Genomic DNA, 461,373 nt, shown 5'->3' with positions numbered 1-461,373 from the left:
TTTTAGAAGAGATCACTCAAGTATTATAACGAGCTAGGGAACTTCAAATAAAAATCACCTAGTAGTTGCTGATATTGCGCCGTGTAGCTGCCATCAGGGTTGTGGATCAGTAATTGACTATTTTGTAACGGCTTGTCACTGATGCCATACACAAAGCTAATTAAACTGCGCTGCGGTTTATTCAATTTACTAAAGACCACACAATGCTGTTGCAACTGCCAGCCTAAGCTTTGGGCTAAGGTAATAAATTGTTCAATACCGGTATAAGGCAAAATTAAGGCTAATACACCTTCAGGCTTTAACATTGTCGCCGCTTTTTCTAGCAAACGATTAAAGGGTAAACTATCAGTATGCCGGGCTAAATGTCGGCTTAACTGCGCAGCCGGCATCGATTGCTGAAAAAAAGGTGGGTTAGATACGATTAAACGGTAACGTTCTGTAGGCTGATAGGCTAGAATATCCGCCGTTAATAAACGAATACTATTAGGCCATGGACTAACGCTAATATTTTCTTTAGCTTGCTCTGCTGCAGCACTATCGAGTTCGATAGCAGTAATAGGCAGTAAACCTTGACTACGTTGCGCCAGCATTACACTAATTAAGCCGCTACCCGCACCAATATCAAGGATGTTACCGCTAGTAGTAACTACGTTATTTTTGCTAAGCGGTGCCCAAGCACCAAGCAATAAACCGTCAGTGCCAACTTTCATCGCACAACGGTCATGAGCTATATAAAACTGTTTACACTGAAAACCTGCTGACATCAGCACCTCCGGTCGCCAGTTTACGACCTGATGTTGTTGCTGTCACTGGCTAGCAACTTTTTTTGTTAAAGGATACGTTATGAATTTTGCCGATTTTCAACTGGACGATGCGCTAAATCGTGCCATATCTGTGCGTGGCTACGAAGCACCGACTTTGATTCAAGAAATGGCAATTCCATTAGCATTGGAAGGCTTAGACTTATTAGCCAGCGCGCCAACAGGTACCGGTAAAACACTGGCCTTTGTATTACCGGCCATCCAATACTTACTGGATTTTGGGCGCAGAGATCCTGGCTTCGCTCGCGTGTTAGTGATGACACCTACCCGTGAATTGGCTTATCAAATTTATAACGAATTTAAATTTTTCAGTCAGCATACCACGCTAAATGTTGGCGTGATCACAGGCGGGATTAACTATGGTAGCCATAAAGATACCTTAGAAAAAAACAATGATATTTTAATTGCTACTCCAGGCCGTTTAACTGAATATCTAGATGAAGAAAGCTTCCAAGCGGATGAAGTAGAACTGCTAATTTTAGATGAAGCGGATCGGATGTTAGACATGGGTTTTGTCGGTGAAATGAACCGGATTATTTTAGAAGCGCGTCGTCGTCGCCAAACCTTATTATTCTCAGCAACCCTAGAAGGCCCTGCTTTAGAGCGTTTTGCTTCCCATGCATTAAAAGAGCCTAAACGAATTGAAGCCACTCCATCTCGTAAAGAAAATGCTAAAATTATCCAATGGACCCATTTAGCTGATGATGCCCAACATAAATTGGCATTGTTAATCCACTTATTAAAACAAGAAGATGTCAGCAAAGCCATCGTGTTTATAAAAACCCGTGAGCGTTTAGCCAGTTTAACCGGCCAATTGGAAACTGCAGGTTTACGTTGTGCTTGGCTACAAGGTGAAATGCCACAAGATAAACGGATGCAAGCTGTAGAACGCTTTAGCCAAGGTCGTGTATCCATATTGTTAGCAACAGATATTGCCGCTCGAGGTTTAGACATGGATGATATTAGCCATGTTATTAACTTTGACTTACCGCGCACTGCCGATACCTATATTCATCGGATTGGCCGCACCGGTCGTGCGGGTAAAAAAGGTATCGCGATTTCTTTAGTTGAAGCCCATGATATGGCAGTGTTAGCCAAAATTGAGCGTTACACTGAACAACGCTTAAAAGCCCGAGTGATTGCAGAATTAAAACCAAAACATAAAGCCGCTAAAGTGCCGGTAAAAAAGAAAAAAGTTGCCAAGAAAAAAACCGCTAAAAAAGCGAAAAAATAACAGCTTATATCCCCTTCCCTCTAGCTGCTACCGCTCGCAAAAACGGTGGCAGCTATCGCTTTTCCGTTCAGCTATACTGTAATTTATTTTTAAAACTGCTATTGATAAACGCGTATATTTTATTCACATAATGGAGATAACTAATGGATAAACGTCAATTTATTAAAAGCTGTGCTGTAGCTGCCAGTTTTATACCCTTAGCAAGTTGTGCCAATGTTATTGCCGCACCCAGCGCCAAATCTAATCAAGCGCTAGCTGCACCTGCTCAGTTATTACCAATAGCCTTTAACCCAGGTGATACCGTGGCTTTAGTAAGCCCCTCTAAAGCCACCGATAATTTACTCGATGTGCAAATCGCCACTGAAGTGATGCAGGCGCTGGGCCTTAAAGTAAAAGTAGGTCAACATCTCACTTCCCGGCGTGGCCATTTAGCCGGTACTGATCAACAACGTGCTAATGATATTAATGCTATGTTTGCCGATAATGAGGTTAAAGCTATTATTTGTTTACGTGGCGGTTCTGGTGCTGCACGCGTACTACCCTTACTAGATTATGCGCTGATTAAAAACAATCCTAAAACGCTACTGGGTTACTCTGATATTACTGCCTTACATAATGCTATTCATGCCCAAACGGGTTTAATTACCTTTCATGGCCCTAATGGTACCGGCAGCTGGAATAGCTTTAATGCCGATCAGTTTAGACGAGTATTTTTTCAACGCGAACAAATGCAGTACCAAAATGTTATTGAAACGAAAGATGAACTAGCTGCACGGCAAAATCGTATTGTCACTATCACTGGCGGTAAGGTACAAGGCGAAATTATTGGCGGTAACTTAACCGTGCTAACATCATTAGCCGGCTCGCCCTACTTACCTGATTTTACGGATAAAATTTTATTTGTTGAAGATGTAGAAGAAGCCCCGTATCGGGTTGACCGCATGCTAAGCACCTTAAAGTTGATGGGTGCCTTAGATAAATTAGCCGGCTTTATATTTGGTGAGTGTACCAGTTGTCGCCCAACTGGAGGCTATGGTTGGTTAACCATGGACCAAATTTTTGATGATCATATTAAGCCCTTAAATATACCGGCTTATCGTGGTGCTATGATAGGTCATATTCAAAAACAGTTTATTGTGCCGGTTGGCGCTAAAGTAGAAATGGATGCCGATAACGGTAGCTTTAAATTACTGCAGTCAGTATTTCAACCTACATAATTTACAGTAAATAGACTACTGTAAAATATCAAGATTGAGCTTTTACCTAACATTAAGTGGAATTACTATGCGGCGAGCTTTTGTTATAACTTCTATTATTACCCTGCTAATCATTGGCTTAATTAGCATACTTTGGCAGCCAATATTATGGGCCTTAGTTATTGTTATCCCTTTGATTATTCGTGGCATAGTAGATATTTTTCAACGCCGCCATAGTTTGTTACGTAACTATCCAGTCGTTGGCCATGCTCGATGGACGATGGAGTTTATTCGTCCTTTTGTCCGCCAATATTTATTTGAGTCTGAAACGGATGGCACCCCAATTAACCGGATGCACCGCTCCGTTATTTACCAAAGAGCCAAAGGCAGTTTAGATTCCACTCCCTATGGCACTAAGTTAGACACTCACCGGGTGGGTTATGAGTGGATTGGTCACTCCCTAGCAGCTAAGCACCATGCTGATCATCACCCTGCGACCAAAGTAACTGTAGGCGGTCCACATTGCACCCAACCTTATGATGCCAGTATTTTTAATATTTCAGCCATGAGTTTTGGTGCCTTAAGTAATAATGCCATTCGTGCCTTAAATAAAGGCGCGGCATTAGGCGGTTTTTATCATAATACCGGTGAAGGCAGTGTCAGCGATTATCACTTAGAGTTTGGCGGCGATTTAGTCTGGCAAATTGGTACCGGTTATTTTGGTTGCCGCGACGCCCAAGGTAATTTTGCTGCTGAAGCTTTTCGCCAAGTTGCCACTAAGCCATCCATTAAAATGATCGAAATTAAATTGTCGCAAGGGGCTAAACCGGGTCACGGTGGTATTTTACCGGCGCATAAAAACACCAATGAAATTGCCCGTATTCGCTTAGTTGAACCTAAAACCCAAGTCGACTCTCCGCCCAGCCATAGTGCGTTTAGTACGCCAAAAGAAATGATGCATTTTATTCAGCAAGTCCGTGAATTATCGGGTGGCAAACCTGTGGGTATTAAGTTAGCTATTGGCCGCACCAGCGAATTTATTGCTTTGTGTAAAGCCATGCTAGCAACCGGTTTTGCACCCGACTTTATCACCGTTGATGGCGGTGAAGGCGGTACTGGTGCTGCACCACTAGAGTTTGCTAACTCGATAGGCATGCCTTTGCGTGAAGCGTTAGTCTTTGTTTGTGATGTGTTAGTTGGCTTTAATTTAAAGAAACAAATTAAGGTTATTGCCAGCGGTAAAGTTTTTACTGGTTTTAATATTGTTAAAAACATTGCTGTTGGCGCCGATATTTGTAATAGCGCCCGCGGTATGATGATCGCCCTTGGCTGTGTGCAATCGTTAGAGTGTCATACCAATAAATGTCCAACCGGTGTGGCCACGCAAAACCCAGCCTTAGCCCGAGGCTTAGTCGTTGAAAGTAAAGCTGAGCGCGTTGCGCGTTTTCATAAAGAAACGGTAAAAGCCAGTATGGAGATGATTGCAGCTGCGGGCATGCGCCATATGTCAGAGTTAAATCGCTCGCATGTGTTTAGGCGTATAAGTGAAACTGAGGTTCGGCGTTTTGATCAGATTTATCTTAACTTAACACCGGGTAGCTTAATTAATGGCGGCGCACCGGAAAAGTTTGAGCAACCAATGAAAGAGTCGAGTGCCGACAGTTTTATGCCACAACAGATTATAGAACAAAGCGTACAAGGCTTGACCGCTATTAAGTAGCAGCGGTTAAAGCCCTAGGCTGTGGGAGCGACTAACGCTCCCAATACGCTTCCTCTAGACAATCTTCACGTTCCGGTAAGCCTTTGGATAATCTTGAGGCATTTTGCACTAAGATTTCATAACTTACCCGATTAGCATATTTACAAATTTGGGCAAAAGACGAATAGGCTAAATAAGGCTGCTCATGCTTGCCTGACAGCGGCTGTACTTGCTTATGGTAATGATTAGCGGCCATATCATGCAGTAAGGCCGATAACGCGCCATCACCTGCACCATTGGTATTTTTGATTAACTCAGGCCCGCCAAGATACGGATCAATATGCGAATACACTTTAATGGACTGTTCGCAATGTTCTCTTAGCATCGGTCGGCTAAATTCATATTGATTAAAGTCAGCTAAACTGGCTGATTTAATGGGGTTAGTTGTTTCACGTTTAACGTTATCTTCGGTATGGCCACATAAATACAAGCCGACTGGACCCGCTGTAATTAACACCATATCGGTATAATCTAAAATAGCCTCAGCGGCTTTTAATGGATCTGAAAAGCCCGTTAATGCCTCAGCCTCTAACTCATTCATCGCCAGCACATTGACATATTTTTTGACTGTTTCTAAAATCTTAGCCCGATTCTCTTCCACTAAATGCCGAGTACCTAGACTCATCACTACTGGCACATTTTTCTGTTTAGCATCGACTAACGTTTTTAACATCGCTTGCTGGATAGGTTTATCTACCGCGCGCAGTGGATACGCACTAACCACAACGGCGGCCGCAGACTGGACAATTTCGGTTGGAATATAATCGACTTCTAATTCATCCATATCACTGGGATCAATTACAAAGGTGCGCTCACCGTCGGGTGTTATCATGGTAATACCACGACCAATATCACCGGCAACCCCTTGTAAGTGGTTCATATCCACTTTAGAACTGGTATGGCGAACGTAATGATAAGCCGCTGAACCCAACGCGATGTTTGCTGACATTACGCCTAATAAAACCGATTTATCATCCGCTAGAACTGAATAATTATGTATGGTATTACCGATAGTACCACCGGCAAAATGATCTGATATAGCTTGGTTTTCTATTAACTCTTGATAAATAATATTAGCTTTATCATGTTCGACCAAATTAGATAGGCCTTTAGGAATAGCATGCTTTACTAAAAAAGCATCATCCACAGTTGCCACCACATCGACAATAGTTTGATCTAAACCAACAATATAAGTATCCATTTGCGGGCATACTTCAAAGCTTGGAAGCTGCGGTTTAGGTTGAGAAACGGGAAAGTAATGTTTGATTTTCCGTAGACCAGGAAATTTCATCTAAATATACCACTGCAATGCCACCATGGGCGAATGGCGGCATTGTAACAAATAAAACCAACCTACTGCAGTGCTATTGCTCAATGTTGCGTAAAAACACCCATTCTGAACTACTAGAGTCTGGTTGACTGTATTGATAACCCTCTAAATCAAACTGTTTTAGCTGCTGGGCATCCGTTACTCGTTGCTGGATGGCGTAACGCGCCATTAAACCACGCGCTTTTTTGGCATAAAAACTGATAATTTTATATTTACCATTTTTAAAATCTTTAAACACTGGTGTAATAACATCTGCCGTTAATAGTTTAGGCTTAACGGCTTTAAAATATTCCTGTGAAGCCAAATTAACCAGCACACGTCCCTTTAAGCTAGCCAGCTGCTTATTAAGATCCTTGGTGACGGCTTGATCCCAAAAAGCATATAAATCTTTACCCGCGCTGTTGGCTAATTTAGTGCCCATTTCCAAGCGGTAAGCCTGCATTAAGTCTAATGGCCGCAACACACCATATAAGCCACTTAAAATTCGCAAATGCTGCTGAGCAAAGTCAATATCCTCTTTGGATAAATTTGCTGCATCTAAACCCCGATAAACATCGCCATTAAACATAAATAAAGCGGCTTTAGCATTTTCAAGCGTAAAGGGCGGTTGCCATTGCTCAAAACGTGCCACATTTAGCCCCGCTAACTTATCGCTAATATGCATTAGTGATGATAAATCCGCTGGCGTTAACTGCTTACAAATATCAGCCAGTTGCTGTGCTTGGTTTAATAGCGCTGGTTGAGTATAAGAATACTGCTCAGATAACGGCGTTAAATCTAAGTCTTTAGCCGGTGAAACAACCATTAACATAATAATATCCTGTTCTAATCAAATAATTTTTTGCCGACACTGGCGTAATATACCACTAGTTTGCAAGTTCATTTAGACTCTGTCTTAATGTATCCTAACTGAAACATCATCCCGCCAGCAAACTCGGTAAAAATGGATGATTCACTCATCAATATACTGCGGCCAATATCTTGGTTCATCCAGTGCTAATTTAAGTCCATATATGTTGTACTATTATGTTGTATTATTTTTCTCAAATCAGCTAGTTTAGACTTATCAGTATTTTAATTTTTTTAATTTTGGTGCTTAAACATGAATAACGATTTATTAACTCAATTAAAAGCCGTGACTACCGTTGTGGTAGATAGTGGCGACTTAACTGCCATTGAACAGTTTAGACCTATCGACGCAACCACCAATCCCAGTTTATTACTTAATGCGAGTCAATTAGATTTTGCCAAGCCCATGCTTAGCGAGGCTGTTCGCTATGCTAAATCTAAACATGATAACGCGACACAACAGCTTAATTTGGCCTGTGATAAATTTGCCGTTGATGTTGGCACGGCTATTAGTAAATTAATCCCAGGACGCATTTCCACTGAAGTCGATGCTCGGTTATCTTTTGACACTGCTGCTACTATTGCCAAAGCCAAACAGCTAATCGCGTTATATCAAGAAAACAATATTGCACCAGAACGTATTTTAATTAAAATTGCCGCCACTTGGGAAGGCATTCAAGCCGCTCGCGAGCTGGAACAGCAAGGTATCCAATGTAACCTAACCTTATTGTTTCATATGGCCCAAGCCCGAGCCTGCGCAGAAGCAGGCGTGTTTTTAATTTCGCCTTTTGTTGGTCGAATTCTCGATTGGTATAAAGCCCAAACTAAGCAAGAATACAGTGCTGAAACCGACCCTGGGGTATTATCGGTACGCGAAATTTATCGCTTTTACAAAAGCCATGGCTTTAAGACTATTGTTATGGGTGCAAGCTTTCGTAATATTGGCGAAGTATTAGCTTTAGCCGGTTGTGACAGGTTAACCATTAGCCCTAACTTACTGGCTGAACTTGCCCAGCAACAAGGTAAGTTGCAAGTGCATTTGAGCGCTGATATGCCACAACAACCCGCCCCTGCAGTAATGACTGAAGCTGAGTATCGTTGGGCACTTAATGACGATGCGATGGCCACTGAGAAGCTGGCTGAAGGTATTAGAAAGTTTGCAATTGACCAAACTAAGCTTGAGCAACTGATCCAGCAGGCACTTTAGTCAAGCAACAGCTTGCCAGTTGTATTATCATAGCCGGTCGTCATTTTTAGGGAGTGCTTTATGTCGGGTAATATTTGGTCTGCATTGGCCACGCAGGCTAAACAACAGGGTTCATTGCGGCAAGCCTTTGCTGATGATCCAAGTCGAGCCAATCGTTTTAGTGTTTCTGCGTGTGATATCTTGCTCGACTACTCAAAAAACTTGATTGACGATACTAGCTGGGCATTATTACAAGACTTTGCCCAGCACAGTCCAATTAAAACTGCTCTTAACAGTATGCTGGCTGGCGATAAAATTAATAACACTGAGCAACGCGCCGTTGGTCATATGTTATTGCGTAAAGCGGACCTCAGTAGCGTAAGTTTAGATAACGGCTTAGCTATAGGTAAGTGCGAGGTCAGTGCTGAGATTATCGCTTGTAAAGAGCAAATGGCTAATTTAGTTAGCCAACTGCACGCCGGTGACTACCTTGGCTTCAATGGCCAAGTCATTACTGATGTCATTTGGATTGGTATAGGCGGCTCTCTACTTGGTCCACAAATGGCAGTCGAGGCTTTAACGCCTTATCATTGCAGCCCCGTTCAAGTACATTTTGTCGGTAATATCGATCCAGTGGTCGTCACCGATACCCTAGCCCAGCTTAAGCCAGCAACCACTTTGGTCTGTGTAGCATCTAAATCATTTAGCACTGAAGAAACTATCCAAAATGCCTTATTGGTTCGGCAATGGTTTACTGATCATGGCGCCGATACCGCTGCTATTAATCAACACTTTTGGGCGGCGACGTCTAATTTAAGCGCAGCAGCTGAGTTTGGCATCCCAGCTCAGCATATCCTACCATTATGGGATTGGGTTGGTGGTCGTTTCTCTATCTGGTCGGCTATTGGTTTACCTGTCGCCATTATGATTGGTAATGACAACTTCACTCAGCTTTTAGCCGGTGGCGAAGCGATGGACCAACACTTTGTCCAAACTCCGTTTACCGACAATATGCCGGTAATATTAGCCCTGTTAGGCATCTGGTATATCAATGGCTTTGGTTGTCAAACGCAAGCCATTTTACCTTACAGTCATTACCTGCGCTTACTACCCAGCTATGTGCAACAATTGGATATGGAGTCTAACGGTAAGAGTATTAAAGCAGATGGTCACAGCGTGAGTTATGCCACCGCCCCTGTTATTTGGGGTGATGCCGGCACTAATGGTCAACATGCTTATCATCAATTATTACACCAAAGCAGTTTAATTGTGCCTGCTGATTTTATTTTAGCTATTACCCCACAGCATCAACATAAAGAGCAGCATCAGCGTTTAGCGGCGCATTGCTTTGCTCAAACTCAAGCGCTTATGCAAGGTAAAACCTTTACCGAAGCCTACCAAGAGTGCTTAGCTGAAGGTATGGACTCAGAACAAGCTGCAGCTTTAGCGGTGCATAAAGTGTCTGCCGGTAATAAACCCAGTAACACCCTGCTACTGCCTACACTATCGCCGTATTATTTAGGCAGTTTAATCGCGCTGTATGAGCATAAAATATTCTGCCAAGGCATATTGTGGCAAATAAACTCTTTTGATCAGTGGGGAGTCGAGTTAGGCAAGCAATTATCAAAGCCTATTTTACAAGCTTTACAGGGTGATACCAACCAAGCCCTTGATAGCTCAACCCAAGGTTTAATTCAGCATTTTATGCAACGCTATACCCTAAATATGCAACGCTAAACCTTAAGATTGCTTTTTTGTCACTTGATTGTCACTTTGTTGTTTTAATATTTGCCAAAGTATGGTACATATTTAATCGATAATAACGACAACAACTATCAGAGAGGCCAGAAATGGATAGCTTCGAAGACTTACTGAATACGTTGGAACGCCCTGCTGCAAAACCGCGAACGGCGAAACAAAAATGGCGCGAAATAGAGCAACTAAAAGAACGCCATCAATTAAAGCAAGAACTCAAGGAATTAGATTGGACCATAGAGCCAGAGTTAGCTGACATTGAAATTTAAGCAACAACTTATCTAAATCAAAACGCTCGATAGTCATATCGAGCGTTTTTTTATGTGCTATGCAATGTTTTTTATGGGCTAAGTAATACTTTTTTATGGGCTAAGTAATAGCAGCTGGTAACTGCCAATTTATCGCTGTCTTACCTTGTTCGGTCAAGTAACCGTTAGTTAGTTTAAAATGATCACAGCCAAAAAAACCTCGATAAGCCGATAATGGCGAAGGATGCGGTGCGGTTAAAATAATATGGCGCTGGGCATCAATTAACTTAGCTTTACTTTCTGCATTGGCTCCCCAAAGTAAAAAAATCACCCCTTGGCAATGGTTATTAATTTGCTCAATAACATGATCGGTAAAACGTTGCCAACCTAGTTGTTTATGCGAGTTAGGCTTAGTCGCTACGACTGTTAAAACCGTATTAAGCAATAACACCCCTTGCTTAGCCCAGCTGTGTAAGCAGCCATGCTCTGGTATAACAAAGTCAGGGTATTCGTTAGCTAATTCTTTATAAATATTTTTTAACGACGGTGGCACACGCACACCAGCACGTACAGAAAACGCTAAACCATGGGCTTGATTCGGGCCGTGATAAGGATCTTGACCTAAAATAACCACTTTTAACTGGGCCAAAGGAGTAAGGTCAAAAGCCGCAAACATATCAGCTTCAGGCGGATAAATAACCTGACCTTCAAGCCTAGCTTGTTGCACTTGTTGCAATAGATGAACAAAATAATCTTGCTGTTTTTCTGCTGCTAATAGTGACTGCCAAGACATTAAGTTGTTTCCAAGTTTAATAACACTTGTTGCAATGCAGCAAAGTTTGCCTCGATATCAATACTTAAACTTTGCTCAGCGGCAAATCGCGCTAACACTGCCGGTAAACCTATTGGCGTTCCTAAAATATTTTCAACTTGCTCTTTAAACTTTGCTGGATGAGCAGTACCCAGAAAAACACCAATTTCGCCTGGCTCTAAGCTGCGCTTTAGCGCTTTATAGGCAACCGCCGCATGAGGCTCACTGGTATAACCGGCTTGGGCTAATTGCTTAACCCCTAACTGGGTATCATCTTCATCCACAGCAAAGGTTTCAATATCGCTGCGCTGGATCACACCTTGGGCTAATAGCGCTTCGACTCGCGGCCAATTATTCGGTGCACTAACATCCATGGCATTAGACAATGTTGCCACGGTCTTTTTAGGCTGCCATTGCCCACTGCGCCAATAACGTGGCACCGTGTCATTAGCATTGGTTGCCGCTAAAAAGCGTTTAATAGGCAAGCCTAAGGTTTTAGCAATTAACCCCGCGGTTAAGTTACCAAAATTACCACTTGGCACCGCAAAGACGACTTGGTCACGTTTGTCCGCTGGCAGTTGTGCTACCGCTTCAAAGTAATAACAAACTTGAGCAAATAAACGGCTAATATTAATCGAATTTGCCGAGTTAATATTAAGCTTCTGCACTAAGTCTTGCTGATCAAACACTTGCTTAACTAGGGTTTGGCATTGATCAAAATCGCCATCTACTGCTAAAGCCGTAATATTATCGCCTAAGGTGGTAAACAGCTTTTCTTGTAAATGGCTAATTTTAACCCTTAGGAAATAAAATAACGATTTTCACGCCTGGCTGCTGATAAAAAGCATGAGCAACTGCAGCACCGGTATCGCCTGAGGTTGCGGTAACAATAGTGGTATTTTTACCCTGCTGCGCTTTTGCTAAAGCTTGAGCCATAAAACGGGCGCCAAAGTCTTTAAAGGCTAATGTAGGGCCATGAAAAAGCTCTAAACAACTTATGCTGTCGCTAATCTGATTTAAAGGTGCACCAAAGGTAAAAGCAGCGGTTACCATCGCCTCTACTTCGGTATAACTTAACTCATCACCAATTAATGCATGCAAGATATGACTACTACGCGGCACAAACGGCATAGCTAACAGCTTATTAACATCCAGTTTGGGCCACTCTGTGGGGAAAAATAAGCCTTGCTGTTGGCCTAAGCCTTGACGAACTGCTTGTAAAAAACTGACTTGCTCTGAGGCGAGCTTGATATTAGTTAACAACATAGGGTTCCCTATAGCGCTCTGGCGCCTGCTGACGACAACTTACAAATGTGAGTTATCGCGTCTTGATTCTTTTCATAATGCCGTGATAAGTATTCTGCTGCAATACTCGCCTGCTGGTCAGACTGGCAAACAGCAAATAAAGTCGGTCCTGCACCAGAAATACCTAAATGTAAAATACCTGCAGCCTGTAAATCAGCACGTAATTGAGTCAGTTGTGGAATAAGCGCCAGACGATACGGTTCAGCAATAACATCTTGTAACGCCGCCAGCGCCTCGCTTTCGTCTTGTTGGTATAAGGCTGTAACAAAGCGACTTAACATACCAGCAAACATAATGCTTTGTGCCAACGAGACTTGCTTAGGCAACACCTCTCGTGCCGCTTTGGTTGACAATACCGTGCCTGGATAACATAACACCACCCGCCAATGCTCAAACCAAGGTAAGGCCCTACATAACTGCTTACTTTGCGGCAGCATTAACTGTAAGCCGCCAAAGTAAGAGGGGGCGACATTATCGTAATGCACGCTACCACTAACCTGCCCTTCTGCTTCAGCCATTAATTGCAGCAATTCAGCTTCAGCTAACGGCGCTGAAAAATAATCATTAAAAGCATAACAAGCCACAACAATAGAGCAGGCACTGGAACCTAAACCGCTACCTACCGGTAAATTTTTATGTAAACGCAGTTGTAACCGAGGCAACGGCTTGCCCAGTTTTTTCTCAAAGGCATAAAAACATCTTAGGACTAAATTATCGCTGCTGTCGCTGGGCAATTGATGCTGGTAGCGACCGGTTATTTCTAAGCTCATTTGCGCTTGTTCAGCGCAAATTTCTAGCACGTCGCCAAATAAGTCACCATTTACCGGTTCAAAAGCCGCACCTAACAAGTCGAAGCCGACTGAAAAATTGCCGGTAGAAGCAGGAGCATAATAGCGCCTAGTTTTTATTGCCGTACTTTTTAATACATTGTTAGGTAATGAATTACTTTGCATAAATTACACCTGTTGCTGCCAGCCAAGCGTACGCATGACATCACTAAAGACACCGGCCGATGTAACGGCGGCACCTGCTCCATAACCGCGTAACACAAACGGAATCGGCTGATAGTAACGGCTATGAATAGCTAATGCATTTTCGCCGTCTTTTACTTTTGCCAACGGATGATCTGCAGCCAATGCTTTTATGACAACTTGGCACTGCCCATTGCGTATTTCACCCACATAACGTAACACCTTACCTTGAGCTTTAGCTTCTGCAATACGCTGAGCAAAGCCAGCATTTAACGATGGTAATTGGGCTAAAAAGCTATCGGTATCAACATCAGCGGCAAAACCTGGCGGCAACACTGATTCGACAATAACGTCGGCTAGCTCCAGTGTCATACCGGCTTCTCGGGCTAAAATAAGCAGCTTTCTGGCCACATCCATTCCAGATAAATCATCTCGCGGATCGGGCTCAGTAAAGCCTAGACTACGCGCTTGAATTGTCACGTCTGACAAGCTAAGTCCGTTTTCTAATTCGCCAAATATATAGGATAAAGAACCGGATAAAATACCTTCAAAAGCTTGTAGCTCGTCACCGGCGTTTAATAACCCCTGCAATGTATCAATAATAGGTAACCCCGCACCTACTGTGGTTTCATATAAAAAACGCCGTCTATGTTGTTGCGCCAACTGACGCAGTTGCTGATAGTAAGCAAAAGATGCCGTATTAGCTTTTTTATTCGGGGTCACAATGTGAAAGCCAGCTTGAATAAAGTCAGCATACAGCTTAGAAATTTGCTCTGAACTAGTGCAGTCAATCAACACAGGGTTAGTTAAATGCTGCTGTTGCACAAATTGGTTTAACGCCGCAACACTAAAGGCACTTTCGGCTTGTGCCAGTTGCTCTGACCAATGTTGTAAATCAATACCCTCTTTATCGAGCAATAAGGCTTTACTATTAGCGATACCATACACCGTCAGTTTAACTTGGCGGTTGTGGAGAAATGTTTGCTGGCGTTGAAATTGTTGCAGTAACTCTTGACCAACCACGCCACAGCCAACCAAAAACACATCGATGCTTGGCACTTGGCTAAAGAAGTTTTCGTGGCACACTTTTACCGCATTACGACAGGCCGACTGTTCAACTACCGCAGAAATAGAACGCTCGCTACTGTCTTGAGCAATAGCCACCACATTGACTCGAGCTTGGGCTAATGAAGCAAAAAACTTTGCCGCCACTCCCCGATGCTGACGCATACCATCTCCAACTAAACTCACTATTGCCATATCCGCTAATATGGTTAAGGGGCGTAATAATTTTGTTTGTAGTTCTAATTCAAATTCCTGCTCTAAAGCTTTTTTAGCCGCTTTAAACGAGGTTTTTGGCACACAAAAACTAATACTAAATTCAGATGATGATTGCGTAATTAAGTTTAATGAAATTTGGGCTTTGGCCATAGCGGCAAATACTCGACTCGCCATACCAACTACACCCTTTAAACCGGGTCCTGATACGGTAATAAGCGATAAATGCTCTAAACTCGAAATGCCTTTAACTAAAGCATCGCCAATACCGTTATCGTGAATACAAGTACCCGGTGCAGTTGGGTTTAAAGTATTTTTAATAAAGCAGGGAATATGGTATTGCGCCAAGGGGCCTATGGTTTTAGGGTGCAAAACTTTAGCGCCAAAATATGATAACTCCATCGCCTCATCATAAGACAAACGATCGATTAACTTAGCTTGCTTTACCTGGCGTGGATCAGCGCTATATACGCCATCAACATCAGTCCAAATTTCACAGGCTTTAGCTTGTAAACTTGCTGCAATAATTGCCGCCGAATAATCTGAACCATTGCGGCCCAACAAACACACCTCATCTTGATTATTTGACGACACAAAACCGGCGATAACATAAACTTGGCTTGGCTGCTCGCTTATTGCCTGCTGTACTAATGGTGTAGACAAAGCGACATCTGCGCTGGCATTTAAATAATCACCTTGGCTTTTAATCAAGTGTATGGCATTTAATGCCCGTGCTTTTAGCCCCGCAGCGCTTAATACCGCTGTCATAAACACAACACTAAATTGCTCACCTAACCCGAGAATTTGTGCTTTTACATGATCCGGGCAATAACGTAATAATTGAATTCCGGTTAAGTTCTCAGTAAGCAGTTGCTGCTGCTGTGCAATTAATTGCTGTATTGTCTCGATTGCAATGGCCGAATATTGTTGCCCAGCATCGGTAACCAATTGTTGATAACGTTGCATTATCTGTTGCAATGCTGGCTGAAAACTTTGACCAGTTGCAGCAATATCAACTATGTCGACTAAACTATTTGTCACCCCTTGTGGTGCAGAGAGCACTAAACAAACGGTATCTGCCGCACTTTGCTGCTGGACAATTTCCACAACATTGGCAAAGCGCTGCACTGACGCCAACGATGACCCACCAAATTTTAATACTCTCATCCTCAATCCTTATTCTGTAATACATTGTTATCGTCAGTTAGAGCAAAACTTGGTTAGCAACTGCACCCTATGCCTTGCGTGTGCATAAGATGCAGAAAAAAAAACCCGCGACGTTTAAGGTCTCGGGTTTTTTTAACAACACACCGCTGACCTCCTACCCCGCAGGGTTGGTGGTAATAATCGTGGTGAGTGTAAATGATTTTATTTTCATGCCACTACTATGCACAGACTTTTAGACGGCTGTCAATGCTAATGTGAAGTAAAAACAAGCAGTTTAAACTAAGCCGTATTTATGCATAACATCGTTAAGCTTTTCTGCTGTTGCCGGTTTTTGAATAAAAGCTAAAGCGCCTAACTCCATTACCCGCTGTTGCATTTGTGGTTGAATATCGGCCGAAATCACAATAACAAAACAATTCATTTTTGCAGCTTTGATTGCTTCTAGTACGCCAATACCATCTAATTTTGGCATGGTTAAATCTAAGAACACTAGGCCAATGTCTTGCGTGTTCAATATCTCTAGCGCTTGAAGGCCATCTGAAGCGGTGACGATTTCAGCATCAAAATTTGCTGGCAGTGATTTTTTTACCAGATTACGAGCCAATAAAGAGTCATCACAAATTAACGCAGTGAAAGCCATATACAGCAGCCTTTTTCTTATTAAGATATTTAATGGATTGAGTTAAAAAATATATACACCATGCCGACATAAAGCAACGATTGCCATTGGACTATTTCCAATTGTTTATTTATTCGTTATGGTAACTTACTATCTGATATACATACTTTTGACAAGGTTGTCTAATGCGCCATAAAAGCTTATCACGTAAGCTATTAATTCAAGTGTTGTCGGTTTATTTTATATTGACCTTTTTGGTGACATTAAGCCAAATTTATGCTGAATATTCTAACGCAAAAAACCAGATTAAAGGCGAGTTAGAGATATTTCAACAAACGATTAAGGCAAATCTATCTCGCGCTATTTGGCAATTAGACCCTGAGAGAATTAACGCTATCTCAGATCGTGTCTTAGCGCTCCCGGTAATAGATGGCATTATTATTCGTGATGAATATGCTAAAGTTATCTGGCAAAGCTTACAACAAAACAGTATTGAAACCATTCTATCCGACCATTTAATCCGCCAAAAAACCCAATTAACCGAGCTGCCAACGGGAGTGTTCGGTTATAGTTTTCCGCTTATGTTTGAATATGCCGATAGGACTACCCAAGTGGGCGATGTTACTCTGCTATCACATCGCAGCATAGTCATTGAACGTATAAAAACCAGTATTTATACATTAATAACCAACGTCTTTATAAAATCTGCCTTTTTAATTATTTTATTTTTGCTCGCCTTTAGAAAACAATTATCACAACCTTTAAACCAACTAACACAACAAATTAAAAATCTTAAGTTTGATCAACTTCAAGACGCAAAAATCACTGTGTCACAGCCACAAACTAATGAATTGACCGTTATGGCAGTCGCCTTTAATCGGCTAATTGAGCGAGTGCAAGACGCTAAACAACAACTTGAATCTACCCAGAAACAACTACTGATTGTTAATAATAAATTAGATCAGCAAAACTTAATGTTAGAGCAAGATGTGGCCCGAAAAACATCGGGTTTAAGTCAGGCCATGATCGATTTACAACATCAGAAGCAAAAGCTAGAAACCAAACAACAAACTCTGGTTTCTGAGATTGAGCGACGCCGAGAAACTGAACTTAGCTTATTAAGCAAACAAGCAGAATTAGAGGCTACAGTAAATGATTTAAAACAAACCCAAGAGCGATTACTGCAGTCAGAAAAACTGGCAGCATTAGGCGGTTTAGTGGCAGGTATTACCCATGAAGTTAATACTCCGGTTGGTATTGGTGTTACCGCTAACAGCTTTCTAAGCGATAAAATCACGGTTTTAAACCAAGCTTTTACAGCTAAAACGTTAACCTCATCTCAATTGGCCACTTTTATTGAAGAGGCCAATCAAAGTACTGATCTTATCCAATCAAACTTAAGCCGTGCAGCAGAACTTATCGCTAGTTTTAAACAAATAGCCGTAGATCAAACCAGTAATGCCACACGAAGCATAAATTTAGCCCATTATATTGATGAAATTATTCGTTCTTTAAAGCCGAATTTGAAACAAAACAAACACCATGTCGAAGTTAATTGCCCTGATAACATTGTCTTAGATTGTCCTGCTGGAGCCATTTCACAAATTATCACCAATTTAATTATGAATTCACTATTACATGGCTTTGATAATATAACCGAAGGCTTGATCCGCATTACGGTAGTGGAGCAAGATAATAATATTGATATTAAATTTAGTGATAATGGTAAAGGCTTAGCCAGTGAACAACTGGTAAAGCTGTTTGATCCGTTTTTTACCACTAAACGAAATCTAGGTGGTAGCGGTTTAGGTGCGCATATTACCTATAATTTAGTCCGTCAAACATTACATGGTAGTATCCATGCCAGCAGCGAACTTGGTCAGGGTGTGCACTACCATATTCGTTTTCCAAAAAAGCCAATAAATGCAACCTAATACAGGTTATACTAACGGCCCGAACTTTTCGATTAGAGTGAATTATGTGGTTTAAAAATGTTCGTGTTTATACACTTAGTGCTCCGTTAACGACTGATTTAGCCGTTTGGGAACAAGCACTGTCCGAGTTTAAATTTACCCCGTTATCAGCGCAAGAAGCCGTTAAAGTTGGTTTTAGCTTCCCATTACATACCAGCATTCAACACTATAGTCATGCCTGCCAAGAAATTATATTTTTCGCTTTAAAGCGCCAAGAAAAAATTCTTCCTGCAGCAGTGATTAATGAAGAAATGCAGCCGAAAATTGAGGCTATGGAGCAGGAAAAAGGTCGTTCGCTAAGCCGCAAAGAAAAACAAAGTTTAAAAGAAGAATTACAACTAGCCTTGTTACCCAGAGCCTTTAGCCGCTCGTCTTTGACCCAAGGTTATTATGATCCTAGCAATCAGTGGTTAGTTATTAATAGCAGTAGCGCCAGTAAAGCAGAAGATGTGCTTGCCTTGCTGCGTAAAGCGTTAGGCTCCTTGCCTGCTTTACCTTGGTTAGATAACCATAAGCTGACTCAGCAATTGCAGTTTTGGTTACAAAATAAAGAGTTACCTAAAGGCTTTGAACAAGGTGCCGATGTTGAACTTAAAGCCCCTGACGAAGGTGGCGCTAAAGTGAAATTTTCAAATCACCTATTAACCACTGAAGACGTGCAAACGCACTTAGAAGATAAGTTAGTCACCAGTATCAGTTTACAACAACCTGATGGCCTATCCTTACAAATTACCGATGATGGTGGCATTAAAAAGCTTAAGTTTCATGATTTACTCACCGCAGAAAATGATGAATTAGGCTGGGATGATTTAGTTGCACGGCTAGATGCTGATTTAATATTAATGACTTCAGCATTGAATCAAGCATTACTGAATATTCGTCAGCAGATAGGAAGCGAAAATACAGATTAGCGCTATTGAACAGCAGCTAAAACTAGCGACACTGGCTTAAATAAACACAGCCCGAATATTCTGATAAACGGTATTAATTTCGGGCTGTTGCATAAATTTATCACTGGGTACTAATTTCTGCGCCACATAATAATCTAAAAGTCTTTGCTGTAATGCCTTATCCTCGTACTGATCTTTAGCAATCATTGCTAAGCGAATAAAGTCAGTATAACCGGCCTGTTCGGCTTCCGGCTTAATAAAACCCCAGTGTTTTACAACATAAATAAATTGCTCTTCAAACTGCCAGCTTGATAAGATTTTCTCGCTCACTTTAGGCGCTAATTTACGACTAACGTGCTGTAAAAACCGTGGTTCACCTAAGATATCTTGAAACTGCTCAGCTTCATTTATAAGCGCTAAAGCACCAATGTTATGTACCAAGCCCACTAGTGTTAGCACATCTAACGACAAGTTATTATGGCCATGCTGACTGTTATAAAAGGCTAAACAGGCAACTGCAATACTGGTAATTTGCACATTGCGTTGCCACTGCCAAGTTAACTGCTGTTGCAACGCCTGATGTGAAGAAGTGAATATTTGCTCTAAAGCCATCGCAATAACAATATTACGTATTTGGCTTAGGCCTATTCGGGTTACCGCTTGGTTAAGTGAAGATACTTTAATGGAACGGCCTATAAAGGCACTATTTGCCAACTTAATCACGCGCGCTGCCAACGCCGTGTCATTACTTATAATATCGGCTAACGCGTTTAAGCTAACATTTGGCGCATCAGTTTGCTGCCGCACTTTTAAAGCCACTTCAGGCAAAGTCGGTAATATCAGGTTATCTTGGGCTAACTTTTGCTCAATGATCTGAAGCAGCTGTTGCTGTGCTGACATGGTTAACCTCTTCAGGGAAATAAAAACGTTTGTAAAAACTGATGCTTAAGTGTTGTTTTCGCCTCTTCAGTATAGCCGATAGCAGGAAATTTACCCCATACCGGTGCAGGCCAAGCATCATCATGCACAAAACGTACTATATGATGTATATGTAATTGTGCAACCACATTACCCAGTGCCGCAACATTTAACTTAGCATGTTTGTAATGTTTTTTTAACCAAAAACTTAAAGCTGCGCTTTCTTGCCATAATTGTTGCTGCTGCTGGGGGGATAAATCTATTATCTCACTAATATTATTCAACTTAGGAATTAATATAAACCAAGGGTAGCGACTATCGTTGTTAAGTCGAATCTGACATAGCGCTAAATCAGTTATATAAATGCTGTCGTTTGCTAATCTAGGATCAAGTGTAAACTCATCGTTCATTATATTTACCTTACTAATTCCCTTAATGATTACCTAAATAAATACCTGATTAATCTTGCTGAGCTTTTTCTATAATCAGCTGCATCTGTTCTAAGAGTGCTGCTACTTCTGCTGAATGTTGTTGCTGCGCAGCTAGCTCTAGCTTATCTGAAAATGCGGTTAATTCTGGATAGCCCATACTTCCCGCACTACCTTTTAAACTATGCGCCGCAAAACTTAATTTGTCCCAAGTTTGGGCTGCAAAAAGTTGTTCAAACTCAGCAAATAATATTGGTAATTGTGCCGTAAAGTGTTGCTTTAACGCTTTCATTTGCGGATCTTGTTCTAATTGTAAGTCCAAACTTAACATTGCTCGGTCAGATCGCTCGCCATACCTCGACAAGATGGCCGTTAATTCCGCTAAAATAATCGGCTTAGCTAATACGGCTTGGCAGCCTGATTGTTTATAATGTTCAATATCATCTGTCATGATATTGGCAGTAACAGCAATTATCGCAGTATCAATACCGGCATAACGGATTAGGCGAGTGGCTTCTTCACCACCCATCACTGGCATTTGCATATCCATAAATATAATATCAAACGACTCTGCTAGCGCCCGTTCAACTGCTAAATGGCCATTTTCAACTATGACATAAGTTGCATGGGCTTTATCTAACATTAACGACAGTAATAATTGGTTATCTTGGTTATCTTCAGCCACTAAAATATGCAGTTTATGCATGTTAGGGTCCACCTCAACAATGGCAGGTACGCTTACTTTAAGGTCGCGATGATATTGATCGATCAGGTCTAAAGTTTGTTGTTGGCAGTTAAAACGCATTTCAAAACAACTGCCTATGCCTTTAACACTGTCGACAAAGATATCACCATCCATCTGTTGCATCAGCTTTTTAGAAATACACAAACCTAATCCAGAACCACCAAAATGACGGGTAACTGTGGCATCAGCTTGTACAAAAGGCTTAAAGATACGGCTTAACTCAACTGCCGTCATACCAATACCGGTATCTTTTACTTTAATAATTAATTGTTGGCTAACAACATCAAAACTGACGTGAATAATCACCTTACCTTTAGTAGTAAACTTAATGGCATTGCTAGTTAAATTTAGTAACACCTGCCTAAAACGTAACGCATCATTATAGATAATTTGTGGTAGAGGATACTGCCACTCTAACCTGCACTGTAAACCAATAGCGTCGGCTTGGGCTTGGGTCTGTTGATACACATCATCTATTAAAGCTAAGCAATTAAAATATTCAGGGGCTAATTCAAGCTTTTCAGCTTCTATTTTAGATAAGTCTAAAATATCATTAATTAAACTTAATAAATGTTCACTACTTTTTAGTACCCGCTGTAAGTAATTTTCTCTTTTAATGCCTTCGTTTTCTTGCACTGCTTGCTCTGAAAAGCCGATAATAGCGGTAAGGGGGGTGCGGATTTCATGGCTCATATTAGCTAAAAATACACTTTTTAATTTATTCGCTTGCTCGGCTGTTTCGCGAGCTAAAATTAACTCTTGGTTAACCGCAGCCAAATCATCATTAGCCCGTTCTAAATCTTGAGTTCGTCTTAATACCTTATCTTCTAATTGCTGCTTGTAGGCACGCTCACGTTCGCGATAAACCCGTAATTGACGCACCATAACGTTAAATGCCGCAAACATATCGCCTAATTCATCATGTTTATTCACTTCTAATAAAATAGAGAAATCACCGCGGCCTACCGCCGTTTTAGCAGCGGTTAATTGCCGAATAGGCGCAAGCACGTTACGAATGAGTAAAAAGTACACACAAAGCGGGATCATAATGCAGACAATTAAAATTAAACCGATAATCAACCATGACAATAAGGGTGCTGGATATAAATCAGTTTCATCTAAACTTAATAATAATTGATAATTGGCCGTTAAATTTTGGCCAAGCACTACTCGTGGCTGAGCAAATAAGGTCGCACGCTCAAATTGTTGCTGCTCGATACTACTTTGGATCCGACGAAAATCAGCAGGAGCAATAACACTGCCTATATTTGCCGTATTAGCTGCATAAATAATAGTCGCAGATTTATTAATTAATAAAGTGCGACTATTTGGAGTATGCTGATAGTTAATTTCTTGTTGTAGCCTACTTGGCTCAACGACGACCACTAAATAGCCCCATAATTGCCGAGAGTCAGTAACTGATACCGAATAGATTTTTTGAGCGAAATATAGCTGCAATTGCTGATTAGTGTTTTCTCTGGCCAGAAAAAAGCCGGCTTCATCGACTTGAGCTTGTAATGAAGAAAAATAGCGGTTACGAAATCGATTGGGTATATTGGAGACATCCGGTTGCTGCGGCACCTGAACGGCATAATCGCCATTAAGATGTAACACTTTTACCGAGCTGATACTGCGATCGGCATTCGCGAAATCTTGCAATCGTGAACTTAAATAAGACTGATTTGTCGCAGTTGGCTGGGATAAATATTGGTGTAAACTCGCGCTCTGCGCCAACATACCTAACTGGACTAAGTAATGCTGGAAGAAACGGTCTAAATGATCGGCTTGCTTATTTAATGCTTGCTGGGCTTGAAATAAAGTTTGTTTATCAATCTGCTGTTGTTGAAAATAATAGGCTAAATAACCGAAACCGATAACGGGCAGAAGCAGTAACGGTAACATATACACAACGAGTGTTTGACGTAACCTCATCCTTGTCCTGGTTATTTAGCGAACTGTTTTGTTCATTGTTAAAGTAATAACTACAGCATAACTAGCAACGGCTATAGCCACAACCTTTAGTTAACTCTTCCTAAGCTAACTAATCTCAGCCTAATAGCTAAAATGATTAAATAATTTTATTATCTTGCCAGAATTTTTCTTTTTCTAACCGGCGTAGTCTACTTTCGCAAGGTTTATCACAATCACAGGCTTTCTCGATACCCAAAGCGCCTAAACCGCCACAACTACCGGCAATGGTTTTACGCTGCACTAAATAACCTAGGGCCATTGCCACTACCACTAATAAAAACAATGCAAACGTTAATAAAAATATGCTCATAATGGTTACCTTACTGCTCAGTAATATAGGGTTTAAACATTTCAGACACTAACTCAATATAGCCATCATCGGTTTTTACAACCAATAAAGCCGCTATCTGATGTTTGTTAGCAAAATCCAGTGCTTCTTGCTCATCATCCATAATATTTAAGGCTGTTGCATAACCATCCGCTGTCATACATGACGGATGAAAAACGGTTGTAGAAACAATTCTATTTTGTATCGGCCGTCCGGTGTGCGGATTAATTAAATGGGAAAATCTAACACCATCTTGCTCAAAGTAATTACGATAATCACCTGATGTCGCCACACCCATATCACCTGGGGCAATTACGCGCTGAACAGAGCGCTCTGCTGTTTCAGGTTTCTCAATTGCTATACGCCATGGCTGCTCAGGTTTCGCGCCTTTAATACGCATCTCACCGCCAATTTCGACTAAGTAATTCTGGATACCGGCTTGTTCTAAAATATCAGCCACTCTATCTACGCCATAGCCCTTAGCAATAGTGGATAAGTCCACGGCTAAATTAGGAGTAGACTTAGTTAACCCTAGCGCGGTTAACGTAAGTTTTTCGATACCTATATAAGGTTGGACAGCATCAATTTGGCTTTGTTCAGGTGCTTGCTCAATGCGACCTTGGGCGCCAAAGCCCCACAGTTCAACTAAAGGTCCTACCGTAACATCTAACACACCATTAGTTTGCTTACCAATACGGATAGCTTCTGTAATCACAGTACGGGTGGGTTCGCTTAATACAAAAGGTTCGCTACCCTTATAAGCATTAAAACGCATCAGTTCCGATTGCGGTCTATAGGTAGACATTAAATCATTTACTAACTCTAAGTCTGCATCGACTTGCTGCTGTAACTTAACATGATCAATTTCAACATCATGGATAAACTTAACTACATAGTAAGTTCCCATGGTGTTGCCGCTAAACATTTGTATGTCAGTTGTTTTTTGTGCTGGGCTACATGAAACTAAAATGGCCAGCGCCAAAGCCGCTAGCCAAAGTTTATAATGAGCTACTAATTGCATACGAGTTCCTAAAAGCAGCAGGGGCAGCTTTAAAAAGTGCCCCTGCTCGTTATATCACTGTGTTAGCCACCAAAGTCATCTAACATAATGTTTTCATCTTCTACACCAAGATCTTGCAGCATGCTAATAACCGCTTTGTTCATCATTGGCGGACCACACATATAGAACTCACAGTCTTCCGGAGCTTTGTGGTTTTTAAGGTAGTTTTCATAAATTACATTATGAATAAAACCAGTATAGCCAGTCCAATCATCTTCAGGCTGTGGATCAGATAACGCCACATGCCATTCAAAGTTTTCATTTTCCGCAGCAAGCATATCGAAATCTTCGGTATAGAACATTTCACGCTTAGATCGCGCACCATACCAGAAGCTAACTTTACGCTGAGTCTTTAAACGACGCATTTGATCGAAAATATGCGAACGCATTGGGGCCATACCTGCACCACCACCAATAAAGACCATTTCAGCTTCAGTTTGCTTAGCGAAGAATTCACCAAATGGGCCAGAAATCGTGACTTTATCACCTTCTTTCAAGCTCCAAATATAAGATGACATTTTACCGCAAGGTAAGGTCAAATTATTTGGTGGCGGCGTAGCAACACGCACGTTCAGCATAATAATGCCTTTTTCTTCTGGATAGTTTGCCATTGAGTAAGCACGAATTGTTTCTTCGTCTACTTTTGACTCTAAACTAAAGAAGTTAAAACGCTCCCAGTCACCACGGAACTCCTGTGGAATATCAAAATCTTTATATTTGATATGGTGCGCAGGTGCTTCAATTTGAATATAACCACCGGCACGGAAAGGTACTACTTCGCCATCTGGTATTTTCAAAATTAATTCTTTGATAAAGGTTGCTTTGTTATCATTAGAGATAACTTCGCAATCCCATTTTTTAATACCAAAGACTTCATCTTCAACTTCAATTTCCATATCAGATTTAACATTAACCTGACAAGATAAACGGCAACCTTCGCGCGCTTCACCTTTAGAAATATGACCTAATTCTGTTGGTAGAATTTCGCCACCACCAGATTTAACATGCACCTTACACTGACCACAAGTACCACCACCACCACAAGCTGAAGATAAGAAAATACCTTTATCAGCTAAAGCGCCTAGTAGTTTACCACCGGCTTGGGTTTTGATAGCTTTGCCTGGATCATCATTAATACTGATAGTAACATCACCCGTGGCAACCAATTTTGATTTAGCCGCTAAAATAATAATTACTAACGCCAGCACCACCAGGGTAAACATGCCAACGCCAAGAAATATGTCTACATTTTCCATATTGCGTTCCTTTACCCCTTTACAGAGAAACACCTGAGAAAGACATAAAGCCTAATCCCATTAAACCAACAATTAAGAAAGTTGAGCCTAAACCGCGCAAACCTTCCGGAATATCTGCATACTTTAACTTTTCGCGTACTGCGGCCAGTAAGGTAATCGCTAATGCCCAGCCAATACCACTACCAATACCAAACACCACACTTTCACTAAAGTTATAGTCACGCTCTACCATAAAGGCGACACCACCAAAAATGGCACAGTTTACGGTGATTAAAGGTAAGAAAATACCCAAAGCGTTATATAACGCTGGGAAAAACTTATCTAAAATCATCTCAAGAATCTGTACTAAAGCAGCAATAACACCAATGTAGGTTAAGAAGCCTAAGAAGCTTAAATCAGCCTCTGGAAATCCTGCCCAACCCAGTGCGCCAGGCGCTAATAAATTTTGGTAAACCAAGTTATTAACCGGTACTGAAATACCCAGTACTACAGTTACGGCTACACCTAAACCAAAAGAGGTGGTGATTTTTTTCGATACGGCAATAAAAGTACACATACCGAGGAAAAACGTTAGCGCTAAGTTTTCTATAAACACCGCGCGAACAAACAAACTAATATAATGTTCCATCGATAACCCCTTATGCCTTCTCTACTTGCTCAGTACGGAAAGCGCGTAGCACCCATATAAATGCGGCTATAATGATAAACGCACTTGGTGGCATTAACAGTAAACCCATTGGCTGATACCAACCGCCATCTTTCACTAGCGGCATTATTTCGACACCAAATACAGTACCTGAACCACCTAATTCGCGAATAAAGGCTACCAGCATAAGCACTAAGCTATAACCTAAACCGTTACCAATACCATCTAAAAAGCTAATACCAGGCGCACGTTTCATTGCAAAAGCTTCAGCGCGACCCATAACGATACAGTTAGTAATAATTAAACCAACAAATACCGAAAGCTCTTTAGAGACTTCGTAGGCATACGCTTTTAACAACTGATCGACCAAGATAACTAAAGACGCAATAATGGTCATCTGCACGATAATACGTACGCTAGATGGTATATGGTTACGAATTAATGAAATAAAGAAGTTAGAAAAAGCCGTTACTAAAGTAAGTGCAATACACATTACTAAGGCTTTATCCATCTGCGTGGTCACCGCTAATGCCGAACAAATACCCAATACTTGTAACGCTATCGGGTTGTTAGCAAAAATAGGACCAAACAGGACCGTTTTAATTTCTTTTGCATTAGCCATTATTTAATGCTCCGTCACGAACTTTAGCCAGGAATGGGGCAAAGCCCTTAGCACCGGCCCAGAAATCGAAAGTATACTGCACACCATTACTGGTTAAAGTAGCACCAGATAATCCATCTACTTCAAAAGCAGAATCGGCACTAGCATTGCCCGGTTTCACTACTTTAATTGCCGGTTCACCAGATTTGTCCAGTAATTTCTTACCTTCAAATTGAGCCACCCATTTTGGATTTTGTACTTCACCACCCAAACCAGCCGTTTCACCCTGCTCGTAATAAGTTAAGCCTTGAATCGTCGTGCCATCACTGCTTAATGCTAAAAAAGCATGCATAGTTGACCATAAACCATAACCATGGATAGGTAACACAATGGAGGTTAACTCACCAGACTCGATGCCATTTTCATAAGCAAAGTAGACAGGCGCAATGTTAGCGCGGCGTTTAATAGAAGCGAAATCTTCTGCAGCTGTTAAACTTACGCTGGTTTCAGGTGCTTTCATCGCTTTGCGATAATCATAGTTTTCAGGTTTTTCAACTAAATCACCAGTATCCATATCAACAAAGCGCTCTTCAATATGACTGCTGTAAAGCTCAGACACATTGCTACCAGTTAACAAACCAGTTACTGCCAGAACGTTTTTCTGCGAGTCTAACAGTTTATTCGCTGTTTGCAGCGGCCGTAATTGTACCGCTGCAGTTGATACGATAACCGCACAGACTAAACATAAAGAGATGACTACTATCAGCGTTTTACTGATGCTATCGTTATTACTAGACATTGCGTGCCAGCCTCCGTTTAATGTTGGCCTGAGCCACGAAGAAATCAAATAATGGCGCAAATAAGTTGGCAAATAATATCGCTAACATCATACCTTCTGGATAGGCAGGGTTAACAACACGAATCATTACCACCATTAAACCAATTAATATACCGTAACCCCATTTTGCTTGATTAGTAAAAGATGCCGACACTGGATCAGTTGCCATAAAGAACATACCGATAGCGAAGCCACCTAACACTAAATGCCAATGCCAAGGCATAGCAAACATAGCGTTCGTTTCAGAGCCTATAGAATTAAATAGGAACGATGCTGCCACCATACCAATCATTACGCCCGCAACAATACGCCAAGAGGCAATACGGAAATAGATAAGAGCAAAACCACCGATCAATAGCGCTAATACAGAGGTTTCACCTACTGAGCCTGGAATAAAGCCGTAGAATGCATCCCACCACAATTGCATATTATCACTATAGTTTAAGTTACCTGAAGCAGCTTCACTTAACCAAGTTGCACCTGAGTAACCATCGGCAACTGTCCATACCGCATCACCTGAAATAGCAGCAGGGTAAGCAAAGAATAAGAAAGCACGGCCGGCTAATGCAGGGTTTAAGAAGTTACGACCCGTTCCGCCAAACACTTCTTTTGCCACTACGATACCGAAGGTAATACCTAACGCTACCTGCCATAAAGGAATAGTTGCCGGTAATATTAACGCAAACAAAATTGAGCTAACAAAGAAGCCTTCGTTGATTTCATGCCTACGCACAGTTGCGAATAAAACTTCCCAAAAACCACCGACAAAAAAGGTCACCGCATAGATTGGTAAAAACCAAACTGCGCCATACCACATCTTGCTGCCCCAACCGGAGTCAAGTGTCAGCTCACCACCCAGCATGGCAAATAAACTTACCTGCCAAGTGTCTGGCGCGCCAAAACCAGCTTGTAATGCAATTACAGCTTGATGACCAACGTTATACATACCAAAAAACAAAGCTGGAAATAACGCTAACCAAACAAAGATCATTATCCGCTTTAAATCGATACTGTCACGAACGTGAGTCGCATTACGGGTTACATGACCTGGTGTATACAATACTGTCGCTAATGCTTCATATAATGCATACCATCTTTCATATTTACCGCCTTTTTCAAAGGACGGCTCAATACGCTCTAAAAAATGCTTTAAACTCATGACTAGCCTTCCTTCTGAATGGTCGTCAAGCAATCACGTAAAATAGTACCGTAATCGTATTTACCAGGACAAACAAAGGTACACAGTGCCAAATCTTCTTCGTCCAATTCTAGACAACCTAAAGCTTGCGCTTCATCAGTATCACCAGAAATTAAATCTCGTAGTAATAATGTCGGCAATATATCCAATGGCATAACTCGCTCATAGTTACCGATTGGTACCATAGAACGCGGCGAACCATTAGTTGTTGTGGTCATATTAAACAGTCGTTTCGGATTTAAATGTGCTAAATACGCGCGTGTTACCGAAAATTTAGTTGCACCTGGTGCTAACCAACCTAAGAAAGCTTTATCATTACCTTCGGCTAAAACCGATAATTGGTTATGGAAACGCCCTAGATAGCCATGAACACCATGAGCATTAGTTCCTGCTAACACAGAGCCAGAAATAATACGTTGTTGACCCTCTTGTAACTCACCTGCAGTTAACTCGCTAACAGATGCACCTAAAATGGTTTTCACTAAACGCGGTGATTTCACTACAGGACCGGCTAATGAAATAACCCGCTCATTGAATAGTTCGCCAGTAGTAAACAATTTACCTATGGCAATTACGTCTTGATAACCAATGTGCCAAACAATATTTTTAGCACTGGCGCTATCTAAGAAGTGAATATGAGTGCCAACTAAACCCGATGGATGTGGGCCATCAAACTCAGCAACTTCTGCTTGAGATATGCTAGGTACAGTACTGCCTGCTTTTTTACACAGATATAATTTATTACCTGCGGTTAAAGTAGATAGTACGGTTAAGCCATGCGTAAAGGCTTCAGCATTAGCTGCAATAATAACACTGGGATCTGCCGCTAACGGGTTGCTATCCATGGCATTAACAAATATCGCCTTAGGCGAGCTGTCTAGCGCTGGAGATTGGCTGTAAGGTCGGGTACGTAATGCTACCCAAAGACCTGACTCAGCTAAGTTTTGCTTAACCTGTTCAGCACTTAAACCAGCCAACTGATTAGCTGGATAGCTAGCAAACTTTTCTGCTGCATCACCCTCTGCTGTTATTACAACAGATTGCAACACACGCTTAGCGCCTCGATTTATTGCTGTGACAGTACCTGCAACAGGTGCGGTAAACTTAACGCCCAGATTCTTTTTATCTTCAAAAAGTATCTGACCTTTTTTTACGCTATCACCTACTTCAACCGACATAGTCGGTCGCATACCAACATATTCTTCGCCCAATACCGCTACGGTTTTGATGCTATTGCCGGTACTTATCTCTTGTTTAGGACTGCCCGATAGGGGAATGTCCAAGCCTTTCTTGAGTTTTATCATACGTACTTGCACTACTATTATTGGAAGAAACAGGACCTAGTTTTTCAGCTGCTCACCGCGCAGCGCATCCGAAGAACAAATTCAGGTCAGTGCCTGTTCATTTTGTCAGCGGATACACGTATTAAAGTCGCGAATTCTAGCACTAATACGATCACCTATCTATGCTAAAACGTAAATTTTCCGGCAAATGAGCCGAGTAAATCGACGCTTGGTCTACGTCGCAGTTTATCCTTAGATTAAACCAAGCGTTTTCATTATCGTTCTAGTGAAAGCTTATGCGTACCGTGCTAACTATTTGGCTGACTTTATTTAACCAAGTTTTTTAAAGGCAGCTGAGCTTGCACGTCAGCATTATAATCAACATGGTCGTAACCAAAGCCAAACAAACGTAAAAACTCACTGTGATAGCCTTTATAATCAGTCAAGGTATCAATAGTTTCTGTTGTTACTTCATGCCACAAATCTGTTACCGCTTGTTGAATGTGATCACTCAGCTCTTTACCATCTTGGCGTAAGCGCCCGGCATCATCTAAAGTCGGTGTTGCACTGTATAAACCTTCGCGGAATAAACCGTTTATTTGTTCGATACAGCCCTCATGCGTGCCCTCTTCTTTCATCACCCGATATAATAATGAAATATATAACGGCATAATGGGAATAGCTGAACTGGCTTGGGTAACTAACGCTTTTAACGACGCAACATAAGCTTTACCTTTAATCCGAGAAAGCTTGTCAGTTATGGCTGTTGCCGCGCGATCTAAATCTTCTTTGGCCCGGCCAATGGTCGCTTTACCATAAATTGGCCAGGTTAATTTTTCACCAATATAAGTATAAGCAACCGTTTGGCAGTTATCAGCTAATACGCCCGCGCCATCCAGTTGGTTTAACCAGCGTTCCCAATCTTCCCCACCCATGACTTTTATAGTGTTAAATATTTCTTCGTCATTAGCCGGTTCTACTGACACATGCTCAATTTCACGCTTACTGGTATTTAAAGTTTTAGCAGTATAGGCTTCACCAATTGGCTTTAATACCGAACTATACACGTCGCCCGTGACCGGATCTTTGCGTCTAGGGGCGGCTAAGCTATAAACCACTAAATCAATTTTACCCATTTCTTGGCGAATAATATCGATTGCTTGGGCTTTTAACTCATCGGTAAAAGCATCACCATTAATATGTTTATTCCATAAACCTGCAGCATCGGCAGCTTGTTCAAATGCGACGGTATTGTACCAACCCGCTGAAGCGGTTTTAGTTTCACTAGGTTCTTTTTCAAAAAAGATACCTAAGGTTTTAGCGCCTGAACCAAAAGCGGCGGTAATACGTGACGCTAAGCCATAACCGGTTGATGAACCTATAACCAGTACATTTTTAGGGCCTTGGCTAATATCGCCTAACGCCTTAACGTACTCAATCTGTTCATTAACATGCTCAGCACAACCCACTGGATGCGCATTAGTACAAATAAAACCACGAATTTTCGGTTGAATAACCATGACAGCTCCTGCTGTTATTGCGAAAAATTGTCGCTAGTGTAAAACTTTACCAGCAAAAACAGGTCGGATCAGCTAAACGCTTAGCCGACATACTGTTTATGCTGCCCAAATTTACTTGCCACCACCATAACAATTAGGCGAGGCAGGCACTTGTTCAGCTTGTTGTTCACTCCATTCTTGCGGCGTATAAGTATGGATGGCCAAGGCATGAATATGCTGCGCTAACTCTTCAGCTAACACAGTATTAACAGCCCTATGCCGCTGCAACAAACGCTGTTCAGCAAAAAGGCTACTAACAACAGTCACATTAAAATGTGACTCAGACCCCTCTGCAACATTATGCTTGTAGCTTTCATTAGTCACTTGTAAAAATGTTGGCGTGAATGCCTGGCGTAACTTCTGCTCTATAATCTGGTATATAACCATTATATAAATCCTTGCGCTGCTAATACAGCCGTTAATCAACCTACTAAATATAACTCGCGGCATACTATACGCCAAACTTTGACAGCCAGAAAGCCAGTGAAAAGTTACTATCCTATTGCCTTAAATCGTTACAGTTGATTTTGTTAGTTGTCGCTATCGCACCGACATGGCAAAATAGGGTCCTTATTTTATTAGATGTGTTGTTATGAATATTAACTTTGAAAGTGAAACCGGTACTTGGCAATTACAGCGTTGGCCATTAAACCAGCATAATTCTAGCTTACAAGCTTGGGACGCTGCCGATGAATTGCTGATCACTCATGCTGTTGCAGCCATTGCTAGCTTTACAACAACGCATCAGCGTCAGCCTAACGTACTTATTATAAATGATAGTTACGGTGCATTATCTTGTGCTTTAGCCGGTTGCCAACAGACTCAAATCAATGATTCGCTACTTGCTGCCCAAGGTACTTTATATAATCGTCAGCAAAATAATCTGCCAGCAGAACAATTAACTCAGCTTACTAGCTTAGATAATTACCCCACTGCAGATATTGTTTTACTTAAATTGCCTAATAACCATAGTTATTTACAATTTATTTTGCAGCAGCTTGCAACCGTCGCTACCCCAGAGACGATTATTTATGCCAGCGCCAAAGCTAAAGACATTACTCGCAATGTTATGGCGATATTTGAACAGTTACTAGGCCCAAGCTCAGCGTCATTGACGGTGAAAAAATGCCGCCTCATACAAAGCCAGGTTAATCCAGCCACTGCGCAAAACAAAGCGGTTGAATTCCCTATAGTTTGGCCTTTAGAAGGCACCAGTTTTAAAGTGGTTAATCATGCTAATGTGTTTTCACGCGAAAAACTTGATTTAGGTGCTCGGGTGTTTCTCAAGCATTTACCACAATTACAAGATAATCAAACTGTGATTGATCTTGGCTGTGGTAACGGCGTGCTGGGTCTTAAGTTGCTACAACAAAATAGCACTATCAAAATGATTATGACTGACGAATCCTATATGGCTATAGATTCAGCTCGGCAAACTATTGCCAATAATTTACCTGAGCAATTAGCCCAATGTGAATTTGTTATCGATGACTGCTTACAGCAGCAAGCCGATAAGTCAGTAGATTATATTCTATGTAACCCGCCGTTCCATCAACAACAAGAAGTCACTCGGCACATTGCTAACCAAATGTTTACCGATGCCAAGCGGGTGCTTAAACAAGGCGGCTATTTCCGTATTGTGGCCAATCGTCATTTAAATTATACCGAAGTTCTACAACGCCTATTTGGTAATTGCCGACTGTTAGCTACCGGCCCTAAATTTGTTATTTTAGAAGCCATCAAAAGGAGTTAAGCAATGCGTTATTTACTGGTTTTAGCATTACTGTTAGTGAGCTCATGTAGCAATAACCCAACTAGATTTATTTTAGCGCCACAGGCATTTGCAGCGCCAAGTCAACTGTTAAGCCAAAGCCAGTTTAGTTTAATAGTGCTAGATAATCGTGCTATGCCTTATACCCTAAGGGTAATGAAAGACGGTAAAAGTTACCAACTTAAAACCAGTAATAACTTAGTTGCCCATTTACAAAATACAGTTGCCCAAACTTTAACTCAGCAAGGTGCGGCGCTTGATAGCAATAGCACTAATCAAGTGAAAATCCAAATAGCCCAGTTACAGGCATTAGTGCAGCAGAATACGTTGGATCATACAGTGACTAACCAAGTCGCATTGACAGTTAATGTTAAAACTGCCGCCGGTGAGTTTAATAAAACTTACTCTGGCGACGGTAACACTACGGGTCCTTTTAAAATGGACGTGGCAGTTGTTGAGCGTGACTTGAGAGAGTTAACCGAAAAAGTTTTAAACCAACTATTACAAGATAATAGCTGGCAAGAGTTTTTACGGAGTTAAACAATGATAAATCGACTGCTATCAGCATCTGTATTAAAAGTACTATTAACCGTATTATTTACAGTACTATTAAGTTGTAGTATGAATGCGCTGGCTGACCCTGGCCAATTTATTCAGCCCAACAATTTATATCCTAAAGTATTGATCAGTACTACTTTGGGCGATATTGAAGTAGAGCTTGATCGCAGTCGCGCCCCCATTACCGTCAATAATTTTCTCAGTTATGTCAAAGAAAAGCGTTATAACAATACGCTTTTTCATCGCTTAGAGCCTGATTATGTAGTACAAGGCGGCGGTTACAATACCGATTTCAGAGCTATTTTAGAGCGAGAACCTATCATTAATGAGTCTGGTAATGGTTTGAAAAATCAATATGCCACTATTGCCATGGCAAGATTAAATGATCCGCACAGTGCCACCAGTCAGTTTTTCTTTAATTTAAAAGATAATGCTAATTTAGACCCAGGTTCACGTTGGGGGTATACCGTTTTTGGTCGCATTACTGGCGGTGAAACAGTACTCGAAACGATGCGTCAGCAAGCGACAGATGTCTCGGTAGCGCTAGGTTGGCCCAATGTACCAGTCGAGCCAATTGTGATTAAAATGATTACCGTACTAGCCGAGCCAGAATTATAAAACAGACTATACTTGCCTTAATCGCTCTGTTTTAGGATTGTCTGTGGTGCATTATGTTTGAACATTTTATTGATATTAAATCACAGCAGTTAATTTATTACATTTCAGGCTATTTTTCTGGCCGCCTAGCGTATAGCGAATTACATTTATTTATTTGGGATACGCTAGAGGAATGGGCCCAACATAAGCTTAATTATCCACTTGAATGCAGTGCGCAAGAGCGGGTATTTTGGCATTTATTACACCAACTAGAATTTTGGCCTGAACCTTACCTACAATATGATCTGCAACTACGCCAAAGTATTCAAGACTGCCTGCGTTATTTAAAGGGCTATGGCATAGCGCCGAAAAACTGTGTTGGTATTAGACCATAATCACTTGACCTAATTTAAATCAACAGTAAAGTAACAGCTGTTTAAGTTGTCGAGTACCTCATTTGTCTTTTATCATTAACGGCCTACGTGGCCTGCATATTTATTTTCAACGTCGCGTTTTAAGCATTTTTATCTTAGGCTTTTCCAGCGGTTTACCATTGATGCTGGTGTTTGGCGTGCTATCTTTTTGGCTACGCGAAGCGGGGGTATCTCGTGCTGAGATCGGCTATTTTAGCTGGGTAGCTTTAGCTTATGCTTTTAAATGGCTGTGGTCACCGCTAGCCGATCATTTGCATCTGCCTTTTCTCCATACCCGCTTTGGTCGTCGCCGTAGTTGGTTATTGTTATCGCAGATAACCGTAATCGCCGCTATAGCCGCGATGGCATTTACTGATCCGCAACAAAATTTAGCCTTAATGGCAGCCTTTGCCGTTTTATTAGCTTTTGCTTCAGCCACCCAAGATATTAATGTCGATGCTTTTCGCATAGAAACCGCCCCTGAAGAGTTACAAGCAGCTTTAGCCGCGGCTTATCTGACAGGCTACCGTTTAGCCATGATTTTAGCGTCAGCCGGTACCTTATGGTTAGCGGCATTATATTCAACGGGTAAAGAGTATGAGTTAACAGCTTGGCAACTCACTTACGCTACTATGGCTTTATGTATGCTGCCCGGTGTGTTAACAACACTATTAAGCAAAGAACCCGCTAGCCAATTACAGCAAAGTGCTAAACAAGCTGGCAGCTTTAATTTATTTAATTGGCTTAAAACGGCGGTTTTAGCCTCTTTTATTGATTTTATTCAACGCTATAAATGGCATGCCTTATTAATTTTAGGCTTAATTTCCTGCTATCGATTATCTGATATTGTTATGGGCGTAATGGCCAATACCTTTTATGTTGATATGGGCTACACCAAAGAAGAAATAGCCAGTATTTCGAAAATATTCGGTGTTATTATGACACTAGTTGGCGCAGCTTTAGGCGGGATACTGATAAACCAATTTGGTACCTTACGGATTTTATTTTTAGGCGCTATTTTAAGTGCAGCCACTAACTTACTGTTTGCTACTTTAAGTACTATTGGGCATGACTTAACATGGTTAACTTTAGTAATTTCGGCTGATAACCTTAGTGCAGGTATCGCTACTAGCGCCTTTATTGCGTATTTATCTTCTTTGGTCAATTTAGCATTTACCGCGACCCAATATGCCATTTTTAGCTCGCTAATGCTGCTACTACCGAAATTTGTTGGCGGGTTCTCTGGTGTTATGGTGCAGCACCTTGGCTATAATCAGTTTTTTATTATGACCGCTTTATTGGGTTTACCCGCATTAGTCTTAATTTTATTACTGCAAAAGTTTAAGCCTAAAATCGAAAACACCGCCAATTAGCGGTGTTTTTTCAAGACAACAGGTTGCTGTACACGAGTAACTAAGTGTTGTTGTCTAATACTTGCTTTAATCCTTCTACAGGATCAATATCTAGTGCTTGGCAATAACGAACAAACTCAATGACATCAAGTCGGCGCTCTTGATTCTCAACTTTACCAATAAAAGAATGTGGCGTGCCTAGAATTTCTGACAGGCTACGCATGGTATGGCCTTTTTCTTGACGTTGCCGCTTTAACCAAACACATAAGCGTTTGTTTTCATCTGACGTGACACTTTTAGTACCTTTCATGTTCTTATTCTCCCAGCGCTTAACGCTTGTGCAATAATAAATATACTTCCTGCATACATAAAAACCTTATTGCAAATGCAATAAGCAATATAAATCGGTTAATTAAACCACAGGATACGACAGGCGTACAGCAAGCTCAAAAAAAAACTTAACTATCGGGAAGTATAACGCGGCTATATTCGCCTAGCGAAACAATGCTAGTATAGTTCAAGTATAGCTTTAGCAACTTTTATTGATGATGAGTTTAATTTAACCAATGATTAAAATATTGTATTTTCTACCATTAATTATGTGTGCAATCTGGTTTTGGTATTTAAAGTCGCATAATTGGACTATTCGGCAAGGCTGGAAAGGCTTTGGCTACATTATTGCTTTTAATATAGCCGTTGCGGCCATGCTGACAATATTAATACAGCTCACCCAGCGTTAGCCACTGTGTGAGCAATATTAATTAAACCATTCGCGACTAAGCCGCTTAAACTGAGAACGACGAACCACAACCGCATGTTGTAGTTGCATTCGGGTTTTGAATGATAAAACGGCTGCCTTGCAAGCCTTCAGTATAATCGACTATACCGCCCATTAAGTATTGTAAGCTCATAGGGTCAACTACCATTGAAACACCTTGCTTTTCAATGACAAAATCACCGTCATTCACTTTTTCGTCAAACGTAAAACCGTATTGAAAACCTGAGCAACCGCCACCGGTAATATACACCCGTAGCTTTAATGCCGGATTTTCCTCTTCAGTAACTAATAATGCGACTTTTTTTGCTGCCGCTTCACTAAACTCAATTGGCACTGCCGGATCTGACATATAAACTCCATCGGTTAACGCTAGACTCAAATTATCTAATACTTGACTGTTTTATTCAAGTATTAGCCACTATTAGCCAATTAAATTAAACATCAGCATAATGTTTGCACTGCCCTATCAACAGCTTATGTTACACTTATGTCAAATACCTTTTTAGCAGTGTTAACTATGCAACGCTGGAAAATTTGGCTTCCTTCCTTGCAGCGCCGTTTAGCGCTGGCCCAGACCTCTTGGCAATTATGCTTACTGGCTATGCTAGGTGGTTTGGTTGCGGCGTTGCTGATTATTTTATTTCGCTTAGCCATTATTGGTATTCAGTTGTTTTTTCTGGATAAAAGCGATGATTTCTCCACCGTTCCTGCAGATATTCGCTGGATGTTACCCATCGGCGGTGCAATATTAATTGGTCTTATTGCTGCTATTACTGGCTATAAGCATTATCGCTTAGGTATTCCCTTTGTTATTAGCCGAATTAAATTAAAATACGGCGTTATGCCTTTTCGAAATACATTTAATCAATTTTTTGGCGGTATCTTAGCATTAAGCAGTGGCTTCTCTGTAGGCCGAGAAGGCCCTTCGGTTCATTTAGGTGCTTATGGCGCCAGCACCATCGGCAAATATTTACAGCTGCCGTTTAATAGTATTCGTATTTTAGCCGGCTGCGGTATCGCGGCGGGCATTTCAGCATCGTTTAATACCCCTTTAGCCGCAGTCTTATTTGTGATGGAAGTGGTGTTACGCGAATATCGGGTACATGTTTTTATCCCTATCATGCTGGCTTCTGTTGTCGGCTCTTTAATGACCCAAGCGGTGTTTGATAACACATCAGAGTTGGCCTTATTAGATATCGTGGCGATTAGTGGCTGGCATCTGCCCTACTTAGTGATCTGCGGCATTATTTTTGGTGTTATCGCTTACGTGTTTAATAGTAATTTAATGTTTTTACTTAAACTATTTAAAAACTGGCCATTAATGGTTCGACTTTGCTTGGCCGGTGTTATTACTGCGGCTATTGGTTATGCTATTCCTTTAGCCATGGGCGCGGAAACAGGCGCTATTTTTTATGCTGTTAATGCACCTGATGATATCAGTTTATTGGTCACCATTTTTATTGGTAAAATGCTGCTAACCTTATTTGCCTTAGGTTTAGGCGTGCCGGGTGGCGTGATTGGCCCTATTTTTGGTATTGGCATTGTGTTGGGCACCTTATTAGCGATAGTACCCGCGCTCGTTACCGGTGACAACAGTCTTGCCGGTACTTACGCCGTCTTAGGCATGGCAGGATTAATGGCTGCGACCATGCACGCGCCATTAGCGGCATTAGTTGCCGTGATGGAATTAGCTCATAACCCCACTATTATCGTGCCGGCTATGTTGGTTATTGCCACCGCTTATGTCACTGCGGTGCAGTTATTCAATAATAAATCGATTTTTTTATTACAACTAGACTTCTTACAAATGCCGTATAAATTATCCCCCGCCGACGATGTCCTGCAAAAAGTGGGCGCCTTAGCCATGCTGGACACTAATTATCAATTACTAGATAACCCTGATGACACTGCCGTGATGCAGGCTTTAGATAATTTAACCCCTCCAGCACAAGTGTTAGTTAGACGTGGTGAAGGTAATGATACCCAATTCTTTCTAGCAAGTTACGATGTGCAATTATCCATGACCGGTGACAGCCCGTTACAATACACGCCATTAGTCGGCCTTAGCCATCAGGTAACATTGGCTGAAGTATTTGCTATCTTAGACCAACCTCGTGAAGGTGCCGTCTATATTTATAAACAACAAGATCCCTGTCAGTTAATTGGTATTATTCGTTGGGATCAAGTACGCAGCTTATTGGTTAAACAGAATAATTTATTATGACAACGATATTAGTTTATAAAGCCTTACACATTTTTTTTATGGTTGCCTGGTTTGCCGGTCTTTTTTATCTGCCGCGATTATTTGTCTATCATGCTGAAACAAGCAGTGTCGACTGCGATCAGCAATTTAAAGTGATGGAGCGTAGATTACTTTATTTTGTGTCACCCTTTGCCATTCTAACCTTAGTATTTGGCCTGCTGCTTATCTATAGCTATGGCGTAGCTTGGTTTAAACTAAGTTATTGGCTACATGCTAAGTTGCTACTAGTGTTGGCTTTATATGTATATCATGGTTATTGCTTTAAATTGTTAGCCGACTTTAAGCAGAATAGAAATCAACGTAGCTCACGGTTTTATCGCGTATTTAATGAACTTCCAGTACTAGTGTTATTAGCCATTATATTACTGGCTGTGCTTAAACCGTTCTGATCTTATTCGCTTTTAAGCAGCATTTTTGGCTATAATAGCCAGCACTAACTGGCCGATTCCGGCAGTGATAACTTCTTACCGACATGAGCACTATGTATGAGTTTCACAGGCGAACATATTCTTTCTGTACATCAATTTGACCGCGATAGTATTCAAAATATTTTTAACATTGCCCGCAATATGGCCCCTTATGCTAGCCGTAATAAACGCACTAAAGTGTTAGAAGGTGCTATTTTAGGTAATTTATTTTTTGAAGCCAGTACCCGAACCCGAGTGAGTTTTGGCTGTGCTTTTAATTTACTAGGTGGTGAAGTAAGAGAAACCACCGGTATGGAAAGCTCGGCCTTAGCTAAAGGTGAATCGTTATTTGATACCGCTCGAGTGATTAGCAGTTATAGCGATGTGATCGCCATGCGCCATCCGCAAGCAGGCTCTGTTGCCGAGTTTGCCTTAGGCAGTCGAGTGCCGGTTATTAACGGTGGCGACGGTGCTAACGAGCATCCTACCCAAGCTTTGTTAGATTTATTTACCATTGAACGCGAACTGGCATCTTCAGGCTTAACAGTAGATGGCATGCATATCGCTATGGTGGGTGATCTTAAACATGGCCGTACTGTGCACTCATTATCTAAGCTGTTATGCTTATTTAATAATATTCGCTTTACCTTAATAGCCCCTAGCGCGTTAGCTATGCCGGATGACATTATCAGTGCCATTGAGAATGCTGGCCATAAAGTGACGATTACCGACCGCTTAGAAGGTAACCTCAGTGCTGATATAGTGTATCAAACGCGGATCCAAGAAGAGCGTTTCAGTTCAAAAGATGAAGCCAATTTATATCGCGGTAAATTTCGCTTAAATCAGCAAATTTATACCCGTTATTGCAAGTCAAATACCGTCATTATGCATCCATTGCCGCGAGACTCACGCGAGGAAGCAAATGAGTTAGATAACGACTTAAACCTTAACCCTAATTTAGCCATTTTTCGCCAAGCTGATAATGGCATTTTAGTTCGCATGGCGTTATTTGCCTTAACCTTAGGTGTGGCTGATAAAGTTCAAGATTATGAATGCTCAGTGCCTTGGTTTAGCCACAAAAATGTTTAATAACAAAATTATTAAGCATATTTGTAAAGTACAGTTTTATCCCTAGCATACTGCTTACTATTTAATTATTGATGTTAATTATTGGAATTTAATCTCTATGTCGATTTCAGAACAACTATTTGCCCGCGCTCAACGTACTATCCCTGGTGGCGTTAACTCACCCGTTCGTGCTTTTAGCAGTGTTGGCGGTACGCCAGTATTTATCGATCATGCAGACGGTGCTTACATGTTTGACGTCGATGGTAAGCGCTATATTGATTACATTGGTTCTTGGGGACCTATGTTACTAGGCCATAATCATCCTAATATTCGCCAAGCTGTTATAGATGCAGCTGAAAAAGGCTTAAGCTTTGGCGCGCCTTGTGCGGCTGAAGTCGATATGGCAGAAATGGTCACTAAATTAGTACCAAGCATGGAAATGGTTCGCATGGTCAGCTCAGGCACTGAAGCCACCATGAGCGCCATTCGTTTAGCCCGCGGTTATACCAATCGCAATACCATCGTTAAGTTTGAAGGCTGCTATCATGGCCATGCTGACTCGTTATTAGTTAAAGCCGGCTCTGGCGCGTTAACTTTAGGCGTACCAAATTCTCCTGGCGTACCTGCCGACTTTGCTAAATATACCCTTACCTGTGAATTTAACAATTTAGCCCAACTTAAACAAACCTTTGAAAATCATGGCGATGATATTGCCTGTATTATTGTAGAACCGGTTGCAGGCAATATGAACTGCATTCCACCAGCCCAAGGCTTTTTACAAGGCTTACGCCAACTATGTGACCAATATGGTGCAGTGCTGATATTTGATGAAGTGATGACCGGCTTTAGGGTCGCTTTAGGCGGTGCTCAGGCGTTTTATGATGTAAAACCTGACTTAACCACTTTAGGTAAAATAATTGGCGGCGGCATGCCGGTAGGCGCGTTTGGCGGTAAACGAGAAATTATGCACCACATAGCACCTTTAGGTCCGGTATATCAGGCGGGTACTCTATCGGGCAACCCAATTGCTATGGCTGCTGGTTTAGCGTCATTGACCGAGCTAAGTAAACCTGGTGTGTATGAAGCTTTAACCGAAAAAACCCGGGTATTAGTCAGTGGTATTGCCGCTGCAGCTAAAAAACACGGTGTGCCCCTAGCAACTAACCAAGTTGGTGCTATGTTTGGTTTGTTTTTCACCACAGAAGCTAACGTCAGCAACTTTGCTCAAGCAACCCAATGTGATATTGCCGCCTTTAATCGCTTCTTTCACTTAATGCTACAACAGGGTGTATATTTAGCGCCGTCTGCCTATGAAGCCGGCTTTATCTCATTAGCCCACTCTGACGCCGATATTGCCCACACTATTGCTGCTGCTGAACAAAGCTTCGCCGCGCTTTAGCGTCGATGTTGTAACCAAACAATATCGGTATCAAATGGCCTAGGTTGTACGATATAACCTAGGCCATTGCCATTACTGTATATAGCCAGTGGCCAAGCCGGCTGAAACCAAGTGTGGTCTCGCATCTGCTGATCTTGCCAAAGAAATGATTGTAAAATTTGCTTATTCGGGTTTAACCAATATATACCGCTCTCATCCACAAACCATTGTTCACTTGTGACCTGACGCCAGTCTATTGTTATGGGTAAGCTTTGTATAAGCTGTGCTTGCTGATTTTTTAGTGCTAAAACAGATAATTGCCCCGTTGCTGCATGTTGTATTATTAGTTGTTGTTCTCTTCCACAACGCACATCTGCTACATCTGAATAAAGTGCCTGCGTCCCCTGCTCTGTCGCCATAAATAATTGCCAATCACCATCTGTTAGCGCTGTCCAAACTAATTGTTGCTGACAACTGGCGTAGCGGCCTAAGCTTTGGCTATTCGCTTGCTGCTTTGCTAATGTTAACTCACCTGTTGCAATATCGATTGCATTTAGCTGGCTATCAACCACCAGCATTAATTGTTGCTTATGCCAAAATAATTGCTGAATTGGCTGTTGCCGAGTAAAGTTGGTCAACTGGATGCTTTGCCCTGACAGGTTTTGTAACCAAACTTGACTCACCCCTGAGCGTTCAGAAATATAAGCCTGCATCTCGCCATTGTCGGCTAATAAATACTCACTTCTATTACTCATTTGCCAAGGTGTAAGTTGCCGAGTTGAATCTTTAGCCAAAGCAACTTGATAAATATCACTAGTGTAATTTAAGTATTGTGTCGCTAACACCTGTCCAGGATAACGTGAAGCTTGGGCTAAGGGGCGAGTTAACGGCCCTAGGTCTTGTTCTGATTTAGCCTTAAAGTCATACACTATTAAGTTTTGATTAAAACTCGACAATAATAGGGTTGTGTCATCCCACCACGCCATATCATTTATCTTGCGGTTAAAACGTTGTAACAAACTAAGTGTGGTGGTATTTAAATCTACGGTCAGCAACACAGTATTGTTTGCTGTTTCATGGGCTAACAAATACAAGGTATCTTGCTGAATTAGCATGGCCGATACGCTATGCCATATAAATGCATATGAAGCTAATCGTTGTGCTGGTTGCTGCTGTTGACCAGACCAAAGTTCTAAGCGCTTATTGTTATTATCTGCATCATTAGATTCTAGAGTATCTAACCATAACCATTGCTGCTGCCACTTTATTAACCCTTGCGCTTGCAACTGGTTACAGCGCCATAATAATTCAGCGTCAGCCACTTTGGGATATAATTGTTGTTGAAAAATAGCACAAGCCAGTTGGTTGGTTTGACCACTAAAAACAATATGTTGATTATCTAACCACTGTGCTGCTGATAGTGCTAAATATTGTTGGGGTAAAAAGTGAGCCCGACGACTTTGTAAGTCTTGTTGCACCCAACCTAAGCTGGTTTCACCTAACTGTCTATGTTGATAAATAACTTGGGTTTGTTCAGTGTTTAATATCGGCCAATACTCTTGACCATTAAGTGCACTAATAGGCGTGATAGTATCAGGTAACTTTAACAGTGGCTGGGTGGTATACAACGATAAAATAAAAGCAAAACCAGCGCTACCCACTAGCAACACTAAGGTGCTAATAATCACAAATCGCCACGACCAAACATGATCTGTTTGCCGTTTGCTATAAGACGATATTTCGGTTGAGTTAGCTGTATTACCTGGTGCTAAATTGGCTTTAGCAGTATCGGCTAAATGCAATGCTACATTCTGCTCTGATAATGCAGATTGCTGCGCTATCGATATCAGACTGCTCGGGCTAATTTCAGCCAGCCAGCGATAGCCTTTTTTAGGAATGGTCGCAATATATCGCGGTGCTCTAACATCATCACCCAGCACTTTACGCAGGGCACCAACGGCACGCATCACCGCAGCATCAGAGCCCGCATCTGCTGGCCACACATTATCCAGCAACATATCTTTTGTTAGCACGACATTGGGCTGGAGCAGAAAATAATTTAATAAACTATGCAATAAAGGTTCAAGCCGAATCATTGCATCAGTTGGTTGATCAATTTGGCTTAATTGACCGTAAATAACCTGATATTGCCATTCACCAATACGCACTACAGGTTCAAGTTCTGACATAGAAAATCCGTTCGACAATAAGTGTCATCGAACGGAGTATACCTTAACTAACTAGAATGTTTAGTATTTGCCTTGCTTTAACACATTTGGCAAGCGACAAAAACGTTAAGCCAGCTTGTCAGACTTTTTGTCACTTGAAGTATCTGTTTTATCTTTATTTCGCTCAGGAGAAGTGTATATATCAGGATCAGTACACAGCGGAAACCAAGTACAAGCAAGTAACTGACTCTGACCAACTGGCTTTTGGAAATGATGTTGTTGTTCCAGGTCGACTACGAGCGGTTGGTTCAGCATAAGCTGGCCAAGTAACATACTTGATGCAATTATAGAAACCATCGTTATTCCTTATTATTAGGTCGGCAACAAACCTAATCTATAAAAATAATCATGGTTAAACTCGATAATTAACCGATAAATTTATTACAAAGATCCGATACTCGGCGTAAATTCAGCAATATCGATATCACCAAACTCATATTCTAGATAATAAATATCCTCTTCATTTGCACTCAGACTAAAGCGGCCCAATTGCATCTTCTCAATTACCACTATAGATTTTTGTTGTGAAAAATCATAATAACGTAATTGGTATTCCATGCCGCCATGTAAATAAGCATAATAAATACCTTTTTCACTCAGAGAAAAAGTTAATGTAATTTGAGTTTCTGGTATATCTAACTTAATTAACTCTGCTAGCCCACCTTGTTGCTGAATATAAAACTGTTTATTGCCACTATCTCGCCAAAAAGTATAATTTGCTTTGGCACTTTGTAAATATAATTCCCGCTCTGTCGCGATCACGCTATCTAATTGTTTATTTGCTAGATTGTAACTAATAATTTGCCAACGGCCTTGTTTAGATTGGGCATAATATATATTTTCAGCATTTTTTGACCAGCTTGGCATACTGATGATATCGCTCGCTCCACCCACAACATGCTGTAACTTTTGCTCTGCATCGAGCAACCAGATTTCATTATTTAATTGCAGTAACAACTGGCTGCCATCAGGCGAAAACTCAATACTTCTAAAGCGCTTACTTTCGGTAAAAAAGGTTTTTTGGCTTTGACGGCCGTCCGGATAAAAAAACCATAATTGTGGCATACCAGAGCGTCGTGAAACAACAGCCGTCGGACCATTTTCGATAGGGCTGGCAGCAATATACGTTTCGTTACGATTAGAGCTAAAAGCGACGTGCTTTTCGGCGACGGTTTCATGCAGTGGATTATTGGTCTTTATAATATTTATCCGAGAAAAGTCCCCAGCAGACACTAATACCTTACCTGAATTGGTGACTTGTAGCTCACTGGCATAATCGTCGGTAAAAGCAATAATACTGCTTTGTAAAGATTGAATATCTACCCGACTAATTGTGTTATTGCCTGAAGGATAAATAATCGCCGTATCCTGTAAGTTCCAATCAACATTACCCGGATAGATATCTTTAATCGCAACTAAAAATTGGGTGGCACGGCTGGTTAAATCTAATAGCCAAATTTGTGCAGATCCAGAAGCATCGCGCAAAAATACTAATTTATCGCCTTGGCGAGAAAAGCGCGCAGCATAATCGCCAAAACTACTGGCAGAAGGTGCGGTTAATTGTTCAGGATTTTGGCTATCTATCGCTAAAAGTTGCAGCACCAGTTGCCGCTGTTGGTTATCCATTTCTGGATACACTAAATAACGACCATCAGGCGACCAACTTAATCTTGCAGAGACCGAATTTTCGGCGCAATTAACTAATAAATTATCGCTAAGTAACTGAAGATTAGTTTGATCGAGCTGGATCATTCTAATCTCACAGCGACCGTCTGGATATAAGCGTTGATAAGCTACTTTACTAGCATCAGCATTAAAGCTAGCACCAAAACTATTATAAGCTGGATCCGTAAGCGTTATGCGCTTGCGTTGCTGCAAATCCTCTAACATTAATATGGTACTTTTATCCTGCTGCGGATTGGCATAGCTATAAACCAAATAGCGCTCGTCGGCAGAGGCGTTATGATAAAATTCTAAGCCATCTAATGAGGTGATATGGCGATAACGGTGCATTGGCGTGCTAACTTCAGCCGTTGGGCTTTTGCTTGTATTTAGCCACCAAATAAGGCCTGCTATACCTAACACTACCATCACAGCAGCACTGACTAAGTAATTGATCCAATGTTTAGACTTTACTGGCACAACTTCTGTTGTTGGTCCGTCGTGACTTTCTATTAGCACCGCTGAGACGGCAGTTACCGGTGCGATAAAGCGATATCCGCGTTTGGGTATGGTTTCAATATAGTTGGGCTCTCGAGTATCATCACCCAACGCCACTCTTAACACTCGAATAACGCGTGTCACTCGGCCATCAGTGACATCTTGAATGCCCCAAACATTCAGTAACAACTCGTCTTTTGTAACTAACTTACCCGCATGTAAAATAAAGTAGTTCAGTACTTTTTGGCATAAATTATCTAACTCAGCCGTTTCACAAATAATATTTTCAGCCGAATACTTCACCAGTTTATCTTGCTCTGGTAAATACTGCCACGCGCCTACCTGTAATGGTTGGTCTGGTTTTATAAACATAATATTAGTTAAGGCCTTTATTCATTAGCATATGATTAATTATCACATTCTTAATTATCACACTCTGTCGCTGCAAAATTGTCGTCACTAAATGCAGGTAGCAACAATACATTAACGCAGTTTGGTGCTTGAGGATAACCTGTAACTGTGGAAAATGCTTGTATACTAATATGTTCGGGTACTGGCCGTAAAATTGAGTTTACACCTTGCTGGCGGAAAAAACGGCTAAATACCGGCAAAGCCCCAGTACCACCGGTTAAGCCTATGGCTTTATTATCATCTTTACCTAACCAAACAGTTACCAATTTATTTTGATCAAAACCAACAAACCAGCTATCACGATAGTCACTGGAGGTACCGGTTTTACCTGCTAATATTTCCTGAGGAAAGGCATTAGCTAATGATTTAGCGGTGCCCGTTTTAGCGGCTTGAATTAAGGCATACTGTAATAAATAGGTTTCTTGTTCAGCATAACGTCGGGTTAATGCATCTTGGCGTTGATATAAAATATGACCTGCATTATCTGTCACGGCAAACAAGGTACTTAATTTACGATGTATGCCATTATTAGCAATGGTCTGATATAACTGACTCACTTCAAGCGGGCTCAGCTCTATAGCACCAAGCAAAGCCGCTGGGTGTAGTTTTACATCGCGCTGTAAGCCAAGCTTTTCTAACCCTGCACTAATAGTAGGTAAACCTAACTGTAAACCCAGTCTAACTGTTGGCACATTTAGCGAGTTAGCCAAAGCGTCCAGTAAAGTCACTGGACCTCGAAATTTTTTATCAAAGTTTTGCGGCTGCCAATCTTGATTATTACTGCGTAATCTTATCGCTGTATCTTGTAATTGAGTGGCCAAGCTATAGCGCCCGCGCTGGCTTAAGGCTTCTAAATATATTACCGGCTTAATAATACTGCCAATTTGTCTTTGCGCATCCAAAGCACGGTTAAAGCCGCTTTCAATTTGATTACGACTGCCCACTACCGCGACAATATCTGCCTGCTGATATTCGGTTACTACAACGGCGGCTTCTAGGGCCTGATCATAATTTTGTAATTGAGCGGTAACTGCTTGTTCAGCATCTTGCTGGGCTAAAATATCTAAATTAGTAAATACTTTAATGCCACTTTGGCGTAACTGATGCTCAATATCTAATTGGCGTAACTCTTTTTTTACGGCATCAATATAACTGGCGTAACTGGCGTTAGACAATTTGGCCCGTGCGACGACAGCCAGAGGTTGTTGCACAGCATGCTCATATTGCTGCCGGTTTAAAAAGTGCTGCTCAAACATTAAACGTAAGACTAAATCTCGACGTTGTAAGGCCCGCTCTGGATGGCGTCTAGGGTCAAAGTAGGACGGTCCTTTTAAAATGCCAATGAGTAATGCCGATTCACTGGTGGTTAATTCGGTCAGCGGCTTAGCAAAATAAAAACGGCTACCTAAGCCAACACCATGAATAGCGGTGGCATAGTTTTGGCCCACAAATACCTCATTAAGGTAAGCCTCCAAAATCTGATCTTTATTAAAGCGGTAATCTAAAATTAATGCGATTAACGCCTCATTTATTTTGCGCAATAATGTCCGTTCGTTTGTTAAATACATATTTTTAGCTAACTGTTGGGTTAAGGTTGACCCACCCTGCACAGTCCGCCCAGCGGTCACATTAACCCAAAGAGCGCGTAAAACAGCTAAAGGTGCTACACCATGGTGATGATAAAAATTACGATCTTCGACCAACAATAAGGTGTCTTTAAATATCTCTGGTACTTGCTCTAACCGAACTAACTCGCGATCTTCTTGATGCGGTGACACTAAATGTTCAATTAATTGTGGCTCTAAACGAGCAAAATTAAGCGGCTCCTTTTGCAAGCGCTGCATAATCCTATTAATGCCACTGCGATTAAACTCTACACTAAATAATTGCGCAGCTTCATAGCCATCGGTAAAGGTAAATGGCCGACGATAAATGGTAATATGATTGCGCGACACACTGTATTGGCCAGGCGCAGATAACTCTGGGTTGCGCTGATATTGTAAGGCGGTTAATTGCTGCAACACTTGCTGCTGAGTAATGGTTTTACCGGGTAACAATTCCATACTCCGTGCATAAATCTGGGCCGGTACTTGCCATTTTTGGCCAGCAAACTTCTTACTAATTTTGCTATCTAAATAAATAAAGTAAAACACTAAAACTAATACCACCACAGCCATCAGCTTTAGCATCAATAACACAAAACGTTTTAAATACTGTTTGTTCTTAGCTGGTTTAGCTTTAGTTTTACTCTGTGCTTTACTCGGGGTTTTACTGTTCGTTTTATTGCCTGTACTACTCATCGCAACATGGCCTTTTTAGTTTTAGTGGTTGGCGTAGCTTGGGCTGGTTGCTCGGGCCAAAAATGTTTAGGGTAACGCCCGCGCATTTCTTTGCGCACCTCTTGCCAGCTATTTTGCCAGAAACTAGATAAATCTTGAGTTAATTGTAACGGTTGTCTTCCCGGTGATAACAGCTCTACCGTGATAGCTAATTGGCCTTGTAAAAGTGTCGGCGAACTGGTTTGGCCATACATTTCTTGTACTCGTACTGATATTCGTGGGCCACCTTCGGCCAAATAATTAATTAACACTTTACTACCCGTTGGTGTTTGCCAATGGGTTGGCACTAACATAGCCATTTGCTGCTGCTGGCCATAATCTAAGCGTTGCATTAAATACTGATACAACGGCATGTCAGCTAATTGTTGCCGTTTATTTATGCTGCTCAACGCTGGGCCTAACCAAAGAGGCAAATCAGCCAAAAGTGCTTGCTCAGATACCGCTGGCCAGTTTTGTTTAGCTTGAAACTGTAATAATAGTTTTTGCCGAGCCATTAATTGCTGAGCGCTGTCGGACCACGTTAAGCAGTCTAAACCATTATTAGTAATATAATTCAGCCAAGCCTGCTGTTTTTCTGCCGCAGTTAAAGATAACGGTTGCGGCTTAGTTGCTAACCGGCAGCAGCCAAAGTTTAGCTGTTGTTCAGCATAAAAACGGCCTTTACTATCATCCCAGCCAGTAACTGTATGCCAGCTTAACTCGCTATGCCAATCGGTTAAAACTTGCTCTAGCGCTATTGAGACTGCATGGTAAATAATATTACGCTGGGCATACAGCTGCAAGTGTATTACCACCAGCCAAGGTTGTTGTTGTAATGCATCGTTGTCTTTAAGTGCCGCCCCAATCCCGCTTGCTAATTGATAACCATGACCACGACGTTTAGCCAGCCGGTCGGGAAACGCTCGTAATAGTAAGATTGGCACTAACTCTAACGGTAACATCGGCGTTATTTTACACCCTAACTGCCGACTTAGAGCTAAAGCTTGCTGCCACTGCTGAGGTAAGGTGGACTTAATCCGTGTCAGCTGCTGATACAAATCACCGCTTAACACACGACTATCTTCTAATAAGGCGGCTAACAAACAGCCTAAACCAGCGGCTCCTACCTGCCCTTGCTGCTCAAGTTGTTTAGCATGCAGTAACATGGCGGCTAATCTAGGATCAGTGGCTAATTGTCCCGCCGATACGCCTAGTGCAGTTTGGCGGCCATTACTATCCATTAAGCCTAATTGTTGCAGTAACTGCTCGGCAACGGTAATGGCTGCTTTTGTCGGAGCAGTTAACCAGTTTAAGTCGCTTACTTGCGCGCCCCAACTAGCCACATCTAAACGTAACTGGGTTAATTCAGCTATTTCTATTTCAGCGGGATCAAATGCGGCTCGGCGTTGCCATTTTTCTGCGGTATCAATGCGATAACACACACCTGGACTTAACCGCCCTGCTCGACCACTACGTTGAATAGCTGCCGCTTGGCTAATGGGCACAGTTTCTAAAATGGTAATGCCTTGCCGCGGATCAAAGCGAGCTCGTCGATATAAACCACTATCAATAACCACAGTAATGCCTTCAATGGTTAAACTGGTTTGAGCTAAATTAGTGGCTAACACTATTTTTCGCTGCCCAGTACTAGGCGCGGCAATAGCGGCTTGCTGCTGGGCTAGCGTCATACTGCCTAGCAACGCATGTACCTGAACATTCGTTGTTAAACTTTGCTGGGTCGACTGATGTGATTGCTGTTCAGCTGAGTGCTGAGCTAGATGTTGAGATAAGTGCTGGGCCGCTTGATTAATTTCGGCTTGGCCAGGTAAAAAAACTAAAATACTGCCCTGATGCTGTTGTAAGGCTTTGATGGCAATTGCTGCAGACTGCAGAGCGACAGCGCTATTTGTTGGCGTCACATAATTGATGACCACCGGATAACTTCGCCCTTCGCTTTGTACCACTGCTGCGGATAGCTGCTGGCTAAGTTTATCAGTATCCATAGTTGCAGACATAAGCAGTAACTTAAGATCGGATCTTAATTGCTGTACCTCTAAGCAAAATGCTAAGCCTAAGTCAGCATGTAATGAGCGTTCGTGGAATTCATCAAAAATTAATAAATCAACATTTTCTAATGTTGGATCTTGTTGCAACATGCCAGTTAAAATACCCTCGGTTACAATCAGTAATCGGGTATCGGCACTGGTTTTACTGTCATGACGAATTTTATAGCCGACCGTTTGGCCCACTGACTCACCAAGCTGCGAGGCAATATAATGCGCAATAGTTTTCACCGCTAAGCGCCGTGGCTCAAGCATCACTATTTTTTTATGGCTAAAATCTGAATGCTGTAATAACTGTAGCGGCAGATAGGTTGACTTACCGGCACCAGGCGGTGCAGACAACAACACAATATTGTGTTGTTGTAATGCAATACATAATTTAGAAAAAATCGCAGCAACTGGGAGCACAGCTTAACCTTTAACCTGAGGGCTATTTAAGCTGTGCAGTTTACCTTATGTTGCTCGTTAAATCAGTCTTGAGATTGCAAGGTTGCGCTGATAGTACGGATACCCATACCGGTAGCACCCGCAGCCCAATAGCCATTAGCACTACTGTTAAACGCTGCCGCTAAATCAAAATGTAACCAACCTTTACCGTCTTCATTAACAAAGCGACTTAAAAATGCCGCGGCGTTAATAGCGCCACCGGCACCGCCACCTTTAGCTGCACGACTATTAGCCGTATCAGCGTATGGTGATGGACACTGTTGCTGATGCCATTTTTGTAACGGCAATTGCCAGGTTAACTCATGTTGTTGCTCAGCAAGGGCTAAAGCTTTTTGCGCTAACGGCTGATCTAATGAAAATAACGCATTATATTCACTGCCTAAGGCCATAATAGCTGCGCCGGTTAAGGTAGCCGCATCGATAATTAATTTAGCGCCACTTTCTGTAGCACACATTAAGCCATCTGCTAACACTAACCGACCTTCAGCATCAGTATTTAAAATCTCTACCGTAGTGCCATTCTTATAGGTAATAACATCACCTAACTTATAGGCATTGCCACTAATTAAGTTTTCAGCACAGCACAGCACTAACCGCACTCGCTTGTTTAAACCTTGTAAAATAGCCAGTGCTAACGCTGCAGTGACTGTTGCTGCACCGCCCATATCACACTTCATGGTCGCCATACCTTCACTGGCTTTAATCGAATAACCACCGCTATCAAACGTAATACCTTTACCCACTAAAGCAGCCGCTGTCTCAGCGTTGTTGTCTCCGGTTGGATTAAAATCAAGTATCAACATAGCTGGTGGACGAGAGCTGCCCCGGCCAACGGCGTGCAGGCCTTGCCAACCATGGGCTAATAACTGCTCGCCTTGTAAAATTTGGCTTGTTACCGTGTCTTTTGCGGCAATAGATTGAATAAAGTCTACCGCTTGTTGAGCTAAAGTTACTGGCGCTAAATTCTCTGGGGTATCATTAACTATTTTTTTCGCCCAACTAAAACATTTCGCTAATTGCTCTAGATGCTGCTTAGTGTTGCTGTCGCCAGTAAAGCCCACACCACCCAGTTTTTTGGCACTACAAAAACCTTGATAAAAGGCCCATTGTAATTCTAATGTCCAATCCGAACCGACTAGTTGTACTTGGCGTAAGCCCATACTTTCAATACTACGAGCGACTTTTTGTACCGTTCTTTGCTGCTCTGTAGCCGTTAAGTGTATTTGGAAGCCATTAGCAACTGGACTAAATAATGCTTTACCCCATTTCGCTTCAACTGCATCTAATTGCAGACTGATTTCAATTATATCTGTCATACGTGCTTTATCCTGATGTCTTATTAACGCTTCTAAAAAAGAGGTTAAGTGTAACATATCAATGAAATAACTGCCGAGTATAGCCGATATAGCTTATGCTGCATTTATATAGCAACAACTATCGCAATAACGATTAGTGAATAAAAGATGACGAACAGGTAGAACGAATGTATACTGCGGCGCTTTTAAGATCTGATTGCGATTATAGCGATATTCTGCTATCAATAGCCGCCACATTTTTTGCTTGGCATTATACAGGAGATGATCATGCCAGAGGGCAAGACTACCAAAACCCTGGGCTTATTAGCCCTAGCAGGCGTAGCGCCATACCAACCAGCTGTTGGTGAAGAGTATATGAATTCCAAACAGCTAGAGCATTTTCGGCGTATTCTTGACGCTTGGCGTCAGCAATTACGCGAAGAAGTTGATCGCACGAAAAATCATATGGCCGATGAAGCTGCAAACTTCCCGGATCCAGTGGATCGTGCCGCGCAGGAGGAGGAGTTTAGTCTAGAATTACGCGCACGAGATCGTGAACGTAAACTATTAAAGAAAATTGAAAAGACATTACAACAAATCGAAGATGATGATTTTGGTTTCTGCGATACCTGCGGAATTGAAATTGGCATTAAACGATTAGAAGCCCGCCCAACGGCGGACATGTGTATCGACTGCAAAACCTTAGCTGAAATAAAGGAAAAACAGCTAGGCGGCTAACGATGCCGATTGTTCCTGTCTATACTGGCCGGTTTGCACCTTCGCCTTCCGGCCCTCTTCACTTTGGCTCTTTAATTGCAGCCACGAGTAGCTTTTTACAAGCAAAAAGTCAGCAAGGTCGTTGGTTACTTCGTATCGAAGATATTGATAGCCCAAGAACCGTGCCGGGCGCAGCAGATAGCATAATGCGTACACTCGAGCAGTTTGGCTTGTTCTGGGATGGCCCGATTATTTATCAAAGCCAGCGCCTCGATCGTTACCAGCATGTATTTCAGCAGTTAAAGCAGCAGCAATTAATTTATGGTTGTGATTGCAGTCGTAAAACGATTGCCGAGCAAGGTGGTATTTATCATGGCCATTGTGCCCAGCGTAATTTAGCCTCAGGTCGTTTAGCTTGGCGGTTACGTTCAAAGGTTAATCCAGAATTTAATGATTTAGTATTTGCTAAGCAGCGCATTAGCACTGAACTTGCAGCTGAAGATTATATTATTCAACGCCGAGATGGTTTGTTTTCTTATCAACTCGCCGTGGTCGTTGATGACTGGGATCAAGGCGTGACAGAAGTGATTCGCGGTGCCGACTTGCTTGAAATGACACCTCGGCAACAAGCTTTATTTAAATTGTTACGCGCACCTGTACCCAATTATGGCCATATTCCTGTTGCGGCCACTGCACCTGGCGTTAAGTTAAGTAAACAAAATCATGCCTGTAATATTGCACGCTGGCCGACTTCGTACACCTTAATCAAGGTTTTACATTTTTTAGGCCACACTGTACCCGCGGAGTTAAACTCAGCACCGGTTACAGAATTGTTAAGCTGGGCCATCCAACATTGGCAATTAGCCAATATTAGTCGGCAATATGAGATTTTACAGACAGAATTTACCTGATAACGTTCAGTTTCATTCTTTTTTGCTGCAAGCTGCGGTATTATTGGTCAGTTAACTTTATCGCCGCTAGCTTAGATTACTTTTCAGGAGAATTATCATTATTTCGCGCGTGTTAGATTTTTGCCGCCGTACATTAACCGGTAAGCAAACCACTGTACAAACTAATAAGCCTAAAGTGAAAGCAACAGCCGACCACATGGCGCAACCTGCAGCCGTGCGTAAAGCAGCCGGTGCTAGTGCTTTACCTGATGTAAAACGCTTAACGCGTGATCAACATTCTATATCTCGAAAACAAATAAGCCCTAATGCGTTAAAAGTATTATACCGGTTAAAAGATGCCGGCTATGACGCCTATTTAGTTGGCGGCTGTATAAGAGATTTATTACTAGGCCAGCAACCAAAAGATTTTGATGTCGTCACTAGCGCCCATCCTGAACAAGTAAAACAAGTGTTTCGTAATTGTCGGCTAATTGGTCGACGGTTTAGATTAGCCCATATTATGTTTGGCCGAGAAATTATCGAAGTTGCCACTTTTCGGGGCCATCACAGTGGTGCTGATGATGAAGAGGAAATAGCCGCTAAAAACAAAACAGCTAGTTTAAGTGATAAAGGCCAAATCTTACGGGATAACGTCTACGGTACCATTGAAGAAGACGCTGAACGCCGAGATTTTACCATTAATGCCTTGTATTACTCAGTGCATGATTTTGCCGTATATGACTTCGCCAACGGGTTAGAAGCGATTAATCAGCGCAAAATAGAATTAATTGGCGACCCCGAAACTCGCTTTCGTGAAGATCCAGTGCGAATTTTACGTGCCATTCGTTTTGCGACTAAATTAAACATGCAAATTGCGCCAGCCACCGCTGCGCCTATTCCACAACTTGCGGTAATGCTTAAAGAAGTCCCTGCTCCGCGTTTATTTGATGAATTAGTTAAAATGTTTCTCGCTGGTAAAGCCTTCGATAACTTTATGCTTATGCGTGAGTTGCGGGTCTTAAGACAGCTGTTGCCACTATTAGATAAAGCGTTGAATCAAGAACCTGAAGGCAAAGCCTTTTTATTAGCCACCAAAGCATTACAAAGCACTGATGCCCGTATTGCGGCCAATAAACCGGTAACACCGGCCTTTATTTTTGCTGCCTTGTTATGGTATCCGGTTGAAATTCGCAGTCAAACCTTAATGGTTGATAGCGGTTTAAATGAACTCGATGCCCTAAATATTGCTATGACCGACATTTTAGCTGAGGTGCAGCGCACTATCGCTATTCCAAAACGCTTTAGTTTAACTATGCGCGATATTTGGATTTTACAACATCGCTTAGAAAAACGCGGTGGACGTCGTGCGTTTAAGTTGCTCGAACAACCTAAGTTTCGCGGTGGTTTTGACTTTTTGCAATTACGCGCTGAAGCAGAAGCTGGTGATCTCACCGAGCTTGCACTATGGTGGGAGCGGTTTCAATTTGCCAATGACGCAGACAAATTAATACTTATTCAGCAGTTGGATAAAGCTGGTAATGATAAAAAGCCGACGCGGCGTCGTAACTATAAGCGTAAGCGCCCGGTAGATAAATAAGTATGACTCGTTGTTTTATTGGCTTAGGGGCTAATTTAGCCCAACCTATCGTTCAATTACAGCAAGCACTGTCGGCAATACAAGCGCTGCCTAACACTAAGCTCGTTGACGCTTCAGCATTTTATGGCTCTAAGCCTATGGGCCCCCAAGACCAACCCGATTATGTTAATGCTGTGGTAGCTATTGATACTGAATTAGCCGCTGAGGCATTATTAGATCACCTGCAGCAAATAGAGCAGCAGCAAGGCAGGCAACGTAAGGCTAACCGCTGGGGACCCAGAACCTTAGATTTAGATATCTTACTATATGGTCAGCAGATAATTAGTACCGAGCGTTTAACAGTACCGCATTATGGCTTAAGCCAACGCGAGTTTGTCTTATATCCATTGGCAGAAATAGCCCCAGAGCTGATACTACCCGATGGAACTGTATTACAGCATTTACTAACGCAAGTCCCTAAAAATGGCTTGCATGAACTAAGCAACTATTACAGCTAATTTATGCCATAGTTGCAGCCAACTAGGGTTTGTGCGATCTTGCGCAACCTGCGTGACAAGTAAGACGAGAATATAATGGCCAAAATTAACACCGCCGTGTTACAGAAAATGAAGCAGCAAGCTGAAAAAATTACCATGCTTACTGCCTATGATGCTAGCTTTGCTAAATTATTTGCCGAACAAGGCGTAGAAATATTATTAGTCGGTGATTCTTTAGGTATGGTATTACAAGGCCACAGCGATACGTTGCCAGTAACCATTAATGATATTGCTTACCATACACGCTCAGTTAGAGCCGGCGCCGCAGATGCGTTTGTTATCGCAGATATGCCTTTTATGAGCTACGGTACTTTAGAGCAAACATTACAAAATGTGATGCCGCTGATGCAAGCCGGTGCCAATATGGTTAAGCTGGAAGGTGGTGAATTTTTGTTGCCCACCATAAAAGCTTTAACTGAACGTGGCGTACCTGTGTGTGGCCACTTAGGGTTAACCCCGCAATCAGTACATGTTTTTGGTGGTTTTAAAGTGCAAGGCAAAAGTAACGAGCAAGCCGACTCTATATTAACCCAAGCCCAAGCATTACAAGCTGCGGGTATCCAGCTACTCGTATTAGAATGTATCCCGACAGCTTTAGCAAAACGTATTACCGATGCATTAACAATTCCGGTTATTGGTATTGGTGCCGGCAATGTTACTGATGGTCAAGTGTTGGTTATGCACGATATTATGGGCATTAGCAGTGGTTATATACCTAAGTTTTCTAAAAACTATTTACAGCAAACTGGTGAGATCCGCAGTGCCATCAGTACCTTTGTTAGCGAAGTAAAAAGTGGTATTTTTCCAGCAGCCGAGCACAGTTTTAACTAATTATGAAATTATTAACTTCAATCGCGCAACTGCGTGAGCAAATCGCTATTTGGCGACGCAATGGCGAGCGCATCGCATTCGTACCAACGATGGGTAATCTTCATCAAGGCCACTTACGCTTAGTCGATGTTGCCAAACAGCAGGCCGACCGGGTTATTGTCAGTATCTTTGTTAACCCAATGCAATTTGGTAAAAATGAAGATCTGGCTAATTACCCACGCAGTTTGGAGCAAGATTGCGCTGGCTTATCTGTCCACCAAGCCGATGCGGTATTTACCCCGACACCTGAAATGATGTACCCACAAGGTTTAGATAAACAAACCTTTGTTGACGTGCCATTTTTAGGTGACTTACATTGCGGTGAGAGTCGACCAGGCCATTTTCGCGGTGTTTCTACTATTGTCTGTAAGCTATTTAATTTAGTCCAGCCTGATATTGCCTGTTTTGGCGAAAAAGATTATCAGCAATTGGCTATTATTCGCCAAATGGTGGCTGATTTATCAATGCCTATTCAGGTTGTAGGCGTGAGTACAGAGCGTGCAGAAGATGGTTTAGCTCTGAGTTCACGTAATAACTATTTAACCCCAGAGCAGCGCGCACAAGCGCCTCAGTTATATCAAGTGTTGCAGCAATTAAAGCAAAAAATCGTTGCTGGTGATCATAATTACCGCGCATTAGAGCAAGCAGCTAAACAGCAATTAAGTGAGCTAGGATTAACCGCTGATTATATCAATATTAGTCAAACGAGTTCACTTGCTTTAGCTACTGCCGAAACAGATAAGAAAGTGATTTTAGCCGCTATCTTTGTCGGTAGCACCCGACTAATCGATAACATCGAAGTATAAACTTGTAACAAACCTATAGCTGGAAATCGCTGTGGCTATGCTTAAACTATTATAGTGTCTAGCCTCAGCGTGCCAACTTAAGCTACAAGCTTAGTCCATTAGCATTGTCGGAAGTACTTAAGCCCTAAATTTAGCCGCATCAATAATAGACCATAAATGGACAATAGCGGCAATAATGGCGGGAATGACTAAAAACCATAACGCATAACCGGCAGCACAAATTAGAAAAAAAATAATAGCGGCGAAAATACGCCCCTGTACTAACTGACCTAAGCCCGGAATAAATATGTTACATAAAGCGGCAATAACATTCCCGCCAGAACCTTGACCAGCCATAAGCTATATCTCCTCTGTTTAATTTTAATACAGCACCGTCAATATCAGCACAGCAACTACGCGACTTAGATTATTTTTGTTTTAAGGCTCTTACAAACTGTTCAGACTCGGCAATAGCTGTATTCATATTATCAATCAGCTGGTTAATATCTCTTTGCACTGAATTAAACTCACCTTGCAACGCACCTATGGCCTTAGCATTTAAATTATGTTTTAAATACAAGGTATTATCTCTTAGTGAAGATAAAACTGGCTGCATACTTTTTTCAGCAATACGCATAGATTTTAACAAGCTATTATACTGACGTTTAGTATCGGTTAGCTTATTAGCGCTATCTTGCTTTAACTTTTTGTTGTTATATAAATCAAGTTCATCCTGCCACTCAGCAAATAAATCATCAGCAACGGCTTCTATACTGTCGATGCGTTTAGTCACTTCTTCTGCCGCAGCATTACAGGCCTGATATTCTTTATCAGTTGCTTGATACACCCGTTGTAAATCACCGCCATCAAACTTAATTAAGCTGCTAAATTGTTCTAGCGCAGATTTAAACTGCTGTTGAGCATCTTGCTGCGATTCCTGAGCCTCTTCCACTCTATCAGCCAAAATATCGCGTTTGTGCACACCTACTTTTTCCATTGCCGAATAGTAAGCACTTTGACAGCCAAGCAGGCTAATACATAAGGGTAATATCAATAGAAGATAACGCATAAAATCAATCCTTTGCTATAGCATATCATCAGATAATAGCTGCAAATTTAGCATAGGACAAACCTTAATCACTTTGTTGCAGCGCTGCTATCCATTAGCTTAAAGCGAATAATCAGTGAGATTAAAACTGGCCGCTAAGCGGCCAGTTTCTTTGCTAACTGTAGCAGTTTAGGATAAAACTCTTTATCAAGCTGAGCAATATGATCCTGCTCGAGTAATACATCGTGCAATATTTGTTCTGTTGTTAAAGGGTTAGCTAATACTACGCGAAAGACGATGGTTTCTTGGCGCTGATATTTGGCTGGGGTTAAGCGGGTACGAGAAACAAAAGATTTACCCTCTTCGCGCTGCCGTTTCTGGATAAATTTTGTCATGCCATTTAGCAATTCATTAAAACGCTGTAGCTGCGCAGGATTTGCTTTAGCCATGGCTTTTTGCACTGACGCTGGCACGTAACGGTATGTCAGTATGCACAGCTCGGGTTCGGTAATCAGTTCAAAGTCACTATTGTCCATAATTAACTTGGCAAAATAACGGGCTTTTTCTAGGCTGCGATCAATTAAAATCTGATAACCGGCACTGCCAATAATTTGTAAGCATGCATGGACCAGCATCGCCATACCCGGCCGAGAACCTTCTAAGGTTTGGCTGCCTAAATCTTTAGAGCCTTTGCGCAAAATATATTCAGCATGATGCGCTATCGCATGGGCATCCGATGGATGCTTAAAGACCACCATGCCGGCGCCCATAGGCACATACATCTGTTTGTGGGCATCTATAGTAACCGAGTCTGCACGTTCAATACCGGCTAATAAATGGCGATAACGCTCAGAAAATAAGGTTGCGCCCCCCCACGCCGCATCGACATGGAAATGACATTGATATTGTTCGGCTAAATCAGCTAATTGATGCAAAGGGTCTACATTACCGGTTTCGGTCGTGCCTGCTACGCCTACTACTGCCATTACGCGTATATTACGTGCCGTCAGCTCAGCCATAGTATTGGCTAATTCGGTGACATCAATTTTATTATTAGCATCAGTTTTAATTGCAATTAAGGCATCACGACCAATACCTAAAATATCTGCCGCTTTACCCAATGAGTAATGACCGCGCTCTGAGACTAAAATAGCTAAGCCTTGATAATTATAATGCTGCATAGCTCGAAACAAGCCTTCGCGGGCGATACCACGAAACTCACCATCAGCTTTTAGCAAGCGATTCCGAGCTATCCATAAAGCAGTAATATTAGCGACGGTACCACCAGAGCAAAATGCACCTAGGGAGTGATTAGCACTGTGCATCCACTTTTTATAAAAGCCATCGGCTTCGCCATACACCAAATGGTGCATCATACCTAATACTTGACGTTCCATCGGCGTAAAGGCTTTAGATGTTTCAATTTTTACCAAGTTTTGATTTAAGCCCACCATCATTTTTGATAGCGGCAATACAAAATATGGTAAAGCCGATGTCATATGACCAATAAAGCTGGGCGATGCCGTGTGCACTGAATGAGCCACTAGCTTTTGCATCAACTGCTCAGCGTAGTCGGATACAAACTCCGGCATTTCGGGTATTTGATGGGCTTGAAAATCACGCTCAATTTGCCATAACGGCTTTTCTAACGCGACAATACTGTTGCGTAAAAAGCCAGCTAGGTTTTGCGACAAATTTTGCTCAATAATACTTAACGTTGAATCGGGTGCTTCTGGTATGGTGAAGATGCGTATCAGCGATTCTTCAGACGCAGTTGCCTGCCGTTGTATTGGTTCTGTCATACTTGTAGTACCACGCTACATACTGGCGTTAATATTGCCGAGCCGGTTAAGAAAGTCGCTCACTTTACTGCAACTGCAAAAAAAAGTCTGCAAAAAACTTTGTAAAAAGTTCTGTGTAAAACGGCGCTGCTACTCATTTAATGCTCAGTTATAACGTAGCTATCATTAAGTTACAACTGAGCAATTACCAAGCTATTTTTTAGCTTTTAATTAGCAATGATGAAGCCATTACTTTGCAAAATAAAATGTTAGCTTAGCTGCGCAGACCTATGCCGCGATTAATTAAATATAATGCAAAGCTAAACATCAGCACAATAAAACTAAACACAACGGTTAGTGCTACCGATAAACTGACATCAGAAATACCCAAAAAACCGTAGCGGAACGCATTAACCATATATACGACTGGATTTAATATCGCCACTTTTTGCCAAAATTCCGGTAATAAACTTAATGAGTAGAATACGCCACCTAAATACGTTAATGGCGTTAACACAAAGGTAGGAATGATACTGATATCATCGAAGCTTTTAGCATAAATAGCATTAATTAAACCGCCCAGTGCAAATAACATAGAGGTTAGCATTACGGTAATAATGATCACGGCAATATTATGGATTTGAATCGATACAAAAAATAACGACAGTAGCGTCACAATTAAGCCAACCAGCATGCCACGCGCCATACCGCCGCCAACGTAGCCCAATATAATAATATAATTTGGTACCGGTGCCACTAATAACTCTTCGACATTACGTTGAAATTTAGCACTAAAAAAAGACGAGGCGACATTAGAATAAGAGCTGGTTATGACCGACATCATAATTAATCCCGGTACTATAAACGCCATATAGCTAAAGCCGCCCATATCGCCGATACGCGAGCCTATTAAATTACCAAAAATAACAAAGTACAGCGCCATAGTAATCGCCGGCGGCACTAGGGTTTGCACCCATATTCGTAAAAAACGATTGGTTTCTTTAGTTAAAATACTTTTTAACGCGACCCAATAAGTGGTTTTGATCATGCCTTAGCTCCTCGACCCGTTTCAACTAAGTTAACAAACAATTCTTCTAGTCGGTTTGCCTTATTGCGCATCGATAACACAGTGATCTGTTGCTGGGATAATTGCTCGAAAATAGCATTTAAACCTTGCTGCTTTTCAATGTCGACTTCAATGCTATGATCATCTATCGCTCGCCAGCTAACATTCTCTAACTGCAGCTGGTTTGGATTAGTGGCTAAATCTAGAATAAAGGTTTCACGAGTTAGCTTGGCTAGTAAGCTTTTCATTGATGTGTTTTCAATGATTTGGCCATTATCAATAATAGCGATATTACGACATAAGCTTTCGGCTTCTTCTAAATAATGGGTCGTAAGAATAATAGTCACGCCTTGCTTATTAATAAGGCGTAAAAAGTCCCACATCGAACGACGTAGCTCAATATCAACACCCGCTGTAGGTTCATCTAAGATCAACAGCTTAGGTTCATGCATTAACGCTCTGGCAATCATTAGCCGTCGTTTCATGCCACCCGAAAGCTCACGCGAACGGGCAAATCGTTTATCCCATAAGCCTAATTGGCCTAGATATTTCTCGGCGCGCTGTAGGGCAACTTTACGGGGTACACCATAATAACCGGCTTGATTAACCACCACCTGTAGTACGGTTTCAAACTGATTAAAATTAAACTCTTGCGGTACTAAGCCGATTTGCTGTTTGGCTTGCTCTAACGCGTTATCAAGATCATGGCCAAATACTTTTACGCTACCTTGGGATTTATTCACTAACGAGCTAATAATACCAATACAGGTACTTTTACCGGCGCCATTTGGCCCTAACAAGGCAAAAAACTCACCTTGCTGCACCTGTAAATCAATACCTTTAAGCGCCACAGTGCCGCTTTTGTACACTTTATGAAGTTGCTGAATATCTAACGCTAAGTTCAACACTGTTCTCCTATTTATTGCTGTTACCATTATCGATGTTGCCACTGTAGCCCCAACGCGCTAGTAACTGATGAGGCAATTGCAAATGGTCTAAAATTCTAGCCACCATAAAATCGACTAAATCGCTAATTTGGCTGGGCTGATGATAAAAGCCTGGCGCAGCGGGCATAATCGTCACCCCGTTACGGGCTAGTTTAAGCAAATTTTCTAAATGAATGGCGCTTAGTGGGCTTTCACGTGGCACCAAAATAAGTTTGCCGCCCTCTTTAATAACCACATCGGCAGCGCGTTCAATTAAGTTATCACTCATGCCATGGGCAATAGCCGCAACCGTACCGGTTGAACAAGGGCACACCACCATAATACGCGGTGCAGCAGAGCCCGAGGCTACTGGAGAAAACCAATCATCTTTACCGTAAACGGTAATTAAATTGGCATCACAGCCAAAAGTTTCAATTAATTGTGCCGTACATTTTTCAGCAGAGCCTGCCAGCTTAATATTATGCTCAGTAGCAAATACTACTCGTGCGGCACTCGATATCAGCAAATGGACTTTAATGCCTTGGCCTAATAAAATTTCTAACAAGCGCCAGCCATAAACCGCACCTGACGCGCCAGTAAAGGCTAAGGTTATTTGCTGTAAAGGCGCAACTGCTAACTGTTGATTCATTCTGTTTTCCATTTCTGCTTTAAGGCGGCAATAAGCTTATCGTGCACGCCACCAAATCCACCGTTACTCATAATGACAATACTATCATCAGGCTGCGCTTGTTCAGTTAACATCTGCACTAGTTGCTCAATATCATGCGACAAACTGGCCTTAGGGGCTAAAGCCCGTGTTAAGGTTTCTAACGACCAATTAGCATTAGCAGGTTCGTATAAATAAACCTGATCGGCTAAGGCTAAAGCTGCAGGTAACGCGGCCTGGTGAACCCCCATACGCATGGTATTGGATCTTGGTTCTAAAACCGCTAATACTCGCCCGGCTTTATTATTGCCATTAACTTGCGCACAGATACCTTGCAAGGTGGTGTTAATGGCTGTGGGATGATGAGCAAAATCATCATAGACCCGAATATTATTAATCTGAGCTTTTAATTCCATCCGTCTTTTAGGCGCAATAAACTTAGCTAATGCTTCTAACCCTATGCTCACCGGCACGCCAGCATGTCGTGCCGCGGCCAGCGCCATTATACCATTTTCAACATTATGCTGCCCGCTTAAACACCAGTGTAAGTCACCTAAAGGCTGTTGCTGATAGAACACCGTAAAGGCACTACCATCGGCGTTAATAAGCTCTGCCTGCCAATCTGTGCCATAACATTGCCGTTCGCTCCAACAGCCCATATCCAGCGTTTGTTTAACCGCTACCGTGTCTTCAGGTGATAACACTAGGCCATTACTAGGCACCATACGTAACAAGTGGTGAAATTGACGTTGAATGGCCGCTAAATCAGGGAAAATATCAGCATGATCATATTCAAGATTATTAATCACTAAAGTACGCGGTCGATAATGAACAAACTTAGAGCGTTTATCAAAAAAGGCTGTGTCGTATTCATCGGCTTCAATAACAAAAAACGGCGACTCACCTAAGCGTGCTGAGCAATCAAAATTCTGCGGTATACCACCGATTAAAAAACCTGGTTTTAAACCGGCATAGTCTAAAATCCAAGCTAACATAGTACTGGTTGTGGTTTTGCCGTGGGTGCCAGATACCGCTAATACCCAGCGGTCTTGCAATACCTGTTCGGCTAACCATTGCGGTCCTGATGTGTAGCGTAAATGCGAGTTTAATACATATTCAACGGCAGGATTTCCGCGTGATAAAGCATTGCCTATAATCACTAAGTCTGGTGCTGGTTCTAACTGAACGGGATCATAGCCTTGGGTTAAACTGATGCCTAATTCGGCCAATTGAGTGCTCATTGGTGGATAAACATTCGCATCGGAACCGGTAACTGTATGTCCCAGAGATTTTGCAATAGCCGCAATGCCACCCATAAAGGTGCCACAGATGCCAAGAATATGAATATGCATAGCTTTTCCTGTGCTTAATTTGCCTCTTTTACAGCAATTACGCACAAAGTCGTAATGACACCTGCAATTTAGCGGTAAATTCATTAAAATAGTCTAGCTCTATTATTTTACCCTGACTAACAGCCGAGAAAAGGAAGCAAAAATGCGCCGTATTTCCCCCGTACTTCAACAGGACAATGTTGATAGTAACTTAATTTCGCTGATAAAAACTATATTGGCAGCCTGTCGTGAAATATCATTTCGGGTCAGCCAAGGCGAGTTAGCTGGTGTATTAGGTTCTACCTTAGGTGAGAATATTCAAGGTGAAACCCAGAAAAAACTGGATATTATTGCTAATGAGCTATTAAAAGAAGTCATTTTAGAAACCGGTCTAGTCAAGGCAATTAGTTCTGAAGAAGAAGACGACACCGTAGCCGGCAATCCACAAGGTCAGTATTTAGTGACCTTTGATCCATTAGATGGCTCATCAAATACTGATATTAATAGTTTAATCGGTACCATATTTTCAATTTTACCAGCACAAGCCCATTTAGCAGCTGATGATCCAAGTCAATTTTTACAACCCGGCACCGCCCAAATTGCGGCGGGTTATGTGCTGTATGGCCCATCGACTATGTTAGCGCTGACCACCGGCAAAGGCACTAGAATATATACCTTAGATAAAACCTATGGTGGTTTCTTATTAACTGAAGAGCTAGCCAGCATTCCAAAATATACCGCTGAATTTGCTATAAACATGTCTAATCAACGCTATTGGCAAGCCCCTATGCAGCAATATATCGATGATTTGCTGCAAGGTAAAACGGGTAAGCGAGGTAAAAACTTTAATATGCGCTGGATAGCCGCCATGGTCGGTGATGTGCATCGCGTACTATGCCGTGGTGGTATTTTTATGTACCCCACTGATACTAAAGATGCTAATAAACCGGATAAATTAAGATTAATGTATGAAGCAAACCCGATGAGTTTCTTAGTTGAACAAGCCGGTGGCGTCAGTTCAACTGGCTATCAGCGCATTATGGAAATTCAACCGGAAAATATTCATCAACGTGTTGCCGTTATCTTAGGCTCAAAACACGAAGTAGAAACGTGTATTAATTACCATCAATCGTAGCGATTTTTGTCGCGCCCGCTATAATAAGCGGCAATTTTTATGAACCTAAGGAAAAGCTGATGAGCTTAAGCGATATCACGGCTGGTAATAACTTACCGGAAGAAATTAATGTTATTATTGAGATCCCAGCAAATGCTGATCCGGTAAAATATGAAGTAGATAAAGACACTGGCGCTATTTTAGTTGACCGTTTTATGTCAACACCGATGTTTTACCCGTGCAATTATGGCTATGTAAATCACACTTTGTCACTAGATGGCGATCCAGTAGATGTTTTAGTGCCAACGCCATACCCATTAGTGCCAGGTGCAGTGATTAAATGTCGCCCTGTAGGCGTGTTACACATGTCAGACGAAGCCGGTGAAGATGCTAAAGTAATAGCGGTACCAGTAAGTAAACTGACTAAACTGTATGACGATATTAAAGATATCAATGATGTGCCAGAATTATTAAAACAGCAAATTCAACATTTTTTCGAGCACTATAAAGATTTAGAAGCCGGTAAATGGGTTAAAATTAATGGCTGGGGCGATATTGCTGCCGCTAAAGCTGAGATTTTAACTTCGTTTGAACGGGCGAAAAAATAACCTTTGTTATTATTAAGCAGAATCAAAAAACCAGCTAAACGCTGGTTTTTTTCATCGTCATTAATTAACTTATTTTATTTGCGGCTATTTTCTGCTGCAACAATCGTGTTAGCTCAGTTGCAGGCATTGGTTTAGCAAAAAAATAGCCTTGCATTTCGTCACAACCTAAGGCGATCAATGCTTGTTGTTGTGCTGCGTCTTCTACCCCTTCAGCAATAGTGACTAGTTGTAGCTTTTTCCCTAAGCGTATTATGGTTTCTACCAGCACTTGATCAGAGCTTTTCGCTACACTTACTTCGTTAACCATATTAGCAACGAATGCCCGATCAATTTTAATTCGATCTAATGGCAATTTTTGAATATAACTTAACGATGAAAATCCCATCCCGAAATCATCAATAGCAATATTAACCCCTATGGCTTTTAACTGTTGTAGCGCCTTTATCACCGTTTGAGGTTCATCCATGACAATTGATTCAGTAATTTCAATTTCTAGCTGCTTAGCATCAATCTGATAATGATTAATATTATCCATAACCGACTGCACAAAATTTGGGCTACGAAATTGCTGCATCGATACATTTACCGCAATGCGTATTCTAAAGCCCAGTTGACTTAACTGTTTAATTTGCATACATGCTTGCTGGATAACCCAGTCACCAATCTCAATGATTAGGCCTGAATATTCAGCTAGTGGAATAAATGTCGCGGGTGAAATAAAGTCGCCATTATCTTGCGGCCAGCGCAGTAACGCTTCCACGCCAACAATCTGTTTAGTCTGTAGCGAAACTTGCGGTTGATACCACAGCTGCAACTTATGCTGAGCAAAATCTTGACCTAATTTTCGCAGTAACGTTAACCTACTGCTCAGTTGCTGTGCCATTTCTGGCAGATAATATTGATGGCTAGAGGTTAGACTTTTTTTAGCCCTATTAAGCGCTATTGTGACAGACTTTAAAATACTTAATGCCTGGCTATCAGTATCTTGCAACCGACAAAAACCAACATTAACTCTTAACTGTAATCTATGTCCTGCCACTAAAAAAGGCTGGATAAAAGCCGCATTAATCGCATCTGGGCTAACAATATCACTATGACCAATGACAGCAAAAACATCAGTGTCTACCCTTGCTAACTGGGCTGGCAAAACAAAGTGCTCGTTTAATCGCATAGCAACGGCAATTAAAAATTCGTTACCGACATCATGGCCTAAGCCATCATTAATATCAGAAAAATGCTTAATATCGATTAATGCCACCGCACTATGTTCTGCCTCACCCTGCCGAATTTGCTGCAAAAGGTTAATAAACGCATTGCGATTAGGCATTTTGGTTAAGGCATCGATATAAGCGGTATGCTTTAGTTGCTGAAATAGAGCAGCATTTTGATAGCCAATAGAAATATTACTTAAAAATAACTCTATTAATTGCTGATCTAACTCAGAAATTGGCTGGTTGGTTTGCAAGTAAACCGCAGCATTATATTGTTTATTACCTAAATACAAAACGGTTGCTTGCGGATATAACAGATGCTTTTTATCATATAAGCATTGACGAATTTGTTGAATAATTTCAGCATCTTGAATTCGTTCAAGCAGGCACTTTATAAATGGCGCATAGGCACCTGCAGCGCCTAACACATATACTCTGTCACTTGCTGAGCCATCATCTTCTATTTGCGCACAAACAATCCCTTCCGCGGGTAAGCCAAGCAGCGATGAAATTTGGGTTAATACCCCCTCAGAAAAACTATGTAATGATTGATGCTCTAGTAAATTGGCTGCTGAATTGATAATTTTTTCAAGTCCACGCCGGCTTTGATTAATGGTTCGAATTTGCTGATAAGAGCGGATTGCGCCAATAATAGCGGTGACTAACTTTCCGCGGGTAAGCTCGGTTTTGGTTTTATAATCGTTTATATCGTATTGTTTAATTACTTTTTCTTCAGGTGCATAACCCGGCTGGCCGGTACGTAACACTATACGGATTTCGTCTAGTTGCAACTCTTCACGAATCCGCTGTACCACAATTAAGCCAGCATCATCAGATTCCATCACCACATCTAATAAGACTACAGCGATATCAGGGCGCTTTTTTAAGTATTGAATCGCCTCTTCACCATTATAGGCATGATGAAAAGTGAGTGTTCTATTGAATACCTGTAAATCATTTAATGCTAACGTTGTGACGGTATGTACTTCGGCGTCGTCATCAACAACAAGTATCTGCCAAGGCTCTAAACTTGGCTTAGCTATTACCGAGGTAACGGTATCTTCTGCTGCAAACAGAAAATCCTGTTCTGTTATTTTAGACACGGCGACTCAATCCTTTTCATAGACTAATTACGATTATCCGTAAAACCACTACCTGCACATAACACAAGTGCACAGTAAATCACATTTAACTATAAAGTAAGATTAACAAAATAACAGCCTGTATTAATATTATTATTTATTTTGGAGACACCACAAACCAATATTAGCCATTAAGTTCAGTATGCGCATTAGCAAATATCAACACAGCAAATTTACTTGCTTCAACTTTACTTATTATTATTAAATTATTGCTAGGCACAATAGATTGGAAAAATGATTGCAGAAGGGATAACAGATTCGATAGATAGCACAATTACCTACAACGGTTCCGTTTGAAAATTTGCCATGGCCGTCTGTGGCGAAAAGGTAATTGACAGTGTAGGTTAACTTTAGGGTGTATTTAGGCCAGTTTGTTTAGCGTACACCATTGCAGGATCTGCTGTAATTTATCAGCTTGCAATGGTTTTAAAATTACATCATTCATACCCGCCGCAATAAACTCAGCTTTTTCGTGCTGTAAAGCATGGGCGGTGAAAGCTAATATAGGTATGTGTTGATAATTATCTGATGCCCGTAACTGCTTAGCTACCTCGATACCATTAATATCGGGTAGCTGGATATCTAATAAAATCACATCAAACTGATGCTGTTGACACAACGCTAATGCTTCTTGGCCTGCACTAGCCAATGTTAACTCAATAGGTTTATCTTTTAATAATACCTGTATAAAGGCTAAATTAGTTTGATTGTCATCTACCACTAATAATTTTGTTGATGACGGGCTAATGGTATCACTCGCCGCATTGCTCAAAAAACTCTGTAACGAAAATAGCTCTGTCTGGACTAAGTGACCTAACGCTTGTTGCCAAACTTCAATGCTATCAAAACTAGCATAGCAGTGTATTTTACTATTCTTGGCTAATTTTTCTAAGGTTTGTTGCCATAAACTCAGGGTTACCGGCGGGGGTAAAAATATAATAATATTATCTTTGCTAGCCTGTTCGGCATTAAATTCTAAGCAGGCTAAATCAGAACAATACGTTACTTGGGTTGCTAGATCTGCTAGTGCTTGTTTGCGCTCTTGTAAGTGCTCTGTATCAGCATCAAATAATAAAATACTCGACAGCGGTTTTAGCGAAATTGGTTCTGCTAATGGTAATGGAATAACCAGCTTACTGGTACAACCCAAGCCTTCTAAAGAGTATACTTGTTTAGTTATATGCAACTGTTTTATTAATACAGCTAAGATTGCATAATCAACTTCTTGCCAATGTAAACGAGTAATATCATCAGCATCAAATAATTGCCGTTGTCTTGCTGACAAGCCCTCGCCATCACTGACCACACTAATATTTAGTGAACTGACTGTATCGTTAACCTCCAATTCAATCCGTAAGGTTATTTCAGTTACAGCAACGTTTCTAAGGGTTACTTGCAGTAAAGCTGCTATTAATGCATTTAAAGCAAAGGGATTAAAGTTGATTGTATGGCTGGCATTAGCCGCTGCTTCAAACAAGTAAAATTTAATGTGTTTAGCGTTAAACCAGGTTTGATATTCTACCAATTGCTCTGCGACTACGGCTGTTAACTGCAATTTTTCCGTGCCAAGTGGGCTATCAAGAGCTAGTAACTTTAATAAGGTTAATTGGCTGCTAACTAGCTGGGCTAATTCAGCCGCTTCAAAGCCCGACTTTTGCTGACAAACTAACTGTAAATTTTTAATACAGTAAGCTAAATAATGTTGGTATTCAGCTTGTTGCTGCTGTAATTTTTTTGTGTGATTGCTGGTTTCTACTAGCGAAAGCTGCGAAGTTTCTAGCTTACTTTCTTGATGTGAAATTTGTTGCTGCAGGCTAATCTGATGGGCAGAATATTGCTCAGACAAGGCATTGAAGCTTTGCTTAATAGGCTCTAAATCTGGCATTAACTGCTCATCTATACGGCAGTTAAGTTGGCCTTGTTGTAATTGGCGTAATTTATGGGCAACTAAACTAATATCAACTTGTTGGAGTAATTGCTGTTGCGCTAATGCATTTCTAATCCAAATTAATACTATTGAACCAAATATAAATACCACCAACATAGGTAATAACCAGACCGCAAATGCTAATTTATATTCAACCATAATTAACAAATAAAACTGCCCGGAATTATCAATTGGCATATTAACCGTGGGTGTTAACTGTAAAGCAGATACAGGCTGGACTGAGACTAATAAATGATCTACTTTCTGCAGTTGATAACTGGTCACATTTTGGCTGGCCAAATATTGCTGCTGGATGCTTTGTTCTGACACATTATCGGCTTGGGTAGCAGCTAAAATTGTACCTGAACTAGAGAGTAATGCGATGGCTTGAATAGGTAAACTACTTACTGCACTGGCATGGCCAAGATGATTACCTAGGGCTTGATAATTACGTGCAGCCAAATAAGGTGCAACAGCTAATTGCAACGCTGCAGAAAACTGCTGTACTTGAGCCCGTTGTTGTAGCTTTGCCTCATATTGATACCAAGTTGCGGTAAATACTAACATTAGGCTAACTGCAACTAACCAAGGCAAGGTTAACTGCCGATAAAAATTTAGCAAAATAGAACCAGATCTCGCTTAGTTAACAACAATCTATAGGTATCGTTGTTAAATTTGGTTAAAGCGCAGATTTATTTAACCTGCGCTATTAGCATTAAAAGTGGACTTCTAGTCCAACAAAAGCTCCGCTAAAATCGATATCAGTATATAAATGATCAATATCATCTAGCTTAAGGTTAACCGCACGATAACCTGCTTTTAGCCGTAAATCTATGGCTATATTGTCTAATAATGCATAAGCAACACCCGCTTGAACATCATAAACCCGATTATCATCATATGAAATATAACTACCGCTAGCAAAAACTTCTAAGCCCGTTAACGGTAGGCCTATCGTTGCTGCTGCATATACCGTAGGCACAACTTCAGAGGCATTTTGTCCAGCAGCAATGCCTGTTGTGTTATCAGACATATAGACACTGCCTTTAATGTATTTGGCATTTAAACCTAAATCTAAGCTGATTAAGCCATTATCAAGCAATTCATAATATAAAATATAATCGGTACTGGTTAAATTGACTTGATTGTTTACAGACGCGCCCGATTGAAAAGTTTGATTACTCAGACGTAAATCACTGCCTAAGGTTGTCATACCGTTAGCATCTAAAGGCGTATGCTGAATACGAACATTTGGGATTAGCGGTAATGGGTGTTCAAAGGCAACATAATATGACGCTTGTGTTTTATCAGAAAAATTGAGTGATTGAAATTGCTCAGTATATCCAAAGCCACCGTCAGTAGCTGTACGCCATGCATCTGCGCCAACATATAAACCAAGCAAAGTATCAGCTTGAATTGTCGGAGCCAGTAGCATGCCGGCCATGCTAAGTGCTAGTGCTGTTTTTTTCATGTATTTTCTTACCCTTGTGTTAATAGTTCTGATAAATCAATTAAAGCTGCATTAGCTCGAGAAATGTAATTGGCCATTACAAGGCTGTGATTGGCTAATAAACCAAAGCCACTGCCATTTAAAATCATTGGGCTCCAAATAGATTGTTGGGTTGCCTCAAGTTCACGAATAATTTGCCGCAAGCTGATCATGGCATTTTTACGCTCTAAGGTATCGGCAAAGTCGACTTCTACCGCTTTTAAAAAGTGCAATAACGCCCAAGCCGCACCGCGCGCTTCGTAAAATTCATCATCAATTTTCCACCAGCTGGTTTTAATATTACGTAGCGATGGTGCATTAGTTGATTGCCGCGCAGACGCATCGCCGGCTAAGTCGGTATTTAATCTATCTTGACCAACACTGGCACTTAAGCGTTGCGAGTAGCTACCTAAACGTTTTTCAACCGCTTTAAGCCAATCACGCAAGTTATCGGCACGGGCATAAAATTGACTGTCTGGTTTTGCCGGATCTATTAATTCTTCACGATATAAGTATAACTGGCCAATCGCCTTTTTATATTCCGATTCTGCACTGGGAATAGCCCAACTTTTATGGTCAATATTAAACTGCGGCTGGGCCACTTTTAAAAATTTATTTTCTGTCGATTGCGACTGTGAGCGACTTAAATCTTTACGCAAAGCCAATGCTAAATCTCGCGACATTTCTAATACACCCAGCTCCCATGCGGGCATATTATCTAGCAAGCTAAAGGGCGGCATAATATCATTTGATAAATAACCACCACTTTTATTTAGCAAAGTTTCACTCACCCGTATTAATGCGGTAGTGGTGCTATAGCCAACGGGCGCACGCTCGCCTAATGCTTGCTGACTCTGATTGATTTCTGCTACTAATAAATCAGGCTCACTACTCACCCACCAAGCTGTTAAATACATCACAACCAGTAGTATTAGTGCACCAAAGCTAATTAATTTAAAATTGCCCATTATTATTCCTTAACGTTTTGGCAGTGCAACAACAGGCACAATGATTTTAAGCTGCTGCTGATTAGAAAATTGTAACTGTAAAGATATTGTATCACCGACGGCAAGTTCTGTAGTCGGTTCAAATAGCATTAAGTGTAAACCACCTGGTGTGAAGTTAACCACACTCGCCGCAGCTACGGTTATGCTATTAACTTGCTCCATGCGCATCACACCGTTTTTATGGCTATGTTGATGTAACTCAACGCGCTGAAAAGCATCGCTAGTAACCGTTATTAGGCTTACAGCTTGGTCAGAATTGTTTTGTAATGTTAAATAACCTGCGGTGACGCTACGGCCAAACAGTGGCTGGCGTACTTCAGCATTTTGTACATCTATAGCCGTTGTTGGTTCGGCAAACAACGAGGGGCTTAATAGCAGCAGTATTGATAACAGCAACTTAGTTGACAGTATACGCATTTGCACGCTCCTTGATTAATATAAGCTTATATTACACCAGTTGCGTCCAGTTAACAGCATGTAACCTGTCAACATTTCAGTCTATGTTAATGAATTAAGACCAAAAATATTTTTATTTAGCGCTGCGGTAATAGCACTGCGCCGATAAAATACGCGCTAATAGTTAGTAAAGGGGCGGTAATTAATAACAACACTGCCAATAAACGAATCAACCATCTTGGCTGCTGATAATAATCTGCAAATCCAGCGCAAACACCCGAAATTTTACGTTGGTGTCGGGCACAAAACCAACCATTTGTTTGTTCGGTATTCATTTTTCTTCCTTATATTTAGTTAATTTTTTATGTTGGCTAATACAGCATAAAGCCAACATAAAACCACTGAAACTCAACAGCTCAACTCCTATCCAATACATGGTATTTTCCCTTAGTTAAGCCATGTTACTTTTTGCAGAAGCGGCAACATAATGCTAATACCCTGCCAAAATAGTAACACCGGGATCATACTGAGCACGGGGCCAAGAAAGAGCAGCAATAACCAATCTGACGCCACAAACATTGTTATTCAGCTTTTAAGCTGCTGGCAGCTAACTTTTTGGCTAACAACATCATGTGCTGAACTAAGTACTCCATATCTTGCTTGGCATCATTCTCAATATTGCTTAGCAAACTTAGCCCTGTCGCAAACAATGCTTGATGCGCATGCAGCGCAGTTTCTGTTGACAGCTGAGTTGCATACTGTTGAATATCAGTTTGTATTTCAGTGGCTAGTGTTGGGGTAGTAAATGTTTCAGTAACTAAAGGTTCAGCTACAGCGCTGATACTTAGTAACGAGGTAAAGCTGGCAATCATTAAAGTGTTCATAGCATATTCCTTGAATGTTATTAATCGATACTACAACCAATGTATTTCAAGTGCCGTGCCACTTTAAAAATTAAACATAACAATATGATTTTAATCATATTGTTAAATAAAAAAGAGCCAATGCATGCATTGGCTCTTTTAGATAAAACTAATATTTAGTCAAATAAACTATTAAATAGTGCAATCTTCAAACTGACTAATTTTCTGTAATGCTTGCAGTAACAATTCTGGTGTTGCCGTCGATAAATGGCCTTGTTCACTCAGCAAACGACGCCACTGTCTGGCGCCAGGCATGCCTTGAAATAAGCCCAACATATGCCGAGCGATATGCCAAAACCTGGCTCCTTGGCTCATTTGTCGCTCTATATACGGCAGCATATCTAGTACCGCTTGCTGTGGGGTTCTTACCAAGCTGCTGTTGCCATAAATTAAGCCATCAACTGCCGTTAATAACATAGGGTTGCTATAAGCTTCGCGCCCTACCATTACGCCATCCACATGCTCTAATAGCTGTTGTGCTTGGGCTAAGGTTTTAACACCACCATTAATACTGATATCTAACTGCGGAAAATCACGCTTTAATTGAAACACTCGCTGATAATTTAGCGGGGGAACATCGCGATTTTCTTTCGGGCTTAAGCCTTTTAACCACGCTTTACGGGCATGAATAACTAACTGCTGACACTCGGCATCGGCCATGACTTGGACAAAATCTTGTAAAAACTGATAATCATCAGAATCATCAATTCCAATTCGGGTTTTTACCGATACTGGAATGCTCACCACGTCCTGCATGGCTTTAACACAATCTGCTACCAACTGCGGCTGCGCCATTAAGCATGCGCCAAACATACCATTTTGTACCCGATCAGATGGACAGCCGACATTAATATTAATGGCGTCATAACCACGTTGTTCAGCTAATTTAGCGCAATGGGCCATTTGCTGCGGATCCGAACCACCCAACTGCAATACCAGCGGGTGTTCTTCCTCATTAAAAGCTAAATAATCACCACTGCCATGAATAATAGCGCCTGTGGTAACCATTTCGGTATAAAGCACCGCATGCTGGCTTAGTAAGCGGTGAAAATAACGACAATGCTTATCTGTCCAATCGAGCATTGGCGCAATAGAGAATTTATGATCAATTCTGTTGCTTGGCACCTTATGGTCAGTTTGCGCTGTATTTATATGCATAGTGCTTTCTAAGTTACTCACAGTTATTCAAAATTATTTATAAATTACTTAATATCTGGCAAGTTACGGCCATAAAATATTTCACGCATTTCATGAAATACTTTTTGGCTTATTTCTTCTTGCTCAGCTTCTGTCATCGAGTCTGTACCGACACCAAACAGGTAATTATTTAAATCTGCTTCTTTAAGCATCATTTTGGTATGAAATAAGTTTTCTTGATACACATTTACATCGATCATCTGAAACGCTTGCTTGGTTTCATTATCCATAAAGTTTTGAATAGACGTTATTGGATGATCAATATAATGCTTAGTGCCACTTATATCGCGAGTAAAACCGCGAACCCGATAATCAATGGTGACAATATCGGTTTCAAAGCTATGAATTAAAAAATTTAACGCTTTTAACGGTGAAATAATACCGCATGTTGATACTTCTATATCGGCACGAAAGGTACAAATACCATCATGCGGATGAATTTCTGGATAGGTATGAACGCAGATATGGCTTTTATCTAGGTGCGCCACTATGGCATCCGGTCTTGGTCCTGGATTTTCTGTCGTGTCTGGATTAACTAATACTGGCTCTTCGCTTACTAATATCGTTACGCTAGCACCTTGTGGGTCATAATCTTGACGCGCCACATTCAACACGTTAGCACCAATAATATCGGTAACTTCGGTTAATATATCGGTTAAACGATCAGCATTATATTGCTCATCAATATATTCAATATATTCTTGTCTATGCTGCTCAGTCTTTGCGTAACAAATGTCGTATAAACTAAAGCTTAAACTTTTGGTTAGGTTGTTAAAACCGTGTAATTTCAGTTTTTCAAAAGGTTTAACCACTTATCGAAATCTCCAGAACTAAGCAGCGCCGTAGACTGCTCAGTGTACTTGTTATTTAAATGTTGTTTTATTCAACGTTAATGACACTAAATGAATGTGTTACTTCTACACTGCCTGTTAGCATTATAGATACCGAGCAGTATTTATCCGCTGATAACTTTACTGCACGTTCAACGTGCGTTTCACTTAGCTGTTGCCCTGTCACATCAAAATGTAAGTGGATTTTGGTAAATACACTGGGGACAGTTTCTGCTCGCTCTGAAGTTAAAGTCACTTCACAATCTTGCACTTGTTGACGGGCTTTTTGTAAAATACTGACAACATCTACCGATGAACAAGCACCTGCAGACATTAATACCATTTCCATTGGGCTTGGCGCTGTACTGTTATCTTTATTACCGTCAAATACAACAGCGTGCCCGCTACCAGAACGACCCACGAAGGTATTATTATCTAACCATTTTACTTTTGCTTGCATCATGCCACTCCCGCTAAAAACAGGGCGACATTCTACGTAAAATCGGCCGGTGTATCTAGTTAATTCGGCTCTGGGATAAGTTAATCGAATAACTCGGCTATGGCTGTATCAAATAAATTTTTGATAAGAATAGAAATTTCTGTAATTAGCTCAAATTGCTTTATTGTCGCTTTAGTATCTAACACCCGACTTAGCACTTCTTGCATATCGTAAACAATGCTATCGACTTCACGAATTATCATACTGCGGTGGTTTATTTCTAGCTTAGTATGTTGCATACACAGATTAATAATTTGTTCTGCTATGGTTTCTTCTAGGGCTTCACCAATAGTCTTAGCTGTTAGTTCTCCGGTTGGCTGCTCAAATAACGATAAATGTTCAGTTAAAAACAGGATAAGATGTTCGTAGCCGGCTTTATCTGTCACCATAATTATACACCTAATACTAAAAATCGAATCGGGCTTAACGTTAAATCGGGGCCTAAGCCCCGACCTAATAACTATTACTTAAAAGGTTAAACCAGGCGATAAATGTTCTGGCATTAACACTTGCTCTAATTCAACTGAAGCTACCGGATATGCACAGTAATCAGCGGCATAATAGGCACTGGCTCTATGATTACCACTGGCACCTATGCCACCAAAAGGTGCAGCTGAACTGGCACCGGTAATTGGCCGATTCCAGTTAACAATACCGGCTCTAATGCGGCGGAAAAAATGCTGATATAATGCCGCGTTGTCACTTAACAATCCGGCTGACAAGCCAAAGCTAGTGTTATTTGCTGCGTCAATGGCTTGATCAATATCGGTATAACGGAACACTTTTAGTAAAGGGCCAAAGTGCTCATCGTCTGGGAAGTTATTGATATCGGTACATTCAATAATCCCTGGAGTAATCAATGCAGTATCTACATTCAGATGTTGCATTTCAACCAATACTTTACCGCCTAGTTCGGTTAGCTCTTGTTGCACCGCTAGCATACCTTTTGCTGCTGCTACTGAAATCATAGAGCCCATAAAGGGTTGTTCTGCAGCATCATATACATCCACTTTAATATTGCGGGTCACGGCAATTAAGCGCTGTAAAATAGCATCGCCACTGGCATCAGCAGGTAAAAACAATTTACGGGCACAAGTACAACGCTGACCAGATGAAATAAAGGCTGATTGCACAATATCATGTACCGCCGCTTCAACATTACTAACGTCTTGCACTATTAAAGGGTTGTTACCGCCCATTTCTAACGCCAAAATTTTATCTGGCCGACCTGCAAACTGCTGATGTAAATAATGTCCGGTGCGTGAGCTACCAGTAAAAAATAGACCATCTATATCATTATGAGCGGCAATGGCTTTGCCTGTCGCCACTTCGCCTTGAACTAAATTTAATACACCTGCAGGTAAACCTGCTTGCTGCCATAGTTTTACCGTTTCTTCGGCCACTTTAGGCGTTAATTCAGACGGTTTAAATATAATGGTATTACCGGCAAGCAAGGCCGGTACTATATGGCCATTGGGTAAATGCCCTGGGAAGTTATATGGGCCAAATACCGCCACGACACCATGCGGCTTATGTCGGATAAACGCTCGGCCTTGTGGCATAGCATTTTCTTTATCACCAGTGCGTTCTTGATAAGCACGAATTGAAATATCGGCCTTACCAATCATAGCGCCAATCTCGGTACGAGATTCCCATAAAGCTTTACCGGTCTCTTGGGCGATAGTTAAAGCTAAGTGTTCTTTATTGCTTGCCAGTAATTCAGCAAACTTTTTAATAATCGCCACCCGCTCTGCAAAGCCTAGTCCTGCCCAGTCATATTGGGCTTGGCGTGCTGCTGCTATCGCTTGATTAACTTGCTCTGCAGTTGCCGATTGGCCTTGCCAAATTTGCTGGTTTTTTGCTGGGTCAATAGAGCTAAAAGTATCGCCTTTACCTTCAAGCCATTGATTATTAATAAACTGTACTGCGTTATTCATCTTAATCCCCTAATTAAATACCGGTTACTCTTACCCAGTCGCCACTTGTCACATTAAGCGCCGTGGCCACAGCTGCAGAAATAGTCGCTTGCTGGTTTGGTATATCAACCTCTAATTCACAACAGGTAGCACGAAAATCAGTAATACAAGTGCTACATATCAAATACGTTGTGTCAGTCGTTACCTGACCAATAACCACCTGCAAGCGCAGGCTGTTTTGTACTGAGCGTATATGCTCAACTCTCGCTTCAACAGTCGGCCCAGCGTCAAAAATATCGACATATCCCCGACTTGCAAAACCTTCTGATTGTAACAGTGCCAGTGCTGGCTTAGTGTGTTCGTGAACCTGACCAATTGCCGCTTGTGCTTGCTTGCTAAGCAAACTAACATAAATGGGATATTTCGGCATTAATTCAGCAATAAAAACCTTTTGCCCTATACCGGTTAAGTAATCTGCAGTGGGGAAATCAACCGAAAAGAAATGCTCTTGCAACCATTGCCAAAATGGCGAACTGCCATCGGTATTGGACACGCCACGCATTTCTGCAATAACCCGATCTGAAAAGCGTTGCGGAAATTCAGCTAAAAATAAGAAGCGCATTTTAGATAATAAACGGCCATTATTTTTCTGCCGTTTTGTTTCACGCAAAAATAAAGTGCAAAGCTCACTTACTGCTGTGTAATCATTACACAAAGTAAGAATATCTACCGTTTTATATACACCAAGCGAACGTGAACTATGCACCACTTTACCTAAATGATAATGGTAAAATGCATCTTCTAAGCCTACTGCCGCTTCTAATGCGCTAGTACCGCACACTTCTTTGGTTTCGGTATCTTCTAAAACAAATAAATAGCCTTCATCACCCGGTTGCTGTACGTGCTTAGCAAAGGATTGTTCAGAACGACTTATCTTGCGCATAAGCAATTCATCATTGACCGGCAAGGAAGTAAAACCATGGCCTGATTCTACAGCTATATCATATAAAGCAGGATAATCATCTGCACGAATAGGGCGAACCACCATCATCGTCGCTTACTCCAGGTTAACTTTATTTATTATTATCGCTTATGCTCGGCTATTACACTGTTGCTTCAAGATTAAGGGGCAAGTTCAGCCAGCATTAATGCGCGTATTTTTAGCGCATTATTACAGATAAAGTGATCACTGTCTCGCTTGTGATTTTGATGCTAGGTCAATAACCACGCGGGATATAGATAGATTTTCACTAGAAGTGAATATTTATATTTCGATATTTAATCGGCTTAAATTGGTTTGCGCTAACAAAGCCATTTTTTCATTAGTAAGTTGGGCAGCCGCTAACCAGCGTAAAGATTCTTCATTATTGATCAATTTAGCCCGCTTTAAAGATTGCCACTGCACGTAAGTTTGAGCTTGTAACGCGATCTTTGTTAACGGGCTATTATCATTAAAGCCTAGCCCCTCAGACATTTGATCGAGTGTTTGATACAGTGGTTGCACGTCAAGTTGCCAACGAGAAGTAACATCCGCATTTAATTCGGCAGCAAACTCCGCCATACTTTCACTTAAAAAACTGGCATCCGGCATTAATTTATCCAAAGTTTCAATTATACCGCTATCGCGCATTGCTTGAGCATTCAATATTTGTTTTTGTTTTTGCTGTTGATAAGTACGTAAATAACAACGTGTCACCACTATATAACCAAGACTCTGAAATAAGCCGACACAAAACGCACTAAACCCATGACTGTTCTCTAAATCGGCCAAGGTACGCGCAGCAATAGCCACGGCTAAAGCATGTTGCCAAATACGGGTTTTTAATCCAGAAAAAGGTTCAGTGGAATGTGGCAACATGCGCTTAAAGGCATAAACAGGTATGACTTGCTGTAGGGTTTCAATGCCAAATAAGCGCAAGGCAACCTTAATATCTTTGATTAAACCCGCTGAGGCTGTTCTATTGCGATATTGTGGCTGATTAACTAAGCGTAATAAGTCTTCTGTCAGCCAATCTACTTTACTTATATAACTGTCCAGCTTGTTAATAGTAACGGCTTTGCTACTTAGTAAGTCTAAAATAGCATAGAAAGCCGGTTGCAAATTGAATAATGTTGATTCAACATGTTCAATATTATGCAGTTTTCGTAATAACTCATCAGACACTTCATCATGTAAATGCGCTTGGGCGAAGTCAGTAAGTTGCGCTTGTATTTTCAAATTTTTCTGTCGAGCTAAACGAGCATCTGCTTCTACTTGGAGTAAAGTACGTTCTGCTGAAACATCGTTTTTTCCCGGCTCATAATGTATCCGGACCACCGCAGGATCGACACCCACTAATTGATCTAAAAATCGTGCAAAAAAAGCATCATAACTGGGTGTTGAAGATGGCATTTGATCAACGGCTTCCTTAATGGCGATAAAAGTGGCGTTCAAAATTAAGCCGCAATACTGCAAGTGTATTAATACTGAGTCAAGCTGATTACACAGCGATTGACTTGGTTTGCAGAAAATTAGCCAGTAATTGCTGACCTTGCTGACTTAAAATAGCTTCAGGGTGAAATTGCACACTGTGGATAGGTAAAGAGGTATGCATTAGACCCATTATTTCATCTAGCGCTTGGTCGGCGCCCGTTGTCCAAGCTGTTACTTGCAGCTCTTTAGGTAAAGTTCCAGTATCTACCACTAAAGAATGATAACGCGTGACATCTAAAGGATTAGCTAAACCGGAAAATACCGAGCGGTTATCGTGGGTAACTAAGGAGTTTTTGCCATGCATGACCCGCTTAGCCCGAATGACTTTACCACCAAAGACTTGCGCTATCGCTTGGTGACCAAGGCAAACACCTAGAATAGGTAGTTTATCGCTAAAATATTCAATAGCTTGCATGGAGATACCGGCATCATCTGGCGATTTAGGACCGGGTGAAATAACGAGGTAATCTGGAGCTAATTGGTTAATAGCGCTAATAGTGATGTCATCATTGCGCTTTACCAGCACTTGTTGACCTAAAGCCGCAAAATACTGCATTAAGTTATAAGTAAAAGAATCGTAGTTATCAATTATTAGTAGCACTTAATATATACCTATCATAAATTTCAGACTTGCTGTTGGTGGCTAAACACAAGTTAATCACACCTGTTTTATCGCCTCACAGTAAGCCACAACTGGCGTTTATAATATATCACTGCACACATTTTGCTTAAATAATTCCCTGTAGCTGTATATCTTATAAGCACTTAAACTGTTAATATTAAAAATAAATAAAAAAAATTAAACTAATTCTAACCTTGTTACGTATCAGTTATTATTAGCAATATATAACACTTGAAACACCCATTAACCTAGTTAAGTTGTCAGGTAACGCATATTTTGAATTCATTTTTGTTGTATAAAAGACTGCTATTTTGTTTAATATTAACGACGGTTACTTTTTCTACTTTTCTTCAGGCTGACACTAAAACAGCTATCAACACAGACACCCTTACTGGCAACAATTCCATCGCCTTTTATTATGCTGATATTGACTCGGTACGCGAGTTAATAAGCTATCAACGCGTTGTTGTCGAACCGACTAATATCTCTGCTATGCAATTAAAACAGCTTAAACTTGCCAAAACAGAGGTTTTTGCTTATTTAAGTGTTGGCGAAACTGACGCTAAAACAGCGCAACAGTATCCCCTAGCCATTATTGGCACTAATAACCAATGGCAAGCAAAAATAATGGATGCCAACAATCCAGCTTGGCGCGATCATTTACTCCAAAAAGCTTTGCAGCTAAAACAGCAAGGTTATGCTGGGGTATTTTTAGACACCTTAGATAGCTATGAATTGGCATTAGCTACAAAGCATCACCCTGCCCAGCAACAAGCGTTAGTCTCATTACTTAATCAATTACAATTAACCAGTGGCAAATTAATATTAAACCGCGGCTTTACGTTACTTAATCAGCTGCAGACCCTACCTACTGCTGTTGTAGCTGAGTCATTAGTTTATGGTTATGATGTGGCTAATAATGATTACTTTATTCAATCTGCCGAAGATACATTATGGCTTGCAAACCAATTAGATAAGGTTAAGCAGTACGGCGTTGAAGCCATTGTTATTGATTATTTACCACCCGATATACAACCGCGCATAGCGGCGGCAAAAACATTGCAAGCCCGCGGCTACACACCTTATATCAGTGATGGCTTACTCAGCCAGTTTGGTGTCTCTAACCATTATCCCGTTCCTAGGCGAGTGCTTGGCTTTTATGACGGTAGTACAGAGCTTAAAAAGCAATCTAATTGCCATCGTTATTTATCGACATTAATTGAGTATTATGGCTATGTGCCGCAATGCGAAGATATCCATAATCCCCAATTAATCAATATTAATATTAACCAATTTGCTGCTGTTTTATATTGGCTGCCCCAAGCAAGTTATAACAATATTTCTGTACAACAATTTATTAAAGCTGCTATTGCCCAACTGCCAACCGTCTTTATTGGTGAGTTACCCGATGATGCTGGCATATTATCCTTGCTAGGTTTTAACAACCTTGGTACGTTTAACGGTAAGTTAAGCATTAAAGACACCCAAATTAAATATCCGTTACCCAAGGCGTTACCTAATGAATATGTACGTTACGGTATTACTGATCCTAATCATCAGGTGCAGTTAAACCTGCTCGACGAGCAGCAACAACAGGGTATAGCGATTGCTCGCACAGCTTGGGGTGGCGTCATGTTGCAGCCACTCAATGTGCAAGAATTAATTGGCGAAAGGAGTCGTTGGCCGCTGGACCCGTTTCAATATTTAATGCCGTTATTACGGCTTGAGAGCATTCCCGCTCCTGATATCACCACAGAGTCTGGCCAACGCATTGTCACCGCGCATATAGATGGCGATGGTTTTCCCTCTGTTTCGTGGTTACCCGGCAAACCTTTTGCTGGTCAGTCTATTTATACCCATATTTTAAGCCAGTCTAGTTTACCGCATACCGTATCCGTGGTTGAAGCTGAAGTGGCTAAACATGGTCTATATCCTGAAATTGCCGCTAAGCTGGAACAGATTTCGCGTGATATTTTTCGTTTAGATAATGTCGAAGTCGCTTCGCATACTTTTAGCCACCCGTTTTTTTGGGATGATAGGGTCAGTAGCACCGAAAAATTGTACGGCGATGCTTTACCAGTACCTAATTATGAACAAGATTTAGATCGCGAAATTTATGGTAGTGTTAACTATATTAATCAACAGCTTGCCCCTAGTGATAAACCGGTAAAAGTGTTTTTATGGTCAGGTATGGCCGATCCCACCCCTGACGTTATTGCTAAAACCCAACAGTTAGGCCTGTTAAATGTTAATGGCGGCAATACCTTTGTTTTAAATGACAACTTTTCTATTTCGCAGGTATACCCACATTTAAATTGGTATCGGCAAGGTATTCAAGTCTATGCGCCGGTGATGAATGAAAATTTATATACGGCGCTTTGGACTGAAAATTTCCAGGGGTTTTCGCGAGTCACCGAGACTTTTCAGTTATTAGGTGAACCCAGACGATTAAAGTCAGTTAGTATTTACTATCATATGTACTCGGGTGTTTATCCCAGCTCGCTGGCGGCACTTAAAGATATTTATCAATGGGTTGCCGAACAACCTTTAACCGCTTTATATCTCAGTGAATATGCTCAGCGCGCCAGTGCCTTATATGAAACGGGTATCGCCCGCTCTATCCATGACAATAGTTGGTATATTAGTAGTACCGGTATTACTAGTTTACGCATTGCTAATCATTATAAATTATCTGCCGATAGTACAGGTATTGCCGGGGTAAATTCGGGCCCAGACGGTCGTTATGTCACTTTAACCCAAGCTCGAAGTATTTTATCTGCAGCATCTGCAGCAGAAAATGAGCCTGAATTTAATGACCAAGTATTTTTACAGTCTGCTAATGGCATTATTAAACATTGGCAAGTTAAGGCTGATGGTCTTAACTTTTCCATCCACAGCCATCAACCATTAGTAATCACCTTAGTAAATACTCAAAACTGCAATCTAGTTTCTGAAAACAGCAAACAGCTTAATATTGTTACTCAGCCAAACAACATGACTATAACTAGCCATGATCAGGGTTATTTTGACCTTAGCGTCACTTGTTCCACTACTAAAGTTACGGTGGATAATCAGTGAAGGATATAAATCAGCACTCTACTATCCAAACTAATAACCAAACTAATGCAGCAGCTAAAAAGCAAAAACCTAAGCCGCGCATTGTTTTAGTTAATCGCCGAACCTTGTTTACACTAGCAGCCGTTACGCTAACGTTGCTCTGGGTATTGCAGCCCAATAAAACATTGCTAATTCGGATGATGGACAACGCTCAAGATCCGAATATTGCCATTGCCTTTTTAAAGGTGTTAAAAGATGAAGCTGATCCCTCTCTTAAGCTGGATTTAGCTTTAGCCAAACAATATGCGAAATTAGGTAACCATCAACAGGCCGTCACTGAAATTAAACCGTTACAACGCTATATAGACTCTGAGTTTGCCACTCGCGCTAAATTACTTTATGCCAACAGTTTATTGCAATTAAATTACAACGGTAATGAGTCTGCAAAACAAGGGTTAAGCTCCTTTTTACAAAATGAAGTGAGCTTACAACCCAGTGCGAACGCTGAAGAGTTTGCTAGTTATGCTTTGCAAATTGGCCAGCCGAAACTTGCTTATGACATTTTAAGTAAGCAACTCATTACTGATAATAAACAGCTCGCTGAATTAGCCTTGCAAGCCAATTTAACAGCAGAAGCATTGCAACATAGTAGCGCTGATTTTCAGCAGCAGCCTAGCACTGATAAGCTTATGTCATTATTAACCTTATTTATTGCAGAACAAGCATGGTTAGCGGGCAGTGATTTTATTGAGCAAAATATTGCAAAGGTAGAGTGCCAACAATCCTGTTTACAAGCTTTGGTTAACTTTATGCTCAGTGCCAACCTACCGCAGAAAAGCGTACGCTATGCCGATAATAAAGCCCATCTCAGTGACGATTATAAAGACTGGTTACAAGCCAGTCAGATACATGCAGCAAATGGTAATACACAACAAGCCGCAACTTGGTTAGCCAAAGTTGTAGAGCAGATGCCAAACATTGAATATGTACAGCAGTTACATGATTATCAGTTATGGCTTGGCGATCCGGCTAAAGCGCTTGAATTAACCAAGCGCATGCTGCAAAAAGGCGCTGATGCCACCATCTTACGCCAAGGTATTGCCGAAGCTTTAGCACAAAGTGATCTTCTGGCTTTAAGTGATTTTTACTATGCACTGGCTATGCAAAATCAACTCGCTACAGAATTACAAAATAAATGGCTAGATTTTAACGATAAAGCTTATGGTGCAGAACTGACTATTGGCCGCTTAGAAGCCTTGCATCATCGTTTTCCTAAGCAAAGTTATTATTGGTTTGCTTTAGCGCGTTTTTATAACTTCATTGGTGCCCCCACTAAAACTATTCAACTTTGGCAACGTGTTCAGCCTAAAACAAGCTTAAATTATGACCAAGCCGATCATTTTGCCCAGGCTTATATCTCGTTAGGACAGCCAGAAAAAGCCTTAGCATTACTTAACCAACACACCGAATTAATGTCCTTAAGTTTAAACCAACTAGGTAACTTACAATCATTAGCGATGTATGTTGCCGATAGCAAAACGCAACGTCTAATTCAGCAATTACGAGTCGCTCGCAGAGACCCCTCGTTAGACCCCTATTTACTATTGAGTAGTTATAACATTGCTAAGCCAAGTGATTTCCAAGTGCTTTGGCAATATTATCAAGATAGTGGTTCGTTAATTATGCTAAACCACATTTTAAATTATGCTATCAACACTAAACAAACCGAGGTCATTAATCGTATTCAAACGGTTATCAAGCAAGATTATGGCCAAGATAAGCGCTTACAGGTGCAATTGCTTCGTTTACGTATTGCCTTATTTCAAGCTAATTATAGCCAAGCTAAGCAGTTATTACTGGCATTAAAAACTCAGCACCCTAATAACCAAGAAATTGTTGAAAATAGTTTATGGTTAGCCATTAGCACCAACGATACTAGCTGGTTGGCCGATTTGTACTGGCAATTAGTGCCAAAATTACAACAAGATAGTACTTTTTATCAACCCTTTGCTTATGCTGCGCAATTACTGGGGTTAACTGCACAAGCTAATGTTTGGTATCAGCGCTTAGATAATTCTGAGTATGCTTCTGCCGCCGACAAATTAGCCTGGGCGATATTGCTAGAACAACAAGGCAATGCCAGCCAAGCCCAGAGCTTACGTTGGCAAGTATTGAGTCAATTGTCTGAACAACTAAGACAATTACCGCAAGGCGAATTAAGTTATCGCGCCTTGCTTAGCTTATTTGTTTCACCGGCTTATGCACTGGCTAAGCAAAATCAAGCTTTACTCCAAGCAACAACTGGGCTTGATACGAGTAATTTAATCACCGAGTTATTTACCGATGTTAGCGATAAAAGCCTACAAAAGCTTGCCTATTGGCAAGCACATACCGTACTGGATAAGGCTAACTTTAATGACAGTATTCAGCTAGCCATAGCCCTCGCCCATGAAGACTATGCGACAATTAAAGCTATTGCCACGGCAACTAACAACTTAACTGCATTTGAACGGGCAACAGCACTGAGCAAGATAGGTGAGAATTTTGCAGCTTGGCAATGGGCTGAACAAGCACTCAATGCGACGACTGAAAAACAGCAAATAGCGCCTTTACAACGCTTTTTAGCCAATAATCATAATTTAAACAGCCATGGCGTACGCTATGAGCACACTAATCGCGACAGTTGGAAAGTAAATACTGAACAACTACGTTATTACCAACCTATTTATGATGGTTTATTTAGTCTCGATTATCAGTTTGAACACGGCTCACCCGCTAGCACTATCATTGATGATTATAATAGAGATTTACTGCAATTAAACTGGAAAACAATTAACTCCCATTTCATTAATGGGCTGTCGTTTACTGCGCTAGAACTATCACTGTCTGTTAGTAATAGGTTTGAACAAACTATTATTGGCCAACAGCTATCGGCCAGCTGGCAAAGTTCGCCGCGCATTTCGCAGCAGCTAGAAATTCGCCTTAAAATGCCCAGTGAACAGAGTGAGAACCTGTATTTATTAGCTAATGAAAATAGGCTGCAATGGCGCGGTGCTTGGCAAGCCAACCGGTTTGAGCAGGTCAGTTTAACCTTAGCTGCAGCTGAATTTAATACTGACTTCTCAGATACAGTTGGCCAGCAATTACAAGCTTCATTGCGTATTAGTGAGCAATTAAGTTTTCATCCTTACTGGCAGCTATATAGTCAATTTGACTATCATAAAAATTCCTTATCCAGCCAGCCGCTAACTGCAGTGTCAGCCTATTTCAATTCAGGGAACGTCTTAACTGCTAGCGATTTTATTAATCCCAATTATCGACGTCTTACCCTAGGTCAGCAAATTATGCACGGTAATGTCGGCGTACCGGGTCCGGATGATAAACCCCCTCGTTTTAGTCTTGATACAGCAGTTGGCTATAACTTGCTTACCGCTAAATTAGACTACAGTGCATAATTTTAGTATTGGTATTCCGCTATTGGGCGGTGATGAAATATTTTTTAAAACAGCTTGGCAAAGTGCCGACCAAAATGGTCGGAAAAATTTAAGCTGGAACCTAGGCTATTTTATTGATTTTTAATCTAAGGAGACAAATGTGAGAATATTTTGGTTCGCCCTATTAGTGCTAGCAGTGAGTGCTTGTGCCACGCAGTTTAATGCACCTAGCCCTAAGCTTGATAGTACAAAAACGGTATATATTATGCCGCTTGAAAACCAGTCAAATATGCCTATGGCTCAAGCACAGGCTGAGCAATTAATTGCCTCAGTGTTGGCAGAGTATGGGCTAAAAGTGATGGTTTATCCAAAGCTTAACGTTAATGATTTGCAAGCCAGCTTAGAGCCACAACAACGGCTAGCTGAAGCTAATAAATGGCTTAGCAACCAAGCCAATGGCTATGTCATTACCGGCTCGGTACAAGAGTGGCAATACAAATACGGCTTAGACGGTGAGCCAGCTATCGGCGTTACACTAACACTAAGCACTAGCCAAGGTAATACCTTATGGCGTGGCTCAGTATCTAAAAGTGGTTGGGGCCGTGAATCATTATCCCATATCGCTTTAAAAGCGCTGGAAAATTTACTTGATGCCTTAAACTGGGAATAATTCTACTATGGCTATTAATAAGCGCCGCCGCGCTAATGCTATTTTTATCCGACTTTTGTTAGGCAGTGATCGCCAACTTTTTGCTTGGTTTGAAATGCTATTAGTCACTTTTGCATCTGCGCTTATTTGGCTTTATCAATCATCTTTGCCTTATGAAACGGCAATGGATTATTTTTATTGGCCGATGTTAGGCCCAGCTTTAATTGCCTTACGCTATGGTTTTGGTCGAGGCATGATGAGCTTTATATTGCTGCTAATTATGGCAGGCATTTTTAACAAACTAGCCGATATGCAAATTGCTATAAGCGTTTCAGTTGCTGTAGGCACCGCGGTTATTACTATGCTAGTTGGAGAATTTCGTGACCATTGGTATGATATTAATCAGCGTTTTGAGCTAAATTACCGTTATATGGAGCAAAAGCTAGAAAGCTTTACCCAAAACTACCATTTATTAAAAGTATCTCACGACCGATTAGAACAGCGCTCTGCAGGTAAGCAAATTAGCCTTCGTACTGGTATTCATTTACTACAACAACAAGCTAATGAAAATCCCGATAATCGTTTAGCCGATATTGCCGATAAAAGCTTACAAGTGTTGGCAGATGTTGTTGGCTTATTTCAAGCCGGGTTGTACCAAGTTAATAATAACCAAATAATCCCCCAACCCTTAGCAAAAATTGGTGGCAAGCATCAATTACACCAAGATGATTTAATGCTGATAGACGTTTTTGAATCAAAAGCCGTACTGTCACCCATAAATTTTATAGAGCATAAAGCGCAAAACTTGCATTACCAACTAGTCATACCTTTAATCGACTTACGCGGTGAGATAAAAGGCCTAGTGTTAGCCGAAAAAATACAATTTGTCTCACTAACAGATAGTAATATTGCCCTATTAGCTTTATTAGCCAGTTATATCGCCAACATTACCTCTAATGATTTATTTGCCCCTATTTTACAACCGGAACAACGACAGTTATTTTGTGATTATATAAAAAATCAACACTGGTATATGCATAAGTATAGTGTTGACAGTGTGTTAGTAGTGTTTTATGACAACAGCCCAAGCCAATCATTAAACCTATATCAAGTCACTGACTATCGTCGTGGTGCCGATGTTTATTGGGCCTGCCAGCACAATGATGGTCGTCATGCATTATGTGTATTATTACCGATGACTTCTTTAATGGAAGCTAATCAATTTATCGAACGTATTAGCACAATGTTAGCCAATGATAATGAAATAAAATCTCAGGATCTTGAAGTTATTGGGCCATTAATTGTTAGCCAGCAATTACAGCAAGTTAATAGCTTACTTGAAGACTTAGGAGCGCTAAATGAAGATTTGGTTGATTCTGCAAACGATTCTTTTTGAGTCAGCAAGTCTGTATTTTTTAAGCTTAGACCAACTTAGTTTTGCGGGTTGGCTAGGTTATGCCAGTAGTCATGCCATCAGCACAGCGAGTTTCACCATTGTCTGCTGGTTAGTCTTGCCCATGCAATATAAAAGACCTGTTATACCCGCTATAGCGTTTATTTTTACTATTGCTTTTAGTATGCCTGTTGTGGGAATGACGGGTTTAACCTTAATATTTTTAATTGCACTTTATTTCCCGAAAAAACAACAAGGAATGGGTTGGCAACGTTCTGATGTTTTGCAATTACCGCTGCATTCAGATGTATTTGAACACTCTCAATATGGTACGGCTGCGCTTAAAGACATACTGCTATTTAACCCCTCTGAAGATCGGCGTTTAATTGCGGTAAATGCCTGTCGTTTTTTACCTCAGCGTGAAGCTATGCCATTACTAAAATTGGCCTTAACCGATAAAGTTGACGATGTACGGCTATTAGCTTATGCCGCTATAGAAAAAATTGAATTCGCCATTAACCAAAAATTAGATGTTTTAAATACCAGCTTAACAGCAGATGAAAACAGTGCGACTTATTATCAAATGGCCGCTTTGTATTGGGAGTTATGTTATTTAGGCATCGCTGATGGCCCATTGAAAGACCATTACTTAACCCAAGCCAAGCAATATCTACTGCAAGCAGAACAACTGCAACCAACAGCGCAAGCCCAGCTTAAACTAGGCCGAGTATTACTTGAGTTAAAGCAATACCCTGAAGCCATCAGTTATTTACAGCAAGCTAAGCACAATGGTCTGTTATTACGCCAAGTAGCACCCTATTTAGCCGAAGCTGCATTTGCTACAGGCGATTATAAAAGCATTGATAATTTATTAAGAAATATACCGACGACTGATGGTGAGAATCTTAATGAGCTGAAGGAGTTTTGGTCTCATGAAGCACATTGATATTTGCTTATTGCTAGAAGGAACTTACCCTTATGTGCGAGGCGGTGTTTCTAGCTGGGTGCATCAACTTATTACTGGCATGCCACAATATAGCTTTTATTTAGTTTTTATTGGTGGCAGTAAAGCTTTTTATGGTAAGCAACATTATGAATTACCTGAAAATGTTGTTGGCTTAGAAGAACATTATTTAATGGATCGCGATGGCATTTTATCGCCAAGAGCTCGAGTGGGTAAAAAGCAAGCGTTTACCATGTGGCAATCAGTATTAGCCCGGTTTAAAAACGCTGACCAACCCTTATCAGCAGATCAGTTAGAAACCTTAATTAGCCAACTGGGTCATAAAAAAAGTTTAAGTTACGAAGATTTTTTATACAGTGAGCGTTCGTGGCAAGTATTAGTCGATTTATATTTTGAACAATCTGGCAATCAATCTTTTGTCGATTATTTTTGGACCTTTAGAAATATTTATAGTCCTTTGTTTACTTTAGCTAAAATTGCTCGGAAACTGCCCTCCGCTAGCCTATTTCATAGTATTTCAACTGGCTACGCTGGATTTTTAGGCGCCATGGCCAAACAAAGTCAACAAGTGCCCTTCTTATTAACAGAACACGGTATTTATACTAAAGAGCGCACAATAGACTTAACCCAAGCCAGTTGGATTAAGGATCGGCATAGCGCCCTAGACACCAGTATTCACAAAAAAATTGAACAAACTAGGCAAACTTGGATTAACTTTTTTCAACAATTGGGCCGCACTGCATATGATCAAGCCAATGACATTATCGCCTTATATGAAGGCAATCGGCAGCGGCAAATTAAAGATGGTGCGCCCATTAGTAAAACCGACATTATCGTAAATGGCATTAATATGCAGCGTTTTGCTGCGGCGTATCAACAGCGTAATAGCACACCACCCAAAATAGTCGGCTTAATTGGTCGGGTTGTTCCTATAAAAGATATAAAAACCTTTATCCGCACCATCCGAGTCGCCATTAACCAACAACCTGATCTTCAAGGTTGGATTATTGGTCCTACCGAAGAAGATCCCGGCTATGTTAAAGAGTGTGAGTTGTTAATTAATAGCTTAGATCTTAAACAACACATTCAGTTTTTGGGTATGCAGAATGTGGCTGAAATCTTACCTCAGTTAGGTGCTTGTATGCTGACGTCGATTAGTGAAGCCCAACCTTTAGTGTTACTGGAAGCTATGGCTGCTGGCATACCTTGTATTGCCACTGACGTCGGTGCTTGTCGTGAGATTATCGAAGGCATGAATGAAGAAGACAAACAGTTAGGTAAATGCGGTTACATTATAAATATTGCCGATCCTAACCAAGCTAGTAAGGCCTTACTGACACTATTATCAGATGATAAACATTGGCAATCAATGTCGGAAAATGGTTATCAACGAGTAAAAAAATATTATCAGGAATCCACTATGTATCAGCGCTATCAACGCCTTTATCAGGAGCATTTAACGTGGCAGGAATAGGCTTTGAATTAAGACGGATCCTGAAGAAAAATACGCTACTTTCTTATCTTGAAGCTTATGGTTTAGCGGCTGTGGTAGGCTCTGGTCCTTGGGTGCTATCCATTCTAGCGCTAATGGTCATTGGTATGTTAAGTATTGGCCGAGTGCTGCCTAGTACTTTGATTATCCAGTACCTTGTATTAGTGACGTATATGATGGCAGGTTCATTAATTTTAAGTGGGCTGTTTCAGCTATTATTAACCCGGTTTATTTCTGATCGAATTTTTGAGAAAAAAGAACAGCTGGTCACACCTAATTTATTAGGCTGTATGCTAACGGTGTCAGTATTAGCCTGTATGCTAGCTATAGCAGTATTAAGCCAAACCGGTTTACCTCCTGCTTTAAAAATTGCTTTATTCTGTGGTTTTGTCGCTTTGTGTAATTTATGGTTAATTATCGTGTTTTTAAGCGGTATGAAACAATACTATCGTATTGTTTTAACCTTGCTTGGCGGGTATAGCATTATGGTAATAGCCTCTTGGTTATTACCGCCTTACGGCATACTTGGCTTATTAATTATATTCGCAGTCTGCCAAGCCTTAATTGCTTTTATATTGTTATTTTTTATCTTACGTAATTACAGTTCTATTTCGTTGGTGTCATTCCAATTTTTAAATCGACGTAAAGCCTTTTACTCTTTAGCTTGGTGTGGACTGCTGTATAACTTAGGTGTTTGGGTCGATAAGTTCGTATTTTGGTTTCACTCTGAAGTATCATTTAACGTCATTGATATTTTTCGTGCTTCCTATATTTATGATTTACCTATTTTTATTGCCTACCTGGCTATTATTCCAGGTATGGCAGTGTTTATGCTGCATATGGAAACTGATTTTGCAGCCTCAAATGAAAAGTTTTATCAAACCGTACGCGAAGGTGGCACTTTAGAAGCTATCTTTATTTTAAAAGATAAAATGGTGTTTGATTGTAAAAATAGTTTATACCAAATTTTTAAAATTCAAGGTATCACTTTAGGATTGCTACTGTTATGGAGTGAGGAAATACTTACTTTACTACAAATTGACTTAGCCTATTTGCACCTGCTTTATGTCGATTTAGTTGGTGTATCACTGCAAGTATTAGTTATGGCAATTCTTAATGTCATGTTTTATTTAGATAAGCGTTATCAAGCCCTAACCCTCATAATTGTTATGGCCAGCAGTAACTTAGTCTTGTCAGAATTATCAGTGCAGTTAGGACCACAATTTTACGGTTACGGATTTGCATTATCAATGTTAATCAGCACCTTGCTAGGCCTGATGCTAATTAACAGACAGTTTCTACGCTTAGAATATGAAACCTTTATGCTACAACGCTAAGTTATCAACCTAGCGTGAGAATTAATGGCTAGCACTTTGTAGGCTAGTTAATTAAGGCGTTACAAAGCCAACAGCTTGGTTTACTTTTGCTAAGGTTACTGCAGCGCGTTGCCGTGCATTATCAGCACCAGCGCGCATAACAGTATTTAAGGTGTCTTGATCTTGGCGCAGGTCCTTAAACTTCTGTTGTACTGGCTCTAATAAAGCAATTACCGCATCGGCTACGTCGGTTTTTAAGTGGCCGTACATTTTGCCTTCATATTCTGCCTCTAATGCCGCCACTGTTTTACCGGTAACACCACTATAGATACTGAGTAAGTTAGCGACACCTGGCTTATTTTCCACATCAAAATATACTCGTGGTGGATCTTGTGAGTCAGTCATGGCTTTTTTAAACTTTTTACTGATCATCTTCGGCTCTTCCAACAAGCCTACAAAGTTCCATGGATTTTCATCCGACTTAGACATCTTCTTTGTTGGCTCTTGTAAGCTCATAACCCGCGCAGCAACACCTGGAATAAACGGCTCCGGTACCGTAAGCACATCACCATGCACAGCATTAAAACGCGTAGCAACATCACGGGCTAATTCTAAATGCTGCTTTTGATCGTGGCCAACCGGAACTTGGTTGGTTTGATACAATAAAATATCGGCCGCCATTAATACTGGATAAGTAAATAAACCAGCGTTAACATTATTATTATGTCGCTCTGATTTATCTTTAAACTGAGTCATGCGGTTTAATTCACCAAACTGGGTATAACAACTTAGCACCCAGGCTAATTGGCTATGCTCTGGCACATGCGACTGCATAAATACCGCAGAACGCGCTGGATCGATACCACAAGCTAAATACAACGCTAAGCTATCTAATGAGGCCGCTCTAAGCTTTTCTGGCTCTTGACGGACGGTGATGGCGTGTAAATCGACAATGCAATATAAACAATTAAAATCGTCTTGCATTTTATCCCACTGCTGTAACGCCCCCAGATAATTACCAATTGTTAGCTGACCTGACGGTTGCGCACCACTAAATACAATGGGTTTGTTACTCATAATTATTTTCACTTCTATTTATATTATTAATTAAGGCAAATGCCGCTTCACTTTTTGCTTAGCATAAGCTTTTGACCGATTTGTAGTGGCTAATCAAGCTTATCGAGTGCGCCCGATTGACACAATTTAAATAGTTATAACACCGGTTTGCTACTAATTATCGTGCTACTAAGGCTAATTGTTGGCGCATTTTAGCAATAGCATCGGCGTAATTATCGGTGTTAAAAATCGCCGAACCCGCAACAAACATATCCGCTCCAGCTTGTGCAATAGCATTAATATTATCAATAGTAACGCCGCCATCAACTTCTAAGCGAACATCTAAACCACGACTATCAATTAACTTTCTTACAGCGGCAAGTTTATCTAATGTCGCGGGAATAAACTTTTGACCACCAAAACCCGGGTTAACCGACATTAATAACACTAAGTCGATTTTATCTAACATATAATCTAGATAACTTAATGGCGTTGCTGGATTAAACACTAAACCTGCTTGGCAGCCGTGATCTTTAATTAACTGTACTGTGCGGTCAATGTGTTTTGATGCTTCAGGATGAAAGCTAATAATGCTAGCGCCGGCTTTGGCAAATTGTGGCACTAACGCATCAACAGGCTCTACCATTAAGTGGACATCTATAGGCGCGGTAATGCCGTAATCGCGTAAAGCTTTACAGACCATAGGCCCCATCGTTAAATTGGGTACGTAATGATTATCCATCACATCAAAATGAACTACATCAGCATCAGCAGCTAGTACTGCCGCGACATCATCGCCTAAACGGGCAAAATCAGCAGAAAGAATTGAAGGAGCAATAAGATAAGGCTGCATAATGTTTTCCATATAAGTTAAAACAAATAATGTATAAAGATTATAACTGATTACAATAGTAATTTTTGCAGAACATACCAATTTAGCGTAATGAATTACCTTGGTGCTTTTTGAGCATTAATTAAGCAGCTTGTATCAAACTTGCAAATGTTTTATGATTGCTCAGCTTGCAAGTAAAAGGGAATTAACATGAAATCAACACTAACATTAAAAGTTACTTTAATAAGTGCTACGCTTGTTGTTGTTGTTGCTGGCCTGTATTTTAGCCTTCCTGCTGCACAAAACTGCCAAGAAGCTAGTAATGACAATCCTCCCTCTTGTGCTCAAGCTAATAATCAAAGTTGGTTTAGTTGGCTTAAAGGCCAAAGCCGTTCAACCCAATTTCATTTTGTAGATTTACTAGAATTAATTAACCGTGTATCCCCTGCAAAGAAATAATAAAGCAAGTTTAAACAGTAAAACCAGCCCAGGTTTTTTTAAAGTACTTAAGGCTGTGTTTGGTGCGTTAATTGGTGTCCAGTCCGAACAACAGCGGCAGCATGATTTTAGCGATAAAAATCCCATTCCTTATATTATTACTGCCATTGTATTCACATTAATATTTGTGTTTACTTTACTATTTATTGTCAGTTGGGTTTTAAGTTAATTTAGCTATTTATTTAACTTTTTTTCCTTTATAAACCGCAAATAACTCTGCCACTTTTTTTCTTCCCGCACCATTTTGACTAATAGAGCGCCCTACTTGGATACTATGTAACTTGGCTTGATGATAAATTTTGCGGGTGAGCGTAGTATCATGATTACTAATAACAACGGTATTACCCCGTTGCTGTAATAGTTCGGCTTGATTAGCAAGGGCGGCTTGATCATCTAAGTTAAAACCTTGTCTGGCATAACTGGTAAAGCTAGCAGTTTTACTCAACGGAACATAAGGCGGATCACAATAAATAACCGCATCAGTTGGCGCTTGTTGCATAATCTGTTGATAACCACTACAAACAAATTCTGCTCGTTGGGCTTTTTCAGCAAAAAACCATAATTCAGCTAACGGAAAATACGGTTTTTTATAACTGCCAAACGGGACATTAAATTTGCCCGATAAATTATAACGACACAAACCATTGTAACCATGCCGGTTTAAATACAAGAATAATATCGCTCGTTCATATTGATCTTGGCTTTGGTTAAATTGTTGGCGAATATTTAAGTAGCTATTACGCTGGTTACTACTGTCGCAAAAAGTGCTATTGGCGTCGGCAATAAATTGCTCGGGCTTGGCTTTAACAATATTATATAAACTAATTAAATCAGCATTAATGTCGTTAAGCTGATAATGCTTATAATCCGTATTTAAAAATACCGATGCGGCACCAACAAATGGCTCTATCAACAAATTAGCGGCGGGTAAATGCTGTTTTATCTCATCGACCAGTTTATATTTGCCACCAGCCCACTTTAAAAATGCTCTGCTTTTACGCTCTGACTGCGCCATCATAATTAATCTACAGTACTTAGTTGTTGGCTAACATTAAACGCAGTGATCTCTGCTTGAACGGCTTTTATGCTTTTAACAAAACTGCCCGATTCGGCTAACTTTGTCGGTAAGTTTTTTCTTGCAGCTAGTGCTTGTTTAGGATCAGTAAAGGGTCCTAATAACACCACGACTTGCGATTTACCTTGCCAGCTCCGCTGGTAACATAACATATCCAGTTTAGGATAGCGGCTGTAAAAACGTTTAAATGCCGCAGGATTGGATAACACAGCCAGTTGCAACGCTGATGCAGTGTTACTAGCCGCAATCAGTTGCGGCTCGTGGCAACCTGCTTCTGTTGTTTCTGTTACCTCTGCTGCCAATGAAACATCAAGTTGCTGGTTTGCATCCACGACAGCTGCTGTAGCGGGCTCTAACGCCGACGACTGGCTTTGGGATTTGCTTGCATCAATAGTAGACGAAACTGCAGTATCATTATCAGTCACTAACATTTTTTTACTGACAGCTTTTACGCTTTTAGTAGCGACTTGATCACTAACGTTATCTTCAATTAACGCGGCTGTATTTATAGTATTATTTAATTCAGCCAGTTCAATTGTATCTAGCGGTTTCGATGGTTCAGTTGTATCTTGAGGCTGATATGCTTTAGATATTTCAGTATCAACATTATCTGTCGAGCTGGGTAAACCAGACGTAGTAGCTATAACGCTGTGCTCTGGCACTAATGCTAACTCTGCAACGTTTTCTATGCCATTCTGTTTAGTTATTTTTGGCTGATGAGTTGCATAAAACTGCTGAAAACCAATAACCAAGCCAGCAATTAAAATGGCCACTATGGCAATACTAAACATGACTATAAGGCGTGGCTTATTTTCCTGAACTCGATCTACTTTAAGCTTAGGAGACTTTTCTGCAGTAATGTCTTGCAGCAAGTAATGTAAATTACCTTGGGCTCTTGCTAAGCGTTGTGCCAGCTGTTCAGAGCTCAGTTCTTCAGCTGCCAGTAATTGTTGGGCATCTTCAGGTCCGGCTTGATTAATAGTTAAGGTTAATGCTGCTGGCACCACAGGCTTTGTCGCAAATATAAAGCAACGTACTGACAAAGATGTTAATAGTTGCATAAAAGCCGCACTATAATCTTGGCCATCATCAATAATTAAGCATAATTCTTGATCAGCTGTATATTGATTAATTTGCGCAGTAAAGTCTGTAGCATCCACTTGATGACCAAACCATTGTTGCTGAATAGCCGTGATGGCTTGCTTTTCTGGTACGGCAGTTAACAAAGCAACATTAAACTGCTCAGATAGTAGCTCAGCTAGGGCTAAGGCTAGTGTCGACTTACCACTTCCCGTCGCGCCTAAAGTCTGGATGGTTTCAATGTCATTAAACGATAATTGAAACAATAATCGTGTGAACCAATCTTGTTGTAGCGGTAATAAATGGGCTAAATCAGCGAGTGCTTGTTGTAACTTAGTGCAATCCATTAGCGAATACCTGCATTAGCTCGTCTTCTGTGACATCATCTTTTAGCGCACAAGCACCAAAAGAAATCGGTAACACAAAACGCATTTGACCGTTTTTAACTTTTTTATCTGTTTTCATATAAGGTAAAAAATCGGCTATACACATATGTTCAGGTGCAGCGGTTGGTAATTGAAACACTTCGAGTAATTGAATCAGTTGGTCAAGATCTTGCTGTACCAGCCAGCCTCGTGATAAAGATAATTTGGCCGCCATTACCATGCCAGCCGCAACCGCTTCACCATGCAGCCAACTACCGTAGCCTAAATGCGCTTCTATAGCATGCCCAAAGGTATGGCCAAGATTGAGTAAGGCGCGCTCACCTTGTTCAGTTTCATCACGGCTAACAATATCCGCTTTCATTTGACAACAGTGTTTTATCATCTGCGCAAGCACGAGATGGTCTTGGGCCAAAATAGCTTGATGTTCTGTTAATAACCAACTAAAAAAAGCTTTATCTGCAATCAAGGCGTACTTGATCACTTCTGCCATACCTGCAGCAAATTCTCTAGCGGGTAGTGTTGCTAAAACTTGGGTGTTAATAATAACTTGTACCGGCTGCTTAAAAGCGCCGATCATATTTTTACCTAACGCATGATTAACCGCTGTCTTACCGCCTACTGAAGAATCGACTTGGGCCAGTAAAGTAGTTGGTATTTGTAAAAATCGTACACCGCGTTGATAGGTTGCCGCCACAAATCCTGTAATGTCACCTATGACACCACCACCAAGAGCGACTAATAACACATCACGTGAATATTGATGCTGCAGTAAAAAAGATAGTACTGTTTCATACGAGGCTAAGGTTTTATAAGCTTCACCATCAGGTAAAAGAATGTAATTTAATTTGGCTTGGGGAAATAAGCACTTGATACTATTTAAATAGTGACTCGCTACAGTGGGGTTAGAAACAATAACGACCTGTTTGCTTTGACTATATTCAGCAACCAGATCGTTAAAGTGCGAGTTGATACATATTGGGTAGCTGCGCTCGCCAAGTTGTACTTCAACTTTTTGCATTACAGCTCCCCGCTATGATTTATTTAAAAACCAATTTGTTCGATAATTTGGTTTGCAACTGCGCGAGCGCTTTGTTCGTCGGTACGAATAGTAAAGTCAGCAATCTCTTCATATAAAGGATTACGTTCTTCTGCAAGTCGCTCTAAAACCAATTTTGGTTCTTCTTCTGTTTGTAGCAGGGGTCTGCGCTTGTCACGCTGGGTTCTTGCCACCTGCTTCTCGATAGGCGTTTCTAAATATACGACTATGCCTCGTGCAGACAGCCGGTTTCGGGTTTCTTTACTTAACACCGAGCCGCCTCCGGTTGCCAATACAATGCCTTGAAGTTCTGTAAGATCCTGAATGACGTTTTCTTCACGCACTCTAAAACCTTCTTCACCTTCCAGATCAAATACCCAAGCAATATCTGCGCCTGTACGACGTTCAATTTCATGATCTGAATCGTAGAACTCAAGATGAAGCATGTCTGCTAAGTGACGTCCAATTGTGCTTTTTCCAGCACCCATTGGGCCAACAAGGAAGATATTACGTTTCTCTGCCATATTTCGTATTGCTAATCAGCCAACTCATTAAAATGTGGAATTCAAGGACCAAATGGCTCCCGCGAATGTTTGAAGCGCTGGATTATGTCAGGAATGCCCATTTGTTGGCAAGCTAAATCTCCATTCCAGCCAGTATCACATGACAATACTGGCTGGAAAAACTTAATTACAGCCCTTCGGTGATGATTTTTGGTGTAACAAAAATTAGCAACTCATTCTTTTCGTTTATTTCACTAGTCGATTTAAACAAGCGGCCTAAATATGGAATGTCACCCAAAAGTGGAACTTTACTGGTTGTAGATAAAATTTGTTGCTGATAAATACCACCTAACACTATAGTTTCGCCATTATCAACTAACACTTGGGTTTGAATTTCTTGGGTGTCTATCGCAGTAGCAGGACCCGTTGGAGTTTGTACCGTTTCACCCCGAGTGTTTTGGGTAATAATTAAATCCAGGATAATTTTATTATCCGGAGTAATTTGCGGTGTTACCGTTAAACTTAATACGGCCTTTTTAAACTCTACCGTGGTTGCACCACTTGACGCAGCTTGGACATAAGGTATTTCAACACCTTGTTCAATGCGTGCTTGCTTCTGGTTAGCTGTAGTAATGCGTGGACTCGCGATTATCTCGCCTTTATTTTCTTGCTCTAGCGCAGATAACTCTAAGTCCAACAAAGTACCATCGGCTAAACGAGCAATATGAAACGCAATACTACCAGCTGGGTTACTCGCAGGTAAATTGACGTTCCAACGATTGTCTAACGACGGCATTATACCATTAGCAATATTATTAGCACCCCCTGCTGTACCAGAAGTACCTTGGTTTGAACTGCTGCTGCTTTGCTGATCGCTAAAGCCCCAACGAATACCTAACTCATTATCCACTTTATCGCGAACGGTAACCATACGTGATTCAATTAATACTTGTTTTACAGGAACATCTAAGCGCTCAATTAGTTTTCTTACGCTTTCAATATTCACTGCCGTATCTTTGATTAAAATAGTATTGGTCCGCTCATCGACGTTTACAGAGCCTCTGCTTGATAAAATAGTGGCGTCTTTGTTACTTAACAAGCCAGCAATATCGGTCGCTTTAGCATAGTTTATCGATAAAAAGTCAGAATATAGGGGTTCTAAATCCGCGACTTGTTGTTTAGATTCTAACTCTCTCGCTTCACGTGCTGCCAGCTCATCGGTAGGTGCCACCATTAAGATGTTACCGTCCATACGCTTATCTAAACCTTTAACTCGTAACACGATATCTAGAGCTTGATCCCAAGGTGTACCATCAAGACGTAAGGTGATATTACCGGTTACTGAGTCAGTGGTAACTAAGTTAAAGCCGTTATAATCAGCAATAATCTGTAATACAGTACGTACGGGTATATCTTGGAAGTTTAATGAAATTGCTCGGCCTTTATATTCTTTACCACCACCTAAAATACTTCGGTTGGTCGTGTCTTTTTCAATATTTAAGGTAAAGATATTATCAATTTGCTGATAGGTAAAAGTAAACTCAGCCGTAGTATCTATCACTAACCGGGTTGAAGCGCCTTCTTTAAAGGTTTCAATTCCCTTAACAATAGTGCCAAAGTCAACCACGTCTAATTGATATAATAACTCGTCTAAAATATCGGTATTATGAAACTCTACCTCAAGTTTACCTAAACGCTCTGCAACATCTACCGCGGCAGTGTTATCACGTAAAAACACTAACACTCGACCTTCACCTTTATCACCGCGGCGAAAATCAATAGCATTAACACGGTTAATGTAGGTAGGCTTAACATCCGCAGCTTGACCTACTTGATCTGACGTAGGGTTATCTGAAATGTGCATATAAAATACGTTACCCTTGACTCGGGTGCGGTATATTTTTAAGTAGTCTAAGTAAATAATAGTTCTAAAGCCTTCACCGACAAACTCTGAGGTGACCTTTTTAACGCCGGCTTTATTGATTAATACTTGGTCTAGTTTTTCTTCATAATCTGAGTTATCAAAAAACAGCTCAATCCGTGCTGGCTCGTTAAATACTTGGATACTAGGATCTGCATATAATTCTTCATCAAATACAAATTCTATTTCCGTTTCCCCGGTTAATAATGGGTTATATTTAACATCATAAAGCAAAGGTACTGCTGCAGCGGGCAAAGACAGAAAAGTTAACGTTAGCACGCAGGCTAATGAACGCTGGAATCTGTCAGACATTGTTGTGATTATTTTATCCATAAATTACTCGCATACTTATCAATTACTTGTAGCAGGTGACGTATCCGCCATCTGCAGCATGGTCGTCCGTTCTTTCCAACATCCGGCACCATCGGGAATTAACTCTAATAACTCAATATGGGTTGGCTCAACGTTAATAACGCGACCATGGAACAATCCAACATGGTTATTTAATGTTATACGGTGCAAGGTTTTATCTGCGGCTTCAATTAACGCCCAAATATTACCGATATCACCTAAAGTACCACGCATTTTTAAGTTATCTAATGCATATTTTTCTAGTGGTTCTTTTCTACGTCTTGGATCTGGGTGTAAACAGTCTTGCACTTGTAAGAACTTGTCTTGTATTGCTTCGGGTTTAGGCTCAGAAAACGGACTTCTGGAGTTTTGTGACCGATAGGCAATATGCTCAAACTCTTTCACTTCGGGTAACGGGTCGATCCGCGATTTAGTATTTAGTTTTACTTGCTCAGTATATTGCTGTACTTCGCTTAAATCGTCAAAACAGCCTGTTAACAATATGGTGCTGACGGCAATAGCAACTAGTCTTTTTATCATTGCTGCACCTCTTTATATCTATAGGTTTTGGCAACAACATTAAACCGTAGCCGTTCATCTTTTTCGGTTTGGATGGTGAAGTCATGCAAACTAACTATCCTCGGCAGTTTTGCTACTTCACTAACAAAGTTACCAAATTGATGATAGTCACCTATTACTTCAATTTTAATCGGTAACTCGGTGTAAAACTCTTTTTCTATTTCCGGTTCCCAGTTAATGCGAATAAAGGTTAAACCACTTGTGGTGCCAACATAAGTCACATCATCCAACAAACCTGGTGTCTCATGGGTCGTGGGTAGCTGTTTTAATAACGATGAAAATGATTTTTCCATTTCCACCATTTGCAGTTTGTAAGCCTCTAAGTTAACCGCTGATGCATATTTAGTTCTAAATACTTGACGTAATTCAGTTTCTTTATTTTCTGCAACAGCTAACTCATCAATTTGACTATCTATCATCAAAAAGTAACTAAGCGTACATACCAATACCGCTAAGATAAAAGCAAAGATTACTTTTACCGCTACCGGCCATGAGCCCATATTTTCGATATCGAGATCATTTACATCGATATCTGACAAATTAAAATTCAGACTCATTTTGCACCTCTATTAGCCGGTGTCGCAGCTTCAGCAGTACCATGTACGGCTTCAAAACCGGTCACCAATAAATGCATCTTAAAGTTACTTAATAATGTTGATGAGTCTTTACCTGCTTCGATAAATTCCAGTAAAGGGTCTGCTAATAACTCTGAACTTTCAGCTTCGCGAAGCATATTTGATAAGCGGTTATTAGATTCACTTTTACCTACCAGCAGTAACGACGAGCCTTTTTTCTCAAATTGAGTTAAATAAACCCCCGCTGGCACAACATGGGCAATTTCGTCCATAATTTGCGTGCCTAAATTACGACTACTTTGCAGTTGTTCAATCAACGACATGCGCTGTTGTAAGCTTTTCTTTTTATCGTTCAAAGTACGAATTTCAGTAATACGTTGGTCTAGTACTTTAATTTCGTTGCTTAAATAACTATTGCGCTGCAATTGGCCATCAATTCTAGCGTTATAAAACATGTTAATTAAAAACATCAATAAAAAGCTAAATAATGCCGTTGCCGCTAAAATGGTTAAATATTGTTTTTGCCGCTCTTTTCGCGCAGCTTCGCGCCACGGCAGTAAGTTTATATATGCCATGGTGAGAAACTCCGTAATGCTAAGCCGCTGGCAACCATTAATTGTGAAGCGTAACGATTCAACTGCTCTCTATCGATAGCAGGGGCTAGTTCCATCGCATTAAATGGATTGGCCACCACGGTATGAATACCTAATTCATCGATTAACAGTTTATCAATACCCTCTATTAATACAGTACCACCAGAGATGATAATGTAATCGACGGCATCTTTACCGCTACTGGTCAGATACATTTGAATACCACGCCGTACTTGTTGTAATAACATGGTTTGAAATGGGGCTAACACTTCAAAAGTATAGTTAGGCGGTAAATCACCGCTAACTTTGGCTAATTCAGCGTCGTCATAGCTTTTATTGTAATAGGATAAAATACTGCGGGTATATTGATCGCCACCAAAGGCTTGGTCTCGGGTATATACCGTTTTACCGTTTTCAATAATGCTAAGTAATGTCATCGTGGCACCAATATCGACCATGGCGACAACTTTTTTCTCAGCATCGTCTGGTAATTGGCTCCAACACAATTCTGCGGCTCGGCTTAAAGCATAGCTTTCAATATCTATCACTTTAGCGCTAAAACCGCCGTTGTCTAAGGCCGACACCCGAACTTCAACACTTTCAGTTCGAGCAGCACTTAGCAGCACGTTGACACGAGACGGATCGGATTCATTAACATCAAGCTTTTCAAAATCGATGCTAACTTCATTTAAGGGGTAAGGGATTAAGGTATCTGCCTCAACTTCTATCTGACTTTCTAATTCAGCATCGGTTAAGGAGACATCCATGAAAATGACTTTACTGATCACGGTTGAACCAGAAACAGCAGCTGCAGCGTGTTTAATTGAACGAGGGATCTTTTTACGGATCTTACTCAACACATTACCTACGGCTTCTATATCTTGAATTTCACGATCAGACATGGCTCCTTTAATCATTGGTTCAACGGCAAATGCTTCAACTTTGCACATACCATTGTGTTGACTAAGTAGCACAGCCTTTACGGAATGAGCCCCAATATCTATTCCCACCATCATGGTGGGCTGTTTACTAAACAGGCGTTTTATCATAGCATCCTGCAATCAAATTATTGTTATCGTTATCGCCATTCTTGCATTATTGTTAGCTAAATTGCTAATTTATCGCAATAAAAAGCGTTTCATCCAGCGCTAATAAATATATACTAGCAGTGTTGTAAAAGAATTGGGAGTAAAAAATGGTGCTAATCAGTGTCTTGGGTTAAAAAACTTTTAATTCTTTGTCTGATCCTGTTTCTAAGCGGGTTGTTAACCATCGCCGGTCTTTATTTATATGTAAAAAAAGATCTGCCTGATGTTACTACGCTGCAAGACGTGCGATTACAGACTCCAATGCAAGTGTTTACTGCAGATGGCGAGCTTATTTCACAATTTGGTGAGAAGCGGCGTATTCCGTTAACACTTGAGCAAATGCCGCCTTTATTGATCGAAGCTTTCTTAGCAGTCGAAGATACTCGTTTTTACGAGCATCCTGGTATTGATATCATTGGTATCTTACGGGCCGTCACGGTTATTGCCTCTTCGGGTGATTTCAGCCAAGGTGCCAGTACCATTACTCAGCAATTAGCACGTAATTTTTTTCTCAGTAGAGAAAAAAAGATCATGCGAAAAATTAAAGAAGTATTCTTAGCCTTTCATATCGAGCAATTGCTAAGTAAAGATAAAATTCTTGAGTTATATCTTAATAAAATAGAATTAGGTCAACGCTCTTTTGGCGTGGGCGCTGCCGCACAAGTGTATTTTGGTAAAACCGTTGATCAGCTTAGCCTAGATGAAATAGCCATTATAGCCGGTTTACCTAAAGCGCCTTCAGCTTTAAACCCTGTTCGCTCGCCTGCCAATGCTCGGGCCCGCCGTAATATCGTGCTATACCGGATGTTAGATGTGGGTGCTATAGATAAAGCCGCATACGACGCCGCTATTCAAGCCCCCGTGGTTAGCCGTTTACATGGTGCACAAATTACGGCTTCGGCGCCTTATATTGCAGAGATGGTACGCCAAGAGATGGTGAATCGTTTTGGTGAAGAGTTGGCCTACTCTGCCGGTTTAAGAGTTATCACTACTATTAATAGCCAGCAACAAGCCACTGCCAAACATAGCTTGCAACAAAACTTATATGAATATGATGAACGGCACGGTTATCGGGGTCCAGTTGATACCTTATGGCAAGCGACATTAAAGCCAGACGTAACTGAGCAACCCGATTATGACCAACCAGACCGGCTTGATACCGAACAAATTATTGCTTATTTAGATCAACAAAAAGGTCTAGAAGATCTAGTGCCAGCTGTCGTCACGCAAGTGAATAGCCAAACAGTCCAAGTCATTTTAAGTGGCGGCACCGAAGCTACTATAGAATGGGAAGGTTTAAAATGGGCTCGCAGTTTCATTACAGACCGACGTCAAGGTAATGCACCGAAAACAGCTGATGCTATTTTAGCCCCAGGTATGCATATTTTAGTTAGGCAGCATCAAAAGCAGTGGCGCTTAAGTCAGATACCTGAAGCCACCAGTGCTATTGTCGCTATTGATCCACACGATGGCGCTGTTCGCTCGTTAGTGGGTGGCTTTAGCTTTAGCCAAAGCCAGTTTAATCGGGTTACCCAAGCCAAACGTCAAGTCGGCTCAAACATTAAGCCGTTTATATATTCGGCTGCTTTAGCTAATGGCTATACTTTAGCCTCAATTATGAATGATGCACCTATTCACCAATGGGATGATAATGCCGGTATCGCTTGGCGGCCAAAAAACTCACCTGCGGTATATGATGGTCCTATCCGCATACGTGAAGCCTTAGCTAAATCTAAAAACGTAGTATCAATTCGCTTATTACGCGGTGTAGGTATCGATAAAACTATTGAGCATTTACAGCGTTTTGGTTTTGCTGCCAGTGATTTACCTCGTAACGAAACCTTAGCCTTAGGTTCTGCATCGCTAACGCCGATGGAAGTCGTCACGGGTTTCGCGGTATTTGCTAATGGCGGTTATCTAGTTAAGCCTTATTTAATTGATAGTATTATAGATGCTGAGCAAAATACTATTTATCAGCATCAAGCGGCTATAGCGTGTGATGATTGTGAAGATTTTGCGGCTAAAACGCCTGAGTTAGCACCTGAGCTCAATAGCGAAGCCCAAATGCAGCAATTATTTAATCGTTTAAGTCATGATCAAACAACTGAAGCTGAACTAGATGCGGCAAGTTTACCTAGCCAACAACCTGAAGTTGCGCAACGTGTGCTGGACAAGCAGAACAGCTTTTTAGTGGCCGATGCGTTAACGACAAGTGTTTGGGGCGGCGGTGATTGGCGCGCAGGAACCGGTTGGAATGGAACAGCTTGGCGCTTACAAACGTTAAAGCGCCGTGACGTTTCGGCTAAAACGGGCACAACCAATGACTCTAAAGATACGTGGTTCTCAGGTTTTACAGCTGATTTAGCCGTCACGGTGTGGGTCGGATTTGATGATGCTAACCGTAGTTTAGGTCGCGCCTTATGGCATGCCAATATGGGCCAATCACAAAGTGCTGGCACTGAATCTGGTGCACGTACCGCCCTACCCGGCTGGTTAGATTACATGCAACAGATATTACCTTCATTACCCAGTAAAGCACCAACGCCGCCGGTGGGTTTAGCTTCAGTTAGAATCGATCTTAACTCTGGGTTATTAAGCCGTAAAACCGATACTAGCAGCAGTTTTGAATATTTTATAAGTGGTACTGAGCCCACCCAATATAGTGGCAATGACGTGCAACCTATTAGCTTTGATAGTAATAGCCCACCAGTGGATAAAGATATTGAATTATTTTAAGCACCGTCGCTAAATGCTCTTCAACACATAAATAAAGCTCAGCACATAAAAAAACCGCTATCACTAGCGGTTTTTTTGCTTTCGTATTACTAAATTGGCACTTAACATGTTTAGCCGCACATTAAGGCCAACACTATTGCTGTTCAAACCACGCTTTGGCTTCAGCTAAGGCACTTAATACCCGCTTAGGTGCTGTACCCGCTAAAGCACTGCGCTTTTCTAAACCTGCTTCTAGTTGCAATGCGGCAAAAACATCATCCGCAATTAAAGCGCTATATTGCTGCAATGTCGCAAGTGGCATGGCTTCTAATGCTACTTGTTGCACAGAGGCCACCACAACTAACTCGCCAACCACTTCATGGGCATCCCGAAATGGCATGCCTTTACTGACAAGGTAATCGGCTAAGTCAGTGGCATTGCTATAGCCTAACTCTGCTGCTTGACGACATTTAGCACTATTTACAGACAAATGTGGTAATACCGTTGCCAGCACTAATAAAGACTGCTGCCAAGTTTGTATTAAGTCAAAGAAGCCCTGCTTATCTTCTTGCATATCTTTGTTATACGCTAAAGGTAAGCCTTTCAAAGTATGAATAATGGCCACTAAATGCCCCAGTACTCGACCCGTTTTACCGCGTAATAATTCAAACACATCAGGGTTTTTCTTCTGTGGCATTAAAGATGAGCCACTACTAATAGCATCACCAAGTTTGAAAAAGCCGGCTTCGCCAGAGCAAAAGAAAATAACATCTTCTGCTAAGCGTGATAAATGGGTCATGCACATACTGCCAGCGGCAGAAAGTTCAACCACATAATCACGATCAGAAACCGCATCTAAGCTATTACGTGCGGCATGAGCAAAGCCTAAACTCTCGGCTAAGGCTTGGCGATCAATCGCAATACCCGTTCCGGCTAATGCGCCACAACCTAAAGGACACGAATCCATACGCACCAGTGCATCTTCAATACGACTTAAATCACGGCGAAACATTTCGACATAAGCTAATGCCCAATGTGCTACTAAGACCGGTTGAGCACGTTGTAAATGGGTATAACCCGGCATCACATCCGTACCCGCTTGTTCAGCAAACACCAATAGGGCTTGAATGGCCGCTAACAAGGCTTGCTTAACCGACTCGGCATTTAACTTAGTCCACAGGCGTAAATCCGTTGCGACTAAATCATTGCGGCTACGACCGGTATGCAATTTTTTTGCTACCGCACCCAGCTGTTGGGTCAATTGTGATTCAACCCAACTATGAATATCTTCATCTGCTGTTTGTAACGGCAGTTTTGGGTTTTCAGCTACAGCCTGCGCTAACTGCGCTAAAGCAGTATCTAATTGCTCCGCTTCATCTGCAGTAATGATCGTTGCCGCAGCTAATTGCTTAGCCCAAGCGCGTGATGCTTGAATATCCTGTAATGCGAGTAAATAATCAAAGCTTAATGAATCATTAAACTGACGAAACTCTTCTAGGGTCGCTTCTTGAAAGCGACCACCCCACATAGCCATACCAATTACCCTTTTTGCTGTTGATGTAAGGCTTTAATCCGGCTAGCTAAGCTAAATAAACGGATAAAACCAGCAGCATCTTTTTGATCGTAAACATCATCATCTTCAAATGTAGCAAAAGCTTCAGAGTATAGTGAGTTAGGCGAACGACGTTTAGCTACCGTGACATTACCTTTGTACAGTTTAAGTACTACATCACCGGTTAACTCTTGCGCTAAGCTTGTTGCTGAAGCTAATAATGAGTCTTTAAGTGGCGTAAACCAACGACCGTCATAGACTAATTGAGCAAACTCAAGGCCCACTTGTTCACGGTATTTTAATGAAGCGCGATCATAAACTAAGGCTTCTAAACCTTTAATCGCTGCCATTAGAAGTGTGCCGCCTGGTGTTTCATAACAACCACGAGACTTCATTCCGACTAAACGGTTTTCAACAATATCTATGCGGCCAACGCCGTTTTCAGAACCTACCGCATTAAGCTGGGCTATAGCCGTAATAGGATCAACTTCTTTACCATCAATGTGGCTCAGTTCACCTTGAGCAAAGCTTAATTCTATATAAGTCGCTTTATCGGGTGCTTGCTCAGGAGACTTAGTCCACATCCACACTTGTTCTGTAGGCTCACACCAAGGATCTTCTAGCTCACCGCCTTCATGCGATATATGCCATAAATTGGCATCACGGCTATAAATCTTGGTAGCAGACGCGGTAGTAGGCACATTTTTTTCCGCTAAATAGTCTAACAATGACTGCCTAGACGTAAAATTCCACTCGCGCCATGGCGCGATCACTTTTAATTGTGGTGCTAATGCTGCAAATGCCGCTTCAAACCGCACTTGATCATTACCTTTACCCGTACAGCCATGACAAAGTGCATCCGCACCTAGCTCTAGGGCTAAATTCACTTGGGCCCGAGCAATAACCGGACGCGCCATTGAAGTACCTAATAAATATTGGCCCTCATATACTGCACCGGTTTTTAAAGTTGGATAAATAACTTCTTTAAGTAATTCTTCACGTAAATCGACGACATAGCATGAGCTCGCACCTGAGTTAATCGCTTTTTGCTCTACGCCTTCTAACTCTTCATCACCCTGACCAACGTTGGCAACAAAGGCAATAACTTCACAGTTGTAGTTATCTTTTAACCAAGGCACGATTGCTGAAGTATCTAATCCGCCTGAGTAGGCTAAAACAACTTTTTTAATGCTCATAATATCCTCACGAAAATAAACTGATTAAAACCGCATTTTGCGCATGCATACGGTTTTCTGCTTGTAATAAGACTAAAGATGCCTCGCTATCTAACACTTCGCTGGTAACTTCATGCTCGCGATGTGCAGGTAAACAATGCATAAAATAGGTCACGCCTAGCTGCTGCATTAGCGGCTGATTAATTTGATAAGGAGCAAAGGTGTCTGCTATCACTTGTGGATCAGCTTTATCGCCCATGGATAACCAAGTGTCAGTATAAATGGCATTAGCACCTGACGCACTAGCCATATCACGACTTAATATAATAGACGCGCCAGTCTGCTTCGCTAGTTTTTCTGCTTGAGCTACGATATCAGCTTCAGGTAAAAAACCCTCTGGGGTAATAACAGTCATCTTCATACCGGATAACGCCGCGCCTAACATCAATGAATGGCAAACATTATTGCCATCACCAACGTAGGCTAAATGGACCTTAGACAAATCACCAAACCGCTCTTTTAAAGCCAGTAAATCGGCTAAAGCTTGGCAAGGGTGATAACGATCACTTAAGGCATTAACTACTGGTTTTTTACTACTGGCGACCAACTTATCTAATGTGGTTTGGCAGAATACTCGAGCAACAATGGCATCCGTCCAGCAGGCTAAATTACAACCAAAATCAGCAACGGTTTCCCGTTTACCCATAGCACCATTTTGTTGGTCTAAATATACACTATGACCGCCTAATTTATAAATACCGACATCAAAGCTAACTCGGGTTCGCAATGAAGGTTTTTCAAAAATTAATGCGATACTTTTGCCCGCTAAAGCTTGGCTATAATCTGCGGGATGTTGCTTGACCTTTAAAGCTAATGCCAACATATCGGCAAGTTGCTGTGGCGTAAATTCAGCCAGACTTAATAGATGTTGTAGTTTGCTCATACCAATTATTTTACCGCCACTGCGGTTTCCTTCAGCTTGTAATTAACTAATGATGCGCGTACCAACAGCTTGTTGATGCATCAGTTTTAAGAGATCGTCAGGCTGCTGCCAGCCCGCGACAGTGATACTTCGTTGCAGTACTGTTGCGGTATCAAGTGCAGCATCTAACTTTACTTTCATGCCACCCTTAATCACACCTTGTTGCACTAGCTCTGCTGCTTGGGCACTGGTTAGCTCAGTGATTAATTGGCCATTAGCATCCAAAATACCCGGTACATCGGTTAACAATACCAATTGACCTTGGATGAGTTGGCAAATAGCCGCGGCCGCTAAATCAGCATTAACGTTTAATAACTGACCTTGTTGGCCATGACCTATTGAGCTAAATACCGGCGTAAAACCTTGTGCTAATAACGCTTTTAATAAAGTGGCATCTTGGGGTTTTGCCACCCCTACTGCGCCTAAATTTGGCGTTAAATCAAAACGACAACTGTTCCCCGCCGCAAGCGTTAATCCGACAGGTGCTAAATCAGCTAAAGCAGCTCGCGCCACCATATGAGCATTTACAGCACCAGATAAAGCGCCAGCTATAACCGGCATTTGTTCAGGCGGTGAAATACGCTGACCATCCAGCTTTTCAGTGTTAAAACCAAACTTAGCCAACCACTGATCGACTTGATCGCCGCCGCCATGTACTAACACTAATGGATACTGCTGTTTTAATATTGCACACACCTTTAACAGTGCATCTAAGGCATTATCGTCTTGTAGTAGACGACCACCCATTTTTAACACTAAAGGCATTACATCACTTTTCATTTCGTCACTTTTCATTACGTCATTTTTGTAATTGTTGCTAGTGATATTCATGAAAAGACTCCCGCGAATAAACCCGCCGTTTCTGGCTTACCAAAACGGACATTGGCCGCTTGCATTGCTTGTGCTGCAGCCCCTTTGAGTAAATTATCTAAAGCCGACACCACCACTAATTGCTCGCCATCTTGCTGCCAATAAATATCACAATAAGGTGTTCCAGCAACATCAGCCACGTTAGGAGAATGATCCAATAACCGAACTAAAGGTTTATTGGCGTAAGCTTGGCTAAAAGCGTGCTTTACTTGCTCTGCAGTCACACCTGCGTTAAGCGTGACCACACTGGTCGCTAAAATGCCGCGTTTAAAATTGCCCAAATGTGGCGTAAACACCACTTTACGACCTAAGTTTTGTTCAATTTCAGGGCGATGACGATGCTTAAAAAAACCATAAGCGCTTAAACCCACTTCACAAAATGACGTGCTAAGCGCAGCTTTGCGCCCTGCACCTGAGACACCACTAGTGGCGTTGATCACCGGTACACAATTATCGGCTAATAAACCCGCTTGCACTAAAGGCATCAGGGCTAATGAACAGGCCGTTGGGTAACAACCCGGTACTGAAATTAAGCGTGGTAATGCTGTCTGCTGCCACTCCATTAATGAGTAAACCGCTTCAGCTAATAATTCCGGATGTTGATGAGCATAACCATAATATTCAGGGTATTGCTCAATTTGCTTTAAACGAAAAGCGCCAGATAAATCGACGACATCAATATTTTGCGCTAATAAGATAGGGGTAATGGCTTCACTGGCTTCATGCGGTAAAGCTAAAAATGCAACGTCAATTTTACCCTTTAATTCAGTGGCTAATTCATCTTGCCAAGGCTGAACATCAATATCCAATTGTTGTTTATAGCGTGGGTACAATTCAGAAAATGGTTGCGTTTTTCTGCCGGCAGAGGCAAAAGCGCCACATAATTCAAAATAAGGGTTACGTGCTAAAATAACGGCTAGTTCTGCACCACTATAACCAGCAGCACCCAGCACTATGCTGCGTACTTTTGCAGTAGATTGTTTTGTTAATGACATTATTAAGATCTCATACAGAAAATTAGGTATAGGTATAGCACGAAACAGCGTCTAGTGTAGAACGTTACTCACAGCCATTCAAGAATTATTATTCGCTTTTTGTGAATTTATATACACTTTATACTATTGCGGCTTCAACCCGGTTTCGGCCATTTTGTTTTGCCTTATATAAGGCAGCATCACAACGGGAAAGTAACTTGTCATGCGGTTGCAGTTGAGTATATTCAGCAACACCTAAGCTGATCGTTACCTTTAAATCGGCTGCTATTACTGAATAATCAATATGCATAATCGCTAAGCGCATACGTTCGCACAAAGCCAGCGCATCGTCTAATGCCGTTTCGGGTAGTAAAATAGCAAATTCTTCGCCGCCCCAACGCGCAACCGTATCTACTTCACGGCAAAATTGGCTTATTTTGCTAGCAACCAACTTTAACACTTCGTCGCCAATACTATGATTATACAAATCATTAACTTGTTTAAAGTGATCAATATCCAATAACACCATGGTTAAAGGTTGCTGGGTACGCCTTGCTCGTGCACATTCTTGGCTTAAAGCTTCATCAAAAGCACGTCTATTAGCTAAGTTGGTTAATACATCCAAACGAGCTTGAGCCTCAAAGTCTTCGGCTTGCTGCTTAAGTTGTTTTAATAACTCTGAGCGTTCAAGATCGATCGCTTTTAAGTTATTGGCTTGAAGTTGTAGGGCTAAGGTTTTTTCATTAACTTGAATAGTTAATAAATTTTCACGTTGCTTTAAATTAGTTAAACGCCAGCGTAATAATAGAATGACCAACACAATAACCAATAACGCTACTAAGAGCCAAAATATGGGCCGCTGCCAAAAGTAGGGTTTAATTGTAAAGGTAATACTGGCTTCTGCCTCACTCCACTTACCTTGTGGGTATGCAGCGCTCACTTTAAACTGATACTGGCCAGGCGCAAGATTAGTATATTCTGCGTTGTTATTACTGCCGCGTCGTACCCAATCGCTGTCAAAGCCTACTAGTTTTGTTCGGTATAGGATACGTTGTGGCATAACAAAGCCCAAACCGGCAAATTGCAATTCAACTCGGCTAACACCTGCAGCAATAGTTAAGTTTTCAGTTATGGCTAAAGCTTCACCATCAGCTTTAAGCCCTTCTATAACCACAGGGGGTACATTTGCTGAAAAACGCACTAATACATCAGGGTGTACTACACTAACGCCTTTTGACGTGGCAATCCAAACTCGACCATCAGCATCTAAAGTCGCAGCGGGCATTGAACCACCGTTTGCTTGGGCGCTTTGCATACCATCGCTCTCACCAAACAATTCATAAGGTAATGTAGGCATCGACTGTTGTAAAAATGCCATAACATTTTTTCGGCTGAATCTTAGCACGCCTCTATTACTGCTCACCCAAAAGTTATGTTGTTTATCTATGACTAACTGGAATAGCTTATCAAACGGCAGACCGGCATTACGGCCAACTATTTGGCTATGACCATCCGCTATATGATAGGCAACTAGACCACGATCTGTGGTTAGCCATAAAATATTAGTCAGTTCATCGAATGTAAAACCAAATGCATATTCGGCTCCATCAAGTGCTGACAAATCTACTTGCTCAATACTGCCATTGGTATTTATGATAGCCACCCCAGCGCCGGTACCTATAAATATTCGCTGATCTGAGTGTTGATATAACGCGATAACAAACGGCGCCGGTAAGCCATCAGCGGTGCCTAAACTTGTGATACCTTCGGTGGTAATATGATTTAAGCCTTGCGCTGTACCCACCCATAAGCTGCCATCTTTAGCTTTAAGTATTGCTCTAACTTCATTGGCTAACAGACCCGTGCTACGTTGATAGCTACGGACAACTTTACCGTCTCGCCACTGTAATAAGCCATCGGTATAGGTACCCATCCAAATAGAACCATCCGGATCTTCCATTAAACTTAATACCGATTGAGCCTGACTATGACTAGTGAGATCAAAGTTTTCAATACTATGTTGCTTAATCCGGCTAACGCCTTCACTGGAGCCTACCCAAACACTGCCATCACTGTGACTCATAACACTACGGATATAATTACCTGCTAAACCTTTATCAGCGGTGTAGGTAATAAAAGGCGCGTCGCGTAAGCGAAATAATCCGCCATTGGTGCCAATCCAAAAGCTTTGTTCGCGGTCTTGATAAATAGATAAAATTCGATTATTTGGTAAACCCTCAGCTATACCCAGATGCTCTAATCCTAAGTCGCTATATTTGTATAAACCAGAATCAGTTGTCCCTATCCATAATGCATCATCCGCAACCCAAATCGCGGATATGGCCAATTGTTGCAGTTTAGAATGAACTAATGCCACGCGCTGATCTTCAACAGCAAAAAGGCCGCGCTCAGTACCCACTAACATGCGTTGTTGCTGCTGCTGGATCACAAACACTGGTACTTGGGGTAATTCTGCTAAGGTAGTAAATGTTGGCTGTAAGGCTTGAGGATCAATGATGACTAATCCTCGGCCGGTACCAATCCAAAGTTGTTGCTGAGCATCCAACTTTAAACTATGCACTACATTACTGGGTAAACCCTGCTCGGTGGTAAATTGCTGCCGCTCTCCATTAGGCAATAGGCGGAAAATACCTTTGCCTTCACTGGCTAACCATAAGGTGCCAGATTTATCTTCAACTGCCGCATTAATCAGTACACCAAAAGACGGCCAGCTGTGCCAATTGTTATCACTAACTCGCGCCACACCACCTCTAGCGCCTGTCACCAATATTCCTGTTGCTAAATCTTTGCTTAACGAACGAATACCTGAATCGGGTAACCCCGTCACTTCACCCCGACCAAACAATTCGAATTGGCGGCCATTAAAGCGGGCTAAGCCTTCCCAAGTTGCTATCCATAAGTAGCCATCAGCACTTTGGTTTATGCTGTTAATGGTATTATGGGGTAAGCCATTGCGGGTGGTCCAAGTTTCTTGGAAATAATCTTTTAGTAAGGTAGGAGCGGCTTGGCTGACATGGCTTAACGCAGTTATACTTAACAGCATGACTGGCCATAATAATTGGCTAACTTTTAGCCTCCGCACAAACCCTTTAAGTCTAAGGTACTTCACGTTTCATCCTTGACAACATAACACCTAATTTATGTTTTGATTTAGACTAGCGTAAAACGTGCAGCGCGCCAAGTATTGTTGTCACTTACACCGCCATGGCAACTGGCGGCCTTACACCTAATAAATGGCAAATTGCATAACTTAACTCACAACGATTTAAAGTATAAAAGTGAAAGTGATCAACCCCTTCTCGGCTTAATACTTTAACCATTTCCATTGCCATATTGGCCGCGACTAAGTTACGCGTTTGGCTATCATTTTCTAAGCCTTGATAGGCTTTATGCATCCAATTAGGTACGGCGACATTGGTTAAACGGGCAAACTTTTCTAATTGCTGAAAATTAGTGACCGGTAAAATACCTGGAATAATGTCAACATCGATACCAATCGCGGCACATCGATCGCGATAGCGTAAAAACTTTTCAATATCAAAAAAGAATTGGGTAATAGCTCGGGATGCGCCAGCATCGACTTTCCGCTTTAAGTTTAATAAATCAAATTGAGCATTAGGCGCTTCTGGATGCACTTCTGGATAAGCCGCTACCGAAATATCAAAATCAGCCACCGAGCGTAAAATTTCCACCAAGTCCGTCGCATATAAAGCTGGTTTGCTAATGCTATTAGGTGGTAAGTCACCGCGTAACGCGACGATATGACGAATACCATTACGCCAATAATCTTTGGCTATCTCGATTAGTTGTTCTTTACTAGCATCGACACAGGTTAAATGCGGCGCAGCAATTAAGCCTGTACGCTGTTTTATCGATTTTATAATATCGTGGGTCCGATCTCGCTCGCCAGAGTTAGCACCATAGGTTACCGAAACAAAGGCCGGTGCTAACGGCGCTAAGCGCTCTATTGAGCCCCATAAAGTTTGCTCCATCGCGGCTGTTTTAGGTGGGAAAAACTCAAAGCTGACATTTACCTTGCCTTGGATCTGATCTAAATTGCGATTAATCGCGTCTAAATATTGTGCATTTGCAAAGGCCATAACTGCTCTCTTTATCATTAATAGCCGAAGTCGGCGCCAAACTACTCTGCTTGCTACTACTCGACTTGCTGGTGGCTATTTATTACTTTTTGTACCGGCTTAGCCATTTTGCTGCTGGACGTTGTCTTCAATGGCTGCTGGGATCAATATCTGGTGCAATGTATTTAATGCTTCACTAGATAGAGCTTTCGCTAATAACCAAATAATTTGCTGGGTATTTTCAGACCTATGCATTATTTGATGTTGTTTAAGTTGCTTCTCAGCATGCTGCGAGGCACTACTTGGCTTAGCTTTCAGCCAAGCGACAACGTAATAAATTTCGGTATCAGTAATTGCTTTAATATTTTTTGCAGACAAATAATCGAGTAGTTGCTGTGTTGCACTGGCAGACACTAACCAGCGTTGGCTATCCGCCGATTGTGAAAATTTAACCAAGGGCAGTTGTAATTGCTGTGCTACCGTTTCTAGGCCAATATCGGCGGTAATCGGTAAGCTAATTAACTGTGCGTGCTTTAACGTGGTGATAAAATTTTGGTTGCTGGCGTTCTTAAGTACTGCGCAACCTAATTGTTCGCTAGCAAAACTACTGCGGACGATTAGGCTGGCCTCTGTGTGTAACAGCGGATACAAGGTACGTGGATGTAATACTGGGTTACCTAATTGGGCTAATAAACGGGCTTGCTGCCAATTAACTTCTGTATACGGCTGAGCCACAGCTACTTGCCGGGGATCAGCACTATAAATAGCCGGTACATCGGTCCAAATGGTAATGCTGGCAGCATTAATCAAAGCGCCTAATAAACTGGCACTATAATCACTGCCATTACGTCCCAGTGTTAAGGTATTTCCGGCCGTATCTTTAGCGATATAGCCTGTGACGACATGAATTGTCTTAGGCTTTATCAGCAGCTCTAATTGTTGCTGACTGGTTTTAAGCGCTAACTGATGTTGCTCAAAATATAAGAAATCACGACCATCCAATGCGATAGCAGCCACACCGCGATGCTGTAATAATTGACTCAGCAATAAAGCGGATACGTTTTCACCTATCGCTAGCACATCATTAATTTGTGTTTGGCCTAGCGCGCTGGGCACAAGCAGCGCGGGGATCTGTTGCAGCCAAGCTTTAACTTGACTAATAACTATCTTAGCCCGCTCGGTAGGTAAACAACCCACAATTAACCGCGTTAACTTTTGTTGTAATGCCAAAATGGTAGTTAATCGTTCAGCGTCACTTTGTAAATCAATAATTGCTAACAAATCATCAGTAGTATCAGCTGGTGCCGATACCACTAACCAAACAGGTTCAGTAACGCTTTGTTGCAGCACTAAGTCTGCCACAGCCTTAAAACGTGAAACATTGGCTAAACTACTGCCACCAAACTTATGCACTTGTGCTCGGTTGGCTACTGAGTTTTTCCGCGTATTATCAAGCACGTCAACAGCGGCGAGTTTATTTACATTTGTCATTATTTATCACCATAATACGTTTAACGCTGGGTTTAATGTTAAGGATTCATTATTTTGCGCAGCCTGTGTCGTTGCTAAGCCATTAAGTTTGGCAACCGCAGCAAAACCTTGCTCTAAATCAGCAATAAGATCACTATCTTGCTCAATGCCCACTGATAAGCGAATTAAAGTTGGGGTTAGCCCCGCTGCTGCCTGTGCTGTCGCATCCATAGAAGCATGGGTCATGGTACCTGGGTGACAAATTAAGCTTTCCACGCCGCCTAAAGACTGTGCCAAAGTGAAAATATCTAATGCGGCAAAAAAGTGGCTTAATGAACTTACCTCTGCAGCAAGCTCAAAACTGCACATCGCACCAAAACCTTGCTGCTGACGACAAGCAATACCATGACCAGGATGATCAACTAAGCCGGGGTAATACACTTTAGCCACTAGCGGTTGCTGTACTAAAAACGCCACTATTTTGGCTGCGTTTTGTTGTTGTAATTGCAGCCGCGGTTTTAAAGTCCGGATACCACGTAATGCCATATAACTATCAAACGCGCCAGCCGTTAAACCCAGACAATTTGCCCACCATGCTAGCTCGGTACCAACTTGCTCATCCGCACAAATCACTGCGCCACCCACCACATCACTATGACCATTTAGATATTTGGTCGTCGAGTGCAGTACAATGTCGGCACCCAGCAACAACGGCTGTTGCAAAATAGGCGATAAAAATGTGTTATCAACCACCACTTTTGCAGCCAACGTTTGCGCTAACTGACATACAGCCTGAATATCGGTGATCTGCAATAACGGATTAGACGGTGTTTCTAGCCAAATTAGTGCCGGCTTAGCCAAGCGAACTTGCTCCGACCAGTCTGATTGTTGAAAATTAACAATAACCAGTTTAAACGCCTGCTTTTTCTGGGATAAATTGATAAATAATCGATAACTGCCGCCGTAACAATCGTGCGGAATAACTAAAGTATCGTTTGCTGTCAGTAGTTGTAGCACTAATACACAAGCTGACATGCCTGTATTAGTTACAATTGCAGCAGCCCCTTCCTCTAGCTCAATTAGCGCTTCTGCTAATAAATCTCGGGTAGGATTGCCGGTACGTGAATAATCATAAGCACCGGGTTGTTGAAATGCGGTTAACTCATAAGTAGAGCTCAAATATAGGGGTGGCGTAACGGCTGCATAGGCAGGATCTTTGGCTATCCCTGCTCTGGCTGCTGCGGTGGCTATATGACGCTTAGACATTACGAAACCTTTTAGATGTTTAGACGTCTATAACTATAGCTAAAAGATTGTAGATGTCAAAACATTTAGACGTCTAAACTGATTATTTATGCTGCAGTATTTGACTACTCGCCATAACACGATAGAATTTCGCCACTTGCTAGCGCAATAAAATTATAATAACGAACATAACAACCATCACAAAACTCACACAAGGTACCCTTATGGCTAAGTGGAATGGTGAATATATTCACCCTTACGCGGAACACGGTAAGAAATCAGAACTGGTTAAAAAAATTACCGTATCAATTCCGCTTAACGTATTAAAAGTATTAACCGACGAGCGTACACGCCGCCAAGTTAATAACTTGCGACATGCGACAAATAGTGAATTGTTGTGTGAGGCATTTTTGCATGCTTTTACAGGGCAACCGCTGCCTGCAGATGATGATTTACGTAAAGATAACCCACATCAAATTCCGCAAGAAGTGCGTGATATTTTAACCAGTTTGGGTAAAAGCATTCCGGTTATTATTGAAGCCGATGCTGACGAAGAATAACAGCTAAAAAAATAGGCTACTCGTTATGCGAGTAGCCTATTAAGTATCAGTATGGTATTAACTGTATTTAACGCTTTATTCCATGTATTGCTCTGGCATAGGCAAACGTGCCACACCAGAATCAATAGCCGCTTGAGCAACCGCTTTAGCAACTCGTGATAATAACCGCGGATCCATTGGTTTTGGTATAATATAGGTTTTACCAAACTCTAATTTATCTACGTTAGAGGCTTTTAATACCGCGTCAGGTACAGACTCTTTAGCTATTTGGCGAATAGCCTCTACCGCAGCAATCTTCATTTCAGCATTTATTTCACTGGCTCGAACATCTAAAGCACCGCGGAAAATAAACGGGAAACACAGCACATTATTAACTTGATTCGGGTAATCAGAGCGACCTGTCGCCATTATCAAATCATCTCTTGTGGCATGCGCTAATTCAGGTTCAATCTCCGGATCCGGGTTCGAGCAAGCAAACACCACTGGATTCGCCGCCATTAACGATAAGGCTTCCGCTGATAAGACATTAGGGCCAGACACACCTACAAAAACATCAGCATCTTCAATAGCATCAAGCAAAGTGCGTTTATCGGTATTATTAGCAAATAAGGTTTTATACTTGTTTAAATCTTCACGACGAGTGTGAATAACACCTTTAGTGTCTAACATATAAATATATTCGCGCTGCGCACCACATTTTATTAGCAACTCCATACAAGCGATGGCTGCCGCTCCTGCGCCCATACAAACAATGGTTGCAGTACTAATATCTTTACCTTGAATTTCTAACGCATTCAATAAACCGGCAGCAGTTACAATAGCAGTACCGTGTTGATCATCATGAAACACCGGAATATTACAGCGCTTAATCAACTCTTTTTCAATTTCAAAACATTCTGGCGCTTTAATATCTTCTAAGTTAATACCGCCAAAGGTATCGGCAATATTGGCAACAGTATTAATAAACTCTTCTGTCGTGCGGTGAGTGACTTCGATATCAATAGAATCGATATTAGCAAAGCGCTTAAATAATAATGACTTACCTTCCATAACCGGTTTAGAAGCCATAGGGCCTAAATTACCTAAACCTAAAATCGCTGTGCCATTAGTAATAACGGCCACTAAATTGCCCTTGGCCGTGTATTTATACACATTATCGGCATCTTTTGCGATCTCACGCACAGGGGCGGCTACGCCAGGACTATAAGCGAGCGCTAAATCTGTCACTGTTTCAGCGGGCTTAGTAATCTCGATGCCTATTTTGCCTGGTCTAGGTTCGGCATGATAGCGTAACGCTTGTTCTGTGAAGTCTGACATCTTTATATCCTGCTAGTTGAAGTGAGATAACGTAAAGGCTGTTTTGTTATTGTTTTACGTAAAAGTTGCATAGTGTAATGAGGGCTGGCGCAGATGAGAACTAGATTCTTTCTGATCGTACCAGCGTAAATACCATGCTGTAACAATACAACTTTAGTCGTAAATCAGTCCAGTTATAACAATTTTTACTAGGAATTTGTATTTTTTCCATTTATAGCGGCTATTTAAAATCGTTACTGAGGATTTTTAGTGACAAAAAAAGCACCCTAAGGTGCTTTTTTTACTGCTTGGAAACCTATTAACGGTTGCCCAATACAGAGAAACGCTTTTTGAAGCGATCAACGCGGCCGCCAACATCTAACACTTTTTGCTTACCAGTGTAAAACGGGTGACATGCAGAACATACGTCTAAGTGAATGTCTTTGCACAGTGCTGATTTTGTTTTGAAAGCATTACCACAAGTACAAGTTGCAGTAATTTCTTTATATTCTGGATGAATACCTGATTTCATTGGGGGTTACCTCGTTAGGCCGCATCGCTATCCGGTCAAATCAGTTGCCAGACACCATACGTAATTTCAGTTAAATTAGGGCGCGTAGCTTAATACATCACCCATAGAGTTGCAATAACTTGTAAAGATAAAATGCTATTTTTTGTTTTACTTGGCATTTATAAGCACTGTCCTTACACTTGTCGGCTCTGTATTAATTTGAGAACTGTTGTGATTGTAATTCGGGTTGCCCTACCAGTACCGCTAAGACAGCATTTTGACTACCTTGTTGCTAAGCATTTAGTGCCCGCTGTTGGCTGTCGAGTACTAGTGCCTTTTGGCTCTAGACAGCTGGTGGGTATTGTCTGGCAAGTCGCACCCGATAACAGCTTTGCTATTAACAAACTTAAAACTGTTATTAATGTTATTGATCAACAACCGGTTTTGCCACCGTTACTGCGTAATCTATTAAGCTTTGCTGCAGAATATTATCATTATCCTTTAGGCGAAGTGCTGATCAGCGCGTTGCCGGCATTATTACGTGAAGGCCGCAACTTAGCCGATTATCAACCGTTAGCTTATCGATTAACTCCAGCAGGCAAAATACTGGAAAGCAGTGTATTGCGCCGAGCCAAACAACAACATGCCTTATGGCAAGCATTACAGCAATCAGATTTAACCGAATCTATGCTATTACAACAATTTAGTCGGGCTATTTTAAATCAACTGCTAAAAAAAGAACTGGTTGCAGCCTACCCCGTGCCGCCAGTGCCCTTTGCTGCGCCTGACAGCTTAGCCAAGGGTTTACAGCTAACCCCTAATCAAGCACTGGCCGTCACTGCTATTAATCAAGCCAAGGGCCGTTTTGAGCGCTTTTTAATTGAAGGTGTAACGGGCTCGGGTAAAACAGAAGTGTATTTGCAATGCATTGCTGGACTGCTAATGACACAACAGCAAGTGTTAGTGATAGTGCCTGAAATTGGCTTAACCCCACAAACCTTAGCCCGGTTTCAAGCCCGATTTGATTTACCCATTTTATGTTGGCATTCGGCTTTAACCGACAGTGAACGGCTGCATTGTTGGCAACAAGCAGCAACGGGTGCAGCCGCCATCATTATTGGTACCCGTTCGGCATTGTTTTTACCGTTTATGAAATTAGGCTTAATCATCATTGATGAAGAACATGACCAATCTTTAAAACAGCAAGATGGTTTTAGCTATCATGCCCGTGACTTAGCCATTAAACGCGCAGCGTTAGAGCACTGCCCTATCGTATTAGGCTCAGCCACACCTAGCTTAGAAAGCTTATATAACGCAGACAGCCAGCGCTTTATTCATCTTGATTTGCCCGACAGAGCAACAGGCCATAAGTTACCGCAATTTAAATTAGTCGATTTAAAACAACAAGTGTTGCAGTTTGGTTTAGCCGATATCAGCTTAGCGCATATTCGTAAGCAATTAAGTCTAGGCCAACAAGTAATGCTGTTCCTTAATCGGCGCGGCTTTGCGCCAGCGCTTAGCTGTCAAGAATGCGGCTGGTTAACAGAATGTCATCGCTGTAGTGCTTTTACTACCTATCACAAACAAAGCCGCCAGCTTATTTGTCATCATTGTGGTGCCAGCAAAGCCATACCAAGACAATGTGGCGATTGTGGCAGCACTCAACTGATACCGTTAGGCCAAGGCACCGAACAATTAGAGCAAAACTTACAAACATTATTTCCGGATACGGCCATTACACGGCTGGATCGGGATAGCACTCGGCGCAAAGGCGCCTTACACAGTGCCTTAGATGATATCCATAGCCCAGGTGCCCGCTTAATTGTTGGCACCCAAATGTTGGCTAAAGGCCACCATTTCCCTAATGTGAGTTTAGTGGTTATCGTGGATGTCGACGGTGCCTTATATAGCAGTGATTTTCGTGCCCCAGAGCAGCTTGCTCAGCTGCTAACACAAGTGGCAGGCCGAGCGGGTCGAGGTGGTAGCCAAGGTACAGTTTTATTGCAAACCCAGTATCCTGAGCACAGCTTATTGCAAGATATCATTCAAAATGGCTATGCCGCCTTTGCCCGTTCAGCTTTACTTGAACGTAAACATACCCAATTACCGCCGTATCAATATTTAGCGCTGTTTAGGGCTGAAGCACACGATACTAACCATTGCCAACAATGGCTGACTCAGTTAGCAGATTTAGTCCATAACATGCCGCAGTTGCAATTATTAGGACCTATCCCCTCGCCTTTAGAGCGTAGAGCCGGTAAATATCGTTGGCAACTGCAGTTGTACAGCATAAATCGGACGGTATTACATAACGCATTAGATACTTTATTAGCTCAATTATTGTCGTGGCCGTTAACCCGTAAAGTGAAATGGCAATTAGATGTCGACCCAATTGATCTTAGCTAAGTAAAGTTGCAAGCTGCACCCTGTCTTTTTCATATTAACCTAGTAGAATAGCCCGATTATAATAAAGAGGTACTGCAATCATTCATGGCACATAAAGACTATGTAAAAACCAACCGAGCCAAACCAAAAGCCAGTCAACGTAAACCGACTAAGCGCGGCAAAGCTAAACCGGCAACAACCCCTATACCTTGGCTAGTAGTCGTATTGGCGATATTCATTGTCTGTGGTTTTGGTTATTTTTTATGGTATTTAAATCAACAGCCTGCAGTAGAAGTAACGCCTATTCCGGCAAAGTCTGCTGTCACCGCACCGAAAACTGCTTCTAAAGTAGTGCCAAAAGGTGATCCTCTGCCAGAAAAGCCGACTTCTGAACCGTATCAATATATTAAAGAGTTAGAAAATAAAGAAGTTAAGGTCGACGTTACAGAACAAGCAGCCGCTGGCCCTTATCAAATGCAGTGTGGTTCTTTTAGGCAACAAAATCAGGCCGAAACCATGAAAGCTAAAATTGCTTTTTCTGGTTTTACCGCAGCAGTGCGCCGCTCTGAAGGCAGTAATGGTATTTGGTATCGAGTGGTCTTAGGGCCTTATGAATCGAAACGGCAAGCAACGGCAGATCGTAACCGTTTACGTCAACAGAATATTAATACCTGCCAGATTTGGAACTGGTCTTGAAAACAGGCTATAGCAACCTCATTTAAACTCTAAGCTAATCACGCCACAGGGTTTACATTATATGACCACTATTGTTTCAGTTCGCCGCGATGGCCATGTTGCCATCGGCGGTGATGGCCAAGTTTCACTTGGCAATACCGTTATGAAAGGCAACGCACGTAAAGTGCGCCGACTGTATCACGATAAAGTTATCGCTGGCTTTGCCGGCGGCACAGCGGATGCTTTTACTTTATTTGAACGCTTTGAAGCCAAGCTTGAAGTCCATCAAGGCCACTTAATGCGCGCTGCCGTTGAATTAGCCAAAGATTGGCGCACCGATCGCATGCTGCGTAAATTAGAGGCGTTGCTTGCGGTTGCTGATGCCAACACCTCGTTAATCATTACCGGAAATGGCGATGTAATCCAGCCTGAGAATGATTTGATCGCTATTGGCAGCGGTGGCCCTTTTGCCCAGTCTGCAGCCACTGCTTTATTACAGAACACCCAATTAACGGCACGTGAAATTGTCGAAAAAAGTCTAACTATCGCTGGTGATATTTGTGTCTATACCAATCAACACCAGACTATTGAAGAATTATAAGTAGGTACCTTATGTCTGATATGACACCAAGAGAAATTGTCCATGAATTAGATCGGCACATTATTGGCCAAAATAGTGCTAAACGCGCAGTGGCCATTGCCTTACGTAACCGCTGGCGGCGGATGCAACTTGACCCAGCACTACGTCAAGAAATTACGCCGAAGAACATTCTAATGATAGGCCCAACTGGGGTAGGTAAAACCGAAATTGCTCGGCGCTTAGCTAAACTAGCCAATGCGCCTTTTATAAAAGTTGAAGCGACTAAATTCACTGAAGTCGGTTATGTCGGTAAAGAAGTGGAAAGTATTATCCGTGACCTAGCAGACAGCGCGGTAAAAATGTTGCGCGAACAAGCAATAGCCAAAAACCGCCATCGTGCTGAAGAAGCCGCTGAAGAACGGATTTTGGATATTTTATTGCCTGCTGCAAAATCAGATTGGCAAGATTCTGATAACAGCAGCAAAAATAATACCGATAGCCATACCCGACAGGTTTTTCGTAAAAAACTGCGCGAAGGTCAGTTAGACGATAAAGAAATTGAACTAGAACTTATGCAGGCTAATATGGGGGTGGAAATAATGGCCCCTCCTGGCATGGAAGAAATGACATCGCAGTTACAAAGCATGTTCCAAAGCTTGGGTAACGACAAGACAAAAAAACGTAAGCTAAAAATCAAAGATGCGTTAAAGCAGCTAATTGATGAAGAAGCGGCGCGTTTAATTAACCCAGAAGAATTAAAAGCTGCCGCGTTAGAAGCGGTAGAACAAAATGGTATTGTGTTTCTGGATGAGATTGACAAAGTCTGTAAGCGCGGTGAAACCAGTGGTCCAGATGTATCACGCGAAGGCGTACAGCGCGATTTACTACCGTTAATCGAAGGCTGTACCGTTAATACTAAACATGGCATCGTTAAAACTGACCATATCTTATTTATTGCTTCTGGCGCGTTTCAAATGAGCAAACCGTCTGACTTAATACCAGAATTGCAAGGTCGCCTGCCGATCAGAGTTGAATTAGAAGCGTTAAGTGCTCACGACTTCGAACGTATTTTAACTGAACCAAGAGCATCACTGACCGAACAAAGCAGTGCCATGCTTGCGACTGAAGGCGTAAAGCTTAGCTTTACTGAAAGCGGGATAAAAAGCTTAGCGGCGGCTGCTTGGCAAGTAAACGAAACCACTGAGAATATTGGTGCCCGACGTTTATACACCGTGATGGAACGTTTACTAGATGAAATATCTTATGACGCTGCCGATCATGCAGGTGAGCAAATAGAAGTAGATGCTGCTTATGTTGAAAAACATCTAGGTGCTTTAGTGAAAGATGACGATTTAAGTCGGTATATTCTGTAATTATGAGCGATTCTGAAGTCCATGTCACACGGCTACACTATCATAAGCAACGCCGTGTGCTTGATGTTCACTTTGCTGAACAGAATTTTACAGAGCAGCAATCATCGGAAAAAAACAGCCCTAATATTAAACAAGCTAGCCTGACGGCTGAATTTTTGCGGGTGTATTCACCGTCGGCAGAAGTTCGCCGTCATGGCAATCCCATATTAGTCAGCAATAAAAAACAGGTCGGCATAAAGCAGCTAGTAGCGGTAGGCCAATATGCGGTTAAAATTGTCTTTGATGATGGTCATGATAGTGGCATTTATAGTTGGCAATACCTGCAGCAATTAGCCACTAATCAAGCCACTCTTTGGCAAGATTATTTACAGCGACTCAGTGCTGCAAATGCTAATCGTGAAGCCAGTATTGCCATTAATTTTAGGCCTTCTTAACTTCTGATGCCAAAGCAGCGCTAAACGCTAAGGCATCCACTTCCGCTAACGGTCTAGCATAATAATAACCCTGCACCGCATCACAACCCATACTACGTAATAAATCGAGTTGCACTTCTGCCTCAACACCTTCGGCTAAAATACGCTTACCTAAACCATGGGCTAATTGAATCATGGTTTTTACGATCATCATATCCGAATCATTTTTGGCCATTTCAGCAATAAAGCTGCGATCAATTTTGATTTTATCTATGGGCATTTGGCGTAAATAAGCTAGCGATGAATAACCAGTACCAAAATCATCAATCGACACCCGAATCCCCATTTGCTGCAATTCAATAACCAGGTTAGATCCAATTTCCATATCATGCATAGCGGTGTTTTCAGTAATTTCTAGCTCTAACATTTGCGGTGACACATTATATTGCAGCAAAAACTGTTGAATTTTTGCTTTTAGTCCTTCCTGCTGAAAATGTAATGGCGACATATTAACCGCTAGTGGAATAAACACATTTTGCTGCTGCCACCTTTGTAACGTTTTAATGGCCTGCTGTAAAATCCACACATCCAGCTGACGACTTAAGCCTAATTGCTCGACATAGGGTAAAAAATCACCGGGCATTAATAAGCCTTTAGTCGGATGCTGCCATCTAATCAACACTTCAAAGCCATCTAGCTTATTCTGGTGTAAGCATAACTGCGGTTGAAAATATAACACCAATTGCGACTGTTCCATTGCCGCGAAAATATCATTTTCCCAGCTAATTAAGCGTGTGGTTTCGTCTTCCATACCGGGTTGATAAGCCAACCAAGGATTTTGGATCCGTTTCGCTTGGTGAAACGCAATATTGGCTTTTTGCAATAAAGTATCAGCGGTAGCGGCATGACCCGGATAGCAAGAAAAACCAATACTGCAACTTAATTGCAATACACCTGAGTCCAGAACAAAATTCTTTTCCACTAATTGGGTAATATGTTCCAGAGTAAATTGTAGCTGTTTATCATTTGCCACATCGGTAATGACTAAGGCAAAAATATCGCCACCGGTGCGGGCAATCAATACCGGTTTAATAATACTTCGGCTAAAGCGCTCGACTAATAAACGTAATATTTTATCGCCCTGCTTTATCCCTACTGATTCATTCACCGTTTTAAATTTATCTAAGCCCAGCATTAATAGATATACCGGTTTATCTTGCTGTATTTGTAATTGCATATCTAGCTGCAACAATAATGCTTCACGATTCAAAGCGCCGGTTAGCTGATCATGAGTATCTAAATACAGGGTTTTCTTAGTTAACTGCTTATTATTATTGCGTTCATGCTCTTGTAACCAAATCAGTAAGGCTAAGCCCATACTACAGAGTAAAAACAACTCGATACTTTTAAAAATTAACACTCGTTCGATAGACATCACCCTATCTGGGGTAAACATTAACCATAGCGAAAAATAAATATATAAGGCGCCCCAGCCCAGCATGCTCATTACTGACAAACGTTGTCCTAATGACTTTTCTAATTGTTGCCATAGGCCCAAAGCAGCAATTAATAGAAATACGCCCATAATAAAAATACGTAAATCGGCTTGAAAATAGTCTTGCCAATTGGCTAAGCCATCAAAAATGTAAAAAGGTAATACACTAAAGGCACCGGCTAATATAGCGCTAACAATCAGTTTTCTCGGGGTAAAATATCGGCTTATTTTATCTAAAGCAGGCCTTGTTTGCAGCATGCCTAATAATAAAAACACGGCAAAGCTATAACTGGCGGCCACGACAACAATATTTAAACCGGCATTCAGGAACGCGTTAGATAGCCCCCCTTGCCGCCAGATAATACAGGCTTGATAGAGCGAAAAGGCGGTAAAAGCGAGCAACCAAGATTGAATATAACTTTGCCGATAAATGCGACTGAATTGCCAAAGCATGTAGCTGAGTAATAGCGCTACCCCTAGCTGAGTTGAATAAACGGTAAGTCTGGCAAAAATTTCGACTGTCACTACAATTAACCTAAAATATACTTAGCAATACAATAACAAACTACATCTTCCTATTACAACTGATAGAAGTATATTTACTGCCATCGTTAAGCTTTAGCTAAGTTTTAGCTAAGCTTTAATAAAGGTTTGAGCCTAAGGTAACGCAGCGTATACTAGGGTTTAACAACTAAGAATTGCTGGAGTTTTCAATGGAATATAATACCTCAGAATTATGTGATCTCTATGCCGATGTTATCGACGTGGTAGAGCCTATCTTTGCCAGTTATGGCGGTCGGCGCTCATTTGGTGGTCAAATTACCACCATTAAATGCTTTGAAGATAATGGTTTAGTTCGTCAAGTTTTGTCTGAACAAGGCGTGGGTAAGGTGTTACTGATTGATGCCGGTGGTTCTGCACGACGTGCCATTATTGATGCAGAACTCGCAGCAATGGCGGCTACTAATAATTGGGAAGGTATCGTCTGTTACGGTAGTGTTCGAGAATTAGATTTATTAGAAGACTTTGATATTGGTATTCAAGCGGTTAATGCGATTCCCGTTGGTGCAGACGATCAAGGCTTTGGTGAAGTTGAAGTGCCGGTTAATTTTGCTGGGGTAACTTTTTTACCGGGTGATCACTTATATGCCGATAGCACCGGTATTATTATGTCACCTGATGCCTTAGATATTGAGTAAAGAATCACCATAATGCTTAAACTTTTTAATTCAACGTTGTTAAACACCCTGTGCCAGCCAAGAACCGGCGAGCAGCGTATAGGCCAACAACTACAGTTACCGCAAACCGCACTTGATTTAACGGAGCTAGCCTTAGCTGAGCAATTGGCACTAAGTAAAAGTCAGGGTTGTCGTTATGTATTAGTGGGTATTACTGAAGATATTGGCCCTAGAGCAAACTTAGGTGCCGGCGGTGCTGCCGACGCCTGGCAGGCATTCTTAACAAAATTTGTAAACTTACAAAGTAATGACTTTATTGACTCTAAACAGATATTATTGTTAGGCGAGATAGACTGTAGCGATTTACAAACACAAGCAACTCAGCTTAGCGCCAGCAATACCGAGCACTTACAGCAGCTACGCCAACTAGTTAACGTTATTGACCAACGGGTAGAGCCGGTTATTACTGCAATTTTTGCCGCCGGGCTGTACCCGATAATTATTGGCGGTGGCCACAATAATAGTTACCCTATACTTAGCGCTCTGGCTAGCGTTAGCCAACAAGCCGTCAATTGCGCTAACCTAGACCCCCACTCTGACTTTAGAGCCATAGAAGGCCGGCATAGCGGTAATGGCTTTAGTTATGCGTGGCAACAGCAAAAACTTGCTCAATATTTTGTGTTAGGTTTACATGAATTAAAAAACTCTACGGCCAATCTGGCTTTATTAAAGCAAGCCGGTGCAGAATTTATCAGTTACCAACAGATTTTTGTGCGCCAACAATTTAGTTATCGCCAAGCTTTAGAGCAATGTATTAAGTTTATCAATCAAGGCAACAACCCTATCGGCATTGAAGTCGATACTGATAGCATTAGTTTAATGCCCGTTAGTGCATTCACTAATTGTGGTATTAGCGTCGCAGCAGCAGAGCAGTTTGTGTATCAACTAGCCAAACTGCCCCGTAGTCAGTATTTACATTTAGCCGAAGCGGCACCTGCTCAGCACCCAGCTGGCTTAGCGGCGGGTATGAATGAAGCCGGTCAAACCTTGGCAGCATTAGTTTATGCCTTTATTCAAGGCAAGCAGCAACAACCAGCAGAATGATAATTTAAGCAGTATGTTTAGTATTAACTTCGCTACCTGCTATCACTAACTGTTGTAATGTACTAACGCCAAATTGATAGCACAATTCAGCCGGCTGACTTATATCATAACAACCAAAGTCAGCTCGCATTCCTGCCGCCAATACACCTCTATCAGCAAAGCCTAGTGCTTTAGCTGCATGGCGAGTGACACCAAGTAAAGCTTCTTCTGGGGTTAAACGAAATAGGGTGCAGGCCATATTTAACATTAATGGTAATGAGCAAAGCGGTGAGGTGCCAGGGTTAAGATCAGTAGCTATCGCCATTGGCACAGCATGCTGGCGTAAAAGCGCAATAGGCGGCTGCTGGGTTTCGCGTAAAAAGTAGTAAGCGCCCGGTAACAATACCGCTACCGTGCCCGCTTTTGCCATTGCTTGTACACCTGCCTCATCCAAAAACTCAATATGATCTGCCGATAAACCGCCAAATTCAGCCACTAACGCACTACCGCCTAAATTCGATAATTGCTCAGCATGGGCTTTAACCGGCAAACCTAACGCTTTAGCTGCGGCAAACACTTTGCGGGTTTGCTCTAAACTAAAGCCAATGTTTTCACAGAACACATCAACGGCATCGATTAAGTTGAGTTGCTGCAAAATAGGCAACATGGCACAAACAGATTCAATATAACCATCGGCATCATTGGCAAACTCAGCAGGTAAGGCATGGGCACCAAGAAAGGTTTTACTAATACTAATAGGATGGTGTTGGTCTAGTAAGGATGCGACTTGAAGAATTTTAGTTTCATTTTCTAAATCTAAGCCATAGCCAGATTTAATTTCCACTGTGGTTACGCCTTGCGATAATAGAGTATTTAAGCGCTGTTTGGCTAAAACAAACAGGTGTTGCTCTGAAGCTTGTCGGGTTGCTGCTACGGTCGATTTAATACCGCCACCAGCGGCGGCAATATCTTGATAATTAGCACCGTTTAAGCGCATTTCAAATTCATTGGCCCGACTACCGGCATAAACTAAGTGGGTATGACAATCAATTAGCCCGGGCAAAACCCACTGTCCAGCCATGTCATATAATGGCGTTGCCAGAGTATCAAAAGCCGGCAATTCAGCCTGTGGCCCGACATAAGCAATAACGCCATCTTTAATCGCTAACGCGGCTTTTTTAATGCTGCCATAGGCGCTGCCATTATCCTGCATGGTGGCAATATTTGCGTTTAGCCATACGCCATCAAACTGCTGCATAGCATCTTGCTTAGTCTGTTGTTTAGAATTTTGCATAGTGCGCTCCTTTTCAGTGGTAAAACTGAACATTATTTTAAGCTAATCGTCACTTATAAAACTAATTTACCCCGAACCGCTTGTATATACAACCAAGATGCTTTATTTTTTAATATAACTATAAACATAATCTAGGCTAGGGGGTGGGCATGGCTATCGCAAAATTTGCAGAAATAAAAGAATACATCCTAAGCCAAATTGAAATTGGCGTTTGGCCTGAACATAGTCGAGTACCGTCTGAAAATGATTTAGCAGGCCAATTTAGTGTCAGTCGTATGACCGCACGCCGAGCACTGCAAGAATTAACCGAGCAGGGTATTTTATATCGCACCCAAGGTGTCGGTAGCTTTGTGGCTGCATTAAAATCACAATCATCTTTATTAGAAATTCGAAATATTGCTGATGAAATTAATGCTCGCGGCAATACTTATCACGCCAAGTTAGTGCAATTAACAGAGTTGCCCTGCCCGGCCATTATTGCCGAAGCCCTAGGTTTGAAGCGTAATCAGCCAGTTTATTTTTCGTTAATTGTGCATATAGAAAATCAATTACCACTACAGCTTGAAGCCCGTTATGTCAGTCCAGTATTGGTGCCAGACTATATTAAGCAAGATTTTAGCAGTCAAACACCGCATCAATATTTAAGCTTTATTGCTCCGCTAACCGAAGCTGAGCATACCGTTGAATCTATTTGGCCAGATAATTTTACTTGCCAACATTTACAGCTAAAAAAAGCTGAACCCTGTTTGCGTTTAACTCGACGCACTTTTAGCCGTGAAGGCGCAGTCAGTTTAGCTTACCTAACATCACCTGGTAGCCGCTATCGTTTAGGCGGTCACCTTAACTTTTTACTTCCCACCAGCAGAGAGACTATGTAATGACTGATCCTCGTATTGATGAAAGTCGTGTTATTCGCGCCGATCGCGGCAATAGTATTAGCACCAAAAGTTGGCAGACTGAAGCTGCTAAACGCATGTTAATGAACAACTTAGATCCTGAAGTGGCTGAGCATCCGCAAGCCCTAGTGGTCTATGGTGGTATTGGCCGTGCCGCGCGGGATTGGCAGTGCTATGATAAAATTGTTAGCGTACTTGAACGCTTAGAAGATAACCAAACCTTATTAATTCAAAGCGGCAAGCCAGTCGGCGTGTTCCCTACTCACCCTGATGCCCCTAGAGTATTAATTGCTAATTCAAACTTAGTGCCAGCTTGGGCTAACTGGGAGCACTTTAATGAATTAGATAAAAAAGGCCTGATGATGTACGGCCAAATGACTGCCGGTTCATGGATCTATATTGGCACCCAAGGCATTGTTCAGGGCACTTACGAAACTTTTGTCGCTATGGCTAAACAACACTTCGCTGGTAATGCGGCTAATAAGTGGATTTTAACTGGCGGCTTAGGCGGCATGGGTGGCGCACAACCCCTAGCAGCAACCATGGCTGGGTTTCATATGCTGGCTTGTGATGTTGATGAAAGCCGGATCGATTTTCGGTTAAAAACCGGTTATGTCGATAAAAAAGCGCATAACTTAGATCAAGCCTTAGCGTTATTAGAGCAAGCCCAACAAGACAATACTCCAACTTCGATTGGTTTAGTGGCCAATGCCGCTGATGTGTTTGCCGAATTAGTTAAACGCGGTATTACCCCAGATGTTGTGACCGATCAAACTTCAGCCCATGATCCACTAAACGGATACTTACCACAGGGTTGGACAATGCAACAAGCGGTAGAGCAACGCAAACTAGACCCAGATACTGTGGTAAATGCGGCTAAAACCTCTATGGCTGTGCAAGTTAATGCTATTTTAACCATGCAACAACGCGGTGCCGTTGCTACCGATTACGGTAATAATATTCGTCAAATGGCGTTAGACATGGGCGTAGAAAATGCGTTTGATTTCCCAGGTTTTGTGCCGGCTTATATTCGACCGTTATTTTGCCAAGGTATAGGTCCATTCCGCTGGGTGGCGTTATCTGGTGATCCGGAAGATATATATAAAACTGATGCCAAAATTAAAGAATTAATACCAGATGATGCACATCTACATAACTGGTTAGATATGGCCAGAGAGCGAATTCAGTTCCAAGGTTTACCCGCTCGTATCTGTTGGATTGGTTTAAAAGACCGCGCCCGTGTTGCTAAAGCTTTTAATGACATGGTTAAAAGCGGTGAATTATCAGCACCACTGGTTATCGGCCGCGATCACTTAGATTCAGGCTCTGTCGCCAGCCCTAATCGCGAAACTGAAGCCATGTTAGATGGTTCAGATGCCGTATCAGATTGGCCGCTACTAAACGCTATGCTAAATACCGCTGGCGGTGCCACTTGGGTATCACTGCACCATGGCGGCGGTGTTGGTATGGGTTACAGCCAACATAGTGGCGTAGTCATTGTTGCCGACGGTACTGCTGCTGCAGAAGCGCGTTTAGGCCGAGTGTTGTGGAACGACCCAGGTACTGGCGTTATGCGCCATGCCGATGCCGGTTATGACATTGCCAAAGACTGTGCTAAACAACAAAACTTAGATTTACCTATGATCACGGAGTCATAATATGAGCTTTAAATTACATTTAGTCCCGGGCCAGCTCAGTTTGGCTGAATTACGCCAAGTACAACAACAAGCAGTGGAATTAAGCTTAGATAAATCTGCTATTGCCGCCATTGACAAGTCAGCAGAATGTGTCGCTAATGTACTGAAGCAAAACCGTGTTGTATACGGTATTAACACCGGTTTTGGTTTACTGGCTAATACTAAGATTAAAACTGAAGAGTTAGAATTATTACAACGCTCTATCGTATTATCGCATGCTGCTGGTTATGGCGATTTAATGGACGACAGCACTGTACGTTTAATGTTAGTGCTGAAGATTAACTCTTTAGCTCGTGGCTTTTCTGGTATTCGATTACAGGTAATAGAAGCGTTAATTAAATTGGTTAATGCCCAAGTGTATCCGTGTATCCCTAAAAAAGGTTCGGTGGGTGCATCAGGTGATTTAGCGCCCTTAGCCCATTTAGTATTACCATTAATTGGCGAAGGTGAAGTGAGCTACAAAGGGCAAATTTATGATGCCCGTGAAGGTTTAAAATTTGCTGGTTTAGAGCCTGTTACCTTAGCCGCAAAAGAAGGCTTAGCCCTGTTAAATGGTACTCAAGCCTCTACAGCCTTTGCCTTAGAAGGCTTATTTAAATCTGAAGACTTATTTGCTGCTGGATCAGTTATTGGCGCCATGAGTGTTGAAGCAGCGATGGGCAGTCGTTCACCGTTCGATGACCGCATTCATCAAGCGCGTGGCCAACAAGGTCAAATTGATTCTGCGGCTATTTACCGCCATTTATTGCAGGATAATTCAGAGATTGGCCAGTCGCATACTAATTGTGAAAAAGTCCAAGATCCATACAGCCTACGCTGTCAGCCACAAGTTATGGGCGCTTGCTTAACCCAAATTCGCCATGCTGCAGCAGTTTTAGTGGTAGAAGCCAACGGTGTTACCGATAACCCGCTAGTGTTTGCTGACGATAACGATATTTTATCTGGTGGTAATTTCCATGCCGAACCGGTAGCAATGGCCGCGGATAATTTAGCGTTAGTGATAGCTGAAATAGGCTCGATATCAGAGCGCCGTATGGCATTGTTAATTGATGCCACCTTAAGTAAGTTACCGCCGTTTTTAGTGCCTAATGGCGGCGTCAACAGTGGTTTTATGATAGCGCAAGTAACGGCTGCGGCTTTAGCATCAGAAAACAAATCGCTGGCTCATCCTGCGTCGGTGGATAGCTTACCTACTTCAGCAAACCAAGAAGATCATGTCTCTATGGCAACCTTTGCTGCTCGCAGATTAGCCGATATGGCTGAAAACACTTTAGGCGTATTAGCAGTTGAATATTTAGCCGCCGCCCAAGGCCTGGATTTTAGAGCGCCACTAAAAACCACAGCTGTACTGGAGCAAGCCAAGCAGATATTACGCGACCACGTTAGTTTTTATCAGCAAGATCGGTATTTTGCACCCGATATCGAACAAAGTGCTAATGTTATTCGTCAACTTAAACTCAATAGCCTAATACCTGGCAAGCTACTTTGTAGCTTCTAATTAAGTCTTAGTATTAGCGAGTGTTAGCACAGCAGGCACTAATAACCAAGGTTACTAGTGCCTGCTGTGCACTTGCATTGTTTACCCTTTGGCTATAGATTGCCCCGTACAGTTGTCGTACTGATAATAATTAGCATTATTGTGGAGCTAGTTAATGCCCAATTTAAAAGTTGCCCATAAAGTAATTATCGGTTTTAGTTTCATCGCCTTACTATTATTACTCTCAAGTGGCTCTGCTTTAGTTAATTTCAGCCGTATTAATGATTCCAATCAACAAGTCACTCAAATTGCCGTTCCTCTGCAACAACACAGTAATAGCACCCAAATTCAATTATTAAAGCTCGCCAAGCTATCTGCGCTAGGTTACACCGCGGATGGTGTTGCTGAAATTGCTTTTTATAAACAAGCGTTTAACTCTGCTGAGCAAGCGTTAGACCAACAGTTATCAGCACTAAGTAAACTTACCGCTGACGAAAAAAACTACGCTGCTATTATTGATAACTTTAACCTGCATTACGACGATTACACTGCCGCAGCAAGTGCGATGTTTACTGCGAGACTTACTGCTATTGATTACCAACAACACACTGATACCGAGTACCTAGAACTACAACAAATTTTAGATAATGCTGGTGCTAGTTTACTCGATATTTCTTATTTAGAATTAGCCGACAAAAAACTTACAGAGTTAATTACCGGTACTGGCAGTAGGATTGATGGTCAATTACTGGGGCTAATGAATACGTTAAAAGAAGTAGCATCAGGTACTGACGCCAGTAAAGCTGAAAATATACAACAAAACATAAGTTTTTCGTTAAGTGATATGCAAGTCAATATCGACTATTTAGCAAACTTATTAGTAAAACAAGACAGTGGCGGATTATGGCCAGAGTTCACCCAACAAATAGACCAATTACGCCAGCGCTTACAAGCAGAAAACAATTTAACGACAATAAAAAAGCAGCAATTAACTCAGCTTAAATTAGCTCGCCAACAGTTTGTGCTTGCTGAACAACAAATTGAACAGGCTATTAGCGCATTAGATTCGTTACTGACTGCTGCTGATAATCAATTAAGTCAGTTACAACAAAAAATGACCGGCACTGTCAGCTCAGGTACCAACCTTACCTTAGGTTTAACCTTAGTATTAATTCTGCTCGCTATTACTACTGCCTATTTCACTATAAATGTGATGCTAAAACCATTAGCCGGAATCAATAAAGTATTAAGTGAAATTGCCAAAGGCGATTTAACACGGCAATTAAATTTAAGCCAACAAGATGAATTTGGTGCCCTGGCAGCGAAAGTAAATAGCTTAACCCAAGCCCTAAGCGGCCTAATTATTACCATTCAACGCAATGCCAATGAGCTGGATCAATTTACCAACCTATCTGGCCAAGAAATCAATGAGATCAATCAGTCCTTACAACAGCAGCAACAACAAATCGTCTTAGTCAATGATATCACTTTACAGTTAGCGCAAAGCACCCGAGACATCGCTAGCCGCTCAACAGCAGCTTCAAACGCAATGCAACTAGCGCAACAACAAAGTAGTGAAATTGACGATATTGCGAAGCAAAATAGCACTTTAATTAATAGTTTGGCTCTGCAGCTAACCAATACCAGTGGTGTCATGACTAACGTTAATGAAGAAGCTAATAATATTGGTAGTATTCTCGCTACTATTCGTGATATTGCCGAACAAACTAATTTATTAGCATTAAACGCTGCAATTGAAGCCGCTCGTGCCGGTGAACAAGGCCGTGGTTTTGCCGTAGTAGCGGATGAAGTGCGTTCATTAGCCAATCGTACTCAGAAAGCCACAGCAGAAATAAGACAAATGATTGCAACCTTACAGCAGCAAAGCCAACAGGCTGTGCAAGCTGTTGGTCAAGGTAAGGAAGATGCCGATCGATGCGTAGAGCAAATGACTGCACTAGTGGCATCGCTAACAGCAGTTAACCAAGCAATTGGTCAAACCAAACATATTAATGAACAAGTTGCTGCAGCCACAGAAACTCAACTGGAATTGGGCCATGCTATAGATAAAAATATGCAGCAGATGGTTGCGCTTGCCGGTGACAGCAGTAAAAAAGCCCAGCGCACTTTAGCCCATAGTGATGATATCGCTAAATTAGCCACGCAACTTAAACAAGATACTAGCGCTTTTAAAGTGGGGTAGAATAAATTGAATGCTTAGTAGCTTAAAGGCCAGAATTAAGATCCTGATTGAAAGCTTAGTACGAGGTTAATACTACAATAGTACGCTTAGAAAAAGAAAAGGCTGACAATGTCAGCCAAGCAGGAAGTATATCTAAGTCCATTTTTTTTATTTTTATGTGCATTCCATTGCACAGCCATGATGCCAAACCAGTAACAAAAAACTCGATGAAAATGTGATATTGTGCTTAAATCACCACAAGTTGCTGCTTACCATGTTGTTTCTGCTGCTTTTTTAAACTCTTTTGATCAATTAATTGAATATTCGCTTCTTGAGCAAAAATCCATGCTTGACCACTAAAACCAGAAAAACTCACAACCACACCAGCAGTAATATCTTCTGCTAGCATCTGTTTAAACAAACTACGAATTAAACCAATACCAACTTGTTGTGTTTTTGGCTGAATAAAAACTAACTTTTTCGGTTTTGCATTTAGGCATAGGTAATGTTGATGGGCTTGAGCTGAATACTCTAACTTGCCTTGCGTGGTTAAATACTGCTGCGCAGCAATTATAAATTGTTGTTGCCTTTGCTTTAACGACAGTAAATTAGGTAAGTTAAGATTTAAAAGACTATGCTGTGAGTCTAGCTCGATAAACACGATAATATTTAAGATTAAAGTTAACAAAAACATCAGGACAAAAATCCACAACATAAAGGTTGACCAAAATGCACTTAATACCCAGCCACTATTACTTAATAGCAGTGAATGCTCAGCAAAAAGTAAATAGATCGCGCCAGCAATAAATCCTAAAAACGTGCTTATTGACGATACCAACAACCATTTATTTTTCATTTGCAGAGCCGCCATTAGTAGTGATGCATATAGTGATGAATAATGATTATTAGCTTTCACTCGCAAATTTACTTAATAAACAAATGATAAATGCTTTATAAAACACATTAATAAGTTTTAGCGCCATATTTCAGCCACAAAACTATTAATAGTCGCAGCCCGCTAGTCATTCTATTACACTAGGCATAAAGTCATTACTACGGCAGACTATGAGTACCGCACCCAGCCTGTTACACCCAAATAATCCGCATCATGGTCGCTATGATCTTAAGCTGTTATGCCAAAAGCATCCTGCATTACAGGCGTTTATCCAAACCAATCCAGTGGGATTGGCCACTATAGATTTTAGCAATGCAGCCGCAGTACAGACATTAAATGCAGCCTTGCTTGCTAGTTATTATCAAGTTGAATTTTGGCAGTTGCCGGCAGGTTATTTATGTCCGCCTATACCAGGACGGGCGGATTATTTGCACTATGCCGCAGATTTAGTAGCTGATTTAATAAAACAAACCTCAGGTTCCCAGCATGATGGCAGTGCTAAACCGATCCGCATGCTAGATATCGGTTGTGGCGCTAATTGCATCTATCCTATTTTGGCGACGCGAAGCTTTGGTTGGCAAGTAGTAGGTTCTGAAGTTGATACTAACGCTTTAAAAATCGCTAAAACTATTATCAGTGCCAACAATAATTTACAGAGTGCCATTACGTTACGCCATCAAAAACAGGCTGGTTCCATTTTTCAAGGTGTTATTAACCCTGATGAATACTTTGATTTATCGGTGTGTAACCCGCCTTTCTATCGTTCAGCACAGGAAGCCGCCGCCGTAAACCAGCAAAAATGGCAAAAGCTGGGTAAAGTTAAGCAAGGCCGTAACTTCGCCGGTAGCGCCAGCGAACTTTGGTGTGCAGGTGGCGAGTTAGCTTTTATAAGCAAGATGATTGCAGAAAGTAAACAATTTGCCCAACAAGTGGGTTGGTTTACCACCTTAGTCTCGCAGCGTCAGCATCATAAACCGCTGTTAGCTTTAATAAAGCAGCAAGGCAAAGTGCAAGTTAAACAGCAAAAAATGCAACAAGGCCAAAAAAGTAGCTTGCTACTAGCTTGGCGCTATACCGATTAGCTCGCTTATTTTAAGTCTTAGCTAGCACGACATAACGTCCGGTAAATTCTGCAGCTACTTTATCGGCTGACAGCACCAAAACAGTTATCACTTGGCTGGCTTTTTTCGCTAACGTCAGTGGCGTTAAATCGCCAATACAATGTTGTAATTGACAGCGTGCACTTGGCTTAGTTGATATCGGTGACAAATAGCGGATATTGCCTTCTGCCAACACAATATCGCCGTTTAAGCCTGCGGCTTGTAATTGTAGATACACCATACCCCAACCGGTTAGGGTGGCTAAGGTATAAATACTGCCGGCAAACATGGTCTGATGTAAATTAATATTAGGAGCTAACGGTACTTGGCAGCTAAAGGTATTACCGTCAAATCCTGTAATACTTAATTGCATAAATTCACTTAACGGTATGGTTTGCTGCCATGTAGCACTAAGTTGTTGACACCATGCCGTAAATTTCTCATTGCTTGCCTGTAATATAATCACTTTTCGCATCTGAACATGGGCAAGACCATATAAGCTATCTGCCACCGCATGCTGCTGATAGCCTAATTTATGATAAAAATCTTGTGCCGACTCTCGAGCATTCAGGGTGATGCACTGGCATTGCCATTTTACAGCTTGCTGCTCTAAACCTTGCAATATTCGCCGTCCAGCCCCCTTACCTCGATATGCATCAGCCACTGCCATATAGCGTACCTGAGCCAAAGTATTAGTGCATTTGTGTAGCCGGCCTACCGCAGCAATATCGCCATCAGTATTAACCAGCATTAAATGATGTGCTTCTGCCTCTAGCTCATCCCGCTCTGAACCTAATGGCTGCTGCCAGGGCTGGCGTAATATTTGCCAACGCAATTGATAATACTGCTGCCATTCAGCGGTTGAGCTTGGCTCGCGTAATTGCCAGTGCCTCATTGGCTTAAACCTCTAGCACTATTGCTAAACAAACTTTGAATGTAAATATTAAGCCGTGCCATCATTCTCTTGCTCTTGCTCTTGCTTATCTGCATCAAGCTGTTGTAATAATGCCGTAAGCTCCGCGCCTAGCAGCACCACTACCCAAGATAAATATACCCAAACGAACAAAATAGGCACTAGGGCTAAGGCGCCATAGATAGCCTGGTAAGACGGAAAATGACTAATATAAAGGGCAAAACCACGTTTAAAAAATTCAAAGAGTACGGTCGCCAGTAATGCACCCCAAATAGCATGTTTCATTTTCACTTTGGTATTAGGCACGACTAAGTACAACAGAAAAAAAGCCAGTAATGAAAATAAATAAGGCACTAGTCCCAGAAGAAAGGTCGACATGCCTGGGCTGTAATTATCTGCATATTTTGTTAGCGTTATTAAGTAAGAGGTTAACGCAATGGAGCTGCCTACTAAAACGGGGCCTAAGGTTAAAATCATCCAATATATTGATAATGAGATAATTAATCGCGGTCGCTTAGTAATACGCCAAATTTTATTCAGACTTTTATCAATATTGTGGATGAGCATTAACGCCACGACCATCAGCGCACCAATACCAAAAGCCGTCATCTTAGCGGTATTACCAATAAACTGAGTCATATAAGTTTGAATTTCATCGCCACGAGAAGGAATAACATTGGCGTACATGAAGGCTTCTATTTCTGTGCGCAGATCGGCAAACATGGGAAAGGCGCCTAGCATAGAGAAAATAACTGCGATTAATGGCACTAACGACAATAAAGAAATATAAGCCAAATAACCGCTAATCACTGTGATTTGGTCCTGCAAACAACGTTGTACATAAAGCCGGGCAAAGCGAATGCTATTGGCCATAAATTGCGTAACTTTGCGCTGCATAACAGTCCCCATTTAATATAACTCCCTAAAGCATACCCGAAACACGTATTCACAACCAGTTAGATATTATGTAGATTATTGGTAAATCAGCACGCTGCAAACAGATTTTTTATGTTTTTTAGCCAATAAAAAAGCCAGCTTACGCTGGCTTCTTAACTAAACTAAAGATTAACCACGACTAGCACGTTTGCGATCATTCTCAGTTAAATGACGCTTACGTAAACGAATTGATTTAGGTGTTACTTCAACCAATTCATCATCATCAATAAACTCTAACGCTTGTTCTAAAGTGTAACGAACTGGCGGTACTAAGTTAATTGCTTCATCAGTACCTGAAGCACGTACGTTAGTTAATTGCTTACCTTTCAAACAGTTAACTGTTAAGTCATTGCTGCGGCTATGAATACCAATAACTTGGCCTTCATACACTTCTTCAGCATGGCCAATAAACATACGGCCGCGCTCTTGTAAGGTAAAGATAGCATAACCCGCTGCGCGACCCATGGCATTAGAAATCATAACACCATTCATGCGCTGACCAATGCTACCGCCTTTATAAGGGCCATAGTGATCAAAGCTGTGGTACATTAAACCTGTACCTGAAGTGATAGTCATAAAGTCAGTTCTGAAACCAATTAAGCCACGGCTTGGCATCATGAAATCTAAACGAATACGGCCTTTACCATCTGGCTGCATGTTAGTGATTTCTGCCTTACGCTCACCCATTTTCTCCATGATAGAACCTTGATGCTGCTCTTCACAGTCAATGGTAACGTTTTCCATTGGCTCCATTTTTACATCATCAATCACTTTCATGATAACTTCTGGGCGTGATACAGCTAACTCGTAGCCTTCACGACGCATGCTTTCAATTAATACACCTAAGTGTAATTCACCACGGCCAGAAACACGGAATTTATCACCGTCTACAGTTTCTTCAACCCGTAAAGCAACGTTGTGTTTTAATTCAGAATTTAGGCGATCTAAGATTTGACGTGAGGTAACAAATTTACCTTCTTTACCAGCGAATGGCGACGTATTAACTTGGAACGTCATCGTTACTGTTGGTTCGTCAATCGTTAACGGCACTAATGCTTCAACTTTCGTTGTTGCACAAATAGTGTCAGAAATTTTCAACTCGCCTAAGCCAGTAAACGCAACAATATCACCCGCACTAGCTTCATCAGTTTCAACACGCTCTAAGCCTAAGTAACCAAATACTTGGCCTACTTTAGCATTACGTTTTTTACCATCAACGCCAACAATAGTGACTTGTTGATTTGGCTTAATAGAACCGCGTTTAATACGGCCGATACCAATAATGCCTAAATAGCTAGAGTAATCTAACTGTGATACTTGAATTTGGGTTTCACCGTTTAGCTCTACAGCTGGTGGTGCAACGTGCTTAACAATTGAAGCGAATAAATCATCAATGTTTTCTTTTTTCTCATTGTAATCTAAGGTTGCCCAACCATTTAAGGCTGACGCATAAACAATAGGAAAATCTAACTGCTCATCAGTAGCACCTAAGTTATCGAACAAATCGAATACTTGGTCAATAACCCAATCAGGACGTGCACCTGGACGGTCAATTTTATTAACTACGACGATTGGCTTTAAACCGTGCGCGAAAGCTTTTTGAGTTACAAAGCGTGTTTGCGGCATAGGGCCATCAACAGCGTCTACTAACAATAAAACTGAATCAGCCATTGATAATACCCGTTCAACTTCACCACCGAAATCGGCGTGACCTGGGGTATCAAGAATATTAATGTGATAACCATTCCAGCGCACTGATGTGTTTTTGGCTAAGATAGTTATACCGCGTTCAGATTCCTGCGCATCGGAGTCCATAACTCGCTCTTTTAATTTAGCGCGAGCATCGAAGGTGCCTGATTGCTGTAATAATTTATCAACCAAAGTCGTTTTGCCGTGGTCAACGTGGGCAATAATGGCAATATTGCGCAGTTTGTCTAAGTTTGTTGCGGTAACGCTCATGTAAACATATCCTCTGTGGCACTAGATGACCGTAATGACCACTAGGCAATAATTAACTTTTACGTTAAGGGCGCATATTCTACTCTTTTTTTACATGGAAAGAAAAACTGCATCTTAAAAAATATGCAATTTTTTTTGTTTGATGCTTTATAGCAATAGATTTAGCCCCAATGTCTATTGCACCAATATAAAGCCATGATGCACCATTATAGTGCAAAACAATGCAATTGACGACTACTATTAATTAGTTTATCCAATAAATACATAAACTTAATTAATTGGCATATAATTAGCTTGTATTAATAAAGTAGCATAAGTTAAACCAATATAATTAGTGTCAACACAGCCGTTCAAAAACAGATTAACTGGAGGAATGCATGACTGCATCATCTGTAATGAGTTTTATAAAAGAAAACGAAGTAAAGTTTGTTGATTTACGCTTTACTGATACCAAAGGTAAAGAGCAGCACGTCACCATACCAGTCAATCAAATAAACGAAGATTTTTTTGAAGATGGCAAAATGTTTGACGGCTCATCAATAATCGGCTGGAAAGGTATTAATGACTCAGACATGATTTTAATGCCTGATCCTTCTACTGCGATATTAGATCCGTTTTTTGAAGAAACCACCTTAAACATTACTTGTGACGTTATTGAGCCAAGTACTATGCAAGGTTACGATCGCGATCCTCGTTCTATCGCCAAACGTGCTGAAGACTATTTACGCTCTACCGGTATTGCCGATACGGTATTATTTGGTCCAGAGCCGGAATTCTTTATGTTTGACGATATTCGCTTTGAAACCACTATGTCCAGTTCATTCTTTAAAATTAACTCTACTGAAGCGGCATGGAACTCAGGCACTAGCTATGAAGATGGTAACAAAGGCCACCGTCCAAGCGTAAAAGGCGGTTATTTCCCATTACCACCAGTAGATTCTGGCCATGATATTCGTAGTGCTATGTGTATGGTACTAGAAGAGATGGGCCAAACTGTTGAAGCCCATCACCATGAAGTTGCCACTGCAGGCCAAAATGAAATTGCTACAAAGTTTAATAGCTTAACCAAAAAAGCCGACGAAACGCAGCAATTAAAATACGTTGTGCATAACGTGGCGCACTTATATGGCAAAACCGTAACCTTTATGCCAAAGCCTTTAGTTGGCGATAATGGCTCAGGTATGCATTGTCATCAGTCTTTGGCTAAAGACGGTGTTAACTTATTTGCTGGTGATAAATATGCTGGCTTATCAGAGTTAGCCTTATATTATATCGGTGGTTTAATTAAACACGCTAAAGCGTTAAATGCTTTTACTAACCCCACCACTAACTCGTACAAACGTTTAGTGCCACATTATGAAGCACCTGTTATGTTGGCATATTCAGCGCGTAACCGCTCAGCGTCTATTCGTATTCCACTGGTACCTAGCGCTAAAGGGCGTCGTATTGAATGCCGCTTCCCAGATCCTGCAGCCAACCCATATTTAGCCTTTACTGCGCAATTAATGGCTGGCTTAGATGGTATCCAGAATAAAATTCATCCAGGCGATGCTATGGATAAAGATTTATATGACTTACCGCCAGAAGAAGCAGCGAATATCCCTCAAGTGGCTAGCTCTTTAGAAGAAGCATTAAATGAGCTAGATAAAAGTCGAGCGATATTTACTAAAGGCGGCGTAATGACCGATGCCATGATTGATGCATACATTGCCATTAAGCGTGCTGAAGCGCTAAGAGTTGCGGTTGCTGTACATCCATTAGAGTTTGAATTGTATTATAGCGTTTAAACATATAGCGTTTAAACATATAGGGTTTAAATACAACAAGCTTTAATTCAAGCTAACTAATACCAGCCCACTACGGTGGGCTTTTTTTAGTAGAAATATTCAACAAAGCAGGATAAAGTAGCCCTAGCAATAAATATAATAAAAGCAAAAAAGGAATTGGGCTGATAATGAACAAGGTTTTGTTACTGTTAGTATTGTGTGCAGTGTCTTTGCCAATCTATGCGGATCAGCAAGCAAAGAAAGTATTTGTTATGCGCGATGCAAATGGCGTTTTAGTTTTTTCTGATAGCCCACAAATAGGCGCAGAAGAAGTAAGCTTTAACTCACGACCTAATATTATGGCGGCAACCGATACCACTTTTCCCGTGACTAAAAAACCGGCAAAAGAACAATTCGAAGTCAGTATTATTCAGCCTGAAGATCAAGCCACCGTTCGCGATAACACCGGTTCAGTTTATGTATCAGGCCGCATTACGCCAATGTTTAAGCGCGGTTTACGAGTAAGACTTCTGGTTGATGGCCAATCTCAGGCTGAACCACAAAGTAATGCTGTGTTTATCTTACGCGACATTGAACGCGGTGAGCATAAATTACAACTAGAGTTATTCGACCAAAACGGTAAATTAATAGCAACCAGCCCTACCACCACCTTTTATTTACACCGTGCATCTAGAATTAATCCAGGTGCTAATTAACCCCTATAATTAATTCATTAGCTAGTGCAATTTGCGCTTAGCTGCTTTACACTGCCAAAATAACGCACCAAAATGGTGCAAAAGGAATGGCAGTGGCAAGCTCCTCACCGACAATAGATGTACTTATCTGCGCCCAACTGACGACAGCGGTATTATTACTGGATAGTCAGTTAAACGTGACTTATTTTAATTCGGCCAGCAGTGCTTTATTTGGCTTGGGTGAAAAACGTATCCTCAACCAGCCCTTTGCTCAACTTTTTCAATATAACGATGTTAACATTCAACGTTTTTATCAGGCTGTTAACCAACAACTTAATTTTAATGTGACGGATGTCAAAGCGGTTAGTGTTGATAGTCGGCATTTATTGCTCGATATCACCGTGACCTATTGTGATAATCCAAGCCAGCATTTATTGCTAGAAATTAGGCAAATTGACCAACAACGTAAAATTAGTCTGGAAAACTTACAACAACATCAGCATTTAGCCGCGCGAGATTTAATTCGCGGCTTAGCACACGAAATTAAAAATCCTTTAGGCGGTTTACGCGGTGCCGCACAATTACTTGAGCTGTCGTTAGATGCTGAACAAACTGAATATACTCAGCTGATAATAGCTCAAGCCGATCGCTTAACCAACTTAGTCAATCGTTTACTCGGCCCTTATCGACCGCCGAAAATTCAGCACAACAACTTACATCACATGATCGAGCAAGTTCGGCAGTTGGCCCTAATGGATAATCCGCATCAAGTACAATTTAGCTTAGATTATGATCCTAGCATTCCTGATTTTCCATTTGATACCGAGCTATTACAACAAGCCTTACTGAATATTGTACGCAACGCCCAGCAAGCATTAGTTGCTGGGGGCATAATTTGTTTACAAAGCCGAGTCTTGTTTCAACATACCCTGCACGGCAAGCGTTATAAATTAGTCGCGCTTATTAAAGTAATTGATAACGGTCCCGGCATAGCGGCAGAAATAAAAGATACCCTGTTTTACCCCATGGTTAGTACTCGGCCACAGGGTAATGGCTTAGGTTTATCCATTGCCCAAACGCTGCTGCATCAACATGGCGGCTGGATAGATTGTGATAGCTGGCCGGGCCATACCGAATTTAGTCTGTATTTACCCATCGTAAATAGCGAGAATTAAACCATGCCACAAAGTGTTTGGATTGTTGACGACGATAACTCAATTCGTTGGGTATTAGAAAAAGCCTTAGCCCGCGCCAATATTAGCACCGAGAGTTTTGCTTCTGCAGACTTAATGTTGCAACGTTTAGACTATCAACAACCCAGTGTGGTTATATCTGATATTCGTATGCCTGGCAGTAATGGCATGCAGCTATTAAATAAGTTACAGCAGCAACTGCCTGATTTACCCGTTATTATTATGACGGCTCACTCTGATTTAGATAGCGCGGTTAACGCTTTTAGTCGTGGCGCTTTTGAATATTTACCTAAGCCATTCGATATTAATGAAGCCGTTAGCTTAATTAGCCGGGCTTTAGAGCACGCAGCGGCTAATAATAGCCTTGAAGAGAGTGTTAGCAGCACGCTATCTTCAGAAATCATTGGTGCTGCACCGGCCATGCAAGAGGTGTTTCGCGCCATAGGTCGGTTATCTCGTTCCAGTATTAGTGTGCTTATTAATGGCCAATCGGGTACAGGTAAAGAGTTAGTGGCCAGAGCGCTGCATAAACACAGCCCGCGTCATGCCCAGCCATTTATTGGCTTAAATATGGCGGCCATACCTACAGAGCTTATTGAATCAGAATTATTTGGCCATGAAAAAGGCGCTTTTACCGGAGCCAGTACCTTACGCAAAGGTCGTTTTGAACAAGCAGATGGTGGTAGCTTATTTTTAGATGAAATTGGCGATATGCCGCTGCATGTACAAACCCGTTTACTGCGGGTATTAGCGGAAGGCCAGTTTTATCGTGTAGGGGGCCATCAAGCTATTACTGTGGATGTGCGTATTATTGCTGCTACCCATCAAAACTTAGAACAACTTGTCGCCGCGGGTCATTTTCGGGAAGACTTATTTCATCGTTTAAACGTGATCCGCATTCAATTACCGCCGCTAAAAGAACGCAAGCAAGATATTCCGCAGTTAGCGCAACACTTTTTGCAACTTGCCGCACAAGAGCTTGGTGTAGAGAAAAAGAAGCTTAGTGCTGAAGTAGAGCAAGTCCTTAGCGATTTAGATTGGCCCGGTAATGTGCGCCAATTAGAAAACACCTGTCGTTGGTTAACGGTTATGGCCAGCGGTAAAAATATTAGTAAAGCTGACTTACCCGCTGAATTACTTAATACCGTCACAGTAAAAAACGCGGACGCAACCGCAATACTGAATGCAGTTACAGGCGCAACTTCGGGCGCTGCAGCAAACGGGACAAACAGTGATAGTTGGCAAGCGTTATTTAAACTTTGGGTAACAGAACAACTACAAGGCGAAAGTACCGATATTGCCCTAGCCGCACAAACAGAACTGGAAACTATTCTGTTGCAGCAAGCATTAGATTTTAGCCAAGGCCATAAACAAGATGCCGCTAAACGTTTAGGCTGGGGTAGAAATACCCTAACCCGCAAATTAACTCAGCTAGGGCTAAAATAAGCACTAGCTGAATTAATTACAGTTGCCGTTTATTTAATACTTGATACAAGTCAAACGGACAGTACAATGATTCTCTGAACTACAAGATGTTGATTGACTACAAGTCATTTGCTTATCAACTTGATAAGCGCGCTCAATAAAATCTCTTAGAGCAGTATTGAAGTTTTGGCCTTGGTTATGAGAAAGCTCAAAAGATGCCATATTATTACTGGCTGTACCATAACCTTGGATTTCTTCACAAAAAGAGCCTGATGAAACACAGATCTTAACAGCACCGCTAATTGAGTTGAAAATTTGGAACTGAATGGGTTGCACAGTAACCAGCGCCATTCCTTGTTGAACCTGCTGGCCATTTGAACTATTACGTAACATGTTATCGGCAACATTAGTAATGGCTTCTGTTCTATATATACCTTTATCAATAATATCGCCATTTTTATACTTAGGACCTCTTTTAGAGGCAATCTCATTTAGTTTATCGTCGTGGTATTCAAGGTTCTCTTTTACGGTTGCTAATTCACTTGAAGGGTTACCCACTTTATAAATTTCGTTACATCCAGTGTCATTGCAACAGACCTCTTCTGTTGGATCGCAGACATAAACTACCTTTTGATAAAAGGTGTTATTTTGATTTGCATTTCTAAAAGCCCAAAGGGTCTCGTTTGCTATATTATCAAGTTCAGAGCATTGACTTGTACATGCCGAAACAAAATCATAATCTACATGAACTAAAACTCCGTTTGATCTTTGTATAACACGTTTAGCATATACCTTATGCTCTGAATTATTTTCGTCTTTAAAGTACAAGGTAAAAACGTCATATTGATATGCAGCACATGCAGCACTCCCTTTATTAATGCTATCATAACAAGTATTAGCTGATGCATTGTAAGAAACAAAAAGTAAAGCAATTATAAAAATTATTTTTTTTAACATGTAATTCCCATATTTCAATATTTCAATATTTCAATATTTCAATATTATTTATATAGCTATAAGTACGCACATAGCTATGCATTAGGTATCCCCTATTTAGTGGCACTTGATTATAACCTAAAACAAGCTTTTACCCATTCAAGAATTACCTAATAAAGGTACATTGTGAGGTGGTAGATTGCGATATCACATTTTCATTAGATTTTTCGCATGAAAAAATCAATATCATTTATAAGTAATTGTAATTTATATTAATTATTATATTCACTTTAACATCAAAACTTATAATATCAGCTAAATATCATATATTTTTCATTTGAATTAGAAGTTATATTGACTAATCATCACTCACCTACAAGTTAACATTTTTCGTTGCAGCTTTTGATGATAATATCTAGATAATGACCATTAACCAAAGCAGCACTGCAAATTCACTAATTGAATTATTGCAATTAAGTAGCACAAAAAGCAGATGCTGATATTTAATGGCCTGTACAATTAATAATGTACACCAACAATTTACAATCATCTGCTAATCATGCCTTAGTCAGCTTTTGCTAATTATCTATTTGCTCAAGCGTTATGAGTATTTCTCGTTTGTTTATGTTTTACTCGCTTATGTTGAGCTTGTTTTTTAGCCTTAGCTAACTGCTGCCGTTGCTCTGGCGTTAAAACCTGCAACAGGTCATATTGCAATTTCAAACGTTGTAGCTGTCGCTGTTGTTGCTGTACTTGACGTTGCTGAAGCAGTTGTTCTGCTTGCGCTTGATCAAAGTGATCAGCTTGCATTAATTGGCTTATTGCCGCTTTAGTGTCACTATATTGCTGTTTGCTCGCGCTTTGGCTATTACGATCTGCTTTATGTTGCTGGATTAATAACTGCATTTGCTGCTGTTGCTCATCCGTTAGATCAACCGATTTAAACATACGCATAAATCTATGTTGCGGTGAATGTATTCTAGAATGTTGTTTATACTGTATATTCGACTTGGCGCTAGTATCAACCTGTGCTACGGCGACACTAGCCACACTTAAACTGCTTACTGTCAGTATTACTGCAATTAAAGTAGATAATTTTATGTTCGCTTTCATTTTGATTACTCCGTTGCTTGGTAATTTATTTGATTCATGCTGTAACCGATTTGACAGTTACAGCATAAAACATCCAATGCAAAGCAACGCAAACAACAGGTAAAGATCCTGTAAAGATAAACTGCTTACAACCTAGATTGCGTACACTCAAGCAAAAGGAGGTGCTATGTCAGCCATATTAATGATCGATGATGATATTGAGCTTTGCCAGCTGGTGGCAGAATATCTGGCACTTGACGGTTTAAGCTTTCATGCCGAGCATACTGGGCCTAATGGTTTAGCTGAAGCCAGAACAGGCCAATACCAGTTAATATTATTAGATATTATGCTACCAGGCATGGATGGTTTAAGCGTATTAAAAGCACTGCGTAATGACAACTACTGCCCAGTTTTAATGCTTACTGCCCGTGGTGATGATGTCGACCGTATTGTTGGTTTAGAGCTAGGCGCAGACGATTACTTAGCCAAACCCTTTAACCCGCGTGAATTAGTGGCACGCATTAAGGCTATTTTACGCCGCGCCGACTTAATGCAAGCGCCCACCAACCTTACTACCATTCTTAATGTTAATGGCTTAATACTTAATCCGCAAAATCGTCAAGTACAATGTAATGACCAAGTATTGAATTTAACCGTAACTGAATTTCAGTTACTGGAAATTCTGATGCAGCAACCTGGCGTAGTGCATAGCAAAGATGAGTTAAGTAAAAAAGTATTAGGTAAGCGATTACAAATGTATGATCGCAGTTTAGATATGCATATCAGTAATATTCGTAAAAATTAGTCAATATTGCCCGGATGAAAAATTAAAACGTTGCGCGGTGCCGGCTATTTATTGCTGCCAGCTGAGTAATACTATTTTATGGTCATTATAATGAGAATGTTAAATTGAAATCACTAAATCCTTTTCATTATCTTGCTGGACGAATTTTTATTTGGTTCTGGTTAGTATTACTTAGTGCCGTAATTAGTGCCGTGATGCTATCACGCAGCTTAACTGAGCCAACTGAGATCCGTCGCTTACCCCATAATATTGCAAGTCAATTACAGCATCAGGTAGACCGCTATCAGCAATTAAGCGATAGCAAAGCCTTAATTCGTCAGTTACAACAGCAACAGCCTGATCGCTGGCTAGTGGTTAATACCACTACAAATCACATTAGCAGTGACTCAGCATTACCCGCTGACTTTGATCAAAACTGGTTAACAGAATTATCTCAGCTTGCACGTCCAGGTTGGCTAAAGCACCGTAATATAACCGTCGCGGGGCCTTTTTTATTACAACTTGGTGATGAGTCACTGGCTTTATATCAAAAACGGCAACGCCGAGCTCGGCCTTGGTGGCATATCAATGATGCGCCACAGCATATTGTTTTAATATTTACGCTATTTATCTCTGCCGTCGCCAGCTTTATTTTAGCTATTTCCATTTCGCGGCCGTTGCGTGAGTTATTACAACGCAACTTAGAATTTGCTAACGGTCAGTTGGATGTACGCGTTAAGCACTTAATTAAGCGTAAAGACGAATTAGGCCAGCTTGGGCATAGTTTTAATACTATGGCCGAACGTATTAGTGCTTTATTAACTAATCAGCAGCGCTTATTGCGGGATATTTCTCATGAGTTGCGCTCACCTTTAGCCAGAGCTCAGCTGGCATTAGGTTTAACCGAACGCCAGCAAGATTTACAGCAAATGCCCAGAATAAAACAAGAGCTAGATCGCTTAGATGCCATGCTAGATGAATTACTGACCTACAGTAAATTAGATGCTGGCCAATATCAGTTACAAAAGCATACTTTTGATTTAACTGAATTAATTGCAGAAATCATTGCAGTTAACCAAGTTGAATCCGATGCTAAACAGCAACAAGTGCTACTACAAGCTGAGCCTAATATTGAAGTCGAAGCTGATAGCCAAATGTTAGGCCGTGCCATTGAAAATGTGCTGCGTAATGCTATTAAATATAGCCCAACCGCCAGCACGGTAAGTTGTCAGTTAAAACGGTTAGGTAATGATATTCAATTGCAAATAACCGACCAAGGCCCAGGCATCGAAGCCCATTTACTGACGGCGATATTTGAGCCTTTCTATCGTGTATCAGATAGCCGTACCAGTAACACTGGCGGTACTGGTTTAGGCTTAGCCATTGTCGCTAAAATTATCCGCCAGCATGGCGGTACTGTTTTGGCCAGTAAAATATCTGAAACAGGACTTTGTATCACGATACAGATCCCCGTAAACTAGCGTTCTTCAACAGAAAATGAGCCATAGGTTTGAAACAACAGACATCTTTCCCTGCTTTGCCAGCAATTAAGCCACTAAGTCTGGCTGAACAATTATCACAGCAATGGCTACAACAGGTGCAGCCCTTTTGGCAAAACATGCAAAGTGGCGAGTTAATTAGTCAGGATGGTACCCGCTTATTTTATCAATATCACCACACTGAAAATGCTATCTGTGCCGTAGTGATAAGTGCCGGCAGAATGGAAATGGCCTTAAAATATGCCGAGTTAAGCTACGAGTTAGTACAAGCGGGCTATAGTGTGTTTATTCTCGATCACCGTGGTCAAGGTTTGTCGCAACGCGGTTTAGCTAATCGCTTTAAAGGCGATGTTGTTAACTTTGGGCTATATCAGCAAGATTTTAGCCAATTTATGCAACAAATTGTTCAACCGTGCCAGCATCGTTATCATCTAGCGCTTGGCCACTCTATGGGTTGTGCTATTTTAGCGGGCTATCTACAACAACAACCTAAATCGCCTTTTTCGGCAGCGATTTTTGCAGCGCCTATGTTTGGTATTTATACCAGTTTCATACCGAATAGTATCGCCCAAAATGCCGTGTTGGCCTTACAGAAATTCAATCAATACCTAAGCAAAACGCCTTGGTATGCCCCTGGCCAAAGTGATTACTGTGAAAAGCCTTTTAATAATAACCTACTAACCAGTAGCCAGCCGCGCTATCACTGGCTACAGCAGCGTTTTCAGCAACAAACTGATAGCCAACTAGGCGGAGTGACCACACGTTGGTTACAACAGGCTATCTACGCCATGCAAGACATTCATCAGCAAGCACCTAGTTGGCAAACACCCGTACTTTTATTACAAGCTGCCAGCGATAAAGTGGTGGCGAATAAAGCGCAAAATAATTGGTATCAAGCTCTACCTAGCGGCTTATATCGTAATAAGGTTGTTATTGCAGCAGCACGGCATGAGATATTTATGGAGAACGATCAAATACGGGATCAAGCGTTTGCTGCCATTAATCAATTTTTACAACATTTACCGCTAGATTAGCCGGAGCCTTAGATGCTACATATTGTGTTATTTGAACCTGAAATCCCACCGAATACTGGTAATATTATTCGACTCTGCGCTAACAGTGGTTTTAAGCTACACCTCATAGAGCCGCTGGGCTTCGCTTGGGATGATAAACGGATTAAACGCGCTGGCTTAGATTATCATGAATTTGCCGAGGTACAACGCCACGCTAACTTTGAGCAATTTATGCAACAAGTGCAACCTAAGCGTTTATTTGCTTGCACCACTAAAGGTTACACTCGACATAGCGATGCGCAATATCAAGCTGACGATGCCTTAATATTTGGTCCTGAAACTCGCGGTCTGCCCATGAATGTATTACAACAACTACCTCAGGACCATTGGTTAAAAATTCCCATGATAGCCGATAGCCGCTCAATGAATTTATCTAATGCCGTCGCAGTCTTTGTTTATGAAGCTTGGCGTCAACTGGATTATAGTGGCGCTAAAATCTAACCTATATAAGCATTAAATTGTCATAATGTTAAAGCAACACCTATACTCATTACTGCTTTGATTGATCACAAGGATGTTGACATCATGCTTTATAGGTATGGGTTGGTATGGCTATGTTGCTCAGTTGGTAATGTGGTAGCCGCTGATGATACTAGTACATTTAGCCCAACACTTTACAGTAATCCAATACTGTACAGTCCTAACTTGCTGATACTATTAGCACTAACATTAGCATTAACGCTATTGAGTATTGTGCTAGTTATTTCTTATCGCAAACTGAAACAGCGCTTTAGTAAACTTAAGCTGCAGCATAATCAGCTTTCTAGTTTTTTACATCATTCAACCCAGCTAATCGCAGTGTTAGATCATAATATGCAGCCGCTATTTATTAACTCCCACTTGTTAGCATTAAGCCAACAATCGACTACCCCAACCAATGATTTACAGTTAGCACTGTATGCCGACCAGTTGTCATTACACGCTATGGCTAAGCTCATTCAACAGCGATTAATTGAGCAACCACATTGGCAGGGAGAAGTATGGTTAGGTTGTGGTGCTAAAGAAAAACGCCGAAGTTTATCGGTTGCTATTACTCGCTTAGGCGACACTAAGCCGATTAAATATTTGTTAATTGGTCAAGATACATCTAATGATAATCAGCAGCAGCAATTACTTTTGCAACAACATATTAGAGATCCTGACACCCATTTGCTAACAGCCACTATTTTTAAAGAATATTTAACTTACGCTATGTTAAGTTGCAATGAGCAGCACCCAAAACTGGCTGTTATGGTTATTAAAACTAATTGTATATTGGGTTTTTCAGAGCCTAATTATCAAGCGGGTTTAACCAAGCGATTAATATTACTAGCAGAGCATATTAGTGCCCTATTGCCTAAAGGTGCGATACTAGCCCGGTATAATGATGAAAGTTTAGCCTTACTGATCCCAGGGCATCTGTGCTCTATTAATATTGATATTTACCTAAACCGCTTAGCGCATAATATATTGGGTGTTATAGATCCTAATAGCGTCTTAAGCATTATCGATCAAACTTATATCGGTATCGCTATCTATCCTAATGATGGCGACTCTGCAGCTGCGTTATTAACCAGTGCCGCAGCTGCATTAGTTAGCGCCAGCCAACTCAGCGTGAGTCGTTTTCAGTTTGCTAATAGCTTATTCCAGCAAGATTCTGTAGATTATTTTGGCTTAGAAAGCGAATTAACTAACGCTATAGCTAAACAACAAATTGAAGTCTATTTTCAGCCTAAGCTAAGTATTTCTAATAATAAAGTCGTGGGTTACGAAGCGTTAATCCGTTGGCATTGCCCTAAACGCGGCCTACTCTTGCCGGCTGCATTTATCAATATGGCAGATGAAACAGGCTTAATCGTTAAATTAGATCATATGGTTTTTGCCAAATGCTGTCAGCAATATATTAACTGGCAACAGCACAAGCTAAATCGGGGTCGAATAGCCATAAACATTGCTAGTTTAAGCTTCCAGCAAACTGACTTTGTGGTTAAGTTAGAACAACAATTGGCTCATTTTCAAATTTCTGCTGAGCATTTTGACTTAGAGTTAGATGAAGATATTTTCTTACTAGCCAATACTGCTACAACAGAAACATTGCAACAATTGGTAGCATTAGGCTTCCATTTAACCTTAGATAACTTTGGTGAAGGCTTATCGTCGCTGAAGGTTTTACGCCAATATCCGCTGCACAGCGTAAAAATAGCAAGAAATTACATCGTTAATATGGAACATAACGATCAGCAACGTAATATTACCGCAAGTATTATTCGCCTAGCGTCTTATTTAGAACTGGAAGTGATTGCTATCGGTATCGAGAATGAGATGCAAGCTTATTTGTTGCATGTCATGGGCTGCGATATTTTACAAGGCTATTTATTTAGTAAAGCTTTGCCAGCAAACGAGATCCCTGCGTTACTGGCAACTGAAGATAATCTGATACGTAAACAAGTGAGCTAAAGTTAAGTTAATTGAGATAGTTAAAACAGTTAAGATAACTCATCCCGTTTTTCTCGACCTAATAAATCCAGAGCAGCAAGTTTGGCATCTTTTCCTTGATATAAAACCTGGTAAATTTGCTCTGTTATTGGCATTTCAACTTGATAACGTTGGGCTAAATTAAATACTTCTTTAGCATTACGATAGCCTTCAACAACTTGACCTATGGTGGTCATAGCTTGCTCTACTGCTATACCTTGGCCTAATAATAAACCAAAACGACGGTTTCTGGATTGATTATCAGTACAGGTCAGGACTAAATCACCTAATCCCGCCATACCCATAAAAGTATCTTTTTGCGCGCCCATAGCACAACCCAGACGACTCATTTCAGTCAAACCACGAGTTATTAGCGCCGTACGGGCATTTGCGCCAAAGCCAATACCATCAGCCATACCAGCACCAATCGCAATCACATTCTTTACCGCGCCACCTAATTGCACGCCAATAAAATCTGGATTGGTATAAACCCGAAAGCTTTTAGCGCAATGTAGCAGTGTCGATAACTCTTCAATAAATTTAGTATCAGTAGAAGATAAAGTGATTGCAGTAGGCATACCTGCTGCCATTTCTTTTGCAAAGGTTGGTCCAGAAAATACCGCTAACGCCACCTCATCACCCAAAATATCACGGGCAACATCTTGCAGTAAACGTCCTGTTTCGGGCTCTAAGCCTTTTGTGGCCCAAGCAACGCGAGCGTTAGGCTGCAAAAAAGGTTTTAACTGAGTTAATGTATCGGCAAAGGCATGGCTAGGGACGACCACTAAAATATTTTGGCTACTTGCGACAGTCTCGGCTAAATTAGCACTCAGTTGTAAAGACGCTGGCAGTGCAATATCAGGTAAATAGCGCTGATTACAACGTTGTTCTGCCATTTGCTGCATATCTGCAGCATTGCGTCCCCACAAGCTAATAGTGTTACCGTTTCTGGCTAAGCAAATAGCTAGCGCGGTGCCATAAGAGCCCGCGCCAAGTACTGCTATCGCAGATGCTTTCATATAGTTAAGCGTCTGCTGTAATGCCTTCTGCTTCAGCCTGACGTTTCTGTAAGTACTGAGCATATAAGGCATCAAAGTTAACTGGTGCTAAGTTTAACTGTGGGAAAGTACCACGGTTAACTAAGTTAGATACAGCTTCACGTGCATAAGGGAAAAGCATGTTCGGGCAATAAGAGGCTAGCATATGTGCTAATTGTGCATCTTCAACTTCACCAATTGAAAAAATACCGGCTTGTTGTACTTCACATAAAAATGCTGTTTCGCCTTCAACCGTTGTCGTAACCGTTAATGACAAAATAACTTGGTAGGTATTCTCTTCTAGTTTTTCACTGCGCGTATCTAAATCTAACTTTACTTCAGGCTTCCATTCTTTACGAAAGATCGCTGGTGCGTTTGGCGCTTCAAATGAAATATCTTTAACAAAAATACGCTGTATTGCAAACTGTAAGCCTTGAGCTTGTTGTTCGTTTGCACCATTTACTTGTTGATCAGCCATAATAATTCCTACTATATTTTAGTTTTATAATTAGTTAGTTAATAAGGGTGTCAGGTCACCAGCAGCATCTAAGGCCATTAAATCATCACAGCCACCAACATGTACATCATTGATAAAAATCTGCGGCACGGTAGTACGGCCATTAGCTTTCTCAATCATTTCTGGTCGTTTTTCCGGCTGCTGATCAATGCGTATTTCTGTATAAGCTACCCCTTTACTCTGTAATAACATTGCTGCTTGCATGCAATAAGGGCAATACGCTTTAGTATAGATAACTACTTTTGACATATTTATTTCTTCGCTTTAACTATGGGTAAATTTGCACTCGTCCAACTGCCCATACCACCTTGTAGTACCGACACCTTGGTAAAGCCTTGCTTAGCCAAATTAGCTGCTACTTTTTGTGAGCTGGCACCAGCCTGACATACTACAATAATGGGCGCATCTTTTTTGTTTTCAAGGCCTGCTAACTTTTCAGCTGCAATATCTGCTGCGGTTAAATGTTTAGCTGCCGTGATGTGGCCCTTTGCATAATCAGCTTCGGCACGAATATCAACCACTACTGCATCATGACGATTAACTTGTAAGGTTAACTCAGTAGGTGTGACTTGTGCCACTGAGCTTATACGCTGTTTAACCCAGCTGAAGATTAATAATCCGGCTATAACCAGCCAGGCTAGACTTAACATAGGGTGACTACTAAAAAATTCTATATACTGCTGCATAACCTATTCTGCTTTTACTGATAATAAACAGTGCCGAGTATACCCAGTTTGTAATAATAAAGCAGCAATTTAGCCACGGCAAAGAAGAACAGCACTAGCGAATTATGCAGAATTCGGTAAGATATTAGTTAAATAATTATCGCTAATATTCAAAGTGGAGTTTTCATGGCCAGCAAAAAAAACCTTTAGTACTTTTGATTCTTGATGGCTGGGGCTACCGTGAAGACACCACTAACAATGCGATAGCGCAAGCTAATACGCCAATAATGGATAAATTATGGCAAGATTATCCGCATAGCTTAATTTCAGGTTCAGGTTTAGATGTCGGCTTACCTGACGGCCAAATGGGTAATTCAGAAGTTGGCCATGTCAATTTAGGCTCAGGTCGCGTGGTATATCAAGATTTCACTCGTATTACTAAAGCCATAACTGATGGTGATTTTTTTGCTAACCCACAACTCTGCTCAGCGGTACAAGCTGCAGTTTCTGCTGATAAATCAGTGCATATTATGGGGCTATTATCAGCGGGTGGCGTGCATAGCCATGAAGACCATATTTTAGCCATGATCCAATTAGCCCAACAGCAAGGTGCGACTAAAATCTATGTCCATGCTTTTCTTGATGGTCGTGACACCCCACCGCGTAGTGCTGAAGCTTGTTTAGCTAAAATACAACATTACTTTAGCGAGAACGGCTGTGGCCAAATAGCCTCTATTATTGGCCGTTACTACGCTATGGACCGAGATAACCGCTGGGATCGAGTAGAAAAAGCTTATAATTTAATTACCGCAGGCCAAGCAGATTATACTGCGACTACCGCTCTCGACGGTTTAGCCCAAGCCTACCTACGTGATGAAAATGATGAGTTTGTGCAAGCAACTCGGATTGAAAGTAGCAACGGCGAAGCCATTACACTTCAAGATGGTGATGTTTTAATCTTTATGAACTTCCGTGCCGACCGCGCTCGCCAGATTAGCCGAGCCTTTGTTGATAGCGAATTTACTGATTTTAATCGGCAACATCAGCCAAAGTTAAGCCGCTTTGTTATGTTAACTGAGTACGCTAAAAATATAGATGCACCTTGTGCCTATCCTCCGGTGGCCTTAGATAATGTGTTAGGTGAATGGCTAGCAAAACAGCATAAAACCCAATTACGTATCTCAGAAACAGAAAAATATGCCCATGTCACGTTCTTTTTTAGTGGCGGTCGTGAGACCTTATTTGACGGCGAGCAACGAATTCTCATTCAATCTCCTGACGTTGCAACTTATGATTTACAACCAGAAATGAGCTCAACTGAACTAACCGACAAACTGGTAGAGGCTATTCATAGTGGCGATTTTGATACCATTATTTGTAACTATCCCAATGGTGATATGGTGGGTCATACCGGTGTGCTCTCTGCAGCTATTAAAGCTGTTGAAGCGGTAGACCATTGTATTGGCCGTGTTGTAGCAGCCTTACAGCAAGTGGGGGGTGAATGCCTAATCACAGCTGACCATGGTAATGCTGAACTGATGAGCGATGTTGAATCTGGCCAAGCCCATACTGCTCATACCAATGGCCCAGTACCGCTTATTTATGTCGGCAGACCAGCTACCGTAGTTCATGGCGGTGTGTTAAGTGATATCGCGCCAACGATGTTACATTTAATGCAATTACCTATAGCGCCAGAAATGACCGGCAAAATATTAATGCAAGTAGACTAGATGCGTAAATTAGGCTTTAAAACCTGGCTACAGCAACCCTTATGGTTGCTGTTATTTTGCTGTTTCAGCAGCACTGCACAACAACAGCAACAAGAACTTGCCGAGTTACAGCAGCAAATTCAGTTAACTGAACGCGAAGTTAAACAGCAAAAAAAGCAATTAGATCAAGCAGAGAAAAAGCTGCAACAATCTGATCGTGATCTAGCCCAAGCGTCAATCGAGCTTAATAAAACCGAGCAGCAACGTGATGCTATTGTTCAGCGTCAACAACAATTGCATACCGAACAACAACAATATCAACAGCAATTAACCCAACAAACTGAATTACTGGCAGCACAGGTAAAAAGTGCTCACCAATTAGGTCAGCATGATTACAGCCAAATGCTACTTAATCAACAAGATGCCGCCAAATTAGAACGCGTGCTTACTTATTATCAATATTTTAATCAGGCCCGGCTAAAACAACTCGCCAGCATTAATGCGACTTTAGCCCAATTACAACAAATAGAAGCAGAATTAGTTGAAAAACAACAACAACTCACTGCTAGCTTAAGTAAGTTGCTGCAACAACAGCAACTCTTAAATAGCGCTAAACAAACTCAACAACAAGCAGTCGCACGATTACAAACCACATTACAAAAACAAGGCAAACAGTTAGATTACTTAAAGCAAAATGAAGCCAGCTTACAAGACACCTTGGAAAAATTAGCCCGATTAGCCCAACAAGCTAAAGAATTAAATGGTTTAACTAAACAAAAAGGCCAGTTGAGTTGGCCTATTAAAGGTAACGTATCGCAACAGTTTGGCCAAAGCCGGCAAGGTGGTATGTCATCTCGAGGCATTATCATTCAAACTGTGGAAGGTGCCGCAATTAAAGCGGTTGCCGATGGCCAAGTCATTTACGCCGACTGGTTAAAAGGCTATGGCTGGGTTATTGTGCTGGATCATGGTGCCGGTTTTATGAGTTTATATGGCCATAACCAATCCTTATTAAAACAACCTGGTAGTCGCATTACCGCAGGCGAAACCATTGCTGCTGCCGGTATGAGTGGTGGCCAAGCATCAGCCGGATTATATTTTGAAATTCGCAATAAAGGTGAAGCGGTCAATCCAATTAATTGGCTTAATAAGCAAAAATAACAAAAAAAGCTGTATTCAGTGGTACTTCAATTTATACTTTAGCCAAACTGCTTAGCTTATAGCGATAAACGAGAATAATAATAACGTGCGATGCTTTTTATATATATCAGCGCTGCTGCTAAGCTTTAGTTTGCAAGCAGCAGATACTAAACCTACCATTGCTATTATTATTGATGATATTGGCTACCATAAATCTGATTTTAAACTAATCGACTTACCTTATGCGTTAACCTTTGCCGTTTTACCTTATACCCCTTATGGCCAAAGTTCAGCCCGTTATGCTTTTTCAAAACAAAAAGATGTCATGCTGCATATGCCAATGCAAGCTAGCTACCACAACGCTTCTGAAGAAGCTGGCACTCTGTCTAAAGATATGACTAAGCAACAAGTGCAGCATAGCTTACAAGCCGCCTTAGCCGATATACCCTATGCGATTGGTATCAATAACCATATGGGCAGCTTGTACACTGAATTAGAGCAACATATGGCCTGGACCATGGAGTATTTACAACAACGGCATTTGTTTTTTGTAGATAGCGTTACCACCGCTAAAAGCACCGCTAATAAATATGCAGCAGAATATGGTGTCACCAGTTTAAGCCGGCATGTATTCTTGGATAATGAACAAACAGAGGCTGCGATTGCAAAGCAATTTAGCCAATTACTGCGTATCGCCAAAACTCGCCAGCATGCTATTGCTATCGCCCATCCTTACCCAGAAACCTATAAGTTTTTACGTAAAAATTTACCGCTATTAAAGCAACAGGGTATTCAGTTAGTCGGCATTTCACAATTACTGCCTCAAGAGCACAGTGTCGTAGCCGCCGGATTTACTGCTCCAGCTATATCGGCACCGCAGTAATAACTAAGTCGCGCCTAAAAAACACTCACTAGTAGTGTAATAGACATAGTAACAACTGCACCGCTCAATAATTACCTTGCCGACATTTTCCACAGCCAATAAAAAATGCAGCTATATTAGCTGCATTTTTTTACGATTAAATTTATTGCGATTAAACTAAAAATTTAATCGTTGCACGCCGCTACTAGCACATTGCGGCTTGCAGCTTTTTCATCGCATTTTTTTCAAGCTGACGCACCCGCTCAGCTGACACCGAGTAACGATTGGCCAATTCTTGTAGCGTGAGCTTGTTATTATCTAACCAACGAGCCCGAACAATATCTTGGCTACGCTCATCTAATGTGCGCATCGCTGCTTGTAATTTATCGACCGCAGCAGTATCCGTTTGTTCTTCTTCAACCTGTAGCGCGATATCTGAACTTTTATCTTGTAAAAAATATACCGGAGCAGTAAAAGCTGCATCGTCATCATCATCTGGGGCGTCAAATGGCATATCATAGTTACTTAGTCGCGATTCCATCTCGCGCACTTCATGTTCTGCTACACCCAGAGATTCTGCTACATTTTTTACTTCGTCTTGGCTAAACCAACCCAAATGCTTTTTAGAGCGGCGTAAGTTAAAAAATAATTTACGTTGTGCTTTGGTGGTTGCCACTTTAACTATGCGCCAATTTTTAAGCACATACTCATGAATTTCTGCTTTGATCCAATGCACGGCAAAAGAAACCAGCCTAACACCTACCGCGGGATCAAAACGTTTTACTGCCTTCATCAGGCCAATATTACCTTCTTGGATTAAATCATTAACCGGTAAACCATAACCTGAGTAACTGCGCGCTATATGCACTACGAAGCGTAAATGAGAGATAATTAATTTACGTGCAGCGGCTAAATCACCAGTATCGAATAAACGCTGAGCCAGTTCACGCTCTTCATCTACCGTTAGCATCGCAATTGAACTCACAGCATGGGTATAGGCCTCAAAGCTACTGCTTGCGGCTACCGGAAATGGGATCATTTTTGCTGTATCGTTCATTAAAGTATCCTTTTTTCAATCTGACTAAACCGATATTAGCACTCTTTGACATAGAGTGCTAATTTTAGTTGCAGTTGTTTTAATATTAGATAGCTATAAAAAAGTTATTTATAAGATTTATACGTTATTAAGGGCCTGTTGGTTCAATGCCGCTAATATGACGACGCACCGATAAATAAGAACCGGCAAGACCTAGCGTGATAGCAATTAGCATTAAACCAACAAACTCAGCTAAGCCTAACGACATCAATTGAAACTGACTTTGGTATAGAGAGGTAATACTGCCAATCGCACTTTGCAACCACCACAACATGGCTTCAACAATTAAGAAAGCTAACAAACCACCAAATACGCCATACCAAACGCCACTGTATAAAAAGGGACGCTGAATAAATGCATCGGTAGCACCAACCAGTTTCATTACTTCTATTTCGTCTTTTTTATTCATAATCGATAAGCGGATGGTATTGCCAATAATCAGTAATACTGCACTTAATAATAATAACGCAATCACTAACACGGCTTGGCGTAATAAAGTAACAATAGCATCAAGTCGCGTGAGCCAATCAATATCTAATTTACCTGACTCAACCAACCGCTCATTTTGCAGCCGGCTTAATAGTTGTCTAGCTTGTTCAGCTGCGGTATTTTTCGGTAATATTAACAGTACATCAGGCAGTGGATTGTCAGTTAATAACGATAACGCGCTGCCAAAACCAGACACTTGTGAAAACTCTTTTATGGCCTGTTGCTTAGTAATCCACGTCACTCTGGCGATATCTTTATCGGCTTGCAAAATGTGGACTAAACTGGCTATTTGTTTGTCTGAGCTGTCTTCTTTAATAAACAAGCTGATCTCGGCCGCATCAGTAAAACCATCACTAATCTGTTGCACGTTTTTAACTAGTAAATGTAATGTCGTGGGTAAGGTTAAACTCACGCCTAGCACCGCTATGGTTAATAATGATGCCGAGGGCGTACGCCATAACTCACCTAAGCTAAATAATGCTTGGCGAAAATGATCAATCCAAAACATAATAAAGCGTCGCGCTAAGCCCACCTTTCGAGCCGAAGCACCACTGCTTACGCGACCAGAAAACAACATACTCATATAGGCGCATCCTCAGTATGTAATAAACCGTCGTTAATCATCTTGCCGTGCTTTAAGGTTAAGGTGCGGTATTTTTTTCTAGCGACTAAGCCTAAATCATGGGTTGCCACTAGCACAGACACCCCCACCTGATTAAAGGCTTCAAATACGCGTAAAATTTCTTTAGATAACTCTGGGTCAAGGTTACCTGTTGGCTCATCCGCTAATAATAATGGTGGTTTATTTACCACAGCGCGGGCAATACCGACACGCTGCTGTTCCCCGCCCGATAATGTCTGTGGCAAACAGCGTACTTTATCTAACAAGCCCACTTTATCTAACGCCGCATGCACCCGTTTAACCATATCTTTACCACTAAAACCTTCAATGACTAAAGGCAAAGCAACATTATCAAATACAGTATGATTCATTAATAAACGGTGATTTTGAAAAATAATGCCAATATCACGGCGCACAAACGGTATGTGCGCCCGACGAATACGACTTAAATCAACATCATTAATTAACACTCGCCCTACTGTTGGCCGTTCAATCAAGCTAATGAGTTTTAATAAGGTACTTTTACCGGCACCAGAATGGCCAGTTAAAAAGGCCATTTCGCCTCGCTCTAATTTAAAGCTTACGCGATCCAAAGCGACAAAGCCGCCTTGATAACTTTTACTCACCTGATCAAACTGCAACATATTATAGATCTCGGTTAAATAAGGCTTGGATAAAATCTTTACTATTAAATTCGCGCAGATCATCAAGTCCTTCACCAACACCTATATAGCGTATCGGTATATTAAATTTATCTGCAATAGCAAAAATAACCCCACCTTTAGCTGTGCCGTCCAGTTTGGTTAAACTAATACCCGATAATGGCACTGCTTCATTAAATACTTTGGCTTGGCTAAGGGCATTTTGACCGGTCCCGGCATCTAACGTTAGCATCACTTCATGTGGCGCATTTGGCTCAATTTTTTGTAGTACTCGGACAATTTTCTTTAGCTCTTCCATAAGATGAGTTTTATTTTGTAATCGACCTGCTGTATCAGCAATTAACACATCCACTTTTCGTGCTTTAGCAGCTTGGTAGGCATCAAATATAACCGATGCGCTGTCGGCACCGGTATGTTGGGCAATAACCGGGATATCGTTACGCTGGCCCCATACTTGTAACTGTTCAACTGCTGCGGCACGAAAGGTATCACCTGCAGCCAGCATCACACTTTTGCCTTGTCGTTTATACTGCTGAGCCATTTTACCGATAGTGGTCGTTTTACCAACACCATTAACGCCTATCATTAAAATAACAAAAGGACCGGTAGCACATTTTGGTACTAATGGCTGCTCTACCTCTTGCAGTAATACCGCCATATCTTGCTGCAACTTATCAAATAATAACGTGGCATCTTTTAACGATTTACGATCGGCATGTTGCTCTAATTGCTTAATAAGCTTTTGGGTTGTTTCTACGCCTAAATCCGCCATAAGTAACTGGGTTTCTAGCTCTTCGTATAACTCTTCATCAATTTTACGACCAGTAAATAAACCGGCTAAACCTGCGCCTAAATTTTGACTGGTTTTTGCTAACCCTTGTTTTAAACGGGCAAAGAAACCGACTTTTTTAACCGCAGCCGGTTGGACAGTGTCAACTGTTTCTGCTGACGCTTCGCTTGCTGCTTCCTGCTGATGTTCAGCTGTCTCAGTCGGGACTGGCGGCACTGTCGACATTTGTGGTGAAGCATCTGGGCTTATTTCAGCGCTATCATCAACCGCTGGCACTAGCTGGGGACTAACTGGCTCAAACGTTTCAGCTTGAGCTGCGGCTAAGTTCTGCTGATTGAATTGCTCAGGGTCTGCATTATCAACAACAGTTTTTGCCTCTGCAACTTCTGACAATCGCTGTTCAGGCTGAACCGCTGGTATATTCTGTTGATTAAATTGTTCAGGATCTGAATCAACAGTGACAACCTTATCAATTTCAGCTGCAGACACTATCTGCTCAGATTTTACATCAGCAACAATATCATCAGCTACTTTATCAATAGCGTCAGCTTCAACAGTATTTTTATGCTGTTGTTCAGGTTGGGTATTATCTTCTGGCGCTACTGTTTCAGTTGCACCGGAGTCAGTTGATTTGTTTTTGCCAAGGCCAAGCCAGGAAAATAGTTTATTTTTTTTGCTCATAAGCTCAAGTGTATACAGTTAAAAACTAAGGTAAACTTACCCACTATACTAACACCTTTGCGATAAAGGCAAAACGGAATCGATGAAACAAGTAAAAGCTAAGCGACAATTAAAAAATACTAGCTCGCCAACGAAGCAACAAGGCGCAATAAGCAAAGCTCCAGGTGATGTTAGAGTGATCAGTGGTCAATGGCGTGGACGTAAACTGCCGGTTTTTAATGCTGAAGGATTAAGACCCACACCGGATCGAGTTAAAGAAACGTTATTTAACTGGTTAATGCAGCATATTGATGGCGCACTGGTATTAGATTGCTTTGCCGGCAGTGGTAGTTTAGCCATTGAAGCTTTATCGCGACATGCTCAATTTGCCCGTTTAATTGAACGCGATGCTAAGTTAGCGGCTCACTTAAAACAAAATTTACAGCGCTTAAATTGTGCAAATGCTGAAGTAATTAATCAGGATTGTTTAAGTGTCTTAGCCCAAGCTGCTAATAAACACTATGACGTGGTATTTATTGACCCACCATTTCATAAAGACTTAGCCATGGCTTGCTGCCAAGCATTAGAGAATAATGGCTGGCTAACGGCTAATGCCTTTATTTATTTAGAGGTTGAGAAGGAATTAAACGTTAATTTAATTCCTAAAAATTGGCTGTTAATCAAACAACAACAAGCAGGACAGCTGGCATATCGTTTATACCAGCGGCAGAATAATTAATTAGGCTCAGCTAACTCCATGCCTAGATTGGTTAAACCTTGCTCCTTAACCCAAGCTTGTAAAATCTGACGTTGTTCACGGTCAAAGCGCTGCATCGGTTGAACTAACGCAATTAACTCGGCTAAGCACTCCATTTCATATTGCATCAGTGGATGCTCACGTACCACTTTTTTTAGTTCGGCTTCGCTAATAATATCTAGATCAGCTGTTTCATACTCTATTAAACGCGCCACTGTAGCTTGAGATATTTTAGCGACATCTATAAATTCGGTACCATCTTGCAAGCCAATACCGTTAAGCATAATGTCTAAGGCCGTTAACGTATCCACTGCAGGGTAAACGCCAAAGATATCAAAGTTATTCGTTTCAGGCGTAATTAACTCCAAATCACCAGCTAACTTTTCAAAGTTAATCTTGGCTTTTTTAACCGTTAACCATTCCCAGATTAAAGTTAAAATATGCCGAGGTAAAACGGCATCACCAGTTTTGGTTACTTCAGCAAACAGCTGATAATTAGGTAGCATACGCTCCAGTAAAGTAGCCGCAACAGCGGCTTGCTGAAAATAGCTTAGCTCACGCATAGCTTGAAAATTATTGGCTTTGGGTTTCATTTTCATCCTGAGAAAAGCAAGTGACGAGTATTAACTCGTAACTTGTAGTTGTTTTTGCGCATATTCAAATTTCAGCTTAAATTCCATTATCCGCTCTTCCATATCATGTACCACTATTTGTTGCTGTTCTTGCTGTTGTTGTAGCTCCATCCGCAAGTTACGGATCATTTCTCTGCTACCATCCGCCTCAGACTGTTGCTTTTGCTCTGCAGCATATTGTCTATTCTGCGCATGCTCTAGCTGGGCTTCTAACTTTTGCTGCCGCGATTGTTGGCTTTGCTGTTGTTCTACAATATCAACATAGCGCGCTTGCAATTGGGTTAACTCAGAGCCTAAATTTGTTGAGGCCTCTGTTGCTTGTTGCTGCAGGGCTAAAGCCTGATCTAATTGTTGCTTAAGTTCAGTATTATCATCGGTTAAGCTTTGCAGTGACTCATGTTGCTGCTGAACTTTCTGCTGCTGCAATTCGACGGTTTTACTCCGATCTTGCAACTGCTGTTGTAGCTTAGCAATAGTTTGCAACTTATCTTGCTGAGCTTGTCCTTGATCGGCGATAAATTGTTTAGCTTCAGACAGTTCAGCTTCTAGCTGCGCTAGCTGTTTTTGCTGCTGTTGAAGTTGCTGCTGGCTTGATTCTAGTTCAATTACGTGCTGATGCTTCAACTGATGGAGTTGCTCATTATGTTTATGAATCAACTGATCAATTCTTTCATCATGTTGCTGATGTAACTGCTCTGCCTGCTTATCAAGCTGTTGCTGTAACTGTTGTTCTAACTGGGCGCTATCTTGATCAAACCGAGCCTGTAACTCTTGTTGCGCTGTGAGTTGATTTTGTTGCTGTGTTTGCTGTAATTTCAACTCTGTTTTAGCTTGCTGTAAGGCGAGCTTTAAATCATGCGCCACGACTTTTGCTTGGTCTGACTCAGTTTGTACGTCACTAAGTTGCTGTTGCAAATTATGTAATTGCTCTGCTTGCTGAGCAGACTGATTATCATGACTTTCAGCCTGACTTTGTTGCAGCTCAGCAATTTTCTGTTCTAGTTTTTGTTGTTGTTGTATCTGCTGCTCTTGCTGTTGTTGCTGCTGTTGCTGTAAATCTTGATATTGCTCTTGTTCAGAAACCAGCTGGCGCATAGTAGCCGTTAATTCCGATTCCACTTCATTTAACCGGCTTGTTAATTGCTGTTTAGCTTGCTGTAATTCTGTAGTAGCTACATCATTATCCGTTGTTTTTGGCCCAGCTTGCTGTACTTGTTGTAATAGCTGCTTAGTTTGTTGCCATTCTTTAAACAGCTTCTGATAAGCCTGCTCTTGTTCATTTAAGCGCTTTTGCCACTGATTTTCAGTTTCTGCTAATACGTCAGTTGCAAACTGCTGTATGGATTGTTGTTGTATCTCTAGCAGCTGGCTAGAGAAATCATCAATACTTGCTTGCAGACTTTGCTGCGCAGCTTGGGATAGCTCACCAATACGTTGCGAATTTTTATTATTATTATTTTGTTTCACTGCAGTCATCATCAGCTCTCGTTTTAATTAGGCTATAACAATACATCGTTATTGTTAATAGCTGCTTTACCATTAAACTGGCTACAATTAGCGACGTCTTATCTATTACTCTGGCATCATCGTGCTGTGCTTTAGTGTAATATGACTTATCTCTGATAGCTAACGCTAATAATACATTTCATTAGCATATATATTAATACAATTTAAAACAATAACTTAGCTTGCATCTGGCTAAATTAAACAATTATACTCTAGCATTGAATAAACAATTTTTCTTGTTTAAGGTCCAGTTCATCATGCATCACGTAGTATATTAGGTGCCAGATGCTTTATTTGACCGGCGTGACTTAGATTAACCATTGAAGGACATTATTATGCTAAACATAAATCGTAAACGTATTACTGCTCTGTTTAGTGTGGCAATACTGTTGTCACTTGCTGCGTGTTCATCAGGTCCGCAAGTTCGCTCAGACTCTGTTAGCAATACTAATTTTAGTGGGTATAAAACCTTTGGTTTTGTTGAGCAGCTTGCTACCGACAAAGCGGGATACACCACTATTGTTACCCAAAACTTTAAATCTGCGATTAGCAACGAAATGAATCGTGCTGGTTATCAATTTAGTGCAAGCAACCCAGATTTATTAGTAAATTTTAATTCAAATATCGAAAATCGTACTGAGGTACGCTCAACGCCAAGCGCTAGCTTTAGCTATGGCTACTATAATTACCGTCGCGGCATTTACGCTGGTTTTCCGCGATATACCACAGACGTGGATACGGTAAATTATAAAGTAGGTACGGTAAATATCGATATTGTAGATGCAAATAAAAAGCAACTAATTTGGGAAGGCGTTGCTGAAGGTACATTAAAAAAATCTGACCTACATCACCCTAAACAAGCGGTGAATAAAGTTGTTAACTTAATTATGCAGCAATATCCAACTTACCCACAATCGGTGCAGTAAGTTAGATCTCTTAGCTAGAATACATTGCTAACGCTACTCAGACTGTGCCGCTATCTGCTGTTTTATGGCGCTACAGTCTGCAGTGATATCTTGTTGCTGAATAGCCAAAGTGAGTTCTCCCACTTTAATACCAAATTTTTTTAATTTACTGCGATTAATCACATTTTCGCTATCGATTAAATACATCCAATCTTTAACGTCAACATCTAAGGTATCGCCCTTGTAAGGCACCCGCAGCGTATATTGCCAAAATAGACTATTACCAGCCAATTGGCCTTTAGCCACACCGACAACATCGCCCGCGGTACCCGTAACACTTCCATCATTATCTTGAGTTAAATGCCAATGCCGAGTATCGGTGCGACCATCACTAAATTGAAACACCTCATATAAGTCACCGAAGTTGCCTTGCCAACTACCACATAACTGAGCAGTAAAACGTTGGGTTTGTTTCCCTTTCCAATCATGCATTACGCCCCAGGCTGTTAATTCACCCTGAAAAAATTTATCTAGCTTTAACACCGGCTGTTCTCGACTATAATCAGTCACCGACTGGCTACAAGCAGCTAAAGTTAAGGTGCAACAAAGTATCAGTACCTTATTCATTTGCATTCCTTTTAATGAATGAGCTTACCATTATAAAATTTAGATAACGCTAATACGCAGCCGAATTTACTTTAGCTCAACTTTTAAAAATTAAGTATTAGCAGATGTTTTCATTTAAGTCAGCTTACTCATCTTTAAGATAAATGGCTTTAATTAGACATTTACACTCAGTCACTGTACAACAACGGGCTGTTAATGGAGGTTATTGCCACTATGGTTACTGATGTCAATTCTGCTGCTAAAACAACACTGGCGCCTGATGCGCAACCGTTTAGTTTATTGATAGAACACTTTTATCAGTATGGCTGGGTATTGCTGGCCAATTTTCTCAGTCCAAGTTTAAATAGCGCTTTATTACATGAAGCCCAGCACAAAGCTCAGCTTACACCTGCAGGAATAGGCCGTAGTAATGGCCATCAAATGAATCAACACATTCGACGTGATGCTACCCAGTGGTTTGACGGCGAAAGTGCTGCACAACAAGCATATCTACAGTTAATGACAGAATTACAACAAACCCTTAATCGGCAATGCTTTTTAGGCTTGTTTGATTTTGAATGCCACTTTGCTCGTTATCAACACGGCGATTTTTATAAAAAGCATTTAGATGCCTTTAAAGGTCGCACTAATCGAGTATTAACTACCGTTAGTTATCTTAATACCGTAGCAAAAGGTGGCCAGTTAGCTTTATATGATGAGCATGATCAGCTGATTAAAACCATTATTCCAACGGCGGGCAGTTTACTATTATTTGAAAGTGAGCGTTTTCCGCATGAAGTACTACCCGCACAAGATCCCCGTTTTAGCATCGCTGGTTGGTTTCGTAACAATGCCAATGTTAATGGTGTGCTTGATCCGGCAAGTTAATTGATTTAGCTAAACAAAAACTTAACTTGGCATTATTTTCTTCCCAAAGTAACCCGCAGCGCTTATTATAGCGCTGATGCGTACATTACTTAGCTATATAGTCATAATCTGTTTGGCACTATCCAGTTTATCTGGATCGGTGGCTTATGCTAATAGTGCATCACCTAGCATGCATACAGAGCAACAGAAGCAGCTACCTCCTGAGTTAACTCAGTTGCATTACAGTTTGCACTCTGAGGCGAATACAGCTTGCCATACTATGCAGCAAGTTATACAGCAAGCTGAGCATTCAACTATGCAACACGCTTTGCAATCAACCAGTAGTTTACCTGTTAGCGAAACGCATGATTGCTGCCTTGCCGATACTGCTTGTGAGGAAATGCCTTGCGATAAAGGCTGTTGTGCAAGCCATTGTATGGTCGCTAGTGCGTTACTGAACACTAATTTATTTAATTATATTCCGGCAGCAACTGTCAGTAACGAATATATCGTTGCCTTACCTAATTGGTTATTTTTTAAAGACCCACCACCGCCGATAATTGCCTGATTTACTCTAAACCATTTTGCTAGTTCTGCTAGCCGTTTTCAGTATTAATCAGGATCATTTATATGCGTATCAGCATCATACTTACTGCTCTTTTAGTAGCAGCTTCATTTCATGTATCTGCCCAGCAAACTGGCGTTAAGCCGTCGGTTCTCAACCCTGCCACCTTACAACAACCGGCGGCCACTATATTTGCCTGTCCCATGCATCCGCATATCCAGCAGCATGAAGCGGGAACCTGCCCCATTTGCGGCATGAATCTAGTGGAAAAAGCCATTGCTAACAATAACGGCGCTAGCAGTGGCCCAAGTGTAAATGTTTCAGGCCAAATGCAGCAAGCACTGGGTATTCGCACTGAACCAGCTACAAAACGTACCTTATGGCGCTTTATTGAGACCTTTGGCCAAGTGCAATACGCTGAAGATGCTATTCACCATAGTCATATCCGCGCTGAAGGCTGGATTGAACAATTATATGTGCGCAGTTTAGGCCAACGCGTTAAAGCGGGTGATAAGCTATTTAGTTATTACGCCCCCGACTTATTAGTCGCTCAAGACGATTTCTTACAGGCTTTGTCGGTTATTGAGCGCGGCAATAGTAGTGGCACCAGCTTATTACAACGCGCAGAAACCCGGTTACGCTTATTAGGCTTAACCGAGCAACAAATTACCGAGCTAAAGCAAACCCGAAAAAGTTTATATCAAATAACCGTTTATGCTCACCAAGATGGGGTAGTAACCAAATTAAATGTACGTGATGGTATGTTTATTAATCCTAGTGATACTTTAATGGAAATCACTAATATCCAACAAGTATGGTTAGTTGCCGACGTAGCTGAAAGCCAACAAAATTGGCTTCGCTTAGGTATGGCAGCCGAGTTTGATATCCCTTCCCAGCAGCGTAGCGGTATCGAAACCTCGGTAGCGTTTATATACCCTGAAATAAATGCCATAAGTCGCACCAGCCAGGTGCGGCTGCCAATAGATAATAAACAATTACAACTGCAACCGAATATGGTTTTGCCCGTGCGGCTATATGGTGGTGCCTTACGCGATGTGTTAACGGTTCCAAAGCAAGCCGTGATGCTATCAGCAACTGGCAGCCGCGTTATTGTTCAATCCGAGCAGCAATTTAGCATTCGCCCAGTCGAAGTCGGCCACAGTGCACAACAGTTCGTGGAAATACGTAGCGGTTTAGCGGCTGGTGAAACGGTGGTTACTTCTGGTCAGTTTTTATTAGATGCCGAAGCCAGTTTAAGCCAGCTACCAGTTTCTACACCGGCCACAACGGAGCAACATCAGCATGATTAAGTTTATTATTCGCTGGTCGCTAAATAATCCAATCTTAATTTTACTCTGTAGTTTGGCCTTAGTGCTATTTGGCTGGCAGGCAGGCCAACAAATAAAACTGGATGCCTTGCCGGATTTATCTGATGTCCAAGTTATTATCAAAACCAGTTATCCTGGGCAAACACCCGAGTTAATAGAGCAACAAGTTAGCTACCCGCTATCAACAGCGTTATTAGCTGTGCCTAAAGCCAAAGCCGTGCGCAGTTTCTCTATGGCCGGCGACAGTTATCTGTATGTTATTTTTGCCGATGGCACCGATCCGTATTGGGCGCGCTCTCGGGTATTAGAATACTTACAAACAGTTACGCTACCTCAAGGTGCCACTGCGACATTAGGCCCCGATGCCAGCGGAGTTGGCTGGGTATTTCAATATGCGTTAGTGGATCGCAGCGGCCAACATTCCTTAGAGCAACTGACCAGCTTACAAAAATTTTATTTAAGCCCTGAGCTACAAAGTGTCGATGGCGTATCTGAAGTAGCCAGTATTGGCGGGATGGATAAAACCTACCAATTAGAATTACAGCCTCGTTTAATGCGGGCTTATCAACTCACCCTTGCTGATGTAATTAATGCCATTAAAAACCATAACCAGCAAGTCGGCGGCGGCATTATTGAAGTTGCAGAAACCGAGTTGTTAGTGCAAAGCAATGGCTATATTCAATCAAGTAACGATTTAGCGCAAATACCAGTAGGTAAGCGTAATCATGCTGATTACGCGCTAACCTTAGCTGATATTGGTACGGTGCAAGAAGTGCCTGCAGCTCGGCGCGGTATTGCAGAATTAAATGGTGAAGGGGAAGTCGTCGCAGGCATTATTGTTATGCGACATGGCGAAAATGCCCTGCAAACAATAGATGCCGTAAAACAAAAGTTACAACAATTAAAAACTGGCTTACCTAGTGGGGTTGAGGTCGTTACCGTTTATGACCGCTCTGAACTGATTAAGGCTACTGTAAGTAATCTTAGTGAGAAACTGCTAGAAGAAATGGCTGTGGTTGCCATTATTTGTGTGGTGTTTTTATTGCACTTTCGCTCAGCCTTAGTCGCAGTGATTAGCTTACCCTTAGCGCTATTAAGCAGTGTATTGTTAATGAACCTGCTCAATATAAATGCTAACGTGATGAGCTTAGGCGGCATTGCTATCGCTATCGGCGCCTTGGTGGATGCAGCTATTGTTATGGTAGAGCATGCCCATAAAGAGCTAGAGCATGCTAAAGCAAAACAAGCAGCTAATACTGCCCTACCCCCTAACGTGTATCGGCAAGTTATTACCTCGGCCTGTACTGATGTTGGCCCAGCCTTGTTTTTCTCGTTACTGGTTATCACCGTAAGCTTTATGCCCGTGTTCTTTTTAGAAGCTCAAGAAGGCCGTTTATTTGCACCTTTAGCGTTTACCAAAACTTTCTCTATGGCGGCAGCGGCTATCTTAGCTATTACGCTGATCCCTGTACTGATGCTGTATTTATTACGCGGCAAAATACCCACCGAGCAACAAAATCCAATTAATCGCGGGCTTATTGCCTTATACCGCCCAGTGTTGAAGTTATGTTTACGTTTCCCCAAAACATTAGTGTTAGTGTCTATTATTGCTTTTGGCAGCAGCTTAGTGCCGTGGCAAAACTTATCCAGTGAATTTATGCCTAGCTTTGCCGAAGGTGATTTACTGTATATGCCCACCACTCTGCCCGGCCTTAGCCCAGCAACAGCGGCAAAATTACTACAACAAACCGATCGCTTAATTAAAACCGTACCCGAGGTCGCTGTGGTGCTAGGTAAAAGTGGCCGTGCCAATACCGCGACCGACCCTGCCCCATTAACCATGTTTGAAACCAGTATTCGCTTAAAGCCGCAATCAGAGTGGCGAGAAGGCATAACCATAGATGATATTATTGCCCAGCTCGACGCTGCTGTGCAGGTACCCGGTCTAACCAACGCTTGGTTACCGCCGATTAAAACTCGTATCGATATGTTATCGACCGGCATTCGCACGCCAATTGGCGTTAGAGTAACAGGGCCAGACTTAACCAGCATTCAAGATGTCGCGACCCAATTAGAGCATAAAATAAAAGGCTTAAGCGGTAGTCGCTCCGTGTATGCCGAGCGAGCACAACGTGGCTTATATTTAAATATAGAACCGAATATAAGCCAGCTGGGACGTTATGGTATTACCTTAACTGAACTGCAAGACTATGTCCGCTTTGCCATTGGTGGCGCACCTATAGCGACCAGTATTCAAGGCCGCGAAAGTTATGATATTAGTTTGCGCTTCCCCAGAAGCCAGCGCAGCGACCCAGAACAAATACGTAAGTTGCCGTTACAAAGTAAAGATGGTGCTTATGTATTATTAGAGCAAGTGGCTAAGGTTGAATTAATTAATGGTCCGGTGATGATTACCGCCGAAAATGCCCGCTTAACCAATTGGATCTATATCGATTTAACTAAAGAAACCACTATCGGTGAGTATTTAGCGCAGTTAGAGCAGCTTATCGACAACAGTACTTTTCCGGCCCAAATCAGCGTCAGTATTGGTGGTCAATACGAATATATGCAGCGAGTACAACAACGCTTGCAACAACTAGTACCATTAACCTTGCTGATTATTATGATGTTGTTGTACCTGACCTTTCGTAATCTAAGTGATGTCATATTAGTATTATTCAGTTTACCTTTCGCTTTAAGCGGCAGCTTATGGTTATTGTACTTATTAGACTATCAATTATCGGTTGCTGTAGCGGTAGGCTTAATTGCGCTAAGTGGTGTTGCTGCTGAGTTTGCTGTTGTTATGTTGCTGTATTTAAAGCGGGCTATAACAGAGCTTAAACCGACTAACGAGCAGCAATTATGGCAAGCCATTATGCAAGGCGCAGTACAAAGAGTACGGCCTAAAGCGATGACTGTATTAACGATTATTGTCAGCTTGTTGCCCATTATGTTGGGCTCGGGTGCGGGTAATGAAGTGATGCAGCGCATTGCTGCGCCTATGTTAGGCGGCATGATAGCGGCGCCATTAATCTCTATGTTACTGCTACCAGTACTGTATTTTTTACTCCACCGTAGAGAATATAAGACAAACTAGAGCCCGGAAAAGCTGAATAGTGACACAACGTCATGCTCGATAAAGCGATACATTGAAAAACTAAGCGCTTTATCGAGCAATTTAATCTAGTAGCTTACTCAATTAACTTAACAGTGGCGCCAGGTTGAATTTGCTTAGCCGCAAACCAACCTTGCGGCATTTCCAACGCAGCAATAACTTCACTATTAGCAGCAACAGTGGTTTCGTCTAATGGCTGTAATGGCTCAATATGCATAATAGTCCAATCTGGGCCAATAAAAGCCACATCTAATGGCATAGTGGTATTACGCATCCATAAGCTAATAGCAGCAGGTTGTTGATAAAGTAATAACATGCCCGGCTTAGCCGTTTGCTGAAACATTAAGCCTTGGGCGCGTTTTTCTGCCGTATCAGCCACTTGTACCACGGTAGTAATGCCGCCAATATTCAGGGTCTGTAACGAAAACAAGGCTCTGGCCTGTTGCTCTGTTGGCGGATTAGCACATGCCGCGGTAGCCAGAAGCAATAATACACTACAACCTAATTGCTTAAATCCTAATTGCTTAAATAAGGTAGGTTTATACATATTTTATCCTTGTAACCAATAGCTTAATGCAATACCGATAAAGATTAACATGCCAACATAATGATTATGCAAAAAGGCACTAAAACAACCGGCTAAGCTTTTATTGGCAAGGCTTTTTCGAGCCAAATTTTGCTGATACACAAAACACGCCGTAGCAGCCAGTAAGCTAACATAGTACAACCAATGTAACTGGGCTAAATAACCTACGACCAATAGTAAGATTATACTAGCAGCTTGCAGCAAACCGATAATTAACAGTACCTGTCGACCAAATAAAATTGCCGTCGATTTTATACCCGTTTTTAAGTCATCCGGTTTATCAACCATAGCGTAATACGTGTCGTAAGCCACGGTCCAAAGTAAATTTGCCGCATACAATAACCAGACTATTAACGGTAGTTGTAACTGAATTGCCATAAACGCCATTGGCATACCCCAGCTAAAAGCGGCACCTAATACCACTTGCGGTAAATGGGTGTAACGCTTCATAAAAGGATAAGCCACGGCCAAGCCTAATGCCACTACCGACAGTAATACCGTTTGCCAATTTAAAAATAATAATAAAGCCGCACTGGCTAATATCAGCAGCAAAAATAGTTGAATGGCTTCGGTTGCAGTCACACGCTTCGTCGCTAAGGGCCGGTGTTTGGTTCTAGCTACCGCGCCGTCCACTTTTCTATCGGCAAAATCATTAATTACACACCCTGCGGCGCGCATTAAGATTACACCTAACGTAAACACCACTAACAAACCTATTGGTGGTACACCTTCGGCCGCAATCCATAAAGCCCACCAAGTAGGCCATAACAACAAATAAGTGCCGATTGGCTTTTCTAAGCGCATTAATTGCAGATAATCAGGCCAATGTTTGCGGGTTAATTGCCACTGCATTATTGCGCTCTCGTTACATGATTTGCTGTTGCCGATAATTGCTGTATTGCGGGTAAAAACACTTCTGCCACTAAAAAAGGCTGTTGTTGCAACTGAAATATTGACCGTCTGGCCCAGCACTGTTGCAATTGACCTGCAGCAACTTGTGGCAGACTAATATCTACTTTACAGGCTTCAATCTCACCCCGAACTAAGTTTGCTTGGCGAAATATATAATCACCTAATGGCCGCTGGCCCATATTGGCTAATGGCTGCAAGATATCTAAGGTTGTTTTGGGCAACCAGCTTTGCGCATAAACACAGGGTTTATCATCGCAGTATAAAATAACTTCGCGCAATAATGCTGGGGCGCTTGCAGGGAATAGCGGTTGTAAAAAAGACGGTAGCGGTTGCATACTTTCATGCACAACCTGCAGGTGAAATTGCTGGCAGTGTCGCTTTAATCGAGCCGTCAATGACGCTACTTCGAGTAGCCAAGGCGCAATGCTCGGCGGCAATATCATTTGGTCTGCAACTGACCAATCAGCTTGCAAGGAAATAACAGGCGTTGTCACAAATAATCATCGTCTTAAAGTAAATGCTAGCGGCATAATAACAACTTAATGCTAGCTTTTCAGCATTGATAACGGTTAAACATTTGACCTACCTAAACCATGGCCCAATTAATAATCAGTATTAGCAGTTAGCAATTAAGCACTAAGCTGGTAAAATAGCCAATAATCGTTATGGTACTAGCAAGTATTAGTAAACCTACATCCCCTAAAGTGAGCCTTATGCGTAAATATTTCTTAGCTTATCTATTATTAGTTGGCAGTTTTTCGGTTTTTTCAGCAGCTGCCGATGTCACTAAACCGGAAGTCGTGTATTACGGTTTTGATCCCGATATCGTGACTAATTATATTGCAGCTGATCGCCGCACCATGGGATATATTCGGGTCGTCGTCGAACTGATGCTAGATAATAAAATCCACCTCTCCACCATAGAGCATCACGAACCTTTAATCCTAGACACTATAATTGGTACAATTAGCCAACAGCCAGAAGAAAAAGTAAAATCGTTACTCGGTCGTGAAGAAATTCGCCTAAATATTTTGCAAAAGCTGCAGCAAAAAATGCAAGACGAAACGGGTAATACCATGATCCGAGATATTTTATTTACTAAATATCTGTATCAGTAATACCCATGCCGTGACTCATGACAAAGGTTACTTATCACAAGGCTTACTGTTGGCGGTTAATGGCGACCCGGATGTTTACGTAAAATTAAAGCCCATGCCATACCGCTAACTAAACCAGCTAAATGCGCCCAATTGGCCATGTTGACCCAAAGCAAATCAAAAAAGCCTAATACTAGCCATAACACTAAAAAGCCAGCCATACCTGAACTGATAAACATGCGCTGGCGCGGATTAATCAGTCCTGCTAACCAACAATAACCAAATAAACCATACACTACGCCTGATAAACCGCCAAAATTAGGCCCAGTCATAAAGTATTGTGCTGCATTAGATATCAACGCCACCGACAAGGTAAAATTAGCCAATAGAGCAAAGCCTAACACCCGCTCAAATTGCCGACCAAGCAACCACCACCAAGCTAAATTAAACACTAAATGGGTAAGTGAGAAGTGTAATAACATCGGCGTAAACCAGCGCCATAACTGGGCAGGTTCAGATAACTGCAACCACTTTGCTGCACTGGGCCAGTCAAAATACATCCATGCGTACACCAGTAAACATAGCACTAACATCGCTGTTGTTAATGGCGCTAACAGCAAGCTACGTTGCCAATTAATGCTCGGCAATACAGTCGTCTGGCTAGCACTAGGTTTGCTCAATTGCCAAGCGGCTTGCTGATAACGCTTATGTTGTGGCTGTTGCATAAACTGGGCTAATTCGGCTTCTGCTTGGGCTAATTGATCGGCTGCACAATATAATTCCGCAACATCGGTCGATTTAATCTCAAGATGCACGGCTATGCCTTGAGCTTGGCAATAATCAGCAAATAACTGTGCCGCTTTTGCCGAGTTTAAAACCGCAAAGACTTCTAAATAAGACTCAGTCATTTTTAGCTGTGCTGTTTGTTGCAGTATCAGTACTGAAAGGTTGTTGCTTGCGCCAGCTTTCAAAGCCACCGTCTAAGCTATATACCTGCTCGAAGCCTTGGTTAACTAAATACTGGGCTGCGCCTTGACTTGAATTGCCATGATAACAAACCACAACTACCGGTTGGTCAAATTCAAATTGCTGTAAAAAACTATGTAAAGTGCCATTGGTTAAATGCTTTGAATTAGTAATATGACCGGCGGCAAAGCTTTGTTCATCACGGATATCCGCGATAACCACATTATCTTTTTCGATTAATTCGGCAGTTTGTTGCACTGAAATATGTTTAAACTCGCTCATGCTTTCTCCTCTATTTACACTGGCTATATTAACCTAAAGCCAACTAAATTAACCTAGCAAAAAAATAATTAGCCTGTCGAGTTTCGCTTTACAGCAAAATTAGCGTAATTTACGGCCTGTTACACAATAATGACTAGACATAAGTTTAAACTTTCGTTAACAATATACTTATTATAAATAGATAACAGGTTTAACAATGACAAGTTTAATTATTCTGGGTCTGTTGCTGGCAATTGTGTTCTGGGTTATTAGTATTTTTAATAACTTAGTAAAATTAAAAAACCGCTTTCAAAATGCTTTTGCTCAAATTGAAGTTCAACTTAAACGCCGCTATGACTTAATCCCCAACTTAGTTGAAACCGCTAAAGCATATATGTCGCATGAACGTGACACGCTTGAAGCCGTCATTCAAGCTAGAAATGCCGCTATGGCAGGTCTTAAAGTGGCAGCCAACAATCCTGGTGACGCCGGAGCTATGACTGAACTAGCGGGTGCTGAAGGTGCCTTACAGCAAGCTATGGGTCGGTTAAATGTGGTAATGGAAGCCTATCCTGATTTAAAAGCTAATCAAAACATGATGCAGCTTTCTGAAGAGCTAACCAGTACTGAAAACCGTGTTGCCTTTGCCCGCCAAGCCTTTAACGATGGCGTAACAGAGTACAATAGTTACAAACAAAGTTTCCCTGCTGTGGTTCTTGCTCCCAGCTTTGGCCATGCTAGCGATGCTAAGTTACTTGAGTTTGCTGATACCGCTCAAATTCAAGCTGCACCCAAAGTGAGCTTCTAACTAAAATTATGAGTAGTAATTTTTTTGCCCAACAAGATTTAGCTCGCCGTAATACCCGCTTATTAGTGGTGTTATTTAGCCTTGCCGTATTGCTACTTATTACGTTAACCAATGTTGTCGCGTTATATAGCTTAGGCTTTATAGATGCGACTTTTGTTACTGGCCAAAGCAGTAGTTATAACACCGCTCAGAGCAGCAACTACAATCAAAACTTGCCTTGGGTCACAATTGGCTGGATAAGCACAGTAGTAATAGGCGCCGTCTCAATAGCCATCTTATTAAAGTGGCATAAATTACGCCATGGCGGTCGCGCGGTAGCTGAATCATTAGGTGGTGTGCGGTTAACACCTGACAGTAGCGATCCGTTACAACGTCGGTTACTCAATGTGGTAGAAGAAATGGCACTGGCCGCTAACCTACCCGTACCACCAGTATATTTATTGCCGGAAGCTGGCATCAATGCATTTGCTGCGGGTTATAGCCCTGCCGACGCAGTGGTAGGGATTACTCAAGGTGCGTTAGAGCAGTTAAATCGAGATGAACTTCAAGGCGTAGTCGCCCACGAGTTTAGCCATATTTTAAACGGCGATATGCGGATGAATATTCGCTTGATAGCCATTTTAAATGGCATTTTATTTATTGGCCATGTTGGCTATTTTTTAATGCGCACCGGCAGCACTCGTAGCGTGGGTCGTTCGCGAAATAATAAAAACAATGGCGGCGGTATTCTTGCGTTAGCATTGGGCTTTATCGTTATTGGTTATTTAGGTTCTTTTTTAGGTAATTTAATTAAAGCCGCCGTTAGCCGGCAACGCGAATATTTAGCCGATGCCTCAGCCGTGCAGTTTAGCCGTAACCCCAGAGGTATAGCCGGAGCATTAAAAGTTATTGGCAGTCATAGCAGTAAAAGTATTATTCGCAGTAAAAATGCCGATGAAAACAGCCATTTATTTTTTGGTGAGGCCATTAGTAGCTGGATGAGCATCTTTGCCACTCACCCGCCACTAGCAAAGCGTATTCAACGGTTAGAACCGCATTGGAATGGTAAGTTTCCTACCCCTAGAGCTAAAGACCAGCAAATAGCTGAAGCAAATGCTCAGCTTAATACGGCTAACGAGCTAAATGCCGATAACACACCTGAGCAAGCTAAAAGCCCGCGGGATAAGTTTATCGCAGCCCTGCCGTTGTTACTGGTCCATAGCAGCCGGCAAAGCCAGCCAGCCAGTGCTTTAGTTTGTTGTTTACTGTTGCAACCAGACCACGCTATCCGTACAGCACAGCTTGGCTTAATTAAACAAATTGGCTCAGCTGAATTATTACAGCAAGTTGATCAACTGTGCGATCAAGTCGAAAAACTTAATTTGTTACAGCAAGTACAATTATTACAACGCGTTATCCCAGCATTAAAAACCTTAAGCATTAACGAATTTACGCAATTAAACCAATTACTTAAATCATTACAGCAACAAATGGTGCAACCTAGCCTAAGTAGCTGGTTAACTTATCAATTTATTCAACATACTGTCGCGGTTGAGTTTGATAATAAACAAATAGTTCGCCAATTTTCACGCCAAAGTATCAAAGAATTGCAACCTTCTATTTTAATGCTGTTGGCCTTAATTAGTAATGTTGCTGGCGATGATGTAGCGCAACAACAAGATGCTTGGCAACAAGCGCTACTGGCGTTAGAGCTTGCTGAAGATACCGTTAAACCAGACATTGATTGGTCATTACTCAGCAAAGCGTTACCGCAATTATTAGCCTTAACCCCCAACGATAAACAGCAGTTATGGCAAGCCATTCATACTGCAGTGAATGCCGATAATCAACTGGCAATGCAAGAGCAAGCCTTACTCCTAGCCTTGGCATTATTATTAGAAATGCCCTACGACAGCAGCATAACCTAACTGATTGTAGATATAGACTCAGCGGATTACAGATATAGTTGCCACTAAGCTTTAGCCTTGCTCAATTATCAGGTAGAATTAGCGACCGTTTTTTCAGCAGGAGTTGCGTAATGGCAGAAAATGAATTATTTCTGATGTACGATGCGTCATTCGATGAAATGGACGCTGAAGGCTGCCCAAGCTTTGGTTATGTCTTAGTGTTTAATCGGGAAGATGCCGACAGGTTTCAGCCAGGTCAAAATCCTGAAAATGCCGCTGTTTCCATGCTATTTACTGATCACGCTGATGGTAGTATCAGTGGTGACTTGCTGGGCTGGGCGCATTTAGATCAAGAAATTTTCCAGCACTTTCCATTAGGTCAATTTTTATTGTTAATGGAACAAGCCGCCCAAGTCGCCATTAATGCTTACCGTCAGGTTAATCAAGTACCCGATAAACTGGTGGCACAAAATCTAGAAGACGCCGACTTATTACAATTTGATGTCCAATTTAATGATCTGCAATTAAGCGAAGCTCAGTCAGAACAGCAATTAGCCCAACAGATGATGTTAGGCCGGCCTTATTTAGATTCATAATTCCACACTATGCAAATCATATTAGCGCCGATGGAAGGTGTCGTTGATCACTTGATGCGTGACATGCTAACGCAGATAGGTGGCTTCGATTTATGTGTCACTGAATTTATTCGCATTGTCGATCAATTACTACCAGCGCGAGTATTTCAACGCATTTGTCCAGAGCTCGCCCAACAAGGTTACACCGCCGCCGGTACACCAGTACGCATTCAATTACTTGGCCAAGAGCCTAACTGGTTAGCCGAAAATGCTTTTCGCGCCGTAAGCTTAGGCTCTCATGGTGTCGATTTAAATTTTGGCTGCCCGGCTAAAACAGTCAATAAAAGCCGAGGCGGCGCAGTATTACTAAAACAACCTGAGCAGTTATACCAAATAGTGAAAGCGGTGCGCGAAGCTGTTCCTAGCCAACATACTGTCAGTGCTAAAATACGCTTAGGCTACGATGATACTAGTTTAACCTTAGAAAACGCTCACGCTATCGCCGCAGCGGGTGCTTCGGTATTAACCGTGCATGCCCGAACCAAAGCCGACGGCTATCGCCCACCCGCTTACTGGCCTTGGATAGCCAAAATTAAGCAACAGGTTAATATTCCATTGATTGCCAATGGAGAAATTTGGGATCGTGATTCAGCCTTATTATGTCAGCAGCAAGCTAACTGTCAGGATATAATGCTCGGCCGGGGTGTTTTAGCTATGCCAAATTTAGCCCAGAGTATTCGGCAAAATAGCCATGCTATGCCGTGGCCGCAGGTATTAACCTTACTGATGCAATATTCAGAATATGAAGTCAGCGGGGATAAAGGTAAATATTACGCTAACCGGATTAAACAATGGTTTACGTATTTAAAACGCCAATACCCTGAAGCAGAGTTATTATTCCAGCAACTTCGCACCCTGCGAAAAAGTAATGAGATCCTAACTCAATTACAAATAGCCCTACAGCAAGCTGCATAACTCTGTAGCCAACATAGCCAAAAGTCTTATACCCTAACTGCTAATCAAACATTGTCAGCTAGCATATAGCCATGCATACTCAGATACGTTATTCCGTCCCACTTTTGCCATTATGTTCAGGAGTTATGCATGAAATTATCCTCTGTTAGTCTAGCCATTATTGCTGGTGTTGGTTTATTTACTAGCGTTCAAGCCCAGCAAACTGTGGCTATTTCCACAAACCTTGAACAAAAAGTGATTGAGTGGCGCCGCGATTTACACCAGCATCCAGAATTAAGTAATCGTGAATTTCGTACCGCTAAAGTGATTGCCAAGCATTTAAAAGCGCTAGGCTTAGAGGTACAAACGGGTGTTGCTCATACCGGCGTCATCGGCGTATTAAAAGGCAGCAAACCCGGCCCCACTATCGCCTTACGGGCCGATATGGACGCCTTACCGGTAGTGGAACAAACCGATGTGCCGTTTAAATCCACAGTCTTATCTGAATATCGTGGCAAAGAAGTTGGCGTTATGCATGCTTGTGGTCATGATATGCATGTCGCTATGCTAATGGGCGCTGCAGAGCAGTTAGTCGCCATGAAACAGCAATTAGCCGGCACCGTGGTCTTTATTTTTCAGCCAGCAGAAGAAGGCGCGCCAGATGATGAGGAAGGTGGCGCTGAACTGATGTTAAAACAGGGTCTATTTAAACAACACCAGCCAGAAGCGGTATTTGGTATTCATGTTTGGTCTGCGGGTACTGTCGGTCATATCGGTTATCGCGAAGGTCCATTAATGGCCTCCTCAGATCAATTTGAAATAACAGTTAAAGGTAGACAAACCCACGGCTCACGGCCTTGGGGTGGTGTTGATCCTATCGTCGCTGCTGCGCAAATTATCAGTAACAGTCAAACGATTATCAGTCGCCAAATCGATATAACCAAAGCGCCAGCGGTATTAAGCTTTGGTATTGTTGAAGGTGGTGTACGCAATAATATTATTCCAGACCAAGTCTATTTAGAAGGTACTATTCGTAACTTTGATATGGATAATCGGGCACAAATTTTCAAGGATCTGAAGACTACAGCTGAAATGACGGCTAAAGCCACCGGCGCTGAAGCCCATGTCCATATTAATGAAGGTTACCCAGTCACCATTAATGATCCCGCACTCACTAGCAAAATGCTACCAACAATAGAGCGTGTAGCTGGTCAAGACAAAGTTCATGTTAGTGAACTGGTTACCGGCGCTGAAGACTTTTCATTCTTCGCCCTAGAAGTACCAGGGCTGTTCGTGTTTTTAGGCGTAACACCTGAAGGTCAAGATGCCGCTGCAGCACCAAGCAATCACTCTCCGTTTTTCTTCGCTGATGAAAAAGCGTTAAAAACCGGTACTGAATTGTATGTGAATTGGGTAGTAGACTACGCCAAGCTATAAGCTTTTTTCAAGGGGTCAGAGTACTTGAAACTATTTTTGAGTTTCAACGACTCTGACCCCTTGAACATTTGGCTATGAATATTGGCAAGGGGAAAGGTCAGTCTGAAAAACTGATTTTCCCCATCGTTACGCTAGGGATGCCTTCTCTAGTATTACTAAATTTTTGTTTGCCGCCGACTAAACACTCATTAGCTAACACCGCAAATAATACCGCTTCTTTGGCATCTGGGTTTATGTCCAATTCAGCTGTACTAGCAATGCTGATGTCAGGTAACGCTCGGCTGATATGTTGCATTAATAATGGATTATGAATACCTCCACCACTGGCATAAATAACAAACTGATCCAACTCTGCAGTCATGCTCGTTATCGCGTGCACAATCATATCGGCAGAGAAGCGATTTAGTGTCGCCATCACATCAGCACGATTTAAGTTTTCGGTACTGCTTTGCTGCTGCGCTTGCTCTAAATAGGCTAAGTTAAATACTTCTGGACCGGTAGTTTTTGGAAAGCCCAGCGCAAAAAATCTATCTTGTTTTAAAGCTGCTAATAAAGCGCTGTTTATTTCACCAGCATTAGCCAGCGCTGCACTGCGATCATAATATTGACCTGGAAAGTAAGCTTGAATATACGCATCCATCATCGTATTGCCCGGGCCTATATCCGAGCTAAAAACGGCATTGGCATCTTGGCTGCTAGGTAAATAGGTTAAATTGGCAATACCGCCAATATTAAGCAAAATCCGATTTTCTGCTGGGCTGCTAAACAATAAATAATCGCCATACACCGCTAAAGGTGCCCCCTCGCCGCCCGCGGCAATATGCTTTTGCCGAAAGTCACTGATGGTGATAATGCCGGTTTTCACCGCTAAATGATCAGCATCACCTATTTGTAACGTCGCATTACCAAATTCTGCTAGCTGATGTTGGCGCTGCGGACAGTGATAAATCGTTTGGCCATGGCTAGCCACCACATCAACGTCATTTGCGGTTAATTGCCACTGTTGTAAGCACTCATTAATCATCCGGCCATGTTCAAGCCCAATCCATGGGTGCAATAACGTGACCATTTGCAAGTCGACTTGGCGTTTAGAAAATACCGCTTTAACGCGTTGTTTATAGTCTTGATCATAATCCACTGTGCAAAAGTTAATGAGTTCAACCTTGGTTGCCAAACCTTCGCCGCTTAATCGACATAAGGCCACATCTAAACCATCTAATGAGGTGCCGCTCATTAAACCAATAATCATCCGACTAGGTTTAGCAGCAATATCAGCCAGTTTTTGTATATGAGAATGCATGATGTAGCCCTTGCAAAAGTGGTTAGATACAGTTGTTTATCAGCTTATGATGAATAAATTATTCAATTAAATCTACATTTAAACTAAATAAAATTGCACTCTAACGTTATATTGAGTATATATTTAACTTTACTGCAGTTAAAATGTATAAAAAATTCGTTCTACTGCGGCGAACCAGCAATTTTCGCCATCACAACTTACTCAGCAGGGAGTAATTTATGTCACAGCCATCGCTCAGCACATCGAAAAATACATCGGCGACACGATTTTTACGTCGCAGCTCTAAAGTCGCCCTAGCCGTTCAACTAGGTTTAATTAGCCAATTAGCTTTCGCGCAACAAGCCGACACTACCAACATCAACAATGAAGATGCTAAAAAAGTTGAAGTAATTAGTATCACCGGTTCGCGCATTGCTCGTACTGAATTGGTGTCATCTAGCCCAGTGGCTTCAGTAGATGAAGTTCAATTGCATTTAGATCGTGTGGTTAACGTCGAAGACATTACTTCGAAATTACCCCAAGCAGCAGCAGGTGCGAATAGCACTGGCGCAACAGTAGGTGACTCTTTAGGTTCGTCGACTATCGATTTAAGAAGCTTAGGCCAAAACCGTACCTTAGTGTTAATTAATGGCACTCGTGCCACACCCTTTAGCTATCGTAACTCAGTAGATGTTAATAGCATTCCTGCAGGCTTAATTAAACGGGTTGATGTATTAACCGGTGGTGCAGCTGCTGTGTATGGTGCCGATGCGGTAGCGGGTGTCGTTAACTTTATTATGGACGATAAATTTGACGGTATTGAGCTATCAGCCAGTTATGAAACTCCGCAAGATGGCGGTGAAAAATATAATACTGAAGCCATTTTTGGTGGTGACATTGCCAGTGGCCGTGGTCATTTAACCGGTTATATTGGTTATTCAGAACGCAAAGCACTATTAGCCGGCGAGCGCGACTTTGCCATGCAAAATAGTGGCAGTATGATTAACCAAGGTGGTTTTTATACTGATGTTGCCAGTGGCAATAGCTTTGGTATCGACGATAACGGTAATGTAACCGCGACCCGTAATACCACTAATATCAATGCTGAACGGTTTTTAATTCAGCCCATGTCACGCTTAAGTGCCGGTTTATTTTTTGATGTTGATCTAGCCGACACCACCGAAATTTATGGCCGTGCATTACATTCACAAGTCAAAGTAACAGGTGCCGGTGCTAGTGGTCAGTTACCGGTTACGGTAAACCAACAAGTTACCTTGCGCCAAGATAATGCCTTTATTCCCGACAGTGTGCGTAATAGTTTAAGTTTTGACGCCGATGGCAATGCGTTAGTGAATGTTGAGCGTAATTTAGGTTTAGGCTTACAAAATACCGAAGCAGTGCGTGATACTACCCAGTTTCAGGTCGGTTTACGGGGTGATATAACCGATAGCGTGCAGTTTGATGTCTATGCCCAGTACGGTCGTACCGATGAAACTTCAACTATTTATAACAATGCTTACAAAACTAATGCCAGTGGCGCCAATCGCTTTAATGCCATTGCCAATAGCGTCAATATTTTTGATCCCAACTTAGATTTAACCAGCTTTAGTAACCCGTTGTTATATTCTAATCGGGAACGCACGCAAAGCGTTGCTGCCGCCACTATTTCTGGTGATTCAGCAGCATTATTTGAACTTCCAGCCGGTGCGGTTAGCTATGCTGTTGGTTATGAAGTACGCAAAGAAACCGGCAAGCAAACGGCTGGTGATGCATTTCGTACTGGCACAAGCTTTGCTGGCGTAAGCGTATTTGATATGTCTGCTAGCTTTGATAGTAAAGAATGGTACGGCGAAGTACTAATTCCGGTATTTTTTGATACCGCTTTTGCTGACCAATTAGATATTGAAGCCGCTTATCGTATTTCCGATTACTCAAACACTAGCGCCAAAGATACTTATAAAATTGGCGTAAATTGGGCGATTGATGAAAACGTGCGAATTCGTACTAGTTATCAAACCGCGTTTCGGGCACCTAACTTAGGTGAGTTTGCCAGCCCTATTACCGGCTTATCGTTAGCGTTATTTGATCAAACCAGCGACCAATTTATACCACGCTTTGCTGGTCGATTTGATGGTGATCCATGCTTATTAGGCACCGGTGACGCAGCACAATGTGCTCGTTATGGCGCGCCTGCTGTCGGCAGCAGTTTCGATGCTAGCAGCGCAAGTTACACTTTTGGTGGTAACCCGAACATTAAGCCTGAGCAAGCCGAATCTACTACTGTTGGTATCGTTTATACGCCACAATATTTCAGCGGTTTTGATGTTAGTGTAGATTATTACAATATTGAAATCACCGATGCCGTAAGCCAAATCCAACCGGCCGCAGCATTACAAAACTGTTATATCGATAACCCCGTAGCAGGCAATCCGCTGTGTGATGCAGTAGTGCGCGATGCTGATACTGGCTTTATTAAAACCGCTATTGTTAACGACTTTAACTTAGCGGCCATTAAACAAGCCGGTATTGATGTTGCGGTAAACTATCGTTTAGATGCTCCTGACGCTATTGGTGGTAAGTTACATCTTGCTTATCAAGCCAACTTTGTTACAAAGCAACGTCGGCAAAATAACGTCACCTTGCCAGAAGTCGACTGTAAGGGCACATACGGTAATGCCTGTTCGGGTGACTTTGCTAGCGTATTGCAAGCTGACTATAAGCACCGTATGACCATTGACTGGAGCTTAGAGGACGTAGCGGTACAACTGGGCTGGCGTCGTATAGGTGACGTAGTATATGCAGCAGATCCTAGTGTTAGCATTAGCGCACAAAACTATATTGATTTAGCGGCATCATGGCAGTTTAGCGAAGCCGTAACGGTGACGGCAGGTTTTAATAACCTGTTTGATAAGCAGCCACCTACCCCTACTGCAGGTGCTAACCATTTTAATGCCGTCAGTGATTATGATGTGATTGGCCGCACTATGGGTATCTCATTACGTTATCGGCCTATGCTGTAAACTTGATGAACTAAACTAAGCCCGCTGAGTAATATTCGCGGGCTTTTTTATTTAGATTATTGCTACGATTTACATAACTTATGCATAACCTGATTTAAACTTTGATATAAGCTTATATATAAGCGCAGGATTTTACTGCGTAATTTGCTGAATATCTTATACACTGTCACGGTAGCGACAAGGCAATAAGTTTTGGTCATAAAGGAATAACCAATGTCAGTACTTGATAAAATTCAGGCGTTACGGGAAAAGTTTCCCCGAGCCGAACAGCAGTTAGCCGAATATATTTTGGCTAATCCCGATCAAATTCGTGATATGCCATCACAAAAACTGGCCCAGCAAGTGGGTATTAGCCAAGCTAGTGTGGTGCGTTTTACTCAAAAACTCGGCTATAAAGGTTATCCTGATTTTAAATTTGCCCTTACCGATAGCTTATATCGACAAGAGCATGCTGACATGCCCAAGCTACATGGCGAAATATCATTAGATGATAATTTTACTGCCATGAGTAAAAAACTATTAGCCAGTAAAATTAATGTGCTGCAAAAAACTCAAGCCATAAATAATCAAAAGCAATTTGAGCAGGCGGCTCAGGTATTAAAATCAGCTAAGCGAATTTTACTGTGTGGCAAAGGCGGCTCGGCCTTAGTAGCTAAAGATTTTTCGTATAAATTACAAAAACTCGGTATGGCGGCGTTAGCAGAATCTGATACCCATATTCAATTAGCCAATATTGCTAATTATGCGGCCAATGATGTGCTTATTATTATAAGCGAATCGGGCGAAACTTTTGATAGTGTAAAAATTACTGAACAAGCTAAGCAAAATAACGTACAAATTATCAGTATTACTTCGTTTGGCAATAATACTATAGCGCGGTTAGCTCAACATAATTTATATACCGTCGCTGATGAAGGCTCTGCACGCTTATCGTCAATACTGGCGCGCAATGCACAAGAGTTAGTCATCGACATTTTGTTTATTTTATTAACGCAAAGCTATGCTGCAGGTCGTAAAATGTTGGCGGCGTCTAATCAAAGTGTCGATAGCTTTTTAGCCCGTAAACGTTAGTTTTAATCTACCAACTCTAGGCGGTTACTCATTTTACGCTATGCTTTGCATAGCAATATCATCGGAGTATATTAGTAATGTCATACATCCAGTGTGTTATGACCTACTTTTAACTGCGCACCTGGAGTATGCAGATGGACATAGTCGACCTATCACGATTTCAATTCGCCTTTACGGTAATGATCCACTTCTTATTCGTTCCTTTAACCATTGGTTTGACCTTTATCTTGGCGATAATGGAGTCAGTTTATGTCATGACTGGCAAAACTATATATCGTGATATGACCAAGTTTTGGGGTAAATTGTTTGGTATTAACTTTGCTTTAGGCATTACTACCGGTTTAGCCATGGAGTTTCAATTTGGCACCAATTGGTCTTATTATTCTCATTATGTCGGTGATATCTTTGGCGCCCCTTTAGCCATTGAAGCCTTAATGGCGTTCTTTTTAGAGTCAACCTTAGTTGGTTTATTTTTCTTTAGTTGGGATAGGTTAAGTAAAGAGAAGCATTTAATTGTTACTTGGCTTATGGCCTTGGGGACCAATCTCTCTGCATTATGGATCTTAATAGCTAATGGTTGGATGCAAAACCCGGTAGGTGCTCAATTTAATATTGATACCATGCGTATGGAGCTTAGTAGCTTTAGTGAAGTTGTTTTTAATCCGGTAGCGCAAGTTAAATTTGTCCATACCGTGTCAGCGGGCTATGTCACTGGGGCTATCTTCGTCCTAGCCATCTCTAGTTGGTATTTATTAAAAGGTCGCAATATCGCGTTTGCTCGGCGCAGCTTTGCTATTGCTGCAGCATTTGGCTTAGCCAGCGTATTATCCGTTATTGTACTAGGTGATGAGTCAGGTTATGAAGTTGGGGCGGTACAAAAAGTAAAATTAGCGTCGATAGAAGCCGAATGGAATACCCACCCTGCACCGGCTCCTTTCACCCTGTTTGGCTTGCCTAATGCCGAAACCCAAACCACTGATTACGCCATTAAAATTCCCGCCGTATTAGGCCTTATCGCCACGCGTTCGTTAACCGAAGAAGTAAAAGGCTTAGATAAGTTAAAGCGTGAGCATTTAGAGCGCATTATTCGCGGTCAAGAAGCCTATGTGCTGATGCAGCAATATCGGCAGGGTGATAAGTCAGCCGTCACTGTTAATCGCTTTAACGAGCTTAGAGACGACTTAGGCTACGGCATGCTATTAACCGCATTTACTGATGATGTTGCCAATGCCACCCCAGAGCAAATTGCTGCAGCCGTTGAAGGCTCTGTGCCACAAGTATGGCCACTATTTTGGAGCTTCAGGGTGATGGTTGCGTGCGGTATGTTAATGCTATTACTATTTATTTTGGCATTCTGGCACAGCGCAAAACGCACGGTGAATAAACCCAAATGGCTACTTAAGTTTGCTATTTTCAGTCTACCTTTACCCTGGATTGCCAGTGAAGCAGGTTGGCTAGTGGCAGAATACGGCCGCCAACCATGGGCAATTGGTGAAATATTGCCTACCCATATGGCGGTATCCCAACTCACGGTTAATGATCTGTTAATTAGTCTGGGCTCCATCATGGTGCTGTATACCATTTTTATTATTATCGAAATATGGTTGATGATTAAATATGCTCGGATTGGCCCCGCAGCATTACATACCGGCAAGTACGATTTAGAGCATGCAGCGACTGAGCTTAAAGGGGATTAATCATGGACTATGAAGTATTACGATTTATTTGGTGGCTACTAATAGGTGTACTATTAATAGGTTTCGTTATTACTGATGGCTTTGATCTGGGTGTAGCTGTACTGCTAAAACTGATTGGTAAAAATGACGACCAACGGCGCGTAATGATCAACAGCATAGCCCCGCATTGGGATGGTAACCAAGTCTGGTTAGTTACCGCTATTGGTGCTCTTTTTGCCGCTTGGCCAACGGTGTATGCAGCCGCATTTAGCAGCTTTTATTTCGTGATGATGCTAACTTTATTTGCCTTGTTTCTCCGGCCAATTGGCTTTGAATATAGAGCAAAAATTGATAATGACGCTTGGCGAAATAAATGCGATTGGGCATTAACCATCGGCTCTGCCGTACCGGCAGTGTTATTTGGTGTCGCTTTTGGTAATTTATTACAAGGCGTGCCATTTTATTTTGATGATATTTTACGCTTACATTATACCGGTGGTTTTTTCGACCTACTAAACCCGTTTGCGTTATTTGTCGGGCTGTTTAGTTTTTTAATGTTGGTTAATCATGGTGCCACTTACTTACAGCTTAAAACCGAAGACGACATAAAAGCCCGCAGTGAAAGAATCTCAACTCTGTTATCCGCAAGTTGTGCTGTGTTATTCGTGTTAGCAGGGCTGTGGTTATATTACGGTATAGACGGTTATAGCGTGACCAGTATTATTGATACTAATGGCATCAATCGTACTACCGAAAAAACTGTAGTGATTAGTGCTGCTGCCTGGTTTAACAATTATGCTAAATGGCCTTGGTTAAGCTTAATTCCGATTTTAGGCGTATTAAGCTTTATGGTATGTGCTTTATCCAGTGCCACTAAACGGCATTTACTGGCATTCCTTAGCTCAGCCGTAGCGCTAACAATGGTGATAGCAACCGCGGGTGTTAGTATGTTTCCGTTTATTATGCCCTCTAGTAGCATGCCAGCACATAGCTTAACCATGTGGGATGCTACGGCCAGTCAAACCTCATTACAAATTATGTTTGTTGTTGCTTGCGTGTTTGTGCCTATCGTACTGTCGTATACCGCTTGGAGCTACTTTGTTATGCGTGGCCGGTTAAATGAGCAGCATGTACGCGACAACTCCCACTCTCTATATTAATTAATAGGATAATTTATGTGGTATTTTACCTGGATCCTAGGGGTGTTATTAGCTTGCTCATTTGGCATTATTAACGCTATGTGGCTGGAGTTTAACGGCTACGAGGGTGAAGAAGATCAAACTGACTGAGCCTAGCGATAAGCCCAGTGAGAAAACAACTGTCGGTGCCAGCCAACAGCTAAATGCCCTACTGGCACCGCAAAGTTGGTTATTACACAGCGCATTATTTCTGGCAATTTTACATGCGGTATTTTTTGTCCTGCAATGCTATTTATTAGCCAAAGTGTTTAGCCAATGGTTAACGGCTAGCTTTAGGCAACAAACGCTTGATACCAACGCTTTGCTGGCTATTTTACCGTTGTTGTTACTGTGTTTATTGGCCAGACCCTTACTGCAGTTTTGCCGCGAGCAACTTAGCTTAATAGCCAGTCAACGTTGTCGCGCTGCATTACGCAGCCAACTGCTAAACACTATTGCCAGTAGTGGCAGCGCAAAAAATCAATATGCTGCAGATGGCAGTTTAGCCAGCCAAGTTTTAGAGCACGTAGATGCCTTAGACGGCTTTATAAGTCGATATTATGTGCAGCGCTATTTAGTATTAATTAGCCCTATTTTATTGTTTTTCGCTATTTTATATTACAGCAAATTAGCGGCGGTTTTATTACTGGTTACTGCGCCTTTAGTACCGATATTTATGGTGTTGTTGGGTAATGCAGCAACCAGCGCCAGTCAACAACAATTACAAGTGCTAAGTCGTATGAGCAGTCGCTTTTTAGATTTAATGCGCGGTATGGCCACTATCCAACATTTACAAGCAACCACTCGCGCCACTAATAGCGTTGCCAGTGCTGCTGAGCGTTATCGCAGTAGCAGCATGAAAGTCCTACGCTTAGCCTTTTTATCCACCGCAGTATTAGAGTTTTTTGCGTCATTAGCCATTGCCTTATTAGCCGTATATCTTGGTTTGGGCTTATTAGGTATTTTACCTTGGGCCAAAGGTGAGATCCCTGTGCCCTACCAAGGTGCGCTATTTATTTTATTATTAGCGCCTGAGTTTTATGCACCTTTGCGCCAACTAGGCACAGATTATCATGCTAAAGCTCAGGCTTTAGCGGCAGTAGCAGAACTACAACCCTTATTGCAGCGAAAAGTATGGGAGCATACGGGTAAGCAATTACTGCAGTTTAATAGTGCGCCTACGATTACGATTAGTAATTTACGTGTCCTAGGTGAGCATAATCGGCCCCGCTTAGACTTGGCTCATTTATCCTTAGCTGCTGGCCAACGCATCGTGATCCAAGGCGCCAGCGGTTGTGGTAAATCTACCTTATTAGAAACCTTACTTGGCTTTACTCAATATCAAGGTGAAGTAAGTATTAACCAACAAAATTTAAGCCAGCTTTGCCGAACACATTGGCAGCAACAGCTAGGTTACTTAGCTCAAACCAGCGCCATTATGGCCGGCAGCATTGCTGATAATTTACGCTTAGCTAATGCTCAGGCTAGCGATCAGCAATTAATAGCGGTATTACAACAAGTGGAGTTATGGCCGCTTATTCAGCAACTACCGCTGCAATTAGCCACGCCTTTAGGTGAACGGGGATTAGGCTTATCTGGAGGGCAATTGCAGCGTCTCGCCATTAGCCAATTGCTTTTGCGTAATGCCAACTTGTGGTTATTAGATGAACCAAGCGCCCATTTAGATCCCGATACCGCCCTGCGTATTCATCAGCTATTAGGCAAGTTAAGCCAAGGCAAAACGGTAATCTTAGTCAGTCATCACAGCGCTGGCCTAGACTGGGCCGATAGCATAATACAACTGCCCCAGCTAGCATCTTCCTCAGCACAATCTTTATCACAGCAGGTGCCAGATGGCGCAATCTAAGCCAACTCAGAGCCTTAATAAAAATATAAAATTAATTAGCTTGCGCAATATTATGCATCGTCGGCTTGGTAATTGGTCGTTAGCTATCTTATTAGGCTTTATTACCCTTTTGGCCGGCGCAACGTTGTTGGCGTTGTCAGGTTGGTTTATTAGTGCCGCGGCATTAGCCGGCTTAGCCAGTGCTACCGCTTACGGCTTTGATTATTTTAGACCCGCCGCTATTATTCGGCTATGTGCAATTAGTCGCACCGCTGGGCGCTATGCCGAGCGCTTAACCTCACATTATGCTGCGCTGGGTTTATTAAAAGATTTACGGGTGGATAGCTTTCGCTTGCTAGCGACACAAAAAACTCAGCGCCATAGCCAAACCAATAGTCAAGCCCAAGGTTCAGCGCCAGGCTCAGCCCAAGGGTCTGCACAAGTACTGCAGCGTTTAGTCGCAGATATCGATTTATTAGATTTATTCCCGCTTAAAGTTATCGCGCCTTGGATATGGGCCAGCTTACTGAGTCTACTGGTGATTTTATTTTGGTATTTACTGGCGCCCAGCTTAGCCTATTATGCGCTTGCCCCTCTGTTACTAGCTTGGTTAGTCGTGCCCTTATTCACCTTATTAGCGGGCATAAAGCTAGCAAAACAAGATACTAATTTAGCCGGCATAAGACGGCAACAATTGCTGGAGCCTTTAGCTATGATGACACCGCTATTGCTGTGGCAACGTTGGGATGAAGCAGCAAACCGTTTTAGCAGCACCGATCAACGCTACTTACAATTACAGTTAAAACAACAACAACTGACCAGCTTGGCTAACCTAGTCCAGCAATTGCTGCTGGCTGGGGCTATGTTGGCGATATTATGGCAAGGCATAATATTAGTGGCTGCGGCACAATTAACCGTCCCGTTATTACTCGCCGCCTTGTTAGCACTTTGGGCTTTAAATGAAGCTTTAACCCCGTTATGCCAAAGTTTTATCGCTTTAGGTTTAAGCATAGCGGCGCGAGATCGGGTTAATCAACTGGCCCAGCCTGCTGAAGCTCAAACCCATGCACCTGATCATATACAAACTCATTCTAACGCCAAAGCTGTGCCAACAGGGCCTTGGCAGTTATCCGTGCAACAGCTTAGTGCCCGGCAAAGTGGTGCGTTAACTGGACCTGACAATGTTAGCTTTATGCTAGTTAGTGATTTAGATACTGAGCTAGATAATGAGTTAAGCACGGAATTAAGTACGGAATCAAACTCTCGGCGAGTGTTACACATTAGTGGTACTTCTGGCTGTGGCAAATCTACTTTACTGCAAGTGCTGGCCAATCAACTTAGTTGTAGTGGTGACATACGATTAAATAACCAGCCTTATACCGCTTGGCAGCTACAAAATGTTATTGGCTATTTACCGCAGCAATTAGACATATTTGATCTTAGCCTAGCGCAAAATTTACGCTTAGGGGCACCAGAGGCAACCGAGCAACAACTGTGGCAAGTCATAGCCGAAGTTAGCTTAACCGACTGGGTTAAGGCGCAACCCGACCAACTTAATACCGCTTTAGGCGAATATGGGGCTCAAGTCTCAGGTGGTCAGGCAAGACGTATAGCTTTAGCGCGCTTGCTACTCACTCAGCGGCCTATCCTATTGTTAGATGAACCCTTTGCAGGCTTAGATCCAACAACGATGCAGCAGGTATTACAGGCGTTAATTGCTCGGCAAAAACAGGGCCTATTAATCATTGTTAGCCATCATCAACTCCCTGTCGACGCAACTCAGCAACTTAAACTATAAATGTTATAATAGCCCAACTTTTTAATTTATTGCTTAGGAGTCGCAGCTGCAGTGTTAGCCCAGTACCAGCAACAAATCGAAACCACGGCTTTACGTTACGATGAAGCGCAATATCAATTAATTCAGCAATTACAATTATTAGCTCAGCAATTAAACGCTGGCGAAACCCCGCGCCAAGGTATCTATATTTACGGTCCGGTTGGCCGCGGCAAAACCATGTTAATGGATAGTTTTTATCAGCATTTAAAAATCAAACAAAAAATTCGGCTGCATTTTCATCACTTTATGGCGCGAGTACATAAAGAGTTAGATCGCTTAACCGGCCAAGCTGATCCGCTAGAGCAGATTGCTAAAAATTGGGCCAAACAATATAAAGTGCTGTGTTTTGACGAATTTTTTGTTAATGATATTGGTGATGCTATGTTGTTAGGCACTTTATGGCAGGCCTTATTTAGCCACGGCGTACTGCTGGTAACGACGTCCAATGCGCCCCCTAGCCAACTGTATGTAAATGGCTTACAACGCCAACGCTTTTTGCCCACTATCAGCTTATTAGAACACTATTGTCAGCTAATTAATTTAGATAACGGTATCGACTATCGCCGTAGCGAAAATAGTCCTAAGCCCTATTACTTACAACATGGCTCTGCAACGCAATTACAGCGACTTAGTCAGCAGTTATTTGGTCCAGTTCAAGCGTGCCAGCAAGTTAGCGTGCAACAACGCAGCATTGATTGTTTATGGCGCAATGAGTACGTCATCGGCTTCGACTTTATGGCGTTATGCCACGGTCCGCGTAGCCAATTAGACTATATGCAGCTGGCGGCACAATATAAAGCCATAGCAGTGCACCAAGTACCGCAGTTTAGTTATTTAGCTGAAAAAGCCATAGTACATGGCGTTGAGGATCAATATCAGCGTGAGCATAAAGAATATTTTGTTAGTAAAATGGACGATGAGGCGCGGCGGTTTATTGCCTTAGTTGATGAATGTTACGATAAAGGCTGTTTATTACTGCTTAGTGCTGAGGTTGATATTGCAGATCTATACCAAGCCAAACAACTGGCCTTTGCTTTTGAACGCAGTACATCTCGACTGTATGAAATGCAGCGTTGGCAGATCGAGCAACAAATTACTCAGTAATAAAACTATGCCAATCTTGCAGTAGTTTAACAAAATCCTCTAAACCACAGTGACAACTTAAACCGTGTTCATCCAGTTGCAATTGCTCTTCTAGTAGCAATTGCTGTTCGGATGCGCTGGCGTCATTGTGCAGTAAGCTATTATGTTGTAACAACACTTCGGCTTGCTCAACTTCAAGCACAAACTCCTTGCCTTGGTAGCGCCATTCGTCTTGCGGGGTTAACGCTGTTAGTTGTTGCAGTAATTGGGTTATCGCCGAGCCGTTTGCAGCAAACTCTTCAACTAAAAAAGTCGCTAAAATTTGGTATTCAGGCGCTAATACCAAGCCAAATTGCCGCGTGTCGCGCTGATAAGTAAAATCGTATTCCAAAATATTGGTCTCAAAACAATTGATGTGAAAGTATATCGCTTTGTCACGGTGACAGCCAATGCCTTCTCTTGGCGAATATTGCTAAGCGAAATACATAAAAAAGGCCTGCAATTGCAGGCCTTTGAAAACTAGTGTTTTAAACCAAGTCGATTAGCTTAAACCGCTTTTTGAATAATCACATTATCTGCCTTTTTAGTGTACTCAGGCATTTTATGGAAATTCAAGTAACGGTAAGTATCTGCCGCTGTTGCATCAATTTTTGCTGCGTATTCTAAATACTCAGCAACAGTAGGTAATTTACCAATAATTGACGCCACTGCTGCTAGTTCAGCTGAGGCTAAATAAACATTAGCACCCTGACCTAAACGGTTCGGGAAGTTACGCGTTGAGGTAGAAACAACCGTTGAGTTCTCCGCTACGCGGGCTTGGTTACCCATACATAACGAACAACCTGGCATTTCAGTACGTGCGCCTACTTTACCAAAGATACTGTAATAGCCTTCTTCGGTTAATTGCGCTTGGTCCATCTTAGTCGGTGGTGCTATCCATAACCGCGTTGGTAATTGGCCTTTAAAGTTCTCCAATAATTTACCCGCGGCACGGAAGTGACCAATGTTGGTCATGCACGAACCAATAAACACTTCGTCAATTTTATCGCCAGCAACTTCTGATAATAAACGCGCATCATCAGGATCGTTTGGCGCACATAACACTGGCTCTTTAATATCGGCTAAATCAATTTCGATAATTTCAGCATATTCAGCATCAGGGTCAGCAGACATCAGTTCAGGGTTAGCTAACCATGCTTGCATCGCTTGAATACGACGCTCAATAGTACGCACATCACCGTAACCTTCAGAAATCATCCACTTAAGCATCACGATATTTGATTGTAAGTATTCAGCAATCGACTCTTCAGACAGCTTAATAGTACAACCCGCAGCAGAACGCTCAGCAGATGCATCAGACAGCTCAAATGCTTGCTCAACCGTTAAGTGTGGTAAGCCTTCAATTTCTAATACACGGCCAGAAAATTCGTTTTTCTTACCTTTCTTAGCAACTGTTAATAAGCCTTTCTGAATAGCAACATAAGGAATAGCATGCACTAAATCGCGCAGCGTAATACCCGGTTGCATTTCACCTTTAAAGCGAACTAATACTGACTCAGGCATATCTAAAGGCATAACGCCGGTTGCCGCAGCAAACGCCACTAAGCCAGAACCGGCAGGGAAAGAAATACCAATTGGGAAACGCGTATGTGAATCACCACCGGTACCTACGGTATCAGGTAACAACATCCGGTTTAACCAGCTGTGAATAATACCATCGCCTGGACGTAATGAAACGCCACCACGGTTCATAATAAAGTCAGGTAATGAGTGATGAGTATCAACATCCACTGGCTTTGGATAAGCGGCGGTATGACAGAAAGACTGCATGGTTAAATCGGCGGTAAAGCCTAAACACGCTAAGTCTTTTAATTCATCACGCGTCATCGGGCCGGTAGTATCTTGCGATCCTACTGTGGTCATTTTTGGTTCACAGTAAGTACCTGGGCGAATACCGGCTACGCCACACGCTTTACCAACCATTTTCTGAGCTAATGTATAACCTTTACCAGAATCTACTTTTGGCAATGGACGACGGAATTTTTCCGACGGACCTTGACCTAAAAATTCAAGGGCGCGATCTGTTAAGCCACGACCAATGATTAATGGAATACGGCCACCGGCACGTACTTCATCAATTAATACATCGGTAGCTAATTCAAATTCAGCTAATACTTCATCAGTACCGTGACGAACAATTTTGCCAGCAAATGGCATAATATCAATCACATCACCCATTTCTAGGTTATTAACGTCAACTTCAATCGGTAAGGCGCCAGAGTCTTCCATAGTATTAAAGAAGATAGGTGCAATTTTGCCGCCTAATACGAAACCACCACCGCGCTTATTTGGCACGTATGGGATATCGTCACCCATAAACCATAATACCGAGTTGGTAGCTGATTTACGTGAAGAGCCTGTACCCACTACATCACCAACATAAGCTAATGGGTAGCCTTTTTTATTTAATTCTTCAATCTGCTTGATTGGGCCTAAAGTGCCTGGCGCATCTGGCGTAATACCTTCACGGGCATTTTTTAGCATTGCTAAAGCATGCAGTGGGATATCTGGACGCGACCATGCATCAGGCGCTGGCGATAAGTCATCAGTATTGGTTTCGCCTGATACTTTAAATACCGTTACCGTAATTTTTTCAGCTAATGGTGCTTTAGCTTCAAACCATTCGGCATCGGCCCAGCTTTGTACTACTTGCTTAGCGTATTCATTACCGGCATCTGCTTTATCAGTAACATCATGAAAAGCATCAAAAATAAGTAAAGTGTGCGATAACGCTTTGGCTGCCACTGGCGCTAATGCTTTATCATCTAATAGGCTGATTAATGGCTGAACGTTATAGCCACCCATCATAGTGCCTAGCAGTTCCGTAGCACGCTCTGCACTAATTAAAGTACAGCTAATTTCACCTTTGGCTAAGGCAGCTAAAAAGCCAGCTTTAACATAAGCAGCTTCATCTACACCTGGTGGCACACGATTTATTAATAAATCTAATAACGTTTCTTCTTCACCTTGAGGTGGGTTTTTAATTAATTCTACTAAAGCGGCTACTTGCTCTGCACTGAGCGGCTTTGCTGGAATACCTTGCGCTGCGCGCTCGGCCACATGTTCGCGATATTGTTGTAGCACAGTATGATCCTCTTGGTCGTTTATTGCAGCCTTGTCACTGCAACGTGATTCACTACATGGAATGGGATGAATTATAAGAAAATTTAGGCCAAATTGACATCAGCCCGCTAACTCCCAGACTTATAATGGGTATAAGTATGCTGAATGCATTGTACGATATTATATATTGATCATGATAGAGGTCTGACCTCTAATTGACAATTATCGGTCAGCCGATTGCTGACGATTAAAATATAAAGCATTAAATATAAAAAAGGCTGAACAGCTAAGTTTAAAATAGCTGTTCAGCCTGGCTATTGTACCAGATTTAACTTACCAAATCTTAACCCGTTTTTCTGGGGCTAAATACATCGCATCGCCTTCTTTAATATCAAAAGCGTTATAAAACTGCGGAATATTTGGCAATAAACCAATAACGCGGATATACGGTGGTGAATGCGGATCTGTGGCTAAACGTTGTTTTAACGCTTCATCACGGTATTTAGCGCGCCATACTTGAGCCCAGCTAATAAATACCCGTTGTTCACCGGTAAAGCCATCCATTACTGGCGCTTCTTTACCCTCTAATGAAATTTCATAGGCTTTTAGCGCGACCGTTAAGCCACCTAAGTCACCAATATTTTCGCCTAAGGTTAAATCGCCATTAACTTTATAGCCTTCCAGCGGTTCATATTGACTGTAATGCTGGCTTAACATAGCACCGCGCTGTTGGAATTGAGTTTTATCTTCCTCAGTCCACCAGTTGCGTAAGTTGCCATCGCCATCGTACTTAGCGCCTTGGTCATCAAAACCATGGCCCAATTCGTGGCCGATTACCGCACCAATACCACCATAGTTAACTGCATCATCCGCTTCCATATTAAAAAATGGCGGTTGTAAAATAGCGGCTGGAAATACAATTTCATTGTTGACCGGGTTAAAGTAAGCATTAACGGTTTGCGGTGTCATATGCCACTCGCCTTTATCGATTGGCTTACCTAATTTAGCCAACATTTCGTCATAAGCAAAATGGGTAGCACGCACAAAGTTGCCCACTAAATCATCGGCTTTAATGACTAATTTAGAATAGTCTTTCCACTCATCTGGATAACCAATTTTAGCCGTAAACGCATCTAACTTAGCATGAGCCGCTGTTTTGGTATCAGGTGTCATCCATTCTAAATCATCAATCGCTACGGCATAGGCTTTAATTAAATTATCAACCAGCTTTTCCATCCGCGCTTTGGCTTCTGGGGTAAAATGACGCTCGACATACAACTTACCGGTTAACTCACCTAAAATGCTGTCAGAAGCATCTACCGCTTGTTTCCAGCGTGGTTGCTGTTGCTCAGTACCGTTTAATACCGTGCCATAAAATGCGAATTGGCGATCAGCAAAGTTGCTGCTTAATGAACTCGCATAACCGCTAAGGGTTTTAATGGTTAAATAGTCCTGCCAGCTTGCTAAATCACTGTTAGCCACCACTTTCGCAAAACCTGAAAAATAACTTGGTTGACGCACAATAATATCTGCAACCTCGGTTAACTTAACGTCTTTTGCAAACTGGGCCCAATCAAACTTACCCATCTTGGTGTTTAGTTCGCCAAAGGTCATTTTGTTATAAGTTTTATCCGCGTTGCGGTTTTCAACTCGAGTCCAGTGATGTTCAGCTAAAGCTTTTTCTAATGTAAATACCCGCTCAGCGGCAGCCGCAGGATCTTTATGCCCAGCTAATGTGAACATATCAGCTAAATACGCTTTATAGTCAGTTAATAACTGTTTACCAGCAGTATCGTCTTTAAAGTAATAATCGCGATCCGGTAAGCCTAAGCCGCTTTGGCTTACGTACACAGCATACTGACTAGAATTTTTGGCATCGTTATTCACAAACCAGCCAAATGGAATGGAAATACCGTCACGTTGTAACTTAGCAAATAAAGCCGGTAATTCAGCCTTATTCTTTAAACCCGCAACTAAATCTAACTGTGGCTGTAATGGCGTTAACCCTAAGCTTTCAACTTTGGCTGCGTCCATATAACTTTTATAAAAGTCACCTAACTTCTGCTCATCCGAGCCAGCCACTAAATCTGTGCGTGCAGACACATCGTTAATAATGTCTCTTACCGCGTGTTGTGAGTTATCCCGCAAAATATTAAACGAGCCATAAGAAGATTTATCGGCAGGGATTTCTGTTTCCGCCATCCATTTACCATTCACCGCAAAGAAAAAGTCTTCGCTAAATTTAACAGCTGGATCAAAATATTGTTGCTCAACACCCGATACTAGTGGCGCTGCGGCCACCGTAGAAGCCTGTTGTTCCGTTGCTGCTTTAGTTGCTGTAGTTGTTGTAGCTTCTTGCTTACCGCATGCCGTTAAGCCAAGCGCCAAAGCAACCGAAGCTGCAACCAAGGTAATTTTTTTCATTCTGGTTATCCTGTTTAAATACAAGTCATATCACAAAATCATCCCATACTAACGCGTGCCAGCCTTGATTCCAAACGGCTTATGCAGTTTATTAGCAGTTAAGTTGTAACAAGTTATAACGTAAAAAAAAGGCTTTTAAAAAGGGTCAGAGTGATTTAATTTGGATCTAATAAGGGGTCAGAGTAAATTAACTACTTCGTTAATTTACTCTGACCCCTTATTAGCCTTGGCACTTATAGCAGCTCGGTTTACGCGGGCAGCTATTGCCTCTAGCGCAGATTAATTGCGCAGGTTTTTGCATACTGCGAGCTACCCAATTAATGTTTAAAATATTAGCCGCTCGAGTTAACGCGGTTTTTATTGATTTCGGTACAACAGCACCGCCTGTCGTGTTTATAGATAGCTGTTTTAACTCTTCAGCCATGGTATTCGCATCTTCCCCTTGCGCCATTAGGGCTGGGTTTAAATCGATCCCCGCGCACAACACATGGGCATTACCGGCTAAGTCTTGAACTTTGGTCGACTCGCAGCAATAAATCCGAGGCTTACCATTAACGTCTAATAACGATAACTGAGCCGAGCTGCTGACATTATCAATATCAAACATCCGGAATACAGCCCAATGCTGACAAGGATCTTCTACTTGGCGCATATTGCCCCAAGGTAAAGGAATGCCATTGCCTCGATATACCGCTTTTAATTTGCCTGGGGTATAAGCATCAAAATAATGCCAATGCGGATAAGGGGATACAGCTGTCATCCGGCGCATCGCAACAGAAGTAGAGACTTCGGCTAATTGATGACTACTAATTTCATAGCCTTGGCGCTCTAACAATTGCCGAAACGGCAACTTGGGGCATAACAAAGCGCCGGCAAAAAAACTGGATTCAAAATCCCGCCAGGCATGCAAAATATCCTGTGGCGCGAGCGTTGAAGACTCTGACATTTCATCGTCGTGCGCACCACCGACCGACATACTACTTTTTACGCCATCTTTGTTATGTAACACAGCATGGCCGATATGCACGGCTAATTCATACTTTAAGCGCGTCGGCACTTGTTTTAATAACCGATTTAAATGCAAGGTTTTCGGCGGTGTAAAATAAGAGGTTGCAACGTTTTTAGCAGAATGGCCTAATTCATTTAACAGTTCTTGCGGCGCTTGTTCAAACCAGCGGATCACTAGGCCTAATTGCTTCACAATTAATAAAAGATCATCTAATGATAGCGGCATCCGCTTTAAACCGACTTCTTCCGCCGCTCGCTCTAACTCTGGAAAGTGATTTTGATGATGTTCTTGATGAGCACGAATAAGTAATTGGGCAAATTGTTTACCACTAGTACCGGTTTGCGACAGCATTTCTGGAATAGCAATTTGCAAAATATCATTACTAAACAAAAAGCTTGGCTCTAGCGCCATACCATTAATGCCACCGCGACTGCCTTTAGTCGGCGTTAAGTCTTGCTCAATATCTTCACCATCTAAAAACCAGTCAATTTCTTTTTGAAAAACCTGAGCGATAACTGCCAACATTTCCATGCTTGGCACGCGCTTACCGCGCTCTATCATCGACAAATAAGACACCGACGGCGCTAACTCAGGGTTAATTCGCACACAACGGGTCGATAGATCATCCATGGTTAAGTTATTGCGTTTTCGCAAGTTTCTTATTTTGGTGCCTAGAAAATGTGACTTTCTACTTAAGCTATTAGGTATTTTCATTTTGTAAAATTTACACTGTGTAATTTTTATTGTGAAATTATTCTAATAATTAGCCTAGACTAAATACTAATCGATAGCAATTGCCCAAATACTAAAAGCAATTTACTGCTAAAGATTTACTTTAACCGATTTATGCAGCACCTAATACAAAGCACCTAATATGCTACCCCTAACATGTTAGGTAATTAACGAGGACGATATTATGAACACACTGGCCCAGCAACAACCGACCACGAATACTTTGCCACCAATCAGTACTATGGCAACTGAGATCAGTGTTATTAATCAGCTGAATCAGCGCCATATTAAACAGGTTATGGATTACTCAAAGGGCTTTTTAGATAAAAGCTTTCCGCTGCAACAAGGCTCGCACAAAGATGTTTCAAGTTATGTAGTGTATTACCAGCAACTGTTAGCGTTTTTTGCCGATGGCAGCACTAGCGGCTTGCAACAACCGGTACAATTTGTCGCCCTAAGTGGCCATCGCGAACAACCCAACTCTTTAGTTTTTAATAATAATGGTCGCCATATCGAATTAGTATTAAATAGAACCGGTATTAATGGCAGCCAGGATCAAGCGGGTATCGACGATATTCAGCTGCAAAGTAACGAGCCGCACTGTGTTTGGTTTAGTATGATTACCGGTCGGCAAATTAGTTGTAGTCATAAAAGTAACAAGCAATTTACCTGTAAAGATGGTGGCAGCTATAGCCTGTAACTGCTAACGGGCAATCTAATCTTAGGTTGCCCGTTTAGTGCTGTTTATTTACGCTAGTTAAAATAGTGACAAACCTAACTCTTCAGCAAATAAGCTAATTAGTTGCATACCTACAACAGAGTTACCAAATGAATTAAGTGCAGGGCTCCAGGCAGTAATAACACCAAACTGCGGCACTATGGCCACTATGGCGCCGCCAACACCACTTTTAGCCGGCAGGCCAACCTTAAAAGCAAACTCACCCGATTGATCATACATACCACTAGTGGATAAAATAGCATTGACTCGGTGCGCATCGCGCCGGCTACATATTTGCTCGTTGCTATGCGGTTGCACCCCACGATTAGCTAAAAACAATAAAGACGTGGCTAACTGCCGACAATTAATTGCCGTGGCGCACTGATGAAAATAATGCGCTAACACATCAGGCACTTCAGCTTCAATATTACCAAAGCTTTTCATCAAATAAGCTAAAGCCGCATTACGATTACCATGCTCTAGCTCAGATAAATACACTTGCTGATCAGCGTAAATATTTTCTTCACCCACTAGGCGTCGAATAAAAGTTAAAAATGCACTTTTACTTGCCGAGTAATGACTCACTAACACATCGGCAACCAAAATAGCGCCAGCATTAATAACCGGATTACGCGGTATTCCTTTTTCCCACTCTACTTGCACAATAGAATTAAAAGGCTGACCTGAAGGCTCCATATTTACCCGTTGCCACAAATCGTCGCCTATTCGATTCATTGCCATCACTAAACCGAATATTTTAGAAACACTTTGTAAAGAAAAATTTTTATCAGCAGCACCCGCCGTATGAATTTGACCATCAATGGTCGCCACCGCAATAGCTGCATTATCTGGCGCTACTTTAGCTAACGCTGGAATATAATCTGCCACTTTCCCTTGGCTATATAAGGGTTGGCATTGCTCAAGAAGTTGCTGCAATATAGCTGTAATGGCTTGCGGTTGTTTCATAGGCACCTATATACAATATCCAGTAAAAATGGGCAGTTAGTATGCCATAGTTTGCTATTTACTTCAGGTCACGTTCAGTCTATTTAATGCCTAATATAATAATTACTAAGCAAAAAACCAGCCTAAGGTCACTTTTCGCACCATTCAGCACCGTATAACAATGAAATATAGTCACTTGAAGCTAAAAACAGACCGAAGACGACATATTTACAAGTTAAGTCGGCTATTTGTTGCTTTTAATGGCTAGTTTAGCTATAGTATTAGCAACAGTGACTCAGTAGTTATAAATCGAGACGATGCCTTTGGCCAATACAGAATTTTCTTTATTTCCTTTTGCGTCTCACAGTATTAAACCGGCCGCGTAATACCGAACCCGGGTCTATTTAGCCACACTGTTATCTAACCATGTCCCATTAACACATGCTCTGGAGGCTATATGTTATTTAACCCAATATTTTCCTTTTTCAAATCCTTAAGCTCTAAAACGCGTCAATGTTTATTGATGTCAGCTTTAGTGCCGTTAACACCTTTAATGCTGCACAATACGATGCAGCAATTAGAAGATCGCAAAACTAGTGAACAAGATTGCTTAGCCCCGTTAAAAGTCAGCTTAGGCTGTGCGGTGTATTTAGAATCAGAACAACAACAAAGCAAAAGCTGGTTAACCTTAGTTGCCAGCCCCGACGCTAATTTGCAGCAAGGTGAACTTTCAGTTTTATCACCACTAGGTCAAGCCATATTAGGTAAAGACGTAGGCGATGAAGTACAAGTAAGAATTTTAGGTAGCGCTATGCGGTTTGTAATCGCAGAAATTACTAAAACACAATCTATCAGCAATATAGAGTCACCAACATTTTTTGCTGAACAGATTGTTTCATAAATAGTTATAAACAAAATGGCTTGTTATCAACAAGCCATTTTTGTATCAGAAGCCTTAACTTTTATCTCTCAGCCAAATATTTAATTACTCAATAAAACCACGGTATACTTTCTCGTCAAACCCGATATTTGGACAGGTTAATGTTCCGTCACGAACGGCTGAAAGTCTTACGTTAGCTTTAGTGACAATTACTACCTGTGATTGTAGTGAACATTTATCTGCTTTAGTCACTGACCATTTAGCTAACTGCTCTATTGGTGTCGTTTGTCCTGCTACTATAAAAACCTTGTTATCATCATATTTATGATAATCATGATCTTTATACTCTACTTTAAGCTTTGCCCTTCGGTTGTTACGGTACATTTACCGTTAGCAGTACTTATACTAATATCAGCTTGAACACATGAAGAAATGCTAAATATCGTTATCAGTATTGGAATACGGATAGTACTGAAACTCGGTATAACCATAATTAGACTCCAATACTTTTAACGCAGTTAAAATCCATCAATCAGTAAATCCAAACCTGATTTAATCTTTTGCTGATAATTTAAAAAACTAATATTTATCGATTTTAAACGGCCTTTTGATACAGATGCTATATCCAGTAAATCGATAAAATAAGGTTCTGAATCAATACTGACAGTAATGTGGAAGTGCTCTAATACAGGGGTTTCAGACATAGGTTTAATTAATGCAATTAGCAAAACATCAATGTCATGAAATAAGGTGTTAGTTAATATTACAACTAGTTGCTGCTCAACTTTTGCAACAGAAAATTGCAATAACATTAAATCTGGCCAATTTGCTCGGAAAATGTGCCTTGTTCAGCAATTTTTGATTATAGGCATTGATAGCATCATTGTTTTGCTCTCGCCATAACTGTGCCTTGGCTTCGCTAACCGCTATGCGTAACGCATCCTCCAACAATAAAGACGGGCTTATATTCATTGATTCGGCTTCGGCTAACAATCTTGCATCAATTATGGTGTCACAAGCTACTTTATTGCTTTGGCTCACTGTATTGTCCTTATAGTGTTATCTAAATCGGCAAAGTTGTCATCAAGTATAGCGTAAAATTCGTGGCCACAAAACGTACAAAAACTGTTTACCCTTTTTCAAGGGGTCAGAGTACTTGAACGTGATTTTTGGTTTCAAGTACTCTGACCCCTTGAAAACCCAACCAAAGAAATATCATACAAACAAACTTGCAAATAACTTCAAGTTATCATTTAATTAACGTAAATGTATAATGTAACATGGAAGCGTTATATGGAAACTTACTTATTAGCACGTGATTTAAATGGTGTCCCGATTGGCAGGCATCAATTTTTCGTAATTTTAACAGGCGATGAACAGCAGACCTTTCGTCTAAGACACTCATCTCAAACTCTAAGTAGCCGTAATCTTGGTAGTCAATTCGGCTTAGTGCTAGGGGCACAGAATATAGCTTCTGTAAATTCAAAAAAACATAAATTCAATCGGTTAACATTTGTGCCTTTTAATAAAGCAGACTTGTCTTGTGCTGTGGAGTTTTTCTCAGGCCAACCGTCTGTGCTTTCACAGCAATTTGGTTATAAACAAACAGAGGGTGTACGAATTAAACCACGCAATGGTTTCACAGAGCATCAACTTGCTCAAAGCATTCTCTCTTCAATAGACCATTATATTGTAAATGAAAGAAATGAGCCCATTGCCTATCCTCCGCCATGGTTTGGTAAAAATAGTAATAGCTGGACCAATTCAATTTTAGATATAGTACCCGCAGATTTACCAACCGATGTAAAAACACGACGTAAAATAACTGACTTTCAAGGTGCAGACGCTGCGCATGATGTCCGTATTCATCAAATGTATTTCAAAGGGCTTTGCCAACCATGCGCAGTACAAAATCCAGCTTATCGTTAATAACTGAAACTCTTGCACGTGCCTTATTTACATCCGCAATACTTATTGTAGCTATAGCTATAGTTGCTTTACTTCGCGGTATTAGCCAAAGCATTCAAAGCCCACTAGCCAGTGATGACTGGTATTATGTTGCAGGGTTTCTCTGTATTTGGGGGCTTATTCCAGCTTTACTTGCCGTTATTACTTCAGCCGCTAGCCGCTTTAGTATTAGAAAAGGCTATATTCTCTTCAGTCTATTACAACTGCTTTCACTTTACGGTTACTATTACAACTTATCACAACAACCAGATAACGAACTTAGTAGTTCGCCATTAATTTTATTGATTTATATGGCAGTACCTTTCGCTGCTATTTATTACCCAATGTTTTTTGCAGGTAAAGCATTCAGTAAAATCAAGTTGGCACTAATTGCTGCAGCAATAATACTTTTAAGCTATGGATTTATGGCTTAATAAGTAAAAATAATGACAGCTAAAGGTGTCGTCACTTTCAAGGGGTCTGAGTACTTGAACGTAATTTTTGGTTTCAAGTACTCTGACCCCTTGAAAATCTTAAAGCAAAAAGGCCGCTAATGCGGCCTTTTTGTTAAAAACTAGAAATTACTTTTTCTTCGCTTTTGGGTTTGGTAAGTCAGTGATAGTACCTTCGTACATTTCTGCTGCCATACCAATTGATTCGTTTAACGTTGGGTGCGCGTGTACTGTTAACGCGATGTCTTCAGCGTCTGCGCCCATTTCCACAGCTAAACAAATTTCACCTAACATTTCGCCAGCGTTGATACCAACAATAGCGCCACCTAATACACGGTGCGTTTCTTTATCAAATATTAATTTGGTAAAGCCTTCAGTGCGCGAAGAGGCAATAGCACGGCCTGATGCAGCCCACGGGAAGGTGGCTGTTTCAATTTTGATGCCTTGCTCTTTAGCTTCTTTTTCTGTTAAGCCTGTCCAAGCCATTTCTGGATCAGTATAAGCTACAGATGGAATGCAACGTGGGTCGAAGTAATGCTTCATACCTGAAATAACTTCAGCAGCAACATGGCCTTCGTGAACCGCTTTATGCGCTAACATTGGCTGACCAATAACATCACCAATGGCATAGATATGGTCAACGTTAGTTTTTAATTGCTTATCAACATTGATAAAGCCGCGCTCATCAACGTTAACACCGGCTTTAGTGACGTCTAATAAGTTACCGTTTGGCTTACGACCAACTGCGACTAAAATTTTGTCATAACGTACTGCTTCTGCTGGGGCATTTTTGCCTTCGAATGATACGTATAAACCGTCTTCTTTTGCTTCAACGCCAACAACTTTAGTTGATAGCATAATGTTGAAGTTCTTTTTGTTGTACTTAGTATAGGTTTTAACTAAGTCAGCATCAGCTGCTGGTACTAATTGATCAGCAAATTCTACTACTGATACTTTAGAACCTAAAGCACGATACACAGTACCCATTTCTAAACCGATAATACCGCCGCCTAATACTAGCATCTCGCCTGGAATGTCTTTTAACTCTAAGGCACCAGTTGAGTCGATTACGCGATCATCATCTTTTGGAATAAAAGGTAAAGAAACTGGCTCTGAACCGGCAGCAATAATAGCGTGTTCAAAGGTAATTGTAGTATCGCCAACTTGTAAGGTGTTAGCACCGGTGAATTTGCCGTAACCAGTTACTACTTTAACTTTACGCATTTTCGACATGCCAGCTAAACCTGTGGTTAATTGTGAAACCACTTTGTCTTTCCAGCTGCGAATTTTATCTAAATCGATTTCTGGTGCACCAAAAGTTACACCATGAGATGCCATATCGCGGGCATCATCAATCACTTTAGCAACGTGTAATAAAGCCTTAGAAGGAATACAACCTACGTTTAAGCATACACCACCTAAAGTGCTACGTGCTTCTACTAAGGTGACTTCCAGACCTAAGTCTGCTGCACGAAATGCAGCAGAGTAACCGCCAGGGCCTGCGCCTAGCACCACAACTTGGGTTTTAATTTCGTTGCTCATCGTATTACCTTTCTTAATCGGGTCGGGTTACTGACAGGTTGTTTGCTTGAAACCTATCAGGCGAAAAAAGTGGCAAAATTTTAACATTGCCAACAGCAGAAGTCCCGTAACTTTTAATGGGACCTCTGGCTTTAACTGTTTACATAATCTCTTACACAATCACTTACATAATTATCTGGCGAATATCAGCTAAGTAACCGGCTAGCGTAGCGGTAAACCGCGCGGCTAAAGCACCATCGATCACTCGGTGATCGTAAGATAAGCTTAACGGTAGCATTAATGCTGGTAAAAACTCAGTACCATTCCATTTTGGTTTGATATCAGATTTAGATACACCCAAAATAGCCACTTCTGGCGCATTAACAATAGGCGTAAATGCCGTACCACCAATACCGCCAAGACTTGAAATAGTAAAACAGCCACCCTGCATATCGCCAGACGTTAATTTACCATCACGGGCTTTAGCTGAAATTTCTTGCAACTCGCGTGATAACTCAATAATACCTTTTTTGTTTACATCGCGAACTACTGGCACTACTAAACCATTCGGCGTATCAACAGCGATACCAATATGGATATATTTTTTCAGAATTAAGCTAGCACCATCATCTGATAACGAGCTACTAAAGGTTGGAAACTCTTCTAACGCTTTAGCAACCGCTTTCATAATAAACACTAATGGCGTGTATTTAACCCCCAGCTTTTTCTTTTCTGCCAACTGGTTTTGCTGCTTACGGAAATCTTCTAAGCCAGTAATATCAGCTTCGTCGAACTGAGTAACATGCGGAATCCGTACCCAGTTACGATGTAAGTTAGCACCAGACAGCTTTTGAATCCGCGATAACGGCTTAGTTTCCACTTCGCCAAATTTGGCAAAGTCTACTTTCGGCCATGGGATTAAATCAAAGCCTACGCTGTTAGCGCCGCCTGAACTAGCCGTAGCACTTGCACCACTACTAGCTTGCTTAACTAACTGCTTAACATAGTTTTGCACATCTTCTTTAACCACGCGGCCTTTACGGCCCGTAGCGGTAACTTTGGCTAAATTAATGCCAAATTCTCGCGCTAAGCGGCGAATTACCGGCGAAGCATGGGCATATTCTTTATTTTCAACAAAGCCATCGCTTGCAGTTGCAGCCTGTTCTTGTTTAGCTGGTTGAGACTCAGCTTGCTTAGGCTCAGCGCTTTGTGCTTTTTCAGCTGTATCTGGCGTAGTTTCAGGCTTAGCTTCTGTAGCAGCTTCGGCGGCATCATCAGCAGTTGCAAACACCATCATTAAACTGCCGCTAGACACTTTATCGCCAATAGCCACTTTAATTTCTTTTACCGTACCTGCTACAGGTGCCGGTAATTCCATCGCCGCTTTGTCGCCTTCAACACTCATTATTGACTGATCAGCAGACACTTTATCGCCTACTTTAACTAATATTTCAGTCACTTCTACAGCGTCAGCGCCAATATCTGGCACATTAATATCTTGTAAGCTGGTCGTTGCCGCAGCTTTAGGTGCAGCCTCTGTCTTAGCTTCAGCTTTTGTTTCAGGCTCAGCATCAGCTTTTGCTTCAGGCTTAGCTTCTGCTTTACTCTCAGCGCCAGCAAAAATCATTACCACGCTGCCGGTTTTTACCATATCACCAATGGCGACTTTAATTTCTTTTACCACACCAGCTTCAGTCGCTGGTAGCTCCATTGCCGCTTTATCGCCTTCGACATTGAGAATGGTTTGATCAACAGCAACGCTATCGCCTACTTTGACCAAGATCTCAGTGACTTCAACTTCATCAGCACCAATATCCGGAACTTGAATTTCAATAGTCATTTGCAATCCTCTTATGCGTATAGCGGGTTGATTTTACTGCTGTCGATGCCGAATTTCTTCAGCGCATCAATAACAACAGCCTGCTTCAACTCACCTTGCTTAACCAGTTCGCTTAATGCCGCAATAACAATATAACTAGCATTAACTTCAAAATGACGGCGTAAATTCTCACGGCTATCTGAACGACCAAAACCATCCGTGCCTAGCACTTTATAAGAGGTTGATGGTAAATAAGCCCGAACTTGCTCGGCATAGCTCTTCATATAATCGGTTGCAGCAATGGTAGGCGCGCTATTCATTACAGTAGCAATATAAGCCGTTTTCGCTTTTGCTTCTGGGTTTAACATATTAAAGCGTTCAACATCATGGCCATCACGGGCTAATTCATTAAACGACGTTACTGAATACACATCAGACGCTACGCCGTAATCTTTACTTAGAATATCCGCTGCTTTACGCACTTCTTTTAAAATGGTACCCGAACCTAGCAATTGCACTTTACCGCGATCACCATTTAAGGTTTCCAGCTTATAAATACCGCGACGAATACCTTCTTCAACGCCTTCTGGCATAGCATGGTGCTGATAATTCTCGTTCATTACCGTTAAGTAGTAGTAAACGTTTTCTTGTTTCTCGCCATACATACGCTCAATACCATCTTGAATAATCACCGCTAGCTCGTAAGCATAAGTAGGATCATAAGAGATACAGTTAGGTACTGTACTGGCTAATACATGGCTGTGGCCATCTTGGTGCTGTAAGCCTTCGCCGTTTAAGGTAGTACGACCGGCAGTGGCACCTAATAAGAAACCACGCGCTTGCTGATCACCGGCCATCCACGCCATATCACCGACGCGTTGGAAACCAAACATCGAGTAATAAATGTAGAACGGGATCATCGGTAAATCGTTGGTGCTATACGAGGTTGCAGCCGCAACCCAAGACGACATCGCGCCTAGCTCGTTAATACCTTCTTGTAATACTTGGCCGCCAGTATCTTCTTTATAGTAAGACAATACCGAGCGATCTTCAGGGGTATAGGTTTGGCCACCTGGGTTATAAATACCAATCTGGCGGAACAAGCCTTCCATACCAAAGGTACGGGCTTCATCGGCAATAATTGGCACAATTTGCTGACCAATATTTTTATCTTTTAATAAGATATTTAACATGCGCACAAAAGCCATAGTGGTAGAGATTTCGCGTTTTTGCTCTTCAAGCAAGCCGTCAAACTCTGTTAACGCAGGCAAAGTTAGTGCTTGGCTAAATTTAGGTAAACGTTTCGGCGTATAACCTTTTAACGCTTCACGGCGCTGATGCAAATAGGCTAGTTCAGCCGAGCCTTCAGGCAACTTAATATACGGTAGCTCAGCAACCTGATCTTCAGTGATATAATCTTCAAGGCCTAAACGTTTGCGCAGAATCAATATGTGCGTCATATCCATTTTTTTCACTTGGTGCGCAATATTTTTACCTTCAGCTGCTTCACCCATGCCATAACCTTTAACGGTTTTAGCTAAAATAACGGTTGGCTTATCGGTGCACTCTTGCGCCGCTTTAAAGGCAGCAAATAGTTTTGAAGGCTCATGGCCACCGCGTTTTAAAGCGAATATTTCTTCATCGGTTAAATCCGCTACTAACGCTGCTGTTTCTGGGTAACGACCAAAGAAATGCTTACGTACATAAGCACCGTCATTAGCTTTATAAGTTTGGTAATCGCCATCAACGGTTTCATTCATTAACTGCAATAATTTACCGGTAGTGTCTTTGGCTAATAGTTTGTCCCAACCACGACCCCATACGACTTTAATTACGTTCCAGCCAGCGCCACGGAATAACCCTTCCAATTCTTGGATGATTTTACCGTTACCCATTACTGGGCCGTCTAAGCGCTGTAAGTTACAGTTAATTAAAAAGCATAAGTTACCCAGCTTTTCGCGGGCAGCAAACGAAATAGCACCGCGTGATTCTGGCTCGTCCATCTCGCCATCACCTAAGAAAGCATAAACCCGCTGTTCTGTGGTGTCTTTTAAGCCACGACCATTTAAATATTTTAAGAACCGTGCTTGGTAAATAGCAGAGATAGAACCTAAGCCCATCGAAACAGTTGGGAACTGCCAAAATTCCGGCATTAATTTCGGGTGCGGATAACTTGGTATACCCTTGCCATCTACTTCTTGGCGGAAGCCATCTAATTGCTCTGCCGTTAAGCGACCTTCAACAAAGGCACGGGCATAAATACCCGGAGAAATATGGCCTTGATAATACACTAAATCGCCACCGTCTTTATCGTTAGGTGCGCGGAAAAAGTGGTTGAAACAGGTTTCATAAAACGCTGCTGATGACTGATAAGACGCCATATGGCCGCCTAAGTCTAATTCTTTTTTCGAACCACGTAATACAATCATTATCGCGTTCCAACGGATAACCGAGCGAATACGTCTTTCTAAGTTAACATCACCAGGGTACGCCGGCTCTTGTTGCGGCGCTATGGTATTAATGTAGTTAGTTGTCACACCGGTAGGCATTGCTACGCCTTCTAAACGCGCTTGCCCTAACACTTGTTCAAGCAGGAATTGAGCCCGCTCTACCCCTTCAGTGCGAACAACCGATTCTAACGCTTCTAGCCACTCTTTGGTTTCTAGCGCGTCGATGTCAACTTTATTGACTTCAGACATATCGAGGTTTCCTTTGGTTATACACGCCTGTGTTATATATACACATGGTCGTTAAAAAGTTATTTTGATTAAGCTACAAGTAAACTTAACCCATCTTACTTTGCTCGGTACTAGCTTTATTCAGTACTAGCTTTACTCAGTATTAGCTTTGCTGAGTGCGCCGCAGTGACCGCTCAATGCGCGACCGCTCTTTGCCTATCTCTAACAACGCTTCTTCAATAAAGGCTAAATGGCCATTACTGGCCTGACGCGCCTGTTCCGGCTCGCCGTTAATCACCGCCTGCATTAACCGCTGACGATGCTGATTTAATTGGCCAACAATGCCTTCTTTATGCTGCAAGCTGTCTAAATTGATACGTATATTCTTTTCAACTAATGGCATTAAACCGCGAACTAAATGCAGCAACACCACATTATGCGACGCTTCGGCCACGGCTAAATGAAAATTACCCACCGCCTTAGCTTCACTGTCTAAATCCGTTAACTGCTGTGCATCACAAATAGCATCATAATAACGTTTAATCTGGGCAAAATCGGCCGTTGTACCGCGTAACGCGGCGTAATAAGCACAAATTCCTTCTAAGGCATGCCTAAACTCTAGCAAATCAAACTGCGATTCTGGATGCCGAGCAATTAATTCAAACAGCGGATCCGTTAAGCCCTGAGTTAAATTTTCACTGACATAAGTACCACCACCTTGGCGGCGGTTCACTAAGCCCTTAGCTTCTAACTTCTGGATCGCTTCACGTAATGAAGGACGAGACACCGCAAACTTTTCTGCTAACTCGCGCTCAGCCGGCAACCTTTGGCCAGGAGCAAAGCTGCCCTCAAGCATCATGTTTTCAAGCTGTTCAACTATCCTATCGGAAAGCTTAGCGGGTTTAATTTTAAAGTCTGCCATGTAAGTAAAAAAACGCCTCAAAAGTGAGTTAGTAGCCTAACATAAAACCAAGTGTAAATTGGTCTTACCAATATCCATTTATGCGCGATAAAGTAACATTATTCTACTCTCAAGTAAATAAAGCAGAGAACAAAGCCAAAGGCAAAGCAGAAAATACTTAGAGTAAACACTCAAAGCTAGGGGGGGGAAGTAATAAAGGGGTCAGAGTCGTTGCAACGCATAACAACGGCAACGACTCTGACCCCTTTAATTAAATGCTAAAAGCTTAAGCTAACCAACCCGCTAAGGTAAGCATGGCGGTTAAGGCTAAAAAGAACAGCATGTTGCGCTTGGCTAACTGCAGCATATGGCCGCTTTCTTCTATCGTATTTACCACTAGCTCTGGCATGGGCTCAGCTGCAGCGGCTACTTCGGTTATTACTAGCTCGTTGTCGGCCGTAAAATCCAAAAAATAGCTTAATAAGGTAGAGGTTGCTCGTGAGAAATGCCCCACTAAAGCGAAACCTAAACCAAACAAACGCGCTGGAAACCAATTTAACCAATGCGCCACTATACCTACCGCTTTACTATCTGCAGGTACACATCGGAAGTAAGCTTCTGCTTGTTCGCTAGTTTGGTAGCTTACTTGCTCAGGGGCTTGCTTAGCGGCTAATTCATCATCATCTGAATCAGTATCAAATTCAACATCTGAGTCAGCGCTAGCGCTTACTTCAACGTTATATTGGCCTTTTTGCTGCTGTAAATGCCTTACTAAGGCATAAGTAATAACGCCAAATACACCGGCAACCAAAAACCAAAACACTACAGCGGCATAATATTGAAAATTTAACCACACTAGTACTTGGCCATAACTACTTTGCTCGCGGCTGCCGCTATCTTGTCTAATTTGTTGCATCGCTAAAAAACCGGCTTCTTCGTCGCCGCGCTCCATAGCATTTAAATAGTGCTTATATAGCTGTCTATAGTGCCAGCAACCAATGGCCAACAATAACACTAGGGTATTAACCACTAAGCTAACTAAATGGCTGTCTAATAAGCACAACACTAAAGCCAATACAGCACCCGGTAAGGCTAACCAAATATACTGGCCGATACGATGCGATGCTAACTTGCTTAAACCCGAGCTGGCACTTAAGCGCACATAGGCTCTTAAGTAGCCACTGGCTTGCCAAGCATCACTGCGTACTGCTAAGCGCTCTATTATAAGTGCTAACAGCATACTGATTAACGTCATAGGGTAAACTCCTTAATAGCGGTTTGATAACGAGCCCAATCAAAAGCTGGACCCGGATCGGTTTTTCGTCCAGGGGCAATATCACTATGGCCAATAATACGTTGTGGTGTAATCGCCGGATAAAATTGCATAATTTGTTTTGTCAGCATAATTAAGCTTTGATACTGAGCATCAGTATAAGGCAAATTATCCGTACCTTCTAATTCTATGCCAATAGAAAAATCATTACAGCGCTCACGGCCGTCAAATTGGCTCACTCCAGCATGCCAAGCCCGCTTAGCAAAAGGCACATATTGAAACACTCGACCATCGCGCCATATTACACAATGTGCCGACACCTTAAGCCCGGCTAAATCAGTAAAACCCGGCTCGGCAGTCGTATCTAAAGTCCCCATAAATAAGTCATCAACATAGGCATGTTGTTCTGGGTTAGGCGCAAATTGCCCAGCCGGTAAGCTAATATTATGGATCACCAACACACTCACCACCGTATCTGCGGGTCGGGCATCGCAATGTGGGCTTTGCCGAAAAGTTGGCTGACTAGGTGCTGTTTTTGTCATTGAATTCATCAGAGCTTTTGCCTTTAAGCTGAGCCTTGTTTAAGCTATAGCACATTGTCAATGCTGGAGAATATGAATGCAAGAGCCAACACCGCAAACTGCTGGCAATAGCAGTCACAATAATAGGCGTATTAACAGCAGCAAGGGCTTTGCTAAAGGCTTTTCTATAATCGCTTGGTTATTGTTAATGGCTATGCTGTATTTGTTTTTTCAAGACGCCATTGATGCCCAGCTTAATCCCAATCAGCAATTAAACAGTAGCATTGGCACTAAAGGCGAAGTCCGCACGGTACTAATTCGCAATAGAGCCGGCCATTATGTTGGCACCGCCTTAGTTAACCAGCACCCTATCGACTTTATGCTCGACACCGGCGCCACTACGGTGGCCATTACTGTCGAAGCAGCACGCCAACTGGGCATGCCACAAGGCCAAGCCATGCAAGTGAACACTGCTAATGGTTTAACAACCGCCTATCGCAGCCAAATTGCCCAACTACAATTAGGCGACATTATTTTGTATAATATTCCAGCCAGCATAGTGCCTAATTTAGCCGGTACCGAGATTTTGTTGGGCATGAGCGCGCTAAAACAGTTAGAATTCCACCAACAAGGTAATCAACTTACCCTAATTCAGCACAACTAATGGTACTGATGCTTAATTAACACCTGTACTTTTTAATACATGTACTTAATTAACACATGAGTATGCCAACTACTTAGTAAGCCAAAGAACATGCAAACACATTATACCGATTTACTACAAGACGAAATTGAACGCAGCGTTAGCGCAGCACTGGCCGAAGACTTAGGCTTTTTATCTATGGCCGAAGGTGATATTACCGCATCGCTAATCCCGCCTGCGCAACAAGCCGATGCCACTATTATTACCCGCGAAGACTGCGTTATTTGCGGCGTCGCTTTTGTCGATCAAGTGTTTAAGCAACTTAGCCAAGATATAAAGGTTAATTGGCAAGTACAAGATGGCGACCACGTTAGTGCCGATACCGTGCTCTGCACCCTAACCGGCCCCGCTCGTATTTTACTGACTGGTGAGCGCAGCGCGTTAAACTTTTTACAGCTATTAAGCGGTACTGCCACACAAACGGCGCGTTATGTGGCGTTTTTAGCTGGTTTTCATACCAAGTTACTCGACACCCGTAAAACCATTCCCGGCTTACGTTTTGGCCAAAAATACGCCGTTAATTGTGGCGGCGGTACTAATCATCGCTTAGGCTTATTTGATGCCTTTTTAATTAAAGAAAATCATATCGCCGCAGCCGGCTCTATCACCAATGCCGTAGCCAGCGCTAAGCAAAATTTTCCAGGTAAACCCGTTGAAGTGGAAACTGAAAACCTAGACGAATTTAGCCAAGCCTTAGCCGCCGGTGCCGATATTATTATGCTAGATAACTTTAGCCTAAGTGATATTGAGCAAGCGGTTAAGCTGAACAATGGCAACAATGACGGCCCAGCTAAATTAGAAGTCTCCGGCAATATCACCAGCGAACGCTTAACTGAATTGGCTAAAACCGGTGTTGATTATATTTCTAGCGGCGCCTTAACTAAGCATGTGCAAGCGATCGATTTGTCGATGAGACTGAAGGTGAGTGTTTAGTTTTTAGTGTTGAGTTTTTAGTGTTGAGTTTTTAGTGCAGGTGATTAGTGACGAGTGACGAGTACGGCGGTTTATTCCGCCTTGTTAAGCGAGGTTTCAGCCAGTTTGGGTTACAAGTATAGTTAATAAATTATGTTTTCGGTTTTAACAGTTGAGTTTGGACTGTGAACTGTGGACTGACTAAGATAAATTATTGAGGTTCGGTTTTAACCCTAAACTAACCATTGTAGCCCTGGACGGGCGGAAATGAGCCCCCAGGGATGGGTTTACGGCGTGTTAGTGTGGGTAAACCGAACCGTATATACTCTTAAATTTAAGTGTTAAGTGTTTACTTTATTCGGGCCAGTCCAGTTTAATAACTAAACACTAAACACTCAAAACTCACAACTAAGCGAAGCTCTGAGCGTAAAGCGTATGCATTTAACGGGTACAGTGTTTTTTTGGCGTGACGATAAAGGCTTTGGTTTTATCGTTGCTGAGCCAAGCCAAGAAAAGTATTTTTTTCATATCCGCGATCTTAACTTGCAAGATGGCGCGATGAATATCGCGCCGATAGCAGATAGCACACCGCCAATTACCGCTATAACTAAAACCGCAGCTAATAAAGTGAAAGAGCAAGTGAAAGAGTACCGGCCAAAGGTTGGTGATCGGCTTAACTTCCAGCAAGGTACCGATAAACAAGGTCGGCGTATAGCTGCACCTTGGCAACCTTCGGCAGAATGCTTAGCACAAGCAAGTATTGCTGCAATTAAACAGGATGGTGCTACATCCTCTGCTACAAGCAGCAAGCAGCAAGCCAAAAACGCTTATAACAAACCAAGCCTGAATCATAGCCAGCAGCAAAACATCAATATTCAACACACTAAAGAAATTGCGCTGTTTTTCCGTTTGGGCTTTTTTGTGTTGTTTATCATCGCAGTATTATTTGGCACCTTACCGTATTTATTGCCCATACTGTATTTAGAAGCCAGTTTATTTACTTATTGGTTATACCGTAGCGATAAACAAGCCGCTATTGCTCGACAACGGGATCGTCTACCCGAACAAAGTTTACAATTGTTTAGTTTAATTGGCGGTTGGCCAGGTGCGTATATCGCCCAGAAAAAACTTAGTCATAAAAGCAGTAAATGGTTATTTCAACGCGAATTCGCCTTAATCATCCTCGCCAATACCTTATTAGTTATCTGGTTAATATCTAGCCGCGGCCAAGATTTTTTCGGTCAGTTCGCCTTTTTTGCAAGTTAAAAACCCTTGTAACTTTGAACACCCTTAACTTTTAGAGCAAAAGCACTAGCTCTTTTCTACTATACAAACTGCTGAAGTTATAGTTATTTTTCATTAAAAACCCACATTTAAACAACTATTTAAGCTTATTTAGCTTTTTTTTTAACTTTGCTATTGCACCTAGTAAAAAAATGCCCAGAATAGATACTAGCCTTCGGGCTATTCTAAAACTCAGGAGAAGTAAAAGATGAAAAAAGTACAACAAGGTTTTACCCTAATTGAATTAATGATCGTTGTTGCGATCATTGGTATTTTAGCTGCAGTAGCATTACCGGCTTACCGTGAATACGTTGCTACATCTTACGGCGGCCAGGCTATGAAAGGTATCTCAGCATTTGCCACTAAGACACAAGCTTGTATCCAAACAGGTATTGGCTGCACCACTTTAGCAGCTGAAATCGGATCAGAGCCTAACCTAACTGCTACTCCTGCTGTTGAAGAAGCTAAGAACACAGTTCTAGCATGGGAAAATGCAGGCTGTAAATTAAGTGCAACTATTGATGCTAATGGTACATTAACTTATACTATGGTAATTTCAACTATAGGTACAGCAAAAGCCACTGTTCAGCAATGTCAGAAAGGTGCAGGTTTACCAATAACTGCTTAATCTTTATCAATGCTAAACTTTATTAATTTAAGCCAGCTTTTGCTGGCTTTTTTTATTTTAAAGTAACCTATTCATATCTTGTTAAAACTTGAATTAAACAGCATTACTGGCATAATCAATTTATCTTCCTAATTTTAAAAACAACTATAATAGGAACTCAATTCTTAATGGCAGTTACAGCAACGTCGACTCTGTTAAAACGCTTAACTCAACTTGGTTTAGTTGATTCAGATAAAACCTTAAAAATGATTACCGAAAAAGGTAGTCAATATAAAAACTTGCCTGAGTTATTAATAACTGAAAAATTAATCACCAGCGCTATTTTAGCGGATGCTGCTGCCAAAATAAGCTTAACCACCCAATTCGATTTAGACCATTATGACAGTAGCCTAGTGCCTGAAGATTTGCGCAATGAAAAACTGGTGCGCAAAACAAATATGCTACCACTAGGTAAACGTGGCCGCAGTATGTTTTTAGCCGTAGTAGACCCAACTGATATCCAAACCATTGAAGACTGTGAGTTTAATACTGGCTTAAATGCTGAAGTAGTCGTGGTCGATTTTACCAAACTTTCAAAACTTATCGATACAGTTTTTGATAATAGCTTTAACCAAGAATTTGGTCATACCGAATGGGATTTAGGCTCTTTAGGTATAGAAGATAAAGCTGACGATGACTTTGTCGGTGTAGAAACCGATAAAGATGACCAGCCGATTATTAGTTTTATCAATAAAATGTTGCTCGATGCTATTCGTAAAGGCGCCTCAGATTTACACTTTGAACCTTATGAAAAAATGTACCGCATTCGCTTTCGTATCGATGGTATTTTAAATGAGGTGGCTAACCCGCCAGTGGAGCTTGCCACAAGGCTATCAGCGCGATTAAAAGTCATGTCGCGTTTAGATATTGCCGAAAAACGAGTGCCACAAGATGGCCGGATTAAGTTAAAACTTTCGGCCAAAAAGTCCATCGATTTTCGGGTAAGTACCCTGCCGACGATTTGGGGCGAGAAAATTGTAATGCGTATTCTCGACTCTGATAGCGCTATGCTCGGTATCGATGTACTCGGTTATGAACCGGAACAAAAAGCCTTATATTTAGCCGCCTTAAATCAGCCACAAGGTATGATTTTAGTTACTGGCCCAACGGGTTCGGGTAAAACCGTATCGCTATATACTGGCCTAGCCATTTTAAATACCGAACAAACTAATATTTCTACTGCTGAAGATCCAGTAGAAATTAACTTAGCCGGTGTAAACCAAGTGCAAGTTAACCCCCGTGCTGGCTTAACGTTTTCCTCGGCATTAAAATCGTTTTTACGTCAAGATCCTGATGTAGTGATGGTGGGTGAGGTGCGGGATTTAGAAACTGCTGAAATTGCCATTAAAGCCGCCCAAACCGGCCACTTAGTGTTATCTACCTTGCACACTAACTCGGCACCAGAGACCTTAACTCGATTACTCAATATGGGTGTTCCGGCCTATAACGTCGCCAGTTCGGTATCTTTAATCATCGCGCAACGCTTAGCGCGGCGTTTATGTAGCCATTGCAAAAAGCCCGAGCAGTTACCGGAAGCTGAGTTACTGAAACAAGGTTTTCTTCCCGAGCAACTAGGTAAAATAACCATATTTAAACCGGTAGGTTGCGATAACTGTACTAGCGGCTATAAAGGCCGAGTCGGTATTTATGAAGTAATGCCTATTACACCGAAAATGGCCGATATTATTATGCAAGGCGGTAACTCAATTGATATTTCTAAACAAGCCCAATTAGAAGGCATTAACAATTTACGTCAATCTGGGTTAATAAAGGCTGCAGCCGGCATGACTAGTTTGGCTGAAATAAACCGAGTAACCCAAGGTTAAGCATAGTAAAAGGCAGAACCTAAAAATAATGCAAAAACAAGAATATAATTGAAATAACAACCAATCTATATAAGCTGATAGCAACACTATAAAAGCTGATAACAAAGCGCTATAGCTAGTAGCCAAGTTAATATAAGAAATATAAGAATAACAGGGACAGAATATGGCTCAGGCAGATAACATAAAAATAAAACAGCTTGATGTATATAATTATAAGGGTGTTAGTCGCCGCGGTAGTAAAGTTAGCGGTGAATTAAAAGGTGCTAGTGTTGCCGAAGTTAAAGCGCTACTGCGTCAACAAGGCATTACCCCTTCTGGGGTAAAGAAAAAACCACGCTCATTATTTGGCGACGGTAAAAGCATTACCGCTGCCGATATTGCTTTAGTTACCCGGCAAATTGCTACCATGCTCGGTGCCGGTGTGCCGTTAGTGCAATCCGTTGATTTAATTGCTTCTGGTTCTGATAATAAAAATTTGCGTAATTTAATGCAAAAAATATCAGTGAAAATTCAAGCTGGTATCCCGTTATCTGAAGTCCTGCGCGAACACCCAAAGCATTTTGATGAATTATATTGCGATTTAGTAAAATCGGGTGAGTCTTCAGGTGCCTTAGATAGTATTTTTGATCGCATCGCTATTTATAAAGAAAAAGCCGAAGCATTAAAATCAAAAATTAAAAAGGCCATGTTTTACCCAGCGGCTGTATTAGTAATTGCTGGTATTGTTACTTCTATTCTATTAATTTTCGTTGTACCACAATTTGCCGAAATTTTTGCTGGTTTTGGCGCTGAATTACCCGCCTTTACCCAACTGGTATTAAGAATATCTGAAATAATGCAAGCCTATTGGTGGGTGGTATTGTTTGCCTTAATCGCTTTTGGCTATAGTATTAAAAGAGCTTATGGCGGTAATCTAAAATTTCGAACCTGGATGGATGGTTTAATTCTTAAAGCACCAGTAATTGGCAATATTTTAAATAAAGCCGCTGTGGCGCGTTATGCCCGCACATTATCCACTACTTTCGCTGCTGGTGTGCCGTTAATTGAAGCTTTAGAGTCTGCCGCCGGTGCCTCGGGTAACGAAGTGTATAAAAATGCTATTTTATATATTCGCGAAGAGGTTTCTTCGGGTAACCCAATGTATATAGCCATGAAACAAACTAAGCGCTTTCCAGAAATGGTAGTGCAAATGGTGGCCATTGGTGAAGAGTCTGGTGCCTTAGATAGTATGTTATCAAAGGTAGCTAATATTTATGAACAAGAAGTGGATGACGCGGTAGATGGTTTAACGGCATTATTAGAGCCTATGATAATGGCAGTATTAGGCGTGTTAGTTGGTGGCTTAATTATTGCTATGTACTTACCTATTTTCCAAATGGGTGCAATTATTTAATGGCAGAATTAACTTTATTACTGCAACAAAATCCGGCGCTATTTATTGTCGCTGCCGGCTTAATTAGTTTAATAGTTGGCAGTTTTTTAAATGTGCTAATTTATCGTTTGCCAAAAATGATGGAGTTAGACTGGCAAGCAGAGTATCAAGCCTATTTTGTTACCGCCGAACAAACTGACGATGTAGCACAAGCATCTAGCTCAACACCGGCAAATAACGACAAAGCAGCACGGTTTAATTTAGCCGTGCCCCGCTCTACCTGCCCGATGTGTAATGCGCGGATTAAAGCTTATGACAATATTCCTGTTGTTAGTTGGTTGTTACTGAAGGGTAAATGTCGCAGTTGTAAAACCCCAATTAGCTTACGTTACCCGATTATAGAAAGCTTAACCGCAGTGTTGGCTATGGTAGTGGCTTGGCAATTAGGCTTTGGCTTACCTGCACTATTAATGATTTTTTTAACCTGGGGCTTAATTGCTTTAACTTTTATTGATATCGATAAAATGTTATTGCCAGATCAGCTCACCCTACCGCTGTTATGGCTAGCGTTATTATTTAGCCTAACTGATTCAGCTATGGTTAACCCCAGCCAAGCTATCGTTGGCGCCGCTGCCGGTTATTTAAGTTTATGGTCTGTATATTGGCTATTTAAGCTACTTACTGGCAAAGAAGGCATGGGTTATGGCGATTTTAAATTATTAGCCGTTTTTGGTGCGCTATTAGGCTGGCAACAATTACCGTTAATTATTCTATTATCTTCAGTGGTTGGGGCTGTGGTGGGAATCACACTATTAACCATTCAAGGTAAAGATAAAGCTACACCCATTCCTTTTGGCCCTTATATCGCCGCCGCAGGCTGGATTGCCATACTGTGGGGCGAGCAGTTAACTAATCTTTACCTAAACTATATAGGAATATATTAGTGTTGAGTGCTGAGTTTTTAGTGCTTAGTGGTGTCAAACGTCACTAGTTCGCATAGCGAACGGTAACTAGCTCACCTTGTGAGCGGTCACTAGCGGCAATGCCGCGGGTCACTTGTTCTTAATGCGGTCTCTTTGCATTTAACTAAGGTTTTAGCCTGATGAGCCAATATATTGTAGGCCTAACCGGTGGTATTGGTTGTGGTAAAACTACCGTCACTAACCTGTTTAGCGATTTAGGCGTGCAACATGTTGATGCTGATGTTATTGCCCGTGATGTAGTTAAACCCGGCACTGCCTGCTTAGCGGCGATTGCCGAGCAATTTGGCCCTAGTATGTTGTTAGCTGATGGCAGCTTAAATCGGCCAGCGCTTAGGCAACATATATTTACCGATGCGACTGCAAAAACTTGGTTAGAGCAATTATTACACCCAGCTATTCGCCAGCAATTATTAACTTATCTAGCAGCTTGTAGTTCAGATTATGTGTTATTAGTCGCGCCGTTATTACTGGAAAATAATTTGCAGCTGTATTGCCACCGGGTATTAGTTATCGATTTACCTGAAGCTTTGCAACTAAGCCGAACTTTAGCCCGGGATCAGGTGTCAGAGCAACAAGTGGCAGCCATAATGGCAGCCCAGCTATCTAGAGAAGACCGGTTAGCTCAAGCCGATGATGTTATCGTTAATGACAGTACGCTAGAGCAGTTATTACCGCAGGTGCAACTGCTGCATAAACGTTATTTACAACTGGCTGCTGCCGCTAAAAATATGACTTCTGATAACTCTTAATAAGTTCTGATAAGTTCTGATAAGAGCAGATGATAGCGCTAAATTTAAATAGGTATCGCATGACAGAGCTGATTTACGAACACCCATTAAATGAAAAAGTACGCACTTACTTACGGGTCGAGCATTTATTTAATCAGCTGCAACAATTGTTGGCTTTAGAAAACGAATGGCAACAACAAGCGTATTTTAATACCTTGTTCGATTTAATTGAAATACTTGACCGCAACGATATTAGACCCGACTTAATAAAAGACGTAGAACGCTGCGAAACCGCTTTAGTTGCTTGGTCTAGCCACCCTTCTGTGTCTGACGATAAACTGCAAGTTATGCTACAACAAGCGGTTAAGTTGCAAAGCGATTTACTGCGCAGCACTAAGTTTATTGCCAGTTTAAAACAAGATAAGTTTTTATCACCACTGCGGCAACGCTTCTCTATCCCCGGCGGTGCCTGCTATTTTGATATGCCGCAATTGCAATATTGGATCCATCTTGACATTGACTACCGCCAACAAATGGCTAACGAATGGTATCAACAGCTAAGCCTAGTGCAACAAGCCATAGATTTCGTACTTAGCTTTATCCGCGAACGCGGCCATTTTGAGCCTATAATAGCCGATAATGGCTTCTACCAAAGCAATACCGACAAATATGAACTACTACGCTTAAGTTACCCCATAGACGCCGGTGTTTACCCAACGGTCAGTGGAAATAAATACCGCTACGCCATCCGTTTTATGCAACTCTGCGACGAAACCGGCCGTAATAACAGCACCGATAGCCAACAATTCAAACTCGCCTGCTGTTAACGCTGCAACTTAAGTGAATTAAAAAATTTTTTAAATATTGCTGTTGAAAATTAGCAAATCGCTCCTATATAAGTGACTAGAAAGCTTGTCCAGCATGGAGAGCTTTCTAAATTAGTTGCCTTTATTTTAATTCGCTTCTTATGGAGGATTTAATATGAACTCAATTGATCTTACCCCACTTTATCGTAGCAGCATTGGTTTTGATCGCTTAGCGTCGTTAATTGATAGCGCGCTAACAACCGAAACTAATATTAATGGCTACCCCCCGTATAATATCGAAATGTTGAATGAGAACCGCTATGCCATTACCCTTGCTGTGGCCGGCTTTTCAGAGCAAGAAATCGATATTCAGGTTGAAAAAAATGTGCTCACTGTGCGCGGAAATAAAGCAGAAAAAACTACCGGTAAATTTCTTCACCGCGGCATTGCAAACCGCACCTTCGAGCGCAAGTTTAATTTAGCAGATTATGTTGAAGTGACAGAAGCTGATTTAAACCATGGCTTATTAACTATTGGTTTAGTCAAGGAAATCCCTGAAGCAATGAAACCAAAAACTATCGCTATTAATAGCAATAGTAAAGCAATACAACATAAGCCAGATGAAACAACGGAGGATAAGCGCGATAAAGTTGCCTAATTAACCGGCAACATTTCAAGGGGTCAGAGTACTTGAAACGATTTTAGTCTTTCAACGACTCTGACCCCTTGAAAGATCGTCTGTCACCACCGTGACTTGCTCGCTTTATCTGCAGCCCGGTTTTCTGGCTTAATTGCTGGCTAAACTGTTCAGAGCCAAGCAGCCAACAACGATTAGTCGCGGCTCTAATAGCTGCCAACTCCTCATTAGTGGTCTGCTGCTGAAATAGCTGTTGATACCAAGCTAATCGCAATGGTTTGTTTTCGGCAATGCCCAAATATACAGGATGAGCAGTTAACAACGGATTAAATGTACCTAGTGCATTATGCATAAAACTAGACCAAGCATAATCTGCTGCATTTGCAACCATACCCGCACGTACCGGGTTAAGTTCTATATAACGACTAACCGCCAGAAAGTAACGATCGGACTCCACTAAACAGGCTTTATAGCGCCCTTCCCATAAAGTCCCCGTGCGCTTATGTTCTATATTAAAATACCTCACATAACAACGACCAAGCGCTTGCATAAATAGACTTGTTGCACCATCGACTAGTGGTGTTAATAACAAATGAACATGATTAGTCATCAGCACATAGGCATGTATTTGAACCTGATATTGCTCAGCGCATTCAGCCAATTTAATTAAATACAGATGGTAATCTTTAGCTCCTATAAAACAATCTTGTTTATTATTACCTCGTTGTATTACATGCTGTGGAATATTCGCCACACAGATCCGCCGACTCCTAGGCATTACCTACCCCATCATTAATAAAATGTTAATTTAAAGATAATATATAATAAATGTTTTTCAAGGGGTCAGAGTACTTGAAAGGCTTTTTGAGTTTCAAGTACTCTGACCCCTTGAAAATTGCTATACTCGCGGTTGATTTTTATGCCGGATTTTTGAGGGGATTATGGTTACTAAAGTTAATTGTCCGACTTGTGACACTGTTGTGGTTTGGTCGGCTGAATCTGAGTTTCGGCCATTTTGTTGTAAGCGTTGTAAATTAATTGATTTAGGTGATTGGGCCGCAGAGAATCATCGTATTCCCGATAAATCGCCAATAGATGCAGCCTTATCAGAGCAATATTTAGATGAATTAGAGCAAGAGTTTATCGCTCAGGATAATGACTTTTTTAAATCTTGATTTGATTAATCAGCAGAAACAGATTCTTACGGCTTCGATGCTTAATTTTTGCTTAAACTAGTAACAGACTTGTAGTACAAACAACCATAAAAGACTACATAAACTGCTGTTGCAGCTTTTCGACTATAGGTTGATTGGCATCGGGGAAGTTAAGTTGTGATAGCTGGGCGAAGCTGGCCCATTGTAGTGGTTGGCCTTCTAGGCCTTGGGCTTGACCAGTAAACTCAGTCACTAAGTAGATATCGAGTAATACATTGCGCTCTGGGTAGCTGAACGCTTGCTGCATAAAGGGTTCGGCGCTTACCACCTCTATGGCTAGTTCTTCTTTTAACTCGCGTGCTAGCGCGTTGTAGACGGTTTCACCGGCTTCTACCTTGCCACCAGGAAACTCCCACTTACCACCTTGATGTTGCTGCTTACTGCGCAAGCTTAGTAGCACTTGGTTATCACGAATTATGACACCTACAGCGACATGTAACTGTTTTGGCTTTAAAGCAACAGAGCCAGCGTTAGCTGACTCCGTTGTTATTGTTTTATTGTCAAACATCGGCTTAGACAAGTTTGCCATGGCATTGCTTGTACTTTTTGCCTGAGCCACATGGACAAGCATCGTTACGGCCAATTTTTTCGCCATCACGGATCACTGGTCCTTGCGCTACTTCGACAGGTGCTGTCTCAGGTACGTCAGCGCCTAACTGCTCAACTTCGTCATGTTGATAGCTATGCGGAACAGCGTCAGCCTTGCGGCGTTGCTCGTCTACCGCTTCAACGTCTTCTGCGGCTTTAACTTGCACTCGTGCTAGTACGCCAATAACGTCTATTTTTAAGTTTTCTAGCATATCTGAGAATAATTCAAACGCTTCGCGCTTATATTCTTGCTTAGGATTCTTTTGCGCATAACCACGTAAGTTAATGCCTTGGCGCAAGTGATCCATAGCTGCTAGATGTTCTTTCCAGTGGGTATCTAAGCTTTGCAACATTATGGCTTTTTCGAACTGACGCAATACATCTGGGCCAACCATTTGTTCTTTTTCTTGATACGATTTTTCTACTTCTTGCTGAATGCGCTCGCGTAGCTTTTCTTCAAACAGCTTTTTATCGTCGGCTAACCATTGTGTGATAGGTAATTCTAACGCGTAGTCAGCTTTTAAACGCTGCTCTAAGCCCGGAATATCCCACATTTCGTCTAACGACTCTGGCGGAATATATTGGCTAATTAAGTCTTCAACTACATCACCACGAATAACCGTAATGGTTTCGCTGATATCAGAAGCGTCTAATAACTCGTTACGTTGCTCGTACACAACTTTACGTTGATCGTTAGCCACGTCATCGAATTCTAATAATTGCTTACGAATATCGAAGTTACGCGCTTCTACTTTTCGTTGGGCATTTTCAATGGCACGACTGACCCATGGATGCTCAATAGCTTCGCCTTTTTCCATACCCAGACGGCGCATCATGGCTGACATCCGATCTGAAGCAAAGATACGCATTAACGAGTCTTCTAACGATAAATAAAACCGGCTTGAACCGTTATCACCTTGACGACCAGAACGACCGCGCAACTGATTATCAATACGACGTGATTCATGACGCTCAGTACCTATTATATGTAAACCACCCGACTCAACAACAGCATCGTGGCGTATTTTCCAGTCAGCTTTTACTTGGGCAATTTGCTCTTCGCTAGCGTCGGTTAAACCGGCTAGTTCAGCTTGTAAACTACCGCCTAAGACGATATCGGTACCACGACCTGCCATGTTAGTAGCGATTGTGACATTACCTGGCCGACCGGCATTGGCAATAATCTCAGCTTCGTTAGCATGGAATTTTGCGTTTAATACTTTGTGAGTGATTTTAGCTTTATTGAGTAACTCAGATAGATATTCTGAGCTTTCAATTGAAGCTGTACCCACTAATACCGGACGTTTAGCTTGTTGCTTTTTAATAATATCGGCAATAATGGCTTGGTATTTATCTTCAGCCGTTAAATAGACTAAATCGGCCATATCGTTTCGTACCATAGGCCGGTTTGTTGGCACCACGATAGTTTCTAGACCATATATTTGTTGAAATTCAAATGCTTCGGTGTCAGCTGTACCTGTCATACCGGATAGCTTTTCATACAAGCGGAAATAGTTTTGAAAGGTTATAGAAGCAAGGGTTTGGTTTTCGTTTTGAATATTAACGCCTTCTTTGGCTTCAACCGCTTGGTGTAAGCCTTCTGACCAACGACGCCCTTCCATAGTACGGCCGGTGTGTTCGTCAACAATAACAATTTCGCCGTCTTTAACCACGTAATCGACATCGCGTTTAAATAGTTGATGAGCACGTAATGCCGCATACACGTGATGTAATAAGGTAATATTAGCCGCTGAGAATAAAGTGTCCTGCTCGCCGATCATGCCCGCTTCGCGCAGCATATCTTCAACTTTAATTTGGCCTTCTTCGGTTAAGTAAACCTGACGCGCTTTTTCATCTAAAGTGAAATGGCCATCGCCGTGCTTACCCTCTTCGTCTTCTTGCTCTTGCTTAATGAGCTGTGGCACTAACAAATCAATTTTTTGATAGAGCTCAGAGCTATCTTCCGCTGGGCCCGAGATAATTAATGGTGTACGGGCTTCATCGATTAATATCGAGTCAACTTCATCGATAATAGCAAAAGCCTGATCGCGCTGAACGCGGTCGTCTGGCGAGAAGGCCATATTGTCACGCAGGTAATCGAAACCAAATTCGTTATTAGTACCGTAGGTAATATCGGCTGCATAAGCTTTTTGCTTATCAACGTGCGCCATACCCGGTACGTTGACACCAACGCTCATACCTAAAAAGGTAAACAGCGGCTCGTTTGTTGCAGCATCACGACGGGCTAAGTAATCGTTAACTGTAATAACGTGCACACTACCGCCGCCTAACGCATTAAGATACGCAGGTAGCGTAGCGGTTAAGGTTTTACCCTCACCGGTGCGCATTTCAGAAATTTTACCCTGATGCAGTACCATACCGCCAAGTAATTGAACGTCGAAGTGACGCATACCAAATACCCGAGTACTGGCTTCGCGCACGGTAGCAAAAGCTTCAATTAAGAGGTCGTCTAGCGTAGCACCGTCTTTTATTTTTTGTTTAAATTCGACAGTTTTATGCTGCAGCTGGTCATCGGTTAAGGCTTGATACTCCGGCTCTAGCGCATTGATTTGCTGTACTTGTTTTTGTAGTTTTTTTAAGAAGCGGTCGTTGCGGCTACCAACTAATTTGGTGAAAAGTTTTCCAAACATTATCCAGTTACCATATTAAGTTAAAACTGCAGTGCAGCCCTGGCTAGTTCATGCAAACCAGTATTTAAAGGTGAAAGTAATTTATGTGAAATTCTCACCATAATACGCTAGATATGGTGACAAATGCTAAAGCTTTCAATAGCCAATTTAGATTCTGCCAAAAAATACAGAAGCTGTTACACTACTTAGGCTATTAAATTATGTTGAGCGCGTTAAATTCATGGCACGTTATACTGAAAAACCAAAGGATATCAATAAGGTATTAGCCCATAGCTCGCTAGCAAACCAACAGCAGCAAGTTAAGCTAATGCAACAGCTGAATACGGTATTAGCGCAGGTATTACAACTAGAGCAACTTAGCTTTTGCCGAGTAACCAGCATTCGCGATGGCAGAGCTATTATCTTATGCAGCTCGCCCTCTTGGCTAACTCGGCTAAAAATGCAGCGCGATGCTATTCTAGACAATTTTCGCAAAAAAATCTTGCCTGATTTAGCCGGCATTGAAATTGAAGCTTCACCCACCGGCCAAACCCGCCAATTTAAGGTAGAAATTGCCCAACCTGTTGCGATGCAACATAATTTATCGGCGCAAGCGGCTGATGCCTTATTGTCGGTAGCAGCAGGTGCTGACGGTAAACTAAAGCAAGCGTTATTGAATTTAGCCAAGAATAGAGCTAAATGATTAAACTGCGGTGACAAGTGACGAGTTACAAGTGACTCAACAGCAGGTGACTAACGACTAAGAATCGAGTGCGGTATAAACAAAAAAGTCAGCTAATGCTTAGGCAATAACTGACTTTTTATGGATAGCTGGTAGCTTAGCTTATGCTAGCTGCGGCGCTAAATATGAAATAGGCATTTCTTCTTTGTGCTCGAAGGTCACAAATTCCCAGTTTTCTTGGTGCGCCAGCACTTCACATAACAATTGGTTATTTAAAGCATGGCCGGTTTTAAAGCTTCTAAACTCACCTAAAATACTGTGGCCTGCCATATATAAGTCGCCTACGGCGTCGAGAATTTTATGTTTAATAAATTCGTCGTCATAGCGTAAGCCGTCTTGATTTAACACCCGGTATTCATCTAACACTACCGCGTTATCAAAACTGCCACCTAGGGCTAAGTTATTAGCACGAAGGTATTCGACTTCATGTAAAAAACCAAAAGTACGCGCCCGGCTTATATCTTTAATAAAACCTGCTGCAGAGAAATCTAATTGCATATGCTGTACGGTTTCAGAAATAACCGGATGGTCAAAATCGATGGCGAAGTCAATTTTAAAACCATTATAAGGCTTAAACTCAGCCCATTTTTCACCGTCTTCTACTCGTACTGTTTTTTTAATCCGAATAAATTTTTTGGCTAAACGCTGCTCAGATACACCGGCTTCAAGTAATAGATAAACAAATGGATTAGCACTGCCGTCCATAATAGGAATTTCTTCCGAATCGACTTCAATTACTAAGTTATCTATACCTAAACCTGCCACTGCCGCCATTAAATGCTCAGTAGTTGATAAACGCACACCGTCTTGGTTGATCAAACAGGTACACATCACGGTATCGCCTACCAGTTCTGGCGACACTTTAAAGTCAACTATCGGATCCAGATCGACACGACGAAACACAATGCCTGTGTTATCGGGCGCAGGTCGGAGAGTAAGCGTAACCTTTTCGCCTTTGTGTAATCCGACTCCAATGGAGCTGACACTTTTATTGATGGTACGTTGTTTTGTCATAATTTAGTCCTGCTTAAAATTTAAAGCACCCTTAACCAAAACGGCGGCGAAGCATAGCACAAATAGGCTACCCTATCAAACGCTGACTGAACAACTGCTTAATAGCTGTGCAGCATTAAACGGCAACAGTTTTATAGCAATAACAGCCTATGCAGCAATTAAGCTACAATTTTAACCCAGCCAAGCACTCAGCAATTAACGCTGTGCACTTAAACTCAGCACTCAAAACTCAGCACTCAAAACTCAAAACTCAACACTCATTACTCAGCACTAATACTTAGTCTGCTTGCTTGCGCAAAAATGCTGGAATATCAAAAATATCAATATTCGCTTTGCTTTCTGCTTGTGCTTTAGTAGCAGGTTGCTGCTGACTATTAGCATGGCTATGAGCATGAGTATTTGCATGTGTTTGCGCTTGTGGCTGCTCAACACGTACTGTTTGTGTTTCTGATTGCAGCGCATTGCCACCTGCAGTACCGTACACCGGACGTGTAGTTTCTTGCTGACGGTTGCTTTGCACTAAGCTGATATCAGGACGACGCTCTGCACCAATACCTGTTGCGACAACTGTGACACGTAATTCGTCTTGCATCTCGATATCAATTACCGCACCTACAACGACAGTAGCGTTTTCAGAAGCAAAGGCTTTAACCGCATTACCAACGATTTCAAACTCTTCGATACTAATATCTAAGCCAGCTGTAATGTTGACTAAAATACCCTTAGCACCTGATAAGTCGATATCTTCTAATAACGGGCTTGAAATTGCTTGTTCTGCTGCTTCTTCTGCACGATCTGGACCTGACGCACGGCCACTACCCATCATAGCAGTACCCATTTCAGCCATTACCGTACGCACATCGGCAAAGTCGACGTTAATTAAACCCGGACGGGTAATTAATTCAGCAATACCTTGCACAGCACCCAACAATACGTTGTTAGCGGCTTTAAATGCATCTAGTAAACTAGTGCCTTTACCTAATACTTTTAATAGCTTGTCGTTAGGAATAGTGATTAACGAGTCAACATGCTTGCTTAGCTCTAAAATACCTTCATCGGCATAAGCTGTACGCTTTTTACCTTCAAAAGGAAACGGCTTAGTCACAACAGCAACGGTTAAAATGCCTAACTCACGGGCAATTTCAGCAACCACTGGCGCTGCACCGGTACCTGTACCACCACCCATACCAGCGGCGATAAAGATCATATCGGCACCTTGGATAGTTTTTTTGATATTTTCGCGGTCTTCTTCTGCTGAACGACGACCAATTTCTGGGTTAGCACCGGCACCTAAGCCTTTAGTTACCGTGGCACCTAGTTGTAAGGTAATATTGGCTGACGAATTACGTAATGCTTGCGCATCCGTATTAGCCGCAATAAATTCTACCCCTTCAATATTGCTGGCAACCATATACTCAACTGCGTTACCGCCGCCGCCACCAACACCTATTACTTTAATTACAGCTTCTTGGCTGTGGTTTTCCATTAATTCAAACATAGCTCTCTCTCCGTTTTTTACGCTTGTATCTTAAAACTCGCCTTTAAACCAGCTGCTGATCCGTTTAACGAAACTGCTCACTGAACTGCGAACATCGGCAGATTTTTTCTGCTCTGTGCGCGCATCTTTACCGTATAACAACAACCCGACTACACTGGCGTAGGCCGGATCTTGTACATACTCTTTTAAACCGCTGATATGCATAGGCTGACCTACGCGTACCGGCATTTGAAATATATCTTCGGCAAACTCTACTGCACCTTCCATTTTGGCGGTGCCACCGGTTAGCACAATTCCTGCAGCCACTTGCTCTTCAAAGCCAGAGCTGCGAATTTCTTCTTGTACCAGTTCAAATAATTCTTGATAACGTGGCTCAACTACTTCAGCCAAGGTATGACGTGACATAGAACGTGCTGGACGACCACCAACACTAGGAACTTCTATGCTTTCTTCTTTACCTACCATGCTACGCAGCGCGCAAGCATACTGGACTTTAATATCTTCTGCATGACTAATTGGTGTGCGGAATATTTTAGCGATATCGCTAGTGACTTGGTTACCCGCTACCGGGATCACTGCGGTATGGCGTAAAGCGCCATTAGTGAAGATAGCAATGTCGATTGTACCGCCGCCAACATCCACTACGCAGACACCGAGTTCTTTTTCGTCATCGGTTAATACCGCATAGCTAGAGGCTAAAGCGGTAAAAATAAGCTGATCAACCTGCAAGCCACAACGCTCTACACATTTTTCAATGTTCTTGGCCATATCATTAGCACAAGTGACAATATGGGCTTTAGCTTCCATACGTACACCTGACATACCAATTGGGCTTTTAATGCCTTCTTGCATGTCTACCGAATACTCTTGAGGTAATACATGCAACATGCGCCGTTCAGCTGAAATAGGAACTGACTTAGCAGCATGAATAACATTTAATACGTCTTCTGCTGTGACCTCAGTGTCGTTAATCGGCACCATGCCACTTTCGTTTTGACAACGAATATGTTTGCCAGAAATACCTAAATAGACTGAAGATACATGGCAATCTGCCATTAGCTCGGCTTCATTAATCGCCCGTTGTACGGCTTGTACTACTAAGTTCAGATCATTAACGCCGCCTTTATCCATGCCGCGCGATACATGAGTACCCACACCAACAATACTTAAGCGATTGTCAGCCGTGATCTCACCTACCACCGCTTTAATTTGGGCAGTGCCTATATCTAAACCTACGATCAAATCTCGTTCTAACGACTTTGTCATGCTTTTCTCTTCGTATCATTATCGCTGTAACGCACAGCTATACCGGTGTCGTAGCGTAAATCCACTTCGCTAACTGGTTCATTTTTATGTTTAGTTATCACCGGATACAATTCAACAAAACGTTGTACCCGTTTTAATATATCGTCACGACCTAACTTTAACGCTACGCCATTGCTTAAGGTTAATTGCCATGAAAAACGCTCAGTTAAGGCCAGGGTTAATGGCGTAAACTGATGCAAGGCTAATAAACCCTGAATATGCTGGAACATGTCCAAGGCATCCTGCTCGCTGCCTTCTGGGCCAGTTAACAAGGGCAAGTCGGTTTTCAGCTGCTGCAACGGTGCGCTAAACAAAGCACCGTGTTTATTTATTAATTGTTGCTGATTCCAACGTGCCACCGGTTGTTGTTCTGTTACTACTACCACTAGGGCATCAGGCCATTGTTTGCGCACGGCGACCTGAAATACCCAAGGCTGCTGTAACAGGAACTGCTGCACTTGGTCCACATCCACCCGAAAAAAGTTACCTACATACTGCTGTTGCAACACGTGATGCAATTCTGCAGCATCAATATGCTGAAAATCGCCATACAGTTTAACTTGCTGCACTGGTGCATTTTGTTGGCCTTGCAGCCAAGTATTTAACGCCACCCCTGCCCAAATTAAACCGGCAACCGAACACAAGAAAAACACCAAGCCAGCATAGAATGCGCCTGTTTGTTTAAATTGCATGTTCGGCCAGTTAATCATTAGCGTTGCTGCTCCGTTTGATGAGCGCTATGTGCATCTGTTTGAGAAAGTATCGCTACTACCAATTGCTGAAAACTCATCCCTGCCGCTTTAGCGGCCATAGGCACTAACGACTTTTCAGTCATACCCGGCACAGTGTTTACTTCTAATAAATAATGTTGGCCTGCGCTGTCCATCATTAAATCGACCCGGCCCCAACCGCTAGCGCCTACAGCTTGAAACGCTTGTAACGCACATTGCTGCATTAGCTCAGTTTGCTCAGCGCTAATCGGTGCTGGGCATAAGTACTCGGTTGAATTGGCTTGGTATTTTGCTTCGTAATCATAAAAATCACGTGGCGTGCGCATTTCAATAATCGGCAACACTTGGTTATTGACAATAGACACCGTAAATTCCCGACCACTGATCCAGCGCTCGACTAATATTTCGTTGTCATACACCAGCGCCGTTTTAATCGCTTGCTCTAGCTCGGCTACGTTACTTGCTGCACTCATACCAATACTTGAGCCTTCATTGGCAGGCTTAACCATTACTTTGCCGCCTAAATCGGCTAACAGCTGGGCAAAGTCGGTATCTTCGCTATGCACTACGGCAAAAGGTGCGGTAGCCAAGTTTTGGGCTTGAAATAAACGCTTACAGCGAATTTTGTCCATAGCTAAGGCCGAGCCTAAAACACCACTGCCGGTATAGGCTAAACCTAAGGTTTGCAATGCGCCTTGCATGCTACCGTCTTCACCACCGCGGCCGTGTAACACAATAAAGACTTTATTGGCGCCGCTACTAACTAATTCCGTTAACGGTTGTAACTTAGGATCAAAGCCAAATGCATCGACACCACTGTCTAGCAAGGCATTAAGCACAGCGGTTCCTGAGCGTAGTGACACTTCACGCTCTGCAGAATGTCCACCTAATAGCACGGCGACTTTTTCTGTCATATGCCTGCTCCTGTAGATTGTTTTAATTGTTGAATGTTTAATTCCATCGCCGCTAATTGCTTAACTAAAGAGCCAATATTGCCGGCACCTTGGGTAATTAATACATCACCGTCTTGCAACACATCGGCAATATTGCTGGCTAATTCTGCAGGCGTAGCAACATAAATAGGATCAAGCTGACCACGAGTACGAATTGACCGACATAAACTGCGACTATCGGCGCCGGTAATGGGCGTTTCGCCCGCTGCGTAGACTTCTAGTAGCAATAAACTATCGACACTGGATAACACTTTAATAAAGTCATCATATAAATCGCGGGTACGGCTATAACGATGCGGCTGATAGGCCATCACTAAGCGGCGCTCTGGCCAAGCTGCACGCACAGCAGCAATAGTGGCGGCAACTTCAGTGGGATGATGACCATAATCGTCGAGCAATAATACTTTGCCGGTCCCGGTATCAAACTCACCGTATTGTTGAAAGCGACGGCCGATACCTTCAAATTGGCGTAAGGCGTTTAAAATGGCGGCTTCACTAATACCTTCATCTACGGCTACTGCAAAAGCTGCCGTGGCGTTTAAGGCATTGTGTCTACCCGGTAGATTTAACACCACTAGGCGCTGCGCACCACTTGGATCGGTGATAGTAAATTTACTTTGCGTACCCTGTTGCGAAAAGTCACTTATCACATAGTCAGCATCTGGGTTAAAACCATAAGTTAAAATAGTCCGGCCAATTTGCGGAATTAACTCACGCAAAACCGGGTCATCTAAACAAATAACGGCTACACCATAGAACGGCAAGTTATGACAAAATTCGATATAAGTGTCTTTCATTTTTTCAAAGTCGCCCTGGTAGGTATCCATATGGTCGGCTTCGATATTAGTGATAACAGTCGTCAGCGGTTGTAAATGTAAAAATGAAGCATCGCTTTCATCGGCTTCTGCAATTAAATACCGACCTGCGCCTAAACGGGCGTTAGAGCCAGCTGAATTTAATAGTCCACCAATAATAAAAGTAGGATCCGTTCCGGCTTCAGCAAAAATAGAGGCTAAAAAACTTGTGGTGGTGGTTTTACCGTGAGTTCCGGCAATCGCTATACCATGCCTAAAACGCATTAACTCACCGAGCATTTCAGCGCGGCGCACCACTGGAATGCGTAATTCACGCGCAGCTTTCACTTCTGCGTTATCTGAATGAATAGCACTCGATACCACCACCACACTGGCGCCAGCAATATAGCTTGCGTTATGGCCAAAATGTATCACCACACCCAGTGAAGCTAAGCGATCAGTCACCGCATTTGCCGCGATATCTGAACCGGATACGTTGTAACCTTCATTGACTAAAACTTCAGCAATACCACCCATACCCGCACCACCAATGCCGACAAAGTGGATGCGCTCTACTCGGCGCATGGCGAGCTTTTGCTGTTGAGGTGCCTGATTCATATCGTTGTTCCTGTTACGGGCTGCGCCACAGCTTGCTGACAAAATTGCACGACCTGCTCGGTGGCATTATCTAATGCACAGGCTTTGGCAGTGCTAGCAAGTTGCTGTAATTGCGTTTTATCTGTTAACCATTGCTGCAGCATCGGCAGCAAGTTGGCAGCCGTTAATTCTGTTTGTTTTATTACTAACGCCGCCTGTTGTTGGCTTAACCAATGGGCATTAGCGGTTTGATGATCATCAATCGCATTAGGTAACGGCACAAATATGGCCGCCACACCGGCACTCGCTACTTCACTAACCGTAGAAGCACCAGCACGACAGATCACAACATCGGCCCAGCGATACGCCGCGGCCATGTCATCTATAAATGCTGCCACATCAACACTTAACCCTGGCTGAGCCAGTGCGTTATAACGCTGCTCAGTGCTGGTTAATAACGCCGTACCGGTTTGATGCTGAACATTAACTTGTCCAGCAGCAGCGGCTGCGGCAAAAATAACCGGTAATTGTTCATTTAAGGCTTTAGCCCCTAAGCTACCGCCGATGACCAGCACATTTAATGTTTTACTGGTGTTATGTTGCTGACCGACATTAATTAACTCGGCGCGTACTGGGTTACCCACTAGCTGCTGTTTAGGCAAGGCTGCAAATGCGCTTGGAAATGCCACTAATACGTTGCGGGCAAATTTAGCTAATAGTTTATTAGTGCTACCGGCCACGGCATTTTGTTCATGAATAATTAATGGCACTTGGCTTAACCAAGCGGCTAAACCGCCGGGGCCACTGGCATAACCGCCAAAGCCAAGCACTAGGTTTGGCTGCACAGTATTAATAATGCGTCGTGCTTGCCACACCGACTTAATTAGCATCCAAGGCGCTTTTAATAACGACAATGGGCTTTTGCCACGTAAGCCAGAGATTTGAATACTATGAAATGGCAGGCCAAATTTTGGCACTAACTGGGCTTCCATGCGGTCTTGGCTGCCTAACCAATGTACTTGCCAGCCTTGGGCTAATAACGCCATAGCCACAGCTTTTGCAGGAAATATATGCCCGCCCGTACCACCAGCCATAATTAAAATGCGAGGCGATTTCATTGGCTTAGTCATGACGGCCACCACTAATAGCCTGACGGCCTTTAAATCGAGTTTCAAAATCGATACGCAGCAATAATGCAGCAGCTACCAGCATTACCACTAAGCTACTACCCCCTGAACTAACAAAGGGTAACGTTAAACCTTTAGTGGGTAATGCGCCGGTGGCGACACCGATATTAACGGCGGCTTGAAAACCAATCCAAATAGATAAGGCGTAAGCTAAAAAGCCATGAAAGCTCATGTTTTTGGCCAAGGCGCGCTGACCAATGCGTAAAGCGCGATACACCAAAGTAAATAGTAACGTTAGTAAAATGGTCACACCAATAAAGCCCGTTTCTTCGGCGATAACGGCTAAAATAAAGTCGGTATGCGCTTCAGGTAAGTATTCTAGTTTTAAAATACTGTTACCTAAGCCTTGGCCAAACCAACTACCACGACCAAAGGCCATTAAGGATTGGGTTAACTGATAGCCACTACCAAACGGATCAGCCCAAGGATCTAAAAATGCGGTAACCCGTTTCCAGCGATATTCGCTATAAAAAATTAACGCCGCGATTAATAACAACCCGGTGACGATAAGCAGCATAAATTGCCAAATTCGCGCGCCAGCTAAAAATAATAACGCGACTGTGGTGGCAAACATCACTATCACAGTACCTAAATCTGGCTGCATTAGTAATAAACCCGCAAATACGACCAGCACTAACAACGGTTTTAAAAAGCCTTTAAAGTTATCACGTACTTCTTCGTGCCGACGTACTAAGTAACTGGCTAAATATACAAAAAAGAACAGTTTTGCTGGCTCTGCGGCTTGAATGCCAATCGGGCCAATTGATAACCAACGGGTACTACCATTAACATTTTTACCTACAATTAACACCGCAATTAACAGCGCTAAGCCCGCAATTAACAGCAACATATTACTGCTATGCCACCACTGCACGGGCACAGATAACACGACAACGGATAAGCTAATACCTATGCCGATATACACCAAGTGGCGTATGGTAAAGTGCAGCTCGTTATCAAATAATCTTGAAGCAACGGGTACCGAAGCACTAGTAACCATTACTAGGCCAAAGCATAAAATAAGCATTAGTAAAATCAGAAACAATTTATCGTAAGCGGCACCATCATCTACTTGCCACCACTGCTGCAATACTTGAATCGGGTTTTGCCATTGCGATAATGCTAACTGTTTCATAGCACCTCCGCTTTAACTGCTTGGACAAACTGATCGCCACGCTCGCCATAGCTGCTAAACATATCTAAGCTGGCACAAGCAGGTGATAACAACACCATATCGCCGGCTTGGGCTATTTTGGCTGCAGCTGCAACCGCTGCGACTAAGCTTTTCACTTCAATGCTATTGGCTGTTAATGCCGCTATTGCTGGACCGTCTTTACCTAAGGTAATTAACTGCTGCACATCGCGCTGTAAAACAGGCTGCAGCTCAGTCAGATCGGCGCCTTTACCATCACCACCGGCGATTAATATTAATTTACCTGCTACGCTGGGTTTTAAACCGGCAATCGCAGCTAAAGTCGCGCCTATATTGGTCGCCTTGGAGTCATTAACCCAACGTATACCCTTATGCTCTAGCACTAAAATGCAGCGATGAGCTAAAGGTTGAAACTGTTGTAATGCTGATATTAAACCGTCACGGCTGGCACCTGCAGCTAGGGCTAAAGCGGCAGCGACTATGGCATTAAATTGATTATGGGCACCAAACAAGCTCATCTGTGCTACTGGCAATAAGGCTGCGCCAGCGACTTTTAGCCAAGCTTGCTCGTTAACCTGACAGATACCAAAATCAGCATCCGCTAAGCTGACTCCTAAGGTTTTTTCGGCATCTTGTGGCATTGTGGCCGCATCATCAACATTAAATACTGCTAATTTAGTGTGTTGGTATACCCGCTGTTTCGATGCCGTATAAGCGGCCATATTGTTATAACGATCTAAGTGATCGGCACTAACATTTAAAATGCAGCTCGCCACACTATGCAAAGACTGGGTAGTGTCTAGTTGAAAACTCGAGAACTCCAGTACAAACACATCAATGTTAGGCTGAGTGATGGCATCTAATACCGGCAGCCCAATATTACCGGCTGCTAACGCATTAATACCACTGCGCTGCAGCATGGCTTCCACCAACTTAGTCACGGTAGATTTACCATTAGAACCGGTAATAGCAATAATAGGTTTTTGGCAAAAGCGTGCAAATAATTCCACGTCGCCCACTAGCTCTACGCCTTGAGCCACGGCAAAACGAATCGCCGGATGACTCGGCGCTAAACCTGGGCTTAGCACGATCATATCCATTTTAGCTAAGCGGTTTGCATCTAACTTACCTAAGTAAATACCATCGACTTTTTCTGCTGCAATCTGTTCAATCGCCGCAGGCTTAGCCCGACTATCCATTAACACCGGTTTAATGCCTAAGCTTTGTAAAAAGCGCACAGTCGCCAGACCTGATAGGCCTAACCCGACTACTGCAATACGCTTTTTAGCTAAACTTTGCATCATTTTCTTATCTCAACTTTAAGGTGGCTAAGCCAACTAAGACAAACATGATGGATAGGATCCAAAACCGGACGATAACTCGCGGCTCTGGCCAGCCTTTTAATTCATAATGGTGGTGAATGGGCGCCATGCGGAAAATACGTTGGCCGCGTAATTTATACGAGCCGACTTGCAAAATAACCGACATCGTTTCCATCACAAAGACACCGCCCATAATAAACAGCACGATTTCTTGGCGAACTAAAATAGCAATAACACCTAAAACTGCGCCTAAGGCCAACGAACCCACATCCCCCATAAACACTTGCGCTGGGTAAGTGTTAAACCATAAGAAACCTAAACCGGCACCAATAATGCCGGCACACATCACGACTAATTCGCTGGCATGAGGCAGATAAGGGATATTTAAATAAGTAGAAAAATTAACGTTACCGCTAACATAAGCAATAAGAGCGAAAGCTGAGGCCACCATAATGGTAGGCACTATAGCTAAGCCATCTAAGCCATCAGTTAAATTAACCGCGTTACTGGTGCCGACTATGACAAAGTAACTTAAGGCGATAAACATAATGCCTAATTGCGGCATAACATCTTTAAAGAAAGGCACTAGCAGCGCGGTTTCAGCCGGACGCTCGGCTGTAACGTATAAGAAAACAGCGGTCATAATGGCAAATAGCGATTGCCATAAATATTTCCAGCGGGCAATAAGGCCTTTGGGATCCTTACGGATCACTTTGCGGTAATCATCAATAAAGCCGATGGTGCCAAAGCTGACTAAAACAAATAACACTACCCAGACATATTTATTGCTTAAATTGGCCCATAACAAACTACTAATCAGCACTGAGCCTAAAATTAATAGTCCGCCCATGGTGGGTGTGCCGCTTTTAGAGAAATGGCTTTCTGGGCCATCGCTACGTACCACTTGGCCAATTTGCATTTTTTGTAAGTAAGCAATCAGCTTAGGACCAAAATATAAGCTGATTAATAACGAGGTTAAGATCCCCAGAATGGCTCTGAAGGTCAAATAACTAAAGACATGAAACGCATTAAAATACTGCGTGAGGTATTCTGCTAACCAAACTAGCATGGGTTAATCTCCTGCTGACAACTTTCTAGCAAGTCTTGCACAACTAACTCCATCTTCGCGCTACGCGAACCTTTCACTAGTAGGGTGACTTTCTGCTGTTCATTAATGGTAGCGAGCAAGCGTGAAACTAGGGCCTGTCGCGAACTAAAGTGAGCGCCTTGTTGTTGCAACAAGTCACTGGCGCTCTGTGATAACACACCAAGGGTGAACAACAGATTAATACCGGACTTTTTAGCGTAAAAACCAATTTCTTCGTGATATAAACGGGCATCTGCACCTAATTCGCCCATATCGCCCAGCACTAATATTTGTAAGCCCTCATACGAAGCTAATAAATCTATAGCCGCTTTTACCGACTCCACATTGGCATTGTAGCTATCGTCGATAATGCGTAACTCTGGGCTAACTTGCAGCACATTAGTTCGGCCTTTAACTTGTGGCATACTGGCTAAAGCTAATTGCACTTGACCTAAACTAGCGCCTAAATTCATACAACCTGCAGCGGCGGCTAAGGCATTATTAACATTATGCTTACCCGGTAAGGTTAGCGTAATGGCGATATCACCTTGCGGGGTATGCAGCATAAATCGCGCACAACCATCTGCGGCTAACACTATGTCGGTTGCGTAGTAGTCGGTCACTTGGCTGGCCGAGAATTGCTGCACCTTTTTACCAACTAAGCGCTGCAACCAAAACGGCGTAAACTCACTATCCGCTGGAATAATGGCCACGCCATCGCTGGCTAAACCGAGGAATATTTCACATTTTGCCGTTGCCACGCCCGCTACACTGCCAAAACCTTCTAAATGCGATGCGGCAACATTGGTTATAATGGCGACATCAGGTTTAGCTAAGGCGGTGGTATAAGCAATTTCACCTTGGTGATTTGCGCCTAGCTCTAATACCGCGTATTTATGCTGCTCGGTTAAGGCTAATAATGTTAATGGCAAACCTATGTCGTTATTAAAATTGCCTTTAGTGGCCAATACCGAGCCAGAGCAGGTTAAAATAGCCGCCATCATTTCTTTAACTGTGGTTTTACCAGCACTGCCGGTCACTGCAACGCAAGGTAAGGCTAATTTCGCTTTTACTGCAGCACCAAGTTGACCTAAGGCAATACGACTGTCGGCAACAATAATTTGGCTAATATCGACATCAACTGGCCGTTCAACAATCACTGCCGTTGCGCCTTGGGCTTTAACGTCTGCCACAAAATTAGCGGCATCAAAGTTCGGGCCTGTTAAAGCAATAAATAACTGACCTGGATTAATGTTACGGCTATCAGTACTAACGCTGTTAATCTGCACATTAGCGCCGACTAAGCGACCTTGAACGATTTCTGCAATGGCTTGGCAACTTAAGTTAATCATATTGATAACTCCGTCACTAGTTGCTGCACATAGCCGCGCTCATCGTAGGCTATTTGTTGCTGGCCAATAATTTGTATTGTCTCGTGGCCTTTACCGGCAATTAACACGATATCGTCAGGCTGGGCACTGGTTAGTGCTAACTTAATGGCCGCTTGACGATTAGGTTCTATTTGATAACGCGCATCTGGGCTCATACCAGCGGCAATATCTTCACAGATGGTTAAGATGTCTTCGCTACGCGGGTTATCTGCGGTAATAATGACATGATCTGCATATAGCTCGGCAATTTGGCCCATTATTGGCCGCTTACCTTTATCCCGATCACCACCACAGCCAAATACACACCATAAGCGACCCGCGCTATGCTGTCTTAATGACAATAAGGCTTGTTGTAAGGCATCTGGGGTATGGGCGTAATCAATAACAGCGGCAAATTCATCGGTGCAAATAAACTGCTCCATCCGACCTGGCACGGCTATTAAGCTGGTTGCTGCTTTAACTAAGGTAGCTAAATCGTAGCCAAGTAATTGCAAACTGCCGATTGCTGCCAACACGTTCTGGATATTAAATTCGCCTAATAATGGCAAATGTAAACTATGCCGCTCAGTGGCATTACTGATAGTAAATTGATAGCCGCTGGTGGTAGCAATAACATCGGAATAGGCTAAAAACTGACTAAAACCCTGACACTGTTCGCGATTACCATACACCAGTAAAGGTACTGTTATGCTGCCCGCTAACTGACGACCAAATTCATCAGCGACATTAATCACTGCCGCTTGACACATATCAGCTTGAAACAATGCCGCTTTTGCTGCGCCGTAAGCTTGCATAGAGCCGTGATAATCTAAGTGATCTCGGGTTAAATTGGTAAACACGGCAACATTAAACTGTAAACCGGCTAAGCGCTGTTGGGCTAAAGCATGAGATGACACTTCCATCGCCACTAAATCGGCCTGCTCAGCTTTAGCTTGGGCTAATATTTTTTGCACTTCGACATAATGCGGCGTGGTATTGGCTAACGGAGTTAAGTTATTAAAATTGCCATAGCCTAAAGTGCCAATAACTTGCGCATTGCGCTGAACACTTTGCGCTAATTGATTAATAAAGAATGCCGTACTGGATTTACCATTAGTGCCAGTAATACCCACCAACGCCATATCGGCAGCGGGTTGCTGATAAAAGCTTGCCACTAAGCTGGGTAATATTTGCATTAATTCTGGCAGCACTATTACCCGTGAGTCTTCGACACCAGCGCTATCTGTTAGCACTAAAGCCGCACCTTTAGCTAAGGCTTGGTCGATAAAATCTTTGCCATGCTGAGCAACACCCGGGATGGCCAAAAACACATCGCCCGCAGCAACATTACGGCTATCTAGCTGTAAATGCCTTAACTGATAATTGTGTTGTAGTGGATAAATATTCTCTAACCACTTCATTGCATTAACCAGCATTGGCACCTCCAGCAATTGAAATCTGTGCCTGTTCGCTGGCATCTGGCGCTAAATTTAATAACTGCATCGATGCGCCCATAATTTTAGCAAATACCGGTGCAGCAATTTCACCACCATGATAAAAATCACCCGCTGGCTCATTTATCACCACTACGCAGGCTAAACGTGGCTTGGAGATAGGTCCAACACCAGCAAACGACGCCACATAATCTTCACCATAACCACCGGCAATGGCTTTACGTGCCGTACCTGTTTTGCCACCGACGCGATAACCGCGAACTTGAGCACGCGTTGCCGTGCCACCTGGTAATACGTTGGCTTCCATCATTTCCAACATGGCTAACGCATTTTGCCGGCTAAGCACCTGCTCGCCAGGATGAATTTCGCTGGTTTTTAAAATACTTAAAGGACGGCTTACGCCACCATTCGCCATAGTGGCGTATGTTTTTACTAACTGGGCGGCGGTTACCGATAAGCCATAGCCAAAAGATAATGTAGCGCGTTCAAAGTCAGACCAACGACTGCGATGGCTTAACATGCCACTGCTTTCGCCATTTAAGCCCAAGCCAGTATCAATGCCTAAGCCCATATTGGCGTAGACACTAAGCACGTGCTCGACTGGCATGGATAACACTAATTTACTTACGCCAACGTTACTGGAGCGTCGGATGATGCCGGTTAAGTCTAAGGTTTTATTATTAACGCCGTCACGCACCCAGCTACCACCAACCCGCATATAGCCGGGGCTAGTTTCTACCACCGAGCTTAAACTAGTGGCGCCAAATTCTAACGCGCTTAGCACCGCTAAAGGCTTCATAGTCGAACCCGGCTCAAAGGTGTCGGTAATGGCACGATTACGAAATAAATATGCGGGGACATTGCGTCTATTATTCGGGTTAAACGACGGGCTATTAACCATGGCCAGCACTTCGCCGGTTTGCACATCGACCACCATGGCTGAACCCGAAGTGGCACCATAAGACAGCACGGCTGATTTTAATTCGCGATAGGTCACTGATTGAATACGCTGATCAATACTGAGTTGTAAATTATTGGCTTTCTCCGCTCGCTCGCGGGTAATCACTTCGATTTCGCGGCCTTTGGCATCTTTGCGAATAACCTTGCGCCCTTCAGTGCCGGTTAAATAATCATTAAAGCGCTTTTCGATACCTTCAACGCCAACGTCATCAACGTTAGTAAAACCTATTAACTGCCCGGTAACTTCACCAGCAGGGTAATAACGACGCGACTCTTCACGAAAATAAATCCCAGGCACTTTTAATTGCCGCACATAGCCGGCTACCGCAGGATTAACTTGACGTTGCAAATAGACAAAACGTCGCTGAGTGTTACTGCCAATTTTATTTAATAACTCAGCTGGGGTCAGTTGTAATATTTCTGCAAGGGCATGCCAGCGACGTTCATCAGCAGCCGAATTTTTTTCAATCACAATTTTTGGATCGGCCCAAATGGCTTCAACCGGTACACTGACCGCTAATTCTTCGCCATTACGGTCGATTATCATGCCGCGCATCACACTGTCAGATTCAATGCGTAAACTGCGCATATCACCTTGGCTAATAAGCATGTCCGGTTCAATCACTTGCAACCAAGCTGCCCGCGCTACTAAGGCAAAAAACACTGAAGTTAACAGCACCATTACTAACGCAAAACGCCAGCTTAGTACTGACGGTGAGGTTCTGGCTTTGGCCTGGGGTGTTTTTTTGCTTCGGCTCATGGCATCGTCACCGTTATGTCTTGAGCGCCACTAGGCCGGATCATATTGAGCCGATGCCGCGCTATATCTTCTACTCGACTGTGCTCAGACAACGATCGCTGCTCTAGCAGCAAGTTACGCCATTCAATGTCCAGCTGATCACGTTGCTGATACATTTTATCTTGGGCGGTAATTAACTGCCGATTTAAATGGGCAAAATGGACTATAGCCAGTGCACTAACAATACACGCGACCAACAACACCATGGCAACTTTTTGCTGCCATAATTGTTGGCCAATAATGCGTGGTAAGCTAATGCTACTCATGTGCCTGCCTTTGCGCTATACGAAGCACTGCGCTGCGCGCTCTAGGATTAACACTTAACTCTGTATCCGACGCTTTAATGGCTTTGCCGACTAAACTTAACTCGGTACGTTTTTGCATTTGCGCTTCGGTTAATGGAATACCGCGCGGAATAGGCTCACCTTTAGCGTAGCGGCGCATAAACTGCTTAACTAAGCGATCTTCTAGCGAGTGAAAGCTAATAACCACTAAGCGGCCACCCGGCTTTAACACTTTAAGTGCAGCAAGTAGTGCTTGGTTAATTTGGTCTAATTCGCTATTGATATAAATACGGATAGCTTGAAAGCTACGCGTTGCAGGATGCTTTTTTTCTTTATTACTTTTAGGCACGCTGTCACTAATAAGCTTGGCTAATTCAGAGGTGCGGGTAAAAGGCGTTGCCACGCGAGCAGCCACGATAGCTTGGGCGATACGCCAAGCAAATTTTTCTTCGCCATATTCTCTTAGTACAAAGCTAATGTCTTCCACGTCGGCGTGGGCTATCCATGCCGCGGCACTAATGCCACTGGTTGGGTCCATGCGCATATCTAATGGCCCATCACGCATAAAGCTAAAACCACGGTCTGCATCATCAAGTTGCGGCGACGAGACGCCTAAGTCAAGTAAGATACCATCGACTTGACCGACAATATTTTGTTTCTCGGCTATTTCCGCTAAAGCTGAAAAGGCGCTGTGAGTAATATGAAAGCGAGTATCGGCACTAAAAGCGGCCGCAGTGGCAATGGCTGCAGGATCTCGATCTATGGCGAATAAGCGCCCTTGAGGCCCTAATTGCGCTAAAATGGCCCGACTATGTCCGCCACGGCCAAAGGTGCCGTCAAGATAGCAACCGTCAGGCTTGATGGCCAAGCCTTGCAGTGCTTCTTCTAGTAACACAGAGATATGGGCTGAAGTAGTCATCTACAGTGAAAAGTCCTGTAATCGTTCTGATAACTCAACGTCACCGGCTTGCGCTTGTTCTAATGCAATATCTTCTGCTGCACGCGCTAGCCAAGCAGTTTCGTCCCAGATTTCAAATTTATTAAGTTGGCCAACTAAACGAATGTTTTTATTTAGCTTGGCATGATTGCGTAGTAAAGCTGGCACTAAAATTCGGCCATTTTTATCCATTTCACAGTCCGTGGCGTGGCCTAACAGCAAACGCTGTAAACGACGTGCCTGAGGGTCCATGTTGGACAGCTTATTTAATTTATCTTCAATAATTTCCCATTCTGGTAACGGGTAAAGTAATAAACAGTTATCATGAATATCGATGGTGCAGATTAAATGACCCTGACAATCAGACAGCAAGGTATCACGGTAGCGTGCGGGTAGCGCTAACCGTCCTTTCACATCCAATGTCAATGTAAATGAGCCACGAAACATTAAGTTACCTGCATCCTTTAATCTGAAACTTACTGTAATTACTAGGGGCTTTTTGTAATTGAACCGCTTTTCGATCCACTATTATCCACAATTCCCCACGAAGATACAGTTTAGGGTGCAGCTTTGTCCAATGTCAAGGTAAAAACTGAATCGATTAACGGTTAGCTAAGCCAGTAAAAATAAGCGTTACAACAAATTTTAACAATTAGGTGGGAAAATGTGGGGTTATCATCGCGCTAGGGTTATTGCTAGCGCAGACAGGCCGCTGCTTGTGCCTTTTTTGCTGAGTTTTTAAACAAGCCTTGCCAACTTGGAATAAATTATTCAATACTTACTTAAACTGTTAATAACAAATTCGGCGTAAGCTAAACACGTTATCTCTATAACTAAAAGTATCAATGGAGTAAGTATGCGACTTTTTTCAACTCTAGCCTTATGTAGCCTATTAGCCGCATTAGTCAGTACTAGCTTTTTGGTTCAAGCAACAATAAACCATGACAGCCAGCAGTTAGTGCTAGTAATAAGTGATAACTGGGATGCCACTACTGGCACCTTAGTTAGCTATGAAAAACAACAAGACCAGTGGCAAGCAACAGGACTTAGCACAGCGGTTACCTTGGGTAAAAGTGGCAGCGCTTGGGGCTTAGGCTTACACCCCGAACAAAAAGGCCAACAAAAAGTAGAAGGTGATGGCAGAGCGCCAGCGGGCATATTTGCCTTAACCTCCGCATTTGGTTATGCCACACGTGACTTCAGCTTTCCCTATCAGCAGATGCAAACCGGCCATTACTGCGTAGATGTGGCCGATTCTAGTTGGTATAACCAAATTATTGATACTAACCAGACCGGTGCGGCCGCAGCAGTAGGCTCAACTGAGCCAATGCGCCGAGATATTCATAATAATAACGATTTTTTATATAAGCTTGGCGTGGTGGTTGCGCACAACCCAAATAATGTCGCGGGTAAAGGCAGTTGTATTTTTCTGCATTTATGGCGCTCAAACTCTTCGCCAACGGCGGGTTGCACTGCCATGCCAGAGCAGCAACTGGAGACGCTCGTTAGCTGGTTAGATCCAAATAAACAACCATTAATGGTGTTATTGCCGGTTGCCGAGTACCAACGCTTACAAGTTGCATGGCAGCTGCCTTTACTGCCTAAAGCAAGACTTCTACGCATAAAACAATAATAAGGAAGCGGCAATGGTGGCCTTACTGAAAATCCGTGGCATGTTAGAGCAAATGTCAGTTATTGAACGCAAACTAGCTGACTTTATTTTAGAAAACGCTAACTTGCTTCGAGACTATTCATCGCAACAATTAGCGGATGCAGTAGGCACCAGTCAGTCAAGTGTGGTGAAGTTTTGCCAAAGATTAGGTTTTAAAGGCTATCCGGATTTAAAGCTGGCCGTTAATGAAGCTGTTATAACTGCTTCTACGTTAAGCCGAAACGATCATACAACTTCAGAAGCCATGGCCGATGATTTAACGGTACTGGTTGAAAACTTTCAATTTAGTTTAATCACCCACTTACGGGCTATGTTAGAAATTAACGATCAGAAAACGCTACAAGATGCTTATGCGCTGTTGTTAAATGCCAACAGTGTGTTTGTGGCGGGTTATGGTAAGTCAGCAATCGTAGCCCAAGATATGCAGTACCGGTTGTTACAGCTGGGCAAACAAGCGTTATTGCATACTGATCCGTCCATCGCGCTGCAATTAGTCAATAGCTTGCCTGACAGTAGCTTAGTGTTTTTAATTTCAGAGTCAGGCCAAAATAAAGATTTATTAATGCTGGCCAAACATGCGCAACAACGCAATATTCGTTGCTTAAGTTTAACCAGCTATCAATCAAATGCACTAAATAACTTAGCCGATGTGGCTTTGTTTTCGTTAAGCAGTGATGACACCTTGCTCACCAATCCCTTATTAGTGCAAATGGCACAGCAGCACCTGTGCCATATTTTATATTTAATGTTGCAACAAAAGCAGACGAACTAGCCGCACTAGTGTCCTAATTACGCTAGCTTAATCTAGCATTTCTAACCCTTGGATAGCGGTAATACCCAAACCAGGCGCATCTTCGATAGTAATATCGGCATCGTTAAACTTTACGCTACTGGTTACCGGATCAAATAAGCATAACGAAGGGCCATCTAAGTCTATTTTGGTAATCACATCAGATTTAGCGACCGCAACATGCACTGCCGCTGCCACACTAATACTGGCTTCTAGCATACAGCCAATCATGCATTGCATATCGTAAGACGCACAAATATCAGCAATTTTTATGGCGTTGGCAATGCCGCCGGTTTTCATTAGCTTAATGTTGATAATGTCGGCGGCACGCATTTTTATTAAATCAATAACTTCGCGTGGGCCAAAGCTACTCTCATCCGCCATCACAGGAGTGTGCACCCGTTCGGTAATAAACTTTAAGCCTTCCAAGTCATGCGCTTTAACCGGTTGCTCAATCAACTCTAAGCGCACACCTGCACTTTCTAACTTATGTAAGGCATACACCGCTTCTTTCGCCGTCCAGCCTTGGTTGGCATCTAAGCGAATTAATGCTTTGCCTTCTACCGCGGCATAAATAGCTTTTACTCGCTCAATATCCACGCCGATATCTTTACCGACTTTTACTTTTAAGGTTTCAAAGCCGCGATCAATGGCACTTAACGAATCGGCAACCATTTTATCGATATAATCGACACTAATAGTAATGTCGGTGGTAATTTTTGGCACGCCACCACCGAGTATTTTGTATAACGGTGTTTTATAAGACTGGGCAAATAAATCATACACGGCCATTTCTACTGCAGCTTTAGCGCTGTAGTTTTTCATAATACAGCCTTGGATCAGCTTATTAATATGATTGAGATCCGCAATGTTTTGACCAATTAATTTGGGTTTAATCACCGTGCGAATAGCTTCAATAATAGAACCATGAATATCGCCGGTAATCACCGCCGTGGCCGGCGCTTCACCATACCCAATATGGCCGGTATCGGTTTCAACCATCACCACTATGTCTTCAATGGAGTTAACAGTACGTAAGGCGGTTTTAAAAGGGGTTTTTAGCGGCACCCGCAACATACCCAGTCGAATGTCTGTAATTTTCATATAAGCCTCTGTTAACGTAGTGATTTAATAGAGTAAATCACATCAAGATAGGTTTGACTGTGCGATACTTTAAGCGGTAATAACGGCGTGACAAAAACACCATTTAAAATACCTTGGTAATGGCCCGCTGCCGTTTTGTCGTAAGCTAAGCCATGCACGTCGTGAATAATAAAATCTTGGCCGTCACTAGTGCCTAAATACACTGCAACATGACCGGGTAGATACAGCAGGTCACCCACTTGGGCTTGGCTTAATTGCTGTTTTTTTGCTTCGATATCGTTAAGGGGGTTAAATCTGACGTTAACGCCATACTCACCTTTACCTTGCTGAGAGGAGTTACGCGGCATTTTATAGCCAAAGCTACTATAAACCTCGGCCACAAAGCCGGTGCAGTCACGGCCGTTATAATCATGGCCCCAACCATAACGCTCACCGAGAAACTTAAACGCTTGGCTAATAATATTATTAGCGGTAAAGGCTAAATAACCTTGATGTACATCTTGGCTGCGAGCGATTAAAGCTGGAGTAAAATCTAAGCGACCATCCGCTTGGCGAATAGGTAACTGGACAATATGCGAAGCTGCAGGATTTTGACCGTTAACATTGTGGCCAACGTCTTTAGCGCTGAGTAACGGAATGCGCACGCCCATATCCAGCTGTAATTCAGAAATAGCCGGCAAGCTAGGGGTATAAGCAGTGTGGACTTTTGCGCCAGTGACCACTAAAAATGGCTCTTGTTCGGCATAGTCTAATACCTGCTGCCGCTGACCAATAGCGATATCACTGGCTTGTACCCAACCAGTGTAATTAAAACTTTGGACTAAATACCACGCTTTATCCCGACTTTGATGTAATACCGCCACCGGCTCTGCTGGAAATAATCCCGTTTCTTGAAACCGATTTAAATCCACATCATCCGGCTGTTTAAATACTCGGTCATGAGTAGGAAACGCTAATAACATAGTGCGTTTTACTACCAGTGCAAATTGCACTGGATTATTCGGTTTTACACTATCTAGCGCCAGTAATTGTCGGTAGTGTTGCCACGCTTTAGCATCCACCGCACTACCATCGGCATAATAACGTTGGGCTGATGTAATGCTACTAACCTGATTTATGCGGGCTGTTAATTGTTTGGCGCTTAACGCTTGGTTTATTTCTACCAGCGGTTGCATTTCGGCTTGTCGTTTAAAGCTGGCGGCATTTCGGGCCGCTATATCGGCAGGGCTTAGAATAACTTGGTCACCTTGGGCCAATTTCTGCTGCCAATACTGCGGTGCTAACTGCTCAGATTGTAATAACGGCACATCTGAACTAAACGTTATACCTGAGTCAATACCGTTGTTTGCTGCTAATACTGAGCAAGTTAGACAACTTATTAACGAAAAAAATAGGATTTTCATTTATTTACCTTAAAAAACATGCTCTTATACTAAGTGCGCAGTAATGTAGTTAGCCTAAACATACCGTGAAGGAATCAAATATTCCAATTTATTTCAAAATTAAGCATAAATTATTTTCAAAAGAAATAAAATGTTGCTATGTTCAGTTTGTGCACAATTTAAATTTAGTGCATAAAAAAGTAAAAATGGGCAATTAGACCCGCAGTTATACGAAGACTTTTACAACAATGATGCGAATAACTATACAACAACAATATAAAAGCTATCCAAAAACAATAGCGATAAAGTAGCAGCAATAATTTAAAGCGACGCAACGCATTCAGGAGAGAAAGTGATGAAGTTGAACAAGCTCATTCAAGCCCTTGTCCTTGCCGGTCTCAGTAGTCAAGTCTATGCTCAAGAAAATGCACAGCAGACAACAGACACCGCAGCAGATAATGGCAAAGTAGAACGTATTCGAGTCACCGGTTCCAGTATCAAGCGCACAGCACTTGAAGGTGATTTACCTATAACCGTATTTAGCCGCGCAGATATCGATGCTGCCGGTATTACGTCAGCCGAACAGTTACTGATGCAAATGAACATCGCCGGTAATGCGTCTGACAACTTAGCGAGTAATGGTGCAATTGTTGGCGGTCAACAACGCGGCAATAATGGCGTGTCTGGTGCTAACCTGCGAGGCCAAGGTGCTGATGCGACATTAGTGCTATTAAATGGTCGTCGTGTTGCTACTCACGGCTTAAAAGGCAGTGCAGTTGATTTAAACTCAATTCCATTTGCAGCCCTAGACCGAGTTGAAGTGTTACGTGATGGTGCTTCTGCTGTTTACGGTACTGACGCCATTGGTGGTGTTATTAACTTTATCACCAAACGTGATTATACCGGTGGCGTTGTTTCAGCTTTTGCTGACCACACTGAAGCCGGTGGCGGTAATATTTATCGCGCTAACATGTTATTAGGTGCGGGTGACATTAACGAAGATGGCTGGAACATTTTTGGTACCGTTTCTATTAAAACTAACGAAGCCTTAAGAGGCGATCAGCGCGATTTTTCAAATACCTTTCAACCAGACCGAGGTTTATCACCGGATAGCCGAGGCACCCCCTTTGCAACCGTATTTAACCGTGGTAGCAGCCAGCCTAACTTAATTGGTACCGGTTTAATTGACCCTGCAGATGGCTCAACAGTTACCGCAATTAATATTCTAGATTTACCTGGCGCGGCTGGTTGTGAGTCTGCCGGTAAGTTTATGGGGCCTTACGATGATAAATTATGGAGTTCAAATTCATCTAAATATGCTTGTGGTTACGACTATCCTGCAGCGGCACGTATTCAACAACCACAAGAAAGTATTGATTTAATTACCCGCGGTTCATTTCGCATAAACGATAATCACGATGCTTACGTTGAATTTGTGGCATCAAAAGTCGATGTCAGCAAAGTTTTTGAGCCCTATCAAATTTCTCCGGGTTCAACCTTTGGCCCTGATAGTTGGTATCCAAGCACAGGCGAGGCTTATGACCGTATTTATAATGGCCTAGCCGACTACTTTGGCGCAGACCAATTGAATTATGGTGAGTCTATTGCCTATCGTTGGCGTTGTATGGACTGCGGCGGCCGTGAAATTGAAACTAGCACTAAATCTTATCGCTTATTAGCTGCCTTTGAGGGTGTTGTAGCCGATTGGGATTATAACGTGGGTATTTCACGGGCATCAAGTGAGTCAGAATCAACCTTAGGTAATGGTTATTACTTTACCGAACCGCTACAAGCAGCTTTAGGCGGCGGTAATCTAAATCCATTTTTACTCCCTGGCGAAAGCCAAACTGCGGCAGGCATGGCTGCACTAGCTTCGGCCTCAGCGTTTGGCGTTAAGCTTTACGGTGGTGAATCTACCATGACTCAGATTGATGCAACTTTTTCTGGTGAAGTGGGCTTAGAGTTACCTGGCGGTGTGATACAAGCTGCTGTGGGAACTGATTTACGCCGCGAAGAGTATAAATTTAATGGTGATGAGCGCGCAGATACTCGTTCCATATTTCTAGCTCCTTTTGATGACGCCAATGCGCTAGATAAAGTAAGCAGAAATATCAAAGCGGTATTCACTGAAGTGTATTTACCCGTTTTAGACAACTTAGATGTGACTGTCGCCGCTCGTTACGATAAGTACGATGGCTTTGGTAGTACCACTAACCCTAAAGTTTCTTTTAAATACCAACCAATTGAGGCCTTACTATTCCGTGGTGCATTTAGCACTGGTTTTAAAGTACCTTCATTTAACCAACTGTTTAATGGTGTAACTGAATTACCTTATACTGGTTTAGATTTAGCTGATCCCGAAACTTGTCCATCTGGTGTTGCTAATGAAACTACGCCAGGTTGTGAGACCATTCAACCAGATGAAATTTTTGGTGGTAAAGAAAATTTAAAACCAGAAGAATCTGAGCAGAAGAGCTTTGGTTTTGTCGTTGTTCCAACTGATTACTTTAATATGAGTGTCGACTGGTGGGAAATTGAACGGACCAATACTATTCGTTCAGCCTCTCGCGATGTACTAGTTGAAAACTACGATTTATTTAAAGCTAACTGGATACGCGATAGTAGCGGCAAAGTCGTGTCAATTGACCGTCGTTATATTAACTCGGGTGGTACGTTAACCCGTGGTATCGAACTTGATGCTAACCTAACCGGAGAATTAGCCGAAGGTGCGTGGCGGGTTAATTTAAATGGTAGTTACATCAGTACTTTTAAAACTAAAGGTATAGAATCTTTACCATACAGCGAAAACTTGGTTGGTGAATATGTTCGCTTCTTTAACCTGCCAATAAAATGGAAGCACACGCTTAATTTTAGCTATGTGTTAGGTGATTGGGCGCATAATTTAACCCAAGTCTATCGTTCAGGTTATAACGACGAGTTACCCGTTAGTGTTGCTAATGGTAGCTATACACCACCATTATGGGATCCAAAAGTAGATAGCTACACCACCTATAACTACAGTGTCAGTTATAAAGGCATTGATAACTTAGGGGTGACTTTTGGTATTAAAAACCTGTTTGATCAAGACCCACCATTTACTGCGCACCAAAATGACTTTGCTGCCGGTGCGGGTTGGGAAACGCGGATCGCCGATCCACGTGGTCGTGCTTATACCTTGTTACTTGAATACAAATTTATGTAGTCTTAGTTATCAAGCTAAAGCCTAAAATAAAAAACCGCTATTTATAGCGGTTTTTTTATGGTTAAAAATATCTAAATAAAAATGACACTGATTAAAAATAGATGACTCATTCATTTTATTATTAGTAATAAATAATTGGTAATAAACAGCCACAAAAAAACCGCCGTTAGTGCTAACGGCGGTTTTTGTTTAATGTGGTGTGAGTTAGCCATTAAGCCGGGTTCTGTGCTCTGTTGCCAGAGTAGCAATCATTCCTCTAGGACTTAGGTCGCCCTAAGCCTCAAGCAATCTACCCGCTCTCAACGCGGGCCGCGCCAAAGAGAGCCTATTTGATCTTGCTCCGGGTGGAGTTTACCGTGCCACGAACTGTTGCCAGACGTGCGGTGCGCTCTTACCGCACCCTTTCACCCTTACCTGATCCCTAGCTTTCCTAAAAAAGCCAAGGCCATCGGCGGTATACTCTCTGTTGCACTAGTCGTAGGCTCGCGCCCCCCAGGCGTTACCTGGCACCCTGCCCTGTGGAGCCCGGACTTTCCTCCCCTTGCTTACGCAAGCAGCGATTGCCTTGGCCAACTCACGCCGCGATTATACCCGATTTACTCTTCAGTACCAGCCCATTGCAACGCTAGTTTATATAAAGCGTTTTTCTTTTCGTCATGAATTTGTGCTGTAAGGGCGGCGGCTTTCTTTAACGGCAGCTCAGCTAGTAATAATTGCAGGGTTTTTTGTACTGTTTCGCTAACATCACCATCTGGCTTGGGTGTCGGCGCAATCATTAATACCATTTCGCCCTGACAACGTTGTGGGTCGTGTTCTAACCAAGCGGTAATTTGCGCGGCTGTACCGTATTCTATATGTTCAAAAGTTTTAGTTAGCTCTTTGGCTAACACTAGCTCTCGCTCTGGGCCAAACACCTCGGTAACATCTTGCAGCGTGGCTTTAATCCGCCGTGCTGTGTCATAACAAATAATGGTACCCACACCATTTGGCACTGCTGCCAGCTGGGCTTGTCGCTGTAAGCTTTTCGGCAATAAAAAGCCAATAAAATGAAACTTATCGGTTGGCAACCCAGCGGCACACAGTGCGGTTATTAAAGCACAAGGCCCAGGTATTGGGATCACGCGTACCCCAGCAGCCCGACATTGCCGCACTAAGCTATAACCGGGGTCGCTAATTAATGGCGTGCCTGCATCCGATACTAAGGCCACTGACTCACCGGCTAAGCATTTATCAATAATACTGGCGGCTCGGTGCTTTTCGTTATGATCATGTAAGGCAATGGTGCGAGCCGTTATCGATAAGTGCTGCAATAAACGTCCGGTGTGCCTAGTATCTTCAGCTGCTATCCATTGCACTTGTTGCAAAGTGCTAATAGCGCGTTGACTAATATCGTCTAAGTTACCAATTGGCGTGGCAACCACATATAAAGAACCGGTTTCTGTTATCATTTTAGATTAATAATCGCTATTTATTTGAGCTTATCCGACAGTGCCAGTAAGATAAGACTATTATTTTACTATTATCTGGCTGTTGTCTAACTATGGTACTGCGCATTTTGATTTCCAGCAAATTAAAGACCTTATTTTTTATTGGCCTGAGCAGCTTGATTTTTGGTTGTACGCCAAATGTTATTAGCTCCGATCCCGGTCAACCATCGGTAGAAACTAATGACCGCCAAGATGGCCAAAGCGACACGCCATTAGCTCGGGTGCAGTATAAACTAGCCGCTAAATATCAGGGTGAACCACAACACTACCATTTATTAAAGGCGGCCCGATTAGCCATCGCAGAGCAAGATTATTTATTAGCTCTGGCCATTAGCGAAAATTTAAAGCTTAGCCCGTACCCCAAAATTCAAGCCCAAAATAAGCTGATCTTATTGCAAGCTTATATCGCGACAGAACAACAACAAAACTTACAACTTCTGCTTAAAAATACCGAGTTAGAACAAGTGGATGTTGATGATAGAGCTGCTTTCCTGTGGTTTAGCAGTCAATACTTTAGCCAAGAACAACGCCATTTAGCCGCCAGCCGTAATTTATTATTGTTAGCTGACTATGCCAATAGCCAAGCTGATTTTCCCCAATATATGGCGCTGTTATGGCAAAACCTTACGGCTTTAACCGATAGTCAATTGTTGACGTTACAAACTAAGCCAAACCGAGCCAGTAGCAGTTGGCTAGCCTTAGCCGATTTAAGTCGCCGCCATATCGGTCAGCCGGCGCAACTGCAAGCCGCTTATGCCGATTGGCAACGGCGTAATCCTTGGATGGCTAAAACGGAGGCTATGCCTGAAGCGGTACAACAATTACTATTATTACAGCCGTTTCAACCACGTAAAATTGCCGTGTTACTGCCACTTAAAGGCCAGTTTCGCCAACATGCTTTAGCGATTCAATACGGTATTTTAGCCGCAGCCAGTCAAACCAATACCAGCCAAATTGTCTTTATTGATAGTGAACAAAGTCCGGAACAATTGCTGCTGCAATTGACCTCTGAACAAACAGATTTTGTGATAGGGCCATTATTAAAAAACCAAGTTGATGCCATCAGTCAGCTGGAACAATGGACTTGGCCAACGCTATTTTTAAATAGCCAAGATTTGGCGATACCTAGCCGCCCTAACCAGTTTTTCTTTGCCCTAAGCATGGAAGATGAAGCCCAGCAAACCGCGCTATTATTTCAGCAAAAAGATTACCAACAACCGGTAGTCATTAGCGCAGCAAACAATATTAGTTTACGTATGCAGCAGCAGTTTGCGCAATCATGGCAACAACTAGGCCATCCGGCACCGCAACTGTATCAATTTAATGACAAATCCGATTTAGAAGCCTTGATTAATCAACTGCTTGAAACCGGACAAAGTAATGCTAGGGTTAAACAAATAGATAATTTAGTGTCTGATAAAATGCATAGTGATACCCATAGCCGCTTAGATATAGACGCCATTTATTTAATTGCCGATCCGGTACAAACCCAATTATTTAAACCTTTTGTCGATGTCTCGGTAAATGAAACAGCGCCGAAGTTACCCATTTATGCCAGTTCGCGCAGCCATAGCACCAGCTTAGACCGCACCGAGCAACGGGATTTAAATGGCTTAACTTTTACCGAAATGCCTTGGATGCTACCGCTAAAAACTAACCCGGCCTTGCGAGATGAATATCAGCAATTATTTCAAAGCCAAGATGAAAGTCTGCAACGTCTGTTTGCTATGGGCTTTGATGCTTATCGCTTAATTGGTAGCTTGCGCCAACAACAACAGTTAACCTCTATTGTCTTTCCGGGATTAACAGGCCAGTTGCGTTTACATGCCAACGGCAGTATTGTGCGTCAATTAAGTTGGGCTAGATACCACAACAACCGCTTAATTGCGGTGCAAGAGCCCTGATCAGAACATGAATTACACATTTTGATTAATCGCGGCCAGCAATTTGAACTGCTTGCACTTGCTTATCTAGAGCAGCAAGGCTTGCGTTTAATTCAGCAAAATTTTTTATGTAAAGTTGGCGAAATAGATTTGATTATGCAACACGATAAACACCTAGTGTTTGTCGAAGTAAAGTATCGCGCTAGTAAGGCTTATGGCGGGGCAGCCGCTGCCGTAACGGTATCTAAACAGCAAAAGCTGGTACGTACTGCTAAATGGTATTTACAACAACATAAACTAAGCAATACAGCTTGTCGCTTTGATGTTGTTGCCATTGAAGGCTATGAGCCTTATCAGTATCAATGGATACGGAATGCGATTAACTAGCCAACTCTAATAATAAAAGACCGGTTATAACAGGATTCACTCATGCAAGAACATATTCGCCAGCTGTTTAGCGAAAATATCCAAACGATGATTGCCAGTGGCGAAAGCTTAGCCGAACCGTTAGAAAATGCCGCCTTTGTTATGGTGAATAGTTTAATTAATGGCGGTAAAATTATTTGTTGCGGCGAAGGTTCAACCGCAGCATTAGCCAACCATATGAGTGCCTTATTACTAGACCAATTTGAAACAGAGCGTCCTTGTTTACCCGCCTTTGCGCTACAACCGCATCATGCCGGTTTAAACTATAATCCTCAGCGCGATAGTGATTATTTGGCTCGACAAATTAAAGCCCTTGGCCAAACTGACGATGTTCTTTTTGTCATCTCACTCACCACCGCTGAACCTAGCTTAATTAAAGCAGTCGAAGCAGCATTAACTAACGATATGAAAATTATTGCTCTGACGGTAGATAACAGTGGTGAGCTATCAGGTTTACTTAATCAGCAAGATGTAGAGTTGAAAGTACCGCCACACCGCCGAGCACGAATTTTTGAGTGTTATACGTTTTTAATTCATAGTTTGTGTGAACTGACTGATATGACACTTTTTCCACAATAAGGAACATTATGAACAGAACAAAACTGCTAACCGCTTGTGTTTTACTGGCCTTATTACAAGGCTGCGCCGCAGCCGTTGTCGCCGGTGGTGCAACAGCCGTGACATCAGCCAATGATAGACGCACCCTAGGCGCGCAAATAGACGACAAAAACGTAGTGCTTAAAGCGCAGCGCGCGCTAGCGGATAATGCGGCAACCGCCAATGACAGCAATATCAATGCAACTAGCTATAATGGTGTTTTATTACTAACCGGCCAGACCGATAGCGAGCAAACTAAGCAACAAGCTGCAGCTATAGTTAAAACCATTGCTGGTGTGCGCAGCGTGCAAAACCAAATTCGCTTAAGTAGCAATACTTCTATGACCACTCGCACCCGCGATGGCTGGATCTCGACTAAAGTAAAAACGCAACTATTGGCGGATAAGCAAGTTAGTGGCTTAAATATCAAAGTGGTAACCGAAAACGCTGAAGTGTTTTTAATGGGTATTGTTAGCGAACAAGAAGCTAACGTAGCAGTGAATATTGCCCGCCATGTAGATGGTGTATCACGAGTAATTAAAGCCTTTGAAATACGTTAGTTAAAAGCCAAAAATGTATACATAAAATAGGCAGCTTAATAGCTGCCTTTTTTATGTTTAGCAAAGTCGTAACGCTTTTAAAACAGCAGAATGAAATTCGCGTTGTTTAAGTACTGCAACGACGATGACTGACGCGATAATTAATAATAACGGATGAATAAACCAGCTTAAGGCCGCTAATGAAAAGTAAATGGCTCTTAAACCATAGTTAAATGAGTGGCCAGCCTGATCTAGCACTTTAGCGGTGCGGTTGGCATATAACTGTTTTTCTTCATCTGTCATAGCCCGTCCGTCTGGCGCTGCGCCAACTAAAACGCCGCTAAAACCATATTGGCGTAGTGACCAGGTAAATTGAAAGAAGGCAAATACATAAATAAAAGTAATAAATAATATTTTTAATTGCACGCCTGAGCCGGTGGCCGTCGACCAAGGTACTAATTTAGTTAGCATAGCGCTAACTTGATCGGCCGAGCTCATAGCGGTAAGTAAACCGGCCATAATCAATAAACAGCTGGAGGCAAAAAAAGCCACGTTACGCTCTAGAGTAGAAATTAACCCCACATCGGGCATGTTGTTTTCACGCGACAACATTTTACGCATCCAGTCGGTACGTTTGCGCCGAAGTTCATACGACAAGCAACTCTGCACTTTAGCCCGTCGCTTGGCAAACCAGGTATAACCAATCCACAAAGACACAAACCATGTTATGGCAATAATATCGAGTAAATCAGGCATTACAGCATTCCTTTATGGTAAAAAAATGGGCCAAATTAAGCATATAATATTTAATCACGTACATGTTTAAACTATATTACGTAACCGCTTTCGTTGTCGACTTTGTTGCCAAGCATCTACAGTATAAAGTAATAAAGCGATCCAAATTAAACCAAAGGTAAATAAACGTTCTGCAGCAAAAGGTTCATGGTATAACCAAACGCCGAACACAAACATTAAGCTAGGCCCAATATATTGGAAGAAGCCCATAGTAGATAGCTGCAAACGCTGCGCACCGGCAATAAAACATAACAAAGGTACTGTTGTTACAATACCCGCCGCAATTAACCAACCATTTAGCTGCCAGCTATTATTAAATAAATTAACCGCATAGCTATCGGCATATTGCCACCAGTAAAAAAGGGCTAACGGCAGTAATAATAAAGACTCAATAAACAGACCGCTTATTGCATCTACTGCCAGCTTTTTTCGAATTAAGCCATAAATAGCAAAAGATCCGGCTAAACAAAGTGCAATCCAAGGTAAGGAGCCAAAAGTAATCAGTTGAATAGCTACGCCTACTCCAGCCAAAATAACCGCTGCCCATTGCAGCTTACGTAACTTTTCTGCTAAAAACACCATGCCAAGCAGCACATTTAATAGCGGATTAATATAATAGCCCAAGCTAGCATCCAGCATATGATTGCTATTAACCGCCCAAATAAATAAGCCCCAATTAGCGCCTAACAGCACAGAGCAAAGTAACAGAATACTCAGTGTTTTGGGCTGGCGCATAATTTGAATTACCCGACCGCCCTGCTTTAACACTATGAGTATTAAAAATAATAAAACAAACGACCAAATAATTCGATGGACTAATATTTCTATAGCGGGAATTGTTGCAATTTGTTTGAAATAAATGGGGGCAATGCCCCATAGACTATAAGCGGTGGCAGCAAAAATACCACCAAGCTTTTGTTGTTTGGTTAACGACATTAACACAGGCTCCGAAGGTGAGCCGGTATTGTACGCTAAAACGATAGGTTATAACTATGAACTATGCAGGCAATTTATAGCCTAGCCTACCAAATAAGTGCCCGTACCCACCGCTATATGCACACCTAGCTCATTATGCAGTTCCATGCGGCATACCGCGACCTTATTACCTGAGCGAATCACTTGGGCACTAGCCACAAAACTTTCCCCCCGACCCGGGCGTAAATAATCGGTACGAATATCAATCGTGCTCATTTTACCTAATCTAGCGGCCAGCTCTGCCGGTTCAACATCGGTTAACCGGCCAAGGGCGCTAGACACCGCCATAATTCCGCCAGCCGTATCTAAAACCGAGCTAATCACACCACCATGTAAAATATGTTGTAGCGGATTACCCACTAGCGTATCGGACCAAGCAAAACTAACTTCTACTTTCTCGCTAGAAAAGTGGCTAACATGCAATCCTAATAAGCGATTAAATGGCATTTGATCAAAAGCTTGAGAAATAAAAGGTAATAAGGCGCTAGTTGACATATCGCTTCCAGATATAAATTGATTAAGTGTGAATAACCAAGTTAACCCTAGCGGCTTTTGTTGGCAAGCATGTACTTTCTGCTAATTGTCATTACAATAGCCGCAGATTTTATTAATTGATTGTGATCCGTGACTGCTGATTTATTACCCCTTTTAAAACAAAATTTTGGTTTTTCTGAATTTCGCGATGGCCAAGCCGAAGTGATCTCGGCAACCCTGCAAGGCCGTGACAGTTTTGTATTAATGCCTACGGGAGGTGGTAAGTCACTTTGTTATCAATTACCTGCGCTTACTATGCCTTTAGTAACCATAGTGGTTTCGCCATTAATGTCGCTAATGAAAGATCAGGTCGATGCGCTAAAAGCCAATGGTATTGCCGCTGAATTTATCAATAGTAGTTTAAGCCGAGAAGATATTTTAAGCGTATTCGCGCGACTGCGCCGCGGCGAATTAAAGTTATTATACTTGGCGCCAGAGCGTTTATTACAACCGGCTTTCTTAACTCGGTTAGAAGACGTTGGCGTAAGCTTATTTGCTATTGATGAAGCCCACTGTATTTCACAATGGGGCCATGACTTTCGTCCCGATTACATGGCACTAGCGATATTAAAGCAACGTTTTCCTCAGGTGCCTATTATGGCGCTTACCGCAACAGCCGATGCCGCAACTCGGCACGACATTATGCAACAATTAACACTGCAGCAGCCGTATGTTAATCAAGGTAGCTTTGATCGGCCGAATATTCGCTACACAGTACAAGAAAAATTTCACCCTTTAGAACAAGTCATCAGTTTTTTACAACGCCAAGAAGGCGCAGCCGGTATTATCTATTGTGCCTCAAGGCGCAAAGTGGACGAGCTGACCGAGCAATTAAAACAGCGCGGTTATAATGCTGCCGCTTACCATGCTGGCTTAAGTAACGAACAGCGAGATAAAGTACAAGATGCCTTTAAACGCGATGACCACCAGCTAATCGTTGCTACCGTAGCTTTTGGCATGGGGGTAAATAAATCCAATATCCGCTTTGTTATCCATTACGAGTTACCACGGACAATTGAAGCTTATTATCAAGAAACCGGCCGCGCCGGTCGAGATGGTGTGGCTGCTGAGGCCATGATGTTATTTGACCCTGCAGACATTGGTCGAATGAAGCGCTGGTTAGATGCCGAGCCGAATCAGCAACGGGCTGAAGTGAGCTGGCAACGATTTTTAGCTATGGCAGCTTTTGCCGCCGCTCAAACTTGCCGCCGTTTAGTATTATTAAACTACTTTGGCGAAGCTAGGCAACAGCCTTGTGGCAATTGCGATACCTGTTTACAACCCCCGCAACAATTTGATGGCTTAGAGCTAGCACAAAAAGCGCTGTCTTGTGTTTATCGCGTCGGCCAACGCTTTGGTATGCATCATGTTATTGATGTATTACGGGGCAGTCAAAGTCAAAAAATTATCGAAATGGGCCATGATAAACTCTCTACCTGGGGCATTGGTAAAGAGCAAACTCATGACTATTGGCTAAGTATATTGCGCCAGCTTATTCACTTTGGTTTACTGCAACAAGATATTACCGCCCATTCGGTATTAAAATTACAACCTGCTGCCAGAACAGTATTGCGCGGTGAAGTATCGCTATCTTTAGCTGAACCCAGAATAGAAACTGCTAAGCGCGAGCCAGAACGTTTAGTAAAACAAAATTATGATAGAGCGCTATTTGCCAAGCTTAGAGCCTTACGCAAACATATTTCAGCGCGTGATGATGTCGCACCTTTTGTCGTTTTTAGTGATGCGACCTTAATTGATATGTGTCAGCAGTTACCCACCGATAATAACAGTATGCTAGCGGTGTCGGGTGTCGGCCAAACTAAGTTGGCGCGTTATGGCGCAGATTTTATTGATGAAATAAGCGATTATTTAGCCGAAGACAATCAGCCACCAGTAGGTAAACTGACGAGATAAAGTGACGAGAGCAAGGCAAAGAGTGCTGTTTAATTTGCCATGCTCGGAACAGCCGTTGTTTTAGCATTGTTTTTAACATAGTTTTTAGCTTTGCTCAGCTGCTTTTAGATGGCATTTATATTTAACTCAAGGTTGTAGGCTATTGCCCAACGTATGCCTTTAAGCTATGTTATTGTTTAAAAACCGGAACATGGACACCAGCCCTTAGCATGGAGAGTAAATATTGAGAGTCACTTTTGGTTTTTTGCTAGCTTTTTTATTACTGGTTACCATGCCTTCAGTAGCGTTTCATGCTGAAGTAAATCATGTCAATCACAGCGCAGAGTCAAACCAAAAGATAGCAAATCTATATTTTCAAATTACCGATGCCGACGTGCAACTGCAAGAAATACTAGCGTCACCCGCCTATCATCATAAATTTCAATTCGTCACTGATAAACAACAAGTCCAATTTAAACAGTATCAAGCTGTGTGGTTTTTTGCTCGGGTGCAAAATACCGATTACAGAACCATTAACCGATTATTGGAATATCATTTTCCACCGGCTGATAAAGTAGAAATTTATCAAGTTGATCGGCATAAACAAGATTTTAAGTTATTAAGCCGTACCGGTAATGAATACCCTTTTAGTGAGCGTACCTTGCCCTATCGGGGTTATGCAGCAAATATCAATTTAGCCCGTGGCGAAGAAGTTGATATTTATATAAAAGTGCAGGATGCAGCTATTATTCCCAGCAATATACGGCTTTGGCAACCGGAAGCTTTTATTGAGCACCAACAACACACCGCCATGTTTGATGGCATGCTGCAAGGTGTTTTGTGGTTATTAGCCGCATATAATCTTTTGTTGTTATATCGTAGTCGCGATAAAATATATTTATATAATGGCATATTTTTTATCAGCTTTGCGCTAACCATCGCTATTTTAAATGGTATGGCGTTCGCCGTGTTATGGCCACAGTACCCAGAAATCAATCAAGCCACCATATATCTTAGCGTGGGCATGACCATGCTAATGTTTAACTTAGCTATTCGCCATGCTTTATCTCACTATATGACAGGCATTTGGAACTGGAGCAATATTGTTAGCAGCATCAGTGCCTTGTTATTATTGTTCAGCCCGCTGTATGCCAGTGGCGAACTGAGATTATTAATATTATTCAGTTGCCTCAGTTGGGTTTTGGCCAGTAATTTTATTTTAGCGCTACGCTTAATCATTTCCGGTCAACAGCAATCTAAACGTTTTATTTGGGTGTCTATTTTTACTTTAATCAGTGCTGTACTGCTTACAACTACGCAAGCGGGCTATTTAAATGATTTATTAATCTGGCCTTATACTTTATTAGCCTTAGTGATATTTAGCTTAGCTTTATCCAGCTTTAACCTCAAAAACATCACTGAGAATAAAGCAACAGAAAATAAAGACGCGCAAATTTTTGAATTAATGCAATACCATGACATTTTTCATAATGCTGTTGAAGGCATGTTTATCACTACGGTAGACGGCAAATTACTTAATGCCAACACCGCATTACAAACTATTTTAGGTTATAACTCGTTATCAGAGATGAAAAAAGCCACAGAAACCAATGGCATGGCAATTTTTTATGCTGATCCGAATGATCGTGTCGAAATGGTTGCTCAATTACAAACTGGCCGTAATCGTAATTTTGAAGCACCGGCCTTACGCGCAGATAGCACGCCATTTTGGGCTCTTATGTCGGCTCGGTTAGCCTATGGCCAACAGCAGGACCGCGCATTTATTCATGGCTCGGTAATTGATATAACGGAGCAAAAACAAGCTAATGAAAAGTTAGCTTATTTAGCTAATCACGACCCGCTAACAGCGTTATATAACCGACACTACTTTGAACAACAAATTCATAGCTTATTTACGGCTATCCCCACAGTCGCAGGCTCGATACTTTTTGTTGATATTGATCAGTTTAGGTTAGTGAATGATAGTTGCAGTCACAGTGCCGGCGATGCCTTGCTTAAGCAGATAAGTGAATTATTTAAACACTATATTGACGTCAGCTATACTCTAGCGCGTCTTGATGGTGATGAGTTTGGTATTTTGTTAGTGGATAGAAATATTAATGAAGCCTTTGCTTTAGCCTATAGCCTGCTAGATGCGATGAAAGAGTTTAGATTTATTTGGCAAGGCAATGTATTTAGTATCAGTATTTGCATTGGCTTGACTGAACTTACCCTGCAAGATAGTAATGCTGATACTGTGATAAAAAGAGCCGCAGCAGCTTGCACTATTGCCAAAGAAAAAGGCCATAATAGGATCCAGCTTTATGATGCTGAAGATCTAGATACCCAGCGCCATCAAGATGAAATAAATTGGGTAGCACAATTGCGTCAAGCCATAGAGCTTGACCAATTTGTGCTATTTCAACAAACCATAAAGCCATTATCCGTCACTGAAGCCGGCTTACATTACGAAATATTATTACGCTTACGTACTGCAGATAACAACTTGATTTCACCCGATAGCTTTATCAGCTCTGCAGAACGTTATGGCTTAATGCCTCTGATAGACCGCTGGGTGATTAAGCAATATTTTCATTGGTTGCAGCAACATCCTACGCATATTAAGCAATTAACAATGTGTTGTATTAATTTATCAGGCAGTTCATTAACTGACTCCAGTTTTAAACACGATGTGCAAAAACTGTTTAATGATTATAGCATTCCATATAAGTTAATTTGCTTTGAAATTACTGAAACCGTTGCCATTGTTAATCTACATAATACCTTAGACTTTATTAATCATTTCCGTCAGCAAGGTTGTCAATTTGCCTTAGATGATTTTGGCAGTGGCTTTTCTTCATATGGTTATTTAAAGAATTTCCCAGCAGATTATATTAAAATTGATGGTCATTTTGTTCGCGATTTATTAAATGATCAATATGATAAGGCGATTGTAAAATCTATTCACGATATCGCTAAAGCAATGGGAATACGCACTGTTGCTGAATATGTAGAAAATGATCAAATTTTACAGGCTGTACAACAACTTGGCATTGATTACGCTCAAGGTTACGCCATTGCTAAACCACAACCATTGGCAGACTTATTAAAGTAAATGTTATTTTTTATACCTAAGTACTTGCTCAAATAGCCAGCAGCACCGTAAAATGGCAAGCGACGTTTGGTCGCTTAACCCACCGCCAGCGGTTGGAGTGTTTATGTTACGTCTACGTGAATTATCGCGTAATGTTGAAGCAGTGCTTGGTGAAGTAGCCGAAAAATTTTCAACCTACCAACAACAACAAGGCTTAAACTGCCGTGCCGGTTGTGGCGAATGCTGCCTACAACCAACAATTGAATCTAGCGCATTAGAAATGCTGCCCTTAGCCTTACATTTATTTGATCAAGGCAGCGCTGAGCATACATTACAACAGTTTGAACAAGAGCCGTTAAAACAAAGCTGCATGTTTTATCAGAAGCTTTCATTTGATGGTCGTAAAGGACAATGTACCGTTTATCAACAAAGACCAAGCATTTGTAGGATGTTTGGTGCGTCAGGTTATCGAGATAAAATGGGACAAACGTCTTTATCTGTCTGTAAAGTAATTAAAGCCGATCATCCTGAGCACTATAGCCAAAGTTTAATTATGCTAACGTCTACCCCGCCACCTTTAATGATGGTAGCCAGTGAAGCGCTAAAAGAATTAGATTATTCGTTTGGTAATAACTTACAACCAATAAATTTAGCGCTAAAACAAGCGTTAGAAACAGTGTTATTTAACGCTGGTTTATCAGGTTACGATGACGACACTCAAATAGCCTAGCTTAAAGGCTATTCCCAGCCGGCTAAAACAATTTTACCAATGGCGTTGCCGGCTTCTATTTGTAAGTGTGCTTGACGTAAATTAGCGGCATTTATTGCACCCGAAACTTGTTTAAGAGTAGTTTTAATTTGGCCTTGCTGGATTAAACGACTTAAATCAGTTAACAAATGATGTTGCTGTTGCATATCTGCAGTGCCAAACATGGAACGGGTAAACATAAACTCCCAGTGCAGCGAAATGCTTTTTTGCTTTAATGGCATAATATCTAAGCCGCCAACAGGGTCATCGATTAAAGCTAACTTACCTTGTGGTGCCAGCATAGTCACTAATTCAGCATAATGCTGATCGGTGTGGGTTAAGCTTGCGACGTGAGTTACATGAGTTAAATCTAACGCTTTTAGCTGCTCTGGCATTGGCTTGCTATGATCAAGCACATAATGAGCACCCAGCTCGGTTACCCATTGTTTGCTTTCTTCACGTGATGCAGTAGCAATAACAGTTGCCGTAGTCAGTTGTCTTGCCAACTGGACTAAAATAGAGCCAACGCCCCCCGCAGCACCAACAATTAACAATACCGGTCTTGGGTACTTTAAACTTGGCTGTTGCAACTCTAATCGATCAAATAATATTTCCCAAGCTGTTATCGCCGTTAACGGTAAAGCAGCTGCTTCGGCATAACTTAGGTTATCCGGCATAATGGCCGCTATACGCTCATCAACCAACTGCAGCTCACTATTACTACCCGCGCGGGTTAATGAACCAGCATAAAACACTTTATCGCCTGGCTTAAACAAACTTACGTTTTCACCCACTGCCACAACTTCACCAGCAGCATCCCAACCTAATACTTTATATTGACCTTGCTCAGGCTGAGCGCGAGTACGTATTTTAGTATCGACTGGATTAACCGAGACTGCCTGTACTCGCACTAAAATATCATGACCACTGGCAATCGGATCAGGCAAATTAATATCTAATAACGCTTGCTCATCGCTAGCAGGTAAAGAAACTTGATAGCCAACTGCTTTCATTATCTGTATATCCTAGGGTTAAAATGTGAAACAGATGCGAATTTGCATCCGTTTTATTAAGCTCATACTTCTAGCATAATTAATCTATAAACGAAACTGCAGTAGGACTATAGTCTGATATTAGTTTTATGAATTTATTGTGCCATGACTCATGGCTTGTGACATTATTAATAAGCAACGTTGCAGAGTTTATGGCCATAGTTTATCTTGCAATATTTCACATACATGCTTAAATCCTACAATGCTGTCTTTGTTGAGTAAGTTGTTGTTCTGTGAATTTATTAAATACCGCCACTTTGAAAAAATTATTATTACTATCAAATAAGAATCAAGCCCCATTACTGCACTTATTACAAACCATGGTGGATAATTGCTCGCCTACTATTACCGCCCTACAGCAGGCATTTAGCAGCAATGACGCTGTAACCGCCCAGCATTTATTGCATAAAGTACGCGGCTCCTTCGCCACCATTGGCGCTGAGCAATTTGCTCAACAGTGTGCAGAGCTAGAGCAGCAATTACAGATCCATACCTTACCTAGCCAAGCTGAACAAAATCTCACTTTCAACTTGTATCAAGATAGCTGCACTGAATTACAACTATTTATTCAACAACAGGCTGCGGCTAAAGATAGCGTTGCTGATATTGATTTACATCACTTACTACACTTATTAGAACAGCAAAATATGGCAGCAACGGCTTTAGCCAGCACAGGAACCGCTCAACTTAAACTATTATTACCCGCCAAAGAAGTTGCGAACTTTTTTCAGCAACTGGCGATACTTAATTACTCTGCTGCGGCAACTTTATTGCGCACGCACCTAGTAGCCAAGCACTACAACAAACGTGGTGGTGATTTAAATGGCTTTAAGTAAAGATAGTAGTAATGATTATAATAATGAAAATAGAAATAGTAATGAAAATAGTAATGCACCTTACCGATTCATAAACTTAGGTAAATTATTAGTACTTCCCCTGCTAATAATGTTGTTATGTGTGGTTATAAGCCATTATTTAATACAGCAAACACAGCAACAAAATAAAGCGCGCACAGAACAAAAAATGAGCCAGCGCTTACAAGAAATAAGCACTGATATCACAGAGAAAATCACTTTATATCAGTACGGATTACGCGGTTTACGCAGCACAATATTAGCCACAGGCGTTAATAACCTAACCTATCAAACTATTGTAGATTATTCTGCCAGTCGGGATATTGAAACTGAATTTCCCGGTGCTCGTGGTTTTGGTGTTATACGTTATGTAGCCCCTGAAAATCTTACTGCTTTTATCCAAAGCGCCAAACTTGAACGTAAGCAAGATTTCACCATCAAGAACCTTGATGCAGCTGAAGACACATTTTTTATTATTCAGTATATTGAACCAGAAGCAGATAATTACAGTGCAATAGGGCTTAATATTGGCTCAGAGAAAATGCGCCGTAAGGCGGCTTTAAATGCGGCAAAACAGGATAATATTCAATTAACAGCACCTATTACACTAGTCCAAGATCAGCAAAAAGATAAGCAAGGCCTATTATTATTAATGCCTATTTATCAGCAAGCTCAGACTCCTAACTCAGAACAACAACGCTTACAACAACTTTACGGCTGGAGTTATGCACCTATATTTATTGGTGACGTTTTAAAAACTGTATCCAGTGTCTCGGATGATATTAGCCTAAGCATTAATGATATTACTGATATCACCGCCATAAAGCTGTTTAACTTCGGCAATACTGCCACTGAAACTGCGGCTAAGCCTGTCACTGCATCACTTAACTTGCATGGTCGCGTGTGGCAATTAACCATGTCAGCACAGCCAGCCTTTATTAATGGCTTGCAATTACTTAATACTGAACAATTACTTAGACAATATTTAGTGATAAGTGGTTTGTTAACCATTCTAATTTTTTTCGTCCAGATACTGCTAATCCGCCGCACTCAACTTGCTGAAAAACATGCTCAACTTATCGCAGTAAAGGCGGAAGCCTTAGAGGTAACTAACGCCAAGCTTGAACGACAAGTTCAGCAACGTACCGCTGAAATAGCCCAAGTTAGTACCTTACAACGCAGTATTTTAAATGGCACTAGCTATGCCGTTATCGCTACCGATATTGATGGCTTAATCACCTTAATTAATCCAGCTGCCGAACAGATGTTAGGTTATAGTGCAGCAGAGGTGGTGCATAAACACAGCCCTGCGATGTTTCATATCGCGGATGAAGTGCAACAACATGCCGATTTGCTTAGTGCTGAACTTGCTACGCCAATAGCACCAGACTTTTCAGTGTTTGTGGCTAAAGCAAAATTGGGTCTACAAGATGAAACAAAATGGACTTATGTCCGTAAAGATGGTTCGCATTGCCCAGTGAAGTTGCGGGTTAATGCGTTAACTAATGACCAAAAACAATTTGTGGGTTTCTTGGGTATTGCCGAGGATTTAACCGAACGTGAACAACTTGAGTTCGAATTAGAATTATCCCGAGTTTCGATCCAAAAAGCTGCAGACCCTATGTTTTGGCTTGATGTCGACGGTAATATCATCAAAGCTAACCCTGCGGCACATCGTAACTTTGGCCAGCAAAACTTATTGCAACGCAATATGTTAACCGTAGAGCAAGATAGCAGTATCGAGCAATGGCAACAGCTGCGTGAACAGTTGCATCAGCAAGCCGATATGCGTTTTAACAGTAATTATAAAACGGAAACCGGGGACATTAAACCGGTATCGGTTACTGCAACTTTATTGACCTATGCTAAGCATGAATATATCTACTTAGTTGCCCGGGATATTTCTGCCCAACAACAACGTGAACGTGAACTAGCCACTGCGCGTGATAATGCCGATAACGCGAATAATGCAAAATCAGCCTTTTTAGCTAATATGAGCCATGAAATTCGCACGCCAATGAATGCAATTTTAGGTTTATTACAACTGGTTCAGCAAACTCATTTGGATAAACGCCAACGCGACTATATAGAGAAAACTCAAGTCGCCTCGCAATCATTACTGGAAATTCTAAATGATATTCTCGACTTTTCTAAAGTAGAAGCAGGCAAACTTGAATTAGAATTACAGCCCTTTAGTTTATCAAGCTTAATGCACGATTTAGCGGTAATTTTAGCCGCCAGTGCAGCGGATAAAAATTTAGAGATTCTTTATGATTTAGACTCAGATATTCCCGATATACTTATTGGCGATGCGCTACGCATTAAACAAATATTAATAAATCTAGCCGGTAATGCCATTAAGTTTACCGAACAAGGTGAGGTTATTCTTGCTGTCAGAGCCCAATTAAGCAGTGATAATACTATCCAGCTTATTTTTAAGATCCAAGATACGGGTATTGGCATGACGCCTGAACAAATTAGCCAAATATTTAGTGGCTTTCAGCAAGCTGAATCTTCAATTAGTCGGCGCTTTGGTGGCACAGGTCTTGGTTTAGCCATTAGTAAACGCTTAATTGAACTGATGCAGGGTCATATTAGTGTTACCAGCACACCCAATGTCGGCAGTAAGTTTACCGTCACCATGATGCTAAATGTTGCTAAACAGCAATCAGAGGCGACCGAAGTTAATTTACCCGAACAATTGAGGCTATTAATTGTTGACGATAACCAACAAGCGCGCGTAATTATGACCGATATTGTGCAGTCATTTGCTTGGCAATGTGATGCAGTGGCTACGGGTACAGCTGCGCTGCAAGCCATTACAGCCGCTGTAAAGCAGCAACAAAAATACGATATAGTATTACTGGATTGGCATATGCCTGATCAAAATGGCTTACAAGTGGCTGAAGCTATTCAAAACAGCATTAACGATGCAGATAAACCATTAATTATTATGGTCAGTGCTTATAGCAAAGACGTCTTTAGCTATCGCTCAACTGATTATAAGCAGTTAATCGATGGTTTTATTATGAAACCGATGACCCGGATGTTATTAGCAAAAACTTTAACCGATATTTTTTCAACTACCCCAGAAAAAGAACTATTACTGCAACAAATTCAAACTGAACAAAGTCAGCCATTAGTGGGAATAAAGTTATTATTAGTTGAAGATAATGCGACTAACCAATTGGTTGCCTCGGAATTACTCAGCCAACAAGGGGCTAGCATTGAAGTCGCCAGCAGTGGCAAGCAGGCCTTGGCCATTTTAACTGAGCAGGCAGAGACATTTAGTGCGGTATTAATGGATATTCAAATGCCCGGAATGGATGGCTATCAAACAACGCAACATATTCGCCAACAGCTTAAATTAACTAACTTACCTATTATTGCTATGACTGCCAACGCTATGGCATCTGATGTAAAAGCTTGTTTAGATGCAGGCATGCAGGACCATGTTGCCAAACCGTTTGATTTAAATGAGTTAATTCGAAAAATATTACAGCACAGCAAAGAAATTAGCCCTGCTAGTAACACCGCGGTTGTAAATGCCACGGCCGAACAAAGCGATTTACCCATAGTTGTTCAACAATTTGCAGCTGAAAAGCATATCGCCCTTAATCAAGCCATGCAGCAACTGGGTAATTCTACCGCGTTTTATATTAAGGTGTTACGCCAATTTAAGCAGGATGTTGGCCAATACCGACTGCAGCTTACAAACACCCAGTTATCACCAAGCGAACAGTTATTAATTTTTCATAGTTTAAAAAGCACCGCTGCTATGTTAGGTTTTAAGCAATTAGCCAACAGCGCTGCTGATTTTGAATTGCAACTAAATACCACTGATCATGGTATTAGCCAACAACAGGTTGGCACCATTTTAAACCAGATAGATGCGGCTCAACAGCATAGCGCTGAACTGTTACGCTTGTTAGCGCCCTCGTTAACAGATCAGAGTGTTGGTTTTAATACAAATGCCCTGCATGACAATATACAGTTATTGCAGTCACAGTTAGATTCAGCCAATATGGCTGCAGTAAACTTATTTGAGCAATTAAAGCCGTCTTTGCAACCGCTTGATCCGCAATTAGTGACCCAATTAGCCCAAGCAATGACGACACTCTCATTTGTTAGCGCTGGACAATTATTAGTTCAGCTAAAACAAATTTTAGATAGGCAAGTTAATGATTAACGATTTGAATCTGTCTCATATGCAGTCATTACCCAATGCCACTATTTTAGTGGTTGATGATCAACCCATTAATATCCAAGTTATTTATCAGATTTTAGGTGAGCAATATCAAATTTTAATGGCAACTTCGGGGCCAGAAGCCATTAATGTCTGTAAAAAAAGCATGCCAGACTTAGTGTTAATGGACGTAGTTATGCCAGAGCAAGATGGTTTAACCACTTGTAAGCTAATGAAGGCCGATAGCGAAATTGCTAATATTCCGGTTATTTTTGTCACCGGACTGCAACAGCAAAGTGAAGAAAATGCCTGCTGGGATGCGGGTGCTGTCGACTTTATTCAAAAGCCAGTTAACCCCAGCACTTTACAAAACCGGGTTAAAGCTCACTTAACCTTAAAGCGACAAGCAGATTTATTGCGCTCTATGGCCTATGTCGATGGTTTAACGGGTGTTTATAACCGCCGCTATTTTGAGAAGTATTTACACAGCCAAGTTGCCGTTTGTAAACGCTTACAGCAGCCAATAGCGATTATGATTATTGATATTGACCATTTTAAACAATACAACGACCATTTTGGCCACTTAGTAGGTGATGATGCCTTAAAGCTAGTCGCGCAATGCTTAAAAAACAGCAGCCAACGGCCTGCAGACCTTGTAGCGCGCTATGGCGGTGAAGAATTTGTTTGTGTACTGCCTAATACTGATAGCACAGGGGCAGCCCATTTAGCTGCCCAAATGCTGGTAGCGATTAGTGATTTGGCTATTGAGCATCCCACTAGTACAACCGGCAAAGTCAGTATTAGTATCGGGGTTGCTGCTACCACCAACTACACCACCAATTTAACCCAGTTAGCGGATGAGCAATTATATTTAGCCAAACAACAAGGCCGTAATCGATATTGCGTCGCGCCTTGATAAATTATACTGCTGTCTGCTAGCTACCTAATCGCAAACTATGCCGCGCTAATACCCTACTTTGATAGCCTAAGAATAGCGTTTTATAGTTATAGGGTATTAGTTATAGGGTATTAGTTATAGCGTATTATTTAGGGCATTGGTCGCAGTTTTTTAGATTAACCATTGCATAATATGTTAACCACTCGCATATTAATATTATTGGTAATCAAGATCTACACTAAGGTTTTATGCGCAATATTGTCAGTTTAGCAATATTATTATATGTCAGCCTGTTGTGCAGCGTACAACCTGGGCATGCTTATGATTCGCGTTTATCGCCGTTAGCAGATAACCCATTTTATGCCGTTAGTCCTTCTCTTAGCTCGCCAATGGCCGATGCCATTAGCGAAGATAATCATGACCATGAACCAGGATTGCTTAGTGTTGATGTTAACCCGTTAACGCATTCGGCTACTGACACTGATAACAATCTTAATTATGTTTATGATAGTCAGCTTTATTTATCTGCTTATGCCCGCGCACCACCCTTTAATCCTCAATTTTAGTTAGGTTATTTTTGCAGTGTTTACTGCATTTTACTAAACAACTTATCATGCCCGCAATTACAATCTCTTGCCGGTTTTGAGGAATATAACAATGAAAACATTACCTTTATTTGCATTAGAAGCCATAGACCATTTAGTACAACCCGCTGACTTTGATGGCACAGCACTAACCTCGCCGGCATTAAATGTGTTAGTGGACTTTAAACATAGCCAACCTAATACCATTTTAGCCAGCGCTACTGCAGCTGATGCCTTAGCGTTAATGCAGCAAGACCAAACAAAAATAAAACTGGTTATGGATAATAAGGATCAACTTACTGGGCTTATTCATCTTGATCTATTAAGTGACCAAGCGATCATGCGCCATGTTGCCAGCGGTGAGAATAGACAAGATATTACCGTAGCTGATTTAATGCGGCCACGTGAACGGATTAAAGGCTTAGCCTATCAACAATTAAAAAACTGCACTATTGCCGATGTTGTTAATACTTTGCAATCTAGTGGTGAGCAATACTGTTTAGTTATTGACCGAGAAACCCATCAAATTCGCGGTATTATTTCTGCCCAAGATATTGCCCGAAGATTACGCATGCCATTAACTATTCAGCAAGCACCCACTTTCTTACATATCTTCGATAGCATTTCTGGCTAAGTCGCTATTTACGCCTAGCATTGGCAACAACTCACCTAAGCGCGGCTGGGTAATCAGCCGCTTAAAATCCCCCCCTTATCGCTGTAGGGTTTGTGTAACTAAACGATAACGGGTAGTTTGAATGCTTATGCTAATAATCATTCAAACAACAGGTAGATATAATGCGATTTGCAACTTTATCAGCACTGGCCATTGCCACCAGTCTGCTGTGTGTAAGTTTTCCTAGCTTAGCCGATGCTAAGACAAGCCCCGCGAGTAGCCAATATTTTGAAGCTGAAGATATCTTTGCTTTAGAATATGCATCAGATCCTCAGATTTCGCCAAATGGCCAGCATATTGTCTATGTGCGTAACAGCAATGACATTATGACCGATAGCACCCGCAACAGCTTATGGCTAATTAATGTTAAGACGGGCCAGCAAGTACCCTTGTTTGTCGATCAATATAACTACAGCCAGCCGCGTTGGTCAGCTGATGGTAATCGGCTAGCTTTTATTTCTGATCGCACCGGCTCACGGCAAATCCATTTACATTGGTTAGCTGAAAATAAAACTGCACTGTTATCGCAACTACCCAAAAGCCCAGGTAACCTAACTTGGTCAACCGATGGTAAACAATTAGCTTTTACCATGAGCGTGCCTTCTACTGCTGCCAAGGTGCAACAACAAGTCAAAAAGGTGGCCAAACCTAAAGGCGCCAAATGGTCTGCAGAACCCATTGTATTAGATAGAGCTCGCTATCAGTCAGACGGTAGTGGATTTTTAAAGCCTGAGTTTCGACAAATTTTCCTATTATCTGCAACAGGTGGCACAGCACGCCAATTAACGCAAGGCGACTTCCATTATGGTAGTGATTTAAGCTTTAGCCCGGATAGCCAGTCATTAATTTTCTCGGCTAATTTAGATCCAGAATGGGAATTTCAGCCACGTGACGCTAACTTATACCAACTTAATTTAGCCACCGAACAACTAACCGCTTTAACCACTATGCCTGGCGTTGAAAACTCTGCTGTATTTTCACCTAATGGTAAAAAGTTAGCCTTTTTATGGCAACGCAACGAAAAAGTCCCTTACAGCAACACTAAACTTAAAGTGTTAAATCTTAAAGACAATTCAATTCAAGATGTTGCAGTCGATTTTGACCGTGCCATTACTCAGCCTGCTTGGTTAGATAACAATAGCTTTGTCGTGCAATACGATGAACGTGGTCAGCGTAAACTGGCAACCCTAAAACTGAATGGTAAGTTAAAAACCTTAACCAGTAGATTAGGCGGTGTCAGCCAACCACAACCTTATTTAAGTGGCGCTTATAGCGTATCGGCTAACGGTATTGTTACTTATACTCACGGCACCACTCAGCGCCCTGCCGATGTTGCGGTGATTAACAAAGGTAAAACTACCGTACTGACCGCTTTAAATGAAGATTTATTAGGCCATAAAAAATTAGCTCAAACCCATGAGATTATTTATAAGTCTGCTTTTGACGGTGAAGAAATTCAAGGCTGGTACATGACACCACCTGATTTTGATCCCAGCAAAAAATATCCACTATTATTAGAAATTCATGGTGGTCCACATTTAGCGTATGGCGCGCAATGGACCGCAGAAATGCAACGGTATGCGAAAGAAGGCTATGTGGTGTTTTATGATAACCACCGTGGCAGCTCTTCGTATGGCGAGCGTTTTGCCTTATTACTGCAAAATAAATATAGCTCTCCTGAAGATTATGCCGATCATGATAGTGGCGTAAATGCGATGATTGAATTGGGCTTTATTGATGCCGACAACTTATTTATCGGTGGCGGTTCAGCCGGCGGTATTGCCAGTGCTTATGCCATTGGCTTAACCAATCGCTATAAAGCAGCAGCGGTAGTAAAACCGATTATTAACTGGCTAAGTAAAGTGCTAACCGGTGATAGCTATTTATATCAAACTTACTTCCAGTTCCCAGGTGTACCATGGGAAAACGTTGAACATTATTGGCAACGTTCGCCGCTAAGCTTAGTGGGCAATGTACAAACACCGACTATCTTAATTACCGGTGAAGAAGACCGTCGTACGCCTATTTCTGAGTCAGAACAGTTTTATCAAGCCCTGCAATTGCGCGGTATCGATACGGCGTTAGTGCGCATACCTGGTTCACCGCACGGTATTTCTAATAAACCGAGTCGAATGATAAACAAAGTAGAATACATGTTAGCTTGGTTTGAAATGTATCGAACCAATAAAGAATAAGCGGCAAGTAACCTAATTTTAAAGGTGGCTAATGCTTATTAGCCGCCTTTTTGTTTTGTTTTGTGTTGTAAGGTCTGGATTTTAAGGTCTGAGTTTTAAGGTCAAGCTTTTGTTTGCAGTACTGATTACGTCTATTCACTTTCCAGTGTTGAAGCGGCTATTACTAAGGCGACTAAATCTTGCCGTCTTACCGGCTTTAATAGCATGTGGTTAATACCTAATGCTGCCAATTCAGCCGCAGCTGGCTCTATACCGCTGACAATGGCCAACGCTAAATTCGGGTAGCGCTGCTTTAGCTCGCTAGCTAACGATAAGCCTGCACTGTCTGGCAAGCCTAAATCTAATAACAACATAGAAAAATTCTGATCTTGCGCCAGTATAGTTAAACATTCGGCAGCACTATGCGCTAACTGCACTTCTACCTGCTCATGCTGTAAAAACAATTGCATTAATTGAGCAGCTTCAACATCATCCTCTACCACCAAAAAACGCCTAGGTTTAGCGGCATCATAAGCGGAACGGTTGTTTAAAACCGCTAAATGATTGGCTAACACTTTATATAACTGCGGTTTATTAATCGGTTTTAATATGAGATCGGTAAAACCTAACGCTAATAACTCTTGCTTTAACTCTTTACCGGTTGCCGCTGTTAATGCGGCAATAGGCCATTGATAACCTAATTTCCGTATCGCTTGCACTGCATTTCGACCATCGACTACCGGCATATGCAAGTCCATTAAAATTAGTTGATAATGTTTGCCTTGCTGTATATTACGCTGCACTTTTTCAATGGCATTCGCGCCGTCGGCAGCAAACTCAACTTCGGCTCCGGTTGCTTGCACCCAGTGTCCGGCTAATTTGCGCAACTCTGCTAAATCGTCAACAATTAATACTCGGCCGCTTAAATTTGGTCGTCCAGCATTATAGTTGCGATGAGCCGCCGGAACTGTAAAGTCGAATTGCACTCGCTTACTTTTGCTAATATCACCTGGTGCAATACAAAAAGTAAAAGTACTACCTTTAGCTTCATTCGATGTCACATCTATACTGCCATCCATACGTTGTATTAACTCAGCAGCTATAGCTAAACCTAAACCTGCCCCACCGGCTTTACGCTTAACCATATCTTCTATTTGCATAAAAGGTGCGAATATTTCTTTAATTTTGGCGGCTGGAATACCTATGCCGGTATCAGCAATCCTAAAATATAGCTTTTGCTTTTCTAACCAAATTTCCACCGTAATTGAGCCTAAGTCGGTAAACTTTATGGCGTTATGAATAATATTAATTAAAATTTGTTTTAAGCGGGTGCCATCTAACCAGACTTGTCTTGGTAACGCATTTAAGGCTTTAAAGTGTAAAGTTAACCCTTTATCGATTGCTGTTAGCTCTAATAACGTATACACATCTGTTATTAAATCGGCCAAATAAAACGATTCCGGTCGCAATTCAAGCTTGTTTGCGGTAATTTTTGATAAATCTAAAACATCATTTAATAAACTTAAAAGATGTTGGCCATTATTAAGGATAATATTTAACTCTGGCGCGGCTTTTTGGGCAAACTCAGTCTCTAATAATAATTCGGTATAGCCTAAAATTGACGATAAAGGTGTGCGTATTTCATGACTAAGGTGAGCTAAAAAGCGATCTTTAGAACGATTATCTGCCTCTAAGCGTAATCGGTTCATCCGCTCTACTTCATATTGGCGACGACTTAAGGCATAGCGAATAGCTCGGGCAAAACGGGTTTCGTTTAGTTCACTTTTCACTAAAAAGTCAGCGGCACCATATTCTAAAGCTTCTAAATCTAATTGTTTATCGGCTTGACCAGTTAACATTATTATCGGCGTCGATACACCCGCTATGATAGCGCGCTGTAACAGCGACAGTCCGGTTTCGGCGCCTAACTGGTAGTCTAATAGACAAACATCATAAGTACCTTGTAGTAGATGCGCTAGGCCGTCTTCTGGATTTTTCACCCAGGTTAGTTGGCATGATAATGAGCTTAAGTCCTCAAGATGACCCCGAGTTAAAACATAGTCATCTTCATCATCTTCAACTAATAATATATGTGCCTGTTGTGGCGGATAATTTAACTCAGTCATGATCTGAACTAGGTAACTCAACAAACTCGACCCAGTATCGGCCTAAGGTTCGCATTAAATCAACTAAACCAGCAAAATCTACCGGTTTGGTAATATAAGAAGCTGCGCCTAAATTATATCCGCGCAACATGTCTTCCTCTTGCTTAGATGTGGTTAAAATAACAATAGGAATACTGCGTAATTCAGGATCGCTCTTAATATTTTCTAAAGCTTCTCTGCCATCCATTCTCGGCATATTAAGATCAAGCAAAATTAGGCTGGGTCTTGGACAAGGCTCACCGTTGGCATATTTACCTTGTTTTCTTAGGTACTCTAATAATTCTACGCCATCTTTAACACAATATAACGAGTTTAAAACACGGCTTTCGGTTAACGCATCTTGGGTGAGTAGGCGATCATCTTCATCATCGTCGGCCATTAAAATAGTGATCGGTTTTGCTTGTTGACTCAGTGGCATTGTTATTCTCCTATTACACCAAAGGGTGTCGCGTCTGCTGGAATTATGATGCTAAAGGTTGCTCCTTTACCTGTCTCACTAATCGCACTAATTTTACCTCGGTGCCGCTCTACAATGCGCCGACACACTGCTAAACCAATACCGGTGCCTTTATATTCAGAGCGACCATGTAATCGTTGAAAAGGGGTGAATATTTTCTCTGCATAATCTTGCGAAAAGCCAATGCCATTATCACTAATGGTTAATTCGTACCAGTGCTCGCTAAGCGCTAATTGCGCTTCACTAGCTGTATAGTCTTGTATCTTTATCACAATATGTGGTGTTTGATCTACTTGTCTAAACTTAATAGCATTAGATAATAAATTTAACATCAGTTGCTGAAACTGGCTATTATCGGCTTGAATCGTGGGTAACGGGGCAATATCTATGGTTGCATGACATTCATTAATTGCAATTTCTAAGTCGTCCAACACATGGGCAAATACCTGATTTAAATCGGTTGCAGTAAAATCACGGCCTCGAGTACCTACCCGTGAAAACTCTAACAGGTCTGAAATTAGGGTCGACATTCGGTTGGCGGCATTGCGCATGCGCTTTAAATAATCTAAACCGCGTTCTTCTAATGCACTCGAGTAAGATGATTCAAGCCTATCGCCAAACGCTTGAATTTTACGCAGCGGCTCTTGTAAATCATGTGAGGCCACAAAAGCAAAGTCTTCTAGTTCGCGATTACTCCGACTTAACTCTTCGGCATATAAATTTAGCTCTTGAGTGCGTTCCTCTACTTTATTCGCTAACTGTTCATTTTGCTGTTCAAGTAATTCTAAATACTGTTGCTCTTTGCGGTTACTTCGCCATGAAATCAACAGTAAAATAATCACTAACATGCCACTGGTAATACCGGAAATAACAAAGGTTACTGATGCCTCGGTTCTATTTCGGGCTAAGCTTTGCAATAAAGCGGCGCGATATACTTTCTCTTCGATATTTATTTCGCTAAATAATTGTCTTAGTTGCTGATATAAACTGGCACCTGAAGCCGCTTTTAAAGCCATTATTGACACTGCTGACTTATCATTTTTAACTAAATCTACATGCTGTTGCAGTTCTATTACTTTTGCTTGGGCAAGTTGGGTAATTTTTTCTATGCGTTGTTGTTGTTTAGGTACTTCTGATTCTAAAACTTTAATATCTTCAATTTGTGCCTGTACTTTATCTAAAGCACTTTTATAAGGCGCCAAATACACTTCGTCATTGGTTAATAAATAGCCGCGCTGACCAGATTCCGCGGCAACCAAAGAGATATGTAAATCATCCAAACGTAAAATAATATTACCGGTATTAGCTAGGCTGATTTGAATTGCCGCTAAATTTTTGACGGTGTTAAATGCCAGGTAAACATTAAAACCAATAATACTGGATATCAGAACAATAATTAGCAACCAAATTCCGCGCTGCTTAGTTAAGAAGGTTGATTTAGTCACAACTGATCCTTGTCAGTTAACCCACTGCTTTTTCTGTCAGCATAAGCTGTAATTGTTTACTGCAATCTTGGCAAGAACGAATAATTTGCTCAACCGCAGTGATCGCTTTTGCTTTGTCTAAATCATTTTCTAATACCAGCTTGATCAATTCAGCTTGCATAGAAATACGATTTAACGGTTTACGGGCATCATGAATTTGTTGGGAAAGTAGCTGTAGACTTGTCTCATTCATATCAACTCCTATTGCTGTATCATCACGCTGCTAAAAGTAAGTACAACATGACGTTATTAATATAAGTAGGTTATTACCCTGTAAAATTACAGTATGTGCTTAACTAAACTCGCCTAAACCACCATAAGCATTGAGCCGGTTATATAATGTTTTAGTACTTATACCCAGCATTTCTGCAGCTAAGGTTTTATTGCCATCAACTCTTTTTAACGTGACATAAATCAGTTCTTTTTCTACTTCTTCAATAGTTTTACCGGCCGTTAAACCGCGTTGATTATCTTTTTTAAACGAAAACGGTGACGTAAACGCCTCTGGCAACACTAAAGTAGTCGAGTTACTATCACTCATAATCACGGCACGGTGAATGGAATGGCGTAATTCACGAACATTACCTGGCCAATCATAATCTTCTAAGCGTTTTATTTGGTTTGCGGTTAATTTATAACGTGTATTATTTTCGCTATTAAATTGCTGCAAAAAATAGTTCGCTAATAAAGCAATATCAGTGCTTCTTTGCCGTAATGGCGGGATTTCAATCGGAAATACAGCCAAACGAAAGTAAATATCTTCACGTAATATATGTTGCTCGGCAATTTGCTGTAGTGAGCGGTTGGTGGCGGAGACTACGCGACAATTAACTGAAACTTCACGTGTTCCCCCTACCCGAATCACATTTTTAGTCTCTAATACCCGTAGCAAGGTTGGCTGCATATCAATGGGCATCTCTGTCACTTCATCTAAAAATAAGGTGCCATGTTGCGCTTGTTCAAATACACCCACTTTTTGCGCTATCGCGCCTGTAAACGAGCCTTTTTCATGACCAAATAACTCGCTACCAATTAATTCTTTAGATAAACCACCGCAGTTAGTAGCCACTAAAGGCCCTTTAACGGCACTTGCGGTATGTATGGCTTCTGCAACCACCTCTTTACCCACACCGCTTTCGCCCATTAGCATCACGTTAGCCGGCGTTTTAGACACTCGTTCAATCATGCTATATAACTGTTTCATCGGTGCTGACTCACCAACTAAACAGCCAAAATGTAAAGTGGGCATATCTGCAGCAGGTTCAGCAACCTTTGTTTTAACGCCACTTAATACCCGCTCTAAATCTTCACGCTGTATGGGCTTAATTAAATAGTCCACTTTAGGGCCACATAATTCTGCCACCACAGATTTAACCGACGGATGCCCCGTGATAAAGGTAACTTTTGGCATAACGGGTAGTTGCTTTAACCGATCCATTAAATGCAGGCCACTGCCGTCTGGCAACATAAAATCAAGTAAAATATGATCAAAAGTATGATGTTCTAGCCATTCATGTGCCTGCTTTAAATCATAGGCAACATCTACTGTATGGCCAAGAAACTCCATAATATGGCTGGTAACATTAGTAAATTCATGATCATCATCGACTAATAAAATTGATAACAAAGTTAGTCTCTCAATAATTAATAATGGCTAAGTGAACAGCACTATTCACTGTTACGGTTTAACCTAACGTGAATAACCCACATTAGGTCATTTATACTAGGCTAATAAAAAACAGATTAATAGCTGTTTATTTACCTTTTATTTGCAAATTAGCTCATTTTTTCTCGTTAAAGCACCTTTGATATTAGGTTAATGTAGACCATTTATACAACACAGTATTTTTTGGCAATAAAAAAGGCGCCGAAGCGCCTTTTCTTAACTAATTGTTACTGATTATTACTGATTATTACTGATTGTGACTTAGCTATTCCCACTCAATAGTGGCGGGAGGTTTACCGCTAATATCGTAAACTACACGGGAGATACCATTTATTTCATTAATAATCCGGTTGGATACTTTACCTAAAAATTCATAAGGTAAATGCGCCCAATGCGCGGTCATAAAATCAATGGTTTCTACTGCTCGCAATGACACAACCCAATCATATTTACGCGCATCACCCATTACACCTACTGATCTAACCGGTAAAAATACTACAAAGGCTTGGCTGACTTTATTGTATAAATCGGCTTTATGCAGCTCTTCAATAAAGATGGCATCGGCACGACGCAAAATATCACAATATTCTTTTTTGATTTCACCTAATACCCGTACACCTAAACCTGGGCCTGGGAACGGATGACGATAAAGCATGTCGTAAGGTAGGCCTAATTCTAAGCCGATTTTACGCACTTCATCTTTAAATAATTCACGCAGTGGCTCGACTAAACCAAGCTTCATATGCTCAGGTAAGCCCCCCACATTATGGTGCGACTTAATAACATGGGCTTTACCGGTAGCTGAACCGGCAGACTCAATAACGTCTGGGTAAATCGTGCCTTGGGCTAACCACTGAGCATTGGCTAACTTTTGCGATTGCTCGTCAAACACTTCGACAAAAACTCGGCCGATGGTTTTACGTTTTTGCTCTGGATCTGTCTGGCCAGCAAGCGCATCTAAAAAGCGCTGCTCAGCATCAACTTTAACGATATTTAAGCCAAAGTGATCACCAAACATATCCATCACTTGTTGGCCTTCGTTTAAGCGCAACAAACCATTATCGACAAACACACAGTGTAAGTTTTTACCAATAGCACGATGTAACAACATCGCCGTTACCGAACTATCAACACCGCCTGATAAACCTAAAATAACTTCGTCATCACCAATTTGCTGCTTTAGACGCTCTACCGCATCTTCAATGATGGTGGCAGGAGTCCACAGTTGCTCACAGCCACAAATATCCACCACAAAGTGCTGCAACATACGTTGGCCTTGGCGGGTATGGGTGACTTCTGGGTGAAACTGTACACCATAAAAATTACGCACTGGGTCTACGATAGCGGCATGTGGGCAGGTTGTTGTGGTAGCACAAGTGCTGAAACCTTCTGGGATTTCAATGACTTTATCGCCATGACTCATCCAGACATCTAACTGGGCATTACCATTAGCACTAATATGGTCTTCAATATTGGCAAACAGTTCATTCTTAGCAATAACTTCAACCTGAGCATAACCAAATTCACGCAGATCAGAGCCTAATACTTTACCACCAAGCTGCTCGGCCATGGTTTGCATGCCGTAGCAAATACCAAATACTGGCACGCCTGCTGTAAACACATATTCTGGCGCGCGTGGCGAGTCTGCAGCGTGCACGCTTTCAGGGCCACCTGATAAAATAATACCGGTTGGATTAAATTGCTTAATTTGCTCAGCACTGACATCCCAAGCCCATAATTCACAATACACGCCAATTTCCCGTACGCGACGAGCTATTAATTGAGTATATTGCGAACCAAAATCTAGGATTAAAATACGATGATGATGAATATTTGTGTTCATAGCGACCTTTAAAATATTGCGGCCAGAGTTAACTGGCCGTGACTTGCAAGATAAAAATTTAACCTACGCGGTAATTTGGCGCTTCTTTGGTAATTTGCACGTCGTGAACATGCGACTCACCCATACCAGCAGAGGTAACCCGAACAAATTCAGGCTTAGTGCGTAACTCATCGATATTCGCACTGCCGGTTAAGCCCATTGCAGAGCGTAAACCACCCATTTGCTGGTGAATAATATTTTCCATTGGTCCTTTATAAGCAACCCGGCCTTCAATACCTTCTGGTACTAACTTCTCAGCGTTGTCACTTCCTTGGAAGTAACGGTCTGACGAGCCATTTCGCTGCGCCATAGCGCCTAATGAGCCCATGCCACGGTAAGACTTATAATAACGGCCTTGGTACAGCTCAACTTCGCCTGGTGCTTCTTCAGTACCAGCAAACATAGAGCCAACCATCACCACATGCGCACCGGCAACTAAGGCTTTCGCCACATCACCAGAGTAGCGAATGCCGCCATCGGCGATTATGCAGACATCGGTACCAGCAACACCTGATACTGCATCAGCAATCGCAGTAATTTGTGGTACACCACAACCGGTAACGATACGTGTAGTACAAATTGAGCCTGGACCAATCCCGACTTTAACCGCATTAGCACCGGCTTCTGCTAAGGCTTTAGCGCCTTCTGCAGTCGCCACATTACCAGCAATAATTTGTAAATCTGGGTATTTAGCGCGAGTTTGGCTAACCCGATCCATGACACCTTGAGAGTGACCATGTGAAGTATCAATTAATAAGATATCAACGCCAGCGTCGACTAAAGCGGCAATACGTTCATCAGTGCCTGGACCTACGCCAACCGCTGCACCTACGCGCAAACGACCGAGTTCATCTTTACAGGCATTAGGTTTGCTGGCGGCTTTGTAGTAATCGCGTACGGTAATTAAACCCTTAAGTTTAAAATCGTTATCCACTACTAATACTTTTTCTATCCGGTGTTGATGCATCAATTTAAAAGCTTCTTCGCGTGGCGCTGCTTCGTTTACCGTCACTAAACGCTCACGAGGAGTCATTAAATTAGACACTTTTTCTTGGTTACTGGCTTCAAAACTCATATCACGGCTGGTTAAAATGCCGATTAAATTTTGCTGAGCATCTACTACCGGAAAACCCGAGAAACCATGTTGTTGAGCTAAGGCTTGAACTTCACGGATACTCATATCCGGTGAAACGGTAACCGGATCGGATACGACACCGCTTTCGTATTTTTTAACCCGACGAACATTAGTCGCTTGCTCTTCAATGGTCATATTTTTGTGAATAAAACCTAGGCCACCTTCTTGGGCTAACGCAATAGCTAAACGCGCTTCCGTTACCGTGTCCATAGAAGCAGACACCATAGGAATATTCAGCGTAATAGTATTGGTTAATTTAGTGCGCAAATCGGCGGTATGGGGTAAAACGGTAGAGTGTGCTGGTACCAAGAGTACGTCATCAAAGGTAAGAGCTTCTTGTTTGATCCTGAGCATTGCAACAATCTCGCTGTGGATGAAAAGATAGGGAATGTTGCGGTACAATTTTAGCCGTTTTCATTGCTTATAACAATCACTATTTCAATTTATGTTACAGTCTAGGTTTGTGATACTGCCGCAATAGAATTTTAATAATGCAAACACCCGATATTTATAGCGTTTCACGCCTAAACAGCGAAGTCCGTTTAACCCTAGAATTGCAATTTCAGCAAATTTGGCTACAAGCTGAGATCTCAAACTTTGTTGCTGCTGCGTCTGGCCATTGGTACTTTTCGTTAAAAGACCAAGCCGCGCAAGTTAAAGTGGCTATGTTTAAAACCGCCAATCGGCGCACTAGCTTTCGACCGCAAAATGGCCAGCAAGTGTTAATTAGAGCACGAATTAGTGTTTATGAGCCGCGCGGTGAGTATCAACTGATTGCTGAATTTATTGAAGCTGCCGGCGCCGGTTTACTTAAACAACAATTCGAGCAACTTAAAGCCCAATTACAAGCCGAAGGTTTATTTGCCCCTGAGCGAAAAAAAGCTTTGCCTACTCATATACAACGAGTAGGCGTTATTACCTCGCTTACTGGTGCTGCTATTCGAGATATTATTACCGTTTTACAACGCCGCGCACCGAGTATTGAAGTGATTGTTTACCCTTGCCAAGTGCAAGGCGAGACAGCGGCTTTACAACTAAGAACCATGCTTAGCACCGCTATACGGCGCAATGAAGTGGATGTATTAATTATAGGTCGTGGCGGTGGCTCGCTAGAGGATTTATGGTGCTTTAATGATGAAGCTTTGTCTCGAGCTCTTGCCCAATGCCCTATTGCTACGGTTAGTGCTGTCGGTCATGAAATTGATTTTGCCTTGACTGACTTTGTCGCAGATATTCGCGCCGCCACGCCATCGGCCGCTGCTGAATTAGTATCGCCAGATCAAACTCACATCATCGAACGTATAAATAGAATGCGTAATGCCCTATATCAAGCCCAGCGCGCCCAACTGCAACAGCTGGCACCGCGTTTAACTAACCTTAGCCAGCGCTTATTAGCGGCTGAACCGAAAAGACGCTTACAGCAGCAACAGCAACGTTTAGACGAGATGCAGCTGCGCTTAACTAATAGCATTAAACGCCGTTTAATCAATACCAGCCAGCAGCAACAGTATTTAGCCAAAAGCATGCGTCAATTAGCGCCGACAAAAATGCTGGCCCAACAACAGCAATTAGTGGCCAACTTGAGTCAACGCTTAGTTAATGGCCAAAAGCTCAAGCTCACACAACAGCAGCAACAACTTGCTGCGGTAGTCGGCAAGTTAGATACCGTTAGCCCGCTGGCGACATTAGCCCGAGGTTATAGCATTAGTTTTGCTGCAGATAACAAGGTACTGACTTCAACCGAGCAGCTAGCGGTTGGCGATACTGTGACAACGCAATTAGCCAGCGGTAGCTATGTGGCTAATATCAGCACAATTCAACCCGCGAAATAAAGTAAAAAACAAAGTAATAAGTACAGTAAAAAGTAAGCTGCCGAAAAGGCAGCTTGCTTTACAGCAGCACTAACAAAATACTGCACTATAGACTCTTACTGACTAACCACTGCCAAGCTACCATACGCTAATATAATCTAGAGCAGCCATAGATAAACCTAATATTGCCATGCCGCACGTACTCACAGCCAACCATAAAGATAGCCACCATTGCACTGGCGTTGCCGCTTGCCGCACCAGCTCATCCGCATCCACTAAGTGGCGATTATTTTCATGTCGCCAGCGAGTAAAAGACACTAACACTGCCAACGTATAAAATATCGTTTGAAATGGCCACTTTACCCAATCACTTAGATAATCTTGCTGAGTTTGCCGCAATTTACGTTGAATTGGTCGGGTGACAAATAAGGCAACCGTTGGATAAGCAACCATCATTGAAACTAATAATCCCATGAAGAGTAACTCATACCAATATATTTGAGGTTCCATTATAAGCGCATCCTCGCTGAGTCATAAAATCTCCCTGATACGTCTTGCGTTTTATTATCTAGCCATGACACAGCCATAAAACCCACTACTACAGCAGCACCTATCAATACAACCCAGCCTGCCGGTGAAAGCATTAATGCCATACCAATTGATTTAGTACCTGAAGCTACTAATGCTCCCATACCAGCACTCGCACCAAATCCTGAGTATTGCGTAACCCCTTCACGCCAAGAGTCTTTTGCGTTATAAACTTTTTCCGTACGCAAGCCAAAATCTAACACCAATATACCGCGCCCTATCATGTTAGTGCTGCTAACAAAACGCTGTACCGTTGCCACTTGCTGACTATTGGCAAAGTGCAGAGTTTGGCCGGTACGCTGGTTATTACGACCACTGCGCGCGACATTCACCCCCCGGTCGGCTGACAACAAAGCTGACCGCTTGGCACTCGAACCAAGGTTAGCTCGATAGCGTTGCAACTGCTGCTGAAAGCGTTGTTCCATTTCTGCATGCATTAGTCTGGCATGGGCTTCTTTAGCCGCAATGATGGAGTTATGCGCACCTTTTGTTCTGGCACCCTGTGCTTGAGCTTTTGCCTGACTGGCTTGGTGTAAGTCGAGCAAGGCTTGTTGATAACGGATTATTGAGCGCTGAAATACCGAATATTTACTATTTGTGGCACCAACTAGGGCACCAGCAGCTGTTGTGCCATGCTGGTCTAGCAGCTGTATAACAGGTTTTATTTGCTCTTCGGTCACATAAGCAAGAGCAAGCGTTTGCTCATCATATTCTGCACTAATCTGTTGTAAGCGCTGTAACTCTGGGTGCGAGAAACGCTTAAAAGCCTGCAAAGTGTTAATATCACCTGGTGCACAGGTCATCAGATACGGCTGATTTGGTAATAAAATATCATCGCTTATATTGCTGTAACGACGGTACTGCGCCAATAAGTCAGGCCGGTTTACAAAAATTTGCTCGGCACGTTGCGCTTTTCCGGAGAGGTAAATTTCTGGCATGGTAATATCCTTATTCTGTCATCAACCCCGCCATTATACCAAAAAGAAATACAATAAGTTAATCTTTATTTAACATAAAAGAATTCAATAAAATTTTACTGCAAAAGCTTTTGCCTGCTTGCCAACCGCGGATACTACAACCGTCTGCGAACATTTAAAAACTGCGACAAAAACACTACCGTTATATACCAAATTAAAAGTTAAAAAGTTGCTCGCCGTGTAAATTTTTTCTGTCGGTAGCAAAAATTACACTAACTAATAAGGCGAAACAGCTCTTCAGGTGGCTATCACTACAATAAAATATAGTAACCATCTGATATATCATATTTATATTTTCATGGCATTAAGTATGCAAAGCTCAAGCTGTGAACAATTGTTCATAAAGAAGTTGGATAACGTATTTAAATCACAATGAGGAGGCCAATCATGGCTAATCAAAAAGAGCAACGTGGTCGTACACCAATGGATGAAAAACAACGTCAAACCGGTTCTGACAATTTAAAAGATCAGCAAAAGCCGGATAAGCAAAAACACGATATAGATCAAGATAGAAATCAGTCTACTGATCGTAAAAGCGGTCGACAAGAGTAGAAAATAGAAAGCAAACCCAGCAATTAAAGCTGGGTTTGCCCTAAAAGCTGTATGTCTTGAACAGAGACGGCAGCATGGCAAATCGCAGCAAAATAAATTATTTTTTAAATAGTTTAAGCGAACCTACATGTGAACATAGCGATGACGGCTGTTTCGAAAAATTCCTAATAGCCAATTTTAGTAAAAAGGAGATTCCAATGAAAAAATTAAATTCAATTCTCTTTTGTGCAATTATTACACCCACAATCGCATTAACCTCTGGTTCCGTTTTATCGCAGCAAACTAGCGATAAGCAAAACCAATATGATCAAAAGAGCAAAGCTTTAAAAGATAATAAGCATAGAGAAATGTCTAATACGCTTAACCGCAAATATTTAAGCGTTTTACCAACAAATGGAATGCATGCTAGCAACCTTATAGGCATGAATGTCAAAACGGCAAATAATGAAGACATCGGTGAAGTACAAGATTTACTCATTGATAGTAATGGGCAAGTGGCTGCAATTGTCGTCAGTGTCGGTGGCTTTTTAGGGATCGGCGATAAGGATGTAGCCGTTGGCTGGGATAATGTAACAAAATCCGGTAATAACGATGACGGTCAGCTGCGGCTTAACGTAACTCGGGAAAACTTAACGTCTGCCCCCAAATTTGTAAAGCGAGATTAAACTTCGTCTTTCAATACGCTGGAAAAAGCACTAAGGCCATATTTATAGCCTTAGTGCTTGTAGCAACTAATGTTCCTACACCGGCATTTTCACCGAACCCTGAGTACTGAGCAACACCTTCAGTCTCCGTTTATCAGATGCGTTATGTTGTGTTGTTAATCTGTAGCGCGTCATACTAAAAAGGTTAGAGGCAAGACACGCCCCCCAAGATTCGATGACTCTAAGGTCTCAAGCGCTGTTAAAGCATCTGAAACTATGCGGCGTTTACAGCAACAGCTCGCAGCGTAGTAAGTAAATTAGATACCGTTAGTCCACTGGCCACATTAGCCCGTGGTAAAAGTATTATTTTTGCAACAGACAACCAGGTCAAAACCTCAACTGACCAGTTAGCAGTAAGCGATAACGTGACAACGCAATTAGCCAGCGGTAGTTATGTTACCAATATCAACACAATTCAACCCGCAAAATAGAGTGTAAAGTAAGCTGCCCAAAATTCAGCTTACTTTACAGCAGCACTAACAAAACGCTGACTATAGACTCTTCCTGTCTAACCGCTGCCAAACTACCATACGCCAAAATAGTCTAATGCCATTATAGAAACCATTAATATCACAATGCCGCACATATTTACTAACAGCCATAAAGATAACCACCATTGCATTGGCGTTGCCGCTTAGCGCACCAGCTGCTCCAAAAGATCATTAATAGATTATTGAACGGCATGGATTAAAAAGTGGCTATAAACAAAAAGGCCGACAATTATGTCGGCCTTTGCACTTAGCTAATTTTTTCTTAACCGCTTAGCTTAACTTTCTTTAACCACGTCAATAAAGTAGCGCATTTCACCATCAACTACTTCGCGTACTAAGCCATGGACATCAGTTTCAAAGCCTGGGAACGCAAGGTTAAAGGCACGAGTAAATTGCAGGTAACTAATAATAATTTTATTGAAACGCTCGCCTGGCACCATTAATGGTATGCCTGGTGGGTATGGCGTTACTAGCATTGCGGTAACACGACCTTCGATGTCATCAATAGAAACACGTTCAATATCACGGTGAGCCATTTTCGCCCACGCATCTGCAGGGATCATGGCGGTATCAATATTAGACAAATACATTTCAGTCGTGACTTTTGCTACATCGTACTTGCGATACATATTATGAATTTGCTGACATAAATCACGCAGGCCCACTTTTTCATAACGCGGGTGTTTAGCCGCAAATTGTGGCATTACCCGCCACATTGGCAAGTTTTGATCGTAGTCATCTTTAAACTGTTGTAGCTCTGTCACCATTGAGTTCCAACGGCCTTTAGTAATGCCGATGGTAAACATGATAAAGAAGGAGTACAGACCAGTTTTTTCAATAATAATACCGTGCTCGGCTAAATACTTACTAACAATAGCCGCAGGAATACCATGCTCATCAAATTGACCTTGCATATTTAAACCTGGCGTAATAATAGTGGCTTTAATTGGGTCAAGTAAGTTAAAACCTGATTCAATAGCACCAAAACCATGCCAAGTATCAGTCGCATGCAACATCCAGTCGTCACGTTCGCCTAAGCCTTCTTCTGGCAACGTATCGGGGCCCCAAACTTTGAACCACCAATCATCATCACCGTATTCGGCATCCACTTTGCGCATGGCGCGTCTAAAGTCGATGGCTTCAAATAATGACTCTTCAACTAATGCAGTACCACCCGGCGCTTCCATCATAGCAGCCGCGACATCACAACTGGCAATAATGGCGTACTGTGGGCTGGTCGAGCTATGCATTAAATACGCTTCGTTAAAACGATGGGTATCTAAATTCCGATTTTTGGCGTTTTGCACTAAAATCTGTGAAGCTTGCGATAAACCGGCTAACAGTTTGTGCGTCGACTGAGTCGCAAACACTAAGGTTTCTTCAGAGCGTGGCCGGTCTTTGCCAATCGCGTGCATATTTATATAAAAATCGTGGAAACTAGCGTGCGGCAACCAAGCTTCATCAAAGTGCAACGTATCAATAGTAGAGCCAAGCTGCTCTTTAATCTCTTCTACGTTATACAAAATACCGTCGTAGGTACTTTGCGTGATAGTTAAAATACGCGGCTTCTTGTTTTTAGCATGGCGGGCAAATGGGTTAGCTTCAATTTTTTTCGCAATCGCTTCTGGTGAAAACTCACTTTTAGGGATTGGACCTATAATACCGTAATGATTACGGGTTGGTGTTAAAAACACCGGTATGGCACCTGTCATAATAATCGAGTGTAAAATCGATTTATGGCAGTTGCGATCTACTACCACGATATCGCCCGGCGCTACCGTAGAATGCCAGACCATTTTATTTGATGTTGAAGTACCATTGGTAACGAAAAATAAATGATCGGCGTTAAAAATACGTGCTGCATTTTGCTCACTTTGTGCCACAGGGCCGGTGTGGTCCAATAATTGACCAAGCTCATCGACCGAGTTACACACATCAGCTCGCAGCATGTTTTCACCAAAGAATTGGTGGAACATTTGACCCACTGGGCTTTTTAAGAAGGCTACGCCACCCGAGTGACCAGGGCAGTGCCATGAATAGGAGCCATCTGAAGCATAATCCATTAAAGCATTAAAAAATGGCGGCGCTAAGGCATCAAGGTATTTTTTGGCTTCACGAATAATATGTTTAGCCACAAACTCTGGCGTATCTTCAAACATATGTATAAAACCATGCAGCTCGCGCAATATATTGTTAGGAATATGCCGCGTAGTACGAGTTTCACCGTATAAAAAGATTGGGATATCTGCGTTGCGCTTACGTACTTCTTTAATAAACTGGCGCAAGCCAGCTACAGCGGTTTCAATTTCTTCAGCTGAACCGCTCCCGAACTCTTCATCATCAATAGATAAAATAAAACACGACGCACGACTCGCTTGTTGAGCAAAGGCACTTAAATCAACATAGCTGGTATAACCAACCACTTCAAAACCTTTGTTGCTGATAGCTTCGGCTAGATCACGAATACCAGAACCAGAGATATTCTCAGTACGAAAATCTTCATCTATAACAATAACCGGAAAACGGAACTTCATAGCAATTACCCTTATTTGGTAAACCTATTTAAATACTTTATGTCGCAATGCTTATATTAAGCGCTTAACATCTAAAGCGCTTATCTTAGTCATCCTTACATAGCGGCCCTTACTTAGACCTCTTACTTAGTGAACTTGGTCCGCGCCTTCATTAACCGCTCACGCTTATATTTTTGCAGTGGCGTTTCGGTGTTCTTCTTGGTGGGTGCAAATGGGTTATCCCCTTCGCGGAATTCAACTTTAATTGGTGTACCCATCATTTTTAATGTTTTACGGAAGTAATTCATTAAATACCGCTTATACGAATCAGGTAAAGCATCAACTTGGTTACCATGAATAACGATTAATGGCGGGTTATAACCACCGGCATGGGCATATTTCAATTTAACCCGACGACCGTGTACTAGCGGTGGGTTATGATCTTCTTGCGCCATTTTCATAATACGGGTTAACAACGCCGTACTATGACGCGTCGTTGCAGAGTCAAATGCTTCTTCTACTGACTCAAATAAATTACCGACGCCTGAACCATGTAATGCCGAAATAAAATGTAACCGAGCAAAATCAATAAAGCCTAAACGGCGATCTAACTCACGCTTTATTTCATCTTTAATACTTTCGTTTAAGCCATCCCATTTATTGACGGCAATAACTAACGACCGGCCAGCATTTAAGGCAAAGCCTAAAATACTTAAATCTTGATCAGAAATACCCATTCTGGCATCAAGCACTAAAATAACCACGTTAGCATCTTCAATGGCTTGCAGGGTTTTAATCACAGAGAACTTTTCGACTATATCGTCAATTTTTCCGCGACGACGTACACCGGCAGTATCAATTAAGGTGTAATCGCGTTCATTGCGTTGCATTGGGATATAAATCGAGTCGCGTGTGGTACCTGGCATATCAAACACCACCACCCGCTCTTCACCTAAAATACGATTAGTTAACGTTGATTTACCAACATTAGGTCGACCGACAATAGCTAATTTTATGTGCTGGCTACGTAAACGTGCCGCTTCAGCGTCTGCTTGTTCATCGGTTAAAGTTTCTAGTTCAAAACCGTCTTCATCGTCATCATTTCCAGCTAAAGCAAGTTGCTGCTCTTCCGTTAATAATGGCACCAACGCTAGATTTAATAAACTAGATACGCCCCGGCCATGTGCGGCAGCGATTGGGAAAACATTGCCTAAACCTAAGCTATAAAAGTCAGCAACAGCAGTATCTGCATCTAAACCATCGGTTTTATTCGCAACCACAAATACTGTCTTTTGCACTTTACGAATATGCTCAGCGATGGCTAAATCGCCAACCGTCGCCCCGGCTCTAGCATCGACCATAAATAACACGACATCAGCTTCATCAATCGCTTTTAATGATTGTTCAGCCATCTCAACTTCAATGCCATGTTCGTTGCCATCAATACCACCGGTATCAACTACAATAAACTCTAAGCCTTCATAGTTAACAGAGCCGTACTTTCGGTCACGCGTTAACCCTGGAAAATCTGCCACTAAAGCATCACGAGTACGGGTTAAACGGTTAAACAGCGTCGACTTTCCGACATTGGCACGCCCTACAAGGGCAACGACAGGCAACATGGTGTAAACCTCAGAAATAACAAAACAGGCCTAAAAGAGACCTGTTTAAAAAAATAATTACTACCAGCCTAATTAAGGCGTTTGTAATAACACTAGTTCGCCATTACGGCTTTGTACTAATAAATACTGTTCGCTAGCGACAGCTTCAGTGTAAAAACCTGAGCTATCCATGCTTTGACGGGCGACAAAGCTACCATTGCTACGATCTAACCAATGTAAGTTACCTTGGTTGTCGCCTATAACAATATAGTTTTTATACACAGTAGCGCCAGTTAAAAAGTGCTTATGCAAGCCATATTGGGTCCAACGTTCAGCACCATTACTGCTATCTAATGCCGCGATCCGGCCCTCAGAATCAACTAAATAGAGACTGTCATCGGCTAATGCCATATTACGGAAGCTAGAAAAATCGCGTTTCCATAGTGCTTTACCACTGCGCATCTCTAATGCCACTAACTCGCCATTATAACCTATGGCAATAATAGCATTTCCTACCACTATCGGGCTGGCATCTACATCTGCTAAGCGAGATAAGTCTGTGCTGCCTGTAGGTACCGCAATTTGTTCTTCCCACGCTTGATAGCCGCGATCAGCGATTACTACGCCAACATGACCACTACCTGAGCCATAGATAACGCCACCAGCATGGATCACAGGCTCACCAACACCCCGTAAGGTTAAAGCTGGCTGTTCGTTTTCGAATTCCCAACGCTGTTCACCACTGTCTGGATGTAACGCAATTAAAGTACCCGCCCCCGTTGCTACAACTACTAAGCCTTCACCTACTGCGGGTTTGGCTAGCACTTCACCTTTTACTTCCACTCGCCACAATAACTCACCGGTCTGTGGTGAAAGTGCAAACACTTCACCATTTTCAGTGCCTAAAAATAATTTATCGTAACCGAAGCTAATACCGCCCGAAATTCGGGCATTACCGCCAGACCATAAACTACTAATATTTTGCCAAGCCGAACCGCCATCAGGTTTACGTAAGTCGAATTGCCATTTACGTTTACCCGTACTTAAGTCATAAGCAGCAACAATGCCTTCTCGACTTGCAGCAAAAACCGTTTGTTCAATAATAATAGGCTCTAAGCTTGACTCAAAATGCTCGACACCATTACCAATACTGGTTTTCCATACCACAGCTGGCTTAATGCTATTTTGTACCGCGGGTAATACTAGCTCTTCTTTATTAGAACAACCGGCAACCACTAACAGTAATAATAGGCTTGCTATATATTTTAACTGTAATCTCACGCTTACCTCTCGTTATGCTGCGGTGATGTGTGCAAGTTCATCCAGTTTTACCTGAAGTAACTGCTGATTTGCACTCGCGGCACCTAAAGCTTGCAAGTAAGCGGTTTTTGCTTGTGCAGGCTTCTCGCTTAACAGCAGAATATCGCCCTTAAGCTCAGCTTGTAACGCAACAAAACTCTCTGGAACAGCTTTAGCTAAGGTAGCTAATGCAGCGTCAAAGTTTGCTTGTTCTTTTTGCACCCGAGCTAAACGCAATTGCGTTAACGCTAGCAAGGCAGGCTCTTTAGTATTGGCTAAAACCCAGGTTAATTGCTGTTCAGCGACAGCAAAATTTTCTTGCTCAACCGCATCTTTAGCCGCTAATAAGGCAGCAAAAACAGCATAGTTTTCAACTTTAGTGCTATCAATATAACCTTGAGCTTGGGCTAACCAAGTATCACCTTCAGCGGTTTCACGCTGAATAAGTAACTGACTAAAGTTTGCTGAAGCTTGTTCAACATTATTGCGTTGGTCTGCTTGGTAATAACGAAAGCCGTATAAGCCAACTAAACCAATTACTACGCCGGCTAAAATAGCTTTACCGTAAGTGTGCCAAAAGCGTTTAATGGCTTCTACTTGTTGTTCTTCACTGCTATAAATTTCCACTGTGTTACTCCGTCAGTACTGTTCAGGCTAATTAGGCTAAGCTTTTAGCCAACTCAGTTATTAATAGTGTTTGTTGTGGCTTATCTTCACGAAGCCATTTTACGGTAATTTCGCCACGGGCTAATTCATCTTCGCCTAAAATTAAGCCAACACTCGCACCCGATTTATCTGCACGTTTTACCTGTTTTTTTAGGTTTCCGCCACCACAATGCAAAATAATTCGTTTTGCAGGCAATTCATTGCGCAAGCGTTCGGCAACAGAATGGATTGCAAGTTCCGCTTGCTCGCCTAGAGCCATCAAATAGATATCAGCATTTACGGCTAATGCTGGCACTAAATCTAAATGTTGTAATAAGAGTACCAAGCGCTCCATACCTAAGGCAAAGCCTACCGCTGGTGTCGCTTTGCCACCTAACTGCTCGACTAAACCATCGTAACGACCACCCGCACACACAGTACCTTGGGCGCCGAGTTCAGTAGTTACCCATTCAAATACGGTTTTATTGTAATAATCTAAGCCTCGAACTAAGCGAGGATTAACCGTAAAATCAATACCCGCTACCGTTAATATTTGTTTTAATCGGGCAAAATGCTCGGCTGAGTCTTGATCTAAATGATCTGCCAGTTGCGGTGCTGCTGCTAATAACTCGGCTAAAGCAGGGTTTTTACTATCCAGCACGCGTAAGGGATTAGTATGCATGCGGCGTAAGCTGTCTTCGTCTAGCTGCGCTTTATGCTGCTCAAGATAGGCGATTAATACTTCACGATATTGGCTACGTGCCTCAGCTGAGCCTAAAGAATTTATCTCTAGCTTTACAAACGAGGTTAAGCCTAATTGTTGCCATAATCGCGCACTGAGTAGAATAACTTCTGCATCAATATCGGGTGTTGCGATACCAAAGGTTTCTAAACCAAATTGGTGAAACTGGCGATAACGGCCTTTTTGTGGCCGTTCATGCCGAAACATTGGCCCCATATACCATAAGCGTTGCTCTTGGTTATACAGCAAGCCATGCTCATTGCCCGCTCTGACACAACAAGCGGTGCCTTCTGGTCGTAAGGTTAAACTGTCACCGTTGCGATCATCAAAGCTATACATTTCTTTTTCAACAATATCGGTAACTTCACCAATAGAGCGCTTAAACAGCTCGGTCATTTCGACAATAGGAAAACGAATTTCACTATAACCATAATTAAACATGGTTTGTCTTAATACCTGTTCTGCGTATTGCCAAACGGGAGTTTGCTGCGGCAGGCAGTCATTCATGCCACGAATTGCCTGAATTTGCTTCGACAAAATAATATTTCCACTGATAAAACTTAAAAACTGCCGCGATTATAGGCGCAGCAAGACTAAACACCAAGTATATCTGTATGCTCAATTACACTTGGCGGATGGCTATTTTTTGTTGCAAATAACTACGAATTTGTTGCTCTAACTGATCGGCAACATTGTTGTTATCTAAGCGTAGCTTTTGGCGTTGACCATTAATATAAAAACCACTTTTCTTGCTGGCACCAGCAACGCCTAAGTCTGACATCAAGGCTTCACCCGGACCATTTACTACGCAGCCAATCACCGATACCGTTAACGGTTCAACGACATCTTCTAGCTGTTGCTCTAGTTGGTTCATGGTTTTAATGACATCAAACTCTTGACGCGAACAACTTGGGCAGGCAATAAAGTTAATGCCTCGTGAGCGAATGCGTAGTGATTTTAAAATATCAAAGGCAACTTTAATTTCTTCCACTGGATCGGCTGCTAACGAGATGCGCATAGTATCACCTATGCCCTCGGCTAATAACATACCCAAACCTATTGCCGATTTAACTGCACCCGCTCGTGCACCACCGGCTTCAGTAATACCTAAGTGTAACGGTTGCTTTATTTGTTTAGCTAATAAGCGATAAGCGCCCACGGCTAAAAATACATCTGAAGCCTTAACGCTGACTTTAAATTGATCGAAATTTAAGCGATCTAAAATATCAACATGGCGCATGGCTGATTCAACTAACGCTTCCGCTGTTGGTTCATGATATTTCTCTTGAATATCAGCCTCTAACGAGCCGCCATTCACTCCTATACGAATAGGTATATTATGGTCCCGCGCTGCATCAACAACGGCACGGATCCGATCTTCACGGCCAATATTACCAGGGTTAATCCGCAAGCAATCCACGCCATACTCGGCAACCTTTAAAGCGATTCGATAATCAAAATGAATATCGGCCACTAAGGGAATAGGTGATTGTTGCTTAATAAGCTTAAATGCTTCTGCAGCTTCCATAGTAGGTACGGATACACGAACTAAATCGGCACCTGCTTTGGCAATGGCCTTAATTTGCGTCACGGTTGCTGCCACATCAGTTGTCAACGTATTGGTCATCGACTGCACCGCTATGGGTGCGTCACCGCCAATTAATACATCACCCACTTTAATTTGGGTGCTTTCACGGCGTTTTATCGGGTTGTCTGCAAACATTGTTACTCAGATCCGGGAATAGTAAATTTTGCTACTCTACCTGTTGGTAAAGTAGATAAGTCATAAGGTTGATGATTAAAACTAATTGCTACCACTGTTGGATTGCATAAAGTAACAACAAAAGGCGCTTGACCTTTTAAGTCCATAACATAACCTTTTTCTTTAGTACCAAAGGCAATACGTTCACCAGCAGCATCGATTATATTAACCCAACAAGCATCATGAAAACGCAGCTGCAAACTGTCTAGGCCAACAATTGCTGCACTAGGCTCTAAATTAGAGGCTGTTTCTAACTGCATTGTTTCAGCCTGCATTGTCTTAGTCTGCATTGTTACCAGCATTTGCTCTATTGTAGATACAGCTTGAGCATCTGCTGACATTGGCGTAGTCGGTAGCAACTGATGCTGACTATCGACTTGCTTAGTGCTAAGTTGCTCAATGCCAGTTTGGTCAGTGTCCGTTTGCGTAATGCCAGTTAATTCTGTGTTCGCTGGTTCAGTACTCGCTTGGGTAGTATCAGTCAACTCAACGGAGTTTGCACCACTTAAGCTAAGTGTAACATCTGGCGACGAACTGGCTACTGCCGTACTTTTAGTTGTAACTTCTGTCGCAGATTGCTTAAATTCAGCTTCAGTTTGCCACCACCAAACAAATAACAACACGATAAATAAAGCAATAATGCCGTAGGTTAACCACAGAAAACGATTATCGGTGGTTTGATGTTTAGTGCGATTAGAAAACGTTTGCATTGGTTTAGCTACATAAGCTTGCCGGCCTGTTTCACGACTAAAAACACTAACCAATTGTTTCTCAGGTATTTTTAGTAATTTGGCGTAAGCACGAATATAACCTCTGACATAGGTTTCTTGCATATCGCCATTAAACTGATCTTGTTCCAGCTTCTCTATCAACGGCACAGCTAAATTTAACTGAGCGGCTACTTGCGGCACCGTTAAGCTACGGGCTTCACGTGCCTGACGTAACATCTGGCCTATGCTGGGTTGCTTATCAATTTCTGTTTCAGTATTCATGGTGCAATTAAAGCGGGATCCACGACTAATAGTTGCTGACCAATATAGAGTTTACTCTGATCAGTTAAGTTGTTCCACGCCATAAATTTATCAAGCTTTATATTATAACGGTACGAAATAGCAAACATAGTTTCCCCAGCCGCTACCTGATGATAAGGCTCCGTTGTAGTAACCTGTATCCTAGACGCTATTGGTAAGTTTGCATTGTTTTTTACACTGCTCATCACTTGCTGCTCTGGTACTTGCTGCAGCCAAATTTTTTGACCTGTCAGTATTGCAGACTCGGGTGTGAGCTGGTTCCATTCCATTAAGCGTTGTAAACGAATATTATATTTCACCGATATAGCATACAAAGAGTCATCTGCTTGCACTAAATGATAGCTAAATTCTTTATCTTCTGCGGTGACATTCTTGGCATTAGACTCTGCTGGTTCTATGTCTGTGAGTTCAGTAGCTGTTGGTTCAACATCCGTTATAGCAGCAACGGCTATTGTCTCTAACGCAGGCTCTGCTGCATGTTCTGATGTAAGTTGTGAAGCAAGCTCTGGAGCAAATTTTAAAGAGGCTACAGTCGCTTCTAGGGGCGTGTTTTGGTTAGTTTCTGGCTCAAGGTGTAACGTCTCTGACGGCAATGCCGCAACGGGCTTTGCTGCTAAGGTTATAGACGATACAGCCTTTTGTTTGGCAGCATCAGTAGTAGTGAGCTGCTCAGGCTTGGTAACAATGGCTGGTTGATTTGCAACTTTAGCGGTTGCAATGGGTGCTGTTTCTGTCTGGGCTGACTTAGGCTTTACATCTAACGGCTGACCTAACTCAGCGGCTTGCTTAGCCTTTAGCGCAGCCAATTGTTGGCTGGTTATCACCGTCATTTCATTGACAGGGCTCGCTTCAGGTTTGGTTATTGCTACTTCAGCCTCAGCTTTGCTACTCGTTGCTACGTTGCTATTTACAGCGCTATTTGTTTCAGAGCTATTCGCTACAGAGTTTCTTGGTACAGAGCTACTTGTCACAGAGCTGCCTAGTTCTAGGCTATTGGCTATAGCGCTAGTGGCATTTTTTAATCCAGGCAAAGTGGCTGCTGGCGTTGCAATAGTTACAACTGCTGCATCAGTTTGACTGTTTTGTACTGACGCTAGCTGGGGAGATAGCGCTATAACATCTGCAGATTCAGCTTGATCAGTTGAGCTGTTTTTACGCCTAACGATTTTCAATTTCGGATTAGCAACGGGTTGAGGGATGACTTTGTTAGACGTTGTTTCTGTCGGTATTACTATATTCGACATTAGCGTTTCTTTGTAACGCTCTCGCAACAGCTCAAATTCACTGAGTGCTAATTTATCTTGCAATAACAATGTGGTTTCTGCTGAGCCCATATACAGCGTAAGCAACAGCTGCTCAGCATTGTCTTTGGTGCTGGTATCACCGGACTTATCGGCAATTAAGTAACTTAATAATACTGTTCTAGCAGTTACTCGGCCTAAACGCTGAATTCTGGCTAAACGATTTTTAGCTTCTGCCATTTCACCCATGGCATAAGATAATCCTGACGCCAACACTAGTGAACTAATTCGCGTACTGCTGTGATTGATTGAGCTTTCTAGATAGGTTTTGGTTTTACGAAAGTTATTTTGCTGCAACTGACACAAGGCTAAGTTTTCATAGCTTTCTGCCACTCGAATATAGCCTGGACGGCTTATCGCTTTTAATAATAAACGCTCAGACTCTTCGTACTTATGTAACTGACATAAAAAGGCGCCGTAATTGTTATAGGCATCAGCGTAGTTAGGGTCTTTATCAATAGCGATTAAATAATGTTCTTCTGCCTGATCTATCTCACTTACATTTTCATAATAGTAAGCTAAGGCACTATATACTTCGGCAGAATTTGGCGCAAAACTACGGGCGCGTTCTAAATTATATTTAGCTTCGGAATTATCACCACGGCGTAAATAATTAAGACCCAGTGAAATGCGGGTGCGCGCGGCTTCTATATTATCGAAGGTGCGACTCGCCACCGGCTTTTCGCTTCCAACATAGGTTTGCTCTGAAACGCAACCTGCAAGCATGATGCTACAGGCAGCAATACTAACGATAATTTTGCGCTTTAACACAGACCATTCCTTGAATTATGACAGTAATTTCACCGCGATTGGTTGTCCTTTCTCTTGCTTTTTAAGCTGGCGATTGGTTCTATCAATCACGTCACCCACTAACTGACCACAAGCAGCATCAATATCACCACCACGGGTTTTACGTACAATAACAGTAAAGCCATATTCATGTAAGACTTTGTTAAATCGGTCAATACGTGAATTGCTGGATCTTTTGTAAGGCGACCCAGGATAAGGGTTAAATGGGATCAGGTTAATTTTAGATGGCGTGTCTTTTAAAGCATGCGCTAATTCATGCGCTTGCTCCATGCTATCGTTAATACCATCTAACATAACATACTCAATAGTAACCTTGTCATTAGCTTTTGACGCCTCGACATAACGGCGTGAAGCAGCTAAAAACTCTTCCATTGGATATTTTTTATTTACCGGCACTAATTGATCGCGTAAGGCATTATTTGGCGCATGTAATGAAATCGCTAACGCGACATCAATTTTCTCGCGTAATAAGTCTAATGCAGGTACAACACCTGAGGTACTTAACGTTACACGGCGTTTTGATAAGCCAAAACCGAAATCTTCCAGCATTAATTGCATAGCCGGTACCACGTTATTTAAGTTAAGCAATGGTTCGCCCATGCCCATCATAACAACGTTAGTCACTGGTTTTACATCGCTACCGCCATAACTACCAATAATTTTAGCGACGCGCCATACCTGACCAATAATTTCCGACACGCTTAAATTACGGTTAAAACCTTGTTGTGCAGTCGAGCAAAATGAGCAATCTAACGCACAACCAACTTGGGAAGAAACACATAACGTGCGTCGATCTTTTTCTGGGATCCACACCGTTTCAACTTCTTGACCACCGCTTAGTCGCATAATGAACTTTATAGTGCCATCACTACTTTCTTGCTGCATCGCTACTTCTGGCGCTGTAATCTCACAACGTTTTTTTAGCTTTTCTCGCAATACTTTATTGATATTGGTCATTTCGTCAAAATTATCAACGCAATAGTGGTAAATCCATTTCATTACCTGATCGGCACGAAATGGCTTTTCGCCCATATCAACAAATAACTGCTGTATTTCGCTGCGCGTTAAATCAAGTAAATTAATTTTTTTCTGTTGCTCAGTCATGTGTCGAGCACTCCTTACCACAATAAACAATAGCTATAAAATACTGCTCTAAGTAGGTACTGTATTGATTAAGCACCTACTTAGATTAAGGGAGCCAATGCTCCCTTAAATCATTTTCATTAAGAGGTTAATCTTAACGAGTACGTGCACATAGCTCAGCTTCAGTGAAGAAGTAAGCAATTTCACGTGCAGCTGATGCCGCAGCGTCTGAACCGTGAACTGCGTTTTCATCAATGCTAGCAGCGTAGTCAGCACGTAAAGTACCGGCTAACGCTTCAGCTGGGTTAGTTGCGCCCATGATTTCACGATTTTTAAGTACCGCATTTTCGCCTTCTAAAACCTGAACCATCACTGGGCCAGAAATCATGAAAGACACTAATGCATTAAAAAATGGACGTGCTTTATGCTCAGCATAAAAGCCCTCAGCTTGTTCTTGGCTTAAGTGAACCATTTTTGAAGCAACAATACGTAAACCAGCAGTCTCAAAACGGTTGTAAATAGCACCAATTACATTTTTAGCAACTGCATCTGGTTTGATAATTGAAAAAGTACGTTCTAAGGCCATTATAGGCTCCTGATTAAAGTTAATGAATAAATAAGGTGATAAATTTTAAGGCGGCAAATTATACGCTATAAGTAAATAAAAACCTATTTGTTGCCGTAAAAAAGCTGTTTTTATAACCAATACTGTCAATTTTTACTTAAGCTAATTATCTTAAGTAAAAATAACAAAGCCTTACCACACGGGATAAGGCTTTATTTGCAATAACGAAGCATTAGGCTAACTAAATATCAGACTGTTTAGCCTTCGCTAACCATATTGACGGTATATTTTGGGATCTCGACAATTAAATCTTCATCGGCAATTCTTGCCTGACAGCCTAAACGAGATTCTGGCTCTAAGCCCCAGGCTTTATCTAACATATCGTCTTCTAATTCATCACTTTCTTTTAATGAATAAAAGCCTTCGCGAACAATAATATGGCAAGTGGTACAGGCACAGGATTTTTCACAGGCATGTTCAATAGAAATGCCATTGCGTAGCGCAACATCTAATACTGTTTCGCCAGGTTTAGCTTCTAACGCTGCGCCTTCAGGGCATAATTCAGCATGGGGTAAAAATACGATTTGAGCCATTTACTATACCTCGTCCACGTTATGACCTTGTAACGCAAGACGAATAGAACTATCCATTCGGCGCGCGGCAAAGTCGTCAGTCAGTGTGTTTGTCTGTTCAATTGCAGCTTTAATTGCTGCCGTGTCATCGCCAGCTTTCACTTGGGCTAACTCGACTAAAGCTTGTTTAATATCTGTTAATTCGTCAGCACTTAATAAAGCAGCATCCGCGGCTAACGCTTGAGTAATGGCTTCAAGTACGCGTTCAGCTTCAACTTGTTGCTCTCGTAGCAAGCGCAATTGCATATCTTCTCGTGCATATTGCATAGAGCTTTTTAACATAGTGGCGACTTGATCATCGCTTAAACCGTAAGACGGTTTAACTTGAATACTGGATTTAACGCCGGTCGATTTCTCTTCAGCATTAACACTTAATAAACCATCGGCATCAACTTGAAATGTCACGCGAATATGAGCGCCGCCTGCGGGCATCGCCGGGATATTACGCAGTTCAAACCGCGCCAATGAACGACAATCGTCAACTAGTTCACGTTCACCTTGCACTACATGCAAAGCCATAGCAGTTTGGCCATCTTTAAACGTAGTAAATTCTTGTGCACGTGACACCGGAATAACAGTATTTCGCGGAATAATTTTCTCGGTTAATCCACCCATGGTTTCTAAACCTAAAGACAGCGGGATCACGTCCAATAACAAGGTATCGTTATCAGCTTTATTACCGACCAATACGTTGGCTTGAATTGCCGCGCCAATCGCAACGACTTTATCCGGATCAATACTAGTTAATGGTTGGGTGTTAAAGAAGCTAGCCACCCCTTCACGTACGCAAGGTACTCGGGTGCTGCCGCCTACCATCACGACTTTAACCACATCTTCGGCTGTAATATCAGCATCGCGTAATACTTGGCGACAGGTACGAGTAGTCTTTTTAACTAAAGCGGTAACTAACTGTTCAAAATCAGTCCGACTTAAACTACCGTTATAATGACCTTGAGCTGTCGGCAATGAAAACTCAACCAGATCGCTGTCCGTTAATTGTTCTTTAACACTACGTGCAGTGGTTAAATATTGGCGCATGGCTTGATGATTTAAGCTAGTCTCGCCTGTTTGTTGTTGCAGCCAAGCTACAATGGCATGATCAAAATCATCACCGCCTAAAGCCGCATCGCCGCCAGTGGCTAATACTTCAAATATACCGCGTTGTAAGCGTAAAATAGAGATATCAAAAGTACCGCCGCCTAAGTCGTATACGGCAATAACGCCTTCTTGGCCTGAATCTAAACCATAAGCTAAAGCGGCTGCAGTAGGCTCATTTAATAAGCGTAAAACATGAAGCCCAGCTAAAGTTGCCGCATCTTTGGTCGCTTGACGCTGAGCATCATCAAAATAAGCAGGAACGGTAATCACCACACCCATTAAGTCGCCACCTAAGGCTGCACTGGCTGTGTTGGCTAAGCTTGTTAAAATTTCAGCAGATACTTGCACCGGGTTCTTGGCCCCTTGTGCAGTCTCAATCGCCACTAAACCTTCTTGGTCTATTAATCGATAGGGTACTTTTTCATTTAATTTGGCAATTTCAGCATAGCCTTTACCCATCAGTCGTTTTACCGACACTATGGTATTTTCAGCATCACTAATTGCTGCCTGCATTGCCTCGTGACCAACAATCACTTGCTCTGCAGTATATCGCACCACAGAAGGCAACATATCTTGGCCTTGTGCGTTGAGCAAGGTTTTAGCTTCGCCGCTACGCACCGTTGCTACTAATGAATTCGTTGTACCTAAGTCAATTCCTGCAGCCAACTTATGTTGATGGGGAGCAGTACTTTGGCCAGGTTCCGCGATCTGTAATAACGCCATAGTAAAGTTTAATCTTTTAGTTGCTGTTCTATTAACTCCAGCTCATGCTGCAATTTATAGAAAAATTTAAGTTTTCGAATTAGATCAGCAGCTTGCTGATCCTGCTCTGGTTTGTCTTCTGCTAATGCTGTGGTTAATTCTGCCAGCAATTGCTTTTTAGCTTGCTGTAACTCGCGTTCAACATTGTCGATAACGGCATCAGGATCAGTAGCGGTTTTTATATCCGCTAATTGTTCACGCAAGGTCATTTGTTGCATTAAAAACATCGGATCGCTAAAGCTTCGCTGTTCATCGTCAATTCTTAATCCGCGTAACGCCAATAAATGCTCCGCCCGAAGTAAAGGTTGCTTCAGGTTATGGTAGGCATCATTGATATTAGCGGTTTGTTGCACTGACAACAGCCGATCGCGTTCCGATCCGGCTGAATGTTTATCAGGATGAAACTGACACTGCAACTTAATATAGCGCGAGCTTAGCTCAGTAAGATTAAGATCAAACTGAGCTGGTAAATTAAACAGCTGAAAATAATTCATCAGAACCCTAAACGTTAAACTGTAAAGCTTTCACCACAACCACATTCGCCATCGACGTTAGGGTTGGTAAATTGAAAACCTTCGTTTAGGCCTTCTTTAACAAAATCCAGCTGTGTACCATCGATATAGACCAAGCTTTTACCATCGACAATTAACTTTAACTCATCGTGTTCAAATACTTGGTCATCTTCGTTTAGCGTATCGACAAACTCTAGCACATAGGCTAATCCAGAACAGCCCGTTGTTTTCACACCCACCCGCAAGCCAATACCCTTGCCACGATTATGTAAAAAATTACGTACTCTGTCTGCTGCTGCTGCAGTCATCGAAATCGCCATACGAATTAACCTCCTCGCTTTTGCTTGTAGTTAGCAATTGCGGCTTTAATAGCGTCTTCAGCTAAAATAGAACAGTGAATTTTCACCGGTGGTAAAGCTAGCTCGTGGGCAATATCAGTATTTTTGATTTCTTGCGCTTCAGCCAGTGTTTTACCTTTAACCCATTCAGTGACTAATGAGCTAGAAGCTATAGCACTACCACAGCCGTAGGTTTTAAATTTAGCATCTTCAATAATGCCATCTGCACTGACTTTAATTTGCAACTTCATTACGTCGCCACAAGCAGGCGCGCCAACCATACCGGTTGCGATACTGTCATCGTCTGCATCAAATGAACCCACGTTACGTGGATTCTCATAGTGATCAATTACTTTATCGCTGTATGCCATGATAATTACCTCTCTGGTGGTCAGTTACGCTTAGTGCGCAGCCCAAACCACAGTGTTTAAATCGATACCGTCTTTGTACATATCCCATAATGGTGACATTGCACGGAGCTTATCTATTGCTTGATGCACAATCTTGATTGTGTGATCAATTTGCGCTTCTGTTGTATAGCGGCCAATACTGAAACGAATAGAACTGTGAGCCAGTTCATCGCTCATACCCAAAGCACGTAATACATAAGATGGCTCTAAGCTGGCTGAAGTACAGGCTGAACCTGATGATACGGCAATATCTTTTAAGGCCATTATCAACGACTCGCCTTCAACATAATTAAAACTGATATTGGTAATATGCGGCACGCGTTGTTCGGCGTTGCCGTTTAAAAACACTTGCTCAATACCTTCCACGCCCTTTAATAAACGGTCGCGTAATTCAGTAATGCGCTTATTTTCTGTCGCCATTTTTTGTTTCATGACAGCGAAAGCTTCACCCATACCAACAATTTGGTGCGTAGCTAAAGTACCTGAACGCATACCACGCTCATGACCACCGCCGTGCATTTGTGCTTCTAAACGAATACGTGGCTTACGACGTACATATAAAGCACCAATACCTTTAGGCCCATAAGCTTTGTGGCCTGAAAAAGACATTAAGTCGACTTTTAAGGTTTGTAAATCAATCTCAACCTTACCAGGTGCTTGCGCAGCATCGACATGGAATAGAATATTATTACTACGGCAATACTCACCAATAGCAGCAATATCTTGTACCACACCAATTTCGTTATTAACAAACATCACACTTATTAAGGTGGTGTCTGGGCGCACAGCAGCTTCGATTTGAGCCAAGGTTAATATACCGTCGGTTTGTGGCTCTAAATAAGTCACTTCGTAGCCTTCACGCTCTAATTGACGCATGGTGTCTAACACAGCTTTATGTTCAGTTTTCACTGTGATTAAGTGCTTACCTTTTTTATGATAAAAGTTAGCAGCACCTTTAATGGCTAAGTTATCTGATTCAGTGGCACCTGAGGTAAATACGATTTCACGCGGATCGGCGTTAATTAAATCGGCCACTTGGCTACGGGCAATTTCTACTGCCTCTTCTGCTTGCCAGCCAAAACGATGCGAACGTGACGCTGGATTACCAAACTCACCGTCCATCGTCATAAATTGCATCATTTTTTCTGCAACCTGCATGTCAACAGGTGAAGTTGCAGCGTAGTCAAGATAAATAGGTAGCTTCATTATTTGCTCCGTGTTTCACTTACAGCTGACAACTGACGTCTATATCAGTTGCCGGATTCTTTACATTACGGTCATTTTGCCGTTTTGCGACGATTTTTACATCTTGCTGGTTTACCAGCTCACCCAACGAAATGTTGGTTAAGAAATCTTCAATTCGGTGGCTTAAATCGCTCCATAGCGAATGCGTTAAACAACGCATGCCACCTTGACAGTCTGACTTACCCTGACACCGTGTTGCGTCTACGGTTTCGTCTACCGCAGTAATAACGTCAGATACAGTAATTAACGAGGCTTCACGGCTCAGCTGATAACCACCACCAGGACCGCGCACACTGCTAACTAAGCCATATCTACGTAACCGAGCAAATAACTGCTCTAAATAAGACAGCGATATGCCTTGTCGTTCTGAAATATCAGCAAGAGATACAGGCCCAGTCGCTTTGTGTAAGGCTACATCTAACATAGCCGTTACTGCATAACGTCCTTTCGAAGTTAATCTCATAGTCTGCTCCCTGAATGTTATAGCTCCATTCTACATACCTGACCAATTTAGTCAAGTATTAAGCTGAGTAAAACAGTCAAGTATTCAGGCCAAACCCGCGTTTATATTTCCGGATCAAAAGCAGCGATATCTTTCGCTCTCGCCTCTGCGGCCCTTTGTTCTGCTTGTAAAAAGTCTTCTTCTTTAATATCTACTGTCGGTACTTTGCTGCAAACATTTCCTCCCAGTTCATTAACGCCATGGCACAGCTCTGCCACTTTGTTATCTAACATTTGAATATGATCTAGCATCCGACCAATCGCATTAGCAACCGGATCTGGACTGTCTGCTGACACCGCATAAGCATCAAAGCCAAACTTTTTAGCCATATGTTTACGTTCGTCACTAAGCGTAATATCTGCTCTAGCCACCACCCGACCCGGAATGCCAATCACCGTCGCGCCAGCAGGCACATCTTTAACCACCACAGCATTGGAGCCAATACGGGCATTTTCGCCGACATGTAACGGGCCTAATACTTTTGCCCCTGCGCCAATCACTACGCCGTTGCCTAATGTTGGATGGCGTTTTCCCGCAGTCCAACTGGTGCCACCTAAGGTCACACCATGATAAAGTGTACAATCATCGCCAATTTCAGCGGTTTCACCAATCACCACACCCATGCCATGGTCAATAAAACAGCGCCGACCAATCTTCGCTCCCGGGTGAATTTCAATGCCGGTCACCCAACGCGAAAATGTGCTAATAAATCGTGCTAACCACGTCCAGTTCGCTCGCCACAACCTATGGCTAAGCCGATGCCACCAAATAGCATGTAAGCCCGGATAAGTGGTTAATACTTCAAACGTATTCCGAGCCGCGGGATCGCGATTAAACACACTTTTTATATCTTCGCGAATACCAGCAAACATATTGTTACTCCTTAGTCCGCGACACAACAGAGCCAAAACGCTGTACCGAGGTTAAAATTCCGCGCAAAATATTATATTCAGCCTCTTCTGGCCGCGCGCGGTTAAATAAGCGTTTTAATTTGGTCATCACCACACCCGGATGCTGCTTAATAATAAAGCCCGTATCATCTAGGGTTTGCTCTAAATGCTGATAAAAACTTTCCATTTGCTGATTGCTAGGATAGTTAATTTCAGCATCAGTATGTGCTGATTCAATTTGTGACTGCTCACTTTGTGTCTGATTATCTTGCGTCTGCTTTGCTTGTGCTAACCATGCCATACGCACTTCATAACAAACCAGTTGCACGGCCATGGCTAAATTTAATGAGCTATATTCCGGATTAGCATTAATACAGACATGATAATTACACAGTTGCAGCTCTTCATTAGATAAACCACTGCTTTCGCGACCAAACACAATAGCAACTGGATGCTGCTGGGCTTCGCTTATGGCTTTTTCGCCGCAGTCTCTTGGCTCTAACATTGGCCAGCTCAGCGTACGCGAACGGGCACTGCTGCCTACCACTAAACCACAATCTGCTATAGCCGGGGCTAAAGAGTCAAAAATTTTAGCTTGAGCCAAGATATCACTCGCACCGGCCGCTAACGCATAAGCTTGGCCATCTGGCAGTTCTTTAGGCGCAACTAGGTATAGGCTTGATAAGCCCATGGTTTTCATAGCACGTGCTACCGAGCCTATGTTTCCGGTATGGCTGGTGCCAACTAATACAATTCGAATCTGCTCTAACATTAAGGCGTCCCGCATAAAAGGGTCGGCATTCTACCATAGGCTAAAGCGTTTGTTTATGAAAAAGAGCAGGCCAGCTCTATGCTATTTCAGCAACTTATTGCCGACGAATTTCTATCTTTTTAACTTGGCTTTGCTACACTAAAGCCAATTTTACCCTCAGAGGATACGTAGCATGAAAAAAGTTTCATTAGCATTCGTTTTATCTGCTGTGCTGTTTAGCCCGCTAAGCAACGCAAATGACAACCTCGACGCGATACAATTAGCGGTTGAACATAGCAGTCGTAGCGCTGACAATGTACAACGCGATCAATATCGTCATCCGGCAGAAACCTTACATTTTTTTGAATTAACCCCCAATAGCACTGTAGTAGAAATATCACCAGGCGGCGGTTGGTACACTGAAATATTAGCGCCGTTATTAGCTGCCCATGGCAAATTATATGCCGCGCATTTTCCTAGTAACAGTACTTCAGAATACTACAACACTCACCGCGCTGCTTTTGTTGAAAAACTCGCTGCAAACCCAATTTATAATCGGGTCGTGCTAACAGAGTTTGCGGTAAATAATGAACAAGAAATTGCACCAGCCGGCAGTGCCGATATCGTATTAACCTTTCGTAATTTACATAATTGGTATAGCCAAAATGGTGATGCCGCTTTATTAGCCGCTTATAAACAGTTTTATACTGCCCTAAAACCGGGTGGTGTGCTGGGTGTGGTTGAGCATAGTTTACCCGCAGCCCAAAAAGATAGTGATTGGGTTAAAAGTGGTTATGTACCAGAAGAACTGGCGATTAAGCTAGCCGAACAAGCTGGTTTTGTCTTAGAAGCGAAAAGCGATATTAATGCTAACCCTAAAGATACCGCTGATTATGAGCACGGCGTATGGACGTTACCGCCTTCATTTCGCTTAAAACAGCAAGATCGGGCTAAGTATGTCGCTATTGGCGAAAGTAATCGTATGACTTTAAAATTTCGTAAACCTGTAACTCAATAATTTAAACGACGGATATCTGAATGAAAGTATTGGTAATTGGCGGCGGTGGCCGTGAGCATGCGCTGGCATGGAAAGCCGCTCAATCAACGTTAGCAACGGAAGTATTTGTCGCACCGGGTAATGCTGGTACGGCAAATGAGCCTAACCTAAATAATGTCGCTATTGCAGCTGATGATATTTCCGCCCTACTCGACTTTGCCAAGCAGCAGCAGATTGGCTTAACTATTGTTGGTCCTGAAGCGCCACTAGCTAAAGGCGTCGTCGATGCCTTTAATGCTGCCGGCTTAGCTATATTTGGCCCAAGCCAAGCCGCTGCCCAATTAGAAAGCTCGAAAGCCTTCGCTAAAGACTTTTTGGCGCGGCATAACATTCCTACTGCGGCATACCAAACTTTTACTGACATTGACCCTGCTAAAGCTTTTGTTAATAAGCTTGGCACACCTATTGTAATAAAAGCCGACGGCTTAGCCGCAGGCAAAGGCGTTATTATCGCCCAAACTGCTGCTGAAGCTTATGCCGCTATAGACGATATGCTTGCAGGCAATAAGTTTGGTGCTGCCGGCAGTCGTGTAGTTATAGAAGAGTTTTTAACCGGTGAAGAAGCGTCTTTTATTGTCATGGTTGATGGTGAAACAGCATTACCTTTTGCCTCTTCGCAAGATCATAAAGCCCGCGACAATGCTGATTTTGGGCCAAATACTGGCGGTATGGGTGCTTATTCTCCTGCGCCCGTCGTTACCCCTGCGGTGCATGATTGGGTGATGGAGCAAGTTATTTATCCAACCGTTAAGGGTATGGCCGCTGAAGGCATAGTGTTTACGGGCTTTTTATATGCCGGATTAATGATTTCTGCCGATGGCAGCGCTAAAGTATTAGAATTTAACTGCCGCTTTGGCGATCCTGAAACCCAGCCGATAATGATGCGGTTAGAGTCAGATTTAGTTCAGCTATGTTTAGATGCATGCCAAACTAAACTTGCCGGTCAAACCATTCAGTTTAGCCAGCAAGCCGCCGTTGGTGTCGTTTTAGCAGCCGGTGGTTATCCTGATGATTACGCCAAAGGTTTAGTAATTAAGGGCTTAGACGGCATTGATAGTAACAGCGCTAAGGTATTCCATGCTGGCACTGCATTAGCTAATTACCAAGTAGTGACTAATGGTGGTCGTGTGTTATGCGCCACTGCACTGGGTAACAGTGTCAGTGAAGCCCAACAAGCAGCCTATCAGTTAGCCAAAAAAATTAGCTGGGATGGTATGTTTTATCGCGATGATATTGGTTATCGCGCCATAAAACGCGAACAAAGCTAACCCATTACACCCAGCCGTTTTATCTAGGGCCAGATAGCAATTGCAGTCTGGCCTTTTTTTTACCTTTTGTTATACCTAACAACTAAACTAGTTAAGCCTTACCAATCAAATTCGCTAGCCTAGTGCAAATAACATCATGATTTTAAAGATCGTGGTTTAAAAGGACGTGGTTTTAAAGATTGTGATTTTAAAGTAAACCTTTTACCTTAGTGACAAGTTATTTATTGAGTTATTTTATTATGTCTAGTTTTTCACTGCGAGCAGCATCAGCAAGCGCATTAACTTTTGCATTCGTTATCGCGTCAATTGGCGCGACTCCTGCCATTGCGGCTGATACTGGCCATAAATTGTGTAGCAGTAGTTTCACGCCTATTAGCCACATTCAAGGCCAAACCGACAGTAGCCCTTTACAAGGCAAAAATATCACCACTCAAGGTGTGGTAACGGCAATTGTCTATGCCGGTAGTCCTGAAGCAGGAATAACTATTACTGCGCACCCTGCTAACGATGCTTCAAATCAAAACATGACTGATAAAGGCTTAAATATAAGCAAGGCCAGCAGCGGTTTGTTTATTGCCGATAGCACTGCGGCCTCAAGGTATCAGCCTGGACAGCTTATTCAGTTAACCGGCACAGTGACTGAACATAATGCCATGACCAGCTTAACGGCTATTAGTCACAGCCAAGTTTGCCAAACTAAGCAGACCATTGCACCACGCCAGATACAATTGCCCTTACCCGCAAATATGAGTTGGGAGCAATTAGAAGGCCAATGGTTAAGCTTTAGCCAAAAACTGGTGGTAAATGATAGTTATGATTTACCGCGTTACGGTGAAATAACCTTAGCCGCTGAGCGTTTATGGATACCCACTGAAATAATGTCGCCTGGCGCAGAGGCTAATGCGTTATATCAACAGCAACAACAACAAATGCTAGTATTAGACGATGGCTTATGGCAGCAAAACCCAGATCCGGTACGCTACCCTAGCCCAGCACTTAGCGCCGATAATAGCTTGCGTATTGGCGATGAGGTTAGCAACATCAGTGGAGTGTTAATTGAAGATAAACGCGGTTATCGTTTAGTACCCACCACTAACCCGGTATTTATTACCCGTAATCCGCGACCAGCTGCCCCCAGTGCAAAACCTGAAACTGGCTTACGTATCGCCAGTTTTAACGTTTTAAACTATTTTAATGGCAGTAATGCTAAAAAAGCTTTCCCAACTAAGCGCGGTGCCAGTAATAAAGCAGAATTTATCCGCCAGCAAAGCAAAATTGTTAGCGCACTATTAGCATTAGACGCCGATGTTATTGGCTTATTAGAAGTGGAAAACAATGGTTACGATACTAATAGCGCCATTGTTAACTTAACTCAGGCCCTTAATCGGGTTGCAACGGCACGACCTTATCAATTTATACGCACCAAACAAGCCCCTGGCGACGACGCCATAAAAGTAGCGCTGCTGTATCGATCTTCTGCTGTTAAGCCTGTTGGCCACGCCGCACTGTCTTTTGCCGCGCCCTTTCAATATGGCAGTCGCGTACCTTTAGCCCAAAGCTTTCAACATTTAGCCTCAGAACAAATTGTCACCGTAAGCATTAATCATTTTAAATCTAAAGGCAGTTGTAACAGGGCGAGTAGTAAAATGGATATGAATAACCATGATGGCCAAGGGTGCTGGAATGGCCAACGGGTAGCCAGTGCCAAAGCGCTACATAATTGGCTAGCCAGCCAACCTACTGGTATTCATACCGATAAGATGCTTATTTTAGGTGACTTAAATGCGTACCGCATGGAAGATCCCATAACCAAATTAGAACAAGCGGGTTGGCAGTATTTAGTTCAGAACGATAAGGACACAACGCAAAATAGCGCTGCCTATTCTTATGTTTATCGAGGCCGTACTGGTTCGTTAGATCATGCCTTGGCCACCCCGGCATTAGCTAAGTATTTGCATAAAATGGAACATTGGCCAATTAATGCCGATGAACCCGCAGTGTTAGATTATAACCTAGAGCATAAATCATCGGCTCAGCAGCAAGGCTATTACGCGGCGGGCCCTTATCGCTCGTCGGATCATGATCCTTTAATTGCTACCTTTATGTTTTAAACTTTAGTTAAGCCAAGCAGCAGAGTATTAAGCAATAGCATTTAGCCAAAACATTAAATAGTTGCGCAAACTTAAGGCTTTGCATTATGGTATTCGGTCTTATGATTAACCGTGGTGTTATTTATGTCGCATAAAAACCCTATTATTGCCATCACCGGCTCGTCTGGTGCTGGCACGACAACTACTGGTACCGCCTTTAAGCATATTTTTCGTACCTTAGGTATTAACGCCGCTTTTGTTGAAGGCGACTGCTTTCATCGTTTTAGTCGTCCAGAAATGGAAGTAGCAGTACGCAAAGCAAAAGAGCAAGGCCGTTATATTAGTTACTTTGGTCCAGAAGCAAACGACTTTGCTGGCTTAGAAACTTTTTTTACCAGTTATGCTGAGCATGGCAAAGGTAAAGTTCGACATTATTTACATACTTTTGATGAAGCGGTGCCTTATAACCAATTACCCGGCACATTTACGCCATGGCAAAACATTGGCGAAGATACCGATTTATTGTTCTATGAAGGTTTACATGGTGGCGCAGTCACCGAGCAAAATAATGTGGCGCAACATGTCGATTTACTGATTGGCATGGTGCCTATTGTCAACTTAGAGTGGATCCAAAAAATTATCCGCGATACCTCTGAACGAGGTCATAGCCGTGAAGCTGTGCAAGCCAGTATCGTGGGCAGTATGGACGATTATATTAATCATATAACACCACAGTTTTCTCGCACTCATATTAACTTTCAACGTGTGCCTACAGTCGATACCTCTAACCCGTTTAGTGCTAAAGATATACCGTCATTAGACGAAAGCTTTGTTGTTATTCGTTTTCGCGGTATTAAGCATGTCGATTTCCCCTATTACTTACGCATGATAAATGGCTCTTTTATGTCTCGCGTAAACACCTTAGTGGTACCCGGTGGTAAAATGGGTTTGGCTATGGAATTAATTCTAACGCCTTTAGTTGAAGATTTAATGATTAAACGACGTCAGGCTCGAGGACAAGTTGATTGGCTTGGCACTTAAATTTGGCCTTATAACGCCAAATTATTAGATTTATTATTGCTTAAAAAATAAACATCACAACAATTAGTTATTAGTGTAATGTGCCTTAGCTGTTTAAACTGCGTTACAAAATACTGTTTTTCAGCCGTTTACAGAATGTCAAGATGGCAACCCCTAGTAAATTTATGGTTTTGTTTAAATAATAACCTTTGCTTTGCGGCAAAAAATCCGTAAACTTAGCGCCCCTTAAGGGTTGAGCCGTGGATTCAGTGGTGCGCATAGGTCCATATCAGTTAACGAACAAAGTAATTTGTGCTCCTATGGCAGGGGTGACTGATCATACGTTTCGGGAACTTTGCCGACGTTTTGGTGCTGCACTAGCAGTGTCAGAAATGATGTCGAGCAACCCTCTGGTATGGCAGAGCGAGAAGTCACAGAATCGCATGGGCCATCGGTTAGAGTCGGGTATCTGCTCAATTCAAATAGCCGGTGCAGATCCACAGCAAATGGCTGAGGCTGCACGTTACAATGTCGACAATGGCGCAGACATCATCGACATAAACATGGGCTGCCCAGCAAAAAAAGTGAACAAAAAAATGGCCGGATCGGCTTTGCTTCAACATCCCGATCTGGTGCAAGATATTGTTCGCGCAGTGGTTGACGCAGTAAAAGTACCGGTTACGTTAAAAATACGTACTGGTTGGGATCTGGATAATAAAAACGGTATTCAAATTGCGCGTATTGCCCAAGACAATGGCATACAGGCGCTTGCTGTGCACGGTAGGACTCGGACTTGTATGTACAAAGGTGAAGCCGAATACGACACCATCCGTTCTATTAAGAACAGTGTGTCGATACCGGTTATCGCTAATGGTGACATAACAAGCCCAGAAAAAGCGCGTTTCGTGCTGGAGTACACTGGTGCTGATGCCATTATGATTGGACGAGCCGCGCAAGGAAGACCATGGATTTTCCGCGAAGTAGTGCATTATTTGGCTACTGGCGAGAAACTGGACGCACCCAGCATTGCTGAGGTACGCCAAATTATGCTGGAACACGTGCAGGGTTTACACCAGCTTTATGGTGAGCTAGCCGGTTCTCGCATTGCCCGCAAACATGTGGGCTGGTATTTAGCCGAGCATGACAAACTCGGTGTGTTTCGTAGTGAATTCAATGGTATCGAGCTGGCTGAAACCCAGCTTAACGCCTTAAATGACTATTTTCATAAACTAGCAGCAACCTAACGTAAAAGAGAAAAGCAATGTTTAATTCGAACGTTACTTCGCCATTTATTACTAACGCCCACGTACAAACGCAGGAAAAGCCACAAGCTTTACGCAGCGCAGCCCAAAAAGCAGTTGCCAACTACCTGCAGCAATTAAACGGTCAGGACGTTGATGATTTGTACGAGTTGGTCTTATCTGAATTAGAGCGCCCGTTACTAGAAGAAGTTATGAAGTATACTCGCGGCAACCAAACCCGCGCAGCAAATTTAATGGGTATCAACCGTGGTACTCTTCGCAAGAAGTTAAAGCAGTACGGCATGGGTTAATGCCAATGCAGGGTTCCCAGCCCTGCAACTTAAGCACCTTCGGGTGCTTTTTTATTATTAGCTATAGCCAATTTCTAATCGCGAAATGAGATTTAAAATATGACCACACTACGCCCTATCCGCCGCGCACTATTAAGTGTGTCTGACAAAACCGGTATTGTAGAATTTGCCCGCGCCTTAGCCGCACACAACATTGAAATTCTCTCTACAGGTGGCACTGCCAAACTCCTCACCGAACAAGGTATCGCTGTAATTGAAGTATCTGATTACACCGGCCATGCAGAAATTATGGATGGCAGAGTTAAAACCCTGCACCCTAAAGTGCACGGTGGTATTTTAGCTCGTCGCGGTATTGATGAAGATGTGATGGTCGAAAACAATATCAGTCATATCGACCTGGTGGTCGTCAATTTATATCCTTTCGCCGAGACAGTAGCTAAACCAGGCTGTAGCTTAGAAGATGCGGTAGAAAATATCGACATTGGTGGCCCAACTATGGTCCGCGCAGCCGCAAAAAATCATAAAGATGTCACCATAGTGGTGAATGCCAGTGATTACGCTAAAGTCATTAAAGAAATGCAGCAAAACAATGGCGCAACTAATCACAGCACGCGTTTCAGCTTAGCCATTAGCGCCTTTGAACATACCGCTCAATACGATGGCATGATTGCTAACTATTTTGGCGCTATGTTACCCGCTTACGCCACCCCTGCTGAATCTGCGAACAAATTCCCGCGTACTTTTAATGCTCAATTTGTGAAAAAACAAGATTTACGTTACGGCGAAAACAGCCATCAACAAGCGGCTTTTTATGTTGATAGCAATGCTGACAGCATCGCTTCAGTCGCTAGCGCTACACAATTACAAGGTAAGGCATTATCGTATAACAACATTGCCGATACCGACGCTGCCTTAGAATGCGTTAAAGAATTTGCAGAGCCAGCCTGCGTAATCGTCAAACACGCTAACCCTTGTGGTGTTGCCATTGGTGAGTCAGTGCTTGACGCGTATAACCGTGCCTATAAAACCGACCCAACCTCAGCCTTTGGTGGCATTATTGCTTTTAACCGCGAGCTGGATGAAACCACCGCTAACGCTATTGTTAGTCAGCAGTTTGTGGAAGTGATTATCGCCCCCACCGCGACAGAAGCTGCCGTTGCCGTTATTGGCACCAAGCCCAATGTGCGTTTATTAGTCTGTGGCGAATTTAGCCCAGCAACTGCTGCTATTGATATCAAGCAAGTAAATGGCGGCGTGTTATTACAAGATCGCGACCAAGCTAAAATCACTGCGGATGACTTAACGGTGGTCAGTCAACGGCAGCCGACAGAGCAAGAATTAACTGACTTGTTGTTTTGCTGGAAAGTGGCTAAATATGTCAAATCAAACGCCATTGTTTATGTTAAAGACAGTATGACTATCGGTGTCGGCGCCGGCCAAATGAGCCGCGTGTACAGTGCGAAAATTGCCGGTATTAAAGCCGCTGATGAGAACTTAGAAGTTAAAGGCTCAGTTATGGCCTCAGATGCCTTCTTCCCATTCCGCGACGGTATCGATGCCGCTGCCGCTGCCGGTATCACCGCAGTTATTCAGCCAGGTGGTTCTATGCGCGATGCCGAAGTTGTTGCTGCAGCCAATGAACACGGTATGGCCATGGTCTTTACCGGTGTAAGACACTTTCGCCACTAAGCCATTACTTAGCCAGTACTTAGCCAGTACTAAGGTATTGCTAAGCATTGCTTGATAAAACAAAAGGTCGCTAACGCGGCCTTTTTTATTGTTAAGCCTCAAGTCGTCTATTGCGGTTAAATTTAAGCGCAGTAAAATCAATACTAAGTGGATTTAGCGACAGGGAAATATCGGTGAAAACCAATTTAATTAAAGCAGAAGGCTATACCAAGCTTAGCCAAGAATTAAACTATTTGTGGCGAGAATACAGGCCCGAAATCACTAAGAAAGTAGCTTGGGCAGCCAGCCTCGGTGATAGATCAGATAACGCAGACTTAATTTAATAACCCCAACACTCATACTAAATCAACAAAAACCACTACAATACATGCACTTATTAATATTAAGTATACTATTTAATTATACTATTTTTATGTGCTATATTACCGAAAATTCTTAAAGTGAAAGCACTATTAATCATGTTTAATAACTTTTATCTCTGTTTCACTGCTGCAAATGATATTAACTGTCAAAAAGTTAATTTGGCGCTTGAGTATTGGGAGGTTAACTTTGATACCCAACCAATAAAACATCACAACAATGCAAAAGAGCTGGCTGAACAGAAAGGTTATAAAAACGCAACAGAGCTCCTCAATGAAATAAAAAAATATACCTCTGTTGTTTTTAATTGCGCTAATACAGTATGCCCTTCTTGCAAAAAGCCAAGCTTTGTTTATTCAAGAACACAGCAAATGCAACTGATTCGTCAAAAATCAGCTCCTAGATGCTCTGAATGCGAAATAAATAAACGAAATACTGAACTTGCAGAAATAGTTAATTTACTTGATAAAAAAATAGAAGAATTTAAATTTCCAGATGTTTCTTTCTCAAGTTTAATAAATCTTGATTACTTAACCAAAGTAACTTTCCTAGCTTGGATTTTAGACAAAGAATTTCAGCCTTATCAAAACATAAATCTAACAAGGGAAGAAGTAAACCTAACAGGTTCAGAAAGCTTAGATGTAAAAATATTGAATGAACTTTCAGAAAAAAAATTAATACATCTCGTTCCTCAAGAACAATCTGCCGAATTATTATTAATATCTCATGCTCAATCGCTTATACATAGTAATCAAGAAAACACAGATAAACTTTTAGCAAAAAAAATTGTAAATTATCAATCAATTATTCCTAGGCCTGGACTTTATTTAATACTACCAGAAGATTTTCTCTCAATGGAAAATTACATAGAAAGATTACTAGAAGATGTATTGTCCACACAATTATCTACTACTGATATACAACGCATTGAAGAGCTTGTTTTAAATAATAGACTAGAAATTGCATATCAGCTTTTGAATTTAACAATAGCAAAACATAAAATCTCAATTGATCAAAATATCAAATTAGATTCGGTTTTAACTAAGCTGGTTCGCGAATACTCTATTAAAACTGTTTTTAACATACTAGATTACCAAGCAAAACTAACTGCCGCATATTTGTATTCAAACAGGAATGTTTCGTATCACATACGGCCTACAATATTTTGCAAAAAAATAGAAAGCTATATGAACTACTTAGAAACAAACAACAAGCTATCATTTCAAAAAAATTTACCGGATAATTTCGTCGGCAGTAGCCTTGAATATTTTTCAAGTTATTACATTCTCGGCCAATTAATAAGTTGGTGCAATTTAAGTGGTAATGAAATCATTTCAAAATGGATAAATAGTTCATCTAATGAAACAGATTGACCACTACAACATAGCAGTTGCGAATTTAATAGAAATAAAGTTACTTCAAGAGGGATAATTTGTATAAGTTCATGTCATCTTTATTCATTCAAATACTGCTCTGCCATGCCATCTAGTTTGGCTTTAACAGCTTTCCAGTTTGGCATTACTTGGGTGAGTAAGCGCCAAAAGCGTTCGCTGTGGTTGTGTTCAGCTATATGGCAAAGCTCGTGCAGTATCACGTAGTCTATGCACTCTTTGGGGGCTTTTACTAAATGAGGGTTTAGCATTAAGTTGCCTTTCGTTGAGCAGCTGCCCCATTGTTTTTTCATTGCCATAATACGAAATGAGGGAATCCCGGTTACCCAGGTTGCTTTGGGCAGTAGCTCATTTAATCGCTCTTGAAATATCGCTTTGGCTTTTTGTTGATACCAATTATCGATTAAGGGTTTAACTTTGCTGGCTCGCTGTTGCTCTGTCATGGCGCTACTGTCTTGACGCAGCACCACGTTTAACTTGCCTCGGCTTAGCTTAACCGACATAACTTGCTCAGGATCTGATATCACTTTAAGCACATAGCGTCTGCCTAAGTAAAATTGGCTTTCACCACTGATATAACGCTTGGGTAGTACGTAATCTTTTTGCTCGGCGAACGATTGTAGATTTTGCCAAATCCACCTTGCGCGTTTTAGCATGGCTTCATGGATAGCTTGCTCGCTGGCTTCTTTGGGGGCGGTTGCAACCACACGTTGATCAGGATGCACCTTAATCAGTACTTTTTGAGTTTTGCTACGAGACGCTTTGCGAACAACATCGTAACGGATAATGTCATTTCCGTATGAGAACACCCCATGTTCTTTAGCTGAAGCTTTTGTGCTGGCTGCTACTGCACTGCTAGTTGAGCTTTGGCTCATGCTCGGTTTCATAATGCATTAGCCCCTTGCCAAGCCAAGGCGGGTGATTTTAAGCACTTCTTCTATCAGTTTTTGGGCGTCTTCTATGCCTAAATCGGTAAATAACATAGGCAGTAATTTCATGCTAATAGCATTTTCAATTTCTGCAGGGTTTATAGAATACTCTGCCACCGCATCGTTAACGATGCTATCAATGGAGAAGGCGTGTTTAACTAAGTGCTCATTGGCTAACGCTTTTTGCTCTAAATAGTCATCGCCAAATAAATGCTTAAATAAACCAAAATAGGCTTGAGCATGTTTATTTAGCTTGCCTGACTCATTAATAAAGTCATTGGGTATAGTGGCTACATTTCTGGCTTTAACGTCTTGCTCAAAGTCAGCAAACATAATGTATTGCTTTACCGGTGCATCAAACATGGCTTTGGCATCTTCAATGGCTTGTTTTAGCAGCTTTGAGAAGTACTCTTGAGCATAGGGATCATCTGCTAAGTCTTGCTCTATCATCTGGGTTACGCGACCGGTAATTTTATCGGTTTGGTTACGCGCTTCATCGTCACTTAAATCTTGTGGCTTAATGTCTTTGCCTAAGTTACCCACTAAATAGGCACCATCGGGCTCTTTTACTTCAATGCCAGCAATATGTTTATCTAATAAGTTACGAATATCTTCAGCATATGCATCGTAGTTAATGGTTTCGTTTGCATCTTCCCGCACTTGTAAGCGCAATTCTGTAAAGGCTTTTAAATCCCGTTTATATAATTCACGTTTGTCGTCAAATGACTTATCTTCAAAGAATGACGCTGATTGCAAAGCTACCTTCATGCAGCTAGCAAACTCAGTTAAGGCATCATAAAAGTCATCACGATTTTTAAGGTTGGTATCCACTAACTGGCCGTTAACCTCTTGCACCTTAGGGGCTAATGCTTGCCTAAGGGCTGGGCCATCTTGTTTATTTTTTACATCTGCAAATACAGCCCATAGCAGGCTATGTAAACCTGGTAGCTTTTTATATTCGGTATCTACGTTGTTATATAAGCCTTTTAAATCGTCAATATCAAAGCCGCCCTGAGTACGCTCGGCTAAGTCTTGATACTTTTCAATGGTGGTATCTAGCTCTTTTAAAATACCGCGATAATCAATTAAATAACCAAAGCGCTTTTTACTGTGTAAGCGGTTCACCCGTGCAATAGCCTGAATAAGGTTATGCTCTTTAAGCGGTTTGTCGATATACAAAACAGTATTTTTGGGCTCGTCAAAGCCGGTTAATAGCTTATCAACCACTATCATAATGTCTGGGCCATCATCACGGCTAAAGTCTTCTATAATGGCTTTGGTGTAGGCTTTATCATCACCGGCATATTGCTGGTAAACGTTATCTTTCCACCACACTTGCACTATGTCTTTGCTTTCTTGGTCAACCGCTTCATGGCCTTCGCGTGTATCAGGTGCAGACACGGCCACAACTGACGTTACTTTACCTATTTTATCTAAGGCTTTTTTATAACGAATGGCAGAGGCTTTAGAGTCACAAGCCAGTTGGCCTTTTAAGTGTTGATATTTAAAGTTTTGAAAGTGATCAGAAATATCATGGGCAATAAGCTCAATGCGGCCTTCGGTTTGGTAAATTTGGCCTTTTTGTGAAAACTTACGCTTTAAATCTGACTTTTGCTTATCGCTTAGCTTTTGGGTAATACGATCAAACCAAGCATCAATAGCCTGATCATTCACATTCAATTCTGGAATGCGCTCTTCATACAACAATGGGGTGACGGTTTGATCTTCAACTGCCTGCTGCATGGTGTAAGAGTGTATAATTTTACCGAACTTGTTTTCGGTTTTATCGTCTTTTAAAAGCGGTGTACCGGTAAAGGCGATAAAGGCAGCTTTGGGTAGCGTTTGCTGCATGCGAATATTATTTTCACCGTTTTGACTGCGGTGGCCTTCGTCTACCATAACAATAATATTCGGGCTGTCGTTATAGCATTCGTCATACTTAATTGCCGAGCCAAACTTATTGATAATTGAAAATATAACGCGCTCGTTACCTTTACCTATTTGCTCGGCTAACCGCCTGCCAGACGTTGCCATCGCATCTTTTTTATCTCTATCGGTCAATGCGCCGCCGGTGGCGAAAGTGCGGCTTAATTGGTCTTCTAAATCAACGCGGTCGGTAACAATAATAATGCGACATTGTGCTAGCTGTTCTAGCCAGATAAGAGCTTTAGAAAAGAACACCATAGTAAAAGATTTACCACTGCCGGTAGTATGCCAAATAACACCCCCTTCACGGCTGCCAGAGGCATCAATAGTAGTTATGCGCTCTACTAAGGCTTTAATGCCAAACACCTGCTGATAACGCGCAACTATTTTGCCAGCTTTTTTATCGAACAAGGTAAATAAGCGGGTCATTTCTAATAAACGCTCAGGCTGCAATAAACTAATAATTAACCGATCTTGATCCGTAACCACTAAATCACCCGCAGCCAGTAACGACAGATATTCTTGCTTTGCTGCCAAAGTGCGGTGTTTAAACAGTAAATCGAGCTGTTCACTAGCGAGCTTTTTATTTTTTAAGCGGTTAAATTCCGCTTCGGGTATTAACTCTTCAGTCCACTTCGCCCAGAATTTTTCAGCTGTGCCACAAGTGGCATAAAGGCCATCGTTACCATTCACTGCTAGCAATAACTGGCTATAGGCATATAAGTGCGGGATTTCTTGTTGCCCTTGGTTACGAATGTGTTGCGAAATCGCTTCAGAGCAGGTTGATTTGCCATCTTTATTTGAATCGGGCCGCTTGGCTTCTATTACTACCAAGGGTAAGCCGTTTACAAAGCAAACTATATCTGGAATGCGATTGCCCGTGCCTTCAGCATTTTGCACCACAAACTCTTCAGTGAAGTGAAATTGGTTATTGGCAATATTATGCCAGTCAATTAATTGAATAGTTGGCGAGGCTTTTTTGCCGTCAATAAACTCGGTTACGCTAACGCCATATATCATAGCGTTATACAGCTTTTCATTAGCGGCTTTTAGCCCTAAGTTCATCGCAGGGGTTAGCTCGTGCATTACCTTATCAATAGCCGCATCCGACAGCTTATGCTGCTTACCCGCAAACGAAAATGTTTGCGTGGCTAAAAACGCGCGCATTACAGGTAACAAAATAACTTGATGAGTGCTTTTTTTATCTTTTAAAAACAAATTACCGCGCAAGGTATCGCACTGACTAGGCGGGATAAACTGATAGCGAAGTGTCGTTAGCAATGCAAGTGAAGGTATTTTAGAGCTAAATTCTTCTTGAAAGTTAGCGCTAGTGTTCATCTACTTCTCCTTGCAAAAGTCTATATATTCTATTGAAAACAAGATTTTGGGTTGACTTAAAAATAGTACGAAAGTTTAAATCATAAAAACTTCCAAGAAAATTTAAAAAGAATACAATTAGTATACTTAACAATGTAATGCTGTGACTTTGGAGTTCTGGTTTAATATATGCTGGTAATAATTCACTTGGTAAAGCAATAACTGCGGATATAAAAACAACTGCGGTTAAAAAAATAATGACTATTAGAGCTGGTATAAACGATAAAAAAATTGCGATTTTTTTATGCCTTTCTTCAGTTGCAATCAATTGCTTTTCTTTAACATTAATATTTTCTTGAAGTAAGGATATTTCATTGTTTTTAACTTCATGTATTTCAAGTATTTCCCTATCTTTATCCTCAATGTGTTTGTTCTTTATAGCCGCTACAATTTCAAAAACATCATCATCAGTAAAATCTTCACCCACATCAACTGATACATCGTGCACCATGCTTAACAAGTCGGAATCCCAGCGTACTTGCACTAGATCCTCCTCAGTAATTTTTCCTTTTCGTTCAAGGTGTTCTAGCTTTTTAATAAAACTTTCCCAGAATTTGTCATCAGTATAGAGAAGGCCATATGCAGATGAGATCACTTGTTCCATAGGAAGATTACCAAATAGCTCTGGTTTTTTTAACCAGAACATAGCTGTCATCCATTGTTCTGAAACAACTAAAGGAATACTATTTCTTGGAATTTCATTGATGAAATGTTTATTAGCCAGGTTAACTAAACCATTATTTGTAGTCACAAAAACTGTAAAAGGCTGATTCAAATTATTTACTGTTTTATTTTCGCGAATATTATAAATACGTGAAATACAAATAGTATCGTGCTGGAGGTTTTTAGTTGGCCTAAAATTAGGGGAAATTGCTTTCTCTAAAGCGATCTCGTCACATTGAAATTGTTGTTTAATATTAAATCCAGATTTGACTACTATACCTATTTTTTCAACGGATGACCTGAGCAATTTTATTTCTGTATCAAGTCTTTCCGCGTCGTATCCTAAATATCGAAGTAGCTCTAAAGTTTTAGTATTAAAACGCTTATAGTTTTTTTGTTTTAGGTCATCTCGCCATGCACTGAGTAGACCTTCAGTCTCATCAATGGATTTATCAAAGACATTAATGTTTATCCCTACATTAACTAATAATGAAATAAACTCTTTTAGAGATTTTTGTTTTTGTGTACCACTAAAGCCTAATAAACCAACAATTATAGGAGTGTCTATGTATACGGTAATAGATTTATAATTTTTTTTCTGACCGACTTTATCAGCAAGGCATAGATAATTTGCAAGAAGCATCCCTTTAACAAAGCGCGCAAAATGTTCTAGTGAAGCAGTTTTATTTTTATGGATATAACTAATAAAAGATGCAGTTACATGATCAGTATTTTTAATTTTTTCACGCAATACATTCTTTTCATATGATTTATTGTCTGTAACGCTGGATATATTCTTATCTATAAACTGAATAATTAATAAATCACATTCTTCAGATGTAAGAGTTTTATTAAACTTACTATGAGCAAAATCAATAAAATCTATTCGAAGTAACTCAAGTGATGCTGTGATGTCATCCTTTTTTTCATGATAACCATTTTTCCATTTATCAACCTCCTCAATATTAGGGATGAAAGCATGGTTTTCACGATGAAGAAGTCGTCGCTTTTTAGCTCTTGTTATAAAAACTTGAACTGCAGACAATGGAGGCCTAAACCCAAAAGATTTTGCTAGTTGCTCTTGTAATAGTTCTGCTGTGACCTCAAGTCGACCCAATTCAGAAAGTGTTACAGCAATAAAAGGTAAGAATAAATCAATTTCATCTGAAATTTTATTTGCTTTTAGTGATTCTAATAACGCTAATTGTAGTAAAGGGCTATTTATATTCATTAAATAATACACTCCGGAAGATTTACTACAACTCTACGTTTACCTGTCAACAGTTGCTGCATTAGAGCTTTTTTTTCATGTTGTAAATCAGATAATTGTTTTTCAAGGTGTTCAATTCCTTCATCACAATTATTTAAAACTTTCGCGATTTTTGTTTGCTCAGCATATGAAGAGCAATAAATTTTTAAACCTGCTACATCAGAAGAGTTTATTGCTGGATAACTTGAACCGACAACTAAAGAGTTGATTTGTCCTGTTAAGTGACTACTAAATAAATAATGATAGATGTAGTCACCTGACGATTTTGGTTTGGGTGTTAATACTGCAAAACCTGTAGAGGCAATATATCCATTAACTTCCTTGGTTACTCTTGCAAAACCTTTTAGATTAGGACGTACAGTTGAAAGTAAAATATCACCACTCTTTAGAATGCGTTTAGCACGAGAAGGGGCAGTTTCGTACATGTGTTCCTCTAAGTTTTTAGAAACTTTACCTGGTTCAACATCTGATAATGATACGTACTTAAATTTATAGTCAGAAGGAGTTTTACTACTTAATGACTTGCAATCTATGTCTACTAAATCAGAAAAACTATATCGTTTATAATCTCCCTCAAACGGCTTTCCTGAATCATTAAGCAAGCGCTTTTTGCCCGTGAGTAGTTGTTGCATTAGGGCTTTTTTCTGCTGCTTGCTGTTGTCAATTAGGCGCTCTGTGGTGCTAATGGCTTTATCCCAAGTGGATAGAATTTTGGCGATTTTGAGTTGTTCTGGAAGGGGTGGGATAAGAACAGGGAATTCCTTTAATTGAGTCGAGTTTATACTTGCAAGATTGGTGCTTCTCTTTGCACAACTCAAGAAATAAGTTTTACCGTAGTTGCTTCCTGACAAAGCAGCAAGAAAATAAGGCAACACAATTTGCTTATTGGTGCGAACAGCAAAAACATGATTTTGGTTTAAACATGGAGAAATTTGTCCTTGCCATACATCACCACGACCTAATTTATCGAAGTCACCTCCTTCAGTCATAAGAACATCACCGACTTGCAAAGAGTATCTATCTAGTTGGTGACGTTCTATCTGAATGGTTTTAACTTCGGAAAGGTCAATGTAACCATCCTGAACATTAGCAACTCTTAAATACGGAACATCGATTGGATCTTTTAATCCTTTTTTTCCTTTGGCTACGCCAGTTTTTATTTCTGCAACTTTCTCGAGAGGTTTACGTTTCCACCCATTAGGCACCATATCCCAACTCCTTTAAGTAACTATCCATTTCTGCTTCAAGGGCATTTAATTCAGCTTTAAGCCCTAGCCGCTCGGCACGTACTGCTTCTAAATCAATCTCTTCCTCTTCCTCAAAGGTATCGACATAGCGCGGAATATTGAGGTTGAAATCGTTTTCTTTAATTTCATCAAAGCTAGCTAGGTAGGCGTACTTATCCACGTTTTCACGGGCTTTATAGGTGTCGATAATTTTTTGAATATTATCGCTAGTTAATTGGTTTTGGTTTTTGCCCGATTTAAATTCACGGCTGGCATCGATAAATAGTACCTTGTTGTCGTTTTTTTGCTTTTTGAAAATTAAAATGGCAGCGGGAATACCAGTACCAAAAAACAGCTTTTCTGGTAGGCCGATAACGGTATCTAACAGGTTTTCTTCTATTAGTTGTTGGCGAATTTTGCCTTCACTGGATGCGCGGAATAAGACGCCATGAGGCACTACTACACCCATGCGCCCCCCTCTTGTTGATGAAGAGCCAGGCTTTAGGGTTTCAACCATATGGCTGATAAAGGCATAGTCGCCTTTAGTTTTGGGTGGCACACCACGACGAAAACGACCATAGGGATCGTTACTGGCATCATCATGGCCCCATTTGTCTAAACTAAAAGGTGGGTTTGCGGTTACTACGTCAAAGTGCAATAAACCTTTACCATCTTTATCTAACAGCAAGGGGTTACGAATAGTGTCGCCCCATTCAATACGGTGGTTATCTTCACCGTGTAGGAACATATTCATTTTTGCCAGTGCCCAAGTAGAGCCGATAGCTTCTTGGCCAAATAAGGCATATTTTTTAGAGCCAGAGTTTTTGCGCACCATAGCGCCGCACTTCAATAATAACGAGCCTGAGCCACAAGCGGGGTCGCATATTTGGTCGCCTTCTACTGGCTCTAATATAGTGGCTAATAAGTCTGATACTTCAGGTGGCGTATAGAACTCGCCAGCCGTTGCCCCGCTACCGGCAGCAAAGTGCTTAATTAGGAATTCATAAGCGTTACCAATTACATCTAAACTGCCCACACGCTCTGAGCTTAGGTTAAGAATGTCTTTACCAAAGTCTTCTAATAAATGGCGCAATAAATCGTTCTTTTGCTTTTCTTGGCCTAGCTTATCGGTATTAAAGCTGATGTCTTGGAACACGTTTTTCAGCTTAGTGCCGTTTGCCTCTTCAATGGCATGCAAAGCTTGGTCGATACGCTGGCCATTACCGGCCTGATGACGCTGCTCGTATAAATCCCAAAAGCTTGCGCCTTTAGGTAGCACAAAGCGCTGCTTGGCCATCATGGCTTGGATAAGCTCAGGGTTGTCGCCATACTGTTTAACCAGCNTACCTATTGACTCCGAGAAGGCTCATATGTGTTATATTCGTCTTTATACACGTCTGAGATGTATTTTAAGAACAGCATGGTTAATACGAAGTCTTTGTAGGTATCAGCGCTAATAACCCCTCTAAAGGTGTCACAGGCTGCCCAAACAGCCTTGTTGATATCGTCCTGATTAATTTTACTGGTTGGCATCTAGTTTCTTCCTTTTTGAATTTGGCTATTGGTTTACATTAAATTAGTGGCTTAGCTCACTCAGCGCGATAGCATCAAGCTGCTGCTGCCTGTTTTGCATAAGCTGATTAAATACTTTTTGCTCTTGCACTGCACTTTGGTGCAATGCCGTTAATTGGTTTTGCCTAGCTAGCGGCAACAAGGTAATAGGCGTATTTTCTAATACCTGCCGCCGAATACTGACATACAGCGAGCCTTCCGCTGTTTTACAAAAGTAACGCTGGGCTGGTAATTGGTTTAACTGCCAGCAAATAAAGGCCGGAGTTACTTGCTGTTTAAATTCAGGTTTAATTCTTATCATAAAAAAATGGGGCGAGCAGACGCTTTGCCGCGGCGCATCATCGACCAAAGCCGCAAAGTGCTTAGCGCCTTTAGCAACAAACAACACATCACCAGCTTGCAACCAATCAGGCTGCTTTCTACCAGTTAGCGTGGTTTTGATTAAGTCAGTTTGAATTATTTCACCTGTCGGCAGCGCATCACGAACCTGAACAACCTGCACATCACCATTAGCTACGGCGGCTATACTGCCGCGAAATGGATAGCCTGGTAAAACATCAGCAATGTGGCTAAGAGTTGTGTTCATTATTGGTTATGTAATGCCTAATTTTTGCTTTAGAAGTTAATGGGGAATGATATTGCATTAGGTACAAAGAAAGGTCAAATTTAGTGCAGTATTTTAATGGTGCAGGTTTATTGGTGTTGTTTCAGAGTATAAATATAAACGCAGTGGTATATGTTTATTTAGAGCGGGCTTGGGGCAGATTGCGGTGGTGGATTTGGGTTGGTTTGATGAGGGAAACCCATAGAGTTGGCTGGCTGCTATGAGCAATAAGCGGACGCTAACACCCAAATTTAGAGCGCAGCGGCTTGACGTCGCAGCCAGCGGTTTATGCTGGCGATAATATTTGATTGTTAGGCATCTGGCTAAACTCCCTTAAGCAACGATACTGAAATCTCTGTTGCTACTGATTTAACTAAATCAAATGTCATTTCAATACCTTTGTTAGCAAAGGTTTTCTTCGTTTTTTCCCAAACAGTTGAAGACCGAATAGAGTCAAGCAACTCGTGACCAACCCATGTTAGGCGATGAACGAAAAAGTGTGCAGGCCCTACACTAGCTGCCTTAGACATTTGCCCCTCAATCATTCCTGCTTCTATCAGTAGTTCAATATGATAAGCATAGTCATAAGCTTTTTCAGCTGGAAAGTCAGGTAGCTGCAAACCTACATCGGTATTTGGCAATTCTTCAAGACGGATTAGAACTTCACGAATTACTTCCCAGTTGCGTTTCATTTGATACCTCCTTGGTATAACGCCGTGCGCATACGCGAGAACTTGTGAGCGTCGTAGGGCTGCAAGCTACAAATGCCGCACTTTGTTAGATTTCATCAAACTTCTGCTTAAGCTTGTAATTATTGCGAAGTATTCTTTGAATATCTGAATCTTCGAACTCGAGCTGTTGAAGAAGGTGAAGCTGAAAAACGGCTTCCATTTTTTGACATAACGCCCAAAGTTCTGAGCCTTTAGCTGAGTCCTTTGCCAGCTCCTCGCTGTAGTGAGTAAGGTAGTTTCTAGTATTAACAACGCTTCTAACAAATTTATTTCGTTGTCTTGAATTACCTATATACGACTTGTAAGGGTTAATGACCCTTTTGACTCTTTGACCAAGATTTATTTCATTACCGTGAAGTATACGACCCCTTAGCCACCTCCTGTTAGATTTTGGACAGCTCCACAATAGAGAGGCGACCATTGCCCTGAATTCAGCCACGTCCATAAAAGTCTCGGTTGAGGTTCTTCTATGATATGTTTCAAGCCCTTGAGCAAGTGCTAAAAATTTGCCATCAAGATATTTGTGATCCCCCGACACTGCAGAGAAATATAACCCAATAGACGGCCGTATAACGGAATAAGTGCTAAACCATTTATTGAATACATGCGTGGCATTTCCGCGAATATCTGAGAACCGAAATAGCATTTTATGCATATCTATCTTGGGTGAATCTTTAGAAAATGGGAGGCTAGGATAATAAAGCTTTATATTTGCAGGCCTTGTCTTTCCTTTTGAGATTTCTATGGTTATTTCGTTGCATGTAGCGGCTACATCGCTAATAGTAACAGTGGAATCAAGAGCAAAACAAAGCAGATACGTAACCTGATGAACAATCTTGCTAAACTCGGAAAAATCTCTGGCCACTTCAGATGATAATTTGAAGTAGGTTTGATGTGTTATTCGGGCTTCTGTTGTACTTTGAAGTCCTGGAAGTGTATATCCAAAAAGGATATGCAGCTTAAATCCTGAGCTTAAATCATAAATAATTTCTTCTTGCGGATCGTAGCTTATAGTTGCTGTTTTATAGTCGCTACTACGAGCAACATTTATTCCGGTGATGCCCACCCATTCATTTATCCCTTCTACCGCGAAGGAAACTGTATTAAATGTGACTTTTTCATCTTTTTTGTAAGCAACACCGCTTATAACTTTATGGACATGAACAAATGACTTACTTATACCGCCAAATGCAATATTTTTCGTCCTGTAAAAGCAATCTTCCAGCGTAACGAGGCCGTCTTTTTCAATATGGCCAATAATTCTACTTAAGTCATCATTACCGTTAAGGGCTTCAATGCTTTCATCAAATAGGCCAACCACCTCAAGTTCAATTTTTCCACCATCTAAGATCGAAAGAGTACCTGGGATTTTTTTATCCTCATTTTGAGGTAGCCAGAAGTAACCCGACTTTTTCCATTCTTCTTTAATTCTCACGCGGTATCCTTGTGAAATCTAACGCCGCGCTCTGCGGAAATTTAGGAGCGCCAGCGAGTAAATTTTCCGTAGCAGCGCCTTGTTAGCTCTATTAGCAATGACTAGACCTTTGCAATTGATTTAGTACATCCATCGCTAGCTCTTCATCCCTATCAAAACTACTATCCAAAAAATATTGGTGTCTTGGTTCACTCAGCCCATGAAGACACGCAAACTCTCTAATAAAGCTGTTTTTTGATTTCATAAGGTCTTTCATACCAGTTGATGCAACTAGTTGCATCAACTCTGTATTTATTGCCCCGTAATTATGCTGCACACCATTAATGACTAGCACCGCCAAAGATTGTTCTACGACAGGAGACAAACCAATATCATTATCAATCCGAACAGGCTCATTTCCTTCAGCTCGAACAAGTTGAGCGGCAGAGTGAGTGGCATTTACACCCATAGACAAAACATCAGTAAAGTCTCTGAATGCAACAGCTTCCATTGTTTTAGCAATCAAATACATGTCTGGCCGGTTTGTTAACTTTTCGCTAATTTCACCTAAATATTCCCTGCTAGATAAATACAGTAGCCTTCCTGACAAGTATCTAAGCTTCGGAGTTATTCTTTTTTCAGCATATGGTGAAGATGAGCCATCTTCAGTCAGCAAATTCTCCAATCTTACAGAGAAAGACTCCTCACATTTCTTTGCTTGAGCTAGCAAGCTATTTATAGTTATTGATTTTACAGACTTAGTAGCCCACTTATACTTACGCATCCAGTCTTGAAATCTCTGTAAATAATTTGAATCTTTAACGGCATCTGAATAATCAACAATAGGAATTCGAATGTTATTTCTCTGGAAGCTTTGTTGTAAAGTATCCTTTTTTGTTGGGTTTGCGAGCAAAAATCTCTTTACATCACTTATTAAGGAAACCCATTCATTCCCAAAAGTGGACTTCCCAGACTTTGCTAGACACTTATAACAGTTACAATGTAACTTAAATTAGAGGTGTTTATGAGCAAAGGCAAACGGTATACCGAGGAATTTAAAATCGAAGCAGTGAAACAAGTCACTGATCGTGGTTATTCTGTTAACGAGGTCGCTGAGCGTTTAGGGATTTCGGCTAAATCGTTGTATCACTGGCGAAGCCAGTTAAGTGGTAAAAAAGCGGTTGTTATCCGCCAGGCGTCTGATGAATCAGTTAAAATAGCCAAGCTAGAAGCTGAGTTAAAACGGGTCACGGAGGAGCGGGATATACTAAAAAAGGCCGCAAGGTACTTTGCAAGCCAGCCAGAGTGAAGTACGCCTTTATCCGGGATCATCAGCAGTTGTTTTCTGTTTTAGCCATGTGTCGTGTATTAAAAATTAACCGCAGCGGCTTTTATGCGTGGCTTAAAACGCCGTTGAGCAATAGAGCTATCGAAGATCATCGGTTGCTCAAGCGGATCAACGCATTTTATATCGCCAGCGGTGGCACCTATGGCAGTCCGTGGATACATCGTGATTTGCGAGAAGCCGGCGAAACATGCAGTGTTCACCGTGTGGCTAAAATTATGCGCTTGAACAGATTGAAAGCCCAAATCGGCTACAAACGACGATACATCAAAGGTGGTAAGCCATCACGGATAGCCGATAACGTACTAGAGCGTGACTTTAAGCCCACCGCGCCTAACACGGCGTGGGTTAGTGATATCACCTACATTCGCACTTATGAAGGCTTTTTGTATCTTGCAACCGTCATCGACTTATTCTCCCGCCGTGTTGTGGGTTGGTCGATGGATAAAAACATGAATAAACACTTAGTCATTCAAGCATTGCTCATGGCCGTTTATCAACGTAGACCTAAACAGTCGGTCTTAGTGCATAGTGATCAAGGTAGCCAATATGGCAGCGCTGACTATCTCTCTTTTATGAAAGAGCATAACCTAAAACCATCGATGAGCCGGCGAGGCAATTGTCATGATAATGCGGTAGCGGAAAGCTTTTTTGCTACGTTAAAAAAACGGGTGACACGAAGAAAGATATACTCGACGAGAGAGGATGCGAAAACCGAGATATTTAACTTTATAGAAATGTTTTACAATCCAAAAAAACGACACTCACACACAGGCGGCGTTTCGCCGGCTAAATTTGAAGAAGCGTATTTTTTGAAACAACAAACTGTCTAGTGAAAGCTGGGAAGTCCAGACGTTATTTTTTCTAAGTTCATACAGAGTACAAAGTATACTGACTATTGCTGCGCCGGAACCACTTGGAAGATCGGCGACAAAAACCTTATTCCCTGCAAATGTTGAAGCATAAGCATCAGACACATCTGACAGTTTTGCCTTAGGATCTAATAATGACAAAATTACTCGCGCGCACGACCCGTTGTAACGCCAAGCAAGATGTTTATCGGTATCCTCTTTTGATATACCACCTTCAAAACCCTTAGGAGCCTTTTCATTAGCCAGGTCCATAAGTGAATTATCATTCAACAGTCCTTTCCATAGGTCGACCAACTGACTTGGAAGTAAAATATTTTCTGACTTATCACACCATAAACTGTCTGGCAGATTTTCTGTCTTTATGAATCTATTTTTCAAGTATCTATCCTTGTTCATCCTGACAAGATGATTAACTACGATAAGTCACTCTAGAGAGCTAACGCTTATTCGGCGGAAAAATCCGTATTTAAACAAGGATTTTTCCGCCTTTGCGAATTTAATCTATTGAACATTACATCGCATCTTTAAAACTTACAACAACTTATCGGTACAGACAGTATTTGCATTTGCTACAAATACGGATTGCTCCGTCTAACAAGCGTTAGCGGCATCCAGATGTGAACGGGATATTTTTACAGCATTCAAAGTACGGCTAAGGCTAGGGAATATCTGCTATTGGCACAGAGAAGACTGTCGGCTGATGCCGCTTAACTTTAACGTTGCCATCACCGATACCAGAGCCTTAGCGAAGCGGAGGTTTTGGCGCTCTACGTTTCCTGAGATTTTGCGAGAAGAATTCGCTGTAGATCACGAGATTGAACTTACCATAAGCTACCATTCTAGTTTCTTATCTGATCTAACAGCTAATACCACAATTTGTTCTTTAGCGTCTGTTTGCTGCTTTTTACTTACTTCTCGCTCAGTTTTGTTGTGTGCTTTATTTTTTTTACGGTTACTCGTTTTCTGCAAATTACTGCCTAGACCTTGATGGGCTAGAAGCAGTGTTTTATCGTCAGCATAAATTTCTAGTTCTGCTACAGTTTCAACATTGTGTGGGTTATTAGCTGGCTTGCGTTCGGAAATAGAAAGAGTTGCATGCAAAACCTGTAGTAATTCTAAAAAACGCAACACACTTATGCTTTCTGCTTTACTTTCTAAGCGCTGATAGCCTTGTTGTGTCAGCCCTAACATATGGCCTACTTGAGCTTGCGTATAGCCTGCTTTTAAGCGCAAGGCCTTTATATAGAGCTTTATTTGGCCCTGATTTTGTATGGGATATGGCATCAGCAACACTTACAATAGTTACGTTGTATACTTAAATTACAATGAATATGTTGTTTTAGCAATTAACAATATATTCGTTGTAAAGTAATTTTAGGATGTTTATATTTGAAACTAGTTAAATCAGTTTGTTAGTCAGTTTTGATTTAGCATTTTATTTTGAAGGCTTAGAGAAATAGGATGAGTTTATCTTAGGTATTTCAAGCTACTTTCACAAGATAGAAATATAAATTCAGGATTGTTTTTTCGAGCTTGTTTACCTCTTTGCATTAAAAGGTCTTTTATAGTCTAGAAGCGTTCATGGTATAGCATTTACTAATCTAAGCCTTATCAATGCTATTATTTTTAGCTTTAAAATTAGATCACAAAATTGCGTTTATCCTTTTAAAAGGATAAGCGTTACATTTATAACGCCATTTGCTTTTAAATTCTAAGATTCTCTGCATCATTTTATTACTGTAGTGCAATTAATATCTGGAAGAAAGGTTCGAGTAGTCGTATTGATGTGCCCTAAAACTGGACGTTACAGAAGCACTTGCCGCAACAGCCTGAAGGAGGCAGCGAGACCTAGCAATCGACTGTTGTTGTAAAAGATCACCCTAAATCACCACCGGTTGCAATTTCAGTAAGCCAGAATTGTCACATTTAAGGACCATCGATTGCAGAAATCATCGATTAATATCAAAGGCTGCTCTGAGCGAAGAGCAGACCGATCTTGATTGAGCATCTCGAAAGAATCAATCGAAGCAACATTTATTGTTTCAAACTACGCTACGTTGACCTACTATAGTTTATCTAAACAAAATATAATTTTATAAAAGCAACAGTGTTAACACCCAACAACGAGCAGGCATCAGAAGTGGTCGAGACTGCTTTGCTAAATCCAAATTGACAGAACTAAGCAAACATCCGCATCGAAATATAGAACCGAGATACCTAAAGCTGCCGATACAAATTAACGTCTGTTGTTTGGTTGTTTAAACATTTTGAAGGTCAGTTCAGTAAAGTATGAAAAATATCGTCAACCCACTTACAAGTAAGCTACTCAACATTCTTAAACTCTTGGTATCTTGGCTGGAAAGCAATGATTGCTTAGAGAATAAACAATCGAAGTTTGTTGACCTAGCACCGACTGATGCAGCGGACAAGTCTGGGATATATTCCGAGGCTCTGTTGTTTGCCATTCACAATGATAAAGTCTCCAACATCGCTGTTACAGGCCCCTACGGCTCTGGAAAAAGTAGCGTCATTCGGTCTTTTCTAAAGAAGTACCGATGCTCCGCATTACAGATATCTCTTGCTACATTTGTTCCAGAGTCTGGTACGAAGGTAGGGGATGTTAGCCGCCAAGAGATTGAAAGAAGTATCCTACAGCAGATGCTTTATGGCGGTGACGCAAACAAACTGCCGCTTTCAAGGTTTAAAAGGATCAAGTCTCCTGGTGTTTGGTCTCCTTTTAAATCTCTTTATATATTACTCGGTATCATAGCTCTGTTGTTCGTATCCCAGCAGCTTGGAGACGTCGTAAGCGGTAAATTTTTCACTCCGTTCGAGTTCAGTAATTGGTTCAAGTTGAGTACGTTCTTTTTTTCGGTAATTTTCCTTTGGGTTACACTGCATCTCTTCTATGTCGCAAGCTTTGGACTGTCCCTCAAAAGCATCTCGTTAAAAGATGTTGAAATCAAGCCGGCACAAGATGACCAAGCATCTATATTGAACCTCCACCTTGACGAAATTATCTATTTCTTCCAGTCAACCGCTTATGAACTTGTGATTATTGAAGATTTGGACAGATTTAATGATGCTGAGATTTTCGTAACCCTGCGCGAAATTAATTGCCTTGTGAACGAAAATGCAGGTGTGAAGCGTCGAGTCAAGTTCCTCTACGCCCTTCGCGATGACATGTTTGTAAATATTGAACGTACAAAGTTTTTCGAGTTCATCATTCCGATAATACCGATCATCAACTCGTCGAATTCTATCGACATGGTTTTGGAACAAGGGCAAAGGCTGGAGCTAGAAACACGCCTAAACCGACAGTTTCTGAGAGAGGTATCAAGATACCTAGATGACATGAGATTGATTCAAAATATTTTCAATGAATATGCTATTTATGTATCTAATTTAGAAAATGATGGCGAGTCTGTACTAAACGCAAACAAGCTCCTTGCGATACTCATCTATAAAAACATCTACCCAAGGGACTTTGAGCGTTTGCATCGTGGCGAGGGGGCTCTTGCCGGGATATTAAATCTTAAAGACGAGATCATTAGCGCCAGTGAGATAAAATATAGGGCGGAGATAACTGAAATCGAAAAGCAGCTTGAAGTTGCAGAACATCAGACACCTTCAAACCTCAAAGAGCTGCGACAGATCTATGCTATGGCTCTTTTAGAAAAAATCCCAACAAATTTAAATATGGTTGGGCTAAACCATAATGACCTGTTTGCGGTTAACGAACTTGCCAACTCCGAAGCTTTCGAACAACTCTTAAATGCTTCGACAATCTATTACCGACTCCAAAATGGGTATCATCCTCAGTCGATCAATTTGCCCAATTGGCAAAACGAGGTAGATACTCAAAAATCCTACTTTGAACGTAAGAAAGAAATTCAAAGCAAAGAAAAAAACTATAAAAATAAAAGCTTACGCCGCATTAATGAGCTTAGAGCAAAAATATCGTCGCTTCGCACTAACAAGCTCAATGTGATGTTGCGATTGAATGCTGAGCGGGTACAATCTGTTTTCGAGACAGTCGGAATAAATGGGGAGCTTGCTCGGTTTCTAATTTTTGAAGGCTATATTGACGACACTTATTACCAATACACATCACTCTTTCATGCAGGGCGCTTGTCTCCCAATGACAACAAATTCTTGATTCAGATAAGAGCATTTGTTACGCCTGAGCCGACTTTTACTATCGATAATGCTAAAGAGGTCATCGTGGCTATGCGGGATGAAGACTTCAGGCAAAGCTTTGTCTTAAACGTCAAACTCGTAGATTGTCTCCTGAGTGACACGGACAACTACAGTAGCCAAACGAAAAAGCTTTTCGAGCTACTTTCATCAGAATTCGAGCAGTGCGCGTCCTTTTTTGATGCTTATTACGCAAACGGCCAACATGTATCAGGATTACTCACAGGTCTATCCACTACTTGGGAAGAACTTATCCCATATGTAATTGAAAGTCCGAGTAATATTTCACATGTGACTCAAATAGTCTCAAAACTCCCTGAAAATACACTTAAAACGCTTACAAAGAACTTTGAGGACTTACCGGATTTCATAGCAAAGAATCTCCCTGAAATTTTGATTAAATTGCCTGAACTTCCACCTGAACGTCTGGAATGGCTAGGGTTTGAAGTTAAAGATCTCAAAGCAATCAAAGATCATTCAGAGATTGCACGTTTTATGTTTGAGAAAGGACGTTTCAAACTTTCAATCGAGAACTTGGAATACGCCTTTGAAGTGATTTTAGTAGAAAATGATCACAAGCAACTCCGCGAAAAAAACTTGACAGCCATACGCGCCGTGAATTGTGAAACGCTGATTAAGCGTATCGAAAGAGATTTTGGACTGTACGTTCGAGACGTACTTTTAGAGCTTGAAGAAAATACAAAAGAGGATGTTCCGGCTATCCTCGCTGTGATTAATTGCGATTCGCTTGAACTTGGTGAAATTCGCGAGTTTCTCAATAGACAGACGACACTGTTTCCAAGCCTTGATGGGGTACCTATGAGATGCTACTCAATACTGTTTCAGCTAAATAAGATTGAAGCAACTTGGTTTAATTGCCTGACATATATGGAAAGTAGCGAGTTCGAGGCAGATATCCTGACCGGCTACCTCGAGCTGAAAAATGTTCGTGCGACGCTTCTCACACACCCAATCCCTGATAACCAAGATTATTTGACGTTAAGGTCGTTTCTCCTCAAAGCTAGTTCGCTATCTGACGTCGCATATAAAGAATATGTTTTTGCTCTGCCGAGAGTGTTCCATGAGTTCCCCAAAGAGTTTGAGCCAACCAAACTAAGAATTTTAATCGATGCGGGCAAAATCTCATTTACAAGTAAGAGTCTTGACACTCTAGCTAATCACAGGGAACTACAGTTGAGATTTGTAGCGGCTAACATCCGAATATATTTGGAGAAACCAGACAATTTTGAAATCAACGATGACTTCCGAGAGAAACTTCTGGAAACTGAAATTAATGATGCAGCTAAGATTGGAATAATAAAATTAATGGATCTAGAAACTCTAGTGGGTCTTCCTAAGAGAGCAGGAATTATCGGTCCAATAATTAATAATTCTACTCATTTAGTATCCGGCATTGACGAAAACATTGCCGAATGCCTAATAATAAACTCACGTCCAATAGCAATACAAATTTCTCTATTTAATAATTTTCATCATCTAATGAATGATGTCAAAGTACGTAATGTTCTGAGCAAACTACCCGCTCCATATTCCGAAATTAGAACTGGTTATAATACACCTAGATTGCAAAACACTCTTGGGAATAAAGTTTTGGTTAAATGGCTACATGATAAAAAGATTATATCGTCATGGAGTGAGAACGATACATTCAATAATGATTTAAAAATAAATCTATACAGGCGGTGACTATACGCTTCTGGCACATAACGGTAGCCGCTTCGAGCGAGAAGCAGGCTGTCTAGCAATGTTTAGGAAGTCCATTATTCACTTAGTGATGGTTGGATCGCGCTTCACCATCCTAAGTGAAACGCCCTGTGCGGAGCCGCATGCGAGGTGTTGTGGGGGCTGGAGGTTAAAGACCTCCGGCTACCCGATTAAATTGCTATTCATCTATCCAGCAGCGCTCGTATATGGTTTTTTGATTACTGATTATGATCACCTTATGTACTTGAACATGCTCATCAATGTCCGATAACATTCTACCGTTCATGTATTTAAAGTACGACGAGTTAATTAATGCCTCATCAATTTTTACAGTTGCTAAATTCCTCAGTAAGCTTTTTTCATAAATAGCCTGGTATCCCACAATTGTTTGAGTAGCTACTTGGTATTTTTCCCTTGGTAAGTTTTGCGGCCAACTCCAAAGACTATCACTATTTATTAACTCTCCTGGCTTGATGCTTTCCAATGAATTCAAGATTTGATTTTTAGTTATTTTTAAAACATCATTTGCTTCATCAAGCCCTTCTTTAGTCAATTCAATTGCCAATTTTACGGGAACAATTACAGATACATCATTTTTGTTGTAGTAGATGGCTGGCAAAGGAAAAGACGAGGGATGATAGATCTCTCTACTGTTTTTGATTGGGTAATCAATCACATCACATGGATTTTCAGACGCTGATAACGTAAAACTGATTAAAACAAATAGAATACTCAGAATATTGGTCATTAATACCTTAGCCATTTAACGAGGCTGTAGAAAAAGTCCCAGCCTTAAAATTGATACAAAAATAAGCCAAAAAAACATCAAAAATTGCGTTGCTACGTGAAATCTGTATAGGTTTAACCATTCAATCTAAAAAGTAAATAACGTAGCGCACGTCAATTTTTTAGCTTTGACCTTTTTCTACAGCCTCAACGCCCATTTAAGGGGCTGATAATTGTTTGCTAAAATCTGTAGCGAAGCGAAACCGAGCAAACTGTTAGCAGTCCCGCTTTAAATTCTTGTTATTTTTTGATTAACTCATACGCTTAACTTCAGATGAAATTTTCACTTTAACTGGCGTTTTACTTGGATTATTTTTAGAAGCTTTATATTGCTGTTTTGGCATTTTATCTAGAAGTTTTTGTGTCATCCAACCTTCTGGTATTGAATTAATTAGCTCTTTACTAACCTCTGTACCGTTAGAGTCTATGGTAATAAAATATGAAGCTTTTCCTGCACCTTTAGGTAACCAATCAGGGCGACCAGATAATCTTATAACTTTGGATGAATCATGCTCCCAATATTGATTTAACTCCGATGAATCAACCTCTACTGTTTCCCCAAAGAAAGTAGGCTCATTTGTTGTACTACATCCAATCAGCCCGAACGTAGTAACAAAAGCTAATAATATAATTTTATTCATAAAACCCTTCCTTGACTCAAGATTAATTTAAAAGCATAACGCCCAAATTTAGCGCGCAAAGCCGCGCAGCGGGTTGACGTCGCAGCCAGCTGCTTTTTGCTGGCGATAAAATTTTTTTGTTATATTTCAAATCTACGGAGCTCAAACTCAAAATCATCGTCAACCTTGATACGCTTAACCTGATTTGCTCTATCAGGCCGATATTTTCTCCAATCCCATTCGCCATCTAAGAGTACTATATTAACTAGCCCAAATTTTTTCATATCAGCTTTAGAGTAATCGTAACCAACAGTTCCTTTGCCAAACAAGCCCAGAGTGAAGTCTAAGAAATTAAATTTAGACTGGCCGTAAGTAGTTAGTAGGTTGTCGACTGAGATATCTGCGTAAAAATCAGTTTCCTTTTTACGCATTAAAGTGATGTGAGTGTTGAAAGTTTCACGGTGCTCTTGATCAACATGCCAATTGGATTGCCAAGCGCTACCATGCCATATCAGAATTGAGTCTTTTCTTAAGTACTTCTTATTGGCAGCTGGTAATACATAGTTAGCACAAGAAGAAGCGCATACTCTTGTGACCTCAACATCCAAATTATTATCTCTGACCCACTGACCTAAATCCATTCCCGCACCAATATCACCGCCTTGGCTCGAAATAAGCAGTCGGTTTGGCTTGAATTCAGCAGCCCTAAACAATGAAAAAATCACATTATTTGATGCTTCAGTTATTTCACCTTGATAAATCAGATTTCCATCTTCTATACCAACAAAAGCTTCAGGATTATGGCTGCTTTCACCAACATCTTTTAAACTGGTACAGCCAACAACCAGAAAAGAAAAAACTAAAACTATATGCTTCACTAATCCTCCTTGAAACATAACTCTTATTGGGCGGAAAGATCCGTACTTAAACACGGACTTCTCCGCTTTTGTAAATTTCATGTTTATGATGTTATATCGGGTTTAATCTGTTTACAATAACTTATGGGAACAGATAATTTCAATATATATGACAAATACGGAAAAATCCGTCTAACAAAGTGTATCGGCCGTTTTGGTAATACATGTCTATATTCACAGTAAATATTATGAGATGAGCTCTGGAACAAATATCCGCACATGGCACTAAGCCGTCTTTGAGTTGTTCGTGTAGTGTATGCCTGCTAGTGGCATAAGCTAATATTCTACAAAGTGGTACTTTCAGTGAAATTAATGGGGTAGTAAATTTGCAACGAGTGGTAAGAAGCGTTTGCAAATTAGTGTGTTCTAAATACAATTAACCAGTTGACGTGCCTTAAGGGCTAAGATGGTCTTTCCGCCCCAAAGCTGGATGTTAGCCAGTTAAGATCACCAAAGGAGATGGGGCAATATAAAGCTGAAATTGAAACTTCAGAAAGTAAAAGTTAGATTAAAATCAGCGGGGAGGATTGTTGTCTCCTGTTTTTCAGTAATTAAAATATTGAGAATACCTGCTGCCGGTATCTCCCTTGTAGGGAGAACAGTAGTTGAGTAATAGATGTATCAGAGTCATTGGGATTGTCTTTTATGGCCCAATCACCCAATTGTGTACCTGAAAAAATATCATTAGGTTGTGGTAAAAGCTTTAAAGGATTTTTACCAGTGGGCTTAGTATCTAAAAAAATATCCTTGTAACTATCATATTTTATTATGCTTTCTGGAATATCCTGCTGCAGCTGCTGAGCATATTCAAGTAAAGAGCGTTCGGCAAATGAGAATAGCCAAGCTTTGTTATTTCGAATGTTTGGCATCATCCTTAATATGCGACCTAGCACTTGGCGAAAAAACAACTCAGTTCTGACCATGCTTAGATGGGCGCATACCCGTAAACGAGGAATGTCAGTGCCTTCAGACACCATAGATACACTAACTATCCACTGGGTATTAGATGTCCTAAATTGTTCTATGACATCTTGTGGGGCTGGTTCCATATAGGTAACCAAGACTGCCGATTGGTTAAAATCTTTGCGTAACATACGCATGATGTGCTTTGCATGTTCTACAGACCTAGCAACTACAAGCCCGCCCGCATTCGGCTGCTCAATACGTGCTTGCTTCAATTGCTGAACAGCTTTTGATAATAAATACCGAACAGCGTTATCGTCAGTTAATATTTCTGAATATCGAAGGGAAGATTGCTCTAGGGCTATTTGCAGCGAACCAAATGATTCAGCATTAACTTGTAGTTTGTCATTATCTATCAGTATTACTTCAGGAGTTCGGCAGACTTTGTCTCGTATTGCTGAAGTAATGCCATAAGTGTAATCACACTGTATAATCATGTCAGGTTCTAAATAGCTTGCCAGTGTAATAGGAGCCATATCTGTTCGCCAAGGCGTGCCAGTCATTGATAGCATATAGTTAGCGTGTTGCTTGATATTTAATAGTACTTCACGCCCCCAAGCGTTGGCCATGTTGGTATCGTCGCCACCACAATGGTGAATTTCATCAAACACTACCAACACACGACTTTTCTTTAAAAATGACCAATCTGCCTTTTTACTGCTAGCAAGATACTGATAAGTAAATACACCTCCAGCTGCACCTAAATAGCCATGCATTGGTTTCCGTAGAACATGTGCAAAAGAAGTGCGCATGCTATTGGTAACAGCAACTGAGGGAGCAAAGCAGATAACGTAGTCAATCATGTTGTTTTCAAATAATTGCTTAGCGATATGAGCCGCCATAATCGTTTTACCAGAACCTGGGGTAGCTAATGCTAAGAAATGCTTTTGCCCGAGGCTAAAGCTGTCTACAGCCTGATTTGAACATTCAAGCTGCCAATTACGAAGCTGCATTAACTTAAATCCTTCAACACATTTTCTATAGCTGCAAGACGGCCTTGAAACATCACAGCTCTTTCTTTAGCCACGAGAAACTTAGCTTCCAGTGAAGTGAATAACTCTGGGAGTTCACGAGCTAACTCTTGATATTCTTGGGCTTCAGCACTTGCTGCGGCAAGCGCGCTACTGTATTCGCTAAGCCTATTTTTTAAAGGTTCTAACTTCGATGCATTATCAGCTTGTGAGGCTGGTGTATAAGATACTGTTTCTTTTAAAGTTGTTGCAATTACACTCTTACCCAATTCCGTTAATGAATAAGTGTTTTTCTTTGGATCTGATGGATGATTAACGATCGCAAGCAAACCTTCCCGTTTTAGAAGCCAAATGCCTTTATAAATCTTTGTAGAATAATGCTTTTCTGATTTTGCTGAAATATTTTTGCGGGCAATCTCTCTAATTTCACAAATTTTAAAGTTATGTAAGAGATGTAAATTGATGAGGCCTAGCAATGTGTTACGCAACGACATACTTCTAACTACCCAATAATAATTGATGGTGAACGTCAAAATGGCATTCCTTAGGAATCCTAAGTATACTCCAGTATCAAAAACTTAGACAATCTAAGTATTCAGGTATTAGATATGATTTTACTTTGCTATCAGCTCATCCCCTTCCAACAAGACTCAAACAAGCACGCGAAGCCAAAGGTTTTACGCAAACCGAACTGGGTCTTCGTATCGGCTTGGATATCAGTGTAGCGAGCAGTCGCATGAACCACTACGAGAAAGGTCGCCACCTGCCTGACTACACGATGCTACAGAAAATGGCAGATGAGCTTGGTGTTCCTGTTGCTTATTTTTATTGTGATTCTGATGAGATGGCAGATTTATTAATGTCATTCCACAATCTGACACCAGAGCAAAAAAAACAAGTTATTGATTTCGTGAATAAACAAAAAATATCAGGTTAAGTTAAGCCAAGATAACTGTAATTGTAACGTTAACAATGAAATCCCCCTTAAGAAAAAAACTCGTTAGAAATTTACTTCAAGCTTTTGATAATGTTCAGCACGAATAGTTAATTTCTTTTACATACCACATCTTTTTACCAGATGGTGTTTGTACAACCACTTCATCATCAATTTTTTTTGTAAACATGCTCTAGCCATTGGAGAGTCAATAGAAATATACTTTTTCTCACCATAAATTTCCTCTGGACCAACGATACGAAACTTGAGCAAATTACCATCTATACTCTCAAGTTCAACCCAAGCCCCGAAGTAAACTTTTCCTTCTTGTTGAGGATGATATTCAACTATTTTAATATCTTCAAGGGTCTTTCTAAGGAAGCGTACTCGACGATCTATTTCACGCAAACGGCGTTTATTATACTGGTAGTCAGCGTTTTCCGAGCGGTCTCCAAGGCTTGCGGCCCATTGAACTATTTTGGTTACTTCTGGTCGCTCTTTTCGCCATAGATGATCTAATTCGGCAGTTAGCTTTTCAAAACCTTCTTTGCTAATTAATTTTGTTTTCATTTTTAAAGATACTCTAGCGCTTTTTTAATGGCATCAACCGTAGCTACTTTGAATACAGGTTTGTTTTTACTGTCTACCATTTCACCATATTCATTTGCTTCTAGTTCCCACTTATTTTGAAAAGATGATGAAATTATATACTCCAATGCTCGTCTTTCTTGTTCAGTCAATCTTGCTTCATCAGCTGGTCTTTCAGACTTGTGATCATAAACATCAATACGTAATTTAGGAGGTAGGATTTCATCAACTTGTTTTTTTGCTTCCTTTAACTCTGATGACAGAATTCGAGCTAAAAGTTTGTGTTTGGGATTAGATATTTCGTCAATCCAGTCTTCATCACTTTTTATCGGGTTGATGGACTTTTTATTTATACTAGATTCAGAAAAGGCTGAAATTAATGCGCGATATTTCTCCCCTGATTTATTGCGGATACTCTGAGCTTTAGGCACACCACTGTTGTAACCTAATTTAGAAATTGTAGCCACTGAGAAATCTTGTATGCCTCGCTCCTGTTGATCCAAACACACTTGATAAATTGCATCGAGCGTTTGCTGAACTTTAGATGTGGCATCATTTTTAAGTTTATCTAGAAGTTCTTTAGGTGTCATTAACAGCCTGCTCCACCAGATGTAAATTTGTTTTAGTTATTAATTTTATATCACTTTGGGAAATTTGTTCAGCACCTAAGAGATCATCCAATTTAATTTCGCAATTTACAACTTGCTCGATACGAGTCCATGTTTTCAATCTGTTTTTTAACAGCTTAAAGAGTTCATTTCCTACTCTAAGTTGTTCTTTTTCTGTCATCATAAAAAGAACAGGGGCAATATTATTGTAAATAGCCATTCGATCTAGGATTTGTGTTCTAGGTAAAACTGCATTTTCAGAGGTTGCTGATTGATAGATAGTCGCATTTTCACATACTTCTTGCAGTTGCTGGTAGTAGCTGACTTCTTCAAGATCTAATTGAAGTTCAGCATCATTCATTACAAGTAAAGAAAATGATTCGTCTTGTTCGTCTTTCTCAGTTGTTTCCTTATTAACAATCATCATGCAGCGTCGAATTAAAGCATATGCAGATTGTAAATCACAAAGTAACATATCGAGCTTTTTGGCAGCTCCCTCATAGTCAGATTCTATTCGTCTTTGATTTGATTCAAGTTTATCTCGGTTTGAGCTATCAAATTTAGCACCTTTTAAATTGGCAACATATTCTGCTTTATCTATTTGATTAACTTGATCTTCAATCTGATTAATCATTTCTTGAAGCTCATGGCATTTACGTGATTGAATATTAGACTGTAAAGAAATCTCATTGCCAACAGACATAATTCCACCTAAAAACGCTGGACCTGTTATGAAGTGGCGGCATCTAAGACAATTTTGCATCCCAAGGTAGCCCGATGGAGCAGGTGCGCGCGCTTGTGTTGCACCAATCATTTCTCCTCCATCATCGCATCTGGAGGCAGCAAAAGGGCATATACCATAATCTCTAAAAACAAAATTTCCAGCAGGGAGCTCATTTGTTAGTGAGTTTATAATTTCATCATTACTACCGATTAATTTATTTTTAATTTCTTCTATTTTATTCTGCTCAATAAGCTTTTGAGTAGCTTCCGCTTGAGATTTTAAAGCTACCTTCTCACCTTCCTCTAGTCTTGTCCGAATCTCGCTATGGGTTACTTTTGTGTAATAAATCGACATTACTACTGATGAATGACCTACGACTTTCATTACGATTTCAATAGGCATACCCATTTCCAGCACGTAAGCAGTAATGAGACTGACCCGCATAGAATGCGGTGTAAACTTTGAAGAATAGTGAGCCAAAGTCGACTCATTACCTTCTAAAGTAGCTAAAATTAAATTTGATGGTTGGATAAAATAAAGAGTTGCAGCTAACCTCGGCGTTAAAACTCCAGTTACATACTTTGGTTCAACATCTTGGTAAGCACGAAACAGAAAACAGTTAATCCCTTTTGCTTTCAATTGTGCTTCATTAAAGCTCGTACGTACACAATTCAGCCAACTAGTTGGTTGATTAATGGGATTATATTTTTGCTGCCACTTTCGCAGCTTTACCATCCAATAAGCTAAATCTTCAGGAATCCAAGGAATTGAATAACCACTTCCATTACTTTGAGTTTTGTTAGTAGTAACAAACATGCCAATACCATTATCAGGCATTTTCTTAATAAATGACTGATTTTTAGTCATTTCTGCAAATGGTAAATCATTAAGTTGCCATCGTATTTTTCCATGTTCATCTAGTTCAGCAATGTATTCATCTGCTTCACCTGAATCGTTGTAAGCTATTTGACGGCCTCTTAACGGTACTTTGGTGAGAGCATAGGTGTGGACCCAATCTATTGGAATCCATAAATAATATTGGCCTTGAATTTTTTTATATACGCAATCTAAATCGGTTTTATCAATACTATTGCGGTCAACCTTGACCCAATCAGCATCAAATTTTTGCAAATGTTTTAAATCTCTAAAGTTTTTGGCATCTGCCGGAATAATCCAGTTTTGAGCTTTTTTAACGAAGTGGTATGGCAGGCATGGCTTAGTAGTTTCAGTCCTTTGTGGTGCTGTGACACTTTGCTCTACTAGAAAAAGTGAAAGTGGGTTACGCGCATCCATAACACGAACGATTTCTCCAGTATCTTCATCCTCAATAGTCAAATATTTTTCTATAACAAAATCTAGAAATTGGTTGACGAAAAGTATTGTGCTACGTCGCAAGTTATCAGTTTCAAATTCATCTAAAACTTGCCTAAAGGGTTTTAGATTGAACGTTTTTTGAGTTAAAAACTCTTCCGGTGAATGACTTTTATCGTATCTTTCTATAAAGAATCGTACAAACCTACAAAGATATAAAACTTTTGTTCCGCCACCTCTGGCTTGTTTCATAAATTCAGTAATTTTTTCGGCCCATGCTGAAAATTCAGCCGTAATAAAATCTACTTTAAACGGCTCTTCTTTCCCTAGGAAGCGGTACCAATTCATCCACTCATTCACATAAGCACCCTGGGGATCATGTGGCAAAGTTGGATCTTTTTGTTCACGAATAAATCTTACGTATTCTTTTCTATTCTTCAGTTTTAAAGGATGAATAAGATCGATCATATTCTGATAAGAAATAAATTCTTTTATATCGAAAAAATCTATATAGCTTTCCCACTCTGACGCGTATATTCGTTGTGGATGAGCAGGGAATCCAGGGATATCTTTATATCTTTTTCTATATTCGACGCTGTTTATTATACCAAGCTTTTTACATTCTTTTTTTAGCTCAGTAAAACTAAATTGAGGTTGATTTATCTGTGGCAATTTTTTATTTTTTACCAATCGCAATGCTTTCGGCTTGATCATTCCGTTTCCCTCATTTTATTGCTAACATCTTCATTCGTTGGGTTGATGTAAACCAAACAAGATGTTGGACTTTTATGATGCATCGCTTTTTGTATTTCAATCTGGTCTAAACCATATTTCCGTAAACGATATCCGTAGGCATGGCGATGGCCGTGTTCACTAGTACCAAGGTAAGCGTTGCAGCAACCACACCGTCCCGGTGTGATTGCCTTGTAAGTCAGAATGGCAACAGCTTTGTCAGCTTGTCTGGTGTATCAGCGGTGGGCAGCGCTTTAAATAATGTGGTCAGATAATCATATGGCTCCAGACCGTTGATTTTGGCGGTTTCGACCAGGCTGTAAAGTGCCGCACTGGCTTTAGCCCCTGAGGTGGTATTAGCAAACAGCCAGGCTTTTCGGCCGATGACGAAGGGCTTAATAGCACGCTCGGCGCGATTGTTGTCGATGTTCAGCCTGCCATCTTCCAGATAACCTATCAGCTTCGGCCATTGATTAAGGCTGTAGGTAATAGCTTTACCCAGCGCACTTTCTTTGGGGATGGCATCTTTGGATTTCTCCAGCCAGTCCCGCAGTTGTTGTAACAAGGGCTTGGCAACATCGTGTCTTTGCTGGTATTTCACCTCTGCTGCCTTAGTTTTTAATTTGCTCTCCAGAGCGTACAATTTTTGGATATGATTGATGGCCCAGTCGGCTTTACCGGTTTTGCCTTTACCCTGGGCTTTTTGCGCTTCGACGAACTTGCGTCTGGCATGCGCCCAACAACCGACTAAGGTCGCATCCGTTTGCTCATAACCGGCATAGCCATCAACCTGCAGATAGCCGGTGTAACCGTTAAAATAGGCTTTAGGGTGTTTACCACCACGCCCATCCTGGTAATCAAACAGTACCAGCTTGGGGCCTGTTGACGACTCAATACCGCAGCCATACACCCACATGTAACAGATGCTTTTTTCTACATCCAGCACGTTNATGGATTTTCTAAAATCCACCGGCTGTTTATGCAGGTAGATTTTGGGTGTATTGATAAACATCTTCATGGTTACAGGGCCCGGAGTAACGCTGCTAACCATAGGGCATCCGTGCCGGGCGGCAAGTGCAGCTCGACATCGCGCTTTTTAAGCAGGATTGGCTGACTAAGCAACACGCCTTGCGGCGTCAGTTCAACAAAACTGGCTTCGTCTTCCTGTTGCCAGGCGAGAAGTTGCCGCTTACGATAGCTGAAATAGGTCGGGTCAATGCCTTGCTGTTTTGCAAATTCAGTTTGCGTTAGCCCACTAGATTTATGCTGGTCAAACAGCGTCAGCCACTGCTCGGTTGTTCTGCGGATCATGTGAAACCCCTGTCTGGTAGTAGATTCAAAACAGGGTAAGAAGATTTAGCTAAGTTGGGAATGTGTGGTTGGGGTTACGCTCACGTACCAAGTTCTTTTTTACACTCTAACCCTATTCTTTCAACAGCTCTTTTGTGTAATCTTTGGTAATTTTTAATAGTTTCAGGCTTGCCATCACTGTTAGTGAATGCAAAAGGGTGGAAGTAAGATGTATCTGGTTCAACTCTCTGAAACTTTAAATAATTGACCCAAACAGCTAGAAATTCTTTAGCCTTATGAGGGGGGCTGAATACAACCTCGTAATAGCCATCACGACTAGTCAATAAGGGATTCTTCCAACCTGAATATAAACGTTCAGACAGTCGATATTTATTTCTGGGTTTATAGTGTGTTTGTGAAAGCAAGTATTCACTTCGAGTCTTATAGTGACCATCCGGTGATTTACCGTATTCAGGATGATAAACACGAACAAAAGCTTCACCCGGCCTATTTGGATTTAAAGTGATGTCTGAGAGGTAAATATGAAAAACTTCACTTTTTCTAATTCCACCATAATTCAAAAGCATTGTTATAGCCTGTGATTTAAAATCAATAATGCCATTTTTATTGAATCCCAAATAAATTAACCTTTCTATTTGTTCTTCAGGGAATCTGATGACTTTCTCATTCTCAATTTTGCTATCTATAAATTTTCCAATTAGTCTGACCTGTTGGAGCTGAGATTTCGCTTTATCGCGTTTGGTCAAATGGTTTAAAAAAACATTCTGCTGCTTATGGTAATAAGCACACCAATTCAATCGTTCCTCATAACTAGTGGCTTTTCTAAATGGGTTGATTCGAGAGGATGTATAACCATCTTGAAGTGCTAAAAAGTCCGTATAATGCGTTATATGGAAAAGAATATTGTTAACATCTCTAATTTTTCTGGGTTTCCAAAACAAATCAAGTGGATCGTCCAATTTTGTGTAATCAATGGTTCCAGTCAGAACTGTCTCGGTAAAGGACTTTAATAACTGTGTGGCCTTTTCATAATCAGAATTAGGTACAGCATGGATGTATTCAATTAGTAATCTTAATGCGAAAGTTGAGCGTTCCTTCCAAGACTCGCTTTTTGAACTGAACCAAGCCAAATATCTCATATGAGAAATTATTAGTCCTTGCTCAGTCATTAAGGCTGGGAGCTCAAATTTCAAACCGCTGTCGCAATCCGTGTAGTTAACATTTATTTTTTTAACAAATGACATATAACAAAAATTATTTAGTATAAGGTGCTTTCTAAAAACTAAATCTAATAATAGATAAATGCAAGTACTATTTTTTAATAAATAGTATATAAATGCCTAGGGTTATAATACAAGGAAAACAAGAGGTTACTGCGACAAATAGACTCTAAAGTACGCTTTTTACGCAAACGACTTGAAGCACTAAAAATCGTTAATTACTCGCCACAACAAGAAGGTAAAGTCTTCTTTGGTGCTTGGGTAGAAATAGAAAACGATGCTGGCGATATTAAAACCTTACGTATCGTTGGCCCAGATGAAATTTTTGGCCGTAACGATTATATCTCCATAGATTCGCCCATGGCACGTGCCTTATTAAAACAAACCGTCGACAGCGAAATAAGCGTCCCAACCCCAACCGGCCCCAAAACCTGGACCATCAACCACATCACCTATTAATATGGGGTCAGTGCACATTAATTAATTGTTAACAAATAAAAAGGGTCAGAGTGATTTAATTAAATCACTCTGACCCTTTTTAGCACATCGCTATTTTCTTGCGCATCTGTTCCTAATCACTATACTTTTATTTTTAAATAAAAGGATGCTAAATAATGAACGGGATGTTAAATTCGCTCTTGCTAATCTGCTGTTTTCAATTATCGGCAGCGACTAAGCCTGACCTATTACTGGCCGAAGTGTATAACGATGCTATAGATGTTCAGCAGTATTGGGTGAGCGAAAAGCTGGATGGCGTTCGAGCATTTTGGGATGGTAAGCAGTTGATCTCGCGTGGCGGTAACATTATTGCTGCCCCGGCTTGGTTTGTTGCTGATTTTCCACAGGTAGAACTAGATGGTGAGTTGTGGCTTGGCCGTAATCAGTTTGCCGATACCTTAAGCATTGTTAGTAAACATAACGCTATTGATAACGAATGGCGGCAAGTTAGCTATTACATATTCGAATTACCCAATGCAACAGGCACCTTTAGCCAACGTATTAGTGCTATTAACACTATTATTCAGCAACAAAATAGCCCGTTTTTAAAGCAGGTTGCACAGTTTCGTATCGCCAATAAAACATTACTATTAACTAAGCTTGTAGAGCTGGAAGATACTGGCGCCGAAGGGTTAATGCTTCATCATCAAGATGCTTTATATAAAACCGGTAGAAACTCCGATTTATTAAAGCTAAAAACCTATCAAGATACCGAAGCAAAAGTCATTGGTTATCGCCCTGGTAAGGGCAAGTATCAGGGAATGGTTGGCGCCATAATCGTTAAAACCATTGAGGGTAAAGAATTTGCTATTGGCAGCGGCTTAACCGATGAATTACGTCAAACCCCGCCTAACATTGGCGCTACCGTTACCTATAGATATAACGGTCTAACCAAAAATGGTTTACCTCGTTTTGCTCGCTTTTTACGGTTGCGTGAGGAATTTTAATTTTTACTCGCTACAGGTCACTTCGCAAAGTGACTGAACTACTATATGATGCGGCACCTTAAATTTGCTGTCAGTATGTGCAATGTCGTCGTCAACTCAGTTATATACCGATTTATCACACTACTATGACTTGATGTGTTGCGATATTAATTATCAGCAACAAAGCCAAGCGGTAATGCGTTTAAATGATTTATTTGGCAATAGCGGCAAAAGCCATCTTGATTTAGCTTGTGGTACTGGCCCACATATCCGCCATTTTATCGATGCCGGTTATCAAAGTAGTGGTTTAGATATTAACCAACCAATGCTGGATATTGCTAAAGCGCGTTGCCCTGAAGCTGAGTTTATATTGCAGAATATGAATCAGTTTACGCTAGATCAGCCGGTTGATTTAATTACCTGTTTTTTATATTCATTGCATTACAACCCTGACATTGCTCAGTTGCAGCAATGTATTAAGCAAGCCTATAACGCCCTAACCCCTGCCGGCTTATTCTGCTTTAATACCGTTGATAAACTTAAGATCTGCAATAACACTGCGGTGCGACACAGTACGACTTACGACAACAAGCTATTTGATTTTGAGTCAGCTTGGTTTTACTGTGATCAAAGCGATAGCCAGGCGTTAAAGCTTAATATTTCTAAAACTAACGCTAATGTAACTAAGCACTGGCATGATCAGCACAGCATGGTTGCAGTTAGCTTTAATCAGTTGCAACAGCTGCTACTACCGTGGTTTGAAGTCTATATATTAGAGCATGACTACACTAGCATTCAACAATACAGCGGCGAGTCTGGCAATGCGCTATTTGTTTGCGTAAAGCGCTAGCCGTTGTTTTGTCAGTCTTTAGCACTTTGTCGTAATTGTCGTAAAACTAAAGGTTAGCACTTTGGTCTCGACATGCCTCATCGGCAAACTCTAATTCAATAGTGGTATGGGCAAACTCAAATACACTCAGTTCTTTTTGCAATTGCTGTTTTAGATTTTTCATATCGACCACGCTAATGTCAGCATTTAACTCCAGATGTACCGACATCACACTATGCTCTCCGTCTAACGACCAAATATGAAAGTGATGCAGCGCATTAACCTCTGCTCTAGACAGCAGCACATTGCGCACATCCTGCATGAGTTTTTTATCGGGTGTTGCTTGCAAAAACAATAAGATAGTTTCTTTAAGGTTACGACCTACATTAAATAAAATAAACAGCGTGAAACCGATCGATAAGATGGGATCTAATATCGGCCAAGGCTTAAACATCAGCACAATTGATACAATTAGCACCGCTACCCAACCCAATACATCTTCCAATAAATGCCAGTTTAAAATGCGTTCATTTAATGAGTTTCCTGCGCTAAGTTTATAAGCAGCAAACCCGTTGACAGCAATACCAAATATCGACAATAGCAACATGCCTTCCGCTTGCGGCATTACAGGTGAGAACAGCCGAGGGATTGCTTCTAGCAAAATCCAAACCGAGCCAATAATAAGCACCATGCCGTTTATCAAAGCACCCAGTAGCGAAAAGCGCTTATAACCATAAGAGAAAGTCGCGTTAGCTTCTTTGTCACTGAGCTTATTCAAGCCCCAAGCGGTACCAATAGACAAGCTATCGCCTAAGTCATGCACCGCATCGGCCATAATCGCTGTACTGTTAGTTAACCAACCACCAATAAATTCGATAATTGTAAAACTAACATTGAGAAAAAATGCCCAGCCAATTCTTTTCGACGCATCGGCAGCACTTGAGTGATGATGGTGGCTGTGGCTGTGATGATGGTTATGGCTGTGCATTCATGGTCCTCGATTAATTTCACTCAGTTGTAACTATAACCTATGCGATTTAATCAACTACAAATAAATGCTTAGGTTATTTAATTTGCACTGCACTACTATTATTTCATAGCAAGTCATCGAACAGACAAAAAAGAAAAAATTAATCTTTAATGTGTTGGGCTAGCAAATACAGAGACAACTTAGCCGCACATTTTTCACAAAGCGGGTAGGAATTACAAATAACCTGCTCAGTTTCTGTATCGAACAACAGGTGAATATGATTCTGGTACCGATAATGCTGAGACGGGCACTTTTTATTTTTTCGACAGATCAAACCAAGTATTTTGATAAGCTTAAGTAAGGATTGGATTCTAGCGATGTGGCTAGTGGCGCGACTTTTCGGTTAAGACATCCAATTTTGGCGCGGATATTGAAAGATATTAATCGGAGTTGTGTGGTGACAGTTACTTTATTTTAAGCCACATATTAATTTAACCATCATTTTAAATAATAGGAGAATGCCATGATTATTTCAGCATCATCAATTATTGGCGATAGCGTTAAAAACTCAAAAGGCGAAGATTTAGGTAAAATTGAAGAGCTTATGATCGACACAACTAACGGAGTAGTAACTTACGCCGTTGTTTCATTTGGTGGATTTTTGGGTATGGGCGACAAGTTATTTGCCATTCCATTGCAGCAAATGAGTCTAAACACTGAAAAGAAATGTTTAATCTTAGATGTACCTAAAGAAAAGTTAGAGAATGCGCCTGGTTTTGACAAAGACAACTGGCCTCGCGCTGCAGATGACGCTTGGCACAAAAGTGTCAGTACCTACTACAGCAGATAGAAATTAGCTAATTTTTTAGTAAATTCATACCCCCGCAGCACCTGTTGTGGGGTTATTGGTTCGATAGATATTCTTCTCCTAAGCCAAGAGAAAAATCAATGCTAAAAAATATAAGTTATATAAGTTAACAGCAGAGCTTTGTCACAACTAACAATACTGCCCTGCTACCCAGCCGCTGGCCCATGCCCATTGGAAATTGTAGCCGCCTAGCCAACCGGTGACGTCTACTACTTCACCAATAAAGTATAAGTTGTCATGCTGTTTAGCGGCCATAGTTTTTGACGATAATTCGTTTGTGTCCACACCACCTATCGTGACTTCGGCGGTTCTGTAACCTTCTGTACCATTGGGTTTAAATATATAGCCATGCAAGCTGTTGGCTATATTTTGCATGCTTTTGTTATTTAAGGCTTTTAGCGGTTGGTTAGTGATTACCTGCATTTCGAGCAGCTTTTCGACTAAGCGTTTTGGCAGTAATTTGCTTAACGCGGTTTTTAATTCTTGCTCTGGGTGCGCTTGCTGCTGCGTGGTTAAAAACTCGCTGATGTCCGTTTGTGGTGACATATTTACCGTGATGTCATCGCCAGGTTGCCAATAACTAGAAATCTGCAATATTGCAGGGCCACTTAGGCCGCGGTGAGTGAATAACATATCTTCTGGGAATACAGTGCCGTTGGCTTCTACTGTGACAGGTAGCGATACACCGCTAATTTCTTCGAATATGGCTTTATCTGCTGGTTGCCAGGTTACCGGCACTAATGCCGCTCGCAGCGGTAAAACGTTTAGGCCAAACTGTTCGGCTAATTGAAAACCAAAAGCTGTAGCACCTAAATTAGGTAGACTTAACCCCCCACTGGCGACCACTAAGCTGTGGCAATGCCGGCTAAGCTCTGGTGTTTTAACTATGTAACCTGCTTTATAATCCGCCTTGCCATTTGTCTCAGTTTCATTTTCATTTTCAGTGCCAGTACCAGAGCTAGTGCTAGCTTGAATAACGTGCTGAATATGTTGTTGTGTAGCTATTTGTACGCCTGCGGCTTTAGCTTCCGTCATTAGCATTTGCACAATGTCTTTAGCGCTATCATCACAAAATAGCTGGCCTAAGGTTTTTTCATGGTACGGAACATTGTGTTTTTGGACTAAAGCCAAAAAGTCCCATTGGGTATAGCGGCTTAAAGCCGATTTACAAAAATGCTTATTCTGGGATAAAAAGTTCTCTGGGCTGGTGTACATATTAGTAAAGTTGCAACGGCCACCGCCGGACATCAAAATTTTGCGACCAACCCGTTTACCGTTATCTAATACTAATACTTTACGGCCACGTTTTCCGGCTTCAATAGCGCACATTAAACCTGCTGCGCCGGCGCCAATTATGATTACATCCCACTGTTGCATCTTTACTTTGCCTAATCTTTTATTAAAAAAATAGCATTAAAATTGCTTTCACATGCTTTACAGCAGCTATTGTCAACGACATTAGCCTTCGGTGCAATCTATGTCTGATTTGGTATGGCAATAAGCATAAAAAATGGCCAGCAATGGCTGACCGTTTTTTATGTGCAGATGTGAAGGTGGCGCAAGTTTCTATCCCTTGCTTAAGGATTTAATAAGCGCTGTAATTGAGCTTGCGCTAACGGCTCGTTTTGTTCGGCGGCTAATTGATAATAATCGCGGGCTTTAGCAATATCCTTACGCACCCCACGGCCATATTCATACATCCAGCCTAAGTTATACTGGGCATTAGCGTAGCCTTGCTCGGCAGCTTGACTAAATAACTCTACCGCTTTGTTATCATCGGCTTTAACCTGACGACCATTTTTATACAGTAATGCCATAGCATTTAATGCCCGTGGCACTTTTGCCGGTAATGCCTGTTGGTACAGCTGAAAAGCTTTTCGCTCATCTCTAGCGACGCCATAGCCTTTTTCATACATATAACCTAGGTGCGCTATCGCACGAGTATGATTTTGTGCTACTGCTTTTTCGTACCATTCAACGGCGTTTTGATCATTTTGCTCAACGCCATTGCCAGTTTCATAGCGTAAACCTAAATTAAACTGAGCATCGGCATCGCCTTCTGCGGCTACTTTGGTATACCAATATAAAGCCTTTGCTTGATCTTGTTTTACCCCGCGACCATTGGCATACATATAGCCTAAATTATATTGGGCATAGGCATCACCTTGGTCGGCTGAACGTTGATACCATTGCACTGCCGCTTTATCATCAACCTTAACGCCAGTGCCGTTAGCATAACGCACACCCACTAAATATTGCGCAGCAGCATTACCTTGTTCAGCCGCTTTTAATAACCAAGTAAACGCTTGTTGTTCATCAACTGCTACGCCTTCACCATTAGCGTAGATTAAGCCTAAGCGATATTGCGCTTCTTTATTACCAGCAGTGGCCGTTTGAGTAAATAACTGCATAGCACGCACGGGATCAGCACGTAAACCACGGCCTTCGCTATAATGCAGCCCTAAATAATAACAAGCGGTTAAATCTGCTGCGTTACAGGCTTTTTCAAACCATTCCACAGCACGGCTGTCACTATTGCGCACACCTCTACCTAATGAATAGCTTATACCCACTTCGCGTTGCGCTTCGATAACGTCTTGACTTGCCGCGCGTGAAAAGTAATCAAAAGCCTTGCTGTCACTTTGTGATACGGCAATACCGTCTAAGGTCATTAAGCCTAATTGATAGGTTGCTCTTGAGTGGCTTTGCTCACTGGCTTGGCGATACCATTGCCAAGCTTTAGTTAAATTAACGGCGCTACCGCGACCTTGTTGATAGCGACCGGCAACCACATATTGACCATCTACATCACCTTGTTCTGCCGATTTCTCATACCAAAACAGTGCTTGCTTTTCATCTTGTGCAACACCTCGGCCGCTGGCATACATGTACCCTAAATTATACTGGGCTAATGCATATTGTTGCTCTGCTGCTCGTTTATACCAATACACGGCTTGGGCATCATTTTGGGGTAAACCTTGGCCTTGAGCATGGACAATGGCTAAGTGGTACTGGGCTTGAGCAGAGCCTTGTTCAGCTGCGGCACTAAACCAACGCGCTGCGGTAAGCAAATCGACATTAACACCTAAGCCTTTAGCATATATAGCCGCTAAATTAAATTGAGCGTCAGCGTCACCGTTTTTCGCTAGCGGATACCAATGGCTATAAGCATCAGCATAATTTTGGCGTTGAAATGCGCGCATACCGGTATCAAATTTCGCATCGGCAAGCGCTTTAACCGCTAAACTAGGCTTATCGGTTAACACGGCTGCAGCAATTGGCTCAGCCTTAGTGGCTGCTGGAGATGGAGCAACTGTAGTTGATGTGGTAGTTGTAGTCGGCGAAATAGTCGTCGCAGCCATTTCAGTGGCAACAACACTTTTATTGTTCGCTAATGTGGTTGGCGTCCGGGTATTTTCTTGCCGGCGTTGTTCCAGTGCTTGCTTGATATCATTCTGAGCTTGAGCCGACTCAGCATAATCACTACTTTTTGAAGCCGCCTGCTCTAACCAATAAGAAGCCTGCAACGCATCACGCTCGACCCCGTGGCCAAGTGAATACAGTTTAGCTAATTCAAATTGCGCACTTGCATTGCCCTCAATGGCCAACTTTTGCAATAATTGTGCTGCGTTTCTATAATCGCCCTGCGCATAAGCCGCTTTGGCTTGCGCTAATTGTTGTTGCGGTTCGGCTGCTACCAAAAAGCTGGCTGCCATTAGAATTGTTATTATTTTATTTAGCCGCATACATGTCCCTCCGCTTCTTACTTGTTATATCAAAGATTTAGCAAGACACCAAGTGTCTAACAAAGATAAAATTCGTAAACATGAGGTAAACGTGGCGCTAAAAGTCGCGACCAATAGGTTATTTTAGCCGTTAAGCTGCTTTTGATAACCAAGTTCAAGTTCTGGCCATTGCGCAAGATGCCAATAAAACCTTGCCGCTAAGCCCTGTTCTTTAATTAACGACCGTTGCAAACGTTGCAGGTTTTCATGGCGCCAAGCGCCTAATTGACGAATAGCACATTTATCAAAATCAATTAGCCAAATTTGACCTTTAGCATCGAGCAAAATATTACGACAGTTTAAATCAGAGTGATAAACACCCTGTTGATGAAACTGAGCGATGGTTTTACCTACATTCTGCCACTCTGTAGCACTGAGCTCTCGGTGAGATAAAACGGTTGCTAAATCCTGACATTGCGCCACGAGTTCAATCATTATATCGGCACGATAAATTAAACCGTCTCGCTGATAATTTGCTGCTATTGGTCTTGGCACGGGTAAACCCATACTGTGCATGCGGCGCAGTAAAGCAAATTCCTGCATTGCCCGACTATGGGTCACCGGCACCAAGCTAAACTGGTCATGCAGCAGTTTACCCATTAGGCCACCACGATAATAATGGCGCAACACTATGCGGGTATCTTGATGTTGAATAAACCACGCTGTATTGCGGCCTTGTGACTGGCCAATAATGGCGTTCTTGTGCTGCCAGTGCTCGGGATTAAATTGCTCAGCCGATAGATTAGAAAATACATCACTTTGATACCAAATTTGTTGGCTGCCCTGTTGTTGCTGGCGAAAATGGTTTACATCCGCAGGTAAAAAATTTGTTATAGCTTGCACAATACGCTGACAAGCGCCGCTATGCTGTTGATATAACGCTAACCCCGCCGCGCCTTGCTGCTGGGCTAATTCCGGTTGTTCTAATAACAATTGAGTATTCGCCACTAACGTCGCTTCATCCGTCAGCCAGTTTATGGCCTCGCGCTGGGCTAACCACTTGTAAGCTTGGGCGAAGTTAAATACATAAGGCCCAGATTGAATCGGTTTGGCAAAGCACATAGCTTCTAACGGATTATGGCCGCCGCGTTCAATTAAACTGCCGCCGATAAACACCACATTGGCCAGTTGATACCAAGCTAATAATTCACCCATGGTATCACCCAATAACACGTTAGTGTCGGCTCGAATAACCTCGCCGGAACTGCGTCGTTGCATGGTTAGATCGCTACGTTGAATTAATTCTGCCACCGTATCAAAACGCTCTAAATGCCGTGGCACTATAATCAATAGTATATTGTCGAACTGTTTTTTAAGCTGCTTACAGGCATTAATTAATAGCTGGTCTTCGCCAGCATGGGTACTGCCCGCAACCCAAATTGGCCGGCCTTGCAACTGAGGTGTCAGTTGTTGCACCATAGCTGCAACATGATCAGGAATAGCCATATCATATTTAACATTACCGCATACTTGTGCCGCACCGGTGTAGCCTAAGGCTCTAAATCGGCGCAATGTAGCGCGATCTTGGCTGAGTAATAAACTAATATTCGGTAGCAATAATTGGCTAAAACAATAACCACGACGATAACCTTTAGCCGATCGCACCGACAATCTAGCGTTAACGATAATGCTTGGGATAGAGGCTGTTTGGCATTGCTGTAATAGATTAGGCCATAACTCGGTTTCTAAAATGATTAAAGCGGTGGGCTGTAATTTAGTTAAAAATCGCTTTACAGCACCTGGAGTATCTATCTGTAAGTAGTAATGAAATACCGTATCGGCAAAGGTTTGTTTAATGCGCTCAGAGCCTGTTGGGGTAGTGCAAGTTACTGTAATAGGTAAGTTAGGATATTGCTGCATTAAACGCTTAATTAATGGTGTAGCTGCGACGACTTCACCCACTGAAACCGCATGCACAACGATACCGCCTACCGCTTCTACTGGCACCGACTGCCAAGCAAAACGTTCACTAAAGCGCTGCCGATACGCTACGTCTTTAAACGAGCGATAAATAAAATACAGCAACAGCAGTGGCAGCAATATATAAATAACCACTTGATACAGTAAACGCGAACACCAAACGGGCATGGCTTAATTCCAAAATTAACAATAATAATTTGCAGCTTACTGTCAGAAACTTGCTGCCTGAGCATCAGAAAATATTGGCTATAATGCCAAAGTTAGCGCCGAGATTCCAAAGATAGCTGCGACATCTGAAAAGATTCTGTTTCAGTTGCGGTAATAATGCTAATCTAAACCCTTTATAATCAGCAATATTAGCTGTAGTAGCATAACTAACAAACCTGCTAACCCAACTAAATGTGGCTAGCATTGCATAGTTTAAGCTAAAACCCTATTAGAACGACTGAGGTAATCGATGACCAAACCACACTACCCACCAGCGGGTGCATTAGATGGTGTTAAAGAATTTTTATTACGATTTGCTGCCTCGGGTTATTTTCCGGCCACCGCCTTTATTAAAAATCGACCAGTAAAGTCAGAACTTGCCGTTGTTAATGAAAACATCAAACTAGAAATTGTTAGCCACTGCTGGAACTATGCGCGCTTTTTTGTGTATCAACTTAGCTCGTTAGTTAAATACCCGCCTAAGGATATGCAGGTAAAGTTAACCATTTTTTATTCTAATGAAGACACCGAAACGGCTAAGTTACTGCAACACTTTAGCAGCATAGAAGTGCCAAACGTGGAATGGAATTTTATTGAATTAGCTACGCCCTTGTTATTACGCCGCGCGATTGGCCGCAACCAAGCGTCTAAAGCGACTACCGCTGATTGGATTTGGTTTGCCGACTGCGACATGGTGTTTCACGAAGGCTGTATAGATACGTTATCAACCTTGTTAAAAGGCCGCCAAGAAATACTGTTATTCCCAGATACCTTATTAGTTACGCCGCTATTAACTGAAGAAGATCCCATGATCTCGGCGGGTAAAGATAAAACCGAGTTATTAGAAGTAGATACTAGCAAATTTAAACCCCGTAAGTTTGATCGCGCCACCGGTGCTATTCAAATTATTCACGGCGATGTGGCGCGTGCTTGTGGTTATTGTGATGATTTAGCGGTTTATCAAAAGCCGAAATATCATTGGACTAAAACCTATGAAGATCGCGCAATTCGCTGGTTGCTAGGCACCCAAGGTGTGCCCATAGCTTTACCTAACTTATTACTTATTCGCCATGCCGAGAAAGGTCGATATAAAGAAGACAGTAAAATTTCGGTGATCCGCAAAGCAATCCGTCGGGTGAAATCGGCATTAATTAATAAGTAAATAGTACCTAAATGACAATTAAAACTTAAGGCATGCTTTTCTATGGCAAATAAAAAATCTATAGGTCAAAAAATACGCTGGTGGTGGTCTACTCGCGTTTTAGGTTTTTGGCGAGTAAAGGTTGCAGGCAAAATACAACGTAAACTTGCCCAGCCAGCCGATACTATTGTGTTTAAACAAGACGCTAAACCGATGCCAGCACCAAAAAAATCGGGGATCACGGTTATTTTAACTGCTTATCGACGCGCTGAATATTTAGCAGAGCAAATTACGGCTTTGCGGAATCAAACCATACCACCAGATGAGATTTGGGTATGGTCAAACCGTAGCGAAGAAGAGTTATTAGATGTCTCTGAGCTTGCAGATAGAGTGATTGTAGCCAATAGCAACTTTTTATTTTGGGGCCGTTTTGCCCTAGCTAGCTTAGTCCGTACTGAGTATGTCGCATTTTTTGATGATGATATTTTGCCGCAACCCGGTTGGTTTGAAAACTGCCTAAATACTATTGCTAATGGCGATGACGGTATTTTAGGTGGCTCTGGAGTGCTTTTACCTGCTGAAGGTGGCTATGCCAGTAAAAATAAAGCGGGCTGGAATGGCTTGCAAAGTACTAGCGTTACTGAAGTAGATTTAGTGGGCCATGCATGGTTTATGCGTAAAAGCTATGTGCGTTATATGTGGATTGAAGAGCCCACAGAATGGAACAATGGAGAAGATATTCACTTATCTTATATGGCATTAAAACATGGCGGTATTAAAACTTTAGTACCACCCCATCCAGAAAACAATTTATCCATTTGGAGTTGTCGCCCAGATTTTGGTAAAGCCGTAGGCCGAATGAAAGTTGCCACTTACCAAACTCAAGATCATCGTGGTACACGCAGTAATATAGTTGATAAATATCGTGCTGATGGCTGGAAAATAGTCGCTATTCGCTGAGTTTGAAAAATTATAAAAAATCCCGCAAATTAGCGGGATTTTTTTTCGATTTATAATACAGCTAACACAGTTTCTGCATTACTGACTTCAAAGCTTTTTGGTGCTTCAACGTTTAATGTCGTCACTACACCATTGTCAACGATCATGGCATAACGTTGTGAACGCACGCCACCAAAGTCAGCTGTGTCCATGGTTAAGCCAATGGCTTTATGGAACGCTGCGCCACCGTCGGCTAAAAAGGTAATGGCTTCTGCATTTTGGCTTTTGCCCCATGCATTCATTACAAAAGCGTCATTTACCGCAGTACAAATAATGGTATCAACGCCTTTGGCTTTAATTTGGTCTGCCAAAGTAATATAGCCTGGTAAATGTGCTGCTGAACAAGTTGGTGTAAACGCGCCAGGAACGGCAAATAACACTACTTTTTTATTGGCAAATATTTGGCTTGTGGTAGGGTTTAACACCCCTTCTTTGGTTAATTGAGAAAAACTTACTTCTGGTAACTTATCGCCTACTTTTATCATTATATTCCCCATATTATCGTTGTTGGATTACTGCTGTGCTGACTTACTTTAATTAGATTGCTGCATTAACATAAACATCAAATCTATTACTTTTACCCGTTAACGACATAGTCGGCGCGGTATTAGCAAGAAACTCAGCATTTACCGGCCGCTTTACTACTACTCGCTTTATGGCCAATGCCCTTGCTAACGGCAGTAACGCATCGGCATCGTTATCATCTCCGACCACATGATGAAACGCGCGCATTTCTTTTTTGACCAATGCCGATTTTTCTCGGGCGGGAAACATAGGATCTAAATACACTACATCTACCGCGCCTTGTTTGCTTAATGCTTGCTCGGTTAATGCTTGCTCGGTAAGCGCTTGTACGGCATTAGTATGCAGCAACTGTAAACGTTGTGGCAACCACGCGGCTAAATCGCTATCTAACTTAGCTCTGCGTAAACCATCATACAGCAGAGCCGCTACCATAGGCTGTCGCTCTACCATTAACACGGTTGCGCCGATACTGGCCATAACAAAGCTATCGCGGCCTAACCCAGCGGTGGCATCTAATACCGTTAACGTTGATCTTTTATTTAAGCCTACGGCTTTGGCAATCGCTTCGCCTTTGCCGCCACCATATAAGCGGCGATGGCTAGCACGACCACTGGTAAAGTCGACCCAGATATCACCTTGCTTAGGTAAGTTGCTATCGCGTAATACTAAGGCGTTATCGTGCCAGGCTAAATGCCAACCTTGGGCTTGGGTTACAGCCGTTAAACCAAATTGATGACATAACTCCAGCTGATAATCAGTCGGCAATTGCTCATTAACTAGTAGTAAACTCATTGCTGCATGCCAACATGATTATCGCCGACACTAAGCGCTATAATTTGGCTAATATGCTGCAGGCTAAGGCCAGATTGCTGCTGCCACAGATTAAACTGTTGCTGAATTTGCGCTAAGCTGCGTTTGCTACTGATACCACCGTCAAATATTTTAGTGGCTCGTAGGTAGGCTTCAACATCACTGCTTAAAATAAAGGTATCTTTACCAATAGCACGTAGCGCATAAGGCCCAGTATTACCGCCTAACCGGGCACCATGCTGTTTAAGGTAAGCCCACAAACCAATAATATCGTCGGTTGGCCAGTTAGCAATAAAGTGAGCAAAGCTGCCATGTTTTCGTTGAATATCTGCAATCATCTGCGCATTATCGCGAATGGTAAACACTTTTTTAGCGTTGCGAATAATACGGGTATCTTGAGCTTTTTGCTCTAGCATCTCATCGCTCATTAGCAGCATCTTTTCGATATCAAAATCAAAAAAAACCTGACAAAAGCCTGGCCATTTTAGTCGAACTACTCGCCACACAAAGCCAGATTGGAATACTTTTTTAGTTAATTCGGCTAATAATAAATTATCAGGGATCGCGCTAATGTCTGTAGCTGACGCTGGCGAACTTAGTAAGGCGGCTAATGCGGTTGCCCCGCCTTTACGCTGACAAGCACGATCATAGATACTGCTAAAATATTCTGCTGAACTCACTGTGTCTCCAAAAAAGCAAAAACAGCAATAATTATGCTGCCTTTGCTAACTTTGCTTAATCAAAAAAATAGTCTTTAAATATAGTTACTTATTTTTTAGCTTCGCTAATCATTTAGGTTATAACTAATAAGTTTGACCTGATGCAGTATCATCTAAGCGACAAACGCCTTGGTCTAATACTACGTTCGGTTTAGGTACTACGGCACAATCCGACATTAAGCCTAGTTTATTATTATTTTCTGCACTTGCTGCATTATATGCCGCAACTTTTGCCATTAAATCATCTTCATCAATATTTTTTACCGAAGCAGCAATATAACGCGCAGGGCCACCGCAAGGTTTAGCCCCAAAACCGATAACACGACATTGCTGAATGTTATCGGCACTGGTATCAGCTATTAATGCCAGAACATCTTGTTTTAACGCGGTTAAATCAGTATCGATAGCCATTTGCTGCTTCCTCGCTTTACTTGCTGCAATCGGATTAGTTTGCGGATCAATCGGCTCAACTACGGTTGCTGGCGTCAAACGTTCAGCTCGAGGTTCATCCATAGCGCCTTGCTGACAGCCCATTAATGCCGTACTAGCCAATAACGTTGCTAAAATAACGGTTACCTTAACCATGCTTTTTGGTATTTGCTTAGCTTTTTGCATACCTGCTTCCTTATATACCTGCGTTTGGCATACTTGCCATTTGGTCTATTTGTATACGGTTTAAAGCGTGTATACACGTTTGATATAACTGTTATTTAGCTTGGCAGAGCCTTAGCGCCTTCGCAACATTTAATTAACCCCGCGCTTTTATTAACCCGTTATGCCCATATGGCGTAATAAAGCTTCATTAGAGGGCTTACGACCACGAAAACCTGTAAACAACTCCATTGGCTCGGCACTGCCGCCGCGTTCTAAGATCCAATTTAAGAAATCTCGTCCCGTACTGGTGTTAAACACACCTTCCTCTTCAAACCGACTAAAGGCATCAGCGGATAATACTTCTGCCCATAAATAACTGTAATATCCTGCGGCATAACCGCCAGCGAAGATATGACTAAAGCCATGCTGAAAACGATTAAAACGTGGTGGTATTAAAACCGACACTTCAGTACGCACCTGATCTAAGATTTGCTGCACTCGCCCACCGCTTGCGGGGTCGTATTCGGCATGTAAGCGAAAATCAAATAGCGCAAACTCTAACTGGCGCACTAAAAACATGGCTGATTGAAAATTCTTTGCTGCCAGCATTTTATCTAACATAGCTTGTGGCAAAGGCTCGCCGGTTTCATAGTGGCCAGAAATGATGGCTAAGGCTTCTGGCTGCCAGCACCAGTTTTCTAAAAACTGACTGGGCAGCTCAACTGCATCCCAAGGCACACCATTAATACCAGCCACTGCTGAGGCGTCAACTTTGGTTAGCATGTGATGCAAACCATGACCAAACTCATGGAATAGTGTTACCACTTCATCATGAGTAAATAACGCCGGTTTACCGCCAATTGGCTTATTAAAATTACAGGTTAAATAGGCAACAGGCTCTTGCACACTGCCGTCGGCTTTAATGCGTCGGCCTTGGCAATCGTCCATCCAAGCACCGCCACGTTTTTGCGCTCTGGCATATAAATCTAAATAAAAGCTGCCGCGTAATTCATTGTTTTGGTCAAAAATATCATAAAAGCTCACATCTGGATGCCATACATCAACGCCATCACGGCGCTTAACTTGAATACCAAATAGTTTCTGTAATACCGCGAACAAGCCCGATACTACTTTATGTTCTGGGAAATAAGGCCGTAATTGCTCGTCAGAAATGGAATATTTTGCTTGTTTTAGTTTTTCCGCGTAATAGGCCAGATCCCACGCCGCTAGCTCTGTTTGCTCAAGTTCTGTTTTCTCAAGCCCTGCTTGCTTAAGCTTAGTGGCAGCAAACTGTTTAAGCTCAGCTAAATCAGCTTCTGCTTGCGGTTTAGCGCGCTTGGCTAAATCATGCAAAAAATCTAAAACTTGTGGCGTATTTTGCGCCATTTTGGTGGCTAATGACTGCTCAGCTGCATCGCTAAAACTCAGTAATTGCGCCAGCTCGTGCTTTAAGGCTAAAGTTTTTTCTATGTTTTCGCTGTTATCAAACTGGCCCGCGGTTGGCCCTTGATCTGAAGCCCGGGTGCAATAAGCACTATATAGCGTTTCGCGTAATTGCCGATTATCAGCATACGTCATGATCGCAATATAACTTGGGAATTCTAAGGTAAATACCCAACCGCTTAACTCACGGCTGCCGGCTTCTTCAGCGGCAGCTAATTTAGCATCTTCAGGTAAACCGGCTAAATCGGCTTCGTCAGTGACATGCTTAAACCAAGCCTGGGTGGCATCTAAAGTGTTATTGGCAAACTGTGAATCTAAATCTGCTAGCTCAGTTTGAATTTCGCCATAGCGCTGTTTTTTCTCAGCCGATAAGCCTATACCTGATAACGCAAAGTCACGCAGGGCATTTTCAATAACCTTTTTCTGTGCGGCCGTTAAATGGGTGTACTCCTCACTTTTCGCTAATTGCAAATAGGCTTGATATAAGCCTTCATGCTGGCCAATCCAGGTACTAAATTCAGATAATAACGGTAAGCAGCTCTCATAAGCATCACGTAGCTCCGCGCTATTTAACACCGAGTTTAAATGCGATACCGGCGACCAAAGTTTACCTAAACGGTCCGACTCTTCATCTAACTGGGTAACTAAACTTTGCCAACTTACCTCGGTAGTTGCCACTGCACGTTCAACGGCAGCTTTAGCTTGGGCAATAGCGTGCTCTACTGCTGGTTTAATTTGTTCGGCGCTAATCTTTGAAAAAGGCGGCAAGCCAGTAAAATACAATAAAACATTTTCGCTATTAGACATGAAAAACCTTTGCTAATTTGACTATACGTATAGCACTTATCTTGGGGTGAAACACTAATATATCAATGGCTAGTGCCTAGTCTTATTCCGGGGTTGGCCTTGTAAATGCGCCTCTCACCCCTTATAAACAATGCATATGCTTAACTTAAAGGATCTTGTCTATGAGCCGTCATTTTAATTATCTCGCTATCGGTGGTGGTAGCGGAGGTATTGCTAGCGCTAACCGTGCCTCTACTTATGGTCAAAGCTGCGCCATTATTGAAGCCAAATATTTAGGCGGTACTTGCGTAAACGTTGGTTGCGTACCTAAAAAAGCCATGTGGTTTGCCGGCCAAATAGCCGATGCCTTTAAATACGCTGAAGATTATGGTTTTTCTGCAGACGTTAAACCTCTAGATTGGAGCAAGTTAGTGGCTAGTCGTGAAGCGTATATAAAACGCATTCATGGCTCTTACGACCGAGTGTTAGCTAAAAACGATATTGCCGTTATTAATGGTTATGCTCGCTTTATTGATGCCAATACAGTTGAAGTAAACGGCGAGCGCATTACGGCGGATCATATTACCGTTGCTACGGGTGGCGCACCTATTACACCCGATATTCCAGGTGCCGAACACGGTATTGATAGCGATGGATTCTTTGCCCTGCAGCAGCAACCAAAACGCGTTGCGGTAGTGGGTGCAGGCTATATTGCCGTTGAGTTAGCCGGGGTTATGCATGCCTTAGGCAGTGATACCCATTTATTGGTGCGCAAAGAAAAACCTCTACGTCAGTTTGATGACATGCTGTCAGATACCTTAGTAGAACTTATGGCCCAAGACGGCCCTACTTTACATAATCATTGCGAAGTAAAAATCGTCGATAAACAAGCAGATGGTAGCTTGGTATTAACGCTTAGCAATGGCAACAGCCTAGAGGTGGATTGTTTAATTTGGGCCATTGGTCGCGCACCTGCTACCGATGATATTAATATTGAAAGTACCGGCGTTGCGTTAGATAAACAGGGCTATATTACAACCGATAAATTTCAAAATACTAATGTAAACGGTATTTATGCCGTGGGTGATAACACCGGCCGTGCTGAACTCACCCCTGTTGCTGTCGCTGCAGGTCGCCAGTTAGCCGAGCGCTTATTTAATAATAAGCCTGATGCTCATTTAAACTATGAGTTAATTCCAACAGTAATGTTTTCTCATCCGCCTATCGGCACTATAGGCTTAACCGAGCAAGAAGCTGAAAAGCAACATGGTAAAGACAACTTAAAAATTTATCGCAGTGAGTTTACCGCCATGTACACTGCTTTAACGCAACATCGGCAAATTACCCGTATTAAGCTAATTTGTGCTGGCGACAATGAAAAAATTGTTGGCCTGCACATTATTGGTTATGGTGCTGACGAAATGCTGCAAGGCTTTGCTGTCGCGATTAAAATGGGCGCCACTAAAGCTGACTTTGACAGTTGTGTCGCGATACACCCCACCAGCGCAGAAGAAATAGTCACACTACGATAGGGGCGTAAAACAGTCGTTATATTTAACAGCGTGCCGCAGCACGCTGTTTTTATTTGCGCGTAAGTACAACGTGCTTAAGCACTAATTAAGGGGAAGTGGACATAGAAAGTACTGCCCTTACCCACGCTAGAATCAAAGCTGATAGTGCCGCCCATTGCTTCTGCCAGTTCTTTGCTTAACGCCAAGCCTAAACCTGTCCCACCTTTTTCTCGAGCATCGCTGGCATCCGCTTGAGAAAACTTCTCAAAAATTCGCGGTTTATAATACTCAGCAATACCCGAGCCTTGATCAGTTACGGCTATCACCAGCATAGATTGTTCTGCAGCTTGCTTTACTTCAGCTGTTACCGTTACTTGGCTATTGGCCGGCGAAAATTTAATCGCATTAGAAATTAAGTTAGCCATTATTTGTAAAAAACGAAACTCATCTATTCGTATTTGCCACTGCTGGGCGGCTAGCGGTAGCTGCCAATTAAGTTGAATATCTTGCTTACTGCTATAAGTTTGATTCTCTTCAATGGCCCGCTGTAAAAGAGATGCAACCGCATAAGTGGCTAATTCTACCTGCATTTTTCCTGCATTAAGCTTTTCAATATCCAGTAGATCATTAATTAAATTCGCTAAACGATCACAATTACTGCTGGCGATATTTAATAGTTTTTTCGACTCCGGCTGTAACTCACCCACCATACCGGATAGTACTAAGCCTAAGGCTCCTGTAATCGAAGTTATTGGGGTACGTAACTCATGACTAACGGTCGAGACAAATTCACTTTTTAACTGTTCTAGCTTTAATCGTTCAGTAATATCTTGCGCCGCGGAATATAGTTTTCCGGTATCAGGATCAACCGCGGTAAACCATTCTAGCGAAATATAATGGCCCTCTTTATGCCGTAACCGATTAGAAAAACTTGCAGAAACGCTACCTTCTAAAATTTTAACCAATTCAACTTGGGTTTTTGCCATATCGTCTGGATGCACAAAGTTTAAAATGGGCTGCTTTAATAGCTCCGCTTCGCTATGGCCTAATACCTGATGAAACGCTTTATTAACCCGAATAAAGTAACCAGCCGGACTCGAAATACATAATAAACTTTGTGATAAGTTGAAAAACTGGTTTAGCTCAAAGCTAATGTGTTCTTGCATGGTAATATCATGTGCTAAGCACAAGTATCCGGTAATAGTATTTTGCTCGTCGCGCATCGGGGTGACGATGACCTGCACTAATAACTCGCTGCCATCCTTGCACTGATATATCCAACGTCGGCGCTCAAAGCCGTAACGCTGTGCTTCAACAGTAAAAACATCGACCCCAATAATAGACTCAGCATATTTCTCTGACAGCTCTGTCGCTCTAGCAGCGACTTCGTTTTGATCATGCAAAATAGCTAAGCTTTGTTGATGAATAAGCTCGTCTGCTTGATAACCAAGCATAGCTTCGGCACCTTTATTGACCAATTGAATAATGCCTTCTGTATCAATAGCGATAATCGATACTTCAGATGCTGCATCTAACACTGTTTGCAATAAAGAGGTCAGCCGATAATGGGCCTGCTCGGCTATGACCTTTTCAGTGATATCTTGCACCGAACCGACGAAGGTAGCGTGGCCTTTATCCGAATTGGGTAGTAATTTAGCTAATTCGTGCACCCAGCGCACACTGCCATCTGGGGTAATAATTCTGTGAATAACATCATGAATACCTGATGTTTTAGCGTTCTTTTCACTTATTGCCACTAGCGTTGCATCGTCCGGATGTAAACATTGCTTAAATAGATCAATACTTGGGATTGTTGTAGCTTCATCAAAACCAAATACTTGAAACACTACCGACGACCACCATAATTCACCGGTCTCTGGCCAAGCTTGCCAAAAACCTATCCGCGCATTTTGGCTAGCTACATCTAATCGTTGTTGCGTCAGTTCTAATTCTTCGTTCGACTGCTGTAAGGCATGATAAGACTGTGTAATCGCGGTAATATCTTGAAATAAACCAAAAACCCGCCGACACTCACCTGCAACAAACTCTGGATGCGCCACAACGCGCACCCATTTTTTATTGCCCTTAGCGGTGATAATTTCAAAGTTATCATCAAAAGGCATATTTTTTGTCATGGCTTGTTCAAGACAGTGCTCAATCCGCGTTCGGTTGTCACCTTGGCGATAAAAGTTTATGGCAACAGTTGCGTCTGGAATATAATCCTTCGTTACCTCATGGATCTGCCGCGTGACTTTATTCCAATGAATAGTTAAATCAGGTAGCGCCAGCTCCCATAAACCTATGGTTGCTAGCTCTGAGGTGCGGGTTAATAAATTATTGGTATGTTGATAGGCATTATTTAACCGTTTTAACTCCATCAAAGACAAAATTGTGCTGGCAATCGAGCTCATGGTTAGCATAAAACGCAGCTCTTCACTGTGCCATTGCCGCTGTTGTTTTGTGCTTTCAGTGGTTTCAACCCAAATAATACCCGCAGGGCCACTATCGGACATAATAATACCATCTAACTTAGACACGATTTTCTCTGGCTTAAGATAGCAATCGGTTAATTCTGCCATCGCCAAGCATTGGCTAACATCCGTAGTCGCAATGATGGCTTCTTGCTCTAGCGCCTTAAAATATTGTGGGTATTGTGTAATCGATAATTTTAGTTGGCTGGGCTGACTTGCAGACTTATGCTGGTCTTTATCAAGATGCAAGTGCTGACATGTTAGCTGTTGACTATGATTTTTATCTAACCAAATACTGACACGTTCAACATTTAATGCTTGCGCTATTTGCTGACAAAAATAACCCCATGAATCCTGTTCTGCCGCAAAAATAACTTTTGATGATAAAATTTTGGCTTGAAAACTCGTCAGTTTTTGTTTTAACTGTAATGCTAGCTGTCGCTGTTTTTGCTCAGATATATCTTCAAGGGTGCCATACATTAGCAAGGGTTTTGCTGCAGATCCCACTTAATAACTTGGCCGCGTTCTCGTACCCAAATCCACTGACCATTGAAATGGCGCATTCTTACTTCACAGTGATAGAACTCGGTTTGGCCAGCAAAATGTTGCTGCATTGCCTGGTTAGAAATCTCTCTGTCATCTGGATGTAATAACGACCACCATGTTTGTATAGTGGTGGGTTGTAACTGTTTTAAGCTATAACCAACGAGCTCAGCCCAACGTGGGCTAAACTGGGTAATGCCGGTTTGGACATTCCATTTCCAAGTCGCTAATTGATTGGTGGCAATTACTGCTCTTAGTTTATCTTCAGTGGCTAATACATCTTCAAGAGTATGATCAAGTTGAACATTATGCAGCAAGGTAATGGTTTGCATAATTTCGCTTTCAATCATTTCAGCAAATTGCTGCAGCATGTGCTGTTGTTGCTGATCTAAACTACGACTTTTGCTATCAATTAAACATAAAGTGCCTAAATTATACCCATCTGGCGAACGTAGAGGCATACCGGCATAGAAGCGAATATAAGGCGAGTTTTGCACTAACGGATTATCAGCAAAGCGTGGATCTTGTAGCGCATCCGGCACCATCATCATGCCGTCTTCTAAAATAGTATAACCACAAAACGAAATGCTACGTTCTGTTTCTGCTACGTCTAATCCTTGCTTGGACTTAAACCACTGCCGCTTAGCGTCAAGCAACGAAATAAGCACAATATCGCAGTCAAAAATAGATTTAACTAAAGCTGTAATGCGATCAAACCGCTGCTCAGCGGGGCTATCTAATAATTTAGATTGTAATAAAGCGTTTAAACGCTCCGCCTCATTAACGGGTAACGGTGGTGATTGCATTGCTTAAGCCTCATCCCTGATATAATTAATCAAATGCTTTACCCAGCGCAAAATATTGCGTTAACTGTAACACTCGTTGCGGCCGATTAAACATTTGATATAACACAAGCCAGTCTGCAGCTAACATCCAACGTATGCCGTGTTGTAATTCAGTACGACTAGGTTCAAACTTAAAATACTGTTTATCTCCTTGCCTTTTTACTGCCACGCCAGCCATAAGATCAACACCGATACCTTCATCACTCGCACCGTCTTGGCTAATAAAACGCTGAAAAAACCGACTACAGTACTCTGGATGCGTAGGCAAAGTTATTGGCGTTAATAGGGTCGCTAGCTGCTGATGAATTATTGAATAATCCGCCTCTGAGCAAATAATATCAACATCTCTTGGCGTAACATCAATGCCCAGTTGTTGCAATAAACAACTGCCACCAATACCAAACTCTGTGCCTGCTAATAATTCGCTAAGTTGCTTTGCTAGCTCGCGTGCAGTTTGTTGCAAGGCCATAACCCAATATAAATTAAACGATTATATAAATAGTATGCATCAAAGCTGAGCACGAATACATGGCAAATAAATAGTTAAATAGACTCTGGATAGTTCTTAATCGATGCGATTACGAAACACACAATAAAAAGGCCGCTTAATTATTTCTTAAGGGGCCTTTTTACTCTGCTATTTAAGGTACTCATTGTGTATTAATAAGCACTATTTTCCAGAAAAATAGTAGATGTAGCAGGATTAAAAAGTATATTTAACCCCTAAGCTCGCGTAATCCACTTTGGTATCAAAACTATCAATACCAGCAAGAATACCGATTTCGTCACGGTCAAACTTGACATCAAACCGAGTGTATTCTAAAAGCAGCTGCCAGCTTTCTGATAAAGCAAACGACATGCCTGCACCATAAAAGAAATCTGAGCCATCGACATCAGAGCGCTCATCAGTGGCGTTTATATCGGCTTTCCACCATAAATTACCGCCTTGAGCATATACAGTGAAACGTTCACCTATTGGAATACCGGCTTTTAACGCCAAGGTATAACCGTCTAAGTCAGTATTAAAAATGCTATTACCATAATTACCAAAGTCGATATAACCGGCTTCAAGTGCAAATGCTTGGTGAAATTGTGCCCCTACAAATACTTTAGTGGCATTATCTTCTTTATCAAAATCTTCATCACCATCAACATTTAATAAGCCATAACTCGCACCAACATAAGGGCCCATATTATCAACAAAATCGTTAGCCGTAGCAAAACCAGAAGTCGCCAGTAACGATGCAGCAGCCAGAGTAGCTAAATAAGATTTTTTCATTGTGAACTCCGTAATATCAATTAACCAGTAACAAGCTTGCGCTTAAAGTGTCACCGTTAGTACTACAAGGTCTGTGCCAAAAACTAGATGAACGCAATATATCATTTTATTTCAATAGGTTAATTAACATAACGGCAGTAAGTCTAAACAAAATAAGGTTTTAAGAGTCTGTAGAGATGTCTTATTAGTATGAAAAATTTACATGAAAATGTGATTAAAAAACAATCAGTTACATGTGTTAATAACTGAACGTTACATTAACGACTCATTTATTCTCTCTAATCTTAACTATTTATGTTTAGTTATTTTAAACAACATAGATCGACGCACTAAGCCATGATGTAACGCAGCGCTAAACGCCAACTGATTTATGCAGTTGCAACACAGTATGCTGCTATATGACTAGACTTTGGATCATTGATACGCCCAAAAACAACTTCGCAATAATCAATAGCGCCGACGTTAATTAACTAAAAAGCATTAATACTATGATATTGCTCAGTGGCAATCAGCTTAGCTTTAACGCTTAGCGTAATACTTCGCCTAGTTGGTTTTGGGCAATTAATCGCAGTACATAAGACAGTTTAAATAATGCTGCTAAGACAATTTGCAGCATATGCATTACTGCAACAACTCGCAGTGGAAAGGCTTGGCCTTCAAACCAAGCCAAGTAGGCAGCAGCACAAAATAACACTAAAGTAATAACCATGGCGCTATTCGCGGTAAAGAGTAATTTTCTCGCGTTCATAATGTACATTCTCAATGCATATTTATAATGTGCATTATTAATGTATATTAACGGTAATTCAAGTACTATTTTGTATAATTTATAACCAGGCATTAAGAGCAAGCAGCGAGAGAGAAAATGCAATTAAAAAAATATACCGACTACGGCTTGCGCGTTTTAATGTATTTGGCCTGTCAGCCAGAGCAGGCCATGACGAGCGTGCGCATAATTTGCGAAGTGTTCGACTTATCCGCTAACCACGTCAATAAGGTGGTACATCATTTAGCTAAACTTGAGCTAATTGATACCAAGCGCGGTAAAAATGGCGGTTTTGTTTTAGCCAAGCCTTTATCCAGCATTCGTTTAGATTATGTTATTCGCCAACTAGAAGGTGACGAAGATTGGATTGATTGCTTATCTCCCATCTGCATAGCCCTACCTGCCTGTAAATTAAATGGCATTGTCGAACAAGGTAAAGCATTGTTTTACGAACACTTAAGTCAATTCACAGTTGCCGATTTAGTGAGTGATAATAAACAGCAGTTACAAACGATATTTATCCAAAATGCTTAAGACTAAGCTTTTATACTAGCTATTATCAAATGGCAATAAAAAGTAATTGAAAACTATTCGCATTATCATTTAAAATCTGTAGAAATGATTTGATCGAGACTCGCGTTGTTAAAATTATACTTACGCCGCATCCATTTAGCTTTGGCTCTGGCCAGTGGCTTGTTTCTAATTCTGCTCAGCCTAAGCGGTGCTGTATTAATTTATGCTATCGATATACAACATTTTATCCAAGCCGATAAATGGTTAGTCACACCTGATAGCCAACCGTTAGACTATGCCGAATTAATAACTAAACTAGAACAACAAAGCGGGAAAAAAGTTCGTATACTCATACCAGAGCAAGATCCCAAACTGGCATGGCAAAGCCAATTAGCCAATGAGCGCTATGTCAGTGTTAATCCCTATACTGGTAAAATACTACACCAATATGATTATTATCGTACCTTGTATGGCTTTACTATGGCGCTACACCGCTGGCTATTATGGCAAAATGATTCCGGCGATAAACCGTTGAAAAATGTATTATCAACAGCAAGTTTATTGCTGATGTTTAATTTATTAATTGGCGTCTGTTTATGGCTAAAACCCAAAAATAGATTAAAACGCTTAGTAATTAAACCCAAAGCAAAATTGTCGGTGCTACTGTATCAATTACATTCAGTGCTAGGTGTGTTTATATTTATGCCTTTATTGCTTATTGCCTTTAGCGGTGTTGCATTTAATTGGCAAAGCCCAACCCAAGCTGTAGTCGAATTATTCACAGCTAATAAAGTAACCGCTTCCCCTAAAGCACCAACCGTTATGGCTAAATGTAGCGCTCAACTTAACTATTCTTTAGCTATTCACAACTCATTACAGCAATTCCCACATGGCGAGCTGTATCGTATTTACCTTCCGAAACAAGCCGACGCCGCTTTAGCTTTGCGCATAAAAAACCCTGGAGAGCAGCATGCATTTAGTTGGGTTTGGAGCAATCCTTATACCGGCGAAGTGCTGTTAAAATATGATGCCAGCCAAGCCAATGTAAGCACTCAAGTCTGGAATTTTCGCTTTAACTTTCATATTGGAAATTTTGCTGGTCCAATAGTGCAATTACTCTGGCTATTGCTGTCAATATCAATAAGTTTTTTTGTTTGTTCAGGCCTATATTTTTGGTTACGAAGACATAAACGCAAATAGTTATCATTAACTATTGATCAAGTTAATGATAATCATTACTATTAGCGCGTTATTTATTTCGTCCAAGGATCACCATGTTAAAAACCTCTATATGCATACTTAGCGTCGCTATCAGTGGCCATGTATTAGCTGCTGTCACACAAGCTGAATCATCGTTAGAACACGTTATTGTTACCGGCAGTCGAATTATTGAAAGCATTGATGAAGTACCCGCTTCTATTACTGTTATTAGCCAACAGCAAATCCAACAGCACTTAAAAGTGAACCCTGAATTAGGTAGTTTACTGGCCCAAATGGTACCTGGGTTCGCGCCAAATACGGGCAGCTCTAGTAATGCTGGCCAAACTTTACGCGGACGTTCACCGTTAATTATGATTGATGGTGTACCGCAATCTACACCACTGCGAAATGGCTCAGTTGATTTAAAAACACTTGATCCCAACGCAATAGCACGGATTGAAGTCATTAAAGGTTCCACCTCCATTTATGGTAATGGTGCTGCCGGCGGTATTATTAACTACATAACTAAACAAGCTAGCCGAAATGAGCAAACTGATGCCGAAATAAGTTTATCTAGCCGTTTTAGTGCCGTTAAATTAGCAGAAAGTGTCGGTGGTCGCTTGGCGGCATCGGTGAATGGCCGAGCCAATAACTTTAGTTATTTAGTCACCGCTAGCTATGCTGAAAATGGCGTACAACGCGATGCAGAGGGCGATATCCTTGGCTTGCAATATGGTCTTTCTGATTCAGAAATGCAAAATTACTTTACTAAATTAAGCTACGATTTTGATGCTGATAAATCACTACAATTTAGTTATAACTACTATAGCGCGCAACAAAAAACCGATTTAGCTGATGTAGTGGGCAACAGTAATTTAGGCGAAAAAACCTACGCTATTCACGTGCCAGTAGAGCAACAGCAACAAGGTAAACCTCAAGGCCCTGATGGCAACGTTAATATCACCTTAAAATATACTGATATAGCCTTGTTCAATAACACCCAAATGACGCTAGATGTATATAGCCAAGATATTGAAAACGTATTTTTCTATTCTGCGAATTTAGCCAATCCATCTGCAGGTTATAATGGCGGTCAATCGGTTATTAAATCGAAAAAACAAGGCGCTAGAGCAACCTTTAATAGTCAGTTTGATTTTGATCAGGTTGCCGCAACATTTATCTATGGCTTAGATGCCTTAAATGATGTTACCTCACAACCTCTGGTAGATGGGCGTATTTGGGTGCCCGAAATGGATATGCAAAGTATTGCTGGCTTCTTGCAAACTAAGTGGGTAATTAACGACGATATTATTGTTAAAACTGGTATACGCAAAGAAAATATTGATCTGACTATTGATGATTACAATACGCTGAAACTATGCAAAAGTGAAACGCAATGCTCTGTTCCTTTAGCCGTTCGCGGCGACACAATTAAGTACAATGCTACAACCTATAATGCAGCAATTAAATACAACTTAACACCTGCCTTTAGCCCATACTTCAGCTACTCTCAAGGCTCAGACGTTTCAGATATTGGGGTTTTACTGCGTAGCGCAACCGTAAACGATATTGCGCTTATTCAAACACAAGCCTCTATTATAGATAGTTATGAGCTAGGGTTTATCTCCCAGTTCGATCAAGTTCGCTTTGAAGTTAACGCGTTTCGTAGCACATCAGAGCTAGGTACCAGCAATAAATTTAACGAGGTAACTGGCGTTTACGAGCCAATACGGGCGCCACAAAAAATTTGGGGCTATGAAGGCTTAATTAATTACGCTATTTCGCCAAGTTTAAAACTCATCGCCAGCTATAGTTTTGTTGAAGGTAAAAACACAGAAGAGGATATTTATTTAGGCGCTAAACAAATTAGTCCACCTAAAGCGACCGTAAATTTAGCATGGCAAGCTAATGATCAGTTGGGACTAACCTTAAGTTATCTTTTTGTTGGTGACAGAAAACGTTTCGACAAAAACAGTCAAGGTGAGTATTCAGGCGATCAAGGCCCAGTTAGCCACTACAGCTTAGTTAACCTCAGTGGCCAATATCAATTTGATCAGCATTGGCAAGCTTATTTTGGTATTGAAAACTTACTGAATAATGATTACTTCCCTGCTCGGGCACAATCCTATAGGTATGGTGGTTATAATATTAAAGGTTTAGGCACTACTGCCACTATCGGTGCCAGCTACCAGTTTTAAACTCAGTGACCAAAACACAGTCATGCTTTGTTATGACTGTGTTTTATCATCTCCATATCTATTGTTGAGCAATACACAGCATGCGTATTTAGGTGCCCACTACGACATGAATTTTTCCGTTAGTTAATAAATAGCGATACATTTTTGTTCTTGTTGTTAGCTATAAATGTTAGCTATTTGCACTACTTTATAGTGAAATATTAACTTCCTTCTTTACGATTTAAAAAATACCATTTATTTTCAACAACTTATTATTGGCAAGCCCTTTGCTTTAGTACAACAGTGATTACTACTTAACAAACTAGATAAGTTGCGACAACAGTGACTAAAAAGCGGCTATAACAGCTATAACGAAAATGCTAATGAAAGCTATAACTTATAAAAAGGACATAACAATGAAACTGATTCCACTTATTACCACCTTAAGCATTATGCTGACATCAGCTAGCCTGCTTAGTGCCCAAGCTGCTGATTTAGCTGATATTGATAAAGTAAATGGCAGCGCCAATATTGCCAGTGAGCAGCATTATGCAGATATCTCGCTAGTAAACGGCAGTATTAATATGGCCAGTAATAGCAGCGCCAAAGCATTAACTACTGTCAATGGTAGTATTAACCTTGAAGATAACATTCTAATACACAGTGCTAATACTGTGAATGGTAAAATAGTTGCGGGCTCAGGGCTTAAAGTGGCGAAAGAACTGACTACCGTGAATGGTAAAATAAACTTGGGCGCTAATGCCGATATTAACGGCGAGATTAGCACGGTTAATGGTGCTATCACGTTGGTTGATAGCGTAATTACCGGAAGCGTTACCACCTTAAATGGTGCTATCACGCTGGTTGATAGCGTAGTTTCTGGAAACGTAACCAACTCAAATGGTGATATCAACTTAAAAGGCAACACGGTAATTAAAGGTGATGTGATTTATAAATCACGTAACAAAATTAAGTCTTGGTGGTCTTGGGGTGAGGATGCAAAACCTACATTACACATCGACAATAATGCCATTGTTGAAGGCAATATTATCTTAAAACAAGCTGTAAATTTGCAAATAAACAACCCCGCTATGCAAGCCAAGGTTATTGATAAAAGTTAATTGCTGGTCTTAAAAATATCTATGCGATAGAGCTTGGCTTTATCGTTAAGCCAAGCCTTTATTCATTACAAACTCGTAGCAAACTCATTATAAGATTTGCAGCGCAATCTTAGAAAAAACCACGCTGTAAAATACCTAACCGATACAGCCAAACTAAGGCCACTATATTCAGTAATACCATGCACCAAAACAGCCATAAGAAGCTCGCTTTACGGCTTTTATGCCGTAACCAGTTTTGCGCTAGCAAGCCTCCTGGCCAACCACCAATTAGGGCAAATATTTGCAGAGTCGACTCTGGTGTACGCCACTGTTCCTGTTTCGATTTATATTTATCCCACGCATAGCTTGCAAAGGTTAATACGCTTATGACTGCGTAACCAATTAACACATACCAACTTAGGTTTAATAACCACGATACTAGTACCAAGCCAATAAAGAATATGGCCACAAACATACTTGGCCAGTTTGACGATGCTTTTGCCTTGGCAATAGGCTTAGCGCTTAGCTGTTCGCCAGCAAACGTAACATTTTGTGCTTGGTTACGGCCTTTATCATCTTTAATAACTAGGTAGGTAACCACTTCGCCCACCACCGGACGACGCTGCCTATTTTGTAGGGCGCTAGCATGCAAAAACACTCGCTCAGCAGTAACCTTGTCACTGGTTGAGGTTGGTTGAATAAAGCCAAACCCTTTAGCGTCATCCCATTGTTGAATCTTTCCTTTAACTCGCATAATTGCACCTATATTTAATAACGCCGCTAGGCTTAACTTAGTTGTATAAGCTATGTATTAGTTATATTAGTTCAGAGTTGCCTATTTCGTTATCCAACTGCTTTATTTGCGCAATAATGGCGACTAGCTTCTCCCCGTTAGTAGTCAGTTCGTATTCGGTGCGCAGGGGGACTTCTGCATACACCTGCTTATCCAGCAAGCCATAGGCGGTTAATTTGCGTAATCGTTCAGATAGCACCTTAGTTGAAATACCTTGTATATGCCGCTCCAATGCGCCCGGTCGCGATACACCCTCGCCAATCGCCCGCAACACGGATACTGACCATTTGCAGCCCACAACCTCTTCTAATTGAAAATAGCGTGACTTAGCTGACGCAGACATTTTTAATTCCTCTATTTTCAATAAATTACACCATAAGGTTACTAGGGCACTGCAAAGTGCCTTCTATACAGAGTCTTAGATTATTTCTACTCTGTATAGGTGTCGGTTGGCACTAAGTAATCTTAGGAGAACAATTATGAAAACCAAAGCAATATTTTATCATGCTGGTTGCTCAGTTTGCATTGCGGCGGAACAAAACGTCGCTAAGGCATTAGATCCGGCAAAATATAACGTTGAAATTGTTGATTTAGGCCAAGATAAGTCTCGATTAAAAGAAGCGGAATCAGCCGGTGTAAAATCTGTACCAGCACTGGTTATGGATGGCGCAGCGTTTCATATTAACTATGGCGCAGGCATTGAAGCATTAAGATAATCGGCTAATGTTGACTAGATTAAGCTTGAAGGCCGATGTTGTGTTGCAGACGCTTTTGCAGCGCGCCAAGTGCTAACAAGGGAATTTACCTAAAAATAAATTCCCTTGTCATAAAACATACAGCTATACAACTTTATCACTGAAAAAACGGCTCACAATTGACATTATATTAAGCATTAAATAACTCACTTTCATCTGCAAAAGACTTAAACTCTAATGGATTGCCACTAAAATCTAATACAAACATGGTTTGTTGTTGGCCACTCTGACCGGCGAATCTAACTTGCGGCTTTAAAATAAATTTAATTTTTGCAGTTTCTAACTTAGCGGCTAACGCTAAAAATTGTTCGGGGGTTAGTACACAGCCAAAATGCGGTATAGGCACTGCCACACCATCAACCAAACCACAATAATCCAACTCTTTATCAACCACGCCAACATGTGCCGTTAATTGATTGCCATAAAATTCGAAATCAAGCCAGTTTTCTGTCGACCTGCCCTCTACACAACCCAGTAAATCTATATAGAACTGTCTAGTCGTTGCCAGATCTTTAACCTTAAAAGCATAGTGGAAAATGTTACTCATAAAAAATCACTCATAATGTATTATTCCTTAATTTCACAGAAAAATGGGCTTTATGACCTGTTTTGCAATAATTCTCGTAACGGCGCTGGAAGCCATGAACGCGACTTTTTAGTGAGTGTTTGTTCATGCTTTTGCCACAGAATTCCCAAATAAATTATGGCAAAGCCAATAACCGTTAATGCCATTGGAAATAACCAGCTATCTTTAAAAACATCATAAGCTAAATAACCAATGTAACCACAACTACCCAGAGCACCAAAGATAACAAACACTCGGCGAACTAATAATACCCCTACTGCAATCATTAAAAGGTTAATACACAAATACATAAATTTAGAAAACTCACTGTCTGAGTATTGAGTTGATAAACCACCCCAGAAGGCAATAACACCAAACAGATAAAGCCAAAAAGCATAATCGGCTGTATGACGTGATCTTATATCAACCCAAAATGCCAAGCCTATCATCAACAAACCGGTGTATAACGACACTAATTTTCTTAGCTGCCAAGAATAATCACCACCCGAAATCATAACGGCAATATCCATGGTTAAATACCACAGGGTGACTGCAATCGGCATAAGTAAAAATGGATACTTGTATTTCCACGCGATAATAACGCCAATAGCTAAAGTACCCAGCTCCATATACAGCCAATGCCATTTAATATAACGATGATAATCTTTATAAACACTATCATCAGGCCACAGGCCTAGCCATTGCTGCAATCCATAAATGGCCAGCGGAGTTAAGCAGACGACAAAAGTGGCACAAATTCCAGCCGGAATAGGTAAATTTTTAGCCGCAAAAATATTAGTACAGGTTAAACCTATAACTGCATAAAGCACTGAGATCAGTAATATTCCAGCACCACCGAAAGACTCCCAACCCAAGCTCATAAATAAAGTCATGGCACCAATAGCAATTAACCCACCTAAGTAATACAACACATGGGTAAAGGTAAATCTTGGTACATCTGCAGCTTGAGCCTGAAAGAACGTAAAAAGTGCATCAGCTTGTGCTGCTGAAATGATATTTTCATCTACGGCAGCACCGAGCTTGTTCCTTGTAATATTCATTACTGATCCTTCTATTTACGTTGCCGATTTTTTATAGCTGTTTAATCATCCAAACATCACAACCGTTGTGAATAGTGCCGGCTAATGGCTTTTCTAGATGACTAAAGCCAAGTTTTTCATATAAGGCAATAGCCGAGGTCATATTGCTTAATGTATCCAAATAACACTGTTTATAGCCTTTAGCTTTAGCATAGGCTAAACAGTCTTCGGTCAGCTTTTTGCCAATGCCTAAGCCGCGACTTTCAGCTAATAAAAACAATTTACGTAGTTCACACACTTGATTACTACCATTAAAGGCCGCTACACCACTGCCACCAACAATATTGCCTTTTATCGATGCCACAAAATAGCGGCTAGCGCTGGCATCATTATAATGTTGGCTCATAGCATCCACTTCAGGATCAGAAGGACCAAAGCCCTCACCAATAGCACCAAACTCAGCCCCTACTTGCTTTATAATCAGGGCAATGTTGACATCGTGTTCTGGCTTAATTTGTTCAATGACATAACTCAAGGGCTGCTCTCCGAAATTGGGCAATCAATAATTGGGTTTGCCTTGAATTTACTGTATTTATATTTTAAATCAATAACATCTAAAACTTTAGCTTACACCAACACAGCTGCGATACACAAAGCAAAGCTTGGGCGAGAAAACAATGTACTTTGGTTCTCAAGCACTACATTGAACTTAGCAAGGGGCGGAACAGGCTTTAGTATAATGCGATAAGGTTTAGCATAAAGGCCAAATTAAAAGCGCGGACTGGCGCGCTTTTAATTAAGTACTGCAGATTTAAGCTTCACTAATAGCTTCAAAGCCACCATATATTAGCCGCTTACCATCAAATGGCATTGGGTTTTGATCAGGATGCATTCTTGGATCGGCCATAATCGCTTGCCAACCAGCATCGCGTACTGCTTTAGATGGCCAAACAACAGATGAAAATACGACTGTTTCATCTTTGCTACATTTTACCGCCATAGGAAAAGAAGTCACTTCGCCATCTGGCACATCATCTCCCCAAGCTTCAGTGATCTTAAGGGCGCCGTGGTCTTTAAACACCACGGCAGACAATTTAGCATGAGCAATATATTTATCTTTATTGGCTGTTGGCACAGCCGCTATAAAACCATCAATGTACGACATCTAGTGCTCCTCTTGCTATTAAATGCTATTACAGTTTATTTAGTCACGACCCAAAGTGCATGTATCATCCCTGGGAAGTAAAACAGCAGGCATAATATAATATTAATCAGCAGATCTTTTCCTACTCCAGACTTTATTAAAACGGCAATAGGGGCTAGAAAAATAGCGAGTAAAATCAGTATAACTTTATTCATAACAAATCCTTACTGTTAAAATATATGAAAGGTTTTCGTATTTATTATGCTGGCCTAACAAATTACAGCTTAGTGTATTAGCGTAAAGTGTCAAAGTGAGCGCTGGTTGAAACGACTAAAAAATAAACAACTAAAGTTTTTCTCGCTGCTACCGATAACCTGACTAATACTATACTCATGTCACGATTTCAGGAGCACAATTATGGCAATCACGACAGGTAGTAACCCGCCTATTACCAGCGCGGCAAAACAAAGTAATACGCCGGCTAAAACCGATAATAGCCAAACGATTAAGAATCAAGCTGCACAATTGAAACAAGCCAACAACTTGGGAATTTTGCGCGCCGCTGAGAAAGTATCGTTAAGTAGTAATAACGACTCATTAAGCTTGTTATACAAAACAGCATTAGAAGGCATTAATGCTGAACTTGAACCAATAATGGGCCCTAATGCGGCACAAAAAATATATGACTCTGGTATTGATACCTCACCAGAAGCAACGGCTGATCGCATAGTAAGCTTTGCTACTGCATTTTACGGTAAATACAAAGAGCAGAATCCTGACAAATCAGAACAAGAAAACCTTGATAGCTTTTTAAAAGTGATTGGTGGCGGTATCGAAAAAGGTTTTGCTGATGCCAAAGATATTCTTAAAAGCTTACAAGTTTACGAGGGTGAAGTAGAAAGCGGCGTAGATAAAACCTATGGCTTAGTCATGAAAGGTATAGCGAATTTTCGAGAGAAAATGTTAGAGCTAGCAGCCAACCCACCAGCAGAAGATAATAAAAACGCGGAATAGCAGTTACTAGCTTCATATGAAGGGGCTAGCTAGATTTGATGTTAAAACTCTTCTTTTCTATCATGCATGCGGTTAACTTTTACCAACCGCATAAAATGGGTCAGAGTGATTTTATATCACTCGCTTTAGCCAACTGAATAAAAGCTTGAATATGCCGGTTATCGCGTTCGTGTTTACGGTAACCTATATAAATATGCTTATGAATACCGGCACTGCCTAGCCGAATAATATGCAGTGGTAGTGTTTTGGCATACTCCTTTGCTAACCATTTAGGCAAAGTCGCTACTCCACGATTAGCCACCACCATTTGCAGAATAATATCGGTAGATTCTAAGGTTTTATGTTGTTTAGGCATACAGTGCGCTGGCAGTAAAAACTGCTGAAAAATATCCAACCTTGCTGTTTCTACCGGATAGGTTAATAGTGTTTGATCAGATAATTGCTTAGGCTCAATTTGTTGTAGTGCGCTTAGTTTATTGTCTAGGCTAACCACTAATACTTGCTCATAAGGAAACACCGGCTCAAACACTATGCTGTCTTTATTTATTGGATCGGGCGTTATGAGTAAGTCGATATCGTAATTAAACAGTGCTGCCATGCCACCAAACTGAAATTTTTGTTTTACATCTATATCTACACCTGGCGACTGAGCCAAAAACGGTTGCACTACTTTTAATAGCCATTGATAGCAAGGGTGGCACTCCATACCAATCCGTAAACTACCCGTTTCGTTGTTAGCAAACTGACGCAGCGTATCATCCATGCGTTCAAATTGCGGCAGCAACCTATTAGCTTGATCTAGCACATACTGTCCTGCCTCAGTCAGCCGAATGCTACGGCCCTCTTTTAACCACAAGCTAACATTAATCTGCCGCTCGAGTTTTTTAATGGTGTGGCTCAATGCCGATTGGGTCAGGTTTAAATAATTAGCAGCGGCCGTTAATGAACCATTGCGGGCGATTTCTCGAAGTATACTCAGGTGAATTTTTTCAATCATGTTTTATCAACATCCTACTTTCTATTAATAACAGAACCCATGAGCAGTATTCATATAACCATGAAAACATACCATTTCAATTCATACATATTACACGATATCATTTAGACGTCTAGATGGTTAAGCCTTAATAGCTAAAAGCCAATAATTAACATACTGAATGGTTAAATAGGGATTAAAACATGACTACTGAATATCAAACTCAGCAGAAAAAAGTACGGCTACACAACTTAGGTTTTCCGCGTATTGGTAATAAACGCGAATTAAAATTTGCGCTTGAAAACTACTGGAAAAACGACATTACCGAAGGACAATTGTTAGCCAGTGCGAAGCAAATTCGTAGCAATAACTGGGCGTTGCAACAAACATTAGATTTAGTGCCCGTAGCCGATTTTTCGCTATACGATCAAGTATTAGATATGAGTTTTATGCTAGGTAACCTACCTCATCGTATTGCGCATTTTAACGATAGCGAGTTAGATAACTATTTTAGAATAGCTCGTGGCCGCTCGGCTAACGACAGCCCATGTCAGTGTGTACATGCTGGTGAAATGACTAAATGGTTCGACACTAACTATCATTATATTGTGCCCGAAGTAACCGCTGAAACTTCATTTACCTTAAACAGTGCGCGTATTTTGGCCCAAGTAGCAGAAGCCAAAGCGCAAGGCGTTAATTTTAAACCGGTACTCATTGGCCCAGTAACTTACCTGTGGCTGAGTAAAGAAAAAGACACCTCTAATAAGCTGGATTTGCTAGATAAACTATTACCGGTTTACCAAACACTATTAAGCGAGCTGGCACAGGCCGGCGTAGAATGGGTGCAAATTGATGAACCGGTATTGGTTACCGAGCTTGACTCAGCATGGCAAGATGCCGTAATCGAAGCGTATCAGGCATTAAAAAGCAGCCCCGTTAAACTATTACTCGCCACCTACTTTGGCACCTTAGGCGATAATCTAACATTAAGCCTAAACCTACCTGTCGCGGGTATTCACTATGATGCGGTTCGCGGTAAATCCGCCCTAGCACACGTTATCGAGGCACTGCCTGCAGACAAGATACTGTCGTTAGGCGTAATTGATGGCCGTAATATCTGGAAGACCGATCTCACAGCCACATTAGAATACCTGCAACCTATAGCGGCTAAACTGGCAGATCGGTTATGGCTGGCACCTTCATGCTCGTTATTGCATGTGCCGGTTAACCTTGATAACGAAGTGACAGTTAATAAAGCTAGCCTCGATGCTGAAATTTTAAGCTGGCTGGCCTTTGCCGAGCAAAAATTAGTTGAACTAACGGTCTTAGGCAAGGCACTAAACAACGGCATAAACTCAGTAAGCAACGAATTAGCTGAAAATCAGGCGGCGATAAATAGCCGCCGTACTTCTACTCGCGTGCATAACCCAGCAGTAAAAGCTGCGGTTAACAGCATCACTAACGACTTGGGTAAACGCTTAAGCGGTTATACTGTTCGTGCTGCAAAACAGGCCACACATTTACCGCTACCCTTGTATCCAACCACCACTATTGGCTCTTTTCCACAAACTAAAGAAATCCGTCAGGCTCGGTTAGCCTTTAAAAAACACAACATTAGCGCCAGCGAATACGAAGCAAAAATGAAAGCTGAAATTGAATACGCTATCCGCGAGCAAGAAAAGTTAGGCCTAGACGTGCTAGTTCATGGCGAAGCCGAGCGTAACGACATGGTAGAATATTTTGGTGAGCAGTTACAAGGTTATGCTTTTAGCCAGTTCGGTTGGGTGCAATCTTATGGCTCACGTTGTGTAAAGCCGCCTATTTTATTTGGTGATATTAGCCGGCCTCATCCCATGACAGTCGCCTGGACTAAATATGCTCAGTCACTAACTACCAAGCCAATGAAAGGCATGCTAACTGGCCCAGTAACTATTTTAAACTGGTCTTTTGTTCGCGACGACCAAAGCCGCCGTGATAGCTGCCTGCAGTTAGCATTAGCTGTACGCCAAGAAGTACAAGATTTAGAAGCGGCGGGTGTTAACGTGATTCAAATAGATGAAGCCGCGCTGCGTGAAGGTTTGCCACTACGGCAATCAGAATGGCAAGAGTACTTAAACTGGGCAGTAGAATCGTTTCGCATTAGCGCCAACGGTGTAAAAGACGAAACTCAAATTCACACCCACATGTGTTACTCCGAGTTTAACGATATTATTGAAGCCATTGCTCATATGGACGCCGATGTTATCACCATAGAAACATCACGTTCAGACATGGAATTACTTGATGTATTCGAGAAGTTTGCTTACCCAAATCAGATTGGCCCAGGGGTATATGATATTCACTCGCCAAATATTCCAAGCCCCGAGCAAGTAACCAAACTAATGCTAAAAGCCGCCGAGCGGATACCGGCAAATCGTCTGTGGGTAAACCCAGATTGTGGCTTAAAAACTCGGCAATGGGATGAAGTATTACCGGCACTGCAAAACATGGTTGAAGCCGCTAAAATCCTGCGCGCGGTAGCCGCAGAACGAGTCGCGTAAACAGTATTAATAAAACTAACACCGCCACTAAAGCCTCTGGTTAGTGGCGGTGTTTTTAATTGAAACTATGCCAATAACAGCACTAAATGATGGTTTCACGGCTATAATTTCTTGAATTAAAACGTACTTTAAAAGCCGACTTTAAAGTCCGCATAGTTTCGTTGGCTAACCTCTTTGTCAAACCTGCTATGTTTTCTCTATTGATCCACGCTTGGTATTTACGCCAATTTTCCAAAGATATTATTACTCTACTCGCCTCTTCCTTTAAACCTAATTTTTGCAATGGCTCAACTAACTCTTTAAATTGCGATGCATGATATTCACTTTGAATCAGTAAGTTTTTATCTGTGAACCAAGTGCTGATAGAGGCTGAGGGGAAAATATCATATTCATTTTTATAACCTAATACTAATAACTCGAGTCGTGTTCGAGTGCATTTGGCACAATTGCCACAATTTAAATAGCCTGATGGAATAGTATAAACTTTTGGGCATACTCTAAGGTTTTTTAATACCTCAGGTCTGCCAATAATTAAAGCAACTTTATTTAACCGAGATAAATCTTCACTGTCATGATGAACAGCGAGTATTTCTGATGAATAATTAACGTCAATTAGTGGCGAAGAACCCCAAGCTGTTGCGTGCCACATATCGTTAGTGGAACTAATTAAAATATCTGATATGTGAGACGTAAGAAAGTGTGCCATGCCCGCTAATATTGCACCATGCGCCTGTTTAGCATATAAATTACTGTCTAAATCTAGGCTTCTAACATTTGTATCAATTAAAACAGGCTGTATGTTGGCACTTTTACATACTTGTTTAATAGCTTCATAACTTAATTCTGACAACTCCTGCTGTTTTTCATTTTGTTCTTCTAAAAAACCAATATCCAAGCCGTTGACCAGTAATCCATAACGAGCTCGTTTAGGGTGTTCCTCGCCAACTAATGTTATGTTTCTCATCAGCGTGCTATATGAATCAACGCCACCTGAAAGAAACAATGCAGTACTGCGTATTGGGCTTTTTATATCAGAAATTTCTCTATTTACGTCAGATCCGACTTCAGATGATTCAATGACAGGTAGGTGTTTATGAGCGAACCACATTGCTAAATATTTCAGACTTTTTTCTACTCGGTACTTAAGCCAATCATCAATATAACCTTCAACATAAATTCGTTGTTCACGGTGCTTCATTGCGAACACCATTACTGCTAATAAGAATCCATTGCTAGCAGCGAAAAGAGTGCAGTTAAATTGATTGGGGATCGTAACGTAAATAGTCTGCAATGGACGGTCATTATCTTCCCATACTACATCTGCTAGCCATTTAACATTATTCGTAATTTGTTGTTGTCGAAAATTTATTAAGCGCATTAATTAACTCCTTTTATAATGACAAAATCCTTTTACTAAACATTAACTCATAACTTATTTGTTAATTTACCTAAAACTTATAAGGTATTTTGTATCGAAAAAAAATCGTTTAAATAAAGCCTAATAAACATCGCATTTGATTATTTTAGTTCGTTTTCCGGGAAGTGGTAGTTTATTAGAATAATGGGAAATTAAGATGATTACGGTAAAGTGTTTATGCTTTAATTGAAATATTATTTTGACATTTACAGCAATACATATGTATATTCACATATATGATATATCAGATGTAATGCTATGAACCCTTGCCAATTTTATAAGTGTCTGGCTGATCAGACCCGACTGACCTTTATCCTTTTATTATCTAAAGTTACAGAAGCCTGTGTTTGCGATCTGATGCAAGCATTAGAACTTGAACAGCCAAAAACGTCCCGTCATCTGGCCGAGCTTAGAAAGTGTGGCATCCTTATTGATGAACGTCGGGGCAAGTGGGTGTATTACAAACTGCATCCAGCGCTTCCGGTTTGGGCCAAAACAGTTATCCAACAAACTGCCAGCCATAACTTAAGCTATTTCGATACGGCTTTAGCAAAGTTAAAAAGCGCTTTAGCTACAACCAATAGCTGCTGTTAATCAGGTAATTCAATGAAAATATTATATATTTGCACTCATAACCGTTGTCGCAGCATTTTGTCTGAAGCTATCACTAATCATCTTGCTGCTGATGTTATTACCGCCAAAAGTGCCGGCAGCCAACCAACTGGCGTGGTTCACCCGCTTGCTATTACGCATCTTGAACAAGCAGGCATTGCCTGTGCCAATTTACAAAGTCAGTCTTGGCATCAGCTTGAAGATTTTGCACCTGATATTGTTATCACCGTGTGTGATTCCGCCGCCGCAGAGTCTTGCCCGGTATGGTTTGGTTCTGCCATAAAAGTACATTGGGGCTTAAGCGATCCGTCTAAGCTTGAAGGTTCAGAGCAGCAAATAGCAGCGGCATTTCGCGACTGTATTGCTGATATCACTACGCGGGTACACCAGTTAAAAAAGCTAGCCGATATGCAGCTCGATACTGCTACTTTAAAATTAAAATTAGCTGAACTGATTAGACAGAAATCACTATAGGAGCGCCGTAATGGGCTTATTTGAGCGTTATTTATCGGTATGGGTTAGCCTTGCGATAATAGTTGGTATTGGTGCAGGTATCGTTGCGCCTAATGTATTCAGCGTGATTGCGGATATTGAATATGCCCATGTTAATTTAGTTATTGCTGTACTTATTTGGTTAATGATTTATCCAATGATGGTGCAAATCGACTTTTCTGCCATTAAAGATGTGGGCAAAAAACCCAAGGGGCTAGTTTTAACGCTAGTGATCAACTGGCTTATCAAACCTTTTACCATGGCATTGCTGGGCTGGCTGTTTTTTAAAGGTCTTTTTGCTGATTGGGTTGATCCACAAACGGCGAATGAATATATCGCGGGTATGATTTTACTGGGTGTTGCGCCTTGTACAGCTATGGTGTTTATTTGGAGCCAATTAACTAAAGGCGATGCTAATTACACTTTGGTACAAGTATCTATAAATGACATTATTATGATATTTGCCTTTGCGCCCATAGCCGGTTTACTGTTGGGCGTTACCGATATTACTGTGCCTTGGTCTACCTTGTTATTATCGGTGCTCATGTATGTGCTTATTCCGTTGTTGGCCGGTGCCCTTACTCGAAAGGTGCTGGATAAGACTGACGATCATTCTAGGCTAAATCAGTTTATTACCAACATGAAACCTTGGTCAATTATCGGTTTGCTTGCCACAGTTATCCTACTGTTTGGTTTTCAATCCGAAACTATATTATCGCAACCAGAAGTCATTGTTTTAATCGCTATCCCCCTGCTTATTCAAACTTATGGTATTTTGCTATCGCCTACTTTTGGCTATCAAATTGAAGCTTCCACACAATGTCGCGGCTCCAGCTTGTATGATTGGCACATCTAACTTTTTTGAACTCGCCGTAGCCGTTGCCATAGCCATGTTTGGTTTGCATTCAGGTGCAGCTTTAGCCACAGTGGTAGGGGTATTAGTAGAAGTGCCTGTTATGTTGTCTCTGGTGTGGTTTGCTAATCGAACTCGGCACTGGTTTGTACCAATATAATTTGCCTACCCGGCTCTTAAACAGCTAAATTAGGCCGTGCAAATAAAACTTATCGACTTAATTTAGCTTACCTTGATTAAGCTGAGCTTGGGTTAACTTAAATGCTGCTTAAAAAAAGCCAACGTCCGTTGCCACGCTAGGTCTGCCATTTCTTTGTTGTAACGTGCAGTAGAGTCGTTATGAAAACCATGATGCGATGCCGGGTACATTTCAATTTTATAGTTCAAATTATGCTGTTTAAACAAGGCTTCAGCTGCTGGCCATTGCTGATTTACGCGCTCGTCTAACTCGCCCAATTGCACTAACAACGGTGCCTTAATATTCGCTATGCTGTCTGCTGCAGGTGGTGAGCCATAAAACGGCACTGCTGCATCCACTACATTGGGTAACTCAGCGGCTAAGCGTCCGGTCATGGCGCCGCCAAAACAAAAACCGACAACGCCCAACTTACCATTACCACCGTCAAGCTGCTTTAACCACATTGCTGCCGCTTTTAAGTCGGCAACGATTTTTGCTGGCTCTAAGCTACTTTGCATAGTGCGGCCATCATCATCATTACCTGGATAGCCACCCAATGGCCATAATGCATCCGGTGCAAAAGCAATAAAACCGGCTTTCGCTAAACGTCGAGCAACATCTTCCACATAAGGGTTTAAGCCGCGGTTTTCGTGAATAACTAGTACAGTTGGTAAAGCAGTGGTTGCATTTTTAGGTTTAACTAAATAGCCCCGTATCTCTTTATGACCTGCACCATGACCTGTTCCATTTTGACTCTGAGCTGGCGAGAACTTCTGATAGCTTGCTGTTATGTCATCATCGTTAAAAGACACCTGCTGTGCCAGTGCATAATTGGGCAGCATGCTATTGATAAAAGTAGTCGCCAAAGCGGCACTAACGGCTAACCCCGCCATACCACTGAAGAAATCACGCCGACTTAGCATGCCGTGAGCATATTGATCGTATAGCGAATAAGCCTGAGCAGGCAGCTCTGGTTTCAGTGCTGAATTAAGCTCTGATTTAGGTTTCGGCTTAAGCTTTGTTTTAAGTATCTGGCGCACTGAGTTTTTCATCGATGTTGCTCCGTTTGCTTATTATTAGCTTAACTATTTTCTAACTACCCGCTAATAATAAGCATATAGTTGTTGTAGCTATACGGATTATAGTGCAAAAACGATCTAGCGTTTGTTTCACAATTTTGTTTAGAAGCGCCGCTCTACTCGCATACCGGCACTGAGCTGTCGGCCAGGTGCCGGTTCAAATGATCGGCCATTGGATTGGTTTACTACTACGGAGCCAACGTAGTCTTTATCCAATATATTATCTAGTCGCAACCACTGACTAAACTGCCAGTTACCGTTTTTTTGCTTGGCATCTAAGCTGGCATGCCATAGCATATACGATGGCGCAAACTCATCGTTGCTATCGGAGGTTGCCACGCGGGAACGATATTGCGCCACTATTGCAGCGCGCAGCTTATCGTTATGCCAAGGTCTATAATTGGCTTGTATAAATACATTACTGTCAGCTATGCCCGGTATACTCAGCCCGTTGAGTGTGCCATTTTGCTGTTGGTCTTTATAACGTGCAGTCATTAACGTTGCCGCACTGCGTAATTGTAATGCGGGATGCAACTGATAACGCCAGCTTAATTCGGCCCCTTCTCGCTCGGTTTGTGCTGCATTGCGATAAGTTGTACGGCCATCAATGGATTGATCGACCACAATTTCATTATCACTATCTACCCGAAACAGGCTTAATTGCGCTTGTCCCTTAGCATTAGTACTAAGCCATTTAATACCCGCTTCATATTGGGTGATTAATGCTGGCCCAAGATCAGGATTTAAACCCGTGCCGTCGTTACGATAAGCAAGCTCGGTTAACGTTGGCGTTTCAAAGCCATCACCAACAGCAGTAAATAGCGCCCACTCGCTGGTTAATTGATAATTTAAACCGGACGTCCAAGAGCTTTCTTGATAGCGAGTTTGGCCACTATCATCAGGGCTCAACCCCGCAATAATGTAGCGATCGCTAACATCAAACGATAGATTAGACACGCGCAAACCTGCTAACCACGTTAACTTATCAGTCAATGCCAATGTGCTTAGAGCATATATATCATTCTTAGCAACTCGTCCGGTTTCATCACGGCGTAGCTCACCCGCCTCACCAAAGTTATTAACAAAGCCTTGTCGAGTATCTTTCTGGCGTTCAATGTCGGTTCCTAGGCTGAGTTGCCAGCGCGCAGAAAAAGCTTCAGGTCGCCAGTTAACTTGACCATGCATGCCGTAAAAGTCTCTCTCTAAATCAATTACAGCACCGGAAGAGGTTACAGCATCACCACGAAATGGCAGGTATTGTTCTATTTCACGCATGCCGTTCCAGACAGCGACTTGCCAATCAAAGTGGCTTAATTGCTGATTAACCGTTACTGATTGCTGGCGGTGGCGAATACTTTTTCGGGTATTAAATCTGGCTGCACCAGTAAAGGTTTGAGCACTATTTTCTCGCCATTGCCTGGGTGTTAAGGAACCGGGATCTTGCAATAACGGTGCATTGTTATCATCCGCTCGAGCAATTAATTCGATATTATTAACTAGTTGATAAGTAGCGCGTAGCGCATATTGATCGCGCTCTGCACTGGCATGCTCACGATCACCGTCGGTTCTAAACCGCGCATAATGACCACTGACACTAAATGCATCTTGCACCAAAGCTGCCTCTAAACTGCTACGCTGACGATCATTAGCACCGATAGCATGGCTAATCGCCATATAGCTGCTGGCGGCAGGTTGGCCCTGCAGATTAATAATACCACCGGCAGCATTGCCATATACCGCCGCGATAGGTCCGCGCAGCACTTCTACTTGGCTAGGCTCATCAATAAATATACTAGAGGTTTGCGCCTGCCCGTCAGGCATTGATAACGGCACACCATCTAAGCGCATTAGAATACCCCGCACACCAAATGCAGCCCGAGCACCAAAACCGCGCAAGATAATCCGAGTATCTTGGGCAAAGTTATAACGGGTGTCTATTTGCACGCCAGGAATACCGGCTAATATTTCAGCCATGTCACTGCGCATGCCCGGTAACTGCTCGGTGACTGAGACAGTATCAACCGACGCGGGACTGTTAAGCCAAGGTTGTTCTGTGCGAGTGGCAGTAACAACAATACGCTCTATAAAATCTGCATCGGCTTGGCTTGCTGTATCAGCTACAGCAGGGCAAGCGGTAATAAAAAGGCTCGCAAAAAGGGCGAGCCTGTAGTGAGTTTTACGCTGCACTTATTTCACCGCTGAAAGACGTAGAATCGCGCCTTTTGGCTCATCGGTAAGTAAATAAATACTGCCATCTGGGCTAACCTTTACTTCACGAATACGCCGCTTTAGGTTTAATGTTTCTTGATGAATTATATGATCGCCATTCACTTCTAAACGCGCAACTTGTTGGCCTTTAAGCCCTGTAGCTAGCAGGTTACCTTGCCATTGTGGAAACTGACTTCCCTGATAAAATGCCACCCCAGATACGGCAATAGACGGCGTCCAGTGCCAAATAGGTTGCTCCATGCCGTCTTTTTTAAAGCCAATACCCACTTCGCCACCGCCATATTGCTCGCCATGGGTGATCACTGGCCAACCATAATTCAGCCCCGCTTTTGGCATGTTAACTTCATCGCCGCCCTGAGGGCCATGCTCTACTGTCCATAATTGGCCAGTGGTCGGTTGAATATCCATACCTTGAATATTGCGATGACCATACGACCAAATCTCTGGTTTAGCATCAGCTTGATTAACAAAAGGGTTAGATTTAGGCACTGAGCCATCAGGGTGAATACGAACTAATTTACCAGTGTGGTTATCCAGTTTTTGCACATCGTCTTGGCGATGGCCATGATCGCCTAAGCCAATAAACAGGAAGTCACCATTGGCCGAAAAAGCTAGCCTGCCACCATAATGCCGTCCGCCCATAACTTTAGGCTGCTGGCTAAAAATAACCTTTACATCATGCAGCTTATTATTCTCAAGTCGAGCACGAGCAACCGCAGTACTAGTTATGTCGCTGCCGGCAGTTTCTGGTTCAGAGTAAGAAAAATATATTAGGTTATCATTACTAAAGTTAGGGCTTAACCTGAGGTCAAATAACCCTCCTTGACCCCGAACTTTGATTTCTGGTAAACCACTAATAGGCTCACCAACAGAGCCATCAGCTGCAACAATTCGCAAATTACCCGCGCGTTCTGTTACCAGCATTCGGCCATCGCCTAAAAAAGCCAAACCCCATGGGTGGTTAAGCCCACTGGCAACAGTATCAACTTTAACATCAGCCCAGCGGGTTTTAATGGTATCTGTATCAGCACTGGCAACGAAGCTTGTCAGGCCAAGGCCAAGCATCAGAATTGAACGACGTAATAATTTCATGTTTATTCTCCACGAATTTTTGAGCCTAAGCTTTAAGTTTAAGCTTTAAACCTAAGTATAGGGCTATTAAAGCATAACTAGCCGCTGCTGATTAAATAATGGCGTAAACCTAAGTTAAGTTAGCTTAAACAGCACAAAAATAACTACTCAGTATAAATCCAAAACACCATTAACTGTTTTAAAAAATAAGTCTCATGGATACAGGCAGTAAATATCACCAAAACCCTGAATATTTTTCACATTGTATGCTGTTATTTAAGTATGTAAAACCTGCTAACCATATATAAAAAATTAATAATGTTTAATATCATAAGTTTAAATTGAATTTTATCTTTATTCCAAGCTGGCGCTGACCTTGCATCTGTTTTTAGTACTTAATGCAATTAAATAGGTCACGCCATGACAACCTCGATTACAACAATTAATCCATTTACTGAACAGCCTATACAAGAATACACACTATTAAGCACAAAGGATGCTGAGCAAGCAATTGATAACGCTGATACCTGCTTCCAGACTTGGAAACTCACCAGCTTAGCCGAACGTGGCAAGCTCGCTAATAAACTAGCTAAAGTGCTAGAAGATAATCAACAACAGCTCGCGCAATTAATGACCGACGAGATGGGTAAAGTTCGTGCTCAAGGGGTGCAAGAAGTACAACTCTGTGCCCAAATCTGTCGTTATACCGCCGAGCAAGCAGCAACTGTTTTAGCCGATGAAGAACGTGAGTTCGACCAAGGTAAAGCCATTATTAGTTACCAACCTATCGGCGTTATTCTAGGTATTCAGCCGTGGAATTTTCCGCTGTACCAAGTTATTCGCTACAGTATTTCAAATTTAGTAGCCGGTAATACTACGGTTTTAAAACATGCTTCAAACGTATTCGGCATGGCCAAAAAGATTGAAAAAATGTTTATTACAGCTGGCTTTCCTCAGTATTGCTACCAGTCGCTACTGATTGATGGCGAAACAGCATCAAAGCTAATCAGTCATCCTAAAGTGCAAGGCGTAACCTTTACCGGCAGCGACAAAGTGGGTAAATCTGTTGCAGAAGCTGCGGCTAAACTGGCGAAGAAGACTGTTTTAGAGCTGGGTAGTAATGATGCTTATTTAGTGCTGGATGATGCCGATATCGAATTAGCGGTTAAAACCAGCGTCAAAGGCCGCATAATTAATAATGGCGAAACTTGTGTGTCGGCGAAACGCTTTATTGTCACTGAAAAAAATTATGCCGCCTTTAAAAAAGGCTTTGCCAGTGCGATGACCAGCTTAACAATGGGCGATCCAAATAATAATGATACTGATCTAGGCCCCTTGGCTAGGTCTGACTTACGTGACAAGTTGCATCAGCAAGTAACCGAATCCATCGAGGCCGGTGCCACCATTGTCTGTGGTTGCGAAATGCCAGAAGGTACAGGCTTTTTCTATCCGGCTTCCATCTTAGAAAACGTTAGCCCTGAAATGCCAGCCTATGATGACGAATTGTTTGGCCCCGTTGCCGCGCTTATTAGAGTAAAAGACGATGAACAGGCCATGCAGGTTGCCAACGACTCGCGGTATGGTTTAGGTGGCGGCATATTTTCTCGCGATGTAGAACGCGCTATTGAGCTGGCTAAAAAACACTTTAATACCGGTATGGTCAATATAAACGGCTACGCATTAGCGCAACCAAACCTGCCCTTTGGTGGCGTAAAAGATAGTGGTTATGGCAGAGAGCATGGTGGTTTTGGTTTGCGCGAGTTCGTTAATATCAAGTCCATAATGGTGGCAACTAAGACCTAAACACATATCTAAAGTAGCAGTGAAATGAGTTACCGTGGGTTCTGCCGAAAAGTTTTGCTGGCTAAGCTATAGTTAATTCATGCGAACCAGTACAAACTAATAAGGCACTAAAATGGCAACTAATGCAGATATTAATAATCGACCAGATTACGACCAAGTTATCCAAGATATTGCTGATTATGTTTTAACCTTTCAGGTCTTCAGCGATGAAGCGCTGAATACGGCTCGCAACTGTTTAATGGATACCTTAGGCTGCGGTCTGCTCGCGCTGCGTTTTCCTGAATGTACTAAACACCTTGGTCCCATAGTGCAAGGTACCTTAGTGCCTAATGGCGCTCGCGTACCCGGCACATCGCTTGCGTTGGATCCGGTAAAAGCCGCCTGGGATATTGGCTGTATTATCCGCTGGCTGGATTATAACGACACCTGGTTAGCCGCTGAGTGGGGTCACCCTTCAGATAATTTAGGCGGTATTCTAGCGGTGGCTGATCATTTATCGCAAGTGAGGCTAGCTAATGGCGAGCAACCGCTGGTGATGCGAGAAGTACTTGAAGCCATGATTTTAGCCCATGAAATCCAAGGCGTTATCGCGCTAGAAAACGCGTTTAATCGCGTCGGTTTATGTCACGTATTATTGGTCCGCGTTGCCTCTACTGCCGTTGTTTGCAAAATGATGGGCGGCAACAGAGAGCAAATTATGGCAGCCATATCACAAGCTTGGGTTGATGGCTCTGCACTGCGCACCTATCGTCATGCGCCTAATGCCGGTTCTCGCAAATCTTGGGCCGCAGGCGATGCCACTTCACGCGCCGTGCGGTTAGCCGATATGGCAATGCGCGGGGAAATGGGCATTCCCAGCGTGTTAACCGCTGCCCAGTGGGGGTTTTATGATGTTTTGTTTGCAAAAACCAACAAAGACCAAGCAATAAAACCAGAGGCCGAGCGCCAGTTTTCATTTAGCCAAGATTACGGCTGTTATGTGATGGAAAACATCTTGTTTAAAATCTCTTTCCCGGCTGAGTTTCACGCCCAAACCGCGGCAGAAGCCGCGGTTATTTTACATCCTGAAGTCAAAGATCGCTTAGCCGAAATTGATAAAATTATGATCCGCACTCACGAGTCGGCCATTCGGATTATTTCCAAAACAGGAGCGCTGGCCAACGCTGCCGATCGTGACCATTGCTTGCAATACATGGTGGCTGTGCCTTTAATTTTCGGCGATTTAACTGCCGAGCATTATGAAGATGATTTTCACGCCGCCCACCCCTCTATCGACGTCCTGCGCGATAAAATGGAAATAATCGAAGATAAGCGTTTTAGTGCAGAATACTTACAGCCAGAAAAACGCGCTATCGCCAATGCTATTCAAATATTGTTTAAAGATGGCAGTAGCACAGAAGAAGTGGTTGTTGAATATCCAGTGGGCCATCGCCGCCGCCGGGCAGAAGGTATTCCGCTATTAGAGCTAAAATTTAAAGCCAACTTAGCCTCTCGTTTTCCTAACCAGCAATGCCAAACCATCTTTAGCCTGTGTAATGATCAAGGCCAGCTTGAAGCAACCGCAGTAAATCGCTTTATGGACTTATTTGTTATCGGCTAAGTTTTGATATTAGATAACGGCTAAAATTTTATTACAGCTGCAATTTAAAACATAACTTAGGGCTAAGCTCTAAGCTATGTTTTATGCTTTCTAACCTAGAATTTGTTGCTTTTTGAATTGGAATTCATCATCAGTCAGAATGCCTTTTTCTTTTAGCTCATTGAGATTAATAAGCTGTTGCATACTCGTTGAGTCATCTTTGCTTTTTTTCTTAGTTGTCACAATTCCGACTATGGCATAAGGGATTGCATACAGCATTCCCAACATTCCCCAGCCCATTGCCGCATCTACATCTGTATCCATAAACGCTAAAATAAAGATTAGTGATAACGAAAACCAGACAATTCCTATTATTGACATCACCCACATATGCCGTACCTTTTTTTATAAATTAACCTTGGCTAAACTAACTAATAACTTGTATTAAATCAATAACATCTTTCAATTTACGCTATGACAAATTTTGCCGCATCAAGCTGAATATTAACCCCTATCCTGTTGTTCACTATCATCAACAATTTCACTTTCATCGTTAAAAGTAAGCTTCTCGAGATTTTTGTGATGAAAATTTAACTCTTCAGCCTCTGCAGCAGATACCGCTGGGCTGTAATAATAGCCTTGGATTAATACTTGATGAAGCGAGTTAAACATAGCGAGTTGCTCTGCCGTTTCGACTCCTTCAGCTACCACTTTTATATTTAAATCTAAGGCTAACTGATAAATATTTTTAAGCACAATAAATGCCGTTGCATCTAACGCTGCATTAATAATAATTGATCGGTCAATTTTTAGGGTATCAATAGGAAACTTAGTCAGGTAACTCAGTGAAGAATAGCCGACACCAAAGTCATCTAAGGCTATGCTAATGCCTAGCTGTTTTATTTCATTTAGTGTTTCGCGTGTTTGTTCAACATTTTCTAACAAAGTGGTTTCTGTTAATTCAATTTCTATAAATTGCACTGGTGCTTGTGTTTGAATTAAAATTGATTTTATATCGTTGACAAAATTACGGTTGGTAAGTTGGATAGCCGAGATGTTTATTGATACTGGTCCGGTTAACTTACCAGCGTTATGCCATTGTTTTATTTGAATACAAGCTTGCTTAAAGATCCAACTGCCTATCTCGTATATGTCACCCGACTTTTCTGCCACACTTATCACTTCAAAAGGAGAGATCACACCCGCAACTGGATGAAAGCAGCGTAATAAAGCTTCATAACCCATTATTTCATTCGTTTTAGGGTTAACTTTTGGTTGATAGAAAAGCTTAAACTCATCATTTTTAATGGCTGTTTTAAACCAACTTCGTATTTTAAGATTACGCTTCAAGTTTTTACTTAAGGACTCATTGAAGAAAAGTACACTATTACGGCCAGCTTCTTTTGCCGCATAAAGCGCCGAGTCAGCATTAGAAAATAAAGTTTGGCTAGTTGCACCATCGTCAGGATAAATAGCTATGCCAATACTTGCGCTACCATTAATTTCATGGCCATTAATTGCGTAGGGGCTAGCAAGAGCAACTGTTAATTTATCCGCTATTTTCACCAAATTATCGTTATCTTTAAATTGCTCGATAATAACGGTAAATTCATCACCACCTAAGCGGGATAACAGATCGCTTTGCCGAATGCAGCTTTGCATGCGCTTGGCTGCTTCAATAAGATATTTATCTCCAACATCATGGCCATAAGAATCGTTCACATCTTTAAAGTAATCTAAATCTATAATAAACAAAGCAAAGGTGATGTTTTGGTTGAATAACTTATCGTACCAATCATTAAACTTAAGACGATTTGCTAAGCCGGTTAATGTATCCACATAGACTTGAGTATGCAGCCAGCGCATATATCGCTTTTTAGAAAACAGATAAAAAATACTGCCAAGGATCAGTATTAGGATCAGGCTAATAAGAGCAAAGTGCCACCATGGCCGCAGTATAGTAAAGTTATATTCAAGTGTTTCATCCGACCAATAACCATCGCTATTGGTCGCTTTAACCATAAAAGTATATTTTCCCGTAGATAAATTGCTATAAGTAACCGTTGAAGACGTATTAGGGTCGGTCCAATTTTTATCGTAGCCATTGAGCTTAAAGCTATATTGATTAAGCTTAGGATTAACAAGATCTAGGGCTGCAAATGAAAAGCTTATATGATTATCTGCGTAAGATATCTCATCTTCAGCTAACCTTTTTGATGCTAGGCCTTTATACAGAACAGTCTGCCCGGCTTTAATTTGAGTAAATTCTAAAGTGGTTTGAATATTATTTTGCTTAATAACCTGTAAATTAAGCTCTACTACGCCTCTATTGCTGCCAAGATATAATACATTATCGACAATACTTGATGAATTACCTGTAAATGACAGGTCGTTGATATTCAACAGGCTGGGATAAGTTAACACTTCTAAGGTTTTACTATTGAAACTAATCACAATATTAGTTCCTGTCAGCCAGATTAAATCACCATTTTTACTTAAAGAGGTCAGTTCATTTTGCGGAAAGCCATGCTCTACTGAGTAATAGGTTGTATCAATTTCCCAACTGTTAGGCTGGGTTTGAATTTTCGTTAAACCCGCACCTTGTGTTGCCACCCAAAACTCACCATTATCACCTTCTATAATGTCCCTTGCTCTTATATAGTTTTGACCATTTCCTACCATATACATTAGGTGTTCGCCGGTGTCTTTATTCACCCTAAATACACCCTCAGTAGTTGCCAGCCATAATTCATTTATAGTTGACTCAATTTTAGTGCTGGTGTAGTTTCCACCTATTGAGTACTGCGAATCTTCACCTAAGTAATCTTTGACAACGCCGATTTTAGGATCAAAATACTTAAGTCCGACATCCATGTAACCGGTAATCCAAACACCCTCGCCATCTGGTAAAACCGTGTAAATTTCATTTTTAGTTAGCCCATACGGGTTACCTTGCTCATTTAGATACAGTGCTAAGGTTTTATCCGTAAAATGATAAAAACCAAGCCCAATATCTAACGCTAACCAAATTCCTTTATCAGTGACAGCCATTTGAAATATAGAAAATTTTGCATCAGGAACAAAATCAGCTAAAATATTTTGAGTAACCAACTTTGTTTTTAAATCAATAACATCTAGCCCTTGTTCATGAGCAACCCATAGCTCATTTTCTCGATAAAAACTATCATAAATATCTTGACCACCAAGGCTTTTTTCAGATAAGCCATTAATATTCAGCTTGGGTCGGTAAACTGTACTGCCATTGGTGAAAGGTGAATAAATTGAGACTCCACCACTGGTCGAAATCCATATTTGCGCCAACTTGTCTATAAATAAGTTTCTGATGCTATTTGAAACAATCGACATATTATCAAATAGGTTTTTTTCTATGGCCTGATGACGCCCCTCTGACAGTTCAATTAGCGACAGGCCATGGCTGTAATGACCTATTAATAAAGCTGTGTCTGAAAAAGGTAATATAGCCGATACGTTTTGATGCCTAAGTTGTGATTTAATTTGTTTAACACTATCCGACTTAAAGTCGATAATAAATAAACCATTCTGTTCAGTGCCTACCGCTACAAGGCCATTTTTCAGGGGTTCAACCGCACTTATATAACTACCAATTAATTGTGAACTTTCAATACTTGTAGATGTTAATCGATGAAACTCTTTATCATTTTCATCAAATATGAGTAAACCATGTAAATCTGAGCTTAATATATTACCGGCATTATCTTCTTTAAGAATAAATACATTTGCCCAGTTTTTTTCTTCATCTAAAATCGCTTTTTGTTTTAAAGGAATAGTTTCAAACCGATTTAATCCTGGATTATAGATTTGAGTAGCTTTTGAATTAGCCACCCAAAGCCGTCCTTTAGAATCTGAATAAACAGATTGAATCCAAGTGCTTGCCAAGCCTGTTTGCTGGACATTTGTGTCCGTAAAAACAGTTACTTTGCCTTCATTATTAATCCGATTTAAACCAAATTCAGTCGCTAACCAAATATTACCTTGGTTATCTTCAGTGATAGCGGTGACAAAATTATTAGAGATGTGAAAATCATTGCCGGGGGAATAATGAAAATGTTTAAAGTTTTTACCATCGTAACGGCTGGCACCACGATCCGTTGCAAACCACATAAAGCCGTTACTTTGTTGAAATGTTTGTAATATTTCGGTTGAAGGCAAGCCATCATTTAAACCTAAGCTTTTAAAGCGAAAGTCTAAGCTATTGTGCTCAAATGCAATAACAGACATTGAAAACGACAAACTAACAATAAAAAAAATTGATCTCAATACACGATGCAAATGATAAATCCTTTTATTTATTTCCATAAATATTACTTAAAATGCACAATAAACACTGTACTGTGTGTTGTGTAGCATTACAAACAAATTGAGGTACAACTTGTAATAGCTATACAGTATTAACTGCAACATTGCAGGTTAACCACTGAAGTAGATACAAGCTGTCCTGTAGTCCACTTTTTTTATGCCAATATTCTTCTATAAAACCTACCCTTTGCTGGGATAAATAACATTGGCTATGGCAAAGAACATGGTGGCTTTGGTTTGCGCGAGTTCGTTAATATTAAATCCATTAAGGTAACTAATTAATCTTAAACTCATTTACCATTTTGTTGTGAGTTCTGAATAGATCTTTATACAACTACGGTTGCTATGCAGTTGTTAGTGCTTGAAAAAATTAACGTTAATACAAAAAATGGCTAAACTCGATAAAGTTTAGCCATTTTTGTTCACCAAATATACTCAATAAAATTGACTATATTAGTTAGCCTATTTAGTTAATTTTTTAACTAACCAATTGTCTACACTTAAGCTGCCACCACCTTGAATAGCCAATACAATTGCTACAACAAACAGTGTTAACCCATATTCATAGCCATTATTAGCCATAAATAAGCCATTATTGATATGAACAGTAAAGATGGCAACCAACATAGTAAACGCTGTCACTAATGCTGCCGGGCGAGTCAACAACCCCAAAGCCAGAGCTAAACCACCAAAAAACTCAGCACTGCCTGCTAATAACGCCATCAGAAAACCCGGTGTTATACCAATACTGGCCATCCATTGACCTGTGCCCTCTAAGCCATAGCCGCCAAACCAAGCAAAGAGTTTTTGTGCACCGTGTGCCGCCAAAATCAAGCCAACTGGCACGCGTAAAACTAAGGCAGCGATGCCGGCATTAGATGACAGTAATTTATTTAACCATGATGTATTCATTATTTATTCCTCACTATTAATTATTTGCAGTGTGTTAGCCCACCTTCTGGGGATGAATATACTTTACTCTTATTGTGACCTAAGAATAAGATAGGTAATGAAGAAAGATTATCAACAAGATGTTGATAATTAAATTTGCGATTATACCAACTGAAAATAAGGGTATGTAATGGATAGATTAGAGGCAATGCGTGCTTTTGTTGCCGTAGTAACTGAAGGCAGTTTCAGTCAAGCAGCAACAAGCTTAAACTTATCACCTCAGTTGGTTAGTAAATACGTGTCCCAACTAGAAAAGCACATCGCTGTACGTTTGCTTAACCGCACCACCCGAAAAGTGAATCTTACAGAAGCAGGCACAGAGTATTTTCAACACGCACAGCAGATATTATTAAGTATCGATGAGATGGACCAGCAACTGAGCGGTTTACAACAGAACCCAAGCGGTACTTTAAAGATCAGCGCGCCCGTGTCGTTTGCATTAAAGCATTTGGGAAGCCTGATTACAGATTTTCAGTCGCACCACCCTAACGTTAATATCGATCTTCAGCTTAGTGATCGTAAAGTTGATATTATTAAAGAAGGTTTTGATATAGCCCTACGTATTGGCCAATTAAAAAGCTCGTCACTTATTGCTAAGTATGTGGCGCCGATCCGGCTAATCTTATCCGCATCACCTGGCTATCTTAATAAATATGGCACCCCTTTAGTCGCTGAAGATCTAAAACATCATCGTTATTTACATTACAGTTATTCAGAAATGGCACATAAAGACGGTATTTATCAGTGGCTAAAGACTAAAAATTTAGATAGTCGAGCCGGGTTATCTAGCAATAATGGTGATGTGTTAATTGCTGCCGCCATCGCGGGGGCGGGTTTAGCCTTACAACCCACTTTTATTGCTAGTGAGGCTATTAGTAATGGCCAATTGATACCGGTATTAACTGAGCATTCACCTGAACCTTTTGGTTTATATGCCGTTTATGCTCACAGAAAACTACTGCCAAATAAAGTGCGCTGTTTTATTGATTTCATCGACGGTTATTTTGGCAATCCGCCACATTGGGATAAAACTATTCTCGATCACATCCGTTGAGGCGAATTAATATAGCATCAAGTGATTTCACTCAATTTATACTTAGACTGTTATATAGCCTAATTTGACGTGCTAGTATTCATAAATAAGAATGAACATGATGAATATATCAATATTCGTCAACCAAATAAGAATGAATAGAGAGAGGATGCACTAAATGGCTAAAATTCTTAAAGCTAAAGATCATGATATTGGTGGTTTAAGTGTCAAGCGCGTGTTGCCGCATCAAGAAAAGCGCATGGTTGGGCCTTTTATTTTCTTTGACCAAATGGGCCCCAATAACTTTCCTGCAGGCCAAGGCATTAATGTTAGACCGCACCCACATATTGGTTTATCAACCTTAACCTATTTATTTGCAGGCAGTATTTTACACCGTGACTCGCTAGGTAATAATATAGAGATTCAACCAGGTGATGTTAACTGGATGACATCGGGCAAAAGAATAGTCCATTCAGAACGTGAAAGCTTTGAAGTTCGGGCCAACCCCCATGCAATAAGCGGCTTACAATGCTGGGTAGCGTTACCCCAAAATATGGCCGAATTAGAACCTGCCTTTAGCCACACCAAAAAAAATGACTTACCGCACATTACCCATGAGGGTGTCATGATGCGCTTAGTGGTAGGCGAAGCTTATGGTTTAAGCTCACCAGTTAAAACCTATTCACCCATGTTTTATATTGATGTTGTTGCCAGCCAAGCCAGTGTTATCACCCGGCCTAACCCAGAGCAAGAAATGGCCATCTTCACCATTTGTGGTGAAGTTACTATTAATGGTCAAACCTTCGGCACCAATGAGTTTATTTTATTAGAACCAGGTGATAGCCAAATTGAGCTAGCAACTGATGGCCGCTTTATTATGTTAGGTGGTGAGAAATTCGAGCAAGTACCATTTATTTCTTGGAATTTTGTTTCTTTTAGTAAAGAGCGAATTAAACAAGCCGAAGATGATTGGAAAAACGGCCGTTTTCCTACCATACCGGGCGACGATAAAGAGTTTATTCCACTTAAATAATAAGCTCACTTACTCTACATACTTGTCAGCAAATAAGCTAAAGGATACTAACGTGAGAGAAAAGCTAACCTTTATAAGTAATGGCATCAGTCTATCTGGGTTGTTAGAAAGCCCGGCCAGCCATGTAAAAGCTTATGCAATATTTGCCCACTGCTTTACCTGTGGCAAAGACATTGCTGCGGCAACCAGAATATCACGTGCCTTAGTAGCAAAGGGTATTGCTGTGCTGCGCTTTGATTTTACTGGTTTAGGTAATAGTGATGGTGACTTTGCTAATACCAACTTTAGCTCGAACCTTGCTGACTTAACCGCGGCAGCTGATTATTTAGCTAAGCACTACCAAGCACCACAATTACTAATTGGCCATAGCCTTGGCGGTGCTGCCGTGCTTGCGGTGGCTAATAGAATTAAATCTGTTAACGCTGTGGTTGCAATAGCCGCACCGGCCAAAGCTGAGCATGTTATCAAAAACTTTGCCGACAGTGTTGATGCCATCAAACGAGATGGCGTAGCAACGGTAAAATTGGGGCTAAGAGAGTTTTCTATCCAAAAGCAGTTTATTGATGATGTTAATGCCAATAGTCAGCATCATTTTGGCCTTAACGGTAAAGCGCTGTTAATTTTACACAGTCCGGTTGATACGGTGGTGTCTATTAATGAAGCTGAAAAAATCTACAGCAGTGTTAAACATCCTAAAAGCTTTATTTCGTTAGACAAAGCCGATCACTTATTATCCAATAAAGCAGATGCAGAATATGCCGCTACTGTAATTAGCAGCTGGGCAGATAAGTATCTGCATACAGATACCGATGACGTAGCTGATGACATCACTAATGATATAAGCGATGACGCTACTGATGATGCAGCAGAAAAAACCATTACTGAAAACGGCAGCTTAGTAGTAACAGAGAAAGATCATAACTTTACCCTTAATGTCAGCAGTGATAGTCATTTTTGGTTAGCTGACGAACCCTTGGCAGTAGGCGGGCAAAACCTTGGCCCCGATCCATACGAGCATTTGTTAGCGGCTTTAGGTACTTGCACTGTAATGACAATGCGCATGTATGCCAAGCATAAAAAGTTGGCCATTACTGATATTAGCGTCAGCTTAAGTCACAGCAAAAACTACCATCAGGATTGTAAAAACTGTGACGAACAAGATGGCCATGTCGAGCTTATCAGCCGAAAAATAAAGATTGTTGGCGATATTAGCGATGAACAACGACAAAGGCTGCTGGCTATCGCCGACAAATGCCCGGTGCATAAAACACTACATAGTAAATTAGTTGTTGAAACGACTGCAGAATAACAGCTAACTAAATAAAATTAAAAAACACTACCCCTAAATAAAGAGCTATAAATGATTGAAATTGCCTTAATATATTTAGCCGCAGCCATTGTGGCCGTTCCCATTGCCAAGCGACTAGGTTTAGGCTCGGTGCTGGGGTATTTGCTAGCCGGTATATTAATAGGCCCTTTTGCCTTAGCTCTGGTGGGCGATCAGACCGATGTGATGCATTTTGCCGAGTTCGGTGTGGTAATGATGTTATTTTTAGTCGGTTTAGAGCTGCAACCTTCTCGGCTCTGGAAGCTTAAAAATTCCATTATTGGCTTAGGTGGCCTGCAAGTGGTATTAACCAGTGCCGTGTTTTTTGTTATTGGCCATTATGCGCTAGCCCTACGTTGGGAAACTGCATTAGCCATTGGCTTAATGCTGGCATTGTCTTCAACAGCTATAGTGCTGCAAACCCTCACTGAAAAAGGCTGGATAAAACAAGACGCCGGCCAAAATGCTTTTTCGGTATTGTTGTTTCAAGATATTGCGGTTATTCCCATCTTAGCGTTATTACCCCTATTAGCTTTTAGTGACACTATTAGTGTTGCAACAGATCATAATAACCTAATAGAACACTACCCTGTGTACGGCCAAGTGTTGATTTCATTTATTGTTATCGCTGCCATTATAATTGCCGGTAGATATATTTCCGCGCCGTTATTTAGGTACATCGCAGAAACGCGGCTAAGAGAATTATTTACTCTGCTGGCACTATTCTTAGTTATTGCCATAGCCGTGATTATGCAAAAAATTGGATTATCCCCTGCTTTGGGTACTTTTTTAGCCGGTGTGGTGTTAGCGGATAACGAATTTCGGCATGAGCTTGAAGTTGATATTGAGCCTTTTAAGGGCTTGCTGCTTGGCTTATTTTTTATCACCGTTGGCGCGTCAATCGACTTTCCGTTGTTATTTGAAAACCTGTCACTAGTTATTATGCTGGTAGCCGGATTAATAGTGGTTAAAGCGTTAGTACTGTATTTGTTAGCGGTACTTTTTAATATGAAAAGTAAGCAAAAGCTGTTATTCACCTTGGCTTTGGCTCAAGGCGGTGAATTTGCCTTTGTTTTGCTATCACTCACTTCTACTTTACAAATACTTAGTCCAGAGCAAAGCAAAATTACTACCTTAGTAGTGGCTATATCCATGCTAATGGCGCCTTTACTGCTTATTGTTTACGATAAATTTTTCAATAAAAACACACAAGCTAATCAAGCATACGATCACCCTGAACAGATGGAAGCGACTAAAAATGTCATCATTGCTGGCTATGGTCGATTTGGCCAAATTGTCGGTCGCTTGCTTAGTGCTCAAGGCTATCATTTGTCTATATTGGACCACAGTTCAAGTCAAATCGATTTGGTGCGCCGCTTTGGCAATAAAGTGTTTTATGGCGATGCGGCTAACCGTGATCTATTAGCGGCCGCCGGCGCCAACGAAGCCAAACTGCTGGTTATTGCCATAGATGATGCTGATAAAATATTAAAGATTGCTGAGCTGGCTAAAAAACATTACCCGCAACTAAAAATAGTCGCCCGTGCCATTGACCGTCGCCATGCTTATGAACTGCTGCATATCGGCGTCACTAGCTTTGAGCGAGAAACTTTTCACTCGGCACTACATTTAGCCGTTGAAGCCTTGACCTTACTTGGTAATAACCGTGACGATGCCGAACGTGCCGGACAGTTATTTTCCGCCCATGATCAGGAATCTCTGCATAAACTGGCGCATTTATGGGGCGATGATCGCAGTTATGGCGTAGCCGTCAAACAGCGCTTAGATGATCTAAAACAAGTACTAAATGCGGATAAACAGCAGCAAGAAAAATTGGACACTTGCTCAGGAAGTGCCAACCAAGCCGCTGAGAAACAAGATGCGCACATAAATAAAGAGATAAAAGATGCTTAGAGTCACTCTAGAGCAATGGCGGATGTTTCGCTCTGTGGTGCAATTTGGCGGTTTTAATCAAGCGGCTCAAGGCATCCATAAAAGTCAGTCTAGTATCCACAATGCAGTGGGCAAAATAGAAAGCACTTTAAACGTCAAGTTATTTGAAATCGAAGGTCGCAAAACGGTGTTAACCGAAGCCGGTACTTTAATGTTAAGAAGAGCTAATTTTCTGCTGGATGAAGCAGCTAAATTAGAAATTGTCGGCCAAACCCTGGGCCAAGGCACAGCAGTCACACTTACGCATTGCGGTAGATGAAATGTTTCCCCATGCCATTTTGTATCAAGTGTTAGAGAGCGTTTCGGCTCAATATCCTATGTTGCAAATTGAACTGGTGGAATCCGTACTTAGCGGCGCCAGCGAGTTAATAAAGAATGCTGATGTCGATATTGCTATTTCGCCAGTGGCCTTAATAGATGGCTTTAGTGAGCAACTATGCCAGATAGATTTTATGGCGGTGGCCAACCCTGAACATGCTTTACATGCCTTTAACCGAGATCTGTCAGAGCAAGACTTAAAAAGCCATCGCCAAGTGGTGGTTAGAGACTCAGCCTTGCTTAATAAAAGCGATGCCGGCTGGCTAGGCGCCAATCAACGCTGGACGGTCAGCCATTTACGCACTTCTATAGATATGATTTGTAATGGTCTGGGCTTTGCCTGGCTACCCAGCAGCGCTATTGAGCAACAGCTTGCTAGTGGCCAATTACTGCCGCTGCCGTTACGTAACAATAGCCGTCGATCTATGCAACTGCACCTCATTTTTAAAGATGGTGACAGCTTAGGCCCGGCAGCGAGAGCGTTTTTAGGCGAGTTAAGATACCGTTGTCAATCACTGCTAGCTTCATAAAGCTTAGATCACATTCGCTTAATTAGAATGATAGACGCTAGATTAACTAATTTTAATCGTTTCAGGTAAACGTTAAACTAGCCTCATTGTAATTAGAGAAGGAATTAAACCATGAAATACATTAGACGAGCTGCAGATAGAGGCGCGGTCAATTTAGGCTGGTTAGTGAGCAAGCACAGTTTTTCTTTTGGCAGCTACCATGATCCTAAACATATGGGCGTTTCGGCTCTGCGGGTGATTAACGACGATATGGTTATGCCCGGCCAAGGTTTTGGCACTCACGGTCACCGTGACATGGAAATTATCTCTTATGTGACTGAAGGTGCGTTAAAGCATGAAGACAGTGAGGGCAATAAGCACATTGTTCCCGCTGGTGATGTGCAGCGCATGAGTGCAGGTAGTGGCGTGATGCATTCTGAGTTTAACCCGTCAGACACGGAAAAGGTGAAGTTTTTTCAAATTTGGATCCAACCCAATAAAATGGGTATTAAACCAAGTTATGAACAAAAACTATTCCACAAAATGGGCCGCTAACACCGTTAATTACCGCGACGGGTGAAAATGGCACCTTATCATTAAACCAAGATGCCAGCTTATCGCGGCTGGTGTTAAAACAAAACGATACTTTTAACCTAACGCCGGGTGATTACATAGGTTATTTACACTTAGTAAAAGGCGAGCTAAAAGTTGCTAATGAATCTTTTACTGCTGGTGATGCCTTTGCTATGGATCCTAAGCAACAGCTTGAACTGCAAGCTAGTTCTGACCTTGAAGCGCTATGGTTTACCCTACCGCCAGTGCGATAGGTAAAGCGTTACTATGGATATGACAACCTTAGTACTAATAGCCTTTGTTGTTGTGCTAATTGGTATATCAAAATCCGCATTTGCTGGGGCATTAGGCGTATTCGCCGTGCCCCTATTAATGCTAAAGTTGCCCGCTAGCCAAGCTATTGCTTTAATGCTGCCATTATTGATTATTGCAGACATCTTAAGTGTTAAAAGCTTTTGGCGAAAATGGGATAATCGGCTATTACTGCCGCTAATCCCTGGCGCATTATTAGGGGTTATCATTGCTTATTTAGTGATAGACCTGATTAACCCTGACTATCTCAGATTGATTATTGCCCTTATTTGTATTGTTTTTGCCCTAAAAAATATCCTATTTAAGCAAACTACACTTAGCTTTCTCAGTAATAAAATTGGCGCTGTCGTGATGTCGATGTTTTCCGGCATAACTAGCAGCTTAGTGCACGCTGGTGGCCCACCCATTATTATTTACTTTAGCGCTATTGGCTTAACCCCCAGTAAGTTTGTCGCTACTGCGGCCATATTCTTCGCCATGATGAATATTTTTAAGCTAATTGCCGCCCTATCTTTTGGCTTATTACCAAGCGCTACTATTGTTACGGCCCTGCTATTTTTTCCGCTGGCACTGCTCGGTAACTGGATAGGAGTAAAGATAAATACCAGCATCGATAAACAATTATTTTTAAAAGTTATGAACTACTTACTGTTGCTATTAGGTACTTGGTTATTACTAAAGTAACCGTATTTTAGCCATTAAAATTAAGGCTGCTAGTTCACAAAGAAGTGCAGATAAACTATTGTTAGTTCATGCTTAATACTTATTTTCAATACTTATGCTTAATTCGTATGCTAAATAGCGATGTTTAAATTATTGCATGTCATTTGTTTGCTATGCCTTGTTACTTTGCTAACAAGTTGCTCATCAGCACGCTTTTTTCAACAACAAGAGCCTAACGTCAGGGTTAAAAAAGCGTTAGTAGCTGGCCAGCTGCCGAATTTCCATGATCTGACAACCAACGAAGTGCACCAGCATTGCCTGTCTTTAACCAAAGACACCGATATCGGTTTAGTATTATTGGTTCATTGTAGTAACGAGTTGTTGAGTAGAGCAGATTTAAGCCAACCGCTACGCCAGTATGCGCTTACGAGTTATAACCAGACTTTATATCTGTTAATCAAAATGACTAAGCAGCCTAGTTTTACCACTGACAGCGTTAACGTACAGTACGCCAACCCTAGCCAATTTAGCTTTAGTCAACAAATTGCTAGCCCAAGCCCGATAGATAAAGCGGTGATTATTGGTCACAGTATGGGCGGCGTGGTGGCAAAGTTATTAGCGACCGAAACCCATTTAGGTCTTTGGGATGCTGCTTTAAATCAAAGTCCTGATGCCGTATTAACCGTGGACAACGCTGCACTAAAAGATATTTTCATTTTTGAACCGGCATTTAAAGACAACACTGTTTTTTCTTAGATACTCCATTAAAAGGCTCACAAGTGGCTAATTCTACTATTGGCTATATTGGTGCCTTGTTAGTCACGCTACCAAGCGAGTTTACCCATTTATTTCAACAGTTGATCATCGCACCTTCAAACCATAATTCATTTCAAAGTGAAGCTGCAATAGACTTTATCTTAGGTAAGTTAATGCCAACACAGTCGGCGTTGACAGTTAACCAATAACGGCTAGCATATTTGTGCATAGCACTATTTAAACAGCTAACCATTTCAAATAAGTAATCATCACCATATAACTAGCGGCCAAAAAACCTAAACTAATTAAGCTGTGCATAATGGCCTTTATGCGCATCTGGCTGATTTTTGGCGCTATTAGTACCCTGTATATTATAAAAAACAGTCCGAGCAAATAAGGAAACCAATAGGCAACTAGCGGCGGCTTATAAAAATAGGCACTGATATGCAGCGGCTTATCAATAAGCCAAAATACCAGCCCGTGTCCGCCTAACCACAAAGCATATAACATACCGCCCAACACTACTTGAGTCAGAGCTGTAGTAATTGATACACCCAAAGGAGACATATCGGGCGCAGTTATACCCTTATCCGCTTTATTAGTAGAGTTTTTTTGCTCCGCGCTGGCTTTTAAGGAACCTAGAGTTAAAAGCGTAACAACGGGCGTAAAGGCACTAAGTAGGTACATCCACCAATCAACTTGTCCGTCCATTAAATCACCTTTGCCCATAACCAACTGACATGGTTTATGACTAAAAGCACAGCACCTAACATTAAGAACGGAAAAAAGATAAACCCTGCTACATTGCTTTCAATACCGTCTTTTGCTAAAAAGCCGCATAGCGTAAATAGCGTCGCTATATAAGCGATAAACTCACTCCAGCCAGGTTCGACTAATATAAGATCCAAAGCCGTTACATCCGTTGTAGCTAAGGGGAGCAAGGTAACCAGCTTAAAGCTGATAAACAAACCACTCGCCAGTACACAAAACCCTAAATATAGCCCTAAGTTAATGCGCTGCGAGTTGCCACCAATATCATAGAAGGTTTGTATTTTACTCCCTTGAAGTAGCGCGTTTTCTGAGCAGATAAAGATATATGCCATCAGGATTAGTGGATTTAAAAAAGTATAAGGTAGTAAGTTAATCAGTTGGATGGTATCCATTCCCTGCTCCATTGCTGACAGCTTTATTAAAGGCTTCTACCCAGCGGCTGTCATTGTTGCGATAAGCATAATGATGCCAAACTTGCTGGTTTAATGTAAGTAAAATGATAAAAAAACAATAAGAAAATGAGTGTAAAGTTGGTTTTAAACCATTTAGCACTGCCTGCAAAAATACTGTATTATTTTTTATAAATACCGAAGGTCATGCCAGCTATTGCCACAAAGCTACCACAGCAGGCTATTTATACTTTAGAAAGGGAGTTTAATCTGCTGGTCTTATGGTAGTAGGCTTGATCATAAGTACCGATAAATTCTAAAGAGAAAATATCATCTCAAATACTACAGATTTCGAATAAATAAGATTTAAAGTGACAAGACAAGAAATAAAAATATATGGTGCCTAGGGCCGGACTCGAACCGGCACGTTGTTACCAACGGTGGATTTTGAATCCACTGCGTCTACCAATTTCGCCACCCAGGCACTGAGGGATTTTTTGCAGTAAACGCTGGCATTATACGATGCATCTGGCGCAGCGCAACATAATTTCTCTGTTAATTTATTTGCTTGGCTAAAATTACAGCAGCTTCGAAATAAGTTGGCTGCATGTTACACTTGCCGCGATTTTTATTATGGGTTGTATTATGCATAGCTCTGAGTCTTTATCTCATTCTTATTCTGAATTTGCTGTCGCACCTCGCGCTGGTTTATGGCGGCGGTTAGCGGCAATGTTTTATGACTGGTTAATCTTAATTGCCTTATGGATGCTCGCCATGGCTTTGGGACTGGGGCTAGTGGCCTTGCTTAATAGCGCTGGGGTAATTTCTTTTGCCAATTATGCCGACCCGGCGGCTTATATAGCGGATCATAAAATTTGGTTTCAGCTATATTCTTTAGCACTGTTTATAGGCTTTTATTTATATTTTTGGTGCAAAGGCGGCCAAACCCTAGGTATGCGCAGTTGGCGTGTTCTATTAGTGCAGCAAGATGGCCGACCGGTTACTTTAAAGCAAGCGGCTATCCGCGCCTTAACCGCTTTGTTGGGGCTGGGTAACTTGTGGTTGTTAATCCGTTGGGGTAAAGGCTTAGCCTTACAAGACCAGCTAAGCCACACCCAAATGGTGGTGTTAACTAAACAGCAAAGCCGGGCCTTAAACCTGTATAAAAACGCGCGCTAACCAGAGCCCTACTGCACTTTGTACAACCACTCTTGGCTTAAATACTTCTCGGTGACTAGTGTTTTAGCGCTGCCAAGTTCTTGCGGCAAATACTGTCCTGTTTGGGTTGGGTAGTTTTTAGAAAAGTGCTGAATAAAAGCGTCGATAATGGCGGCTCGAGTTAAGCCCGTTTGGCTGCGCATGGGGTCGACTCGCTTGTTCGCGCTGGTAATGCCTTTATCAGAGAGTTTTTCTCGGCCAATACGTAACACCTGCAGCATTTTGTTAGCGTCTATATTGTATGCCAAAGTGGCATGGTGAACTAACACCCCGCTAGCAAAGCGTTTTTGGGCCGCACCGCCTATTTTACCTTGGTCAGACGCAATATCATTTAACGGTTTATAGTGAGCGTTAATGCCGACTTCCGCTAAAGCTGCCAACACCCAAGCGTCTAAAAACTGATATGACTGTTCAATGCTCATGCCATCTACTATCGATGTTGGCACCGTTAACGAATACGTAATGCAGTTGCCTGGTTCCATAAACATGGCACCGCCACCTGTTATTCGGCGCACCACTTTTATATCGGCATTTTTTGCTGCCGGCATATCTATTTCGTTCTTTACCGATTGAAAACAGCCTATCACCACTACAGAGTCATCCCAATCCCAAAATCGTAATGTGGGCCCGCGTAAACCTCTCGCTACCGAGTTGGCTATCACTTCGTCTAACGCGACATGCTCAACTGCTGGTAAAGTAACCGGCGGGATCAGGGTAAATTGATGATCAAGCCAACTACTGGCATGGCCTAAAGCACGCCGAACTACGGTGGCGACTGCTTCTGCAGAGAAACCAAACATCACCACATCGTCGTCGAGCGCTTGTTGAATAGCTGTGGTAAGGGTTTTATGGCTAGCGCTGCTAGGTAAGCCTGTAAGGGCTTGGTTAATGCGGGTTAACGCGCTATCTGGTTCTAAGAAGAAGTCACCGGAAATACTGACTTGGCTTAATATATCCTGTTGCACTGCTACATCTGCAACCACTAACTTGCCGCCTGGTACCTTATATTCACCGTGCATCGCTTCACCTTGCTTTTTAGTTTGCTGTTAAGCCTTTGCTTCATTCTAAAAAACCAACCCTTGCTAAGCAAGCTTTAGCTGCACTCACTCCGCGGGTAAGGTAAAGCTAAAACGACTGCCCTGGCCTGGTTCACTAAAAATCATTAACCGACTGTTGTGGCGTGATAATACGTGTTTAACAATAGCTAAACCCAAGCCGGTGCCACCGGTGTTTCTAGCCCGTGCTTGGTCTACTCGGTAAAAGCGTTCGGTTAAGCGTTTCACATGTTGCGGTGCTATGCCTTCGCCATTATCGATTACCGAAAATAGCGCGCTCAAATGCTGGCGCTGCCAACTGATTTGAATGTCGCCACCGGCTGGCGTGTATTTAATGGCATTAATGACTAAATTAGAAAAGGCACTGCGTAGCTCTTCGCTTACACCAGTAACATACAAACTATTATCAATTTTAAACTGAATATGATGCTGCTTTTCTTGATTTAAGCTTTCGGTTTCAAGCTTTAATTGCGCCAGCATCGCAGGTACATCCACTTTATCTTCAAATTGCACTCGGGCTGAGGCCTCTATTCTCGATAGCGTTAATAATTGCTGAACCAGCCCATCCATACGCTTTGTTTGTTCTAACATTACCGTGTGAGCTTTGCGCCAAATTTTCTCATCTGGCACACTCTCGTCGTCCATTAATTCTAAATAACCTTGTAATACCGTTAATGGCGTACGTAACTCATGCGATACATTGGCGACAAAATCTTTGCGAACTTGCTCTAGCTGTTTAAGTTGGCTGATATCGCGCACGGTTAATAAATATTGTTCAGCACCGTAAGGTACGATATTAAACTCTAGGACCAACTGTTCATTAATCGGTGAAGCGAGCTCTAATGGTTGGCTAAAATTAAGCTGTTTTAGATAGCTTAAAAAATCAGGATGGCGAATAAGATTATGTAAACGCTGACCTTCGTCATCTGGCCAGTGTAAACCTATTAGCATTTGCGCCAGCTTATTGCACCAAATTATGGCCCAATCGGTTGTTAACACCACTACCGCTTGAGGTAAAGCTTCCGCACCATCCCGAAAGCGGCGAACTGTATCGCGTAACAAACGTTGCTTGCGCCGCTCTTTACGCTGTTGATAATAGAAGCCTTCAAATAAATTACCCCAAACTCCCTCGCTTAACGGCGGGGATAGTTTGCGATCGCGCCATAACCATTTATCTAGTAAAAATAAATGATGATAGTGCCACAGCAATAAAGCGACACTTAAAATCAGTAAGGCCGCTAAGGCACTATTCGACAAAAAACCCACCACACCGATAAAACAAAATAACAATAGTACTTTGCTGTAAACCTTCTTTTTAGACAGCAATTGGCGCATGGGCGTGGTTAACCTTATTTAGCTGAAAAACGGTAGCCAGAGCCCCGTACGGTTTGAATGAGTTTGTCATGTTCAGCATGAGAAATCGCTTTGCGTAAGCGGCGAATATGCACATCTACGGTGCGATCTTCGACATAGACATTGGTGCCCCACACTTGATCTAGCAACTGTTCACGGCTGTATACGCGCTCGGTATGGGTCATAAAAAAGTGTAATAACCGAAATTCGGTAGGCCCCATCTCTAGTGCCGTACCGTTGGCAGTGACCCGATGCGACACCGGATCTAACACTAAGCCTTGAATAGTAATCGTATCATCTAAGCTAGTAGGTGACACGCGACGAATAACGGCCTTGATCCGCGCCATCAGCTCTTTAGGCGAAAAGGGCTTAGTCACATAGTCATCAGCACCCACTTCTAAGCCACGAACTTTATCTTCTTCTTCACCGCGCGCGGTGATCATAATAATCGGAATATTGCGGGTGATTTCATGTTGTTTCATTTTCTTGGCAATTTGAATGCCGCTACCACCCGGTAGCATCCAGTCCAGTAAAATAAGATCCGGATAAGGCTCTACGATGGCCAGTATTGCCTCATCATAATCGGCGGCGGTATCGGCTTGATAGCCATTTTGTTCAACCACAAAACTTAACATATCCCGGATGGGTGCTTCATCTTCCACAATCAAAATGCGTCTGGACATTGGGTTCCTCAAGCTTTCGTAAATACTTATTTTAAATACTTATGTTGCTTAGTATCACTGCACATTATGACAGTTTTATGAAACGGTTAGCTTTATATTACCTTATCCCGCAATGGCAATGTAGCCCGTTTTTATATCGTAATTTTTCCGTCATAAAAATGTCATTTCTCTGCGCTAGGCTGCGTGCAGTTAATTTAAACCTAGTACTTGCACCCATAAAAATACAACGGAGAAATAACCATGGCTTTAGCAAACTTAATGAAACTTAGCGCTATTACTACCGCCCTATTTTTGGCCGGCTGTGGTGGTGATGTGATTCTTAATACAGGCGGTAATGGCAACGGTGGCAATAGTGACGGCGGTGGCACAACGCCACCTACTAGCAGCTGCCCAGCATTTGCTACTGAAGGCGCTAAGTTAACCGGCAATGATAAACCAGTATGTGAACTGACTGGCACCATCACCGCAGATGCGCGCTTAAGTGCCGATATTCTCTGGTCACTTAACGGCAAAGTGGTGGTAGGTAACGATAATGCCAATAGCGCCACCTTAAGCATAGCGCCAGGCACCTCGGTCTTTGGTAAAAGTGGAGCCGATTATTTAGTGGTGGCCCGCGGCTCTAAAATTAATGCCGTGGGTACAGCAGCAGAGCCGATTATTATGACATCTGTTAACGATATGTTGGGACTGTCGAATGATGAGTCTAGCGCAGAATGGGGTGGCTTAGTGTTATTAGGCAAGGCGCCTACTAACAAGTGTAACCAAGCCGATTTAGCCAACTGCCAAGTAGAGTCTGAAGGCGAAGCTGGCCCTTATGGTGGTGCTAACCCAGACGATAGTAGTGGCGCATTAAAGTACTTACAAGTGCGTTATGCCGGTTATGAAGTTATTCCAGATAACGAGCTAAACGGTATTACCTTTGCCGGTGTTGGCCGTGGCACTGCAGTGGAATATATCCAAGTGCATAATAATTTAGATGACGGTGTCGAATTTTTTGGTGGCACGGTAGATGCTAAATATGTGGTATTAACCGGCAATCAAGACGACTCACTAGACTGGGCGGATGGTTGGACAGGCCGCATGCAGCACGTGTTAATTAAGCATAATCCTAATAACACTAAAGCTAACCGTGGTATAGAAGCCGATAACCAATCGGGTAACTTTACGGCCGAGCCCGTTAGTAAGCCACGCATTGCTAATATCACCATTATTGGCAATGCCTTTGATGGCGAAGACGACTCTGAAGGTGTGCTACTGCGCGCGGGTACTGCCGGAGAGTTGTATAACATGATTGTTACCGGCCCTACCGGTATGGGCGAATGTTTGGAAATTAATAGCGATGAGTCGGTGGCTAACGCTAATAATGGTGAAATCTTAATCCGCAACTCCATTATCGATTGTCCTGAAGCCTTTAAAAACACCGTTGATGGCAATAAAAACGTGACCTTAGATGCGCAAGCTTGGTTTTTAGCCCAGCCTGGTAACTTAGTCACCGACGCCATGCTAACTGGCTATATGCCACAAGCGACCTCTCCTGCTCTGAACAATGGCTATGACGTTAGCAATAACGTGGACGGTTGGTTTGATGCCGTTAATTACATTGGCGCTTTTGATGGCAGCAATGACTGGACTCAAGGCTGGACTATAGGTTTTACCGACTAATCCATAACAGCAAATAACGTTCACTTTCGGTGCTGCATGAAAAGTGATTGCAGCACCCTACTTTTTAAAGCTGATAGGATGACTTTCAGATGAGCAGCAAACAAGCCTTAACTTTTAGTCGTGTCAGTCGCAGTGTACTGCTAGCGCTGACATCGGCTACAACCTTTATATCCTTAGCCACCTTTGCTGAACAGAGTGTTGCTGTTGCAGCAGCGCCAGACCAGATAGAACATATTGCCATTACTGGTCGCTTAATTAGTTCTGCTGCCTCAGCGGCTGCCGAGCGGCGTGAGCATACCTATGTGGCAGAAGTGTTGGGCATGGAACAAATTGCCCGCGCAGGTGATAGCAATGCGGCGACAGCGTTGCGCCGAGTCACGGGCCTTACCTTAGTAAAAGATAAATTTATATATGTCAGAGGCTTAGGCGAGCGTTATTCAAGCACCTTACTTAATGGCGCTATGGTACCTAGTCCCGATCCTACTCGTAATGTCATGCCATTAGATATGTTTCCTGCTGGCATTATCGACAGCTTAGTGGTGCAAAAAGCTTACTCGCCAGATTTACCCGCGGCCTTTGGTGGCGGTAATGTTAATATTCGCACCGTGAGCATTCCCCGCCAAACCAGTTTTAGTATGGCCTTAGGCACCGGTTATAACAGCCTAAATAATGAGGACGGTTATGTGTATAGTGGCGGTGCTGATGACTGGCGAGGTAAAGACGACGGCACGCGTGCCATGTCACCGTTATTACAGTCGGCATTGCAGCAATATGGCACTATTACTCGCACTACTATTGCCCAAGCTAACGGCGGAATTACCGCAGCCAACCTTGCCGCTGCTGATACCGAGCTGCGTAATTTAGGTTTAGCCTTTAATCGCGATATTGCTATACGTTCTAGTGACGTTGAGCCTGATTTAAATGCCAGCGTATCTTTTGGTGATCGCTATAGCATCAGTGATGACATCGTGTTTGGTATGATGTCAGGCTTAAGTTATAGCCGCGCTACCGACAATATTGAGCAACAAGAGCGCTATTATTCTGTTTCTGGTGACAATTTAGTGCCTCTAAATCGCTATGATGACATTAGCGGTACCGAGCATCAGGTTAAATTATCTGGCATGCTAAATTTTGGTGTTGAATTTACTCCCGCTCACCGCATTGAAACCACTAGCTTGTACCTGCTTGATAGCAAAGATGAAATTAAAATTAAGCAAGGCGATAGTATTGAAACGATTAATGAGCCTAATCGCAACAATACCGATACCAGCATTCGCTATGAAGAACGCAGCCTTATTAGCCAACAAATACGCGGCCAGCACCAGTTAGATGATATCGCCGGTTTAGCGCTAGATTGGCAGTATACCCAAGCAAAAGCTCGCCGTGATGCACCAGGTGAGGTGGATTTTCGCTATTTAAACGAGCAGCAAAGTGACGGCAGCGTACAATCCTTTTTACGCCGTAATCAAAACGCGGTTAATTACAGTTTTAGCGATATGAACGATCGAACCAAAAGTGCCAATCTAAACTTTTCGTTACCAGCAAACATAGGCAAAGCTGAATTATTATTCAGTGGTGGTTACGCCAATTTTCAGCGCAATAGACATGCCGAAACCAATTTATTTAATTTTGATACATTAGGCTTTAGCCTATCCCAGCTTACTGACGGTTTTAGTGACATTTTCTCTGATACCAATATCAGCAACAGCAGCAATGGCTTTAAAATTTCTAACGTAACTACGCAAGCCGATGATTATGTCGCCGCGCAGATTATTGATGCTGGCTATGCTGCCATAGAAATTAATTATGATTACTTATTTAAAATAAACCTTGGTCTGCGCTACGAAGACTTTAAACAACTGTCATTACCCTTAAATGCCAACGGTGATATTAGCGGTAACGTGTTAGATTCTGTACTAGTAGAGCAAGACTTTTACCCTGCTTTATCATTAACTTGGTTTATTAATGATGAGCTACAAGCTAGATTTGGTTATAGCAAAACCGTGGTAAGACCCGACTTACGTGAAGTCACGCCAGTGCTGTACCTAGACCCATTAACCGAGTTTAAAGTGACCGGTTATGCTGGACTAACAAGCACCGATATTAATAGCGCTGAAGCGCGCTTAGAATGGTATCAAGATAATAGTAACTATAGCGTTGGCGTATTTTATAAAGACTTATCTAAGCCAATAGAAGCCATAGAGTTATCGGGCTCCGACGGTAATTTGTTAATGTCGTTCCGTAATGCTCAAGGTGGCAAAATTTACGGTATTGAAGCTGAAGTATTGCAACAACTGGATATGTTTAGTGGTCAACTGGGCGACGTTGCTGACAACTTTTATCTGGCATCGAACCTAACCTTAAGTGACTCTGAAATCAGCATTCAGCCGTTACCTGGCGCAAACCTGACTCATAGCAAACGCGGGCTAAGTGGCCATTCTAAATATGTGTTAAATATGCAGCTTGGTTATGACGCCGATAACGATCAGCACCATGCCACGCTAACTTATAATGTGTTTGGCAAGCGCATCGCTTTTGCCGGTGTGAATGATAAAGATGATGCCTATGAGCAACCGTTTAACTCGTTAGATTTAACCTATAGCTATACGCCAAGCGAGAATTTAAGCTTGAAACTAGCCGCGAAAAACTTGCTAGATCAAGATGTCGAAATATTACAGCAAGGCCAAATATTACAACGTCGAGCCGAAGGCCAAGACTATAGTTTAAGCCTAAGCTATAACTTTTAAACCAATATGCGCTTATCGATGCATAAGCGCTTAAAAAATTCAGCCATAAAAAAAAGGTTTGTCACTATAAGTCAAAGTGGCAAACCTTTTTAATTTAAGCTGCTTTACTTTCTTTGTTACACTGAGATTTTAGCGTTAAGTTAACTGCGCTGCTTATCGACAATCTGCTGTAATTCGGCATCGCTAAAATGCGCTACATTACGCCCTTTGCAGAGAAAAATAACATGCTGGCAAATATTACGGCTATGATCGCCAATACGCTCTAACGCTCGGGCGATAACAAATAGCTGCATGCTAGGGCCGACTTGGCTGCTGTCATTGCTCATGGCGCTAATGCTTTGCGCCACAATACGATCGTAATCTTGATCAATCTCTTTATCTTTGCGCAGTACCGTAAGAGCATCTGTTGCGTCCATCCGCTCAAAACTGACACAAGCGCGTTGTAACATATGCAATACGCGATGGCCCATGACATCTATTTCATCTAGTTGCGCTTGATTAGGCCTGTCCGTATCGGCTTGTTCTAATAAGGTTTTTGCTACCCGCTTGGCTAAATCGCCAATACGTTCAATATCGTTAATGCTTTTTAATACCGTTAATACTAAGCGCAAGTCACTAGCAGCGGGTTGGCGGCGGGCTAAGATATCCAGACAATGTTCATCAATATCAACTTCAAAGTCATTTACTCTATGGTCGCTGGCTACCACTTGCTCAGCACGAGCATGATCAGCTTCAACAAAAGCGGCTATGGCATCCGTTAACTGCTGCTGAGTTAAAGCAGCCATTTGTAGCAAACGATCCACCGCTTGTTGTAACTCGGTATCAAAAGCTTGGGAATAATGGCGGCCGATTTTACTATTGGGCATAATCTAATACTCCTTTATTAACCTAACCTAATTGGGTAAGGCCTTTTAAGCGGCCTACTTGAACAGTTGGCTTAGCCATAGCGGCCGGTAATATAGTCTTCGGTACGTTTTTGTTTTGGGTTGGTAAATAGCTCATTGGTATTGCCAATTTCAATCACTTGCCCCAGATGAAAAAACGCCGTGCGATCTGATACTCGCGCTGCTTGCTGCATATTGTGGGTAACAATGACGATGGTGAAATTTTGTTTTAGCTCATCAATTAGCTCTTCAATAATTGAGGTTGCGATGGGATCTAACGCCGAACAAGGTTCATCCATTAAGATTATTTCAGGGCTAACCGCAATGCTGCGAGCAATACATAAACGTTGCTGCTGACCGCCGGATAAACCGGTGCCAGGCTGATCTAAGCGATCTTTCACTTCTTGCCACAAACCCGCACGGCGCAAGCTAGATTCTACAATATCGTCTAAATCGGCTTTACGCTGGGCTAAGCCGTGTAATTTGGGGCCATAAGCGATATTTTCATAAATCGATTTTGGAAACGGATTCGGCTTTTGAAACACCATGCCTACCTGCGCACGTAATTGCACTACATCGATATTGGCCGCATTGATATCCCGTTGGTCTAACAAAATTTGCCCCTCGACCCGACAGCCTTCAATGGTATCGTTCATCCGATTCATACAACGCAGAAAACTGGATTTACCACAGCCTGACGGACCAATAAACGAGATCACTTCGTTTGCATGCACATCCATATTAATGCCGTGCAGCACTTGGTTTTGGCCGTAAAACACTTTGACGTCTTTGGCCGCTATTTTAACTGTGTCAGGCACTGTGTCAGGTACTGTTGCCGTTGTAGGTTGAGTTTTAGACTGAATGTTGTTCATTAAGATATCCACTTTTATTGCAATTTAATGCTTAGTAGTTAATACGTTACCAATTACGTTGGAATTTTTTACGTAAGAAAATAGCAATACCATTTAAACTTAACATCATGACTAAAAGCACTATGATGGCAGCTGAGGTTCTGGCTTCAAAAAAGTTACGCAATTCATTACCTTGCCATAAGAAAATTTGCACTGGCAGCGCGGTTGATTGCTCAAAGGGGGTAGCCGGTACTGATGCGACAAAAGACTTCATACCGATTAGTAGTAGCGGTGCGGTTTCACCTAAGGCTTGGGCAACACCTAAAATAGCGCCGGTTAATATACCGGGGATAGCCAGAGGTAATACATGATGGAACACCGCCTGCATTTTTGACGCCCCTAGTCCCAGTGCCGCTTGTCTAATTGATGGTGGAATGGCTTTTAAAGTAGAACGAGTCGCGATAATTACCGTAGGCAAGGTCATTAATGACAAAACAATACCGCCGACAATGGGCGCCGACATGGGCAAGTTAAACCAACCTATTAATACCGACGCGCCAAGTAAACCAAATACAATGGATGGCACAGCGGCTAAGTTATTAATATTGACTTCAACTAAATCGGTAAAACGGTTTTGCGGTGCAAACTCTTCTAAATATATTGCCGCCGCTACGCCCATTGGCACGGCCAATAATATCACCACTAACAACATATAAAATGAGCCCATAAAGGCGCCCGCTAATCCGGCTGAAGCTAACGAGCTACGCGAATCTGGGTTCATAAACAAGGCAAAACTAAAGCGATTCTGAATAATACCCTCTTTGGCCAATTGCTCGGCCCAGCGTTGTAGCACCGGACTTAGCTGCTGTTGCTCATCTGGCAAGCTGCGGTCAATATTACCTTTTAGCCAGACATCAATATTGGCATCGGTCAGTAAGTGTAAACGACGAGTTTGGCCCACGATGTCTGGGTTGGCTAAGACTAAATCGCGCAGCGCATAACGCTCACCCGAGGTTACAACGCGGCTTAATTCACGGCGGTGTTTATTCGCATCGGGCAATACTTGTTTTAAGCTATTGGTGATTAAGCGATTAAAGTTAATAAAGCCCACTTCGGTTTGCCACTGCATGCTACGTTGTTGAAATGCTTGCTCTGATTCAGTGGCTGTTTTAACTGGTTTATCAGACACTTTAACAATGGCCGGATCGAAATAAATATCTAAGGTAATGCTCGACTGCCAAAACGCCGGTAAACCTTTAGAGAAAATATTAATAAACAGAATTGCTACTAAACCTAAGCTAATTAATACCGCAGAAAAACCTAAACGGCGAAACAACTTTTCTTTAGTGTGTCGTTTAGCTAATGACGCTTGTACTTTTTGCTGCACCGCTTGTTGATGCTGTAATTGCTGCTGTGCCGCAGACAGTGCTGGCGACTGGCTAGCGTCGGCGGTTTTAACTGATTTTGGGCCTGAAGGCCTAGTTGAAGGCATAGTCATAGCTTACTCGTATTGTTCACGGTATTTACGAACGATAATTAAGGCGAAAATATTGAGCAGTAACGTAATGACAAATAACGTTAAGCCTAAGGCAAACGCTACTAACGATTGCGGGCTAGAGAAGTCATTATCGCCGGTTAATTGATTAACGATGGTCACCGTTACGGTAGAGACGGCTTGAAACGGATCGGCGGTTAACGCCGGGCTATTACCCGCAGCTAATACCACTATCATGGTTTCGCCAATGGCCCGACTGGCCGCTAATAGCACTGCGCCCACTATGCCTGGTAAGGCTGCGGGTAGTACTACTTTAATAATGGTTTCAGATTTAGTGGCACCTAAACCTAATGAAGCATCACGCAACGACTTGGGTATTTGGGTAATAATATCGTCTGATAACGATGAGATAAACGGGATAATCATAATGCCCATTACTACCCCAGCAGTCAGTGCCGACGTTGCCCGAATATCTAAGCCAATAGCCGTACCGAACTGGCTAAGAAAAGGTCCCACCGTCACTAAGGCAAAGAAGCCGTAAACGATAGTGGGAATACCGGCCAATATTTCAATTAATGGCTTAGCGGTATTACGCAGCTTTAATGAGGCATATTCTGATAAATAAATGGCCACTAATAAACCCAGCGGAATAGCCACTAGCATGGCAATAAGCGCGATTAAAAAAGTACCTGATAGCAACGGTAAAATACCAAAGCTTCCTTGGGCTTCACTGCCTACTGTGGCAAAGCGTGGATTCCAAGTGGTACCAAAGAAAAAATCGACAGGATTAATAAAGCTAAAAAACTTTAGTGTTTCACCCACCATGGATAACACGATGCCAATAGTGGTTAACACTGCTACGGCGGAACAAAGAATAAGCAGTACTTTTACGGCGGATTCAACTTGATGCCGAGCTTGTAAACGCGGGGTAATTTTATACAAACTGAGCAATAAGCCCATCGCCGCAATAACGGCAATTAAGGCGGTTAATACCAGCGCGCTATTACTGCGCAATTGCTTTAAGTGCTCAGCGGCGGCCAGTTCCCAGGGCAGTGCATCATCCACCACCGCAAAATTACTGGCTAAATTGCTAATACGCTGCGATACCACTTTAAGTTGATCTGCCGATAGGCTGCTAATATCAGCTGGTAACTGGGCCAACATTAAGCCATTAATGGCTTGTGGTGCTAACCATAACCAGACTAGTAACAGTAAAAAAGCGGGTAACACCGCCCATAACCCGACCATTACACCGTAATGATGATTACGCGAATGCATTTTAATGCCGTGATGGGCAGTTGCTACTTTACGACTACGTGTAATGCCAAGTTGATAGCCAACAGCCATCAATATTAATAACAGCATTAGTAATGTAAGGTTACTCATTAATACTCCGTAGTAAACCTTAATGGTTTTAGGCTTTTCAGCCCTAACCTAAGCGGTATAGTTAACGTATAGCAGCAGTATAAAGCTGGTTTATTGCAGTTTTATTACAGCCATAAAACTGCAATAAATTTGTAGCATTACAAACTAAACCAGCACTTAATGGAACAGCAGCTAGCAGCTTTACAATGCTACTTTTTGCGTTATTTTTGCCGTTATTTCACTGCGCTCTTCATCTGATAGTGGAATTAATCCAGCCTGCTCTAATTGACTATCAAAACCAGACATTACATCGCTAACAAAGTACTGGGCGAATTGTTGCAAACCGGGGATCACACCAATATGCTCACCTTTAATATAAAAATATAATGGCCGAGACACCGGATATTCACCGCTTAAAATACTGTCTAAATTTGGCTCTACACCCGAAACCGTAGCGACTTTAATTCGATCCCGATTGGCTTCATAAAAACTTAAGCCAAATACGCCTAAAGCATCTTTCTGTGCCGATAGCCGAGCTAAGGTCTCAGTATAATCACCTGCTATTTCAACTACTTTGCCATCTGTTCGCATAGCGGTGCAAAAGCCATGTTGCTCAGTTTTAGCTAGGGCTTTTACCGCAGGTAAGGTTTTACAGCCTGGCAACACGACTTTTTCTTCATACACTTCACGAGTACCGTGATTAGAGCCTGGAATAGCCAGTAAGATGGCTTGATCAGGCAGCGACTTATCTATTTCTGACCAGCGATTATAAGGATTCGCTACCATTTGGCCTTGAACTGGTACTTGCGCAGCTTGGGCTAAAAACACATGTTCTGGCAGTAAGTGAAAGATTGCAGCGTCAGTACGAGAAGCAAATACAATACCGTCGTAACCAATTTTTACTTCAATAATTTGCTTAACGCCATTGTCATGACAGGCCGCAACTTCATTCGGACGAATTTCACGTGATGAGTTGGCAATATCAATTGTATTGGCTCCTACCCCTTGGCAAAACTGGCGTAAACCACCTGATGAACCACCAGAGCCTACTACAGGGGTGCGAAATTGGGCAAAGCTTTGGCCAAATTCTTCAGCGACAATAGATGAGAATGGTAAAACGGTAGATGAGCCAGCAATTTGAATAGTATCGCGACTGGCGGCCTGAGCGGAGTTTATGCTTATAACTGTCAGTGAAGCAGCTAAAGCGATGCGTGTTAAGGTCTGCAGTTTCATATCAAGTTCCCAAGTTTTGGTAAGATAACGCCTGCAGTATGCTACGGTTTTATTACACTGATATGACAGACAATAATTAAAGTAAAAGTAAAAGTAAAAAAAATGCCCAGTCAATTGACTGAGCATTTTAAATTTACACGATTAAACACTTACATCTTTTATACCTAGTAGGTAATTAACTTATTGCGCAGTTAATTCTACAAAGGTATTAGCTTGCTCTACGCCATCTTCATCATGGAATTTAATCACACCAAGATATGGAAATGGGCTCGCCGTCAAGCCAGTGCTCATAATAGTGATATTATTATATCGCGTATTAATCGCTCGAGTACTCGCAGCTATTCGTACGTTACCTTCATCTTCTGCCACTACCCAGTACGGAAGGGTATAGTTAGCGCTGGCACTACCTAGCAAGTCGTAACCATGCACCCAAACAATATAGAAGTCACCGTTAGCACTATTATTGGCAGGCAATGGATCGCGCAAGGTCACTTCCTCATTGCCACCAGCGCGCAATGAAGTTCCAACTGGACTACAAGAAAAGGCGATACAACGGTATACGTATAAGTCTAAATCCGCTTCAGGCACAGTGCTTAACGCTTCATATAAACTAAAGCGTAATACCCGCACATCTTCAGGGATGACGAATATATGCGTACCTAAGCCAGCCTCATTAAAGCTAAAGATTCTATCAGTATCTTGACTTACAGTCGCTGATGAGCCAAATGGTTCACTTAGACCAGAGACGCTAGTACTAGTACGACCGCTGTAGTTCATTAATACAGGGAAAGTGTACCGACCACGATTAGCTTTAATAACACCATTGATTTCTTCTGGAGCCGTAATTAGCTCAGGTGAAACTAGCTTGATGGCTATTGGGCTACGGACATTATTAACACCATTACTTAATGTCAGCGAACCGAATTGCCATTGCTCTAACGGCGCACCAGAAATGGGTGTAAACACTAGAGCATACGTAGCGCTACCATTAGCAGGTACGTTAACCGTTGAACCTGGGGCTAAATCGCCACTGGCATTTTCGGTTAACAACGTCACAGTGGTGCCACTAGGCGCATTCACGGTTAAATTATAACTAGAAGCCGTGCCTGATACATCTGTAACTTGACGATATATTGTTTGTGCAGAGCCTAATTCAGCTATACCAATAGACGGTAAGTTAAGTTGACTAGGATCAGTTAAGTATCCTGCGGCTTCAAACGCAGCACAGCTAAAGCCGCTGGAATTTAACACAAAGGTTGAATTACCAATGCCACATAAAAAGGCATAGTAATCAAAGTTTTCAATGTCGTAAGTTAATCCCGGATTATTGGCTTGTACGGGTACAGCATGGCCGGCACCAAAATCAAACGGATCGGCTGGCGTAGTGCCATCTTCTTTAGTAATGTTTTGTCTAGCGGTAGTCATCAACGCTGATTTAATCATCGCTGGTGTCCAATTGCTGTGCTCACCTTTCAGTAAAGCAGCCATACCGGCGATATGTGGGCTCGACATCGAGGTACCTTGCAGATAGACAAAATCACGACCTGGAGCTGACAGCATTGGCTGCGACGAAGCAGCAGCTAATATTTTCACACCGGGTGCGGTAATATCCGGCTTAATAACATCAAAGCTGGCTATATTAGGGCCTCGTGATGAAAACTCAGCCATAATATTACCAACTTCTGGTACATCATTAACAAACACGCTTGGGCTTAATTTTATTTCAACTGTCGCGCCTGACGAGACTTCAGCATTAATAGCACTACCATCTGCTTGGCTGATCATCACCGCAGGAATGGTTAAAGTGGTGCTGCTCCCCCCCATGACGATTGGCGATGCCGGCGAATTGTTATAAACAATTGCACCCACTGCACCAGCAGCTTGGGCATTGTCTAATTTAATATCAAAGCTACAACCACCACGCTGGATTAAAGCAAACTGACCGCTGATAGCCGCTGGATTAGTCAGTGCCGAACAACCGTCTAAAGGCACAGCTACGATAACATCTGCAATAACATCACCAGTTTCACTTAATGGTTTAGACTGTGCACCTTCTAGCGCGCGATAAATGCCACTAAGCGGTCCCATTGTTATTTCTATACCACTGGCAACACTAAAACCAGTATAGGTAGACGCTGCGACAGTGGTCACCCAAGGTGCAGGCGTACCTACTGTTTCGGCTGCAGGTCCACTATTACCCGCCGACACAGCAACAAACACACCCGCTTGCGCTGCGCGTAATTTTGCAGCTGCAGCAAGCGTAGTTAAATCAGTTAAACTGCCACCTATTGAGTAGTTAATAACATCTACCCCGTCAGCTACTGCTTGATCGATTGCAGCCATAGTATCGCCATAGAAACAGCCGCGCTCAGCGACGCCTTCTGGGCTAACATAGCTACTATTCCAACACGCTTTGTACGCAGCGATACGCGCTCGCGGCGCAATACCAGAAATAGTCGCGACGTCTGTACCATTAAAGACTGCCGTTACGTTTTCATTACCCCCTGCTGTAGAAGCGGTGTGGGAGCCGTGATTATCAGCATCACGTGGTGAAACAAATTCGCCTGGTTGAAGATCGTACACGGTCTCAAAAGTGTTTTTAAAATATCGAGCACCGATTAATTTATTATTACAGCTAAACGCTTCATCTTCACCGGTATCACAGGCACCTGCCCAGCCCGCTAAAGGTCCATAACTACCATCATCTGCAAAGCTTGGGTGCTCTGGCCAGATCCCAGTATCAACGATACCAATTACAACATCGTCACCTTTAATGCCTAAAGTATGCTGGCCATCAGGACCGGTTAAACCTAAAAAAGCCGGTGTATTGGCCGTGTCGAGTTGCTGTGCTTCATCGCGCCAAACTCCCACTACATTAGCATGATGCTTTAGCATCTCTGCTTGTTGTGCAGTCATTTTGGCGGAATAACCATTAAAGGTGTGAGTATAAGAATAGAGGACTTCGCTACCACCAGACTGCGCAGCTAATCGTTGGTGAAACTCTGTGAGTTTTTTATTATATTGCTGCAAGCTAGCCGATGCCGCATTATAACGGTTTAAGCCTTGGGTGACATTTTGTCGTGCCGGTAATAACTCGCCCAATTCAGCGGCTTTTTCAATACCAGTTTTACCTTTAATTTGTACAATGTAGGGATGTAATTGCTGATCATCAGCAGCATGTTTGAGTACAGATAAATCAATATCAATTTCGTGTTCGCTTGGCGCTATGGCTGCATGGACACTGCCTATCGCCAATGCAACCGCAAACGCGGTTGGGGATATAAATCGATTTAGTCGCATGGGTATCTCCAAATAATGATTGTTATGCGCTGCAATGCAGACATTACTACTTGGTGATTAAAGGCTATATCCACTACCGCGATAATCACGCTATTTGCAAACAGCGATATTTTTTTTATCTAACTATATTTTTAAACAAATTTTCTAACTAACTGCTTGGTTATGAGCTCAGCTCACTGAGTTAAGTGTTTTATCTAACTTTAATTTTCGTAGTAATTTTTACAAAAATTTCTGTATAAAAATCAGACACCAACATTAGATACAAATATTTAACATCAAAGCTTAAAACCTCATACCTGCAGCTTTAGCGGTTATAATTTCGTTTTCGCAAAGCTTAAACGCTATAACCTAACTGCATAAAAACCTGACAGTTATGTTTAAAACGGCGACACTTAAGAACGACGACGACGTAATAGTAAACCGCCTGCTGCCATTAAGAATAAGAATGCCGTTGCTGGCTCAGAAACCAATGACGCCGGACCTAGCACTAGTGATTCAGAAATTAATAGATCACCGTCGTCAGCAGTAAATACGTCAATAAACCCTGGTGCAAAGTCGATATCCCAAAAGCCCTGGAAGGCAAAAGTGTCTGTTACATCATTGACATCAAAACTTAAAAAAGTAAAACCAGCAGCTAAATTTGACGGGTCGTAATCGGCAAAGAATCCAAAACTAGTGCCAATATCGAAACCAAACAAGGTAAAGGTGTTCCATTGCATTACCTCTCCAGCAACAATATCGTCTAAATCTATTGATAACCAACCAATAGGAATAGGGCCTGTAGGATCTTCAATAAGTAGTTCTTGGGTTAAAATTGGCCCGGCTTGGGCGCTTTGTGGCATTAATGAGAAACTAAATAATGCCAGCATCAGGATAAAAATAGACTTTTTAATCATGGCTAAACCTCTAGTATTTATTATTAATGGTTTTATGTGCAGTTAGCCTGCACTAGCAGGGTATTGCATGAAACGAACCATAAATTTAATAGTGAATAAATACATAGAGTTAAAAATTTAAACTCATAACTTTCGTTATTTTGATGCTATTTTAAAAATTAGTGTTTAAATAACGGACAATAAAAAAGCGAACCGAGGTTCGCTTTTTTATTGAACAGTGCAGATTAAGACCAATCTAATATAACTTTTCCTGACTGACCTGAGCACATAATGTCAAAGCCTTGCTGAAATTGATCCACCGGCATGACATGGGTGATCATCGGTGTTAAGTCTAAACCTGATTGAATTAAACTGGCCATTTTGTACCAAGTTTCAAACATTTCACGGCCATATATGCCTTTAATTACTAGGCCTTTAAAAATGACTTTATTCCAATCCACTGCCATATCACTGGGTGGAATACCTAACATAGCAATTTTGCCGCCATGATTAATGGTATCCAGCATGCTATTAAAAGCGGCTGGTACGCCAGACATTTCTAAACCAACATCAAAGCCTTCGGTCATGCCGAGTTCTTTCATAATCTGTTTTAGGTCTTGCTTACTAACATCAACCGCACGTGTAGCGCCCATTTTTAAAGCCAGCTCTAAGCGATACGGGTTAACATCGGTAATAACGACATGGCGTGCACCTACATGACGCGCGACTGCTGCAGCCATAATCCCAATAGGCCCAGCACCGGTAATCAAGACATCTTCACCAACTAAGTCAAACGATAACGCAGTATGAACGGCATTACCGAAAGGATCGAAAATAGCGGCGATATTATCTGGAATATTATCGGCTATTTTAAAAGCGTTATACGCTGGGATGACTAAATACTCGGCAAAAGCACCGGCACGGTTTACACCCACACCAAAGGTATTGCGGCATAAGTGCACCCGACCGGCACGACAGTTGCGGCAATGACCACAGGTAATATGACCTTCGCCAGACACTCTATCGCCAACTGTAAAGCCTTTAACTTCTGAACCCATGCCTTCAATAACACCGACATACTCATGACCAACCACCATACCATGAGGAATAGTGGCTTTTGCCCAATCATCCCACTTATAGATATGGACATCAGTACCACAAATAGCGGTCTTTTTTATCCGGATAAGCACATCATTCGGACCGACTTCAGGCTTATCAACTTCGGTTTGCCAAATACCAGGTTCTGCTTTTAATTTTGCTAATGCTTTCATTTATAGCTCTCGCGTAGCTGTAGCTTAGTTATTCTTAACTGTTACCTAATTGGGGTTTAATACTCGCTAGTGCCGGCTGAGCGCTATGCGATAACGCCCATATCTTTACCAATGCGAATAAATGCGGCAATGGCTTTGTCTAATTGTGCTGTGGTATGCGCGGCTGAAATTTGAGTTCTAATCCGAGCTTGGCCTTTTGGCACTACAGGGAAAGAGAAACCAACAACATAAATACCTTCAGCTAGCATGCGCTTCGACATTTCTGCTGCTACTTTAGCGTCGCCTAACATTACTGGAATAATGGCATGATCTTTACCGGCTAAATTAAAGCCAGCGGCAGTCATTTGCTCCCGGAAATAATTGGCGTTTTGCCATAATTTAGCTCTTAGCTCGCCACCTTGCTGCAACTTTTCTAATACGCTAATTGACGCAGCCACAATTGACGGCGCTAATGAGTTAGAAAACAAATACGGCCGTGAGCGCTGACGTAACCACTCAACCACTTCTTTTTTACCTGAAGTATAACCACCTGACGCACCACCTAAGGCTTTACCTAAAGTGCCGGTGATAAGATCTACCCGGTCCATTACGTCGCAGTACTCATGGGTTCCGCGGCCTTCTTCGCCAACAAAACCAACCGCATGGCTGTCATCTACCATCACCATGGCATCGTATTTATCGGCTAAATCACAAATGGCTTTTAAGTCGGCGATAACGCCATCCATAGAAAAAACACCATCAGTAGCAATTAGCTTAAAGCGGGCACCATCGGCAACCGCTTGCTTTAATTGCGCTTCTAGCTCGGTCATATCATTATTAGCATAACGGTAACGCTTAGCTTTACATAAACGCACACCATCAATAATAGAAGCATGATTTAACGCGTCAGAGATAATAGCGTCTTCTGCCCCTAATAAAGTTTCAAATAAACCGGTATTAGCATCAAAGCAAGACGAGTATAAAATAGTATCTTCTGTGCCTAAGAAAGCACTAAGCTTTTGCTCTAAGGTTTTATGAATATCTTGGGTACCACAAATAAAGCGCACTGAGGCCACACCAAATCCATGGCTAGATAAGCCTTCCTGAGCTGCGCTAATTAAGTCAGGGTGATTAGCTAAACCCAAATAGTTGTTAGCACAAAAGTTTAAAACTTGCTCGCCACCTACAGTAACATTGGCTTGTTGCTGAGACGTAATAATCCGCTCCGCTTTATATAAGCCTTCTGCTTTTACTTCATCTATTTGTTGTTGGATATGTTGCAGAAAATGATTGCTGCGCATAACGCCTCCTGATGCGAAAATAACGGGGAATAATTCAATAAGCCATTGTAATGTTTATAGCCAACTACTGCAGTGCTTTTTAAGCCTCTGCTTGGCGCTTTCGGCATATAAGCGTAAACATAAACTTACAATAACTATATCAGCTTACCGGCCAACACTGCATAGTGTTGCTGTAAACGTTGAATTTGATTCAGTGCTGAAGGTGTAGCATAAGGTTTAAATAATAAAATGACTTTTAACACCCCTTGGTAAACACTGGCTTGATCTATCGGCTTATCGGGCGCTTGAGTTTTTAAATAGCTAATCCAAAACGTGACCAATAATTTAATGCTGTGAGCTAAATTAACAATGTCCGCGTCTTCTATGGCAATAACATCGGATTTTTTAAGCGCGGTTAATACTAAGGTTACTCTTTCCAGCACGCCTTGCTGCACTCGCATATAATCTTGCTGTAATCCGGGATCTCGAGCCAAAATGTCGGGTAAATTGGCATAAAAGAAGTGAAACCGCCACATTAACTCAAATACCACGTCTAAATACGAAGCCAAAGCATCTAATGCCGATTGATCGGGTTGCGGTGGCTGAATACGGTTCTCTAATAGCTTGGCGTATTCTTTAAAAATATGCCGAACAATATCCTCTTTATTCCTAAAGTGGTAATACAGATTACCTGGGCTAATACCAAGATGAGCCGCGATATGATTGGTTGTTACTTGGCGCTCACCAACTTGATTGAATAATTCAATGCTAGCTTGCAAAATTTTATCTTTGGTTCTCAACTTTTTTTCCATCAACTAATCAGGCTTACTTATTATATTGGTTATTTGCTATAGTAACGCCAAATAGACTATAAACTCTAGTAGCAGAACAAAGCTGGTGCTAAAGCGTGAAGGAAAAAGCGAAACCTCATGAATATAAAAGCAATTTATCCAGGCACCTTTGATCCACTTACTAATGGCCATGCTGATATAGTGCAACGTGCGTCACGCATGTTTGATCAAGTTATTGTTGGCGTAGCCTCTAACCCTAGTAAACAACCGCTATTTAGCTTAGAAGAACGCGTAGCATTAGCTAGGCAAGAATTTGCGGGCATAAAAAATGTCTCGGTAATTGGCTTTTCTGGTTTATTAGCCCAATTTGCTCACGAGCAGCATGCCCAAGTATTATTGCGCGGTGTAAGAGCGGTTGCTGATTTTGAATATGAATTTCAACTAGCCAGTATGAACCGGCAACTGAACCCGACCTTAGATAGTTTATTTATGACACCGTCAGAAAAAAACACCTTTATTTCTTCTACGTTAGTTAAAGAAGTGTGTCGCCACAATGGTGACGTGTCTAGTTTTGTGCCAGCGCATGTTGAAATCGCGCTAAAAACACGATTTCAACAACTACAAGATCAGGGTTAACCCTTTTACTTTAGCTGCGCCAACTACGCATTTTATGGCCTTTTAGCGCATAGAATAAGATAAACAAATAGCAAGGTAGCATAACAATATAAGCGCCTTGCTGACCAAGGCTGCCACTGGCCACACTCCAGGCTAAAGGACCAAAAGCCCCACCCGCTATACCCATAATTAATAATGCAGAGCCAGTGCTAGTTAATGGCCCCAATCCAGATAATGCTAACGGCCATACTGCAGGCCACACTATCGCATTAGCTAAACCTAACACCGCAATTAACAGCAAAGTATCTGGCAACATAGCGCCACCAAATGGCACTAACAAATGTTCCGCTAACCAATATGAATCTGGGCTATCACTAACAATCACTAGGGTTAATACCACCCCTAGCATGGCCGATACCGCTAACGCTGCTTGTTGCGATAATAAACGCGGGATCATAATAATGCCCAAAATATAGCCCAGCACCATTAAAGCCATAGTATAGGATGTCATCACGCTATAGCTTTTCACCCCTAACGACAGCGCATATAAACCGATAGTGTCTGCCGCTATGACTTCTACCGCGACATATAAAAATAAAGCAATAATACCAAAACTTAAATTCGGCCGCGTTAAAGCCGCTTTAATTAAACCGGTACTGCTGGCATTATCGGCTTCTTTTTCTAACTCAGGTAAAGGCGAAAACTTAACCGCAACCGCTAATAAGCCTAAAAATATGGCTAAACCTAAATAAGGCAGCACTAAGCCATTGGCCATAGCGTCAATTTGTACTGAAGTTAATGCCGCCGCATCTGTGGTATCAGCAAAACTATTTAAAATTAATGCAGTGAAAACAATAGGTGCTACTACACCCGCCAGCTTATTAAGAATACCCATGATGCTCACCCGCACTGCAGCGGTATGCTCTGGGCCTATTTTTACCACATAAGGGTTGACTGCCGTTTGCAGTAAAGTTTGCCCAGCACCTATAACCAGTTGCGCTAATAAAAACAGTGAGAACATTTGAGTTTTGGCTGCCGGTATATAAAGCAAGCCCGCTAGCATCATCACTGCCATGCCTAACGCCATACCATTTTTGTAGCCAACCTTACGAATTAACCAAGCCGACGGTAGCGCCGTAAACGTGACGGCGATATAAAAAGAAAATACCACTAACGACGCTTGGACAGGTGTTAACAGCAGCATCTGCTTTAAATAGGGCATTAACGAGCCATTAAGCCAAGTGGCAAAACCAAGTACAAAAAATAACATTGCCACGATGACCATCGGGAACACGCTACTGGGCTGGGCTTTATTTGTTGCCGTTGTCATACTGCATCCTTGTTGTTATTTTTATCTGCTGTATTCATTTTTTAATAACTATATTCGTTGTAAATGACGGTATTTGTTATTTTATATCTGTACATGAATAGCTTTATCGTTGCTATTGATACCGCAACTAAACGCTATTGACGCTGATAAACTACGTTACCGCCAATCCAGTTAGTTTGTACCTGATGTTGTTGATCAAGTAACAATAAATCCGCGCGGTAGCCGACTTCAATTCGGCCATGCTGCTTACTTTTAATAAATTGCGCTGGATATAACGACGCCATTCTGAGGGCTTCTGCTGTTGGCAATGCCAGTTCATTAATGGCGTAGTTTACTGCTGAGATCATATCTAACACTGACCCCGCTAGCTGGCCTTGCTGGTTGGTAAGCTTATTACCTTCGCGACTGACTACACCATCAAAAAATGCAAACTCAGTGTCAGTGGTGCCAACCGGAGACATGGCATCAGTCACTAGGATTAATTTACCTGGCGCTTTAGCCGCTAAGGCTACTTTGGCGGCAACAGGGTGCAAATGGTAACCATCTAAAATAATACCGCACCAACTATCGGCATCCGCCAATGCTGCGCCAACCATACCTGGGGCACGCGAGTTCAAACCCGACATGGCATTATATAAATGGGTAAAACCCGTAGCGCCAGCAGCTAAAGCTGCCTGAACGGTAGCTACATCGGCATTAGAATGGCCTAGGCAAACAATGACACCTAACGCTACTAGCTCGGAAACCTGCTGAGCGCTAATAGCTTCAGGGGCGACGGTTAGCAATTTAATACCTAAATCGGTTCGGCTATAAATAGCTAATTCAGCAGCCGAAATTGGCCGAATATATTGCTCAGAATGTACGCCTTTTTTCGCCACCGATAAATGTGGCCCTTCAAAGTGCACACCCAGAACTCCTGGCTGATTAGCCGCGATAGCTTGAGCAATAGTATCAGCGGCTTGTTGCATCACTTGGATACTGTCGGTGATCACTGTAGGTAACAATGCCGTGGTACCAAATTGAGCATGGGCTTGGACCATAGTGGCTAATGTTTGCGCAGTAGGCGCAGTATTAAATAACGCCCCACCGCCACCATTGACTTGAATATCAATAAAACCAGGCACTAATGATGCGGCAGAGACTTCACCCTTAGCCGGCGTAATTGCTTGGATTTTACCATTGGCAATGGTTACAGTAATATTTTCCAGCCAATGTTCACCATCAAACAATCTGCTTACACTAATTTGCTGCGTCATAACGGCCTCGTTGTCACTTGAATGCTTGGTTGCTAATTTTTACTACTAGTAGGTTTGCTACTAGAGTTTGTCTACTTAGCCATTGCTACTGTTTTTCGATACGGTTTGATGTGCTGGCTATTTACTAAAAGAGCTTTAGCTACATTTTATTTAAAGCGCTTAAGCTACATTGTTTTTGTCACTTTATTTAAGCCCACCGGTGCATCGGGGTTAATGCCTAAATCACGCGCAACCACTTCAACATCTAAGTAAAAGCGTTGTAATACTAGTAACGGTAGTAACCGTGCTGGTGCGATAATAGGTTGATGATGTAATTGTAATACCGCAGCGCCACGGCGGGTAACATCGGCAATTTGCTGATTATGGGCTGCTATAGATTCATCATTAATACTGATATCAATAATGGTAAAATTATCTTTGACTAACGTTACTGGGCCATGCAAAAACTCGGCACTGGAAAAAGCTTCAGCATGAATACCGCACACTTCTTTTAATTTTAAAGCGATTTCACGTGAGATGGCATAGCCTAGGCCACGACCCAACACCACTAAATGCTTAACATTCTTCAGTGCTGAGGTGTTTAACTGCATGGGTAAATCAACCGCTTGCTGCATTAATGCTGGTAATTGCTGCACTGCTGTCAATAGCTCAGGTTTAGCAGACCACACCGCAACTAAGTGCAAAATAGCGCTAAGGGTAGCCAAATAGCTTTTGGTTGCTGCCACGGCTTTTTCTTCGCCAACATTAAGCGGTAAGCTGTAATCGGCCATTTCGGCTAAGGGTGAACTAATATCATTAACCAGTGCTAACACTAAAGCACCACTTTTTTTAGCCATTTCAACTTGGGCTAAAATATCAGGGCTGCGACCCGACTGGGAAATAACAATGACTAAGGCGTCAGATAACTGCAAAGACTTATGATAAATGCTGGCGATAGAAGGCGCGGCAGACATTACCGGTAAGCCAATTTCAATTTCAATTAAGTATTTAGCGAACACGCCAGCATGATCTGACGAACCACGACCGACCATATAGACAAACTTTGGTTTTCTAGCGGCGATAACAGCAACCACTTGCTGAACTTTTTCCATATTTGCGGCAAGTTGTTCTGCAATACGACTGGGCGCTTCTCTCGCTTCTATTGCCATAATACTGCTGTGATTCATTCGCTATATTACCTTGTATAGTTTAGTTATGGTTCGTAAATAGTTGCGGTTAAAGCATCGTTTATGCTGCTACGCTAACTGCGCCTGTTAACAGTAGGCTGCAGACTAAGCTTATGTTAATTTTGCTGCCGACTGCACTAGATTGGGTCAGTGTAAAATGAGCATTAAAAATTATCTAGTACCAATAAAAAAGCCAGCGAAAATAATTTCGGCTGGCTTGGGATAAATCTTAACTTTACTGCAAATAAAGATTAGCTAAGTTATTGTTTTAACTAGCTTGAGCAATTCTTAATACTAATTTTTGCGTATGCTGTAATGACAATAAATGGGCATAAATTACTTTTAAATAACCATTCTTATGTAATTCTACTAAGGTTACATCATCTAAATCAGCTAGTTTTTGCTCATCTACTAAGTAAATACCATTAATGCGCCGCTCTTCGCCTTGCACATTTAAGGTTAATACTTGCTGTTTTAATAAGTCTAAGCTTTGTAATTTAGCAATCATCTTAGTGGTAACCTGACCTAGCTCTAAAAACTCGGCCATATGTTCTTTACGTTTAGCTAAGAACTCACTTTCTGTACCGTCTTCATTAAATAAAGCTTCGCCTGTGTCGTTCCCTACACGTGCTGATGTTTCGTCTACTGCGACTAATAAACGGTCTTTATCATTTTGGTCATGAACTAATACTAACGGGTAGTTACGAATAGCGACGGGTACATAAGTACCTTGCCAATTACCATCTTTTACAAATAAATTTTGTTTAGAAGATAAGCCCAACATAATCACAGATTGATAAGTGTTCTTTTCTTCGTTTTTAACAAATACAATCGGGTATTCAGCACCAGCAACAATAAACTCATGGGCAGTAACGGGAAGTAAATGATCGCCTGCAACATGTGCATACGGATTTTCAAAATTTATTTTTAAAGCACCATGTACATCTTTGTTTAACGGCATAATTTTTGGTGTAGGAGTCGAAGTCATAAAAAGCTCTTTTACTATCATCAAATTAAGCTGCTACATATATATCACGCAGCGGGTTCGCGCTTATCATGCGCTAAGTCAGCTAGCGGATCAACCGTCTAGCTGAGGTGTTAATCAGGTTTATTTTTATCCGCCAAACTGATAATAGGTTGGCGATCCAGGTCCTACCGGTAAACCCAGCAAAAATACCCAAACATAAAACAGGGTTGTCCAGCCAATAAAAACACTATGCTATACGGCAACATCGTCGCGATTAACGTGCCAAGACCTAAGTCTTTTTTGTAACGCGCAGCAACCGCTAAAATTAAACCAAAGTAACTCATCATCGGGGTTATTAAGTTGGTAACCGAATCACCAATCCGATATGCCGCTTGAATAACTTCAGGCGAGTAGCCGACAATCATCAGCATAGGCACAAAAATAGGTGCAAATATTGCCCACTGCGCTGATGCTGAACCTAGTGACAAGTTAATAATGGCGCACATAGCAATAAAGAAGAAAAACAATTCTGGGCCTGTTAAGCCTATATTTTGCAGTGCAGTTGCGCCATTTACGGCGATAATAGCCCCCAAATTTGACCAAGAGAAAAACGCGACAAACTGAGCGGCAAAAAACACTAAAACGATATATAAACCCATCGAGCTTATGCTTTTAGCCATGCCATCAATCACATCACGATCAGTACGCATAGTGCCAACAATACGACCATACACAAAGCCAGGAATGGCAAAGGTGATAAAAATAAATACCACTATGCCTTTTAGGAAAGGTGACCCCGCTACTGCACCCGTTTCAGGGTGGCGTAATGGCCCCCATTCTGGCAATACACTTAATACTAATAAAATACCTAATCCCAAAAAAGCTAACCCAGCCATTTTCAAACCGGTTTTTTCCGTTTTTGTTAACGGGTCTAAGGTCGGGCTGCCTAGATCAATTGCGGCCTCATTAACATCGTACTTGCCTAATTTAGGTTCAACTATTTTTTCAGTAACAAAAGCACCCAGTATCGAAATAACAAAAGTACTAATGATCATAAAGAACCAGTTAGCTTCTGGGCCTACGGTATAGTTAGGGTCAATTAAATTAGCCGCTTGTTGAGTAAAACCTGCGAGTAAAGGATCTACAGTACCAATAAATAAGTTAGCGCTATAACCGCCTGATACTCCGGCAAAAGCCGCCGCTAAACCTGCTAGAGGATGCCGACCTAACGAGTGAAAAATTACCGCTGCCATCGGGATTAAAACCACATACCCCAGTTCTGAAGCAGTATTAGAAACAATACCGGCAAAAACAATTGTTACCGTAACCGTACGTTTTGATGCGCCCATTACTAGGCCACGCATGGCGGCAGAGATTAAGCCAGAATGCTCGGCAATACTGACGCCTAATAAGGCAACAAGCACCACACCTAAAGGCGGAAAATTGGTAAAGTTAGTGACTAAGTTTGAGACTATGCGCTGCAAACCGTCAACACTGACTAGGTTAACCACGCGAATAACGCCATCTGCAGCACGCCCAGCTGAACCTTCTGGTCGAGGGTCAAGCGCGCTAACATCAAAATAGGCCGCAATACCACTGCCTACAACTACGGCTACCGCAAACATGGCAAATAAGGTTACTGGGTGCGGTAATAAATTTCCTAACCACTCAACCGTATCTAAAAAGCGTGTAAAGACACTTCTTTTATTGTTTGCAGCCAGCGTATTTTTATCCGGTGCTGACATGAAAGTTCCTCAATTAGTGCCGCTAACTGAGCATCAATAGTAAAGCATAAGCTTTTAACCACTTAAGATACTTTTTTATAACTAGCTGGCGAAAAAAACACATTAATGAATTTAAAAAGCCCTTTTGAACCTAAGTAACTTTTTTAAGCGTCCGCAACTTAGCACAGATCATCTACCCTAAAAAGCTTAAAGCTCGTATTTTTATCAGTTGGTACTCATTAGCAACTAGAAACCATACATCTGTTCCTCTTTGATTAACTTATTCGCTTAGGACTCTTTAAGCACCACGAATACTCTCTCTAGCTACCCTTTTGTCACTCTTCATAGCACTAAAGTACCGTTGCTGTTATTTCCAGCGCGCCCTAGCATAGCTAATAATATTAAAATAATAATCGGAGTTTATATGCGCATAGTAGTAACCGGTGGTACTGGTGGTATTGGCTTTGCCATTGCAGAGCATTTTGCTAAGCAACAACATCAGGTGGTTATTGCCGACTTGCAGCAGCAGGCTATTGACGCCAAAGTACAACAGTTAACAGATCAAGGCTTAAATGCCAGTGGCATGGTATTAGATGTTACCTGTGCTGAATCTATTGCCGCTTGTGCACAACAATTTCCTGCGGATGTGCTGATTAATAATGCCGGAATTCAGCATGTGTCGCGTTTAGAAGATTTCCCACCCGAAAAGTGGCAACAATTAATTAGTGTCATGTTAACCGGTCCTGCCATGTTAAGCCGCGCTATGCTCCCTGGCATGCGTGAGCGTAACTTTGGCAGGATCATTAATGTTGGTTCTATACATGCGCTAGTGGCCTCGCCGTTTAAATCAGCTTATGTGGCTGCAAAGCATGGTTTATTAGGCTTTAGTAAAGTGGTGGCGTTAGAAAACGCTGACATTAACTTTACTATTAACACTATCTGTCCGGCGTATGTAAGAACGCCATTAGTCGAGCAGCAAATTAGTGCTCAAGCTAAAGAGCATAATTTAACTGAACAGCAGGTTATTGAGCAAATTATGCTAGCACCAATGCCGCAAAAAGCCTTTATTGGCGTTGATGAAATTGCCGCGACCGCTGCCTTTTTATGTAGTGATGGTGCACGCCATATGACGGCGCAAACCTTAGTGCTCGATGGTGGCTGGACAGCACGCTAGTGTCTTGACAAAAACTCAGGCACAATCAATATCATGATTTTACTATGACTACGCCGGTAGAAATGATGTTAAACGGTAGCAGCATTGGTGTCGGCACCATTGCTGCACTCTCCTTAGTCTATTTACTGATTTTATTTAGCGTTGGCCGTTTAGGCAAACGCATCAATAGCAAGCACCCGCTGGCACCTTGGGTGTTTAGCTTCTCATTATCTATTTATTGTACCTCGTGGGCCTTTTACGGCGTAACTGCGCAAGCTGCGGTAAATGGCTGGTGGATGCCACCCACTTATATTGGCTCTTTTCTATTATTTTGGTTTGGTTTTAAACTGATTGCCCGTATCGCTATTGCCTGTCGGCGGTATCGCATTACGTCTGTCGCCGACTTTATTGCTACCCGTTTTGGTCACTCCCGCAGTTTAGCCGTGATCACCACATTGATTATGCTGATGTCGGTGGTGCCTTATATAGCGCTGCAACTCCATGCTGTTTCTACCAGTATAGATACCTTAGTCGGCGGTACCACCCAACAAGATTGGTATCGAGATACCGGTTTATATGTCAGCCTGTGGATGGCGGTTTTTGCTCTGTTATTTGTTAGCCGCAGTGCTAAAGCACATCAACCTAATCCAGGTTTAATGACCGCCATTGCTTTTGAGTCTTTAGTTAAATTATTAGCCTTATTAGCCATCGGTATCTTTGTCTGTTTTGGCATCTATGATGGCATAGGTGATATTTTTACTGCGGCCAAGCATCATCCTGATGTACTGGCTTTGCAAAAAAATGCATTACCCACCCATACTTACTGGCTGCATGTGCTTTTAGGCTTCGCCGCTACGTTATGTTTACCCAGACAGTTCCATGTTACTTTTGTTGAAAATCAGCACTTAGGTCACCTACGTAGTGCACGTTGGATTTTCCCTTTGTATTTAGTGTTAATAGGCATGTTTACCCTGCCGTTAGCGCTGGCTGGAGTTATGTTACTGGGCAGCGATGCCAATATTGATTTAGTGTTATTGCAAATTCCCATGGCGGTGCAGCGCACTGATATGGCATTGCTGGCCTATTTAGGCGGCTTTTCAGCTGCCACTAGTATGGTGGTGGTGGCGACGGTTGTGTTAGGTATTATGATCACCAATGAGCTACTAGCCCCTATTTTATACCGTGATCCTATCCAGCAAGCAGAGCAGCCGCATCGGGTGAAAGTGGCGACTTTGCGGCGCTTTTCAATGCTGGCAGTGATGGTAATGGGCTTTATTTATTATCGCTGGATTGGTACTACAACGGGCTTGGCCCAATTAGGCCTAATGGCTTTTGCTTTAGTCGCCCAATTAGCGCCAGCGCTGATTTTAGGCTTATTTAGTCGTAAAATTAATCGCCAAGGTGCTATTGCTGGCTTGTGTGGCGGTTCATTTTTGTGGGCTTATACCCTGTTATTACCCGAGTTAAGCCGTGCCGGTTTAATTAATATGGATTGGCTAAGCTCAGCCGCAACGGCTTGGTCTACGTTAATACCGCAGTCATTACAGGCAGATACCTTAACCACCAGCGTATTAATCAGTTTAACCATCAACACGCTATTAGTGATTTTTGTCAGTCGCTTTAGCGTTACCCGAGTCGGTGAATGGCTGGAAAGTGGCCGTTTTTTACGCATTCAACTTAGTCCTCCCTCTCGAGCAACGCATAACTTATCAATACAAGATTGCTTTTTATTGGTTAAACGCTTTGCCGGCGAAAAAGAAGCTAAACACTTATTGCAACGCAATTTAAAAGATCGCTACGAACTACAACAATTAGCCCCCGCAAATCTGGTCCAAGCCGCAGAGCGTAGCTTAGCCGCTGTGGTGGGTGGTGCCTCTATGCGTTTAATTATGGATGCCTCTAGTAAGCATGCGTCCTTGCCCATTGAGTCAGTGGCGCGCTTTGTCGACGAAGCCAGCCAAGTATTTCAGTTTAATCAATCATTATTACGCTCAACTATTGATAATATTAGCCAAGGCATTAGTGTGGTTGATGCCGACTTACGGCTAATAGCTTGGAACCAACGCTATATAGATTTGTTTAATTATCCGCCTGGTTTAGTTGAAGTGGGTAAACCGGTAGCAGATTTAATTCGTTTTAACCTCGAGCGAGGCTTAATTGATAG

Annotated in this window: 402 protein-coding genes, 1 tRNA gene, 1 other RNA gene and 3 pseudogenes (2 of these 407 running past the window's edge); 166 read left to right on the top strand and 241 right to left on the bottom strand. The window is 41.8% G+C overall.

Annotated elements, in window-relative coordinates; genetic code table 11:
* On the top strand, window positions 1-29 hold the 3' end of the coding sequence (gene fldB / locus BI198_RS05525) for a flavodoxin FldB (protein WP_070048661.1). It extends 490 nt beyond the left edge of the window; only the last 29 of its 519 coding nucleotides appear in the window; its start codon lies beyond the left edge, outside the window; the stop codon is at window positions 27-29.
* On the opposite strand, the gene BI198_RS05520 is transcribed toward fldB, so the two are convergent.
* Window positions 24-764 carry a tRNA1(Val) (adenine(37)-N6)-methyltransferase gene (locus tag BI198_RS05520; protein WP_070048660.1) on the bottom strand — a complete coding sequence of 247 codons (741 nt, stop codon included), beginning with the start codon at window positions 762-764 and terminating at the stop codon, window positions 24-26. The two genes, fldB and BI198_RS05520, sit on opposite strands and share 6 nt — an antisense overlap.
* Before the next feature lie 79 nt (window positions 765-843).
* On the opposite strand from BI198_RS05520, the gene srmB reads away from it, so the two are divergent.
* The 3 genes from srmB to BI198_RS05505 all read left to right on the top strand — a co-directional run bounded on the left by srmB (window position 844) and on the right by BI198_RS05505 (window position 4,971).
* The gene (gene srmB / locus BI198_RS05515; RefSeq protein WP_070048659.1) at window positions 844-2,055 is read left to right on the top strand and encodes an ATP-dependent RNA helicase SrmB; all 1,212 of its coding nucleotides are present in this window, start codon (window positions 844-846) and stop codon (window positions 2,053-2,055) included.
* 143 nt (window positions 2,056-2,198) lie between these two features.
* On the top strand, window positions 2,199-3,272 hold the full coding sequence (locus tag BI198_RS05510) for a S66 peptidase family protein (RefSeq protein ID WP_070048658.1): 1,074 nt from the start codon (window positions 2,199-2,201) through the stop codon (window positions 3,270-3,272).
* Between the two features lie 67 nt (window positions 3,273-3,339).
* Complete coding sequence (locus BI198_RS05505; protein WP_070048657.1) at window positions 3,340-4,971, top strand: FMN-binding glutamate synthase family protein; 1,632 nt, start codon at window positions 3,340-3,342, stop codon at window positions 4,969-4,971.
* Window positions 4,972-5,002: 31 nt separating this feature from the next.
* On the opposite strand, the gene BI198_RS05500 is transcribed toward BI198_RS05505, so the two are convergent.
* Both BI198_RS05500 and yaaA read right to left on the bottom strand, forming a co-directional pair.
* Window positions 5,003-6,301 (bottom strand): inosine/guanosine kinase, encoded by a 1,299-nt coding sequence (locus BI198_RS05500; protein ID WP_070048656.1) that lies wholly within the window; start codon window positions 6,299-6,301, stop codon window positions 5,003-5,005.
* A 73-nt stretch (window positions 6,302-6,374) separates the two neighbouring features.
* Window positions 6,375-7,151: a peroxide stress protein YaaA gene (yaaA, locus tag BI198_RS05495; RefSeq protein WP_070048655.1), complete on the bottom strand. Its 777-nt coding sequence runs from the start codon at window positions 7,149-7,151 to the stop codon at window positions 6,375-6,377.
* Between the two features lie 291 nt (window positions 7,152-7,442).
* Here yaaA and tal point away from each other — a divergent pair, with 291 nt between their 5' ends.
* The 3 genes from tal (at window position 7,443) to BI198_RS15880 (ending at window position 10,399) form a co-directional block, all read left to right on the top strand.
* On the top strand, window positions 7,443-8,396 hold the full coding sequence (gene tal, locus BI198_RS05490) for a transaldolase (RefSeq protein ID WP_070048654.1): 954 nt from the start codon (window positions 7,443-7,445) through the stop codon (window positions 8,394-8,396).
* A 60-nt stretch (window positions 8,397-8,456) separates the two neighbouring features.
* Window positions 8,457-10,112, top strand: a complete 1,656-nt coding sequence (gene pgi / locus BI198_RS05485; protein WP_070048653.1) for a glucose-6-phosphate isomerase — start codon at window positions 8,457-8,459, stop codon at window positions 10,110-10,112.
* 113 nt (window positions 10,113-10,225) lie between these two features.
* Window positions 10,226-10,399: a DUF3545 family protein gene (locus BI198_RS15880; RefSeq protein ID WP_074467408.1), complete on the top strand. Its 174-nt coding sequence runs from the start codon at window positions 10,226-10,228 to the stop codon at window positions 10,397-10,399.
* A gap of 100 nt (window positions 10,400-10,499) precedes the next feature.
* Here BI198_RS15880 and ung read toward each other — a convergent pair whose 3' ends face one another.
* From ung to BI198_RS05460, 6 genes are all read right to left on the bottom strand, one after another.
* Window positions 10,500-11,171, bottom strand: coding sequence for a uracil-DNA glycosylase (gene ung, locus BI198_RS05480; protein WP_070048652.1), 672 nt, complete (start codon window positions 11,169-11,171; stop codon window positions 10,500-10,502).
* Entirely contained in the window at window positions 11,171-11,935 is a 765-nt protein-coding gene (thrC, locus tag BI198_RS16325; protein ID WP_268793916.1) for a threonine synthase, read from the bottom strand. The genes ung and thrC overlap by 1 nt, the downstream gene beginning before the upstream one ends.
* A gap of 46 nt (window positions 11,936-11,981) precedes the next feature.
* Window positions 11,982-12,455, bottom strand: a complete 474-nt coding sequence (locus tag BI198_RS16320; protein WP_268793890.1) for a pyridoxal-phosphate dependent enzyme — start codon at window positions 12,453-12,455, stop codon at window positions 11,982-11,984.
* Between the two features lie 8 nt (window positions 12,456-12,463).
* The gene (gene thrB / locus BI198_RS05470; RefSeq protein WP_070048651.1) at window positions 12,464-13,447 is read right to left on the bottom strand and encodes a homoserine kinase; all 984 of its coding nucleotides are present in this window, start codon (window positions 13,445-13,447) and stop codon (window positions 12,464-12,466) included.
* Between the two features lie 3 nt (window positions 13,448-13,450).
* Entirely contained in the window at window positions 13,451-15,910 is a 2,460-nt protein-coding gene (gene thrA / locus BI198_RS05465) for a bifunctional aspartate kinase/homoserine dehydrogenase I (protein ID WP_070048650.1), read from the bottom strand.
* 274 nt (window positions 15,911-16,184) lie between these two features.
* A complete protein-coding gene (locus BI198_RS05460) occupies window positions 16,185-16,550 on the bottom strand; it encodes a response regulator (protein WP_070048649.1) in 366 nt (121 codons plus the stop codon).
* Between the two features lie 164 nt (window positions 16,551-16,714).
* Here BI198_RS05460 and BI198_RS05455 point away from each other — a divergent pair, with 164 nt between their 5' ends.
* Together BI198_RS05455 and BI198_RS05450 are read left to right on the top strand one after the other, a co-directional pair.
* Window positions 16,715-18,463: an ATP-binding protein gene (locus tag BI198_RS05455; protein ID WP_070048648.1), complete on the top strand. Its 1,749-nt coding sequence runs from the start codon at window positions 16,715-16,717 to the stop codon at window positions 18,461-18,463.
* A 44-nt stretch (window positions 18,464-18,507) separates the two neighbouring features.
* A complete protein-coding gene (locus tag BI198_RS05450) occupies window positions 18,508-19,413 on the top strand; it encodes a recombination-associated protein RdgC (RefSeq protein ID WP_070048647.1) in 906 nt (301 codons plus the stop codon).
* 36 nt (window positions 19,414-19,449) lie between these two features.
* Here BI198_RS05450 and BI198_RS05445 read toward each other — a convergent pair whose 3' ends face one another.
* The 13 genes from BI198_RS05445 to bolA form a co-directional block, all read right to left on the bottom strand.
* Entirely contained in the window at window positions 19,450-20,292 is an 843-nt protein-coding gene (locus BI198_RS05445; RefSeq protein ID WP_070048646.1) for an HDOD domain-containing protein, read from the bottom strand.
* Window positions 20,293-20,303: 11 nt separating this feature from the next.
* Window positions 20,304-20,720, bottom strand: a complete 417-nt coding sequence (locus BI198_RS05440) for an HIT domain-containing protein (protein ID WP_070048645.1) — start codon at window positions 20,718-20,720, stop codon at window positions 20,304-20,306.
* A gap of 49 nt (window positions 20,721-20,769) precedes the next feature.
* Window positions 20,770-23,415 (bottom strand): hybrid sensor histidine kinase/response regulator, encoded by a 2,646-nt coding sequence (locus BI198_RS05435; protein ID WP_070048644.1) that lies wholly within the window; start codon window positions 23,413-23,415, stop codon window positions 20,770-20,772.
* 136 nt (window positions 23,416-23,551) lie between these two features.
* The gene (gene nqrM / locus BI198_RS05430) at window positions 23,552-23,764 is read right to left on the bottom strand and encodes a (Na+)-NQR maturation NqrM (protein WP_070048643.1); all 213 of its coding nucleotides are present in this window, start codon (window positions 23,762-23,764) and stop codon (window positions 23,552-23,554) included.
* Between the two features lie 10 nt (window positions 23,765-23,774).
* Window positions 23,775-24,803 (bottom strand): FAD:protein FMN transferase, encoded by a 1,029-nt coding sequence (locus tag BI198_RS05425; RefSeq protein WP_070048642.1) that lies wholly within the window; start codon window positions 24,801-24,803, stop codon window positions 23,775-23,777.
* A gap of 62 nt (window positions 24,804-24,865) precedes the next feature.
* Window positions 24,866-26,098: an NADH:ubiquinone reductase (Na(+)-transporting) subunit F gene (gene nqrF / locus BI198_RS05420; RefSeq protein WP_070048641.1), complete on the bottom strand. Its 1,233-nt coding sequence runs from the start codon at window positions 26,096-26,098 to the stop codon at window positions 24,866-24,868.
* A gap of 19 nt (window positions 26,099-26,117) precedes the next feature.
* Window positions 26,118-26,726 (bottom strand): NADH:ubiquinone reductase (Na(+)-transporting) subunit E, encoded by a 609-nt coding sequence (gene nqrE / locus BI198_RS05415; RefSeq protein ID WP_070048640.1) that lies wholly within the window; start codon window positions 26,724-26,726, stop codon window positions 26,118-26,120.
* 10 nt (window positions 26,727-26,736) lie between these two features.
* Entirely contained in the window at window positions 26,737-27,366 is a 630-nt protein-coding gene (locus BI198_RS05410; RefSeq protein WP_070048639.1) for an NADH:ubiquinone reductase (Na(+)-transporting) subunit D, read from the bottom strand.
* On the bottom strand, window positions 27,359-28,144 hold the full coding sequence (locus BI198_RS05405) for a Na(+)-translocating NADH-quinone reductase subunit C (protein WP_070048638.1): 786 nt from the start codon (window positions 28,142-28,144) through the stop codon (window positions 27,359-27,361). The genes BI198_RS05410 and BI198_RS05405 overlap by 8 nt, the downstream gene beginning before the upstream one ends.
* Entirely contained in the window at window positions 28,137-29,342 is a 1,206-nt protein-coding gene (locus BI198_RS05400; RefSeq protein ID WP_070048637.1) for an NADH:ubiquinone reductase (Na(+)-transporting) subunit B, read from the bottom strand. The genes BI198_RS05405 and BI198_RS05400 overlap by 8 nt, the downstream gene beginning before the upstream one ends.
* A gap of 2 nt (window positions 29,343-29,344) precedes the next feature.
* Window positions 29,345-30,685 carry a Na(+)-translocating NADH-quinone reductase subunit A gene (locus BI198_RS05395; protein WP_070048636.1) on the bottom strand — a complete coding sequence of 447 codons (1,341 nt, stop codon included), beginning with the start codon at window positions 30,683-30,685 and terminating at the stop codon, window positions 29,345-29,347.
* A 305-nt stretch (window positions 30,686-30,990) separates the two neighbouring features.
* A complete protein-coding gene (gene fabV, locus BI198_RS05390; protein WP_070048635.1) occupies window positions 30,991-32,184 on the bottom strand; it encodes an enoyl-ACP reductase FabV in 1,194 nt (397 codons plus the stop codon).
* Window positions 32,185-32,295: 111 nt separating this feature from the next.
* Window positions 32,296-32,610 carry a transcriptional regulator BolA gene (bolA, locus tag BI198_RS05385; RefSeq protein ID WP_070048634.1) on the bottom strand — a complete coding sequence of 105 codons (315 nt, stop codon included), beginning with the start codon at window positions 32,608-32,610 and terminating at the stop codon, window positions 32,296-32,298.
* A 205-nt stretch (window positions 32,611-32,815) separates the two neighbouring features.
* Here bolA and BI198_RS05380 point away from each other — a divergent pair, with 205 nt between their 5' ends.
* From BI198_RS05380 to BI198_RS05360, 5 genes are all read left to right on the top strand, one after another.
* The gene (locus BI198_RS05380; RefSeq protein ID WP_070048633.1) at window positions 32,816-33,976 is read left to right on the top strand and encodes a methyltransferase; all 1,161 of its coding nucleotides are present in this window, start codon (window positions 32,816-32,818) and stop codon (window positions 33,974-33,976) included.
* A gap of 3 nt (window positions 33,977-33,979) precedes the next feature.
* Complete coding sequence (locus BI198_RS05375) at window positions 33,980-34,534, top strand: YajG family lipoprotein (RefSeq protein ID WP_070048632.1); 555 nt, start codon at window positions 33,980-33,982, stop codon at window positions 34,532-34,534.
* Between the two features lie 3 nt (window positions 34,535-34,537).
* Window positions 34,538-35,170 (top strand): peptidylprolyl isomerase, encoded by a 633-nt coding sequence (locus BI198_RS05370; RefSeq protein WP_070048631.1) that lies wholly within the window; start codon window positions 34,538-34,540, stop codon window positions 35,168-35,170.
* Window positions 35,171-35,223: 53 nt separating this feature from the next.
* Window positions 35,224-35,544 carry a hypothetical protein gene (locus BI198_RS05365; RefSeq protein WP_070048630.1) on the top strand — a complete coding sequence of 107 codons (321 nt, stop codon included), beginning with the start codon at window positions 35,224-35,226 and terminating at the stop codon, window positions 35,542-35,544.
* Window positions 35,545-35,606: 62 nt separating this feature from the next.
* A complete protein-coding gene (locus BI198_RS05360; RefSeq protein WP_070048629.1) occupies window positions 35,607-36,935 on the top strand; it encodes an AmpG family muropeptide MFS transporter in 1,329 nt (442 codons plus the stop codon).
* Between the two features lie 40 nt (window positions 36,936-36,975).
* On the opposite strand, the gene BI198_RS05355 is transcribed toward BI198_RS05360, so the two are convergent.
* Window positions 36,976-37,224, bottom strand: a complete 249-nt coding sequence (locus tag BI198_RS05355) for a helix-turn-helix domain-containing protein (RefSeq protein ID WP_070048628.1) — start codon at window positions 37,222-37,224, stop codon at window positions 36,976-36,978.
* A gap of 256 nt (window positions 37,225-37,480) precedes the next feature.
* Between BI198_RS05355 and BI198_RS16060 the strand changes: the two genes are divergently transcribed.
* Entirely contained in the window at window positions 37,481-37,654 is a 174-nt protein-coding gene (locus BI198_RS16060) for a hypothetical protein (RefSeq protein WP_201243407.1), read from the top strand.
* A gap of 45 nt (window positions 37,655-37,699) precedes the next feature.
* On the opposite strand, the gene erpA is transcribed toward BI198_RS16060, so the two are convergent.
* On the bottom strand, window positions 37,700-38,041 hold the full coding sequence (gene erpA / locus BI198_RS05350; RefSeq protein ID WP_070048627.1) for an iron-sulfur cluster insertion protein ErpA: 342 nt from the start codon (window positions 38,039-38,041) through the stop codon (window positions 37,700-37,702).
* 138 nt (window positions 38,042-38,179) lie between these two features.
* Between erpA and BI198_RS05345 the strand changes: the two genes are divergently transcribed.
* The 4 genes from BI198_RS05345 (at window position 38,180) to hemL (ending at window position 42,829) form a co-directional block, all read left to right on the top strand.
* Entirely contained in the window at window positions 38,180-39,916 is a 1,737-nt protein-coding gene (locus BI198_RS05345) for a chloride channel protein (RefSeq protein ID WP_235605253.1), read from the top strand.
* Entirely contained in the window at window positions 39,913-40,344 is a 432-nt protein-coding gene (locus BI198_RS05340) for a CopD family protein (RefSeq protein ID WP_070048626.1), read from the top strand. The genes BI198_RS05345 and BI198_RS05340 overlap by 4 nt, the downstream gene beginning before the upstream one ends.
* Window positions 40,345-40,440: 96 nt before the next feature.
* Window positions 40,441-41,451 (top strand): aspartate carbamoyltransferase, encoded by a 1,011-nt coding sequence (locus BI198_RS05335; RefSeq protein WP_070048625.1) that lies wholly within the window; start codon window positions 40,441-40,443, stop codon window positions 41,449-41,451.
* Window positions 41,452-41,548: 97 nt separating this feature from the next.
* Window positions 41,549-42,829, top strand: a complete 1,281-nt coding sequence (gene hemL / locus BI198_RS05330) for a glutamate-1-semialdehyde 2,1-aminomutase (protein WP_070048624.1) — start codon at window positions 41,549-41,551, stop codon at window positions 42,827-42,829.
* Here hemL and BI198_RS05325 read toward each other — a convergent pair.
* The 6 genes from BI198_RS05325 to pepB all read right to left on the bottom strand — a co-directional run bounded on the left by BI198_RS05325 (window position 42,826) and on the right by pepB (window position 53,751).
* Complete coding sequence (locus BI198_RS05325) at window positions 42,826-44,997, bottom strand: winged helix-turn-helix domain-containing protein (RefSeq protein ID WP_070048623.1); 2,172 nt, start codon at window positions 44,995-44,997, stop codon at window positions 42,826-42,828. The genes hemL and BI198_RS05325 overlap by 4 nt on opposite strands.
* Window positions 44,998-45,102: 105 nt before the next feature.
* Window positions 45,103-45,333, bottom strand: coding sequence for a hypothetical protein (locus BI198_RS05320; protein ID WP_070048622.1), 231 nt, complete (start codon window positions 45,331-45,333; stop codon window positions 45,103-45,105).
* A gap of 84 nt (window positions 45,334-45,417) precedes the next feature.
* Window positions 45,418-47,568, bottom strand: a complete 2,151-nt coding sequence (locus tag BI198_RS05315; protein WP_070048621.1) for a winged helix-turn-helix domain-containing protein — start codon at window positions 47,566-47,568, stop codon at window positions 45,418-45,420.
* Window positions 47,569-47,618: 50 nt separating this feature from the next.
* The gene (gene mrcB, locus BI198_RS05310) at window positions 47,619-49,907 is read right to left on the bottom strand and encodes a penicillin-binding protein 1B (protein WP_070048620.1); all 2,289 of its coding nucleotides are present in this window, start codon (window positions 49,905-49,907) and stop codon (window positions 47,619-47,621) included.
* On the bottom strand, window positions 49,904-52,396 hold the full coding sequence (gene hrpB / locus BI198_RS05305; RefSeq protein WP_070048619.1) for an ATP-dependent helicase HrpB: 2,493 nt from the start codon (window positions 52,394-52,396) through the stop codon (window positions 49,904-49,906). The genes mrcB and hrpB overlap by 4 nt, the downstream gene beginning before the upstream one ends.
* Before the next feature lie 62 nt (window positions 52,397-52,458).
* Window positions 52,459-53,751 (bottom strand): aminopeptidase PepB, encoded by a 1,293-nt coding sequence (gene pepB, locus BI198_RS05300; RefSeq protein ID WP_070050678.1) that lies wholly within the window; start codon window positions 53,749-53,751, stop codon window positions 52,459-52,461.
* A gap of 267 nt (window positions 53,752-54,018) precedes the next feature.
* On the opposite strand from pepB, the gene dksA reads away from it, so the two are divergent.
* The 6 genes from dksA to panC all read left to right on the top strand — a co-directional run bounded on the left by dksA (window position 54,019) and on the right by panC (window position 59,146).
* Window positions 54,019-54,468: an RNA polymerase-binding protein DksA gene (gene dksA / locus BI198_RS05295; protein ID WP_070048618.1), complete on the top strand. Its 450-nt coding sequence runs from the start codon at window positions 54,019-54,021 to the stop codon at window positions 54,466-54,468.
* A gap of 2 nt (window positions 54,469-54,470) precedes the next feature.
* Complete coding sequence (gene gluQRS, locus BI198_RS05290) at window positions 54,471-55,358, top strand: tRNA glutamyl-Q(34) synthetase GluQRS (RefSeq protein ID WP_070048617.1); 888 nt, start codon at window positions 54,471-54,473, stop codon at window positions 55,356-55,358.
* Window positions 55,359-55,554: 196 nt separating this feature from the next.
* Entirely contained in the window at window positions 55,555-56,934 is a 1,380-nt protein-coding gene (gene pcnB / locus BI198_RS05285) for a polynucleotide adenylyltransferase PcnB (protein ID WP_141728846.1), read from the top strand.
* Between the two features lie 2 nt (window positions 56,935-56,936).
* Window positions 56,937-57,431: a 2-amino-4-hydroxy-6-hydroxymethyldihydropteridine diphosphokinase gene (folK, locus tag BI198_RS05280; RefSeq protein ID WP_070048615.1), complete on the top strand. Its 495-nt coding sequence runs from the start codon at window positions 56,937-56,939 to the stop codon at window positions 57,429-57,431.
* 75 nt (window positions 57,432-57,506) lie between these two features.
* A complete protein-coding gene (panB, locus tag BI198_RS05275) occupies window positions 57,507-58,301 on the top strand; it encodes a 3-methyl-2-oxobutanoate hydroxymethyltransferase (RefSeq protein ID WP_070048614.1) in 795 nt (264 codons plus the stop codon).
* Window positions 58,302-58,303: 2 nt separating this feature from the next.
* Complete coding sequence (gene panC, locus BI198_RS05270) at window positions 58,304-59,146, top strand: pantoate--beta-alanine ligase (protein WP_070048613.1); 843 nt, start codon at window positions 58,304-58,306, stop codon at window positions 59,144-59,146.
* A gap of 117 nt (window positions 59,147-59,263) precedes the next feature.
* Here panC and BI198_RS05265 read toward each other — a convergent pair whose 3' ends face one another.
* The 7 genes from BI198_RS05265 to mpl form a co-directional block, all read right to left on the bottom strand.
* Complete coding sequence (locus BI198_RS05265) at window positions 59,264-59,482, bottom strand: hypothetical protein (protein ID WP_070048612.1); 219 nt, start codon at window positions 59,480-59,482, stop codon at window positions 59,264-59,266.
* A 70-nt stretch (window positions 59,483-59,552) separates the two neighbouring features.
* Window positions 59,553-60,194 (bottom strand): DUF2959 domain-containing protein, encoded by a 642-nt coding sequence (locus BI198_RS05260; RefSeq protein ID WP_070048611.1) that lies wholly within the window; start codon window positions 60,192-60,194, stop codon window positions 59,553-59,555.
* 134 nt (window positions 60,195-60,328) lie between these two features.
* The gene (gene panP / locus BI198_RS05255; RefSeq protein ID WP_070048610.1) at window positions 60,329-61,975 is read right to left on the bottom strand and encodes a pyridoxal-dependent aspartate 1-decarboxylase PanP; all 1,647 of its coding nucleotides are present in this window, start codon (window positions 61,973-61,975) and stop codon (window positions 60,329-60,331) included.
* A 253-nt stretch (window positions 61,976-62,228) separates the two neighbouring features.
* The gene (locus tag BI198_RS05250) at window positions 62,229-63,002 is read right to left on the bottom strand and encodes an ABC transporter permease (protein WP_070048609.1); all 774 of its coding nucleotides are present in this window, start codon (window positions 63,000-63,002) and stop codon (window positions 62,229-62,231) included.
* Window positions 62,999-63,925, bottom strand: coding sequence for an ABC transporter ATP-binding protein (locus tag BI198_RS05245; RefSeq protein ID WP_070048608.1), 927 nt, complete (start codon window positions 63,923-63,925; stop codon window positions 62,999-63,001). The genes BI198_RS05250 and BI198_RS05245 overlap by 4 nt, the downstream gene beginning before the upstream one ends.
* Before the next feature lie 10 nt (window positions 63,926-63,935).
* Window positions 63,936-64,595, bottom strand: coding sequence for a flavin prenyltransferase UbiX (locus tag BI198_RS05240; RefSeq protein WP_070048607.1), 660 nt, complete (start codon window positions 64,593-64,595; stop codon window positions 63,936-63,938).
* Window positions 64,592-65,965, bottom strand: coding sequence for a UDP-N-acetylmuramate:L-alanyl-gamma-D-glutamyl-meso-diaminopimelate ligase (gene mpl / locus BI198_RS05235; protein ID WP_070048606.1), 1,374 nt, complete (start codon window positions 65,963-65,965; stop codon window positions 64,592-64,594). The genes BI198_RS05240 and mpl overlap by 4 nt, the downstream gene beginning before the upstream one ends.
* Window positions 65,966-66,107: 142 nt before the next feature.
* On the opposite strand from mpl, the gene BI198_RS05230 reads away from it, so the two are divergent.
* Entirely contained in the window at window positions 66,108-67,079 is a 972-nt protein-coding gene (locus BI198_RS05230; protein ID WP_070048605.1) for a class 1 fructose-bisphosphatase, read from the top strand.
* A 59-nt stretch (window positions 67,080-67,138) separates the two neighbouring features.
* The gene (gene ppa / locus BI198_RS05225) at window positions 67,139-67,666 is read left to right on the top strand and encodes an inorganic diphosphatase (RefSeq protein WP_070048604.1); all 528 of its coding nucleotides are present in this window, start codon (window positions 67,139-67,141) and stop codon (window positions 67,664-67,666) included.
* Window positions 67,667-67,730: 64 nt separating this feature from the next.
* Here ppa and BI198_RS05220 read toward each other — a convergent pair whose 3' ends face one another.
* The 15 genes from BI198_RS05220 to BI198_RS05150 form a co-directional block, all read right to left on the bottom strand.
* Window positions 67,731-69,980 carry a bifunctional diguanylate cyclase/phosphodiesterase gene (locus tag BI198_RS05220; RefSeq protein WP_070048603.1) on the bottom strand — a complete coding sequence of 750 codons (2,250 nt, stop codon included), beginning with the start codon at window positions 69,978-69,980 and terminating at the stop codon, window positions 67,731-67,733.
* A 400-nt stretch (window positions 69,981-70,380) separates the two neighbouring features.
* Entirely contained in the window at window positions 70,381-72,567 is a 2,187-nt protein-coding gene (locus BI198_RS05215; protein WP_070048602.1) for a response regulator, read from the bottom strand.
* Window positions 72,568-72,661: 94 nt separating this feature from the next.
* Complete coding sequence (locus tag BI198_RS05210; RefSeq protein ID WP_070048601.1) at window positions 72,662-73,417, bottom strand: TIGR04219 family outer membrane beta-barrel protein; 756 nt, start codon at window positions 73,415-73,417, stop codon at window positions 72,662-72,664.
* Window positions 73,418-73,425: 8 nt separating this feature from the next.
* Entirely contained in the window at window positions 73,426-74,403 is a 978-nt protein-coding gene (locus BI198_RS05205; protein WP_070048600.1) for a DUF2333 family protein, read from the bottom strand.
* 9 nt (window positions 74,404-74,412) lie between these two features.
* Window positions 74,413-74,859, bottom strand: a complete 447-nt coding sequence (locus BI198_RS05200; protein ID WP_070048599.1) for a copper chaperone PCu(A)C — start codon at window positions 74,857-74,859, stop codon at window positions 74,413-74,415.
* A gap of 116 nt (window positions 74,860-74,975) precedes the next feature.
* Window positions 74,976-75,173: a PspC domain-containing protein gene (locus tag BI198_RS05195; protein WP_070048598.1), complete on the bottom strand. Its 198-nt coding sequence runs from the start codon at window positions 75,171-75,173 to the stop codon at window positions 74,976-74,978.
* A 246-nt stretch (window positions 75,174-75,419) separates the two neighbouring features.
* Window positions 75,420-75,722 carry a hypothetical protein gene (locus BI198_RS05190; protein ID WP_070048597.1) on the bottom strand — a complete coding sequence of 101 codons (303 nt, stop codon included), beginning with the start codon at window positions 75,720-75,722 and terminating at the stop codon, window positions 75,420-75,422.
* Between the two features lie 171 nt (window positions 75,723-75,893).
* Window positions 75,894-76,919 carry a tRNA dihydrouridine(20/20a) synthase DusA gene (gene dusA / locus BI198_RS05185; protein WP_070048596.1) on the bottom strand — a complete coding sequence of 342 codons (1,026 nt, stop codon included), beginning with the start codon at window positions 76,917-76,919 and terminating at the stop codon, window positions 75,894-75,896.
* Window positions 76,920-76,963: 44 nt separating this feature from the next.
* Window positions 76,964-77,770 (bottom strand): adenosylmethionine decarboxylase, encoded by an 807-nt coding sequence (gene speD / locus BI198_RS05180; RefSeq protein ID WP_070048595.1) that lies wholly within the window; start codon window positions 77,768-77,770, stop codon window positions 76,964-76,966.
* 67 nt (window positions 77,771-77,837) lie between these two features.
* The gene (locus BI198_RS05175) at window positions 77,838-78,248 is read right to left on the bottom strand and encodes an OsmC family protein (RefSeq protein WP_070050677.1); all 411 of its coding nucleotides are present in this window, start codon (window positions 78,246-78,248) and stop codon (window positions 77,838-77,840) included.
* An 80-nt stretch (window positions 78,249-78,328) separates the two neighbouring features.
* Window positions 78,329-78,676, bottom strand: a complete 348-nt coding sequence (locus tag BI198_RS05170) for a DUF3802 family protein (protein ID WP_070048594.1) — start codon at window positions 78,674-78,676, stop codon at window positions 78,329-78,331.
* A gap of 78 nt (window positions 78,677-78,754) precedes the next feature.
* On the bottom strand, window positions 78,755-80,224 hold the full coding sequence (gene astD, locus BI198_RS05165) for a succinylglutamate-semialdehyde dehydrogenase (protein WP_070048593.1): 1,470 nt from the start codon (window positions 80,222-80,224) through the stop codon (window positions 78,755-78,757).
* Window positions 80,225-80,237: 13 nt separating this feature from the next.
* A complete protein-coding gene (gene astA / locus BI198_RS05160; RefSeq protein WP_070048592.1) occupies window positions 80,238-81,254 on the bottom strand; it encodes an arginine N-succinyltransferase in 1,017 nt (338 codons plus the stop codon).
* Window positions 81,255-81,467: 213 nt separating this feature from the next.
* The gene (locus BI198_RS05155; protein ID WP_235605252.1) at window positions 81,468-82,637 is read right to left on the bottom strand and encodes an HDOD domain-containing protein; all 1,170 of its coding nucleotides are present in this window, start codon (window positions 82,635-82,637) and stop codon (window positions 81,468-81,470) included.
* A gap of 46 nt (window positions 82,638-82,683) precedes the next feature.
* A complete protein-coding gene (locus tag BI198_RS05150) occupies window positions 82,684-83,277 on the bottom strand; it encodes an anthranilate synthase component II (protein ID WP_070048591.1) in 594 nt (197 codons plus the stop codon).
* Between the two features lie 297 nt (window positions 83,278-83,574).
* Between BI198_RS05150 and BI198_RS05145 the strand changes: the two genes are divergently transcribed.
* The 8 genes from BI198_RS05145 to pelG are packed head-to-tail and all read left to right on the top strand — an operon-like array spanning window position 83,575 to window position 95,624.
* The gene (locus BI198_RS05145; protein WP_141728845.1) at window positions 83,575-86,376 is read left to right on the top strand and encodes an endo alpha-1,4 polygalactosaminidase; all 2,802 of its coding nucleotides are present in this window, start codon (window positions 83,575-83,577) and stop codon (window positions 86,374-86,376) included.
* Complete coding sequence (locus BI198_RS05140; protein ID WP_070048589.1) at window positions 86,373-89,810, top strand: tetratricopeptide repeat protein; 3,438 nt, start codon at window positions 86,373-86,375, stop codon at window positions 89,808-89,810. The genes BI198_RS05145 and BI198_RS05140 overlap by 4 nt, the downstream gene beginning before the upstream one ends.
* A complete protein-coding gene (locus BI198_RS16315) occupies window positions 89,803-89,934 on the top strand; it encodes a hypothetical protein (RefSeq protein ID WP_268793889.1) in 132 nt (43 codons plus the stop codon). Before BI198_RS05140 ends, BI198_RS16315 begins: the two co-directional genes overlap by 8 nt.
* Before the next feature lie 15 nt (window positions 89,935-89,949).
* Window positions 89,950-90,459 (top strand): hypothetical protein, encoded by a 510-nt coding sequence (locus BI198_RS05135; protein ID WP_070048588.1) that lies wholly within the window; start codon window positions 89,950-89,952, stop codon window positions 90,457-90,459.
* Window positions 90,460-90,466: 7 nt separating this feature from the next.
* Window positions 90,467-91,834 (top strand): PelD GGDEF domain-containing protein, encoded by a 1,368-nt coding sequence (locus BI198_RS05130; RefSeq protein WP_070048587.1) that lies wholly within the window; start codon window positions 90,467-90,469, stop codon window positions 91,832-91,834.
* Window positions 91,797-92,777, top strand: a complete 981-nt coding sequence (locus tag BI198_RS05125) for a tetratricopeptide repeat protein (RefSeq protein ID WP_070048586.1) — start codon at window positions 91,797-91,799, stop codon at window positions 92,775-92,777. The genes BI198_RS05130 and BI198_RS05125 overlap by 38 nt, the downstream gene beginning before the upstream one ends.
* Window positions 92,764-94,269, top strand: coding sequence for a GT4 family glycosyltransferase PelF (gene pelF, locus BI198_RS05120; RefSeq protein ID WP_070048585.1), 1,506 nt, complete (start codon window positions 92,764-92,766; stop codon window positions 94,267-94,269). The genes BI198_RS05125 and pelF overlap by 14 nt, the downstream gene beginning before the upstream one ends.
* Window positions 94,257-95,624 (top strand): exopolysaccharide Pel transporter PelG, encoded by a 1,368-nt coding sequence (gene pelG, locus BI198_RS05115; protein WP_070048584.1) that lies wholly within the window; start codon window positions 94,257-94,259, stop codon window positions 95,622-95,624. The genes pelF and pelG overlap by 13 nt, the downstream gene beginning before the upstream one ends.
* Before the next feature lie 51 nt (window positions 95,625-95,675).
* On the opposite strand, the gene trpS is transcribed toward pelG, so the two are convergent.
* Both trpS and rpe read right to left on the bottom strand, forming a co-directional pair.
* The gene (gene trpS, locus BI198_RS05110) at window positions 95,676-96,680 is read right to left on the bottom strand and encodes a tryptophan--tRNA ligase (RefSeq protein ID WP_070048583.1); all 1,005 of its coding nucleotides are present in this window, start codon (window positions 96,678-96,680) and stop codon (window positions 95,676-95,678) included.
* 157 nt (window positions 96,681-96,837) lie between these two features.
* Window positions 96,838-97,512 carry a ribulose-phosphate 3-epimerase gene (rpe, locus tag BI198_RS05105; RefSeq protein ID WP_070048582.1) on the bottom strand — a complete coding sequence of 225 codons (675 nt, stop codon included), beginning with the start codon at window positions 97,510-97,512 and terminating at the stop codon, window positions 96,838-96,840.
* A 189-nt stretch (window positions 97,513-97,701) separates the two neighbouring features.
* Between rpe and BI198_RS05100 the strand changes: the two genes are divergently transcribed.
* Together BI198_RS05100 and BI198_RS16465 are read left to right on the top strand one after the other, a co-directional pair.
* Window positions 97,702-97,950: a hypothetical protein gene (locus BI198_RS05100; RefSeq protein ID WP_070048581.1), complete on the top strand. Its 249-nt coding sequence runs from the start codon at window positions 97,702-97,704 to the stop codon at window positions 97,948-97,950.
* Entirely contained in the window at window positions 97,928-98,158 is a 231-nt protein-coding gene (locus BI198_RS16465; RefSeq protein ID WP_201243405.1) for a DUF2970 domain-containing protein, read from the top strand. The genes BI198_RS05100 and BI198_RS16465 overlap by 23 nt, the downstream gene beginning before the upstream one ends.
* Before the next feature lie 9 nt (window positions 98,159-98,167).
* Here the strand turns inward: BI198_RS16465 and BI198_RS05090 are convergent, their stop codons facing one another.
* The 9 genes from BI198_RS05090 to BI198_RS05050 all read right to left on the bottom strand — a co-directional run bounded on the left by BI198_RS05090 (window position 98,168) and on the right by BI198_RS05050 (window position 107,137).
* Window positions 98,168-99,007 carry a Dam family site-specific DNA-(adenine-N6)-methyltransferase gene (locus BI198_RS05090; RefSeq protein ID WP_070048580.1) on the bottom strand — a complete coding sequence of 280 codons (840 nt, stop codon included), beginning with the start codon at window positions 99,005-99,007 and terminating at the stop codon, window positions 98,168-98,170.
* 2 nt (window positions 99,008-99,009) lie between these two features.
* A complete protein-coding gene (locus BI198_RS05085) occupies window positions 99,010-100,491 on the bottom strand; it encodes an SPOR domain-containing protein (protein WP_070048579.1) in 1,482 nt (493 codons plus the stop codon).
* Window positions 100,478-101,548: a 3-dehydroquinate synthase gene (aroB, locus tag BI198_RS05080; RefSeq protein WP_070048578.1), complete on the bottom strand. Its 1,071-nt coding sequence runs from the start codon at window positions 101,546-101,548 to the stop codon at window positions 100,478-100,480. Before aroB ends, BI198_RS05085 begins: the two co-directional genes overlap by 14 nt.
* Window positions 101,549-101,571: 23 nt before the next feature.
* Complete coding sequence (gene aroK, locus BI198_RS05075; protein ID WP_070048577.1) at window positions 101,572-102,090, bottom strand: shikimate kinase AroK; 519 nt, start codon at window positions 102,088-102,090, stop codon at window positions 101,572-101,574.
* A 166-nt stretch (window positions 102,091-102,256) separates the two neighbouring features.
* Window positions 102,257-104,323, bottom strand: coding sequence for a type IV pilus secretin PilQ (locus BI198_RS05070; RefSeq protein ID WP_070048576.1), 2,067 nt, complete (start codon window positions 104,321-104,323; stop codon window positions 102,257-102,259).
* 18 nt (window positions 104,324-104,341) lie between these two features.
* On the bottom strand, window positions 104,342-104,881 hold the full coding sequence (locus BI198_RS05065; protein ID WP_070048575.1) for a pilus assembly protein PilP: 540 nt from the start codon (window positions 104,879-104,881) through the stop codon (window positions 104,342-104,344).
* The gene (pilO, locus tag BI198_RS05060) at window positions 104,878-105,477 is read right to left on the bottom strand and encodes a type IV pilus inner membrane component PilO (protein WP_070048574.1); all 600 of its coding nucleotides are present in this window, start codon (window positions 105,475-105,477) and stop codon (window positions 104,878-104,880) included. The genes BI198_RS05065 and pilO overlap by 4 nt, the downstream gene beginning before the upstream one ends.
* Complete coding sequence (locus BI198_RS05055) at window positions 105,474-106,070, bottom strand: PilN domain-containing protein (protein ID WP_070048573.1); 597 nt, start codon at window positions 106,068-106,070, stop codon at window positions 105,474-105,476. Before BI198_RS05055 ends, pilO begins: the two co-directional genes overlap by 4 nt.
* Window positions 106,058-107,137 carry a pilus assembly protein PilM gene (locus BI198_RS05050; protein WP_070048572.1) on the bottom strand — a complete coding sequence of 360 codons (1,080 nt, stop codon included), beginning with the start codon at window positions 107,135-107,137 and terminating at the stop codon, window positions 106,058-106,060. Before BI198_RS05050 ends, BI198_RS05055 begins: the two co-directional genes overlap by 13 nt.
* A 159-nt stretch (window positions 107,138-107,296) precedes the next feature.
* On the opposite strand from BI198_RS05050, the gene BI198_RS05045 reads away from it, so the two are divergent.
* Window positions 107,297-109,912 (top strand): penicillin-binding protein 1A, encoded by a 2,616-nt coding sequence (locus tag BI198_RS05045; RefSeq protein WP_070048571.1) that lies wholly within the window; start codon window positions 107,297-107,299, stop codon window positions 109,910-109,912.
* Between the two features lie 133 nt (window positions 109,913-110,045).
* Here the strand turns inward: BI198_RS05045 and argH are convergent, their stop codons facing one another.
* From argH to metB, 9 genes are all read right to left on the bottom strand, one after another.
* Window positions 110,046-111,425, bottom strand: a complete 1,380-nt coding sequence (gene argH, locus BI198_RS05040; RefSeq protein WP_070048570.1) for an argininosuccinate lyase — start codon at window positions 111,423-111,425, stop codon at window positions 110,046-110,048.
* Between the two features lie 5 nt (window positions 111,426-111,430).
* Complete coding sequence (locus tag BI198_RS05035; RefSeq protein ID WP_201243404.1) at window positions 111,431-112,639, bottom strand: argininosuccinate synthase; 1,209 nt, start codon at window positions 112,637-112,639, stop codon at window positions 111,431-111,433.
* Between the two features lie 7 nt (window positions 112,640-112,646).
* Entirely contained in the window at window positions 112,647-113,561 is a 915-nt protein-coding gene (locus tag BI198_RS05030; RefSeq protein ID WP_070048568.1) for an ornithine carbamoyltransferase, read from the bottom strand.
* A 42-nt stretch (window positions 113,562-113,603) separates the two neighbouring features.
* On the bottom strand, window positions 113,604-114,431 hold the full coding sequence (gene argB, locus BI198_RS05025; protein ID WP_235605251.1) for an acetylglutamate kinase: 828 nt from the start codon (window positions 114,429-114,431) through the stop codon (window positions 113,604-113,606).
* The gene (gene argC, locus BI198_RS05020) at window positions 114,428-115,465 is read right to left on the bottom strand and encodes an N-acetyl-gamma-glutamyl-phosphate reductase (protein ID WP_070048567.1); all 1,038 of its coding nucleotides are present in this window, start codon (window positions 115,463-115,465) and stop codon (window positions 114,428-114,430) included. Before argC ends, argB begins: the two co-directional genes overlap by 4 nt.
* A gap of 118 nt (window positions 115,466-115,583) precedes the next feature.
* Window positions 115,584-118,574, bottom strand: coding sequence for a ligand-binding sensor domain-containing diguanylate cyclase (locus tag BI198_RS05015; protein WP_235605250.1), 2,991 nt, complete (start codon window positions 118,572-118,574; stop codon window positions 115,584-115,586).
* Between the two features lie 85 nt (window positions 118,575-118,659).
* A complete protein-coding gene (gene metF, locus BI198_RS05010) occupies window positions 118,660-119,565 on the bottom strand; it encodes a methylenetetrahydrofolate reductase (protein ID WP_070048566.1) in 906 nt (301 codons plus the stop codon).
* 99 nt (window positions 119,566-119,664) lie between these two features.
* The gene (locus tag BI198_RS05005) at window positions 119,665-121,035 is read right to left on the bottom strand and encodes an amino acid kinase family protein (RefSeq protein WP_070048565.1); all 1,371 of its coding nucleotides are present in this window, start codon (window positions 121,033-121,035) and stop codon (window positions 119,665-119,667) included.
* Between the two features lie 6 nt (window positions 121,036-121,041).
* Window positions 121,042-122,280: a cystathionine gamma-synthase gene (gene metB / locus BI198_RS05000; RefSeq protein WP_070048564.1), complete on the bottom strand. Its 1,239-nt coding sequence runs from the start codon at window positions 122,278-122,280 to the stop codon at window positions 121,042-121,044.
* Between the two features lie 203 nt (window positions 122,281-122,483).
* On the opposite strand from metB, the gene metJ reads away from it, so the two are divergent.
* Complete coding sequence (metJ, locus tag BI198_RS04995; RefSeq protein WP_070048563.1) at window positions 122,484-122,819, top strand: met regulon transcriptional regulator MetJ; 336 nt, start codon at window positions 122,484-122,486, stop codon at window positions 122,817-122,819.
* A gap of 75 nt (window positions 122,820-122,894) precedes the next feature.
* Here metJ and BI198_RS04990 read toward each other — a convergent pair whose 3' ends face one another.
* Window positions 122,895-124,136 carry a malic enzyme-like NAD(P)-binding protein gene (locus BI198_RS04990; protein WP_070048562.1) on the bottom strand — a complete coding sequence of 414 codons (1,242 nt, stop codon included), beginning with the start codon at window positions 124,134-124,136 and terminating at the stop codon, window positions 122,895-122,897.
* Between the two features lie 298 nt (window positions 124,137-124,434).
* Window positions 124,435-124,647, bottom strand: a complete 213-nt coding sequence (gene rpmE / locus BI198_RS04985) for a 50S ribosomal protein L31 (protein WP_070048561.1) — start codon at window positions 124,645-124,647, stop codon at window positions 124,435-124,437.
* A 210-nt stretch (window positions 124,648-124,857) separates the two neighbouring features.
* Between rpmE and priA the strand changes: the two genes are divergently transcribed.
* The 5 genes from priA (at window position 124,858) to BI198_RS04960 (ending at window position 130,073) form a co-directional block, all read left to right on the top strand.
* Window positions 124,858-127,032, top strand: coding sequence for a primosomal protein N' (gene priA, locus BI198_RS04980; protein WP_070050670.1), 2,175 nt, complete (start codon window positions 124,858-124,860; stop codon window positions 127,030-127,032).
* A gap of 84 nt (window positions 127,033-127,116) precedes the next feature.
* A complete protein-coding gene (locus tag BI198_RS04975; protein ID WP_070048560.1) occupies window positions 127,117-127,707 on the top strand; it encodes an SPOR domain-containing protein in 591 nt (196 codons plus the stop codon).
* Between the two features lie 61 nt (window positions 127,708-127,768).
* Complete coding sequence (gene hslV, locus BI198_RS04970) at window positions 127,769-128,287, top strand: ATP-dependent protease subunit HslV (RefSeq protein WP_070048559.1); 519 nt, start codon at window positions 127,769-127,771, stop codon at window positions 128,285-128,287.
* Between the two features lie 11 nt (window positions 128,288-128,298).
* On the top strand, window positions 128,299-129,639 hold the full coding sequence (hslU, locus tag BI198_RS04965) for an HslU--HslV peptidase ATPase subunit (protein WP_070048558.1): 1,341 nt from the start codon (window positions 128,299-128,301) through the stop codon (window positions 129,637-129,639).
* A 2-nt stretch (window positions 129,640-129,641) separates the two neighbouring features.
* Window positions 129,642-130,073 carry a gamma-butyrobetaine hydroxylase-like domain-containing protein gene (locus tag BI198_RS04960; protein WP_070048557.1) on the top strand — a complete coding sequence of 144 codons (432 nt, stop codon included), beginning with the start codon at window positions 129,642-129,644 and terminating at the stop codon, window positions 130,071-130,073.
* Here the strand turns inward: BI198_RS04960 and BI198_RS04955 are convergent.
* Window positions 130,060-132,072 carry a putative bifunctional diguanylate cyclase/phosphodiesterase gene (locus BI198_RS04955; protein ID WP_070048556.1) on the bottom strand — a complete coding sequence of 671 codons (2,013 nt, stop codon included), beginning with the start codon at window positions 132,070-132,072 and terminating at the stop codon, window positions 130,060-130,062. The two genes, BI198_RS04960 and BI198_RS04955, sit on opposite strands and share 14 nt — an antisense overlap.
* A 188-nt stretch (window positions 132,073-132,260) precedes the next feature.
* Here BI198_RS04955 and rraA point away from each other — a divergent pair, with 188 nt between their 5' ends.
* Complete coding sequence (rraA, locus tag BI198_RS04950; RefSeq protein ID WP_070048555.1) at window positions 132,261-132,746, top strand: ribonuclease E activity regulator RraA; 486 nt, start codon at window positions 132,261-132,263, stop codon at window positions 132,744-132,746.
* Between the two features lie 12 nt (window positions 132,747-132,758).
* Window positions 132,759-133,829: a formimidoylglutamase gene (locus BI198_RS04945; protein ID WP_070048554.1), complete on the top strand. Its 1,071-nt coding sequence runs from the start codon at window positions 132,759-132,761 to the stop codon at window positions 133,827-133,829.
* Between the two features lie 4 nt (window positions 133,830-133,833).
* Here the strand turns inward: BI198_RS04945 and hutI are convergent, their stop codons facing one another.
* Window positions 133,834-135,102, bottom strand: coding sequence for an imidazolonepropionase (gene hutI / locus BI198_RS04940; RefSeq protein ID WP_070050669.1), 1,269 nt, complete (start codon window positions 135,100-135,102; stop codon window positions 133,834-133,836).
* Window positions 135,103-135,251: 149 nt separating this feature from the next.
* Between hutI and hutC the strand changes: the two genes are divergently transcribed.
* The 4 genes from hutC (at window position 135,252) to BI198_RS04920 (ending at window position 141,375) form a co-directional block, all read left to right on the top strand.
* Complete coding sequence (gene hutC, locus BI198_RS04935) at window positions 135,252-135,980, top strand: histidine utilization repressor (protein ID WP_070048553.1); 729 nt, start codon at window positions 135,252-135,254, stop codon at window positions 135,978-135,980.
* Window positions 135,980-137,656 (top strand): urocanate hydratase, encoded by a 1,677-nt coding sequence (gene hutU, locus BI198_RS04930; RefSeq protein ID WP_070048552.1) that lies wholly within the window; start codon window positions 135,980-135,982, stop codon window positions 137,654-137,656. The genes hutC and hutU overlap by 1 nt, the downstream gene beginning before the upstream one ends.
* A 1-nt stretch (window position 137,657) precedes the next feature.
* On the top strand, window positions 137,658-139,193 hold the full coding sequence (hutH, locus tag BI198_RS04925) for a histidine ammonia-lyase (protein WP_070048551.1): 1,536 nt from the start codon (window positions 137,658-137,660) through the stop codon (window positions 139,191-139,193).
* A gap of 154 nt (window positions 139,194-139,347) precedes the next feature.
* Window positions 139,348-141,375, top strand: coding sequence for a methyl-accepting chemotaxis protein (locus BI198_RS04920; RefSeq protein ID WP_070048550.1), 2,028 nt, complete (start codon window positions 139,348-139,350; stop codon window positions 141,373-141,375).
* 226 nt (window positions 141,376-141,601) lie between these two features.
* Here the strand turns inward: BI198_RS04920 and BI198_RS04915 are convergent, their stop codons facing one another.
* Window positions 141,602-142,210: a restriction endonuclease gene (locus BI198_RS04915; RefSeq protein WP_070050664.1), complete on the bottom strand. Its 609-nt coding sequence runs from the start codon at window positions 142,208-142,210 to the stop codon at window positions 141,602-141,604.
* A gap of 209 nt (window positions 142,211-142,419) precedes the next feature.
* On the opposite strand from BI198_RS04915, the gene rlmF reads away from it, so the two are divergent.
* Entirely contained in the window at window positions 142,420-143,331 is a 912-nt protein-coding gene (rlmF, locus tag BI198_RS04910; RefSeq protein ID WP_070048549.1) for a 23S rRNA (adenine(1618)-N(6))-methyltransferase RlmF, read from the top strand.
* Between the two features lie 10 nt (window positions 143,332-143,341).
* On the opposite strand, the gene BI198_RS04905 is transcribed toward rlmF, so the two are convergent.
* The 3 genes from BI198_RS04905 to typA form a co-directional block, all read right to left on the bottom strand.
* Window positions 143,342-144,244, bottom strand: coding sequence for a bifunctional GNAT family N-acetyltransferase/hotdog fold thioesterase (locus tag BI198_RS04905; RefSeq protein WP_070048548.1), 903 nt, complete (start codon window positions 144,242-144,244; stop codon window positions 143,342-143,344).
* A 48-nt stretch (window positions 144,245-144,292) separates the two neighbouring features.
* Entirely contained in the window at window positions 144,293-145,159 is an 867-nt protein-coding gene (locus BI198_RS04900; RefSeq protein ID WP_070048547.1) for a virulence factor BrkB family protein, read from the bottom strand.
* Window positions 145,160-145,327: 168 nt separating this feature from the next.
* Entirely contained in the window at window positions 145,328-147,157 is a 1,830-nt protein-coding gene (typA, locus tag BI198_RS04895) for a translational GTPase TypA (protein WP_070048546.1), read from the bottom strand.
* A 377-nt stretch (window positions 147,158-147,534) separates the two neighbouring features.
* On the opposite strand from typA, the gene glnA reads away from it, so the two are divergent.
* The 4 genes from glnA to glnG all read left to right on the top strand — a co-directional run bounded on the left by glnA (window position 147,535) and on the right by glnG (window position 152,257).
* Window positions 147,535-148,944 (top strand): glutamate--ammonia ligase, encoded by a 1,410-nt coding sequence (gene glnA, locus BI198_RS04890; protein ID WP_070048545.1) that lies wholly within the window; start codon window positions 147,535-147,537, stop codon window positions 148,942-148,944.
* Between the two features lie 167 nt (window positions 148,945-149,111).
* A complete protein-coding gene (locus tag BI198_RS04885; RefSeq protein ID WP_070048544.1) occupies window positions 149,112-149,639 on the top strand; it encodes a hypothetical protein in 528 nt (175 codons plus the stop codon).
* 86 nt (window positions 149,640-149,725) lie between these two features.
* A complete protein-coding gene (glnL, locus tag BI198_RS04880) occupies window positions 149,726-150,793 on the top strand; it encodes a nitrogen regulation protein NR(II) (protein WP_070048543.1) in 1,068 nt (355 codons plus the stop codon).
* Window positions 150,794-150,796: 3 nt separating this feature from the next.
* The gene (gene glnG / locus BI198_RS04875) at window positions 150,797-152,257 is read left to right on the top strand and encodes a nitrogen regulation protein NR(I) (protein ID WP_070048542.1); all 1,461 of its coding nucleotides are present in this window, start codon (window positions 150,797-150,799) and stop codon (window positions 152,255-152,257) included.
* A gap of 33 nt (window positions 152,258-152,290) precedes the next feature.
* Here the strand turns inward: glnG and BI198_RS04870 are convergent, their stop codons facing one another.
* On the bottom strand, window positions 152,291-153,193 hold the full coding sequence (locus tag BI198_RS04870) for a hypothetical protein (protein WP_070048541.1): 903 nt from the start codon (window positions 153,191-153,193) through the stop codon (window positions 152,291-152,293).
* A gap of 573 nt (window positions 153,194-153,766) precedes the next feature.
* Entirely contained in the window at window positions 153,767-154,285 is a 519-nt protein-coding gene (locus tag BI198_RS04865; protein ID WP_070048540.1) for a Spy/CpxP family protein refolding chaperone, read from the bottom strand.
* Between the two features lie 166 nt (window positions 154,286-154,451).
* Between BI198_RS04865 and BI198_RS04860 the strand changes: the two genes are divergently transcribed.
* From BI198_RS04860 to BI198_RS04840, 5 genes are all read left to right on the top strand, one after another.
* Window positions 154,452-155,069 carry a response regulator transcription factor gene (locus tag BI198_RS04860; RefSeq protein ID WP_083256560.1) on the top strand — a complete coding sequence of 206 codons (618 nt, stop codon included), beginning with the start codon at window positions 154,452-154,454 and terminating at the stop codon, window positions 155,067-155,069.
* Window positions 155,070-155,173: 104 nt separating this feature from the next.
* Complete coding sequence (locus BI198_RS04855) at window positions 155,174-156,529, top strand: ATP-binding protein (protein WP_070048539.1); 1,356 nt, start codon at window positions 155,174-155,176, stop codon at window positions 156,527-156,529.
* 29 nt (window positions 156,530-156,558) lie between these two features.
* Window positions 156,559-157,581 carry an alpha/beta fold hydrolase gene (locus BI198_RS04850; protein ID WP_070048538.1) on the top strand — a complete coding sequence of 341 codons (1,023 nt, stop codon included), beginning with the start codon at window positions 156,559-156,561 and terminating at the stop codon, window positions 157,579-157,581.
* A 12-nt stretch (window positions 157,582-157,593) separates the two neighbouring features.
* On the top strand, window positions 157,594-158,061 hold the full coding sequence (gene trmL / locus BI198_RS04845) for a tRNA (uridine(34)/cytosine(34)/5-carboxymethylaminomethyluridine(34)-2'-O)-methyltransferase TrmL (RefSeq protein ID WP_070048537.1): 468 nt from the start codon (window positions 157,594-157,596) through the stop codon (window positions 158,059-158,061).
* A gap of 252 nt (window positions 158,062-158,313) precedes the next feature.
* Complete coding sequence (locus BI198_RS04840) at window positions 158,314-160,056, top strand: GGDEF domain-containing phosphodiesterase (protein ID WP_235605371.1); 1,743 nt, start codon at window positions 158,314-158,316, stop codon at window positions 160,054-160,056.
* A gap of 29 nt (window positions 160,057-160,085) precedes the next feature.
* On the opposite strand, the gene gpsA is transcribed toward BI198_RS04840, so the two are convergent.
* From gpsA to BI198_RS04820, 4 genes are read right to left on the bottom strand one after another with little or no spacing between them, the layout of a single operon-like run.
* Window positions 160,086-161,093, bottom strand: a complete 1,008-nt coding sequence (gene gpsA, locus BI198_RS04835) for an NAD(P)H-dependent glycerol-3-phosphate dehydrogenase (protein ID WP_070048535.1) — start codon at window positions 161,091-161,093, stop codon at window positions 160,086-160,088.
* Window positions 161,094-161,097: 4 nt separating this feature from the next.
* Window positions 161,098-161,589, bottom strand: coding sequence for a protein-export chaperone SecB (gene secB / locus BI198_RS04830; RefSeq protein WP_070048534.1), 492 nt, complete (start codon window positions 161,587-161,589; stop codon window positions 161,098-161,100).
* 30 nt (window positions 161,590-161,619) lie between these two features.
* A complete protein-coding gene (gene grxC / locus BI198_RS04825; protein ID WP_070048533.1) occupies window positions 161,620-161,877 on the bottom strand; it encodes a glutaredoxin 3 in 258 nt (85 codons plus the stop codon).
* Between the two features lie 2 nt (window positions 161,878-161,879).
* Window positions 161,880-162,314: a rhodanese-like domain-containing protein gene (locus BI198_RS04820; RefSeq protein WP_070048532.1), complete on the bottom strand. Its 435-nt coding sequence runs from the start codon at window positions 162,312-162,314 to the stop codon at window positions 161,880-161,882.
* 179 nt (window positions 162,315-162,493) lie between these two features.
* Here BI198_RS04820 and gpmM point away from each other — a divergent pair.
* From gpmM to BI198_RS04805, 3 genes and pseudogenes are all read left to right on the top strand, one after another.
* Window positions 162,494-164,023, top strand: a pseudogene (gene gpmM / locus BI198_RS04815) (2,3-bisphosphoglycerate-independent phosphoglycerate mutase); the annotation flags it as partial.
* Window positions 164,024-165,163: a murein hydrolase activator EnvC family protein gene (locus BI198_RS04810; RefSeq protein WP_070048530.1), complete on the top strand. Its 1,140-nt coding sequence runs from the start codon at window positions 164,024-164,026 to the stop codon at window positions 165,161-165,163.
* 130 nt (window positions 165,164-165,293) lie between these two features.
* Window positions 165,294-166,025: a divergent polysaccharide deacetylase family protein gene (locus tag BI198_RS04805; RefSeq protein ID WP_235605249.1), complete on the top strand. Its 732-nt coding sequence runs from the start codon at window positions 165,294-165,296 to the stop codon at window positions 166,023-166,025.
* Window positions 166,026-166,209: 184 nt separating this feature from the next.
* On the opposite strand, the gene rpoH is transcribed toward BI198_RS04805, so the two are convergent.
* The 4 genes from rpoH to ftsY all read right to left on the bottom strand — a co-directional run bounded on the left by rpoH (window position 166,210) and on the right by ftsY (window position 169,888).
* The gene (gene rpoH / locus BI198_RS04800) at window positions 166,210-167,061 is read right to left on the bottom strand and encodes an RNA polymerase sigma factor RpoH (RefSeq protein WP_070048528.1); all 852 of its coding nucleotides are present in this window, start codon (window positions 167,059-167,061) and stop codon (window positions 166,210-166,212) included.
* 127 nt (window positions 167,062-167,188) lie between these two features.
* Window positions 167,189-168,172, bottom strand: a complete 984-nt coding sequence (gene ftsX, locus BI198_RS04795; protein ID WP_070048527.1) for a permease-like cell division protein FtsX — start codon at window positions 168,170-168,172, stop codon at window positions 167,189-167,191.
* The gene (ftsE, locus tag BI198_RS04790) at window positions 168,169-168,855 is read right to left on the bottom strand and encodes a cell division ATP-binding protein FtsE (protein ID WP_070048526.1); all 687 of its coding nucleotides are present in this window, start codon (window positions 168,853-168,855) and stop codon (window positions 168,169-168,171) included. Before ftsE ends, ftsX begins: the two co-directional genes overlap by 4 nt.
* A gap of 1 nt (window position 168,856) precedes the next feature.
* A complete protein-coding gene (gene ftsY / locus BI198_RS04785; RefSeq protein WP_235605370.1) occupies window positions 168,857-169,888 on the bottom strand; it encodes a signal recognition particle-docking protein FtsY in 1,032 nt (343 codons plus the stop codon).
* Between the two features lie 538 nt (window positions 169,889-170,426).
* Between ftsY and rsmD the strand changes: the two genes are divergently transcribed.
* Window positions 170,427-171,062, top strand: a complete 636-nt coding sequence (rsmD, locus tag BI198_RS04780) for a 16S rRNA (guanine(966)-N(2))-methyltransferase RsmD (RefSeq protein WP_070048524.1) — start codon at window positions 170,427-170,429, stop codon at window positions 171,060-171,062.
* Here the strand turns inward: rsmD and BI198_RS04775 are convergent.
* Entirely contained in the window at window positions 171,059-171,673 is a 615-nt protein-coding gene (locus BI198_RS04775; RefSeq protein ID WP_070048523.1) for a YjaG family protein, read from the bottom strand. The two genes, rsmD and BI198_RS04775, sit on opposite strands and share 4 nt — an antisense overlap.
* A gap of 30 nt (window positions 171,674-171,703) precedes the next feature.
* Window positions 171,704-173,191: a coiled-coil domain-containing protein gene (locus tag BI198_RS04770; protein WP_141728843.1), complete on the bottom strand. Its 1,488-nt coding sequence runs from the start codon at window positions 173,189-173,191 to the stop codon at window positions 171,704-171,706.
* 362 nt (window positions 173,192-173,553) lie between these two features.
* On the opposite strand from BI198_RS04770, the gene BI198_RS04765 reads away from it, so the two are divergent.
* Window positions 173,554-174,144: a DUF4136 domain-containing protein gene (locus BI198_RS04765; protein WP_070048521.1), complete on the top strand. Its 591-nt coding sequence runs from the start codon at window positions 173,554-173,556 to the stop codon at window positions 174,142-174,144.
* A 33-nt stretch (window positions 174,145-174,177) separates the two neighbouring features.
* Here the strand turns inward: BI198_RS04765 and BI198_RS04760 are convergent, their stop codons facing one another.
* On the bottom strand, window positions 174,178-174,750 hold the full coding sequence (locus tag BI198_RS04760) for a DUF3833 domain-containing protein (protein ID WP_070048520.1): 573 nt from the start codon (window positions 174,748-174,750) through the stop codon (window positions 174,178-174,180).
* A gap of 195 nt (window positions 174,751-174,945) precedes the next feature.
* Here BI198_RS04760 and BI198_RS04755 point away from each other — a divergent pair, with 195 nt between their 5' ends.
* The 4 genes from BI198_RS04755 (at window position 174,946) to BI198_RS04740 (ending at window position 180,586) form a co-directional block, all read left to right on the top strand.
* The gene (locus tag BI198_RS04755) at window positions 174,946-175,617 is read left to right on the top strand and encodes a 2OG-Fe(II) oxygenase (RefSeq protein ID WP_235605248.1); all 672 of its coding nucleotides are present in this window, start codon (window positions 174,946-174,948) and stop codon (window positions 175,615-175,617) included.
* A gap of 76 nt (window positions 175,618-175,693) precedes the next feature.
* Entirely contained in the window at window positions 175,694-176,164 is a 471-nt protein-coding gene (locus BI198_RS04750; protein ID WP_141728842.1) for a hypothetical protein, read from the top strand.
* Window positions 176,165-176,226: 62 nt separating this feature from the next.
* A complete protein-coding gene (locus tag BI198_RS04745) occupies window positions 176,227-177,471 on the top strand; it encodes an efflux RND transporter periplasmic adaptor subunit (protein ID WP_083256557.1) in 1,245 nt (414 codons plus the stop codon).
* Complete coding sequence (locus BI198_RS04740) at window positions 177,464-180,586, top strand: efflux RND transporter permease subunit (RefSeq protein ID WP_070048518.1); 3,123 nt, start codon at window positions 177,464-177,466, stop codon at window positions 180,584-180,586. Before BI198_RS04745 ends, BI198_RS04740 begins: the two co-directional genes overlap by 8 nt.
* Before the next feature lie 94 nt (window positions 180,587-180,680).
* On the opposite strand, the gene BI198_RS04735 is transcribed toward BI198_RS04740, so the two are convergent.
* From BI198_RS04735 to BI198_RS04725, 3 genes are read right to left on the bottom strand one after another with little or no spacing between them, the layout of a single operon-like run.
* Window positions 180,681-181,151, bottom strand: a complete 471-nt coding sequence (locus tag BI198_RS04735; protein ID WP_070048517.1) for a DUF192 domain-containing protein — start codon at window positions 181,149-181,151, stop codon at window positions 180,681-180,683.
* A gap of 3 nt (window positions 181,152-181,154) precedes the next feature.
* Entirely contained in the window at window positions 181,155-182,042 is an 888-nt protein-coding gene (gene ubiA, locus BI198_RS04730) for a 4-hydroxybenzoate octaprenyltransferase (RefSeq protein WP_070048516.1), read from the bottom strand.
* The gene (locus BI198_RS04725) at window positions 182,042-182,596 is read right to left on the bottom strand and encodes a chorismate--pyruvate lyase family protein (RefSeq protein ID WP_074467407.1); all 555 of its coding nucleotides are present in this window, start codon (window positions 182,594-182,596) and stop codon (window positions 182,042-182,044) included. The genes ubiA and BI198_RS04725 overlap by 1 nt, the downstream gene beginning before the upstream one ends.
* A 219-nt stretch (window positions 182,597-182,815) precedes the next feature.
* Here BI198_RS04725 and BI198_RS04720 point away from each other — a divergent pair, with 219 nt between their 5' ends.
* Entirely contained in the window at window positions 182,816-183,220 is a 405-nt protein-coding gene (locus BI198_RS04720; protein ID WP_070050654.1) for a flagellar basal body-associated protein FliL, read from the top strand.
* A 56-nt stretch (window positions 183,221-183,276) separates the two neighbouring features.
* Here BI198_RS04720 and glpG read toward each other — a convergent pair whose 3' ends face one another.
* Window positions 183,277-184,107: a rhomboid family intramembrane serine protease GlpG gene (gene glpG, locus BI198_RS04715; protein ID WP_070048515.1), complete on the bottom strand. Its 831-nt coding sequence runs from the start codon at window positions 184,105-184,107 to the stop codon at window positions 183,277-183,279.
* Complete coding sequence (gene glpE, locus BI198_RS04710) at window positions 184,100-184,447, bottom strand: thiosulfate sulfurtransferase GlpE (protein WP_070048514.1); 348 nt, start codon at window positions 184,445-184,447, stop codon at window positions 184,100-184,102. The genes glpG and glpE overlap by 8 nt, the downstream gene beginning before the upstream one ends.
* A gap of 196 nt (window positions 184,448-184,643) precedes the next feature.
* Here glpE and BI198_RS04705 point away from each other — a divergent pair, with 196 nt between their 5' ends.
* From BI198_RS04705 to BI198_RS04685, 5 genes are all read left to right on the top strand, one after another.
* On the top strand, window positions 184,644-185,234 hold the full coding sequence (locus tag BI198_RS04705; protein ID WP_070048513.1) for a LemA family protein: 591 nt from the start codon (window positions 184,644-184,646) through the stop codon (window positions 185,232-185,234).
* 8 nt (window positions 185,235-185,242) lie between these two features.
* Window positions 185,243-187,141: a M48 family metallopeptidase gene (locus BI198_RS04700; protein ID WP_070048512.1), complete on the top strand. Its 1,899-nt coding sequence runs from the start codon at window positions 185,243-185,245 to the stop codon at window positions 187,139-187,141.
* A gap of 110 nt (window positions 187,142-187,251) precedes the next feature.
* A complete protein-coding gene (locus tag BI198_RS04695; protein WP_070048511.1) occupies window positions 187,252-187,716 on the top strand; it encodes a hypothetical protein in 465 nt (154 codons plus the stop codon).
* 9 nt (window positions 187,717-187,725) lie between these two features.
* Entirely contained in the window at window positions 187,726-188,670 is a 945-nt protein-coding gene (gene dusC, locus BI198_RS04690) for a tRNA dihydrouridine(16) synthase DusC (protein WP_070048510.1), read from the top strand.
* A 129-nt stretch (window positions 188,671-188,799) separates the two neighbouring features.
* Window positions 188,800-190,086, top strand: coding sequence for an amidohydrolase (locus BI198_RS04685; RefSeq protein WP_070048509.1), 1,287 nt, complete (start codon window positions 188,800-188,802; stop codon window positions 190,084-190,086).
* A gap of 97 nt (window positions 190,087-190,183) precedes the next feature.
* On the opposite strand, the gene BI198_RS04680 is transcribed toward BI198_RS04685, so the two are convergent.
* Window positions 190,184-191,386, bottom strand: coding sequence for an anhydro-N-acetylmuramic acid kinase (locus BI198_RS04680; RefSeq protein WP_070048508.1), 1,203 nt, complete (start codon window positions 191,384-191,386; stop codon window positions 190,184-190,186).
* Between the two features lie 218 nt (window positions 191,387-191,604).
* Here BI198_RS04680 and BI198_RS04675 point away from each other — a divergent pair, with 218 nt between their 5' ends.
* The 8 genes from BI198_RS04675 (at window position 191,605) to zapE (ending at window position 203,097) form a co-directional block, all read left to right on the top strand.
* Window positions 191,605-194,385 (top strand): TonB-dependent receptor domain-containing protein, encoded by a 2,781-nt coding sequence (locus tag BI198_RS04675; RefSeq protein WP_070048507.1) that lies wholly within the window; start codon window positions 191,605-191,607, stop codon window positions 194,383-194,385.
* A 213-nt stretch (window positions 194,386-194,598) separates the two neighbouring features.
* On the top strand, window positions 194,599-195,456 hold the full coding sequence (locus tag BI198_RS04670) for a MurR/RpiR family transcriptional regulator (protein WP_070048506.1): 858 nt from the start codon (window positions 194,599-194,601) through the stop codon (window positions 195,454-195,456).
* A 134-nt stretch (window positions 195,457-195,590) separates the two neighbouring features.
* Complete coding sequence (locus BI198_RS04665) at window positions 195,591-197,153, top strand: cytochrome ubiquinol oxidase subunit I (RefSeq protein ID WP_070048505.1); 1,563 nt, start codon at window positions 195,591-195,593, stop codon at window positions 197,151-197,153.
* 2 nt (window positions 197,154-197,155) lie between these two features.
* Window positions 197,156-198,292 (top strand): cytochrome d ubiquinol oxidase subunit II, encoded by a 1,137-nt coding sequence (gene cydB, locus BI198_RS04660; RefSeq protein WP_141728841.1) that lies wholly within the window; start codon window positions 197,156-197,158, stop codon window positions 198,290-198,292.
* Window positions 198,293-198,307: 15 nt separating this feature from the next.
* Window positions 198,308-198,421: a cytochrome bd-I oxidase subunit CydX gene (gene cydX / locus BI198_RS04655; protein WP_070048503.1), complete on the top strand. Its 114-nt coding sequence runs from the start codon at window positions 198,308-198,310 to the stop codon at window positions 198,419-198,421.
* Window positions 198,399-200,177 (top strand): thiol reductant ABC exporter subunit CydD, encoded by a 1,779-nt coding sequence (gene cydD / locus BI198_RS04650; RefSeq protein ID WP_070048502.1) that lies wholly within the window; start codon window positions 198,399-198,401, stop codon window positions 200,175-200,177. The genes cydX and cydD overlap by 23 nt, the downstream gene beginning before the upstream one ends.
* Window positions 200,164-201,954, top strand: a complete 1,791-nt coding sequence (locus BI198_RS04645) for an amino acid ABC transporter ATP-binding/permease protein (protein WP_070048501.1) — start codon at window positions 200,164-200,166, stop codon at window positions 201,952-201,954. The genes cydD and BI198_RS04645 overlap by 14 nt, the downstream gene beginning before the upstream one ends.
* A gap of 51 nt (window positions 201,955-202,005) precedes the next feature.
* Window positions 202,006-203,097: a cell division protein ZapE gene (gene zapE / locus BI198_RS04640; protein ID WP_141728840.1), complete on the top strand. Its 1,092-nt coding sequence runs from the start codon at window positions 202,006-202,008 to the stop codon at window positions 203,095-203,097.
* On the opposite strand, the gene BI198_RS04635 is transcribed toward zapE, so the two are convergent.
* The 4 genes from BI198_RS04635 to BI198_RS04620 all read right to left on the bottom strand — a co-directional run bounded on the left by BI198_RS04635 (window position 203,087) and on the right by BI198_RS04620 (window position 210,346).
* A complete protein-coding gene (locus BI198_RS04635) occupies window positions 203,087-203,467 on the bottom strand; it encodes a YacL family protein (RefSeq protein ID WP_070048499.1) in 381 nt (126 codons plus the stop codon). The two genes, zapE and BI198_RS04635, sit on opposite strands and share 11 nt — an antisense overlap.
* Before the next feature lie 155 nt (window positions 203,468-203,622).
* A complete protein-coding gene (acnB, locus tag BI198_RS04630) occupies window positions 203,623-206,220 on the bottom strand; it encodes a bifunctional aconitate hydratase 2/2-methylisocitrate dehydratase (protein WP_070048498.1) in 2,598 nt (865 codons plus the stop codon).
* A gap of 312 nt (window positions 206,221-206,532) precedes the next feature.
* Window positions 206,533-208,623: a M13 family metallopeptidase gene (locus tag BI198_RS04625; protein WP_070048497.1), complete on the bottom strand. Its 2,091-nt coding sequence runs from the start codon at window positions 208,621-208,623 to the stop codon at window positions 206,533-206,535.
* A gap of 220 nt (window positions 208,624-208,843) precedes the next feature.
* The gene (locus tag BI198_RS04620) at window positions 208,844-210,346 is read right to left on the bottom strand and encodes a DUF3612 domain-containing protein (RefSeq protein WP_070048496.1); all 1,503 of its coding nucleotides are present in this window, start codon (window positions 210,344-210,346) and stop codon (window positions 208,844-208,846) included.
* Between the two features lie 202 nt (window positions 210,347-210,548).
* On the opposite strand from BI198_RS04620, the gene BI198_RS04615 reads away from it, so the two are divergent.
* Window positions 210,549-211,064 (top strand): aldolase/citrate lyase/malate synthase family protein, encoded by a 516-nt coding sequence (locus BI198_RS04615; RefSeq protein ID WP_070048495.1) that lies wholly within the window; start codon window positions 210,549-210,551, stop codon window positions 211,062-211,064.
* 57 nt (window positions 211,065-211,121) lie between these two features.
* Here the strand turns inward: BI198_RS04615 and glsB are convergent, their stop codons facing one another.
* Window positions 211,122-212,048, bottom strand: coding sequence for a glutaminase B (gene glsB / locus BI198_RS04610; RefSeq protein WP_070048494.1), 927 nt, complete (start codon window positions 212,046-212,048; stop codon window positions 211,122-211,124).
* 502 nt (window positions 212,049-212,550) lie between these two features.
* Between glsB and BI198_RS04605 the strand changes: the two genes are divergently transcribed.
* Complete coding sequence (locus BI198_RS04605) at window positions 212,551-212,928, top strand: GreA/GreB family elongation factor (protein WP_158007084.1); 378 nt, start codon at window positions 212,551-212,553, stop codon at window positions 212,926-212,928.
* 84 nt (window positions 212,929-213,012) lie between these two features.
* Here BI198_RS04605 and BI198_RS04600 read toward each other — a convergent pair whose 3' ends face one another.
* The 3 genes from BI198_RS04600 to BI198_RS04590 all read right to left on the bottom strand — a co-directional run bounded on the left by BI198_RS04600 (window position 213,013) and on the right by BI198_RS04590 (window position 213,948).
* Entirely contained in the window at window positions 213,013-213,291 is a 279-nt protein-coding gene (locus BI198_RS04600; RefSeq protein WP_070048492.1) for a hypothetical protein, read from the bottom strand.
* A 134-nt stretch (window positions 213,292-213,425) separates the two neighbouring features.
* Window positions 213,426-213,719 carry a CcdB family protein gene (locus BI198_RS04595; RefSeq protein WP_070048491.1) on the bottom strand — a complete coding sequence of 98 codons (294 nt, stop codon included), beginning with the start codon at window positions 213,717-213,719 and terminating at the stop codon, window positions 213,426-213,428.
* A complete protein-coding gene (locus tag BI198_RS04590; protein WP_070048490.1) occupies window positions 213,688-213,948 on the bottom strand; it encodes a type II toxin-antitoxin system CcdA family antitoxin in 261 nt (86 codons plus the stop codon). Before BI198_RS04590 ends, BI198_RS04595 begins: the two co-directional genes overlap by 32 nt.
* Window positions 213,949-214,200: 252 nt before the next feature.
* Here BI198_RS04590 and BI198_RS04585 point away from each other — a divergent pair, with 252 nt between their 5' ends.
* Window positions 214,201-214,836 (top strand): hypothetical protein, encoded by a 636-nt coding sequence (locus BI198_RS04585; RefSeq protein ID WP_070048489.1) that lies wholly within the window; start codon window positions 214,201-214,203, stop codon window positions 214,834-214,836.
* A complete protein-coding gene (locus tag BI198_RS04580; RefSeq protein ID WP_070048488.1) occupies window positions 214,806-215,288 on the top strand; it encodes a hypothetical protein in 483 nt (160 codons plus the stop codon). The genes BI198_RS04585 and BI198_RS04580 overlap by 31 nt, the downstream gene beginning before the upstream one ends.
* Window positions 215,289-215,435: 147 nt before the next feature.
* On the opposite strand, the gene lpdA is transcribed toward BI198_RS04580, so the two are convergent.
* From lpdA to ampD, 6 genes are all read right to left on the bottom strand, one after another.
* Complete coding sequence (gene lpdA, locus BI198_RS04575; protein ID WP_070048487.1) at window positions 215,436-216,848, bottom strand: dihydrolipoyl dehydrogenase; 1,413 nt, start codon at window positions 216,846-216,848, stop codon at window positions 215,436-215,438.
* A 163-nt stretch (window positions 216,849-217,011) separates the two neighbouring features.
* Entirely contained in the window at window positions 217,012-218,667 is a 1,656-nt protein-coding gene (gene aceF, locus BI198_RS04570) for a dihydrolipoyllysine-residue acetyltransferase (RefSeq protein ID WP_074467406.1), read from the bottom strand.
* A gap of 11 nt (window positions 218,668-218,678) precedes the next feature.
* Window positions 218,679-221,345, bottom strand: a complete 2,667-nt coding sequence (gene aceE, locus BI198_RS04565; protein WP_070048486.1) for a pyruvate dehydrogenase (acetyl-transferring), homodimeric type — start codon at window positions 221,343-221,345, stop codon at window positions 218,679-218,681.
* Between the two features lie 142 nt (window positions 221,346-221,487).
* On the bottom strand, window positions 221,488-222,246 hold the full coding sequence (gene pdhR, locus BI198_RS04560; RefSeq protein WP_070048485.1) for a pyruvate dehydrogenase complex transcriptional repressor PdhR: 759 nt from the start codon (window positions 222,244-222,246) through the stop codon (window positions 221,488-221,490).
* A gap of 265 nt (window positions 222,247-222,511) precedes the next feature.
* A complete protein-coding gene (gene ampE / locus BI198_RS04555) occupies window positions 222,512-223,480 on the bottom strand; it encodes a regulatory signaling modulator protein AmpE (protein ID WP_070048484.1) in 969 nt (322 codons plus the stop codon).
* Window positions 223,477-224,049, bottom strand: coding sequence for a 1,6-anhydro-N-acetylmuramyl-L-alanine amidase AmpD (gene ampD, locus BI198_RS04550; protein WP_235605243.1), 573 nt, complete (start codon window positions 224,047-224,049; stop codon window positions 223,477-223,479). Before ampD ends, ampE begins: the two co-directional genes overlap by 4 nt.
* Window positions 224,050-224,116: 67 nt before the next feature.
* Here ampD and BI198_RS04545 point away from each other — a divergent pair, with 67 nt between their 5' ends.
* The 10 genes from BI198_RS04545 to BI198_RS04500 all read left to right on the top strand — a co-directional run bounded on the left by BI198_RS04545 (window position 224,117) and on the right by BI198_RS04500 (window position 233,958).
* Window positions 224,117-224,683, top strand: coding sequence for a retropepsin-like aspartic protease family protein (locus BI198_RS04545; RefSeq protein ID WP_083256556.1), 567 nt, complete (start codon window positions 224,117-224,119; stop codon window positions 224,681-224,683).
* Window positions 224,684-224,773: 90 nt separating this feature from the next.
* A complete protein-coding gene (nadC, locus tag BI198_RS04540) occupies window positions 224,774-225,655 on the top strand; it encodes a carboxylating nicotinate-nucleotide diphosphorylase (protein WP_070048482.1) in 882 nt (293 codons plus the stop codon).
* Between the two features lie 414 nt (window positions 225,656-226,069).
* On the top strand, window positions 226,070-226,900 hold the full coding sequence (locus tag BI198_RS04535; protein ID WP_235605241.1) for a DUF1294 domain-containing protein: 831 nt from the start codon (window positions 226,070-226,072) through the stop codon (window positions 226,898-226,900).
* A 226-nt stretch (window positions 226,901-227,126) separates the two neighbouring features.
* Window positions 227,127-227,546, top strand: coding sequence for a pilin (locus tag BI198_RS16395; RefSeq protein ID WP_070048481.1), 420 nt, complete (start codon window positions 227,127-227,129; stop codon window positions 227,544-227,546).
* 167 nt (window positions 227,547-227,713) lie between these two features.
* Window positions 227,714-229,411, top strand: coding sequence for a type IV-A pilus assembly ATPase PilB (pilB, locus tag BI198_RS04525; protein WP_070048480.1), 1,698 nt, complete (start codon window positions 227,714-227,716; stop codon window positions 229,409-229,411).
* A 163-nt stretch (window positions 229,412-229,574) separates the two neighbouring features.
* The gene (locus BI198_RS04520; protein ID WP_070048479.1) at window positions 229,575-230,804 is read left to right on the top strand and encodes a type II secretion system F family protein; all 1,230 of its coding nucleotides are present in this window, start codon (window positions 229,575-229,577) and stop codon (window positions 230,802-230,804) included.
* The gene (locus BI198_RS04515) at window positions 230,804-231,727 is read left to right on the top strand and encodes a prepilin peptidase (protein ID WP_070048478.1); all 924 of its coding nucleotides are present in this window, start codon (window positions 230,804-230,806) and stop codon (window positions 231,725-231,727) included. Before BI198_RS04520 ends, BI198_RS04515 begins: the two co-directional genes overlap by 1 nt.
* 158 nt (window positions 231,728-231,885) lie before the next feature.
* On the top strand, window positions 231,886-232,515 hold the full coding sequence (gene coaE / locus BI198_RS04510; protein WP_070048477.1) for a dephospho-CoA kinase: 630 nt from the start codon (window positions 231,886-231,888) through the stop codon (window positions 232,513-232,515).
* Window positions 232,516-232,574: 59 nt separating this feature from the next.
* Window positions 232,575-233,321: a cell division protein ZapD gene (zapD, locus tag BI198_RS04505; RefSeq protein ID WP_070048476.1), complete on the top strand. Its 747-nt coding sequence runs from the start codon at window positions 232,575-232,577 to the stop codon at window positions 233,319-233,321.
* A 154-nt stretch (window positions 233,322-233,475) separates the two neighbouring features.
* On the top strand, window positions 233,476-233,958 hold the full coding sequence (locus tag BI198_RS04500; RefSeq protein WP_070048475.1) for an Hsp20 family protein: 483 nt from the start codon (window positions 233,476-233,478) through the stop codon (window positions 233,956-233,958).
* Between the two features lie 43 nt (window positions 233,959-234,001).
* On the opposite strand, the gene BI198_RS04495 is transcribed toward BI198_RS04500, so the two are convergent.
* Window positions 234,002-234,715, bottom strand: a complete 714-nt coding sequence (locus tag BI198_RS04495; protein ID WP_070048474.1) for a transposase — start codon at window positions 234,713-234,715, stop codon at window positions 234,002-234,004.
* 163 nt (window positions 234,716-234,878) lie between these two features.
* Between BI198_RS04495 and yacG the strand changes: the two genes are divergently transcribed.
* Complete coding sequence (gene yacG, locus BI198_RS04490; protein ID WP_070048473.1) at window positions 234,879-235,112, top strand: DNA gyrase inhibitor YacG; 234 nt, start codon at window positions 234,879-234,881, stop codon at window positions 235,110-235,112.
* 94 nt (window positions 235,113-235,206) lie between these two features.
* Here yacG and mutT read toward each other — a convergent pair whose 3' ends face one another.
* Together mutT and secA are read right to left on the bottom strand one after the other, a co-directional pair.
* The gene (mutT, locus tag BI198_RS04485) at window positions 235,207-235,680 is read right to left on the bottom strand and encodes an 8-oxo-dGTP diphosphatase MutT (RefSeq protein WP_235605240.1); all 474 of its coding nucleotides are present in this window, start codon (window positions 235,678-235,680) and stop codon (window positions 235,207-235,209) included.
* The gene (gene secA, locus BI198_RS04480) at window positions 235,664-238,390 is read right to left on the bottom strand and encodes a preprotein translocase subunit SecA (RefSeq protein ID WP_070048472.1); all 2,727 of its coding nucleotides are present in this window, start codon (window positions 238,388-238,390) and stop codon (window positions 235,664-235,666) included. Before secA ends, mutT begins: the two co-directional genes overlap by 17 nt.
* A 220-nt stretch (window positions 238,391-238,610) precedes the next feature.
* Here secA and BI198_RS04475 point away from each other — a divergent pair, with 220 nt between their 5' ends.
* A complete protein-coding gene (locus tag BI198_RS04475) occupies window positions 238,611-239,072 on the top strand; it encodes a DciA family protein (RefSeq protein ID WP_070048471.1) in 462 nt (153 codons plus the stop codon).
* Between the two features lie 141 nt (window positions 239,073-239,213).
* Here the strand turns inward: BI198_RS04475 and lpxC are convergent, their stop codons facing one another.
* From lpxC to mraZ, 16 genes are all read right to left on the bottom strand, one after another.
* Window positions 239,214-240,125, bottom strand: a complete 912-nt coding sequence (gene lpxC / locus BI198_RS04470) for a UDP-3-O-acyl-N-acetylglucosamine deacetylase (protein WP_070048470.1) — start codon at window positions 240,123-240,125, stop codon at window positions 239,214-239,216.
* 277 nt (window positions 240,126-240,402) lie between these two features.
* A complete protein-coding gene (gene ftsZ, locus BI198_RS04465) occupies window positions 240,403-241,623 on the bottom strand; it encodes a cell division protein FtsZ (protein WP_070048469.1) in 1,221 nt (406 codons plus the stop codon).
* 30 nt (window positions 241,624-241,653) lie between these two features.
* Window positions 241,654-242,889 carry a cell division protein FtsA gene (gene ftsA / locus BI198_RS04460; protein WP_070048468.1) on the bottom strand — a complete coding sequence of 412 codons (1,236 nt, stop codon included), beginning with the start codon at window positions 242,887-242,889 and terminating at the stop codon, window positions 241,654-241,656.
* On the bottom strand, window positions 242,886-243,638 hold the full coding sequence (locus BI198_RS04455) for a cell division protein FtsQ/DivIB (RefSeq protein ID WP_070048467.1): 753 nt from the start codon (window positions 243,636-243,638) through the stop codon (window positions 242,886-242,888). The genes ftsA and BI198_RS04455 overlap by 4 nt, the downstream gene beginning before the upstream one ends.
* A complete protein-coding gene (locus BI198_RS04450) occupies window positions 243,638-244,573 on the bottom strand; it encodes a D-alanine--D-alanine ligase (RefSeq protein ID WP_070048466.1) in 936 nt (311 codons plus the stop codon). Before BI198_RS04450 ends, BI198_RS04455 begins: the two co-directional genes overlap by 1 nt.
* A complete protein-coding gene (gene murC, locus BI198_RS04445; RefSeq protein WP_070048465.1) occupies window positions 244,570-246,024 on the bottom strand; it encodes a UDP-N-acetylmuramate--L-alanine ligase in 1,455 nt (484 codons plus the stop codon). Before murC ends, BI198_RS04450 begins: the two co-directional genes overlap by 4 nt.
* Window positions 246,021-247,133, bottom strand: a complete 1,113-nt coding sequence (gene murG, locus BI198_RS04440) for an undecaprenyldiphospho-muramoylpentapeptide beta-N-acetylglucosaminyltransferase (RefSeq protein WP_141728839.1) — start codon at window positions 247,131-247,133, stop codon at window positions 246,021-246,023. Before murG ends, murC begins: the two co-directional genes overlap by 4 nt.
* Window positions 247,126-248,325: a putative lipid II flippase FtsW gene (ftsW, locus tag BI198_RS04435; protein ID WP_070048464.1), complete on the bottom strand. Its 1,200-nt coding sequence runs from the start codon at window positions 248,323-248,325 to the stop codon at window positions 247,126-247,128. The genes murG and ftsW overlap by 8 nt, the downstream gene beginning before the upstream one ends.
* A complete protein-coding gene (gene murD, locus BI198_RS04430) occupies window positions 248,322-249,647 on the bottom strand; it encodes a UDP-N-acetylmuramoyl-L-alanine--D-glutamate ligase (protein WP_070048463.1) in 1,326 nt (441 codons plus the stop codon). Before murD ends, ftsW begins: the two co-directional genes overlap by 4 nt.
* A gap of 4 nt (window positions 249,648-249,651) precedes the next feature.
* Window positions 249,652-250,734: a phospho-N-acetylmuramoyl-pentapeptide-transferase gene (gene mraY, locus BI198_RS04425; protein ID WP_070048462.1), complete on the bottom strand. Its 1,083-nt coding sequence runs from the start codon at window positions 250,732-250,734 to the stop codon at window positions 249,652-249,654.
* Entirely contained in the window at window positions 250,728-252,104 is a 1,377-nt protein-coding gene (locus BI198_RS04420) for a UDP-N-acetylmuramoyl-tripeptide--D-alanyl-D-alanine ligase (RefSeq protein ID WP_070048461.1), read from the bottom strand. The genes mraY and BI198_RS04420 overlap by 7 nt, the downstream gene beginning before the upstream one ends.
* Window positions 252,101-253,558, bottom strand: coding sequence for a UDP-N-acetylmuramoyl-L-alanyl-D-glutamate--2,6-diaminopimelate ligase (locus tag BI198_RS04415; protein ID WP_070048460.1), 1,458 nt, complete (start codon window positions 253,556-253,558; stop codon window positions 252,101-252,103). The genes BI198_RS04420 and BI198_RS04415 overlap by 4 nt, the downstream gene beginning before the upstream one ends.
* Window positions 253,548-255,296 (bottom strand): penicillin-binding transpeptidase domain-containing protein, encoded by a 1,749-nt coding sequence (locus tag BI198_RS04410; RefSeq protein ID WP_070048459.1) that lies wholly within the window; start codon window positions 255,294-255,296, stop codon window positions 253,548-253,550. Before BI198_RS04410 ends, BI198_RS04415 begins: the two co-directional genes overlap by 11 nt.
* A complete protein-coding gene (gene ftsL / locus BI198_RS04405) occupies window positions 255,293-255,601 on the bottom strand; it encodes a cell division protein FtsL (RefSeq protein WP_070048458.1) in 309 nt (102 codons plus the stop codon). Before ftsL ends, BI198_RS04410 begins: the two co-directional genes overlap by 4 nt.
* The gene (rsmH, locus tag BI198_RS04400; protein ID WP_070048457.1) at window positions 255,594-256,538 is read right to left on the bottom strand and encodes a 16S rRNA (cytosine(1402)-N(4))-methyltransferase RsmH; all 945 of its coding nucleotides are present in this window, start codon (window positions 256,536-256,538) and stop codon (window positions 255,594-255,596) included. The genes ftsL and rsmH overlap by 8 nt, the downstream gene beginning before the upstream one ends.
* Complete coding sequence (gene mraZ / locus BI198_RS04395) at window positions 256,539-257,003, bottom strand: division/cell wall cluster transcriptional repressor MraZ (protein WP_070048456.1); 465 nt, start codon at window positions 257,001-257,003, stop codon at window positions 256,539-256,541.
* 409 nt (window positions 257,004-257,412) lie between these two features.
* Between mraZ and BI198_RS04390 the strand changes: the two genes are divergently transcribed.
* Entirely contained in the window at window positions 257,413-258,189 is a 777-nt protein-coding gene (locus tag BI198_RS04390; RefSeq protein ID WP_070048455.1) for a L,D-transpeptidase family protein, read from the top strand.
* Window positions 258,190-258,202: 13 nt separating this feature from the next.
* Window positions 258,203-259,000 carry a MurR/RpiR family transcriptional regulator gene (locus BI198_RS04385; protein ID WP_070048454.1) on the top strand — a complete coding sequence of 266 codons (798 nt, stop codon included), beginning with the start codon at window positions 258,203-258,205 and terminating at the stop codon, window positions 258,998-259,000.
* 27 nt (window positions 259,001-259,027) lie between these two features.
* Here BI198_RS04385 and BI198_RS04380 read toward each other — a convergent pair whose 3' ends face one another.
* Together BI198_RS04380 and BI198_RS04375 are read right to left on the bottom strand one after the other, a co-directional pair.
* Window positions 259,028-260,122, bottom strand: a complete 1,095-nt coding sequence (locus BI198_RS04380) for a dipeptide epimerase (RefSeq protein WP_070048453.1) — start codon at window positions 260,120-260,122, stop codon at window positions 259,028-259,030.
* A gap of 11 nt (window positions 260,123-260,133) precedes the next feature.
* On the bottom strand, window positions 260,134-261,525 hold the full coding sequence (locus BI198_RS04375) for a C40 family peptidase (RefSeq protein WP_070048452.1): 1,392 nt from the start codon (window positions 261,523-261,525) through the stop codon (window positions 260,134-260,136).
* Window positions 261,526-261,859: 334 nt separating this feature from the next.
* On the opposite strand from BI198_RS04375, the gene BI198_RS04370 reads away from it, so the two are divergent.
* Entirely contained in the window at window positions 261,860-264,706 is a 2,847-nt protein-coding gene (locus BI198_RS04370) for a TonB-dependent receptor domain-containing protein (RefSeq protein WP_070048451.1), read from the top strand.
* Window positions 264,707-264,902: 196 nt separating this feature from the next.
* Here BI198_RS04370 and rnpB read toward each other — a convergent pair.
* Window positions 264,903-265,283, bottom strand: an RNA gene (gene rnpB, locus BI198_RS04365) — RNase P RNA component class A.
* A gap of 19 nt (window positions 265,284-265,302) precedes the next feature.
* Window positions 265,303-266,154 (bottom strand): 16S rRNA (cytidine(1402)-2'-O)-methyltransferase, encoded by an 852-nt coding sequence (gene rsmI / locus BI198_RS04360; protein WP_070048450.1) that lies wholly within the window; start codon window positions 266,152-266,154, stop codon window positions 265,303-265,305.
* A 107-nt stretch (window positions 266,155-266,261) separates the two neighbouring features.
* Between rsmI and BI198_RS04355 the strand changes: the two genes are divergently transcribed.
* The 4 genes from BI198_RS04355 to BI198_RS04340 are packed head-to-tail and all read left to right on the top strand — an operon-like array spanning window position 266,262 to window position 269,659.
* Window positions 266,262-268,097, top strand: coding sequence for a penicillin-binding protein activator (locus BI198_RS04355; protein WP_235605238.1), 1,836 nt, complete (start codon window positions 266,262-266,264; stop codon window positions 268,095-268,097).
* A 21-nt stretch (window positions 268,098-268,118) separates the two neighbouring features.
* A complete protein-coding gene (locus tag BI198_RS04350; protein ID WP_070048448.1) occupies window positions 268,119-268,463 on the top strand; it encodes a YraN family protein in 345 nt (114 codons plus the stop codon).
* A 42-nt stretch (window positions 268,464-268,505) separates the two neighbouring features.
* A complete protein-coding gene (locus BI198_RS04345; protein ID WP_070048447.1) occupies window positions 268,506-269,081 on the top strand; it encodes an SIS domain-containing protein in 576 nt (191 codons plus the stop codon).
* 8 nt (window positions 269,082-269,089) lie between these two features.
* Entirely contained in the window at window positions 269,090-269,659 is a 570-nt protein-coding gene (locus BI198_RS04340; protein WP_070048446.1) for a BON domain-containing protein, read from the top strand.
* Window positions 269,660-269,716: 57 nt separating this feature from the next.
* Here the strand turns inward: BI198_RS04340 and BI198_RS04335 are convergent, their stop codons facing one another.
* From BI198_RS04335 to BI198_RS04325, 3 genes are all read right to left on the bottom strand, one after another.
* On the bottom strand, window positions 269,717-270,394 hold the full coding sequence (locus BI198_RS04335; RefSeq protein WP_070048445.1) for a DUF599 domain-containing protein: 678 nt from the start codon (window positions 270,392-270,394) through the stop codon (window positions 269,717-269,719).
* A 66-nt stretch (window positions 270,395-270,460) separates the two neighbouring features.
* Entirely contained in the window at window positions 270,461-271,369 is a 909-nt protein-coding gene (gene rarD / locus BI198_RS04330; RefSeq protein WP_070048444.1) for an EamA family transporter RarD, read from the bottom strand.
* A gap of 81 nt (window positions 271,370-271,450) precedes the next feature.
* The gene (locus BI198_RS04325; RefSeq protein ID WP_070048443.1) at window positions 271,451-271,903 is read right to left on the bottom strand and encodes a thioesterase family protein; all 453 of its coding nucleotides are present in this window, start codon (window positions 271,901-271,903) and stop codon (window positions 271,451-271,453) included.
* 129 nt (window positions 271,904-272,032) lie between these two features.
* Between BI198_RS04325 and recQ the strand changes: the two genes are divergently transcribed.
* The 3 genes from recQ (at window position 272,033) to BI198_RS04310 (ending at window position 277,659) form a co-directional block, all read left to right on the top strand.
* Window positions 272,033-273,856, top strand: coding sequence for a DNA helicase RecQ (gene recQ, locus BI198_RS04320; protein ID WP_070048442.1), 1,824 nt, complete (start codon window positions 272,033-272,035; stop codon window positions 273,854-273,856).
* A 223-nt stretch (window positions 273,857-274,079) separates the two neighbouring features.
* The gene (locus tag BI198_RS04315; protein ID WP_235605237.1) at window positions 274,080-276,950 is read left to right on the top strand and encodes an EAL domain-containing protein; all 2,871 of its coding nucleotides are present in this window, start codon (window positions 274,080-274,082) and stop codon (window positions 276,948-276,950) included.
* Window positions 276,951-277,053: 103 nt separating this feature from the next.
* A complete protein-coding gene (locus BI198_RS04310) occupies window positions 277,054-277,659 on the top strand; it encodes a YkgJ family cysteine cluster protein (RefSeq protein ID WP_070050643.1) in 606 nt (201 codons plus the stop codon).
* Between the two features lie 8 nt (window positions 277,660-277,667).
* On the opposite strand, the gene BI198_RS04305 is transcribed toward BI198_RS04310, so the two are convergent.
* The gene (locus BI198_RS04305; protein ID WP_070048441.1) at window positions 277,668-278,690 is read right to left on the bottom strand and encodes a zinc-binding alcohol dehydrogenase family protein; all 1,023 of its coding nucleotides are present in this window, start codon (window positions 278,688-278,690) and stop codon (window positions 277,668-277,670) included.
* A 272-nt stretch (window positions 278,691-278,962) separates the two neighbouring features.
* Here BI198_RS04305 and BI198_RS04300 point away from each other — a divergent pair, with 272 nt between their 5' ends.
* The 6 genes from BI198_RS04300 (at window position 278,963) to BI198_RS04275 (ending at window position 288,119) form a co-directional block, all read left to right on the top strand.
* Window positions 278,963-279,565: an Hpt domain-containing protein gene (locus tag BI198_RS04300; RefSeq protein WP_070048440.1), complete on the top strand. Its 603-nt coding sequence runs from the start codon at window positions 278,963-278,965 to the stop codon at window positions 279,563-279,565.
* Window positions 279,552-283,772, top strand: a complete 4,221-nt coding sequence (locus tag BI198_RS04295; RefSeq protein ID WP_070048439.1) for a CHASE domain-containing protein — start codon at window positions 279,552-279,554, stop codon at window positions 283,770-283,772. The genes BI198_RS04300 and BI198_RS04295 overlap by 14 nt, the downstream gene beginning before the upstream one ends.
* Window positions 283,765-284,685, top strand: coding sequence for a diguanylate cyclase (locus tag BI198_RS04290; RefSeq protein ID WP_070048438.1), 921 nt, complete (start codon window positions 283,765-283,767; stop codon window positions 284,683-284,685). The genes BI198_RS04295 and BI198_RS04290 overlap by 8 nt, the downstream gene beginning before the upstream one ends.
* 230 nt (window positions 284,686-284,915) lie before the next feature.
* Entirely contained in the window at window positions 284,916-285,233 is a 318-nt protein-coding gene (locus tag BI198_RS04285) for a hypothetical protein (protein ID WP_070048437.1), read from the top strand.
* 91 nt (window positions 285,234-285,324) lie between these two features.
* Window positions 285,325-285,885, top strand: coding sequence for a CBS domain-containing protein (locus BI198_RS04280; protein ID WP_070048436.1), 561 nt, complete (start codon window positions 285,325-285,327; stop codon window positions 285,883-285,885).
* 161 nt (window positions 285,886-286,046) lie between these two features.
* Window positions 286,047-288,119 carry a S9 family peptidase gene (locus BI198_RS04275; protein WP_070048435.1) on the top strand — a complete coding sequence of 691 codons (2,073 nt, stop codon included), beginning with the start codon at window positions 286,047-286,049 and terminating at the stop codon, window positions 288,117-288,119.
* 131 nt (window positions 288,120-288,250) lie between these two features.
* Here the strand turns inward: BI198_RS04275 and BI198_RS04270 are convergent, their stop codons facing one another.
* From BI198_RS04270 to guaB, 7 genes are all read right to left on the bottom strand, one after another.
* Window positions 288,251-290,224 carry a response regulator gene (locus BI198_RS04270; protein WP_070048434.1) on the bottom strand — a complete coding sequence of 658 codons (1,974 nt, stop codon included), beginning with the start codon at window positions 290,222-290,224 and terminating at the stop codon, window positions 288,251-288,253.
* Window positions 290,217-290,681 (bottom strand): response regulator, encoded by a 465-nt coding sequence (locus tag BI198_RS04265; protein ID WP_070048433.1) that lies wholly within the window; start codon window positions 290,679-290,681, stop codon window positions 290,217-290,219. Before BI198_RS04265 ends, BI198_RS04270 begins: the two co-directional genes overlap by 8 nt.
* A 2-nt stretch (window positions 290,682-290,683) precedes the next feature.
* Entirely contained in the window at window positions 290,684-292,165 is a 1,482-nt protein-coding gene (locus BI198_RS04260; protein WP_070048432.1) for a sensor histidine kinase, read from the bottom strand.
* A gap of 16 nt (window positions 292,166-292,181) precedes the next feature.
* Window positions 292,182-292,397, bottom strand: a complete 216-nt coding sequence (locus tag BI198_RS04255; protein ID WP_070048431.1) for a histidine kinase — start codon at window positions 292,395-292,397, stop codon at window positions 292,182-292,184.
* Window positions 292,398-292,496: 99 nt separating this feature from the next.
* Window positions 292,497-293,831: a sigma-54-dependent transcriptional regulator gene (locus BI198_RS04250; protein WP_070048430.1), complete on the bottom strand. Its 1,335-nt coding sequence runs from the start codon at window positions 293,829-293,831 to the stop codon at window positions 292,497-292,499.
* A 304-nt stretch (window positions 293,832-294,135) separates the two neighbouring features.
* Window positions 294,136-295,713 carry a glutamine-hydrolyzing GMP synthase gene (gene guaA, locus BI198_RS04245; protein WP_070048429.1) on the bottom strand — a complete coding sequence of 526 codons (1,578 nt, stop codon included), beginning with the start codon at window positions 295,711-295,713 and terminating at the stop codon, window positions 294,136-294,138.
* 58 nt (window positions 295,714-295,771) lie between these two features.
* Window positions 295,772-297,241 (bottom strand): IMP dehydrogenase, encoded by a 1,470-nt coding sequence (gene guaB / locus BI198_RS04240; RefSeq protein ID WP_070048428.1) that lies wholly within the window; start codon window positions 297,239-297,241, stop codon window positions 295,772-295,774.
* A 137-nt stretch (window positions 297,242-297,378) separates the two neighbouring features.
* Between guaB and xseA the strand changes: the two genes are divergently transcribed.
* Window positions 297,379-298,719: an exodeoxyribonuclease VII large subunit gene (xseA, locus tag BI198_RS04235; protein WP_070048427.1), complete on the top strand. Its 1,341-nt coding sequence runs from the start codon at window positions 297,379-297,381 to the stop codon at window positions 298,717-298,719.
* A 117-nt stretch (window positions 298,720-298,836) separates the two neighbouring features.
* Here the strand turns inward: xseA and BI198_RS04230 are convergent, their stop codons facing one another.
* Together BI198_RS04230 and BI198_RS04225 are read right to left on the bottom strand one after the other, a co-directional pair.
* The gene (locus BI198_RS04230; protein WP_070048426.1) at window positions 298,837-299,208 is read right to left on the bottom strand and encodes a hypothetical protein; all 372 of its coding nucleotides are present in this window, start codon (window positions 299,206-299,208) and stop codon (window positions 298,837-298,839) included.
* Window positions 299,208-300,224: a hypothetical protein gene (locus BI198_RS04225; RefSeq protein WP_070048425.1), complete on the bottom strand. Its 1,017-nt coding sequence runs from the start codon at window positions 300,222-300,224 to the stop codon at window positions 299,208-299,210. The genes BI198_RS04230 and BI198_RS04225 overlap by 1 nt, the downstream gene beginning before the upstream one ends.
* 426 nt (window positions 300,225-300,650) lie before the next feature.
* On the opposite strand from BI198_RS04225, the gene BI198_RS15975 reads away from it, so the two are divergent.
* Together BI198_RS15975 and BI198_RS04220 are read left to right on the top strand one after the other, a co-directional pair.
* Window positions 300,651-300,815, top strand: coding sequence for a hypothetical protein (locus BI198_RS15975; RefSeq protein ID WP_158007083.1), 165 nt, complete (start codon window positions 300,651-300,653; stop codon window positions 300,813-300,815).
* Between the two features lie 197 nt (window positions 300,816-301,012).
* The gene (locus BI198_RS04220) at window positions 301,013-301,480 is read left to right on the top strand and encodes a PRC-barrel domain-containing protein (RefSeq protein WP_070048424.1); all 468 of its coding nucleotides are present in this window, start codon (window positions 301,013-301,015) and stop codon (window positions 301,478-301,480) included.
* Window positions 301,481-302,285: 805 nt separating this feature from the next.
* Here the strand turns inward: BI198_RS04220 and BI198_RS04215 are convergent.
* From BI198_RS04215 to trmJ, 19 genes are all read right to left on the bottom strand, one after another.
* On the bottom strand, window positions 302,286-304,544 hold the full coding sequence (locus tag BI198_RS04215) for an arginine/lysine/ornithine decarboxylase (RefSeq protein WP_070048423.1): 2,259 nt from the start codon (window positions 304,542-304,544) through the stop codon (window positions 302,286-302,288).
* Between the two features lie 122 nt (window positions 304,545-304,666).
* Window positions 304,667-306,145, bottom strand: a complete 1,479-nt coding sequence (der, locus tag BI198_RS04210) for a ribosome biogenesis GTPase Der (protein ID WP_070048422.1) — start codon at window positions 306,143-306,145, stop codon at window positions 304,667-304,669.
* A 72-nt stretch (window positions 306,146-306,217) separates the two neighbouring features.
* Window positions 306,218-307,405, bottom strand: a complete 1,188-nt coding sequence (gene bamB, locus BI198_RS04205; RefSeq protein WP_070048421.1) for an outer membrane protein assembly factor BamB — start codon at window positions 307,403-307,405, stop codon at window positions 306,218-306,220.
* Window positions 307,406-307,417: 12 nt separating this feature from the next.
* Window positions 307,418-308,050 carry a YfgM family protein gene (locus tag BI198_RS04200; RefSeq protein ID WP_070048420.1) on the bottom strand — a complete coding sequence of 211 codons (633 nt, stop codon included), beginning with the start codon at window positions 308,048-308,050 and terminating at the stop codon, window positions 307,418-307,420.
* A 31-nt stretch (window positions 308,051-308,081) separates the two neighbouring features.
* Window positions 308,082-309,347, bottom strand: a complete 1,266-nt coding sequence (hisS, locus tag BI198_RS04195; RefSeq protein ID WP_070048419.1) for a histidine--tRNA ligase — start codon at window positions 309,345-309,347, stop codon at window positions 308,082-308,084.
* Window positions 309,348-309,432: 85 nt separating this feature from the next.
* On the bottom strand, window positions 309,433-310,533 hold the full coding sequence (ispG, locus tag BI198_RS04190) for a flavodoxin-dependent (E)-4-hydroxy-3-methylbut-2-enyl-diphosphate synthase (RefSeq protein WP_070048418.1): 1,101 nt from the start codon (window positions 310,531-310,533) through the stop codon (window positions 309,433-309,435).
* 2 nt (window positions 310,534-310,535) lie between these two features.
* Window positions 310,536-311,564, bottom strand: a complete 1,029-nt coding sequence (locus BI198_RS04185; RefSeq protein WP_070048417.1) for a RodZ domain-containing protein — start codon at window positions 311,562-311,564, stop codon at window positions 310,536-310,538.
* Entirely contained in the window at window positions 311,561-313,675 is a 2,115-nt protein-coding gene (gene pilW, locus BI198_RS04180; RefSeq protein ID WP_201243403.1) for a type IV pilus biogenesis/stability protein PilW, read from the bottom strand. The genes BI198_RS04185 and pilW overlap by 4 nt, the downstream gene beginning before the upstream one ends.
* 15 nt (window positions 313,676-313,690) lie before the next feature.
* Window positions 313,691-314,818 (bottom strand): bifunctional tRNA (adenosine(37)-C2)-methyltransferase TrmG/ribosomal RNA large subunit methyltransferase RlmN, encoded by a 1,128-nt coding sequence (locus BI198_RS04175; RefSeq protein ID WP_070048416.1) that lies wholly within the window; start codon window positions 314,816-314,818, stop codon window positions 313,691-313,693.
* Between the two features lie 133 nt (window positions 314,819-314,951).
* Window positions 314,952-315,383 carry a nucleoside-diphosphate kinase gene (ndk, locus tag BI198_RS04170; protein ID WP_070048415.1) on the bottom strand — a complete coding sequence of 144 codons (432 nt, stop codon included), beginning with the start codon at window positions 315,381-315,383 and terminating at the stop codon, window positions 314,952-314,954.
* Between the two features lie 236 nt (window positions 315,384-315,619).
* A complete protein-coding gene (gene fdx / locus BI198_RS04165) occupies window positions 315,620-315,955 on the bottom strand; it encodes an ISC system 2Fe-2S type ferredoxin (RefSeq protein WP_070048414.1) in 336 nt (111 codons plus the stop codon).
* Window positions 315,956-315,958: 3 nt separating this feature from the next.
* Window positions 315,959-317,815 (bottom strand): Fe-S protein assembly chaperone HscA, encoded by a 1,857-nt coding sequence (gene hscA / locus BI198_RS04160; RefSeq protein ID WP_070048413.1) that lies wholly within the window; start codon window positions 317,813-317,815, stop codon window positions 315,959-315,961.
* Window positions 317,816-317,823: 8 nt separating this feature from the next.
* Window positions 317,824-318,348, bottom strand: a complete 525-nt coding sequence (gene hscB, locus BI198_RS04155) for a co-chaperone HscB (RefSeq protein WP_070048412.1) — start codon at window positions 318,346-318,348, stop codon at window positions 317,824-317,826.
* Between the two features lie 14 nt (window positions 318,349-318,362).
* Complete coding sequence (iscA, locus tag BI198_RS04150; RefSeq protein ID WP_070048411.1) at window positions 318,363-318,686, bottom strand: iron-sulfur cluster assembly protein IscA; 324 nt, start codon at window positions 318,684-318,686, stop codon at window positions 318,363-318,365.
* A gap of 5 nt (window positions 318,687-318,691) precedes the next feature.
* Window positions 318,692-319,075: a Fe-S cluster assembly scaffold IscU gene (gene iscU, locus BI198_RS04145; protein WP_070048410.1), complete on the bottom strand. Its 384-nt coding sequence runs from the start codon at window positions 319,073-319,075 to the stop codon at window positions 318,692-318,694.
* Between the two features lie 30 nt (window positions 319,076-319,105).
* Window positions 319,106-320,320 (bottom strand): IscS subfamily cysteine desulfurase, encoded by a 1,215-nt coding sequence (locus tag BI198_RS04140; protein WP_070048409.1) that lies wholly within the window; start codon window positions 320,318-320,320, stop codon window positions 319,106-319,108.
* A 19-nt stretch (window positions 320,321-320,339) separates the two neighbouring features.
* Complete coding sequence (iscR, locus tag BI198_RS04135; protein ID WP_070048408.1) at window positions 320,340-320,822, bottom strand: Fe-S cluster assembly transcriptional regulator IscR; 483 nt, start codon at window positions 320,820-320,822, stop codon at window positions 320,340-320,342.
* A gap of 101 nt (window positions 320,823-320,923) precedes the next feature.
* Complete coding sequence (cysE, locus tag BI198_RS04130) at window positions 320,924-321,733, bottom strand: serine O-acetyltransferase (protein WP_070048407.1); 810 nt, start codon at window positions 321,731-321,733, stop codon at window positions 320,924-320,926.
* A gap of 4 nt (window positions 321,734-321,737) precedes the next feature.
* Window positions 321,738-322,523: a tRNA (cytosine(32)/uridine(32)-2'-O)-methyltransferase TrmJ gene (gene trmJ, locus BI198_RS04125; protein WP_070050639.1), complete on the bottom strand. Its 786-nt coding sequence runs from the start codon at window positions 322,521-322,523 to the stop codon at window positions 321,738-321,740.
* A gap of 172 nt (window positions 322,524-322,695) precedes the next feature.
* Between trmJ and BI198_RS04120 the strand changes: the two genes are divergently transcribed.
* The 9 genes from BI198_RS04120 (at window position 322,696) to BI198_RS04085 (ending at window position 332,911) form a co-directional block, all read left to right on the top strand.
* The gene (locus tag BI198_RS04120) at window positions 322,696-323,520 is read left to right on the top strand and encodes a class I SAM-dependent methyltransferase (protein ID WP_070048406.1); all 825 of its coding nucleotides are present in this window, start codon (window positions 322,696-322,698) and stop codon (window positions 323,518-323,520) included.
* A gap of 20 nt (window positions 323,521-323,540) precedes the next feature.
* A complete protein-coding gene (gene purD / locus BI198_RS04115; protein WP_070048405.1) occupies window positions 323,541-324,827 on the top strand; it encodes a phosphoribosylamine--glycine ligase in 1,287 nt (428 codons plus the stop codon).
* A gap of 239 nt (window positions 324,828-325,066) precedes the next feature.
* The gene (locus tag BI198_RS04110) at window positions 325,067-326,938 is read left to right on the top strand and encodes an ExeM/NucH family extracellular endonuclease (protein WP_070048404.1); all 1,872 of its coding nucleotides are present in this window, start codon (window positions 325,067-325,069) and stop codon (window positions 326,936-326,938) included.
* A 123-nt stretch (window positions 326,939-327,061) separates the two neighbouring features.
* A complete protein-coding gene (locus BI198_RS04105) occupies window positions 327,062-327,958 on the top strand; it encodes a phosphoribulokinase (RefSeq protein WP_070048403.1) in 897 nt (298 codons plus the stop codon).
* 239 nt (window positions 327,959-328,197) lie between these two features.
* Entirely contained in the window at window positions 328,198-329,181 is a 984-nt protein-coding gene (gene dusB / locus BI198_RS04100) for a tRNA dihydrouridine synthase DusB (RefSeq protein ID WP_394331517.1), read from the top strand.
* A 17-nt stretch (window positions 329,182-329,198) separates the two neighbouring features.
* Window positions 329,199-329,489 carry a DNA-binding transcriptional regulator Fis gene (gene fis / locus BI198_RS04095; protein ID WP_070048402.1) on the top strand — a complete coding sequence of 97 codons (291 nt, stop codon included), beginning with the start codon at window positions 329,199-329,201 and terminating at the stop codon, window positions 329,487-329,489.
* 99 nt (window positions 329,490-329,588) lie between these two features.
* On the top strand, window positions 329,589-331,178 hold the full coding sequence (gene purH, locus BI198_RS04090; protein ID WP_070048401.1) for a bifunctional phosphoribosylaminoimidazolecarboxamide formyltransferase/IMP cyclohydrolase: 1,590 nt from the start codon (window positions 329,589-329,591) through the stop codon (window positions 331,176-331,178).
* Between the two features lie 173 nt (window positions 331,179-331,351).
* Window positions 331,352-331,501: a hypothetical protein gene (locus BI198_RS15875; protein WP_201243402.1), complete on the top strand. Its 150-nt coding sequence runs from the start codon at window positions 331,352-331,354 to the stop codon at window positions 331,499-331,501.
* Window positions 331,502-331,636: 135 nt separating this feature from the next.
* Window positions 331,637-332,911: a hypothetical protein gene (locus tag BI198_RS04085; RefSeq protein ID WP_070048400.1), complete on the top strand. Its 1,275-nt coding sequence runs from the start codon at window positions 331,637-331,639 to the stop codon at window positions 332,909-332,911.
* A gap of 80 nt (window positions 332,912-332,991) precedes the next feature.
* Here the strand turns inward: BI198_RS04085 and BI198_RS04080 are convergent, their stop codons facing one another.
* From BI198_RS04080 to BI198_RS04040, 10 genes are all read right to left on the bottom strand, one after another.
* Window positions 332,992-333,816 (bottom strand): M48 family metallopeptidase, encoded by an 825-nt coding sequence (locus tag BI198_RS04080; RefSeq protein ID WP_235605236.1) that lies wholly within the window; start codon window positions 333,814-333,816, stop codon window positions 332,992-332,994.
* A 6-nt stretch (window positions 333,817-333,822) separates the two neighbouring features.
* Window positions 333,823-337,122: a type I restriction endonuclease subunit R gene (locus tag BI198_RS04075; protein ID WP_070048398.1), complete on the bottom strand. Its 3,300-nt coding sequence runs from the start codon at window positions 337,120-337,122 to the stop codon at window positions 333,823-333,825.
* Window positions 337,112-339,055, bottom strand: coding sequence for a hypothetical protein (locus BI198_RS04070; protein ID WP_070048397.1), 1,944 nt, complete (start codon window positions 339,053-339,055; stop codon window positions 337,112-337,114). The genes BI198_RS04075 and BI198_RS04070 overlap by 11 nt, the downstream gene beginning before the upstream one ends.
* Entirely contained in the window at window positions 339,055-340,302 is a 1,248-nt protein-coding gene (locus tag BI198_RS04065) for a restriction endonuclease subunit S (RefSeq protein ID WP_070048396.1), read from the bottom strand. Before BI198_RS04065 ends, BI198_RS04070 begins: the two co-directional genes overlap by 1 nt.
* Window positions 340,292-341,617, bottom strand: coding sequence for a type I restriction-modification system subunit M (locus BI198_RS04060; RefSeq protein ID WP_268793915.1), 1,326 nt, complete (start codon window positions 341,615-341,617; stop codon window positions 340,292-340,294). Before BI198_RS04060 ends, BI198_RS04065 begins: the two co-directional genes overlap by 11 nt.
* A 50-nt stretch (window positions 341,618-341,667) precedes the next feature.
* A complete protein-coding gene (locus tag BI198_RS16205; protein WP_235605234.1) occupies window positions 341,668-341,853 on the bottom strand; it encodes a type I restriction-modification system subunit M N-terminal domain-containing protein in 186 nt (61 codons plus the stop codon).
* Between the two features lie 43 nt (window positions 341,854-341,896).
* Entirely contained in the window at window positions 341,897-342,478 is a 582-nt protein-coding gene (locus tag BI198_RS04055; RefSeq protein ID WP_070048395.1) for a restriction endonuclease subunit S domain-containing protein, read from the bottom strand.
* Window positions 342,479-342,819: 341 nt separating this feature from the next.
* Window positions 342,820-343,188 carry a DUF2513 domain-containing protein gene (locus BI198_RS04050; protein WP_070048394.1) on the bottom strand — a complete coding sequence of 123 codons (369 nt, stop codon included), beginning with the start codon at window positions 343,186-343,188 and terminating at the stop codon, window positions 342,820-342,822.
* 85 nt (window positions 343,189-343,273) lie between these two features.
* On the bottom strand, window positions 343,274-344,662 hold the full coding sequence (locus BI198_RS04045) for an ApeA N-terminal domain 1-containing protein (RefSeq protein ID WP_070048393.1): 1,389 nt from the start codon (window positions 344,660-344,662) through the stop codon (window positions 343,274-343,276).
* Between the two features lie 91 nt (window positions 344,663-344,753).
* Entirely contained in the window at window positions 344,754-345,554 is an 801-nt protein-coding gene (locus BI198_RS04040) for a hypothetical protein (RefSeq protein ID WP_070048392.1), read from the bottom strand.
* 111 nt (window positions 345,555-345,665) lie between these two features.
* Here BI198_RS04040 and BI198_RS04030 point away from each other — a divergent pair.
* A protein-coding gene (locus BI198_RS04030; RefSeq protein WP_141728837.1) for an IS3 family transposase occupies window positions 345,666-346,819 on the top strand; the annotation gives its coding sequence in 2 pieces (ribosomal slippage) (window positions 345,666-345,909 and window positions 345,909-346,819; 1,155 coding nt in all).
* Here BI198_RS04030 and BI198_RS04025 read toward each other — a convergent pair.
* Window positions 346,751-347,236 (bottom strand): hypothetical protein, encoded by a 486-nt coding sequence (locus BI198_RS04025; RefSeq protein ID WP_070048389.1) that lies wholly within the window; start codon window positions 347,234-347,236, stop codon window positions 346,751-346,753. The genes BI198_RS04030 and BI198_RS04025 overlap by 69 nt on opposite strands.
* Before the next feature lie 453 nt (window positions 347,237-347,689).
* Window positions 347,690-348,142 carry a helix-turn-helix transcriptional regulator gene (locus BI198_RS04020; protein ID WP_070048388.1) on the bottom strand — a complete coding sequence of 151 codons (453 nt, stop codon included), beginning with the start codon at window positions 348,140-348,142 and terminating at the stop codon, window positions 347,690-347,692.
* A 1,005-nt stretch (window positions 348,143-349,147) separates the two neighbouring features.
* Between BI198_RS04020 and BI198_RS04015 the strand changes: the two genes are divergently transcribed.
* Window positions 349,148-352,762, top strand: coding sequence for a YobI family P-loop NTPase (locus BI198_RS04015; RefSeq protein ID WP_070048387.1), 3,615 nt, complete (start codon window positions 349,148-349,150; stop codon window positions 352,760-352,762).
* 196 nt (window positions 352,763-352,958) lie between these two features.
* On the opposite strand, the gene BI198_RS04010 is transcribed toward BI198_RS04015, so the two are convergent.
* From BI198_RS04010 to BI198_RS03990, 5 genes are all read right to left on the bottom strand, one after another.
* A complete protein-coding gene (locus BI198_RS04010; RefSeq protein WP_070048386.1) occupies window positions 352,959-353,543 on the bottom strand; it encodes a hypothetical protein in 585 nt (194 codons plus the stop codon).
* Between the two features lie 274 nt (window positions 353,544-353,817).
* Complete coding sequence (locus BI198_RS04005) at window positions 353,818-354,207, bottom strand: hypothetical protein (protein WP_070048385.1); 390 nt, start codon at window positions 354,205-354,207, stop codon at window positions 353,818-353,820.
* 119 nt (window positions 354,208-354,326) lie between these two features.
* A complete protein-coding gene (locus BI198_RS04000) occupies window positions 354,327-355,064 on the bottom strand; it encodes a hypothetical protein (RefSeq protein ID WP_235605233.1) in 738 nt (245 codons plus the stop codon).
* Between the two features lie 590 nt (window positions 355,065-355,654).
* A complete protein-coding gene (locus tag BI198_RS03995) occupies window positions 355,655-357,019 on the bottom strand; it encodes a DEAD/DEAH box helicase (protein ID WP_070048384.1) in 1,365 nt (454 codons plus the stop codon).
* On the bottom strand, window positions 357,019-357,570 hold the full coding sequence (locus tag BI198_RS03990; protein WP_070048383.1) for a hypothetical protein: 552 nt from the start codon (window positions 357,568-357,570) through the stop codon (window positions 357,019-357,021). The genes BI198_RS03995 and BI198_RS03990 overlap by 1 nt, the downstream gene beginning before the upstream one ends.
* 86 nt (window positions 357,571-357,656) lie before the next feature.
* Here BI198_RS03990 and BI198_RS03985 point away from each other — a divergent pair, with 86 nt between their 5' ends.
* Complete coding sequence (locus BI198_RS03985; RefSeq protein WP_070048382.1) at window positions 357,657-357,974, top strand: helix-turn-helix domain-containing protein; 318 nt, start codon at window positions 357,657-357,659, stop codon at window positions 357,972-357,974.
* Window positions 357,975-358,091: 117 nt separating this feature from the next.
* Here BI198_RS03985 and greB read toward each other — a convergent pair whose 3' ends face one another.
* From greB to gmtY, 6 genes and pseudogenes are all read right to left on the bottom strand, one after another.
* A complete protein-coding gene (gene greB / locus BI198_RS03980) occupies window positions 358,092-358,541 on the bottom strand; it encodes a transcription elongation factor GreB (RefSeq protein ID WP_235605231.1) in 450 nt (149 codons plus the stop codon).
* Between the two features lie 2 nt (window positions 358,542-358,543).
* On the bottom strand, window positions 358,544-359,149 hold the full coding sequence (gmtX, locus tag BI198_RS03975) for a gamma-mobile-trio protein GmtX (RefSeq protein ID WP_070048381.1): 606 nt from the start codon (window positions 359,147-359,149) through the stop codon (window positions 358,544-358,546).
* On the bottom strand, window positions 359,139-361,916 hold the full coding sequence (gmtZ, locus tag BI198_RS03970) for a gamma-mobile-trio integrase GmtZ (RefSeq protein ID WP_070048380.1): 2,778 nt from the start codon (window positions 361,914-361,916) through the stop codon (window positions 359,139-359,141). The genes gmtX and gmtZ overlap by 11 nt, the downstream gene beginning before the upstream one ends.
* A 217-nt stretch (window positions 361,917-362,133) precedes the next feature.
* A pseudogene (tnpC, locus tag BI198_RS03965) lies at window positions 362,134-362,883 on the bottom strand (IS66 family transposase); the annotation flags it as partial.
* A 71-nt stretch (window positions 362,884-362,954) separates the two neighbouring features.
* Window positions 362,955-363,245, bottom strand: coding sequence for an IS66 family insertion sequence element accessory protein TnpA (tnpA, locus tag BI198_RS03960; protein ID WP_235605230.1), 291 nt, complete (start codon window positions 363,243-363,245; stop codon window positions 362,955-362,957).
* Window positions 363,246-363,325: 80 nt separating this feature from the next.
* Entirely contained in the window at window positions 363,326-364,489 is a 1,164-nt protein-coding gene (gene gmtY, locus BI198_RS03955) for a gamma-mobile-trio recombinase GmtY (RefSeq protein WP_268793888.1), read from the bottom strand.
* A gap of 129 nt (window positions 364,490-364,618) precedes the next feature.
* Here gmtY and BI198_RS16200 point away from each other — a divergent pair, with 129 nt between their 5' ends.
* The 3 genes from BI198_RS16200 to BI198_RS03945 all read left to right on the top strand — a co-directional run bounded on the left by BI198_RS16200 (window position 364,619) and on the right by BI198_RS03945 (window position 366,739).
* On the top strand, window positions 364,619-364,924 hold the full coding sequence (locus tag BI198_RS16200) for a GreA/GreB family elongation factor (RefSeq protein ID WP_083256554.1): 306 nt from the start codon (window positions 364,619-364,621) through the stop codon (window positions 364,922-364,924).
* Between the two features lie 155 nt (window positions 364,925-365,079).
* Window positions 365,080-365,910, top strand: a complete 831-nt coding sequence (locus tag BI198_RS03950; protein WP_070048379.1) for a DNA ligase — start codon at window positions 365,080-365,082, stop codon at window positions 365,908-365,910.
* Between the two features lie 82 nt (window positions 365,911-365,992).
* Window positions 365,993-366,739, top strand: coding sequence for a class I SAM-dependent DNA methyltransferase (locus BI198_RS03945; RefSeq protein WP_070048378.1), 747 nt, complete (start codon window positions 365,993-365,995; stop codon window positions 366,737-366,739).
* A 46-nt stretch (window positions 366,740-366,785) separates the two neighbouring features.
* Here BI198_RS03945 and BI198_RS03940 read toward each other — a convergent pair whose 3' ends face one another.
* Window positions 366,786-367,706, bottom strand: coding sequence for a cation diffusion facilitator family transporter (locus tag BI198_RS03940; protein WP_070048377.1), 921 nt, complete (start codon window positions 367,704-367,706; stop codon window positions 366,786-366,788).
* Between the two features lie 505 nt (window positions 367,707-368,211).
* Here BI198_RS03940 and BI198_RS03935 point away from each other — a divergent pair.
* Window positions 368,212-368,538, top strand: coding sequence for a PRC-barrel domain-containing protein (locus tag BI198_RS03935; RefSeq protein WP_070048376.1), 327 nt, complete (start codon window positions 368,212-368,214; stop codon window positions 368,536-368,538).
* Window positions 368,539-368,685: 147 nt separating this feature from the next.
* Here the strand turns inward: BI198_RS03935 and BI198_RS03930 are convergent, their stop codons facing one another.
* The 3 genes from BI198_RS03930 to waaA form a co-directional block, all read right to left on the bottom strand.
* The gene (locus BI198_RS03930; protein ID WP_070048375.1) at window positions 368,686-369,933 is read right to left on the bottom strand and encodes a BaiN/RdsA family NAD(P)/FAD-dependent oxidoreductase; all 1,248 of its coding nucleotides are present in this window, start codon (window positions 369,931-369,933) and stop codon (window positions 368,686-368,688) included.
* Window positions 369,934-370,133: 200 nt separating this feature from the next.
* Window positions 370,134-372,272, bottom strand: coding sequence for an SEL1-like repeat protein (locus tag BI198_RS03925; protein WP_235605228.1), 2,139 nt, complete (start codon window positions 372,270-372,272; stop codon window positions 370,134-370,136).
* Between the two features lie 153 nt (window positions 372,273-372,425).
* On the bottom strand, window positions 372,426-374,429 hold the full coding sequence (gene waaA / locus BI198_RS03920; RefSeq protein ID WP_070048373.1) for a lipid IV(A) 3-deoxy-D-manno-octulosonic acid transferase: 2,004 nt from the start codon (window positions 374,427-374,429) through the stop codon (window positions 372,426-372,428).
* Window positions 374,430-374,718: 289 nt separating this feature from the next.
* Between waaA and BI198_RS03915 the strand changes: the two genes are divergently transcribed.
* Together BI198_RS03915 and BI198_RS03910 are read left to right on the top strand one after the other, a co-directional pair.
* Window positions 374,719-375,630, top strand: a complete 912-nt coding sequence (locus BI198_RS03915) for a glycosyltransferase family A protein (protein WP_070048372.1) — start codon at window positions 374,719-374,721, stop codon at window positions 375,628-375,630.
* Between the two features lie 42 nt (window positions 375,631-375,672).
* Window positions 375,673-376,569 carry a glycosyltransferase family 2 protein gene (locus BI198_RS03910; protein WP_070048371.1) on the top strand — a complete coding sequence of 299 codons (897 nt, stop codon included), beginning with the start codon at window positions 375,673-375,675 and terminating at the stop codon, window positions 376,567-376,569.
* A gap of 50 nt (window positions 376,570-376,619) precedes the next feature.
* Here BI198_RS03910 and BI198_RS03905 read toward each other — a convergent pair whose 3' ends face one another.
* From BI198_RS03905 to prlC, 5 genes are all read right to left on the bottom strand, one after another.
* Window positions 376,620-377,093: a peroxiredoxin gene (locus tag BI198_RS03905; protein ID WP_070048370.1), complete on the bottom strand. Its 474-nt coding sequence runs from the start codon at window positions 377,091-377,093 to the stop codon at window positions 376,620-376,622.
* A gap of 52 nt (window positions 377,094-377,145) precedes the next feature.
* A complete protein-coding gene (locus tag BI198_RS03900; protein WP_070048369.1) occupies window positions 377,146-377,925 on the bottom strand; it encodes a class I SAM-dependent methyltransferase in 780 nt (259 codons plus the stop codon).
* A complete protein-coding gene (locus tag BI198_RS03895; RefSeq protein WP_070048368.1) occupies window positions 377,922-378,623 on the bottom strand; it encodes a DNA-3-methyladenine glycosylase I in 702 nt (233 codons plus the stop codon). The genes BI198_RS03900 and BI198_RS03895 overlap by 4 nt, the downstream gene beginning before the upstream one ends.
* Before the next feature lie 123 nt (window positions 378,624-378,746).
* The gene (locus BI198_RS03890; RefSeq protein WP_070048367.1) at window positions 378,747-379,277 is read right to left on the bottom strand and encodes a hypothetical protein; all 531 of its coding nucleotides are present in this window, start codon (window positions 379,275-379,277) and stop codon (window positions 378,747-378,749) included.
* Between the two features lie 150 nt (window positions 379,278-379,427).
* Window positions 379,428-381,506, bottom strand: a complete 2,079-nt coding sequence (gene prlC, locus BI198_RS03885; protein WP_070048366.1) for an oligopeptidase A — start codon at window positions 381,504-381,506, stop codon at window positions 379,428-379,430.
* A 161-nt stretch (window positions 381,507-381,667) separates the two neighbouring features.
* Here prlC and gorA point away from each other — a divergent pair, with 161 nt between their 5' ends.
* Window positions 381,668-383,017 carry a glutathione-disulfide reductase gene (gene gorA / locus BI198_RS03880; protein ID WP_070048365.1) on the top strand — a complete coding sequence of 450 codons (1,350 nt, stop codon included), beginning with the start codon at window positions 381,668-381,670 and terminating at the stop codon, window positions 383,015-383,017.
* Window positions 383,018-383,091: 74 nt separating this feature from the next.
* Here the strand turns inward: gorA and BI198_RS03875 are convergent, their stop codons facing one another.
* From BI198_RS03875 to BI198_RS03855, 5 genes are all read right to left on the bottom strand, one after another.
* On the bottom strand, window positions 383,092-385,974 hold the full coding sequence (locus tag BI198_RS03875; RefSeq protein ID WP_141728836.1) for a PAS domain S-box protein: 2,883 nt from the start codon (window positions 385,972-385,974) through the stop codon (window positions 383,092-383,094).
* On the bottom strand, window positions 385,947-386,816 hold the full coding sequence (locus BI198_RS03870; RefSeq protein WP_070048363.1) for a PAS domain-containing protein: 870 nt from the start codon (window positions 386,814-386,816) through the stop codon (window positions 385,947-385,949). The genes BI198_RS03875 and BI198_RS03870 overlap by 28 nt, the downstream gene beginning before the upstream one ends.
* Window positions 386,817-386,841: 25 nt before the next feature.
* Window positions 386,842-387,318 carry a hypothetical protein gene (locus tag BI198_RS03865; protein WP_141728835.1) on the bottom strand — a complete coding sequence of 159 codons (477 nt, stop codon included), beginning with the start codon at window positions 387,316-387,318 and terminating at the stop codon, window positions 386,842-386,844.
* Window positions 387,319-387,558: 240 nt separating this feature from the next.
* Window positions 387,559-388,134 carry an outer membrane beta-barrel protein gene (locus BI198_RS03860; RefSeq protein WP_070048361.1) on the bottom strand — a complete coding sequence of 192 codons (576 nt, stop codon included), beginning with the start codon at window positions 388,132-388,134 and terminating at the stop codon, window positions 387,559-387,561.
* Between the two features lie 526 nt (window positions 388,135-388,660).
* Entirely contained in the window at window positions 388,661-388,882 is a 222-nt protein-coding gene (locus tag BI198_RS03855; RefSeq protein WP_070050633.1) for a hypothetical protein, read from the bottom strand.
* A 117-nt stretch (window positions 388,883-388,999) separates the two neighbouring features.
* Between BI198_RS03855 and BI198_RS03850 the strand changes: the two genes are divergently transcribed.
* From BI198_RS03850 to BI198_RS03835, 4 genes are all read left to right on the top strand, one after another.
* On the top strand, window positions 389,000-389,434 hold the full coding sequence (locus tag BI198_RS03850) for an Rrf2 family transcriptional regulator (RefSeq protein ID WP_070048360.1): 435 nt from the start codon (window positions 389,000-389,002) through the stop codon (window positions 389,432-389,434).
* Between the two features lie 105 nt (window positions 389,435-389,539).
* A complete protein-coding gene (locus BI198_RS03845) occupies window positions 389,540-390,613 on the top strand; it encodes a PepSY-associated TM helix domain-containing protein (RefSeq protein ID WP_070048359.1) in 1,074 nt (357 codons plus the stop codon).
* Window positions 390,614-390,687: 74 nt separating this feature from the next.
* Window positions 390,688-392,811 carry a TonB-dependent receptor gene (locus BI198_RS03840; RefSeq protein WP_070048358.1) on the top strand — a complete coding sequence of 708 codons (2,124 nt, stop codon included), beginning with the start codon at window positions 390,688-390,690 and terminating at the stop codon, window positions 392,809-392,811.
* A 395-nt stretch (window positions 392,812-393,206) separates the two neighbouring features.
* Window positions 393,207-393,911, top strand: a complete 705-nt coding sequence (locus tag BI198_RS03835; protein WP_070048357.1) for a DUF4097 family beta strand repeat-containing protein — start codon at window positions 393,207-393,209, stop codon at window positions 393,909-393,911.
* Between the two features lie 109 nt (window positions 393,912-394,020).
* Here the strand turns inward: BI198_RS03835 and BI198_RS03830 are convergent, their stop codons facing one another.
* Together BI198_RS03830 and BI198_RS03825 are read right to left on the bottom strand one after the other, a co-directional pair.
* Window positions 394,021-394,644 carry a DUF1294 domain-containing protein gene (locus BI198_RS03830; RefSeq protein WP_070048356.1) on the bottom strand — a complete coding sequence of 208 codons (624 nt, stop codon included), beginning with the start codon at window positions 394,642-394,644 and terminating at the stop codon, window positions 394,021-394,023.
* A 61-nt stretch (window positions 394,645-394,705) separates the two neighbouring features.
* Complete coding sequence (locus BI198_RS03825) at window positions 394,706-395,026, bottom strand: winged helix-turn-helix transcriptional regulator (RefSeq protein WP_083256552.1); 321 nt, start codon at window positions 395,024-395,026, stop codon at window positions 394,706-394,708.
* A 136-nt stretch (window positions 395,027-395,162) separates the two neighbouring features.
* On the opposite strand from BI198_RS03825, the gene BI198_RS03820 reads away from it, so the two are divergent.
* On the top strand, window positions 395,163-395,399 hold the full coding sequence (locus BI198_RS03820) for a thioredoxin family protein (protein ID WP_070048354.1): 237 nt from the start codon (window positions 395,163-395,165) through the stop codon (window positions 395,397-395,399).
* A 169-nt stretch (window positions 395,400-395,568) separates the two neighbouring features.
* Here BI198_RS03820 and BI198_RS03815 read toward each other — a convergent pair whose 3' ends face one another.
* The 5 genes from BI198_RS03815 to BI198_RS03795 form a co-directional block, all read right to left on the bottom strand.
* Window positions 395,569-395,985 carry a VOC family protein gene (locus BI198_RS03815; protein WP_070048353.1) on the bottom strand — a complete coding sequence of 139 codons (417 nt, stop codon included), beginning with the start codon at window positions 395,983-395,985 and terminating at the stop codon, window positions 395,569-395,571.
* A 50-nt stretch (window positions 395,986-396,035) separates the two neighbouring features.
* Window positions 396,036-397,064 carry a DUF2157 domain-containing protein gene (locus BI198_RS03810; RefSeq protein ID WP_070048352.1) on the bottom strand — a complete coding sequence of 343 codons (1,029 nt, stop codon included), beginning with the start codon at window positions 397,062-397,064 and terminating at the stop codon, window positions 396,036-396,038.
* Window positions 397,065-397,095: 31 nt separating this feature from the next.
* The gene (locus BI198_RS03805) at window positions 397,096-397,578 is read right to left on the bottom strand and encodes a GNAT family N-acetyltransferase (RefSeq protein WP_070048351.1); all 483 of its coding nucleotides are present in this window, start codon (window positions 397,576-397,578) and stop codon (window positions 397,096-397,098) included.
* Window positions 397,579-397,854: 276 nt separating this feature from the next.
* On the bottom strand, window positions 397,855-398,208 hold the full coding sequence (locus BI198_RS03800) for a DUF1428 domain-containing protein (RefSeq protein ID WP_070048350.1): 354 nt from the start codon (window positions 398,206-398,208) through the stop codon (window positions 397,855-397,857).
* A gap of 35 nt (window positions 398,209-398,243) precedes the next feature.
* A complete protein-coding gene (locus BI198_RS03795; protein ID WP_070048349.1) occupies window positions 398,244-398,402 on the bottom strand; it encodes a YqaE/Pmp3 family membrane protein in 159 nt (52 codons plus the stop codon).
* A gap of 202 nt (window positions 398,403-398,604) precedes the next feature.
* On the opposite strand from BI198_RS03795, the gene BI198_RS03790 reads away from it, so the two are divergent.
* A complete protein-coding gene (locus tag BI198_RS03790; protein WP_070048348.1) occupies window positions 398,605-399,201 on the top strand; it encodes a DUF5610 domain-containing protein in 597 nt (198 codons plus the stop codon).
* A gap of 100 nt (window positions 399,202-399,301) precedes the next feature.
* On the opposite strand, the gene BI198_RS03785 is transcribed toward BI198_RS03790, so the two are convergent.
* Entirely contained in the window at window positions 399,302-400,198 is an 897-nt protein-coding gene (locus BI198_RS03785; RefSeq protein ID WP_070048347.1) for a LysR family transcriptional regulator, read from the bottom strand.
* A gap of 182 nt (window positions 400,199-400,380) precedes the next feature.
* Between BI198_RS03785 and metE the strand changes: the two genes are divergently transcribed.
* Window positions 400,381-402,717 carry a 5-methyltetrahydropteroyltriglutamate--homocysteine S-methyltransferase gene (gene metE / locus BI198_RS03780; protein WP_070048346.1) on the top strand — a complete coding sequence of 779 codons (2,337 nt, stop codon included), beginning with the start codon at window positions 400,381-400,383 and terminating at the stop codon, window positions 402,715-402,717.
* Window positions 402,718-402,799: 82 nt separating this feature from the next.
* Here metE and BI198_RS03775 read toward each other — a convergent pair whose 3' ends face one another.
* Window positions 402,800-404,095 (bottom strand): hypothetical protein, encoded by a 1,296-nt coding sequence (locus tag BI198_RS03775; RefSeq protein ID WP_070048345.1) that lies wholly within the window; start codon window positions 404,093-404,095, stop codon window positions 402,800-402,802.
* Between the two features lie 297 nt (window positions 404,096-404,392).
* Here BI198_RS03775 and BI198_RS16460 point away from each other — a divergent pair, with 297 nt between their 5' ends.
* The 3 genes and pseudogenes from BI198_RS16460 (at window position 404,393) to arsB (ending at window position 406,251) form a co-directional block, all read left to right on the top strand.
* Window positions 404,393-404,728 carry a metalloregulator ArsR/SmtB family transcription factor gene (locus tag BI198_RS16460; RefSeq protein ID WP_070048344.1) on the top strand — a complete coding sequence of 112 codons (336 nt, stop codon included), beginning with the start codon at window positions 404,393-404,395 and terminating at the stop codon, window positions 404,726-404,728.
* Between the two features lie 12 nt (window positions 404,729-404,740).
* Window positions 404,741-405,220 carry an arsenate reductase ArsC gene (locus BI198_RS03765; protein WP_070048343.1) on the top strand — a complete coding sequence of 160 codons (480 nt, stop codon included), beginning with the start codon at window positions 404,741-404,743 and terminating at the stop codon, window positions 405,218-405,220.
* A 10-nt stretch (window positions 405,221-405,230) separates the two neighbouring features.
* Window positions 405,231-406,251 (top strand): annotated as a pseudogene (gene arsB / locus BI198_RS03760) (ACR3 family arsenite efflux transporter).
* Between the two features lie 92 nt (window positions 406,252-406,343).
* Here the strand turns inward: arsB and BI198_RS03755 are convergent.
* From BI198_RS03755 to BI198_RS03745, 3 genes are all read right to left on the bottom strand, one after another.
* The gene (locus BI198_RS03755) at window positions 406,344-407,321 is read right to left on the bottom strand and encodes a dienelactone hydrolase family protein (RefSeq protein ID WP_083256551.1); all 978 of its coding nucleotides are present in this window, start codon (window positions 407,319-407,321) and stop codon (window positions 406,344-406,346) included.
* A gap of 129 nt (window positions 407,322-407,450) precedes the next feature.
* Window positions 407,451-409,535 carry a TonB-dependent receptor family protein gene (locus BI198_RS03750; RefSeq protein ID WP_083256550.1) on the bottom strand — a complete coding sequence of 695 codons (2,085 nt, stop codon included), beginning with the start codon at window positions 409,533-409,535 and terminating at the stop codon, window positions 407,451-407,453.
* On the bottom strand, window positions 409,536-410,669 hold the full coding sequence (locus tag BI198_RS03745) for a PQQ-dependent sugar dehydrogenase (RefSeq protein ID WP_070048342.1): 1,134 nt from the start codon (window positions 410,667-410,669) through the stop codon (window positions 409,536-409,538).
* 399 nt (window positions 410,670-411,068) lie between these two features.
* Here BI198_RS03745 and BI198_RS03740 point away from each other — a divergent pair, with 399 nt between their 5' ends.
* Both BI198_RS03740 and prpD read left to right on the top strand, forming a co-directional pair.
* Window positions 411,069-412,451 carry an NAD-dependent succinate-semialdehyde dehydrogenase gene (locus BI198_RS03740; RefSeq protein WP_070048341.1) on the top strand — a complete coding sequence of 461 codons (1,383 nt, stop codon included), beginning with the start codon at window positions 411,069-411,071 and terminating at the stop codon, window positions 412,449-412,451.
* Between the two features lie 112 nt (window positions 412,452-412,563).
* Window positions 412,564-414,051: a 2-methylcitrate dehydratase gene (prpD, locus tag BI198_RS03735; protein WP_070048340.1), complete on the top strand. Its 1,488-nt coding sequence runs from the start codon at window positions 412,564-412,566 to the stop codon at window positions 414,049-414,051.
* 90 nt (window positions 414,052-414,141) lie between these two features.
* Here the strand turns inward: prpD and BI198_RS16050 are convergent, their stop codons facing one another.
* From BI198_RS16050 to BI198_RS03720, 3 genes are all read right to left on the bottom strand, one after another.
* Window positions 414,142-414,420, bottom strand: a complete 279-nt coding sequence (locus BI198_RS16050) for an SHOCT domain-containing protein (RefSeq protein ID WP_070048339.1) — start codon at window positions 414,418-414,420, stop codon at window positions 414,142-414,144.
* A gap of 114 nt (window positions 414,421-414,534) precedes the next feature.
* A complete protein-coding gene (locus tag BI198_RS03725; protein WP_070048338.1) occupies window positions 414,535-418,290 on the bottom strand; it encodes an EAL domain-containing protein in 3,756 nt (1,251 codons plus the stop codon).
* 540 nt (window positions 418,291-418,830) lie between these two features.
* Window positions 418,831-419,280 (bottom strand): DoxX family protein, encoded by a 450-nt coding sequence (locus BI198_RS03720; protein ID WP_070048337.1) that lies wholly within the window; start codon window positions 419,278-419,280, stop codon window positions 418,831-418,833.
* Between the two features lie 169 nt (window positions 419,281-419,449).
* Here BI198_RS03720 and BI198_RS03715 point away from each other — a divergent pair, with 169 nt between their 5' ends.
* The 11 genes from BI198_RS03715 to BI198_RS03675 all read left to right on the top strand — a co-directional run bounded on the left by BI198_RS03715 (window position 419,450) and on the right by BI198_RS03675 (window position 428,005).
* Entirely contained in the window at window positions 419,450-420,373 is a 924-nt protein-coding gene (locus tag BI198_RS03715; RefSeq protein ID WP_070048336.1) for a LysR family transcriptional regulator, read from the top strand.
* A gap of 157 nt (window positions 420,374-420,530) precedes the next feature.
* Entirely contained in the window at window positions 420,531-421,385 is an 855-nt protein-coding gene (locus BI198_RS03710) for a pirin family protein (protein WP_070048335.1), read from the top strand.
* Between the two features lie 52 nt (window positions 421,386-421,437).
* Window positions 421,438-422,694 carry a bifunctional alpha/beta hydrolase/OsmC family protein gene (locus BI198_RS03705; protein WP_070048334.1) on the top strand — a complete coding sequence of 419 codons (1,257 nt, stop codon included), beginning with the start codon at window positions 421,438-421,440 and terminating at the stop codon, window positions 422,692-422,694.
* Between the two features lie 51 nt (window positions 422,695-422,745).
* Window positions 422,746-424,626 carry a monovalent cation:proton antiporter-2 (CPA2) family protein gene (locus BI198_RS03700; protein ID WP_083256548.1) on the top strand — a complete coding sequence of 627 codons (1,881 nt, stop codon included), beginning with the start codon at window positions 422,746-422,748 and terminating at the stop codon, window positions 424,624-424,626.
* Entirely contained in the window at window positions 424,619-424,924 is a 306-nt protein-coding gene (locus BI198_RS16045; RefSeq protein ID WP_201243399.1) for a LysR family transcriptional regulator, read from the top strand. Before BI198_RS03700 ends, BI198_RS16045 begins: the two co-directional genes overlap by 8 nt.
* Window positions 424,866-425,513, top strand: a complete 648-nt coding sequence (locus BI198_RS03695; RefSeq protein WP_201243397.1) for a substrate-binding domain-containing protein — start codon at window positions 424,866-424,868, stop codon at window positions 425,511-425,513. Before BI198_RS16045 ends, BI198_RS03695 begins: the two co-directional genes overlap by 59 nt.
* Before the next feature lie 111 nt (window positions 425,514-425,624).
* On the top strand, window positions 425,625-426,047 hold the full coding sequence (locus BI198_RS16040; protein ID WP_201243395.1) for a pirin family protein: 423 nt from the start codon (window positions 425,625-425,627) through the stop codon (window positions 426,045-426,047).
* A gap of 71 nt (window positions 426,048-426,118) precedes the next feature.
* On the top strand, window positions 426,119-426,319 hold the full coding sequence (locus BI198_RS16035; RefSeq protein ID WP_235605226.1) for a pirin family protein: 201 nt from the start codon (window positions 426,119-426,121) through the stop codon (window positions 426,317-426,319).
* A 13-nt stretch (window positions 426,320-426,332) separates the two neighbouring features.
* Window positions 426,333-427,061 carry a sulfite exporter TauE/SafE family protein gene (locus tag BI198_RS03685; RefSeq protein ID WP_083256547.1) on the top strand — a complete coding sequence of 243 codons (729 nt, stop codon included), beginning with the start codon at window positions 426,333-426,335 and terminating at the stop codon, window positions 427,059-427,061.
* A gap of 120 nt (window positions 427,062-427,181) precedes the next feature.
* Complete coding sequence (locus BI198_RS03680; protein ID WP_070048333.1) at window positions 427,182-427,796, top strand: hypothetical protein; 615 nt, start codon at window positions 427,182-427,184, stop codon at window positions 427,794-427,796.
* A gap of 23 nt (window positions 427,797-427,819) precedes the next feature.
* A complete protein-coding gene (locus tag BI198_RS03675) occupies window positions 427,820-428,005 on the top strand; it encodes a hypothetical protein (RefSeq protein ID WP_070048332.1) in 186 nt (61 codons plus the stop codon).
* A gap of 28 nt (window positions 428,006-428,033) precedes the next feature.
* On the opposite strand, the gene BI198_RS03670 is transcribed toward BI198_RS03675, so the two are convergent.
* The 3 genes from BI198_RS03670 to BI198_RS03655 form a co-directional block, all read right to left on the bottom strand.
* On the bottom strand, window positions 428,034-428,507 hold the full coding sequence (locus BI198_RS03670) for a hypothetical protein (RefSeq protein ID WP_141728834.1): 474 nt from the start codon (window positions 428,505-428,507) through the stop codon (window positions 428,034-428,036).
* Window positions 428,507-428,959 carry a hypothetical protein gene (locus BI198_RS03665; RefSeq protein WP_070048330.1) on the bottom strand — a complete coding sequence of 151 codons (453 nt, stop codon included), beginning with the start codon at window positions 428,957-428,959 and terminating at the stop codon, window positions 428,507-428,509. The genes BI198_RS03670 and BI198_RS03665 overlap by 1 nt, the downstream gene beginning before the upstream one ends.
* Window positions 428,960-429,353: 394 nt before the next feature.
* Window positions 429,354-429,440 (bottom strand) — tRNA-Leu (locus tag BI198_RS03655).
* 161 nt (window positions 429,441-429,601) lie between these two features.
* Between BI198_RS03655 and BI198_RS03650 the strand changes: the two genes are divergently transcribed.
* Complete coding sequence (locus BI198_RS03650) at window positions 429,602-430,135, top strand: RDD family protein (protein WP_070048328.1); 534 nt, start codon at window positions 429,602-429,604, stop codon at window positions 430,133-430,135.
* 8 nt (window positions 430,136-430,143) lie between these two features.
* Here the strand turns inward: BI198_RS03650 and BI198_RS03645 are convergent, their stop codons facing one another.
* The 3 genes from BI198_RS03645 to phoB form a co-directional block, all read right to left on the bottom strand.
* Complete coding sequence (locus tag BI198_RS03645; protein WP_070048327.1) at window positions 430,144-431,193, bottom strand: lipoate--protein ligase family protein; 1,050 nt, start codon at window positions 431,191-431,193, stop codon at window positions 430,144-430,146.
* 84 nt (window positions 431,194-431,277) lie between these two features.
* Window positions 431,278-432,564 carry a phosphate regulon sensor histidine kinase PhoR gene (phoR, locus tag BI198_RS03640; RefSeq protein ID WP_070048326.1) on the bottom strand — a complete coding sequence of 429 codons (1,287 nt, stop codon included), beginning with the start codon at window positions 432,562-432,564 and terminating at the stop codon, window positions 431,278-431,280.
* A gap of 14 nt (window positions 432,565-432,578) precedes the next feature.
* Entirely contained in the window at window positions 432,579-433,265 is a 687-nt protein-coding gene (gene phoB, locus BI198_RS03635; protein WP_070048325.1) for a phosphate regulon transcriptional regulator PhoB, read from the bottom strand.
* Window positions 433,266-433,505: 240 nt separating this feature from the next.
* Here phoB and BI198_RS03630 point away from each other — a divergent pair, with 240 nt between their 5' ends.
* Together BI198_RS03630 and BI198_RS03625 are read left to right on the top strand one after the other, a co-directional pair.
* Window positions 433,506-434,927, top strand: a complete 1,422-nt coding sequence (locus BI198_RS03630; protein WP_235605224.1) for a hypothetical protein — start codon at window positions 433,506-433,508, stop codon at window positions 434,925-434,927.
* Between the two features lie 89 nt (window positions 434,928-435,016).
* The gene (locus tag BI198_RS03625; protein WP_070048324.1) at window positions 435,017-437,674 is read left to right on the top strand and encodes a TonB-dependent receptor domain-containing protein; all 2,658 of its coding nucleotides are present in this window, start codon (window positions 435,017-435,019) and stop codon (window positions 437,672-437,674) included.
* Window positions 437,675-437,814: 140 nt separating this feature from the next.
* On the opposite strand, the gene phoU is transcribed toward BI198_RS03625, so the two are convergent.
* The 10 genes from phoU to BI198_RS03575 form a co-directional block, all read right to left on the bottom strand.
* A complete protein-coding gene (gene phoU / locus BI198_RS03620) occupies window positions 437,815-438,540 on the bottom strand; it encodes a phosphate signaling complex protein PhoU (protein ID WP_070048323.1) in 726 nt (241 codons plus the stop codon).
* Window positions 438,541-438,611: 71 nt separating this feature from the next.
* Window positions 438,612-439,430: a phosphate ABC transporter ATP-binding protein PstB gene (pstB, locus tag BI198_RS03615; protein WP_235605222.1), complete on the bottom strand. Its 819-nt coding sequence runs from the start codon at window positions 439,428-439,430 to the stop codon at window positions 438,612-438,614.
* A gap of 46 nt (window positions 439,431-439,476) precedes the next feature.
* Window positions 439,477-440,907, bottom strand: a complete 1,431-nt coding sequence (pstA, locus tag BI198_RS03610) for a phosphate ABC transporter permease PstA (RefSeq protein ID WP_235605221.1) — start codon at window positions 440,905-440,907, stop codon at window positions 439,477-439,479.
* A gap of 3 nt (window positions 440,908-440,910) precedes the next feature.
* Window positions 440,911-442,290 carry a phosphate ABC transporter permease subunit PstC gene (pstC, locus tag BI198_RS03605; protein ID WP_070048322.1) on the bottom strand — a complete coding sequence of 460 codons (1,380 nt, stop codon included), beginning with the start codon at window positions 442,288-442,290 and terminating at the stop codon, window positions 440,911-440,913.
* Between the two features lie 180 nt (window positions 442,291-442,470).
* Complete coding sequence (locus BI198_RS03600) at window positions 442,471-443,502, bottom strand: substrate-binding domain-containing protein (protein WP_070048321.1); 1,032 nt, start codon at window positions 443,500-443,502, stop codon at window positions 442,471-442,473.
* A 180-nt stretch (window positions 443,503-443,682) separates the two neighbouring features.
* On the bottom strand, window positions 443,683-446,802 hold the full coding sequence (locus BI198_RS03595; protein ID WP_070048320.1) for a S8 family serine peptidase: 3,120 nt from the start codon (window positions 446,800-446,802) through the stop codon (window positions 443,683-443,685).
* 392 nt (window positions 446,803-447,194) lie between these two features.
* On the bottom strand, window positions 447,195-447,698 hold the full coding sequence (locus tag BI198_RS03590; protein WP_070048319.1) for a PEP-CTERM sorting domain-containing protein: 504 nt from the start codon (window positions 447,696-447,698) through the stop codon (window positions 447,195-447,197).
* 224 nt (window positions 447,699-447,922) lie between these two features.
* Window positions 447,923-448,948: an L-threonine 3-dehydrogenase gene (tdh, locus tag BI198_RS03585; RefSeq protein ID WP_070048318.1), complete on the bottom strand. Its 1,026-nt coding sequence runs from the start codon at window positions 448,946-448,948 to the stop codon at window positions 447,923-447,925.
* A gap of 83 nt (window positions 448,949-449,031) precedes the next feature.
* Window positions 449,032-450,228 carry a glycine C-acetyltransferase gene (locus BI198_RS03580; protein WP_070048317.1) on the bottom strand — a complete coding sequence of 399 codons (1,197 nt, stop codon included), beginning with the start codon at window positions 450,226-450,228 and terminating at the stop codon, window positions 449,032-449,034.
* A 134-nt stretch (window positions 450,229-450,362) separates the two neighbouring features.
* A complete protein-coding gene (locus tag BI198_RS03575; RefSeq protein WP_235605220.1) occupies window positions 450,363-451,007 on the bottom strand; it encodes a TetR/AcrR family transcriptional regulator in 645 nt (214 codons plus the stop codon).
* A gap of 129 nt (window positions 451,008-451,136) precedes the next feature.
* Between BI198_RS03575 and coaD the strand changes: the two genes are divergently transcribed.
* Window positions 451,137-451,634: a pantetheine-phosphate adenylyltransferase gene (coaD, locus tag BI198_RS03570; protein WP_070048315.1), complete on the top strand. Its 498-nt coding sequence runs from the start codon at window positions 451,137-451,139 to the stop codon at window positions 451,632-451,634.
* A 10-nt stretch (window positions 451,635-451,644) separates the two neighbouring features.
* On the opposite strand, the gene nagP is transcribed toward coaD, so the two are convergent.
* The 5 genes from nagP to BI198_RS03545 form a co-directional block, all read right to left on the bottom strand.
* On the bottom strand, window positions 451,645-452,943 hold the full coding sequence (gene nagP / locus BI198_RS03565; RefSeq protein WP_070048314.1) for an N-acetylglucosamine MFS transporter NagP: 1,299 nt from the start codon (window positions 452,941-452,943) through the stop codon (window positions 451,645-451,647).
* Window positions 452,944-453,077: 134 nt separating this feature from the next.
* On the bottom strand, window positions 453,078-454,199 hold the full coding sequence (nagA, locus tag BI198_RS03560) for an N-acetylglucosamine-6-phosphate deacetylase (protein ID WP_070048313.1): 1,122 nt from the start codon (window positions 454,197-454,199) through the stop codon (window positions 453,078-453,080).
* Between the two features lie 164 nt (window positions 454,200-454,363).
* Window positions 454,364-455,365: a glucosamine-6-phosphate deaminase NagB-II gene (gene nagB-II / locus BI198_RS03555; protein ID WP_070048312.1), complete on the bottom strand. Its 1,002-nt coding sequence runs from the start codon at window positions 455,363-455,365 to the stop codon at window positions 454,364-454,366.
* A gap of 268 nt (window positions 455,366-455,633) precedes the next feature.
* Complete coding sequence (locus BI198_RS03550; protein ID WP_070050626.1) at window positions 455,634-456,353, bottom strand: SapC family protein; 720 nt, start codon at window positions 456,351-456,353, stop codon at window positions 455,634-455,636.
* A gap of 164 nt (window positions 456,354-456,517) precedes the next feature.
* Window positions 456,518-458,077 (bottom strand): AbgT family transporter, encoded by a 1,560-nt coding sequence (locus BI198_RS03545; RefSeq protein WP_317133694.1) that lies wholly within the window; start codon window positions 458,075-458,077, stop codon window positions 456,518-456,520.
* Window positions 458,078-458,480: 403 nt separating this feature from the next.
* On the opposite strand from BI198_RS03545, the gene BI198_RS03540 reads away from it, so the two are divergent.
* Both BI198_RS03540 and BI198_RS03535 read left to right on the top strand, forming a co-directional pair.
* On the top strand, window positions 458,481-459,230 hold the full coding sequence (locus tag BI198_RS03540; protein ID WP_070048311.1) for a 3-hydroxybutyrate dehydrogenase: 750 nt from the start codon (window positions 458,481-458,483) through the stop codon (window positions 459,228-459,230).
* Between the two features lie 44 nt (window positions 459,231-459,274).
* Window positions 459,275-461,373 carry the 5' portion of a hybrid sensor histidine kinase/response regulator gene (locus tag BI198_RS03535; protein WP_070048310.1) on the top strand. The gene runs 1,348 nt beyond the window's last position, so the window shows 2,099 of its 3,447 coding nt (coding positions 1-2,099); it begins with the start codon at window positions 459,275-459,277; its stop codon lies off the right edge, out of view.

Origin of the sequence: Rheinheimera salexigens, assembly GCF_001752395.1 — a bacterium.
Classification (GTDB): Bacteria; Pseudomonadota; Gammaproteobacteria; order Enterobacterales; family Alteromonadaceae; genus Alishewanella; species Alishewanella salexigens.
This window is presented reverse-complemented; position numbering and strand designations above follow the sequence as displayed.

Bases quoted from the DNA above. Each gene is read 5' to 3' on its own strand.
- BI198_RS03785 (WP_070048347.1), bottom strand. From the start codon at position 400,198: ATGATTGAAAAAATTCACCTGAGTATACTTCGAGAAATCGCCCGCAAT.
- BI198_RS05500 (WP_070048656.1), bottom strand. From the start codon at position 6,301: ATGAAATTTCCTGGTCTACGGAAAATCAAACATTACTTTCCCGTTTCT.
- gmtY (WP_268793888.1), bottom strand. From the start codon at position 364,489: ATGTCATTTGTTAAAAAAATAAATGTTAACTACACGGATTGCGACAGC.
- gorA (WP_070048365.1), top strand. From the start codon at position 381,668: ATGAGCCGTCATTTTAATTATCTCGCTATCGGTGGTGGTAGCGGAGGT.
- BI198_RS03835 (WP_070048357.1), top strand. From the start codon at position 393,207: ATGAAACTGATTCCACTTATTACCACCTTAAGCATTATGCTGACATCA.
- BI198_RS04960 (WP_070048557.1), top strand. From the start codon at position 129,642: ATGAGCGATTCTGAAGTCCATGTCACACGGCTACACTATCATAAGCAA.
- BI198_RS05190 (WP_070048597.1), bottom strand. From the start codon at position 75,722: ATGAACACTTTAATGATTGCCAGCTTTACCTCGTTACTAAGTATCAGC.
- purH (WP_070048401.1), top strand. From the start codon at position 329,589: ATGACCACACTACGCCCTATCCGCCGCGCACTATTAAGTGTGTCTGAC.
- BI198_RS04140 (WP_070048409.1), bottom strand. From the start codon at position 320,320: ATGAAGCTACCTATTTATCTTGACTACGCTGCAACTTCACCTGTTGAC.
- trpS (WP_070048583.1), bottom strand. From the start codon at position 96,680: ATGAGTAACAAACCCATTGTATTTAGTGGTGCGCAACCGTCAGGTCAG.
- BI198_RS03700 (WP_083256548.1), top strand. From the start codon at position 422,746: ATGATTGAAATTGCCTTAATATATTTAGCCGCAGCCATTGTGGCCGTT.
- trmJ (WP_070050639.1), bottom strand. From the start codon at position 322,523: ATGTTAGAGCAGATTCGAATTGTATTAGTTGGCACCAGCCATACCGGA.
- BI198_RS04705 (WP_070048513.1), top strand. From the start codon at position 184,644: ATGACAAGTTTAATTATTCTGGGTCTGTTGCTGGCAATTGTGTTCTGG.
- astA (WP_070048592.1), bottom strand. From the start codon at position 81,254: ATGATGGTGGTTCGCCCTATTCGTGCAGATGATTATCCTGCTTTATAT.
- nqrE (WP_070048640.1), bottom strand. From the start codon at position 26,726: ATGGAACATTATATTAGTTTGTTTGTTCGCGCGGTGTTTATAGAAAAC.
- BI198_RS05100 (WP_070048581.1), top strand. From the start codon at position 97,702: ATGAAATCAACACTAACATTAAAAGTTACTTTAATAAGTGCTACGCTT.
- BI198_RS04820 (WP_070048532.1), bottom strand. From the start codon at position 162,314: ATGCAGCAGTATATAGAATTTTTTAGTAGTCACCCTATGTTAAGTCTA.
- BI198_RS16395 (WP_070048481.1), top strand. From the start codon at position 227,127: ATGAAAAAAGTACAACAAGGTTTTACCCTAATTGAATTAATGATCGTT.
- panC (WP_070048613.1), top strand. From the start codon at position 58,304: ATGAAATTATTAACTTCAATCGCGCAACTGCGTGAGCAAATCGCTATT.
- pdhR (WP_070048485.1), bottom strand. From the start codon at position 222,246: ATGGCAGACTTTAAAATTAAACCCGCTAAGCTTTCCGATAGGATAGTT.
- BI198_RS04015 (WP_070048387.1), top strand. From the start codon at position 349,148: ATGAAAAATATCGTCAACCCACTTACAAGTAAGCTACTCAACATTCTT.
- BI198_RS03840 (WP_070048358.1), top strand. From the start codon at position 390,688: ATGTTAAAAACCTCTATATGCATACTTAGCGTCGCTATCAGTGGCCAT.
- BI198_RS03870 (WP_070048363.1), bottom strand. From the start codon at position 386,816: ATGCAATCACCACCGTTACCCGTTAATGAGGCGGAGCGTTTAAACGCT.
- BI198_RS05335 (WP_070048625.1), top strand. From the start codon at position 40,441: ATGAGTTTCACAGGCGAACATATTCTTTCTGTACATCAATTTGACCGC.
- BI198_RS04720 (WP_070050654.1), top strand. From the start codon at position 182,816: ATGCGTAAATATTTCTTAGCTTATCTATTATTAGTTGGCAGTTTTTCG.
- BI198_RS03810 (WP_070048352.1), bottom strand. From the start codon at position 397,064: ATGAATATTACAAGGAACAAGCTCGGTGCTGCCGTAGATGAAAATATC.
- BI198_RS04615 (WP_070048495.1), top strand. From the start codon at position 210,549: ATGAACACACTGGCCCAGCAACAACCGACCACGAATACTTTGCCACCA.
- BI198_RS05355 (WP_070048628.1), bottom strand. From the start codon at position 37,224: ATGAAAGGTACTAAAAGTGTCACGTCAGATGAAAACAAACGCTTATGT.
- ftsA (WP_070048468.1), bottom strand. From the start codon at position 242,889: ATGACAAAGTCGTTAGAACGAGATTTGATCGTAGGTTTAGATATAGGC.
- BI198_RS04605 (WP_158007084.1), top strand. From the start codon at position 212,551: ATGTCAGCTTTAGTGCCGTTAACACCTTTAATGCTGCACAATACGATG.
- BI198_RS05230 (WP_070048605.1), top strand. From the start codon at position 66,108: ATGCGCCGTATTTCCCCCGTACTTCAACAGGACAATGTTGATAGTAAC.
- ftsY (WP_235605370.1), bottom strand. From the start codon at position 169,888: ATGTCGACAGTGCCGCCAGTCCCGACTGAGACAGCTGAACATCAGCAG.
- secB (WP_070048534.1), bottom strand. From the start codon at position 161,589: ATGGCTGATCAACAAGTAAATGGTGCAAACGAACAACAAGCTCAAGGC.
- ung (WP_070048652.1), bottom strand. From the start codon at position 11,171: ATGTCTTGGCAGTCACTATTAGCAGCAGAAAAACAGCAAGATTATTTT.
- BI198_RS05520 (WP_070048660.1), bottom strand. From the start codon at position 764: ATGTCAGCAGGTTTTCAGTGTAAACAGTTTTATATAGCTCATGACCGT.
- BI198_RS04225 (WP_070048425.1), bottom strand. From the start codon at position 300,224: ATGCCAGAAATTTACCTCTCCGGAAAAGCGCAACGTGCCGAGCAAATT.
- hscB (WP_070048412.1), bottom strand. From the start codon at position 318,348: ATGAATTATTTTCAGCTGTTTAATTTACCAGCTCAGTTTGATCTTAAT.
- fdx (WP_070048414.1), bottom strand. From the start codon at position 315,955: ATGGCTCAAATCGTATTTTTACCCCATGCTGAATTATGCCCTGAAGGC.
- BI198_RS03545 (WP_317133694.1), bottom strand. From the start codon at position 458,077: ATGTCAGCACCGGATAAAAATACGCTGGCTGCAAACAATAAAAGAAGT.
- dusA (WP_070048596.1), bottom strand. From the start codon at position 76,919: ATGCATATAAATACAGCGCAAACTGACCATAAGGTGCCAAGCAACAGA.
- BI198_RS05175 (WP_070050677.1), bottom strand. From the start codon at position 78,248: ATGCAAGCAAAAGTAAAATGGTTAGATAATAATACCTTCGTGGGTCGT.
- BI198_RS04285 (WP_070048437.1), top strand. From the start codon at position 284,916: ATGCGCAATATTGTCAGTTTAGCAATATTATTATATGTCAGCCTGTTG.
- gpsA (WP_070048535.1), bottom strand. From the start codon at position 161,093: ATGAAAGCATCTGCGATAGCAGTACTTGGCGCGGGCTCTTATGGCACC.
- iscA (WP_070048411.1), bottom strand. From the start codon at position 318,686: ATGGCGATTTCGATGACTGCAGCAGCAGCAGACAGAGTACGTAATTTT.
- BI198_RS05375 (WP_070048632.1), top strand. From the start codon at position 33,980: ATGCGTTATTTACTGGTTTTAGCATTACTGTTAGTGAGCTCATGTAGC.
- BI198_RS04675 (WP_070048507.1), top strand. From the start codon at position 191,605: ATGTCACAGCCATCGCTCAGCACATCGAAAAATACATCGGCGACACGA.
- glnG (WP_070048542.1), top strand. From the start codon at position 150,797: ATGCCACAAAGTGTTTGGATTGTTGACGACGATAACTCAATTCGTTGG.
- murC (WP_070048465.1), bottom strand. From the start codon at position 246,024: ATGAATCAGGCACCTCAACAGCAAAAGCTCGCCATGCGCCGAGTAGAG.
- grxC (WP_070048533.1), bottom strand. From the start codon at position 161,877: ATGTCAAAAGTAGTTATCTATACTAAAGCGTATTGCCCTTATTGCATG.
- BI198_RS03580 (WP_070048317.1), bottom strand. From the start codon at position 450,228: ATGCGCAGCAATCATTTTCTGCAACATATCCAACAACAAATAGATGAA.
- BI198_RS03925 (WP_235605228.1), bottom strand. From the start codon at position 372,272: ATGGCAGCCAGCTTTTTGGTAGCAGCCGAACCGCAACAACAATTAGCG.
- rpe (WP_070048582.1), bottom strand. From the start codon at position 97,512: ATGCAGCCTTATCTTATTGCTCCTTCAATTCTTTCTGCTGATTTTGCC.
- BI198_RS05260 (WP_070048611.1), bottom strand. From the start codon at position 60,194: ATGCGTTATCTTCTATTGATATTACCCTTATGTATTAGCCTGCTTGGC.
- BI198_RS04370 (WP_070048451.1), top strand. From the start codon at position 261,860: ATGAAGTTGAACAAGCTCATTCAAGCCCTTGTCCTTGCCGGTCTCAGT.
- ftsZ (WP_070048469.1), bottom strand. From the start codon at position 241,623: ATGTTTGAATTAATGGAAAACCACAGCCAAGAAGCTGTAATTAAAGTA.
- hutH (WP_070048551.1), top strand. From the start codon at position 137,658: ATGAGCTTTAAATTACATTTAGTCCCGGGCCAGCTCAGTTTGGCTGAA.
- BI198_RS05315 (WP_070048621.1), bottom strand. From the start codon at position 47,568: ATGTTTATAAAACCAGACCAACCATTACAGGTAGGCGCGTGGCAGTAT.
- BI198_RS03900 (WP_070048369.1), bottom strand. From the start codon at position 377,925: ATGAGTTTACTACTAGTTAATGAGCAATTGCCGACTGATTATCAGCTG.
- mrcB (WP_070048620.1), bottom strand. From the start codon at position 49,907: ATGAGTAGTACAGGCAATAAAACGAACAGTAAAACCCCGAGTAAAGCA.
- BI198_RS05345 (WP_235605253.1), top strand. From the start codon at position 38,180: ATGTCAAATACCTTTTTAGCAGTGTTAACTATGCAACGCTGGAAAATT.
- murG (WP_141728839.1), bottom strand. From the start codon at position 247,133: ATGACTAAGCCAATGAAATCGCCTCGCATTTTAATTATGGCTGGTGGT.
- BI198_RS04750 (WP_141728842.1), top strand. From the start codon at position 175,694: ATGCGTACATTACTTAGCTATATAGTCATAATCTGTTTGGCACTATCC.
- BI198_RS05035 (WP_201243404.1), bottom strand. From the start codon at position 112,639: ATGAGCATTAAAAAAGTTGTTTTAGCCTACTCAGGCGGATTAGATACT.
- BI198_RS03815 (WP_070048353.1), bottom strand. From the start codon at position 395,985: ATGAGTAACATTTTCCACTATGCTTTTAAGGTTAAAGATCTGGCAACG.
- BI198_RS04050 (WP_070048394.1), bottom strand. From the start codon at position 343,188: ATGAAACGCAACTGGGAAGTAATTCGTGAAGTTCTAATCCGTCTTGAA.
- aroK (WP_070048577.1), bottom strand. From the start codon at position 102,090: ATGGCAGAGAAACGTAATATCTTCCTTGTTGGCCCAATGGGTGCTGGA.
- pepB (WP_070050678.1), bottom strand. From the start codon at position 53,751: ATGACAGATATAATTGAAATCAGTCTGCAATTAGATGCAGTTGAAGCG.
- erpA (WP_070048627.1), bottom strand. From the start codon at position 38,041: ATGTCAGATCCGGCAGTGCCAATTGAGTTTAGTGAAGCGGCAGCAAAA.
- BI198_RS04275 (WP_070048435.1), top strand. From the start codon at position 286,047: ATGCGATTTGCAACTTTATCAGCACTGGCCATTGCCACCAGTCTGCTG.
- panB (WP_070048614.1), top strand. From the start codon at position 57,507: ATGGCCAAAATTAACACCGCCGTGTTACAGAAAATGAAGCAGCAAGCT.
- phoU (WP_070048323.1), bottom strand. From the start codon at position 438,540: ATGCCCAATAGTAAAATCGGCCGCCATTATTCCCAAGCTTTTGATACC.
- srmB (WP_070048659.1), top strand. From the start codon at position 844: ATGAATTTTGCCGATTTTCAACTGGACGATGCGCTAAATCGTGCCATA.
- BI198_RS05400 (WP_070048637.1), bottom strand. From the start codon at position 29,342: ATGAGTTTAAAGCATTTTTTAGAGCGTATTGAGCCGTCCTTTGAAAAA.
- aceF (WP_074467406.1), bottom strand. From the start codon at position 218,667: ATGACTATTGAAATTCAAGTTCCGGATATTGGTGCTGATGAAGTTGAA.
- BI198_RS04075 (WP_070048398.1), bottom strand. From the start codon at position 337,122: ATGAACACTAGCGCTAACTTTCAAGAAGAATTTAGCTCTAAAATACCT.
- BI198_RS03890 (WP_070048367.1), bottom strand. From the start codon at position 379,277: ATGCAAAAAGCTAAGCAAATACCAAAAAGCATGGTTAAGGTAACCGTT.
- rraA (WP_070048555.1), top strand. From the start codon at position 132,261: ATGGAATATAATACCTCAGAATTATGTGATCTCTATGCCGATGTTATC.
- pstC (WP_070048322.1), bottom strand. From the start codon at position 442,290: ATGAGTAACCTTACATTACTAATGCTGTTATTAATATTGATGGCTGTT.
- BI198_RS04535 (WP_235605241.1), top strand. From the start codon at position 226,070: ATGCATTTAACGGGTACAGTGTTTTTTTGGCGTGACGATAAAGGCTTT.
- BI198_RS04760 (WP_070048520.1), bottom strand. From the start codon at position 174,750: ATGAATAAGGTACTGATACTTTGTTGCACCTTAACTTTAGCTGCTTGT.
- pcnB (WP_141728846.1), top strand. From the start codon at position 55,555: ATGGCGCAACCTGCAGCCGTGCGTAAAGCAGCCGGTGCTAGTGCTTTA.
- BI198_RS04060 (WP_268793915.1), bottom strand. From the start codon at position 341,617: ATGGCCAAGCAGCGCTTTGTGCTACCTAAAGGCGCAAGCTTTTGGGAT.
- der (WP_070048422.1), bottom strand. From the start codon at position 306,145: ATGTTGCCTGTCGTTGCCCTTGTAGGGCGTGCCAATGTCGGAAAGTCG.
- BI198_RS04230 (WP_070048426.1), bottom strand. From the start codon at position 299,208: ATGGAACCTCAAATATATTGGTATGAGTTACTCTTCATGGGATTATTA.
- BI198_RS04220 (WP_070048424.1), top strand. From the start codon at position 301,013: ATGAAAAAATTAAATTCAATTCTCTTTTGTGCAATTATTACACCCACA.
- aroB (WP_070048578.1), bottom strand. From the start codon at position 101,548: ATGCAAAAAGTTGAAGTACAACTTGGCGAGCGCAGCTACCCAATATGT.
- BI198_RS03650 (WP_070048328.1), top strand. From the start codon at position 429,602: ATGCATAGCTCTGAGTCTTTATCTCATTCTTATTCTGAATTTGCTGTC.
- BI198_RS03595 (WP_070048320.1), bottom strand. From the start codon at position 446,802: ATGCGACTAAATCGATTTATATCCCCAACCGCGTTTGCGGTTGCATTG.
- BI198_RS03915 (WP_070048372.1), top strand. From the start codon at position 374,719: ATGACCAAACCACACTACCCACCAGCGGGTGCATTAGATGGTGTTAAA.
- BI198_RS05405 (WP_070048638.1), bottom strand. From the start codon at position 28,144: ATGTCTAGTAATAACGATAGCATCAGTAAAACGCTGATAGTAGTCATC.
- BI198_RS04625 (WP_070048497.1), bottom strand. From the start codon at position 208,623: ATGAAAAAAATTACCTTGGTTGCAGCTTCGGTTGCTTTGGCGCTTGGC.
- pelF (WP_070048585.1), top strand. From the start codon at position 92,764: ATGAAGCACATTGATATTTGCTTATTGCTAGAAGGAACTTACCCTTAT.
- prlC (WP_070048366.1), bottom strand. From the start codon at position 381,506: ATGTCTAATAGCGAAAATGTTTTATTGTATTTTACTGGCTTGCCGCCT.
- astD (WP_070048593.1), bottom strand. From the start codon at position 80,224: ATGAATAACGCAGTACAGTTTATTAATAATCAATGGCTTGAAGGTAAA.
- coaD (WP_070048315.1), top strand. From the start codon at position 451,137: ATGAATATAAAAGCAATTTATCCAGGCACCTTTGATCCACTTACTAAT.
- BI198_RS05505 (WP_070048657.1), top strand. From the start codon at position 3,340: ATGCGGCGAGCTTTTGTTATAACTTCTATTATTACCCTGCTAATCATT.
- BI198_RS04325 (WP_070048443.1), bottom strand. From the start codon at position 271,903: ATGTCAACTAGCGCCTTATTACCTTTTATTTCTCAAGCTTTTGATCAA.
- BI198_RS15975 (WP_158007083.1), top strand. From the start codon at position 300,651: ATGGCTAATCAAAAAGAGCAACGTGGTCGTACACCAATGGATGAAAAA.
- guaB (WP_070048428.1), bottom strand. From the start codon at position 297,241: ATGCTCAGGATCAAACAAGAAGCTCTTACCTTTGATGACGTACTCTTG.
- BI198_RS05370 (WP_070048631.1), top strand. From the start codon at position 34,538: ATGATAAATCGACTGCTATCAGCATCTGTATTAAAAGTACTATTAACC.
- prpD (WP_070048340.1), top strand. From the start codon at position 412,564: ATGGCAACTAATGCAGATATTAATAATCGACCAGATTACGACCAAGTT.
- BI198_RS05250 (WP_070048609.1), bottom strand. From the start codon at position 63,002: ATGATCAAAACCACTTATTGGGTCGCGTTAAAAAGTATTTTAACTAAA.
- BI198_RS16320 (WP_268793890.1), bottom strand. From the start codon at position 12,455: ATGTTGTTAACTAATATCAAGCTCGCCTCAGAGCAAGTCAGTTTTTTA.
- argH (WP_070048570.1), bottom strand. From the start codon at position 111,425: ATGGCTATGTGGGGTGGTCGCTTTCAAGAAGCGACCCTAGAAGAGTTT.
- BI198_RS03795 (WP_070048349.1), bottom strand. From the start codon at position 398,402: ATGAATAAAGTTATACTGATTTTACTCGCTATTTTTCTAGCCCCTATT.
- BI198_RS05455 (WP_070048648.1), top strand. From the start codon at position 16,715: ATGCGCCATAAAAGCTTATCACGTAAGCTATTAATTCAAGTGTTGTCG.
- BI198_RS04065 (WP_070048396.1), bottom strand. From the start codon at position 340,302: ATGGTGCCTAATGGGTGGAAACGTAAACCTCTCGAGAAAGTTGCAGAA.
- ndk (WP_070048415.1), bottom strand. From the start codon at position 315,383: ATGGCCTTAGAACGTACTTTTTCAATTATCAAACCAGATGCAGTTGCT.
- BI198_RS03745 (WP_070048342.1), bottom strand. From the start codon at position 410,669: ATGAAATTATTACGTCGTTCAATTCTGATGCTTGGCCTTGGCCTGACA.
- pgi (WP_070048653.1), top strand. From the start codon at position 8,457: ATGTCGGGTAATATTTGGTCTGCATTGGCCACGCAGGCTAAACAACAG.
- hslV (WP_070048559.1), top strand. From the start codon at position 127,769: ATGACCACTATTGTTTCAGTTCGCCGCGATGGCCATGTTGCCATCGGC.
- BI198_RS16045 (WP_201243399.1), top strand. From the start codon at position 424,619: ATGCTTAGAGTCACTCTAGAGCAATGGCGGATGTTTCGCTCTGTGGTG.
- BI198_RS03950 (WP_070048379.1), top strand. From the start codon at position 365,080: ATGAACGGGATGTTAAATTCGCTCTTGCTAATCTGCTGTTTTCAATTA.
- BI198_RS05200 (WP_070048599.1), bottom strand. From the start codon at position 74,859: ATGCGTATACTGTCAACTAAGTTGCTGTTATCAATACTGCTGCTATTA.
- hutU (WP_070048552.1), top strand. From the start codon at position 135,980: ATGACTGATCCTCGTATTGATGAAAGTCGTGTTATTCGCGCCGATCGC.
- BI198_RS04305 (WP_070048441.1), bottom strand. From the start codon at position 278,690: ATGAAAGCAGTTGGCTATCAAGTTTCTTTACCTGCTAGCGATGAGCAA.
- metE (WP_070048346.1), top strand. From the start codon at position 400,381: ATGACTACTGAATATCAAACTCAGCAGAAAAAAGTACGGCTACACAAC.
- BI198_RS04335 (WP_070048445.1), bottom strand. From the start codon at position 270,394: ATGCCTGATTTACTCGATATTATTGCCATAACATGGTTTGTGTCTTTG.
- glnL (WP_070048543.1), top strand. From the start codon at position 149,726: ATGGCAGTGGCAAGCTCCTCACCGACAATAGATGTACTTATCTGCGCC.
- ftsW (WP_070048464.1), bottom strand. From the start codon at position 248,325: ATGAAACAGTTAGCATTATCGCAATGGCAAAACCCGATTCAAGTATTG.
- rpmE (WP_070048561.1), bottom strand. From the start codon at position 124,647: ATGAAATCAGGTATTCATCCAGAATATAAAGAAATTACTGCAACTTGT.
- hutC (WP_070048553.1), top strand. From the start codon at position 135,252: ATGGCTATCGCAAAATTTGCAGAAATAAAAGAATACATCCTAAGCCAA.
- BI198_RS04765 (WP_070048521.1), top strand. From the start codon at position 173,554: ATGCTAAACATAAATCGTAAACGTATTACTGCTCTGTTTAGTGTGGCA.
- BI198_RS04735 (WP_070048517.1), bottom strand. From the start codon at position 181,151: ATGTATAAACCTACCTTATTTAAGCAATTAGGATTTAAGCAATTAGGT.
- BI198_RS04055 (WP_070048395.1), bottom strand. From the start codon at position 342,478: ATGAACACAACTCTTAGCCACATTGCTGATGTTTTACCAGGCTATCCA.
- coaE (WP_070048477.1), top strand. From the start codon at position 231,886: ATGAGCCAATATATTGTAGGCCTAACCGGTGGTATTGGTTGTGGTAAA.
- BI198_RS04870 (WP_070048541.1), bottom strand. From the start codon at position 153,193: ATGTTAAAAAAAATAATTTTTATAATTGCTTTACTTTTTGTTTCTTAC.
- rlmF (WP_070048549.1), top strand. From the start codon at position 142,420: ATGAGTACCGCACCCAGCCTGTTACACCCAAATAATCCGCATCATGGT.
- fabV (WP_070048635.1), bottom strand. From the start codon at position 32,184: ATGGTTATTCAACCGAAAATTCGTGGTTTTATTTGTACTAATGCGCAT.
- BI198_RS04215 (WP_070048423.1), bottom strand. From the start codon at position 304,544: ATGAAGTTCCGTTTTCCGGTTATTGTTATAGATGAAGATTTTCGTACT.
- rpoH (WP_070048528.1), bottom strand. From the start codon at position 167,061: ATGAACGATACAGCAAAAATGATCCCATTTCCGGTAGCCGCAAGCAGT.
- fis (WP_070048402.1), top strand. From the start codon at position 329,199: ATGTTTAATTCGAACGTTACTTCGCCATTTATTACTAACGCCCACGTA.
- cydB (WP_141728841.1), top strand. From the start codon at position 197,156: ATGGACTATGAAGTATTACGATTTATTTGGTGGCTACTAATAGGTGTA.
- BI198_RS05425 (WP_070048642.1), bottom strand. From the start codon at position 24,803: ATGCAATTAGTAGCTCATTATAAACTTTGGCTAGCGGCTTTGGCGCTG.
- pilB (WP_070048480.1), top strand. From the start codon at position 227,714: ATGGCAGTTACAGCAACGTCGACTCTGTTAAAACGCTTAACTCAACTT.
- BI198_RS05460 (WP_070048649.1), bottom strand. From the start codon at position 16,550: ATGGCTTTCACTGCGTTAATTTGTGATGACTCTTTATTGGCTCGTAAT.
- glpE (WP_070048514.1), bottom strand. From the start codon at position 184,447: ATGAGCGAGTTTAAACATATTTCAGTGCAACAAACTGCCGAATTAATC.
- glsB (WP_070048494.1), bottom strand. From the start codon at position 212,048: ATGAAACAACCGCAAGCCATTACAGCTATATTGCAGCAACTTCTTGAG.
- BI198_RS03775 (WP_070048345.1), bottom strand. From the start codon at position 404,095: ATGCGCTTAATAAATTTTCGACAACAACAAATTACGAATAATGTTAAA.
- BI198_RS03825 (WP_083256552.1), bottom strand. From the start codon at position 395,026: ATGTCTGCGTCAGCTAAGTCACGCTATTTTCAATTAGAAGAGGTTGTG.
- pstA (WP_235605221.1), bottom strand. From the start codon at position 440,907: ATGACTATGCCTTCAACTAGGCCTTCAGGCCCAAAATCAGTTAAAACC.
- BI198_RS03710 (WP_070048335.1), top strand. From the start codon at position 420,531: ATGGCTAAAATTCTTAAAGCTAAAGATCATGATATTGGTGGTTTAAGT.
- BI198_RS04810 (WP_070048530.1), top strand. From the start codon at position 164,024: ATGCGTAAATTAGGCTTTAAAACCTGGCTACAGCAACCCTTATGGTTG.
- BI198_RS04600 (WP_070048492.1), bottom strand. From the start codon at position 213,291: ATGTACCGTAACAACCGAAGGGCAAAGCTTAAAGTAGAGTATAAAGAT.
- BI198_RS05005 (WP_070048565.1), bottom strand. From the start codon at position 121,035: ATGACAAATGTAAATAAACTCGCCGCTGTTGACGTGCTTGATAATACG.
- BI198_RS05170 (WP_070048594.1), bottom strand. From the start codon at position 78,676: ATGGTGACAGATAAAGCCGGCTACGAACATCTTATCCTGTTTTTAACT.
- BI198_RS04945 (WP_070048554.1), top strand. From the start codon at position 132,759: ATGCTTAAACTTTTTAATTCAACGTTGTTAAACACCCTGTGCCAGCCA.
- typA (WP_070048546.1), bottom strand. From the start codon at position 147,157: ATGAGCGTTACCGCAACAAACTTAGACAAACTGCGCAATATTGCCATT.
- ampE (WP_070048484.1), bottom strand. From the start codon at position 223,480: ATGACGTTAATCAGTATGCTGTTAGCACTTATAATAGAGCGCTTAGCA.
- BI198_RS05125 (WP_070048586.1), top strand. From the start codon at position 91,797: ATGAAGATTTGGTTGATTCTGCAAACGATTCTTTTTGAGTCAGCAAGT.
- BI198_RS04005 (WP_070048385.1), bottom strand. From the start codon at position 354,207: ATGAATAAAATTATATTATTAGCTTTTGTTACTACGTTCGGGCTGATT.
- BI198_RS05440 (WP_070048645.1), bottom strand. From the start codon at position 20,720: ATGAACGATGAGTTTACACTTGATCCTAGATTAGCAAACGACAGCATT.
- lpdA (WP_070048487.1), bottom strand. From the start codon at position 216,848: ATGAGCAACGAAATTAAAACCCAAGTTGTGGTGCTAGGCGCAGGCCCT.
- BI198_RS03765 (WP_070048343.1), top strand. From the start codon at position 404,741: ATGAAAATATTATATATTTGCACTCATAACCGTTGTCGCAGCATTTTG.
- BI198_RS03590 (WP_070048319.1), bottom strand. From the start codon at position 447,698: ATGATTAAAAAGTCTATTTTTATCCTGATGCTGGCATTATTTAGTTTC.
- phoR (WP_070048326.1), bottom strand. From the start codon at position 432,564: ATGCGCCAATTGCTGTCTAAAAAGAAGGTTTACAGCAAAGTACTATTG.
- phoB (WP_070048325.1), bottom strand. From the start codon at position 433,265: ATGTCCAGACGCATTTTGATTGTGGAAGATGAAGCACCCATCCGGGAT.
- BI198_RS05340 (WP_070048626.1), top strand. From the start codon at position 39,913: ATGACAACGATATTAGTTTATAAAGCCTTACACATTTTTTTTATGGTT.
- BI198_RS04770 (WP_141728843.1), bottom strand. From the start codon at position 173,191: ATGATGACTGCAGTGAAACAAAATAATAATAATAAAAATTCGCAACGT.
- nagB-II (WP_070048312.1), bottom strand. From the start codon at position 455,365: ATGAATCACAGCAGTATTATGGCAATAGAAGCGAGAGAAGCGCCCAGT.
- ftsL (WP_070048458.1), bottom strand. From the start codon at position 255,601: ATGAGTAGCATTAGCTTACCACGCATTATTGGCCAACAATTATGGCAG.
- BI198_RS04385 (WP_070048454.1), top strand. From the start codon at position 258,203: ATGGTGGCCTTACTGAAAATCCGTGGCATGTTAGAGCAAATGTCAGTT.
- rsmI (WP_070048450.1), bottom strand. From the start codon at position 266,154: ATGATAACAGAAACCGGTTCTTTATATGTGGTTGCCACGCCAATTGGT.
- BI198_RS04105 (WP_070048403.1), top strand. From the start codon at position 327,062: ATGTCGCATAAAAACCCTATTATTGCCATCACCGGCTCGTCTGGTGCT.
- BI198_RS03740 (WP_070048341.1), top strand. From the start codon at position 411,069: ATGACAACCTCGATTACAACAATTAATCCATTTACTGAACAGCCTATA.
- BI198_RS04865 (WP_070048540.1), bottom strand. From the start codon at position 154,285: ATGAAAGCGAACATAAAATTATCTACTTTAATTGCAGTAATACTGACA.
- tal (WP_070048654.1), top strand. From the start codon at position 7,443: ATGAATAACGATTTATTAACTCAATTAAAAGCCGTGACTACCGTTGTG.
- BI198_RS03720 (WP_070048337.1), bottom strand. From the start codon at position 419,280: ATGAATACATCATGGTTAAATAAATTACTGTCATCTAATGCCGGCATC.
- BI198_RS03550 (WP_070050626.1), bottom strand. From the start codon at position 456,353: ATGACTTCGACTCCTACACCAAAAATTATGCCGTTAAACAAAGATGTA.
- BI198_RS05065 (WP_070048575.1), bottom strand. From the start codon at position 104,881: ATGATAAAAAGACTAGTTGCTATTGCCGTCAGCACCATATTGTTAACA.
- BI198_RS03685 (WP_083256547.1), top strand. From the start codon at position 426,333: ATGGATATGACAACCTTAGTACTAATAGCCTTTGTTGTTGTGCTAATT.
- argC (WP_070048567.1), bottom strand. From the start codon at position 115,465: ATGTCATTAACAAAACAATCTACTGCAAAAGTACGCAGCATAGTGCTG.
- rarD (WP_070048444.1), bottom strand. From the start codon at position 271,369: ATGTCGTTAACCAAACAACAAAAGCTTGGTGGTATTTTTGCTGCCACC.
- BI198_RS03755 (WP_083256551.1), bottom strand. From the start codon at position 407,321: ATGAAAAACTCAGTGCGCCAGATACTTAAAACAAAGCTTAAGCCGAAA.
- BI198_RS05055 (WP_070048573.1), bottom strand. From the start codon at position 106,070: ATGGCATATATAAACTTACTGCCGTGGCGCGAAGCTGCGCGAAAAGAG.
- ispG (WP_070048418.1), bottom strand. From the start codon at position 310,533: ATGTTTGCAGACAACCCGATAAAACGCCGTGAAAGCACCCAAATTAAA.
- BI198_RS04110 (WP_070048404.1), top strand. From the start codon at position 325,067: ATGTCTAGTTTTTCACTGCGAGCAGCATCAGCAAGCGCATTAACTTTT.
- argB (WP_235605251.1), bottom strand. From the start codon at position 114,431: ATGAATATCACTAGCAACAATTACAAAAATGACGTAATGAAAAGTGAC.
- cydX (WP_070048503.1), top strand. From the start codon at position 198,308: ATGTGGTATTTTACCTGGATCCTAGGGGTGTTATTAGCTTGCTCATTT.
- BI198_RS04695 (WP_070048511.1), top strand. From the start codon at position 187,252: ATGGCAGAAAATGAATTATTTCTGATGTACGATGCGTCATTCGATGAA.
- BI198_RS03670 (WP_141728834.1), bottom strand. From the start codon at position 428,507: ATGGACGGACAAGTTGATTGGTGGATGTACCTACTTAGTGCCTTTACG.
- BI198_RS03800 (WP_070048350.1), bottom strand. From the start codon at position 398,208: ATGTCGTACATTGATGGTTTTATAGCGGCTGTGCCAACAGCCAATAAA.
- BI198_RS04500 (WP_070048475.1), top strand. From the start codon at position 233,476: ATGAACTCAATTGATCTTACCCCACTTTATCGTAGCAGCATTGGTTTT.
- BI198_RS05265 (WP_070048612.1), bottom strand. From the start codon at position 59,482: ATGGCTGGTCAAGGTTCTGGCGGGAATGTTATTGCCGCTTTATGTAAC.
- metF (WP_070048566.1), bottom strand. From the start codon at position 119,565: ATGGCCTTTGCAAATGCACAATATTTAGACGCGATTAATCGCAATTTA.
- mutT (WP_235605240.1), bottom strand. From the start codon at position 235,680: ATGGCAAACTTGTCTAAGCCGATGTTTGACAATAAAACAATAACAACG.
- BI198_RS03680 (WP_070048333.1), top strand. From the start codon at position 427,182: ATGTTTAAATTATTGCATGTCATTTGTTTGCTATGCCTTGTTACTTTG.
- BI198_RS03665 (WP_070048330.1), bottom strand. From the start codon at position 428,959: ATGGATACCATCCAACTGATTAACTTACTACCTTATACTTTTTTAAAT.
- BI198_RS04290 (WP_070048438.1), top strand. From the start codon at position 283,765: ATGATTAACGATTTGAATCTGTCTCATATGCAGTCATTACCCAATGCC.
- ampD (WP_235605243.1), bottom strand. From the start codon at position 224,049: ATGAATTCAATGACAAAAACAGCACCTAGTCAGCCAACTTTTCGGCAA.
- BI198_RS04670 (WP_070048506.1), top strand. From the start codon at position 194,599: ATGTCAGTACTTGATAAAATTCAGGCGTTACGGGAAAAGTTTCCCCGA.
- BI198_RS04120 (WP_070048406.1), top strand. From the start codon at position 322,696: ATGAAAAAAGTTTCATTAGCATTCGTTTTATCTGCTGTGCTGTTTAGC.
- BI198_RS05205 (WP_070048600.1), bottom strand. From the start codon at position 74,403: ATGGGCAATTTTAAATTAATTAGCTTTGGTGCACTAATACTACTGGTT.
- BI198_RS05240 (WP_070048607.1), bottom strand. From the start codon at position 64,595: ATGAATCAACAGTTAGCAGTTGCGCCTTTACAGCAAATAACCTTAGCC.
- BI198_RS04885 (WP_070048544.1), top strand. From the start codon at position 149,112: ATGAACAAGGTTTTGTTACTGTTAGTATTGTGTGCAGTGTCTTTGCCA.
- yaaA (WP_070048655.1), bottom strand. From the start codon at position 7,151: ATGTTAATGGTTGTTTCACCGGCTAAAGACTTAGATTTAACGCCGTTA.
- tnpA (WP_235605230.1), bottom strand. From the start codon at position 363,245: ATGATCCGCAGAACAACCGAGCAGTGGCTGACGCTGTTTGACCAGCAT.
- BI198_RS04755 (WP_235605248.1), top strand. From the start codon at position 174,946: ATGGAGGTTATTGCCACTATGGTTACTGATGTCAATTCTGCTGCTAAA.
- mraY (WP_070048462.1), bottom strand. From the start codon at position 250,734: ATGCTAGTTTGGTTAGCAGAATACCTCACGCAGTATTTTAATGCGTTT.
- BI198_RS04620 (WP_070048496.1), bottom strand. From the start codon at position 210,346: ATGAAAATACCTAATAGCTTAAGTAGAAAGTCACATTTTCTAGGCACC.
- BI198_RS04475 (WP_070048471.1), top strand. From the start codon at position 238,611: ATGGCACGTTATACTGAAAAACCAAAGGATATCAATAAGGTATTAGCC.
- secA (WP_070048472.1), bottom strand. From the start codon at position 238,390: ATGTTTGGAAAACTTTTCACCAAATTAGTTGGTAGCCGCAACGACCGC.
- BI198_RS03540 (WP_070048311.1), top strand. From the start codon at position 458,481: ATGCGCATAGTAGTAACCGGTGGTACTGGTGGTATTGGCTTTGCCATT.
- BI198_RS04905 (WP_070048548.1), bottom strand. From the start codon at position 144,244: ATGAGGCACTGGCAATTACGCGAGCCAAGCTCAACCGCTGAATGGCAG.
- BI198_RS04175 (WP_070048416.1), bottom strand. From the start codon at position 314,818: ATGACTGAGCAACAGAAAAAAATTAATTTACTTGATTTAACGCGCAGC.
- gluQRS (WP_070048617.1), top strand. From the start codon at position 54,471: ATGCCGATTGTTCCTGTCTATACTGGCCGGTTTGCACCTTCGCCTTCC.
- BI198_RS04975 (WP_070048560.1), top strand. From the start codon at position 127,117: ATGGCACATAAAGACTATGTAAAAACCAACCGAGCCAAACCAAAAGCC.
- mpl (WP_070048606.1), bottom strand. From the start codon at position 65,965: ATGCATATTCATATTCTTGGCATCTGTGGCACCTTTATGGGTGGCATT.
- BI198_RS04280 (WP_070048436.1), top strand. From the start codon at position 285,325: ATGAAAACATTACCTTTATTTGCATTAGAAGCCATAGACCATTTAGTA.
- ppa (WP_070048604.1), top strand. From the start codon at position 67,139: ATGAGCTTAAGCGATATCACGGCTGGTAATAACTTACCGGAAGAAATT.
- BI198_RS04410 (WP_070048459.1), bottom strand. From the start codon at position 255,296: ATGAGCCGAAGCAAAAAAACACCCCAGGCCAAAGCCAGAACCTCACCG.
- BI198_RS04595 (WP_070048491.1), bottom strand. From the start codon at position 213,719: ATGTTATTGCAATTTTCTGTTGCAAAAGTTGAGCAGCAACTAGTTGTA.
- BI198_RS04340 (WP_070048446.1), top strand. From the start codon at position 269,090: ATGAACAGAACAAAACTGCTAACCGCTTGTGTTTTACTGGCCTTATTA.
- BI198_RS03645 (WP_070048327.1), bottom strand. From the start codon at position 431,193: ATGCACGGTGAATATAAGGTACCAGGCGGCAAGTTAGTGGTTGCAGAT.
- BI198_RS16060 (WP_201243407.1), top strand. From the start codon at position 37,481: ATGATTAAAATATTGTATTTTCTACCATTAATTATGTGTGCAATCTGG.
- BI198_RS04665 (WP_070048505.1), top strand. From the start codon at position 195,591: ATGGACATAGTCGACCTATCACGATTTCAATTCGCCTTTACGGTAATG.
- xseA (WP_070048427.1), top strand. From the start codon at position 297,379: ATGCAAACACCCGATATTTATAGCGTTTCACGCCTAAACAGCGAAGTC.
- BI198_RS04745 (WP_083256557.1), top strand. From the start codon at position 176,227: ATGCGTATCAGCATCATACTTACTGCTCTTTTAGTAGCAGCTTCATTT.
- zapD (WP_070048476.1), top strand. From the start codon at position 232,575: ATGACAGAGCTGATTTACGAACACCCATTAAATGAAAAAGTACGCACT.
- bolA (WP_070048634.1), bottom strand. From the start codon at position 32,610: ATGGTTATATACCAGATTATAGAGCAGAAGTTACGCCAGGCATTCACG.
- gmtZ (WP_070048380.1), bottom strand. From the start codon at position 361,916: ATGATCAAGCCGAAAGCATTGCGATTGGTAAAAAATAAAAAATTGCCA.
- guaA (WP_070048429.1), bottom strand. From the start codon at position 295,713: ATGAACACAAATATTCATCATCATCGTATTTTAATCCTAGATTTTGGT.
- glnA (WP_070048545.1), top strand. From the start codon at position 147,535: ATGACTGCATCATCTGTAATGAGTTTTATAAAAGAAAACGAAGTAAAG.
- gmtX (WP_070048381.1), bottom strand. From the start codon at position 359,149: ATGACACCTAAAGAACTTCTAGATAAACTTAAAAATGATGCCACATCT.
- BI198_RS04495 (WP_070048474.1), bottom strand. From the start codon at position 234,715: ATGCCTAGGAGTCGGCGGATCTGTGTGGCGAATATTCCACAGCATGTA.
- BI198_RS03790 (WP_070048348.1), top strand. From the start codon at position 398,605: ATGGCAATCACGACAGGTAGTAACCCGCCTATTACCAGCGCGGCAAAA.
- BI198_RS03995 (WP_070048384.1), bottom strand. From the start codon at position 357,019: ATGCAGCTTCGTAATTGGCAGCTTGAATGTTCAAATCAGGCTGTAGAC.
- BI198_RS04255 (WP_070048431.1), bottom strand. From the start codon at position 292,397: ATGAATGAGACAAGTCTACAGCTACTTTCCCAACAAATTCATGATGCC.
- BI198_RS04070 (WP_070048397.1), bottom strand. From the start codon at position 339,055: ATGAATATAAATAGCCCTTTACTACAATTAGCGTTATTAGAATCACTA.
- BI198_RS04270 (WP_070048434.1), bottom strand. From the start codon at position 290,224: ATGACTGAGTTAAATTATCCGCCACAACAGGCACATATATTATTAGTT.
- tdh (WP_070048318.1), bottom strand. From the start codon at position 448,948: ATGAAAGCATTAGCAAAATTAAAAGCAGAACCTGGTATTTGGCAAACC.
- rsmH (WP_070048457.1), bottom strand. From the start codon at position 256,538: ATGACTACTTCAGCCCATATCTCTGTGTTACTAGAAGAAGCACTGCAA.
- mraZ (WP_070048456.1), bottom strand. From the start codon at position 257,003: ATGTTTCGTGGCTCATTTACATTGACATTGGATGTGAAAGGACGGTTA.
- BI198_RS05410 (WP_070048639.1), bottom strand. From the start codon at position 27,366: ATGGCTAATGCAAAAGAAATTAAAACGGTCCTGTTTGGTCCTATTTTT.
- BI198_RS05195 (WP_070048598.1), bottom strand. From the start codon at position 75,173: ATGAATACCGAACAAACAAATGGTTGGTTTTGTGCCCGACACCAACGT.
- BI198_RS05130 (WP_070048587.1), top strand. From the start codon at position 90,467: ATGGCTATTAATAAGCGCCGCCGCGCTAATGCTATTTTTATCCGACTT.
- BI198_RS04585 (WP_070048489.1), top strand. From the start codon at position 214,201: ATGGAAACTTACTTATTAGCACGTGATTTAAATGGTGTCCCGATTGGC.
- BI198_RS04775 (WP_070048523.1), bottom strand. From the start codon at position 171,673: ATGAAACCCAAAGCCAATAATTTTCAAGCTATGCGTGAGCTAAGCTAT.
- BI198_RS04515 (WP_070048478.1), top strand. From the start codon at position 230,804: ATGGCAGAATTAACTTTATTACTGCAACAAAATCCGGCGCTATTTATT.
- ftsX (WP_070048527.1), bottom strand. From the start codon at position 168,172: ATGAGTATGTTGTTTTCTGGTCGCGTAAGCAGTGGTGCTTCGGCTCGA.
- BI198_RS04345 (WP_070048447.1), top strand. From the start codon at position 268,506: ATGCAAGAACATATTCGCCAGCTGTTTAGCGAAAATATCCAAACGATG.
- BI198_RS03855 (WP_070050633.1), bottom strand. From the start codon at position 388,882: ATGAACGCGAGAAAATTACTCTTTACCGCGAATAGCGCCATGGTTATT.
- BI198_RS03600 (WP_070048321.1), bottom strand. From the start codon at position 443,502: ATGAAACTGCAGACCTTAACACGCATCGCTTTAGCTGCTTCACTGACA.
- trmL (WP_070048537.1), top strand. From the start codon at position 157,594: ATGCTACATATTGTGTTATTTGAACCTGAAATCCCACCGAATACTGGT.
- BI198_RS03820 (WP_070048354.1), top strand. From the start codon at position 395,163: ATGAAAACCAAAGCAATATTTTATCATGCTGGTTGCTCAGTTTGCATT.
- hslU (WP_070048558.1), top strand. From the start codon at position 128,299: ATGTCTGATATGACACCAAGAGAAATTGTCCATGAATTAGATCGGCAC.
- BI198_RS04580 (WP_070048488.1), top strand. From the start codon at position 214,806: ATGCGCAGTACAAAATCCAGCTTATCGTTAATAACTGAAACTCTTGCA.
- BI198_RS05445 (WP_070048646.1), bottom strand. From the start codon at position 20,292: ATGTCAGCACAGCAACAGCTGCTTCAGATCATTGAGCAAAAGTTAGCC.
- BI198_RS04740 (WP_070048518.1), top strand. From the start codon at position 177,464: ATGATTAAGTTTATTATTCGCTGGTCGCTAAATAATCCAATCTTAATT.
- BI198_RS04085 (WP_070048400.1), top strand. From the start codon at position 331,637: ATGTTTAATAACTTTTATCTCTGTTTCACTGCTGCAAATGATATTAAC.
- BI198_RS03930 (WP_070048375.1), bottom strand. From the start codon at position 369,933: ATGCAACAGTGGGATGTAATCATAATTGGCGCCGGCGCAGCAGGTTTA.
- BI198_RS03905 (WP_070048370.1), bottom strand. From the start codon at position 377,093: ATGATAAAAGTAGGCGATAAGTTACCAGAAGTAAGTTTTTCTCAATTA.
- BI198_RS05325 (WP_070048623.1), bottom strand. From the start codon at position 44,997: ATGTCAGAACTTGAACCTGTAGTGCGTATTGGTGAATGGCAATATCAG.
- BI198_RS03715 (WP_070048336.1), top strand. From the start codon at position 419,450: ATGGATAGATTAGAGGCAATGCGTGCTTTTGTTGCCGTAGTAACTGAA.
- BI198_RS04080 (WP_235605236.1), bottom strand. From the start codon at position 333,816: ATGAAACCGAGCATGAGCCAAAGCTCAACTAGCAGTGCAGTAGCAGCC.
- BI198_RS04920 (WP_070048550.1), top strand. From the start codon at position 139,348: ATGCCCAATTTAAAAGTTGCCCATAAAGTAATTATCGGTTTTAGTTTC.
- metB (WP_070048564.1), bottom strand. From the start codon at position 122,280: ATGTCTAAGCGTCATATAGCCACCGCAGCAGCCAGAGCAGGGATAGCC.
- pilO (WP_070048574.1), bottom strand. From the start codon at position 105,477: ATGAGTCTGAATTTTAATTTGTCAGATATCGATGTAAATGATCTCGAT.
- BI198_RS03630 (WP_235605224.1), top strand. From the start codon at position 433,506: ATGGCTTTAGCAAACTTAATGAAACTTAGCGCTATTACTACCGCCCTA.
- BI198_RS05210 (WP_070048601.1), bottom strand. From the start codon at position 73,417: ATGAAAAAAACAGCACTAGCACTTAGCATGGCCGGCATGCTACTGGCT.
- BI198_RS04380 (WP_070048453.1), bottom strand. From the start codon at position 260,122: ATGAAAATTACAGACATTCGACTGGGTATGTTGCGGGTGCCGCTAAAA.
- BI198_RS05050 (WP_070048572.1), bottom strand. From the start codon at position 107,137: ATGATAAAACGCCTGTTTAGTAAACAGCCCACCATGATGGTGGGAATA.
- thrB (WP_070048651.1), bottom strand. From the start codon at position 13,447: ATGCAAAGTAATTCATTACCTAACAATGTATTAAAAAGTACGGCAATA.
- BI198_RS04545 (WP_083256556.1), top strand. From the start codon at position 224,117: ATGCAAGAGCCAACACCGCAAACTGCTGGCAATAGCAGTCACAATAAT.
- BI198_RS05070 (WP_070048576.1), bottom strand. From the start codon at position 104,323: ATGGATAAAATAATCACAACAATGTCTGACAGATTCCAGCGTTCATTA.
- greB (WP_235605231.1), bottom strand. From the start codon at position 358,541: ATGAAAACAAAATTAATTAGCAAAGAAGGTTTTGAAAAGCTAACTGCC.
- BI198_RS04310 (WP_070050643.1), top strand. From the start codon at position 277,054: ATGTTACGTCTACGTGAATTATCGCGTAATGTTGAAGCAGTGCTTGGT.
- BI198_RS04375 (WP_070048452.1), bottom strand. From the start codon at position 261,525: ATGAAAATCCTATTTTTTTCGTTAATAAGTTGTCTAACTTGCTCAGTA.
- BI198_RS04455 (WP_070048467.1), bottom strand. From the start codon at position 243,638: ATGATTAACTGGCCGAACATGCAATTTAAACAAACAGGCGCATTCTAT.
- BI198_RS04645 (WP_070048501.1), top strand. From the start codon at position 200,164: ATGGCGCAATCTAAGCCAACTCAGAGCCTTAATAAAAATATAAAATTA.
- purD (WP_070048405.1), top strand. From the start codon at position 323,541: ATGAAAGTATTGGTAATTGGCGGCGGTGGCCGTGAGCATGCGCTGGCA.
- BI198_RS03910 (WP_070048371.1), top strand. From the start codon at position 375,673: ATGGCAAATAAAAAATCTATAGGTCAAAAAATACGCTGGTGGTGGTCT.
- nqrF (WP_070048641.1), bottom strand. From the start codon at position 26,098: ATGGAAAATGTAGACATATTTCTTGGCGTTGGCATGTTTACCCTGGTG.
- BI198_RS03725 (WP_070048338.1), bottom strand. From the start codon at position 418,290: ATGTCTGTTATTGCATTTGAGCACAATAGCTTAGACTTTCGCTTTAAA.
- panP (WP_070048610.1), bottom strand. From the start codon at position 61,975: ATGACAGAACCAATACAACGGCAGGCAACTGCGTCTGAAGAATCGCTG.
- nqrM (WP_070048643.1), bottom strand. From the start codon at position 23,764: ATGAGCATATTTTTATTAACGTTTGCATTGTTTTTATTAGTGGTAGTG.
- yacG (WP_070048473.1), top strand. From the start codon at position 234,879: ATGGTTACTAAAGTTAATTGTCCGACTTGTGACACTGTTGTGGTTTGG.
- BI198_RS05380 (WP_070048633.1), top strand. From the start codon at position 32,816: ATGAATATTAACTTTGAAAGTGAAACCGGTACTTGGCAATTACAGCGT.
- dksA (WP_070048618.1), top strand. From the start codon at position 54,019: ATGCCAGAGGGCAAGACTACCAAAACCCTGGGCTTATTAGCCCTAGCA.
- hscA (WP_070048413.1), bottom strand. From the start codon at position 317,815: ATGGCGTTATTACAGATCGCGGAACCTGGCCAAAGTACTGCTCCCCAT.
- BI198_RS04900 (WP_070048547.1), bottom strand. From the start codon at position 145,159: ATGCAGCGCAAAGTTACGCAATTTATGGCCAATAGCATTCGCTTTGCC.
- nadC (WP_070048482.1), top strand. From the start codon at position 224,774: ATGCAAACACATTATACCGATTTACTACAAGACGAAATTGAACGCAGC.
- BI198_RS03830 (WP_070048356.1), bottom strand. From the start codon at position 394,644: ATGCGAGTTAAAGGAAAGATTCAACAATGGGATGACGCTAAAGGGTTT.
- dusC (WP_070048510.1), top strand. From the start codon at position 187,726: ATGCAAATCATATTAGCGCCGATGGAAGGTGTCGTTGATCACTTGATG.
- BI198_RS16040 (WP_201243395.1), top strand. From the start codon at position 425,625: ATGAAATACATTAGACGAGCTGCAGATAGAGGCGCGGTCAATTTAGGC.
- BI198_RS04915 (WP_070050664.1), bottom strand. From the start codon at position 142,210: ATGAAAAATAAATGGTTGTTGGTATCGTCAATAAGCACGTTTTTAGGA.
- BI198_RS05085 (WP_070048579.1), bottom strand. From the start codon at position 100,491: ATGGATTGCACTAAGTTACAACAAGCACTCGCTGATTTAGCCCATTTA.
- BI198_RS04420 (WP_070048461.1), bottom strand. From the start codon at position 252,104: ATGATTAACTTAAGTTGCCAAGCCATTGCAGAAATCGTTCAAGGTCGC.
- BI198_RS04390 (WP_070048455.1), top strand. From the start codon at position 257,413: ATGCGACTTTTTTCAACTCTAGCCTTATGTAGCCTATTAGCCGCATTA.
- BI198_RS04020 (WP_070048388.1), bottom strand. From the start codon at position 348,142: ATGCCATATCCCATACAAAATCAGGGCCAAATAAAGCTCTATATAAAG.
- nagP (WP_070048314.1), bottom strand. From the start codon at position 452,943: ATGACAACGGCAACAAATAAAGCCCAGCCCAGTAGCGTGTTCCCGATG.
- BI198_RS16460 (WP_070048344.1), top strand. From the start codon at position 404,393: ATGAACCCTTGCCAATTTTATAAGTGTCTGGCTGATCAGACCCGACTG.
- lpxC (WP_070048470.1), bottom strand. From the start codon at position 240,125: ATGACAAAACAACGTACCATCAATAAAAGTGTCAGCTCCATTGGAGTC.
- BI198_RS03935 (WP_070048376.1), top strand. From the start codon at position 368,212: ATGATTATTTCAGCATCATCAATTATTGGCGATAGCGTTAAAAACTCA.
- BI198_RS04680 (WP_070048508.1), bottom strand. From the start codon at position 191,386: ATGCATTCTCATATACAAAAACTGGCTGATATTGCTGCTAAACCTAGT.
- folK (WP_070048615.1), top strand. From the start codon at position 56,937: ATGACTCGTTGTTTTATTGGCTTAGGGGCTAATTTAGCCCAACCTATC.
- BI198_RS04990 (WP_070048562.1), bottom strand. From the start codon at position 124,136: ATGTCAGACTTCACAGAACAAGCGTTACGCTATCATGCCGAACCTAGA.
- BI198_RS16205 (WP_235605234.1), bottom strand. From the start codon at position 341,853: ATGCCAACCAGTAAAATTAATCAGGACGATATCAACAAGGCTGTTTGG.
- pstB (WP_235605222.1), bottom strand. From the start codon at position 439,430: ATGAACAACATTCAGTCTAAAACTCAACCTACAACGGCAACAGTACCT.
- BI198_RS05510 (WP_070048658.1), top strand. From the start codon at position 2,199: ATGGATAAACGTCAATTTATTAAAAGCTGTGCTGTAGCTGCCAGTTTT.
- BI198_RS03850 (WP_070048360.1), top strand. From the start codon at position 389,000: ATGCAATTAAAAAAATATACCGACTACGGCTTGCGCGTTTTAATGTAT.
- BI198_RS04295 (WP_070048439.1), top strand. From the start codon at position 279,552: ATGGCTTTAAGTAAAGATAGTAGTAATGATTATAATAATGAAAATAGA.
- BI198_RS04860 (WP_083256560.1), top strand. From the start codon at position 154,452: ATGTCAGCCATATTAATGATCGATGATGATATTGAGCTTTGCCAGCTG.
- BI198_RS05090 (WP_070048580.1), bottom strand. From the start codon at position 99,007: ATGATGGCGCAGTCAGAGCGTAAAAGCAGAGCATTTTTAAAGTGGGCT.
- BI198_RS04185 (WP_070048417.1), bottom strand. From the start codon at position 311,564: ATGAATACTGAAACAGAAATTGATAAGCAACCCAGCATAGGCCAGATG.
- rsmD (WP_070048524.1), top strand. From the start codon at position 170,427: ATGAAACAAGTAAAAGCTAAGCGACAATTAAAAAATACTAGCTCGCCA.
- iscR (WP_070048408.1), bottom strand. From the start codon at position 320,822: ATGAGATTAACTTCGAAAGGACGTTATGCAGTAACGGCTATGTTAGAT.
- BI198_RS05450 (WP_070048647.1), top strand. From the start codon at position 18,508: ATGTGGTTTAAAAATGTTCGTGTTTATACACTTAGTGCTCCGTTAACG.
- ubiA (WP_070048516.1), bottom strand. From the start codon at position 182,042: ATGCAGTGGCAATTAACCCGCAAACATTGGCCTGATTATCTGCAATTA.
- metJ (WP_070048563.1), top strand. From the start codon at position 122,484: ATGGCTAAGTGGAATGGTGAATATATTCACCCTTACGCGGAACACGGT.
- BI198_RS15880 (WP_074467408.1), top strand. From the start codon at position 10,226: ATGGATAGCTTCGAAGACTTACTGAATACGTTGGAACGCCCTGCTGCA.
- BI198_RS04265 (WP_070048433.1), bottom strand. From the start codon at position 290,681: ATGCCACTGAGTCAACAAGCAAAACCGATCACTATTTTAATGGCCGAC.
- aceE (WP_070048486.1), bottom strand. From the start codon at position 221,345: ATGTCTGAAGTCAATAAAGTTGACATCGACGCGCTAGAAACCAAAGAG.
- thrA (WP_070048650.1), bottom strand. From the start codon at position 15,910: ATGAGAGTATTAAAATTTGGTGGGTCATCGTTGGCGTCAGTGCAGCGC.
- BI198_RS05395 (WP_070048636.1), bottom strand. From the start codon at position 30,685: ATGATAAAACTCAAGAAAGGCTTGGACATTCCCCTATCGGGCAGTCCT.
- hutI (WP_070050669.1), bottom strand. From the start codon at position 135,102: ATGCAAAATTCTAAACAACAGACTAAGCAAGATGCTATGCAGCAGTTT.
- glpG (WP_070048515.1), bottom strand. From the start codon at position 184,107: ATGACTGAGTCTTATTTAGAAGTCTTTGCGGTTTTAAACTCGGCAAAA.
- BI198_RS16050 (WP_070048339.1), bottom strand. From the start codon at position 414,420: ATGTGGGTGATGTCAATAATAGGAATTGTCTGGTTTTCGTTATCACTA.
- waaA (WP_070048373.1), bottom strand. From the start codon at position 374,429: ATGCCCGTTTGGTGTTCGCGTTTACTGTATCAAGTGGTTATTTATATA.
- BI198_RS05365 (WP_070048630.1), top strand. From the start codon at position 35,224: ATGTTTGAACATTTTATTGATATTAAATCACAGCAGTTAATTTATTAC.
- BI198_RS05320 (WP_070048622.1), bottom strand. From the start codon at position 45,333: ATGGTTTCTATAATTGCATCAAGTATGTTACTTGGCCAGCTTATGCTG.
- nagA (WP_070048313.1), bottom strand. From the start codon at position 454,199: ATGACGCAGCAAATTAGTGTAAGCAGATTGTTTGATGGTGAACATTGG.
- BI198_RS05030 (WP_070048568.1), bottom strand. From the start codon at position 113,561: ATGAGCAAACTACAACATCTATTAAGTCTGGCTGAATTTACGCCACAG.
- BI198_RS04700 (WP_070048512.1), top strand. From the start codon at position 185,243: ATGAGTAGTAATTTTTTTGCCCAACAAGATTTAGCTCGCCGTAATACC.
- BI198_RS04685 (WP_070048509.1), top strand. From the start codon at position 188,800: ATGAAATTATCCTCTGTTAGTCTAGCCATTATTGCTGGTGTTGGTTTA.
- BI198_RS04520 (WP_070048479.1), top strand. From the start codon at position 229,575: ATGGCTCAGGCAGATAACATAAAAATAAAACAGCTTGATGTATATAAT.
- iscU (WP_070048410.1), bottom strand. From the start codon at position 319,075: ATGGCATACAGCGATAAAGTAATTGATCACTATGAGAATCCACGTAAC.
- BI198_RS03945 (WP_070048378.1), top strand. From the start codon at position 365,993: ATGTCGTCGTCAACTCAGTTATATACCGATTTATCACACTACTATGAC.
- ftsE (WP_070048526.1), bottom strand. From the start codon at position 168,855: ATGTTGCAGTTTGATCAGGTGAGTAAAAGTTATCAAGGCGGCTTTGTC.
- BI198_RS03860 (WP_070048361.1), bottom strand. From the start codon at position 388,134: ATGAAAAAATCTTATTTAGCTACTCTGGCTGCTGCATCGTTACTGGCG.
- BI198_RS05435 (WP_070048644.1), bottom strand. From the start codon at position 23,415: ATGAGGTTACGTCAAACACTCGTTGTGTATATGTTACCGTTACTGCTT.
- BI198_RS03625 (WP_070048324.1), top strand. From the start codon at position 435,017: ATGAGCAGCAAACAAGCCTTAACTTTTAGTCGTGTCAGTCGCAGTGTA.
- cysE (WP_070048407.1), bottom strand. From the start codon at position 321,733: ATGTTTGCTGGTATTCGCGAAGATATAAAAAGTGTGTTTAATCGCGAT.
- BI198_RS04010 (WP_070048386.1), bottom strand. From the start codon at position 353,543: ATGGCTAAGGTATTAATGACCAATATTCTGAGTATTCTATTTGTTTTA.
- murD (WP_070048463.1), bottom strand. From the start codon at position 249,647: ATGATGCAAAGTTTAGCTAAAAAGCGTATTGCAGTAGTCGGGTTAGGC.
- BI198_RS04415 (WP_070048460.1), bottom strand. From the start codon at position 253,558: ATGCTGGTTAATGCAATGAAGTGGTTAGAGAATATTTATCCACTACAA.
- hemL (WP_070048624.1), top strand. From the start codon at position 41,549: ATGTCGATTTCAGAACAACTATTTGCCCGCGCTCAACGTACTATCCCT.
- BI198_RS04450 (WP_070048466.1), bottom strand. From the start codon at position 244,573: ATGACAGAAAAAGTCGCCGTGCTATTAGGTGGACATTCTGCAGAGCGT.
- BI198_RS03940 (WP_070048377.1), bottom strand. From the start codon at position 367,706: ATGCACAGCCATAACCATCATCACAGCCACAGCCACCATCATCACTCA.